433 protein-coding genes, 2 tRNA genes and 10 pseudogenes (2 of these 445 running past the window's edge) are annotated in these 458,720 nt (G+C 61.2%); 233 read left to right on the forward strand and 212 right to left on the reverse strand.

Translation table 11 applies throughout. The features are described 5' to 3' along the window. Positions 1-598 carry the 5' portion of a TatD family hydrolase gene (locus AAIA72_RS09445; RefSeq protein ID WP_369600073.1) on the reverse strand. 200 nt of this gene lie to the left of the window's left edge, so only the first 598 of its 798 coding nucleotides appear in the window; its start codon is at positions 596-598; its stop codon lies off the left edge, out of view. A 161-nt stretch (positions 599-759) separates the two neighbouring features. Here AAIA72_RS09445 and AAIA72_RS09450 point away from each other — a divergent pair, with 161 nt between their 5' ends. The 3 genes from AAIA72_RS09450 to AAIA72_RS09460 are packed head-to-tail and all read left to right on the forward strand — an operon-like array spanning position 760 to position 5,552. After that, positions 760-1,692, forward strand: a complete 933-nt coding sequence (locus tag AAIA72_RS09450; protein ID WP_369600074.1) for an ABC transporter ATP-binding protein — start codon at positions 760-762, stop codon at positions 1,690-1,692. Continuing rightward, entirely contained in the window at positions 1,682-4,594 is a 2,913-nt protein-coding gene (locus AAIA72_RS09455) for a DUF4350 domain-containing protein (RefSeq protein ID WP_369600075.1), read from the forward strand. The genes AAIA72_RS09450 and AAIA72_RS09455 overlap by 11 nt, the downstream gene beginning before the upstream one ends. Before the next feature lies 1 nt (position 4,595). After that, on the forward strand, positions 4,596-5,552 hold the full coding sequence (locus AAIA72_RS09460; protein ID WP_369600076.1) for a DUF4340 domain-containing protein: 957 nt from the start codon (positions 4,596-4,598) through the stop codon (positions 5,550-5,552). Between the two features lie 41 nt (positions 5,553-5,593). Here AAIA72_RS09460 and AAIA72_RS09465 read toward each other — a convergent pair whose 3' ends face one another. Together AAIA72_RS09465 and AAIA72_RS09470 are read right to left on the reverse strand one after the other, a co-directional pair. Continuing rightward, positions 5,594-6,382 carry a substrate-binding periplasmic protein gene (locus AAIA72_RS09465; RefSeq protein WP_369600077.1) on the reverse strand — a complete coding sequence of 263 codons (789 nt, stop codon included), beginning with the start codon at positions 6,380-6,382 and terminating at the stop codon, positions 5,594-5,596. Positions 6,383-6,526: 144 nt separating this feature from the next. After that, positions 6,527-6,943: a cytochrome c5 family protein gene (locus tag AAIA72_RS09470; protein WP_369600078.1), complete on the reverse strand. Its 417-nt coding sequence runs from the start codon at positions 6,941-6,943 to the stop codon at positions 6,527-6,529. 216 nt (positions 6,944-7,159) lie between these two features. Between AAIA72_RS09470 and pulA the strand changes: the two genes are divergently transcribed. After that, on the forward strand, positions 7,160-10,732 hold the full coding sequence (gene pulA / locus AAIA72_RS09475; protein WP_369600079.1) for a pullulanase-type alpha-1,6-glucosidase: 3,573 nt from the start codon (positions 7,160-7,162) through the stop codon (positions 10,730-10,732). A 130-nt stretch (positions 10,733-10,862) separates the two neighbouring features. Here the strand turns inward: pulA and AAIA72_RS09480 are convergent, their stop codons facing one another. Continuing rightward, a complete protein-coding gene (locus AAIA72_RS09480; RefSeq protein ID WP_369600080.1) occupies positions 10,863-11,114 on the reverse strand; it encodes a hypothetical protein in 252 nt (83 codons plus the stop codon). A gap of 147 nt (positions 11,115-11,261) precedes the next feature. After that, positions 11,262-11,572, reverse strand: a pseudogene (locus tag AAIA72_RS09485) (site-specific integrase). A 338-nt stretch (positions 11,573-11,910) separates the two neighbouring features. Between AAIA72_RS09485 and AAIA72_RS09490 the strand changes: the two are divergent. The 6 genes from AAIA72_RS09490 (at position 11,911) to AAIA72_RS09515 (ending at position 15,944) form a co-directional block, all read left to right on the forward strand. Further along, positions 11,911-12,297, forward strand: coding sequence for a hypothetical protein (locus tag AAIA72_RS09490; RefSeq protein WP_369600081.1), 387 nt, complete (start codon positions 11,911-11,913; stop codon positions 12,295-12,297). An 89-nt stretch (positions 12,298-12,386) separates the two neighbouring features. Beyond that, on the forward strand, positions 12,387-12,677 hold the full coding sequence (locus tag AAIA72_RS09495; protein ID WP_369600082.1) for a hypothetical protein: 291 nt from the start codon (positions 12,387-12,389) through the stop codon (positions 12,675-12,677). 70 nt (positions 12,678-12,747) lie between these two features. Further along, positions 12,748-13,077: a hypothetical protein gene (locus AAIA72_RS09500; protein ID WP_369600083.1), complete on the forward strand. Its 330-nt coding sequence runs from the start codon at positions 12,748-12,750 to the stop codon at positions 13,075-13,077. A gap of 128 nt (positions 13,078-13,205) precedes the next feature. Beyond that, entirely contained in the window at positions 13,206-13,646 is a 441-nt protein-coding gene (locus AAIA72_RS09505) for a hypothetical protein (protein ID WP_369600084.1), read from the forward strand. A gap of 374 nt (positions 13,647-14,020) precedes the next feature. After that, positions 14,021-15,183 (forward strand): IS3 family transposase gene (locus AAIA72_RS09510; protein WP_369600085.1). Its coding sequence is split into 2 segments (ribosomal slippage): positions 14,021-14,279 and positions 14,279-15,183, totalling 1,164 coding nucleotides; the frame shifts between segments, so codons are not numbered across the junction. Positions 15,184-15,386: 203 nt separating this feature from the next. Next, complete coding sequence (locus AAIA72_RS09515) at positions 15,387-15,944, forward strand: hypothetical protein (RefSeq protein WP_369600086.1); 558 nt, start codon at positions 15,387-15,389, stop codon at positions 15,942-15,944. Between the two features lie 50 nt (positions 15,945-15,994). On the opposite strand, the gene recD is transcribed toward AAIA72_RS09515, so the two are convergent. Genes recD through recC form a run of 5 tightly spaced genes read right to left on the reverse strand, consistent with a single transcriptional unit; the run spans position 15,995 to position 24,558 of the window. Then, positions 15,995-17,563: an exodeoxyribonuclease V subunit alpha gene (gene recD / locus AAIA72_RS09520; protein ID WP_369600087.1), complete on the reverse strand. Its 1,569-nt coding sequence runs from the start codon at positions 17,561-17,563 to the stop codon at positions 15,995-15,997. Then, the gene (locus AAIA72_RS09525; RefSeq protein ID WP_369600088.1) at positions 17,506-17,832 is read right to left on the reverse strand and encodes a hypothetical protein; all 327 of its coding nucleotides are present in this window, start codon (positions 17,830-17,832) and stop codon (positions 17,506-17,508) included. Before AAIA72_RS09525 ends, recD begins: the two co-directional genes overlap by 58 nt. Further along, a complete protein-coding gene (locus AAIA72_RS09530; RefSeq protein ID WP_369600089.1) occupies positions 17,829-20,414 on the reverse strand; it encodes a UvrD-helicase domain-containing protein in 2,586 nt (861 codons plus the stop codon). Before AAIA72_RS09530 ends, AAIA72_RS09525 begins: the two co-directional genes overlap by 4 nt. Next, positions 20,363-21,331: a UvrD-helicase domain-containing protein gene (locus tag AAIA72_RS09535; RefSeq protein WP_369600090.1), complete on the reverse strand. Its 969-nt coding sequence runs from the start codon at positions 21,329-21,331 to the stop codon at positions 20,363-20,365. The genes AAIA72_RS09530 and AAIA72_RS09535 overlap by 52 nt, the downstream gene beginning before the upstream one ends. Continuing rightward, the gene (recC, locus tag AAIA72_RS09540) at positions 21,328-24,558 is read right to left on the reverse strand and encodes an exodeoxyribonuclease V subunit gamma (RefSeq protein ID WP_369600091.1); all 3,231 of its coding nucleotides are present in this window, start codon (positions 24,556-24,558) and stop codon (positions 21,328-21,330) included. The genes AAIA72_RS09535 and recC overlap by 4 nt, the downstream gene beginning before the upstream one ends. A gap of 143 nt (positions 24,559-24,701) precedes the next feature. Here recC and AAIA72_RS09545 point away from each other — a divergent pair. From AAIA72_RS09545 to AAIA72_RS09600, 12 genes and pseudogenes are all read left to right on the forward strand, one after another. Beyond that, positions 24,702-24,778, forward strand: a tRNA-Arg gene (locus AAIA72_RS09545). Positions 24,779-25,011: 233 nt separating this feature from the next. Then, positions 25,012-25,149: pseudogene (locus AAIA72_RS09550) on the forward strand (LacI family DNA-binding transcriptional regulator); the annotation flags it as partial. A gap of 57 nt (positions 25,150-25,206) precedes the next feature. Further along, the gene (locus tag AAIA72_RS09555; protein ID WP_369602991.1) at positions 25,207-26,019 is read left to right on the forward strand and encodes a substrate-binding domain-containing protein; all 813 of its coding nucleotides are present in this window, start codon (positions 25,207-25,209) and stop codon (positions 26,017-26,019) included. A gap of 26 nt (positions 26,020-26,045) precedes the next feature. After that, positions 26,046-27,290 (forward strand): extracellular solute-binding protein, encoded by a 1,245-nt coding sequence (locus tag AAIA72_RS09560; RefSeq protein WP_369600092.1) that lies wholly within the window; start codon positions 26,046-26,048, stop codon positions 27,288-27,290. Between the two features lie 65 nt (positions 27,291-27,355). Next, positions 27,356-28,360 (forward strand): carbohydrate ABC transporter permease, encoded by a 1,005-nt coding sequence (locus AAIA72_RS09565; RefSeq protein WP_369600093.1) that lies wholly within the window; start codon positions 27,356-27,358, stop codon positions 28,358-28,360. A 1-nt stretch (position 28,361) separates the two neighbouring features. Next, positions 28,362-29,216 (forward strand): carbohydrate ABC transporter permease, encoded by an 855-nt coding sequence (locus AAIA72_RS09570; protein WP_369600094.1) that lies wholly within the window; start codon positions 28,362-28,364, stop codon positions 29,214-29,216. Between the two features lie 20 nt (positions 29,217-29,236). Next, on the forward strand, positions 29,237-30,583 hold the full coding sequence (locus tag AAIA72_RS09575; RefSeq protein ID WP_369600095.1) for a GH1 family beta-glucosidase: 1,347 nt from the start codon (positions 29,237-29,239) through the stop codon (positions 30,581-30,583). Between the two features lie 12 nt (positions 30,584-30,595). Then, a complete protein-coding gene (locus tag AAIA72_RS09580) occupies positions 30,596-31,555 on the forward strand; it encodes an ABC transporter ATP-binding protein (protein ID WP_369600096.1) in 960 nt (319 codons plus the stop codon). Positions 31,556-31,572: 17 nt separating this feature from the next. After that, positions 31,573-31,722 carry a hypothetical protein gene (locus AAIA72_RS09585; RefSeq protein ID WP_369600097.1) on the forward strand — a complete coding sequence of 50 codons (150 nt, stop codon included), beginning with the start codon at positions 31,573-31,575 and terminating at the stop codon, positions 31,720-31,722. 411 nt (positions 31,723-32,133) lie between these two features. Further along, positions 32,134-32,607, forward strand: coding sequence for a DUF3015 family protein (locus tag AAIA72_RS09590; RefSeq protein WP_369600098.1), 474 nt, complete (start codon positions 32,134-32,136; stop codon positions 32,605-32,607). A 211-nt stretch (positions 32,608-32,818) separates the two neighbouring features. Next, complete coding sequence (locus AAIA72_RS09595) at positions 32,819-34,609, forward strand: DUF4105 domain-containing protein (protein ID WP_369600099.1); 1,791 nt, start codon at positions 32,819-32,821, stop codon at positions 34,607-34,609. An 11-nt stretch (positions 34,610-34,620) separates the two neighbouring features. Next, a complete protein-coding gene (locus AAIA72_RS09600) occupies positions 34,621-35,499 on the forward strand; it encodes an alpha/beta fold hydrolase (protein ID WP_369600100.1) in 879 nt (292 codons plus the stop codon). 14 nt (positions 35,500-35,513) lie between these two features. On the opposite strand, the gene AAIA72_RS09605 is transcribed toward AAIA72_RS09600, so the two are convergent. From AAIA72_RS09605 to AAIA72_RS09635, 7 genes are all read right to left on the reverse strand, one after another. After that, complete coding sequence (locus tag AAIA72_RS09605) at positions 35,514-36,113, reverse strand: hypothetical protein (RefSeq protein WP_369600101.1); 600 nt, start codon at positions 36,111-36,113, stop codon at positions 35,514-35,516. A 36-nt stretch (positions 36,114-36,149) separates the two neighbouring features. Then, positions 36,150-37,916, reverse strand: a complete 1,767-nt coding sequence (locus AAIA72_RS09610) for an FG-GAP repeat protein (protein WP_369600102.1) — start codon at positions 37,914-37,916, stop codon at positions 36,150-36,152. Between the two features lie 38 nt (positions 37,917-37,954). Then, a complete protein-coding gene (locus AAIA72_RS09615; protein ID WP_369600103.1) occupies positions 37,955-38,248 on the reverse strand; it encodes a hypothetical protein in 294 nt (97 codons plus the stop codon). A gap of 388 nt (positions 38,249-38,636) precedes the next feature. Beyond that, complete coding sequence (locus tag AAIA72_RS09620) at positions 38,637-40,835, reverse strand: OsmC domain/YcaO domain-containing protein (protein ID WP_369600104.1); 2,199 nt, start codon at positions 40,833-40,835, stop codon at positions 38,637-38,639. 144 nt (positions 40,836-40,979) lie between these two features. Beyond that, positions 40,980-41,309, reverse strand: a complete 330-nt coding sequence (locus AAIA72_RS09625) for a hypothetical protein (RefSeq protein ID WP_369600105.1) — start codon at positions 41,307-41,309, stop codon at positions 40,980-40,982. A 29-nt stretch (positions 41,310-41,338) separates the two neighbouring features. Further along, positions 41,339-42,496 carry a fatty acid desaturase gene (locus AAIA72_RS09630; RefSeq protein ID WP_369600106.1) on the reverse strand — a complete coding sequence of 386 codons (1,158 nt, stop codon included), beginning with the start codon at positions 42,494-42,496 and terminating at the stop codon, positions 41,339-41,341. A gap of 20 nt (positions 42,497-42,516) precedes the next feature. Further along, complete coding sequence (locus AAIA72_RS09635) at positions 42,517-43,623, reverse strand: ferredoxin reductase (protein WP_369600107.1); 1,107 nt, start codon at positions 43,621-43,623, stop codon at positions 42,517-42,519. Between the two features lie 288 nt (positions 43,624-43,911). On the opposite strand from AAIA72_RS09635, the gene AAIA72_RS09640 reads away from it, so the two are divergent. Beyond that, positions 43,912-44,535 carry a TetR family transcriptional regulator gene (locus AAIA72_RS09640; protein WP_369600108.1) on the forward strand — a complete coding sequence of 208 codons (624 nt, stop codon included), beginning with the start codon at positions 43,912-43,914 and terminating at the stop codon, positions 44,533-44,535. 98 nt (positions 44,536-44,633) lie between these two features. Then, positions 44,634-45,071, forward strand: coding sequence for a PaaI family thioesterase (locus AAIA72_RS09645; RefSeq protein WP_369600109.1), 438 nt, complete (start codon positions 44,634-44,636; stop codon positions 45,069-45,071). 48 nt (positions 45,072-45,119) lie between these two features. Here AAIA72_RS09645 and AAIA72_RS09650 read toward each other — a convergent pair whose 3' ends face one another. The 5 genes from AAIA72_RS09650 to AAIA72_RS09670 all read right to left on the reverse strand — a co-directional run bounded on the left by AAIA72_RS09650 (position 45,120) and on the right by AAIA72_RS09670 (position 48,940). Further along, positions 45,120-46,466 (reverse strand): multiheme c-type cytochrome, encoded by a 1,347-nt coding sequence (locus AAIA72_RS09650; protein WP_369600110.1) that lies wholly within the window; start codon positions 46,464-46,466, stop codon positions 45,120-45,122. A gap of 4 nt (positions 46,467-46,470) precedes the next feature. Beyond that, positions 46,471-47,475, reverse strand: a complete 1,005-nt coding sequence (locus tag AAIA72_RS09655; protein ID WP_369600111.1) for a thioredoxin domain-containing protein — start codon at positions 47,473-47,475, stop codon at positions 46,471-46,473. Between the two features lie 79 nt (positions 47,476-47,554). Next, the gene (locus tag AAIA72_RS09660) at positions 47,555-47,779 is read right to left on the reverse strand and encodes a hypothetical protein (protein WP_369600112.1); all 225 of its coding nucleotides are present in this window, start codon (positions 47,777-47,779) and stop codon (positions 47,555-47,557) included. Beyond that, on the reverse strand, positions 47,776-48,201 hold the full coding sequence (locus AAIA72_RS09665; RefSeq protein WP_369600113.1) for an OsmC family protein: 426 nt from the start codon (positions 48,199-48,201) through the stop codon (positions 47,776-47,778). Before AAIA72_RS09665 ends, AAIA72_RS09660 begins: the two co-directional genes overlap by 4 nt. 40 nt (positions 48,202-48,241) lie before the next feature. Further along, positions 48,242-48,940, reverse strand: a complete 699-nt coding sequence (locus AAIA72_RS09670) for an NAD-dependent deacetylase (RefSeq protein WP_369600114.1) — start codon at positions 48,938-48,940, stop codon at positions 48,242-48,244. A 108-nt stretch (positions 48,941-49,048) separates the two neighbouring features. On the opposite strand from AAIA72_RS09670, the gene AAIA72_RS09675 reads away from it, so the two are divergent. Continuing rightward, positions 49,049-49,849, forward strand: coding sequence for a glutathione S-transferase N-terminal domain-containing protein (locus tag AAIA72_RS09675; RefSeq protein ID WP_369600115.1), 801 nt, complete (start codon positions 49,049-49,051; stop codon positions 49,847-49,849). On the opposite strand, the gene AAIA72_RS09680 is transcribed toward AAIA72_RS09675, so the two are convergent. The 3 genes from AAIA72_RS09680 to AAIA72_RS09690 are packed head-to-tail and all read right to left on the reverse strand — an operon-like array spanning position 49,823 to position 52,129. Beyond that, a complete protein-coding gene (locus AAIA72_RS09680) occupies positions 49,823-50,149 on the reverse strand; it encodes a DUF2288 domain-containing protein (protein WP_369600116.1) in 327 nt (108 codons plus the stop codon). The two genes, AAIA72_RS09675 and AAIA72_RS09680, sit on opposite strands and share 27 nt — an antisense overlap. Then, positions 50,139-51,119, reverse strand: a complete 981-nt coding sequence (locus AAIA72_RS09685; protein WP_369600117.1) for an ion transporter — start codon at positions 51,117-51,119, stop codon at positions 50,139-50,141. The genes AAIA72_RS09680 and AAIA72_RS09685 overlap by 11 nt, the downstream gene beginning before the upstream one ends. Next, positions 51,116-52,129, reverse strand: a complete 1,014-nt coding sequence (locus AAIA72_RS09690) for a YheT family hydrolase (protein WP_369600118.1) — start codon at positions 52,127-52,129, stop codon at positions 51,116-51,118. The genes AAIA72_RS09685 and AAIA72_RS09690 overlap by 4 nt, the downstream gene beginning before the upstream one ends. A 71-nt stretch (positions 52,130-52,200) precedes the next feature. On the opposite strand from AAIA72_RS09690, the gene AAIA72_RS09695 reads away from it, so the two are divergent. After that, entirely contained in the window at positions 52,201-52,608 is a 408-nt protein-coding gene (locus AAIA72_RS09695; RefSeq protein ID WP_369600119.1) for a hypothetical protein, read from the forward strand. Here the strand turns inward: AAIA72_RS09695 and AAIA72_RS09700 are convergent. The 3 genes from AAIA72_RS09700 to AAIA72_RS09710 are packed head-to-tail and all read right to left on the reverse strand — an operon-like array spanning position 52,590 to position 55,199. Beyond that, a complete protein-coding gene (locus AAIA72_RS09700) occupies positions 52,590-53,414 on the reverse strand; it encodes a sensor histidine kinase (RefSeq protein ID WP_369602992.1) in 825 nt (274 codons plus the stop codon). The two genes, AAIA72_RS09695 and AAIA72_RS09700, sit on opposite strands and share 19 nt — an antisense overlap. After that, positions 53,303-54,076: a HAMP domain-containing protein gene (locus AAIA72_RS09705; RefSeq protein ID WP_369602993.1), complete on the reverse strand. Its 774-nt coding sequence runs from the start codon at positions 54,074-54,076 to the stop codon at positions 53,303-53,305. The genes AAIA72_RS09700 and AAIA72_RS09705 overlap by 112 nt, the downstream gene beginning before the upstream one ends. Before the next feature lie 7 nt (positions 54,077-54,083). Continuing rightward, positions 54,084-55,199 carry an ABC transporter substrate-binding protein gene (locus AAIA72_RS09710; RefSeq protein ID WP_369600120.1) on the reverse strand — a complete coding sequence of 372 codons (1,116 nt, stop codon included), beginning with the start codon at positions 55,197-55,199 and terminating at the stop codon, positions 54,084-54,086. An 88-nt stretch (positions 55,200-55,287) separates the two neighbouring features. Here AAIA72_RS09710 and AAIA72_RS09715 point away from each other — a divergent pair, with 88 nt between their 5' ends. From AAIA72_RS09715 to AAIA72_RS09735, 5 genes are all read left to right on the forward strand, one after another. After that, a complete protein-coding gene (locus tag AAIA72_RS09715) occupies positions 55,288-56,217 on the forward strand; it encodes a LysR family transcriptional regulator (RefSeq protein ID WP_369600121.1) in 930 nt (309 codons plus the stop codon). Beyond that, positions 56,207-57,637 (forward strand): aminoacyl-histidine dipeptidase, encoded by a 1,431-nt coding sequence (locus AAIA72_RS09720; RefSeq protein ID WP_369600122.1) that lies wholly within the window; start codon positions 56,207-56,209, stop codon positions 57,635-57,637. The genes AAIA72_RS09715 and AAIA72_RS09720 overlap by 11 nt, the downstream gene beginning before the upstream one ends. A 78-nt stretch (positions 57,638-57,715) precedes the next feature. Next, a complete protein-coding gene (locus AAIA72_RS09725; RefSeq protein ID WP_369600123.1) occupies positions 57,716-58,855 on the forward strand; it encodes a YjgN family protein in 1,140 nt (379 codons plus the stop codon). 89 nt (positions 58,856-58,944) lie between these two features. After that, positions 58,945-59,868 carry a M48 family metallopeptidase gene (locus AAIA72_RS09730; protein WP_369600124.1) on the forward strand — a complete coding sequence of 308 codons (924 nt, stop codon included), beginning with the start codon at positions 58,945-58,947 and terminating at the stop codon, positions 59,866-59,868. A 3-nt stretch (positions 59,869-59,871) separates the two neighbouring features. Continuing rightward, positions 59,872-60,774, forward strand: a complete 903-nt coding sequence (locus AAIA72_RS09735; RefSeq protein ID WP_369600125.1) for a DMT family transporter — start codon at positions 59,872-59,874, stop codon at positions 60,772-60,774. Here the strand turns inward: AAIA72_RS09735 and AAIA72_RS09740 are convergent. After that, positions 60,763-61,449: an START domain-containing protein gene (locus AAIA72_RS09740; RefSeq protein ID WP_369600126.1), complete on the reverse strand. Its 687-nt coding sequence runs from the start codon at positions 61,447-61,449 to the stop codon at positions 60,763-60,765. The genes AAIA72_RS09735 and AAIA72_RS09740 overlap by 12 nt on opposite strands. A gap of 185 nt (positions 61,450-61,634) precedes the next feature. Between AAIA72_RS09740 and AAIA72_RS09745 the strand changes: the two genes are divergently transcribed. From AAIA72_RS09745 to AAIA72_RS09755, 3 genes are read left to right on the forward strand one after another with little or no spacing between them, the layout of a single operon-like run. After that, on the forward strand, positions 61,635-62,930 hold the full coding sequence (locus tag AAIA72_RS09745; RefSeq protein WP_369600127.1) for a diguanylate cyclase: 1,296 nt from the start codon (positions 61,635-61,637) through the stop codon (positions 62,928-62,930). A 30-nt stretch (positions 62,931-62,960) separates the two neighbouring features. Further along, positions 62,961-64,214 carry an HD-GYP domain-containing protein gene (locus AAIA72_RS09750; RefSeq protein WP_369602994.1) on the forward strand — a complete coding sequence of 418 codons (1,254 nt, stop codon included), beginning with the start codon at positions 62,961-62,963 and terminating at the stop codon, positions 64,212-64,214. Next, the gene (locus AAIA72_RS09755; RefSeq protein WP_369600128.1) at positions 64,211-65,494 is read left to right on the forward strand and encodes an EAL domain-containing protein; all 1,284 of its coding nucleotides are present in this window, start codon (positions 64,211-64,213) and stop codon (positions 65,492-65,494) included. The genes AAIA72_RS09750 and AAIA72_RS09755 overlap by 4 nt, the downstream gene beginning before the upstream one ends. Here the strand turns inward: AAIA72_RS09755 and gap (AAIA72_RS09760) are convergent. Then, positions 65,475-66,473 carry a type I glyceraldehyde-3-phosphate dehydrogenase gene (gap, locus tag AAIA72_RS09760; protein WP_369602995.1) on the reverse strand — a complete coding sequence of 333 codons (999 nt, stop codon included), beginning with the start codon at positions 66,471-66,473 and terminating at the stop codon, positions 65,475-65,477. The two genes, AAIA72_RS09755 and gap (AAIA72_RS09760), sit on opposite strands and share 20 nt — an antisense overlap. A gap of 194 nt (positions 66,474-66,667) precedes the next feature. Between gap (AAIA72_RS09760) and AAIA72_RS09765 the strand changes: the two genes are divergently transcribed. After that, entirely contained in the window at positions 66,668-69,340 is a 2,673-nt protein-coding gene (locus tag AAIA72_RS09765) for an EAL domain-containing protein (protein ID WP_369600129.1), read from the forward strand. 33 nt (positions 69,341-69,373) lie between these two features. On the opposite strand, the gene AAIA72_RS09770 is transcribed toward AAIA72_RS09765, so the two are convergent. From AAIA72_RS09770 to AAIA72_RS09785, 4 genes are all read right to left on the reverse strand, one after another. Beyond that, positions 69,374-71,494: an NHL repeat-containing protein gene (locus AAIA72_RS09770; RefSeq protein WP_369600130.1), complete on the reverse strand. Its 2,121-nt coding sequence runs from the start codon at positions 71,492-71,494 to the stop codon at positions 69,374-69,376. A gap of 28 nt (positions 71,495-71,522) precedes the next feature. Continuing rightward, complete coding sequence (locus AAIA72_RS09775) at positions 71,523-72,260, reverse strand: substrate-binding periplasmic protein (RefSeq protein WP_369600131.1); 738 nt, start codon at positions 72,258-72,260, stop codon at positions 71,523-71,525. A gap of 94 nt (positions 72,261-72,354) precedes the next feature. Next, on the reverse strand, positions 72,355-73,047 hold the full coding sequence (locus tag AAIA72_RS09780) for an FKBP-type peptidyl-prolyl cis-trans isomerase N-terminal domain-containing protein (RefSeq protein ID WP_369602996.1): 693 nt from the start codon (positions 73,045-73,047) through the stop codon (positions 72,355-72,357). A 57-nt stretch (positions 73,048-73,104) separates the two neighbouring features. Beyond that, a complete protein-coding gene (locus tag AAIA72_RS09785) occupies positions 73,105-73,620 on the reverse strand; it encodes a DUF4124 domain-containing protein (RefSeq protein WP_369600132.1) in 516 nt (171 codons plus the stop codon). Between the two features lie 152 nt (positions 73,621-73,772). Between AAIA72_RS09785 and AAIA72_RS09790 the strand changes: the two genes are divergently transcribed. Further along, on the forward strand, positions 73,773-75,701 hold the full coding sequence (locus tag AAIA72_RS09790) for an ATP-binding cassette domain-containing protein (RefSeq protein ID WP_369600133.1): 1,929 nt from the start codon (positions 73,773-73,775) through the stop codon (positions 75,699-75,701). On the opposite strand, the gene ppx is transcribed toward AAIA72_RS09790, so the two are convergent. Beyond that, positions 75,672-77,195, reverse strand: a complete 1,524-nt coding sequence (gene ppx, locus AAIA72_RS09795; protein WP_369600134.1) for an exopolyphosphatase — start codon at positions 77,193-77,195, stop codon at positions 75,672-75,674. The genes AAIA72_RS09790 and ppx overlap by 30 nt on opposite strands. A 139-nt stretch (positions 77,196-77,334) precedes the next feature. Between ppx and trxA the strand changes: the two genes are divergently transcribed. The 4 genes from trxA (at position 77,335) to AAIA72_RS09815 (ending at position 81,296) form a co-directional block, all read left to right on the forward strand. Further along, positions 77,335-77,661: a thioredoxin TrxA gene (gene trxA, locus AAIA72_RS09800; protein WP_369600135.1), complete on the forward strand. Its 327-nt coding sequence runs from the start codon at positions 77,335-77,337 to the stop codon at positions 77,659-77,661. A gap of 174 nt (positions 77,662-77,835) precedes the next feature. After that, positions 77,836-79,098: a transcription termination factor Rho gene (rho, locus tag AAIA72_RS09805; protein WP_369600136.1), complete on the forward strand. Its 1,263-nt coding sequence runs from the start codon at positions 77,836-77,838 to the stop codon at positions 79,096-79,098. Position 79,099: 1 nt separating this feature from the next. Next, positions 79,100-80,578, forward strand: a complete 1,479-nt coding sequence (gene ubiD / locus AAIA72_RS09810; RefSeq protein WP_369600137.1) for a 4-hydroxy-3-polyprenylbenzoate decarboxylase — start codon at positions 79,100-79,102, stop codon at positions 80,576-80,578. Position 80,579: 1 nt separating this feature from the next. After that, entirely contained in the window at positions 80,580-81,296 is a 717-nt protein-coding gene (locus tag AAIA72_RS09815) for a hypothetical protein (protein ID WP_369600138.1), read from the forward strand. A 13-nt stretch (positions 81,297-81,309) separates the two neighbouring features. On the opposite strand, the gene AAIA72_RS09820 is transcribed toward AAIA72_RS09815, so the two are convergent. The 6 genes from AAIA72_RS09820 to AAIA72_RS09845 all read right to left on the reverse strand — a co-directional run bounded on the left by AAIA72_RS09820 (position 81,310) and on the right by AAIA72_RS09845 (position 87,401). After that, positions 81,310-82,545 (reverse strand): heme biosynthesis HemY N-terminal domain-containing protein, encoded by a 1,236-nt coding sequence (locus AAIA72_RS09820; protein ID WP_369600139.1) that lies wholly within the window; start codon positions 82,543-82,545, stop codon positions 81,310-81,312. Beyond that, on the reverse strand, positions 82,542-83,873 hold the full coding sequence (locus tag AAIA72_RS09825; protein WP_369600140.1) for a uroporphyrinogen-III C-methyltransferase: 1,332 nt from the start codon (positions 83,871-83,873) through the stop codon (positions 82,542-82,544). Before AAIA72_RS09825 ends, AAIA72_RS09820 begins: the two co-directional genes overlap by 4 nt. Positions 83,874-83,892: 19 nt before the next feature. Further along, positions 83,893-84,642, reverse strand: a complete 750-nt coding sequence (locus tag AAIA72_RS09830) for a uroporphyrinogen-III synthase (RefSeq protein WP_369600141.1) — start codon at positions 84,640-84,642, stop codon at positions 83,893-83,895. Then, positions 84,632-85,570, reverse strand: coding sequence for a hydroxymethylbilane synthase (hemC, locus tag AAIA72_RS09835; protein WP_369600142.1), 939 nt, complete (start codon positions 85,568-85,570; stop codon positions 84,632-84,634). Before hemC ends, AAIA72_RS09830 begins: the two co-directional genes overlap by 11 nt. Before the next feature lie 75 nt (positions 85,571-85,645). Then, positions 85,646-86,365: a LytR/AlgR family response regulator transcription factor gene (locus tag AAIA72_RS09840; RefSeq protein WP_369600143.1), complete on the reverse strand. Its 720-nt coding sequence runs from the start codon at positions 86,363-86,365 to the stop codon at positions 85,646-85,648. Between the two features lies 1 nt (position 86,366). Beyond that, positions 86,367-87,401, reverse strand: a complete 1,035-nt coding sequence (locus tag AAIA72_RS09845) for a sensor histidine kinase (protein ID WP_369600144.1) — start codon at positions 87,399-87,401, stop codon at positions 86,367-86,369. A gap of 56 nt (positions 87,402-87,457) precedes the next feature. Between AAIA72_RS09845 and argH the strand changes: the two genes are divergently transcribed. Further along, complete coding sequence (argH, locus tag AAIA72_RS09850) at positions 87,458-88,858, forward strand: argininosuccinate lyase (protein ID WP_369600145.1); 1,401 nt, start codon at positions 87,458-87,460, stop codon at positions 88,856-88,858. A 268-nt stretch (positions 88,859-89,126) separates the two neighbouring features. Here the strand turns inward: argH and AAIA72_RS09855 are convergent, their stop codons facing one another. After that, positions 89,127-89,549 carry a chalcone isomerase family protein gene (locus tag AAIA72_RS09855; RefSeq protein WP_369600146.1) on the reverse strand — a complete coding sequence of 141 codons (423 nt, stop codon included), beginning with the start codon at positions 89,547-89,549 and terminating at the stop codon, positions 89,127-89,129. Positions 89,550-89,689: 140 nt separating this feature from the next. Beyond that, on the reverse strand, positions 89,690-90,247 hold the full coding sequence (locus tag AAIA72_RS09860; RefSeq protein WP_369600147.1) for a nuclear transport factor 2 family protein: 558 nt from the start codon (positions 90,245-90,247) through the stop codon (positions 89,690-89,692). Positions 90,248-90,397: 150 nt separating this feature from the next. Here AAIA72_RS09860 and AAIA72_RS09865 point away from each other — a divergent pair, with 150 nt between their 5' ends. From AAIA72_RS09865 to AAIA72_RS09895, 7 genes are read left to right on the forward strand one after another with little or no spacing between them, the layout of a single operon-like run. After that, positions 90,398-91,378 carry an acyl-CoA desaturase gene (locus tag AAIA72_RS09865; RefSeq protein ID WP_369600148.1) on the forward strand — a complete coding sequence of 327 codons (981 nt, stop codon included), beginning with the start codon at positions 90,398-90,400 and terminating at the stop codon, positions 91,376-91,378. Continuing rightward, a complete protein-coding gene (locus AAIA72_RS09870; RefSeq protein WP_369600149.1) occupies positions 91,375-92,631 on the forward strand; it encodes an NAD(P)/FAD-dependent oxidoreductase in 1,257 nt (418 codons plus the stop codon). The genes AAIA72_RS09865 and AAIA72_RS09870 overlap by 4 nt, the downstream gene beginning before the upstream one ends. After that, a complete protein-coding gene (locus tag AAIA72_RS09875; protein WP_369600150.1) occupies positions 92,621-93,370 on the forward strand; it encodes a DUF1365 domain-containing protein in 750 nt (249 codons plus the stop codon). The genes AAIA72_RS09870 and AAIA72_RS09875 overlap by 11 nt, the downstream gene beginning before the upstream one ends. Beyond that, complete coding sequence (locus AAIA72_RS09880; RefSeq protein ID WP_369600151.1) at positions 93,367-94,632, forward strand: class I SAM-dependent methyltransferase; 1,266 nt, start codon at positions 93,367-93,369, stop codon at positions 94,630-94,632. Before AAIA72_RS09875 ends, AAIA72_RS09880 begins: the two co-directional genes overlap by 4 nt. Continuing rightward, positions 94,625-95,413 carry a DUF1295 domain-containing protein gene (locus AAIA72_RS09885; protein ID WP_369600152.1) on the forward strand — a complete coding sequence of 263 codons (789 nt, stop codon included), beginning with the start codon at positions 94,625-94,627 and terminating at the stop codon, positions 95,411-95,413. The genes AAIA72_RS09880 and AAIA72_RS09885 overlap by 8 nt, the downstream gene beginning before the upstream one ends. After that, complete coding sequence (locus tag AAIA72_RS09890) at positions 95,391-96,395, forward strand: cyclopropane-fatty-acyl-phospholipid synthase family protein (RefSeq protein WP_369600153.1); 1,005 nt, start codon at positions 95,391-95,393, stop codon at positions 96,393-96,395. The genes AAIA72_RS09885 and AAIA72_RS09890 overlap by 23 nt, the downstream gene beginning before the upstream one ends. Positions 96,396-96,407: 12 nt before the next feature. Continuing rightward, a complete protein-coding gene (locus AAIA72_RS09895; RefSeq protein WP_369600154.1) occupies positions 96,408-97,709 on the forward strand; it encodes a sensor histidine kinase in 1,302 nt (433 codons plus the stop codon). A 15-nt stretch (positions 97,710-97,724) separates the two neighbouring features. Here AAIA72_RS09895 and AAIA72_RS09900 read toward each other — a convergent pair whose 3' ends face one another. From AAIA72_RS09900 to AAIA72_RS09935, 8 genes are all read right to left on the reverse strand, one after another. Next, positions 97,725-98,435 carry a response regulator transcription factor gene (locus tag AAIA72_RS09900; protein ID WP_369600155.1) on the reverse strand — a complete coding sequence of 237 codons (711 nt, stop codon included), beginning with the start codon at positions 98,433-98,435 and terminating at the stop codon, positions 97,725-97,727. Position 98,436: 1 nt separating this feature from the next. After that, a complete protein-coding gene (gene phrB / locus AAIA72_RS09905; RefSeq protein WP_369600156.1) occupies positions 98,437-99,882 on the reverse strand; it encodes a deoxyribodipyrimidine photo-lyase in 1,446 nt (481 codons plus the stop codon). Continuing rightward, the gene (locus AAIA72_RS09910; protein WP_369600157.1) at positions 99,879-100,685 is read right to left on the reverse strand and encodes a MerR family transcriptional regulator; all 807 of its coding nucleotides are present in this window, start codon (positions 100,683-100,685) and stop codon (positions 99,879-99,881) included. Before AAIA72_RS09910 ends, phrB begins: the two co-directional genes overlap by 4 nt. Next, on the reverse strand, positions 100,685-101,629 hold the full coding sequence (locus AAIA72_RS09915) for a YbgA family protein (protein ID WP_369600158.1): 945 nt from the start codon (positions 101,627-101,629) through the stop codon (positions 100,685-100,687). The genes AAIA72_RS09910 and AAIA72_RS09915 overlap by 1 nt, the downstream gene beginning before the upstream one ends. Before the next feature lie 229 nt (positions 101,630-101,858). Beyond that, on the reverse strand, positions 101,859-103,172 hold the full coding sequence (locus tag AAIA72_RS09920; protein ID WP_369600159.1) for a DUF4397 domain-containing protein: 1,314 nt from the start codon (positions 103,170-103,172) through the stop codon (positions 101,859-101,861). A 108-nt stretch (positions 103,173-103,280) separates the two neighbouring features. Continuing rightward, a complete protein-coding gene (locus tag AAIA72_RS09925; RefSeq protein ID WP_369600160.1) occupies positions 103,281-103,634 on the reverse strand; it encodes a hypothetical protein in 354 nt (117 codons plus the stop codon). Between the two features lie 20 nt (positions 103,635-103,654). After that, entirely contained in the window at positions 103,655-104,188 is a 534-nt protein-coding gene (locus AAIA72_RS09930) for a helix-turn-helix transcriptional regulator (RefSeq protein ID WP_369600161.1), read from the reverse strand. 183 nt (positions 104,189-104,371) lie between these two features. After that, positions 104,372-104,632 carry a DUF4397 domain-containing protein gene (locus tag AAIA72_RS09935; protein WP_369600162.1) on the reverse strand — a complete coding sequence of 87 codons (261 nt, stop codon included), beginning with the start codon at positions 104,630-104,632 and terminating at the stop codon, positions 104,372-104,374. 163 nt (positions 104,633-104,795) lie between these two features. On the opposite strand from AAIA72_RS09935, the gene AAIA72_RS09940 reads away from it, so the two are divergent. Both AAIA72_RS09940 and AAIA72_RS09945 read left to right on the forward strand, forming a co-directional pair. After that, entirely contained in the window at positions 104,796-105,359 is a 564-nt protein-coding gene (locus tag AAIA72_RS09940) for a hypothetical protein (RefSeq protein WP_369600163.1), read from the forward strand. Beyond that, positions 105,356-106,540, forward strand: coding sequence for a hypothetical protein (locus AAIA72_RS09945; RefSeq protein ID WP_369600164.1), 1,185 nt, complete (start codon positions 105,356-105,358; stop codon positions 106,538-106,540). The genes AAIA72_RS09940 and AAIA72_RS09945 overlap by 4 nt, the downstream gene beginning before the upstream one ends. 163 nt (positions 106,541-106,703) lie before the next feature. Here the strand turns inward: AAIA72_RS09945 and AAIA72_RS09950 are convergent, their stop codons facing one another. Then, positions 106,704-107,567, reverse strand: a complete 864-nt coding sequence (locus AAIA72_RS09950; RefSeq protein WP_369600165.1) for a YicC/YloC family endoribonuclease — start codon at positions 107,565-107,567, stop codon at positions 106,704-106,706. A 139-nt stretch (positions 107,568-107,706) separates the two neighbouring features. Between AAIA72_RS09950 and rph the strand changes: the two genes are divergently transcribed. Further along, complete coding sequence (gene rph, locus AAIA72_RS09955; protein ID WP_369600166.1) at positions 107,707-108,423, forward strand: ribonuclease PH; 717 nt, start codon at positions 107,707-107,709, stop codon at positions 108,421-108,423. Positions 108,424-108,485: 62 nt separating this feature from the next. Here the strand turns inward: rph and AAIA72_RS09960 are convergent, their stop codons facing one another. Further along, positions 108,486-109,259, reverse strand: coding sequence for an exodeoxyribonuclease III (locus AAIA72_RS09960; protein WP_369600167.1), 774 nt, complete (start codon positions 109,257-109,259; stop codon positions 108,486-108,488). An 81-nt stretch (positions 109,260-109,340) separates the two neighbouring features. Between AAIA72_RS09960 and pyrE the strand changes: the two genes are divergently transcribed. Beyond that, positions 109,341-109,982 (forward strand): orotate phosphoribosyltransferase, encoded by a 642-nt coding sequence (gene pyrE, locus AAIA72_RS09965; RefSeq protein ID WP_369602997.1) that lies wholly within the window; start codon positions 109,341-109,343, stop codon positions 109,980-109,982. 9 nt (positions 109,983-109,991) lie between these two features. On the opposite strand, the gene AAIA72_RS09970 is transcribed toward pyrE, so the two are convergent. Next, positions 109,992-110,747 carry a sulfite exporter TauE/SafE family protein gene (locus AAIA72_RS09970; protein ID WP_369600168.1) on the reverse strand — a complete coding sequence of 252 codons (756 nt, stop codon included), beginning with the start codon at positions 110,745-110,747 and terminating at the stop codon, positions 109,992-109,994. A 71-nt stretch (positions 110,748-110,818) separates the two neighbouring features. On the opposite strand from AAIA72_RS09970, the gene AAIA72_RS09975 reads away from it, so the two are divergent. Next, a complete protein-coding gene (locus AAIA72_RS09975) occupies positions 110,819-111,502 on the forward strand; it encodes an ABC transporter ATPase (protein ID WP_369600169.1) in 684 nt (227 codons plus the stop codon). Positions 111,503-111,631: 129 nt separating this feature from the next. Here AAIA72_RS09975 and AAIA72_RS09980 read toward each other — a convergent pair whose 3' ends face one another. Next, the gene (locus tag AAIA72_RS09980) at positions 111,632-112,027 is read right to left on the reverse strand and encodes a hypothetical protein (RefSeq protein ID WP_369600170.1); all 396 of its coding nucleotides are present in this window, start codon (positions 112,025-112,027) and stop codon (positions 111,632-111,634) included. A 296-nt stretch (positions 112,028-112,323) separates the two neighbouring features. Between AAIA72_RS09980 and yegQ the strand changes: the two genes are divergently transcribed. Both yegQ and AAIA72_RS09990 read left to right on the forward strand, forming a co-directional pair. Further along, positions 112,324-113,628 (forward strand): tRNA 5-hydroxyuridine modification protein YegQ, encoded by a 1,305-nt coding sequence (yegQ, locus tag AAIA72_RS09985; RefSeq protein ID WP_369600171.1) that lies wholly within the window; start codon positions 112,324-112,326, stop codon positions 113,626-113,628. Positions 113,629-113,820: 192 nt separating this feature from the next. Beyond that, entirely contained in the window at positions 113,821-114,261 is a 441-nt protein-coding gene (locus tag AAIA72_RS09990; RefSeq protein WP_369600172.1) for a fibronectin type III domain-containing protein, read from the forward strand. A 16-nt stretch (positions 114,262-114,277) separates the two neighbouring features. Here the strand turns inward: AAIA72_RS09990 and AAIA72_RS09995 are convergent, their stop codons facing one another. Together AAIA72_RS09995 and AAIA72_RS10000 are read right to left on the reverse strand one after the other, a co-directional pair. Next, a complete protein-coding gene (locus AAIA72_RS09995; RefSeq protein ID WP_369600173.1) occupies positions 114,278-115,243 on the reverse strand; it encodes a phosphotransferase in 966 nt (321 codons plus the stop codon). Between the two features lie 3 nt (positions 115,244-115,246). Continuing rightward, a complete protein-coding gene (locus tag AAIA72_RS10000; RefSeq protein WP_369600174.1) occupies positions 115,247-115,540 on the reverse strand; it encodes a DUF2782 domain-containing protein in 294 nt (97 codons plus the stop codon). A 69-nt stretch (positions 115,541-115,609) separates the two neighbouring features. Here AAIA72_RS10000 and polA point away from each other — a divergent pair, with 69 nt between their 5' ends. From polA to AAIA72_RS10050, 10 genes are all read left to right on the forward strand, one after another. Next, positions 115,610-118,360: a DNA polymerase I gene (gene polA, locus AAIA72_RS10005; RefSeq protein WP_369600175.1), complete on the forward strand. Its 2,751-nt coding sequence runs from the start codon at positions 115,610-115,612 to the stop codon at positions 118,358-118,360. Positions 118,361-118,517: 157 nt separating this feature from the next. Further along, entirely contained in the window at positions 118,518-118,751 is a 234-nt protein-coding gene (locus tag AAIA72_RS10010; protein ID WP_369600176.1) for a hypothetical protein, read from the forward strand. A 328-nt stretch (positions 118,752-119,079) separates the two neighbouring features. Then, positions 119,080-120,420 (forward strand): magnesium transporter, encoded by a 1,341-nt coding sequence (gene mgtE / locus AAIA72_RS10015; protein WP_369600177.1) that lies wholly within the window; start codon positions 119,080-119,082, stop codon positions 120,418-120,420. Positions 120,421-120,448: 28 nt separating this feature from the next. After that, the gene (locus AAIA72_RS10020; RefSeq protein ID WP_369600178.1) at positions 120,449-121,552 is read left to right on the forward strand and encodes a DUF21 domain-containing protein; all 1,104 of its coding nucleotides are present in this window, start codon (positions 120,449-120,451) and stop codon (positions 121,550-121,552) included. Positions 121,553-121,634: 82 nt separating this feature from the next. Continuing rightward, the gene (locus AAIA72_RS10025) at positions 121,635-123,074 is read left to right on the forward strand and encodes an OmpA family protein (RefSeq protein ID WP_369600179.1); all 1,440 of its coding nucleotides are present in this window, start codon (positions 121,635-121,637) and stop codon (positions 123,072-123,074) included. A gap of 42 nt (positions 123,075-123,116) precedes the next feature. Continuing rightward, positions 123,117-123,386 (forward strand): hypothetical protein, encoded by a 270-nt coding sequence (locus tag AAIA72_RS10030; protein ID WP_369600180.1) that lies wholly within the window; start codon positions 123,117-123,119, stop codon positions 123,384-123,386. Further along, positions 123,383-124,225, forward strand: a complete 843-nt coding sequence (locus AAIA72_RS10035; RefSeq protein WP_369600181.1) for a hypothetical protein — start codon at positions 123,383-123,385, stop codon at positions 124,223-124,225. Before AAIA72_RS10030 ends, AAIA72_RS10035 begins: the two co-directional genes overlap by 4 nt. Further along, entirely contained in the window at positions 124,225-124,779 is a 555-nt protein-coding gene (locus tag AAIA72_RS10040) for a sigma-70 family RNA polymerase sigma factor (protein ID WP_369600182.1), read from the forward strand. Before AAIA72_RS10035 ends, AAIA72_RS10040 begins: the two co-directional genes overlap by 1 nt. Further along, positions 124,776-125,285: a hypothetical protein gene (locus AAIA72_RS10045; protein WP_369600183.1), complete on the forward strand. Its 510-nt coding sequence runs from the start codon at positions 124,776-124,778 to the stop codon at positions 125,283-125,285. Before AAIA72_RS10040 ends, AAIA72_RS10045 begins: the two co-directional genes overlap by 4 nt. Continuing rightward, a complete protein-coding gene (locus AAIA72_RS10050) occupies positions 125,285-126,208 on the forward strand; it encodes a mechanosensitive ion channel family protein (RefSeq protein ID WP_369600184.1) in 924 nt (307 codons plus the stop codon). The genes AAIA72_RS10045 and AAIA72_RS10050 overlap by 1 nt, the downstream gene beginning before the upstream one ends. A gap of 57 nt (positions 126,209-126,265) precedes the next feature. On the opposite strand, the gene AAIA72_RS10055 is transcribed toward AAIA72_RS10050, so the two are convergent. The 5 genes from AAIA72_RS10055 to AAIA72_RS10075 form a co-directional block, all read right to left on the reverse strand. Continuing rightward, on the reverse strand, positions 126,266-127,387 hold the full coding sequence (locus AAIA72_RS10055; protein ID WP_369600185.1) for a dihydrolipoamide acetyltransferase family protein: 1,122 nt from the start codon (positions 127,385-127,387) through the stop codon (positions 126,266-126,268). Positions 127,388-127,398: 11 nt separating this feature from the next. Continuing rightward, positions 127,399-128,376: an alpha-ketoacid dehydrogenase subunit beta gene (locus AAIA72_RS10060; protein WP_369600186.1), complete on the reverse strand. Its 978-nt coding sequence runs from the start codon at positions 128,374-128,376 to the stop codon at positions 127,399-127,401. Next, positions 128,369-129,469: a pyruvate dehydrogenase (acetyl-transferring) E1 component subunit alpha gene (gene pdhA / locus AAIA72_RS10065; protein ID WP_369600187.1), complete on the reverse strand. Its 1,101-nt coding sequence runs from the start codon at positions 129,467-129,469 to the stop codon at positions 128,369-128,371. The genes AAIA72_RS10060 and pdhA overlap by 8 nt, the downstream gene beginning before the upstream one ends. A gap of 10 nt (positions 129,470-129,479) precedes the next feature. Then, complete coding sequence (locus AAIA72_RS10070) at positions 129,480-130,517, reverse strand: Leu/Phe/Val dehydrogenase (RefSeq protein WP_369600188.1); 1,038 nt, start codon at positions 130,515-130,517, stop codon at positions 129,480-129,482. 198 nt (positions 130,518-130,715) lie between these two features. Further along, complete coding sequence (locus tag AAIA72_RS10075) at positions 130,716-131,519, reverse strand: helix-turn-helix domain-containing protein (protein WP_369600189.1); 804 nt, start codon at positions 131,517-131,519, stop codon at positions 130,716-130,718. A 333-nt stretch (positions 131,520-131,852) separates the two neighbouring features. On the opposite strand from AAIA72_RS10075, the gene AAIA72_RS10080 reads away from it, so the two are divergent. Both AAIA72_RS10080 and AAIA72_RS10085 read left to right on the forward strand, forming a co-directional pair. Then, on the forward strand, positions 131,853-132,662 hold the full coding sequence (locus tag AAIA72_RS10080) for a hypothetical protein (protein ID WP_369600190.1): 810 nt from the start codon (positions 131,853-131,855) through the stop codon (positions 132,660-132,662). Continuing rightward, entirely contained in the window at positions 132,659-133,519 is an 861-nt protein-coding gene (locus tag AAIA72_RS10085; protein ID WP_369600191.1) for a fructosamine kinase family protein, read from the forward strand. Before AAIA72_RS10080 ends, AAIA72_RS10085 begins: the two co-directional genes overlap by 4 nt. Here the strand turns inward: AAIA72_RS10085 and AAIA72_RS10090 are convergent. Together AAIA72_RS10090 and AAIA72_RS10095 are read right to left on the reverse strand one after the other, a co-directional pair. Then, positions 133,506-134,456: an NADP-dependent oxidoreductase gene (locus tag AAIA72_RS10090; RefSeq protein WP_369600192.1), complete on the reverse strand. Its 951-nt coding sequence runs from the start codon at positions 134,454-134,456 to the stop codon at positions 133,506-133,508. The two genes, AAIA72_RS10085 and AAIA72_RS10090, sit on opposite strands and share 14 nt — an antisense overlap. Positions 134,457-134,567: 111 nt before the next feature. Continuing rightward, positions 134,568-134,822, reverse strand: a complete 255-nt coding sequence (locus AAIA72_RS10095) for a hypothetical protein (protein ID WP_369603027.1) — start codon at positions 134,820-134,822, stop codon at positions 134,568-134,570. 15 nt (positions 134,823-134,837) lie between these two features. Between AAIA72_RS10095 and AAIA72_RS10100 the strand changes: the two are divergent. From AAIA72_RS10100 to AAIA72_RS10110, 3 genes and pseudogenes are all read left to right on the forward strand, one after another. Further along, positions 134,838-135,014 (forward strand): annotated as a pseudogene (locus AAIA72_RS10100) (L,D-transpeptidase); the annotation flags it as partial. Then, a complete protein-coding gene (locus tag AAIA72_RS10105; protein ID WP_369602998.1) occupies positions 135,001-135,483 on the forward strand; it encodes a L,D-transpeptidase family protein in 483 nt (160 codons plus the stop codon). The pseudogene AAIA72_RS10100 and the gene AAIA72_RS10105, both read left to right, overlap by 14 nt. A gap of 152 nt (positions 135,484-135,635) precedes the next feature. Continuing rightward, positions 135,636-136,964 (forward strand): methyl-accepting chemotaxis protein, encoded by a 1,329-nt coding sequence (locus AAIA72_RS10110; RefSeq protein ID WP_369600193.1) that lies wholly within the window; start codon positions 135,636-135,638, stop codon positions 136,962-136,964. Positions 136,965-137,013: 49 nt separating this feature from the next. Here the strand turns inward: AAIA72_RS10110 and AAIA72_RS10115 are convergent, their stop codons facing one another. Beyond that, on the reverse strand, positions 137,014-137,322 hold the full coding sequence (locus AAIA72_RS10115; protein WP_369600194.1) for an Lpp/OprI family alanine-zipper lipoprotein: 309 nt from the start codon (positions 137,320-137,322) through the stop codon (positions 137,014-137,016). A 275-nt stretch (positions 137,323-137,597) separates the two neighbouring features. Between AAIA72_RS10115 and AAIA72_RS10120 the strand changes: the two genes are divergently transcribed. From AAIA72_RS10120 to AAIA72_RS10155, 8 genes are all read left to right on the forward strand, one after another. Further along, a complete protein-coding gene (locus AAIA72_RS10120; protein ID WP_369600195.1) occupies positions 137,598-138,686 on the forward strand; it encodes a TonB-dependent receptor plug domain-containing protein in 1,089 nt (362 codons plus the stop codon). A 5-nt stretch (positions 138,687-138,691) separates the two neighbouring features. After that, positions 138,692-139,573, forward strand: a complete 882-nt coding sequence (locus tag AAIA72_RS10125) for a TonB-dependent receptor plug domain-containing protein (RefSeq protein ID WP_369600196.1) — start codon at positions 138,692-138,694, stop codon at positions 139,571-139,573. A 14-nt stretch (positions 139,574-139,587) separates the two neighbouring features. Next, positions 139,588-140,778 carry an HmuY family protein gene (locus tag AAIA72_RS10130; RefSeq protein WP_369600197.1) on the forward strand — a complete coding sequence of 397 codons (1,191 nt, stop codon included), beginning with the start codon at positions 139,588-139,590 and terminating at the stop codon, positions 140,776-140,778. After that, positions 140,775-141,833 carry a ChuX/HutX family heme-like substrate-binding protein gene (locus AAIA72_RS10135; protein ID WP_369600198.1) on the forward strand — a complete coding sequence of 353 codons (1,059 nt, stop codon included), beginning with the start codon at positions 140,775-140,777 and terminating at the stop codon, positions 141,831-141,833. Before AAIA72_RS10130 ends, AAIA72_RS10135 begins: the two co-directional genes overlap by 4 nt. Further along, positions 141,818-142,651 carry a hemin ABC transporter substrate-binding protein gene (locus AAIA72_RS10140; protein WP_369600199.1) on the forward strand — a complete coding sequence of 278 codons (834 nt, stop codon included), beginning with the start codon at positions 141,818-141,820 and terminating at the stop codon, positions 142,649-142,651. The genes AAIA72_RS10135 and AAIA72_RS10140 overlap by 16 nt, the downstream gene beginning before the upstream one ends. Next, on the forward strand, positions 142,632-143,645 hold the full coding sequence (locus tag AAIA72_RS10145) for a FecCD family ABC transporter permease (protein WP_369600200.1): 1,014 nt from the start codon (positions 142,632-142,634) through the stop codon (positions 143,643-143,645). The genes AAIA72_RS10140 and AAIA72_RS10145 overlap by 20 nt, the downstream gene beginning before the upstream one ends. A gap of 1 nt (position 143,646) precedes the next feature. Further along, on the forward strand, positions 143,647-144,450 hold the full coding sequence (locus AAIA72_RS10150) for a heme ABC transporter ATP-binding protein (protein WP_369600201.1): 804 nt from the start codon (positions 143,647-143,649) through the stop codon (positions 144,448-144,450). Between the two features lie 456 nt (positions 144,451-144,906). Beyond that, on the forward strand, positions 144,907-145,392 hold the full coding sequence (locus AAIA72_RS10155; RefSeq protein WP_369600202.1) for an energy transducer TonB: 486 nt from the start codon (positions 144,907-144,909) through the stop codon (positions 145,390-145,392). An 11-nt stretch (positions 145,393-145,403) separates the two neighbouring features. On the opposite strand, the gene AAIA72_RS10160 is transcribed toward AAIA72_RS10155, so the two are convergent. Further along, positions 145,404-146,414, reverse strand: coding sequence for a helix-turn-helix domain-containing protein (locus tag AAIA72_RS10160; RefSeq protein ID WP_369600203.1), 1,011 nt, complete (start codon positions 146,412-146,414; stop codon positions 145,404-145,406). Positions 146,415-146,595: 181 nt separating this feature from the next. Next, a complete protein-coding gene (locus AAIA72_RS10165) occupies positions 146,596-147,192 on the reverse strand; it encodes a hypothetical protein (RefSeq protein ID WP_369600204.1) in 597 nt (198 codons plus the stop codon). A gap of 269 nt (positions 147,193-147,461) precedes the next feature. Here AAIA72_RS10165 and groES point away from each other — a divergent pair, with 269 nt between their 5' ends. Next, positions 147,462-147,776 carry a co-chaperone GroES gene (gene groES / locus AAIA72_RS10170; protein WP_369600205.1) on the forward strand — a complete coding sequence of 105 codons (315 nt, stop codon included), beginning with the start codon at positions 147,462-147,464 and terminating at the stop codon, positions 147,774-147,776. Further along, positions 147,773-149,404 carry a chaperonin GroEL gene (gene groL, locus AAIA72_RS10175; protein WP_369600206.1) on the forward strand — a complete coding sequence of 544 codons (1,632 nt, stop codon included), beginning with the start codon at positions 147,773-147,775 and terminating at the stop codon, positions 149,402-149,404. The genes groES and groL overlap by 4 nt, the downstream gene beginning before the upstream one ends. A gap of 51 nt (positions 149,405-149,455) precedes the next feature. On the opposite strand, the gene AAIA72_RS10180 is transcribed toward groL, so the two are convergent. Genes AAIA72_RS10180 through AAIA72_RS10195 form a run of 4 tightly spaced genes read right to left on the reverse strand, consistent with a single transcriptional unit; the run spans position 149,456 to position 154,968 of the window. Next, positions 149,456-150,817 (reverse strand): lysine N(6)-hydroxylase/L-ornithine N(5)-oxygenase family protein, encoded by a 1,362-nt coding sequence (locus tag AAIA72_RS10180; protein WP_369600207.1) that lies wholly within the window; start codon positions 150,815-150,817, stop codon positions 149,456-149,458. Further along, complete coding sequence (locus AAIA72_RS10185) at positions 150,810-152,540, reverse strand: IucA/IucC family siderophore biosynthesis protein (protein WP_369600208.1); 1,731 nt, start codon at positions 152,538-152,540, stop codon at positions 150,810-150,812. Before AAIA72_RS10185 ends, AAIA72_RS10180 begins: the two co-directional genes overlap by 8 nt. Positions 152,541-152,551: 11 nt before the next feature. Beyond that, on the reverse strand, positions 152,552-153,421 hold the full coding sequence (locus tag AAIA72_RS10190; RefSeq protein ID WP_369600209.1) for a GNAT family N-acetyltransferase: 870 nt from the start codon (positions 153,419-153,421) through the stop codon (positions 152,552-152,554). Between the two features lie 17 nt (positions 153,422-153,438). Beyond that, positions 153,439-154,968 carry an IucA/IucC family siderophore biosynthesis protein gene (locus AAIA72_RS10195; protein ID WP_369600210.1) on the reverse strand — a complete coding sequence of 510 codons (1,530 nt, stop codon included), beginning with the start codon at positions 154,966-154,968 and terminating at the stop codon, positions 153,439-153,441. Positions 154,969-155,359: 391 nt separating this feature from the next. On the opposite strand from AAIA72_RS10195, the gene AAIA72_RS10200 reads away from it, so the two are divergent. The 5 genes from AAIA72_RS10200 to AAIA72_RS10220 are packed head-to-tail and all read left to right on the forward strand — an operon-like array spanning position 155,360 to position 162,308. Beyond that, complete coding sequence (locus tag AAIA72_RS10200; RefSeq protein ID WP_369600211.1) at positions 155,360-156,346, forward strand: hypothetical protein; 987 nt, start codon at positions 155,360-155,362, stop codon at positions 156,344-156,346. A gap of 35 nt (positions 156,347-156,381) precedes the next feature. Beyond that, on the forward strand, positions 156,382-157,194 hold the full coding sequence (locus tag AAIA72_RS10205) for an ABC transporter ATP-binding protein (RefSeq protein WP_369600212.1): 813 nt from the start codon (positions 156,382-156,384) through the stop codon (positions 157,192-157,194). After that, positions 157,182-158,066, forward strand: coding sequence for an iron-siderophore ABC transporter substrate-binding protein (locus AAIA72_RS10210; protein ID WP_369600213.1), 885 nt, complete (start codon positions 157,182-157,184; stop codon positions 158,064-158,066). Before AAIA72_RS10205 ends, AAIA72_RS10210 begins: the two co-directional genes overlap by 13 nt. After that, on the forward strand, positions 158,063-159,976 hold the full coding sequence (locus tag AAIA72_RS10215) for an iron chelate uptake ABC transporter family permease subunit (protein WP_369600214.1): 1,914 nt from the start codon (positions 158,063-158,065) through the stop codon (positions 159,974-159,976). Before AAIA72_RS10210 ends, AAIA72_RS10215 begins: the two co-directional genes overlap by 4 nt. 55 nt (positions 159,977-160,031) lie before the next feature. Continuing rightward, positions 160,032-162,308 carry a TonB-dependent receptor gene (locus tag AAIA72_RS10220; protein ID WP_369600215.1) on the forward strand — a complete coding sequence of 759 codons (2,277 nt, stop codon included), beginning with the start codon at positions 160,032-160,034 and terminating at the stop codon, positions 162,306-162,308. Here AAIA72_RS10220 and AAIA72_RS10225 read toward each other — a convergent pair. Further along, positions 162,305-162,694 (reverse strand): hypothetical protein, encoded by a 390-nt coding sequence (locus tag AAIA72_RS10225; protein ID WP_369600216.1) that lies wholly within the window; start codon positions 162,692-162,694, stop codon positions 162,305-162,307. The genes AAIA72_RS10220 and AAIA72_RS10225 overlap by 4 nt on opposite strands. A gap of 159 nt (positions 162,695-162,853) precedes the next feature. On the opposite strand from AAIA72_RS10225, the gene nosR reads away from it, so the two are divergent. Genes nosR through AAIA72_RS10255 form a run of 6 tightly spaced genes read left to right on the forward strand, consistent with a single transcriptional unit; the run spans position 162,854 to position 170,502 of the window. Beyond that, positions 162,854-164,980: a transcriptional regulator NosR gene (gene nosR, locus AAIA72_RS10230; RefSeq protein WP_369600217.1), complete on the forward strand. Its 2,127-nt coding sequence runs from the start codon at positions 162,854-162,856 to the stop codon at positions 164,978-164,980. A gap of 31 nt (positions 164,981-165,011) precedes the next feature. Beyond that, complete coding sequence (nosZ, locus tag AAIA72_RS10235) at positions 165,012-166,913, forward strand: TAT-dependent nitrous-oxide reductase (RefSeq protein ID WP_369600218.1); 1,902 nt, start codon at positions 165,012-165,014, stop codon at positions 166,911-166,913. Between the two features lie 24 nt (positions 166,914-166,937). Next, positions 166,938-168,182 (forward strand): nitrous oxide reductase family maturation protein NosD, encoded by a 1,245-nt coding sequence (locus AAIA72_RS10240; protein ID WP_369600219.1) that lies wholly within the window; start codon positions 166,938-166,940, stop codon positions 168,180-168,182. Further along, positions 168,182-169,084: an ABC transporter ATP-binding protein gene (locus tag AAIA72_RS10245; RefSeq protein ID WP_369600220.1), complete on the forward strand. Its 903-nt coding sequence runs from the start codon at positions 168,182-168,184 to the stop codon at positions 169,082-169,084. Before AAIA72_RS10240 ends, AAIA72_RS10245 begins: the two co-directional genes overlap by 1 nt. Then, a complete protein-coding gene (locus AAIA72_RS10250) occupies positions 169,081-169,902 on the forward strand; it encodes an ABC transporter permease (RefSeq protein WP_369600221.1) in 822 nt (273 codons plus the stop codon). The genes AAIA72_RS10245 and AAIA72_RS10250 overlap by 4 nt, the downstream gene beginning before the upstream one ends. 57 nt (positions 169,903-169,959) lie before the next feature. Next, positions 169,960-170,502 (forward strand): nitrous oxide reductase accessory protein NosL, encoded by a 543-nt coding sequence (locus tag AAIA72_RS10255; protein ID WP_369600222.1) that lies wholly within the window; start codon positions 169,960-169,962, stop codon positions 170,500-170,502. 3 nt (positions 170,503-170,505) lie between these two features. On the opposite strand, the gene AAIA72_RS10260 is transcribed toward AAIA72_RS10255, so the two are convergent. Then, positions 170,506-171,171, reverse strand: coding sequence for a DsbA family protein (locus AAIA72_RS10260; RefSeq protein WP_369600223.1), 666 nt, complete (start codon positions 171,169-171,171; stop codon positions 170,506-170,508). Beyond that, complete coding sequence (locus AAIA72_RS10265; protein ID WP_369600224.1) at positions 171,155-171,526, reverse strand: rhodanese-like domain-containing protein; 372 nt, start codon at positions 171,524-171,526, stop codon at positions 171,155-171,157. Before AAIA72_RS10265 ends, AAIA72_RS10260 begins: the two co-directional genes overlap by 17 nt. 148 nt (positions 171,527-171,674) lie before the next feature. Between AAIA72_RS10265 and AAIA72_RS10270 the strand changes: the two genes are divergently transcribed. From AAIA72_RS10270 to AAIA72_RS10280, 3 genes are read left to right on the forward strand one after another with little or no spacing between them, the layout of a single operon-like run. Further along, on the forward strand, positions 171,675-172,340 hold the full coding sequence (locus AAIA72_RS10270; protein WP_369600225.1) for a response regulator: 666 nt from the start codon (positions 171,675-171,677) through the stop codon (positions 172,338-172,340). Then, a complete protein-coding gene (locus tag AAIA72_RS10275) occupies positions 172,315-173,703 on the forward strand; it encodes an ATP-binding protein (protein ID WP_369600226.1) in 1,389 nt (462 codons plus the stop codon). The genes AAIA72_RS10270 and AAIA72_RS10275 overlap by 26 nt, the downstream gene beginning before the upstream one ends. 2 nt (positions 173,704-173,705) lie before the next feature. After that, positions 173,706-174,752: a substrate-binding domain-containing protein gene (locus AAIA72_RS10280; protein WP_369600227.1), complete on the forward strand. Its 1,047-nt coding sequence runs from the start codon at positions 173,706-173,708 to the stop codon at positions 174,750-174,752. On the opposite strand, the pseudogene AAIA72_RS10285 reads toward AAIA72_RS10280, so the two are convergent. The 3 genes and pseudogenes from AAIA72_RS10285 to AAIA72_RS10295 form a co-directional block, all read right to left on the reverse strand. Beyond that, positions 174,640-176,305 (reverse strand): annotated as a pseudogene (locus AAIA72_RS10285) (phosphoethanolamine transferase). The gene AAIA72_RS10280 and the pseudogene AAIA72_RS10285 overlap by 113 nt on opposite strands. 73 nt (positions 176,306-176,378) lie before the next feature. Continuing rightward, a complete protein-coding gene (locus tag AAIA72_RS10290; protein ID WP_369600228.1) occupies positions 176,379-177,830 on the reverse strand; it encodes a TrkH family potassium uptake protein in 1,452 nt (483 codons plus the stop codon). A gap of 70 nt (positions 177,831-177,900) precedes the next feature. Beyond that, a complete protein-coding gene (locus tag AAIA72_RS10295) occupies positions 177,901-179,295 on the reverse strand; it encodes a PLP-dependent aminotransferase family protein (protein ID WP_369600229.1) in 1,395 nt (464 codons plus the stop codon). Positions 179,296-179,411: 116 nt separating this feature from the next. On the opposite strand from AAIA72_RS10295, the gene AAIA72_RS10300 reads away from it, so the two are divergent. The 3 genes from AAIA72_RS10300 (at position 179,412) to AAIA72_RS10310 (ending at position 181,449) form a co-directional block, all read left to right on the forward strand. Beyond that, on the forward strand, positions 179,412-180,023 hold the full coding sequence (locus tag AAIA72_RS10300) for a LysE family translocator (protein WP_369600230.1): 612 nt from the start codon (positions 179,412-179,414) through the stop codon (positions 180,021-180,023). Between the two features lie 131 nt (positions 180,024-180,154). After that, positions 180,155-181,045 carry a methyl-accepting chemotaxis protein gene (locus AAIA72_RS10305; RefSeq protein WP_369600231.1) on the forward strand — a complete coding sequence of 297 codons (891 nt, stop codon included), beginning with the start codon at positions 180,155-180,157 and terminating at the stop codon, positions 181,043-181,045. A gap of 239 nt (positions 181,046-181,284) precedes the next feature. Continuing rightward, on the forward strand, positions 181,285-181,449 hold the full coding sequence (locus tag AAIA72_RS10310; protein ID WP_369600232.1) for a hypothetical protein: 165 nt from the start codon (positions 181,285-181,287) through the stop codon (positions 181,447-181,449). Here the strand turns inward: AAIA72_RS10310 and AAIA72_RS10315 are convergent. Next, complete coding sequence (locus AAIA72_RS10315) at positions 181,419-182,768, reverse strand: HD-GYP domain-containing protein (RefSeq protein WP_369600233.1); 1,350 nt, start codon at positions 182,766-182,768, stop codon at positions 181,419-181,421. The two genes, AAIA72_RS10310 and AAIA72_RS10315, sit on opposite strands and share 31 nt — an antisense overlap. A 54-nt stretch (positions 182,769-182,822) precedes the next feature. Here AAIA72_RS10315 and AAIA72_RS10320 point away from each other — a divergent pair, with 54 nt between their 5' ends. The 5 genes from AAIA72_RS10320 to AAIA72_RS10340 all read left to right on the forward strand — a co-directional run bounded on the left by AAIA72_RS10320 (position 182,823) and on the right by AAIA72_RS10340 (position 189,012). Next, positions 182,823-183,866 carry a 2-dehydropantoate 2-reductase gene (locus AAIA72_RS10320; RefSeq protein ID WP_369600234.1) on the forward strand — a complete coding sequence of 348 codons (1,044 nt, stop codon included), beginning with the start codon at positions 182,823-182,825 and terminating at the stop codon, positions 183,864-183,866. Between the two features lie 74 nt (positions 183,867-183,940). Then, positions 183,941-185,572 (forward strand): phytoene desaturase family protein, encoded by a 1,632-nt coding sequence (locus AAIA72_RS10325; protein WP_369600235.1) that lies wholly within the window; start codon positions 183,941-183,943, stop codon positions 185,570-185,572. Positions 185,573-185,636: 64 nt separating this feature from the next. Then, positions 185,637-186,521 carry an ABC transporter substrate-binding protein gene (locus tag AAIA72_RS10330; RefSeq protein ID WP_369600236.1) on the forward strand — a complete coding sequence of 295 codons (885 nt, stop codon included), beginning with the start codon at positions 185,637-185,639 and terminating at the stop codon, positions 186,519-186,521. Continuing rightward, the gene (locus AAIA72_RS10335; protein WP_369600237.1) at positions 186,518-186,949 is read left to right on the forward strand and encodes a hypothetical protein; all 432 of its coding nucleotides are present in this window, start codon (positions 186,518-186,520) and stop codon (positions 186,947-186,949) included. Before AAIA72_RS10330 ends, AAIA72_RS10335 begins: the two co-directional genes overlap by 4 nt. After that, positions 186,934-189,012, forward strand: coding sequence for a putative bifunctional diguanylate cyclase/phosphodiesterase (locus AAIA72_RS10340; RefSeq protein WP_369600238.1), 2,079 nt, complete (start codon positions 186,934-186,936; stop codon positions 189,010-189,012). The genes AAIA72_RS10335 and AAIA72_RS10340 overlap by 16 nt, the downstream gene beginning before the upstream one ends. On the opposite strand, the gene AAIA72_RS10345 is transcribed toward AAIA72_RS10340, so the two are convergent. From AAIA72_RS10345 to AAIA72_RS10360, 4 genes are all read right to left on the reverse strand, one after another. Next, the gene (locus tag AAIA72_RS10345) at positions 188,963-190,258 is read right to left on the reverse strand and encodes an ATP-binding protein (RefSeq protein ID WP_369600239.1); all 1,296 of its coding nucleotides are present in this window, start codon (positions 190,256-190,258) and stop codon (positions 188,963-188,965) included. The genes AAIA72_RS10340 and AAIA72_RS10345 overlap by 50 nt on opposite strands. Continuing rightward, positions 190,258-190,872 (reverse strand): chemotaxis protein CheC, encoded by a 615-nt coding sequence (locus AAIA72_RS10350; protein WP_369600240.1) that lies wholly within the window; start codon positions 190,870-190,872, stop codon positions 190,258-190,260. Before AAIA72_RS10350 ends, AAIA72_RS10345 begins: the two co-directional genes overlap by 1 nt. Next, positions 190,872-191,246 carry a response regulator gene (locus AAIA72_RS10355; protein ID WP_369600242.1) on the reverse strand — a complete coding sequence of 125 codons (375 nt, stop codon included), beginning with the start codon at positions 191,244-191,246 and terminating at the stop codon, positions 190,872-190,874. The genes AAIA72_RS10350 and AAIA72_RS10355 overlap by 1 nt, the downstream gene beginning before the upstream one ends. Before the next feature lie 94 nt (positions 191,247-191,340). Beyond that, positions 191,341-192,252, reverse strand: coding sequence for an alpha/beta hydrolase (locus tag AAIA72_RS10360; protein WP_369600243.1), 912 nt, complete (start codon positions 192,250-192,252; stop codon positions 191,341-191,343). A 161-nt stretch (positions 192,253-192,413) separates the two neighbouring features. Here AAIA72_RS10360 and AAIA72_RS10365 point away from each other — a divergent pair, with 161 nt between their 5' ends. The 10 genes from AAIA72_RS10365 to AAIA72_RS10410 all read left to right on the forward strand — a co-directional run bounded on the left by AAIA72_RS10365 (position 192,414) and on the right by AAIA72_RS10410 (position 200,996). Further along, complete coding sequence (locus AAIA72_RS10365; protein ID WP_369600244.1) at positions 192,414-192,803, forward strand: DUF3461 family protein; 390 nt, start codon at positions 192,414-192,416, stop codon at positions 192,801-192,803. A gap of 69 nt (positions 192,804-192,872) precedes the next feature. Then, positions 192,873-193,817: an AEC family transporter gene (locus tag AAIA72_RS10370; RefSeq protein ID WP_369600245.1), complete on the forward strand. Its 945-nt coding sequence runs from the start codon at positions 192,873-192,875 to the stop codon at positions 193,815-193,817. After that, complete coding sequence (locus tag AAIA72_RS10375) at positions 193,790-194,221, forward strand: DUF4345 family protein (protein WP_369600246.1); 432 nt, start codon at positions 193,790-193,792, stop codon at positions 194,219-194,221. The genes AAIA72_RS10370 and AAIA72_RS10375 overlap by 28 nt, the downstream gene beginning before the upstream one ends. Before the next feature lie 95 nt (positions 194,222-194,316). Beyond that, entirely contained in the window at positions 194,317-194,685 is a 369-nt protein-coding gene (locus tag AAIA72_RS10380; RefSeq protein ID WP_369600247.1) for a DUF5675 family protein, read from the forward strand. A gap of 4 nt (positions 194,686-194,689) precedes the next feature. Continuing rightward, positions 194,690-195,166 (forward strand): hypothetical protein, encoded by a 477-nt coding sequence (locus tag AAIA72_RS10385; protein ID WP_369600248.1) that lies wholly within the window; start codon positions 194,690-194,692, stop codon positions 195,164-195,166. 88 nt (positions 195,167-195,254) lie between these two features. After that, entirely contained in the window at positions 195,255-195,854 is a 600-nt protein-coding gene (locus AAIA72_RS10390) for a TetR family transcriptional regulator C-terminal domain-containing protein (protein ID WP_369600249.1), read from the forward strand. Between the two features lie 54 nt (positions 195,855-195,908). Beyond that, positions 195,909-197,147, forward strand: a complete 1,239-nt coding sequence (locus tag AAIA72_RS10395; protein WP_369600250.1) for an NADH:flavin oxidoreductase/NADH oxidase family protein — start codon at positions 195,909-195,911, stop codon at positions 197,145-197,147. Between the two features lie 71 nt (positions 197,148-197,218). Continuing rightward, complete coding sequence (locus tag AAIA72_RS10400; protein ID WP_369600251.1) at positions 197,219-197,764, forward strand: hypothetical protein; 546 nt, start codon at positions 197,219-197,221, stop codon at positions 197,762-197,764. Between the two features lie 316 nt (positions 197,765-198,080). Further along, positions 198,081-200,702 carry an HTH-type transcriptional regulator MalT gene (gene malT / locus AAIA72_RS10405; RefSeq protein ID WP_369600252.1) on the forward strand — a complete coding sequence of 874 codons (2,622 nt, stop codon included), beginning with the start codon at positions 198,081-198,083 and terminating at the stop codon, positions 200,700-200,702. A gap of 63 nt (positions 200,703-200,765) precedes the next feature. Further along, positions 200,766-200,996 (forward strand): DUF2789 domain-containing protein, encoded by a 231-nt coding sequence (locus tag AAIA72_RS10410; protein ID WP_369600253.1) that lies wholly within the window; start codon positions 200,766-200,768, stop codon positions 200,994-200,996. 68 nt (positions 200,997-201,064) lie between these two features. Here AAIA72_RS10410 and nhaD read toward each other — a convergent pair whose 3' ends face one another. Together nhaD and AAIA72_RS10420 are read right to left on the reverse strand one after the other, a co-directional pair. After that, a complete protein-coding gene (gene nhaD / locus AAIA72_RS10415) occupies positions 201,065-202,417 on the reverse strand; it encodes a sodium:proton antiporter NhaD (protein ID WP_369600254.1) in 1,353 nt (450 codons plus the stop codon). A 122-nt stretch (positions 202,418-202,539) separates the two neighbouring features. Next, the gene (locus AAIA72_RS10420; RefSeq protein WP_369600255.1) at positions 202,540-202,890 is read right to left on the reverse strand and encodes a hypothetical protein; all 351 of its coding nucleotides are present in this window, start codon (positions 202,888-202,890) and stop codon (positions 202,540-202,542) included. Between the two features lie 275 nt (positions 202,891-203,165). On the opposite strand from AAIA72_RS10420, the gene AAIA72_RS10425 reads away from it, so the two are divergent. Both AAIA72_RS10425 and AAIA72_RS10430 read left to right on the forward strand, forming a co-directional pair. Continuing rightward, the gene (locus tag AAIA72_RS10425; protein WP_369600256.1) at positions 203,166-205,817 is read left to right on the forward strand and encodes a type VI secretion system Vgr family protein; all 2,652 of its coding nucleotides are present in this window, start codon (positions 203,166-203,168) and stop codon (positions 205,815-205,817) included. A 212-nt stretch (positions 205,818-206,029) separates the two neighbouring features. Continuing rightward, a complete protein-coding gene (locus tag AAIA72_RS10430; RefSeq protein ID WP_369600257.1) occupies positions 206,030-206,395 on the forward strand; it encodes a hypothetical protein in 366 nt (121 codons plus the stop codon). A 115-nt stretch (positions 206,396-206,510) separates the two neighbouring features. Here AAIA72_RS10430 and AAIA72_RS10435 read toward each other — a convergent pair whose 3' ends face one another. Beyond that, a complete protein-coding gene (locus AAIA72_RS10435; RefSeq protein WP_369600258.1) occupies positions 206,511-208,175 on the reverse strand; it encodes an IS1634 family transposase in 1,665 nt (554 codons plus the stop codon). A gap of 145 nt (positions 208,176-208,320) precedes the next feature. Here AAIA72_RS10435 and AAIA72_RS10440 point away from each other — a divergent pair, with 145 nt between their 5' ends. From AAIA72_RS10440 to AAIA72_RS10455, 4 genes and pseudogenes are all read left to right on the forward strand, one after another. Further along, entirely contained in the window at positions 208,321-208,677 is a 357-nt protein-coding gene (locus AAIA72_RS10440) for a hypothetical protein (protein WP_369600259.1), read from the forward strand. A 115-nt stretch (positions 208,678-208,792) separates the two neighbouring features. Next, positions 208,793-209,975 (forward strand): annotated as a pseudogene (locus tag AAIA72_RS10445) (IS3 family transposase). Between the two features lie 106 nt (positions 209,976-210,081). Next, positions 210,082-210,249, forward strand: a complete 168-nt coding sequence (locus tag AAIA72_RS10450) for a polymorphic toxin type 46 domain-containing protein (protein ID WP_369602999.1) — start codon at positions 210,082-210,084, stop codon at positions 210,247-210,249. Further along, positions 210,246-210,506, forward strand: a complete 261-nt coding sequence (locus tag AAIA72_RS10455; RefSeq protein WP_369600260.1) for an immunity protein Tsi6 family protein — start codon at positions 210,246-210,248, stop codon at positions 210,504-210,506. Before AAIA72_RS10450 ends, AAIA72_RS10455 begins: the two co-directional genes overlap by 4 nt. 228 nt (positions 210,507-210,734) lie before the next feature. Here AAIA72_RS10455 and AAIA72_RS10460 read toward each other — a convergent pair whose 3' ends face one another. Then, on the reverse strand, positions 210,735-211,349 hold the full coding sequence (locus AAIA72_RS10460) for a cation transporter (RefSeq protein WP_369600261.1): 615 nt from the start codon (positions 211,347-211,349) through the stop codon (positions 210,735-210,737). Positions 211,350-211,440: 91 nt separating this feature from the next. On the opposite strand from AAIA72_RS10460, the gene AAIA72_RS10465 reads away from it, so the two are divergent. From AAIA72_RS10465 to malK, 4 genes are all read left to right on the forward strand, one after another. Then, positions 211,441-212,391 carry an IS5 family transposase gene (locus AAIA72_RS10465; RefSeq protein ID WP_369600262.1) on the forward strand — a complete coding sequence of 317 codons (951 nt, stop codon included), beginning with the start codon at positions 211,441-211,443 and terminating at the stop codon, positions 212,389-212,391. A 212-nt stretch (positions 212,392-212,603) separates the two neighbouring features. Continuing rightward, on the forward strand, positions 212,604-212,831 hold the full coding sequence (locus AAIA72_RS10470) for a hypothetical protein (protein ID WP_369600263.1): 228 nt from the start codon (positions 212,604-212,606) through the stop codon (positions 212,829-212,831). 190 nt (positions 212,832-213,021) lie between these two features. Beyond that, positions 213,022-214,653 (forward strand): alpha-amylase family glycosyl hydrolase, encoded by a 1,632-nt coding sequence (locus tag AAIA72_RS10475; protein ID WP_369600264.1) that lies wholly within the window; start codon positions 213,022-213,024, stop codon positions 214,651-214,653. Positions 214,654-214,666: 13 nt separating this feature from the next. Next, positions 214,667-215,782 carry a maltose/maltodextrin ABC transporter ATP-binding protein MalK gene (gene malK, locus AAIA72_RS10480; protein WP_369600265.1) on the forward strand — a complete coding sequence of 372 codons (1,116 nt, stop codon included), beginning with the start codon at positions 214,667-214,669 and terminating at the stop codon, positions 215,780-215,782. Between the two features lie 63 nt (positions 215,783-215,845). Here the strand turns inward: malK and AAIA72_RS10485 are convergent, their stop codons facing one another. Further along, the gene (locus tag AAIA72_RS10485; protein WP_369600266.1) at positions 215,846-216,343 is read right to left on the reverse strand and encodes a GNAT family N-acetyltransferase; all 498 of its coding nucleotides are present in this window, start codon (positions 216,341-216,343) and stop codon (positions 215,846-215,848) included. Between the two features lie 413 nt (positions 216,344-216,756). Here AAIA72_RS10485 and AAIA72_RS10490 point away from each other — a divergent pair, with 413 nt between their 5' ends. Next, entirely contained in the window at positions 216,757-218,181 is a 1,425-nt protein-coding gene (locus tag AAIA72_RS10490) for a diguanylate cyclase (protein ID WP_369600267.1), read from the forward strand. A gap of 7 nt (positions 218,182-218,188) precedes the next feature. Here the strand turns inward: AAIA72_RS10490 and AAIA72_RS10495 are convergent, their stop codons facing one another. The 11 genes from AAIA72_RS10495 to AAIA72_RS10545 form a co-directional block, all read right to left on the reverse strand. Beyond that, positions 218,189-219,274: a chemotaxis response regulator protein-glutamate methylesterase gene (locus AAIA72_RS10495; protein ID WP_369600268.1), complete on the reverse strand. Its 1,086-nt coding sequence runs from the start codon at positions 219,272-219,274 to the stop codon at positions 218,189-218,191. A gap of 39 nt (positions 219,275-219,313) precedes the next feature. Next, a complete protein-coding gene (gene cheD, locus AAIA72_RS10500; RefSeq protein WP_369600269.1) occupies positions 219,314-219,940 on the reverse strand; it encodes a chemoreceptor glutamine deamidase CheD in 627 nt (208 codons plus the stop codon). A gap of 2 nt (positions 219,941-219,942) precedes the next feature. Continuing rightward, positions 219,943-220,779 carry a protein-glutamate O-methyltransferase CheR gene (locus AAIA72_RS10505; RefSeq protein ID WP_369600270.1) on the reverse strand — a complete coding sequence of 279 codons (837 nt, stop codon included), beginning with the start codon at positions 220,777-220,779 and terminating at the stop codon, positions 219,943-219,945. Positions 220,780-220,781: 2 nt separating this feature from the next. Then, the gene (locus AAIA72_RS10510) at positions 220,782-221,057 is read right to left on the reverse strand and encodes an STAS domain-containing protein (protein ID WP_369600271.1); all 276 of its coding nucleotides are present in this window, start codon (positions 221,055-221,057) and stop codon (positions 220,782-220,784) included. Then, a complete protein-coding gene (locus tag AAIA72_RS10515) occupies positions 221,044-221,574 on the reverse strand; it encodes a chemotaxis protein CheW (protein WP_369600272.1) in 531 nt (176 codons plus the stop codon). The genes AAIA72_RS10510 and AAIA72_RS10515 overlap by 14 nt, the downstream gene beginning before the upstream one ends. Then, entirely contained in the window at positions 221,555-223,879 is a 2,325-nt protein-coding gene (locus AAIA72_RS10520) for a methyl-accepting chemotaxis protein (RefSeq protein WP_369600273.1), read from the reverse strand. Before AAIA72_RS10520 ends, AAIA72_RS10515 begins: the two co-directional genes overlap by 20 nt. After that, positions 223,876-223,998 carry a hypothetical protein gene (locus AAIA72_RS10525; protein ID WP_369600274.1) on the reverse strand — a complete coding sequence of 41 codons (123 nt, stop codon included), beginning with the start codon at positions 223,996-223,998 and terminating at the stop codon, positions 223,876-223,878. Before AAIA72_RS10525 ends, AAIA72_RS10520 begins: the two co-directional genes overlap by 4 nt. Further along, positions 223,977-224,360 carry a chemotaxis protein CheW gene (locus tag AAIA72_RS10530; RefSeq protein ID WP_369600275.1) on the reverse strand — a complete coding sequence of 128 codons (384 nt, stop codon included), beginning with the start codon at positions 224,358-224,360 and terminating at the stop codon, positions 223,977-223,979. The genes AAIA72_RS10525 and AAIA72_RS10530 overlap by 22 nt, the downstream gene beginning before the upstream one ends. Further along, positions 224,353-226,485: a chemotaxis protein CheA gene (locus AAIA72_RS10535; protein ID WP_369600276.1), complete on the reverse strand. Its 2,133-nt coding sequence runs from the start codon at positions 226,483-226,485 to the stop codon at positions 224,353-224,355. The genes AAIA72_RS10530 and AAIA72_RS10535 overlap by 8 nt, the downstream gene beginning before the upstream one ends. A 21-nt stretch (positions 226,486-226,506) precedes the next feature. Next, positions 226,507-226,869 carry a response regulator gene (locus tag AAIA72_RS10540; RefSeq protein WP_369600277.1) on the reverse strand — a complete coding sequence of 121 codons (363 nt, stop codon included), beginning with the start codon at positions 226,867-226,869 and terminating at the stop codon, positions 226,507-226,509. Between the two features lie 76 nt (positions 226,870-226,945). Then, the gene (locus AAIA72_RS10545) at positions 226,946-227,794 is read right to left on the reverse strand and encodes an HDOD domain-containing protein (RefSeq protein ID WP_369600278.1); all 849 of its coding nucleotides are present in this window, start codon (positions 227,792-227,794) and stop codon (positions 226,946-226,948) included. Between the two features lie 137 nt (positions 227,795-227,931). On the opposite strand from AAIA72_RS10545, the gene AAIA72_RS10550 reads away from it, so the two are divergent. The 3 genes and pseudogenes from AAIA72_RS10550 (at position 227,932) to AAIA72_RS10560 (ending at position 229,352) form a co-directional block, all read left to right on the forward strand. After that, a complete protein-coding gene (locus tag AAIA72_RS10550) occupies positions 227,932-228,579 on the forward strand; it encodes a hypothetical protein (protein ID WP_369600279.1) in 648 nt (215 codons plus the stop codon). Between the two features lie 144 nt (positions 228,580-228,723). Then, positions 228,724-229,062, forward strand: a pseudogene (locus tag AAIA72_RS10555) (MBL fold metallo-hydrolase); the annotation flags it as partial. A 62-nt stretch (positions 229,063-229,124) separates the two neighbouring features. Further along, positions 229,125-229,352 carry a hypothetical protein gene (locus tag AAIA72_RS10560; RefSeq protein WP_369600280.1) on the forward strand — a complete coding sequence of 76 codons (228 nt, stop codon included), beginning with the start codon at positions 229,125-229,127 and terminating at the stop codon, positions 229,350-229,352. Here the strand turns inward: AAIA72_RS10560 and AAIA72_RS10565 are convergent. Continuing rightward, on the reverse strand, positions 229,282-230,484 hold the full coding sequence (locus AAIA72_RS10565; protein ID WP_369600281.1) for a SpoIIE family protein phosphatase: 1,203 nt from the start codon (positions 230,482-230,484) through the stop codon (positions 229,282-229,284). The two genes, AAIA72_RS10560 and AAIA72_RS10565, sit on opposite strands and share 71 nt — an antisense overlap. A 132-nt stretch (positions 230,485-230,616) precedes the next feature. On the opposite strand from AAIA72_RS10565, the gene AAIA72_RS10570 reads away from it, so the two are divergent. The 8 genes from AAIA72_RS10570 (at position 230,617) to AAIA72_RS10605 (ending at position 239,470) form a co-directional block, all read left to right on the forward strand. Continuing rightward, positions 230,617-231,234: a two-component system response regulator gene (locus AAIA72_RS10570; protein ID WP_369600282.1), complete on the forward strand. Its 618-nt coding sequence runs from the start codon at positions 230,617-230,619 to the stop codon at positions 231,232-231,234. A 33-nt stretch (positions 231,235-231,267) separates the two neighbouring features. Then, positions 231,268-231,810 (forward strand): hypothetical protein, encoded by a 543-nt coding sequence (locus AAIA72_RS10575; RefSeq protein WP_369600283.1) that lies wholly within the window; start codon positions 231,268-231,270, stop codon positions 231,808-231,810. Between the two features lie 17 nt (positions 231,811-231,827). Beyond that, the gene (locus tag AAIA72_RS10580; RefSeq protein ID WP_369600284.1) at positions 231,828-232,799 is read left to right on the forward strand and encodes a protein-glutamate O-methyltransferase CheR; all 972 of its coding nucleotides are present in this window, start codon (positions 231,828-231,830) and stop codon (positions 232,797-232,799) included. A gap of 262 nt (positions 232,800-233,061) precedes the next feature. Beyond that, entirely contained in the window at positions 233,062-233,589 is a 528-nt protein-coding gene (locus tag AAIA72_RS10585) for a chemotaxis protein CheW (protein ID WP_369600285.1), read from the forward strand. Continuing rightward, positions 233,586-234,983, forward strand: coding sequence for a methyl-accepting chemotaxis protein (locus AAIA72_RS10590; RefSeq protein WP_369600286.1), 1,398 nt, complete (start codon positions 233,586-233,588; stop codon positions 234,981-234,983). Before AAIA72_RS10585 ends, AAIA72_RS10590 begins: the two co-directional genes overlap by 4 nt. Positions 234,984-234,987: 4 nt before the next feature. Further along, positions 234,988-238,017, forward strand: a complete 3,030-nt coding sequence (locus AAIA72_RS10595; protein WP_369600287.1) for a response regulator — start codon at positions 234,988-234,990, stop codon at positions 238,015-238,017. Further along, complete coding sequence (locus AAIA72_RS10600; protein WP_369600288.1) at positions 238,014-239,069, forward strand: chemotaxis protein CheB; 1,056 nt, start codon at positions 238,014-238,016, stop codon at positions 239,067-239,069. Before AAIA72_RS10595 ends, AAIA72_RS10600 begins: the two co-directional genes overlap by 4 nt. Next, positions 239,069-239,470, forward strand: coding sequence for a chemotaxis protein CheW (locus AAIA72_RS10605; RefSeq protein WP_369600289.1), 402 nt, complete (start codon positions 239,069-239,071; stop codon positions 239,468-239,470). Before AAIA72_RS10600 ends, AAIA72_RS10605 begins: the two co-directional genes overlap by 1 nt. 153 nt (positions 239,471-239,623) lie before the next feature. Here the strand turns inward: AAIA72_RS10605 and malG are convergent, their stop codons facing one another. The 3 genes from malG to malE all read right to left on the reverse strand — a co-directional run bounded on the left by malG (position 239,624) and on the right by malE (position 243,361). Then, entirely contained in the window at positions 239,624-240,514 is an 891-nt protein-coding gene (gene malG / locus AAIA72_RS10610) for a maltose ABC transporter permease MalG (protein ID WP_369600290.1), read from the reverse strand. Between the two features lie 12 nt (positions 240,515-240,526). After that, complete coding sequence (gene malF, locus AAIA72_RS10615) at positions 240,527-242,056, reverse strand: maltose ABC transporter permease MalF (protein ID WP_369600291.1); 1,530 nt, start codon at positions 242,054-242,056, stop codon at positions 240,527-240,529. A gap of 111 nt (positions 242,057-242,167) precedes the next feature. Continuing rightward, positions 242,168-243,361: a maltose/maltodextrin ABC transporter substrate-binding protein MalE gene (malE, locus tag AAIA72_RS10620; RefSeq protein WP_369600292.1), complete on the reverse strand. Its 1,194-nt coding sequence runs from the start codon at positions 243,359-243,361 to the stop codon at positions 242,168-242,170. A gap of 194 nt (positions 243,362-243,555) precedes the next feature. On the opposite strand from malE, the gene AAIA72_RS10625 reads away from it, so the two are divergent. Next, a complete protein-coding gene (locus AAIA72_RS10625) occupies positions 243,556-245,691 on the forward strand; it encodes an alpha-amylase (RefSeq protein WP_369600293.1) in 2,136 nt (711 codons plus the stop codon). A gap of 39 nt (positions 245,692-245,730) precedes the next feature. Here AAIA72_RS10625 and AAIA72_RS10630 read toward each other — a convergent pair whose 3' ends face one another. The 4 genes from AAIA72_RS10630 to AAIA72_RS10645 all read right to left on the reverse strand — a co-directional run bounded on the left by AAIA72_RS10630 (position 245,731) and on the right by AAIA72_RS10645 (position 248,232). Beyond that, the gene (locus AAIA72_RS10630; protein WP_369600294.1) at positions 245,731-246,324 is read right to left on the reverse strand and encodes a thermonuclease family protein; all 594 of its coding nucleotides are present in this window, start codon (positions 246,322-246,324) and stop codon (positions 245,731-245,733) included. A gap of 25 nt (positions 246,325-246,349) precedes the next feature. Then, complete coding sequence (locus tag AAIA72_RS10635; protein ID WP_369600295.1) at positions 246,350-246,586, reverse strand: thioredoxin family protein; 237 nt, start codon at positions 246,584-246,586, stop codon at positions 246,350-246,352. A gap of 10 nt (positions 246,587-246,596) precedes the next feature. Continuing rightward, positions 246,597-247,634, reverse strand: coding sequence for a permease (locus tag AAIA72_RS10640; RefSeq protein ID WP_369600296.1), 1,038 nt, complete (start codon positions 247,632-247,634; stop codon positions 246,597-246,599). Positions 247,635-247,701: 67 nt separating this feature from the next. Further along, positions 247,702-248,232: a sigma-70 family RNA polymerase sigma factor gene (locus AAIA72_RS10645; protein ID WP_369600297.1), complete on the reverse strand. Its 531-nt coding sequence runs from the start codon at positions 248,230-248,232 to the stop codon at positions 247,702-247,704. A gap of 177 nt (positions 248,233-248,409) precedes the next feature. On the opposite strand from AAIA72_RS10645, the gene AAIA72_RS10650 reads away from it, so the two are divergent. From AAIA72_RS10650 to AAIA72_RS10675, 6 genes are all read left to right on the forward strand, one after another. After that, entirely contained in the window at positions 248,410-249,117 is a 708-nt protein-coding gene (locus AAIA72_RS10650; protein ID WP_369600298.1) for a tRNA-uridine aminocarboxypropyltransferase, read from the forward strand. A gap of 103 nt (positions 249,118-249,220) precedes the next feature. After that, positions 249,221-250,015, forward strand: a complete 795-nt coding sequence (gene modA, locus AAIA72_RS10655; protein WP_369600299.1) for a molybdate ABC transporter substrate-binding protein — start codon at positions 249,221-249,223, stop codon at positions 250,013-250,015. Further along, a complete protein-coding gene (gene modB, locus AAIA72_RS10660; protein ID WP_369600300.1) occupies positions 250,012-250,695 on the forward strand; it encodes a molybdate ABC transporter permease subunit in 684 nt (227 codons plus the stop codon). The genes modA and modB overlap by 4 nt, the downstream gene beginning before the upstream one ends. Next, positions 250,695-251,756: a molybdenum ABC transporter ATP-binding protein gene (modC, locus tag AAIA72_RS10665; protein ID WP_369600301.1), complete on the forward strand. Its 1,062-nt coding sequence runs from the start codon at positions 250,695-250,697 to the stop codon at positions 251,754-251,756. Before modB ends, modC begins: the two co-directional genes overlap by 1 nt. 122 nt (positions 251,757-251,878) lie before the next feature. Next, a complete protein-coding gene (locus AAIA72_RS10670; protein ID WP_369600302.1) occupies positions 251,879-252,163 on the forward strand; it encodes a pyrimidine/purine nucleoside phosphorylase in 285 nt (94 codons plus the stop codon). 74 nt (positions 252,164-252,237) lie between these two features. Continuing rightward, a complete protein-coding gene (locus AAIA72_RS10675) occupies positions 252,238-252,636 on the forward strand; it encodes a hypothetical protein (protein ID WP_369600303.1) in 399 nt (132 codons plus the stop codon). A gap of 26 nt (positions 252,637-252,662) precedes the next feature. Here AAIA72_RS10675 and AAIA72_RS10680 read toward each other — a convergent pair whose 3' ends face one another. From AAIA72_RS10680 to edd, 3 genes and pseudogenes are all read right to left on the reverse strand, one after another. Then, positions 252,663-253,526, reverse strand: coding sequence for an aldo/keto reductase family oxidoreductase (locus tag AAIA72_RS10680; protein WP_369600304.1), 864 nt, complete (start codon positions 253,524-253,526; stop codon positions 252,663-252,665). Beyond that, a pseudogene (gene glk / locus AAIA72_RS10685) lies at positions 253,523-254,484 on the reverse strand (glucokinase). The gene AAIA72_RS10680 and the pseudogene glk overlap by 4 nt, the downstream one beginning before the upstream one ends. Next, a complete protein-coding gene (edd, locus tag AAIA72_RS10690) occupies positions 254,481-256,301 on the reverse strand; it encodes a phosphogluconate dehydratase (protein WP_369600305.1) in 1,821 nt (606 codons plus the stop codon). The pseudogene glk and the gene edd overlap by 4 nt, the downstream one beginning before the upstream one ends. A 141-nt stretch (positions 256,302-256,442) precedes the next feature. Here edd and gap (AAIA72_RS10695) point away from each other — a divergent pair, with 141 nt between their 5' ends. Both gap (AAIA72_RS10695) and pyk read left to right on the forward strand, forming a co-directional pair. Further along, complete coding sequence (gene gap, locus AAIA72_RS10695; protein ID WP_369600306.1) at positions 256,443-257,444, forward strand: type I glyceraldehyde-3-phosphate dehydrogenase; 1,002 nt, start codon at positions 256,443-256,445, stop codon at positions 257,442-257,444. A 9-nt stretch (positions 257,445-257,453) separates the two neighbouring features. Next, the gene (pyk, locus tag AAIA72_RS10700; RefSeq protein ID WP_369600307.1) at positions 257,454-258,890 is read left to right on the forward strand and encodes a pyruvate kinase; all 1,437 of its coding nucleotides are present in this window, start codon (positions 257,454-257,456) and stop codon (positions 258,888-258,890) included. Positions 258,891-259,099: 209 nt separating this feature from the next. On the opposite strand, the gene AAIA72_RS10705 is transcribed toward pyk, so the two are convergent. After that, on the reverse strand, positions 259,100-260,269 hold the full coding sequence (locus AAIA72_RS10705; RefSeq protein ID WP_369600308.1) for an ISNCY family transposase: 1,170 nt from the start codon (positions 260,267-260,269) through the stop codon (positions 259,100-259,102). Between the two features lie 196 nt (positions 260,270-260,465). On the opposite strand from AAIA72_RS10705, the gene AAIA72_RS10710 reads away from it, so the two are divergent. From AAIA72_RS10710 to AAIA72_RS10720, 3 genes are all read left to right on the forward strand, one after another. Next, positions 260,466-264,701: an EAL domain-containing protein gene (locus AAIA72_RS10710; RefSeq protein ID WP_369600309.1), complete on the forward strand. Its 4,236-nt coding sequence runs from the start codon at positions 260,466-260,468 to the stop codon at positions 264,699-264,701. A gap of 101 nt (positions 264,702-264,802) precedes the next feature. Further along, positions 264,803-265,141 carry a DUF5335 family protein gene (locus AAIA72_RS10715; RefSeq protein ID WP_369600310.1) on the forward strand — a complete coding sequence of 113 codons (339 nt, stop codon included), beginning with the start codon at positions 264,803-264,805 and terminating at the stop codon, positions 265,139-265,141. 27 nt (positions 265,142-265,168) lie between these two features. Then, entirely contained in the window at positions 265,169-265,771 is a 603-nt protein-coding gene (locus AAIA72_RS10720; protein ID WP_369600311.1) for an RNA polymerase sigma factor, read from the forward strand. 79 nt (positions 265,772-265,850) lie between these two features. Here AAIA72_RS10720 and AAIA72_RS10725 read toward each other — a convergent pair whose 3' ends face one another. The 3 genes from AAIA72_RS10725 to zwf are packed head-to-tail and all read right to left on the reverse strand — an operon-like array spanning position 265,851 to position 268,704. Continuing rightward, positions 265,851-266,510 carry a bifunctional 4-hydroxy-2-oxoglutarate aldolase/2-dehydro-3-deoxy-phosphogluconate aldolase gene (locus tag AAIA72_RS10725; protein ID WP_369600312.1) on the reverse strand — a complete coding sequence of 220 codons (660 nt, stop codon included), beginning with the start codon at positions 266,508-266,510 and terminating at the stop codon, positions 265,851-265,853. A gap of 18 nt (positions 266,511-266,528) precedes the next feature. Continuing rightward, the gene (gene pgl / locus AAIA72_RS10730; protein ID WP_369600313.1) at positions 266,529-267,245 is read right to left on the reverse strand and encodes a 6-phosphogluconolactonase; all 717 of its coding nucleotides are present in this window, start codon (positions 267,243-267,245) and stop codon (positions 266,529-266,531) included. Continuing rightward, positions 267,232-268,704 (reverse strand): glucose-6-phosphate dehydrogenase, encoded by a 1,473-nt coding sequence (zwf, locus tag AAIA72_RS10735; RefSeq protein WP_369600314.1) that lies wholly within the window; start codon positions 268,702-268,704, stop codon positions 267,232-267,234. The genes pgl and zwf overlap by 14 nt, the downstream gene beginning before the upstream one ends. A gap of 210 nt (positions 268,705-268,914) precedes the next feature. On the opposite strand from zwf, the gene AAIA72_RS10740 reads away from it, so the two are divergent. The 3 genes from AAIA72_RS10740 to AAIA72_RS10750 all read left to right on the forward strand — a co-directional run bounded on the left by AAIA72_RS10740 (position 268,915) and on the right by AAIA72_RS10750 (position 273,337). Further along, positions 268,915-269,784, forward strand: a complete 870-nt coding sequence (locus AAIA72_RS10740; RefSeq protein ID WP_369600315.1) for a MurR/RpiR family transcriptional regulator — start codon at positions 268,915-268,917, stop codon at positions 269,782-269,784. A 254-nt stretch (positions 269,785-270,038) separates the two neighbouring features. Beyond that, positions 270,039-271,385 carry a maltoporin LamB gene (gene lamB / locus AAIA72_RS10745; RefSeq protein WP_369600316.1) on the forward strand — a complete coding sequence of 449 codons (1,347 nt, stop codon included), beginning with the start codon at positions 270,039-270,041 and terminating at the stop codon, positions 271,383-271,385. A gap of 134 nt (positions 271,386-271,519) precedes the next feature. Further along, the gene (locus AAIA72_RS10750; protein ID WP_369600317.1) at positions 271,520-273,337 is read left to right on the forward strand and encodes an SLC13 family permease; all 1,818 of its coding nucleotides are present in this window, start codon (positions 271,520-271,522) and stop codon (positions 273,335-273,337) included. Positions 273,338-273,392: 55 nt separating this feature from the next. On the opposite strand, the gene AAIA72_RS10755 is transcribed toward AAIA72_RS10750, so the two are convergent. Next, positions 273,393-274,214, reverse strand: coding sequence for a 5'-nucleotidase, lipoprotein e(P4) family (locus tag AAIA72_RS10755; protein ID WP_369600318.1), 822 nt, complete (start codon positions 274,212-274,214; stop codon positions 273,393-273,395). 273 nt (positions 274,215-274,487) lie between these two features. On the opposite strand from AAIA72_RS10755, the gene AAIA72_RS10760 reads away from it, so the two are divergent. From AAIA72_RS10760 to AAIA72_RS10785, 6 genes are all read left to right on the forward strand, one after another. Then, positions 274,488-274,970, forward strand: coding sequence for a GspH/FimT family protein (locus tag AAIA72_RS10760; protein WP_369600319.1), 483 nt, complete (start codon positions 274,488-274,490; stop codon positions 274,968-274,970). A 10-nt stretch (positions 274,971-274,980) separates the two neighbouring features. Beyond that, entirely contained in the window at positions 274,981-275,406 is a 426-nt protein-coding gene (pilV, locus tag AAIA72_RS10765; RefSeq protein ID WP_369600320.1) for a type IV pilus modification protein PilV, read from the forward strand. Next, complete coding sequence (locus AAIA72_RS10770) at positions 275,403-276,500, forward strand: PilW family protein (RefSeq protein ID WP_369600321.1); 1,098 nt, start codon at positions 275,403-275,405, stop codon at positions 276,498-276,500. The genes pilV and AAIA72_RS10770 overlap by 4 nt, the downstream gene beginning before the upstream one ends. Next, positions 276,497-276,985 (forward strand): PilX N-terminal domain-containing pilus assembly protein, encoded by a 489-nt coding sequence (locus AAIA72_RS10775; protein WP_369600322.1) that lies wholly within the window; start codon positions 276,497-276,499, stop codon positions 276,983-276,985. Before AAIA72_RS10770 ends, AAIA72_RS10775 begins: the two co-directional genes overlap by 4 nt. 498 nt (positions 276,986-277,483) lie before the next feature. Further along, positions 277,484-280,381: a pilus assembly protein gene (locus tag AAIA72_RS10780; protein WP_369600323.1), complete on the forward strand. Its 2,898-nt coding sequence runs from the start codon at positions 277,484-277,486 to the stop codon at positions 280,379-280,381. Beyond that, positions 280,363-280,770 carry a type IV pilin protein gene (locus AAIA72_RS10785; protein WP_369600324.1) on the forward strand — a complete coding sequence of 136 codons (408 nt, stop codon included), beginning with the start codon at positions 280,363-280,365 and terminating at the stop codon, positions 280,768-280,770. The genes AAIA72_RS10780 and AAIA72_RS10785 overlap by 19 nt, the downstream gene beginning before the upstream one ends. Positions 280,771-280,773: 3 nt before the next feature. On the opposite strand, the gene AAIA72_RS10790 is transcribed toward AAIA72_RS10785, so the two are convergent. Next, positions 280,774-281,229, reverse strand: a complete 456-nt coding sequence (locus tag AAIA72_RS10790; RefSeq protein WP_369600325.1) for a hypothetical protein — start codon at positions 281,227-281,229, stop codon at positions 280,774-280,776. Positions 281,230-281,365: 136 nt separating this feature from the next. Here AAIA72_RS10790 and AAIA72_RS10795 point away from each other — a divergent pair, with 136 nt between their 5' ends. From AAIA72_RS10795 to AAIA72_RS10810, 4 genes are read left to right on the forward strand one after another with little or no spacing between them, the layout of a single operon-like run. Then, positions 281,366-282,103, forward strand: coding sequence for a DUF1538 family protein (locus tag AAIA72_RS10795; protein WP_369600326.1), 738 nt, complete (start codon positions 281,366-281,368; stop codon positions 282,101-282,103). After that, positions 282,100-282,870 (forward strand): DUF1538 domain-containing protein, encoded by a 771-nt coding sequence (locus tag AAIA72_RS10800; RefSeq protein ID WP_369600327.1) that lies wholly within the window; start codon positions 282,100-282,102, stop codon positions 282,868-282,870. Before AAIA72_RS10795 ends, AAIA72_RS10800 begins: the two co-directional genes overlap by 4 nt. Before the next feature lie 13 nt (positions 282,871-282,883). After that, positions 282,884-283,234, forward strand: coding sequence for a P-II family nitrogen regulator (locus AAIA72_RS10805; RefSeq protein ID WP_369600328.1), 351 nt, complete (start codon positions 282,884-282,886; stop codon positions 283,232-283,234). Next, a complete protein-coding gene (locus AAIA72_RS10810) occupies positions 283,231-283,626 on the forward strand; it encodes a CBS domain-containing protein (protein WP_369600329.1) in 396 nt (131 codons plus the stop codon). Before AAIA72_RS10805 ends, AAIA72_RS10810 begins: the two co-directional genes overlap by 4 nt. Here AAIA72_RS10810 and AAIA72_RS10815 read toward each other — a convergent pair. Then, positions 283,589-284,311 (reverse strand): GNAT family N-acetyltransferase, encoded by a 723-nt coding sequence (locus AAIA72_RS10815; protein WP_369603000.1) that lies wholly within the window; start codon positions 284,309-284,311, stop codon positions 283,589-283,591. The two genes, AAIA72_RS10810 and AAIA72_RS10815, sit on opposite strands and share 38 nt — an antisense overlap. A 270-nt stretch (positions 284,312-284,581) precedes the next feature. Here AAIA72_RS10815 and AAIA72_RS10820 point away from each other — a divergent pair, with 270 nt between their 5' ends. Continuing rightward, positions 284,582-285,400, forward strand: coding sequence for a metal-dependent hydrolase (locus tag AAIA72_RS10820; RefSeq protein WP_369600330.1), 819 nt, complete (start codon positions 284,582-284,584; stop codon positions 285,398-285,400). Between the two features lie 17 nt (positions 285,401-285,417). Here AAIA72_RS10820 and AAIA72_RS10825 read toward each other — a convergent pair whose 3' ends face one another. From AAIA72_RS10825 to AAIA72_RS10835, 3 genes are all read right to left on the reverse strand, one after another. After that, complete coding sequence (locus AAIA72_RS10825) at positions 285,418-286,098, reverse strand: type 1 glutamine amidotransferase domain-containing protein (protein ID WP_369600331.1); 681 nt, start codon at positions 286,096-286,098, stop codon at positions 285,418-285,420. A gap of 59 nt (positions 286,099-286,157) precedes the next feature. Then, entirely contained in the window at positions 286,158-287,192 is a 1,035-nt protein-coding gene (locus AAIA72_RS10830) for an NADP-dependent oxidoreductase (protein WP_369600332.1), read from the reverse strand. A gap of 101 nt (positions 287,193-287,293) precedes the next feature. Continuing rightward, on the reverse strand, positions 287,294-287,893 hold the full coding sequence (locus AAIA72_RS10835; protein ID WP_369600333.1) for a TetR/AcrR family transcriptional regulator: 600 nt from the start codon (positions 287,891-287,893) through the stop codon (positions 287,294-287,296). Positions 287,894-288,354: 461 nt separating this feature from the next. Between AAIA72_RS10835 and AAIA72_RS10840 the strand changes: the two genes are divergently transcribed. Then, positions 288,355-288,579 (forward strand): carbon storage regulator, encoded by a 225-nt coding sequence (locus AAIA72_RS10840; RefSeq protein WP_369600334.1) that lies wholly within the window; start codon positions 288,355-288,357, stop codon positions 288,577-288,579. Positions 288,580-288,692: 113 nt separating this feature from the next. Further along, positions 288,693-289,289, forward strand: a complete 597-nt coding sequence (locus AAIA72_RS10845; protein WP_369600335.1) for a YqgE/AlgH family protein — start codon at positions 288,693-288,695, stop codon at positions 289,287-289,289. Between the two features lie 202 nt (positions 289,290-289,491). Here the strand turns inward: AAIA72_RS10845 and AAIA72_RS10850 are convergent, their stop codons facing one another. Further along, a complete protein-coding gene (locus tag AAIA72_RS10850; protein ID WP_369600308.1) occupies positions 289,492-290,661 on the reverse strand; it encodes an ISNCY family transposase in 1,170 nt (389 codons plus the stop codon). Between the two features lie 168 nt (positions 290,662-290,829). On the opposite strand from AAIA72_RS10850, the gene AAIA72_RS10855 reads away from it, so the two are divergent. Then, positions 290,830-290,905, forward strand: a tRNA-Thr gene (locus AAIA72_RS10855). A 167-nt stretch (positions 290,906-291,072) separates the two neighbouring features. On the opposite strand, the gene AAIA72_RS10860 is transcribed toward AAIA72_RS10855, so the two are convergent. Together AAIA72_RS10860 and AAIA72_RS10865 are read right to left on the reverse strand one after the other, a co-directional pair. Next, positions 291,073-293,061, reverse strand: a complete 1,989-nt coding sequence (locus AAIA72_RS10860) for a hypothetical protein (RefSeq protein WP_369600336.1) — start codon at positions 293,059-293,061, stop codon at positions 291,073-291,075. A gap of 142 nt (positions 293,062-293,203) precedes the next feature. After that, positions 293,204-293,485: a hypothetical protein gene (locus AAIA72_RS10865; RefSeq protein WP_369600337.1), complete on the reverse strand. Its 282-nt coding sequence runs from the start codon at positions 293,483-293,485 to the stop codon at positions 293,204-293,206. 377 nt (positions 293,486-293,862) lie between these two features. Between AAIA72_RS10865 and AAIA72_RS10870 the strand changes: the two genes are divergently transcribed. The 3 genes from AAIA72_RS10870 to AAIA72_RS10880 all read left to right on the forward strand — a co-directional run bounded on the left by AAIA72_RS10870 (position 293,863) and on the right by AAIA72_RS10880 (position 298,456). After that, positions 293,863-294,969: a hypothetical protein gene (locus AAIA72_RS10870; RefSeq protein WP_369600338.1), complete on the forward strand. Its 1,107-nt coding sequence runs from the start codon at positions 293,863-293,865 to the stop codon at positions 294,967-294,969. 40 nt (positions 294,970-295,009) lie between these two features. Beyond that, a complete protein-coding gene (locus AAIA72_RS10875) occupies positions 295,010-295,534 on the forward strand; it encodes a DUF3592 domain-containing protein (protein ID WP_369600339.1) in 525 nt (174 codons plus the stop codon). A 291-nt stretch (positions 295,535-295,825) separates the two neighbouring features. Next, positions 295,826-298,456, forward strand: a complete 2,631-nt coding sequence (locus AAIA72_RS10880; RefSeq protein WP_369600340.1) for an EAL domain-containing protein — start codon at positions 295,826-295,828, stop codon at positions 298,454-298,456. A 35-nt stretch (positions 298,457-298,491) separates the two neighbouring features. Here the strand turns inward: AAIA72_RS10880 and AAIA72_RS10885 are convergent, their stop codons facing one another. The 3 genes from AAIA72_RS10885 to AAIA72_RS10895 all read right to left on the reverse strand — a co-directional run bounded on the left by AAIA72_RS10885 (position 298,492) and on the right by AAIA72_RS10895 (position 303,397). Further along, positions 298,492-300,231, reverse strand: coding sequence for an amidohydrolase family protein (locus AAIA72_RS10885; protein ID WP_369600341.1), 1,740 nt, complete (start codon positions 300,229-300,231; stop codon positions 298,492-298,494). A 193-nt stretch (positions 300,232-300,424) separates the two neighbouring features. Then, on the reverse strand, positions 300,425-302,659 hold the full coding sequence (locus AAIA72_RS10890; RefSeq protein ID WP_369600342.1) for an NADP-dependent isocitrate dehydrogenase: 2,235 nt from the start codon (positions 302,657-302,659) through the stop codon (positions 300,425-300,427). Positions 302,660-302,779: 120 nt separating this feature from the next. Continuing rightward, positions 302,780-303,397, reverse strand: coding sequence for a class I SAM-dependent methyltransferase (locus AAIA72_RS10895; protein ID WP_369600343.1), 618 nt, complete (start codon positions 303,395-303,397; stop codon positions 302,780-302,782). Positions 303,398-303,575: 178 nt separating this feature from the next. On the opposite strand from AAIA72_RS10895, the gene AAIA72_RS10900 reads away from it, so the two are divergent. Next, a complete protein-coding gene (locus tag AAIA72_RS10900; RefSeq protein ID WP_369600344.1) occupies positions 303,576-304,295 on the forward strand; it encodes a cytochrome c biogenesis CcdA family protein in 720 nt (239 codons plus the stop codon). A gap of 42 nt (positions 304,296-304,337) precedes the next feature. Here AAIA72_RS10900 and AAIA72_RS10905 read toward each other — a convergent pair whose 3' ends face one another. Both AAIA72_RS10905 and AAIA72_RS10910 read right to left on the reverse strand, forming a co-directional pair. Beyond that, positions 304,338-305,132 (reverse strand): DsbA family protein, encoded by a 795-nt coding sequence (locus tag AAIA72_RS10905; protein WP_369600345.1) that lies wholly within the window; start codon positions 305,130-305,132, stop codon positions 304,338-304,340. 33 nt (positions 305,133-305,165) lie between these two features. After that, complete coding sequence (locus AAIA72_RS10910) at positions 305,166-306,128, reverse strand: beta-propeller fold lactonase family protein (protein ID WP_369600346.1); 963 nt, start codon at positions 306,126-306,128, stop codon at positions 305,166-305,168. A 226-nt stretch (positions 306,129-306,354) separates the two neighbouring features. On the opposite strand from AAIA72_RS10910, the gene AAIA72_RS10915 reads away from it, so the two are divergent. The 6 genes from AAIA72_RS10915 (at position 306,355) to AAIA72_RS10940 (ending at position 309,993) form a co-directional block, all read left to right on the forward strand. Next, positions 306,355-306,747: a hypothetical protein gene (locus tag AAIA72_RS10915; RefSeq protein ID WP_369600347.1), complete on the forward strand. Its 393-nt coding sequence runs from the start codon at positions 306,355-306,357 to the stop codon at positions 306,745-306,747. Between the two features lie 73 nt (positions 306,748-306,820). Further along, positions 306,821-307,393: a plastocyanin/azurin family copper-binding protein gene (locus tag AAIA72_RS10920; protein ID WP_369600348.1), complete on the forward strand. Its 573-nt coding sequence runs from the start codon at positions 306,821-306,823 to the stop codon at positions 307,391-307,393. Between the two features lie 52 nt (positions 307,394-307,445). Further along, complete coding sequence (locus tag AAIA72_RS10925) at positions 307,446-307,877, forward strand: cytochrome c (RefSeq protein ID WP_369600349.1); 432 nt, start codon at positions 307,446-307,448, stop codon at positions 307,875-307,877. 54 nt (positions 307,878-307,931) lie between these two features. Next, positions 307,932-308,606 carry a response regulator transcription factor gene (locus AAIA72_RS10930; protein ID WP_369600350.1) on the forward strand — a complete coding sequence of 225 codons (675 nt, stop codon included), beginning with the start codon at positions 307,932-307,934 and terminating at the stop codon, positions 308,604-308,606. Beyond that, positions 308,603-309,418, forward strand: coding sequence for a HAMP domain-containing protein (locus AAIA72_RS10935; RefSeq protein ID WP_369600351.1), 816 nt, complete (start codon positions 308,603-308,605; stop codon positions 309,416-309,418). Before AAIA72_RS10930 ends, AAIA72_RS10935 begins: the two co-directional genes overlap by 4 nt. Positions 309,419-309,453: 35 nt before the next feature. Then, positions 309,454-309,993 carry a sensor histidine kinase gene (locus tag AAIA72_RS10940; RefSeq protein ID WP_369600352.1) on the forward strand — a complete coding sequence of 180 codons (540 nt, stop codon included), beginning with the start codon at positions 309,454-309,456 and terminating at the stop codon, positions 309,991-309,993. Between the two features lie 112 nt (positions 309,994-310,105). Here AAIA72_RS10940 and AAIA72_RS10945 read toward each other — a convergent pair whose 3' ends face one another. From AAIA72_RS10945 to AAIA72_RS10980, 8 genes and pseudogenes are all read right to left on the reverse strand, one after another. After that, positions 310,106-310,627 (reverse strand): plastocyanin/azurin family copper-binding protein, encoded by a 522-nt coding sequence (locus AAIA72_RS10945; protein ID WP_369600353.1) that lies wholly within the window; start codon positions 310,625-310,627, stop codon positions 310,106-310,108. Between the two features lie 56 nt (positions 310,628-310,683). Then, positions 310,684-311,616 carry a copper resistance protein B gene (locus AAIA72_RS10950; RefSeq protein WP_369600354.1) on the reverse strand — a complete coding sequence of 311 codons (933 nt, stop codon included), beginning with the start codon at positions 311,614-311,616 and terminating at the stop codon, positions 310,684-310,686. Beyond that, positions 311,613-313,471, reverse strand: a pseudogene (locus AAIA72_RS10955) (copper resistance system multicopper oxidase). Before AAIA72_RS10955 ends, AAIA72_RS10950 begins: the two are co-directional and overlap by 4 nt. 119 nt (positions 313,472-313,590) lie before the next feature. Beyond that, positions 313,591-313,902, reverse strand: coding sequence for a hypothetical protein (locus AAIA72_RS10960; RefSeq protein WP_369600355.1), 312 nt, complete (start codon positions 313,900-313,902; stop codon positions 313,591-313,593). A 257-nt stretch (positions 313,903-314,159) separates the two neighbouring features. Further along, a pseudogene (locus AAIA72_RS10965) lies at positions 314,160-314,339 on the reverse strand (IS66 family transposase zinc-finger binding domain-containing protein); the annotation flags it as partial. Between the two features lie 401 nt (positions 314,340-314,740). Next, positions 314,741-314,980: a DUF2933 domain-containing protein gene (locus AAIA72_RS10970; RefSeq protein ID WP_369600356.1), complete on the reverse strand. Its 240-nt coding sequence runs from the start codon at positions 314,978-314,980 to the stop codon at positions 314,741-314,743. Positions 314,981-315,135: 155 nt separating this feature from the next. Further along, the gene (locus tag AAIA72_RS10975) at positions 315,136-315,792 is read right to left on the reverse strand and encodes a cytochrome c (RefSeq protein WP_369600357.1); all 657 of its coding nucleotides are present in this window, start codon (positions 315,790-315,792) and stop codon (positions 315,136-315,138) included. A gap of 93 nt (positions 315,793-315,885) precedes the next feature. Further along, complete coding sequence (locus tag AAIA72_RS10980) at positions 315,886-316,209, reverse strand: hypothetical protein (RefSeq protein WP_369600358.1); 324 nt, start codon at positions 316,207-316,209, stop codon at positions 315,886-315,888. A gap of 151 nt (positions 316,210-316,360) precedes the next feature. Here AAIA72_RS10980 and AAIA72_RS10985 point away from each other — a divergent pair, with 151 nt between their 5' ends. From AAIA72_RS10985 to AAIA72_RS10995, 3 genes are all read left to right on the forward strand, one after another. Then, positions 316,361-316,717, forward strand: a complete 357-nt coding sequence (locus tag AAIA72_RS10985; RefSeq protein WP_369600359.1) for a hypothetical protein — start codon at positions 316,361-316,363, stop codon at positions 316,715-316,717. 27 nt (positions 316,718-316,744) lie between these two features. Further along, positions 316,745-317,320, forward strand: a complete 576-nt coding sequence (locus tag AAIA72_RS10990) for a carboxymuconolactone decarboxylase family protein (protein ID WP_369600360.1) — start codon at positions 316,745-316,747, stop codon at positions 317,318-317,320. Positions 317,321-317,437: 117 nt separating this feature from the next. After that, complete coding sequence (locus AAIA72_RS10995; protein WP_369600361.1) at positions 317,438-317,824, forward strand: DUF302 domain-containing protein; 387 nt, start codon at positions 317,438-317,440, stop codon at positions 317,822-317,824. Here AAIA72_RS10995 and AAIA72_RS11000 read toward each other — a convergent pair. From AAIA72_RS11000 to AAIA72_RS11015, 4 genes are all read right to left on the reverse strand, one after another. Beyond that, positions 317,816-318,316: a cytochrome c gene (locus AAIA72_RS11000; RefSeq protein WP_369600362.1), complete on the reverse strand. Its 501-nt coding sequence runs from the start codon at positions 318,314-318,316 to the stop codon at positions 317,816-317,818. The two genes, AAIA72_RS10995 and AAIA72_RS11000, sit on opposite strands and share 9 nt — an antisense overlap. 5 nt (positions 318,317-318,321) lie before the next feature. Continuing rightward, positions 318,322-319,503, reverse strand: a complete 1,182-nt coding sequence (locus tag AAIA72_RS11005; RefSeq protein ID WP_369600363.1) for a c-type cytochrome — start codon at positions 319,501-319,503, stop codon at positions 318,322-318,324. Between the two features lie 57 nt (positions 319,504-319,560). Then, entirely contained in the window at positions 319,561-319,893 is a 333-nt protein-coding gene (locus AAIA72_RS11010) for a hypothetical protein (protein WP_369600364.1), read from the reverse strand. A 129-nt stretch (positions 319,894-320,022) separates the two neighbouring features. Next, on the reverse strand, positions 320,023-320,379 hold the full coding sequence (locus AAIA72_RS11015) for a hypothetical protein (protein WP_369600365.1): 357 nt from the start codon (positions 320,377-320,379) through the stop codon (positions 320,023-320,025). Between the two features lie 237 nt (positions 320,380-320,616). Here AAIA72_RS11015 and AAIA72_RS11020 point away from each other — a divergent pair, with 237 nt between their 5' ends. After that, the gene (locus AAIA72_RS11020) at positions 320,617-321,207 is read left to right on the forward strand and encodes a heme-binding beta-barrel domain-containing protein (protein WP_369600366.1); all 591 of its coding nucleotides are present in this window, start codon (positions 320,617-320,619) and stop codon (positions 321,205-321,207) included. Here AAIA72_RS11020 and AAIA72_RS11025 read toward each other — a convergent pair. Both AAIA72_RS11025 and AAIA72_RS11030 read right to left on the reverse strand, forming a co-directional pair. Further along, positions 321,192-321,896, reverse strand: coding sequence for a response regulator (locus tag AAIA72_RS11025; protein ID WP_369600367.1), 705 nt, complete (start codon positions 321,894-321,896; stop codon positions 321,192-321,194). The two genes, AAIA72_RS11020 and AAIA72_RS11025, sit on opposite strands and share 16 nt — an antisense overlap. Before the next feature lie 14 nt (positions 321,897-321,910). Beyond that, on the reverse strand, positions 321,911-323,515 hold the full coding sequence (locus AAIA72_RS11030; RefSeq protein WP_369600368.1) for an ATP-binding protein: 1,605 nt from the start codon (positions 323,513-323,515) through the stop codon (positions 321,911-321,913). Positions 323,516-323,696: 181 nt separating this feature from the next. Here AAIA72_RS11030 and AAIA72_RS11035 point away from each other — a divergent pair, with 181 nt between their 5' ends. The 8 genes from AAIA72_RS11035 (at position 323,697) to AAIA72_RS11070 (ending at position 330,429) form a co-directional block, all read left to right on the forward strand. Then, complete coding sequence (locus tag AAIA72_RS11035) at positions 323,697-324,053, forward strand: hypothetical protein (RefSeq protein ID WP_369600369.1); 357 nt, start codon at positions 323,697-323,699, stop codon at positions 324,051-324,053. A gap of 2 nt (positions 324,054-324,055) precedes the next feature. Continuing rightward, a complete protein-coding gene (locus tag AAIA72_RS11040) occupies positions 324,056-324,682 on the forward strand; it encodes a tripartite tricarboxylate transporter substrate binding protein (protein ID WP_369600370.1) in 627 nt (208 codons plus the stop codon). 85 nt (positions 324,683-324,767) lie between these two features. Continuing rightward, a complete protein-coding gene (locus AAIA72_RS11045; RefSeq protein ID WP_369600371.1) occupies positions 324,768-325,244 on the forward strand; it encodes a tripartite tricarboxylate transporter TctB family protein in 477 nt (158 codons plus the stop codon). 1 nt (position 325,245) lies between these two features. Continuing rightward, complete coding sequence (locus AAIA72_RS11050) at positions 325,246-326,742, forward strand: tripartite tricarboxylate transporter permease (RefSeq protein WP_369600372.1); 1,497 nt, start codon at positions 325,246-325,248, stop codon at positions 326,740-326,742. Positions 326,743-326,799: 57 nt separating this feature from the next. Continuing rightward, the gene (locus tag AAIA72_RS11055) at positions 326,800-327,249 is read left to right on the forward strand and encodes a MerR family transcriptional regulator (protein ID WP_369600373.1); all 450 of its coding nucleotides are present in this window, start codon (positions 326,800-326,802) and stop codon (positions 327,247-327,249) included. A 13-nt stretch (positions 327,250-327,262) separates the two neighbouring features. Beyond that, complete coding sequence (locus AAIA72_RS11060) at positions 327,263-327,487, forward strand: heavy-metal-associated domain-containing protein (protein WP_369600374.1); 225 nt, start codon at positions 327,263-327,265, stop codon at positions 327,485-327,487. A gap of 19 nt (positions 327,488-327,506) precedes the next feature. Next, complete coding sequence (locus AAIA72_RS11065) at positions 327,507-330,071, forward strand: heavy metal translocating P-type ATPase (protein ID WP_369600375.1); 2,565 nt, start codon at positions 327,507-327,509, stop codon at positions 330,069-330,071. A 1-nt stretch (position 330,072) separates the two neighbouring features. Next, the gene (locus AAIA72_RS11070; protein WP_369600376.1) at positions 330,073-330,429 is read left to right on the forward strand and encodes a cupredoxin domain-containing protein; all 357 of its coding nucleotides are present in this window, start codon (positions 330,073-330,075) and stop codon (positions 330,427-330,429) included. A 149-nt stretch (positions 330,430-330,578) separates the two neighbouring features. On the opposite strand, the gene AAIA72_RS11075 is transcribed toward AAIA72_RS11070, so the two are convergent. Continuing rightward, the gene (locus tag AAIA72_RS11075; RefSeq protein ID WP_369600377.1) at positions 330,579-331,628 is read right to left on the reverse strand and encodes a hypothetical protein; all 1,050 of its coding nucleotides are present in this window, start codon (positions 331,626-331,628) and stop codon (positions 330,579-330,581) included. 101 nt (positions 331,629-331,729) lie between these two features. On the opposite strand from AAIA72_RS11075, the gene AAIA72_RS11080 reads away from it, so the two are divergent. After that, the gene (locus AAIA72_RS11080) at positions 331,730-333,394 is read left to right on the forward strand and encodes an IS1634 family transposase (protein ID WP_369600378.1); all 1,665 of its coding nucleotides are present in this window, start codon (positions 331,730-331,732) and stop codon (positions 333,392-333,394) included. A 74-nt stretch (positions 333,395-333,468) separates the two neighbouring features. On the opposite strand, the gene AAIA72_RS11085 is transcribed toward AAIA72_RS11080, so the two are convergent. After that, the gene (locus AAIA72_RS11085; RefSeq protein WP_369600379.1) at positions 333,469-333,744 is read right to left on the reverse strand and encodes a hypothetical protein; all 276 of its coding nucleotides are present in this window, start codon (positions 333,742-333,744) and stop codon (positions 333,469-333,471) included. A gap of 224 nt (positions 333,745-333,968) precedes the next feature. On the opposite strand from AAIA72_RS11085, the gene AAIA72_RS11090 reads away from it, so the two are divergent. The 5 genes from AAIA72_RS11090 to AAIA72_RS11110 all read left to right on the forward strand — a co-directional run bounded on the left by AAIA72_RS11090 (position 333,969) and on the right by AAIA72_RS11110 (position 339,915). Continuing rightward, entirely contained in the window at positions 333,969-334,652 is a 684-nt protein-coding gene (locus AAIA72_RS11090) for a hypothetical protein (protein WP_369600380.1), read from the forward strand. A 115-nt stretch (positions 334,653-334,767) separates the two neighbouring features. Further along, positions 334,768-335,568: a TetR/AcrR family transcriptional regulator gene (locus AAIA72_RS11095; RefSeq protein ID WP_369600381.1), complete on the forward strand. Its 801-nt coding sequence runs from the start codon at positions 334,768-334,770 to the stop codon at positions 335,566-335,568. After that, positions 335,565-337,943, forward strand: a complete 2,379-nt coding sequence (locus tag AAIA72_RS11100) for an RND family transporter (protein WP_369600382.1) — start codon at positions 335,565-335,567, stop codon at positions 337,941-337,943. The genes AAIA72_RS11095 and AAIA72_RS11100 overlap by 4 nt, the downstream gene beginning before the upstream one ends. 10 nt (positions 337,944-337,953) lie before the next feature. Next, positions 337,954-338,712 carry an outer membrane lipoprotein-sorting protein gene (locus AAIA72_RS11105; protein WP_369603001.1) on the forward strand — a complete coding sequence of 253 codons (759 nt, stop codon included), beginning with the start codon at positions 337,954-337,956 and terminating at the stop codon, positions 338,710-338,712. A 12-nt stretch (positions 338,713-338,724) separates the two neighbouring features. Then, a complete protein-coding gene (locus AAIA72_RS11110) occupies positions 338,725-339,915 on the forward strand; it encodes a hypothetical protein (RefSeq protein ID WP_369600383.1) in 1,191 nt (396 codons plus the stop codon). Positions 339,916-339,942: 27 nt separating this feature from the next. Here the strand turns inward: AAIA72_RS11110 and AAIA72_RS11115 are convergent, their stop codons facing one another. The 4 genes from AAIA72_RS11115 to AAIA72_RS11130 are packed head-to-tail and all read right to left on the reverse strand — an operon-like array spanning position 339,943 to position 344,468. Continuing rightward, entirely contained in the window at positions 339,943-341,442 is a 1,500-nt protein-coding gene (locus AAIA72_RS11115) for a hypothetical protein (protein ID WP_369600384.1), read from the reverse strand. After that, positions 341,439-343,127: an Ig-like domain-containing protein gene (locus tag AAIA72_RS11120; protein ID WP_369600385.1), complete on the reverse strand. Its 1,689-nt coding sequence runs from the start codon at positions 343,125-343,127 to the stop codon at positions 341,439-341,441. Before AAIA72_RS11120 ends, AAIA72_RS11115 begins: the two co-directional genes overlap by 4 nt. A gap of 10 nt (positions 343,128-343,137) precedes the next feature. Further along, a complete protein-coding gene (locus AAIA72_RS11125) occupies positions 343,138-343,467 on the reverse strand; it encodes an outer membrane protein transport protein (RefSeq protein ID WP_369600386.1) in 330 nt (109 codons plus the stop codon). After that, a complete protein-coding gene (locus AAIA72_RS11130) occupies positions 343,464-344,468 on the reverse strand; it encodes an aromatic hydrocarbon degradation protein (protein WP_369600387.1) in 1,005 nt (334 codons plus the stop codon). Before AAIA72_RS11130 ends, AAIA72_RS11125 begins: the two co-directional genes overlap by 4 nt. Positions 344,469-344,720: 252 nt before the next feature. Here AAIA72_RS11130 and AAIA72_RS11135 point away from each other — a divergent pair, with 252 nt between their 5' ends. The 6 genes from AAIA72_RS11135 (at position 344,721) to AAIA72_RS11160 (ending at position 348,515) form a co-directional block, all read left to right on the forward strand. Then, positions 344,721-345,203 (forward strand): cupin domain-containing protein, encoded by a 483-nt coding sequence (locus AAIA72_RS11135; protein ID WP_369600388.1) that lies wholly within the window; start codon positions 344,721-344,723, stop codon positions 345,201-345,203. 123 nt (positions 345,204-345,326) lie between these two features. Beyond that, on the forward strand, positions 345,327-345,785 hold the full coding sequence (locus tag AAIA72_RS11140) for a TerB family tellurite resistance protein (protein ID WP_369600389.1): 459 nt from the start codon (positions 345,327-345,329) through the stop codon (positions 345,783-345,785). Between the two features lie 2 nt (positions 345,786-345,787). Then, positions 345,788-346,738, forward strand: a complete 951-nt coding sequence (locus AAIA72_RS11145) for an AraC family transcriptional regulator ligand-binding domain-containing protein (RefSeq protein WP_369600390.1) — start codon at positions 345,788-345,790, stop codon at positions 346,736-346,738. Between the two features lie 88 nt (positions 346,739-346,826). Beyond that, the gene (locus AAIA72_RS11150) at positions 346,827-347,639 is read left to right on the forward strand and encodes a metal-dependent hydrolase (RefSeq protein WP_369600391.1); all 813 of its coding nucleotides are present in this window, start codon (positions 346,827-346,829) and stop codon (positions 347,637-347,639) included. A gap of 295 nt (positions 347,640-347,934) precedes the next feature. Then, the gene (locus tag AAIA72_RS11155) at positions 347,935-348,411 is read left to right on the forward strand and encodes a DVUA0089 family protein (RefSeq protein ID WP_369600392.1); all 477 of its coding nucleotides are present in this window, start codon (positions 347,935-347,937) and stop codon (positions 348,409-348,411) included. Further along, positions 348,408-348,515, forward strand: coding sequence for a PEP-CTERM sorting domain-containing protein (locus tag AAIA72_RS11160; RefSeq protein ID WP_369603002.1), 108 nt, complete (start codon positions 348,408-348,410; stop codon positions 348,513-348,515). The genes AAIA72_RS11155 and AAIA72_RS11160 overlap by 4 nt, the downstream gene beginning before the upstream one ends. A 42-nt stretch (positions 348,516-348,557) precedes the next feature. On the opposite strand, the gene AAIA72_RS11165 is transcribed toward AAIA72_RS11160, so the two are convergent. The 4 genes from AAIA72_RS11165 to AAIA72_RS11180 are packed head-to-tail and all read right to left on the reverse strand — an operon-like array spanning position 348,558 to position 351,940. After that, positions 348,558-349,388: an energy transducer TonB gene (locus tag AAIA72_RS11165; RefSeq protein ID WP_369600393.1), complete on the reverse strand. Its 831-nt coding sequence runs from the start codon at positions 349,386-349,388 to the stop codon at positions 348,558-348,560. After that, positions 349,385-350,158, reverse strand: coding sequence for an ABC transporter ATP-binding protein (locus tag AAIA72_RS11170; protein ID WP_369600394.1), 774 nt, complete (start codon positions 350,156-350,158; stop codon positions 349,385-349,387). The genes AAIA72_RS11165 and AAIA72_RS11170 overlap by 4 nt, the downstream gene beginning before the upstream one ends. Beyond that, positions 350,155-351,126, reverse strand: coding sequence for a FecCD family ABC transporter permease (locus AAIA72_RS11175; protein WP_369600395.1), 972 nt, complete (start codon positions 351,124-351,126; stop codon positions 350,155-350,157). Before AAIA72_RS11175 ends, AAIA72_RS11170 begins: the two co-directional genes overlap by 4 nt. Then, the gene (locus AAIA72_RS11180) at positions 351,119-351,940 is read right to left on the reverse strand and encodes a hypothetical protein (RefSeq protein ID WP_369600396.1); all 822 of its coding nucleotides are present in this window, start codon (positions 351,938-351,940) and stop codon (positions 351,119-351,121) included. Before AAIA72_RS11180 ends, AAIA72_RS11175 begins: the two co-directional genes overlap by 8 nt. A 168-nt stretch (positions 351,941-352,108) precedes the next feature. Here AAIA72_RS11180 and AAIA72_RS11185 point away from each other — a divergent pair, with 168 nt between their 5' ends. Next, entirely contained in the window at positions 352,109-352,717 is a 609-nt protein-coding gene (locus AAIA72_RS11185; protein ID WP_369600397.1) for a hypothetical protein, read from the forward strand. A gap of 4 nt (positions 352,718-352,721) precedes the next feature. Here the strand turns inward: AAIA72_RS11185 and AAIA72_RS11190 are convergent, their stop codons facing one another. After that, the gene (locus AAIA72_RS11190) at positions 352,722-353,726 is read right to left on the reverse strand and encodes a putative solute-binding protein (protein ID WP_369600398.1); all 1,005 of its coding nucleotides are present in this window, start codon (positions 353,724-353,726) and stop codon (positions 352,722-352,724) included. Between the two features lie 187 nt (positions 353,727-353,913). Between AAIA72_RS11190 and AAIA72_RS11195 the strand changes: the two genes are divergently transcribed. From AAIA72_RS11195 to ahpF, 6 genes are all read left to right on the forward strand, one after another. After that, positions 353,914-355,875 (forward strand): ribonuclease R family protein, encoded by a 1,962-nt coding sequence (locus tag AAIA72_RS11195; protein WP_369600399.1) that lies wholly within the window; start codon positions 353,914-353,916, stop codon positions 355,873-355,875. A gap of 126 nt (positions 355,876-356,001) precedes the next feature. Further along, on the forward strand, positions 356,002-356,508 hold the full coding sequence (locus tag AAIA72_RS11200) for a DUF2505 domain-containing protein (protein ID WP_369600400.1): 507 nt from the start codon (positions 356,002-356,004) through the stop codon (positions 356,506-356,508). A 50-nt stretch (positions 356,509-356,558) separates the two neighbouring features. After that, positions 356,559-356,963 (forward strand): thiol-disulfide oxidoreductase DCC family protein, encoded by a 405-nt coding sequence (locus AAIA72_RS11205; protein ID WP_369600401.1) that lies wholly within the window; start codon positions 356,559-356,561, stop codon positions 356,961-356,963. A gap of 40 nt (positions 356,964-357,003) precedes the next feature. Beyond that, a complete protein-coding gene (locus AAIA72_RS11210; RefSeq protein WP_369600402.1) occupies positions 357,004-357,525 on the forward strand; it encodes a YaiI/YqxD family protein in 522 nt (173 codons plus the stop codon). Between the two features lie 142 nt (positions 357,526-357,667). After that, entirely contained in the window at positions 357,668-358,234 is a 567-nt protein-coding gene (gene ahpC / locus AAIA72_RS11215) for an alkyl hydroperoxide reductase subunit C (RefSeq protein ID WP_369600403.1), read from the forward strand. A gap of 73 nt (positions 358,235-358,307) precedes the next feature. After that, positions 358,308-359,870, forward strand: coding sequence for an alkyl hydroperoxide reductase subunit F (gene ahpF, locus AAIA72_RS11220; RefSeq protein ID WP_369600404.1), 1,563 nt, complete (start codon positions 358,308-358,310; stop codon positions 359,868-359,870). A 43-nt stretch (positions 359,871-359,913) separates the two neighbouring features. Here the strand turns inward: ahpF and AAIA72_RS11225 are convergent, their stop codons facing one another. From AAIA72_RS11225 to AAIA72_RS11245, 5 genes are read right to left on the reverse strand one after another with little or no spacing between them, the layout of a single operon-like run. Further along, positions 359,914-360,534 (reverse strand): response regulator, encoded by a 621-nt coding sequence (locus AAIA72_RS11225; protein ID WP_369600405.1) that lies wholly within the window; start codon positions 360,532-360,534, stop codon positions 359,914-359,916. Then, complete coding sequence (locus tag AAIA72_RS11230) at positions 360,535-361,899, reverse strand: cache domain-containing protein (protein ID WP_369600406.1); 1,365 nt, start codon at positions 361,897-361,899, stop codon at positions 360,535-360,537. A gap of 12 nt (positions 361,900-361,911) precedes the next feature. Next, entirely contained in the window at positions 361,912-363,204 is a 1,293-nt protein-coding gene (locus tag AAIA72_RS11235; protein WP_369600407.1) for a TRAP transporter large permease subunit, read from the reverse strand. Beyond that, a complete protein-coding gene (locus tag AAIA72_RS11240) occupies positions 363,201-363,746 on the reverse strand; it encodes a TRAP transporter small permease subunit (RefSeq protein WP_369600408.1) in 546 nt (181 codons plus the stop codon). The genes AAIA72_RS11235 and AAIA72_RS11240 overlap by 4 nt, the downstream gene beginning before the upstream one ends. Before the next feature lie 42 nt (positions 363,747-363,788). Then, complete coding sequence (locus AAIA72_RS11245) at positions 363,789-364,916, reverse strand: TRAP transporter substrate-binding protein (RefSeq protein ID WP_369600409.1); 1,128 nt, start codon at positions 364,914-364,916, stop codon at positions 363,789-363,791. Positions 364,917-365,191: 275 nt separating this feature from the next. Between AAIA72_RS11245 and AAIA72_RS11250 the strand changes: the two genes are divergently transcribed. Beyond that, positions 365,192-366,193 carry a carbohydrate kinase family protein gene (locus AAIA72_RS11250; protein ID WP_369600410.1) on the forward strand — a complete coding sequence of 334 codons (1,002 nt, stop codon included), beginning with the start codon at positions 365,192-365,194 and terminating at the stop codon, positions 366,191-366,193. A gap of 62 nt (positions 366,194-366,255) precedes the next feature. Here the strand turns inward: AAIA72_RS11250 and AAIA72_RS11255 are convergent, their stop codons facing one another. Beyond that, complete coding sequence (locus tag AAIA72_RS11255) at positions 366,256-366,903, reverse strand: DUF642 domain-containing protein (RefSeq protein ID WP_369600411.1); 648 nt, start codon at positions 366,901-366,903, stop codon at positions 366,256-366,258. 337 nt (positions 366,904-367,240) lie between these two features. Between AAIA72_RS11255 and AAIA72_RS11260 the strand changes: the two genes are divergently transcribed. Beyond that, positions 367,241-368,257, forward strand: a complete 1,017-nt coding sequence (locus AAIA72_RS11260; protein WP_369600412.1) for a hypothetical protein — start codon at positions 367,241-367,243, stop codon at positions 368,255-368,257. 48 nt (positions 368,258-368,305) lie between these two features. On the opposite strand, the gene AAIA72_RS11265 is transcribed toward AAIA72_RS11260, so the two are convergent. From AAIA72_RS11265 to AAIA72_RS11315, 11 genes are all read right to left on the reverse strand, one after another. Continuing rightward, on the reverse strand, positions 368,306-368,689 hold the full coding sequence (locus AAIA72_RS11265) for a hypothetical protein (protein ID WP_369600413.1): 384 nt from the start codon (positions 368,687-368,689) through the stop codon (positions 368,306-368,308). 71 nt (positions 368,690-368,760) lie between these two features. After that, complete coding sequence (locus AAIA72_RS11270) at positions 368,761-369,852, reverse strand: hypothetical protein (RefSeq protein ID WP_369600414.1); 1,092 nt, start codon at positions 369,850-369,852, stop codon at positions 368,761-368,763. A gap of 6 nt (positions 369,853-369,858) precedes the next feature. Next, positions 369,859-370,899, reverse strand: a complete 1,041-nt coding sequence (locus tag AAIA72_RS11275; protein ID WP_369600415.1) for a hypothetical protein — start codon at positions 370,897-370,899, stop codon at positions 369,859-369,861. Positions 370,900-371,058: 159 nt separating this feature from the next. Then, a complete protein-coding gene (bioA, locus tag AAIA72_RS11280; protein WP_369600416.1) occupies positions 371,059-372,399 on the reverse strand; it encodes an adenosylmethionine--8-amino-7-oxononanoate transaminase in 1,341 nt (446 codons plus the stop codon). Between the two features lie 74 nt (positions 372,400-372,473). After that, entirely contained in the window at positions 372,474-373,031 is a 558-nt protein-coding gene (locus AAIA72_RS11285; RefSeq protein ID WP_369600417.1) for a M48 family metallopeptidase, read from the reverse strand. A 1-nt stretch (position 373,032) separates the two neighbouring features. Next, positions 373,033-373,779, reverse strand: a complete 747-nt coding sequence (locus tag AAIA72_RS11290) for a putative 4-mercaptohistidine N1-methyltransferase (RefSeq protein WP_369600418.1) — start codon at positions 373,777-373,779, stop codon at positions 373,033-373,035. After that, positions 373,776-375,110, reverse strand: a complete 1,335-nt coding sequence (locus AAIA72_RS11295) for an SUMF1/EgtB/PvdO family nonheme iron enzyme (RefSeq protein WP_369600419.1) — start codon at positions 375,108-375,110, stop codon at positions 373,776-373,778. The genes AAIA72_RS11290 and AAIA72_RS11295 overlap by 4 nt, the downstream gene beginning before the upstream one ends. An 18-nt stretch (positions 375,111-375,128) precedes the next feature. Continuing rightward, the gene (locus tag AAIA72_RS11300; protein WP_369600420.1) at positions 375,129-375,833 is read right to left on the reverse strand and encodes a PhnE/PtxC family ABC transporter permease; all 705 of its coding nucleotides are present in this window, start codon (positions 375,831-375,833) and stop codon (positions 375,129-375,131) included. Continuing rightward, a complete protein-coding gene (locus AAIA72_RS11305) occupies positions 375,767-376,645 on the reverse strand; it encodes a PhnE/PtxC family ABC transporter permease (RefSeq protein WP_369600421.1) in 879 nt (292 codons plus the stop codon). Before AAIA72_RS11305 ends, AAIA72_RS11300 begins: the two co-directional genes overlap by 67 nt. Then, positions 376,635-377,321 (reverse strand): phosphonate ABC transporter ATP-binding protein, encoded by a 687-nt coding sequence (locus AAIA72_RS11310; RefSeq protein WP_369600422.1) that lies wholly within the window; start codon positions 377,319-377,321, stop codon positions 376,635-376,637. Before AAIA72_RS11310 ends, AAIA72_RS11305 begins: the two co-directional genes overlap by 11 nt. Next, entirely contained in the window at positions 377,321-378,172 is an 852-nt protein-coding gene (locus AAIA72_RS11315) for a putative selenate ABC transporter substrate-binding protein (protein ID WP_369600423.1), read from the reverse strand. The genes AAIA72_RS11310 and AAIA72_RS11315 overlap by 1 nt, the downstream gene beginning before the upstream one ends. 64 nt (positions 378,173-378,236) lie before the next feature. Between AAIA72_RS11315 and senB the strand changes: the two genes are divergently transcribed. After that, positions 378,237-379,241, forward strand: a complete 1,005-nt coding sequence (gene senB, locus AAIA72_RS11320) for a selenoneine biosynthesis selenosugar synthase SenB (RefSeq protein ID WP_369600424.1) — start codon at positions 378,237-378,239, stop codon at positions 379,239-379,241. Here senB and selD read toward each other — a convergent pair. The 4 genes from selD to AAIA72_RS11340 form a co-directional block, all read right to left on the reverse strand. Further along, positions 379,171-381,453 carry a selenide, water dikinase SelD gene (gene selD / locus AAIA72_RS11325; protein ID WP_369600425.1) on the reverse strand — a complete coding sequence of 761 codons (2,283 nt, stop codon included), beginning with the start codon at positions 381,451-381,453 and terminating at the stop codon, positions 379,171-379,173. The two genes, senB and selD, sit on opposite strands and share 71 nt — an antisense overlap. 22 nt (positions 381,454-381,475) lie before the next feature. Continuing rightward, positions 381,476-382,294 carry an alpha/beta fold hydrolase gene (locus AAIA72_RS11330; RefSeq protein ID WP_369600426.1) on the reverse strand — a complete coding sequence of 273 codons (819 nt, stop codon included), beginning with the start codon at positions 382,292-382,294 and terminating at the stop codon, positions 381,476-381,478. Between the two features lie 105 nt (positions 382,295-382,399). Then, positions 382,400-384,448 (reverse strand): bacteriohemerythrin, encoded by a 2,049-nt coding sequence (locus tag AAIA72_RS11335; protein ID WP_369600427.1) that lies wholly within the window; start codon positions 384,446-384,448, stop codon positions 382,400-382,402. A 22-nt stretch (positions 384,449-384,470) separates the two neighbouring features. Beyond that, positions 384,471-385,745 (reverse strand): HD-GYP domain-containing protein, encoded by a 1,275-nt coding sequence (locus tag AAIA72_RS11340; RefSeq protein WP_369600428.1) that lies wholly within the window; start codon positions 385,743-385,745, stop codon positions 384,471-384,473. A gap of 223 nt (positions 385,746-385,968) precedes the next feature. Between AAIA72_RS11340 and AAIA72_RS11345 the strand changes: the two genes are divergently transcribed. From AAIA72_RS11345 to AAIA72_RS11360, 4 genes are all read left to right on the forward strand, one after another. Next, positions 385,969-387,012, forward strand: coding sequence for a spermidine/putrescine ABC transporter substrate-binding protein (locus AAIA72_RS11345; protein ID WP_369600429.1), 1,044 nt, complete (start codon positions 385,969-385,971; stop codon positions 387,010-387,012). 1 nt (position 387,013) lies between these two features. Beyond that, positions 387,014-389,536 (forward strand): EAL domain-containing protein, encoded by a 2,523-nt coding sequence (locus tag AAIA72_RS11350; protein ID WP_369600430.1) that lies wholly within the window; start codon positions 387,014-387,016, stop codon positions 389,534-389,536. A 66-nt stretch (positions 389,537-389,602) separates the two neighbouring features. Then, a complete protein-coding gene (locus tag AAIA72_RS11355) occupies positions 389,603-390,568 on the forward strand; it encodes a calcium/sodium antiporter (protein WP_369600431.1) in 966 nt (321 codons plus the stop codon). Between the two features lie 262 nt (positions 390,569-390,830). Continuing rightward, a complete protein-coding gene (locus AAIA72_RS11360; RefSeq protein ID WP_369600432.1) occupies positions 390,831-391,499 on the forward strand; it encodes a hypothetical protein in 669 nt (222 codons plus the stop codon). Between the two features lie 339 nt (positions 391,500-391,838). Here AAIA72_RS11360 and AAIA72_RS11365 read toward each other — a convergent pair whose 3' ends face one another. Next, positions 391,839-392,174 (reverse strand): hypothetical protein, encoded by a 336-nt coding sequence (locus tag AAIA72_RS11365; protein WP_369600433.1) that lies wholly within the window; start codon positions 392,172-392,174, stop codon positions 391,839-391,841. 155 nt (positions 392,175-392,329) lie between these two features. Beyond that, positions 392,330-392,701: a hypothetical protein gene (locus tag AAIA72_RS11370; RefSeq protein WP_369600434.1), complete on the reverse strand. Its 372-nt coding sequence runs from the start codon at positions 392,699-392,701 to the stop codon at positions 392,330-392,332. 312 nt (positions 392,702-393,013) lie between these two features. Here AAIA72_RS11370 and yghU point away from each other — a divergent pair. Next, positions 393,014-393,867, forward strand: a pseudogene (yghU, locus tag AAIA72_RS11375) (glutathione-dependent disulfide-bond oxidoreductase). A gap of 8 nt (positions 393,868-393,875) precedes the next feature. Then, a complete protein-coding gene (locus tag AAIA72_RS11380; RefSeq protein WP_369600435.1) occupies positions 393,876-394,565 on the forward strand; it encodes an SOS response-associated peptidase in 690 nt (229 codons plus the stop codon). Here AAIA72_RS11380 and AAIA72_RS11385 read toward each other — a convergent pair. From AAIA72_RS11385 to AAIA72_RS11445, 13 genes are all read right to left on the reverse strand, one after another. Continuing rightward, positions 394,549-394,641, reverse strand: coding sequence for a 30S ribosomal protein THX (locus AAIA72_RS11385; RefSeq protein ID WP_369600436.1), 93 nt, complete (start codon positions 394,639-394,641; stop codon positions 394,549-394,551). The genes AAIA72_RS11380 and AAIA72_RS11385 overlap by 17 nt on opposite strands. A gap of 105 nt (positions 394,642-394,746) precedes the next feature. Next, positions 394,747-395,082 carry a hypothetical protein gene (locus AAIA72_RS11390; protein WP_369600437.1) on the reverse strand — a complete coding sequence of 112 codons (336 nt, stop codon included), beginning with the start codon at positions 395,080-395,082 and terminating at the stop codon, positions 394,747-394,749. Further along, positions 395,060-395,344, reverse strand: coding sequence for a nitrate/nitrite transporter NrtS (gene nrtS / locus AAIA72_RS11395; RefSeq protein ID WP_369600438.1), 285 nt, complete (start codon positions 395,342-395,344; stop codon positions 395,060-395,062). The genes AAIA72_RS11390 and nrtS overlap by 23 nt, the downstream gene beginning before the upstream one ends. 251 nt (positions 395,345-395,595) lie before the next feature. Then, the gene (locus AAIA72_RS11400; protein WP_369600439.1) at positions 395,596-395,940 is read right to left on the reverse strand and encodes a hypothetical protein; all 345 of its coding nucleotides are present in this window, start codon (positions 395,938-395,940) and stop codon (positions 395,596-395,598) included. 24 nt (positions 395,941-395,964) lie between these two features. Continuing rightward, on the reverse strand, positions 395,965-396,258 hold the full coding sequence (locus AAIA72_RS11405; RefSeq protein WP_369600440.1) for a hypothetical protein: 294 nt from the start codon (positions 396,256-396,258) through the stop codon (positions 395,965-395,967). Positions 396,259-396,408: 150 nt separating this feature from the next. Then, positions 396,409-396,846, reverse strand: a complete 438-nt coding sequence (locus AAIA72_RS11410) for a universal stress protein (protein WP_369600441.1) — start codon at positions 396,844-396,846, stop codon at positions 396,409-396,411. Beyond that, the gene (locus AAIA72_RS11415; RefSeq protein ID WP_369600442.1) at positions 396,839-399,439 is read right to left on the reverse strand and encodes a TRAP transporter permease; all 2,601 of its coding nucleotides are present in this window, start codon (positions 399,437-399,439) and stop codon (positions 396,839-396,841) included. The genes AAIA72_RS11410 and AAIA72_RS11415 overlap by 8 nt, the downstream gene beginning before the upstream one ends. Before the next feature lie 93 nt (positions 399,440-399,532). Continuing rightward, on the reverse strand, positions 399,533-400,513 hold the full coding sequence (locus tag AAIA72_RS11420) for a TAXI family TRAP transporter solute-binding subunit (RefSeq protein ID WP_369600443.1): 981 nt from the start codon (positions 400,511-400,513) through the stop codon (positions 399,533-399,535). A gap of 111 nt (positions 400,514-400,624) precedes the next feature. Continuing rightward, positions 400,625-401,440, reverse strand: a complete 816-nt coding sequence (locus AAIA72_RS11425) for a crotonase/enoyl-CoA hydratase family protein (protein WP_369600444.1) — start codon at positions 401,438-401,440, stop codon at positions 400,625-400,627. Beyond that, a complete protein-coding gene (locus AAIA72_RS11430) occupies positions 401,441-403,615 on the reverse strand; it encodes an acetate--CoA ligase family protein (protein WP_369600445.1) in 2,175 nt (724 codons plus the stop codon). It abuts the gene before it with no gap. Between the two features lie 3 nt (positions 403,616-403,618). Then, positions 403,619-404,401: an enoyl-CoA hydratase/isomerase family protein gene (locus AAIA72_RS11435; RefSeq protein ID WP_369600446.1), complete on the reverse strand. Its 783-nt coding sequence runs from the start codon at positions 404,399-404,401 to the stop codon at positions 403,619-403,621. A gap of 21 nt (positions 404,402-404,422) precedes the next feature. Further along, positions 404,423-405,322, reverse strand: a complete 900-nt coding sequence (locus tag AAIA72_RS11440; protein WP_369600447.1) for a MurR/RpiR family transcriptional regulator — start codon at positions 405,320-405,322, stop codon at positions 404,423-404,425. A gap of 188 nt (positions 405,323-405,510) precedes the next feature. Further along, on the reverse strand, positions 405,511-406,407 hold the full coding sequence (locus tag AAIA72_RS11445; RefSeq protein ID WP_369600448.1) for a hypothetical protein: 897 nt from the start codon (positions 406,405-406,407) through the stop codon (positions 405,511-405,513). A 255-nt stretch (positions 406,408-406,662) separates the two neighbouring features. On the opposite strand from AAIA72_RS11445, the gene AAIA72_RS11450 reads away from it, so the two are divergent. The 3 genes from AAIA72_RS11450 (at position 406,663) to AAIA72_RS11460 (ending at position 410,500) form a co-directional block, all read left to right on the forward strand. Then, positions 406,663-407,847, forward strand: coding sequence for a serine protease (locus AAIA72_RS11450; RefSeq protein WP_369600449.1), 1,185 nt, complete (start codon positions 406,663-406,665; stop codon positions 407,845-407,847). A gap of 122 nt (positions 407,848-407,969) precedes the next feature. Next, positions 407,970-408,644, forward strand: a complete 675-nt coding sequence (locus AAIA72_RS11455; protein WP_369600450.1) for a hypothetical protein — start codon at positions 407,970-407,972, stop codon at positions 408,642-408,644. A gap of 80 nt (positions 408,645-408,724) precedes the next feature. Then, complete coding sequence (locus AAIA72_RS11460; RefSeq protein ID WP_369600451.1) at positions 408,725-410,500, forward strand: carbohydrate binding domain-containing protein; 1,776 nt, start codon at positions 408,725-408,727, stop codon at positions 410,498-410,500. A 63-nt stretch (positions 410,501-410,563) separates the two neighbouring features. On the opposite strand, the gene AAIA72_RS11465 is transcribed toward AAIA72_RS11460, so the two are convergent. The 3 genes from AAIA72_RS11465 to AAIA72_RS11475 form a co-directional block, all read right to left on the reverse strand. Beyond that, on the reverse strand, positions 410,564-411,949 hold the full coding sequence (locus tag AAIA72_RS11465; protein WP_369600452.1) for an alpha-amylase family glycosyl hydrolase: 1,386 nt from the start codon (positions 411,947-411,949) through the stop codon (positions 410,564-410,566). Next, positions 411,916-412,728, reverse strand: a complete 813-nt coding sequence (locus AAIA72_RS11470) for an alpha-amylase family protein (RefSeq protein ID WP_369600453.1) — start codon at positions 412,726-412,728, stop codon at positions 411,916-411,918. Before AAIA72_RS11470 ends, AAIA72_RS11465 begins: the two co-directional genes overlap by 34 nt. Positions 412,729-412,834: 106 nt before the next feature. Further along, entirely contained in the window at positions 412,835-413,728 is an 894-nt protein-coding gene (locus tag AAIA72_RS11475; RefSeq protein WP_369600454.1) for a GGDEF domain-containing protein, read from the reverse strand. 250 nt (positions 413,729-413,978) lie between these two features. Here AAIA72_RS11475 and rmuC point away from each other — a divergent pair, with 250 nt between their 5' ends. After that, the gene (gene rmuC / locus AAIA72_RS11480; RefSeq protein ID WP_369600455.1) at positions 413,979-415,715 is read left to right on the forward strand and encodes a DNA recombination protein RmuC; all 1,737 of its coding nucleotides are present in this window, start codon (positions 413,979-413,981) and stop codon (positions 415,713-415,715) included. Between the two features lie 317 nt (positions 415,716-416,032). Here the strand turns inward: rmuC and AAIA72_RS11485 are convergent, their stop codons facing one another. Further along, entirely contained in the window at positions 416,033-416,623 is a 591-nt protein-coding gene (locus AAIA72_RS11485) for a hypothetical protein (protein WP_369600456.1), read from the reverse strand. 518 nt (positions 416,624-417,141) lie between these two features. Between AAIA72_RS11485 and ilvG the strand changes: the two genes are divergently transcribed. From ilvG to AAIA72_RS11510, 5 genes are all read left to right on the forward strand, one after another. Beyond that, a complete protein-coding gene (gene ilvG / locus AAIA72_RS11490) occupies positions 417,142-418,821 on the forward strand; it encodes an acetolactate synthase 2 catalytic subunit (protein ID WP_369600457.1) in 1,680 nt (559 codons plus the stop codon). Further along, positions 418,818-419,078 carry an ACT domain-containing protein gene (locus AAIA72_RS11495; RefSeq protein WP_369600458.1) on the forward strand — a complete coding sequence of 87 codons (261 nt, stop codon included), beginning with the start codon at positions 418,818-418,820 and terminating at the stop codon, positions 419,076-419,078. Before ilvG ends, AAIA72_RS11495 begins: the two co-directional genes overlap by 4 nt. 229 nt (positions 419,079-419,307) lie before the next feature. Further along, entirely contained in the window at positions 419,308-419,946 is a 639-nt protein-coding gene (locus AAIA72_RS11500; protein ID WP_369600459.1) for a hypothetical protein, read from the forward strand. Continuing rightward, complete coding sequence (locus AAIA72_RS11505) at positions 419,946-420,638, forward strand: hypothetical protein (protein ID WP_369600460.1); 693 nt, start codon at positions 419,946-419,948, stop codon at positions 420,636-420,638. Before AAIA72_RS11500 ends, AAIA72_RS11505 begins: the two co-directional genes overlap by 1 nt. 60 nt (positions 420,639-420,698) lie before the next feature. Next, positions 420,699-421,244: a hypothetical protein gene (locus tag AAIA72_RS11510; protein WP_369600461.1), complete on the forward strand. Its 546-nt coding sequence runs from the start codon at positions 420,699-420,701 to the stop codon at positions 421,242-421,244. On the opposite strand, the gene AAIA72_RS11515 is transcribed toward AAIA72_RS11510, so the two are convergent. The 5 genes from AAIA72_RS11515 to AAIA72_RS11535 form a co-directional block, all read right to left on the reverse strand. Continuing rightward, on the reverse strand, positions 421,163-421,831 hold the full coding sequence (locus AAIA72_RS11515; protein WP_369600462.1) for a hypothetical protein: 669 nt from the start codon (positions 421,829-421,831) through the stop codon (positions 421,163-421,165). The genes AAIA72_RS11510 and AAIA72_RS11515 overlap by 82 nt on opposite strands. Next, positions 421,824-422,681, reverse strand: coding sequence for an MBL fold metallo-hydrolase (locus AAIA72_RS11520; protein ID WP_369600463.1), 858 nt, complete (start codon positions 422,679-422,681; stop codon positions 421,824-421,826). The genes AAIA72_RS11515 and AAIA72_RS11520 overlap by 8 nt, the downstream gene beginning before the upstream one ends. 125 nt (positions 422,682-422,806) lie before the next feature. After that, positions 422,807-423,868 carry a hypothetical protein gene (locus tag AAIA72_RS11525; RefSeq protein WP_369600464.1) on the reverse strand — a complete coding sequence of 354 codons (1,062 nt, stop codon included), beginning with the start codon at positions 423,866-423,868 and terminating at the stop codon, positions 422,807-422,809. An 84-nt stretch (positions 423,869-423,952) separates the two neighbouring features. Beyond that, positions 423,953-424,354: a hypothetical protein gene (locus AAIA72_RS11530; RefSeq protein ID WP_369600465.1), complete on the reverse strand. Its 402-nt coding sequence runs from the start codon at positions 424,352-424,354 to the stop codon at positions 423,953-423,955. Between the two features lie 127 nt (positions 424,355-424,481). Further along, positions 424,482-425,597, reverse strand: coding sequence for an esterase/lipase family protein (locus AAIA72_RS11535; RefSeq protein WP_369600466.1), 1,116 nt, complete (start codon positions 425,595-425,597; stop codon positions 424,482-424,484). Between the two features lie 160 nt (positions 425,598-425,757). Here AAIA72_RS11535 and AAIA72_RS11540 point away from each other — a divergent pair, with 160 nt between their 5' ends. After that, entirely contained in the window at positions 425,758-426,786 is a 1,029-nt protein-coding gene (locus AAIA72_RS11540) for a hypothetical protein (RefSeq protein WP_369600467.1), read from the forward strand. Here the strand turns inward: AAIA72_RS11540 and AAIA72_RS11545 are convergent. From AAIA72_RS11545 to AAIA72_RS11565, 5 genes are all read right to left on the reverse strand, one after another. Further along, positions 426,779-428,221 (reverse strand): aldehyde dehydrogenase family protein, encoded by a 1,443-nt coding sequence (locus tag AAIA72_RS11545; RefSeq protein WP_369600468.1) that lies wholly within the window; start codon positions 428,219-428,221, stop codon positions 426,779-426,781. The two genes, AAIA72_RS11540 and AAIA72_RS11545, sit on opposite strands and share 8 nt — an antisense overlap. A gap of 14 nt (positions 428,222-428,235) precedes the next feature. Beyond that, the gene (locus tag AAIA72_RS11550; protein ID WP_369600469.1) at positions 428,236-429,882 is read right to left on the reverse strand and encodes an acetolactate synthase large subunit; all 1,647 of its coding nucleotides are present in this window, start codon (positions 429,880-429,882) and stop codon (positions 428,236-428,238) included. Positions 429,883-429,958: 76 nt separating this feature from the next. Further along, on the reverse strand, positions 429,959-430,567 hold the full coding sequence (locus AAIA72_RS11555) for a CAP domain-containing protein (protein WP_369600470.1): 609 nt from the start codon (positions 430,565-430,567) through the stop codon (positions 429,959-429,961). A gap of 140 nt (positions 430,568-430,707) precedes the next feature. Then, positions 430,708-432,528: a protein kinase gene (locus AAIA72_RS11560; RefSeq protein WP_369600471.1), complete on the reverse strand. Its 1,821-nt coding sequence runs from the start codon at positions 432,526-432,528 to the stop codon at positions 430,708-430,710. Positions 432,529-432,552: 24 nt separating this feature from the next. Next, positions 432,553-433,362: a PP2C family serine/threonine-protein phosphatase gene (locus tag AAIA72_RS11565; protein ID WP_369600472.1), complete on the reverse strand. Its 810-nt coding sequence runs from the start codon at positions 433,360-433,362 to the stop codon at positions 432,553-432,555. Positions 433,363-433,495: 133 nt separating this feature from the next. Here AAIA72_RS11565 and AAIA72_RS11570 point away from each other — a divergent pair, with 133 nt between their 5' ends. Next, a complete protein-coding gene (locus AAIA72_RS11570; RefSeq protein ID WP_369600473.1) occupies positions 433,496-434,407 on the forward strand; it encodes an FHA domain-containing protein in 912 nt (303 codons plus the stop codon). A gap of 4 nt (positions 434,408-434,411) precedes the next feature. On the opposite strand, the gene AAIA72_RS11575 is transcribed toward AAIA72_RS11570, so the two are convergent. After that, entirely contained in the window at positions 434,412-435,665 is a 1,254-nt protein-coding gene (locus AAIA72_RS11575) for an ABC transporter substrate-binding protein (RefSeq protein ID WP_369600474.1), read from the reverse strand. 110 nt (positions 435,666-435,775) lie between these two features. On the opposite strand from AAIA72_RS11575, the gene AAIA72_RS11580 reads away from it, so the two are divergent. From AAIA72_RS11580 to AAIA72_RS11590, 3 genes are all read left to right on the forward strand, one after another. Beyond that, the gene (locus AAIA72_RS11580) at positions 435,776-436,684 is read left to right on the forward strand and encodes a cation diffusion facilitator family transporter (RefSeq protein WP_369600475.1); all 909 of its coding nucleotides are present in this window, start codon (positions 435,776-435,778) and stop codon (positions 436,682-436,684) included. Next, positions 436,677-437,888: a multidrug effflux MFS transporter gene (locus AAIA72_RS11585; RefSeq protein ID WP_369600476.1), complete on the forward strand. Its 1,212-nt coding sequence runs from the start codon at positions 436,677-436,679 to the stop codon at positions 437,886-437,888. The genes AAIA72_RS11580 and AAIA72_RS11585 overlap by 8 nt, the downstream gene beginning before the upstream one ends. Positions 437,889-437,976: 88 nt before the next feature. Further along, positions 437,977-439,026 (forward strand): GGDEF domain-containing protein, encoded by a 1,050-nt coding sequence (locus AAIA72_RS11590; RefSeq protein ID WP_369600477.1) that lies wholly within the window; start codon positions 437,977-437,979, stop codon positions 439,024-439,026. Here AAIA72_RS11590 and AAIA72_RS11595 read toward each other — a convergent pair. From AAIA72_RS11595 to AAIA72_RS11610, 4 genes are read right to left on the reverse strand one after another with little or no spacing between them, the layout of a single operon-like run. Next, positions 438,999-440,750: an ABC transporter ATP-binding protein gene (locus AAIA72_RS11595; protein ID WP_369600478.1), complete on the reverse strand. Its 1,752-nt coding sequence runs from the start codon at positions 440,748-440,750 to the stop codon at positions 438,999-439,001. The genes AAIA72_RS11590 and AAIA72_RS11595 overlap by 28 nt on opposite strands. Continuing rightward, a complete protein-coding gene (locus tag AAIA72_RS11600) occupies positions 440,747-442,483 on the reverse strand; it encodes an ABC transporter transmembrane domain-containing protein (RefSeq protein ID WP_369600479.1) in 1,737 nt (578 codons plus the stop codon). Before AAIA72_RS11600 ends, AAIA72_RS11595 begins: the two co-directional genes overlap by 4 nt. A 4-nt stretch (positions 442,484-442,487) precedes the next feature. Continuing rightward, a complete protein-coding gene (locus AAIA72_RS11605; protein WP_369600480.1) occupies positions 442,488-443,336 on the reverse strand; it encodes a universal stress protein in 849 nt (282 codons plus the stop codon). A gap of 9 nt (positions 443,337-443,345) precedes the next feature. Further along, positions 443,346-444,830 (reverse strand): SulP family inorganic anion transporter, encoded by a 1,485-nt coding sequence (locus AAIA72_RS11610; RefSeq protein WP_369600481.1) that lies wholly within the window; start codon positions 444,828-444,830, stop codon positions 443,346-443,348. Between the two features lie 295 nt (positions 444,831-445,125). Between AAIA72_RS11610 and AAIA72_RS11615 the strand changes: the two genes are divergently transcribed. From AAIA72_RS11615 to AAIA72_RS11630, 4 genes are all read left to right on the forward strand, one after another. Beyond that, a complete protein-coding gene (locus AAIA72_RS11615; RefSeq protein ID WP_369600482.1) occupies positions 445,126-445,854 on the forward strand; it encodes a hypothetical protein in 729 nt (242 codons plus the stop codon). Beyond that, positions 445,803-446,126, forward strand: a complete 324-nt coding sequence (locus AAIA72_RS11620) for a hypothetical protein (protein ID WP_369600483.1) — start codon at positions 445,803-445,805, stop codon at positions 446,124-446,126. The genes AAIA72_RS11615 and AAIA72_RS11620 overlap by 52 nt, the downstream gene beginning before the upstream one ends. 190 nt (positions 446,127-446,316) lie before the next feature. Then, entirely contained in the window at positions 446,317-447,312 is a 996-nt protein-coding gene (locus AAIA72_RS11625) for a hypothetical protein (protein WP_369600484.1), read from the forward strand. Positions 447,313-447,443: 131 nt separating this feature from the next. After that, the gene (locus AAIA72_RS11630; RefSeq protein ID WP_369600485.1) at positions 447,444-448,439 is read left to right on the forward strand and encodes a hypothetical protein; all 996 of its coding nucleotides are present in this window, start codon (positions 447,444-447,446) and stop codon (positions 448,437-448,439) included. 79 nt (positions 448,440-448,518) lie between these two features. Here AAIA72_RS11630 and AAIA72_RS11635 read toward each other — a convergent pair whose 3' ends face one another. Beyond that, entirely contained in the window at positions 448,519-453,372 is a 4,854-nt protein-coding gene (locus AAIA72_RS11635; protein ID WP_369600486.1) for a hypothetical protein, read from the reverse strand. A gap of 218 nt (positions 453,373-453,590) precedes the next feature. On the opposite strand from AAIA72_RS11635, the gene corA reads away from it, so the two are divergent. Together corA and AAIA72_RS11645 are read left to right on the forward strand one after the other, a co-directional pair. Beyond that, entirely contained in the window at positions 453,591-454,649 is a 1,059-nt protein-coding gene (corA, locus tag AAIA72_RS11640; RefSeq protein ID WP_369600487.1) for a magnesium/cobalt transporter CorA, read from the forward strand. Positions 454,650-454,658: 9 nt separating this feature from the next. Further along, positions 454,659-455,828 (forward strand): cation:proton antiporter, encoded by a 1,170-nt coding sequence (locus AAIA72_RS11645; RefSeq protein WP_369600488.1) that lies wholly within the window; start codon positions 454,659-454,661, stop codon positions 455,826-455,828. 18 nt (positions 455,829-455,846) lie between these two features. Here the strand turns inward: AAIA72_RS11645 and AAIA72_RS11650 are convergent, their stop codons facing one another. The 4 genes from AAIA72_RS11650 to AAIA72_RS11665 all read right to left on the reverse strand — a co-directional run. After that, positions 455,847-456,626, reverse strand: coding sequence for a lysophospholipid acyltransferase family protein (locus AAIA72_RS11650; RefSeq protein WP_369600489.1), 780 nt, complete (start codon positions 456,624-456,626; stop codon positions 455,847-455,849). 126 nt (positions 456,627-456,752) lie between these two features. Beyond that, entirely contained in the window at positions 456,753-457,961 is a 1,209-nt protein-coding gene (locus AAIA72_RS11655; RefSeq protein WP_369600490.1) for a methyltransferase, read from the reverse strand. A 136-nt stretch (positions 457,962-458,097) separates the two neighbouring features. After that, positions 458,098-458,430 (reverse strand): hypothetical protein, encoded by a 333-nt coding sequence (locus AAIA72_RS11660; protein WP_369600491.1) that lies wholly within the window; start codon positions 458,428-458,430, stop codon positions 458,098-458,100. Positions 458,431-458,481: 51 nt separating this feature from the next. After that, a protein-coding gene (locus AAIA72_RS11665) for an exonuclease domain-containing protein (RefSeq protein ID WP_369600492.1) crosses the window boundary here: on the reverse strand, positions 458,482-458,720 show its end. Its footprint extends 373 nt past the window's final position; only the last 239 of its 612 coding nucleotides appear in the window; its start codon lies beyond the right edge, outside the window — the gene reads right to left on this strand; it ends in the stop codon at positions 458,482-458,484.

A 458,720-nucleotide genomic window follows, 5' to 3' on the forward strand; every position in this document is an offset into this window, starting at 1 on the left:
GGTTGTCGGGAATGCGGTGCACCAGATCAAGCAGCGGCTTGCCGCGGCGCACGTCACATACCCAGCCGGTAATGCCGATGTACAGGCCCAGGTCGAGCCAGGCATCCAGCGCCGCCTCGTCGCCGGTAAAGCAGTGAGCCACCCCGCCCACCAACCTGGGCATGGCATTGCGCAGGATGGCATACTGATCCTCAAAGGCATCCCGCTCATGGAGAAACACCGGCTTGCGTGCATCTGCCGCCTGCTCCAGCTGGGCCTCAAAGACCTGACGCTGCACGTCACGGGGTGAAAAGTCACGGTTGTAGTCAAGCCCGCATTCGCCAACCGCCACCACCTCCGACTCTTCCTGGAGGGCCCGCAAGCGCTCCAGTCCTTCATCGTCCAGTTCGCTGGCGTGATGGGGATGACAACCTGCCGTGGCGGTCAGGATGCCGGGGTACTGGCGCGCCAGAGCCAGGGCGCGTTCGCTTTCGGTCACGCTGGTACCGGTGACAATCATGTGAGTGACACCCTGTTCCACCGCTTCGGCAATCACGCGGTCCCGGTCACGATCAAAGCGCCGCCCGGTCAGGTTGACGCCGATATCCACCCATCCCATCACCGACTCCTTGATCCGGTTAACATACTGAACATTAACATCTTTTCAGGTCCACTCAAAGCCCTTGCATCAGCGCTGCCCCGTCCCCATTGTAGGGTCGGTTTATTAACCTGCCTTCGGGCAGACTGTTGTCAACCGCCGCACATTACGGGGACATGCCAATGATCGAGGTGAGTCATCTCTGTCGGAATTACGGCGACTTTGCGGCTGTCCGTGATGCCTCCTTCACCATCCGGCCCGGCGAGATCGTCGGCCTGCTGGGGCACAACGGCGCCGGCAAGTCCACCATCATGAAAATGCTGATGGGCTATCTGGAACCCTCCTCCGGTACCATCCGCATCATGGGCGAGGACATCCGCGAACGTGGCGCGAAAATACGCGAACGCATGGGATACCTCCCGGAAAGTCCGCCCATCTATCCGGAAATGGCCGTCGTGGACTATCTGGATTATGCAGCGGAACTCCGTGGCGTGCCCTCGGACCAGCGCGCCCGGGCCGTGCGAGAGGCCATCGAGCGCACCGATCTGCGCGACAAGGCGCTGGCGCCCATTGCCACACTGTCCCGGGGTTACAAGCAGCGGGTCGGCGTGGCCCAGGCCATTCTCCACAAACCGGACATTCTGATACTGGACGAGCCCACCAATGGTCTGGACCCGTCCCAGATCCATCACATGCGCGAACTGATCCGCAGTTTCCGCGAGCATGCCACGGTCATTCTTTCCACCCATATCATGCAGGAAGTCAGTGCCGTCTGTGACCGGGTACTAATGATCCGCCGGGGCGAGGTAGCGCTGGACGCCTCGCTTGAGAGCCTGCAGCGCAGCCAGCACGTGCGGCTGTCCACGACGGCGTCCGCGGATCAGGTCCGCAAGGCCCTGTCGGCCGTCCAGGGCATCACTGGTATGGATCCGGTCGCAGGCGGTGTGCGCATTGCCGTCGCAGAGGGCCATGCGCCCGAGGCCCTGATTCCGGATCTGGCCCGCGCTCTGGTCCAGGCCGACATTCCGGTACAGGCCCTGCATCCTGAAGTCCGTGATCTGGAAACCGTGTTTGCTGAAGTGAATCAGGTGAAGGAGGTGTCCGATGCAGCCTGAGCACGCCATTCGCCGGATCGCGCGCAAGGAAGTCACCCAGTTCTTTGCGTCCCCGGTTGCCTTCGTGTTTCTGGCCACCTTTCTGGCCGTCACCCTGTTTGCCTTCTTCTGGGTGGATGCGTTCTTTGCCCGCAACATCGCAGACGTGCGCCCGCTGTTCAGCTGGATGCCGCTGCTGCTGGTCTTCCTCGTCGCCGCACTGACCATGCGCATGTGGAGCGAGGAACGCCGTCAGGGCACACTGGAGTTCCTGCTCACCACGCCGGTCAGCACCCTGAGGCTGGTGCTGGGCAAGTTTCTTGCCTGCATGGCGCTGCTGGCGATTGCTCTGGCGCTCACCCTGCCCTTGCCGGTCACCGTCTCCTTCCTCGGCAAGCTGGACTGGGGCCCGGTGATCGGGGGTTACATGGCCACCCTGTTTCTGGGGGCCGCCTACATCGCCATCGGTCTGTATGTCAGTGCCCGCTCGGAGTCCCAGATCGTCAGCCTGATCGTCACCTCACTGGTGGGTGTGCTGCTCTATCTGCTGGGCTCCGGCCCGCAGGTGGGTCTGTTCAGCTATGACGTGGCCGAGGTGATGCGCAAGCTGGGAACCGGGTCGCGCTTCGAGTCCATTACCCGCGGCGTGATCGACGTGCGCGACCTCTACTACTACCTCTCGCTCGTCGGCGTTTTCCTGACCCTGAACGTTCTGGCGCTGAAGAAGGAAGGCTGGGCGAAGGACAACCATGCCGGCACCCATCGCCAGTGGCACCTGTTTGCAGGTCTGCTGATTGCCAACCTGCTGCTGGGCAACGTGTGGCTGGATCAGGTCAAGTCCCTGCGCGCCGACCTGACCGCTGACAAGCGCTACTCTCTCAGCGGCGTGACCGAAAACTATCTGGGTCAGTTGCAGGAACCCCTGCTCATTCGCGGTTACTTCAGCGCCAAGACCCATCCCCTGCTGGCGCCCCTGGTGCCCCAGCTGAGGGATCTGCTCAAGGAGTACGAGGTGCTGGGTGACGGCAAGGTTCGGGTGGAATTTGTCGATCCCCAGTCCGATCCGGAAAAGGAAGATGAGGCCAACAGCAAGTACAACATCAAACCCGTACCGTTTCAGGTGGCGGACCGCTATCAGGCCGGTCTGGTCAACGCCTACTTCCATGTCCTGCTCAGTTACGGGGATCAGTATGAAGTCCTGAGCTTCCGCGACCTGATCGAGGTGAAGGAAAAGGGCGAGGGCGAGCTGGACGTGCGCCTGCGCAACCCCGAGTACGATGTCACCCGGGCCCTGCGCAAGGTGCTGTATGCCTACCAGACGGGCGGCAACCTCTTTGCCACGCTGAAGAAACCGGTTCAGTTCCATGCCTATGTATCACCGGACAGCAAGCTGCCGGCCGAACTGGTGCCGTTCCGGGCCACCCTGGAAAAGGTGCTGAAGGAAACGGCCGACAAGGCGGGTGACCGCTTGACCTGGACCGTGGAAGATCCCGACGCCAAGGGCGGCGAGCTGGGCCGCAAGCTGACCGAGGAATTCGGTATCCAGCCCATGCTCCGGTCACTGCTGGGCACCGATACCTTCTGGTTCACACTGATGCTGACAGACGGGGATCAGTACGTTCAGCTGGCATTACCGGAGCAGCTCGATGAAGAGGGCTTGCGGAAGAACCTGGAAGCCGGCCTCAAGCGCTTTTCCGCCGGCTTTACCAAGACCATTGGCATGCTGGCGCCCGAACAGCCACAGGGCCCCTATGCCCAGTTCAACCCCGCCCCTGGCTTCAACATGCTCCGGCAAAAGCTCATGGAAAGTGCAACGGTCCGCGATGTGGATCTGAAGGACGGCAAGGTCCCTGCGGATCTGGATGTGCTGCTGGTACTGGCACCCCGTGAGCTCACCGAACTGCAGCAATATGCCATCGACCAGTTCCTCATGCGCGGAGGCACGGTGCTGGTGGCCGCCTCCCCCTTCTCGACCGAGCTGACGGCACGCAACCTCAGCGCACGGGAGCAGAAGACCGGGCTGGAAGACTGGCTGGCACACCACGGGCTGACGCTGGAGAAACATCTGGTGGCCGATCCTTACAACAGCCACTTCCCGGTGCCCGTGACACGGCGGGTCGGTCAGTTCCAGTTCCAGGAAGTGCGCCTGCTGGACTATCCGTTCTTCATAGACGCACGGGATGACCGGCTCAATCAGGATCATCCGACCACCAAGGGGCTGCCGCAGGTGACTCTGGCCTGGGCATCACCCATCAAGGTGGATGACAGCAAGCAACAGGGCCGTACCCTGACCACACTCATCACCTCCAGTGATCAGGCCTGGCTGACCGACGGCGAGGACATCACGCCGCGCATGGATAATGGCCAGCTCAGCCCCTGGCAGCCGGAAGGCGAACGCGGGCGCTACACCCTGGGCGTGATGCTGGAGGGCGTCTTCACCTCGGCCTTCGAGGGCAAGGACAACCCGCTTCTTGCGGCGGCCCGCAAGAAGGCGGAAGCAGCAGCCCAGAAGGACAAGGACAAGGCTGAAACCGACGCGACTCCGGAAGAAGAGCGTGTACCGCCCTTCGTGAGCAAGTCTCCGGACGCAGCACGGCTGTTCGTGTTCGGTTCCGGCGAGTTTCTGGCGGACCAGACCATCCAGCTCACCAGTTCAACGGAGCGGGCGCTGTACCTGAACAGCCTGCAGCTCATTCAGAATGCCGTGGACTGGGCACTGGAAGACCGCGGTCTGCTCACCATCCGCTCGCGCAGCCAGTTTGCCAACACGCTGATCCCCATGGATCAGGATACGCAGGCCTTCTGGGAGTATCTGAACTATGTTCTCGCTGCTCTGGGCGTGGCCCTGGTCTATGCCCTGTTCCGCTGGACACAGCGTCGTCGCCTGCAGGCGTACGCACGCATGCTGAATCTGGAGGTGTGACATGAAGCGATGGATTTCCTGGTTATCCGTATTGCTGGGCGTTCAGGTGCTCCTGAGCGCCGCCCTCCTCTGGAGCGGTCAGAAGGCCAGTTTCAACCAGGTTGAACCGTTGTTTGCATCCCCGCTGGCTGAAGCGGACAAGATCGTGATTCACGATGAGGATGGCAACGAAGTCACCCTGGTGCGTGACGGTGAGACCTGGAAGCTGCCGGACCTTTACGACCTGAAGGCAGACCAGAGCAAGCTCCGCAAGGCACTGGAAACCCTCTCCGGGCTGAAGAGGGGATGGCCCGTGGCCCGGACCGAGACCAGTCATGAACGCTTCAAGGTGACGGACAAGGTTCATGTCCGCAAGATCACCTTCTACAAGGGTGACAGCCCATGGCAGACGGTCTACCTGGGCACCTCACCGGCCTTCAAGCGCATTCATCTGCGCAAGGATGGCGAAACGGAGGTGTATGCCGTGGACTTTGCGGCTTATGAGCTGCCGGCCAAGGCTTCAGACTGGCTGGATACCCGTGTGGCGGCCGTGGATACGGATGCCCTGAGCCGGATCGAAGGCCCCGACTTCGCGCTCGTCCGCGATGGCGATCAGTGGAAGCTGGAAAAGGTGCCGGAGGGCAAGGTTCAGGATGACAAGGGTGTGGAATCCCTGCTGGATGACCTGAAGACCCTGAGTATTCTGGATGTGCTGGGCAAGGCACCCGAGCCGGAGTACGGACTGGATTCGCCGGTGGTGAACTGGACTCTGACACCCAGGTCCGGTGCGCCCTTCACCCTGCGGCTCGGCAAGCACAAGGATGGCTGGTACGCCCTGCAACGCAGTGACATGCCGCTGGTGTACAAGGTGGCTGCGTACGTGGGCGACAAGCTCGCTGCCATGGGAATCGGTCCGCTGACCAAAGCGGCGCCGGCACAGGACACCGAGCCCGCACGGCGCTCAGAAACCGAACAATAAACCAACCGCTCCCCCGGCGGCCGGTCATGCGCCGGCCGCCTTCACTGATAGCGTTTCATGGCCTTGGCCATGACGGCATCCCGTACAACGGCGATCTCGTCCCAGATCTTCATGGCCAGATCCCGATGCTTTTCCATGAAAGCGTGGCTGAAGATCAGGTAGTAATGCTTGGTACGCAGTGGCGGCTCAAGTTTTTCGATCTTGCCCTCCGGATCATGAGCAGCCAGCCACGGATCCGCCACGCAGTCCTGATGAGCCATGGCCGAGATCCGGCCGAGCTGCAGCATCCGGAAGCCCTTTTCCGTGCCTCTCGCCTCAAACACCTTCAGGCCAAGCTGGCGCAGATCCTCAGCGATGGAATACCCCTCATTGGCACCGATCACAATGTTGCCCCCCCGCACAGTCTTGCCATCCCAGATCACCGGCTCACCCTTCATTCGGTACAGATAGTAGGACAGTGTGGCCAGCCGCCTTGAGGGATCAGGCAAGCCGTTTCGCTCCGGGTAGACCCCTTGCCGGGTGCGTTCAGGCTCATAGGAATACATGAAGGCGCCCTCCAGCTCATTCTTGCCCAGGGCCCAGAGCACACGCTTGTTGGGATAACGGATAAACTCGAACCGGATGCCCAGGCGCGCCCTCACTTCCCTGATCACTTCGAAAGCGATGCCGGGCGGTGACTGGTCATGGCCGATCTGCCAGGGTGGCGCCGGGATTTCGGAGTACCCCAGCCTGACCGTTACCTCTTCTGCCCGGGCGGACACCACCAGCAGGCAGAACATGGCGGCCATGCAGGATCTGAGCACGAAACGGATGATGCGTGCAGTCGCCACGCCTTCCTCCCCAGTGATTCCGGACGTTACAGACAGTGTAGTCCAGAAAACCGGCCATCACCGAATATCACGGACAGCGTGGGCACAGCGCAAAAAAATCCCCGGTCCATGCCGGGGATCTTCGGGGCCTGGTGAATACGTGGCTTACTGGCTCTTGCTCACCATGTATTCCACGGCATTCCGGATTTCTTCATCCGAGCAGTTGCCGCATCCGCCCTTGGGAGGCATGACGTTGATGCCGTTCAATGCATGCTGCAGCAGCGTGTCCTCGCCCTGAGCAATACGCGGTGCCCAGGCATCCTTGTCGCCAACCTTGGGTGCACCGGCCGCACCGGTGCTGTGGCAACCGGCACACACGGCATTGAACACTTCCTCACCTCCGCGGGCTGCCGCAGCGACAGGAGCCGGTGCCGCGCTGGCACAGGGATCGCCCGCCACACAGACGGTGCTTACCGGCTTGACCCGCTCGGCAATCTTGTCAGTTTGTGCACCCGCAGATACCAGCCCGGAAAGGGTAACCAGGGATGCTGCCATTACCACCAGTTTGATCAGAGCCTTCACAACGATTCCTCATCAGCCGTTCATTTTTTGAGTAAGCGCATTATACCCCTGACCCCATAAAAATAAAGGGAATCGCAGCGATCCTCCCCCTTTTCCACCAATCCCCCCTCCCACCCCCTCCACAAAAAATGTGCAGATGAAGGATGTGCCTGACATCCGCCTGATCAAACATGACCCTGCCTCATTCCAATAACAAACCTGCACAAGGACACAACTATGGCAACACGACACCCTTTCCGGCATGCAACGCTCCTGGCGTTCTCTGCCCTGTTGCTGACCGCCTGTGGTGGCAGCGGCGGAGGCGGATCGGACTCCGCTACCACACCCCCTTCCGGCACCGGCAGCGGCACACCACCTGCAGCCAACCTGGTCAGCCTGACTGACGGACAGGTCGCGCTCTACTACAAGCGTGATGACGACAGCTATGACGGCTGGGGTCTGCACCTCTGGAACGGCGGTGACTGTACCGCACTGGCGGACAGCAGCCTGCAAGGCGTGGACTGGGCCAACCCGAAGGCGGCAGATGGCATCAGCCCGGATTATGGCGCGTACTACATTCTGAATACGACGGCCAGCACCGGCTGCATCAACTTCATCATTCACAAGGGCGACGAGAAGGCCCTGGGCAGCGCCGACAAGCAATTCGACCTGAGCCAGGGCCGTTATGCCTTTACCTTCCATGGCAACAGCACCGTGTACTACGAGCCGGTGACCACGGCGCCCGTGCAGCTTGAAGGCGCGGCGGCGCACTGGCTTTCCCCGTCAGAGCTGGTCTATCAGGCCGGCGACGGCAATACGGTCACCCTGTACTACTCGCAAACGGCCGGCATTACGGTGGACGTCAATGCCGATCCGCCGGTATCCGGCGGGACTGCGGTCAGCCTGACCGCCGGTACGCTGTCGGATGCCACCAAGGCCGCCTTCCCGCATCTGGCCAGCTGGTCCGCCTGGCAGCCGGATGTGACGGCAGAGCAGGCCGCCACGCTTGCCCGGTCGCAACTGGTGGTGGCAGAGACCACTCCCGCTGGTAAACTGGTGAAGGCCACCCAGGTCCAGACCCCCGGCCTGATTGATGCCCTGTTCTACACGGACGCACCACTGGGTGCCCGGGTGGAATCGGACGGGGTGCACTTCGATCTCTGGGCACCCACGGCCCAATCGGTAACGCTGCATCTGTATGACGCAGACAAAAACGAACTGTCCGGGTCGCCGGTCAGCATGACCCGCGGTGACAAGGGTGTCTGGACTTATGTGGGCGACAGCAGCCTCAACCGCACCTACTATCGCTACGAGATAACGGTCTATCATCCGGCAACCGGCAAGGTCGAAACCCTGACCGTTACCGACCCCTGGTCGCTCAGCCTGTCTGCCAACAGCCAATACTCCCAGGTGGTGGATCTGGATGATGCGGACCTCAAGCCGGCGGGCTGGGATTCACAGACCGTGCCCACCGTTTCCGCACCGGAAGACGCCACCATCTATGAAACCCATATCCGGGATTTTTCCGCCTCGGATCCCACCGTCCCGGAAGCCCATCGCGGCAAGTATCTGGCCTTCACGGATTCGGGCACGGATGGCATGACCCATCTTCAGGCGCTGAAAACCGCAGGTCTGACTCACGTCCAACTGCTGCCGGCCTTCGACATCGCCACCATTGACGAAGATCCGGCCAGCCGGGTGGATCTGGACAATACCGTCGCCGAACTCTGCGCGCTCAAGGCCTCCGCAGCCGTTTGTTCGGATACCGCCGTCTCCCGGAGCATGACCCTGCGCGCGCTGCTGGAAAGCTACGACCCCACCACCGGGAAGGCCCAGGCCCTGATGAACGACCTGCGCAGTCTGGACAGCTTCAACTGGGGCTATGATCCTTATCACTACAGCACACCGGAAGGCAGCTATGCCACCAATCCCGAGGGCACGCCCCGGATTGTGGAGTTCCGCCAGATGGTCAAGGCTCTGCATGACCTGGGACTGCGCGTGGTGATGGACGTGGTGTACAACCACACCAATGCCTCGGGCGTGGCGGACAAGTCCGTGCTCGACAAGGTGGTGCCCGGCTATTATCACCGCCTGGATGACACCACCGGCGATGTGGCCAATTCCACCTGCTGCGCCAATACGGCTTCGGAGCACCGGATGATGGCCCGCCTCATGCGCGACTCGCTGGTGGTCTGGGCCCGCGATTACAAGATCGACGGCTTCCGCTTCGATCTCATGGGTCACCACATGAAACAGAACATGATCGATGCGCTGGCGGCCGTACAGGCCGTGGACCCGGATACCTACTTCTACGGCGAAGGCTGGAACTTCGGCGAGGTGGCCGACAATGCCCGCGGCACCAACGCCACACAGCTCAACATGGCCGGTACGGGAATCGGCACGTTCAGCGACCGGCTGCGGGATGCGGTGCGTGGCGGTGGTCCCTTCGACAGCATGGATGCCCTGCGCACCAATCAGGGTTTCGCCAATGGACTGTATACTCTGCCCAATGAGAAGAACAGCGGGGCCGATACCGAGAAAACCCGGTTGCTGGAGTTGGCGGACATCATCCGCGTGGGCCTGGCGGGCAACCTGAAGGACTTTGTGTTCACCAACAAGGATGGCATCAACGTCACCGGCAAGGACGTGGATTATAACGGCCAGCCTGCAGGTTACACCGATGACCCGCAGGAAGTGATCAGCTATGTGTCCAAGCATGACAATCAGACCCTGTGGGACAACAACCAGTACAAGATTGCGTCCTCCGTGCCCACCGAAGACCGGGTGAGAATGCAGTTGCTGGGCTTGAGCTTCCCGTTGTTTGGCCAGGGCGTGCCCTTCATCCACATGGGCAGCGAGCTGTTGCGTTCCAAGTCCATGCAGCGGGACAGCTATGACTCGGGTGACTGGTTCAACCGGGTGGACTTCAGCAAGCAGGACAACAACTGGAACGTGGGTCTGCCGCGGCAGGACAAGGATGGTGACAACTGGCCGCTGATCCTGACCATTCTGGCCGATACCAATGCCGACCCCACATCCACGGACATTGATCTGGCTGACCAGGTATTCCGCGAGCTGCTGAGCATTCGCAACAGCTCACCCCTGTTCCACCTGACCACCCGGGACGAGGTGATGAAACGGGTGGATTTCCGCAACACCGGCAAGCACCAGATCCCCGGCGTGATCGCCATGTCCATTGATGACGGCCTCTCTGCCGGTGCAGATCTGGACAGCCAGCACGAGGCCATTGTGGTGATCTTCAACGGCACCAACCAGTCTCAAACGCTGGATATTCCCGGCGCCTCGGGCTTTGCCCTGCATCCGGTGCAACAGACCTCGGCCGACACGCGCATCCGCAGCGCCAGCGTGAGCGGCAGCCAGTTCACCGTCCCAGCCCTGACCACGACCGTGTTCGTCAAGGCGCAGAGTGGTGCACAGGGCAACGGCCTGCCGGTGGAGGCCAAGTCACTGGGTGAACGGCCGCCCTATGGGAATACCACGGTGTATCTGCGCGGCAGCCTGAATGGCTGGGCGACAGACAACCCGCTGAACTTCGAGGGCGGCGGCGTCTATGCATCCACCGTCACCCTGACGGCCGGCACCTACGAGTTCAAGTTTGCCAATGAGAACTGGACGTCACCCAACATTGGCTGGGGCGGTTTCACCACCGCTGCGGACTCGATCGCCCTGAGTGATCCGGGTAACGGGAACATTCAGGTCGTGATTCCTGCCGACGGCGACTATGTGTTCACGCTCAATGCTGCCGACACCAGCGCCCTGCAGGTGAGCGTGAAGGCCGCCATGCCCTGAAGCAGAAGGATCTTTCCTGTGTCATCGGCCCTTTACCGCCACCTTCGGGTGGCGGTTTTTTATGGTTCATCGCGCGTTTCGTATCTGTTCGTTCGGACTATCCGATATGGGCGCGTTTTTCAGCAGTTCCCTAAAGCACTATTGAAAACTTGTCAGCCCAACGTTTGGCTTCGTCTCTGTTTACAGCACCTTCCTTTATATGGGCTTTGAGCATGGTGCCAAGCAGCTCCTTCAAGCGATCTTCTGATGTAAATTCTTCTATATCACCGCGCCCCCGAATTCCATGTTCTCTCTCCCCGACGAAATATCTGTATCCGTCAAACCGGCCTACGCCATAATCCTCTTGTGCGTATTCATCCCATTTATGAATACCCCAATCCATGTCTCCTCCAACACCTCCCCCACAAGCAGGTGTTCAAGCACGGACTCAGTATTCTTCAGTTCAGACAACCTGTTCAAGCAATATTTAATGGCCCATCCAGAACCAATCCGTAATGAACCCATATCAAATATTTCTCTCTTCATCAAATTAAGGACCTCTGAAAAACTCTCCAACGTCTTGCCCCATGAACTCACGGAACAGGAAAATCAGTGCATTAAATGCCGTGCGTGGCGTATTGATGGAACAGAGCTGGTCCACCGCAAGGTGTGACAAAAATGGTCCGATATCCGACACTCGCATCTCTTCTGCTGAACCGTAGCCATGAAATCGTAAAAGCGGCGCACCCAGAAGCTGTAGGTCTTTTCCGTCTTGTAGGCTAAGTTCCGGGCGCGAATATAACGCCTGAACCGATCTATAAATCGGTTTGAATCGGCTGGAATCGGTGCGCGAACATCCATTGTAACGTGCCTTCTGCTCCGTGATTTTTATGTCTATATATACAGTATTGAAGTGTTGTAACGCAAGAGTTGATCAGGGTAGGCTGCGCGGAACTTTTGATCCTGCGGTTATGTGGAAAATAGTGCCAGGCCGTCATGCTATCCCGGATATTGCGACACATCTGACGCCTATCTGCCGGACAGGTGACGCCTTTTGATGTATGTTGGGGTTGCAAAGAATTGTTTTTGATGCGAAATTTGACACCGGAGAATAGACGAGCTCTTGGGAGATAGCACCAGTGTGTCATTGAATAAAATGTTATGCGCCAAATGATTTAATCCATTTAAAGGAGAAAGGAATGGCTAAGGCAAAAGTAATATTTCAGAAACTGATCCAGGACTCTCAAGATTACGGAAGTGATGATCAGCACATGGTTTCAAGAGCATTCTTCACCGTAGACGTTGAAGGTAACGTCTCGGGAGAAGCTTATGTGGATATAAAGCAGCCTGTAGGTTCCGACTTCGAAACAACACCCCTAGAAGTCTCAAGGCCTGTTGGATATAACGGGCCATTTAATTACGAGGCATTTAGACAGGCTGCTGAGGATTACTATCGAAGTTTGGTTGGTAGTCAAGGCTCTGGTATTCATATTGCCGGTGGTAGCAATATTCGAATGCAAAATAATACTTTCTTTCAGCAGGCGGTTGTTGAGGTTGAAGTCAGCAAAGAAAGTCCAGCATGGTAAGCGCATAACAAGGCGCTCGTTCGGACGCAAACTACGCTGCGCTTCGTTTGCGCCGCACAGCTTAAACGTTATACGTAAAGCGCCGCCAAATGAAGAAAAATACAATTAAATCAATAGCTTTTGTTGCAGTCATTACTGTTGCCGCTTCCTTAGTAGCAGATATACCTTACATCTATACATTATGTGGTATTTCCGTTTGGGTTGCTGTTGGTCATTTAATTACACTAGACGATGATATGCCGGGTGAGTGGAGTAATCCGGATGAAAATAAAAAACATTGGCATCAATCTTTGTTAATATTGTTTTGCAAATTTGCTGTAGCGCTATTAATAGGTATATTAATATTTGTATTTCCTGTTTTAGTAAAATTTGGGGCATAAAAATCAAAATATTGTGTATTATCAGCAGTTGTAGCAACAATCGTATAACAATGCGTTATGAGCTGTAAGTATGAATGAAGAGTGGAACTTCGAAGAGAAATCATCAAGGTCAACCAAGGTCACAGTTTTACTGATAGTCTCTTTCGTAATTGGGGTTTCAGTTTGGGCCTACTTCTTTCCTGTTATTACTTATTCCGCCGTATTTTGGGTAGGTATTGTTTTAATGGGCTTACCTCTTTATTGTGCTGCTGAGGATTTAGTTAACTTAGGTTTAGATCGTAAATTTATTAAAAACTGGCCTAGGTTTTTACGTTTAACTTATGGGATTATTTGGGTATTAATTTGTATGGCTATTTGCATGGCTGTCATTGGTGTTTTGTCATCAATGCTCGTGCAATGACCGCAACTATGCTCATAACCAAAAGCACCAACGGACTCCATAATCTGTCGCGGTTTTTGCAAAGAAACGCAAAAGCCCCGCCAAATTATTACGCCGTTGTGCTAGGCGTTATGCCTCAGGAGAAGCCAATGTTCGGGCTGTTTAAAACGAAATCTAAGCCAGAAATAAAGCGAGGCTCAGAAGCACCTGTTGAGCCTTTCGAAATTTTGCTGCCTGAAGAGTTAACTCAAGGCCAAATTCCAGATCTCCGTATTGGCTCAAAAGTACTTGATATACTCCGGGCAAATGAAAATGATGTGCAAACTCTTGAAATCTTTGAAGGCATGCCCGTTGTGAATTCAAATAACGCTCAACTCAAAGAATTTGCAAATGTTGTAAACGGCGCAAAACAAACGCCAGCTTTAAAAGAGCAAATTGGCTTAATGTGTTTTGCACCAAAGACACCTGATTCTCTAGGTGTGCTTTGCTGTCTCGTAAATGGTGTTCTGCATGAGTTCCATATTGCCAATCGCGGTGGCGGCGCAACATTGAACTATCAATTTACAAGGGTCGTACATGCAAAGGCATAACAAGGCCATTAAATTCGCTCCCTACGGTCGCCGGACGCTCGCAAGCTCGCGCCGTTTATGGCGGCGTTATAAGAAGTCGTGTCGTAGTGGTTCTGGCTGTCGGGTATCTGGTTTAACATCGGGGTTGGCCGCCCTTCGCTAGAACCCAGTTAACCGGCTTTATTTGGTGCAGCTGTTCCGGTGCCAATAGAAAAATCGAAATAGGGCTCACATCAATCTTCTTGCTGTGGTGTGCCCATCGAGAATTCAGTACAGTCTGAGACACAGGCAACAACCGAAGGGAATCACAAAAGTTTGGTGGTGTCAGTAACTGATCTTGCCCAGCAATAGTGGACACCTCATTAAGCGAGTACACTACGCTACAGAGGTGAACCATGGCAAGAAAGAACACACAAGGTAAATCAACACGCAAGCGCTACTCCGAGGACTTCAAGAAGGAGGCGCTGGCGTTGGCTGACAGCGTTGGCATCAGTGCGGCAGCCAAAGACCTGGGATTGCACGAATCACAGCTGTATAACTGGCGCAGCAAGGCCAGGCAGGCCCAGGGCCAGAGCGAGGCCGAACAGCAGCTCGCCGCGGAAAACGCCCGCCTCAAGCGGCAACTGGCACAACAGGCAGAGGAGCTGGCCATTTTAAAAAAGGCGGCGGCGTACTTCGCCAAGAGCCTGAAGTGAAGTACGTGTTCATGCAGGCACATGAAGGAGAGTTCCGCCTGAAAACGATGAGCCGTGTTCTGTGTGTTTCACGCAGTGGCTATTACGCCTGGCGCCGCAGGCAGGTGGCACGCTCTGCGCGTCAGCAGCGCCGTGAAGCAACAGATCAGGCCGTCAGTGAGGCCTTCTGGCAGAAAAAGGGACGTTATGGTGCTCCCCGGCTGGTGGCAGAAATGGCCGAAAACGGACATGCCCTGAATCGCAAGACCATCGCAAAGAGCCTGCAGCGACAGGGCTTGCGTGCCAGAGCTGCCAGGAAGTTCAAAGCGACCACACAGTCGAAACACAATCTGCCGGTTGCCCCGAATCTTCTGGAGCAGAAATTTGAGGCGACGGCACCCAACCAGAAGTGGGTGGGTGACATCACATACCTGTGGACGGACGAAGGATGGCTGTATCTGGCAGTTGTGATTGACCTGTTCAGCCGGATGGTTGTGGGCTGGAGCATGTCTGAGCGCATGACAGCCGACCTTGTCTGTAATGCGCTTGGTATGGCGCTGTGGCGCAGGGGCATGCCCGAAGGCATGATCGTTCATTCCGACCGGGGAAGCCAGTATTGCTCCCGTGATTACCAGAAGCTGATCAGGGTGCACAATCTCAGGTGCAGCATGAGTGCGAAAGGCAACTGTTACGACAACGCCTGTGCCGAAAGCTTCTTCCATTCCCTGAAAGTGGAAGCCATACACGGGGAGCAATTCAGAACCCGAGAACAGATGCGAAGGGCTGTGTTTGAATACATTGAGGTGGATTACAATCGGGATCGCAGACACAGCGCCAACGGCAATCTGAGCCCGGCAAAATTTGAGACACTTAAAGTCGCTTAGTTGAGTGTCCGTTGTTGGTGGGTAGGATCAAACAGAGTAATATGTCCACAAAATAACAGTTTGAGATGTCCTCCCGGTAGGGGCTGCTGACATCCGCAACCCCTTGTGCCTGAGGGTGTGGGTGGTATTGTACAGGGTGGCGGGTCTGACGCCGTTTTCGGTCGCCACCTGCTTGTAGATGGGTGATCCTGTGGAGCGTCCCGATGCACGTTTCCGACCTTGCTAACGCATGTCCGGCACTTGCCCCGGCGGCACAACGCATGTGCACCCGGTTGTCAGACCTGCTGATTGCTCAGGCCCCCGAGCTTGCAGGCCGCCTCTCCGGAGTACCCTGTACCGTGCTCACCGATCCCGGGTTTCTGTCCCTGCGCGAGCACCTTGTGACCACACAGTGCCTGGATACCCTGGTTCTGCTGCCGGATCACACCGGCTATGCGCCGGATCCGGTTTGTGCCCTGCTGATTCTGAACGTAACGCCAAATCCGCAGGAAATACTGATGGTGGATCTGACTTCGGATCTGGCGTGCGCACCCTGCAGCGTCGAACCGTTACGTACCACAACCGACAGGCTCCTCAGGCTCTGGCAGCGTGTCCGCTCAGTGGCCCTCCTCCCGGATGAGGTCAGCTCTCCGGTCTGTTATGCCCATGAGTTTCGTTCACCGCCCTGTGTGGTGATCGAGACCGGACGCGCGGCACTCGTCAGTCCCGAAGCCATCCGGGCACACCATTTCAGCCTGGATGTCCCGGTGTACCTGGCCTGAGACTGAGACGCAGGCTTCAGCGAACAGCCGAGAGGCTCAGACGGTACGGCCTACCGCAACACACGTTCCAACGCCTGCCGCAATCCGCCTTCGCGCTCGATGCGCCGTTCCACACCGGTCTGCCAGACATCTGCGCTGGCCAGAAGGGTAAGTCGCCGCTTTGCACGGGTCAGGCCGGTGAAGATCAGCTCCCGGCTGAGCAGACGTTCGGCGTCTTCCGGCAGGAGCATCAGGACCTCGTCGAACTCCGAGCCCTGCGTCTTGTGGATGGTCATGGCGAAGACGGTTTCCACTTCCGGCAGGCGGTGAACGGGGAATGTCCGGTAGCCTGTGCCGGATTCCGATTCGAACAGGGCCACTTTCTGTCCGTCCTGTTCCCAGATCAGCCCCACGTCACCGTTGAACAGCCCGACGCCGTAATGGTTGCGGGTCACCATGATGGGACGCCCCTGGTACCAGGGCCCCGAAGCCGTGCCGGCCCCCACCCCCAGGTGCTGCTCGATCAGCGGGTTGAGCTGCTCCACCCCCCAGGGGCCCTGACGCAAAGGCGTCAGCACCCGGAAGGTCTTGAGCGCCTCGAAGGCTTCGTCCGGTGTTTTGGCCTGCAACAACCGGCGCCAGTGAGACTTGCCGGCGTCGAGGAGGGTTTGCGCTTCCCAGAGCGGATGCCAGCACAGGTCCTCCGCGGGGGGATTGGCCAGAATGTCGGCAGCCAGGGCCAGTTGCCCGTTCTGCAATGCCCGGGCGAGCCGCCCGATACCGCTGCCCGGATCAAAACGGCGGCTGTGGTACAGGGCGGTATGCCAGGGGGCGCCGACATGGGTCGACACAGGCACCGTCTGGCCAGTGACGGCCTCAATCCAACTCGCATCGTCCTTCAGGTAGTGTTCATCCGGTTCGCGCACCAGCTCGGCAAGGATGCCGCCCACGCCCACCGCCGGGAGCTGATCCGGGTCGCCGATGAGGATCACGCGTGTCTTGTCCGGCAGCGCCCGGAACAGGGCCGTCATCAGCGGCAGATCCAGCATGGACACTTCATCCACCACCAGCACATCCAGATCCAGCGGCTTGTCTTCGCCATGGATGAAGCCGCCCGAACCACCGCGAACACCCAGCAGACGGTGTACGGTACAGGCTTCTTCCGGAATGGCACGGAGAAGTTGTGCATCCACGCCTTCATTGAGCAGCCGCTGTTTCTGCCCGATGATGGACTCGGTCAGCCGCTGTGCGGCCTTTCCGGTGGGTGCGGCCAGGGCCATGGCCACCGGTCTGGCGGACAGGGCCGCGAGTGCCACCAGCAGCCGGGTGACGGTGGTGGTCTTGCCCGTACCCGGCCCGCCCGTGAGGACGGTCAGGGCGTGGCGCAGCGCATGAGCCACGGCAACACGCTGCCAGTCCACGTCCTCCGCCGACGTCCCCTTGAACAGCTGGCTGATCCGGGCCCGGACGGATGCCTCATCGGGCAGTTCCACCGGTTGCCGGTACTTGCGACCCAGCCGTTCGGCCAGCTCCTGCTCCAGCGTCCACATGCGCCGGGTGTATAGACGTGGCGGATCGTACTTCAGCGGCTCGGGATCGTCCGGCGAGACCGGCGACAGCTCGCTGAGCAGGGCATGCAATCGCTCCGGACCGGGAAATTGAAAGCCCTCCGGGGGGGTTCCGCTTGTGCGTCGGTCCAGAGCCGGGTACCGGCCAGACGGTTGACATCCAGACACACGTGCCCTTCTGCCTGCGCCTGCAGCAGTGCCAGCGCGACGTGAGCCAGCAGCGTGCGGTCCGCGTCGTTTTCCAGATGATAGAGGGACAACATCTCGGTGACGGCAGCCCACTGTCCGTAGTCCACCTCGCCCAGTCGCGCTGCCACATGTTTCCAGTCCTGTCGCTTCATGCCTCGGCCTCCCCCGCAAACAACGCATCCCAGCGGTGCAGCACCCCGACCGGCACACAGGTGACCGCCACACCGGTGCCGGTTTCGGGCGCCATGCCCCGCAGATACAGATAGACCATCCCTCCCAGATGGCGTCCGGGATCGTAGTCCGGCAGGCGCTGCCGCAACAGCCGGTGCAGCGCCACGCTGTAGATGAGCCCCTGCAGGTCATAATGATGCTCGGCCATGTTCTCCGCGATGGCGGCTGCGGAGTAGTCATCCGTCCGGCCTCCCAGCCAGGTGGATTTGTAGTCCGCCACCCAGTATCGTCCGTTGGCCTCGAAGATCAGGTCAATGAACCCGCGCATCATGCCTTCCACCGTTTTCAGACTCAGGTGGACCGGCTGGCCATCACGCCAGTCGGCCAGTGCCTCCTGAATCCGGTTGACGGAGGCATGAGTCGGGAAAAAGAACTCCGCTTCACGCAGGGTGCGTTCGGCAGGCAGGTCACGCAGCCTGACCGGGCCTTCCGGCAGCGGTATGGGCGTGTCCAGGACTTCATCCATCCACTGCGTCAGTTCATCGCGGTCCTGTGGGTCCAGTCCGGCCCCCTGCGCCCAGGTGTCCGCGAGAGCCGGCCAGTCGGGCCGGGTGAAATCCGCATGTTCCAGCAGGGCGTGGAGAATTTCACCGGTCTGGGCGCCCGGCCTCATGCGAAAGCGCAGGGGTAGCGGCTGCGCCGGCCCGGTGACGGCCCGGTCGTCATCATCCCGTTCGGGGCGGATCTGTTGTTCGGGGTCGTGCAGTCCGCGGGCCAGGGCGGTGAAGGACAGAACGCGCCAGTGCCGGTCTATATTGCCGTTAAACGGCTTGTGGACCAGCACGGTTTCATTGGTCAGGTCTGCGCCAGTGGACGCGGACTCATTTTCTGTCGTTGAACGCGCCGGCCTGAGGGTGGCAGCGTCTTCCAGCACCCGGATGGCCGAAGGGTGGGCTTCGGCCAGGGTCTTCAGTTGTCCGAACGCACCGGCACCGCCCAGCGCTGCGGCGAGAGGCGGCGGCAGGCTCCCTCCCCGTGTGGTTTTTTCCTGCCCGAGCCAGGGCATGTAACAGCGGTAGATGGGCCGGGTCAGTGCCACATAGAACAGCCGCATGGACTCCTCTTCCGCTTCCCGGGTGTCTCTTTCCTTCACGGATGGGTCAGAAATCAGTCCCAGTTCCAGCCCGTCCCTGCCGGGAATGACCGCGACACTGCCGGTTCTGTTCGACTCGGTGTAATCCGCGAACGGCAGGAAGACCACCGGGAATTCCAGCCCCTTGGCGCCGTGCATGGTCATGACGGTGATGACATCATCATCCCGCTCCAGCCGCAATTCTGTCCCTTCCGGTTCGGCAGCAGGGTTGGCGAGCGCGCTTTCCAGCCAGGCAAGCTGATCTTCAGGCGCCGGATGTTTCAGCGCCGCCTGCTGCATGAGTTCGGCAAGATGGAACAGGTTGGTCAGGCTCCGGTGGGAGCTTTGATCCTGCAAGCAGTAGTAGCCGAAAAATGCCTCGTGGAGCATGGCCAGTACCCTGCCCCGTTGCCAGAGCTCACGCCAGCGGACAAAACGCTCATACCAGGTCTGCCACGCCTCGGGGTCTTCCTTCAGGCGAAAGAGTGCCTGTGTGTTCAGGCCTGCCCAGGGGGTGGCCAGCGCCGTCAGGAAGGCCTGCTCCTGTTCCGCATGGAGCACACCGCGCAGGAAGAACCGCAAATGGGTAGCCTCCGGCGTTTCAAAAACCCGCTTGCGGGACTTCGCAGCCGCTGCCGTGAGCCCTGCTTCCCGCAAGGCCTGCATGACCATTTCCGCCTGACCATGACTGCGAACCAGAAAGGCCATGTCCCTGCCACGCAGCGGCCTGGTTTCATTCTCACCGCGGATCTGCGCCTCCTGCAAGAGACGGCGGGCTTCCTGTGCGCACCACGCACAGGCCAGGCGCTTGAGCTCATCGGCGGACAGTTCCTTGTCGTCATCCTGATCTTTATCCGCCCCGTTTTCATGCAAGACAGGAATCACCACGGCTGCATCCGTCTGGCCGGGATCGATCAGCGTGCCCAGCTTGTGCGGCGACTGGGCTGCGGTCACCGGTTGATAGCGGATACCCACCTGCCCGAACACGTCTTCTCTGGCGCTGAATATGGCGTTATAGGCCTCCACCATCTGCGCGGTGGAGCGCCAGTTGCCCCCCAGTGTCCAGGCCTGATCTGCCTGCTCGCGGGCCCGGAGGTACGTATGCACATCCCCGCCGCGGAAGCGGTAGATGGCCTGCTTGGGGTCGCCGATCATGAACAGGCCGTGTTCATCCCTGACGCGCGCCAGGGTGTAGAAGATATCGAACTGGGCCCGGTCCGTATCCTGAAATTCATCCACCAGCATGACCGGATAACGTTTTGCCAGCGCCCGGGCGAGCATGGAGTCCGGCTCCCGTGCCACCGCTTCGTGCACCCGCTGGATCATGGCGCTGAAGTCCATGACGTTCCGCTGGCGGCGCAACCATTCCACCCGCTCCCTTATCCAGCGGACAGCTTCCCGGACCGCGGCTTTTCCGGACCGTTGCGCCATCTCCCGGACCCGTGCCTTGAGTTGGTCGAAGGGCGCGCCCTCAGCCGTGACCGCCTTGAAATGCTTTGAACGCGGATTGGGGGAAAGGGTGCTTCGTCCTGAATCGCCCGCAGCAGTTCCGGGTCCGCCTCGCCGTCATCCGAAACAAAGCGCTCCAGGAGCGGCTCGAAAGCGGCAAGCCATTGTGCAAACTTTTCCGCGTCCTGTGTGGGTTTGGGTCGTCTGGCGTCCTCCTGAAGCGCACCCTGGATGTCTGCGCGCACCTGTGCCACCAGTCGCCCGAGCTCTGCGGGTGACATCACTGCCTCGTCATCTTCCGGCAGCCGGACCAGGGTATTGCCGAGTGCCGCCTTCAGGGCCCCGACACAGGCCTCCGGTGTGGGCCACAGTTCGCGGGTGTAATGATATTGATCCGGATCGTCCGTCAGGAGACGGTAGTAATCCCTGGCGGCCTCAATCAGAAGGCGGTCACCGTCCGTCTCGACCTCCTGGTCAAAGGGCTCCCCGCTCTGAAAGGCCTGTTCCTTCAGCACTCGCGAGCAAAAGCCATGGATGGTGTGGATCTCTGCCAGATCCAGATCCTGTGAGGCCGAGGCCAGGAGCAACCGCGCTGTTGCGGCGTCATGCCGTGCAAACAACCATTGCTCAAAGGGATCCTCGGTGGTTTGTGTGGCCCACCTGGCGTTGAGCTGGACCAGGTATTCTCCGATGCGCCCCCGGAGTTCCTGAGTGGCGGCTTCGGTAAAGGTCACCACCAGGATATCGCGTACAGTCAGTTTTTTCTCAAGCAGTGCCCGTACAAACAGGCGGGTAATGTTGTAGGTTTTGCCCGTACCGGCGGAGGCTTCGATCAGATGCACGCCGGAAAGGGGCACCGCGGTCAGGTCCAGTGTCTGCATGTTGTGCGTCCCGGTCATTGGCTGTCCCCTTCACTGAACAGTGTCCAGAGCGATGCCAGTACCTGTGCCCAGTCATCCTGCCAATCCGGCCGGACTGACCAGAACAGGGCATAAGGCATCTTTTCACCGTTCGGGCGCGAATTGTCGCTCCACCCCTCTGACGCCATCCACCACTTCTCCCAGGTCGCGGGGACATCCAGTGCCTTGAGGCCATCCCTTTTCTGTTCGTTGAACCAGGCATCCAGTGGCAGGGGAACCGGTGCGGACCAGAATACATGGAGCAGATCGACCAACCGGTTCAGCAACTCAAGCGCCTGCGGGCCCGAAAGGTTGACCGGGGGACAGCTGTATTCGTCCACTTTGTCCCCGGCGCGCCCCAATACCCGAATCCCGGCATTCGCCAGATCGTCTTCACCGGCAGCCTTCAGTATCCGGGCCAGGAGCCGGGCCTGAACACGATGCTTGCCCTTGAGGCGCGAGGGGCTGGCCAGAAAGATCTCTTTGTCCGCCTTCCAGAATCCAACCTGCAAAGTGTGGCCGTTATCCAGCATGACCTGGCGCTCCGTCCACTGTGGTGCGTGGCCTCCCGCTGCGGTCCGTAACGCCTGAGCCATGTCCTCGGCCACCCGTATCTCCGTGTCCAGCAGTGCTTCGGGATCCGGCGACGCCGGCAACAGCCCGCCATACATCACCTGTTTTCTCAGCTCCGGCAACCGATCCGGCGCCTTCAGGGACTCCCGCAGCCAACGGTCACGAATTTGCCAGCCTTCCAGTCCGCCCAGCACAAACGGCTCGGCCTCAGGGTCCCGTTCCACCTCATCCAGCTTCAGTCCCAGTACCTGCCTGGCAAACTGGCCGACCGGATCGTCCAGCAGCTTGACGATGAAGTCCAGCGTCAGGACTTCGGGCAGCCGGACCTGCAGGGGCGTGCTTTCCGGTTCGCCGGGCGGCTCGCCTTCTGCAATGCCGGAAAGGTGCTGTGCGACCTTCAGCCAGCGCGCATCATGGGATTGCAGCGGTGCCCCCGGTGTGTAATGGGCCGGATCAAAGGGCTGCAGGGGCAACTGTACCGGCCGTTCAATCCCCACAACATCCATCAGGGTCTTCAGCGGCCAGGCCGGTTCACAGACACTGTCGTCCCGGATGGAGCGGCCCACGTAGCTGAGATAGAGGCCGTCCCGGGCGGAGAGAATGGACTCCAGGAACAGATAGAGGTCATCATCCCGCCGTGAGCGGTCCCCCCAACGTGGGGCTTCGGCCATCTTGTCAAAGGGCAGCGGCGGCCGGTTGCGAGGAAAGCTGTCCGCAGAGAGGCCGAGCAGGCAGACAATCCTGAATGGCACACTGCGCAGCGGCACCAGGGAACAGAAGGTCACACGACCGGCGAGGTATCCGCCCTGCACCTGATGATCGCCCAGCGACCGCCGCAGCGCGGCGCGTACCACGGCCAGGGGCAGCGGCGCGCTGACACCGGCCCGCTGGACAGCCTGCACCCAGGCACGCAGAGCATCACGGATCTGTTGCCAACTGGCACCGGTGTCCGGCGTCTCGGCATAGAGGTCCTGAAGGGTCTCGAGCAGCAGCACCGACCACGCCTCCGCGGTGCGTTCCTGACACAATGCCCGGCGGGCCGCCTGCAGGTGGTCGATAAACTGCATCACCTTGCCCGCCAGGGAGAGGGCCTCGGCGTCCGGAACATCCGGCACCGTGACCAGTTGCGCGCCCTCCAGCACCACCGGCGCATCGCCCATCACGGCACCCAGCAGCAGGCGCCGCAACCCCTGCAGCCAGGTAAACTGGTCACGCGGCGGCAGTCCCTGTGATCTGAGGTGTTCTGCATCCAGGCCGCGGTAGATGGCCGCCTGATCCATCCACTGTTCAATACGCTGCAATGCGTCCTCACCCCAGCCCCAGCGCGACCGGGCTGCGGGCAGGCGCATCTGATCCAGTACCCAGCCCCTTTCGAGCCGGGACTCGGGCAGACTCAGCAACGCCAGGAAGGCGCGGATCAGCGGGTCGGCATCCGCGGCACGGCGGTCAGACAACGTGGCAGGCAGCCGGGTGTCCTGCGTGCTGCCCGTCAGGTCGAAGACCGCTTCGACCACGGGCGCATAACGCTCGATTTCAGGGGTCATCACCACGACGTCCCGGGGCTTCAGCGTGGGATCCGCCTCGAAACGCGCCAGAAGCCAGTCATGCAGGGCCTGTACTTCGCGCAGCGGACTGTGGGCGGAGACGATCTGAAAGCTGCCATCCATCTGCCCGGTTCGGGCACGCTCCGGCTCCAGTGTCAGCAACGAGCCCTGCAGGGCAGCCAGCGTATGTGAAGCCTGTGGCTCGACCCAGACCTGCTGCCCTGATCCCGTGTCCCGCTCCGCCAGCGAGTTGAGCCAGGCCTGCCCCTGACGACCGAGCTGGGCCAGCAGCGGGTGCCCCTCCTGCAGTGAGAGGGTTTCCGTATCCGGCGGCGTGACGGGCTGGCCCAGACGCAGTGCCCGGGCCGCTTCGCCGAGCTGCTGACGCCGCGACCGCAGGTCGCCCCACCAGGCCTCGGAAGGGTTGAGTACGTATACATGCACATCCTGGGTCTGTGCCAGCGCATCCAGCAGTTCCAGCCAGACCGGCGGCAGCATGTGCAGTGCAAACAGGCGCAGGGTGTCGGCGCTCATCCCGGCCGGTCTGCCCCGGGCGGCCTCCAGGGCGGCATGGAGCTGATCCACAGGGGTCGTCTCGCCGCCGGCCAGTGCACGCCACAGGCAGGCCTGCCAGTCATTCGGGTCTTCGCCGGCCTGCCATTTGCGCAGCATGTCGGGCCGGTACATGAGGTACTGTTCGAACAGGTCTGCAATTTCCGCGGCCAGCTGGTAGCGACCTCCGGCAGACCGGGTGCGCTCGATATAACGGCGCGGCACCTCGAACACGGGATCGGATGCCCATTCGGGCCGCCCCATGAGGTCATGGAGCGACCAGGCCATGACCTCCCGGGTCCAGCGTTCTCCGTCCGTCAGATCTGCGCAGAGACGACGCACCTGGCGCCACATGAAGCGGCTGGCCAGCGGAAAGTCATAGTTCATGGCAATGCCGTCGGCCTCGGCCAGATACAGGCTCAGCCAGTGCTGAACACCCGGATGCGGCACGGCAATGGAAACAGGCGTCAGCGGGTGTGCGGCGGGCTGGTGGCGCAGATGGGCCACCAGTGTTTCTGCCAGATATTCAAGTCGGTTGCTGCTGTGAAGATGGAGCATGGGTGCGGCTGATCCTTCAGTACGTGACTCCCTAAGCTTGCCACAGCTTTGCGCCACCTGCCTACCCGAAAAATTTTTCAGGCGCGCTGCGTTGCATGGCCGCAATCCTTTCCGCTATAATCGCTGCCCGTTCACACGAATGTGCGCCCGTAGCTCAGCTGGATAGAGCGTTGCCCTCCGGAGGCAAAGGCCAGAGGTTCGAATCCTCTCGGGCGCGCCATCTTATTCTCCTCCCCCAAGCCACATCGTTCAGATCAAACCCGCCTGCAATGCGGTCCGCCTGCGTTGTGTTCCGGTGGTTTTTGCACTCGGGCGCAGTGTGACTCACTGCTGAAGCCATACAACCGGCCCGCTTGAAAATCGGGAGGCGGAACTTTTATGATGTAAGCGCTTTCATTCGACCCCAAAATCGTTTAGAGTTGTTCGTGTAAACGCTTTCAAGCAGAACGAAAAGAACTGATGACAACGATCAAAGAAGTCGCCATCCGGGCGGGTGTCTCACAGGCAACCGTCTCCAGAGTGCTGAACGGCAATACCCGCGTTTCGGATATCAACCGTCAGCGCGTACTGGATGCCGTCGAGGCACTGGGTTATCGTCCGAATGCCTTCGCCAAGTCACTGGTCACACGCCGGTCACATAGCGCCGGCATGGTCGTCGGAACCTTGGGCGGCCCCTTCTATGGTGAAATCATGCATCACGCAGAGAGCGTGCTGCGCGAGGCAGGGATTCATCTGTTTGTGACCGCCGGCAACGACCATCTTGAGGAAGAAAAGCAGGCCATCCGCTTCCTGCAGGAACGCCGTTGTGATGCCCTGATCCTGCATGTCAACGAAGTTCCGAATGCCTATCTTGCCCGCCTGGCAGATGAAGGCACCCCCTTGGTCATCATCAACCGGTTTGTCGAACCCCTGGCCGATACCTGCATCTGGCTGGACAACGAAAAGGGCGGTTATCTGGCCACCCGCCATCTGCTGGAATTGGGGCATACCCGCATCGCCTGCATCGCGGGCCCCGCTGACAAGTCGGACTCCAACGAACGTATCGCAGGCTTCCGGCGGGCGCTGATGGAAGCGGAAGTCCCCTGGAATCCGCAATGGCTGGTACACGGACATTACGCCGATGGCGGCGGCTATGTACCCGCACAGGCGCTCATGGCAAGGGATGACACTTTTACGGCTGTATTCTGTGCCAACGATTTCATTGCGGTCAGTGCCATTGAGGCATTCCGCAATGCCGGCAAGTCTGTCCCGGATGACATTTCCGTGGTGGGCTTTGACGATGTGATGTTCGCACGTCACGTCATTCCCCGCCTGACTACGATACACTTCCCCGTGAAGGAAATGGGGCTGCGGGCAGGCAGGCTGGCACTTGAAAGAATGCAAGGAAAGGGTCGCGGCGTCGTTGAAGGGCGTCTGCGTCCCGCACTTGTAGTCAGGGAGTCCACCCGGCCTCCCCGGTAACCCCCAAAAACAACTGGAGAGACACAATGATAAGAAAACTTGCTTTGGGACTGACACTGGCAAGCCTGACGGCACTGTCCCCCGTCCACGCCGAGACCAAGATCCGTTTCGACGGCTTTCCGGATTTTGACAGCAGCCTGAAAAAAATCCTCCCCGAGTTCAGGAAGGCGCACCCTGATATTGAGGTGGACTACCTGATGAACAACTGGGGCGATCACCATAACAAGCTCACGACCAACCTGGCCACGGGTTCAGGTGCGGGTGATGTGGTTGTGGTGGATGTCGCCAAAATCGGAGCTTTTGCCCAGTCGGGCGGCCTGGTCAACCTATCGAAAACCTTTAACGCCGATCAGTATGAAAGCGATTTCGCGCCTTATGCGTGGGCACAGGGCCAGGACGACAAGGGTGACCAGTATGGTATCCCCGTGGACCTCGGACCCGGCGTCATGTACTACCGTCATGACGTGGCCCGGAAAATGGGCGTGGACATGAACGAAGTGATCAAGAGCTGGGACAGCTATATTGATTACGGCAAAAAGCTGAAGAAGGAAGGCATCTATCTGATTGCCAGTGCGGCAGATGTGGCTGAAGCCATTATCATGACGACAGTTGAAGAAGGCAACGGTATCTATTTTGATGCCAAGGGCAACTCGCTGATCACATCAGACCGCTTTGTCCGCGCCTTTGAAACGGCGAAGAAGATCCGCGACCTGGGTCTTGACGCCCGAATCAGCTCCTGGACCAATGAATGGTATGAATCCTTCAAGACCGGCACTGTTGCTACCCAGCTTTCCGGAGCCTGGCTGCTGGGGCATCTGAAGAACTGGATTGCGCCGCAGACTGCCGGAAAATGGCGCGTCAGCAATCTGCCTGATGGCATCTATGGCAGCTGGGGCGGATCTTTCCTCGCCATTCCCAAGCAAAGCCAGCACAAGAAGGAAGCCTGGGAGCTCATCCGGTTCATGACGCTCAATCCCGAGATTCAGTTGCTCGCCTTCCGGACCATTGCCGCATTCCCGTCCAATGTGAATACCTATAGCGACCCGATGTTTGATGAGCCCATCGAGTTTCTCGGTGGCCAGAAAGCGCGGCGCCTCTTCGCCGAGATCGCACAGAAGGTCAGACCCGTGAAACCGGCCAAAGGTGATCATATCGCCCGCTCCATGGTCTTCGACAACGCACTCATGGAAGTGCTGGACAACGGCCGTGATGTGAAGGAAGCGCTTCAGGACGCCGAGCGTCTGCTCAAGCGCCGCCTGCGTGCGCTGTGATTGCCGCAATTCCGGGGATCTTCGGATCCCCGTTCTGTTGGACCTGCTGACCTGCGAGAATCGCCATGACTGCAACGCTTGAGTCTCTCGACAAGACATCCGCCGGGCCCCGTCCTCTTGGCCGGATCTGGCGTCTGTTCAATCCGCCAAGGGGTTCCGCGCCCTACCTGTTTCTGATGCCCTATATCCTGCTGTTTCTGATGTTCGGGGTGTTTCCCTTGCTGTTCTCGGTTTACCTGTCGTTCCATGTCTGGAATCCCATCAAGGGGCTGGACTCGATGGAATACACCGGCCTGGAGAACTACGCGCTTGCGCTCGGAGATCCGGTATTGTGGAAATCCCTCTACAACACTGTCTGGCTCGCCATTGTATCCGGTGCCGCCCAGCATCTGGTCGCCATACCCGTGGCCTGCATTCTGGTGGGTCTTGGCGAGCGTCTGCGACAGTGGCTGACATCCGCCTATTTCGTACCTTACGTCACTTCGACAGTGGCCGTTTCCCTGGTGTTCTTCAACATGTATTCGCCCAACACGGGCATCATCAACAAGACGCTGATGGCACTTTCCGACTCGGATCTGTTCGGCTGGGCATTTGCCTGGGTGAAAGAAGTGATGCCCCTGCGCTGGCTGGAAGATGCGTTTCTCGTCAAGCCGGCCGTTGCCTTCGTGGTGTTCTGGAAGTATACCGGTTTCAACATTGTACTGTATTGCACCGGCCTGATGGCCATCCCCCGCGATCTCTATGAGGCGGCACGCGTGGATGGTGCCAGCACCTTCAGACGTTTCTGGCATATTTCCCTGCCTCTGTTGCGTCCGTTCATCTTTTTTGCAGTCACACTGACCATCATTGGCAACCTGCAGCTCTTCGAAGAGCCTTTCATCCTGACACGGGGTACCGGCGGCGTCAGCCATTCCGCCATGACCATCTCCATGTATCTCTTCCAGATTGGCTGGGAGTATCTGGACATGGGTGTGGCCTCAGCCATTGCATGGATGCTCTTCATCCTCATCGGCATCCTCACGGGCATCCACTTCAAGTTGTTTGGTCGCTCTGGCCTGGGAGAACACTGACATGAAAACCCTGTTCGAATCCCTGACACCCTGGCTGATCCGTGCCACCATGCTTGGACTCATGGCACTGCTGATCATCTCCGCCCTGATGACCGTCTTTCCGTTTCTGTGGTCGGCCATTCTGTCCACTCACAGCCGGGAAATGATCTTCAGCACGGACATCATTCTTACTCCCGGCAATGCGCTGCAGGCCAACTATGACAAGCTGATGGAAATCATGCCCTTCTGGCAGGCCATGTTCAACAGCTTCTATGTCGCCCTTCTCGGGACGGCTGTATCCCTGATGTTTTGCAGCATGGGCGGCTATGCCTTCGCGGTATACCGGTTCAAGGGAAAGAATCTGCTGTTCGGAGTGCTGGTCGGTTCCATGATGGTGCCGCCTGTTCTGGGGCTGATTCCCTACTATCTGACGGTCAAGTTTCTGGGGCTCATGGATACTCACCTGGCCGTCTGGCTGCCATTCACCGCGACACCATTCTGCATTTTCCTGGTGCGCCAGTATGTCGTGGCATCAATCCCGAAAGAACTGCTGGAGTCAGCCCGAATGGATGGTGCCGGCGAATTCCTGACTTACTGGAAAATTGCGCTGCCGCTCATGCGCCCGGTCCTTGCGACCGTCGGAATCGTCCAGTTTGTGTTTTTCTGGAACAACTTCATCAACCCGCTGGTTGTGCTGAACAGCACGGAAAACTATGTGATTACCCTGGCCCTGCGCAGTGTTCAGAACCTGCCCAACACCCCCTGGGGTGCCGTGATGCTCGGAACCACCATTTCCATGCTGCCCATTCTGGCTTTCTATCTGTTCTCTTCGCGCCAGATCATTTCCGGCATGACCAGCGGAGCGGTAAAAGGTTAATCATCCAAAAGGAAGACTGAATGACATATGATCTGACACCTGCCACACGGCATTTGCCGGAAAATTTCACCTTTGGCGTCGCAACAGCGGCCTTTCAGATCGAAGGTGCTTCCCATGAAGGAGGTCGCACCGATTCCATCTGGGACGTGTTCTGCCGGACGCCCGGCAAGGTGAAAAACGGGGATACGGGTGACGTCGCCTGCGACCACTATCATCGCTGGCCTCAGGACCTGGATCTCATCCGCGAACTGGGCTTCGACGCCTACCGGTTCTCCGTGTCCTGGGCACGGGTGATGCCAGAACCCGGCGTGATCAATCCGGAAGGACTGAAGTTCTACAAACAACTGGTCGACGGTTTGCGCGAGCGCGGCATTTCTCCCTGGGTGACACTCTATCACTGGGACATGCCTCAGTGGCTGGAAGACCGCGGGGGATGGCTGAACCGGGAATCAGCCTGGTTCTTTGCCGACTACGTGCAGGCCGTTGCCGAAAGCATCGGTCAGAATGTGGATGGCTGGTGTACGCTCAACGAACCTTTCTGTGCAGCCTATCTGGGCTATCGCTGGGGCATCCATGCACCGGGCAAGACAGGTCTGGCTAACGGCCTGGCAGCGGCACACCACCTCTTGCTGGCCCATGGCCTGGCCGTGCCACGACTGCGCACCGCGTCACCGGATGCCAAAGTAGGGATCACACTCAACTTCACCCCCGGATTCCCGCTCTCTCCGGCGGATCAGGCCGCTTGCGAGATCTATAACGAAGACTCGGGCTACTGGTTTCTGGAGCCCCTGATGACCGGCCACTACCCCACCGTAACCGCCCGGCTTCATGAACCGGCCATGCCTCTGATCGTGGAGGGTGACCTGGAACTGATGCAGGCGCCGCTGGACTTTCTGGGAGTGAACTACTACACCCGGCACCTGATCCGCCGCAACCGCAATGGCGACGTTCCCTATGATGTGGTACCTGCAACCGAGGCAGGTGGTGAACTCACCGACATCGGCTGGGAGATCTGGCCGCAGGCGCTGACCGCGCTTCTGACCGATCTGGATGCCCGCTATGACCTGCCCCCCATCTATATTACGGAAAACGGCGCAGCGACAGCCGATCAGCCGGAAAACGGCATCGTTAATGATGATCAGCGCTGCCGCTACTACATCAGTCATCTGCAGGCGGTGGGCGAAGCCGTCAGGAAGGGAGTGGATGTACGTGGCTATTTCTGCTGGAGCCTGATGGACAACTTCGAGTGGGCTGAAGGTTACACCAAGCGCTTTGGTCTGGTGTACGTGGATTATGAAACTCAGGCCCGCATTCCCAAAACCAGTGCGCACATGTTTGCGCGCTATCTGAATCAGCGACCCAAGTAACGGAGAAATATCATGTCCCGCGTGGAGTACAAGAACATTACGAAAGCATTCGGGGACACCGAAGTGGTTCGGAATTTTACCCTCAGCATTGATGACGGCGAGTTTGTGGTGCTGCTGGGCGAGTCAGGGTGTGGCAAATCCACCATCCTTCGCATTCTGGCGGGGCTGGAGACCCAGACGTCCGGTGATGTCTGCATCGGTGACCGCCTCGTCAATGATCTGGATCCCAAGGACCGCAATCTGGCCATGGTATTCCAGAGTTATGCCCTTTATCCGCACATGACCGTGTACGAAAATATCGCCTTCGGCCTGAAAATGAAAGGATACGAGAAGGACGAAATCGACAGGAAAGTCTTGTGGGCCGCCAAGATGTTGCGCCTTGAGCACCTGCTGGACCGAAAGCCGAAAGCGTTGTCAGGCGGCCAGCGCCAGCGTGTGGCCATGGGGCGAGCGATGGTACGCACACCGGAGGTTTTCCTCTTTGACGAGCCTCTGTCAAATCTTGATGCCAAGCTGCGCACGGAGATGCGGCATGAAATCAAGCAGCTCCACCGGCAGCTTGGCACGACGACCATTTACGTCACACACGACCAGATTGAGGCCATGACGCTGGCCGACCGGATCGTGGTGATGGAAAAGGGTGTCATCGCACAGGTGGGCTCTCCGGAACAGGTGTTCAATCACCCGGCCAATCTTTTTGTCGCCCAGTTCATCGGCTCACCCGCCATGAATATCTTCGACGCGCAGCTCTCCAAACTGGGTGGTTCCAACTGGACCATACAGGCGCCCGGATTCCAGTTGCCACTCCCCCCACGGTTCCAGGCCAACGCCCGGGCGCTGCAACGGGTCAAGGTCGGCATCCGCCCGTCTGACGTCAGCGTGCTCCCCCCGCAGATACTCAGCATCATGCCAGCCTCACGCAGTCCTTCCGGATTGTTGACCAGGAGCTTCTGGGTGCGTACATCAACCTGACGCTCAAGGCGGGGTCCGTGGAACTGCTCTGTGAAGCGCCCGGAGACATGCAGTTCGAGACCGGCAGCACTGTACAGGCATATCTGAACATGGATGCTCTGCACGTTTTTGACGAAGCCACAGGCCGCAGTCTGAACCGGAACAATCCGGCAGCTCTGGCTGCCTGAGATCAACCGCCTTGTTTCGGAGCCACACCGATACAAGGCGGTACCGCCGTCATCACCAGCCGTCATTGATCCGGATGATGGCACGCCAGACGCGACCGATCAGCGGAGGAAACAGGCCCGGGAAGCATATTGCGATGACGGAAAAGGCCAGGGGGTATCCAGACTGCCACTTCAAGCCGGGCCAGTATTTAGCACAACTTGCCGGCACATCAAAGCCAACTTCCGCGAGCGTCGGGATCCCACGCGTGAATAGCCCAAATACCACTCAGATCACTCTTTTCGACATACCGCGCATAACGGTATGGTAGCCGTGAGCAAAATTGTTATACTTCTGGTGCAACCTGACAGGAAGCCAGGCAGTATCCGTCGGGGCATACATAAGCTCAATCAATCGATAAAAGGGAATAATTCATGAAAAAACTGATTCTGGGCGCCGCACTGGTAGCCGCACCTTTCTTCGCCTCTGCCCATCCGGCCGGCTGTGGTCTGGGTACCGCCGTGGTTTTCAAGAACCCGCAAAGCTGGGTTGAGCACGTTCTGGCAGCCACGACCAACGGCACATCAGGCAACCAGACTTTCGGCATGACCTCCGGCACCCTGGGCTGTGAAGATGCCGGTGGCCCGCTGGCCGCACGCGTGGGCGAATTCCTCAACAGCAACCTGGACCAACTGGCCATGGACTCTGCCGCTGGGGAAGGTGAATCCCTTGCCGCGCTGGCCGAACTGATTGGCATCCAGCAGCAGGATGAAGGCCTGTTCAAGGCACAGGTCAAGGCCAACTTTGATCGCATTTTCTCCAGCGAGCGCACCAACTCTGGCGATGTCTATGATGCGCTGGTCGGTGTTCTGAGCAGTGATGCACGTCTTGCCAAGTATCTTGGCTGAGCGGTCCAGCTGAACCACATGGGGGGTGCACTGCACCCCTTTTTGATTTCGCATTCGGAATACCAGGTACGGTATGGCCTTCTTTTCATTTTTTACCCACAAGCCGCGTTCAAATTGGCTTGAATGTGTTCGTATTTGTATTCGTCACAGCCTATGCCTGCTCGCGCTCCTGCTGCCCATGCCGGCAACCGCCGTGCAGACGGCCGCGCACATGCCTCTCAAGGCAGGCCTGAGCGCCAGCACCCTTGCACAGTCCAAACAGTGGCGCCACCTGCTGCACTATCACCAGGTGGGTTTCCTCGCACCTGACCGGAGCCAGGTGGACGACCCCGACTTCTTCCTGTCACCCGAGGGGGCGACAAATCCGGAAGCCGAGCTGATCGCCACCTACGAAGCACTACAAAGCAACCGCAATGACGCACGCTGCCGCTTTCCCGCCCGCCTCCACTGGCTCAATCAGCAGCTGAGCGACCCCATACCGCAGGGCAACTGTCCGGACTTCGAGAAATGGCGGGATGAAATTGATGCTGCAGGGCTGACGCTCATTTTTCCCGCGGCCTATCTCAACAGCCCCTCGTCCATGTTCGGTCATACCCTGATGCGGATTGACAGCCGAAACCGCAAGAGCGACCTGTTGGACTACAGCCTCAATTATGCCGCCAACGCAGATCCCAACGACAACGAGCTCGTCTTCAGTTTCAAGGGGCTCACCGGCGGCTATCCCGGGCTGTTCTCGGTGCTGCCTTATTATGAAAAGGTGAAGGAATACAGCTATCTGGAAGCCCGTGATGTCTGGGAATACCAGCTGGACATCCGCGAAGACGAACTGGCTCAGTTCATTCGTCATGCGTGGGAAGTCAAGGATACCCGCTTTGACTATTACTTCTTCACGGAAAACTGCTCCTATCAGCTTCTGACACTTCTGGACGCTGCCAGCCCACGCCTTGATCTCTCGGATGGATTTTCCACGGATGTGATACCTGCGGATACCGTGCGCGCCCTGAACCGGGCCGGCCTCATTCGCGAGGCACGCTTCCGGCCATCCTCTCTGACGCGCATGAGGGCGATGCAGGAACAGATGACCGATGAAGACAAGGACCTGGCCAAGGCGCTGGTGACCGGAGAGGTCACAGCATTGCCCGATGGTCTGGATGAGACGCGCAAGGCACAGATCCTCGAACTGGCGTTTCAGTACACCCGTTATCTGACCATCAAGAAAAAGCGCGAGGGCGAAGCACTGCCGAGACTTTCGCTGAAACTGCTGTCTCAGCGCAGCAAGCTGGACACAACTCACGCCTTCCGGGAGCCCGAACCGCCTGCCACACGGGACGATCAGGGGCATCGCTCCCATCGCCATCAGTTCACACTGGGGCATACGGACAATCAGGCCTACCTTGAGTATGGACTGCGAATGGCCTACCACGACTGGCTGGACCCGGCACCCGGCTACATCAAGGGTGCCCACCTGGAAATGTTCCACGCCCGCCTCCGCTATCTGACAGAAGATGAACGTGTGCAGATACAGGAAATCCGCCTGCTCGACATCGCCTCACTGACGCCACGGGATACCTTCCTCAAGCCCCTGTCCTGGTTTGTATCGACCGGGTTCCGTCGGCCGGCGTCCGCCGGAGCACCACTGGTGGCCTATCTCAGGGCCGGGCCCGGACTGAGCTATGCATTCATGGGACAGCAGGTGGCCTTTTTGCTCAGCACGGAACTCGATGCGGACACCGATCTGGACAAGGGCTACCACCTCGGCAGCGGCCCCGGTATCGTGTGGCTGAGCCAGCACCCCGGCTGGAGTGTCCTGGCCGAGTGGACACGGCGTTATGATCTGGCCGGCGCCCGCTTCCATCAGCAAAGCACCCGGGTGGGCATTTCCGCCTACCAGAGTGTGGATCGCCAGCTGCGCCTGGAAGGCACCTACCATGACTTCCGCCTGGCCAGCGGGCAGGACGACCACGCCTGGTCCGTGGCACTCTCACTGATGTGGTACTATTGAGGCCGGACGGCATGACAGACGCTGGCAAGCGCAGGCGCCTCCTGATCTCCCTGATACTGGCGTGCGTGCTCCTGACGGGTTGTGCCACCTCAACGCGCTGGCTGTTCTACCCCGATACCCGGTACTACCAGTTGCCGGATCGCCTCGGCATCCCCTACCAGACCGTCTACCTGTTCCCCGAACCAGAGATCACGCTGGTCAACTGGTGGCTGGCACCAGACCGCGCACGCTGCGGGACGGTGCTGTTCCTGCATGGCAACGGCGAGAACCTCAGTACACACATGAACAGCGTGGCCTGGCTGACTCGCCACGGCTGGTCGGTATTTCTGCTCGACTACCGGGGCTATGGCCGCTCGGCGGGCACCTCCACTCTGGAAACCGCACTGGCAGATGTGCATGCGGCCCATCACTGGCTCAGCGCACACACAGAGGGCCCGCTGGTACTGTTCGGGCAGAGCCTGGGCGGTGCGCTGGCCATCGATTATCTTTCCCGGCCGGAACTCAGTGGTGCGCCTCACGAAGGCTTGCGGCCCTTCCGGGCGCTGATCACGGAGTCCGCCCCGGCCAGTTGGCCACAGATTGCCCGGGAAGCCATGGCCCGGCACTGGCTGAGCTGGCCGCTAGTGCTCCCGGCCATGCTGATTCCTGATGATCATGATGCCGAGCAGCGCATCGCCAACGTGAACGGACTGCCGGTTCTGTTGCTGCACAGCCCCGAAGACCCGATCGTCGGCTTTCATCACGCCCGGCAGATTCTCGCCCACGCTCCACCCAGCGTGCGCTTGCTTGAAACCCGGGGCCCCCATATCGCCGGCCTGGCGGACGCTCAGATACGTCAAGCCTTTCTTGAACAGATTGAAACAGCGAGCGGAAAACGCTGCCGCCCGTGACATCCCAAGGCCTGTCATTGCCTGTGAAACCGCCCTTCGTAATGTACCGAGTCGAGGCCGGACACGGCATCGCTCTTGAGCGTCAGTGTGTTTCCGTTGCACGAAACGCTGAAATGATTCCGATGGGGTGCCGATACCGGCCCTTCACCCATTTTTCTCCAGGGGTTCTCCGTATTTTTTTCCGGAATTTCCGCCTTGAAGAACGCGGCCATCTTGATGCGGCCAGCAGGCTTGAGGGTGATCTCCTGCCGCTTTTCATCCAGTCGCCACATTCCCTCGGCAGTCCCCTGAAAGCGAACTCGCCGGTCGCTTCTCATTTTCAATACCTGTTTTTGGCTGAGGGTTTCATAATCCTGATAGACCAGCCGGAGCTGCTTCCATCCCGCCCCGGGTGCATCGGTGGCCGGTGACTGCGCCAGCTCAAGGGTCAGGCTCCCTGTTATCTTCAGGATATCCTGTTCGCCACTGGCTCCGCGAAGCTGAGCCCGTTCTTCCGCAGCACTCCATACCCCATCCAGGCATGACTCACCAGCCAGTACCGGGCTGGCCAGTGAGTACAGCAGCATCAGGGTCAAAGCGTGTGGTGCGGGCACGGTGTTTTGCAAGGGTGTCATCCAATTCGCCTCCTGTCTCAACGTGAATCAACCCGTTCAGTACACGAAAACCGCTCCGCTCTTGGTCAGGGAATTGTCTTCGGGATTACCTTCCAACCCCGGCCCTGCACCGCTTTCTCCGGTTGCCCCCACCACCAGCATATCTCCTGCCCCACTGATCCCGACACTGCCATCCAGGCCAAATCGATCATTCTCATCGGGGGCGGGTGCCTTGACATAGGCTAGCTGAGACCAGCTGCCCTGGCTACGCCGGAACACATAGACTGCGCCCGCATCCGGCGCGCTGTTATCACTCTGATCCCCGCCCAGCCCCGAAGCCGCACCATCTTCGCTTGAGGTACCGACAACAAGCGTATTGCCATCGGTGTCAAGTGCGACCGAACGGCCAAACTCATCGTCTGCATCGGTGTTGGACGCCTTGACGTACGCCTCCTGAACCCAAGTTCCGTCATCCTGGCGGCTGAACACATACACCGCACCGCTGTTGGGCGCGCTGTTATCGTTCCCATCACCGCCGACGCCGGTGGCGGTGCTGTCCTCGAATATGGCTCCCGCTGCCAGGGTGGCTCCATCGCCGGACAGCGCAACGCTCCAGCCAAACCAGTCACTGTTATCCGGGTTGGACGCCGTAATCAGTGCACTCTGAGACCACGTCACCCCGTCCCGCCGGAACACATAGACCTGCCCCGCCGCCAAAATCAGGTCGCCTGCCGATGTTCTGACAAAGTCACTGTAACCGCCGACAGCCAGCGTCTCGCCGGTCTTGTCCAATGCCAGCGCATGCCCGAAAAGGCCTTGCTGCGCTTCCGCCGGCTTGATATAAGCCTGTTGCGTCCATACGCCGCTGTCGCGTGCGAACACATACACGGCACCGGAATCCGTCAGGTCATTGTTTGTGGCATCACCGTTGATGCCCGTGGCGTTGCTGTCTTCGCGCTCCACGCCGACGGCCAGAATCTCCCCGTTGTATGACAGGGCAAGGTCAAAGCCGAACAAATCCAACGGGTCACTGTCAGCAGACTTGAGATAGGCCTCCTGCGCCCAGGTGGTGCCGGTTCTCTGGAAAACATACACAGCTCCGGCCCGGTCGGCACTGTTATCACTCTGATCGCCATTGATGCCGGTAGCCGCACTGTCCTCCAGGGAAGCCGCAACCGCCAGGGTATTACCATCCCCGGAGAGCGCAACCTTTGCCCCAAACCAGTCGGATGGCTCTGCGTTGGAGGCTGACAACGTGGCTTGATGTGTCCAGCTCTTTCCGGAGCGAACGAAGACATGTACGCGTCCCTCTCCACCTGACTCACTGTAAGCACCTACAGCCAGGGTATCTCCGGCTTCGGATACCGAAACCGCACTTCCAAACCGGGCGTAAGCTTCCGGCTGCATGGCTTTGAGATAGCCAATCGCACCGGCGAGATTGCCATCGACACCGATTTCCGGCGAGTCACTGCACCCCAGTCCATTACACGCCTGCAGCATGTAACGCGCCTGCTGTCGCTCGGGCAGGAACACTTCATGCTGGTATGCGGTGGTCCCGGCATCCAGTGTTGCAACAAGACCAAAGCCCGACGCTCCGTCAGGGTCCTCGAAAAGCCGGTATTCCGTTTCACCCTGTACATCATTCCACGTCAGGTGGAACGTCTTGCCTGCCTGCAACTGCAGAGCCAGCTCCGGTGCGGACGGAATGCGCTGCGAGGACTCAGAATCTCCACTGCCTCCACTGCCTCCACCGCCACCGCAGCCCGAAAGCGACGCGGTCATCAGCAGTGCCACGGCTGCCGGTTTCTTTATTCTCTTCCACATTTTCATCTCTCCCCGATGTCACTGTCTTGTTGTGCGGCTCAGCGCCGGCGGTAATGGCCCACGTAGCCATAACCCAGGCTGTACGAGGCACCTTCCTTTTTGAGCGCCAATTCATCTCCCCGACAGATATATTTGAACTCGGCGCGATGAGGCGCGTCGACTGTTTGTTCACCCATATTTCGCCAGCTGTCCATGCCAACCACGCCGGGAATCTCCAAGTGCGTGCGGGACGGCATCTCCGGCAGGCGTGCTGTCTCACTGACCGCCCGCCACGCACCCACGAGACAGGGTTCTCCCGCCCCGCCGGCCACGGGCAATATCAGCCCGCTCAAGAACAACATTCCTCTCATTGTCACCACATCCTGATCTGTCGTGCGCCTCAAGTGGCTTCACGATCAGGTTGCCGGACTTGCTCCCAACTCGTCTTCGGTCCTGATCTCCGCTACCCGGCTCAACATCACGGCACCCTGTATGGCGCACTCGCGACTCCGAACTCGGGCGAGGCACATTTTGCAAGGATTGGGCAAAAAAGGTACTTTGTTCAGTATTACAGGAGGTTAGTGAGGACTCAGGGGGTGGAGGGCGAGCAAAGAAATTGAGAAATGTAAAATTCAGTAAACAGCCAGAACCTTGATCACTTCAATATGCAAATTTGTCTGACATTTTCATGCCTCGCACCAGTTGGCCGCAGGCATCCTGCCCGCGGCCAACTGGGCCCGTTCACGTCTCCAGATCAATACCGGCTGCCCGGGCGCGTGCCCGGTGCAGTTTCTTGTAGCTTTCTATCAGGCGCAGATGCTTGTCCAGCCCTTCCAGATTCATGCTGGTGGGCGTCAGGCCATGGAAGCGCACCCGACCTTCCACGGAACCCAGCACGGCGTCTGTCACCTCATCGCCGAACATGCGGCGGAACGCCCCAACGTAGTCATCCAGCTCCAGATCCTCATCCAGTACCACCTCCAGTACCGCACGCATGGCCTGGTAGAACAGGCCGCGTTCCACGGTATTGTCGTTGTACTGCAGGAACATCTCCGTGTATTCCAGCGCCTCTTCCAGTCGTCCCAGCGCCAGACAGACAAGCAGTTTCAGTTCGAGAACGGTGAGCTGCCCCCAGACGGTGTTTTCATCAAATTCGACACCGATAAGGGTGATGATGGTCATGTAATCATCAAGCTGATATTCCTCGAACCGCTCCAGCAGGGCTTCCAGCTGGTCGTCATTCAGGCGGTGCAGGTTGAGGATGTCCTCGCGGAAGGCCAGAGCCTTGTTGGTGTTGTCCCAGATGAGGTCGTCCACCGGGTAGACTTCCGAGTAGCCCGGCACCAGAATGCGACAGGCGGGCACGCCCAGATCCGTGTATTCGGCCACGTACACCTCCTTGCCCATGTCCGCCAGCAGGCCGAGCAGAAAGGCCGACTCCTCCCCGGTGGTGCCTGAAAAATCCCAGTCCGCGAATTCGTAGTCCGGACGGGCGCTGAAAAAACGCCAGGAGACCACGCCGGTGGAGTCGATGAAGTGCTCCACGAAGTTGTTGGGCTCACTGACTGCCGTACTGTTGAACGTGGGCGGCGGCACATCATTGAGCCCCTCGAAGCTGCGCCCCTGAAGCAGTTCCGTCAGGCTGCGCTCCAGCGCCACATGAAAGCTCGGATGGGCACCGAAGGAGGCGAACACACCGCCTGTGCGAGGGTTCATCAGCGTCACGCACATGACCGGGAACCGGCCACCCAGGGAGGCATCCTTGACCAACACCGGAAAACCCTGGGCTTCCAGTGCACGGATCCCTTCGACAATTTCCGGGTAGCGGGACAGCACCGATTCCGGCACATCCGGCAGGGCGATTTCCTGTTCGATGATCTCCCGCTTCACGGCGCGCTCGAAGATTTCCGACAAGCACTGCACTTTTGCTTCCGCCAGTGTGTTGCCCGCGCTCATGCCATTGCTCAGGAACAGGTTTTCGATGAGATTGGAGGGGAACCAGACCGTTTCTCCGTCCGACTGCCGCACAAACGGCAGACAGACAATGCCCCGGTCCGCCCGTCCGGAGTTGGTGTCGATCAGGTGTGACGCGCGCAGCTCGCCCTCCGGGTTGTAAATGGCCAGACAGTGTTCGTCCAGCATGCCATCCGGCAGCGTATCATCGGGCCCCGGCTGAAACCACTTCTCATCGGGATAGTGGACAAAGGGTGCGTTGGCGATGTCCGGCCCGAAGTACTGGTCGTTGTAGAAGAAGTTGCAGCTGAGGCGCTCCATGAACTCGCCCAGCGCCGAGCACAGGGCGCTCTCCTTGGTCGCGCCCTTGCCGTTGGTGAAGCACATGGGCGATGCGGCATCCCGGATATGCAGGGACCACACATGCGGCACGATATTGCGCCAGGAGGCGACTTCGATCTTCATGCCCAGATCGGCGAGAATCCGCGTAAAGCGCGCGATGGTTTCCTCCAGCGGACAATCCTTGCCCTCGATGTAGGTACGGTGCGTGTCATCCGGCCGGATCGTGAGCAAGGCCTGGGCATCGTCATCAAGGCTGGTCACGTGCTCGATCACGAACTCCGGTCCTTCCTGAATGACCTTCTTGACCGTGCAGCGCTCGGCAGCGCGCAGAATCCCCTGCTTGTGCTTTTCCGGCAGATCTTCCGGCAGCTCGATCTGAATCCTGAAGGTCTGCTTGTAGCGGTTCTCCGGGTCCACGATGTTGTACTGGGCCACGCGGATGTTGTCCGTGGGAATGTTGCGCGCCTTGCAGTACACCTTCACGAAATAGGCGGCACACATGGCCGAGGAGGCCAGAAAGTAATCGAAGGGGCCGGGTGCGGAGCCGTCGCCCTTGTAACGGATGGGCTGGTCTGCAATGACCGTGAAGTCGTCGAATTTGGCTTCGAGCCGAAGATTGTCGAGAAAGTTGACCTTGATTTCCATGAAGATTCCGGGGGTGACTGGTGACCAAACGGGCTGCGGGGGCGCAGAAAGCGGGTATTATCCCAGTTTTGGGCACGAATGGCACGGCCTGCGGAGAATGGCCGGGCGACGCCTCCCGGCCACGGGGATTCTCCGGCCCCAGGTTCAGCCCTGACCGGATGCGTCGTTGCGCTCAGACACCTCGCGCGTGGATTCGGCGGCCACCTTGCCCGTCTCGACCGTATCGATCAGATCCGTGGCAAGGGCGCCCAGGCTCTGGTTGACTTCCCGGATGGTGCCGTAAACGATGGTCAGTATCTGCTGCTGACGCTCGCGCAGTGCACTGATCCGCGCCTCCGGCGCCCCTGCACGAACGAGCACATCCAGTGCCGCATCGCCGATGCGCTGATGAATCCTTTCCACCGATTCCACGGTCTGGTCAATCCCGGTCTGAACGGTGTCCTTGATGATTTCAAGTTGCTGCAACCAGCCCATGGTCGCCCTCCTGTCCTGTCTGGTCCGGATCATGCGGTCACGGCGGCCTCCGCCATGCCGGCCGCCCTGTGCTTGCGACGCCCCGGCAGGGAGTATCTGAGCACCCGTTTGACCACGCTCAGATACTGTTTCCAGAACGGTCCGGTATTATAGGGGATACCGTAGCGTTCCGCGATCCTTCGGACCTCGAGGGAAATTTCCGGGTAGCGGTGAGCAGGCAGATCCGGAAACAGATGATGCTCGATCTGATAGCTCAGATGGCCGCTCAGAATGTGCAGCCAGCGGCCGCCCTCGAAGTTGCTCGATCCGGTGAGCTGGCGGTAGTACCAGTGGCCGCGGCTTTCGTTCTCGCACTCTTCGGGCGTAAACGTGTGCGCTCCTTCCGTGAAGTGTCCGCAGAAGATGATGGTGGATGCCCAGAGATTGCGCGCGGCATTGGCCAGACCGTTGCCCAGCATCACCTTCCAGAACAGGGGGCCGGCCAGGGCGGGAAAGAACACATAGTCCTTGAAAATCTGCCGGCCGGCCTTCTTCGCCGCATCGCGCAGATAGCCTTTCTTCTCCTCCAGCCGGAACGTGCCGTTCCAGAGGCGCTCCGCTTCCAGCTCATGCAGGGCGACCCCCCACTGAAAGAACAGGCTCAGCAGCCCGAAGTAAACAATCTGGGGCAGGCGTAACGGATGCCAGGGGGTGTCATCTGACAGCCGCAGCACGGCATAACCATAATCCCGGTCCTTGCCCACGATATTGGTAAAGGTATGGTGCTCGTAGTTGTGCGTGCGCTTCCAGGAATCCTTGTCGCAGGCCGTATCCCAGTCGAAATTGCGGGAATGAATGAGCGGATCGTTCATCCAGTCATACTGACCGTGCATCACATTGTGGCCGATTTCCATATTGTCGAGGATCTTGGCAATGGACAGTGCCACCACCCCGAGCCCGAAGGAGACCGGCGTGATGCCGAGATGGATGAACGTCCGCCCGGCAATTTCACTCATGCGCTGGATTCGGATCAGATTGCGGATATAGCTGGCATCGCGTTCGCCAAGATCAGCACGCACGGCGTCCCGCAAGGCGTCCAGTTCCCGGGCCAGCGCATCAAGCTTTTCGGGAGCAGGGATGGAAGGTGTTCCCGCTGATGCCTGTGAGCGGGCCTCTTTCAATACTTCAATTGTCAGTGCCTGTGTCATGTTCATGTCCTCCTTGAGGGTCAAAGGGCCAGGTCAACCGGCGTGACCGGGGTACTGATGCAGATCTGGATCTCTTCCTCGCCGTAACCGGAAAGTTCGCCGGTCAGCAGGTTGCGCACCAGGCCCTGCTGCTTGGTACATTTGCAGGTGTGGCAGATCCCCATGCGACAACCGGCGGTCGGATTGAGCCCCGCCTGTTCAGCCAGCGTCAGCAGGCTGGCGGTCTCACGGGTTTCGATCTCTCTTTGGCTGGCACTGAAACGCACGCGCACCGGCGCATTGAGCGCCCGGGCCACCGGTGCGATGCCAAAACGCTCCTCCACCAGACTTGCCTCCGGCAGCCCCCGTGCAAGGAGCCCCTCGCGAACCCGTGCCCGGAATGGTTCGGGGCCGCACACATAAACCCGTACCGGAGACAGTGCCATGGCCTTGTCCAGATGCGCATCCGCCACACGCCCGTGAGGCAGCCCCTTCCCATAAACCGGAACGGGTGCCGATTCCGCGATCATGTGCAGGTGAAAACGGGGATACCGCTCCGCCAACGCCTGCAGCGGCCTGACCATGATGAAGTCTTCCGGCGTGCGGGCGAAATACATCAGGGTCGCAGGTACCGGCATGTCCTGACGAGCCAGTGCTTGCAGATGAGAGGCCACGGGGGTGATGCCTGACCCTGCGGCAAACCAGACGATGCGCTCGTGCAGGGGGTGGGGCAGCCTGAAGTCTCCCGTCGCCCTCGACAGGCTGACAACCTGCCCGGGTTTCAGATGGTCATGCATCCAGCCGGTCACCCGGCCATCAGGTACACGCTTCACGGTCAGCGTAACCACCCCCTCGGCGGCCCACCGCTCCGGCGCGGAAGACAGGCTGAAAGTGCGTGTATGGCGAACGCCCCGGATCTCAAGCGTGACGTGCACGTGCTGACCCGCTTCGAATCCGGGCCAGCGATTGTCCGTCCTGAGCACCCAGGTCCGGGTATCCTGCGTTTCCGGCCAGCTGTCCACGACCTGTGCCCGGTACTCCCTGAATGACCACATGGGGTCAATGGCCTGAACCAGCTGTTCAAAGTAGTCACCGGCTCGCGGCGAGTTGAACAGACTGAGATTGAATGCGCGCTGCAGTGCAGACATGGCGGCTTCCTCGTTTCGACATTTTCAGTGCACAGTTGTACTCCCAATATAAAACGCCTGTCAACAAATATTTTCAAACACAAAACATATCCCTTCAATTTCAGTACACTACACACAGCATACCAGGTCATTCGCGTAGAATCTCATGTACACACTTGAACTGATGACATCCCAAAAAGCGCTCTGCGCTCTTATCCCTTTGCGTTGCGGGCCGGCAGCAACCGCATCGGCCTGCCATCCTGACGCCATTCGGAGTACAATCGTCCACTCAGTTGTACGGGCAGAGCCATGCAGACACGCGAGGAAAAGAAACGACAGACCCGGCAGGCGCTGATTCAGTCAGCGCTGGACTGGGTGGATGAAGGCAAACCGCTGGCATCACTGAGCATCCGTGAAATCGCCAAGCGGGCTGGCGTGGTGCCCACCGCCTTCTACCGGCACTTTCAGGATGTGGAAGATCTGGCACTGAGCCTGGTGGACGAGCTGAGCCGGGTGCTGCGCAGACTGCTGCGCGAGGTACGCTCGTCAGATGAGACACACCCGCCCCGGGTGCGGGACTATCTGGATCAGTACTGCCACTACGTGCTCGCCAACCGCGTCTGGTTTGTATTTCTGGTTCAGGCCATGACCGGCGGCACACTGGCCGTACGCCGGGCCATCCGCAGCGAGCTTCACTATTTTGCCCATGAGCTGGCGCTGGACATGCGCCGCCTGGATGTCCTGCCGAATCTCAGCCTCGAACGACTGGAAGATGTGATGCTGCTGGCCCTGCAGACCGCAGCCTTCAACACCTCGGAGCTGGTGGATCTGCCCGCCGGCCACGAGGCACTGCTGAATGACTTCAAGGCCCACCTGCGGCGCCAGATTCAGCTGATCTTTGTCGGGGCCCGGCATTGGCGGGAACGGGATTGATGCGAGATATTGCCACCCCCGATGATTGCCCCGGCCATAGCCATTCGCGATCCGATCCATTAAAACAAGGGCATGATCAACAGGCTCCGGAGATCCCCATGAAAACGCTGAACAAGGATTACCAGTCCACCTTTCTGCAATCAGTCTTTGATGTCACGGTGCACCTGAACGGTGACGCCCTGGAAGCGGATGTGACCTTCCACGAGCGCCACGAAGGCCCGCCGGGGCATGCCCATGGCGGCAGCATCGCCACCGTGCTCGACGAAATGATGGGCACTCTGGCCTGGGCCAGCGGCCACAAGGCTGTCGCGGGGCGGCTGAGCGTGGACTACCGCCAGCCGGTTCCCCTGAAGGTCCCGCACCGGGTGACCTGCCGGATTGACGAGCGTCGCGGCCGCAAGGTATTCATCAGCGCCGACCTGCTGGGTCCGGACGGCACGGTCCGGGCCCAGTCAGAGGGCATTTTCTTTGATCTGGGAGAGGATTTTCACGCCCTGAAGGACAAGGCCGAGGCGGCCCGTCAGGACATCGCCTGAGGGCACCGGAGAGCCCGGGTCGGACCACAGGGCCCGGACCCCGTGGGGCTACGGACGGGCAGGCGCCGCATCCAGACCGTGAACAATCCGCGGCCAGTAGGTGTTGAAGTCGAATGAGGGGCTGTGCTCCGGGGTGTGGCACTTCAGGCAGACCGGCCCCTGTTCGCCCAACACTTCCGCCAGTTTCACCTGACCGCCACTTTCCACATGGGCCCGGCCCGGTCCGTGGCAGGACTCGCACTGGACATTCATGCGGTCCGGTGTGGTCTGCGGGTCGATGAACCCGCCGGGCTCACCGAATCCCACGGTATGACAGCCGATGCAGTTGGCATCAAAGGCCTTGTTCACCGCCTCCAGCTTGGCAAAGGCCCCCGCATGGTTGGATGCCTTCCACACCTCATGCGCGCTCTGATGGCAACCGGCGCAGGCCTGCTCTCCTGCCCAGGGGCTGTCGGTGGTGCCCTCCCCCTGCAGCAAGGCCACCTGGCGCTGATAATCTTCCATCAGGGCATCGGTATAACCCTGATACCAGTCCTTCAGGCGCTCCGCCTCGCCGACACTGGCCGGGAGAGTCACCACCTCATGGCGTGCCACGGCCAGTGAGTTGTCCGGATTCACCGTCAGCGTCAACCGGGCCAGGCGCTGCCCGCGGGTACCCGGCTTCAGCACCCAGGTCCTGCCCTGCCGGACCGGCTCGCCATACTCTTCGGAGTCAGGCCGGATCAGCAAGACATCAATGGCATCCAACGGGAGCATGCGGTTGGCCTGGTCCCAGGTCAGGGTGGTCGATACCACCGTCAGGTAGCCATCTCCCCTGGCCTTCAGGAGTGCTTCGTGGAACCCGCCATCCATCTCTGCACCCGGGAATCCCTCGCCCTGCATGGCCGAATAGGGTGATTCTGCCGGGTTGAGCCAGGCGAAGAACGCCAGCTTGCGGCCATCCCGGTTCAGATAACGCACCCTCTCGAACGGCAGGTTGACCGCGTTGCTGGCCACCCAGGGGACCTGGGCTGTTTGAAGAAAGTCCACACCATAGTCGAGATCCTTCCACTGCAGACCCACGGCATCCCAGCTCTGGGCAGCCACACCGCTCAGAATGAAGCGACTGGTAATCTTGTCCGTGGGGCTGCGGGAGTTGAACAGCCCGCCTGCATTAATGAAAAAGGTATCCGGTCGTTCCGCGCGCCAGCTGTCCAGCATCCTGGTCTGCCTGAGGATGCCCCCCAGATTGCCTTCCAGCGTGCAGCCACAGGCTTCGAGCTCTCCGTTGAGATTGCCCGCATAGACCAGCGTCCACTCTCCCGCAGTCAGCTGAGGCCGGGTGCCGGGTACGCAGGCCACCAGCAGGGCCAGCCCTGCCAGCAGAAAAGACCGAAAGAGAATACGGAAGTGCATGCGCTTACTCCTTGCTGCCCGCTTCCTTCAGCGACGCATCAATGACACGGGAAAGATCCGCCTCCAGATCGGGAGAGGCGTGAACCAGCCTGCCATTGACGAAGAATGTCGGAGTACCGCTGATGCCCAGCGCCTCCCCTTCGGCGTAGGACTCATCCACCTTCTTGCGCGTCGCTTCCTTTGCATAACAGGTGTTGAATGCCCCGGTATCCAGCCCCACTTCCTTCGCCAGCATTTCCGGGGTGATGCTCTTCAGGTAAGCCTGCCGGGCAAACGCCGTGTCATGATAGGCCCAGAACTTGCCCTGCTCGTCCGCACAGACGGCACCATAGGCGATCTTGCGCGAAATGCCGGACGGATTGATGGGAAAATCACGGTACACAAAACGGAGCTTGTCACCATACTTTTCCACCAGCCGGTCCATGACCGGTACCGCATCCTTGCAATGCGGACACTGGTAGTCCGCAAACTCCACCAGAGTCACAGGGGCATTTTCAGGGCCCTTGGCCGGATACCCACGGGTATTCACGCTGAAGCGGGGAGCTTCGGGCTGTGCCAGCAGGACGGCATACCCCTTCTCCTCTTTCAGGCGCGCCAGCAGTGCCTGAACCTGCTCACGGAACTGCTGATTCTGCAGGTACTGACGAATCTGCTCCCTCATCTGCTCCAGTGTGCCCGGCATGCGGGCCTGATTCTGTTCGTAGAAGGCCTTGATGGCGGCATCGTCCGGCACGTCCACCTTGAAAACCCGGTTCTGAATTTCACGCGGCGTGACGCCGGCCTTTCCGGCCTCCGCCTCCAGCCAGGTCTCGATCACATAATTGTCGATGGCCTGTTGCTGCTTGGCACGCATCTCCAGGGCCAGCGAATGGAACTCCTGCCGGAGCTTGGCGGGCAGGTTGGCGTCGGTGTAGGTCTGGCCGTCAAAGGAAAAGACGGGGTCTGCGGCAGTGACCGGCAGGCTGAAGGCAACCAGCACCACCAGTGCGCAGTGGCGAAAGGGTTTCATGGCAGTTCCTTGTTGTTCGTTAAGGGGGCATCATGGCCGCATTATAGCCACAAGCGGGACCTGTCCCCATGACATTTTATCAAGGTGTCTGCGGAGGTTCCGGCGAAGCGGGTACGGTCTCATCGGCCGGAGCATCCGCATCCGAAACCTCCGGCACCGATTTTTCGCCATCAGGCCTGAGCGCCTCGGCAGCGGAAAAATCAAATCCCGTATCCTCGGTCAGGTCATCCGGGTCGAAGCGAATGCCACAGCCGGCCTTGATCGTTCCGGGCATCTTGATACCCGATTTCGGATAATCCGTCATTTGCGTCTGATCTCCCCATGCAGGCTTGTTCCCGGTGCGACCGTGTTGTAAACGGTGCCGTACTTCCTGACGTTTTCATGCAGCAATTCCAGCCGGTGGTCACTTTCATCCGTATCCACCAGAATGGTGTAATCGATCTGCTCCATTCTCGGCGGCACATCCTGACGGATACCGGAAAGCCGTATCTCCACGCCGCGAAGCTGAAATTTCAGGATGGGGGTCACACGCTCGATCCCCTTGATCATGCAGGCTGCCAATGCAGCCAGCAGCAACTCTGCCGGATTGAACGCATCACGTCGGCCAGCCATATCCGTATCCAGCACCAGGCGCGCCTCCTTGCATAACGCCTCACTGCCATTCGCGTCGAGACGTCTTGCCGTCACGCTGAAGGTCATTTTCCCGGTTTCAGTCTGTGTTGCCATTCTGTTCTCCTTCAGCGTCAGTTTGTCGGTTTCCGGATAGTCAGGACAGGCGCACCGGTTCACCCATGAGGCTGTCCACCCACTCGGGGACGCCTTCGGAGGCGGTCTTGCGAATCACCCGTGCACCGGGTACGTGAAGGCTCGCGTTGGGATCAATGAGCCACAGGGGCACCCCCGGCCGGCGCCAGTGAATCAATGCTGCAGCGGGATGAACCTGCAGGGAAGTGCCGATGACACAGTACAGATCGGCCTGCCGGGAGACCTCCACGGCCTCGTCAATGCGCGGCACCGGCTCGCCGAACCAGACCACGTCCGGTCGCAGCGGGCTGCCCAGCTCACAGGTATCGCCGGGCTCGATGTCCCGCTCTCCCAGGTAATAGACAAGAGAGGGGTCGCGCGTACTGCGCGCCTTGAGGATTTCACCATGGAGGTGAATGACCCGGGTGGAGCCGGCACGTTCATGGAGGTCATCCACATTCTGGGTGATGATGGTGACATCGTGGTGTCGCTCGAGCCGCGCCAGGGCGACATGGGCCGGATTGGGCTGTGCCGCACGCACCTGACGCCGGCGCTCGTTGTAGAAGGCCAGCACGCGCCCGGGGTCCCGCGCCCAACCTTCGGGCGAGGCCAGTTCCTGCACGCTGATGTTCTGCCACAGGCCACCCAGGTCACGAAAGGTCGGCAGGCCGCTTTCCGCACTGATCCCGGCCCCCGTGAGCACCACCACATGCTTGCGCATTTTTTTCACCTCCGCAAGAGAGAATACCACATCCGTTGACGCCGTAAACACATCTTGCATCCCGCCTGCCGTCCCATTAGTCTGGCGGTCGCAGAGAGGAGATGAAATATGAATCCACAGGACTTGCTGACATCCACACTGGCCTCATCCATCCGGGGCTGGCGCGGCACCCAGGCCAGCCGCCACACACGCCAGCCCGAGAAACTTCCGGAGCTGTTTGATTGCGAAAACGACTGGGAGTGCCGGCTGGTGCGGGAGGCCATCACCGAGCTGAACCTGGACGTGTTCATCTGGCCGGTGCCCAACGGTGGCAAGCGCTTCTACCCGAAAATGGCCGAGGCTGCCGCATCAAAGGGCTTGTCCACCCACCGGCCGCTGCTGGTGGATCCGAATACGGGTGATGTGCTGCAGGGTGCCCGGGCCATCAACACCTGGCTGTTTGCGACCTACGGCAACCGCAAGGTTCCGGATGCGCTGCTGCCCACCCGGTCCAATCGTCTGTCTTCCGAGCTGGCCAGCAAGGTCCGCGGGAACCGTGGACTCAACGCCCGGCCATCACGGGCACCGGAAAAGCCGCTGACCCTGTATGCCTTCGAGTCCAGCCCCTATTCCCGACCGGTGCGGGAGGTGCTGTGCGAGCTGGAACTGCCCTATACCCTGATTACCCTGGGCAAGCAGCAACGTGCCGACTGGGGGCCTGCCAGCTTCCGGCTGCATCTGGGGCCTTATCGTCCCATTCCCGGCACCAAGCGTGACCAGATGCTGAAAACCCGGGGCCGGGTTCAGGTGCCCTTCCTGATCGACCCCAATACCGGGGTGGAGATGTTCGAGTCAGCGGACATTCTGGCGTATCTGGAAAGCACCTACGCCCTGCCGGAGACTTCAATGGAGCGGGCGGTACTGGACTAGCACCCAGGGTGCCACCACCAGGGCCCAGAGTTCCGGGTTGCTTCCGGCCCACTCCAGGGCCTGGCCTTCCGTCACCGGGCCCACCTCTCCGGCGCGCATCCAGCGCTCGAAGGCGGCCGTATCGTCGGCCGCCAGGGCCATCCCTACATCAATGAGATTGAGTCCGGCGGACACCAGGACCACCTGACCGCGCGCCCAGTAGCGCTGCAGATCCTGCCAGGGGATACGGGCGGTTTCACTGTTGAGCTTGGCGCGCAGCAGCCGGGCCTCTGTTTTGGGAGAGGGAGATTCAGCGGTCATGGTCCTTTCCGTCCGGAGTGAGTTGGGTTGCAGCGGGGCGGTGATGGATGACGCCACCACAATGCGGGCAATGGTACTCGCCCTCAACGTCCAGTTCCAGCTCCAGTTCTTCCATAATTTCCCGGGCCTCTTCACGTTCCAGCCCAAGCCGCTGCCGCTCCCGGTTCAGACGCCGGCGCTCGGCACGGGTGATGACGCCATCTGCAAGCGCTTCACGGGCCTCCACTTCATACTTGCGCTTGCGCAAATCCAGTTCACGCTGGAAACCGGAGGCCAGAATACCCGCCGGCAAGGCCGCGAGCCCGATGCCCACGATACTGATGACCATGGCAAAAGCCTGCCCTGCAGCACTGTGCGGGACCACATCGCCGTAGCCGACCGTGGTCAGCGTCACCGTAGCCCACCAGATGGCACGGGGAATGGAGCCGAACGCCACCGGCTGATCATCGCCTTCCACCAGATAGATGCCCGCAGCCGCGAGCAGGATCAGCATGATCAGAATGAAGATGGCCGAAAGCAGGCTGTTGGCCTCCTTCCGTAACACCGTGAGCAGCAGATCCATGGAACGGGAATACCGGGTGATCTTGAACAGACGGATCAGCCTGACCACACGGACATACAACGGATCCAGCGTCGTCAGCCCCACCAGGTAATAGGGCGCCACCGCAAAGAAGTCCACCAGCGCCATGGGTGTCAATGCCCAGCGCAGGCGACCATAGCGTCGCCGGTAGCGGGGATCCTCCTTGATGCTCCACAGGCGCAACAGGTATTCAATGGTAAAGACAAACACGCTGAACACTTCAATGCGCCGAAACAGGGACTCATACCGCACCCGGAATTCAAGCTCCGTATCCAGGACGATCACCACCACATTGAGCACGATCAGAAAGGTAATGAAATAGTCGAACACCTTGCTTGGCAGCGTGTCGCGGACCTCGACAATTTCATGTACCTTCGCACGCAGACTCATGAGCGAAGCGGCTCCAGCTTCCCGGCAATCACGCCATCCACCCAAGCCGTGAGGCGGTAATCCTGAATGAACCCGCAGTGGCCTCCATGTGCCGTTCGCAGAATGTGCAGATTGGGATTGCCGCGCAACCGCTGCAGGTCCCGCGCCGGAATGACCGGATCATCCTCGGCAAAGATAAGCGTGGTGGGAATGCGCAGCTTTTCCAGTGCATTGCCGGTCACCGCGTACCCGGCAAAATAGGACTCGGGGTCCGGATAGGGCGTGTGTTCGCGGACGAAATGCTCGGTCATGGCACTGAGAGAGCGGCTGCGTACAAATGCGTCCACGTCCACGGCCCCCGGGTGCACTTCAGCCTTGCGGCGGATGGAACGCAGCCATTTCTTGCGGAAGTAGGCCCGGTAGAGCGGCAGCCCGGTTTCCAGTGCTTCCAGCGTATGGATGGGCTCAAGCACGGGTGACACCGCCACCGCATGACCCATCTTCAGTCCGGCTTCCGGCGCGGCCAGTGCCGTGCGCAGCGTGAAGTTGCCACCCAGGGAAAAGCCGACCATGGCCCAGTTTGCGGCACCGGTGCGCTGCTGCAGGTCGGCCAGGGCCATCACCACCTCATCGAGCCGGTTGGCATGGAACAGTTCGGGGTTGAGATGATGAGACGGCCCGTGATCACGCAGGTGCAGGCGAAAGATCTGCCAGCCACGCCGGTAGAGCTCCGCGGTCAGCGACAGGATGTACAGGGAGTCCGCACAGCCTTCCCAACCATGAAGCAGCACGGCCAGCGGGGCATCTTCCTGTTTCTGCGGGCTGAACACGCCGTGCAGGCGGCGACCGTCGCCGGCATCCAGTATCCAGTCTTGCGCCACGGCCAGGGCTTCGCGGGCACGCCGTCGGGCCAGAGGCCGGCGCAGTTTCAGTGACGCCAGAATGGACTGGACATGGCGATTGCGCAGCCCGGGGGCCGGTTTCCAGGGGACCCTTTCTTCCCTGTGCAGCGGGGTATTCAGTTGCGTCATTGCCGTGTCTCCTTGCCCCAAACGGGTGTTGTGCTTGACTCGCAGGCCACTTTGAGTGACATTCGGCAACCATGATAGCGCCTCGCATCCCCGATTTCACCGGCAAACGCGCGTTCAAGATCACCTTGCGGACGCTGCATGTGCTGAGTATCAGTGCCCTCTGCGGCGGGCTCTGGTTTGTTCCGGAGCGCCCGGAGACCTGGCTGCCCTTTGCCTGGCTCACGCTGGCATCCGGGCTGGCGCTGGCGCTGCTGGACGGCTTGTCCAACCCGCTGTGGTGGGTTCAGGTCCGCGGCCTTGCAATCTACGTCAAGCTGATCCTGATTGCCGCGCTCACGCAATGGCCGGCGCAGGCCTGGTGGATTCTGGCCGTCATCATCATCCTGTCCGTGGTCATCTCGCACGCACCGGGCAATCTGCGCTATTACTCTCTGAAACACCGGCGGGTGATCCGCTCCGCTCAGGATGCCAAGGGCTGATCCTGCTGCAGGCCTGACGATGCCGCTTCGGCGCAGGGCAGCAACACATGAAAGCTGGTGCCGGTCACCTGCTCCTGCCCCGCTGGGACATCGCTCAGATCACTCGCCGTACAGGTTTCAAACGTTACCGTTCCACCGTGAAGCGCCACCAGCTCACGCACCAGCGACAACCCCAGACCGGCACCGCCCTGGTTGCGGTTGAGGCCGGTATCGGAGCGGGCAAACTGTTCGAACACATTGCCCCGGACATCCTCCGGAATGCCCGGTCCCTGATCGGCAATCACCAGCCGCCACCACTGTCCTTCCCTGATCAGCTCCACCAGCACAAAGCGGCCCCGGGGTGAAAACTTGATGGCATTCTGGAGCAGATGCCTGACCACCTGTTCAAGCCGGTGCCGGTCTCCCCGCACCCACGCCGGCGCCGTCATCTCGCCCCGGTGCAGCATGACACCGTTCTGCATGGCCAGGCTGTCCATGTTGACAATCACGCGATCCACCAGGGCGCAGAGGTCCAGCAGCTCCCGCTCGATGGTCAGCTGATGCGCCGCCAGTGCCTGGGAGTCGAGAATGTCATTGACCAGTTCACTGAGGCGATCACAGTTGCGCCGGGCGATTTCCATCAGCTCCCGCCCCTTGGGCGACAACTGGGCCGCCTCGGGCGTAAGCACCAGAGCCACCGCTGCGCGGATGGATGTCAGCGGCGTGCGCAGCTCGTGACTGACCGTGGCCAGAAACAGATCCCGCGCCCGGACCGCTTCTTCCGCCTTGTCCCTGGCCAGCCGAAGATCCCGGGTCTGACGTGCAATCTGATCACTGAGAGATGCCTGCAGATCATGCAGCGCCCGGACCCCTCTCTCAGCCGGGCAATTGCTCGTGCCAGTTCGCCCACTTCATCATCCCGTTCCGTTTCCGGTATATCCTGATCGAGCTCCCCTTCAGCCAGATGTCGCGTGGCCTGTTCCACCCGCTCCATGGGGCGGAGAATGCGGCTGAAGGCCAGGGCCAGGGCCAGATTGACCACGATCAGAATCAGCACCATGATTCCCAGGCTGCGCCGGACGGACTGGCCGAGAGACGCGTGCAGATCAGCCGTCGAAAATGCCAGCGTCAGCTCCCCGAGCGGCCGGTCTGCCCCCGGATGGGTGATTTGCCGGCTGAATCGCACAATATCCTGATCGTCGAGAGCACCGCCCACCCGGATCAGCACCTTGCCATCCGGGTATCTCAGGATCGCACCGCGAAATTCAGGCAGGCGCTCCAGCGGCTTCAGCACCCGTTCCATGGCGTCAAACTCGAAGTTCCATACCGGCTCCGCCAGCAGGGCGGCCTGGTCGTCCGCCAGCACCTCCGCCTTCTGCAGCAGTGCAGTCCGCGTGCGCTCATGACCCGCCCAGCCGTCATACAACGCCTGCCCCAGCATGACCAAGGCCAGAATCACGCTGGTCGAGACCATCAGGCGCCATTTCATCTTCACGTCAGAGCATCTCCAGCAGCCGGTCCAGACTGAAGTCATGGCGCTCACCCCCGGGAGTGAGCACCAGCGAAAACTGCCTGAACGGAATCCGGTTCCAGTCAGCCCCGTCGAGACGCTCAGCATAACGCCCGATGTTCTCCTGCGTCAGCAGGCCCAGCCGTGTTTTCAGGCTCACGCCGTCCCGCCGGGCAAAGTCCACCCCCCTGAAATAGTCATGCAGCACCACCAGTGCATAGCCCCCTTCAAGAAAGTGTCCGCCCAGCGTCACCAGCAGACGTCCCTCGCGCACTGCCGCCAGAGCAGGCGGATTCCAGTCAATCCCGCCCACCAGCACCGTCCGGCCGGGCAGATAGCCGGACTCCTGCAGGGCGTCCAGGGCGCCCAGGGCCATGGGATCGTTGGCGGCCCAGATGGCCTCCACCCGACCGTAACGGCGCAGCAGGCCGAGTGTCTTGCGGTAGGCCTCCTCACGGTTCCAGCCTGCAGGCACCACCTGCAGCAACCGGACATCCGGTGTCTGCTCCACCGCCGCCTGAAGGCCGTCCAGACGGGCCCGCGCGGCCCGGTCCCCGGGCGGGCCACCAAGCCCGAGCATGCGGATGGGCTGGCCGTCCTGCACCAGCTGCCGTTCCCGGGCGGCGAGCGTCAGCATGCCGGCCAGATCATGCCCGGCCTGCCAGTCATCCGGCAGCATCTCACCGATCCAGTAGCGGAACTTTTCCCGCGGGCGTCCCAGATCCCGCGTTTCCTCCTCCGACAGACCGGCGTTGAACATGAACGCCCGCACCTGATTGTCTTCCGCCAGCCGCAGAATCGCACCGGCACTCTGCTTGGCGTTCTTGAACAGGATCACATCCGGCTTGTCCGCACCGGTCACCACCTGCCTGACCTGTTCGATCAGGCGCAGGCGGTCATGGTTGGCCGCATACACATCCAGCCGGATATCCAGCTGGCGGGCGGCCGCCTGCATGACCTCCGTGACCGGCTTCCAGAAGGGATCGTCCACCCCCTGGGGATTGAAAAAGGCCGCATGAAACACTTCCGCACGCAGCGGCAGACTTACCATCAGGCAGCCGAGGGCCGCCAGCCGGGCTGCCGCAATCCACCACTTGTTCAAGACCCCGTCCTCGTTCTATGCTTGGCACTTTACATGAGTTTAGACGTTTTGGCGGCGTCTGCCCGGCTAACTGACACAGGAGTCAACGGTGCCCAAGGCCACACTGGAACAATGGCGCATGCTGCGGGCTGTCGTGGAACACGGCGGCTTTGCCCAGGCGGCGGCTGTCGTGCACAAGAGCCAGTCCACCATTCACCATGCGGTGCACAAGCTGGAAGACCTGCTCGGTGTGCAGTTACTGGAAGTGGAAGGACGCAAGGCGAAACTGACCCCCGCCGGTGAAACGCTGCTCCGGCGCAGCCACCTGCTGCTCAGCCAGGCACAACAGCTCGAAGAGCTGGCCCGCTCTCTGGCTGCCGGGGTGGAACCGGTGATCCGCCTGGCGGTGGACGTCATCTATCCCCACGAGAAGCTTTACGACATGCTGGCCCGGTTCTCGGAAGCCTATCCGCAGACCCGGATCGAGCTGTTCGAGGTGGTGCTTTCCGGCGGCGAGGAAATGCTCCAGAGCGGCAAGGCGGATCTCGTGGTCTCCCACTTTCTGCCGCCGGACAAGATGGGCACACCGGTTGCGCAGGTGGAGTTCATCCCCGTGGTGTCACGCACGCATCCGCTCGCCAGCGCACCACAACCGCTGCCCGCAGCCGAACTGGCCCGCTATCGCCAGGTGGTCATGCGCGATTCCGGGCTGACACGCAAGCGCGACTCCGGCTGGCTTGGCGCGGAACAGCGCTGGACCGTCACCCATCTGTCCACATCCCTTTACATCGTCAAGCGCGGTCTGGCCTTTGCACGCCTGCCCCGAAGCTGGATTCAGGCGGAACTGGACAGCGGTGAACTGGTGCCGCTGCGGCTGGAAGAAGGCGGCAACACGCTGATCACACTGTATCTGGCCTACGCCAACCGGGACACCGCCGGACCGGCCACCCGCTTCCTCGGCCAGCTGATCCGTGATGCGGCCGGGACCGCTCCTGATGCTATCGCTCCCCACGCCGAAAAGGACAACCATGCAGATTGATCCGAATGTTCCCCTGTGGCCATTTTTTGAGAACCTCAGCCGGATTCCCAGACCCTCCAAACATGAAGCGGCTGTCAAGGCCTGGATCCGCAACCTCTTTGCCGGCACCGCCATCCGCATTCACGAGGACGAGGCGGGAAACCTGCTGCTGCGCAAACCGGCACATCCCGACATGACCGGCACACCCGGCATCATTCTCCAGAGCCATCTGGACATGGTGCCCCAGAAGCGGGACGGCAGCCCCCATGACTTTACCCGGGATCCGGTCGAACTGGTACGTGACGGCGACTGGCTTCATGCCCGCGACACCACGCTGGGTGCGGACAACGGCATTGGTGTGGCCGCCATTCTCGCGGTCTTCAGTGATCCGGCGATCCGCCATGGCCCGCTCGAGGCCCTGCTCACGGTTGATGAGGAGGCGGGCATGAGCGGTGCCCTGGGCGCACAGACCGACTGGTTTGAAGGCCATTACCTGCTCAACCTGGATACCGAAGAAGAGAACGAACTCTATATCGGCTGCGCGGGCGGCGTGGATGTGGTGGTCTCCGCGACGCTGCCCGCCAGCGGACGGCAACAGGCGGGCTGGCAGATCGGGGTGCACGGCCTGCGCGGCGGTCACTCGGGCATCGACATCCACCGCCAGCGTGGCAATGCCATCCGGATCCTGGCTGAACTCCTGCAGACCATCAGCCATGAGTGGGGACCCCTGGAGGTGGCACAATTCTCCGGCGGCACGCTGCGCAACGCCATCGCCCGCTCGGCCGAAGCCACCCTCGTCCTCCCGGCTGCCGCGGACGAAAGCGCGCTGCAGGCGGTGACTGACCACTACCAGACACAGTGGCAGGCACGCGAGCCCGGCATTCGGATCACGCTGACTCGCACCACGGTTTCAGAGACCACACCGGCCGATACCAGTCATGCCTGGCTGGACGCGCTGCTTCGCTGTCCGCATGGCGTGCTGGCCATGAGCCCGGATTTCGAAGGCGTGGTCCACACCTCGGCCAACCTGGGGGTCGTGCACTGGACACCCGGCCAGATCCGCGTGGACTGCCTGCCCCGCAGCCTGGATGACCGGGCACGGGATGAGGCGGCCGAAAGAATCGGGGCGGTCTTCGCCGCGCTGGGTGCCCGGGTTGAACGACAGGCCCCCTATCCGGGCTGGACGCCGCGTCCGGACAGCCCGCTGCTGCAGCGCGCCAGACAGCTTCACGAACAGGTGCTCGGGGTACCCGCCGGCATTCAGGTGATCCATGCCGGACTGGAGTGTGGCCTGCTGGGCAGGAAGGCACCGCACTGGGACATGATCTCCTTCGGCCCCACCATTCAGGGCGCCCACTCCCCCGACGAGCGCGTGAACATTCCCTCCGTGGCACGATTCTGGCGCTTCCTGCTCGCCCTGCTGGAACGGATCGGTACCTGACGCTATAGTACGCCAACCGGGCCGGCCACAATGCCGGCCCATACACCATCCAGGGACAGTCACACAGGAGGGATGCCCATGACTGCCACACCATCCGCCACGTTTCACCGCTTTCAGTTTCACGGCAAGGCCATCGAGTTCTTCCGCATCTGGATCGTCAACATCATCCTGACCGTCCTGACACTGGGAATCTACTCGGCCTGGGCCAAGGTGCGCACACAGAAATATCTGATGCGCAATCTGGAGCTCGACGGTCACCGCTTCGACTACACCGCCGAACCCATGCAGATCCTCAAGGGCCGTCTGATCGCCGTGGTTCTGCTGCTGGCGCTCTCCCTCCTGCAGAAGATGATGCCCGCCGCCGGCAGCCTCGCGTCGCTCCTCTTCATGCTGATCATTCCGGCCATCATCGTGATGTCCCTGGCCTTTCGCCTGCGCGTCACCACCTACCGGGGCATCGCCTTCGGCTTCCAGCGTGATTTTGTCAGAGCCTATCTGATCTATGGTCTGCCCGTGCTGCTCATGGCACTCATGTTTCTGATCACCTTTCTGTATGGTCCCCGGGCGCCCCGGCCCGGCATGGAACCCGAATTCCCGGCACTCTGGCTGGCGGGAATGGGCGGCCTCATGCTCGTCCTTGCGCTGGGCTTCCCGGCCTGGGAGTGGTGGCTGAAACACTTCATCGGTACCCGCGCCCGATACGGCACCACACACTTTGACTATGAAGCCCCGGTGAAGGCCTACTATGGGCTATACACCTCGGCAAGCCTGACCGCGCTCGTCCTGCTGGTTGCCCTGACCTTGCTCTTCGGCGGTATCGTTCAGCTGGCCGGCACATTGCCTGCCATCCCCGGCGCCTGGATCACGAGCGCATTGCCCATCGCCCTCACCTGCACGCTGGTCTGGTGGTACGCCCGGATCCATGCAGGCCGGATCAACCTCTTTCTCGATAACCTGTCCCTGGACGGCCACCGGGTACGTTCCCGGGTCACCACCGGTGCCATATTCTGGCTTTATGTCACCAACACCCTGGCCATTCTGGTATCGCTCGGCCTGCTGATTCCCTGGGCACAGATCCGCACCCTGCGTTACCGTGCCTCCGTCACCGGTCTGCTGGCCCACAGCCCGCTGGATACCTTCGTGGCGGAACAGCAGACACAGGTCAGTGCTCTGGGTGAAGAAATCGGTGATGTCTTTGATGTGGAGATCGGCCTCTGAGTGCCCTGACCTTTCAGGCCCGTCTGTATGACGGGCAGACCTCCCGTCCCGAGACGGTCACGGTCACGCTGGATGACCGGCAGGGCATCATGATCCGCATGGCTGGGGGCCAGATCCGGACCTTGCCGGTGCAGGACATCAGGATAGAACCACGGCTCGGCAATACACCCAGAATCCTGCGCCTGCCCGACGGTACCATGCTCGAAACCGCTGACCATGGGGCTGTCGCCCGCCTCGAAGCACAGGTCAGGCCGGCGAACAGCTGGCTGCACCGTCTCGAAAGCCGGTGGACAGCTGTGCTGGTGGCCACGGTGCTGGCCATTGCCGTACTGCTGGGGACGGTCACCTGGGGCATCCCGGCTCTGGCCGGTTTCATCGCCGGGCAGATTCCCGCGCCCCAGGTCCAGCAACTGGGCCCGGATGCCCTGGACTGGCTCGACACCCATGTATTCAGTCCCTCAAACCTTCCCGAAGCCCGCCGGAACGCGCTGCAGGAGCAGTTTGACACCCTCATTCGCAACAGTGAGTTTCGCTATCGGCTGCATATTCGTGCCAGCCCGAAGCTGGGTGCCAATGCGCTGGCCCTGCCGTCCGGGGACATCATCCTGACGGACGAACTGGTGGCGCTGGCAGAGGATGACAACGAGCTGATGGCCGTGCTCCTGCACGAGCAGGGGCATGTGGAAAAACGTCATGGCCTGCGTCTGGCCCTTCAGCAGGCCTCAGTTGTCACGTTAGTCACCCTGATGACCGGTGACCTGTCCACCGCCAGCAGCGCCATCACCGCCCTGCCCCTGCTGCTGACCCAGCTCGGCTACTCCCGGGACATGGAACGCGAAGCGGATGCCTACGCAGTTGTGCGTATGCGCGAGACGGGGCTGGACACTGGCGCCTTCGTGCGGATTCTGAGAAAATTGGCCGCATCACACGGAGAGGAACAGGCATCCACCGGCTTCCTGTCCACGCACCCGGTCACAGACGAGCGCATCGCCGCCATACGGGCATCCAGATAACCCATGAAATCCAACCAGCTTTTTTCAGAAGCCCTGCTGCTTCTGGCTGCCCTGATCTGGGGCTTTGCCTTCGTGGCACAGATTGTGGGCATGGAACACGTCGGCCCCTATACCTTCAACCTGGCCCGCTTCATCATGGGCGGACTGGCCCTGCTGCCCATTGTTCATGTTCTGAGCCGTCGCATGCCGCACCCACCGGTGGAGATCCGTGTGCTGCCTGCCAGTCTGCTGGCCGGAACCGTCCTGTTCATCGCCTCATCGCTGCAGCAGATCGGCTTGCAATACACCACTGCCGGCAAGGCCGGCTTCATTACCGGTCTCTATATCGTTCTGATTCCGTTTTTCGGACTGTTCTTCCGCCAGCATACCCACCGCTATACCTGGATCGGTGCAGGACTTGCCCTATGGGGCCTCTACCTGCTCACCATCGAAGGCCCCTTCGAGCTGTCCTGGGGCGATACACTGGAACTGATCGGTGCCCTGTTCTGGGCTGCGCACGTGATGGTTATCGGCTGGCTGGCACCGCGCACGGATGCCCTGCGGCTGGCAGCAGGGCAGTTTCTGGTGGCCGGCCTGCTCTCGGGCGTGGCTGCGTTCTGGGTGGAAACCCCGAGGGTGACTGATCTGCTGGCCGGCTGGGCCCCCATTCTCTATGGCGGACTGGGCTCCGTGGCCATCGCCTTTACCCTGCAGGTCATTGCCCAGAAGCACGTCCCGGCCAGCCATGCCGCCATCCTCATGAGTCTGGAGGCCGCCTTCGCTGCCCTGGGCGGATGGCTGATGCTGGACGAAACCCTGTCTGTGCGTGGCCTGATCGGATGCGCCCTGATGCTGGCCGGCATGGTGTGCTCCCAGTTGCGACCCCGGACCACTGTGCCCGTGGCCAGCGAGACCTCAGCGCTTTAGCGCCAGCCAGTTGCTACCCAGCCAGCCGGCAATCCGGCCCTGTGCATCGCGGGCCAGATGTGCCCGGCTGTAGGGCGGTTGTATCGCCAGCCGTGCCAGCCCGCGCAGTGTCTGTTCGGGAAGGTTCTCGAGCAGCTGATTGACCAGCCAGCCCGGCAGCGCCCCGCCGGGATCCGTATGCTGCTCCCACACCACCCTGACACCACCCCGCTCCGGCGTCAGGGTATAGTGTCCGCGGGACCGCTGCACGCGCACCAACCCCCGGTCCGGAAGTGCATCCGGGCGGCTGATCATGTCCACACGCACTGCGCCACCCGGTGACAGCTCACGGATGGTCACTTCCAGCACAATGTCCCGGTCCTGCGCCGGCCATGGCATGTCATTGACCTGGTAGGTCAGGCGGCGGTGAAAGCCGTGGCGCTCCAGCACCTCCGCATGGCGGCACTGATAGATCCACCGCGGGCAGGCTTTGGGATCCGCCGTCAGGGCCAGCACGGCATCCAGGCTGGCCGGCACCCAGGTTTCTCCCCGGAACGCCGCAACCGTGCTGCCCGGTTCAGGACGGATCCAGACACGCAGATCGGGCTCGTCATGAATGAGCTTCCAATCCGCGCCTGCAGCCCAGAGCTGTGTACAGATCAGCCAGCTCCAGAGCATCCAGCCTGCCTTGTGCATCGTGATATACCCCGGTCTCGTTCAAGATGCCTTCATCATACCGGTTCCCTGATGCGCCTTCCGGAACCGGAGTCACTTCCTTGACACAAAACCGTGCATCAAGTCTCAGAATGAAAAGAGGACATCCGGTGGCAATCTGATCAGATCCGTCCATACTTGTTGTACGTATAAAGGTTGAGACAGATATGGCCCAACGTGCTTTAATCATTGATCCCTCCCCCCTCTACCGCAAACTCATCGGTCATATCCTGGAGGAAAAGGGACTGGAAGTGGTCTGTGAAGCCTACCCGGATCGTGCACTGGCCCAGTTACAGCATGCCGATCAGCCTTTTGATTTTGTGACACTGGCCTACCATCTGGAAGGGGAAACCTGCAAAGGGCTCTGCACCCGTATCCGGGCAGCCCTTCCGGATACACTTCTGCCCATACTGGTACTGACGACGGAAACGGATCATGCCATCGTCACGGAGCTTCTCTCGGCCGGAGCCACCGAGGTCTTCAGCAAACAGCATCTGGAGAAGTTTTACCAGTACATTGAACACCATCTGCTGCATACCTCAAGGCAGATTCTGGAGCCGGGCGAGGTTCTGCTCATTGAAGATGACCGCTCCATGGCCGCGGTCATCAAGGCCACTCTGGAAACCATCAATCAGGATACAACGCACTACCTGACAGCTGAAGAAGGGCTGGATGCCCTGACCAAAGCCCCATCCCAATTTAATCTGGTCATCACTGATGTCATCCTGCCGGGGGAAATGAACGCCCTGACCTTCATCAGCCAGATCCGCCGTCGGCGTGAATTTGACGACCTCCCGATTCTGGCCCTGTCTGGTCTGGATGATATCAGCCAAAGACTCTCTCTGTTGCAGGGTGGTGCCAACGACTTCGTCTCCAAGCCCTTCCACATGGAAGAATTTCGGGTCCGCGTTGCCAATCTGATCCGGACCAAACTCCTGGTGGACCAGGTCAAGGCACAACAGAAGAAACTGCACGAACTGGCCATGCGCGATCCGCTGACGGGTCTGTACAACCGCAACTTCCTCACAGAATCCGCGGCCCTGCGCATCAGCGAAGCCCGGCGTCACGGCCACCCGCTCAGCATCCTGCTGGCCGACGTCGATCACTTCAAGAAGGTCAACGACACCTGGGGCCATGATACAGGTGACCGGGTGCTGGTCGAGATAGGCAACTACCTGCGTGGTCAGGCACGAAAGGAGGATGTGGTGGCACGCATGGGTGGCGAGGAGTTCATGATCCTCCTGTACCACTGCTCTCTGGAGAATGCGGTCAAGCGTGCGGACTTTCTCAGGGCCGGTGTCGAGGCATTGCAACCGGACGGACGGCACGTCACAATGAGTGTCGGCGTGACGTCCCTGATGAATCCGGGAGAAGACTTCCAGACACTCTACAAGCGTGCAGACCTCGCGCTTTACGAGGCCAAGAAAAGAGGTCGCAACCGGATCTGCCGCCTGCCTGAATGAGCCGGGCAGTACTGACAGGAGGAACGGCGTATTTCCACAGGCGTCCAATCGGTTGAAGTCCGTACCACACAGCTGGAGCTGGGCATGTATGTGTCCGGGCTGGATCGCCCGTGGCTGGAGACGCCCTTCCCCATTCAGGGTTTTCTGATCCGCTCCTACCGGGATATCGAACTGCTGCGCCAGCTTTGCGAGTATGTGGTCATTGACACCGCACTGGGCAAGGCACCCGCAACCCGGGCCCCCGTTCATCACCCGACGCCCCGCATCACCGTCACGACCCAGGCCCAGCGTCAGAAGCTGGTGCCTCACGGTATCAGCGTCCGTACCTATCCGGTGACCCGGTCACTGGAAGACGAACTGCCGATTGCGCGCATTGCCTACAAGCAGTTGTCCCGGGATATCGAAACGCTGCTGGCACAGCTGCGCAGCACACCGGACCTGGATCTGAAACGCTGGAGGCGCTCCGTCGGCCCCATGGTGTCCAGCGTGATCCGCAATCCTGACGCCTGCGCACTGCTCACCCGCCTCAAGAGCCAGGGTTCCTATGCCTTCAAGCACGCGTTATCCGTTTCCGTCTGGTGTACCTTGCTCGGGCGTCAGCTCGGCCTGCCACGCCCACTGCTCGAAGATCTGGCCCTAGGCGGCATTCTCCTGGATGTGGGGCACCTTGATCTGCCCGAGGGGCTGATCAACCACGACCGCCGCCTCACGGATGCCGAATTCCGGCAGATGCAGAACCACGTGGAGCACGGACTCGAACGGCTCGAAGCCATGGGCAACCGCTCGCAGGTCATTCGCGACATGGTCGCCGCTCACCACGAGCGTCACGCCGGCCATGGTTATCCCAACCGGCTCAAGGGCAAGCTCATTCCTTTCTACGGTCGCATTGCCGCCATTGCCGATTGTTATGATGCCATGACCAGCGAACGCCCCTATGCCGCGCCCATTTCACCCTCCGAAGCGGTGAGCAAGCTTTACGAGTGGCGTAACGTGGAATTTCAGGCGGAACTGATCGAGGAATTCATTCAGGCGATTGGCCTGTACCCTGCCGGCACGCTGGTGGAACTGACCGACGGTCGCGTGGGCATCGTCATCAAGGCGCACGTGACCCGCCGTCTGCGGCCACGCATCCTGCTGCTTCGCGATGCGGACAAACAACCGGTCAGTCCCGAGGAGCTGGACCTGCTCACCCTGGAACAGACGCTGGGCGAGGAAGCACCGGGCATCCGGAGGGCACTTCAGCCCGGTGCCTACGGCATTGACATGGAGGCGCTGGAGCTGTGACCCGCCCGTACCGTCGCGCCGAGGTGGCACGTGCACTCCAGACCCTGCTGGATGCCAGTGACGCACCCCTTGGCGTCCTGCTCCTGGATCTGCGGCAGCTCGCCCGGCTCAACGAAGTGTATGGCTACAGTCAGGCAGACGCCTGCCTGAACCTGCTGACCCGGACGCTGGAAACTCTCCGGGCCGACCGGGGCGGTGTCTACTGGCTTGGCGGCGGCCAGTGGCTGTGCCCTGTCCGTCGCGTCACCCATCCTTCACTGCTGGAACTGGCGGGTATCCGCCTGCTGGAATCACTCCCGGGACGAATCGACCTGGACGATCTCACCGTCATGCCCCGCTTCGTGCTCGCCAGCGCCAGTTCCGGACCGGACTGCGAAACCGGCGAGCGACTGTTGTTGCACGCCGAACAGGCCTTGCGCCACGCCAAGCAACAATTCCGGCCGTACCTGGATTACCGTGACGTCCCCGAACATCTCAAGCTGGAATCCTGGCGCATTGAGGCCGAACTGTACGAGGCCTTTCGTGCCAACGCCCTCAAGGTCTGGTTCCAGCCCCAGATCCACCTTCACCGCCATCAGATCGTGGGCGCGGAAGCCCTGCTGCGCTGGGAAAGCGAAACGCGCGGACCGGTGTCACCGGAAGTGTTCATTCCCTTGCTTGAAAACAGCGGCTTTGTGCTGGATCTCACCAAATGGCTGTTCAATGCCAGTTTCCGGCAGGCCGCCGACTGGCTTCACCAGCATCCGGAACACACCCTGTCCATCAACCTCTCGGGCAACTTTGTCAATCACGAGGAACTGGTGACGCTGGCCACCAACAGCGCAGCAATCTGGAACGTGGCACCGTCACAGATCATTCTCGAAGTGACCGAAAGCAGCATGCTCTGGGACTGGCAGCATGCCATCGACAACCTGGAACGTCTGCGCGTGGCGGGGTTTGGCGTGTCCCTGGACGACTTCGGCACCGGTTATTCTTCCCTGCTCTACTTCAAGGATCTGCCGGCCACGGAGCTGAAAATCGACAAGGTCTTCGTCGAAGCCCTGAATGCCGACCCCCAGAGTGGCCTGCTGATCGAAACCCTCGTCCGGCTTGCCCACGGCTTTGGCATGGAAACCCTGGCGGAAGGGGTTGAATCGGAAGCACAGGCCGGGCACCTGACCCGGCTCGGTGTCGATACGGCACAGGGCTGGTACTTTGCGCCAGCCCTGCCCGTGAACGAATTCCTCGACTGGATGACCCGGTGGTCGCCGGAGCGCTACTTCAAAGACTCATCATCGTGAGCGCCACATCCAGCATCCGGTTGGAAAATCCCCACTCGTTGTCATACCAGGCCATGACCTTCACCAGGCGACCGTTCGCCCAGGTCTGCCGGCCATCCACAATGGCACTGGCCGGATGATGCACAAAATCCACGGACACCAGCGGCTCCTCCGTATAGGCGAGCACCGGCATGCGGGCGGAAGCATTCTGGAGGGCGGCATTCACCTCCTCGGCATCCGTCTCCCGGCCCACCCGTACCACCAGATCAATCAGTGACACATCCGTGACCGGCACCCGCACCGACATGCCGTAGAGACGCCCGGCCAGCCCCGGAAGCACCTCGCCGATTGCCGCGGCCGCACCGGTACGTGTCGGGATCATGGACGAAACGGCAGAGCGGGCCCGGTATATGTCCTTGTGGGCCTTGTCGAGCAGATTCTGGTCATTGGTCATGGCATGGATGGTGGTCACCGTCCCCTCCTCCACGCCAAACTGCTCGTGCAGTACCTTCAGCACCGGCGCCAGACAGTTGGTGGTGCAGGAGGCATTGGACACCACCCGGTGCCCGGGCTCCAGCGTGGCCTCATTCACACCGTAAACGACAGTGGCGTCCACCTCTTTGGCCGGAGAAGAAATCAGCACCTTCTGGGCCCCGCCCATGATGTGCTGTCCTGCCTGCTCGCCATCCCGGAAGCGGCCCGTACACTCGAGCACCAGATCGGCCTTGTGCGTACCCCAGGGAATCTGCAGCGGATCAGCCACCGACAGGTAGGCCATGCCATCCTCCCCCACCTGGAGATGACCATCCATCCAGCTTACAGGCTGATTGAAACGCCCATGGATGCTGTCGTGCTGGAGCAATCTGGCGCTGATTTCCACCGGCGCCAGATCATTGATGGCCACCACCTGAATGGTGTCCCTGTAGCCCGACTCATACAGCGCACGCACGACCGCACGGCCAATGCGCCCGAAACCATTGATGCCCACCCGGATCATGATTCACCTCCTTTTGATGGAGTATAGGCGGGCGGAGGATTCAGCGCCAACGATCGCGCTCATTTGCCCATGGGTAGTCCACCCCGCCCAGCCTCAGTCTTTTTTTGACTAATATCAAAATATGTACCGCTAATATTCTGTTACACTTCCAAGATTGGTCATTTGTCCGCCCACTTTGGCAATAGGTGTAGCCAATCATGACTGTCGAGCAATCGGAAGAAACCCGGAAAACACTGAAATTTTTTGTGGCCAGAGAACTGTACCGGTTGCTCAGCAGCGAAAACTGGCAGAGCGCCGCAGAAGCTTCAGAGTTTGCCGTAGTGGCTTTTGGCAACACCGTGGACTACGCCAACCCGGTCTTTCAACAGCATTTCCGGGTGACGCAACAGCAGCTCTCCACTCCGCTGTTGATTGAACAATTGCTGCCAGCCCGCACCCGCGATCGCTTGAGATCCCTTCTGCCATCACTGCACGCATTCGAGGCTGAAACTGCAGAACAGTTCGCGCCCGTCTATCTGCCCCTGATGGATGATGATGGCCGTCCCGATGATCTCGGCGTGATGGCCGTCCACCCCCTGCCGGCCGGCGAGGCGTCCGTCGTACTGGCAGTGTGGATCAACAAACACATGATGCCGGTCATTGCCCGCGAAGAATCTCTGGTACTGGAAAAGGTTCCCAGCGGGCTGTATCACGCGACGGTCAACCTGGAAACCTGGGCGGCAGAGGCGCATTACATTTCACCGAGCATGGCAGCCATAGTCGGCGAACCCTATGAAAGACTCATCGCCAAGGGACTTCAGGATCCCCACTGGTGGACCCGTTCCATCTATAATGCGGACCGCAGTGAAGTCATGGGGCGGCAATCCCTGCTTCTGCTTGAGGGCCGGTTGTTGCATGAATACCGGATTCAGACTCCTGACGGTACCAAATGGATTGAAGACTGTGTAGAAATCATCCAACAAACCCCACAGACCATCGATATCGTCGGGGTCTGGACAGATATCGATCACTCCAAACGCCTGGAACTGTCACACGAGTTCTCTTCGGGCCTTTATCGGGCCATCGAACAGTCCGGGGATGAAGCATCCTTTTACTGCGATCTCTGTGAGCAACTGGCGTCCGTACCCACCATTGCCCTGGCATGGGTTGGCCTGCCTGAACCCGAGGAAAACCCACAACGTATTCTTTCCCATGTCTGCCGCAAAGGCGTCGGCAAATGCAGCCAAACCATTCATGTCAAAATCACTGAGGATGACCAGCCTTTCAACCTCGTTGCCGAAGCATGGCGGGATGGATTCACCTACCACGAAATTGCCAGAGCCACGCCCCGTCTGATCCCATGGCACGGGCCTCTTGATGAGGGCATCGCGTATTCAGCCATAGCACTCAGAATTGACACCCCCGAGCGACCTGTAGCCATACTGGTGCTGTACAGCGATCAGCCCGGCTTTTTCAGGCCGGACAAGGGCTGGACTCAGCCGTTAAAGGAACTGAGAAAGCTGCTGGGTGAGAAGATCACGCTCTTCAGGCATCAAAAGCACCTCGAGCTCATTACCTATAGCAGCCCGCTAACCGGGGATCCCAATCAGACGGCGCTGCTTGAACGGCTGCAAAACATTGACGGACCAGTGTCTCTTGTTTACCTGAACCTGAAGGAATTCTCCAGCATCAACTTGCTGGGCGGCTTTGCTCAGGGCGATGAAATGATCCGGCGGCTGTCCCGCCTTCTCCACAGCCACCTGCAGGAACAGGAAGAGGTCTACCATCTGGGTGCCGACCACTTTTTTCTTGTTTTGAAAGAGACCAGGACGGAGTTGCTGCACCGGTCCATGACGCAGATTCAGGGAGCCCTGGATGAGCTGACCGAATCCATGCAGATTCCCCCGGTGCGGGCCCGCTTCAGTATCTTGCGCTATCCTCAGGACTGCCAGGATCCCATGCTGACGCATGAGATCCTGGTTCTGATGGATCACCAGGACCAGGACACAAACATCCGCTTTTTTGATCCTGCACTCTACGAAGACGTGGAAAACAACATCCGGATCCAGTCCCTGCTGAGGCGCGCCATCAGGGAAAAGCGTTTTACCTGGGTATTCCAACCCATTGCAGATGCACAGCATCCGGATCGTATCAGTGCAGAGATTCTCATCCGATTGATGGATGATTCAGGCAATCCGGTATCACCCGAGCGTTTTATCCGCGTTGCCGAGCAGACACAGCTGATTTCCCACATCACACCTCTGGTGGCCGAGTGCGCCATATCGACCTGTGCACAGTGGATCAGCACGGGGCTGCCCGTTGACCGGCTATCCATCAACCTTTCGGCAATCGATATCGAACAGCGCGATACCCTGATCACACATCTGAAATCACTCTGGGAAAAATATCAGGTTTCGCCCCGACACTTTGCCTTCGAGATCACCGAAAGGACTGCTGTCCTTCACATGGAAAAGGTTCGACGCTTCATTCACGAGCTTCGCGACCTGGGTGCCACGGTGGAACTGGATGACTTTGGCGTAGGACACTCTTCGCTCAGCATGCTCAATCAGCTGGATGTTGCGGCCATCAAGATTGATAAGCAGTTTGTGGACCAGATGCTTGACGACAGCCGAACCTACCGACTGATTCGCCTCATTATCGATACGGCTCACGACCTGGGAGCGAAGACCATCGCGGAAGGCGTGGAAACCCGGGCTCAGTACGAAGCGCTTACCAAGCTTGGCTGTGACTTTCTGCAAGGCTATTACATCTGCCGTCCGCTCCCTGACTCAGAATTTACCGGTTTTATTAAGCGTTACGTTGCCAATAATACAAAGCAGACGCAGTCATCCCGCAATCAGACCAGGTCCCGCACTACGCCCGAGACATGAACAGAATTCAGGCGAAACCGCACCCTGACTCTTTCAGCGCCAATGCGGCATCGCACAGCGGCCCAGTCCGGCCAGAGCATCATTCAGCTCACGGACTGCGCGGCCGGCGTAACGCTCCAGATCCCATGCCGGCACCTCAGCCTGCTCTGTCTTCAGGGCCTGATCAAGAGACTGTCTGCGTGCGGCCTCCAGAACGGGCAGAACAACCACAGCCCCCGTGCGGGTTCCGACAGCCCTTGCCGGGCCGGGCCGGTATTGCACCACGCGGTTCAGGGCGCAGTCCGGCACCAGTGCGTGTGCCTGATCTCCTGACAGCAGATAAGGCATCCAGAACTGATCCTCCTCCGGCCGGCCTCCCAACTCCCCGATCACATCCATGAACTCGCCGTCCAGGCTGTAGCGCTTGAGCTTCCGGTTTACCAGATCATTCACCACAAAGGCATCCTTCAGACAATGAATTCCGGCCGGAAGCAGCATCACGTCCCCGCCTGAACCATAGCCGGGGCGGCCTATCGTCCGCAGATGGCGACCCCGCTCATCCAGAATCTGCACCCGATGATTGAACTGATCCGCCACGTACAGGCGGCCATCCGGGCCCACGGAAATGTCAGACGGCCCGTGAAAGGCACCGGGACCGTCACCCAGGGTTCCCACCTGCTTGACCGGCTCAAAACCACCCAGTGCATCCACCTGCCAGCACAGAATCTGATGCCTGCCGCTATCTGCCACCCACACCCGCTCACCACGATGACAACACAATCCCTGAGGCCGGCGCATCCGGGCCTCCCCGGCCAGAGACCCACCAAAAGCGGATCTGAAAACCCAGTCGTCAGCCCCGGGCGCATGCTGGAGCACCAGTACCTGTCCCAGCAGGTAATTGGACACCAGCAGAAGCGGGAATCCGGGTTCCAGCTGGGGCACGCTTCCGGCCGGGTAGAACAGGGCCATCCCCAGAGAGCCCGGAGGCAGGTACGGGCTATCCGGTACCGCCTGCCCGCGCGGTGTGCCGGAAGAGGCCAGGTCAGCCACCTCTACACGAGGCTCCGCGGCACTGAGGGCCCAGACCGGCTCGGTCTCGTTGGTGCGTCGACCCCAAAACAGGTTGAAGGCTGTCTCCGCCAGGGTGAGCTGCCACTGAAACCCGTAGTACCAGAGCTGCCAGAACCAGGGGCCCCTGGGTGGTGCCAACGCCCTGCGCGGTTGTACGGCACTCGTGGCGTAGTGAAGTTGTCCGGGGACACGCCGCGGCGGCCCCGCCTGCACCACGACCCGCGCCAGTGGCACCGGCCCCAAGATCTGTATGGCCTGAATCTGCCCCAATACGGGGTCCGTCACCCAGATCCGGTCAGGAACCTTCGGATCAGCGGCCACATTGACCGGCACGAAAAAACCGTCCAGCTGTCCCAGTGAACGGCCATCCAGATCGAACACGCCGATGGATTCGGGCGCAGCGCCCGGGACAAGGAGCCGGTTTCCCTGAACACAGACATCCCGGGCGAGTTCCATGCCGCCCAGCTCGGCGTTTCCGGTGGACGCAAATGCCACCCCCTGACCACTCAGGTCACAACGAACAACCGTTCCAAACCCGGTATTGGCAATGTAAAGCCGTCCCCCGGCATCTGTCGCCACGCCCTGCGGCCAGAGCAGCCCCGGCGAATGCATGCCGGAAATGGCGGTCAGATCTCTCAGCCAGTTCCCCCGATCATCAAACAGGGCGACCCTCCCCCGCCCCTGCGCGTCGGCATAAAACTCATCGGCCACGGCCAGCACATTACCAATCCAGACCACACCGTTGGGTGCGCACAGGTCATGCTGAATCACCACCTGATCACCGAGGTGCCCGGAACGATCATAGGCCAGAATCCGGACCCGACGGTTTGCCATATCGGAGACGGCGATCAGGCGGCGGTGCGGATGTGCCGCCAGGCGAAAAGGCAGGTTGAACTGTTCCGCATCCTGCCCCGCATGGCCGAATACGGAACGAATCACCTTCAACCGGCGGTCCAGGATCAGTATCCGGTTATTGCCCGTATCCGCTAGCCATATCCGCCCCTCCCGGTCAACACAGCAGCCAACCGGTGCATTGAGTGTAACCTGCGGATGCAGATCCCACTGACAGGGGGTTTCGGGACAGTCACCCGGGACATTGCCCACGGTACCGGTCCGCTCCCAGATGACAGTCTTACTTGGGCCAGCGCCCTTCCGCGACGAGCTCTGCATAAGCTTGCTCCAGATCCTTGAGCAGTTGTGGCGCATCCGGGCGTTTTTTGCTCACCACAAAATGGGCGTCCAATGCCTGAAGACGAAACTTCCGAAGTTCAGGGGTGGGCATTTTGCCCAGCACGGAACGCATGGGCCCGGTGTAGTCAAGCAGGTAGTTGCAGCGATTCGCCCGCAGCATGGCCAGACCCTGCTCATGAGAATAGGCCTCATAAAGACGGGTATGGTAGGCCGGATCCTTGAGATCCACAATCCGTCCGCCATAGCTGTAGCCATGCAGGACAATCACGCTGTCACCATAGAGGTCGGACCACTCGTCCACCGGTGGCGTGCCCGACATCCAGTAGGCGTTCAGCTCGATGGTAGCTACGGTGGAAGGGCCCACCAGCGTCGTCCCCTCGAATTCCGGCAAGGTGGGCAGGCCGATCCAGAGATCGATGCGGCCATCCACCAGTTCGACGGCCATGCGCCGGGTGGGCCGGGAAACCGCCTTCCAGGGATAACCCGCACGCTCCAGCGTCATGCGTGCCAGATCAATCAGATAACCTTTGGGGGTATGGTCCGGTGCTGTCCAGAAGACAGGCGGAAACTCGATATAGCCTACCGTGACCAGTTGCTTTTCGGCTGTCCCTGCCCAAACCGTTGTCGCCATGAGCACGCCCAGTGCCATGACCCATCCCCGGATCGGGTCAAGCCGCATGTGAACCTCTGCATGAATTGTTGAACCAGATGATCAGTGTAGCCGGACATTGCCAAAAATGACAAAGTCCGGCAACAGCCTGCATCATAATGCCTTACTGAGCGGGCTGCTTGATGTCCAGCAGTTCCACATCGAATACCAGCGCCTCATTGGGACCGATACGACCGTTGCCGTTGGGCCCATAGGCCAGCCCGGACGGGATGAAGAGCTGATACTTGCTGCCCTTGTTCATCAGTTGCAGACCTTCCACCCAGCCCTGAATCACACCCTTGACCGGGAACGTGGCCGGCTGTCCGCGCGCCACCGAGCTGTCGAACTGCTCGCCGGTCGTGAGCGTGCCGGTGTAATGCACCACCACCGTGTCATCCTCGGTCGCATTCGGGCCGGTGCCCTGCCTGATCACCTTGTATTGCAGACCGGAAGCCGTGGTCACCACGCCTTCCTTCTTTGCGTTTTCCGCCAGGAAAGCGTCCGAACGGGCCTTGTTCTCAGCCGCCAGTTTTTCAAAGGCCTGTTGCTGTTTGGCCTGCTGCTCGGCCTGATAGGCCTGCATCACGCGCGCCATTTCTTCCTGACTGATGCGGCTCGGCTCACCCTTGTAAGCGTCCCGGATACCCGCCAGAAAGGCGTCCACTTCAATTTCCGGGAGACTGCCCTTGAGCCGCTGGCCAAACATCTGACCAAAGCTGTACCCCACTTTCTGGGCATCCGTATCCAGCGCCACCTTCGCAGGCGTGTTCTCCGCCCACACACTCGTGCTCAGACTGACCGCCAGCCCGAGCGCCATCCAGTTTTTCCTGATCAAGATTGTATCCTCTGTCTTCATTGTCGTTCCGGCAGCCCTTCACTGGCCCACCAGATGTTCAAGCTGCTGGTTGCGCGCCTCCATCAGATCTCGCACAGCCTTGGCCTCCTCCATGATATGCAGCGCCCGGTCCACGGACAACACATCCTTCTTCTCCGCGTCCTCCAGGACCTCCTGTGTTGCCGGCGGCAGCATGGCCTTTGGCGTGACTTCAGCCGCTGCCGTCATCCCTGCGGGATCCTCTGCCTGGGGACGTTTGACCGGAATTGACTTTATCACGTTCACCCGATTGCTCACAGTGAGCGTTTCGTAAGTGACACCGGCCGGCGGGGTATCCCCGTAATGCAGAATGCCTCCGGCATCCCGCCACTTGTACACCTGCCGTTTCACCTCAGGCTCCAGACTTTCCGGCACCCTGACCAGTGCAGGTGCCTTGTCCGCCCCGGGTAGCGAGATGCCCAGAAGATTGTTGCCCTGCCGGTCCTGAATGAACAGGGGCAGCGCCAGCGCCGCCATCAGCGACACCAGTGTCAGAGCCCGGAATACCCACTTCATTTCTGTTGCCTGCGCCGTCTCGAACCGTTAATCTCCGGCCCCGGAGCCGCCTGCCGCCACGCTCAGCCGGCCGGATATGTCATGTATCAGAGTCGTCCGTCCGGACGCCGGCGTCAAGGTTTTTTCGTATCCCTGTGTTACAATCCGCGACCATGCTGACACTCGAATCACTCGCCCTCCAGCGCGGGGGCCATTACCTGATCGAAGACGCCACCCTGAGCCTTCCGGATGGCTGTCGTGCCTTTGTGACCGGTCGCAACGGTTGCGGCAAGTCATCCCTGTTTGCGCTGATTCTCGGGCAGCTGGAACCGGATCGCGGCCGCATCGTGCTGCCCGGCAATACCCGGGTGGCGCACATGGCCCAGGATATCCTCGACACGTCCCGCACAGCGCTGGACTATGTGCTGGACGGCCACCAGCCCTTCCGCCAGGCGGAACGTGCACTGGCGCGCGCCGAACAGTCCGGGGATGACCAGGCCATGGCCACAGCCCATGCCGAACTGGACGCTCTGTCCGCCTGGTCACTGCCCAATCAGGCCGAACAGTTGCTGGCCGGCCTCGGATTCCAACCCGGCGACAGTCAGCGCAAGGTGGCCGAGTTTTCCGGTGGCTGGCAGATCCGTCTCAATCTTGCCCGGGCCCTGATTCAGCCGTCCGACCTGCTGCTGCTGGACGAACCGACCAATCACCTGGATCTGGATGCCCTGGTGTGGCTGGAAGACTGGCTGCTCGGCTACCAGGGCACCCTGCTCATCATCTCCCACGACCGGGATTTCATGGATCGGCTCGCCACCCACATCCTGCATGTGGAAAACCGGCGCATTCAGCTGTATACCGGCAACTACAGCCAGTTCGAAGAGGCCCGGGCACAAAAACTGGCCCAGCAGCAGGCCCTCTATGAACAGCAGCAACGCCGGATCCGTGACATTGAAGACTTCGTGCGCCGCTTCGGAGCCAAGGCCACCAAGGCCCGGCAGGCCCAGAGCCGCATGAAGGAACTGGAGCGCATGGAGCGCATCGCACCGGCCCATGTGGACAGCCCGTTCACCTTCTCCATCCCCTGTCATGACAAGCTGTCCGCACCGTTGCTGGCCCTGGAACAGGTGACCGCCGGTTATCCCGGAAAACCCGTGATCGCCGGCATTTCACTGACGCTGCAGCCGGAAAGCCGCCTGGGGCTGCTGGGGCACAACGGTGCCGGCAAGTCCACCCTGATCCGGACGCTGGCAGGTGCGCTGCCGGTCCTGGCGGGACAGCGAACGGAAGGCGCTCACCTGCGCATCGGCTATTTTGCCCAGCACCAGCTGGAACAACTGGACCCGGAGGCCTCGCCCCTGCTGCACCTGCAGCGCATCGATCCGAAGGCGTCCGAGGCGGAGCTGCGGCGTTATCTGGGCAGCTTCGCCTTCAGCGGAGACATGGCAGATTCACCGGTCCGCCACTTTTCCGGCGGCGAAAAGGCCCGCCTGGTACTGGCCGGCATCACCTGGCAGGCGCCCAATCTGCTGCTGCTGGACGAGCCCACCAACCACCTGGATATCGAAATGCGCCACGCGCTGATTCTGGCGCTGGAGTCCTTTGCCGGGGCCGTGGTACTCGTCTCCCATGACCGCCACCTGCTGCGTGCACTCTGTGATGACTATCTGCTGGTGGAAGACGGCCGGGTGCGCCCCTGGACCGACTCGCTGGATGCCTATGAACGGCACCTGCTGGGCCAGTTCAGAGCCAGACGACAGTCCGAAGCGCCGCCGGCGTCGCGGGACAATGCCCCCGGTGAAACAGCAGAAGCCCGCAAGGCCCGCAAGCAGAAAGCGGCCCGGATGCGGGAAGCGACCCGGCCGCTGCGCAAGCGTATTGAAGAGGCGGAAGCGCGCATGGCCCGCCTGGGCGAAGAACTGGCCGCCGTGACCGAAACGCTGGGGGACAATGCCCTCTATGATCCGGCGCGCAAGGATGACCTGACCCGTCTGCTCAATGAACAGGCCCGCCTGAAGCAGGCGCTGGAGGAAACCGAAAGCGAATGGTTGGACGCCAGCGAGGCCCTGGAAGACCTACTGGCCCAGCTTGAGCGCGAAGCCTGACTTGCGCAGGTACTGATCTTCCTGCTCCAGTTCGGCCACGATGAGCGGATTGTGCTCCATCCAGTCTTCGTCCACGTTCAGCATCAGCGTGACCTCCGAAGCCGTGACCGGCGGCACGGGCGTATCGACGCCCGCCCGGGCACGATTGAGCAGAACGGCCAGACGCAGCAGCACCGCCAGACGCTGCAGCCTGGGGCGCTCTTCCTCGTCATGGCCCTCGAACAGTTCGGGAAGGAACTTGCGCCGGTGCGTCCGCACGAGCGTGGCCAGCGCCTGCTGCTGGCGCCTGCCGAAGCCCAGCATGTCCGAATTGCGGACGATATATTCCCCGTGCTTGTGGAACTGGCTGTGCGCCACCGCCAGCCCCACTTCATGCAGTGCCGCGGCCCACTTCAGCAACCGCAGATCCTCATCACCCAGAGACCACTGCTCCGCCACCTGACCGAAAAGCGATTCGGCCGTCCTGGCCACCCGCTGTGCGTGCAACTGGTCCACGGCATGACGCTGCTGCATCGCGCGGACACTCGCATCCCGGATGTCCCGGTCATGCAGCCGGCCATACAGGTCAAAGAGGACACCCTCACGCAGGGCACCGTCGCTGAACTCCATATCGTCCAGCTCCAGCTCATTGAAGGTCCCCCAGAGAATGGCCAGTGCCGGCACGAAGACACTGTGACGGTCCTTCTTGATACCCAGTCCCGCCAGATCCGACGCCTTGTCCAGTTGCAGCACGCGATCAATCAGGGCCTCCAGCCCTGCCCGGGTGATACCGCCGCGGCTGAGGCCATTTTCCATCAGGGCCAGTTCGATGGCCTTCACCGATCCGGATGAACCGATCACCCGCGACCAGCCGCAGCGTCTGAACGCGGTACGGATGGCCTGGACCTCCAGCTCCGCCGCCACCACCGCCCGGCGGAAAGCCTTGCGGGAAATGCTGTCATCTCCGAAGAAACGTTCACGATAGCCCACACACCCCATGTGCAGGCTTTCGAGTTCCAATGGCTCATGGCCGCGACCGATGATGAACTCGGTGGAGCCGCCGCCGATATCCACCACAAGACGCTGACTGTCGTCATCCTCGATGGTGTGGCTGACCCCCACATAGATCAGGCGCGCTTCCTCCCGGCCACTGATCACTTCCACCGGCACCCCCAGCAACTGGCGGATTCGGCTGCACAGCTGCGCCGAATTCTTCGCCACGCGCATGGCACTCGTCGCCACCAGGCGCACATCGCTGCGCGGCACATTGGCCAGCCGCTGTCCGAACCGCTTCAGACAGTCCAGCGCCCGCGCCTGTGCCGGCTCATCAAGACAGTTCTGGTCGTCCAGGCCCGCCGCCAGCTGGGTTTTCTCGCCATACTTTTCCAGGATGCGCAGAGTTCCGCCCTGTACCGTGGCGATGGCCATGTGAATACTGTTGGAACCGATGTCGATGGCCGCCAGCGTACGGCCTTCTTCCCCGGCCGGGGTGTCGATAGTGTCAGCCAATGACATGGATAGGTTGAAATCCTCTGGCGAAGGCTTATATTAGGAGCATCCGAATATCATAGACGATCCGCCGGACAAAAGCAGCGATAACCCTCCACTGCCAAGCGCGGAAATCCGATTTCTCCAACAGGCTACAGGATCCAAGATGAGCGAACACATTATCAACGTCACTGATGATACCTTTGAGCAGGAAGTGCTGAAGGCTGAACTGCCGGTTCTGGTGGACTACTGGGCGGAGTGGTGCGGCCCGTGCAAGATGATTGCACCGGTACTGGAAGAAATTGCCGAAGAGTATGCCGGCCGCCTCAAGGTCTGCAAGCTGAACATTGACGAGAACGAAGCCACACCGCCCAAGTACAACATCCGCGGCATTCCGACGCTGATGCTGTTCAAGAACGGCAACGTGGACGCCACCAAGGTCGGCGCACTGTCCAAGTCCCAGCTGACAGCATTCCTCGACAGCAATCTCTGATTGCGCGGCAGGCAGGTTATCCTTGCCTGACATGCCGGGGCGGACAACTGGACGCCCCGGTGATTAAACACTATACTGCTGGCTGACCGAACGGCGACCGCCCGGGACCGTTCTGCCCTGACTGAATTCCAAACCATCCTTCCTGAAACCCAACCTGTCAGAACACCATCCATTATGAATCTTACCGAACTCAAGAAAAAAAGCGTTCCCGAACTTCTGGCCATTGCCGAAGAAATGGGGCTGGAGAACCTGGCACGCTCGCGCAAGCAGGACGTTATCTTCAGCATTCTGAAAAAACATGCCAAGAGCGGCGAAGACATCTATGGTGACGGCGTCCTCGAAATCCTCCAGGACGGCTTCGGCTTCCTGCGTTCCGCGGACAGCTCCTACCTGGCCGGCCCGGACGACATTTACGTCTCGCCGAGTCAGATCCGCCGCTTCAACCTGCGTACCGGTGACAGCATCTCCGGCAAGATCCGCCCGCCCAAGGAAAGTGAGCGTTACTTCGCCCTGCTCAAGGTGGACGAGATCAACTTCGACAAGCCCGAGCGCAGCCGCAACAAGATTCTGTTCGAAAACCTGACACCCCTGTTCCCCCATGAGCGTCTGGTTCTCGAACAGGGCAACGGCAGCTCGGAAGACCTGTCCGCCCGGATCCTGGATCTGGTGGCCCCCATCGGCAAGGGACAGCGGGGACTGATCGTATCGCCGCCGAAGGCCGGCAAGACCCTGCTGATGCAGAACATTGCCCAGTCCATCACCCGCAACAACCCGGAGTGTTACCTGATGGTGCTGCTCATCGACGAGCGCCCGGAGGAAGTGACGGACATGCAGCGCACCGTGCGCGGCGAAGTGGTGGCCAGTACCTTCGACGAACCCCCTGCGCGTCACGTCCAGGTGGCCGAAATGGTACTTGAGAAGGCCAAGCGGCTGGTGGAGCACAAGAAGGACGTGGTCATCCTGCTCGATTCCATCACCCGCCTCGCCCGTGCCTACAACACCATCATCCCGTCTTCCGGCAAGGTACTGACCGGCGGTGTGGACGCACACGCCCTCGAGCGTCCCAAGCGCTTTTTCGGTGCAGCCCGGAACGTGGAAGAAGGCGGCAGCCTGACCATCATCGCCACGGCACTGGTGGACACCGGCTCCAAGATGGACGAGGTCATCTACGAGGAATTCAAGGGCACCGGCAACATGGAAGTGCATCTGGACCGGCGCATTGCCGAGAAGCGCGTATTCCCGGCCATCAACATCCGCCGTTCCGGTACCCGCCGGGAAGAGCTGCTCATGGAGGAAGGCGAGCTGCAGCGCGTCTGGATCCTGCGCAAGCTCCTGCATGCCATGGATGACGATGTGGCAGCCACCGAGTTCCTCATCGACAAGCTCAAGACCACCAAGACCAATGACGAATTCTTCCAGGCCATGAAGAAGCGTTGATGTGAGCACCCGCTACAAGGATCTGCGCGATTTCATCCGCGCACTGGAACAACGGGGGGAACTGAAACGGATCAGCGTCCCCGTTGATCCGTATCTGGAAATGACGGAAATCTGCGACCGCACGCTGAAGGCGGGCGGTCCGGCCTTGCTGTTCGAAAATCCCAGGGGCTACGATATTCCCGTGCTGGGCAACCTGTTCGGCACCCCGGAACGTGTGGCACTGGGCATGGGACAGCCGGATGTTTCCGCCCTGCGTGAAGTGGGCCGCCTGCTGGCCTGGCTCAAGGAACCGGATCCCCCCAGGGGCTTCCGGGACGCGCTGGGCAAGCTCCCCATCCTGAAACAGGTCATGACCATGGGCCCGAAGGTGGTGAGCCGCGCGCCCTGCCAGGAAGTGGTGCTGGAAGGCGACGAGGTGGATCTCTACAAACTGCCCATCCAGACCTGCTGGCCGGGGGATGCCGGTCCGCTGGTCACCTGGCCGCTGGTGGTCACCCGGGGACCTCACAAGGCGCGTCAGAACCTGGGGATCTACCGCCAGCAGCTCATCGGCCGGAACCGGCTCATCATGCGCTGGCTGTCGCACCGGGGCGGCGCCCTGGACTTCCGCGACTGGCAGCAGGCCCACCCCGGCGAGCCCTTCCCGGTTGCCGTGGCACTGGGTGCGGATCCCGCCACCATACTGGGTGCGGTGACGCCTGTTCCCGACGCCCTGTCCGAATATGCCTTTGCCGGCCTGTTGCGCGGTCACCGGACCGAGGTGGTCCAGTGCCTTACCAATGACCTGCAGGTGCCGGCCAGTGCCGAATTTGTCCTGGAAGGCGTGATCGAACCGGGCGACATGGCACCGGAAGGCCCCTTCGGGGATCACACCGGCTACTACAACGAGGTGGAGCAGTTTCCGGTCTTTACCGTCAAGCGCCTGACCCACCGCAGACAGCCCATCTACCACAGTACCTACACGGGCCGTCCGCCGGATGAACCGGCCATTCTGGGCGTCGCCCTGAACGAGGTGTTCATCCCCATCCTGCAGAAGCAGTTTCCGGAGATCACGGATTTCTATCTGCCGCCGGAAGGCTGTTCCTACCGGCTGGCCGTGGTGACCATGCGCAAGCAGTATCCCGGCCATGCCAAGCGCGTCATGATGGGGGTCTGGTCGTTCCTGAGACAGTTCATGTACACCAAGTTCGTGATCGTGACCGATGACGACATCAATGCACGGGACTGGAAGGATGTGATCTGGGCCCTGACCACGCGGATGGATCCGGCCCGGGACACGGTCATGATTGAAAACACGCCCATCGACTATCTGGACTTTGCTTCGCCGGTTTCGGGGCTGGGTTCCAAGATGGGGCTGGACGCCACGCACAAGTGGCCCGGCGAGACCCGGCGCGAGTGGGGCACGCCCATCACCATGGACCCGGCCGTCAGACAGCGGGTGGATGACATCTGGGACAGCCTGGGCATCGGAGACTTCTGAAGTGATCACCGTACCGTTAGCACGACAGCGTATCGAAACGCTGAGCAATGCCATCTATCGCGTTCTGTTTGACCTGCCTCCGGGTGTGACCTGGCATGCAGGCCAGTACCTGCAGCTTCAGGTGCCCGGCGTCAATGATGCGTTCTTCTCCATCGCCAACGCCCCGGGCCAGCCGGTGCTGGAACTGCACATTCAGGCCCATCCGGAACAGACACGCGCCTGTGCGGTCATGGACTGGCTGCGTGAACACGACAGCGTTCCGGCCGTTCTGCCTCTCGGACGCTGCTACCTCGACCACCTCCCCGACGGTGAAGTGGTGCTTGCGGTGGCCGGCACGGGTTTCTCCCAAGCCAAGGCCCTCTGCGAATACCTGTTTGAGCAGGGCTTCGACAACCCCCTGACCCTTTACTGGGGTGGTCGCACGGTACAGGAACTTTACCTGCGGGATCTGGCCGAACACTGGCAGTCCGTCCATCCCGGCTTTACCTTTGTGCCCCTGGCGGAAGGCGAAGATGACGGCGCCTGGGAAGGCCATCACGCGGCACTGATCAACGCCATGCGCTGCGACCGGCATGACTGGAAGCAGGCTCTGTTGATCGCCTGTGGATCTCCGTCTCTGGCGTACGGGGTGCTCGATGCAGCCCGCTCCTGCGGCCTGCCCGAAGACCATTTTCTCTCGGATGTACTGGAATATGCGCCACGCCCGCCGGGGGTGTGACGCATCAGAAAGATTAACGTGAAGGCTGGGGAAGCTCCGGCAGCTTGACGCTGTCGCCAATGGCGGAGAGCAGCACCTTGCAGGCTGCCTCCGGCTTGCCAAGATGGGCATCCAGTCGCCCCAGCTCGAACAGAGTCTCCGTATCCCGGCGTTGCTTGAGTGCGGCCTCGAAGTACTCCCGCGCCCGCCCCCAGAGCTGATTGCGCAGGCAGAGCCGTCCCAGCGTCAGCAGCAGGTCCGGATCTGCCGGGCGTTCCTTGAGCCAGTTCTCCGCACACAGAAGCTGTTCCTTGGGCTCGCTGGTGGGCAATATACCGTATTCCCTGACCAGACGGGCCGACCAGCGGCGGCGCAGTACCTTGCGCAGGATTCTTTCGGCCATGTCCGCCTCGCCAAGCCGGACCCACTGACGCACGGCGGCATCCACCACCGCATCATCCTCGCGCAGGTGTGACGGCAGCGCATCCCAAAGCTGATTGAGCGGCTCGGCAGTTCGGCTTGCACCCTGCTGGCGGGCCAGCTTCTCGCCCTCGGCTTCAAAGCGCCCCACCCATGCCCGGCGCTCGAGATCCCGCAGCTTCTCTTGCGGAACCACACGCGTTTTCTCCAGCTCGGGGATCAGGCCGACCAGTTGCGACCAGTCTTCCAGGCGTTCATGGACCTCGGCCAGCAGCTGAAGGACCAGCGGATGCCGGGGCCGGATCTCCCTCAGACGCTTGAGCGTGGACAGGCAGGCTTCCATCTGGTTGCGGGCATGGAGCAACCGCGCCTGGGTCACCCCGACCGCTACCTCGGCGCCGGGTGTGGATTCCAGCGCCGCGTTCAGCAGGCGATCGGCCTCATCATACTGCCCCAGTTCCTGTGCACACTGGGCCGCAGCAAGGTAGTTGATCAGCGGCGTATCGGAAAGCGGTGCTGCCCGGCTGAGCAGGCGCAGGGCACGCTTCCAGTCCCCTTCGGCATAGGCAATCAGTCCCTTCACGGTACGGCGCCGGGCGCGCTCGCTGCCCGCATCATTGAGCCAGCGGCCCAGATCGGTCCGCAAGCCGAGAAATCGCCGGACGGCTTTCCAAATCAGAGCCAGACCGATATAGCCCAGAATCAGCAGCGCACCGCCGATCCAGACGTTGGTTTCCAGCAGCCAGTTCTGCCAGCTGATGCGCACATAACCCGCATCTTCCACGATCAGCAGGCCCAGGCCCACGCCCAGAGACAGCGCAATGACCAGAACAATAATCAGCCGGATCATTTGCCGGCCTCCCCGCCATCCATCTGACGGATCACGCCCTTGAGCAGCCGCAGGGAGCCGCTGATGTCCGGAAGTCCGGGCCGGATCTCAACTTTCCGGAGTGCCTCCAGTTCATTCAGCAGAGCCCGTGTCGAGGCATCCTGTCCCACCAGCCAGCGCTGCAGCCATTCGGAGGCCTTGTCCAGACTGGCCTGATACACCTCCTGGTTCTGCTGCAGGACAGCAAGCTGGGCCTGCTCGAGCATCAGTCGCAGGTTGGCCTTGAGATAGGCGATCTGATCCGGAGACAGCAACGGCTCGACGGGCGCATCCAGCCGGCGGATGACGAGATACTTTTCAACCTGCTGTTTCAGTCTCGCCAGACGGCCATCCCAGCTCGTTTCAGCAGTCGCCGACGCATCCCCCACGGAGGTGGCGGTTTCCACCGGGGCCACAAACACGCGTTGATTCAGCTTGTCCACCTGCGCGGCCAGTGCGTTGAGGCGCAGGAACAGGCCTGTACGATCCGGCAGGCCGGTGGCCTTGAGTGCCGCTAGCTCCTGTGCCAGCGCCTCGCGCACCGGGTACAGGGCCGGATCATCCGCTTCCGCGACGACGGCATCGGCCGCCTCCAGCAGTTTGGCCGCACCCTTCACATCCCGCTCCAGCGCCAGACGCTGGTTGGCCAGTCGCAAGAGGTATTCGGCCTCGGCCAGCAGCCAATCCGTCCGCGAGGTGGCGGACTGCTGCAATACCTTGGCTGCCAGCTGACTGAGCTGGGCCTGCAGTCTCTCTTCCGTCGCCTTCTGCCGCTCTTCCGTCAGCGCCAGCGTTTCCCTGAGCCGTGTCGAGGCTTCATCCAGAATGCGCTCCCGCTCGGTTCGCACACTGTCACGCAGTTCGGACAGGGTGTTCACGTCCGTACGCAGTTGCTGTTGCTGCTGCCAGAGCATCCAGCCACCGGCGCCCAGCAGCAAAGAGAGGATCAGAACCAGAATGCAGACCAGCCACAGGGGCCAGAGCCGCACGGGCCTGTCTTCACCGCCCCCGGACGCCTGCGGTACCGGCTGCACTGGTGGGCCCTGGCGTGCATCCGCGGCGGAGGCTGTCGGTTGCGTGGGTGCGGATTGCGGTGCATCGGTGGTTGCGGCGCCGTCAATAGTACGGTCTGCCGTTTCAGGTGGTGTCTTTTCGGCAGCAGGCTCAGGTGATGAGGCGGCCCCGGAGGGAGTGCCCTTCGGTCCTGCACTGTCCGGAGCAGGCGCCACCTGTTCGGGCGGGCTTTCCGGCTGCTCGGGGCGGGCGTCGGTGTCTGGGTTCTTTTTGGAAGTGTCGTCAGGATTGCTCACCGGTATTTCCCTGTCTGGTTCAGGACGTTGTACTCAGAATCTGACGGACGAGGCCATGCGTGTCAAGGTCTGTCAGCACTTTTACCTGTGCACCGGATGCCGCCACCTGTTCCGCCACCCGCCCGGAGGGCACCCAGACCGTCAGCGCCGGCCAGTCCGTGCCCACACGGGTACCCCACCGGCAAAGCTGATCCCAGGTGCGTGCGGACAGTGCCAGCACATGCTGCAGAGGGGGCGCAAAGGCCGCCTTCAGCATTTCATCGGGATAAGTCTGCAGCGCAAGCTGATAGACGGGCAGGTATTCCACCCGAGCACCGCGCTCCGTAAGCGTTGATGCCAGCAGTTCCCGCCCCTCCGTACCCCGGACGATCAGCACCCGTTGGCCCGCCACCGCCTGCAGGGCCGGCAGGTCCAGCAAGCCCTCACTGGTCGCGGGCGAGCCGGTCCGCACACGTACGGGCAGGGCCGACTCCAGCACCTGGCGCGTTCCCTCGCCCGGACAATACCAGTTCAGTCCGACCGGACACTGCGGCCACCAGGTGTCCACCGCTTCCGCCAGAAAGCGTGCCGCCGGCTTGCTGACCACAATCACGTGGTGATACTGGTCCAGATTCAGCAGGCGGGTTCTGTCGGCGCCTTCCAGGGGCAACGCCCGGGGCTCGAAGACGGGCAATTCCCGAACCCCGGCACCCTGCGCCTTCAGCGCGTCGGCCAGAGGTGCATTCTCGGCCGCGCTGCGCGTCAGCAGTATGACCGGATTAACGGACATCCTGCCCATACACTTCACGCAGTATGGCGTCCGCACCCTGCCGGAGCAAATCTTCCGCCACGCGCACGCCCAGCCCTTCCGGGTCGGAAAGGTCACCGCGCGCCTCGGCGCGGATGATGCGCGACCCGTCCAGCGCTCCCACCAGTGCCCTCAGCCAGAGCTGTCCGTCCGCTTCCACGGCATAGCCGGCAATGGGCACCTGACAGCCACCCTGAAGACGGTGGTTCATGGCTCTTTCCGCCGCCACGCAACGCTGGCTCTGCGCGTGAATCAGCGGTGCCACCAGTGCGGTCACCCGTTCATCCGCCAGCCGGCTTTCAATGCCAAGCGCGCCCTGCCCCACGGCAGGCAGAGAGGTCTCGGGAGGCAGTTCCTGCCGGATGCGGTCGCCAAAGCCCAGCCGTTTCAGGCCGGAAGCGGCCAGGATGATGGCGTCATACTCCCCCGCATCCAGCTTGGCAAGGCGGGTATTCACGTTGCCGCGCAGGGAGGCGATCTTCAGGTCCGGACGCAGGGCGCTGAGCTGGCACTGCCGGCGCAGACTGGATGTGCCCACCACCGCCCCCGGTGGCAATTCATCCAGGGTGGCATGACGGTTGGACACCAGGGCATCCGTGGGCACTTCCCGCTCCAGGATGGCCGTCAGTCCCAGCCCGTCGGGAAACTCCATGGGCACATCCTTCATGGAGTGAACGGCCAGGTCGGCACGCCCTTCCAGCAAAGCGTTCTCCAGTTCCTTCACGAACAACCCCTTGCCACCCACCTTGGCCAGCGGCACATCCAGAATCCGGTCGCCCTTGGTGGTCATGCCCAGCAGTTCCACCGTCAGTCCCGGATGCAGGGCTTCCAGCCGCGCCTTCACATGTTCGGCCTGCCACATGGCCAACGCACTCTTGCGTGTGGCGATTATGAGTTTCTGTTGCGTCATCTTCATTCCCCGAATGCATTTGCGCCAAGGATAACGGCTGTGGCAGAAAATGTCTTGATATGGGGCAGGTTCGGATCAGGCTGCCCCGAACAGCGCTTTCACCGTGGGGTACAGTCTGCGGCTGACACGCAGACGCTCCGGCACGTTGCGCAGGGTCAGATAATGGCCTTCCGCATCACGCCCCAGGGACAGCACGAAATGGCGGTTGACGAGGGTGTTGCGGTGAATTCGCACCAGCGGATCGCCAATCTGCTGCTCAATCTCACGCAGGGACTGATCGGTGAGGCAGGTTCCCCCGGCATGCACCACGGTGACGTATTTCTGATCCGCCATCAGGTAATAGAGGGTCGCCACGTCCACACGAACCACCCCGCCCGTATCCTGACAGACCAGCACCGGCGTGTCCGGTTCGCTTTCCAGTGCCGCCAGCTGCGCCTGGTTGAGGGTCCGGGCGCGTTGCAGCGCCGCCTCCAGGTCCGACTGCCGCACCGGTTTGACCAGGTAGTCCACCGCCGCCACCCGAAAGGCCTCCAGTGCCTTGTCGTCATAGGCGGTGCAGAAGATGACTGCCGGCGGGCGCGGACTGGCCGCCAGTTCCCGGGCCACGCTCAGCCCGTCCATCCCCGGCATGCGGATATCCAGCAGCACCACCTCGGGGTGCAGCCGCCGGGCCATGTCCAGCGCCGTGTGGCCGTCCGCGGCCTCGCCCACCACCTCCATGCCCGGAATGCGCTCCAGCAGATCCACCAGACGCCCGCGGGCCAGCGGCTCATCATCCACCACCAGTACACGCATCTCAGTCCGCCTCCGGGTTGACCGGCACGCGCAGGGTGACCGTGAACCACTCGCCCTGCTGACTCTGCTTGAGCACGGCCCGGGGGCCGAAACAGGCCTGCAGGCGTGCCTCGATGTTCCCCCAGGCCATGCGGTTGCCGGCGGTCTCTCCGGCAGCCTCCGGTCGCCAGGTGTTGGAGATCACCACATACAGATAGCCACGGCGGATTTCCACCTGCACCCGGATGGTCCCGCCTTCAGGCAGGGGCTGGATGCCGTGATAGATGGCGTTCTCGAGCAGAGGCTGCAGGCTCAGCGCCGGCAGACGCGCCTGGGGTGGCAGTGCCGGCACCTGCCAGTCCAGCGTCAGGCGCTCGCCCAGCCGCAACGCCTCCATATTCAGGTAACTGCGGCCCAGGCGCAACTCTTCGGATGCCGGTACCAGTGTCCGCGATTCCTGCAGCGCCGCCCGGAACAGCTCGGAGAGATCCAGCAGCGCCTCTTCCGCCTGCGCCGGGGCGCGGCTGATCAGGGAAACAATGGAATTGAGGCTGTTGAACAGAAAATGAGGGCGGATGCGCGCCTGCAACGCATCCAGACGGGCGTTGAGCGCCGCCTGCTGCTGCACACGGGCCAGGGCACCCAGATACAGATACCGCATGAGCAGACCGAACAGGATGAGCCCCACCAGCGCCACATGCAGCACGAAGGCACCGTCCGGCCCGCCATAGCGACCGGATACGGCCCACTGCAGCATGCCGTCCGCCAGCAGCGCATAGGTCAGCGTAACGGCTTCCAGCACCACCAGTGCCCAGGCCCCCTGACGGTGCAGGGGGCGCCGCGCCAGCCAGCCACGCAGCGGCCCGCCGAGCAGCCAGAGCCCGGTAATGCCCGTCCAGATCATGAAGATGGCCGTGCCGGAGAGATAATTCCAGTCAAACCGGCCCGGGCCGCTGTGAACCAGCGTGAACAGAATGGCCATCAGCACTGCCGCCAGTATGGTCAGCACCAGCGGCTGGACACCGCGCAGATCCGGCAGCAGTTGGCCTGTTGTCATCGCCATTCCCTGATATAATCGCACCACATTCCGCCTAGTATGAGACAAAACCCGTCATGACAAAAGAGAAGGACAGTCACAGCCTCTGGGGGGGCCGCTTCAGCGAGTCCACCGACGCCTTTGTTCAGGCCTTTACCGCCTCTGTTCAGTTCGACCAGCGCATGTACCGGCAGGACATTCAGGGTTCCATCGCCCATGCCACCATGCTCGGTGAAGCCGGCGTGCTGACGCAGGACGAAGTGCAGCAGATCATCAGCGGACTGGAAAGCATCCGTGACGACATCGAGGCCGGTCGCTTCGAATGGTCCGTTGAGCTTGAAGACGTGCACATGAACATTGAAGCCGCCCTGACCCGGCGCATCGGCCCGGTGGGCAAGAAGCTCCATACCGGCCGCTCGCGCAATGACCAGGTGGCCACGGATATCCGCCTCTACCTGCGTGACGAGATCGATCTCATCAGCGGCGAGCTGAAGCGGCTCATGCAGGCCCTGATTGACAAGGCCGAAGCCGAAGCCGACACCATCATGCCCGGCTTCACGCATCTTCAGACGGCCCAGCCCGTCACCTTCGGCCACCACATGCTGGCCTGGCTGGAGATGCTCCGGCGCGACTACGGCCGGCTTCAGGACTGCCGCAAGCGCGTCAACATCATGCCCCTGGGCGCCGCGGCACTGGCCGGCACCACCTTCCCCATCGACCGCACGCTGACGGCACGCCTGCTGGGCTTTGATGCTCCGGCAGAAAACTCCCTGGACGCGGTGAGCGACCGGGACTTTGCCATCGAGTTCTGTGCCTTTGCGAGCCTGCTGCTGACCCACCTGTCCCGCTTCTCCGAAGAGCTGGTACTCTGGACGTCCGCCCAGTTCAACTTCATTGACCTGCCCGACCGCTTCTGTACCGGCTCCTCCATCATGCCGCAGAAGAAGAACCCGGATGTGCCCGAGCTGGTACGCGGCAAGACCGGACGGGTGAACGGCCACCTGATCAGCCTCCTGACCCTCATGAAGAGCCAGCCGCTGGCCTACAACAAGGACAATCAGGAAGACAAGGAACCCCTGTTCGACACCGTGGACACCGTCAAGGGCTGTCTGCGCGCCTATGCGGACATGATGCCCGCTGTCACCCCTCGCCGTGAGGTCATGCGCGAGGCGGCGCTGCGGGGCTACTCCACCGCCACTGATCTGGCGGACTACCTGGTCCGCAAGGGCATGCCCTTCCGGGATGCCCATGAAGTGGTGGGCAAGTCGGTGGCCTATGCCATTTCACAGCACAAGGACCTCAGCGAACTCAGCCTGGAGGAGTTGCAGCAGTTCTCCGGGACCATCAGCGCGGATGTCTTCGACGTGCTGACACTGGAAGGCTCGGTCAACGCCCGCAACCATCTGGGTGGCACCGCACCGGCCCAGGTACGTGCGGCCGCAGAGCGGGCACGGCAATGGCTGAACACACTCGGCTGAGAAAGCCGGATGCCCGCACCGCCATGGCCGACCTGCTCGGCCAAGTGCGGCCGACCTTTCCCTGGATGCACCGGACAGCCGTCTGTGCCAGCTGGATTGCAACGGCTGCTCCAGGAAACTGCTGGAGTTTCTGGAATTGCAGGTGGAAGACTGGGAGCAGCGCCTCGCTGCGGGTGAAACACCCACGCTGGATGATCTCGAAAAGCTCGCGCGCATGGCCCGCAAGATTCACAGAGCACTCAGGAAGAACGGCGTTGTCTGAGCGTGCTCATTCTCGCCCCAGCAACCGGGCCTTCAGGGTCGTGTTGAAGGGCTGTTCGCCGAGCCAGATTGCGAAGTAGAGCCAGCCGGTGTCGCTGTCCAGCCGGGCCAGCACCTCACCGTTCAGAGACAGCGTCAGCCCCTGTGCGGGCTGGTAATCTAACCTGTAGGCATCCCCGTCCTTCACGTCCCGATACCGGTCGTTGAAGGCCTGCAACGCGGGTGTCAGTGTCACGCCGTTCTTTAACAGGAAATTTTCGGCCGCTTCACGAAAGGCCCTCGCCGGGATCTCGCGGCTGTAGCGGAAGGTCAGCACCAGTGACTGATCCTTCCCTGCAGGCCATCTCGCCGAACAATCCGGACGCCAAAGCCCCGCCTCCCCCACGCTGAAGACCACAAAGGCTTTCAGGGGAGCGGTCGTGCATTGCACTAACGTGGCCGACTGTTGAGCTGGACCTGAAACAGGCGGAGAGGCAGAAGAAGCGGGTGCGTGCGTCCCGGCCGCATGCACTGCCGGCAAGAGCCAAACTGACCACAGGGCCAGCACCAGCGCCCGCGTAATCGGCGGGATCATTCCGGCACCTCGCCCAGCCGTGCACGTACCGCGCGCAGCAGGCCGCCGAGCACGGGGATGTGCACGTAAAACCCTTCCACGCCATCCCAGTAGTCCTGATGCAGGTCGATCTGGCCGTCCTCGTTCCAGTGCAGGTGGGTGATGCCCGTGGAGCGCACGTCCAAGTCCTTCCACAACAGGCTGAACTCGATGCGCATGGTCCAGCGCAGCAGGGCATGATCACCCATCACGGCCACATCCAGCAGCGTGACGGTCGTCCGGGACTTGCCTTGCAGACTCATGAAGTACTGCACGAGCTGGTCCCGTCGCTGAAGCGTGTGAAAGGTATCATTGAACCAGAAGGTTTCGGCGTAGGCGGCGCCGATCCGCCCGGGCAGGTCCGGACTGTCCAGGTGCGTGAACACATCCCGGAATCCGGCCAGCCTGGGCTCCGCATCAATCGGCCCGAAGGTGCCTGCCGGCGCCCGTTCCAGGTACGGGGCCACACTCCGCGGCGGCTCTGCCGCACATCCGGTCAATACACTCAGCCATACCGGCCACCACCATCGGGACATCTTGCTGACTCCTCTCCTGTATCTGCCGTCCAGCTTGAGCGCGGGCCCGTGAAGCCGGTGTGAAGGGCTTTTTCACGCTCATTCACGCCTTTTTCACGCCGCACGGGCGACTCTGGGACCCAGGACACACCGTAATGAATGGGAGAACACATGACTCGGACACTGCTTCGCTGGCTCGACAATGCACGACGCGCCCAGACCGTTGCGCCCGACGACGACCGCGTCGACTGGCGGCGCATCTGGCCCTTCATTGCGCTCCATGTCGCAGCTGTCTGGGCCCTCTGGCAAGGTGCCTCCACGGCGGCGCTCATGGCCTGCGCAGTCTCTTACCTGATCCGCATGTTCGGCATCACCGCTTTCTATCATCGCGGCCTGTCGCACAAGGCATTCCGCATGTCCCGGACGGTGCAGTTCATCGGTGCCCTGCTCGGCACCACCGCCACGCAGCGCGGGCCGCTCTGGTGGGCCGCCCACCATCGCCATCATCATCAGCATGCGGATACCGATCGCGATGCCCACTCGCCGCGACATGGGTTCCTGCGCAGCCACTGTGGCTGGTTCCTGAGTCGCAAGGGCTTTCACGCACCGGCCGGGCGCGTCAAGGATCTGGAGCGCTTCCCGGAGCTGGTCTGGCTCGACCGCTTCGACTTGGTGGTCGTGATCGCCTACGGCCTGTTCTGGGCAGGCCTGGGTGCCCTGCTGGCCTGGCTGGCGCCGTCTCTTGGCACCTCGGCTCTGGAGATGTTCCTCTGGGGCTATGTGGTGTCCACCGTGCTGCTGATTCACGCCACGCTGGCCATCAACTCGCTGGCCCACCGGTTTGGCTCGCGGCGCTATGCCACACGGGATGACAGTCGCAACAACTTCTGGCTGGCGCTGCTCACCCTGGGCGAGGGCTGGCACAACAATCACCATCACTATGCCGCGAGTGCGCGCCAGGGATTTCGCTGGTGGGAAGTGGACATCACCTGGTACATCCTTCTGGGCATGGAAAAGCTGGGCTGGGTGCGGGACCTGAGGCCGGTGCCGGCGCACAAGCTCAACCCGGAGGTGGCATCCACCCCGAAGGCTGCGACAACGGCCGCGCTCAATCCCACCGGGCAGACCGGCGAATCGGGAGGTGTGGCATGAAGCTCGCCATTATCGGAAGCGGCATTTCAGGCCTGACGGCCGCCTGGCACCTGCAGCATGACCATGAGGTGACGGTCTTCGAAGCCGGAGACAAACCCGGCGGGCACACGGATACCCACACACTGGACATCGAAGGCCAGCAGGTACGCGTGGACAGCGGGTTCATCGTCTTCAACCGCCACAACTACCCGAACTTCTGCAAGATGCTGGATGCGCTCGGTGTCGAGGCCCAGGCCAGCGACATGAGCTTCAGTGTCGTCCACGAAGGGCTGGATCTGGTCTACGGCGCTGCCGGCCTCGGCCGCCTGCTGGCGCGCAAGCGCAACCTGCTGCGCCCCGACTTCTATCGCATGCTGTGGGACCTGCGTCGCTTCTACCGCGAAGCACCGGCCTTGCTGGACAGCGACGATGACACCCTGACCCTGGGCGAGTACCTGGATCAGAACGGCTACAGCCCGGCATTCAGCGAAGGCCATATTCTTCCCATGGCAGCCGCCCTCTGGAGTTCCTCCATGGACTTTGCCCGCCACTTCCCTGCGCGCTATTTCGTGGCCTTCATGGCCAATCACCGCATGTTGCAGGTCAATGAACGGCCTCAGTGGCTGACCGTCCGGGGTGGATCGGATACCTATGTGCAGGCGCTGATCCGGCAGTTCAGGGGCACCCTCCTGACCCGGCAGCCGGTGCATGCGGTGCGGCGCCACGCAGGGGGCGTGACGCTCCTGACCGAGGCCGGCCCGGCCGAATTCGATGGCGTCGTCATGGCCTGCCACAGCGATCAGGCACTCGCTCTGCTGGATCATCCCTCCGCAGCCGAACAGGCTGTGCTGGGTAACATCGGCTATGCCTCCAACCATGTGACGGTGCATCACGATGTCCGCCAGCTGCCGCCTGCCCGCGCGGCCTGGGCGAGCTGGAATGCACGGGTGACCCGGGATGCCCGCAGCCACTGTCAGGTCAGCTACTGGATGAACCTGCTGCAGAACCTGCCGGTGAAAACGCCGGTCATCGTGTCACTCAATGCCGAACACCAGATTGACCCGGACACGATCTGGCTCACCCGCACCTACGCCCACCCCCAGTACACCACGGAAACGCTGCGGGCCCAGCGCCGCCATGCCGACATCAGTGGCCAGCAGCGCACCTGGTATTGCGGTGCCTACTGGGGCTGGGGATTCCATGAGGATGGTGTGCGCAGCGCCCTGACCGTGGTTGACCAGATTCAGCGGGAGGCGACCTCGCATGCGGCATAAGGCTCTGGCGACCGGGCATGTCTGGCACCGGCGTTACACACCGGTGGCTCACGCCTTTGACTACCCCCAGTGCATGCTGTGGATTGACGTGGCGCAGTGGGACACACTCGACGCCTTGCCGGGCTGGTCCACCCGCCGGCCGGCCGTGGTGCGGGTCAACCGTGCCCACTATTTTCGCCCCGACGTCAGCGACCTTCGCGAAGCCGTCAGGACGGCTGTCCTCGCGCATCACCCTGACCTGGACATCCACCGCGTCATCCTGCTCGGCAACCCGTCCTGGTGGGGCTTCTGCTTCAATCCGGTCGTCTTCTACTTCTGTCTGGATGCGCAGGACCGGCCGTTGGCGGTGCTGTCGGAAATCGAAAACACTCCGTGGCATGAACGCCACCACTATGTCCAGCGCTTCAGCGACGTGGCGGACGGGGTCTCCCAGGCCACCTTTGACAAGACCTTCCACGTCTCGCCCTTCATGCCCATGCACCTGACCTATCGGTGGCGCTTCCGGCTCAGCGAGGAGAAGGTCCACATTCACATGACACTGCTGGAGAACGGCCAGCGCTGCTTCGAGGCCGTGCAGGCGCTGACCCTTGAGCCCCTGACGCACGGGGCGGCGCTGAAGGCACCCCTGCGCTTTCCCTTCATGACTGCACGCACGGTCTGGGGCATCTACTGGCAGGCCCTCAAACTCAAACTCAAGCGGGTCCCGTTCTACCCGCATCCGGAAAGGAGACTTTCATGAACATGCCCCTGATGACACCCCCGCTTGCCACACTCGATCGACCCGCACGCCTGGCCCGGTCCCTGATTCTCAAGCGGTTGCGCCAGCTTGAGAACGGCTCACTGACCCTGGTGGACAGTGAGGGCCGGGAGACATTCGGCGACCCGCAGGGCGCGGAACTGGCGGTGACCCTGACGGTGCTGAACGGCCAGTTCTACACCCGCCTGATGCTGGGTGGCCCCAATGGCGCTGCAGAAAGCTATCTGGAGGGCGAATGGGCCTGTTCGGACCTGACGGCACTGATCCGGCTGCTGCTGCGCAACCGAGACGTACTCGAGGGTTTCGGTCGCGGTCTGGCGGCCGTGCGCTCGGCGGCCGACTGGCTCTGGCACGCCCTGAACCGCAACACCCGTTCGGGTTCGCGCAAGAACATCGCGGCCCACTACGATCTGGGCAATGATTTCTTCCGCCTGTTCCTGGACTCGCGCCTGATGTACTCCAGTGCCCTGTACCGGACTGGCCAGGAGACACTCGAAGAGGCGAGCGAAGCCAAGTTGCGCCACATCTGTGACAAGCTGATGCTCACGCCCGACGATCACCTGCTGGAAGTGGGCACCGGCTGGGGCGGACTGGCCATCTACGCGGCCCGGCACTATGGTTGCCGGGTCACCACCACCACGCTGTCCCGCGAACAGTATGAGGAGGCGCAGCGCCGTGTCGCAGAGGCCGGCCTCGACGATCGCGTCACCCTGCTGCTGGAAGACTACCGGGACCTGACCGGGACCTACGACAAGGTGGTGTCGGTCGAAATGGTGGAGGCCGTGGGGCATCAGTATCTGGATACCTACTTCCGGACATTGCATGACCGGCTCAAGCCCGGCGGACAGGCGCTCATCCAGGCCATCACCATCGATGACCAGCGTTATGAGGCAGCGCTGAACGAAGTCGATTACATCAAGCGTTACATCTTCCCGGGCAGCTTCATTCCCTGTGTCTCCGTGCTGACGTCATCCGCCGCGCAGGCGGGACTGCGCCTGTTCAACCTCGAGGATATCGGTGCCTCCTATGCACTGACCCTGCGGGCCTGGCGCGAGCGCTTCGAGGCGAAGCTGGATACCGTGCGTGCCCTGGGCTACGACGAGCGCTTCATCCGCATGTGGCGGTTCTACCTGTGCTACTGTGAAGGCGGGTTTCTGGAGCGCGCCATCAGCGACGTGCACCTGCTGCTGACCCGCGACGGGGCGGATCGCCCCCAATGGCTGGGACAGGCCAGCCATGTCTGATCTGAATCCGGTCTGGGTCCTGCTCCTCGCCCTGTTTGCCATCGCCTGGTGGCGGCAGGTGCGCTCGGAGAACGCCGGCTGGGTGGATGTCTTGTGGGCCGCCTGCACGGCGCTGTTCGGTGCCGCCTTCGCGCTGACCGGACAGGGCGATTTTTTGCTCCGTGCGCTGACGGCCGTGCTTTATGTGCTTGCCTACGGCCGCCTGGCCCTGTATCTGCTGCGGCGCGTGGCCCGGGACCCGGAGGAGGACGGCCGCTACCGTGCCCTGCGCAACTGGGCGGGCCCGCGTGCCCCCTGGGTCTTTGGCCTGTTCTATCTGGCCCAGGCGGGTTTCGTCTGGCTCTTTACCTGGCCGGCGCGCGTGCTGGCAGAGGGCACACTGCCTCCGGCATGGGCACTGGCGCCCGGACTGGCGCTGTGGGTCATCGGTCAGGCCGGTGTGCGTATCGCCGACCGGCAGCTGGATGCCTTTCGGCGCCGCCCGGAAAACCGCGGCCGCACCTGTCGTGACGGCCTGTGGCGCTATTCCCGTCACCCCAACTACTTCTTCGAGTGGCTGCACAGCTTCACCTGGCCGCTGCTCGCCCTGAACTCGCCCGGTGGCACCCTGCTGTGGGGCTTTCCCCTGCTGGTGTTCGCCTTCCTGTACGCGGTGACGGGCATTCCCCACACCGAAAAGCAGGCGCTGCGCAGCCGGGGGAACGACTACCGACGCTACCAGCGCACCACCTCATCCTTCATTCCCTGGAGACCGAAACATGAATCTGATCAACATGGCTGAAAACGGCTGGTTCCCCGACCCCGTCATTCGCATGGGCATTCGCAAGCTCTGCGGCGAACGCCTGAAGCAGTGTGAACGCCGCCCCGTCAACCCGGACGCCCTGCGCCCCGGACAGGGCCGCGTGGCCGTGGCCACCGACGAGGCCAACCGGCAGCATTACGAATTGCCTCCCGAGTTCTTCCAGCGCGTGCTCGGCCCGCATCTCAAGTACAGCGCCTGCCTGTTCGAGCGGGATGACAGCACCCTTGCTGACGCCGAGCGTGCCATGCTCCAGCTTTATCTGGCCCGTGCGGAACTGGATGACGGTCAGCGCATTCTTGAGTTGGGCTGTGGCTGGGGATCGCTGAGCCTGTTCATGGCCGAACGCTTCCCCAATTCGCACATTACCGCCGTGTCCAACTCCCGGTCCCAGAAGCAGTTCATCGATCAGCGCGCCCGGGAACGGGGCCTGACCAACCTGACCGTGCTCACCCGCGACGTCAACACGCTGGAACTCAATGGCACCTTTGACCGCATTGTCAGCGTCGAAATGCTCGAGCACGTCCGTGACCACGCGGGGCTCTTTGCCCGGGTCCGGCAGTGGATGGCACCGGATGCCACCTTCTTCATTCACATCTTCTGCCATGACCGCTTCATGTATCCGTTCGAGGATCAGGGCGAGTCTGACTGGATGGCCCGGCATTTCTTCACCGGCGGCGTCATGCCCAGTTTCGACATCTTCAGCCGGACACAGGCCGTCCTGCCCGTGCGCCAGCAGTGGCAGGTCAACGGCACCCACTATGCCCGAACGGCACGGGCCTGGCTGAACAACATGGATGCCCATGCTGACGAGATCCGCGAGATCTTCAACGAGACTTACGGGCGCGCGCAGTCCGGCCGCTGGATCAACCGCTGGCGCATGTTCTTCATGGCCTGCGAGGAACTGTTCGGCTACCGGGATGGCAAGGAGTGGTACGTGGGCCATTACCTGCTCAGCCGTTGAGGTGACTGCCGGATGAGTGAACCACGCAAGGGTCTCAATAGTCGCCTGATCCGGGTCTTTGCCCTGCAGGCAACGCTGGTCAGTGTCGCCACCGCGCTGGGGGTGTGGGCCGCCTACGCCATCACCGAGCAATACCTGGTGCGGCAGGCCCTGACCACGGAGGCCGACTACTTCCTCGAACAACGCGCCGCCCGGCCCGGCTTTCCGGTGCCGGAAACCCGCAACATGAAGGGCTACCTGATCGGTCCTGTGGCCCCGGAAGGTGCCAGAGACGACACAGCCGACGCCATACCGGCTCCCCTGAAGGCGCTCCCGGGCGACTATTTTGGCCGGGTGCAGCTGCCAGATGGCGAACCCATTGTCATGGTCCGTGAGCTGACGGATGGCCGGCGCCTGATCCTCGTGTTCAAGGAACAGCAGGTCACGCGTCTGGCGTTGCTGTTTGGCGTCGCGCCGCTCACGATTGTGCTGATCCTGATCTACACCGCCTCCTGGTTCACGTTCCGCCAGTCGCAGGCGCTCATCAGCCCGGTCGTGTCTCTGGCCCGCCTGATCAGCCGGGCTGACGTTACGGATGGCAAGACGCTCAAGGCACGCATTGAAGCCCTCAAGGGCGAAGATGCCGATGTGGATGCGCTGGCCGATGCCTTCCTGCGCTTTCTCGACCGTCTGGAGGCCTTTGTGGAACGGGAACGCAGCTTTACCCGTTATGCCTCACATGAGCTGCGCACACCGCTGGCCGCGCTGCGTGCCGGACTGGATGTCATGGATCAGGGGGCTTCCGGCGAGGCCACACAACGTCTCACCCGGCGCATGCGCAGCACGCTGGATGACATGCAGAACCTCATCACCACGTTGCTGCAACTGACACGCTCCCGCGAGCAGCCGGAAACGGCAGTCACCGTGTCCGTCCGCCCGCTGATGGCCGACGTGGCGGCCCAGTGCAAGGCCGCACTGGACGACACCACCACCCAGATTGAACTGGCCATTGATCCGGATCTGGCACTGCCCCTGCCGCCGACCACGGTGCGCCTGGCCGCGACCAACCTGCTGCGCAACGCCTGCCAGTATGGTGATGGGTGGGTGAAAGTCACTGTCGATGAGCGCGCGCTGACTGTGGAGGACAACGGCCCCGGCCTGACGCCGGAGGATCTGCGAGCGATCGGGCAGCCGTTCTATCGTGGCACGACCCGGGTGGCCGGCCACGGACTGGGTCTGGCACTGGTGCTGGCCCTGTGCGAGCGCCATGGCTGGCGCTTTGAACTGCGCAACCGTGAGGCGGGCGGCGCCTGTTTCAGTGTGTACTGGTCATGACAGCCGAGCCGTCCCTCACCCGACGGTGTCGCTGCCGCCTTCCTGCAGCTGGTACCCCACTCCGGGCAGAGTGCGGATCATGGCACTGCCAAAGGGCTTGTCCACTGCCTGACGCAGTTGGTAGAAATGGCTACGCAAGGCGTCAGTGTCCGGCGGGTCTTCGCCCCAGACTTCGGCAATGAGGTCCGCCCGCGGCACCACGTTGGGCGCCTCGCGCATGAGAATGTGAAGAATACGAAAGCCGAAGGGCGTAAGTTTCAGGCGCTTGCCCTGCCGCCGGGCTTCCTGCCGCTTCAGATCCAGCTCCAGATCGGCCCAGCGCAGCAGGGTCCGGCTGACCTCGCCCCGGTTGCGCCGGATCAGGGCGGTGAGCCGCGCGGCCAGCTCCGGCAGATCAAAGGGCTTGACGAGATAGTCGTCGGCCCCGCAGTCAAACCCCTGCAGGCGATCGCCCAGCTCATCCCGTGCAGTCAGCATGAGCACCGGCATGGTGAGCCCGCCATCCTGACGCCAGCGACGACAGATCTCGAACCCGTCCAGCCCCGGCAACATGATGTCCAGCACCACGGCATCATAGCGGTTGACCGTGCCCAGATGCAGGGCACTCAGGCCATCGCGTGCATAGTCCACGCAAAAACCGGCATTTTCGAGAAAAATACCTACGGTTTCGGAGAGAATTTCGTGATCTTCTACCAGCAGCACATGTGCGTTGCGGGGCACGTCCATATCAGATGCCCTCCAGTTGCCTCGGTTCAGGTGTCCGGCCGGATTTGGCCGCTTCGAATGCCTGCAATGCTCTCAGACGCGCAGCACCGTGATCCACGATCGGCCGGGGGTAATCCAGCTGCACGCCCCGCGCCTGCGCCCAGGTATGGGGCGTATGAACGTGCTTGCCCGGCACGCGGGCAAGCTCCGGCACCCACCGCCTGACGTAATCGCCTGCCGGATCGTAACGCTGCCCTTGTGTGATCGGGTTGAACACCCGGAAGTAGGGCTGCGCGTCGGTCCCCGTGGAGGCGGCCCATTGCCAGCCCCCGTTGTTGGCGGCGAAATCCCCGTCCACGAGGTGACGCATGAAATGCCGCTCCCCGGCCTGCCAGTGAATGAGCAGATCCTTGGTCAGAAAGCTCGCCACGATCATGCGCACCCGGTTGTGCATCCATCCGGTGGCCGCCAGCTGACGCATCCCGGCATCAACAATGGGAAAGCCGGTGCGGCCCGCCTGCCAGGCATCGAGTTCCCGGGGCGCATCCCGCCATGCCACGGCGTGTGTCCATGCCTGAAAGGGCTGCCCGCGAACCAGTTGTGGAAAGGCCACGATCAGGTGCTGGTAGAAATCACGCCATCCCAGCTCATTCAGCCAGCTGAAGCCGGGTGAAGCGGGATTGACCAGCGCATCCGGACAGGCCTCCAGCAAGGCCGCCACACACTGGCGGGGCGACAGGGCACCGATGGCCAGCCAGGGTGAGACCTGACTGGTGCCGTCCAGATCCGGGCGGTCACGCTGCTCCGCATAGTTGAATAGCGACTGCGCCACAAACCGCTCCAGCCGCGCATGAATGGCGTCCTCTTCCGCCGGCCACACCGGCGCGTCCTCTGCAGGGGCCCAGTCCGGCCAGGGCAGCGCCGTTTCCGCCAGCGGCGGGCCAGCCTGCGGCACCGGCAACACGCCCTGCCAGTTTTTCTGCAACGCCTGCAACCAGCGGCGCCGGAACGGCGTGTACACCCTGAACATGTCGCCCTGCTGAGTGTGCACCTGCCCCGGTACCACCAGCACGCGGTCATGCAGACGTGTGAAAGGGATCGACAGACGACGGGCCACGGCCTCATCCCGGGCGACCTCATCCACTTCATACTCGTGATGGGCCCAGAGAGCGTCCACCTGATGGGTGCGACACCATGATTCCAGCACCTCGGGCACCTCCGCAAACGTGGGCACCACCACATGATCGAGCACCACCCCCGCACGCGCCAGAAGCCCGTGCAGAACCTGCACGCGGGCGGCAACCAGACGTCGCCATGCCGGGCTGCGGTCATGCCGCGCCCAGGTCTCGGGCGTGGCCACAAACACGGCGCGCACACCAGTACCCGATGCGCGGGCCTGCGCCACGGCACGGCTCAGGGCGGGATGGTCAGCCACCCGCAGATCACGCCGGAACCACACGCCGATCATGAGGCGCTCTCCAGGCGGGCGGTGAGCCAGGGCAACAGGCCGCCGAGCACCCCCACATCCCGGCCGGCATCACGTGCGCCCCGAACCAACTCCAGGGCCGCCTCAGGCAGGGGCTGGTGCCCCACGAGCACGAGCCGGTGTTTCGCCTGCATCATCAGCGCCCGGAGTGCCTCGATATCCTGTCCGATCTGGGAGAACTGCGTCACCCTGTACTGTTTCAGGTGCCACCCAAGCGCGGTGAACCAGCCCAGCGTCTCCGCCCGGGGGTCCAGCGTCACCACCCACACGGGCTCGGCATGTCGGGGCACACTCTTGCGCATCAGGGGCGCGCAGGCGCGTACCACCACCTGACGCCACAGCGCCTCTTCCAGCGTCCCGGCCGGCCGGGGGCGTGCCGCCAGCTCAAATTCCAGCGGCAACACCAGACGATCCACAAAGGTGTCATGGGGATAGGCCTTCATGGCACCTTCCAGCTGGCGCAGTGCCTTCTCCGCATCCAGGGCCTGGATGGCTGCAAGCAGCTGCTCCAGTTCCGGCAAGGTGTCTGCCGTCTGCTCCGGAACCGGCATGGCATCGAGCAAGGCTTTCACCTTGCTGATCGCCACGCCCTGATTGAGCCAGGCCAGAATACGCCGAATCCGGTTAACGTCTTCGGCGGTATAGAGGCGATGCCCCTTGTCATTGCGCCGGGGTTTCAGCAATCCGTAACGCCGCTCCCAGGCACGAAGGGTCACCCCCAGTACGCCGGTGAGCTCGCTGACCCGCTTGATGCTGTACAACGTCCGGGTTTCTTCGTCCATCATCACAACTCGACTCTCAGTTTGAGATCCGCAGGATACGGGTTCAGGTAATGCTGATCCGCCAGATAGGACTGCGGGTGCCTGACCAGCAGATGGCGAATAACGGACAGGACAGCCATGAGCGGCGCTTCGCCGTTACGGTAGGCATGGATGAGCCGCGTCAGTTCCGCCTTTTCTTCCCCGGGCAGGACCTTCTTGAAATAGCCCTGCAGGTGCATGAGCACATTGGTGTGCTGGCGGCGCGTCACGACAGTCTTCAGTGCATCCATGAAGCCCTGGCGATAGGCACGCCAGAACTGCGGGCCGGCCGAGGTGCCAACAGACGCAATCAAACGCCCCAGCTCTGCCGCGGCCTGCTGGCTGGCCGCCATGAGCGTGTACTTGTACCGGGTATGAAAACGCACATAGGCATCGGCCGGCGCATCCTCGGGCAGGGACTGGTAGAAGTCATGCAGGGCAAAGACCCGCATGACGAAATTCTCGCGCAGCATGATGTCCTGCAGGCGTCCGTTTTCCTCCACGGGCAGCCAGGGCATGGCCTCCATCAGCCGCGCCGTCCACAGGCCGACGCCACGCTTTTCCCCCTGGGGATTGCCTTCACTGAACACGGGCACCCGCTCCATGCCGCAGGACGGGCTCTTGGCACAGACGACGTAGCCGCACAGGTGGGTCAACGTCGGCAGCTTCTGATCCGCAAACTGGTGCATCTTGTCGGTCACGTCCAGCGAGGAATCCTGCGTGCCGCGCACATGGATCTGCCCGTCTTCCTCCACCAGGCGGATCGTGGGCCGGGGAATGCCCAGACCAATCGCCACTTCCGGGCAGACCGGCACATAGGCAAACCACCGGGACAGCTCATCCGTGACAAACCGGTGGCGCTTGTGGCCACCGTCATAGCGCACTTCTTCGCCCAGTACACAGGCACTGACACCGACAGGAATCTTCATGGCACAACCTTATACAAATTCAACGCATGTATACCCTAGCACACACCACAAAGATTATACAACAATCATTTTTGTATAACTCATGAACTTCTGATTCCTTCTGATGTCCTGAGGGCCGGGCTGCCAGAAGCCGCGTGATTGCCCGGTCGCAAGGCAGAGCGGCCGGATGACCCCAGCCGCGCCTGTATTCACCTTCCCCCTGTCACATACATAAAGGGCAGCTGGTGGCTCAGTTGCGGTCCGTCAGCAGAATCACACCGAAATCGGATGCGGATGGCGCCGGATCACGCGCAATGGCGCTATAGACCTTGCCGTCTTCCAGCGTCAGCGTTCCCGTATCAATCGCCACAGTCAGGGTATTGGCGAGTGTGACACGCACCTGGTAGTCGCCCGCCGGAACTTCGAGATAACCGGAATTGGCCTTGAAGCTGAAGTCTTCCAGCGTCGGTGTAGAAGAGGACAGATCTGCACCCGGCGCAGTGATGTACACGTCCACATCGCCAGCCTGTGACGCGGCATGCACGACACGCACGCGAATGTTGCCCGCGGCGGGTGCGGTATTGTCATCCTGCAACACCAGAGCTTCTATACTGGCGAGTGGGCCCAGTGCAATCACGGTATAGTCGGTCAGCGCCGACAAGGGCAGATTGGCATCAATCACGACGTTAGATGTATTAGCCGCTGCCACCTGCATGTTGTAGGTACCGTTGAGCACAGGCAGGTAATCGGAAGCCTGGGTGTAGGCCACATCCCCCAGCACCTCGCTGCCATCCACGGTCACGTCCACGGCAGGAGCATCCGACGACGCATGCACGACGCGCAGGCGTGCCCGGGCATCATTCACCTTAACCACGGGTGTGCTGTCTGCATCGGTCAGGATAGTCAGGCCAATGGGTGCAAAGCCCGAAGGTGCCTCGGATGCCACAGCCACGTACTCCACGCCATCCGCCAAAGACAGCGTGCCCGAGTCATAGATCACGTCAGAACCATTGGCCAGCGTCACCCGCACGCGGTAGTCACCTGCCGGCACTTCCAGCTCATCGGATACCGCCTTGAAGGGCACATTTTCCAAAGTGGGCGTGGCAGGCAGGGCGTCACCAGGCGCGCTCACATAGACATCCACTGCCGGCGCTGAAGGCACCCCATGCACTACCCGCAACTGGGCAAATCCGCTGGCCGGAGACGTCGCGTCCGCAATGACCAGCGGCTCGATGCTCGCCACGTAATTCAGCGCGATCACGGTATACCGCGTACCTTCATCGAGATTCAGCGTTTCGTCAATCACGGCGGTGGAGGTATCCGCCACACGGATGGCGAGATCAGTAGCACCGGCATTGACGGACAGAAAGCCGCTGGCCTGCTGGTACGTCACATCACTCAGCACTTCGCTGCCGTTCACATCGACATCCACAGCCGGCGCATCAGGCGAAAGGTGAAGGGCCCGCACGCTGCTCTGGGCCGGGTGGTCCGAATTGCTGCTTCCGCCACAGCCCGCCAGCACCAGTGTGCTCGCTGCCAGCGCCGAGAAAAGGATCTTGTTCATGGTTCCGTCTCCTGCAAGTGAGGTTGTATGCAGGATCGATGCTAGGGGGGGTGATGTGAAACGGGCGCGAAGGCAGCGTGAACACAAGGTGAACGGACTGAAATCACTTCAGTCCACCTCGATTACCCGTCTTCCCGGCAGGTAGAACTGATCATGGCTCAGGGCGTGGATGAGCTCGGCAATGGCATGGTCTCTGGCATCATCCGGATCCTGACCCATGCGCTCGCATCTCAGGTGTGTCAGCAGCTTCCTGACGGGCTCCGGCGAATCGGCAGAGGTTGCGGTTTTCACAACCTCGGGCGCATAACGGGTGAATTCGTCCCGCACCCAGGTACTGTGGGCAAGATTGAGCGGATCCCAGAGATAGAACAGGATCTCGTCCACGCGTGTGTGAAGTTCTTCCTCCCATGAGGCACCCTCGGCAGGCGTTTCATCCATGTTGCGTTCTGTTTCAGGCGTCATCTGGCTTTACCTTTTACAGTTCATTTGGCCTCGCCGGTTTCCTGTCCCAGTATCTGTCTCGCCTGTCGGTGAATCGCATCACGCCAGGCACGAGGTTCCAGGACATCAATTTCTGCCCCCATGCTCTGAAGCCACCACTGAGTCTGCCGATCATCCGGTACCCGGGCCTCCAGCTGATACCAGCCCCCGGCATCCGCCTCCGCGGAAAGTACCTGAGATTCGCTCAAAGGTGTTTCCCTGAGCAGCCAGGCGACAGCAGGCCTGACACGCGCCCTCAGCACTACCGGTTCCGGGCTCATGGGGTAGCCAAAGGCCCCGCTGTGCACATATGCCTGCAAGCGGAACCCGGGATTCACGCGCCCTGGCTGTTCGCTGATCCGCGCACTGTGAATCCGATTCAGCGCAAACTGGCGCACATCGTCATAGTCCCCGGCCATTGCCAGCAGATACGTCACCCTGTAGCGCACCACAATACCCTGCGGGTGCAAGATAAAATCGTGCATTTCGGACTTGCTGCGACTGAGATAGCGTACCTCCAGCGCCCGTCCGGTCACACGCAACAAACATTATACAATGAGAATTTTTGTACAACCATTGAACTTCTGATTCCTACTGATGCCTTGAGAGCCGGGCTGCCAGAAACCGGATGATTGCCCGGTCGCAAGGCAGAGCGGCCGGATGACCCCAGCCGCGCCTGTATTCATCTTCCCCCTGTCACATAAAGGGCAGTTGGTGGTTCAGTTACGGTCCGTCAGCAGAATCACACCGAAATCGGATGAGGATGGCGCCGGATCACGCGCAATGGCGCTATAGACCTTGCCGTCTTCCAGTGTCAGCGTGCCCGTATCAATCGCCACGGTCAGGATATTGGCGAGTGTGACACGCACCTGGTAGTCGCCCGCCGCAACTTCGAGATAACCAGAATTGGCCTTGAAGCTGGAGTCTTCCAGCGCGGGCACGAAGGCAGCGTAATCATGGACCAGCCCGGTTGATGACACACAAGCTCACAAATCAAGTGGCGTAATGTATATTATTGTTTATTTTTTGTGCTATTCATGCGATAGTTATCAGCAAGGGGCTTGGTAGTCGCAGCGGGCTCCATTTTGAGATGTTACTGTTAAGGAAAAGGAAATATGGACTCGCCAGCATATCCCCAATGGGATGTACGGAACATCCTGCTCACGTTACTTCTCTCAGCCTTTCTCCTGGTCGCTGGATGCGGAGGCAGCAGTACAGGCTCTGACAACAGCTCTCCACCCACCCAGGGCAATACTGACAGCAGTGGGGACGGCGACACCGGGGGCTCGGGTGGTGGCAGCGACACCGGCGGCTCAGGCGGTGGCAGCGACACCGGCGGCTCAGGCGGTGGCAGCGACACCGGCGGCTCAGGCGGCGGCAGTGACACCGGAGGCTCAGGCGGTGGCAGCGACACCGGCGGCTCAGGCGGCGGCAGTGACACCGGCGGCTCAGGCGGCGGCAGTGACACCGGCGGCTCAGGCGGCGGCAGTGACACCGGAGGCTCAGGCGGCGGCAGTGACACCGGCGGCTCAGGCGGCGGCAGCGACACCGGCGGCTCAGGCGGCGGCAGCGACACCGGCGGCTCAGGCGGCGGCAGTGACACCGGCGGCTCAGGTGGCGGGTCGACGACCCCTGGCTGGCAAGGGGCTCAGAAATTTGAATCAGGCGCCTATCCTCAGGTCGCCGTCAGCCCATCTGGAGACGTGATTGCCGTATGGGAACAGTACAACGCCGGGCAAGGCATCACCAACATCAAATCGGCACGCTATACCGTCACCACCGGATGGAGTGCCCCTGAACTGATTGAAACCAATGATACCGGCACGGCGCAGTTTCCACAGGTTGCCATCAATGCTTCCGGAAACGCCATTGCCGTCTGGCAGCAGTCAGATGGTGTTTACTTTCACATCTGGGCCAGCCTCTACTCTCCCGGATCAGGTTGGAGCACGCCGGAAAGGATTGAAAGCTACAACGAAAGCCATGGCAAAAACCCTCAAATCGCAATGAATGACTCGGGATTTGCAGTGGCTGTCTGGGAACAGCATGACGGGAGCCTCGACAGTATCGCGGCCAATATTTATGCGCCTGGAAGCGGCTGGGGCACCGCCGCACTGATAGACGGCGACAACAGCAATGCGGCCTGGGACCCCGACGTAGCAGTCGATCCTGACAATAATGCCTTGGTCGTGTGGCGGCATAACAATAACACGGCGCCCACTACCATGACCGACATCCGGGCAGCCCGGTATACCAGCTTGGGCTGGAGTACGCCCGAACTCATCGAAACAGAGGATCTTGGGGCCGCTGAAAAACCACACGTGGCTCTGGACGACAACGGCAACGGATTTGCGGTGTGGCAACAGGATGACAGCAGCGCAATCAATATTATGGCCAACCGGTTCACGAAAGCGGGAGGGTGGAATCCCACTGCGTTCACACTGGAATCGAGCGATCAGGATGCCGCCTCACCACAGATCGCAATGAGTGGTGAGGGCAATGCCTACGTGGTCTGGAGTCAGTCCAATGGCTCCACGACAAATATCTACGCAAACATCTATGTGTCTGGAATAGGCTGGGGCTCGGCGACACCCGTCCAGACAAACAGCACGGCATCCGGTGCCCTGCCTCAGGTTGCAGTCAGTGGTTCTGGCCACGCCTATGCCGTTTGGCAGCAAAACGATGCGCCTTTTACCAATAGCGACATCTGGTCGAATCGATATGTCCCGGGTAGTGGCTGGGAAACGGCCGAGAAATTAGATGTGGAAGATGCCGGCCCCGCCGAAAACCCACAGATATCAGCCGACGGGTCAGGTAATGCCGTTGCGATATGGCAGCAGTTCAACGGTTCCTCCACATATATCTGGACTGATCGCAGGATTACCCCCTGATCACACCATCAGGACACAGGCACCTGAGACAATCCCATTGAGGTACCGGGTTAACACCTGACACGGGGCAGACGCCACGCTGCCCCGCAGACATCATCACAGCGCCAGCCTTCCGGCTCGCAGCGCCCTGCCCGGCCGACGCGCAACCATAACTTCTGTACCCCTACTCAATGTTCTGCACCTGCTCGCGCATCTGTTCGATCAGCACCTTCAGTTCGACGGCGTACTGGGTCGTCTCGGTCACCAGTGACTTGGAAGACAGGGTGTTGGCTTCCCGGTTCAGTTCCTGCATCAGGAAATCCAGCCGCCGACCCACGGCCTCGTTCCTCCGCATCACGTCAGCCACTTCGGCGATGTGCGCGTCCAGACGGTCCAGCTCCTCGGCCACATCCGCTTTCTGCGCCAGAATCACCAGCTCCTGTTCCAGACGGGTCTCGTCCACTTCCAGCCTGAGCTCTTCAAAACGCTCGCGCAGGGCCTGATTCTGGCGCTCGATGATGCCGGGCATTCGCTCCCGCACCCGGCTGACAATCTCGCTCATTTTTTCAAGCCGAGAGGTGATCATGGGCTCGATCCGACTGCCCTCCTTGATGCGGGTCTCCACCAGTTCGGCAAGAGCCGCGTCAAAGGCCTCCAGCACCAGCACCTTGACCTCGTCCATGTCCTGCTCCTGGGTCTTGAGGACCCCCGGAAATGCCAGGATATCCAGGGCACTGATGTGCGCAGGATTATCCAGAATCCGGTGTACCTGATGGATGGCACGGTTGAGATTTTCCACCACATCCATGTTGACCTCGAAATTCTGGGCCGCTGCGTCCGGCTGCCAGCGCAGGGTGCACTCCACCTTGCCACGCCGCAAGGCACCACGAAGCCGCTCTCGTATCAGAGGTTCCAGATCGCGAAGCGTTTCAGGCAGTCGCAACACCGGCTCCAGGTAACGATGATTGACACTACGGATTTCCCAGGTGGCCGTTCCCAGTTCATTGCTCGCTTCAGCCCGCGCCCAGGCCGTCATACTCTTGATCATGATCTCTCCCTACTCCGGCATGCGGGCCCGACGCCCGGCCGCGATTCAACAAATGCTACCGATTATAGTGCAGTGCCATCCGATTGAAATGGTAGAATGGTCGATTCATTCAAAGGTACACGAACAGCGAGGCCAAAGCATGAGACCGAGCGGACGAGCTCCTGATCAACTGCGCGATGTGCGCATCACCCGCCACTACACCAAGCATGCGGAAGGTTCCGTGCTCATTGAGTTCGGCGATACCCGCGTCCTATGCACCGCCTCGGTGGACAATACAGTGCCACCCTTCCTGAGAGGGTCCGGCCAGGGTTGGGTCACGGCCGAGTACGGCATGCTGCCGCGGGCCACGGGCACACGCAACCAGCGCGAAGCGGCCCGGGGCAAGCAACAGGGACGGACCGTTGAAATCCAGCGTCTAATTGGCCGGGCCCTGCGTGCAGCGGTCAATCTCGAGGCTCTGGACGGCTATACCATCACACTGGACTGCGACGTCATTCAGGCCGATGGCGGCACTCGCACCGCGGCCATCACCGGTGCCTGGATTGCCCTGGCGGATGCCGTGGACACCCTGCTGAAAAACGGCGACATCAAGACCTCCCCCATGCGTTACCAGGTGGCCGCCATTTCCGTGGGCATCTACCAGGGCGAGCCGGTGCTGGATCTGGACTATGCCGAAGATTCCAACGCCGATACGGACATGAACGTCATCATGACGGACAATGGTTGTTTTGTGGAGGTTCAGGGCACCGCCGAGGCCGAACCTTTCCCGGAAGCACACCTGATTGCCATGCTCGCCCTGGCGAAAAAGGGCACCGCCGAGCTCTTTGCCCTTCAGCGTGCAGCCCGCGAAAGCTGACCGGCAAAACGAACGCACCCCGGACAAGCCGGGGTGCGTTCGGGGCATCACGACAGGATCCGTCAGTACTCGATATCGTATTCCACGATCAGGGGCGCGTGGTCCGAGAAACGGGTATCCGTGTCAATCCAGGCCCGTTTCACCGTTCCTTGCAGGCCCGGTGTGGCCAACTGATAATCGGTGCGCCAGGCCGCCTGCTTGCGCCAGCCCTCCGCCCACTCGGGCCACCAGGTGTACTGATCCTTCTGGCGGTTCACCGCGCGGAAACAGTCTATGTAGCCCATTTCGTCGATGATTTCGTCAAACCAGGCACGCTCGTGGGGATAAAATCCGGAAATCTCCATCCGGTGCAGACGCGGGCTGGCATCGGTCACCAGATGGGCGGTCTGGAAGGCACCGGCAAAAATGAACTGGCGACGCTTGCGCAGGGTCTTGGCGAGGTGGGCCTTGAAGGCCTCCATGAACTCGTCCTTTTCCTCCTGACGTTCCTCGTCACCCAGCGCGCAGGGGACCTGAACGGAGGCCACACTGACCTTGTCAAAGTCCGCCTGGAGAAAGGCGCCGTTGAGATCGGCGGGCGCATAGGCAAAGCCCATCATGATGGCCTTGGGAATCTGACGGGTGTAGATACCCACTCCGCCGTTCTCCACATTTTCAGCATCCAGAAAGTAGGCCTCGTAGCCCTCCGGACGGTACCGGGGCTCATCCAGCTCGTAGAGACGCATGCGATGATCCTGAACACAGATGACATCGGCACCCGAAGCGGTCATCCACTCAAAGAACCCGGCCTCTGCGGCGCGCTTGAGACCGTTCACACTGATGGTCGCTACCTTCATTGATGTTCCCTGCCAAAGTTTGCGTGTTATGATACCGAAATCAACGAACTACTGAAAGAAAAGAGGCCGTCTGCCCCCATGATGCTTGATTTTCAGCGCGACTTCATCGAGTTTGCCATTCAGAGTGAGGTGCTGCGCTTCGGCACCTTCACCCTCAAGTCCGGCCGTCAGAGCCCTTACTTCTTCAATGCCGGATTGTTCAACCATGCCTCTGCCCTCGCCCGGCTGGGTCGCTTCTATGCCGCCGCTCTCCTCCACCACAAGCTGCCTCACGACATGATTTTCGGTCCGGCCTACAAGGGCATTCCCCTGGTCTCGGCGCTGGCCGTTCAGTTGGCCGAACAGCATCAGATCGACGTGCCCTTTGCCTTCAATCGCAAGGAAGCCAAGGATCACGGCGAAGGCGGCAACATCGTCGGCGCCCCGCTGCAGGGCAGGGTTCTCATTGTGGACGACGTCATGACGGCGGGCACCGCCATCCGCGAGGTGATCGACATTATCCGCAACGCCGGTGCCACACCCTCGGGGGTCCTGGTAGCCCTGGACAGGCAGGAGCGTGGCCAGGGCGAACGCTCGGCTATCCAGGAAATTGAAGCCGACTACGGGATTCCGGTGCGCGCCATCGTGCAGCTGGATCAGGTGCTCGAATATCTTAAATCAGATGAAAATCTGAACAGATACGTAGATGCCGTGGCCGAATATCGCAATCTGTATGGCGTGTAACGAACCGGGCTACACCAGCAGCGCGACGCCGACCAGAATGGTCAGCCCCTCAAAGGCCCGCTTCACCAGCCGGTTGCCCCGCACAATGGACAGATGGGCACCGGCATAGCCGCCGGCCAGCGCGCCCAGAATCAGCGCAGGCAGCCAGCTCCACTGCACCGGTGCCTGAAGGGCCACGGCCAGCGCGCCTGAACCGTTCCAGACCACGCCGACAATCACCAGTGTGTGGGCCACCGCCAGGCTGTAGTCCAGCCCGAACCAGAGCACCAGCCAGAGCGTGACGAACAGCCCGGTCCCGGACGTCAGTGAGCCGTTGAGCACACCAATGGCAAACAGCCCCAGGGCACCGGCCAGCTTGTGCGCCAGCGTATCGGGCCGCTTCCGGATGGCCTGCCCGAACCCTGGCGAGGCCATGGAGTATACGCCCAATCCCAGCGTCAGTACGCCCAGTGCACGGCGCAACAGCTCTTCGGGTACGGCCAGCACCAGATTGGCGCCGAGCACCACCCCGGGCACCCCGCCGGCCAGCATCCAGCCCACCAGCCTGCCGTTCAGGCGCCCTTCACGAAGATGACGTACACTGGCGCCAAGGCCCAGTGCCACACTGGCAATCTTGTGTGTCGCCAGTGCCGTGGCAAAACCCAGCCCCAGAAACAGCAGGACCGGCAACTGCAGCAGGCCCGCACCACCCCCCGCCAACGCAGAGAACCCATTGGCCAGCAGGGCAATCCCCAGGAGGACGAGCTGTTCGATAAGGGTTTCCATGTATCCTGCTTTTGGTTTGCACCGGGGCGCGCTATTCTATAAAAACATAACGAAAAGGGATATGCCGGATCATGAGAAGATATCGCACAAGGTACGCCCTTGCCGCCATTCCTCTGCTCGGGGCCCTGGCCTGCACACCGGCACTGGCAGCGGCCTCGTCGACGGGGCCCACGTTTTTCCGTTATCGGGATGCCAACGGCACGCTGGTCATGGGCAGCACCATCCCGGCAGAGATTGCCAAGAAGAATGGATACGAGATTGTGGACAGCATGGGCCGGGTCATTGACACCATCCCGCCCGCGCCCTCGGAGGAAGAGCTTGAGGCCCGCAAGCTGCAGAAGCTGGAAGAGCAGCGCCGCAAGGAAGAGGCAGCGCGACAGGCCGAAGAAGATGCGAAGCTGCTGAAACTCTATGCGGTGCCCGATGACGCCATCCAGGCCCGTGAACGCAAGCTGCAGGAAATTGATACCCTGATTTCCCTCAAGGAGGGCAGCCGGCACAATCTGCAGGTGCGCCTGTCCAACCTGGAGAAGCAGGCTGCTGATCTGGAGAAATCTGGCCGTGAGGTCCCCGAAGATATCCTGGAGCAGATGTCCTCACTGACGGAGCAGATCAACCGCCTCAGTCAGGAAATCCGTGAGCTTGAGAGGGAAAAGGTGGCCATCGCGGCCGACTTTGACCGCAAGATTGAACGGCTGAAAATACTCATGGAGCAGCGCCGCAAGGCGCCTCAGCAGGCCGCGGGGCAATCCTGAATACTTGCCTGGCTGCCGCAGCGCTGGCCACCATGAAGCGACCCGGGGCTGCCGGAAGATGTCCGAACCCCAAAAGAAAAGACCCCGCATCACTGCGGGGCCTTCTTGTCAGCATTCGTCAGGAATGCTTCAGGCAGTGGCTTCTTCCTTCTTGGCCGCCGCCTTGCTTTCTGCCTTGGCTGCTGACTTGGCTTCCGCCTTTTCAGCCGGCTTGGCTTCGGCCTTCTCGGCCGGTGCCTGTGCGCTTTCCTTGGCAGTCTCTTCCGGCTCAACCTTGGCGATCAGTTCGGATGCCAGTTCGTTGACCTTCTTGTTCCATTCGCGCAGGGAGGCATACAGGGTGTCGATCGCCTGATCATGCATCTCGCGCAGAGACTTCACAGACAGGGTCTTGGCTTCTTCTTCCAGCTTCTCGGCCAGCTCGAAAGGCTTGGCCGCCAGCGCACGATGCTGCTCTTCGACTGCAGCCAGTGCCTTTTCAAAAGATTCCTGAACCTGTTCCTGAATTGACTTGAGTTTGCCCATTTCCGTTCTCCTTCCGGTATATTCTGATTTGTCGGGGGATGACTCAAACAGGTGCCGGTACAACATTGTGGCATCCCCTCTTGAGTTCACCGTTACCTTACGCCTGCGAATTAGAATATTCATACTAAGCGGTGGTTTTTTTACATCACCCGCATGACAGGCATGTGACCGTCTGCGGCAATCCCCTGTTCCCCACACCTGCCCGCGCCTGTATAATTGACCGTTTAGGTAAACTATTGAAAAGGTATCCTCATGAAAGGGCCGGAATTGCTGTCCCCGCGGGCACACTCAAACACATGCGCTACGCCTTTGCCTACGGTGCCGACGCCGTTTACGCCGGGCAGCCGCGCTACAGCCTGCGCGTGCGCGAGAACGAGTTCGATGCCAAAACACTCGCTGCCGGCATTGAAGAGGCTCACGGCCAGGGCAAGCAGTTTTACGTGGCTGCCAACATTGCGCCGCACAACAGCAAGGTCAAAACCTTTCTGCGCGATATCGAGCCGGTCATCGAGATGGGGCCGGATGCCCTCATCATGTCCGATCCGGGCCTGATCATGATGGTGCGTGACCGCTGGCCGGATCAGACCATCCACCTGTCCGTACAGGCCAACGTGGTCAACTGGGCGGCAGTGGAGTTCTGGCGTCGCCAGGGCGTGACGCGCATCATCCTGAGCCGCGAGCTGTCCCTGGAGGAGATCGGGGAAATCCGCGAACAATGCCCCGACATGGAGCTTGAGGTATTCGTTCACGGGGCGCTGTGCATCGCCTATTCGGGTCGCTGCCTGCTTTCCGGTTACATGAACCACCGGGACCCCAACCAAGGTACCTGCACCAATGCCTGTCGCTGGAAATACCAGGCCCATGAGGCGGTCGAGGACGAAGCGGGCAATGTGATCGCTGCCAGTGCGGCCCGGGAGTGGTCACCGGAAGCCGCCACCGAGACACCGACTCTCGGGGAGGGAGAAACCTCTTCCAGAATCTTCCTGCTGCAGGAGGGCAATGACCCCTCCCGTCTGATGCCGGCCTACGAGGACGAGCACGGCACCTATATCATGAACTCCAAGGATCTGCGTGCCATTCACCATGTGCCTCGCCTGACGGAGATGGGCGTGCATTCACTGAAAATCGAAGGCCGCACCAAGTCCTTCTACTACGTGGCACGCACGGCACAGGCCTACCGCAAGGCCATTGATGACGCAGTCGCCGGTCGCCCCTTCGACATGCGCCTGATGGACGATCTGGAAAAGCTGGCACACCGGGGCTACACGGAAGGTTTCTATCGCCGTCATGTGCATGACGAGTACCAGAACTACGAAAAGGGTCATTCCACCGCCGGCCGGCAGCAGTTTGTGGGGGAAGCCATCGAATACGATGCGGACGCCCATGCACTGATCGTGGACGTCAAGAACCGCTTTGCCAAGGGGGACGCCATCGAGCTGATGACACCCGCCGGCAACCGGGAATTCAGGCTGAGTCATCTTGAGAACCTCAAGGGCCAGTCCATCGACGTGGCGCCGGGGTCCGGTCATACCGTCAAGGTTTTTCTGCCCGAGGATGCGCCAAGGTCAGCAAATTTTACGCTTCTGATGCGCAATTTCTGATCCTGACAGGGCGTCAAAAAGGCCAACGGATGGCCTTACACATTGTTTCACATTCTTACTTTCACACGGGTTTACAATTGCCCGGCCGCCCGTATACTAAGTCCCGCTGATTATAGAATGAACACGCCTTAGACGTTACCGGAACAAGGCGTACCAGCGTACACATTTTCTCACCGCCTGAGACAGAGACCGATGACGTTGACTGACGCCTTCAAACGGTCGTGCCTTGCCCTGCTGCTGGCAAGCATGACGCTGCTCGCCGGCTGCTCGTCGTCCGGGGCCGGCGGGCCGGAAATTCAAAGCACGGCAACCGGCAACAACACCTCCACCGGTGACACCACGGAAGCTGCACGCACCACACAAAGCACCCGGCCTTCGCGACTGGTGTGGGAAATTCCCTTTACCCGTGTGGATGGCTCGCCTCTGGAGCTGAGCGAGGTGGCCGGATATGAAGTTCGGGTGGAAGAAAACACGACCCGAACCTCTGAAATCATCTATGTGAATGATCCCACCGTCACCCAGATGCCGCTGGCGAGCCTGCCGGCGGGGCAATACACCTTCCGGGTTCGTCTGGTCGACATCAATGGTCTGCCCAGCGATTATTCCAATCCGGTGAGCGTGGCGCTCAACTGAGCGCCCGGTCTTCCGGTCAGCTCCCGGCCAGCCAGTCCCGCACCCGGGATACTCCCAGTCTGCAGGCCGCGCGGTAGCGCTGCGCCATCTGTTCCGGGTCCTTCAGGGTATCACCGGCTTTGGCCTCGTGCTGGTAGCCCAGGCTGTGCAGCGAGCGCAGACGCGACAACCAGAAGCGCAGCGCCGCCAGGCGCAATACGGCAGGAAACAGATCAATATCGGCATCGGTGAACGGGCGATAGCCGGACAGCAGGGCCCGGCAGGCCGCATCGTCATAGTCATCCTTGCCGAAACACCAGTCATTGAGGGCCACGGCCACATCAAAGAGAAGCGGTGCCCGGGCGGCATGATAGAAATCGATCACCCCCGTAAGCCGGTCGCCTTCGAAGAGGGCGTTGTCCACAAAGAGATCCCCGTGGACGATGCCTTCCGGCAGTGTGGCCACGTCCTCTGCTTCCCCGGCCCAGCGTTCCACCGCCTCGCTGACCTCTCCCCTGGCCGCTTCCGGCAGGACGGCGAGCACCTCCCGCATCCAGCGCAGGTCACGCGGGTGCGGATCACCGGGCAGCCCGGCAGTCAGCCCGTGCATGGCGGCCATGAACGCGCCAAGGGCCCGGCGCTGGGCATCATCGGGCGTCGTCACGTGGCGCCCGGGCATGCAGGGCAACAGCAACGCCGGCTTGGCCGCCACCCGGAACACCCAGTTGCCATCCACATCCGTCAACGGCGCCGGTACCGGCAGCCCCGCATGGGCCAGACGTGTGGTGAGACGCGCGAAAAAGGGCAGCGTTTTCGGCGGCAGTGTTTCGAACAGGGTCAGCACCAGGCGACGCGTTTCGCCACCCAGTTCCACATCCAGAAAATAGTTGGTGTTTTCAATGCCGGCCGAAATGGGCGTCAGCCCGGACAGCCGGCCTTCAGGAAAGAAACGGGCCAGTACCGGCGCCAGCATGTCCGGCGCCACTTCGGTATAAACGGCCACAGCCTACCACTCCAGCAATTTCCAGCTCGGGATCAGGACCCGCGGCCGGTCCGACCGGCGCAGCGATCCGTCATCCTGGGGAATGAGATAATATTCAGGACCGATCTTTGGCACCACGCGCACCTGTACCAACTCGCCATTGATCCGGTACTCGTAGAGGGTCTTGTCCTGCTCCACCCTGATGACGATTTCACCCGCCTGATCCCCGCTGTCCGCCGGCTCCACCGCCCAGAGCGGTGTCTGGAACAGGCTCAGCAGGATCAGGGCCGCAAACGCTTTGCGTCCTTTCGACAGCATTGTTACCCTAGCATACCCTTTTGACATATCGACCCTTTCAGTCTGCGTACGTTCAGGAGAACTGCACCCATGTCCGGCGACACCCAAGCCCCCGATCTGATCCTGGTGGACGGCTCATCCTACCTGTTCCGGGCCTTCCATGCCCTGCCCGATCTGACCACCTCCGACGGCCGGCATACGGGTGCCATCCGCGGTGTCATCAGCATGATCCGCAAGATGCAGAACGATTACCCCTCAAGCCGGATTATCATGGTTTTCGATGCCAAGGGCAAAACTTTCCGGCACGATCTGTATGCGGACTACAAGGCACACCGCCCGCCCATGCCGGAAGAACTGGCCAGCCAGATCGAACCCATCCACGCCATCATCCGCGCCATGGGATTGCCGCTGGTGGTCATTGACGGCGTGGAAGCGGATGACGTCATCGGCACCCTGGCGCGCCGCGCCAGCGATCGCGGGCTGACCACGCTGATTTCAACCGGGGACAAGGACATGGCCCAGTTGGTCACTCCCAGCGTGACCCTGCTCAACACCATGACCGGAGAGCGGCTGGACGAACCGGCGGTGGAAGCAAAGTTCGGCGTCAGACCGGATCAGATCATCGACTTTCTCGCCCTCACCGGCGACACGGCGGACAACATCCCCGGCGTGCCCAAGTGCGGCCCCAAGACGGCCGCCAAATGGCTCGGCCAGTACGGCACGCTGGACAATCTGATCGCTCATGCGGACGAGATCAAGGGCAAGATTGGCGAGAATCTGCGGGCGGCACTGGATCAGCTGCCCCTCTCGCGCCAGCTGGCTACCATTCATACGGATGTGGCGCTGCCCGTGGATCTGGATGACCTGCAGCCGGAGCCGCCGGATACGGAGGCACTCAAGGCACTCTTTGCGGACCTGGAGTTCAGAAGCTGGCTGCGTGAACTGGAAAACCCGCAGGATCCTGACCACTCTTCGGGTACCGCCGCCAACGATCCGGGGACCGAAGCGCCGGATACCTCCGGCCAGCTGAGCAGCGAAGGCTACCGGATTCTCACGACCGAATCCGGCCTCACAGCCCTCATTGACGAGCTGAAGGCCGCGGGTGAATGGGTGTTCGATACGGAAACCACCAGCCTCAGCAGCATGGCGGCACGGATTGTCGGGCTGTCCTTCTGCACCCGCCCCGGCCACGCCGTATATCTTCCGCTCTGCCACGACTACCCGGGCGCGCCGGATCAACTGCCTCCGGAAACCACGCTGACGGCCCTGAAGCCCCTGTTCGAGGATGCCGGACAGCGCAAGATCGGACAGAACCTCAAGTACGATGCCCACGTGCTGGCCAACCACGGCATTACCCTGCGGGGCATCCATGATGACACCATGCTGGAATCCTATGTGCTGGATCCCGCCGGCAGCCGCCATGACATGGACACCCTGTCCCTGAAGTACCTGCAGCACAAGACCGTCAGCTTTCAGGACATCGCCGGCAAGGGCAAGGGTCAGCTCACCTTCAATCAGGTGGATGTGGAGACCGCGGGCCATTATGCCGCAGAGGATGCGGACGTCACCCTGCGTCTGCACCAGGCGCTCGCTCCCCGTCTGGACGCGGAACCCGCCCTGAAGCGGGTTTACCGGGAAATCGAGATGCCGCTGGTGCCGGTGCTGCTGCGCATGGAGCGCAACGGTGCCCTGGTGGATGCCCGGGTGCTCCGCGAACAGAGTCAGATGCTGGCCGCACGCATGGCCGAGCTGGAAAAGAAGGCCTGGGAGCTGGCCGGAGAGCCGTTCAATCTGGGTTCCACCAAGCAGCTCCAGCAGATTTTCTACGACAAGCTGGGGTATGAGGTGCTGAAGAAGACGCCCAAGGGACAGCCTTCCACCGCCGAGCCGGTTCTTCAGGAACTGGCGGAAAAGTACGAGCTGCCGGCCATCATTCTCGAGCATCGCAGTCTGTCCAAGCTCAAGAGCACCTATACGGACAAGCTGCCGGAGCAGATCTGGCCGGCCACCGGACGAATCCACACGTCCTACCATCAGGCCGTGACGGCGACCGGCCGGCTGTCGTCATCCGATCCGAACCTGCAGAACATTCCGGTACGGACGGAAGAAGGGCGACGCATCCGGCAGGCATTCATCGCGCCGCCCGGCAAGCTGCTGATTTCCGCCGACTACTCACAGATTGAACTGCGCATCATGGCGCATCTGTCCGGCGATGAAGGGCTCATCCGTGCCTTCCGGGAAGGCCGGGATATCCACAGCGCCACTGCGGCCGAGGTGTTCGGCGTGCCCCTCGAGGACGTCACCAGCGAGCAGCGGCGGCGGGCCAAGGCCATCAACTTCGGCCTGATCTACGGCATGTCCGCCTTCGGCCTGGCACGCCAGATCAAGGTGAGCCGGGAGGAAGCCGGACACTACATCGACACCTACTTTGCCCGGTATCCGGGCGTCCGTGATTACATGGAGCGCATCCGCCAGCAGGCCAGGGACCAGGGGTACGTGGAAACCCTGTTTGGCCGGCGGCTCTATCTGCCTGACATCCACTCACGCAACCGCATGCGTCAGCAGGCGGCGGAGCGGGCGGCCATCAACGCCCCCATGCAGGGGACGGCCGCCGACATCATCAAGCGGGCCATGATTGCGGTACATCACTGGCTGGAAGCAGAGCAGGTGCCGGCCATGATGATCCTGCAGGTTCACGATGAACTCATTCTGGAGGCCGAAGCGTCGGCGGCAGAAGCGGTCGCGGAGCGGCTGAAGCAATTGATGTCGGCCGCGGCAGAGCTGGCCGTCCCCCTGCAGGTGGATGCCGGCATCGGCCACAACTGGGACGAGGCACACTGAGCTCAAGGTTTTGTGATGGCTGCCGTTAATGAGGGAGTCCCTTCCATAAAAAAGGCGGGGCAACCCCGCCAAACGCGCAGCAGGACACGGTGCCATGCACCGTGTCTCTTTCCAGTGTAGTCCGGTTTTCACCATTTTCACGTTCAGGGTTCGATTCATGCTCCGCGACATCAAAAAGACCCGCACGCTTCTCAGGCAATTCAGGGCCTTCCAGTGCCTGAAAAAACGCCAGCGCCTGCGTCACCGGGACCGTCTGGATACACTGCTGATCAAGACCGACAAGCGCATTCACAATCTGACCCGTGCGCTGGCACGCACACCGGATTCCCCCTGTCCGGAGATGCGCGGGCAACTCTGGTGCGGCTGGAAGCCCTGCGAGCTGAAATCCTGAACCTGAGTGCGGCCATCGGGCCTGCACCTCCGCGCTCCCCGAGGCGAAGACCGCGCAAAACGAAGCGAAACCGGAGCACGCCGGGACAGCCCCCGGCACCCGCAAATCACTGACCTCAGCCAACCGATCCCATACGAAAGCGTACCCGGGGTGTCTTCACATCCCGGCATGGCACATTCATCGCATCAGATGCCTGCCCGAGTGACTTTAAAGCCACTCGGGGCGTCCCTATATTGATATTTTTTTCTGATACAAAATTCAACAATGATAGATATGATATACACTATGCTGTCAACGCGTCACCTATCCAGCCGGGAGGAAAGCCACCATGAGTGATGAGCTGCAGGAACTGATTGAAGATGTGGTGGAGGCCGAAGAGGCGCATGCCGACCGCAAGGATATCCAGCACCTGCTCGGGGATCAGGAACCCGAGGAACTGGCATTGCTGCTGGAATCACTGCCCGTTGAACAACGGGTGGACGTGTGGCGCAAGCTGCCGGCCGACAAGCAGCTCGATGTGCTGGTGGCCATGCGCGCCGATCCCCGCGAGCGGATTCTGGATGACCTGAGCCGCGAGGAAACGGACACGCTGCTGACGGACCTGGATGCGGAAGATCTGCTGGAGCTGGCGGAGTCCCTGTCGCCGCGCATGGTGGAACGCGCCCTCACGCGCATGGATACCCAGCAGCAGGAATGGTTCCACAGCGCACAGAAGTACCCGGAGGATCAGGCCGGCCACTGGGTCGATCACGAACTCATCCTGCTGCCTCAGAATGCCCGGGTGCGAGATGCCCTCCGGGCCCTGCGGCGTGAACAGCCGGAATACTGTGACACCATCTTTCTCATCAACCGGGCGGGCCAGTTTGCCGATCTGGTGAAGATCGCCAATCTCTGGCAGCAGCCGGACCACGTACCGCTGGCCGACCTGACAGAAGATGATTGTGACGAAATCCTGGCCACCGAAGATGCCGTGGATGCGGCCATGAAGGTGCAGAAATCCGGACTGGCGGCGCTTCCGGTGGTGGATGAGCAGCGCAAGCTTCTGGGCCGGATGGACATTGGTACCGCCTGTGAGCTGGTCAACGAGTACTACGAGGGCCAGCTGATGGCAGCGGCCGGTATGGACGAGGACGAGGACTTGTTCGCCCCGGTCACCAAGAGTGCCCAGGGGCGTGCCGTCTGGCTCGGCATCAACCTGCTGACCGCCTTTGCCGCGTCCTGGTTCATTGGTCTGTTCGAAGACACCCTGCAACAGGTGGTGGCGCTGGCCGTCCTGATGCCGATTGTGGCCAGCATGGGTGGCATTGCCGGCAGCCAGACCCTGACCCTGATGATCCGCGGTCTGGCCCTGAACCAGATCACCGATGCCAACTTCATGGCTCTGCTGAAGAAGGAGCTGGCCGTGGGTGGCCTCAATGGCCTGATCTGGGCCGCGGTCATCGGCCTCATCGCCTGGGTCTGGTTCGGCAGCCCGATGATCGGCGTGGTGATCGCCCTGGCGATACTGATCAATATTCTGGCTGCGGCACTGTCCGGTGTCGTGATTCCGATGATTCTGGATCGCCTGAAGATTGATCCGGCGCTTTCCGGCTCCGTGATCCTGACCACCGTGACCGATATTGTGGGTTTCGTGGCCTTTCTCGGCCTCGGCACCCTGTTTCTCCTTTGACCGGCCTGACCCGAGGTAAACATTGACCATGCTGATGGATAACCCTGAATTGCTCATCTGGCTGGGGATTGCCTTCTGCATCTCCCAGTCCGCCATGTTCTCCGGCCTCAACTTGGCCTTTTTCTCCCTGAACATGCTTCAGCTGGAGGTGGAAGCCAGCCACGGAGACAAGTCCGTGCAGCGCATCATGGAAATGCGCAAGGACTCCAACTTTCTGCTCACCACCATCCTCTGGGGCAACGTGGGAATCAATGTGTTGCTGACCCTGCTGTCCGACTCCGTACTGACCGGTGTGTCCGCCTTTGTCTTCTCCACCGTGTTCATCACGATGTGCGGTGAAATCCTGCCCCAGGCCTATTTTTCACGCCATGCGCTGCGGATGGCCTCCCTGCTGGCCCCCGTCATGCGCTTCTATCAGATCCTGCTGTTCCCGGTGGCCAAGCCGGCGGCACTGATTCTGGACGGCTGGCTCGGCAAGGAAGGGATCAGTTACCTGCGTGAGCAGGACCTCAAGCGCGTGATCCGCACCCATGTTGAAGCGGACGAGGCCGAGGTGGACCATGTGGAAGGCATTGGTGCCCTCAACTTTCTGGCCATTGATGACCTGAAGGTCTCCCAGGAAGGTGAACTCATTGACCCCAGGTCCATCATCCGCCTGCCGACACGGGTGGATCTGCCCATCATTCCGGAGATCTCCCGCACCCCGGATGATCCGTTCCTGCAGCAGATCAACGCCAGCGGCCACAACTGGGTCATCCTCGCCGATGAGGACGGCAACCCGCACCTGCTCATGGATGCGGACGGAGCGCTGCGCGCTGCCCTGTTTGACCGCGATCAGCCCTTTGACCCGTACCAGTTCTGCCATCGCCCCCTGATTGTCCGGGATCCCAATGTCACCATCGGAGACGTGATTCTGCATCTGAAGGCCAAGGAAGCCGCCGATCAGCACCACGATGCCGCCATCGAGTTTGACGTGGTGCTAGTCTGGACAGATGAACCGCGCATCATCACGGGGGCGGATATTCTCGGTCGCCTGCTCAAGGGCATCACCGCGCGCCTGCCGGAAGCCAACCTCGCCACCACCCAACTGGCCACCCTGGACAGCCCGCCCGTGGTGACCCACCAGCCCTGATCATTGTGACTTTTATCACCCCGGACGCGTCCAAACCATACCGAAACAGACAACCCAAAGCGACAATACAAAAGGAAACATCATGAACACACTCGCACGCTGGATCATTGCCTCATCCGCTCTGCTCGCCGGAGGCTGTGCCACTCAGAGCCAGCTCAGCCAGGCGGACATTGATGCCCGCTTTCCCGAACTGAAAACACTGGATCAGGCCCTGCAAAAGGCCGATGCAGAAGAAGTGGATCTGCTCTCCCGCGCCCTCTACGAGCAGGCGCGCAGCAGCTATCTGGATGCCCGCAAGTGGGCCGCCGGAGGCAGTGACAAGGCCCACGAACTGGCCAAACAGGCCGAAGCCCTGCTGGATCAGGCCAATCTGAGCACCACTACCGCCAAGCGGGAGCTGGCCAGTGTGCTGAGTGCCCGTGACCGGGCCATGCGTGCCGGTGCCCATAGCAAGTTCCCGGAGCGCTTTGCCAAGGTTGATGAAAAGCTGGTGGACTACGGCAACATGCTGGCCCGCGGCAAGATTGCCGATGTCCGGGAAGGCCGGCAGGCCCTGGCACAACAGTATGCTCAGCTTGAAGTTGACGCGCTGAAACAGGCGACCGCAAAGGATGCCGAGCAGCGGATCGCCGAAGCCATCAGAAAGGATGCCGATGACTACGCACCGCTGACGCTGAAGCAGGCGCAGGCGGAACTGAAGCTGGCCAAGGAAGTTCTGGAATCCGACGCCAACGCCCGGGACAAGGCTGCCGTGCATGCCAACAAGGCCCTGCAACTGGCCAACCAAGCCATTCAGATCACCGAGCTGATCAAGGAGTTCAAGCAGAGTGACATGACGGACGAACAGATCGTGCGCTGGTACCAGACGCAGCTTGCGACAGCCGTGGCGCCGGTCATGTCCGAGCCGGACTTCGGACAGCCCAACCGCGACCTGATTCAGGCCATTGCCAATGAGCTCAAGGCCCTGAAGAACCGGGCCGAGTCGGCCAGCCAGGCACTGGCTGAAGCACGCAAGCAGCATGCTGCCGAACTGGCCGCCAAGGAGAAGGAACTGATGGCATTGCGTGCCACCTCCGAAGCGGAACGCGAACGTCAGGCCCAGATCGAGGCGCGCTTCAAGGCCGTACAGAGCCTCTTCAGCGCCGACGAGGCCGTGGTCTACCGTCAGGGCAACAATGTCCTGATCCGGGCATACGGGTTCAGCTTCCCCTCCGGCGGCAGCGAAATCCAGTCCGAGAACTTCCCGTTGCTGAAGAAGATCATCCAGGCCATCGGTCAGTTCCCGGGCTCGCGGATTGAGGTCTCCGGTCATACGGACAACCGGGGCTCGGATGAACTGAACATGCGCCTCTCCACCGAACGTGCCGAGAAGGTGGCCCGCTTCCTGACCGACGTGGGCAACCTGCCCGCCAACCGGGTGAGCAGCAAGGGCTACGGCAAGACCCGCCCGCTGGCGTCCAACGACACCGCAGAAGGACGGGCAGCCAACCGCCGGGTTGAAATCCTGATCATCAACGACTGAAACATCCGGGGCGCGCTGCGCCCCTTTTTTGAGGAGACCGCCATGAATGAAGAAGACGCGCTGGAGCACCAGCTTAAAGCGCTGGCCCGATCCGAGATCAAATCTGTCAAGCGACGACATCGGATCCGGCGAGCGCTGGAAGCGGCCCGCCGGCAGACTGCAGCCAGGGAAGGACTGGGCTTTGTGACTGCGCTGATCTGGGTGCTGTTTGCCGGGCTGGGTACCCGCCTGATAACGGCCACCCGGACCCGTCCCGCAGCCGATGAGAAACCCCGTAAACCCCGACCACACACGACCGGAGGTCACGCATGAATCTGGATGCCTGGACCCAGGCTTTTGGCACCGCCCTGAGCAATTTCTGGGGCAAGATCGCCGAATTTGCGCCCAACGTACTGGCCACACTGTTCATCGTGCTGGCCGGACTCTATGTGGCCCGTCTGATCGGACAGGGCGTCGCCCTGGCCCTTCGCAAGCTCGGCATGGACAGTCTCTGTGACAAGATCGGCCTCACCGGCTGGCTGAAAACGGCCGGGCTGGACATACCGCCCAGTCAGGCACTGGCGGGTCTGTTCCGTATCTTCCTGATCCTGCTGATCATCCTCTCCGCGGCCGAAACCCTCGGACTCGAGCGCATTTCCGCCGTGGTCGACGAGTTCGTGCTCTATCTGCCACGCCTGTTCGGCGCCATTGCCGTGGTGGTCGCCGGCATGTTCATCGCCCATCACCTCAAGCGCAGCGTCGGCCGCACCCTCAAGCACATGGGAGTGGACTACGCCCGCGCCGTGGCCCAGACCGTCTATGGCATCACCCTGCTGATCACCGCCTCCGTGGCCATCAATCAGCTGGATATCGCCACCGGCCTGTTTGATCTCTTCTTTGCCATCGTGCTGGCCAGCATCGGACTCGCCGTTGCCATTTCCTTCGGTCTGGGTGCCCGCGGTGTCTCCGAGCAGCTCATCAGTGGCGTGTACCTGCGCGAGCAGCTGGTGCCGGGCGAAACTCTGATCGTGGATGGTGAGGAAGGCGTGGTGCTGGCCGTGGGCAACGTCAACACACTGGTGCAGGTGGGCAACGAAATGCGCCGCATCCCCAATGCCGTCCTGCTCAAGAGCGCCTTCAGCACCCGGAATGATGATACCGACGCCGACTGATGCAGGCCCGGCACGCACTGAAAAAGCTCTCCGATGCCCAGCTGGTGATTCTGGCGCGCCAGCAGCTTCCGTATGCCACCACGGCGTACGAGGAGCTCATGCGTCGCCACGAAAAACCGCTGCTCAGCCTGTGCCGCAATCTGTGTGGCAACGAGGCCGATGCGGAAGATGCCTTTCAGGAAGTGCTGCTGCGGGTGTTTCACAACCTGCCCCGCTTTCGCGGAGACGCCAGTTTCCGGACATGGGTGTACCGTATCGCCTACAATGAGTGCATGACCCTCATCCGCAGACGCAAGGACCATGATGACATGGATGACCACCCGGAGCCCGAAGCGCCGGCACCGGCTGAGGCGGCCGACGACGGCCAGCCTTCCTTCCACCACCTCATCGCTCATCTGGGTGAGGAGGATCGCAGCGTGCTGGCCTTGCGCCTGATCTCGGATCTGGATTTCAATGACATTGCCACCATCACACAAAGCGGTCTCAGCGCCGTGAAGATGCGTTACAAGCGGGCACTGGAAAAACTCAAACCCTTGATGGAGAACCTCAGATGACATGGATTCAGCGCATGCTCGGTCTGACCCTGCTGCTGGCCCACATTCAGGCCTCGGCACTGGGCATGACCATTACCCGTGAAGAAATGCTCGCCGCAATGCGACCCTTCTTCCCCTATCCGGTCACCCTCGGCGGCTGGAAACTGGCCCTTAAGGATCCCGACCTCGGCTTTTCCGCCAAGGATCAGATGGTTGCGCTAAAGGTGCGCATGGACGTGAACTCGGGTGGCGAAAGCATGGTGGTGGCGGGGCGGCTGAAGGGCCAGGTGGCCTTCGATGCACAAACCCAGCAACTGCAACTGGTCAAGCCCCGGGTGGAGTCTCTGGATGTGGTTTCCGGTCACATTACCGGTTCGGAGGAAACACTGAACACCCTGCGCCGCAGCTTCGGGCAGGATCTGCCGGTCATCGTGCTCTTTGACGTGCGCCAGTTCAGTGGCGGCCTGGCGTTCTTCAAGCCGAGGCAAATCCGCGTGGTGGACAACGGCGTGGCGGTGGAATTCTGATGAACGAGGCGCTGGACTCGCTGAAAGCCCTGGGGCTCTGGCTGCTTGAATGGGGCGGCCGGGATTGGTTCACCATCGGTGACACACCGGTCAACCTGTTTCGCCTGATCGGCCTCATCATCATCCTGACGGTGGTGTGGTATATCGCCCGGCTGCTGGAAAACAGTCTCACCCGGGTGGCCCGCCGGTCAGACGCCGGCGCCTCCAGCGGCTTCTATGCGCTGGCCCGGCTCGCCCGCTATGCGGTGTGGATTGTCGGCTCCCTGATCGGTCTCAACTACATGGGCTTCAGCCTGGCCAGCCTGTCCCTGCTCGGCGGGGCCATTGGTGTGGGTATCGGATTTGGCCTGCAGAACATTTTCAGCAACTTCATTTCCGGGATCATCCTGCTGCTGGACCGTTCCCTTAAAATTGGTGACTTCGTGCAACTGGAGTCCGGGGTCATGGGCAAGGTTCAGGAAATCGGCATGCGCTACACGCGCATCACGACAAACGACCTGGTCGACATCATTGTGCCCAATTCGGAATTCATCAATGGGCGGGTGATCAACTGGAGCTATGACGAGAGTGTCTGCCGCCTGCACATCCCCTTCGGCGTGGCCTACGGCAGCGACAAGGACCAGGTGAAGGAAGCCGCCATTGCCGCCGCACGAAAGGTCAAGGGCACCATTGAGCACGACCGCCGCCCCATTGACGTCTGGCTGGTGAACTTTGGCGAAAGCAGTCTGGACTTCGAGCTGGTGGTCTGGGTGGAACCGGAGGCCATGTACTCGGTCAACCGGACCCGCGCGCGCTACCTATGGGCCATCGAGGACGAGCTCCGCGCCCGCAATATCGAGATTCCGTTCCCGCAGCGGGATCTGCATATCCGCAGCAGTGTGGCGGTGCCGGTGGGGCGCCCGGGAGAGACGGATCGTCGGTGATTCCGAGCCGAGGCAAAGGGGCCGGCACGGCATACCGGCCCCGGCAGTCCTTGCGCGTTACTCGTCGAGCGTGGCGCGCTGCAAGTCCCGGATCAGCGCCTGAAGGAAGCGCGCGGCCTCGCCCCCGGTGCAGGCCCGGTGGTCAAAGGTGAGGGACAGGGGCATGATCCGCCGGATGGCGGGCTTGCCCTCATGGGCCACCACTTCCTCGCGTACCACGCCGGCACCCACGATGGCCACCTGCGGCGGCACGACAATGGGGCTGGCATAGCGCCCTCCGATGGTGCCGAAATTGGACAGCGTGATGGTTGCCCCCTGCATCTCCGAGGCGGGAATCTTGCGCTTGGCGATATCCTTCCTCATGAGATCCAGCCCCTTGCGCAGGTCATTGAGACTGCGTTCGGTCACGTTGCGCAATACCGGCACAAAGAGGCCGTCCTCGCTGTCCACCGCAATGCCCACATGCACCTGGCTGAACACGCGGCGTGACAGGGTGGTGCCATCAAACCAGGCATTGAGATCCGGCACCTCGCGGCAGGCCATGCCAATGGCGTGCACCAGACGCATGGTAAAGTCGGTCCCCCTGGGCCAGTCGTGAATATCCGCATCGTCGTGGATACTGACCGGCACCACTTCCTCGTGGGAGCGCGCCATGTTCTTGGCCATGGTGCGCCGGACACCGCGCAGCGGTTCCACATCCCCCAGTTCCGCCTGCATGCGGGCAGCGTTCTGGACATCTTCCGCCGAAATCAGCATGCCGCGTGACGGCCGCACCAGCTCGATGTTGACACCGAGGCGCCGGGCCAGGGCACGCACGGCGGGCGTGGCCCGGGGCGAGCCATCCGTATCCGCCCGCCGCCGAGCGGCACCGATGATGAAGCCTTCGCTGGTTGCCGGGGCGGCCGCCTTTCTGAGTTCACCCACCACGGTGCCGGTATCCTCCGCAGCCCCCTCGAACTCCACCAGCGGCTCCCCCACGTGGACGATGTCCCCCGGCTCGCCGAACAGGGCCGCAATGGTCCCGGTACAGGGACTGGGCACTTCCACGATGGCCTTGGCCGTCTCCACGGAAACCAGCAGATCATCCTCCTTCACCTGGTCGCCCGGCTTCACATGCCATTCCACGATCTCGGCTTCATGCAGCCCCTCGCCCAGATCGGGCAGCTTGAAAAATTTCATGTCGGTCCTCCTCAGTAGTCCATCAGTACACGGGCGGCATCCAGGATGCGATCCACATCGGGCAGATAGTGCTGCTCAAGCCGGAAATACGGCATGATGGTGTCATACCCCGTGACCCGGGCGATGGGCGCCTTCAGATCAAACAGGCAGGTTTCCGCAAGATGGGCGGCAACATCCGCGCCCACGCCCACATGGCGCGGTGCTTCATGCACGATGAGGCAGCGCCCCGTGCGCGCGACGGACGCTTCCAGGGTGGCGTAGTCCATGGGGTTGAGTGTGGCCACGTCAATCACCTCCACGGACACCCCTTCGTTCGCCAGCGCTTCGGCGGCCTGCAGGCTTTCCATGACGGATGCCCCCCAGGTCACCAGTGTCAGGTCGTCGCCCTGACGGAGGGTGAAGCAACTGTCCAGCGGCAGCGCCTGACCGTTGTCGGTGACCTCTTCTTCCACGGCCCGGTAGATCCGCTTGGGTTCCAGGAATACCACCGGGTCCGGGCAGCGGATGGCTGCCAGCAACAGGCCGTAGGCGCGCTGGGGTGAACTGGGAATGACCACGCGCAGACCCGGTATGTGCGCCAGCATGGCTTCCGTGCTTTCGCTGTGGTGCTCGGGGGCATGAATGCCGCCACCGAAGGGCGCCCGCACCACCATGGGGCAACTGAGCCGGCCGCGGGTCCGGTTGCGCATGCGTGCTGCATGGCTGACCAGATGATCCACCGCCGCATAGATGAATCCCATGAACTGGATTTCCGCCACCGGCTTCAGGCCCTGGGTCGCCATGCCGACACTGATGCCGGCAATGAGCGTTTCCGCCAGCGGGGTGTCCATCACGCGCTTGAATCCGAATGTGTCCCGCAACCCGGCCGTGGCGCGGAAAACACCACCGTTGACCCCCACATCCTCGCCCAGCACGACCACATGCTCATCCTCGTGCATGGCCCGGTGCAGCGCCAGATTGACCGCTTCGAGCAGGGTGATCTTAGCCATGATGCGCCCCTCCTTCCTTCAGTTCGGCCCGGCACTGAACCTCTGCATGCTGGTCCCGCAGCATGTCAGGCATTTGCGCATACAGAAATTCGAACATGGATTCCGGCCGCTGGGGCGGGGTGTCCAGATAGGCCTTCACGGCAGCCTCGATTTCCCGGTTGGCTTCGGCCATGAGCGCCTTTTCCTCGGTCTCATTCCACCAGCCCCGGTTGACCAGCCAGTTGCGCAGACGCAGGATGGGTTCACGCTGCCAGGCCGCCTTGAGTTCCTCCGCAGGCCGGTAGCGGCTGGCATCGTCAGCCGTGGTATGGTCACAGAGACGGTAGGAGACGGCTTCGATCAGTGTCGGCCCCTTGCCCTGGTGGGCCTTTTCCAGCGCCTGGCGTACCGCCTCCCCCACGGCAAAGTAGTCATTGCCATCCACCTGAACACCATGCACACCGGCACCGATGGCCTTCTGGGCGATGGTGGCCGCACCGCACTGCACCTTGCGGGGCGTGGAAATGGCCCATTGGTTATTGTTCACGACCATGACCAGGGGGAGCTGCCACACGCCCGCAAGATTGAGCGCTTCGAGAAAATCGCCCTTGGAGGTCGCCCCGTCGCCGCAGGTGGCAACCGCCGCCCGCTTTTCCCCGCGGATCTTGAAGGCCGTGGCAATGCCTGCACCGTGGCACATCTGGGTGGCAATGGGGACACAATTGGGCAGATCTTCCCGGCAGTGGGCATACTGGCTGCCGCGCTCGTCACCGCCCCAGTAGAGCAGCGCCTCGGTAAAGGTGACGCCGCGCTGGATCTGGGCCGGCAAATCCCGGTAATAGGGCGCCAGCACATCATCCGGCCGCATCCACTGGCCAATGGCCGTGCCGATGGCTTCCTGTCCGAGCACCGAGGCATAGGTGCCCAGCTTGCCGGTGCGCTGGAGTGCAATGGCCTTCTGGTCGAACTGGCGCACCCGCACCATGGTACGGCAGGCTGCCACCACCCGGCTGCGGTCCTGCGCCCACTCGGGCAGCGGTTGTTCCGCCTCGCCCCGTTCGTTCAGGAAACGGTAGTAACTGACAAAGAAATCATAGGTCTTGTGATGCAACATGGTGGCCTCCTCAGGCTGCCCTGGACAGTTCGCCATAGAGGCGTGATTCGGCCAGCTGATCCGCCATCACGCTGGGGGGCAGATTGCACGTATCGGCCTGTTCGAAGAGATCCAGCAGGGTCTCTCCGATGCGCAGGGTCTTGGTTTCGATTTCACTCAGGCTGTGTCCGAGGTGATTGAGACTGGCGTAGATCAGACCCCCGGCATTGATCACGTAATCGGGCGCGTAGAGGATGCCGTGCTTGTGCAGCGTGACGCCATCCGCTTCGCTCAGCAGCTGATTGTTGGCTGATCCGGCAACGATGCGGCAGTGCAGATGTTTCAGCGTCTCCGGATTGATGATGCCGCCCAGTCCACAGGGCGCAAACACCACACAGGGCACGGCATAGATGTCTTCCGGCGCCACCGCTTCCGCGCCCAGTGTCTGCACGGCCCGCTGTACCCGCTCGGGTTCGATGTCGGAGACGATCAGCCGGGCACCGGCGGCATGCAGATGCTCGCACAGACGCCAGCCCACATTGCCAAGCCCCTGAACCGCAATCCTGAGACCCTCGAGGTCGTCGCGATCCAGCTTGTGGCGCACGGCGGCGCGGATACCTTCATACACGCCCCGCGCCGTGAACACCGACGGGTTGACCTCATGGGATGTACTGGTGACATGAGGAGTGTGCTCCCCGATCCAGTCCATGTCCCGGGCGCCGGTGCCGGCATCAATGGCGGTGATGTATTCACCGCCCAGCGAGTCGACAAAACGCCCGAACTCCCGGAACAGCGCCTCGCGGTCATGGGGCCCGCGGGGCTTGAGGATCACAGACTTGCCGCCGCCCTGAGGCAACCCGGCCATGACGGCCTTGTAGCTCATGCCCCGTGCCAGACGCACGGCGTCTTCGAGAGCGGCATCGGTGGAGTGGTAGTGAACGAAACGGCATCCGCCAAGGGCAGGTCCGAAACGGGTATTGTGGATGGCAATGATGGCTTTCAGGCCGGTGGCTGCATCATCACGCACGTGCAGCGCATTGACCCGATACCGGTCAAGCAGGGTGAACATTTTTCTTTCCTCCTGACTTCACACCCCGGCAGTTGTGCAGTCAGGCTTGTGGCCCGCCGCGCCCGGCCGTTGATGCGAAAGGTTGTAACCCGCGTCTGAGGACACGTATTGTTTTTGTCTCACTGATGAATTTTTCACCAGCTTGATCCGAGTATAGTCAGAGGATCAGGGGGCTGTCCAAGGATTTTTTGTGCACGCTCAGACCAGAAAACCGGTCAGGTGCAGCTCCGTATTGTCCCGTGCATGTGAAGGGCAGGCACCCACCAGTGTCCGGTAGGTTCTTGAAAACTGGGCATAATCACTGAAGCCGGCGTGCACGGCAGCTTCCGTCAGCGGCGTGCCGCGGGCCAGCTCGGCCGCGGTGACGAAAATGCGGTGCCAGAGCCGGAAGCGCCGCATGGAGGTACCGGTCACCTGCCGGAAGAGCTGGCTGAGCCTTGGCACGGACAGCCCCACCTGGGCCGCCACCCACTCCACCGAAATGTTGCGGTCATAATGGGTCTTGAGCAGTTGCACGGCCTGCAGCACGCGTGGGTCCGGCGCGTCAACCTGGCGACGGGGATCACTCAGCCACTCCTCGGCAATGCGGATGACGGTATCGAGCGGTGGCCGCTGGTTGCGGAGGGTGTTGGCAAACTGAATGACATCGCTCAGTCCATCCAGGTGCTGCATCACGTACTGATTGCCCAGCGGCGTGACGGAGCGCATGAGGTGCCGGACACGGGCCAGATCCGTGCCCAGCGGGTCAAGGAAGAACATGACCACCTGGCTGCCGTGGGTGTCATATTCCAGCTCGGTTCCGGAAGGAATCAGGACACTGCGGGAGGTGGTGCGTTCACGGGTCAGGGGATCGCGCACTTCCAGGTCGCCATCCAGGGAGACCAGCAGTGTCGCGGGCACGCTGGCACGCCGGAACCGCTTTTCCAGCCGCCCCACATAGACGCCGCGCTCCCCGGTCGCGTAAATGACTGCCTTCTTGCCTGACCCACTGCTGCCGGTCACAGGCCGGCCCTCCGTTGTTCCGTTTTCAGCTGCATGAAAAAAGAGCGGGACATCCATGATCCCTGACAAGCTGCTGTATTCCTTACAGCACAGGTTTTAACCCGCAGGCAGGGTGCCGCGCATGAACAAACTGATGATTTGCATGTTGTAACAGAGACCAGAATGCAGAAACATGGCCTGGTTCACATCAGGCTGCTAGATCAGATCTCACTTCCGTCAGAATGATCAGATTTACCCATCCCCCGCCGTACAACCGTTGCCGGCAACAGGACAGATGCGCCGTTCTTGTCTAGAATGAAGCCAACCCAATAACAGGATCTGTCCGGGAGTCACATGCGCACACTGTACGATTATGAAGTGTTCCAGGCCCTGACCCGCACGCTCATGCTGGGCAGGGTCAGCCTGTCACCGGAATCGGAGGACCTGACCACACTGCTCGGCCGCCATCCGCGGCTGGTGGTCGCCCTCAACCATGGCCCCATGCTGGGCCCGCTGGCCGGACTCGTCGCCATGAGCGATCTGTTCTGCCGGCATGGCGGGGCCGACCGCCGGCCCTTTGGCATCACCTGGCGTCAGTTCTACCGGATCCCGGTCGCACGCCAGATCTTCAGCTACCTGACGCAGGTGGATCACGCCATCGACTTCAACGAGGCACTGCAATTGCTGCGCAGCGGCGAAGCGACAGATTGCGTCATCATGCCGGAGGGGCAGAACTGCAACTTCGGAGACAACCGCCACATCCAGCCTTTCCTCAGCCCGCGTTTTCTGGAGCTGGCAATCCGCGCGCAGGTGCCGGTGCTGATCGGGGTGCACCACGGCAGTCAGGCCTGGGAAAGGGTGGTGACCGTGAATGACCGGGTACTGGCGGCGCTGGGTTGGCTGCCGGACAGCATGCGCCACCGGTTGCAGGAGTCCCGCCAGCTGTCACTGCCTGCCCTGCCCCGCCCGCTGGATGAAGTGCGGATGACGTTCCGCCTCTACCGGCCCCGACTGACCGAACGCAAGCTCAGCCATGACAAGGCGGTGCGCAGCCGCCAGCTCTGGCAGGAGGCGCTGGAGGTGCGCAGTCTCATGGAGGACATGCTGCAGGCACTGGCCCGCCCGGAAGCATCCCGCATGACAGAACAAGAGGCCCGTGCATGAGCGAAGCGCTGGCCGAGGCCGAGCGCTGGATACGGAGCCATCTGGGAACGGCTGTTGCCGGCCGTCAGTCCGTGGGGGGTGGCTGCATCAATGAGAATTACCACCTGATCCTCCGGGATGGCCGCGAACTGTTCTGCAAGACCCATCCCGCGCCACCGGAAGACTTCTTTGCCTCGGAGGCCCGCGCACTCGCACGGGCTGCGGCCACCGGAACCCTCGTGGTGCCGGAAGTGGTGCATGCGGAGACGCATTTTCTGCTCATGGCGTGGGTGGAGCCGAAATCGCCGGAAGCGGAGGACTGGTCAGATCTGGGTGAGGCGCTCGCCGGGCTGCACCGGCAGATCCGGCCCGAATTCGGACTCGACAGCCGGACTTACTGTGGTCTCACGCCGCTGGACAACACGCCCGATGCCAACGGCTACCGTTTCTTCAGCGAGCGGCGGCTGAAACCGCTTGCCCGGGAACTTCATCTGCGGGGTGATCTGTCCGCAGGGGCCCTGAATGCCCTGGATGTCCTCTGCGAGCGGCTGCCGGAACTGATTCCGGAACAGCCGGCCTCGCTGCTGCACGGAGATTTCTGGTCGGGAAATGTCATGTTTGCTGACAACGGGCCGGTCTACCTGGATCCGGCCCAGTACCATGGCTGGCGTGAGGCGGATCTGGCCATGAGCCGGCTGTTCGGCAGCCTGTCACCCGCCTTCTATGCGGCCTACAACGCCACCTGGCCACTGGAGCCCGGTTTTGAACGCCGCTGCGATCTCTACAACCTGTTCCACCTGCTCAACCATGCCCGCCTGTTCGGCCCGAGCTACATCCCTTCGGTACTGGGCATCCTGCGCCCGTTCACACCGCGGTAAAGTCAAGCACGAGCTTGCCCCGCACGTGCCCCCCTTCGATGAGCCGGTGTGCGTCGATGACCCCGGATGCCGGGAAGACCTGCTGCACCCAGACCTTGAGCCGGCCATCCTGAACCTGTTCCAGCAGTGACTGGAGCTGCCCCCGGTCGGGGTGCACCATGTAACCTCTGGCGACCTTGCCCTGGGCCCGCGCAGCCTTTTCGATGGCCTCTGCCGTGAGGGTGGGCAGGGTAACCAGCTCGGCACCTTCCGCCAGCCGTTCCAGTGCGGCCTCCCCGGCCTGGCCGCCCACACCGTCAAAGACAAAATCCATTTCCGGCAGCGCTTCCATGGCCTCCTGATCATGGTAGTCCACCGGCGTGATCCCCAGTCCGGACAAGGCGTCATGGTTGGCCGGCGATGCGGTACCCCAGACCTTGCAGCCCTTGATCCGGGCCAGCTGGGCAGCCAGATGCCCTACCCCGCCGGCTGCGGCGAGCACCAGCACATTCTGGCCACTCATGAGGTGCCCGACTTCAAAGAGCCCCTGCCATGCCGTCAGCCCGGCCAGCGGCAGTGCCGCCGCCACCTCGTCCGAGAGGCCTTCGGGAATGCGCACCAGCTCGTCGGCCGGCACACAGACTTCCTCCGCATAGCAGCCGCCGGGCAGCGGAAAGTTCACCAGACCGCAGACCCGGTCTCCGACCTGCCAGGTCTGCACCTTGTCACCCACTTCGATCACTTCCCCCGCCACATCATAGCCGGGAATCCAGGGCAGCCTTTTGGTCAGGCGTTCGGCCACGAATCCCTTGCCCTGCCGTGTCTTGTAGTCGATGGGGTTGACGCCTGCCGCGTGAACCCGCAGGCGCACCTCGTGGGCATCACAGCGGGGCGCAGACACGTCCACCCACTGCAGCACCTCCGGCTGACCAAACTGTGCATATTGAACGGCTTTCATGGAACGCCTCCCTCGGATGCTCTGTGGACTCGCGCGCCAGTATAGTCGGATTGTCCCCAAATGTGTAAACTTGAGCCTCCCGCATCCCAGGTCAGGAGAGTCATGCGCCTTTCATTCATCCTTTGTCTGATGCTGATTTCCGGCCTGAACCCGGCCTGGGGACGAACCTTTGACCTGAAGCCGGGTCAGGGCCTCATCGGTGAAGTCACAACCTACACTACCCGTTATGAAGACACCTTTGCCGATCTGGCCCACACCCACGATCTGGGCTACAACGCCCTGATACTGGCCAATCCGGGCGTCGATCCCTGGCTGCCGGGCGAAGGCACCGTCATCACCCTGCCCGGTCAGTTCCTGCTGCCCCATGGTCCGCGGGATGGCATCCTCGTCAATCTGTCCGAATTCCGCCTCTACTACTTCCCGAAAACCGCCCCGGGGAAGCCGGCACGGGTGATCACCTACCCCATCGGCCGGGGGACTTCCGAGTTCCCCACACCGGAGATGACCACGCGGGTCACCATGCGTCTGGAAAATCCCACCTGGTATCCCCCAGGTCCATTCGGGACCAGTTTTTCAGGGAAAACGGCGCGCCCATGCCCGCCGCCATTCCCCCGGGGAGAACAATCCGCTGGGCCGCTTTGCCCTGATTCTGGACGGGGGCGAGGGCTACATGATTCACGGCACCAATCGCTATGTGGGCGTTGGCATGCAGGTCAGCCATGGCTGCATCCGCCTCTACAACGAAGACATTGAAAAACTTGTGTGGGACGTTCCCAAGGGCACGCCGGTGCACATCATCAAGCAGCCGGTGAAGGTGGGGCTGGACGGTCGCAATCTCTGGCTGGAAGTCCACCCCGAGCCGGATGATACGCTCACCACCCTGCGCCAGCGCTTCGCACGGCGGATGGCACAACTGGAAGCAGAAACGGGCCGGATACCTGAAGTGGATTATGCCGCCGTGACTCGCGCCCTGCGTCAGCCGGATGGTCTGCCGTGGAAGGTGGGTCAGGTGCCCGAAGCACCCTGAACCCGTTCACCGCCTTTTGTTTCTGCAGGAGGTCGTCCGGATCAACGGACTGTGGCCAACCTTTTCCGATGACCTTGCTTTATCGCATGCTTGGGCTATTTTTCAGTAAGAGCACCTTTGCAGTATTTTGACCCACTTGAGCGGAGACCTCCATGTTCCTCACTGAACGCCACGTCAAGGCAATATTACAAGACATTCTGAGCGGCCAGCGCAAACCGGACGACGTGCCGGCATGGGCCAGGGAGATCGCCGAAGCACTGCACCGAACACACCAGACCCGTGTAGATGTGGGCAACAACTCCGTGGACGCTATTCGTGGTGTCGTCAAGTCCGGCAAGGAAGGTCTTGAGTTTGGCCGGGCACTCGACAACACATCCGAGCGCACACACATGATTGCCACCGCCACGGAGGAAATGGCCTCCACGGCAAGCGAAATTTCCGAGCTCGGGGAACAGGCCCGCGTACGGGCGGAAGAAGTCTCCGAACTGGCCACGGAAGGACTGAACGCGCTCAACCAGCTGATCGAACGGCTACACCGCATTGAGCGCGTGGTAGAGGGCGTGGGCCAGGAAGTGGCTGACTTCGTCAATCAAACCAAATCCATCATCCGGCTGACCGCCACCGTCAATGAAATCGCCGACCAGACCAACCTGCTGGCGCTGAATGCGGCCATCGAAGCCGCCCGCGCAGGCGATCATGGCCGTGGCTTTGCCGTGGTGGCCGGAGAAGTGCGTGATCTGGCCGCCCGCAGCGCCGAAGCCGCATCGGAAATTGATGCCATTGTGACTCAGGTGGTCTCGGGTGCCGAGCAGATTTTCGGCAATGTCAAAGGCGCCATTGCCACCCTGGGTGAAAGTGTTGAATTCCGTGACCGTGTCGCTGACGTCATCGCCCGTGCCCGCTCAGCCTCGGAAGAATCGCTCAACGCCACTGTCCAGATTGCCACGGCAGCCACTGAGCAGGCATCCGTCTCTGCTGACATGGCCGAAAACATACAGGGCGTCAATGACGAAATGGATCTGCTGCAACGCACATTCCGGTCAATCATGGATCACATGGATACGATCCGGCAATCTGCACTGCAGGTCATGGGCGTGCTGGGTGAAGACGCAGACGGACTGATGACACTTGTTCTGGCCAAATCCGATCATATTGTGTGGGTGGACAAGCTCTACCGTTTTGCCATCCATGGTGAGACTTCCCTCACCGAGGCGGAGCTGAAGGATCACCATCAGTGCCGGCTTGGCAAATTTCTGGACGGTCCCGGCGGGGCCTTGCTCAAGGCTCAGCCCGACTTTGATTACCTGTACAACACCCTGCATCCCAAGGTACACAGCACGGGTATCGCATTGTTCAAGGCGGCATCACGCACACCACCGGGCGTCTATGATGACGAGATACTGGCACAGGCAGAACAGCTCATGTCCCTGTCCAACGAAGTGGTGACGCTTCTGGACAGAATGCTCAAGGCACTGCGCTGAAACGAAAACGGCTCCGCAAGGGAGCCGTTGAACATCCAGCCAGGCTGAATTACTTCTTGGTCGCCTTCTCGAACATGCGAGCTGCACGCTCGTTGGCTTCAGCCGCGGCCTTCTGGGCAGCCAGCGCTGCAGCCAGCGCCTGCTCGGCCTTGCGGTAGGCCTCATCGGCACGGGACTGGGCGCTGTTGGCCTTGTTCAGAGCCTCATCGGCAGTGGACTGTGCACGGCTGACGCCATCCTGCGCAGACTGGGCATTCTGAACCGCCTGATCCAGCTTGGCCTGATCCTGCTGTGACAGTGACGCACAGCCAGTCAGTACAAAAGTTCCGGCAACGGCTGCAATCATGAATTTTTTCATCGACTTTCCCCTGTTATCTGTTCTTGGTTTTCCTTCCGGCTTTTCATTCATCACTCAGGGCCGGAAACATCGCCCAGTGTAGGGCTGAGGCTTACCCAACGCAAGCGGAAAAGCTAAATATGAAAGTCCGTATTCTCTCCTGAAGCAAACCCCAATCGCGTGCCGCACATCATGCGTTTCATCAATACGAAGCCTGTTGATGCACCTGACATTTGTCATCTATTGATATCGTATATGATATTCATTATCATTCGCATTAGATTGGAGAATTCCTGATGAAACAACGCTTTTTGGTGACAAGCCTGTCACTGCTCGCACTGTCAAACGCCGCCTTGGCCAGCTATTTGCTGGATACGCTTGTCGTGACGGGGACCAGGACAGAACGGATGAGCAGTGATGCTCCCCTGGCCACCTACACTATTGATCGCGCGACCCTGGATGCCCTCAATACACATCGCGCTGATGACCTGTTGCGTCGGCTGCCCGGCATTCAGATTACCAAGCTGCATGGCAAGACAGGGTACCGGGTACAGATGCAGGGCCTGGAGGGAAGACATGTTCTCATCCTGCTCGACGGCCAGCCCCTCCCATCCCTGAGCGATGGCACCGTGGATGTCTCCCGTATTCCGCTGGACACCATCGAACGCATCGAAGTCGTGCCGGGGGCCAGCTCGGCGCTCTATGGCTCTCAGGCGATGGGTGGCGTGATACAGCTCTTTTCCCGAAAGGGCCGCGACACCGACGCGGAAATCAGCCTGGAGGGGGTCAGCTACGGGCCGGACAGCACGGATACCCGCTTCCCGGACCGCCGTCATGTGTCGGCTCAGGGCAGCATTCCGATAGGTGAAGTGCTGACCCGCGTCCATGCGCACCACACGGAAGACGAAGGCCTTGCAGTCCGGGATCAGACATTCAGCACCACGGGTGAGCAGGGCCGGCGCACCGGCGGCGGAATTTCGCTCAGCCGCGAGATATCCGGCTGGCAACTGGGGCTGAATACGGACGTTTACCGGCAGGTTTCAGGCTATCGCTACGGGATCACCAGCCCCGGCAGTACAGGCGTGGCAACCCGCCCCTGGCAAAAGCAGGACAAGCTGGATCAGGTACGTACCCAGGCAACCCTTCGTGGCGGCGATGTAGCGGAACATGAAATACGTCTGCTCCGGGAGGACAGCCGGGAGACAACGTTACAGGATCAGCTGGAAACGCCCGGTATTGAGCGCGAGCGTCATGCGGAACACCGGATGTGGAATCTGGATGCCCTGAGCCGCGGATTCGCCGGGGATGACCATCAGTGGGTCCTCGGTTTTGCTGTCAATCGGGAAACCCTGTCACAGTCCAAATCCGAAGGGGGGCGACACTGACCGAAGTGCCGGAACGCACACACGACCAGCATGCGCTCTATGGTCAGGATGATTTCTTCATCAGTGACGCTGCGGAATGGGTCAACGGCATACGTATTCAGCATGACGATGGATTCGGTTTCCACCCTTCGGGCTCTTCCGCGCTGCGCTACAGCTGGGACACTGGTCCGGCCCGGCATACACTGCGCGTCAGCCTCGGCACCGGATACCGTGTGCCTTCAATCAAGGAACGGCACTATGCTTTCGACCACAGCGCGCTGGGCTACCAGGTGCTTGGCAACCCGGAACTGGATCCGGAAACCAGCCTCGCACTGCAGGCGGGCTGGCAAAGAACAACTCCCGCCACGGACCTGCGCGTGCAGGCTTACATGCACCGGCTCAGGGACCTGATTACCACATCACTGAGCACCGGCGAAAGTCAGCCGGGGTTGTCCATCTTCCGCTACCAGAATATCGAGCATGCGCAGGTTTGGGGGCTGGATGTCACACAACGCTGGCGCCTGGCCGGGGGCTACGATATCGAGGTGGCCTGGAGCTGGCTCAACAGCCGCAATCAGGAGACTGGCACCCCGCTGCCCCAGAGGCCGCGACATACACTCAACATCCTGTCCAGCCTGCCCCTGCATCCCTTTGCTCGCCTGCTGATTTCCGGGCGGGTGCAGTCGTCACAATGGCAGGATGCGGATGCCACGGTGCGGGCGGGAGGCTGGACCACCTGGGACGCTCATCTCGAGCATGACCTCCCTCATGGCTGGACCCTGCGCTGGGGAGCACGAAACCTGACGGACACCCAAAAACGCTACGGAGCCGAGAATGACAGCCGCCCTGAAGAGGGCCGTACGCTGTTTCTCTCCCTCACGTGGCATACCCCAAACGACAATCACTGAATCAGGAGCCTCACATGTCAATCAGGGAAAATTCAACCATCAGCGCCAGTCTGCTGCTGACTCTGGCCCTTTCCGGGTGCGGCGGTGGCGGCGGCGGGGATTCATCCGACGGCGAAATCATCTCTTCCCCGGTCCTCACTGCAGGCGCCTTCACCGCGGTAAGCACCTCGTCACTGGGCGATCATTACCAGATTGATGCCACTGCAGGCGGTTTCGGCGGATCCGGAGACTGGACCTACATCGATCTGGACACGATGTCCGGCCTGGACATCCGCAGTACGGAGGCAGCCACGGACAGCCGCTGGGATATTGCCTTCCGCCGCACCGCCATCCGGTTCAACAGCGGCCCCAATGGCCCGGGCCAGGTGACTGCCGCCCTGATCGCCTCGCCGGAAGGCTTCTATGATGCCGATGGTGAACCGGTGGCGGACACATTTACACAGGCGACCGCCGAAAGTTACGCCGATATCTTCAATCATGCGGTGCCCGGGACTGCCACCACCTGGCTTTCTGAAAGTGAGGACGTGGTGATCCGCCAATGGTACACCTACAATCCTGCAACACATACGGTGACGGCCAATCCGGACAGGTATTGGCTGGTGCGGGGGGCAACCGGCGACAGATATGCCAGGATCCACGTGACAGACATCCGCTTCGGTGACCAGGTGGAAGTGGACATCGAACTCTGGCGCCAGCCGGCGGGTACCTCTCAGCTGGATGTGAGCAGCCAAACCACCACACTTTCCGCGAATCCCGAAGGGGGCGATGCCTGTCTGGAGTTCGCAACCGGCAACCGCATCGACTGCAATGAAACATGGGATCTCAGATTCAGTTACGCATCTCGTTCCCTGACGCTGCATACCAACGGTGGAATATCAGGCAGCGGACAAGGGGGGGCCTTTGAAATCACCGGCTCGGAAGACACCTGGACCAGCGCCACAACCTCGGGAACCGGACAGCCGCTCAGCGGGCTCTATTCACCGGATCAGGCCGCCAACATCTTCTCAACGGCTCCGTGGTATGCGTACAACCTCGGCGGACAGCACAAAATCTGGTCGAATTTCCGGGTCTACGGCATCGACACCGATGGTCCGGACACACCAACAGGGCGCTTCCGCATGCAGATTATCAGTTACTACAACGATGCCGGAACCAGCGCAATGTATCAGGTCAGAATTGCACCCATCACGGAGGATACACCATGAATGCACCCGTTCAGACCGAAACTGCCATGTCCGCACTGGGCCTGAGGCTCCGTGAATTGCTGGAGGCCCAGCCCCGGATGCGCCTGCGTTCCGCCGCAAGGGAGCTGGATACGAACGAGCTGGCACTGACCTGCGTGCACCCCTCGTGGACAGTCCGCCTGCTGGAGGGTGATGTACGCCAATGGATGGAGCTGCTGCCACGTCTGGGTCAGGTCAAGGCACTGACCCGGAATGATGAAGTGGTGATTGAAACGCACGGGGCATTTGCCCGCATCACGTTGAGCAGGGACGCGCAGACGGGCCTTTGTACCGGACACCAGGATATGCGCTACTTTCTCCGGCACTGGGCCTGGGCGGTACATGTCCGCGACCCGCAAGCCTCGCGGCAGTGCGAAAGCCTCCAGTTCTTCAGCCGCTCCGGCGATGCCCTGCACAAGATTTTCACAACCGATGAGACTGACATGGATGCCTGGCGCCAGGTCATCGGTGCCATGCAGACACGCCCCCGGGCATCGGTTCCGCTTGCCACTCCGCCGGCAGCACCGTCGCCCAAGCCCCCGGAGTGGGTGGATCAGGATGAACTGAGACGGGCGTGGTCCGGTCTGAAAGATGTTCATCAGTTTCACGCCATGCTGTCCCGACTGGGACTTGACCGGATTACGGCCCTGAAGCACATCGGCCGCCAATGGGCCTGGCCGGTCGCGCTGACGTCCCTGGAACGTTTGCTGCAGCAGTGTGCCCAGCGCGCCATCCCCATCATGGCTTTCGTGGGCAATCCCGGAGTGGTCCAGATCTACACGGGCACAGTCGGACGCCTGTTGCGCGCCGGCCCCTGGTATAACGTGCTGGATCCGGATTTCAATCTGCATGTCAACACGCCCGCCCTGTCAGAAGCCTGGATTGTCAGGCGCCCGACCACCGATGGGATCATTACATCGCTGGAACTGTACAACTCACGTCAGCAACTGGTGCTTACGCTCTTTGGGGCCCGCAAACCCGGACAACCGGAGCGGCGAGAATGGCGCGAGGTCGCAGAACAATGCGAAACGGTCTGATCTTTCTGGGCACTCTGCTACTGCTCTGCATGGGACAGGCTCGCCAGGTCCTGGCAGATGAGGTGCGTTGGATCACTCTGGGCGCTGCCATCACCGAAACCGTCTTTGCCCTGGGTGCCGGGGACAAGGTGGTGGCCACGGATACCACCAGCCACGCTCCCGATGCCGTGCATGCCCTGCCTCGCGTGGGTTACCTGCGTGCACTGAGCCCCGAAGGTATCCTGTCAGTCAGGCCCACAGGCATCCTTGCTGACGATCAGGCAGGACCGGCTCACACCCGCCGCATCATTGAACAGGCAGGGCTGCCGTGGCACAGCGTGCGGTCTCCGGTCACCGCCAGCGATACGCTGGCAATGATCGTGCAACTCGGACAACTGCTTGGCCGGCAAAAGGAAGCGGACCAACTCGCCGCGGACGTCGCCCGAAAGCTCGAAGCCGCTGCCCGCACGCCTTCCGGACAGCGGGGCATTCTCCTGCTTCATGTTCACGGACGCCAGTTGCTGGCAGGTGGCCGCCGGACACAAGCGGCCTCTCTTCTGGCCCTGGCAGGTCTGGAGAATGGCGTCACATTTGAAGGCTACAAGCCTGTCAGTACCGAGGCCCTGCTATCTGCTCAGCCAGACTGGCTGGTAGTGGCCTGGGCACGGGCCCCGCTCGACCTCTCTTCCTTCCCGGAACTGAGAGGGCTCGAAGCGGTGCGACAGGGACGCGTCATTCAGGCCGAGGCGTCGCGACTGCTGAGTTTCGGCCCGGGTCTGCCCGACGCCGTGACCACACTCACACAGGCAATGGCTCCCCATGTGGCAGACGCGAAATGATCTGATCCGGTACGGCTGGCTGTCTGGTGGCCTGTGCCTGTGGATGCTGATACAGGTGCAATGGGGAGCACTGGAGCTCTCGCCCCTGCAGGCGCTCGGTGATCTGTTGCGCCAATGGTACTCCGCAGGCGGACTCCGGCCCGGCTCGGAAGGATGGCTGCTTTGGGAAATCCGTTTGCCCCGCATCGTGCTCGGTGCTCTGGCAGGCAGTGCGCTGGCGCTGGCGGGTGCGGCACTGCAGGGACTGTTCCGGAATCCACTTGCCGATCCCGGGTTGATGGGCGTCTCGGCCGGTGCGGTGCTGGGGGCTGTATCTGCTATCGTACTGACAGGGCACAACTGGGGCATCATGCCTGCAGCATTTGTCGGCAGCCTCTTCGCAACCGTGCTCGCCATTGTGCTGGCCAGGCGGCATCCCACCGACAGAACCGCACCCTTGCTGCTGGCGGGTATCGCCGTGAATGCGGTATGCGGAACCCTCACAGGATTACTGACCTGGCTGGCAGATGACAATCAGCTGCGCAGCCTGACTTTCTGGAGCATGGGCAGCCTCGCCTATGGCCGCTGGCCGGAACTGGCCTTGCTGGCTGCAACGGTCATCGTCATGTTTGCGGCCCTGCTCCGTCTGGCGCCGGCCCTGGATGCCTGGAGCCTGTCACCCTCTGTCGCCCATCATCTGGGATTCGAACCCAAGGCCCTCCGGCGCAAGGTCATCGTCTGGGTGACCCTGGGTGTTGCCCTCAGCACGGCGCTGACCGGCACACTGGCCTTTGTGGGGCTGGTCGCCCCCCATCTGGTTCGCCTCACCGGCTCAGTCAGTCACCGTCGTGTGCTGCCCCTGTCCGCATTGCTCGGGGCCTTCCTGACCCTGACAGCCGATGCACTGGCCCGAACCCTGATCGCGCCTGCCGAATTGCCCGTCGGACTGGTGCTGTCTGCGCTGGGGGCACCCTTTTTCGTGTATCTGCTCTATCGCCGACCCGGAGAATACTGACATGCCCGTTCTCATTGCCCGTCATCTCAACCTGTACAGATCCCGGCGCCTGCTCCTGAGCGACCTGTCCTTGTCCCTGGAAGCCGGCCAGCTCACGGCCGTGCTCGGACCCAACGGCGCCGGAAAAAGCACTTTGATCCGCGCGCTTTCCGGAGAGTGGCCGGTCCAGCACGGCGAGGTGGAAATCCTGGGCCGGCCAATCCGGGAATGGCCCGGCACCCAACTGGCCCGACGCCGGGCCGTCATGCCCCAGAACGCAGATCTTCCGCTGGCATTCAGTGTGGAAGAGATCGTCTCACTCGGTCGGCTCCCCTGGCATCCTCACCCACTCGATCGCGAGGCCATTGACTGGGCACTCGGACAGACGGATCTTGATGAACTGCGACACCGGCCCGCGACCCTGCTTTCCGGCGGCCAGCTCCAGCGCGCCCAATTGGCCCGGGTGCTCGCCCAGCTCTATCCCTTCGATCAGCCGGGGCTGATGTTTCTTGACGAATGCACCGCCCATCTTGACCCGCCCAACCAGCATGCCGTGTTTCGCCTCATCCGGCAGCTGACACAGGCTGGCATGGCTGTTCTGGTGGTCGTCCATGACATCAACCTCGCCGCCAGTTACGCAGACCGCATTATCTGGCTCCGCGAGGGCAAACTGGTGAGCCAGGGTCCGGTGGAACGGATGCTGACGGAACCCCTGCTGGAGCAGGTTTACAACTGGAATGCCATCTGCACCCGTCACCCCACCACCGGCCAGCCGGTGGTACTGCACCGGTCAGACAGCCTGTCCCCCTTGCGTCATGTGCACTGATACGATCGGGGGGCCTCGTGCCTGCGCTCAGCTTCCCCGACGGTTGCCGCGAGGACCGGTACTGTTCTCGCTGGCACTCCATGCCATCGGGTTTCTGGGGTGGATGCAATCGCCGGCAAGCACGATCCAGCTGCCTGCCGTGAATGAATCGGGAGCCAGCCAGACAGTCACTATCTCATTGTCTCCCCGGGTGCAAAAGACAACTTCTCAGGCAAACGCTGTCAGTCCCGGTGAGCAGGTGCCCCCCGGGAAACGGCAGTCCCCGCTACGCCAGCGGCAGCGCCCGAACCGGCACCGGTCACAGCCACGCAAGCTTCGCCGGCAGCATCCGGAGATCATGTCAAGCCTGCCTCCCGCCCGGACCGGAGCCGCCCATTGACGAAACGGGTACAGGACAATCCAACTCCGGTCGTATCAGCCGAAAGCCGGTCACCCTCCCGCCAACAAGAACGTTCTGTGCCGGAACCCGAGGTGCTCCGGGAGCGGTCCGCACCCGGGGTACGCCAGGCAGATACCGTTCCCAAGCCGGCGACGGGAAATACGGCAACAGATCAAACGCAGCCCGAGGCCCCACAGGGACTCTCCGATGCTCCTGAGACTGCCGGGGAGGAGACCTCCCGGGAGAACCCCGGTCACCCGGATGCCCGGCCCGTCATCCCGGAATCCTGGCTCCAGGCGCTGCGGACACGCATTGCCCGGACACAGCAGTACCCGCGTCAGGCCAGACTCCGTCGCTGGGAAGGTACCGTGACGGTTCGCTTCACCCTGGATGCCTCGGGACAGATTCTGGAAATCGTCGTGGAACAGTCCAGCGGCAAGCCACTTCTGGACAGGGCAGCTCTTCTGGCCATCCAAAAGGCCACCCCCCTTCCCGCACCACCGCAGACTGTTGATTTCCCGGTCGCCATCACGCTGCCCGTGCAGTTCCACCTGGACGGCTGAGGAAACCCCGTTCAGCGCCAGGACTCGGCCTGCATCTGCTCCCGCCACTGGCCCGGACTGGTCCGGAACCATTCGTGGAAGGCGTGATTGAACGCACTCTGATCACTGTAGCCCAAACGGCCGGCAATCTCGCCGATACTCAGCCGCGGCAGCCGGAGATAGCTCAGTGCCAGTTGCTGTCTCAGCCGGGTGACTTCCTGCTGCCAGCTGGTCTGCAGGGTACTCAGCCGCCGCTGCAGCGTGCGGGCACTCATGTTCAGATGGCGCGCGGTGGATTCAAGTGACAACGCACCCTCCTCCAGCTGGCGTAGCAGGACAGCACCCAGGGCCGCCAGCAGCTGCCGCGCCGGGTCTTCATCCCGGGAAAGCCATTGCGCCTCCGCCTCCTGACGCAGTACCGCCAAGGTCACCGGGTCATGGGTGAGCACCGGCCAGTCCAGCACCCGCGCCGGCAGACTGAGACGGTTCTCTGCCGCACCGAACACCGGCCCCACCCCCAGGCTGGACTGGATGGCCTGCCAGAGCCCCAGGGACCAGCCGGGTGCCTCTCCGGCGATCTCCATGCGCAGCACCGGCACCGGCTTTTCAAAGAGCTGTCGGGAGAAGTGAATGATGCCACTGAAGACACAGAGCACCAGCCGGGCATAGAGCGGATCTGCCGTGGATGCGAGAAACCGGGGATTGGGGTGCCAGCAATAGCTCACCGCGTTGCCCTCCCGCTCCAGTGTGGACCAGCCCAGGTCATGGTTGAGGTTTTCATACCGGGTCACCAGCATGATGACTTCACCCAGCGTACTGGCGCTCATGGCCAGGTGGCCGAGCAACGGGAAGGTGCTGGCGTTGGCGGCCAGGCCCGCCTTGAGCGCAAAGCGCTCGTCGTCACGGCTGCAGAGATCCAGCAGTTCCAGATAACGCGTCACCGGGACCGCCGCGCGAACCGGAGGCTTGCCCGCCCGGGCCGCCAGGGTATTGTAGTAGCCGGCAGCAACCTCACCGGGCTGAACCGGCACGAATGGCGTCATCTATCAAACCCCCGGCATGTCTCCCATGCCTGCCGTGCACAATTTGCGCAATATCAATCTTGTTACCAGTATAGACCGGAAAACCGGACAATGTGATGACAATCCGCGCCACATCCCGCAAAACGCCCGGGCTTGGGGGGTTCTGATTCGGGCAGCCGTCACGGCGCCGAAACGGCAGGCCTCAGTGGCGGGTCTGGCCGCCACCCAGGGTGATGCCCGCCGCCCGCAACTGATCAGCGGCCTGCTCGCTTCCGGTACGCAGCCATTCGGAGTACACGGACATGATGTCCTCCGCGTTACGGGTCACATTGCGCCGGGCCGCGCGGGCCACCCAGCCCATGTACTCGGCAAAATGCCGCGCCATGGCTTCAAACAGTGACTGGTTGCGCTCGGCATGCTCGGAAAGATAGTCATAGGCACTGCTGCCCATGCTGATAAAGTAATCCGTCTTCAGGCCCCGGCGACGGTACCGGTCCGGAAACAGGGCGCCCACAAAGAGTGCCTGTTCGCCCAGTTGTCTCAGAATCAGGCAGCGCTGCGACGGCTCGCGGGCTTCGTAAGCTTCCTTGTAGAGCAGGGCCAGCGGGCGCAGATGCATCCCGTCCTGATCGTGACTGAACAGCCGGGATGAATGGCCCAGCCGGGCCAGCACCGCCCCCAGATACCAGAGAATATCCTCGGGCACGGCTTCGGCCCCCTCATCCGTCACCTCACTCAGGCGCTCCTTGAAGAAACGGGCCAGATCACGCTCGAAAACATCGCTCAATGTGTCGGACATGCCTCACCTCTCATGCCTCAACATTGAAAATATAGGGACAGCCGCCCCGGATTTTCAACTTTTCATGCCGCGCATCCTTCTGAATCAACGCTTATTCCAATTTGTTTTTAACAAAAGCACATGTAATGAACAATTCATCTAAAGATTCAAGTTTTCTCCCCTCTTGAAACCCGGCAGGGCGTCCTTAAATAGGGGCCCAAGGGAGCGTGCTCCATGCACCCGAAACCCAAACGAGTGATTTGCTGAGAATCAACGGGAGGATTTCTCGCATGCATATCAAACCGCTCTATGACCGTGTTGTGGTCCGTCGTCTTGAGGCCGAAACCACAACCAAAGGTGGCATCATCATTCCTGACAAGGCCGCAGAAAAGTCCACTCAGGGCGAAGTGCTGGCCGTGGGCGATGGTGCACTGAAAGAGAACGGTGAGCTGCGTCCGCTGTCCGTGAAGGTGGGTGACCGCGTGGTCTTTGGCCAGTTTGCGGGCACCGAAATCAAGCTCGACGGCGAGACTTACCTGATTGTACGTGAATCTGACATTCTGGCTGTGATTGATGACGTTCAGACTCAGGAGAAAGCAGCATGAGCGCGAAGATGATCAAGTTTTCCCAGGAAGCGCGTGAGCGCATGCTGGCCGGTGTCAACATCCTGGCTGACGCCGTGAAGGTGACCATGGGTCCCAAGGGCCGCAACGTGATCCTGGACAAGAGCTTTGGTGCGCCCCGCGTGACCAAGGACGGCGTGTCCGTGGCGAAGGAAATCGAGCTGAAGGACAAGTTCGAGAACATGGGTGCCCAGATGGTCAAGGAAGTGGCCTCCAAGACCGCAGATCTGGCTGGTGACGGCACCACCACCGCAACCGTGCTGGCTCAGGCCATCGTGCGTGAGGGCCACAAGTCCGTTGCTGCCGGCATGAATCCCATGGATCTCAAGCGTGGTATTGATCTGGCAGTGAATGCTGCGGTGGACGAGCTGCACAAGCTGTCCAAGCCCTGCGATGACAACAAGTCCATCCGTCAGGTTGCCACCGTCTCCGCCAACTGGAACACCGACATCGGTGACATCCTGGCCAAGGCCATGGAAAAAGTCGGTCGCGACGGCGTGATTACCGTCGAGGAAGGCAAGTCCCTCGAGAACGAGCTGGAGGTGGTCGAGGGCATGCAGTTCGACCGCGGTTACCTGTCTCCGTACTTCATCACCAACCGCGACAAGATGCAGGTCGAGCTGGACAACCCCTATGTGCTGCTCTATGACAAGAAGATCAGCAACATCCGCGATCTGCTTCCGGTACTCGAAGCCGTTGCCAAGGCCAACCGTCCGCTGCTGCTGATTGCCGAGGATGTGGAAGGCGAAGCCCTGGCGACACTGGTGGTGAACAACCTGCGCGGCATCCTGAAGGCTGCTGCCGTGAAGGCGCCGGGCTTTGGTGATCGTCGCAAGGCCATGCTGCAGGATATCGCCATCCTGACCGGCGGCCAGGTCATTTCCGAGGAGATCGGTCTGTCTCTGGACAAGGTTGAGCTGGATCAGCTCGGTTCAGCCAAGCGCGTGGTGATCACCAAGGAGAACACCACCATCGTTGACGGCGCCGGCAAGAAGGAAGACATCGAAGCCCGCGTGGCTCAGATCCGCAAGGAAATCGAGGCCAGCACCTCCGATTACGACCGCGAGAAACTGCAGGAGCGCGTGGCCAAGCTCTCCGGCGGTGTGGCCGTGATCAAGGTGGGCGCGGCGACTGAAGTGGAGATGAAGGAGAAGAAGGATCTGGTGGACGACGCCCTGCACGCGACCCGTGCAGCCGTTGAAGAGGGCATCGTGCCGGGTGGCGGTATCGCGCTGGTTCGGGCGGCAGACGCTGTCCGCAAGGCCGAACTCAAGGCCGCCAACGAGGACCAGAAGGCCGGTATCCGCATCGCGCTGCGGGCGATGGAAGAGCCGTTCCGTCAGATCGTGGCCAATGCCGGTGTCGAGCCGAGCGTGGTACTCGACAAGGTGCGCAGCAACGACAGCGTGTCCTGGGGTTACAACGCTCAGACCGAAGAGTATGGTGACATGCTCGAAATGGGTATCATCGACCCGGCCAAGGTCACCCGGACTGCGCTGCAGAACGCTGCGTCTGTCGCCAGCCTGATGCTGACCACCGAGGCCATGATTACCGACGCGCCGGAAGACAAGAAGCCGGCAGCTCCGGCGGCTCCGGACTACGACTTCTGATCCGGATCAAGTTCCAGGGGGCGTTAACGCCCCTGTCTTTTCCACCGGATGTCATGCCGGAAAAGCGCTACACTCACCTCTGCTTGTTGATTCTCCGCTCTTCCCCGCGTTCTCTCTGCCCCGCTCCTTAGCCGGCAAAAAGCCCACAAACGAGTGTTCAGGCTCGGTAGAGTAGAACGAATCTCCCAGTACGGCATTGATAATCCTCGCTGCTCTCCAGGCCATAAGGCTCATCTGAGGCTCCGCAATACCCAAACGTACTCTCCCACTGTTCACACGAAAAAGCCGGGGACCCGAACCCTTCAACGGCACTTCAAAATCCAGATTTTCCGCTTCGGCCAGGGGATTACTGTCCGGCAGATACTCCTTCAGTTGGTCCAGACATGATGGGTAACGGTTATCATAACCGGTTGCGCAGATTACCCGGTCAGCTTCAAACCATTCGGACTCGCCACACAACAAATGCTCTGTCTGAATCAGGACACGACGGTTCCTTGCCTTCATTGAGCGCACACTTCGCCCCACCAGAATCTCCGGCAACGATTCTGGCGTCAGAATACTCATGCGATAGAGCAACTGGTAAAGCTCTTTGAGGGTCTCCCCCGAGATACCGTCAGAAGCCATTTTCTGTTCAGCCACCAATCTTTGTCTCACGGGCAGATCCAGCCGTACAAAAGCGTGCATCCAGGCCGGAGTGAAAAATTCGTTAACGAAGTGGGAGTCGTCCAGTACAGACAGTGTGGGTCTGCGGGTAATCCATAGTATTCGCCTTGAGGCGCCCCAATGATGACGCAACAGATTGAGAACAATTTCAGCACCACTCTGCCCGCCCCCAATGACAACAACGGTCTGCCCTTCACAACTGAAATCAGTCAGGCTCAGGTCATGGCTATGTGTGATATGGGAGGCCATTTCCGGAGACACCTCGCACGGCCACTTGGGTTGCAATCCTGTACCGACACACAGAGACCTTGCGAATACAGGCTGATTCAGGCCATCGACACTGATCCTGAAGTAATCACCTTCGTGTCTCACAGAACTGACACGACAACCAAAGTGCACATTTGGCAGTTGCTCAGCCACCCATCGGAGATAGTCTGCAAACTCCGCCCGGCTGACAGTTTTCATATCGGCATGTAGAAACCGGTAAAATCTGCGATGAGCAACCAGATAGTTCATGAAACTCCATCGGCTGGTGGGCTTCACTGGTGTCACCAGATCCTTGAAGCAGGATGTCTGTAATGAACTGCCAGGCAACATCATTCCCGGGTGCCACTCGAACTCTGGACGAGCATCAAAGAAACAGGTTTTCAGCGGCCTTCCCGCCTGTGCGGCCTCATCGGCCAACGCAGCAATGCTGAGATTGAAAGGGCCACACCCTACACCAACCAGATCGTAACGCGAATCATTCATTCGTATACTCCTGTAGCAAGGGGTTAGGGATCGGAGAACCCAGTTGATGACGGGGCCGTCCTGATGTATCACTATACCCACCTTGGTAGCGCACCCGATTCACCAGCAGCCGCGCGATATCGGAGCGAAATACTCCGAGCGCAGTAAACCTGTCTGCCAGCTCCGGATGACTTTGTTCCACGGCTCTCAGCCTCCGCCCCAGAAGATGAAAGAACTTCCCCGAGGTCAGGTGTCCATCGTCTGCCAGGACGCGTGCAACAAATCTCAGCGTACTCATGATGTGCCCGGTAATGAGATCATGAGCCAAGTGATCAGGGGGTAAATGAGCAACCGCATCCAGAATCTTTTTCGGCAAGTCCGGATAGGACATCGTGTTGTCCAGGCGAACGTCACCATGAAAATCCTTTATCAAGGCCCCAACAGGCACATGATCTCTTAACCGGACACCAATATTCTGGCCGTGAGCGATGACACCTACACCATGCCTGGCTATCAGCAGGTACAAAGGCGCTGACACATGGTCAAAAAGGTTGCTCAACCAATTCTCAGGCTCGACCGAAGAACGCCTGATCAGCTCACTGATCAGACTGACACCATCCCCGGCACGCTGGTACAAGGCCGCCAAAGGCAGTACTCTTTCTTCTGACGGTGCAACCATGGATGACGACTCCCGCCACACAGCTCCAAGCAACTCCCTGTATCGATAAGGAATCCCTTCCGTCTGATGATAAAGCGGATGAGGCACGTGCAGGCTTAGCAGGTCGCGCTGTATCGTCAGGGGGCGGGCAAGCTCGTCATCCTCCTGTAACCGGTCAGCCAGCCATGCAGACAGTTCAGGCCCCGCCAACGCCGGCTCAGCGGGAATGCCCCGGTAGCAGGATGTATTGAGCACTGTCAGTGACAGCTTCAGATCAGGAAGCGGTACCGCATTCACCGGTTCCATCGAGAGCGTTCTGACGGACATTTGTGGCCACCACTGGCCGGGCACGACACCGGCGTACCAGATCTTCCCCGACTGAATCATGTCCGCATAATGAATACGGATATAACGCTCGTATTGCCAGGGATGAACCGGAACGGGTATGAATTCGCCGGCTTGAAGTTCGTGTTCCCGGCACAATGCCAGACACTGGCAGAAGCCTTCCGGTGATACCTTCTTGATAAGGGCCCAAGGGTCAGCTGCCTGAGGTGTCATGGCAACAGAATCGCGTTCAACCAAAAGCACCGCCACGCCTGTTGGCCGTCCCGACTCCGGCCCCCACCGTTCAAAGTCATCCGCTCCCCAGCCCAGCCTACCACGGTTTGCCAGAATTTTCGGATGACCATCAAGCAAACCTTCCAGGTGGTACGGCGGGAGTTCGAGTAAATCTTCCGCCGTCATGCTCCCGAGTCGTTCCATCTGAATTCTTCCGGAATACAGGGTATTGCCAAGGTCTTCCAACAACATCCCCAGTACAGTGGGATGGATCCCCAAAGCCGGTGCCAGGCCGATGAGTATCTTTTCGGCTCTCGGGACCTTGCCATGCTGATTCCGGATACTTTCCGGACAGATATGCAACCCGCCCCAAGGCTCTCTGGTACCTTTGAATATCAGCCTCTCACTCCCGGCAGACAAGCTATAGAACCCCAACATCAACTCTTCGGGAACAAGATCCTCTTCATAGATTGCTTCGCTCAGCAGCCGCGCAATCGTCTGAGCGTGCAGTCTGTCGCACACTTCCATGCTTGATTCCCTCATAGCCGGGTGGTATGGAAGAAGGCGAGGCGGTCACATTTCACCAAGGCCGCGCGCTTGTGCGGAAAATCAAACTCCCGCTCCTTATACCAGGCTGTCTGGGAGAGGTATCTCAACAGAACTGCATTATCCGCGCGCGGCTCCCCTACCAGACAGCCGGTGCGAGGATCCAGCAGGAAGAGAAAATGACTGATTCCGTTGATCAGATGAATGGCTCGCCCTCGGCCGAGGAACCACGCCTCTCCGACCAACAGGTGAAATCCCGCATCCCATGGCTGAGCGTCATAGTAATCTCCCAACCGGTCTTCCTGGGCCCAGTATGCCTCAACGTATCCAAAAGGGTGCTCGTCCAGGCAGGCAATGAGCGGCATGCTGTGAGGATCATCAAGACGCTCTCTAAGATAGTCATCCAGCTGCTTCCGGGGCCAGGCATACTCCCAGACCCGTGATACACGCGGCTCGTTCTGCCAGCGCCAGAATCGTTCCCCATCCTCAGTAACGCTTGCACACCGCAATGACAGAGTGCCGCCAAGTGCCGCAACATGGCGCTCATATACAACACCATCAGGCAGCACGGCGCGCGCACTCTGCGCAAGGCCTGCATACGGCGTCACTGGCCAGAGAGCAGGTGATAACCAAGGCTCTCGCAACTGGTAAAATAACGCCCGGTCAATACGGCCACTACGAAGGACAGACACTCCGAGGCATGACAACAAAGGGATCCAGTCCTCCCTGTTTTCTTCCGGTACTTGCAGGCTGTCCACTCCGAAACGCTGGAAGAAAGCGTCCACACGTTTTGCCTGGGCTACCAGACTACCTGGAGCGTTCTGAAATGCCGAAGCCAATTCCGAGTCAGAATTGTGTGTCATTGTGTTCTCCTGCCCTATCACGATACTGATACCTCCTGCTGGCTCGCATTGCCGGAAGGGGAATGCACCAAAGGGTTTGGCCACGTGGTGTACAACGAAGAGATATCGGTGGCCGAGTTTTCGTTCACCCCCGAGAAGGCCAGATAGAAGTTCCGTTTGCTGTACAAGACCGGGCTCGTGAGCAATGCATCCACTACCGAGCGGTCACGCAGTTTCTGCCATCGATCTGCCTGCAACCACTGCCGGAGGTCATGCCGCAAATCTCTCTCATCACAAAACCGGCTGAGCATTGCCATGACCTGAAACGCAGAATTGACAAACAGGTAATAGGTCAGCAGTTGCGCACCGAGTGCTGCGGAAATGCAATTGCCAGCCGACGGGTGCAGCCTGACGGACCGATCCAGCACATCCCGCGCCAACGGTGTGAATCCCGTGCCCTGACAATCACGGAACCAGGCCCTGCAGGGCAAACCATCTGACAGCTCCAGCAAAAGGTTCTGTTGATGCGCCCCGAATAACAAGCCCAGAGATCCCTGCGCTTCGAGCAGAGGTGCCACCACCAGGTCCAGAAATCCGCGCAACCAGTCCCGTGCCTGATCTTCAGGCCGGAATGCCCTTCCAATCAGGCGCTCAAGCAAACAGACACGAGATATCGGGTGGGGCTGCAACAGTAAAGCCAATGGCTGAACCCGTTGCCCTGGACCGAATGGATGACTTCTCCAGGACGCTGCCGTGGCCTCCAATGCCTCCTCCCGGGTATCGACCATAACCGCCGCCACCGGTTCTTCAAGAATATGAAAGGCAGGATGGGCATTTTTCCAGCTTTGAACAGCCTCCTCCCGCAGAATATCACTCAGGAGCGCTCCGCGCTGCAGCTCCTGCTCCCTGAGATGGCGCAGGGAGTTGGTCAGCCTGACTGACAAAGACGACTTGAACATCCATGGGAACCCGCTGGCATAAAGTGTTCTCACCGAACTTGTCGGCCGCCACGGTGGCCCCGCCAGGCACACGTCCCGAACCCAGCCCAGCGCTCTCCACCTGGCCAGGTCGCCACTGATTTCCCACCGGCGATGCTGAAAAGGATGCACAGGCAGCCATCGCAGCCCGGTCCGGTCAGGAAGCACCGACCGGGCAATGGCATCCCACAACCCGGGATCTCCCATTACCCGCAAATGATCCGGGATCACGGCATACCAGAAGAGCCTGAAGGACTGGCCGTATTCCGGCGTGTACCGTTCAATGTCCTCATCCCCAAATCCATCTCTCGCTTTTGGGCACGGATGCACCGAATGGCCTGCAAACAATGTTGCTTCAGCATCCTCAAAACAGAGGTCGGTATTCTCAAGCCGGGCCATTAGTGCCCGGTTGCCCAGACTTCGGCGGATAGCCTGAATGCTGCCACTCACCCGAGAAAGAAAATGTTTGCGCTGCGTATCTGAAACTTCAGGCCATACTTGAGTTTCCGAGACCAGCACATCCACAGCTTCAGTCAGGGTCAGCTCGGCTTCCTTCTGCCCCATGCGCGTGCAGATGGCGGGCAACTCCACCCACCACCTTCCGAAACCCGACCTGCGGGCAACTTTTACGGACAAACGCCCCCCGGCCAATGGAAAGTGCAACCAACCGGTCCCATCCTGTCCTGTATCGTCTTTTGTACCAGGCCATTCACGGGCCAGCGCATTGAAAAAAGCCTGGGCTGACTGCCAGTCGGCGCAGAGCTCAACATCAGTCATAGATATCCCACCGTTGATTTCAAGGAGAAATATGACAATAATCACTTTCTAATACAAATGCAAATCATTTACATCTATGCGCTTGATCGTTGGTTTATGCACTGCCATCCAATCTGCCTGGATCCTGCTTTTGCCGGCACTCCCGGATCTGTCACCACTGAGTTATTCCCAGTGGCTCTTGATCGTAACTCTGGGACAGGCTGCCATGGTGCCGGGATTGATCTGCTGGATCACGATGTTGCAGCGTCAACCGACTGAACACATGTTCTACAGATGTGCTTTACTGTTTCTCTGCGCAAATACTGTGTTGCTACTGACTTTAACGGGGTACAGCAGCCACTGGATTGCTCCGCTCGCAGCCACGGTCCTGCTTGCAGGCGGCAGGATATGCCACGGGGCATCCAGTGCCGGACTGGTGCCAATAGCTCAATCCTTCAAATCTGATCAGAGATCCTTTCTCCACTTCGCAGATATTTCAGCATCAGCCCAGGCTGGCAGACTGATCGCCCCTCTGATGATGCTTTTCTCATGGAGTACCTCGCTTTACGCAATCAGCTTTCTGCTGGCCCTCCTGGGCGCAGCACTCTTCTTTCGTCCGTCCTCCCCGGTTCCCCGAAGTGTCGCAACAAAAACACTGCCACCCAGTCATATCATTGCGGCGATGTTGCACATGCTGAAGGCACCTTGTGCATTGCTTGCAGCGGGTATAGCCATGCTTCTGAGCTACCTTCAGCTGACGCTGGCACCAATGTGGATGCGAATGCCGGGAGTAGAAGCTGACAGTGTCATTCTCTGGCTGGCAACGACGCTGCTGCTGTCCGGCGCTGCAATGTCCATCTGCCATGCCTTCCTTTCGCGACGTCCTTGGATTCGCCATGTTCAGATGGTCTCGCTCACACTCTCCATCATTCTGGCCATGCAGCCCGAGCCATTCGCCCATATCGCCAGCATCACGTTACTGTCCCTTGGAATTGCCCCTATCATTCCCGCATACACTACAGGACTCCATCTGCAACAACCTGCGCCCGGCATTGCCGGAGGGACACTCACACTGTCCCACAGTCTCGGCAGCCTTTGCGGAGCGGTCCTTTCCTACTTGTCAACAACTTCAGAACTGCTTTTTGTTGTGCCTTTCGTAGCCGCCACGGGCGCGCTATTATCGCTAATTCTATTGCAAATCAGACTCATTTAGTTTCAAATACAATAAAACGTATCTGGATTCCCGGCATGATTTCTCTGGACTCTCTTTCGCTCGACAAAGGAAACTCGCGCTTGCTGCACCCTGTGACCGCAAGAATCCCGGGGCAGCGTATCACGGCTGTCATCGGACCCAACGGCAGCGGAAAGAGCACTTTGCTTTCTGTATTGGCAGGCCTGACCCCACCCTCACAGGGAACAGTCAACATCAATGGAACGCCCCTGAACCTGCTCCCGGCAAGGCAGAGAGCCCGACTGGTTGCGCTCCTGCCTCAGAGTGCTCAGCGGCCACAGAACATGACTGTTGAAGAAGTAGTCGCTTGCGGTCGGTATCCCTGGCAACGGTGGCAGGGCTGGCTCAGCGCGCAAGACAAAGCCATCATCAGTGATGCCATGCGGGTGTGCCAGGTCAGTGCCTGGCGGCACCGGCGCATCACCGAATTATCCGGCGGCGAGGTTCAGCGTGTCTGGCTGGCCATGGCGTTAGCCCAGGATACGCCTGTTCTGCTGCTGGACGAACCCACCGCCTGGCTTGACCTTCATCATCAGCTGGACTTGCTGCATCGTGTGCGGTCAATTGTCAGACAACACAAGAAGACTGTGGTCTGGGTTCTCCATGATTTGAACCAGGCACTGCGGTACAGTGATCATGTTCTGTTGCTCCATCAGGGACATCTGCGCTTCGCGGGCCCTCCCAGCCAACTGCTTGACTCGGATCTGGCCGAAGAAGTGTTCAGAGTCAGACTGATCAGACTCACTGACCCCCAAGGCCAGCCGACGCTTGATTTCAGGCTACAGCGCACCGCCACCACCACAAGGGCTGAACCCGTATGCTGCGCCTGACATCGACCCTGCTGGCAGGCCTGATATTCAGCACATTTGGCCATGCAGGCCAAGTCCGCGTTGCCGCACTGTCGTGGACTGCAACAGAAATGCTGCTGTCTCTGGGCATCACACCTGTCGCTGTTGCCAGCCAGAACGGTTACCGGATATGGCAATCAAACACTCCGCCGCTACCTGAGGGCGTCGCCGAGATAGGTTACCGGGATCGCCCCAGCCTTGAGGCTCTTGCTTCCGCACGACCTGCTGCAATTGTAGGTTACCCATGGCGTCATGGACCGGCTCGTCAGTGGTTAGAACGCATTGCTCCGCTGGTGCTGCTTCCCCAGTACAGCCGTGACGAGCCGGATATGGATTACCTTGACCAGATGCGCCGGAACTTCATCCGGCTGGGCGTGCTCACCGGCCGTGAGGCGCTGGCCAGGCAGCAGCTTCAAGCCATGAACGATGTGCTGGCGCGCTGTGCCCGGGTTATCCGGAAACACGGCCTCCAGGGCAGCCCGGTGCTTTTCGGAAAGCCCGTCGGAATGGGACTCGGTATCAGGATATACGGGACGGACTCCATGCCTTCCGGGGTCCTGATGCGCCTGGGGCTCCAGGTTCCCCCGATACGCACTTTGCCCGGGAGGGATTTCTCACATTACTCGGGAAGCCGGTTATTGCAGTTGCCCGCGGCAAAGCTGCTGCTCTCCGCAAAAGATACTGTCCTCCGGACCTCTACGACCGCTGATCCCATATGGCGCCTGCTGGAAGCCAGAAAGGAGCGCCGGGTGTACTGGCTTCCCGCTCTCTGGAGCTACGGTGGTCCCGTATCGGTTGTGCGCATGGCCGAGCTGACCACTTATGCACTGACCGGGACCGCCACATGCGAATGAACCGTTTATTCTGGCTTGCCTGTGCCACGCTGGTATTGACAGGAACGGCGTTGACACTGCCTCCCTTCGGGCTGTTGTCCGCCAGCACGCCTGAAGGCTCCGGGGCCTTTTACGAACTGGTCTTGTCCAGAACGGTTATGGCTCTGAGCTGTGGTGCGGTGCTCGCGGGAGCAGGGTACCTGATCCAAACGGTGCTGCAAAATCCGATGGCCAGCCCGACTACACTCGGTATCATGGGTGGCGCACTGACGGCAACCATTATCGCTGAGTGGTTGGTACCAGGCCAATGGCAATGGCTGGCGACACTCGGCGGTGCAGGCCTGGCTGCTTCGGTCACTCTTTTTGCAAGCCGTGCTGCAGGTGGTGGCACACACACGACACTGCTCACCGGGATGGCACTTTCTCTTGTCCTTTCCGGATTGAACTCGGGTCTGCTCCTGCTGTTTGAGAACCGACTGGAAGGCGTCTTTCTTTGGGGCGCAGGCAGCCTGGACGCCATTCGATGGACAGGCACACTGGAGAGTCTTCCTTTCTTTTTACTGGCATGCGCGCTGCTCTGTCTGAGCATGCCGGCACTTCGCGTGTTCCGCCTGGGGCAGAGTCCGGCACGGCTTCTGGGCGTCGGAGCACTCACCGTTTACGGTACGCTCGGGCTTGCGGTTGCCGTCAGTTCACTGGCAACCTACCATGCCGGCATTCTGGGTTTTGCCGGGCTGGCATCTCCCCATATTGCACGTGCCATCCCCGACCGGTCATATCCGGAGCCACGGATGCCGGAAGTCATGCTGGCGGGAATGGCCGTAACCATCGGTGCCGACATTCTTGCCCGCCTGCTTTCCTTCGGGGATCTCCCCATCCCGACCGGAGCGCTCACTGCGCTGATCGGCACCCCCATCCTTCTCATTCTTATCTGGCGGGTACGCAGCCAGAATCAGCCTGAAGCTTCGGCACGGCTGGACGCCGCTCATCTCAAACTGCCAGCGACTGCGAGCCTGACAATTCTCGCCGGCGGCATTGTTTTGCTTGTTCTGACAGAATCATCGCTCAATCTGGACAGGCTGCTTGTCGGGGGGCTTGCCGGAGGTGCCCTCGGCATTTCCGGAATGCTGTATCAGTCCATTCTCCGGAATCCGGTAGCAGGCCCCGATATTTCCGGGGCGTCCGGGCTGGCCATACTCGGGGTTGCGATATGCCTGTCTTTCTGGCCGGATGCCCCGCGTCAGCTGTGGCCTCTGATTGCCGGATTGTCAGGACTCATCGTTGTGCCTCTGATGATCCGTATTCTGAAACGCGATCAGCTCGCCCCGGCCAGAGTGGCAGTCGCGGGACTCGGCCTTGCAGCGCTGTGTTCCACCCTGGCTACGCTTGTCCTGGTCATGGGTGGCTCTCAGCAAACGGAAGTTCTGGCCTGGATGAGTGGCTCCCTGTGGGCTGCGGATCCGGCAAACTCAATACCGCTTGTCACCCTCATGGTGATCATGATTCCCTGGCTGTTCACACAGACATCCCTTCTGCAGGCCCTCCAGCTGGATCCTTTCCACAGCCGTTCCTTGGGAATCATCCCGGAAAGAGGTCCTGCCTGGCTGCTCGCCGGCGCCACCCTTCTTGCTGCGCTGGCGGCGGGAGTGGCAGGTGGCATGGGCTTTACCGGCTTTCTCGCGCCCCACATTGCCCGCCTGCTGGGGCTACGCCACCCCACCCACCTCCTGAGTGGCTCTTTTCTCAGCGGTGCGCTGCTTGTCATGATGGCGGATGCACTGGGTCGCGAAATGATGGCCCCATTCGAGATGACAACAGGTGTGGTCGCCAGCGGTCTGGGCGGCAGCATTCTGGCGTTACTGGTGTGCTCCCGGTTTTGGCGGCATACCCCCGCACTCGGCACGGCACTCATGACGCACAACAGGCTATGAGACAACAAGAAAGGGATCAGCACATCTACACATGTCTCAAATCAGGAGAAAGCAAATGAAAAGCACTTTTCCGGCCAAAACCCTATTGCTGTTACCAGCCATGCTGGGGGCCGTGAATTCAAACGCACAGACAAACCTCGTTCTGCAGGATCTTGTCGTCACTGCAACACGAGCACCTCGCTCCCTCTCGGACTTGCCAAAACCGGTTCAGGTCATTGATCAGGACCAGATAGAAGAGTCGGCCCGAAGCGGTGCTACGGTTTCTGAGGTCCTGGCCCGAGTGGTACCCGGCATGGCACCGGACACCCAGCTCACAACAGACTTCACTCAGACACTTCGTGGGCGGGACGTCCTGGTTCTCATTGACGGAATACCGCAAACCGAAAACCGGCGAGTCAGTCGCCAGCTCAGCACCCTCAATCTGGACCAGATTGAGCGTATTGAGGTTGTCCCCGGTGCAACAGCCGTCTATGGCTCCGGCGGAACCGGAGGAATCGTCAACGTCATTACACGGGAAGCTGTCACAGAGGGGACGGCCTTTTCCAGTCGTGCAGGCCTGACCATGAATGCATCCACCAGCACTCTGAGCCGCAGCCGCTGGCAGGTCGGCCAGTCGGTTTCCCACAGGGAGCAGGCACTTTCCCTGTATGCTTCCCTGAGTCTGGAAACCCGGGAAGACAGCCAGGACGCCACGGGGCAGCGACTCGCACCCGAACCGGCTCAAATCGGCCGGGATGACAGCCGTGCTAAGGATTTCCTTTTCAAGCTGGGTTATGAGCTGGACGACTCTCGCAAGCTCACCTTTACCGCAGAACTCTTTGAAGATGACATGAACTCGCGCTTTGGTCCCAACTATGGGCCTGCCGCCGTTTATGTGGTCTCGGGCGGTATGGTACCGGTTGAAAACCAGGCCGCGGAGGGCCTTGAGCTCGACGCCCAGCCCTACAGCCACCGCAAGCGACTGGAAGTCGCATACACTGATTCGGTCACGCCGTGGGGCAGTCTCAATCTGGTCACCTACTTTCGTGATCGGGACTATCAGTTCTTTCCCTTTCCCGCAGCCTTGCCCAACCTTCCCGGCCTTTCAGCTCAGGCCCGGCTGGCTGTCAACCAGTCCAGAAGCCAGTCCTGGATCAGTGGCACCAAGTTGGTATTTGACCGAAAGCTGACCGAGGAAACGTCCGTGACCTGGGGCGTGGATCTTGAACGGGAAAAAGGCCGCCAGCATGCACGCAGCTATGATCCGGTGACATTCCTCGCAAGCAATGGATTGCATTACCGCGCGACAGGAAGCGAGTATGACTATGGTCCGTCAGTGACCACCACAAAATCCGCCTTGTTCGGGCAGCTGGATCATGCCCTGTCAGACGCCCTGACATTAAGTGGAGGGCTGCGCTATGAACGCATCCGACAAAAGATCAGCAGCTTCACATCTCCCTACGAGAGTCTCATAGACCAGGCGTACGATCTTTCCGGGCTGCCCGCTGCATTTTCCCCGACACAGGTCCCGGCTTCTTCGCTACAATACAACACGCTGACTTCAAACCTGGGGTTCAGACTGAATCTTGCAAACGGCCACAGCCTGTTTGCGTCATACAGCGAAGGCTACGAGCTGCCGGATACGGCCCGCCTTCTGCGCAACGCCATTGCTGCGGACAGTCAGCTGACGCTGATTACGGGAGGGGCCTATACGCCTGTGGATCAGATTGATCTGGAAGCGATCAGGATCAGGAGCTTTGAGGCCGGTTGGGAAATGTACCATGACCGTTTCACGACGCATCTGACCGGCTTCTATAACCGTTCGGACAAGACTGCTGTATTCAACAGTGACTACTCAGTGTCGGTCCTGACCCAGCCCAAACGTATCTATGGTGCCGAAGCGGCGCTGGACCTCTGGCTGAGCGATACACTGACAGCCGGCGTGTCATATCTGTTTACCGAAGGCCGGACTCAGGACTCGGATACCGGCATCTGGACTGATCTGGACGCCAGTGAAGTGCCCCCGGAAAAATGGACCACCTATGTGGCCTGGCAGGATAGTGATGCGCGTTTCCGCCTTGAAACCATCAAGGTTCAGGATTATCGCAAAGCCACAGAGGTGGATGCTCAGGGCAATCTGACGCCCGTCAAACCCATTGAAGGATACCTGGTGGTCAATGCCAGCGCTTCATTTGATCTCCCGGCAGGAACACTCGGCCTCGGTTTGCAGAACCTGTTCAACCGCAAGTACAAGACTGTATACGCGCAATGGGCGGAAGCAACCTATGGCACACCATCAGGCATACAGGCACGGGGACGCACCCTGACCGCAACTTACCAGATAACGTATTAAGTGCACTGCCCGGAGAGCCACCTCCGGGCACATTCCCAGGCTGCTTCCCTGGAGTCGACCAGCTCCAAAGGCACAGGAAATGCCTTGGCAATCTGGGGCCTGCTGAGCTTTGCCCGCTGCTGCCGGTCCCGCACGATTCGTATCACCGCCCGGCACCCTGAGCGCAACAGCGAACGATTCGCCTTCATCCATGTCACCATATATCGGCGCGCCCCGGCCTCGATCTCATGCGCTTCCGCACTTTCCACCACCAGTACCGCCGAGTCGGTCCCCGATAAGTGCCCGGCTACCTCCGACAACCATGAAATCATGTGCTGTGCTGTGACATGCCCGATAAAGCGCACATAGATCACATGGTCATGCACTTCCTGTTCAATACCGTTCATAATCAGATCCACTTCGTAATGCTAATCATTATATTTTATATTATTTTCAGACTCGTTGCCTGCTCACGATCAACACATCCGGATGACATTGACTTGGGTCAATGCCTCCCCCTTCTTCCACGTTAGCCTGCCTGCTATCCACTCACCATGGAGAGAGGCATGGCTATTTCCAAGGGATTCCGGCAACTCGTCCTGATCGGTATCGCGCTTCTGGCCCTGCTGGTCAACGCGGCGTGCGCCAGCACCAAACCCGAAGACCGTCTCCACACCCTGTTCCCGGACCTGACCGACATTCAGCCCACCCAGGCGGGCACCCTGCCGGTATGGAAAGTGGTCAGGGAGGATACCCTTCTGGGCTATGCCTTCGAAACCGTGCAGGTCGTGAATATCCCGGCCTATTCCGGCAAGCCGGTCAATGTGCTGGTCACGCTGGATCCGAAGGGCGTCATCAAGGATGCCTATGTGCTGGAGCACCACGAACCCATCCTGCTGGTCGGCATCCCCGAACAGAAACTCTTTGACTTCACCGCCCAGTATTCGGGCATTCCGGCCGGCAAGAAGGTCGTCGTGGGCACCGCCTCGGACGACAGCACCGAGACCGTGGATGCCATTACCGGAGCAACGGTGACGGTCATGGTGGTCAACGAGGCCATTACTCGTGCCGCACAGAAGGTGGCGCTGGCGCTGGCGCTCATCAGCGGCAAGACGCTGGTATCACCGGGCAAGGTACTGCCTTATGATGCCACGGAAAATTGGCAGACCCTGCTTCAGCAGAATGCCCTGGGTCGCCTGCACCTGACCCGCGGCGAGGTGGGTGATGCCTTTCGCGGTACCGAAGCCGAAGGCGTGGACGCTGCGCCGGAATCGGCCCGCCAGGAGACCTTCATTGACCTGTATTTTGCCCTGCTCACCCCGCCGGCCATCGGCAAGAGTCTGCTGGGCGAAGATCAGTACCGCTGGCTGACCAACGAGCTCAAGCCCGGCGATCATGCCATCGCCGTCATGGCCAATGGTCTCTATTCATTCAAGGGCAGTGGTTATGTACGGGGCGGTATTTTCGACCGTGTGCGGGTGCGCCAGAACGGTAATGACATCAGCTTCCGGGATCTGGACTATTTCCGTCTCAGCGATGTGTACGCCGGAGGTATGCCCCGTTTCAGCGAAATGGCCATCTTCATTGTCCGCGGTCACTACGAATTCAACCCCGCAGCGCCCTTTGCGCTGGAACTGGTGGTACGCCGCCAGACCGGGCCGCTGACCAGTACCTTCGTCAGCTTTGACCGGGAACTGGCTCTGGGTGCCCCCTACGTGGAGCCGGCCGTGTATGCCGAGCCCAGCGCCGAACCGCAAGGGCCGCTGTGGGTGCAGATCTGGCATCAGCGCGCATTCCAGATCACGGTGCTGGGCATCAGCCTGGTACTGCTGTTTGCCATCATGTTCCTGCAGGACTGGCTGGTGCGCTACCCCCGGTTCCTGCACAACCTGCGTCGGGTCTTCCTGATCTACACCGTGGGCTTCATCGGCTGGTACGGTCTGGCGCAGCTTTCCGTTGTCAATGTCCTGACCTTTGTCCATGCCCTAATGAGTGACTTCCGCTGGGAACTGTTCCTCAGCGATCCCATGCTGTTCATTCTCTGGAGCTTCACGGCCGCCACCATCCTGCTCTGGGGCCGAGGGGTGTTCTGTGGCTGGCTCTGTCCGTTCGGTGCGCTGCAGGAGCTCATCAATGAGGCTGCCCGGAAACTGAAAATCCGCCAGTTCGAGCTGCCTTTCTTCCTCCACGAGCGCCTGTGGGCCCTCAAATATCTGATCCTGCTGGGTCTCTTCGGCATCTCCCTGCAATCCATGGCCGAAGCAGAACGCTTTGCCGAAGTGGAGCCCTTCAAGACCTCCATCATGCTCATGTTCCAGCGTGAGTGGTGGTTTGTGCTCTATGCCGTCGTGCTGCTGGTGGCGAATATCTTCACCCGCAAGGTGTACTGTCGCTACATCTGCCCGCTGGGCGCTGCCCTGGCCATTCCCAGTCGCTTCCAGATCTTCCAGTGGCTGCGCCGGCGCAAGGAGTGCGGCCAGCCCTGCCAGCTCTGCAAGGTGGAGTGCGAGATCCAGGCCATTCATCCCGACGGTCACATCAACACCCAGGAATGCCACTACTGCCTGGATTGCCAGATGACCTATCACAACCCGAACAAGTGTCCGCCGCTCATCAACAAGGCACGACGGGCACGCAAAGCGCAACCTGCCGGTGACCGTATTCCGGCTGTTGAACTGGAAACGGCCTCCTGAGGCCACTGTCCTGATACACGGAGAAAGCACAATGACAGACAAGAAAGACCTTCAGAAAGATGAGCCTGCCGGCGTTACCCGCCGGGGATTTCTGGGTGCGGCCACCCTGGGCAGTGCCGGCGCACTGGCGGCTGCCGGCCTCGGCGGCATGGTCCTGAGCCGCGAAGCCTGGGCGGATGCGGTGGAAAAGGCCCGCAAGGAAGCCACTATCGAGCCGGGCCAGCTGGACGAGTACTACGGTTTCTGGAGCGGCGGCCACTCCGGCGAAGTGCGCATCATGGGCCTGCCGTCCATGCGCGAACTCATGCGGATTCCCGTCTTCAACATCGACTCGGCCACCGGCTGGGGCCTGACCGATCAGTCGAAGCGCATCAAGGGTGACTCAGCCCATCTGCTCGCCGGTGACGCCCACCACCCGCACATGTCCATGACGGATGGCCGCTATGACGGCAAGTATGTGTTCATCAACGACAAGCTGAACACCCGCGTGGCCCGGATCCGCTGCGACATCATGAAGTGCGACGCCATGCTGACCATCCCCAACGTGCAGGCGATCCACGGTCTGCGGGTGCAGAAGGTGCCCCATACCAAATACGTGTTCTGCAACGGTGAATTCCGTATTCCCCAGCCCAATGACGGTCGTGACCTGACCGATCCGGCCAAGTACTTCACCATGTTCAACGTCATTGATGCCGAAAAGATGGAGATGGCGTTCCAGGTGATCGTGGACGGCAACCTGGATAACACCGATGCGGACTATACCGGTCGCTTTGCCGCCGCCACCTGCTACAACTCAGAGGAAGGGGTGACGCTGGAAGAAACCATGCGCAACGAGCGCGACTGGGCCGTGATCTTCGACATCCACGCCTGTGAAGCCGCGATCAAGGCCGGCAAGTACACCACCATTGGCGACTCGAAGGTACCGGTACTGGATGGCCGCAAGGAGGCCAACAGCCCCTTTACCCGTTATATCCCGGTGCCCAAGAGCCCGCACGGCATGAACACCTCGCCCGACGGCAAGTACTTCGTCGCCAACGGCAAGCTCTCGCCCACCGTGACCGTGATTGCCATCGACCGCCTGCCGGATCTGTTCGCCGGCAAGATCAAGGAGCGCGATACCGTCGTGGCCGAACCGGAGCTGGGGCTGGGGCCGCTGCATACCGCCTTCGACAACAAGGGCTATGCCTACACCACCCTGTTCATCGACAGCCAGATCTGCAAGTGGGATGTGGAAAAGGCTATCCGCGCCTATAACGGCGAGAAGGTCAACTACATCGTGCAGAAACTGGACGTGCAGTATCAGCCGGGTCACAACCACACCACCATGGGTGAGACCCGTGATGCGGATGGCAAGTACCTGGTCTCCCTGTGCAAGTTCTCCAAGGACCGCTTCCTGCCCGTGGGCCCGCTGCATGCCGAGAACGATCAGCTCATCGACATTTCCGGTGACGAGATGGTGCTGGTTCATGACGGCCCCACCTATGCCGAGCCCCATGACTGCATGATCGTGCACCGCAGCAAGGTCAAGCCGCGCAAGATCTGGGACCGCAATGACCCGTTCTTTGCGGATATCCGCGAATGGGCGAAGGAAGATGGTGTCAACCTGGAGCAGGACAACAAGGTCATCCGCAAGGGACCGAACAAGGTGCGCGTGTACATGACCTCCATTGCGCCCAACTTTGGCTTGACCGAGTTCAAGGTGAAGCAGGGCGACGAGGTCACGGTCATCATCACCAACATGGACATGATCGAAGACGTGACCCACGGCTTTGCCCTCTGTCAGCACGGCGTGAGCATGGAAATCGGGCCGCAGCAGAGCAGCTCCATCACCTTCAAGGCAGACAAGCCCGGCGTGTTCTGGTACTACTGCCACTGGTTCTGTCATGCGCTGCACATGGAAATGCGCGGCCGCATGATCGTGGAGAAGGCGTAAGCCATGCCTATCAGGGAGCATCGCATGATTCTGCGCACCGGCTTGGCACTGCTCGCCGTGCTGACCCTGCTCCCTGCTGCCCGGGCGGCCGACCGGCTGCCCGGCACACTCAGCCAGGGCGTCTGGCAGATCCCTGCCGGGCGCCATACCGGGCACTTTCTGATAGACAAACCCGTACAGCTGCGCTGCGCCGATGGCGCCATTCTCGACGCCGGCGGCAGCGGCCACACGCTCGAAATTTCGGCACCGGAGGTCACCGTGGAAGGCTGCCGCATTGAAAACTGGGGCCACGACCTGACCGCACTCAATGCCGGCATTTTCATTCGCAAGCAGGCCTCCGGTGCTCGCATTCTCAACAACCGTTTCAAGGGGCCGGGCTTTGGTATCTGGGCCGATGGCACCCGGGATATCGAAATCGCCTTCAATCAGTTGGAAGGCGACCTGAACCTCCGCTCTCAGGATCGTGGCAACGGCATTCATCTCTTCGCCGTGCACAATGCCAATGTTCATCACAATGAGGTCTGGCACACCCGTGACGGCATCTATATCGACACCGCCAACGGCAACCGCCTGACGGACAATTTTCTGCATGATCTGCGTTATGGCGTGCACTACATGTACTCCCATGACAACACGGTTGCCCGCAACCGCACCACGCGTACCCGGACCGGCTATGCCCTCATGCAGAGCCGCCGCCTTCAGGTGATCGGCAATCGCAGCGAACAGGATCGCAACTACGGTATCCTGATGAACTTCATCACTGATTCCACACTGAAAGGCAATGTCATCACCGGCGTCCGCGCCGGTCAGACCGGCGGTGTGAACATTCAGGGCGGCGAAGGCAAGGGCTTCTTCGTTTACAACTCGGTTTTCAACACCTTTGAAGGCAACCGGGTGGAGGATTGTGACATCGGGATCCACCTGACCGCCGGATCGGAGGACAACCGGGTCTTCGGCAATGCCTTCATCGGCAACGCCCATCAGGTGAAGTATGTGGCCACACGCCCCCAATCCTGGGCAGAGAACGGCCGTGGCAACTACTGGAGCGACTATCTGGGCTGGGACCGCAATGGCGACGGCATCGGCGATGTCCCCTATGCGCCCAATGACCGGATCGACAAGCTCGTGTGGCGCATTCCGCAGGCCCGCATCCTCATGCACAGCCCGGCGGTGGATACCCTGCGCTGGGCCCAGCGTGCCTTTCCCGTACTCAAACCCCAGGGGGTGGAAGATCCCGCCCCGCTGATGACCCCGCCGGAGGGTGGATAATGTACGCACTGGAACTGGACAACCTGAACTTTCACTACCCCTCGGGGACGGGCGTGGAGGCCATCAGCCTGCGGCTTGCAACCGGTGAGATGCTGGGCCTGCTGGGCCACAATGGTGCCGGCAAGACCACCACCATCAAGCTCATGCTCGGGCTGCTCACCCCGGCATCAGGACAGGTGCGTGTACTCGGCGAGGCCGCCGGCAATGCCCGGCTGCGCCAGCATGTGGGCTATCTGCCCGAAAATGTACGCTTCTACCCGCAACTGACCGGCAAGGAGTCCATCCTCTTCTTTGCCCGGCTCAAGGGGGTCGCACCCACTGCCGCACTGAAGGTGCTGGAGGAGGTCGGGCTCGGGGAAGCGCGGGATCGCAAGGTCAGAACCTGGTCCAAGGGGATGATGCAACGTCTGGGACTGGCTCAGGCCCTGCTGGGTGAGCCACGACTGCTGATTCTGGATGAACCGACCGTGGGGCTGGATCCGGTGGCCACCCGTGATCTCTATACCCTGCTTGAGCGACTGCGCGCTCAGGGCACGGCTGTGGTGCTCTGCTCCCACGTCCTTCCCGGCATTGAGCGCCATCTGGATCAGGTGGCCATTCTCTCCAGGGGCCGCCTTGTGGTGAAAGGTTCGGTTGCCGACCTGCGCAAGCAGGCCAACCTGCCCGTACGCATCCGGGTGCATGGCCTGGCCAACCGGGATGCGGTACGGCAGGCACTGGGCACAGACGGCATCCGTCAGGTCAATGCCCACGGGCTGGACATCATGGTGGATGAACACCACAAGCTCGATCGCCTCGCTGCACTGCTGGCGCATCAACCTTCCGACGTGGACATCCACGCTCCGTCTCTGGAAGACCTGTATTGTCATTTCATGCAACAAGAGGGAGGGCTGCACGCATGACTGCACTGAGCGTCCTGGCGGGCAAGGAACTGAAGGACAGCCTGCGCAACCGCTGGCTGATGGCGTCCACCCTCGTTTTTGCAGGGCTGGCCCTGGCCATTACCCTCTTTGGTGGCGCCGCATCCGGCAGCGTCGGTATCACTCCCCTGCCGGCCACGCTGGCCTCCCTGGCGTCCCTGGCCACCTTTCTGGTGCCCCTGATGGCCCTGATGCTGGGCTACGACGCCATTGTCGGCGAGGAAGAACAGGGCACCCTGCTGCTCCTGCTGGCCTATCCGCTGAGCCGCCCCGCCCTGCTGCTGGGCAAGTTTGCAGGCCACGCCCTCTTGCTGGCCCTGGCCATGGCAATGGGCTTCGGACTGGCCGCAGTGACCTTCATGGTTTTCGGAGACATGGCACCGGGTGAAGTGCTGCTGGCTTTTGCACGTTTCACCGGTGCCAGCATCCTCCTGGGCTGGTCCTGCCTGGCACTGGGCTATCTGGTCAGCACTCTGGCCAGCGAAAAGTCCACCGCCGCCGGCCTGGCCCTGGCGGTCTGGTTTGTCATGGTACTGCTCTTCGATCTCGTTTTGCTGGCGGTCCTGGTGGCCACGGAGGGGCATTTCCTGTCCGACTCGCTGCCCTGGCTGCTGATGGCCAATCCCACGGATGTTTACCGCCTGCTCAGCCTGGGGGATGCCCAGGGTGCGCTGACGGGAGTGCTGTCTCTGGGCGCAGGTTTGCCGGGCGGCACTGCCGGACTCTGGCTGGCGCTCGGTACCTGGACAGCAGTGCCACTGGGCGCGGCACTCTGGCGTTTCTGCAAGCGGCCGCTCTAGGACCACGATCCGCCCGGAAAGCACACTGTAAAGAGGTCAACGAAGGAGAAACACGGAATGCCTGTACTGAAAAGCTGGCTGGCCTGGATGCTGATCCCCCTGTGGCTCACCGGCTGCAGCCCCGCAGACAACCAGACCCGCTCGCCTGCCGGTCCCGAACCCATCGCCGCGGGGGACGAGTGCCATCTCTGTGGCATGGCCATCCAGCGTTTCCCCGGCCCCAAGGGAGAAGTGGCCGATCAGCAGGGACAGGTACACAAGTTCTGCTCGACCCGGGATCTGCTGGCCTGGATGCTTCAGCCGGAAAACCGCAATCAGGTTGCCGCCTTTTACGTCCATGACATGGCACGCACGGACTGGAACCGGCCCGACGATGCCCACCTGATTGACGGCCGGACCGCCTGGTATGTGGCCGGATCCGACAGGAAAGGTGCCATGGGGCCGACACTGGCAAGTTTCGGTGATGAAAGTGCTGCCCGCACCTTTGCCCGCCAGCACGGCGGACAGGTGATGCGTTTCGGAGACATCACCCTGCACACCCTGAACACGCTGACCGATGCATCCCACCAGCCTGGCGACATGGGCGGAATGGCACACTGAGGCTCAGCACCAGGAGGCAATGTCACCCGGTCGGTTGAGGATCTCCTGAATATTGGCTTCGATGATCCGGTAACCCACATTGCCAAAGAGGATCTGCCTGCCCTCGTTGAGTACATACGAGGGGCTGCCCCGCAGCCGGTACTGGTCTGCCAGGTTCAGGTCCCGTGCCACCTCTGCTGCGGCGTCACCGGATGCCACCCGGGCAGCCAGATCGGTGATGTCCAGCCCCTGTCCGGCCAGACACGCCTCCAGCACCGCCTGCCGGGAAATATCCCGGGCATGGCAGAAGAAAGCCTCCTGGACGGCGGCCAGTACAGCGCCCATCTCCGCAGAGCGGTGTTTCTCCGCCAACTGCTGCTGTGCCGCCTTCAGCCACAGATGTGCCGGCATGGAACTGACCGGCCTGACATGGCGCCAGATCTCCGGGTTGGGCTGTACATGCTCAAAACCGCGGCAGACCTGTTCCACATGCCCGGCAAAGCCCTCATAACCTCCTTTTTCGGCCCATCCCTCCCCGATCCGCCGGGCTGTGCAGCCGAACAGGTTCAGAAAATGCCAGTCCAGTTCAACCTGATCTCCGAAACGCTGTATCACTTCCCGGATCCGGATGCCCGAAACCCAGGCCCAGACGCAGAGCGCATCCACAAATACATCAACCCTGACTGTCATCCGCCTTTCCCCAGCGAGCCTGCAACACGTCGAACGGCGCATCAATGATGTGCACCTGCCGGTAGCCCATGGCCTTCAGTGCGGCGGCGGAAAGTGCTGCACGGCCACCCGTGGCGCAGTGAAGCAGAATGGGATGATCCGGATGCGGGCACAATTCCGGCAGTTTCATCTCCAGCACCCCGCGCGGGATGTTGATGAAACCCTGAATGGCCCCCGCGGCATGTTCCGCCGGCTCACGCACATCCACAAGCAGAACACCCGGCGTCTCACGGACCCACTGCTCCGCTTCCTCAAGCGACAGGCAGGTGCAGTGGCGCTTGGCTTCCGCCACCAGTTCGCTCAGGGGTTTCAGCATATCCGGCTCCTTTTGATTTCCACATGGACATATTGGCAACCAATTTATCACGCTGCCCCCCTGAAGGCCAACCTTCAGCCCCATACCATGCGCTTTACCCGAAGGCACCGTTGAGGCATCATCAGACGCAGCCACCAACGAGGATCCCATGCGCATTCTGCTGATCGAAGACGACACCATTCTGGGCGAGGGTATCAAGGATGGTCTGGAACTCTCGGGCGAAACCGTAGACTGGGTGCGGGATGGCGAGGCCGGCCTGCACGCCGCCTTGTCCGAGACCTTTGATGTCATCATCCTGGATCTCGGCCTGCCAAGACTGGATGGCCTCACCGTACTCAAGCGATTGCGTGACCAGCGCTTCAGCACGCCCGTTCTCATCCTCACCGCCCGGGATCAGACCCCGGACCGGGTCAGTGGCCTGGACGCCGGAGCCGACGACTACCTCGTCAAACCCTTCGCCTTCGAGGAACTTCACGCCCGGCTCCGGGCACTCACGCGCCGGGGCAGCGGGACACCAACCAATACGTTTGAGCTGGGCCCGGTCCGGGTGGATCTGGCCTCCCGGCAGGTCTGGGTGGACGACCAGCCCGTCACACTGTCGCGCCGGGAATATGCCCTGCTGGAGGAACTCATCCGCCATCGCCAGCAGGTACTGACCAAGAGCCAGCTCGCCGAACTGGTCTATGGGTGGGAAGACGACCCGGAAAGCAATGCGCTGGAGGTTCATATCCACCATCTGCGCAAGAAACTCCGGTATCCGGTGATCCGTACCGTCCGGGGAGTGGGTTATGGCATTGACCCTGCGTATCTCTAGCCTGCGCAGCTTTCTGCTGATCAGCATCCTCTCGGTCATCCTGCTGGCCGGATTGCTGGCAGCCTGGGCCAACTACAGGGATACCGCCGAACAGGTGGAAGAACTCTTTGATGCGGAAATGGCGCAGATGGCCCGCACCCTGCACGCCTTACTGATCCGGCAGTCGGATCGCTCCCTGCCGCTGACCTACGAAGAGCCACCTCTGAACATCGGTGAGGATGACGACGATACGGAATACACCGAACTGGGACATAAATACGAAAAAAAGCTGGCGTTCGAAGTCTGGCGTCAGGATGGCACGCTGCTCATCCAGACACCCACGGCCCAGGAAAACCGGCTGCCCCGGCTGAATCCCGGTTTTCATGATGTGGAGCTCAATGGCCGGGTCTGGCGCGTCTTCACGCTCCACGATGCCAGAGGAGGCCTGTGGATTCAGGTCGCGCAACGTGATGATGTGCGCAGCGAACTGGTCCTGGAGATTGCCAGCCACGCCATCATTCCCGTGGTCATCGGTCTGCCGCCCATTGCGGTGCTGATCATCCTGCTGGTCCGGCTGGGGCTGAAGCCGCTGGATGCACTGTCACGGGACCTGCGCCGGCGCAGCTATGCCCATCTGGATCCCCTGGATGAAACCGGACTCCCCAGGGAACTGCGGCCGCTGGTTGCAGCGCTCAATGACCTGCTCTTGCGCGTTCGCGAGCACGCCGAACGGGAACGACAGGTCAGTGCCAACATTGCCCACGAGCTGCGCACACCGCTGGCCGGGCTGCGCATCCAGCTGGAAAATGCCCGCCGCCTGATGGAGGCAGAGCGGGGGCAAGGCATGCTCGACAAGGCCATTGCTGCACTGGACCGCATGCATCACATGGTGGAACAACTGCTTCTGCTGGCCAGGCTGGATGCCAGCGCCTCACTGGAGCAGCCCGAAGAGGTCGCGCTGGATACGCTGCTGAAGTCATTGCTGACGGAAATTCAGCCGCTGGTGCAGCAACACCGGCAGCAGATTGTGGTAGAAGGCGACCCGGCCGGCGTGATCTGGTCCGGTCATGCGCACCTGCTGTTTGTGCTCCTGCGCAACCTGCTGGACAACGCACTGCACTACAGCCCGGAAGGCAGCACCATCCGCATCCGCATCACCGGGCAGGGCCTGGAGATACTGGATGAAGGGCCGGGCGTGTCGGAAGACCAACTGGAGCGCCTGACAGAACGCTTCTACCGCGCCGGTGGTGACCAGGATACGCGGCCCGGGGCAGGCATCGGCCTGGCCATTGCCCGTGAAATCGTCAGACTGCATGGCCTGCGCATCCGCTTCCACAACCGGACAGACCGGTCAGGTCTGCGTGTCATCCTTGAAAGGAGCTGAACATGTCATTCCGCACCCGTGCCACCTGGGTCACCCTGAGCCTGAGCGCCACCCTGAGCGCAAACGCCGCGAGCCTCGCCGTCCTGCTCACCGGGCATGCTGCAGAACGGGAAAATGTCCGTTATGAGGCCGTCGCCCGCACCTGTGCGCAGCAACTGGGCCACCAGATCCGCGTTCTTTATGCCGAAGACAGTGACCTGCGCTACCAGCAGGACATCACGGCCCTGGTTAAAGCACCGCCGGATCTTGCGCTGGTCGAACCCGGCTGGCATGACACCGGCTGGGTCGTCCGCACCCTGCATGCGGCCGGGGTTCCCGTAGCCACCATAAGGGAAGCCTGGCATCCGGATACCCCGCCGAAGGGCTGGCTCGGCGACTGGTCACCGGACGACGCAGAAGGCGGCTATCAGCTTGCCGTCACTCTGGCCGGCATGACCGGCAGCCGGCCGGCGGCAGCCATAGCACTGACCGGCCCGCGGCTGGATCCGCTGTCCCGCGCACGGCAACGCGGGCTGCACCGGGCGCAGGAAGCCGGGCACATCCGGATTCATGAAATGCTGACAGCCCATTGGCAGGAAACCGAAGCCCAGCGTCTGGTCACACGCGCCGTTCAGTATTTCCCCGACACGCAACTCATCTGGGCCGCCAATGATGCCATGGCACTGGGTGCCATGGAGGCCACGCTGAATCTGAAACCGCGCCCGAAAACCGGCGGGATCGGTGCTTCTCCCTGGGCGCTCTCGGCACTGGAAAAGGGACATCTGGATGCGCTGGTGGTCAGCCGGCCGCTGGATGCGGCCAATGCGGTCATCTCCGCTCACCGCTGGCTCAGCCATCTCGGCGGCCCCCTGCCTGCCCTGAAGCACTGGACCGTTCTGACCACCCGGCAGGGCACCCGCCTCCGCGCCCTGCTCAGGGATCAGAACTGGTCCGCCCTCAGCTGCCGGGAACCGGCGTCACGGAAGGTGACTCACCCGCTACCGCCTGAGGTACTGGCCGGCGACAACCCTCAGTCAGATCCAGTTCCGGCTGATACAGACGGGTCCTGACGCCCAGCAGACCGGTCAGTGTGTGGGACAGGTTGTCATGACTGACCGGCTGATCCGCCCGCCCGGCCAGACATTGCACATCCAGTCCGGTTTCCTGCGCCAGTACGGGAGAGACCCACATCATCATCGGCACCCGGGACTGGTAGTCCGGTGCGATGAAATAGGGCATGCCGTGCAGGTATATCCCGCCCTCCCCAATGACTCGCCATGATCCGAGGCGTAAACCAAAGCCGGCGCATAGCCTTCGCCCAGACTGCCCAGCACCCGGATGGCCGAAGCCAGCACGTGATCCGTAAAGCGGATGCTATTGTCATAGGCATTGGTAACCTGTTCTGCCGTGCAGTCCTGCAACTGAGCTGTCGTGCATTCGGGGGCAAAGGCCTTGAACTCGGCAGGTGAACGCTCGAAATAGGCCGGTCCATGACTGCCTTCCATGTGCAGCGCGATGACCACGCCGGTGCGGGCCGACGCCACCAGCGGCCGGATGCGGTTGAGCAGCGCCGTATCGAAGCAATGGTCGTCCCGGCAATCCCGGGTATCGGCCCACACGTCCTTCAGCTCGATCTTCACCCGGTCACACATGTTCTTGCAGCCGGAGTTGTTGTCCCGCCAGACCACGTCATATCCCGCGCGCTGGAGAATATCGAGGACATTGTCCTTGTTCCGGGCCTCATTGACATCGTAGTGATCCCGGTTGTCGTAACTGATCATGCAGGGCAACGAGGTTGCCGTGTCGGTACCACAGGACGTGGCCTGCGTGAAGTTGATGAGGCCCGGCACCTGTGCCAGTTCCGGATTGGTGGGGCGCTCATACCCGTTGAGGGAAAAGTTCATGGCCCGTGCCGTCTCGCCGACCACAAACAGCACGACCGGCTTGGCCGGCAGATGCTTCATGTTATCCGCCAGTGCCGGTGTATTGTCCAGAATCCTGAATGGTGCCTTTTCCGCCTTGTGCAGCGCCTGATAGTGCCGGGCCAGATAATAGGTATAGCTGGTGGGCAGGATGTAAAAACGCAGCTCCCGGTGATTGCGGAACACGGAGGCATAATCCTGATAGGCCACCGCCGCCACGCCACCGATCAGCGCCAGGCTGGTGGCTGCCCCCCGAGACGCAGCAGCCACTGCTTGGGCATGGGCGCCCAGCGGATGGGCAACCGTGCCAGAATGACGGCGGGCAGCACACCCCAGATCAGCATGTCACCGGCCAGCCCCCAGGTGAGAATGCCCAGTGCCTCGCGGATATCCGTTTCCAGAATGTTGCGGATCATGCCCTGATCAAAGACGATATGGTAATGCTGCATGAACCAGGCCGCCATGGCATTGGTGAGCGTCAGCAGCACGACCAGCGGCTTGAGCAGCCAGCGGAAGGAGACCAGGGTCAGCAGCAGGTTGAGCGCACCGACCATGAAAAAGAAGAAGGTGATCTGAAAGATCACGCGCCCGGTACTGTCCTGCCAGGGCAATCCGGACAGAAACTGCCAGAGGCCTGCATTGTGGGCCAGAGTCCAGAAAACGGACACCAGCAAGGTATAAGTCCAGCTGTTGATACGCATGCGCACGCTTGTCTCCCATCATTCAGGGCGCGAGCGTAATGGATCAAACTTAAGGCGGACTTAAAGCAGACGGTCAGAACTTCCAGAACCTGCGGGTAAACAAGACCAGCACGGTGAAATACTCCAGCCGTCCGATCAGCATGGTCAGGGTGAGCATCCAGGTGGCGGTGTCACTGATACCGGCAAAATTGGCCCCCACGCTGCCAAAACCGGGCCCCAGCACATTCAGACAGGCCGCCACGGCCGAATAGGCGGAGACAAAGTCCAGTCCGGTCAGCATCAGGGCGCCGGCCAGCACCAGGGACAATGCCACCGAATAGAACATGAACACCCGCACGGAACCCAGAATGGTCTCGGGCACCGGGTTGCCCTGATAGACGATGCGTTGCAGGGCGTGGGGATGCAGCAGGGCACGGAAGTTGGCATAGGTCATCTTGCTGGTGAGGATCCAGCGCACAATCTTGTTGCCGCCAGCGGTGGAGCCGGCACAGCCACCGATGAACCCGAGCAGGATCAGCAGTACAATGGCAGCGTCCGGCCAGTCCGTGAAGCCTGTGGATGCGAAGCCCGTGGTGGAGATGAAGGAAATCACCTGAAACAGACTCTGGCGCAGGGCCTCCGTCCAGCTGTCATAGTAGTCGCGACCCACCAGAATGGCAGCGATCAGAAAGGTGCCGGCCGCAACCACCCCCAGAAACACCCGGGTTTCCAGATCGCTCAGGTACAGGCCCACCCGTCCTTTTCTCAACACCAGAAAGTGGAGGCTGAAATTGATGGACCCCAGGACCATGAACAGGTTCGCCACCATCTCCACCGCCAGGTTGTCAAAGTAGCCCAGGCTGGCATCGTGAGTGGAAAACCCGCCCGTCGCCAGCGTGGTGAAACTGTGAGCCACCGCATCATAGACGGACATGCCCGCCAGCCAGAATCCCAGCGCACAGAGTCCCGTCAACAGCACATAGACACCCCACAGATAGCGGGCCGTGTTGCTGATTCTCGGGCTGAGCTTTTCATCCTTCATGGGGCCGGGCGTTTCCGCCTTGTAGATCTTCATGCCGCCCACGTTGAGCATCGGAAGAATGGCCACCACCAGCAGGATGATGCCCAGTCCGCCCAGCCACTGAATGAACTGGCGGTACATGAGCACCGTCGGAGGCTGATCCTCGATGCTGGTAAATACCGTGGCACCCGTTGTCGTCAGGCCGGACATGGTCTCGAATACCGCATCCGTGAAGCTGAGTCTTTCATAAACCATGAACGGCACCGCGCCCAGCATGGCAATCACCAGCCAGGTCAGGGTGACAAGCAGCATGGCATCACGGCTGCGCAGGTGGTGCTGACGGCCCCGCAATGGCTGCAGCAGAAAGAATCCCGCGATCAGATAGCCGAGGCCCAGTTCCGAAAACAGGGTTTCCGTGCGGTCGTGCAACACGAGAAAAGCCAGCAGCGCGTGGCCCAGCAGCGTGATGCCCAACGCAGCAATGGAAGGGCCAAGCAGGCGGAAAACGAGTGCGAACTGGATCATGACACCCCCGGGGCAGGAACGGCGCCAATTCTACCAGCCTGCCGGGCAAATTGGCAAGCGCAGCAGGCAATCAGAAGACCGCGTAGCGCTTCAGCGGCGAACGGCTGTCCAGCAAGCCGGCCAGCACGTGCAGTGCCCGTTCGAGCTGCCCCATGTCCGCAGCACCACTGAGTGCCAGCCGCACCCCCTGAGGCACACTGCCCTGCCCCACGGCAAAGGTGCCGGCACTCTTGATCAGCACGCCCTGTCGGGCGGCTTCCGCCACCACGTGCTCCGCACGCAAGGGGTCCGGCAGTTTCAGCCAGGCATGCATGGCGCAGGGTGCCGTCACCAGGTCGTGCCCCGCCAGGATGGCCGCAGCGCGTCCGGCGGCTTCCCGCATCAGGTTCCGGTGCAGTGTCAGGAGCTCGCGTGCCACCCCGCGACTGATCCAGTCACAGGCGATATCGGCCGTCAGCGGTGAAGCCATCCAGCAACTGGCCCGGACTGCATCCCCGATCAGGGACGCCCAGCGGGACGGTGCCAGCACGAACCCGGTACGCAAGGCCCCGGACAACACCTTGGAGAGGCTGCCGACGAAAATCACACCCTCCGGATTCAGGGCCTGCAGGGGAAGCGGCGCGTGCTCCGCCAGCGGCCCATTGACCTGATCTTCAATGATGAGCACCTGATGACGCCGGCAAACATCCAGAATGGCTTCCCGCCGCGCCAGGCTCTGAGTGGCCGTGGTGGGATTCTGCAGGGTCGGCGTGCAGTAGAGGGCGCGCGGTGCATACTGTCGGCATGCCGCATCCAGCGCTTCCGGACACAGCCCCTCTTCGTCCATCGCCACCGGTCGCACCACCAGTTCCTGCTGTCCGGCACTGGCCAGCACTCCCGGGTAGGTCAGCTGTTCCGTCAGCAGAACATCCCCAGCGCGCAGTACGGCCCGGAGGGAAACGTCAATGGCATGCTGACCGCCGGCCGTGAGCACCATGCGCGCCGCATCCGCATCGGCCTGGATATGTTCATGGGCCCAGCGGGCCAGGATCTGCCGATGCTCCGGCATGCCCGCTTCAGGCTGATAGGACATCACCTGAGACAGCCGCGCCGGATCTGCAGCGAGACGGGTGGCAGTCTCACGCAGGGTATCCGTCAGATCAAACCGGGGAGGAAGGTTCAGGGAAAGATCCACCACATCCTCCGCCACGTCGTGTATCGCAAACCGACGCCCGGACTGGCTGCTGCCACGGACAAAAGTTCCCTTGCCCACATGACCTTCCACCAGCCCGAGGCGCTCGGCTTCAGCATAGGCACGCGTCACCGTGCCCACCGTCACCCCCAGGGCATCGGCCAGACTGCGGTGGGTCGGCAGCTGCATTCCAGGCGGCAGGTCACCATGGCGGATGGCGTCGGCCATGGCCGCCGCAATGGCCTTGTATCGCGGACCGGAGTATTTGCGCAGATCGGGAATCCAGGTATTCACATTGTCACCCTGACAAAAAATCAATTGACGGCAGCACGCCGAAACGTATGCTGACATTGTGCGGGATTGTATCACCAATCTCCCGAAATTGTACCCGTTTTCCGGAGACACCTGACATGGAGAGCCCGGCTTCCCTGGCTTCGCTGATTACACCGGTCACCCTCTTTGCGCTGGCCACTTGTGGCTCGCCCGGCCCCAACAACATGCTGCTGACCGCTTCGGGGGCCCGGTTCGGCTATCGCGGCAGCCTCGGGACACTGGCCGGCATCTTTGCCGGATTCGGGTGCCTGCTGATGCTGGCCGCCCTGGGCCTGGGCACGCTCTTCGAACTCTGGCCACCCCTGCAATGGCTGCTCAGGCTGGCCGGCGCTGCCTACCTGGTCTGGCTGGCGTGGAAGCTGGGCGTGGCCGGCGTGCTGCACGCGGACACGGAGCGCGCCCGGGCCGTGTCCCCATTTCAGGCCTGCCTGCTGCAGTTCGTCAACCCCAAGGGGCTGACCATGGCCATGGGCGTGATTTCCGCATTCGCGCTTCCCGGTGAGGCCTTCTGGTCTTCAGTCGCACTGATCGTCACCATCATGCTGAGCATGCTCATTCTGACCGGGCACGCATGGATCCTCTTCGGCCAGGCACTGGTGCGCCTGTGCCGCACACCCCGCCACGTGCGCCGGGTCAATGTCACGCTGGCACTGCTGACCCTGTCGTCCGTCATCTTCATTCTGAACTGACGGCACGTTTTTCCCATGGCGGCACGGACAATGAAATTGGGCAAATTTCCGCAACCTTGTCTATGCTTGTGTGACAGAAACATTCACCATGACACCGTCCCGGAAAGGGGCACTCCAGGGGAGAACAACGCATGTTTGTATGGGGCGGAATCAGACTCAAAGATCACGAAACCGTCATCGACAAGACACGACTGAGCGAACTGGAACGCAAGGCCGCACGCCTGGATGAAATTCTCGCCGCCGACCCCGGCACCAAGGTCAAGGACATTGCCCGCAATGCCACGCAGGTACAGGAAACGCTGACCAATCAGGTTCACATTCTGGAAGACAGCAGTCATCAGATCGAAAGCGTGGCGGAGAACGGCGATGCGCTCAGAAGCGTGGCCGAACAGTCCAGCCAGTCTGCCGACGAAGCCGTCAAGGTCACCAACACGGCTGCGGAGGCAGTCACCCGCCTGACCCAGAACATCGAGCGGGCCGCCGGATTTATCGGAGAATTTGACACCCTGCTCAACAGTCTGGGGGCCAGCAACAAGACCATCAACCAGCTGGTGGAAGCCATCAAGGCCATTGCCGACCAGACAAACCTGCTGGCACTCAACGCCGCCATCGAGGCTGCACGCGCCGGGGAGCACGGCCGGGGCTTTGCCGTCGTGGCCGATGAGGTCCGCCAGCTGGCCACCACCGCCAACGAGTCCGCCCAGGAAATTCAGGGCGAGATGAACAAGATCACGGACATTTCCAACAGCGTGATCGCCAAGCAGCAGGAAGTGTCCGAGGTCATCGAAGAAAGCGTGGCGCTGGCGCGTCAAACGTCTGAAAATCTGACACACCTTCAGACCTCTGCCGTAGACAGTGCGGAAGCAGCCCGCGATGTTGTCCGCCAAATTGACACCATTCTTCATGCCCTGCAAGGTTTGCGGACACATTTGCTGGAAATGGTCGAAGATGCCCGCAGCAACGCCGGCAATGCCGGGGCCAACTTCAGCCTGGCCGATGAGATGATCCGGCTGTTCCGCTGATATCCGGCATGTCTGCCGCAATTTCTGCGGTTTCCACGTACGTACAGGTGCCACTGGTCGCTTTGGCGGCCGTGGCCTATGCTTTTTGCATGACCACACACGAGCTCTGGCACTGATCGTGCTTGGTAATACCCAGGGTAGCGAGGCGTCAAAAACTCAACCTGTTCGACGTTTTGCCGATACCCTGTTCAAGCCTCAGGGCATAGACTGGCCGCCACAAGCGGTATGAGAGGTGCACGATGAGCCCCGTTCATCAGGCAGACAAACTGCAGAAGCTGTACGAAAGCAAACTGAACCAGCTGCAAAAAGCGGCAGCAGGTCAGAACACCATGCTGAAGCTGATTCTTGAAGCGGAAGTCCAGGCGCTGGCAGATCAGCTCAGGGTGACACCACAGGCACACTGAGCCAGCCCTTCACGAAGGGTTTCCATGCGTGCCGAGAGGGCCTGAAGGCGTGTCGCGGCCGGCAGTGCCGCACTTTCCCGCTGCACCCTCTGCAGCCACACATGCAGCTTGATGCACTGGCGCACCACTTCCAGCTGCACCACTTCGATCTCTTCCATTTCCTGATAGGCCGCCCGGAGCCGATCGCTGTTGACGTGCTGAATCCAGCGCAGGATCGCATCGGACAGCACCCCCGAAGCCGCCACCGAGAACCAGAGACGCTGGGCCGCCCCCTCCAGAACCTGCATGGCATGAGAGGTCTTGCCCGCCTGAGCCCGGCAGGCCCTGAGACTCTCCAGCAGCTCGGGGCCCAGCGCAAAAAAGGCATTGAGCAGCGTGTGCCGGGCCATCAGCACCTCCATCAGTGCCTCGACCTGCTCATCGCTCAGACGCCTGCGGGGTGTGGCTGCGCCCGCACCGGCAAGCAGCCCGCTGACCTGCTCGTAGCCCGCCCTGAAATGCCCGGCCGCCTTGATGCGCAGGACAGGATGCAGATCCGGCAGGGTCAGCTTTCCGCCATAGGCCCTGAAACGCAGGCGGCAGACTTCATTGACGACACTCAGTATCCGGCCCGCCGTCGAGATCTGCTCGTGAGTGCAACCCTGCGGAAATCCGGAACCGTCCGATCGCTCATGGTGCTCATGCACGGCCCTGGCAACCATTTTCGGCAAGGCATCCACCTGTGCGAGCAGCACCTGGGCAATCACGGGATGGAGATTGAAGGCGCGTGCGTAGCCGCTGTGTCCGGGCGTCAGGGTGGCCGGATCCAGATGCAGGTAGCCCGTATCCTGCAGCAGGGCCGACACGAAGATCCAGTAGGCATGCGGGGGCTGCATCTGCAGCGCCATGAACCCGGCCAGCCCGGCACACCAGCAGGACTGAACAAATACATCCGGCAGGCGATCCGCCAGCACAGTGAGTTTCTGCCCGATCACCGGCAGCACCACGACATCGGCGCACCACTCCGCCAGCGGCAGTGTCTGCTCAAGCACCGGCCAGACGCTCTCCAGATCCGGCGACCGGGTCCAGGCTTTGCGGATCGCTTCAGTCAGCTCCTGTCCGGTCAGTGCCTTGCCCACCCCCACCTGGTGTTCCAGTGGCCGCATCAGCCGGTGGTCCATCAGGCGGGCCACGGTGCTGGCGTTCAGCGGCTCGCCGCCACGGATCAGCAAGGCACCACTGTCATTCAGGATATCCCGCTGGGCAATGATGTCGCGTGCTTCATTCAGTGCGGCAAGATGATGGGCGTACGCATCCGGTATCCGGGCATCCCAGGCCATGTCATTCCCTCTCGAATACGGCATACTGTAATCACTCTAGTACAGGATCTGAAAATGACCACCACTCCGCTTTCCGCCGAGGTGGCCGTGCTCGGTGCCGGTGCCATCGGCTGCTTTCTCGGAGGCTGTCTGGCTGCGGCCGGACAACCCGTCAACCTGCTCGGACGCCCCCGCTTCGGGGAGATTCTGGCCACACATGCCCTGCAAGTGGCCGGCCTCAAGGCCCCACCGCAACCGGTTCCTCCCGGAACATGGCACTTCATCGACGATGAACGGGCGTATGGTCCGGCGCTGGCACAGGCCCGCTGGATACTCGTTTGCGTCAAGAGCGGGCAGACACGGGATGCGGCCGCACTCATCCGTGCCCATGCGCCCGGTCACGCCACCGTCATCAGTTTCCAGAACGGGGTGCATAACGCCGAAGTGCTGCGTGAACAGCTCGGGCAGACCGTGCTGGCAGGCATGGTGCCCTTCAATGTGGAGCACACGGAACCCGGCACGTTCCGTCAGCTCACCTCGGGTCATCTGTATGTTGAACGACCGGAAAACCCGGGCGCCGCCAACGCACTGCAGGTCCTGCTTGCCCGGATCCGCACCGGCGTGGCGTTGCGCACAGACATGCCTGCCGTACAGTGGAGCAAGCTCATCCTCAATCTCAACAACGCGGTCAATGCCCTGTCCGGCCTGCCCCTGAGGGAAATGCTGCTGAATCCGGACTACCGGAAGGTGCTGGCATCCGCCCAGTCGGAAGCACTGGATCTACTGCGTGCCGCCGGCCAGCCCCTGGTCCGGCTCGGCGCCATCTGGCCCCCCATGCTGCCGCCGCTGCTGCGTCTGCCGACCCCGCTCTTCAGACTGGTGGCCCGCAGCGCCATCGACATTGACCCGCAGGCCCGATCCTCCATGCAGGCCGACCTGCGCAGCGGCCGCCTGACGGAGGTGGATGTGCTGAACGGTGAGGTCGTGCGGCTGGCCCGGTCTCTGGGTCGCGAAGCTCCCGTCAATCAGGCTCTGGTAGCCCTGATCCACAGACAGGAGCGCGCCGGCCGTTTTGTACCGGTTTCCGCTGCCGATCTCCGCTCGCAGCTGGGTGTGTGAACCCGTGCTTGTTTTTTCATCCGGAAGTGCGGTAGAGTGACACCAATGTTAACAGTGAACACATAGAGGCACAGATGACATCCAAACCGCACAACCCGGCCCAGTACGTCCGCATCGGCACACGTTACCGTCCGAACCGGCTGCCTGACGAATCCTGGGACACCATCGTGATCGGCTCCGGCACGGGCGGCCTGGTGGCCGCAACCCTGCTGGCGGAGCAGGGCCAGAAAGTGCTGGTGCTGGAACAGCACTATACGGCGGGCGGTTTCACCCACTCCTACTACAACGAAGGTTACGAATGGGATGTGGGGGTTCACTATATCGGCGACATGGGCCACCCGCGCACGACGCTGCGCCGCATCTTTGACCGGGTGTCCCGGGAGCAGCTCAAGTGGGCACCGATGGATCCGGCGTACGACCGTATTGTGCTGGGTGACAAGGCCTACGATCTGGTCGCGGGCGAGGAGGCCTTCAGGGAAAACCTGCTGCGTCACTTTCCCGGCGAGGCGGCGGCCATTGACGATTATCTGCAGCGCATCCGGCGGGTCAAGAAGGCCATGCCCGGCTTCGTCATGCCGCGTCTGCTTCCGGAAATTGTCGGCACGATCACCTCTCCCCTGCTCAGATTCAAGCGTCCGGCGGATTTCAACCGCGTCACGGCAGACGTCATGGCCGACTGCGTGCGCAATCCGGAGCTGCGCGCCGTACTGACCGGGCAGTGGGGCGACTATGGCCTGCCTCCCGCCCAGTCCAGTTTCATGATCCACTCGCTGGTGGCCACCCATTACCTGCGTGGCGGTTACTACCCGGTGGGCGGTTCCTCACGGATTGCCGCCACGATCGTGGATACTCTGCGCCAGTACGGCGGCGATGTGCTGACCTATGCCGACGTGGCACGCGTGCTGGTGGAAAACGGGCGGGCAGTGGGCGTGCGTATGCAGGACGGCACGGAGATCCGCGCCCGCAACGTCATTTCCAACGCCGGCGTGATGACGACCTGGCACCACCTACTGGACCAGGACAGCCGCCGCACCCTCGGCTGGGACCGTCACTTCCGCAAGGTCAAGCCCTCCATGGGCCATCTGGGACTCTATATCGGCCTGAACAGGACGGCTGAGGAATTGGGCCTGCCCAAAACCAATTACTGGGTCTATCCCGGCCCGGATCATGATGGCAACGTCTCCCGGTTCGTTCAGCGGCAAACGGACGCCCTGCCGGTTGTCTATATTTCCTTCCCCTCCGCCAAGGACCCGGACTGGAACAACCGCTTCCCGGGCAAGGCCACCATCGAAATCGTGGCCCCCACTCACTGGGAAGACTATGTCAAATGGAACGGCACCCAATGGGGCAAACGGGGTGAGGACTACGAGGCCTTCAAGGCCGAAATGAGCGAAAAGCTGCTCAACGTGCTCTACCGGCACTTCCCGCAAGTCCGGGAGGCCTTGGACTACCACGAGCTGTCCACGCCGCTCTCCACCCAGTATTTCTGCCGCTACGATCAGGGTGAAATCTATGGCCTGGATCACACCCCCACCCGGTTCGAGCAGGACTGGCTGAGACCGAAGACGCGCCTTCCGGGCCTGTATCTGACCGGCCAGGACATCATGACGGCAGGTGTGGGCGGTGCAGCCGTGGCCGGCGTGGTGACGGCAGCCGCCGTGCTGGGACTGAAGAAGGCCGCGCCGGTACTCAAACTGCTGGGCTGAAAATTTACATGTTGTCACAGAAGGCGTCCTCCGGGTCGCCTTTTTCTGTTCTATACTGGAGGGCATGCGTAGTCTGATCTGTGCCTGCATTCTCCTGATTCTGACGGCCTGCTCCGGGCCGGACGCCCCTCTGCGCGTAGGTACCAATCTCTGGCCCGGTTACGAACCGCTCTACGTGGCACGTGAGCTCGGGGCGCTGGATCCGGCGCAGGTAAAGCTGGTGGAGCTGAGCTCCGCCTCTCAGGTGATGCGCGCCCTGCAGAACGGCGAACTGGATGCGGCCGCCCTGACGCTGGATGAAGCCATCCGTCTGGCGTCCCAGGGCGTGGATCTCTCCGTGGCCCTCATCCTGGATGAATCGACCGGCAGTGACGCGGTACTCGCCCATGCGCCTCTGACCGACCTGAGCCAGCTGCGCGGCAAGCGGGTGATCCTGGAACCCGGTTCCGTGGGCGAACTCATGCTTGAGGGCCTGCTGAAACAGGCCGGGCTTCAGGCCGGCGACATCAAGCGGGTGTATCGCACGGCCAATGAACATGCCCGGGCCTTCCTGAACCGGGAAGGCGACATACTGATTACCTTCGAGCCCATGGTGAGCCAGCTGGTACATCGGGGGAAGGCCGTCATCTTCGACAGCCGGGCCCTGCCCGGTCAGATTCTGGATGTACTGGTCGTCCGCAATGACCGTATTGCCACGCATCAGGCCGCCCTGGCACAGCTGACCCAAGGCTGGTTTCAGGCTGTCACACTCTTTGAAACACAGCCGGACAAGGCCCTGGCACTGGCCAATCACCGACTCAAGGCTGCGGACGCAGACCTCCGGGCCATGTATGCCGGACTGCGGCTCGGCACGCCGGCCTTGCAGTCCCGGTTGAACCGACAGTGGCCGCTCACGCTGGCACGCCTGACGTTGCCGGATCCGGCCGGCATGCCGGAGGCCCGGTTGTGAAGCTCAACAACCTCCCGGCCACCCGCCTCATTGTGATACCGACGCTGCTGCTCTTTGCCGCCCTCAGCACCCTTCTGCTGCCCCTGCAATGGCAACAGGCCCTGAAGGACATCCGGGCGCAGCAGGCACAGCTCCTGAACTACGAGGCCAGCCGGCTGCAGGACGTGCTGGCAGAAAAGCTCATCAAGGGCGAGCGTACAGAGCTGGAAAGCGTGATCACCCAGGCCAGCACCCTGCCCTGGCTGGAACTGGCACTGGTCACGGATCCGTCCGGGCGGGTGCTGGCAGCCACCCGTCTGGCACTGAAAAACGTAGCGGTGGACAGTGTCCTGCCCCGGCCCTTCTATGCGCTGCTGGAACAGGCCCGCACGGCGCCGGGAATCCCCTTTCTCCCGCACCGGGACAGGTCGCGGTGGTCCGGTCCCTGACCTTCCCCGATGCCAACCCGGAACACAATCAGACTGCGGGCCTGCTCTATGTCAGTTTCGATACCACCGCCCTGAGCCAACAGGCCACCCAACGGGTGCTGGTGTTCACCGGCGCACTCTGGGCCGGCGTCATCCTCATGCTGGCCATTCTGCTGTTTCTGCTGCGCCGGTACGTGGCCGGGCCGCTCCAGTGGCTCGAGGCTCAGCTCAGCCACCCGGACGCGTGCCAGCCCCAGGCGCTGGACAACGTCCCGGCCAGCCGCGAAATCCATGCCCTGGCCCGGGCACTCTGTGACGCGTTCCGGAATACCCGCGCCCTGGCAGAGCGTTACAAGCGTCTGTTTGACTGCAGCCGGGACGGTTTGCTGGTGGTGGATACGCACCAGAACATCCAGATGGTCAATCCGCGCCTGTGCGAACTGGTCGGCCGCACACCGGAAAGCCTGGTCGGCCAGCCCTTTCATGTCCTGCTGGAAGGTGACGAGCGGGAGCCCCTGATGAGCGCCCTGGCCCCCAACAACCTCATGGACGACTTCTACCGGGAAACCCGGGTGGTCACACCGGACGGTCAGCGCCTGGATGTGGGCTTGCGCGCCATGCCCCTGACCACGCCGGATGGCGAGTACAGCGGCACCCTGCTGATCCTGACGGACATCACCCAGATCAACCGGCAGAAGCAGCGCCTCGAGCAACTGGCCTTCTTTGACACCCTGACCCAGCTGCCCAACCGCCGGCTGATGGAGGAATACATCAGCCGGGAACTGGTGCGCCTGCGCCGCAACGGCATGCAGGCAGCGCTGCTGGTGCTGGATGTGGACAATTTCAAGGCCATCAACGACTCGCTGGGGCATCCGGTGGGTGACCAGCTGCTGGTCGCGCTGGCACGGGAACTGCCCGCCCTGCTCCGGCCGGATGATCTGGTGGGCCGCCTGTCAGGGGATGAGTTCGTGATTCTCATGACCCAGACCGGAACCACCCAGGAGGAAACGCTCCGGGAGATACAGGCCTTTGATGCGCGATTGCGCGAACGCCTGCAAAAACCCTTCGAGATCGCCAGTCACAGCACCATGCTCAGCTGCTCACTGGGCGCCACCTGCGTCCGGGACCCGGGCCAGACCCATCACGACCTGCTGCGCGAAGCGGATACCGCCCTGTACCAGGCCAAGCGCGCGGGACGGGGCCAACTGGTGCTGTTCACCGAGGACATGCACACCCGCGCCAAGGAAAACTTCACGCTTCAGTCCATGATCCGGGATGCCATCGCCGAGGATGCCTTCAGCCTGGTGTTCCAGCCCCAGAGCAACGATCAGGGAGAATTGGTGGGTGCGGAGGTCCTGATCCGCTGGGAGCATCCGGAACAGGGCTTCATCTCCCCCGCCCGGTTCATCCCGGTCGCGGAGGATTCGGGACTCATCTCGGCCATCGGCGAGTGGGTGCTGCGTCAGTCCATCGCCTTCCTGGCCCGCAACGAGGCGCACCTGCCACCGTCCTTCAAGCGCCTGGCCGTCAACGTCAGTGCGTTGCAGTTCTATCAGCCCAACTTTGCGCAACAGGTGCATGACTGGTGTACTGAAGCCGGCGTCTCACCGGAACGGATCGAGCTGGAACTGACCGAATCCCTGCTCATCGAAAATGTGCAGGCCGCCGTGAACGTCATGCAGACACTGCGCAATCTGGGCTTCACTGTGGCACTGGATGATTTTGGTACCGGGTTTTCCTCGCTCAGCTACCTCAAGCAACTGCCGCTGAACAAGCTCAAGATCGACCGCGCCTTCATCCGGGAGCTGCCGGCCGACAAGCACGACGCCACACTGGTGGAAACCATTCTCGCTGTCGCCCGGCACTTTGATCTGGATGCCGTGGCCGAAGGGGTGGAAACGGAAGATCAGCTGGAGTTCCTGCTGTTCAATGGCTGTCACACCTTCCAGGGTTTCCTGCTGTCACGGCCGGTGCCTGAGTCCGAGTTTATCGCCCTGCTTGAACAGGAGCGTCCCTTCGCGCCCTGGCTCTCGGTCATCCATCCGCTTGAGGTACAGGCTGGCGGACCGGCAGCCAAACCGTAAAGGTACTGCCCTGCCCTACCTTGCTCTCCACTTCGATACGTCCGTGATGCTTCTGCACGATATTCCAGGACAGTGAGAGCCCCAACCCTGTCCCCTTGCCCACGGGCTTGGTGGTGAAGAAAGGCTCGAAGAGCCGCGTGCGGATGTTCTCCGGGATGCCGCAGCCCGTGTCACTGACCGCCACAAACACTTCGTCCCCCTTCACGCCGGTACGGAGGGTGATGGTGCCGCGCTTTTCGATGGCATGTGCCGCGTTGACAATCAGGTTCATGAACACCTGGTTGAGCTGCGAGGCGATGCACTCCACCTCCGGCAGGTCGCCGTAGTCCTTGATGACTTCCGCCTTGTACTTGACCTCGTTCCAGACCACGTTCAGGGTGCTGTCCAGCCCCTTGTGCAGATCTGCCATCTGCCACTCGGCCTTGTCCACATGGGAGAAGTCCTTGAGATCCTGAACAATGCGACGCACCCGCTCCGCCCCCTCGCGCGATTCGGCGATGAGGTCTCTGAGATCCTCCTTGAGAAATCCGAAATCATGCTGTTTGGCGAGGGCATCCAGCTCCGCCAGCAACGCCGGCGGCCCCGATTTTTCCACCGCGGCATGCCAGGCCTCGATCATCGCCAGCAGATCATCCACGGACCGTTCCAAAGAACCGATATTGGAATACACATAGCCAATGGGATTGTTGATTTCATGAGCCACGCCTGCAGCCAGCTGGCCGATGGCGGCCATCTTCTCGGACTGCAGAAGCTGATTCTGAGCCTCCTCCAGACGCTCGATCAGCTTTTGCTGCTCAACCTTTTCCTCACTCAGGCGACGATTGAGGTCATGCATCACCTGATGCTGAATGGCCCGTTCCGTGGCGTCCATCAGCAGAATGCCCACCAGTTTCACCTCACCATCTTCCAGCACGGGGAAGAAGGTGGTGTCCTGATACATTTTGGTGTGCTTGCGGGTAATGGGCCGGGAACCCTGAAAGTCAAAGACATGGGGCCGCTGCACCCAGGACGTGAAGGTCAGGGTCCGGAGCTCGAACACACTCCTGACTTTCTTGCGGAACCAGCTCTCCGGCAGATTGGGGAAGAGTTCGAAGAGCGGGCGGCCCTTCACTGCCTCCTCCGGCTGGCCGCTGTTGAGGGCCATGAACCGGTTCCAGAGCTGCACCCGGTACTGGTCGTCCACGACCATGACCCCGACATTGAGCTCATCGATCACCGTGCGCAGCAAACGGCTGTCAGACAGCACTAGAAATCCTCCAGCAGTCGATTGATGGCGTCCACCACCACAGCAATGCTTTCGCTGGCCACACAGATCAGCAGTTCACAGTTGAACCGGTGGGATTCCACCTTGAAACAGATCTCCAGCACCAGGGTCTGCTCGCGGTTCATGTCCTCACCCACGGCCGCGGCAAGTGTGGTCTGCGTGGCCAGAATGGACGGCGCACCGAAGGACGCCGGCAACGCCAGCTGCTCGGCCAGCCCCTGAATGCAGGCGCTGGACAGAATATTGGTCACATCCAGCATCAGCTCGTCATGCCCGGCCGGATCCACGTCTTCGTCGTAACCCAGCAGGGATGCCAGTTCATCGGCTCCATCCTGATCGAAGCTGACCAGCACCTCGCCCCGCAGCGCCCCCAGGAAGGACTGCCGCGTCACCACCGCCGCCGGCTGATGAAAGAACGGGCAACCCTTCAGGTCTTCCCCGCACTCACTGGCCAGCAGGATGCGGGGGACGCTGAGAATCACCAGAGTATCGATCAGGCGCGCAAGACGGTCCGCCGCCTGGCCCATGGCAACGTTCATCAGTTCCTGGAGCGCGTCGCGCTGATCCTCCGTCAACGCCGCGAACGGTGCATTCATCAGACCAGCCCGATGGTATGCAGGGTCTCCTGAAGCACATCCTCCCTGACCGGCTTGCGGACAAAGGCGGCCGCCCCCAGCTCCTTCACCCGTCTCTGGGCTTCTGGCTGGATGTCCGCACTGATCACCACCACGATCACATTGGCCTCCTCGGCCTTCAGGTGTTCCAGGACGGCAAATCCGTCCATTTCCGGCATGGTCAGATCCAGAAACATCAGATCCGCCTTGCCGGCATGATAGGCGTCCAGTGCCTCGCGGCCGTTGGCCGCCTGAGTAATGGTGACATCCTCCTCCCTGAAGGCGCTGGGCAGCGCCCGCATGATCATTTTCCGCGACATGCTCGAATCGTCACATACGACTATCTTGAGCGCCATGCCTCATTCCCCGTGGATACGTTTATCCTAAATATAGACGATCTGCGTGCAGGTGCGAGTGCAGAAAGGCAGCGAGGTGCCGGCTCGGGACGTTTCAGGCCACATCAGTTTCCGGCAGGGGCACGCATTCACGGACGAACGCCCCGATCTTGCGCAGGGCATGGCCCCCTTCGGGCAGAATCCGTGCCGCAAAGTGCCAGACGTGGAACATGGCCGGCCACACATCCAGGGTCACGGGCGAGCCATGCACCCGCGCCCGGCGGGCGTAGGCCTGACACTCGTCCAGCAGGATCTCGTCTTCCCCCACCTGAATGAGTGTCGGCGGCAGATCGTGCATGTGGCCATGCAGCGGCGACATGCCCGGATGAGTGGGATCCTGCCCCGAGGCGTACTGTCGGGCAAAGAAGCGGATACGTTCGGGGGTGATCAGGGGGTCATGCCGGCGCCGCGGAGACTGACTGCAGAGCGAACAGCTCAGATCCAGCCAGGGTGACAGGGCCACCGCACAGGCAGGCGAAGGCAGCCCGGCATCCCGGATGGCCTGCAGGGTGGCCAGCGTCAGCCCGCCGCCCGCCGAATCACCGGCAATCACGATGCGTTGCGGATCAATCTGCTCGCTCAGCAGGTACCGGTAGGCCGCCAGGGCATCTTCCAGCGCTGCCGGGAACGGATGCTCCGGTGCCAGGCGGTATTCCGGCATGAAAATCTGTGCCTGCGCCGCCTTGGCCAGCCGGCCCGCCAGTTCAATATGGGTTCGGGTGGAACCGATCACGTAGCCCCCGCCATGCAGGTACAGCACCACGCGACTGGAGCAGGCATGTCGGTGGCTGACCCAGACACCATTGGGGGACACGTGCCTCACCTTATCCGTCTGCACATGAGGTGAGGGATGCACCAGCCAGAAGCTCTGCTGCGAGCAGAACCGGTAGGCTTCGAGCGTATTGGGCACAAACCGCATTCCGTTGCGAATCATGGTCTTGATCCATTCGGCGCGGCTGACCATCATCTTCTCCGGACTGACACCATTGTGTTACCTATAGTCCAGAATCCGCACGGGTGCCACTGCGGGGTACAATTCAACACACAATTTACGGAGTATTACGTATGGAAAAGGAATCCCCGCACCGCCATTGTACGCCTTCAGATGAAGGACTTCGGGAGCAAGACATGTACGAGTATCTGAAAAGCATTGGCGTCAAGGATATTGATCAGATTGAACGTTATTCCCTGCGCACCGAAGCCGATCACGATGTTTTGAAGATTTACTACAAGAAGAAAAAGGGCGATTTCTTCCATCACTCCGTCAAGTTCAAGTTTCCGCGAATCAAAAAGTCGGTTCTGGTTGACTCGGGCACACACCGTTACGAGGAGACGTCCGAAATTTCACCCCAGTTGGTCCACATCCTCGAAGAACTGGATAAGATTACCGATCAGGAGTTCCAGCGTGAAGATACGCTGGATAACGTACTCATTGAACTCCGTCACCTGGAAAAGGTCGTATCCAACAAGATCCGCGAGATCGAAGACAAGATCGAGCGTCTCAAGAAGAAAAACTGACCTTCGGCGCGATACCGGTTTCAGCAACGACTCGGGGCACTTGTGGCCCCTTTTTTGTGGGTGAATGCCATGTGGGATGCCCTTGTCTTTGCCTTTGACGCCATCGCCCCCATCTTTCTTGTGGTGCTGCTTGGTGTCGTCTTTCGCCAGCGTGGCTGGATTGATCACCAGTTTGTCCAGCAGGGTTCGCGACTGGTGTTCAACGTCGCCCTGCCGACCCTGATTTTTCTCAGTCTCAGTACGCTCGATCTGAACCAGGTTCTGGATCCCCGCCAGGTCATCGTCGCCCTGACGGGTGTGCTGCTCGGTTTTCTGGCCCTCTGGTGGTTCAGCCGTATTCACGTCCCCCGGGCCGACCAGCGCGGTGTATGGGTACAGGGTGCATTCCGCGGCAATCTCGGCATCGTGGGCATTGCCCTCTGTGCCCAGGTTTACGGTGCGACGAACCTGGCCATGGCTTCCCTGCTGCTGGGCGTGATCACCCTGCTGTACAACGTCCTCTCCGTCTGGGTGCTGCAGCGTGCCCGGCAACAGACCTCCTCCGGCTGGCACCCCCTGGTGACCAGCATGCTCCGCAATCCACTGATTCTGTCCATACTGGCCTCCCTGCCCTTCGCCTGGTGGCATCTGTCGCTGCCCGGCTGGATTCATACGGCCGCCGGCTACTTTGCCCGCATGACGCTTCCCCTCGCCCTCATCTGCGTGGGCGCCTCCCTGTCCCCGGACGTTCTGCGCCGTGCCGGCAAGCTGGCACTCACCGCCTCGCTGGCCAAACTGGTCCTGCTGCCCGCCGCACAACTGGCGCTGGCCATGGCAGCCGGCGTTTCCGGCATGGCGCTGGGCACCCTGTTCCTCATGCTGGGCTCGCCAACCGCAACCGCGAGCTTTATCATGGTACGCGCCATGGGCGGGGATGATGAGCTGGCTGCCGCCATCATCGTCATTTCCACGCTGGCTTCCTTCGTGACTCTGGCAACGGGACTGACATGTCTGCGAGTGCTTGGCTTGATCTGATTCGTGATACCCACGCATGGGTTGTCCTGATGGCGGCTCATGAGGCCATACTGCGCACACTGCTGATCCTGCTGGGGCTCTCCTCGGTGGCCCAGTCCCTGCGCGAAACCTTCCACAACGGCCCCTCGGCGAGCGGCATGGAAGCGGCCTCACCCACCGCGCGCAATCAGTTGAGGGCCTTCCACGGCCTCACCCTCGGCCTGGGGCTGACCGCATTCTGGGCAGCCGCTCACCTCGCCCAAGCCCGGCTGCTGGTGCAGGGAATCGGCCTGATGCCCATCCCCGCTGCGCTGGCACGTTACGTTTCCATTCGCCTGGACGGCCCACCGCACTGGTCCAGCCGGCTGCAACTCGGCATCGAACTGGGCCTGGGACTCCTGTTTCTGCTCTGGCCACCGGAATGAAAGACACGGGTGCCTGTTCTGGCCAAATGGGCGATTTACCCGTGTCCCGGTTTCGCTACACTGGTTAAGGATGATACAGGGAGGATCAAATCTTTATGGACAGAATAGAAATTGAGCGCCTGTGGCATGTTTCAAACACCTTGCCCATACACGGCATCATAAGACTCAACGGCATCCCCTATGGTGTTACGCTCGAACGTGACGACTTGGAAATACTCCCGGGCACTTACCATGGCCGGGTTTACGCCAGCCCACGTTTTCGTCGCGATGTTATACGCCTTGAGGACGCAAACGGGCGAACAAACATCGAAATTCATCCCGGAAACTCTATTGAAGACACGCGCGGCTGTATTCTGATTGGAATGAAGCGATCGGGGCATCGAATTCTCCATTCAAGACAGGCACTTGACCGTCTGATCAAAGCACTGGAAACCCCACGAAACATCATTGTTACAGTAAGGTGAAATCATGACGTCCATACTCAGAACCGTCTGTCTCGCCGGACTGATGGCCTTCACAATACCTTTTGCCAACGGTCAGGACATCTGTCGTTCAGAGCCCCTCACAACAGCCCTGGCCAGGATCCGGAGCCCGGCATTGCCCGAAACCGAACGCAGTGCAGCCTTCGAGAACCTCGCTAACCGTTATCTGAGCGATACCGGAACGGACTGGCTGGAAATAAAGGATGCTTTTCTCACGCTCATGACGGAGGACCCGCAATTTTTCTTCAGTCACATGGCCACTATGCCCTCAGTTTTCGGGAAGTGGCTCCAGGATTTTCAGCTCAACTGGAACCGGGAGGGTGAAGTCTCGGATTACCCCGAGCGCAAGGCGCTGGCCCTGAAGTCCCTGCAACGCTATCTCGAGAGGCTTGCAACGCATCAGCAAATGGCAACCCGGTTCCGCGACAAGCTGGAAGCGACCCAACCTCAGGTCGTCGATTGAGCGGTTGTCGGCTCTCCCTGAGCAAGGGTTGTTTGACTTTATAGACGACCGGTCGTAAACTGATCGCATATTCAACACAGGTGCACACATGGCACGCCCCCGCAAGAACGAACACATCCGTGAAGACATTCTGGATGCCGGCATCGAACTGCTGACTCAGCAGGGGTATCACGGTACCGGCCTCAAGGCCCTGCTGGATGCCCTGAATATTCCCAAGGGCTCGTTCTACCACTACTTCGAAAGCAAGGAAGCCTTTGCGGCGGAAGCCATCGAGTACTACATCAACCGCCTGCTGGAGCAGTTCGATCAGCTCATTGCCCGATCGGGCGAGACCCAGCCGGTGGCCACCATTCGCCTGGCCTATACCCGCATGATCCAAGCCATGGCCGCCCAGGGCTGCGAGCATGGCTGCCTGCTGGGCAACATGGCGGCGGAAGTGGGCAGTGCCGGCCCGGCATTTCAGCAGGCCCTGCAACGCGCCTTTGCCAACTGGAAGCGACGCTTTGTCCCGCTCCTGGAAAAAGGCCAGGCGCTCAACCAGATCCGCCGGGATATCCCGGCAGACGAACTGGCCGACATTTTCTGGAATGCCTGGGAAGGGGCCATCCTGCGCATGCGCTTCGAAGGCCACCCGCAGGGCCTCTACCGCACGCTGGATACCCTCCTGCTGCACCTGTTCCAACCCTGATTTTTATTTGAAAACTTAATAGACGACCGGTCGATAATTAACAAGGAGCACACCATGACATCACCCAGCCTGTTTACTCCCCTGCAGCTGGCGCGCGGCACCACCATCAAGAACCGATTCTTCAAATCGGCCATGAGCGAACAACTGGCAGACTGGCAGAACAATCCTCTGCCCAAGCTGGCCCGTCTTTACGGCACCTGGGCCGCCGGGGGAACCGGACTGCTCGTCACGGGCAATGTCATGATCGACCGCAATGCGCTGGGCGAACCCAAGCAGGTGGTTCTGGACGAGCGCAGTGAACTTCAGGGTTTCCGAAACTGGGCTGAAGCGGCCACACGCCACGGCACCGAATGCTGGATGCAGCTCAATCATCCCGGCAAGCAGATCCCCTCCTTTCTCAGCAAGCAACCGGTGGCGCCCTCTGCGGTTCCCCTCGGCGGCGGGCTGGAGAAGGCCTTCAATCCCCCCCGCGCCCTGACCGAGGACGAAATCCTCACCATTATCGGCAAGTTTGCCACGGCGGCGCGTCTGGCCAAGGCCACCGGCTTCACCGGGGTTCAGATCCATGGCGCGCACGGCTATCTGGTCAGCCAGTTCCTGTCGCCTCACCACAACCGCCGCAAGGATCGCTGGGGTGGCTCCCTGGAAAACCGCATGCGTTTCGTGCTCGAGGTCTACGCAGCCATCCGCGCGGCCGTGGGTGAAGACTTCCCCGTGGGCATCAAGCTCAACTCCGCCGACTTCCAGCGGGGCGGATTCGAGGAAGGCGAGGCCATCGAAGTCATTCGCGCGCTCTCGGCTCAGGGCATCGACCTCATTGAAATCTCCGGCGGCAACTACGAGTCACCGGCGATGATGGGCAAGGCGAAGAAATCGACCGTTGAGCGTGAAGCCTATTTTCTGGATTTTGCCGAACAGGTGCGCCAACATACGGACGTGCCCCTCGTGGTCACCGGAGGCTTCCGGTCCGGCCGCGCCATGCAGCAGGCCCTGGAAAGCGGCGCAACGGACATGATCGGCCTGGCCCGCCCCCTGACACTCTACCCGGACCTGCCCAAGCGCATCGAGGCCAACCCGGACTTCAGGGCAGAATTTACCCGGCCCAGCACCGGCATGCGCGATCTGGATCGCATGGCCATGCTCGACATCACCTGGTATGAGTGCCAGATCGAACGCATCGCCGACGGCAAGCAGCCCGACCCGAAACTCAGCGCCTGGAGCGCTGTCATTCACACTTTCGGGCGCCTGGGCGTTCACGCCTTCCGCAAGCGCCGCGCCAAGGCCAAAGCCTGAATCCGGGCTTGACTCCGTAGCCGGGTACGGAGTGATGATGATGGTCTGCTTACTCACAGGAGACCATCATCATGTCCCGCTTGTTAAGATCCATCGTTTCTTTTGTCCTGCTCAGCCTTGCGCTGTCCGTCCAGGCCGCACCGGCAGCCCCGGAACAGGGCCGCCTGTTCGTTCACCTCAAGACCAGCCTCAAGCATGACGACGCCCAGATCTGTGTCGCCTACAACATCATCTGGACCGCACTCCGGGAAGGTCTGGCGGTGGACGTGCTCGTGGATGCGGACGCCATCAATACCTTCAGGACCGGCATGTTTTCATCCTCGGACAGCATCCAGGGCTACAAGATCCCCGAAAATCTCCGGTCTTCCATTGCCGCACAGCTGAAGATGCCGGTAGACGAGGTGCCCCGCACCTACGGAGAGTATCTCGAGCGGCTGGCCGCCGACGGGGCGCGGTTTTACATCAACAAGGGCTTTCTGGTCGTTTCCGGCATTGCACCGGAGCCGGACAAGAACCTGGGCAAGATCGCACCTTACGCCGCGAAGCTCTTTAAGCCGGTGGACTTTCAGACCATGCTTCGTCTGCGCCGCCAGGCCGACTTCGACTATACCTACTGAGCCCACTTAATCACCATCCTCATGCCCTGCCGCCCACCCCGGGCGGTACTTCTTTGACCTGGATCCGGTTTCTGTTCAATCGGGGTGCAGGCAACTGCATTCGCTGATAAGATGATCCCCGCAATACCCTGAACGATTACAAGAACAAGCGCCCGGCGCCACACAACACCAGGTTCGAGGACATGACCCAAACAGCCATCAGACCGAAGGATCTGACGTTGATTCGTGCCAAAATCCTGGTGCCCAAGCACCCCCGTATCTGCTTTCGCGAGACAAGTTTGACGATCTGCTGCATGAGGCCGGTCAGGCCAGCCTCGTGCTGATTCAGGCCCCGGCCGGTTACGGCAAGACCACCGCTACTGCCGACCGGCTCGGTGCCCTGGGGGCTGATACCGCCTGGGTACGCCTGGACGAACAGGACAATGACCCGGGCCAGTTTGCCCAGTATGTGGTGCATGCCCTGCACAGCGTGCGCCCGGTGCTGTCTGATGTCATCCAGAACCTGGAGGGCGGCACCTACCCGTCCCTGCAGGCCGTGCTCACCGATGTGCTCGCTCAACTGCCCCTGGAAGACGAGCCCCTGTATCTGGTCCTGGACGACTACCACAGCATCCATTCGCCGGACATTCATCAGGCCCTGGAGTTTCTGCTCAAGCATCATCCGCCCTATCTGACGCTGATCGTGCTGTCCCGCACCCTGCCTCCCATCGGGATTGCCCAGTTGCGGATGCAGGGCCGTCTGCTGGAAATCACCGCCCGGGACCTGGCCTTCACCGCGGACGAAGCAGAAGCCTACTTCAGGCAGCGCCTGCACTACGGGCTCTCGCGTGAAACGGTGGAACGCATTACCCGCCGGGCCGAAGGCTGGATAGCGGCCCTGCAGCTGGCCGCCGCATCGGCGAGCACACAGCAGGAGTTCGATGCCTTCACCGAACAGCTGCCTCAGGGCAATCAGCACATCTTCAACTACTTCGATGAACTGCTGTCGGAAACCGTCTCGGAGGATGAACGCCATTTCCTCCTGCGCACCAGCATTCTGGAACGCTTCAACGCATTTCTGGTGATGCGCGTGACCGCCCAGCCCGATGACCAGGTTCTGCTCACGCGACTGCTTAATCTGGGCCTGTTCATGATACCGGTGGACACCGGCGGCCTCTGGTACCGCTATCATAGCCTGTTCGCCACCTACCTGCGGCACCTGCTCAGCTGCACGCTGTCGGAAGAAGCCTCCACCCTGCACCTGCGCGCCTGTGAAGCCTGGCTCGAACTCGGCCGGCCGGAAGAAGCGGCCCATCACGCCATCGCCTCAGGCGATCAGGACCGCGTGGCCGGAATCCTGCTGGAGCACGGGCGTCACTTCCTCAGCGAAGGCCGGTTCAGTCTGCTTCAGCGCTGTCTCGACACGCTGGATCGTCAGCGCGTCACCGACCACCCGGCCCTGACGCTGCTCCGCGCATGGGTGGCCCAGAGCCAGTATCAGTTCGCCGAGGTGGAATCCTGGTTGACGGAAGCCGAGCGCCGCATCGCGGAACATGGTGATCCGGATGAGCTCAAGTCCGCACGGGCGGAGTTTGATGCCGTCCGCGCCCAGGTCGCCATGAATTTCGGCAACCCCAGGCAAGCGCTGGAACTGGCGGAAGCCGCACTGGCTGCCGACGTGCGTTACCTCAACACATCCTTCATTGCCGCCAACTCGGTTCTGGGGGAAGCGCACTTCGTGCTCGGCCATCTCAACCGGGCCATGGCACAGATGCAGCAGACCGAACAGCTGGCCCGTCAGCATGGGGCCCATCAGAATGTCATCTGGGCCCTGTGCCAGCAGTCGGAAATCGCTGTGGCCCAGGGTTTCCTCCAGAAGGCCTACAACTTCCAGGAAAAGGCCTTCCAGTACGTGGAAGAGAACGCACTGGAACATCTGCCCATCCTCGAGTTCCTGTACCGCATCCGGGCACAAATACTGTTCGAATGGTACCATCTGGATAATGCGGAAACCTGCGCGCTCAAGGGCATCGAGATCCTGGAAAACCAGGGCGAACGCTGGTACATCCAGAATTACGTGATCCTGGCCCGGATCGCCCAGGCCCTCGGCAAGCAGAACCTGTGCGCCGAGTACATTCACAAGATCCAGAAAATGCTCGCCGCCGGGGATTACCATCTGGACTGGGTCGCCAACGCCCACGCCACCATGCTGAACTACTGGGATGCGGTACGTGATCAGGAAGCCATCCAGCGCTGGCTCACCGCCGCCCCGCCCTTCGATCCGGCCACCGCGACCAATCACTTCCAGCAGTGCAATGCCCGCAACTATGTGCGCGCCTACACCTACCTGGGTCAGTATGAGCGGGCCGAACCCATCCTCGCAGCATTGCAGCGCGTGGCGGAACAATACCAGCTCAGAATGGACATGAACCGCAACCTGATCCAGCGCGCCCGGCTGCAGTGGCTGCAGGAACAGCGCGAAGCGGCGCTGGACAGCATCCACGAGGCACTGCAGCTCGCCAGCACGACAGGTGCCGTGGCATCCTTCCTGCGCATGGGCAAGATGCTGATCAACCTGCTCAAGGCTCTCCTGGCCGAACGCGAGTTGTCCGACATGGAACGTCAGCGTGCTGAACGCCTGGTACAACTGAGTCAGCAGCAACGGGATTTCAGCCGCGCCATCCGCATCACCCTGGATGAGGCCATCATTCAGGACATCATCGATCGCCCGGATGTCCCCGAACTGATCCGCACCTCACCCCTGACCCGCAGGGAATGGCAGGTACTCAGTCTCATCCATGCTGGCCTGTCCAATGATCAGATCGCGGAGCATCTCAAGGTGGCACCCACCACCATCAAGACGCATATCCGCAGCCTGTATCAGAAGCAGAATATCACGCACCGCTCCGAGGCCATCGCCCTCGCACGTGAACTGCTGAGCAAGATTCAGGGTGACTGAAGGTTGAAACCGGGGCCAATGGCCCCACCTTCTCTGTACACATTCGACAGGTTGGAGGACAGCATGGAAATGCCCGTACACTCACTCTCGGAATTGTTCAGGCAGTTGGGACTGCCCGATGACCCGGAAAGCATCGAAGCCTTCATTGCACAACACAGGCCCCTGCCGCCGGAGATCAAGCTCTGGGAAGCTCCGTTCTGGACGCCTGCACAGGCCGAATTTCTGAAACGCGAAACGGAGGAAGATGCGGACTGGGCGGAGCTGATTGACGAACTGAACACCCGCCTGCACTGAAAAGCACCAAAGGGGCGACCGTAACGGTCACCCCGGATCCGGGACGCTTGAAGCGCCCCGGTCAGGTCTCACGCACCCAGCAGGTAAACTGCTGCACCCGCCACATAGCCCAGCAGGGCCAGGGGCGAGATGTTCTTCATGTACCAGAAGAAGTTGATGCGCTCCATCCCCATGGCTGCCACACCGGCTGCAGAACCGATGATCAGGCAGCTGCCGCCGGTACCGGCTGCAAAGGCCATGAACTCCCACATGGCCGAATCCGTGGGATAGGTGGCCAGGTCATACATCCCCATGGAGGCAGCCACCAGCGGTACGTTATCCACCACAGAGGACAGCAGACCGATCAGGAACACAATCGCATTGATGTTGCCGACCGTCTTGTCCAGCCATTCGGCCAGCATGGCCAGCACACCGGTCGCCGACAGTGACGCCACGGCCAGCAGGATGCCCAGGAAGAACAAAACGCTGGGCGTATCGATTCGCTTGAGGATATTGACGATATGCAGCTCCGAATCCCGGGCGTTGGCCTTGTCCTCATGCATCAGCTCGCTGACGATCCAGAGTACGGACAAGCTGAGCAGCATGCCCATGAAGGGCGGCAGATGGGTGACGGACTTGAACACGGGCACGAACAGCAACCCGCCAATGCCGACCGCGAAGATGATGTTGCGGTGTGAATCGGATACCGGCGCCTTGTGACCGGCTTCCAGCACTTTCGGCGTGATGCTCTGGCCACGCAGACGGAAGGTGAGGAACAGCAGCGGGATGATGATCACCATGAGGCTGGGGATGATCAGCGCTTCCATGATGTTCAGCGTGGTCACCTGACCACCGATCCAGAGCATGGTCGTGGTGACGTCACCGATGGGTGTCCAGGCGCCGCCCGCGTTGGCCGCGATCACGATGATACCGGCAAAGAACAGACGCTCCTTCTGGCTCTCGATCAGCTTGCGCACCAGAGAAATCATGACGATGGTCGTCGTCAGGTTGTCCAGAGCCGCCGACATGAAGAACGAAAGCATCCCGATGATCCACAGCAGCTTCACCATATTGGTGGACTGGATGCGATCCGTAATGAGGGTAAAGCCGCCGTGCGCATCCACAAATTCAACGATGGTCATGGCACCGAGCAGGAAGAACAGGATGCTGGCAATCTCGCCCAGAGACTCCAGCAACTGATGCTCGCCGACCCAGGTCCGGGCCAGTTCCGGCAGAGCGAGGCCGCCGTGCTCCTCGGTGAACCAGGCCGGCAGGGCACTGACGTTGACAATATCGGCAGAGTACAGAATGTACAGAGTCCAGCAGACGACCGCCGTCAGCAGCGCAGATGCCGTCTTGTCGATATGAATGTTGTGCTCGAACACGATGGCCAGATAGCCCAGCACAAACAGCGATGAGAGTATCCAGAGTTCTACAGACATAAACTATTGCCCCTACAACAGAATGATGGTGCCGGACGGCACCGGATAACCCGAATCCACCCACTTTGAGGGTGGCTGCGACCGGCCGGATCAATACGGCCAATGCATGCGACAAGATGGATTCAGCGAGGAGGGGCCTGGGGCTGGCGGGGTGAAAAACGGCCCGCCAATCGCGGCTGGGCTGGTACGCGTTGCGAACGGCACCGGGCGGGCACGGCCGGATAAGCGGGCTCGGCCTGCAAAATCCCGGAGATTTCATCCGTCTCGGAATCGGGCAGTGCTGCACAGATCCCCACCAGTCCCGGTACCAGTCCGGGCTGGCGGGCCTGCGGCCCCGGGGCACATGCAAACGCACGGTCTGCATCATCCGGGCACGCCGATAACTGCACTGAAGCCGCACTCTGGCCGGCGGACAACAGTCCCAGCAACCAGACCAGACTCATGGCCAGAAAGAACGGTACTCTGCGCAACACCTGATCCCCCGGAACCGGGCACACCCGGAAAAAGTTGCCGCCTTATAGCACAAAAAACGTGCACTCTCAATGATCCCCTGTGCGCAAGTCGAACAGCGGCGATGTTCCCGGGCGCGGAGCGGGGTGCGGTACGGAAGCGCTGACGCCTCAGCAGGACAACCGCTACCCAGCGCGTATTCACGGAACCGCACGCCGTATTCCATCCGGCCTATGGCACCCCCCGGCCGGACTGCCTATAATCCGTGCAGTTTCAGGGATCTGAACAGGACGCTGCCATGGAACTGGCTGCCAATACTGCCCGCCTGACGGTGCGGGTTGCCCGAATGGACGCGGATCTCCGTGTCCTCAGTCTGACCCTCAGCGAAGCTCTTGCCGAGCTCTCGCATGCCACCCTCGTCATTGTCTCGCCGGAACCGTTGCCCGGGCCAGAGGACTGGCTGTCACGCGATGTCCACGTCTGCCTCCGGGGCCGCTGCGGTGAACGACACCTGCATGGTGCCGTGAACGAGGCATGGCGTCTGCAGGATATCGGCCGCTTTCAGCGCATGCAGATCACCGTGGTGCCCCATGCCTGGTGGCTGACCGAGCGCTGCCGCTACCGGATTTTCACCGAAACCACTGCCGTGGACATCGCCCGCGCTCTCTGGCGCGAAGCCGGTCTGCGGCAGGACGATCTGGTCTTTGACCTTCGGGCAACGCCGCCCGTCTGGCAATACCGCACCCAGTCCGGCGAAAGCGAGTGGGACTTCCTCTGCCGGCTGTTCAGTGAACTGGGCTGGTACTGGTATTTCCGTCACGAAGCGGACCGCCACATCCTTATGGTTTCGGATCACGCCGGCGCCCTGATACGCCCCGACGGCACGCGACGCCATGTGGCCATCCATTACGACCGGCAGAGCGGCCAGAGCGAAATCCTCTACCGCTTTCAACGCGTTCGCCGCCGTGCCCTGCATCAGGTCAGAACCCGGCGTTACCGCATGGGCACGCCGCTGGCCATCGAGACGGGCGAAGCCAGGCATGACCAGGCCTCCCCCTCCGGCCTGCACGAGCACTTTGTGCACCAGGAAGACGCTCCCGATGCCCGGATGCAGGCAGAAAACTGGCTGAACAGCCTCAATGCCGGTTGCGACCACTGCATCGCCCAGGGCAACCGGGCGGATCTGCACTGCGGCGAGGTGCTGAGCTTCCGCTTCCCCGATGACACCCGGTCGGACTGGCTGATCACCGGCCTCACCCAGCAGATTGCCCACCCTCAGGTGCTTGAAGAACTGGCCAGCGATTCGTTCCGGCATTACCAGACCCTCACCGCCGTACCGGACACCCAGACCTGGCGGCCACCCCGACAGACACCCCGGCGTCTGACCGGTTTCTGGCCCGCCATCGTCACCGGTCCCGAACCCGGCAAGGTCTTCACGGACGATCAGGGCCGCGTGCAGGTACGCTTTGCCTGGGACCCGGACGGCCAGCCCGGCACCTGGCTGCGTGTGAGCCAGCGCCTGGCCGGCAACCGCTGGGGCAGTCTCATGCTGCCGCGCGCGGGCGATGAAGTGAGCGTCCTGTTTCTCGAAGGCAACCCCGACACCCCCGTGGTCGCCGGCCGGCGTTACCACAGCGCCCATGAAGCGCCCCAGTCCCTGCCCGACGGACAGCACCAGTGGATGTTCCGCTCCCGCTCCGCCGATGGCACCGGTCATGAAGTCCTGCTGGACGACAGCCCCGGCAACGCCCACATTCTCCTGCACAGCAGCGGCCAGCTCGCCCTCAGGGCACGCAAGCGCTACCAGGCCTCCGTACAGGGCAGCGTGCACCAGAAGGTGGCAGGTCACCTGCAGGAAACTACTGACGGCGCGGCCAGTGAACAGGCCGACGGCAACTGGAACGAACACGTCAGCGGCCAGACACATCTCCAGGCCGGACAGTCCCTGGTGCTGGGCGGTCAGTCACTGACACTGGAAGCCGGCGGCAGCATCCACCTCAAGGGTGGCAACGCCCTGTTAAACAGCGGCCAGACGGTCATCTTCAAGGTCGGCGGTGCCGCCGTAAGCTGCGGCCCCGGTGGGGTTTCTCTCTCCGCCCCGGTGGTCATGGTCAACATGGGTGGCGGCGGGGGCGCAGCGGCAACGGCCAGTCCCGCCGCGCCGGAGAAAAGCCCGGCAGTCCCCCCTCAGCGTGGCGCACTGCGCACACGGCTCAGGCCGCTGGCCGGCCAGTCTGGCGACCCGGTACACATTCAGCGGCTCATGCCCCTGACGACCGGGAGCAAATCCGCCCCGGCGACATCACGACCCGAGCCACCCGTGCCCTCGGCGGTGCTGGATAGCAAGGTGAATTTGTTGCCAGAAAACTACAGAACCCCTCATTCCATGACTGACAATACACAATCGAAATTAACTGGAGCCTCCTTGACAGATAAAAAAAATACAAAGGCAAAAGAAAACGGTGCAGGCATTAACAATAACAAAAAGAAAGCTCTCGTATTTCTGGAGAAGGTTATCCGCCCAACGTTAAACCAATTAGGCCTGGGTGGCCGTGCTGCAGAGGAGTTGATTCTTGGAACAGCCATTCAGGAAAGCAGGCTCATATATCGCAAACAAATGGGTGGTGGTCCCGCCCTTGGCCTGTACCAAATGGAGCCCGCTACTCATGATGACATCTGGGAAAATTACCTCACGTACAAGAGCGACCTCGCGGCACAGGTCAAGGCATTAAGACGCAGAAAAGACGAGCATGATGATCTTAGGGAAAATGATGCCTATGCTACTGCCATGGTAAGAATCCACTATCTGCGTGTCCGTGATCCCTTACCTTCTGCTGGCAATTATGCACAGCAAGCCTCTTACTGGAAAAGGTTCTACAACACACCACTTGGCAAAGGCACTGAAGCTGAATATCTGAAAAACTGGAAAGATTTTATGGAGCAGGAATGAACTCTATGTGCAACAGGTATCTGTCGTTGGTTCTGACTTTTATATTATGCACGACAACTGTGCATGCAGACACACAATCGTGCCATATGTATACAATAAGGAAACCTCTCCTGAGCACCGAAACGGCCCACAGGATAGCAACTGATCTGCGGGGAATTTTTGAAGGTCGTCTCCTTTACCCATCCGGCAAAGATTGCCTGCCATCTGATCAGGTGCTGATTCTGGGGCTACATGATGATGAACGCCCCGAAGTGCTGGCCTATCTGAACGGTCACACCCCGGATCTGAGTATCCATACTTTGGATGGAGTCACTTATATTGCTGCCAAATACTTCACCGGCGGGAATCTTCAGGTGCTCAGGATATTCAGAAGGGCCCCCGCAGGCTGGGTAGCGCTGTACGGTCCAACCCCTTCAAGCAACATGCGATCCATCAACATCAACGGCAATATCATAGAAGTACGCAACATCATCATCCAGCAAGACCAACAGCATGTTGAGACTGAGCGCTATATAGTTGTGGATGATCGAGTTCAGGACGTTAGGGAGCCTCTGAAAAACTCTCCAAATGAAGGATAATAAGCCATCAGATACCAGCTGACCTCCCGAGTTCGACATAAAAATTCGTAACTTGTTGTTTTATTTAGTGTTGAATTTCAAACGCTTCACTACATTGAGCGTTTTATGACCAGATTCAGACCGCAGGCTTCGGCACCTTGAGACTCTTTAACAACTCAAGTTGTGTTGCATCCAGCGTAGTCACGCCGGTCAGCAGCTTTCCATTCACCGTAATCCGGTGCTTCTGGATACTGGTCAGCATGTCCAGACAGCGTTCCGGAGAGGTGTCCGAGCCGGCCGCTCGCAGCCGCATCCGCATCACCCGGTGCAGCACCAGCGCCAGGAAGCAGATCAGGGCGTGAGCACGGATGCGCTGAGGCAACCTGTGGTACATGGGACCGATTTCAAATTCGGACTTGAGCACCCGGAAGCCACGTTCGATATCGGCCAGTGCACGGTAGCGGCTGACTATCTCCTCCGCCGGCAGATCGCGGACATTGGTGACCAGCATGAGCTTGCCATCAAGCCGCTCCAGCGCCCTCTGGCGGGGCACCCGGAGCAGATAGCCCAGCTCGCCGCTGTCCAGATCCACTTCCATCAGGTGGCTCATGCCCGCCGCTTTCACGGCCGCATGCAGTCTGGCGATGGCTGCCGTTTCGGACAACCGGCGTCCCCGTACGGGTGCGCCGGCTTCCTGCATGTCCAGCCGGTCAAAGAGCCCGCGTGCCAGGGCGCGCAATTCGTCGAGCTGTGTCTGGCGTGCCGCGCGTTGCTGCAACGCCATGTCCTCGCGGTGATCCACAACCAGACGTCGGTCCTGCCAGCAGGTTTCGTCCGTCCAGTCCGGTGTGCCTTCCCCGTGCTGGTCATGCAGGGGGGTGATGACATCTTCCATGTCACCGTAACGGGAAGCGGGCACGGCCAGAATGTATTCCAGGGGCTGCCCCGAAGGCAGACGTACGCCCTCCAGCGCCTTCAGGTTCTCAAGATTCAGCAGTCCCCGGTCGGCCACAACCACCACCCGCTGTACCGGATAGCGTTCGCATACCCGGGTCAGCATGGGCTGCAGGGTGGAGGCTTCACTGACGTTGCCCTCGAATACCTCGTGAGCCAGCGGGATGCCGTCCGCTGTCTGAATGAGCCCGATGACCACCTGGCGGGCCAGTCCGCCGGACTTGCTGCGGCCGTACCGCCTCAGGTCGCCTTCCTGCTCGCTGTCGCCTTCCGCCGTCACCGTGGTCAGGTCATAGAAGACCACCGACAGCGCGTCATCCAGAAGCGGCCGGATCTGTCCGGCCAGCACTTCCTCGATACGATCCTGCTTCTGCACCAGCACATCCATGGCGCGCAGCAGGTGCTGATGGGTGATGTGTGAGGTATCCTCGGGAAAGGCCACCGTCTCCAGCCAGCGCAGCACCCCCAGTTTGGATGCCGGATTGCGGAGGCGGTTGAACACCATGATCCGGAGCAGCTGTTCCACATCAGTGGTGCGGGAAGATGAACGAAAGACCCGGCGCAGCAGGTCGAAGCCCAGCTGCTGCCAGAGTGACTGCAGGACATGGATGTCACCCAGACTGCGCGCGGTATCGAAGGCGACACGCAGATCTTCGGGGGCATTGCCTTCGGTGCGGCCAAGGAGCTTGCCCAGACTGTTGATCAGGGCATCGGCTTCGGCGATGACCTTCTCGTAGCGGCCCAGGGTGGCGAGGGTTTTCTGGCGCGGCCTGCCCTGCTCGTCGCGATAGGCTTCAACGAGCTGGACATAACGTCTGGGGCCGGATTTGGTGATGCGCAGGTACATGGCACTACATTATCAAACCGCAATATTTTTTCAACATGTTTACTATAACATATCAGTGCCACTACATGATTTTTCAGGCCTATTGGCTATAACTGCCTGATTTGACGACCTGCCAGTCTCTGAAAAAGGGGGATTTGAGGGGGAAGTGTCGAACTCGGGTAATCAGACTGCTCGTGTTGGAGCAAATTTTGACCAGCTGACATTGATTTTTGACAGAATTGCTGAGAAAAGCACACAATCAGGAAAGGTTCTTCCTAATGGGAATATGGCTACGGCGCATGCTGAAGTTGGGGCGATACAACAGGCATTTGACGCAGGCGCGACATCAGGCGCAGATATGACGTTAACTGTTACAGGGAAAGCTGTTTGTGGATTTTGCCGTGGTGATTTAGCAGCAATGGCTGAACGAGCCGAATTGAAATCCTTGACAGTATACGAAGAAGCAACGGGAAATACCCTATATTGGCAACCAGGCATGAAATCTTTGAAAAAGGTGAAATAATGTTTTCTTTTACTTGGGTGATTGGATGTGGTGAAAGTGCACAGGGTGGCAGTGATCTTGCCCAGCAATAGTGGACACCTCATTAAGCGAGTACACTACGCTACAGAGGTGAACCATGGCAAGAAAGAACACACAAGGCAAATCAACACGCAAGCGCTACTCCGAGGACTTCAAGAAGGAGGCGCTGGCGTTGGCTGACAGCGTTGGCATCAGTGCGGCAGCCAAAGACCTGGGATTGCACGAATCACAGCTGTATAACTGGCGCAGCAAGGCCAGGCAGGCCCAGGGCCAGAGCGAGGCCGAACAGCAGCTCGCCGCGGAAAACGCCCGCCTCAAGCGGCAACTGGCACAACAGGCAGAGGAGCTGGCCATTTTAAAAAAGGCGGCGGCGTACTTCGCCAAGAGCCTGAAGTGAAGTACGTGTTCATGCAGGCACATGAAGGAGAGTTCCGCCTGAAAACGATGAGCCGTGTTCTGTGTGTTTCACGCAGTGGCTATTACGCCTGGCGCCGCAGGCAGGTGGCACGCTCTGCGCGTCAGCAGCGCCGTGAAGCAACAGATCAGGCCGTCAGTGAGGCCTTCTGGCAGAAAAATGGACGTTATGGTGCTCCCCGGCTGGTGGCAGAAATGGCCGAAAACGGACATGCCCTGAATCGCAAGACCATCGCAAAGAGCCTGCAGCGACAGGGCTTGCGTGCCAGAGCCGCCAGGAAGTTCAAAGCGACCACACAGTCGAAACACAATCTGCCGGTTGCCCCGAATCTTCTGGAGCAGAAATTTGAGGCGACGGCACCCAACCAGAAGTGGGTGGGTGACATCACATACCTGTGGACGGACGAAGGATGGCTGTATCTGGCAGTTGTGATTGACCTGTTCAGCCGGATGGTTGTGGGCTGGAGCATGTCTGAGCGCATGACAGCCGACCTTGTCTGTAATGCGCTTGGTATGGCGCTGTGGCGCAGGGGCGCAGGGGCGCAGGGGCGCAGGGGCGCAGGGGCATGATCGTTCATTCCGACCGGGGAAGCCAGTATTGCTCCCGTGATTACCAGAAGCTGATCAGGGTGCACAATCTCAGGTGCAGCATGAGTGCGAAAGGCAACTGTTACGACAACGCCTGTGCCGAAAGCTTCTTCCATTCCCTGAAAGTGGAAGCCATACACGGGGAGCAATTCAGAACCCGAGAACAGATGCGAAGGGCTGTGTTTGAATACATTGAGGTGGATTACAATCGGGATCGCAGACACAGCGCCAACGGCAATCTGAGCCCGGCAAAATTTGAGGCACTTAAAGTCGCTTAGTTGAGTGTCCGTTGTTGGTGGGTAGGATCACAGGCGCTTCATCATGGACGCGTCCATACCACCGTATTTAGAGCGCCACTTGTAGGGTATTAATCCTGCTGGTCGAATCCCTCTATGCTTTACACCATCTGAGCCACTTCCTGCTTTACAGAGTACAGCAGCGAAAATTGTTGACACTTGGACTGTTCCGGCTCAACCCTATCCGGCTATCGGCGGAGGTACTCAGCTTTTCGTTCCCAGTAAAAATCTAATGCTTCAGGTGCCAAATCCATGAGTGAACGACAACAGCTATTTGAAAAAGCTTTGCGAAAGTGTAACGAGTTATTAAACCAATATCCCAATCATGGAGCACTTCTATCGATTGCCCGGCAGATAGAATATCTGCATGGTCTCGAAACAGGAGTCAATCCTGACCGTTCGCGTTTGAAAGAGATCACCATTGGTGTTCTTACGGCAAGAGAAATCGAACCGCTTGATGAAGAGGTGGCAGAGCTTTTTTACAAGGTTTCTGGCGAAGCCAACCGGATGTGACGCTTCAAGACAATACGGCCTAGCCATCCGGCTGGGCTTCGCTGTCATGCATTCGGGAAATCAGAGACTTCGACACCGGACTGTTTCAGGATGCTGATGATCTGACCGCCTGCGAATTGTGATTTACGCATGTGGAAACTCCTGTCTGTAAGTTACTGGGAAATCCCATTTATGAGCACCGCTGGATTAAAGATTGGGGACAGGTCAGGGGAGTTTTTCAGATGTTCCTTAGGTTGCTGCACGAAGCTCTACCATGGCTGATGAAATGACTCGAATCGAAGAACGCATTAACAGCCATACGAGACCTATTGCAACCAAAATATCAGGCCAGCCCGAACCTGTGAGCCAAACCGCTCCAGCCGCGACGAAAACCGAGAGATTTGATGCGATGTCGTTTCTTGAACACTCCCACACCGAACTCATATTTACATCTTCGTGCCGATGCCGCCAAAGCATGTAAAGACAGAATGAGTTAGCAACGAGACCGAGAAGACTGAACGCGCCCATGACTTCAAAGATGGGGACGCTTGGAACGAAAACCTTGTAGGCAACTTGGGCAATTACGGCACAAGCGGCTAAGAAAATTAGGCTGCCTTTAAACAGCGCGACCTTGGCCTTTACTGCGGCTCCCCTAGAAACAGCATACAGGCTAAGACCATATGTCAAAGCATCTCCAAGGTTATCAAGGCTGTCGGCGAATAGTGCCGTTGACTTTCCATAAAGCGCGGCCAACGCAATAACCAGAAACATTATGGCATTAACGCCGAGCACAATCCTCAGCGTCCCCCGCTGCCTCTCGCGAAGGGCATCAATAGCACAACTCTCATTACAGCAACCACTCATTCCGTAAACCTCATTGGCAAGGAACCTCTGAAAAACACCCCCGAATCTGGGATTGTACGCCATCAGATACCGAAATGGCCAGGAGTACCCGATGGATTACCAGCCCACCTTCGCGGAACTTGAGTATCAGCACAAGAAGCGCAAGACCCGCCGGGAAAAGTTTCTGGAGCAGATGGAAGCACTGATTTCCTGGTCGGAGCTGGAGAAACAGGTTGCCCGGTGTTACCGGAAGCATCGTATTGGTCGCAAGCCGTATCCGGTATCGGTCATGCTCCGGATACACATGATGCAGCTGTTCTGGAACCTGAGTGACCCGGCCATGGAGGATCACCTGTACGAAGTCGAATCCATGCGCCGCTTTGCAGGGCTGCGGCTGGACGATCCCATTCCGGATGAGACGACGATTCTCAACTTCCGGCATCAGCTGGAAAAGTGCAATCTGGGGCAGAAGATTCTGGAAACAGTAAACGGCGTCCTGGCACAGAGGGGGCTGATCCTGCGCAGCGGAACCATCATGGATGCCACGATCATTGAGGCGCCTTCCTCGACCAAAAACGCGTCAGGCAAGCGTGACGAGGAGATGCACCAGACCCGGAAGGGGAATCAGTGGCATTTTGGAATGAAAATGCACGTGGGTGTGGATGATGTGGCCGGTATCGTTCATACCGTAGAAACGACGCCAGCCAACGAGCATGACCTGAACGTGGCAGACAAGCTGCTGCATGGCGGGGAGCAGCGGGTCTGGGCGGATGCCGGCTACCGGGGTATTCAGAAACGTGAAGCTCACAAGAACAGAAAGGTTGACTGGCATATCTCGGCGGGACCGGGCCGGCAGCGGAAAATGACAGGTGATCAGAAAGAAGCCCAGAAAATCATCAGCAGCGTACGTGTCAGGGTCGAGCACGTGTTTTTCTGGATCAAGTGCGTATTTGGATATCGCAAGACCCGCTATCGTGGCCTGAAGAAGAATACCAACCGTCTGGCCACGCTCGCCGCACTGGCAAATCTGATGATGGCGAGGCGATTTTTGTTGCCCTCATAGGGCAACTGCGCCCGAAATGCGCCTTCAGGGCGCAGATTGGGCATAAAACAGGCAGAAAATGGCCGATTTTTAGCTAAAAGCGGCCAAAAAGTGGCCGCCTGGCTGCTGAAAGGCGTCCAATGGCGCAAAAGGCGAAGTTATTCAGAGGCTCCTTAGAAAGTCCGGCGCAGCTCAGGTATCGTATGCCCACCATGAAATGGCCAGGCTGCCCCATGCTGAAAGATTCCCAATGGCAGGCGCTTGCCGCCGTCTATCCCACCCTTGAAACCTTGCCTGCCGGCACCACCCTGTTTGAGCCCGGAACGCCCTGCCCGGGCCTGGCTTGGCTGGCTGCGGGGAGCAACCGTGTCAGCAAGCTGTCCGAAAGCGGACGCAAGCTGCTGCTGTATCGCGTGTATCCGGGTGATACTTGCGTGGTGACCACCGGCTGTTCGGCCTGAGCACCTGCCCGGTCAGGCGGCGCGCCTGATCCTGTCCCCCTCCCCCACCCCGGGGAGGGGTCTGTCATACCCTCCTGCGCCCCTCCTCCCCCGACACTACGCCACAAAATTTTCCTGCGGGAGGATGCCTCGGTTTTCCCGGTTCTGCACTATAGAACACAATAGAAACTGACTTCGGGACAGAGGATCCATGCGACAGGATCAGGATTGGTGGCGCGGTGCCGTGATCTATCAGATCTATCCGCGCAGCTTTTTCGACTCAAATGGTGATGGCATCGGCGACCTGCCGGGCATAACGGCCAGACTGGACTACATTGCCAGCCTGAACGTGGATGCCATCTGGATTTCCCCCTTCTTCACCTCGCCGATGAAGGACTTCGGGTACGATGTGGCCAACTACCGGGACGTGGACCCCATCTTCGGTACGCTCGCGGATTTCGATACCCTGGTCTCTGCAGCCCATGCCCGCGGCCTGAAGGTGATCATCGACCAGGTGCTCAGCCATACCTCGGATCAGCATCCCTGGTTCATCGAAAGCCGCAGCAGCCGGGATAACCCCAAGGCAGACTGGTATGTGTGGGCGGAGGCGAAGCCGGACGGCACGCCGCCCAACAACTGGCTGTCCGTTTTCGGGGGCTCTGCCTGGCAGTGGGACAGTCGCCGCCGGCAGTATTACCTGCACAATTTCCTCACCAGCCAGCCGGATCTGAACTATCACAATCCTCAGGTGGTCAGTCAGATGCTGGAGGAAGTGGAGTTCTGGCTGAAGCGGGGTGTGGATGGTTTCCGCCTGGATGCGGTGAATTTCTGCGTCCATGATGAGGCTCTGCGCGATAATCCGCCCAATCAGGCGGTGACGGATGGCTCCATCGGCGTGCGCAAGGAAAATCCCTACGCCTATCAGCGCCATGTCTATGACAAGACGCGCCCGGAAAATCTGCTGTTTCTGGAGAAACTCCGGGCGCTGCTGGATCGCTACCCGGGTACCACCACGGTGGGCGAGATCGGTGACGATGACTCGCTGAGCACCATGGCGGCCTATACGGAAGGCAACCGCCGCCTGCACATGGCGTATTCGTTCGACCTGCTGACCGAGCAGTGCAGCCGGGATTTCATTGCCCGCACGGTTCAGGCCATCGAGGACAAGCTGGGGGATGGCTGGCCGTGTCTGGCCATTGGCAACCATGATGTGGCGAGGGTGGCGACCCGCTGGAGTCAGGGCAAGCCCTGGGATGCCCGCCGTGTCCGGGCACATCTGGCGCTGCTGCTGACCCTCAAGGGTTCCGTGTGTCTGTATCAGGGAGAGGAACTGGGGCTGCCCGAGGCCGAACTGACGTTCGATCAGCTTGTGGATCCTTACGGCATCGCCTTCTGGCCCGAATACAAGGGTCGGGACGGCTGCCGGACGCCCATGCCCTGGGATGCGAGCCTGCCCAATGCCGGATTCACCACCGGCACGCCCTGGCTGCCCGTGGTCGAGGCACATTATCCGTTTGCGGTCGCCACCGAAATGACGCAGCCGGATTCCCTTCTCAATCACACCCGCCAGTTGCTGGCGTGGCGCAGGGCCCACCCGGTCCTGCAGAAGGGCGGTATCGAGTTGCTGGATGCGCCAGCGGATGTCCTGATGTTCCGGCGCTTCCGGGAGGGCGAGTCGCTGGTGGTGGCCATCAATCTGTCCGACAATGAGGTCTCTTGCCCCAATCCGGCCGGTGCACGGCCTGCCGCGATGGCAGATCAGCCTGCCTTCCTGCAGACAGACTGGTCGGACGCGGGTATCACGCTGCAGCCTTGGGGCGTTGCAGTCGGTACATCAAGCTGAAGGAGTTGACGACATGGCCAGTCTGACCCTGCGCAACATCTGCAAGATTTACGGTGATGTTGAAGTCTCACGGGACATCAATCTGGACATCCGGGACGGTGAGTTCGTGGTCTTTGTCGGCCCCTCCGGCTGTGGCAAGTCCACTCTGCTGCGCATGATTGCCGGTCTGGAAGACATCACCTCCGGTGATCTGTTCATCGACAACGATCGCATGAACGACGTGCCGCCCATGGCGCGTGGCGTGGGCATGGTCTTCCAGTCCTACGCGCTGTACCCGCACATGAACGTGGCGGAAAACATGGCCTTCGGCCTCAAGCTGGCCGGGGCGTCCAGGGCGGATATCCAGGCCCGGGTGAAGGAAGTGGCGGAGATTCTGCAACTGTCCCACCTGCTCGACCGCAAGCCCAAGGACCTCTCCGGCGGTCAGCGCCAGCGGGTGGCCATTGGCCGTACCCTGGTGCGCCAGCCCCGGGTGTTCCTGTTCGATGAGCCCCTTTCCAACCTGGATGCGGGCCTGCGGGTCAAGATGCGGATCGAGATTGCCAAACTGCACCAGAAGCTGAAGGCGACCATGATCTACGTTACCCATGATCAGGTGGAAGCCATGACGCTGGCAGACAAGATCGTGGCGCTGGATCACGGCCGCATCGCGCAGGTGGGCACGCCCATGGAGCTGTACCACTATCCGTCCAACAAGTTTGTGGCGGGATTCATCGGCTCGCCGAAGATGAACTTCATCGACTGCACCGTCACCAGTGCCAGCCCCCAGCATGCGGGCCTGGAGCTGCCGGGCGGTCTGCAGCTCAACGTCCCGGTACATGGCGGGTCGCTGTCTACCGGTGAGCGGGTGACCCTGGGAATCCGGCCGGAACACCTGGTCACGCCGGAACATGCCGACGCGATCCTGAATGGACGGATCACGGTGGTGGAACGTCTCGGCTATGAAACGCTGGTGCATGTGGAAGTGGAAGGCTACAGCCGCACTCTCACCCTGCGCAGCCAGGGCACGCAGCCGTGGCGCGAGGGCGAGGATATTGCGCTGGGCATTCCGGCCAACCAGTGCCACCTGTTCCGTGAGAATGGCGATGCCTGCACCCGATTGTACAAGGAACCTGGCCTCGATCTTTAAGTCCTCGACCCTGAGTGTTGACTCAGCGCATTTGCCCCGCCCGGTGCGGGGCTTTTTTGTGTCTCAGGCCGGGTTCAGCGGAATCCGGTAAAGCGCCACATGCTGTCCGCGCAGGCCAAGCGTTCGTTCGAACTGGCCACCCAGACGACGTGCCACGGCGATGGATCGTGTATTGGAAGGGTGAATCAGGCTGATCAGGCTCGGCGCCACGGCCTGCTCGCGCGTCCAGTCCAGTACTGCCTGCGCGGCTTCCGTGGCATAGCCATGCCCCCAATGCGCCCGGTCCAGCAGCCAGCCGATTTCCACGCCCGGCCAGCCTTCGGGATACCAGAGGCCACAGCGCCCCAGCAGCTTTCCGTCCGAACGGGATACCACCGCCCAGAGCCCGAAACCCCGCAGCGACCAATGTCCCATGACCAGCGCCAGATTGCTCCACGCCTGCGTCGGTGACTGCGGGCGCCCGTCACCCACGAATCGCATGACCTCCGGATCGGCCAGAACACGCATGTAGTCCTTCACATCCGCTGGCCTGAAAGCCCGGAGGATCAATCGCTCCGTCATCAACTCCGGTGCGCTGTGGGGCATGGTCAGGTTCCGTTCTGTTCCGCTGTGCTCAGCTCTGGTCAAGTATACCTCAATCTCACCTCATGACTGACCGTGATTGACATGCGTACACCTTCCGAGGTGCTCCGCGGGTTCAAGCGGATACCTTCCGGAAGCCGTGCACACCCGCCAGTGCAATCTGCGCGTTCAAGGCCGTTCATGGAGGGAGCGACGGTGACGCAAGCAGGATGAAGGTCATTGTCTCTGCCCGCACAGTTCAGGTGGGCACCCGCAGGAGACCTCAGCACCCGTGCGCAGTCTCCGGAGGGTACCCATCTGAACTGAACTGAACTGAACAACGAGACCTCAAATCATCATGCAAGAACGCCCCCGCCGGTCTACACTTGAGACAAGAATCATCCGGAGGCCCCATGAACGCCGACATCTATCAACAGATTGTGGAGTGCTGCGCCGACGCCATCATGCTCACTGACACCCGCTGCACTCGCGAAGAAGGCCCAGCCATCTGCTACGTCAACCCCGCATGTGAACGCCTCACCGGTTACAGCCAGGAGGAACTGGCCGGACAGCCGGTCACCCTCCTCCACGGTCCGGACACCAATACCGCGACCTGGCAGCGGCTTCAGGACGCCATGCAGGGTGAGGAACCGTTGACGACCCGCATGTTGCAGTACAGCAAGGACGGGCGCCCGTTCTGGGTGGACATCGACCTGCGCCCCATGTTTAACGCCTATGGTACGGTGACTCATTTCGCATGGTTTCAGCGTGATATCACCGGTCGTCAGCGCATGCAGGAGCATCTGGCACGGATGACGGACCACGATGGCATGACCGGGCTGCTCAATGCGCGCGCCTTCATGCGTGAACTGAAAGCGGAAATTCAGCGCTGCCAGCGACACAATGCCACCTTTGCCCTGGCGTTGCTCGACATCAACGATCTCAAGGGGATCAACCGGGCGCTGGGCCACGATGCCGGTGACCAGATCATCCGGACCCTTGCCCTGGCGCTGAACGAGTGTCTGCGCGAAGAGGACGTGCTGGCCCGGACGGACGGTGACGAGTTCGCCATCCTGATGCCGGAAACCGATCTCCATCGGGCAGGTCGTGCCATCAGCCGCTTCCTGCAGCTCATGGAAAGCCTGGAAGATCTGCCGGTCGAGCCCCAGCTGAGCATTGGTGTGACCGAGTTCCAGATGCTGGACACCCAGCCGGAGCCGATCATCGCGCGGGCACGACAGGGTCTGGCTCAGGCGCGGCATCAGGGGGGCGGGCGGTGGTGTCCGTCGATCCGCTGGATATGGCAGGCTGACGGCATGACGGACCCTCACCCGGGCCTCCAGGCCGAACAGGTCCGGCACACGCTGCGCATGCTGGCGGTGGCGGTGGCTCAGATCGAGTTTTCCCTGCGCGAGAGTGAATCCTCGGTCAACACGCTGTCCCAATCCTTCACGCGGATGATCGGGCAACTGGAGGCGACCGCCCATGCGGACAAGCACTCGGCGCTGGCCCGTGATCTGGAACACCTCCACGAGGAAACCGTACGCTGCGTGATGTCCTTCCAGTTCTTTGACCGGATGGCGCAGCGCCTGCATCACGTCAAGACGGGTCTGCAGCGCCTGGCCGATCTCATTGCCGACCCGGATCAGCTTGGCCGCGACGATGCCTGGCAGGCACTGCAGGCCGAAATCCGTCGCCGCTACACCATGCCCGAAGAACGCGCCATGTTCGATGCCATTCTCGCCGGCGCATCCGTGGACGAGGCCCTGAGCCAGTATCTGAGCGCCCTGAGCCAGACCAGCCGGCCAGATGCCGGAGACGACATCGAACTGTTCTGAAACCGGTTCAGCGTGTGTGGCTGCGGGCCAGAATGGCCCCGGCAATCTGCTCCAGAGGCAGCACTTCCCGGGCAGCTCCGATTTTCACTGCACGTCCCGGCATCCCCCAGACCACGGATGAGGCTTCGTCCTGGGCAATGGTCCAGGCGCCTGCCGTCTTCATGTTCAGCAGTCCCCGGGCACCGTCTTCGCCCATGCCCGTCAGCAGCACGCCAATGGCCTCCGGGCCTGCGTGCTCTGCCACGGAATCAAAGAGCACGTCCACACTGGGCCGGTGACGACTGACCCGGGGGCCCTTTTCCAGCTCGCAAACGTAGCCCTTGCCGTTCCAGCGTACCCGCAGGTGGTGGTCACCCTCGGCGATGACGACACGGCCCGGCCGCACCGCCATGCCCGGTTCCGCTTCCACCACCTCCAGCGGCAGCAACCGGTTGATGCGCGCGGCAAAGGACGCGCTGAACCCGGCGGGGATATGCTGGACAATGACGATGCCCGGCACCTCCGTGCCCAGCCCCGAAAGGACGGTCGTCAAGGCGTCGAGGCCGCCCGTGGAGGCCCCCATGGCGACAAGTTTGCGGGTATGGGCCGGCAGTGCCCCGGTCCGGGCACCGGCCTGGGCCGCGAGCATGGGTGTGCTGCGCCCACTCAGTGCCTGCAGGCGTTTCTGCCGGATGAGCAACACCTCCGGACTGACTGCCGCCGCCATGCGCAGCTTTTCCCGGATCTCGTCCGCCAGCGTCTCCAGTCCTTGACACAGGTCCCCCTGGGGCTTGCCTACATAGTCCAGTGCCCCGATTTCCAGTGCGTCGAGGGTAATCTGGCTGCCCTGCCGGGTCAGGCTGGAGACCATGATGACCGGCATGGGACGCAGGCGCATGAGGTTGCGCAGGAAGGTGAGGCCGTCCATGCGTGGCATTTCCACGTCCAGTGTGATGACGTCCGGGTTCAGGGCCTTGATGGCTTCGCGCGCTTCATAGGGGTCGCCCGCCTCACCCACCACCTCCAGATCCGGTGCGCCATTGATGATCTCGCGCAGCAGGGCACGCATCAGCGGTGAGTCATCCACGATCAGGACACGAACCGTTTTTGTCATCGTACACTCCTGTCAGTTTTCATCGGCGGCCCCGACTGCTCAGAAGAGATCCACCTCGCCGGCCACCGGCCCCTGGTCCAGAGTGCCACGGTAGCGCGTTTCACGCTGGATCAGGGTGTCGTTATGCAAGGATTCAAGCCGTTTGAGCAACACCTTGCCGCTGAGAGGATCATAGATGATCTTGCGCGGCTGCTGCCCGCCGAGATCAGCAGCCACGGCCCGGTAGCCTTCCAGTTGCAGGTATCGCTCGATGAATTCAATATTGCGTTCGCCCACGTCGCTAATCCCGGCTACCACCTTCGCGCCGCCGAACAGCTTGAACTCCAGGCGGCCGCGGCGAGCGCCCATCTTGAGCAGGGCATTGATCAGGTGTTCCATGGCGTGATTGCCGTACCGGAAGGCGGCACTGAGCAGTTCCGTGGGGCCATCATCGCTGTGCGGCAGCATGAAATGATTCATGCCCCCGCAACCCGCCTCCGGATCGCGCACACAGGCCGCGATGCAGGAGCCGAGCACGGTGCCGATGAGCTCATTCTGGCAGGTCACATAGAACTCACCGGGCAGAAGCTTGACCATCACACGCTCGCGGCGCTTGTCCCAGAACCGGTTGACATGCTCGAAACCGGGCGTGGGCGCAAAGGGCAATGCTTTTTTCCCGGGTCGCATGGTCAGTGCCCCTGCTTCTGGTAGAGGGTTCGCCCAACGGGACGGAACCGGTTACTGAGGCCATGCAGGCTTTCCGAGTGTCCCATGACCAGATAGCCTTCCGGCCGCAATGACTCGGCAAAGCGCTGAATCAGTGCCATTTTCGTGGGCTTGTCAAAGTAGATCACCACGTTGCGGCAGAAAATCACATCAAAGGGCTCGGTGTGCCGGAAGGGACGAACCAGGTTCAGCTGCTGAAATGCCACCCGCTCACGCAGCTCAGCCCGGACACGTGCCTTGCCCGCCTGCCGCCCCTTGCCGCGCAGGAACCAGCGCTTGCGAATGCGCTCATCCACACCGTCCAGGCGCTCAAGCGGGTAGATGCCCTGGCGCGCCGTGTCCAGCACGTCGGAATCGATGTCCGTGGCCAGCAGCTCGAAGGGCATGTTGGCCTCCGCGAGCGTGATGGCGATGGACCAGGGTTCCTCTCCGGTCGAACATCCGGCTGACCAGACCCTGAGGCGTGACTGACCTGCCGCCCGTGCGGCCGGGACAATCTGGTCACGCAGGTAGGCGAAATGGTGCGGCTCGCGAAAAAAGGAGGTCAAATTGGTCGTCAGGGCATTGATGAAGGGGGTGAATTCCGTCTCCCGGTGGGCTTCCAGATAATCTGCATAGTCGCGGAAAGAGGTCAGCCCCAAGGCTCTTAGCCGTTTCGCCAGCCGGGCATAGAACATTTCATATTTGGCGTCCGGTACCACGATGCCGGTATGCGCCTGGCTCAGCGCCCGCAACCGCTCAAAATCCGCCCATTCGAAGGCAAACTCCCGACGCGTTCCGGTGTCCGGGGTGTCGCCCATGATCATGCCTCGGTGTTGACCGGCAATGCTTCATCCAGTCCCAGATCACGCAAGGCGTCAACCAAAACGTCTGGCACGCCAACGAGGGTCAGGCGGCCTCCCGCCCGGGTCTGCCGCCTGGCCAGTACCAGCAGCAGCTGAATGCCCAGCGTATCCACCACTTCAACACCCGAGGCATCCAGCGTCAGGGCGCTGTCAGCGGGCTGGTCGTCAAACTGATGCCTGAGGTTCTCCACGTGCTGGATGGTCAGCGCACGGGGCAACTCAATCCGGTTCATGCTCTCCTCCCTGCGCCGCGGCAGCCGCAAACACTTCTGCAAAGCCGTCCGGATTGAGCAGCTGGTCCAGATCCACCAGCACAATCATTCGGTCATTGTGACGGATCATGCCCGACATGAAACGGGTGTCCAGCCGATGCCCCAACGTCGGTGGTGGCTGGATGGCCCCATCGGGCATGTCCACCACGTCCGCCACGCGATCCACCACCATGCCCATGACCGCCTCGGTGTCCGACACCTGCACGCTCACCACGATGATCACGGTTTCCCGGTCCGTGGTGGCATCCGGCAGACGGAAGCGCTTGCGCAGATCCACGACCGGCACGGCGCCCCCCCGAAAGTCCATGACGCCACTGACAAAGTCGGGCAGGTTGGGCAGCGGCCGGGGTGCCTGCCAGGCGCGGATTTCCCGGACACGCAGGATGTCCACGCCATATTGCTCGCCACCCAGCACGAAGGTCAGAGCCTGACGGTGCTGCCCGTCATTGACCGGATGCTCAGAACTCTTCCCATTCATCCTCGGAGTCCTCGGTCTTGCCGGGTTTGAGCGGGCTGACGATCTGGTCCGTAGCCGCGCCGGGCTTGTCTCCGGGAACACCATGGGGCGGCGCGGCAGCGACCTGGCGTGGGGCACCTGCGGTCACGGCCTCCACGCCGTCCACGCGGAAGAAGGCCACCTGATGCGCCATGGCATCCGCCGATTCGATGGCCGACTCGCTGGCCGAGGCCACCTCTTCGGCCAATGCCGCATTCTGCTGGGTGATCTCGTCCAGCTCGCTGACGGCACGGTTGACCTGCTCGATCCCGCTGCTCTGCTCTTCCGTGGCACCGGCGATGTCGGAAATGTAGCCGGTAACCTTCTTGACGTTGGCAATGATTTCCGCGAGAGCGTCACCCGATTCATTGACGAGCTTGCCACCGGCTTCCACCTTGCGCACGCTGTCTTCGATCAGCTCCTTGATTTCACGGGCCGAGGTGGCAGATCGCTGGGCCAGGTTGCGCACCTCCGTGGCAACGACAGCAAACCCACGGCCGTGCTCACCCGCCCGGGCCGCTTCCACCGAGGCATTGAGCGCCAGAAGGTTGGTCTGGAAGGCGATGTCATCGATGACTTCGATAATGTCCGAAATGCGGCTGCTGGCGGCATTGATTTCCTGCATGGAGGCGATGGTCCGGCGCACGATCTCACCGCCCTGTTCGGCCTTGCTCTGGGTCTGAACGGCCAGTTCGTTGGCTTCACGGGCGTTGGTCGCCGTATTCCGCACATTGGCGGCGAGCTCCTCCATGGCAGAGGCCGTTTCTTCCAGATTCGAGGATTGCTTTTCCGTACGCTCGGACAGCTGGCTGTTGCCGGTGGCCACTTCCGTCATGGCCTGCTGAATGGTCCGGGTGGACTGGACAATGGCACGGATGGCATGGTGCAGCTTGTCCACCGCATTGTTCAGTGCCCGGGCGATGGTGCCGTATTGCCCCTGGTAACCCGTGTCGAGGCTGACGGTCAGATCCCCGTTGGCGAGCGCCTCTGCCGTGCGCTGGACATCATCGAAGACCTTTTGGATCTGGTCCAGAATGGTATTGAGGCCACGGCTCAGATTGAGTGCAAAACCCTCCTTGTCCTCCAGCCCGATGCGCGCGTCCAGCTTGCCTGCGGCCGCCTTTTCCACCAGGTTCTGTATTTCCTGCTCCACCTTCAGCTGCTGGGTGATGTCCGCCCATTCGACCACGGACCCCAAGCGCTCGCCATCCGGCCCGATGACCGGGGCGGCCGTCAGGTCAAAATGGCGTGAGCCGATGGCAATGCGTGCCTTGTGCACGCCATTGAGGTGGCTCAGCAGCTGGCGCTGGTGGGCCGGATTCTTGTGAAACAGGTCGATGTTCTTGCCAATCAGGTCATCGGCACGAAAGTCGGGAAAGACCTCACGGATTTCCGCTTCCGCTACTTCGAACATCCGCTTGATCGCCGGGTTCATGTACACGATGTTAAACTGGTCATCAGCCACCATCACGTTGGTCGTGACCGTTTCCAGTGCCTGCCGCAGCCGGCTGATCTCCTCAAACTGGGTCTTCAGGTTTTGCTGCATGGCCCGCAGTTCGCCATACAGCCCCGGTCGCTGGTCATCCAGCGCCAGCCTGAGGTTGCCGGAACGGATCTGGCGCGCAATCTCCGCCACTTCGGCCGGCTCGCCCCCGATTTCCGCTTGCAGGAAACGCCAGAGCCTGAGCAGGTTCAGGGCGGCAATGACCATGACGGCCAGGACGCCCAAAGTCATGACCCAGCTGGCCAGGCTCACCGAAGCCAAGGTCCGTTGCACACGGGCATCCGCATCCGACACAATGGTCTCGCCAGCTTTTTCGAGTGCCGATTCCAGATCCTCAAAGGCTGACCGGAAGGCGTCGTTTCCTTGCTGAAAGGCCACCTCGTTCGTCGTCCGGAGCTGACGCCGGGCTGCCTCAAAGTACCGTTTCAGGGGCGTCTCCACGCGCTGGATCAGCTCGGCCTCCTCGTCCGTCAGCCTGAGTGCCCGCAGCCGCTCGTAAGTCTGCTGCATGGCACGGATGACGTCATCCGCCTCCGCTGCCACCTCCTCCATACCCGCCTGATCCTGCGCCAGCACGGCGGCCAGATGCCGATAGGTCGCCGCCTCCAACCCCTCGTGATACATGTCCAGGAGGGTGACCTCCCGAACCAGGTGCACGGCTTCGCCCGTGCTGTCGGCCGTTGTGCGGATATCCCGCAATTCGTATAGCGTCAGCGCTGCCAGAATGACCAGTGCCCCCACCATCAGGGTGGCAAACCGAATCATGGCCTGTCGGATACTCATGGGGTTTCTCCTTCCAGATCGGCCGGCAGGTGTCCGGCCCGGGTGTCAAACAGGGTGTCCAGATTCAGCAGGATGACCAGGCGGCCTGCATGTTCCGTCAGTCCGGAGACAAAACGCATGTCAATCCGGGAACGGAACCGGGGGCATCCTGAATGCGGGTCGCAGCGGCGGAAATCACGTCATTGAGCTGATCCACCACCAGCCCGCAGGTCTTGTCCCGGTCATTCTCCCGGCGGCCCACGAGAATGACCACCGTGTGCTTGTCAAAGGGGCGCGTGTTCAGGCTCAGGCGCCGGCGCAGGTCGGTGACCGGCACGATGGCACCGCGCACATTGACCAGCCCGCACTCCCAGGGGTCCGCGAAAGGCACTCGGGTCACCGTCTCCCAGCTGCGGATCTCGCGCACGCGCAGGATGTCGATGGCATACACTTCGTCGCCCAGCGAGAAGGTCAGGTATTCACGTGTGGCCGTATCACTCATGGGCAGCCGCCTCCTTTTCCTTCAGCAGGCCCATCAGCCCGTCCACATCCAGAATCAGGGCGACCCGCCCGTCACCCAGAATGGTCGCGCCGGACATGCCGGGCACACGCCGGTAATTGTCTTCCAGAGACTTGATGACAATCTGCTGCTGATTGAGCAGATCATCGACAAAAATGCCATAACGCTGGCGGTCCGTCTCCACGATCACGACGATGCCGTCCTCCAGTGCCGGCCGCATCGGCTGGTGGACACCCAGGATCTCCGCCAGCCGGATGACGGGCACATACTCACCACGCAGCTTGATGGTTTCGGTATCGCCACCCACGTAATGAATCATCGTCCGGTCCGGTTCCAGTGACTCCACAACCGAGACCAGCGGAATGATGTAGGTTTCATCCCCCACCCGGACCAGTTGTCCGTCCATGATCGCCAGCGTCAGGGGCAGGCGGATGATGAAGGTCGTGCCCTTGCCGGCTTCGGATTCCACGCTGATGCTGCCACCAAGGGCCTGCACATTGCGACGCACCACATCCATGCCGACGCCGCGGCCGGACAGATCGGTGACCGCCTCCTGGGTGGAGAATCCCGGCTCGAAAATCAGTTCGTCGATCTGCTGTGGCGTCAGCCGGGCGTCCGCCGGCACCACGCCCCGCTCACGCGCTTTCTGGAGCACCCGGTCACGATGGATGCCGCCCCCGTCGTCCGCCACTTCAATCACGATATTGCCCACCTGGTGGTATGCCCGCAACCAGACATGACCGGTCCGGGGCTTGCCCGCCGCCTCCCGGGCCTCTGGCGGCTCAATACCGTGATCGATGCTGTTACGGACGAGGTGAACCAAGGGATCGGTGATTTTTTCGATCACCGTCTTGTCCACTTCCGTGTTCTCGCCGGACATGACCAGTTCAATGTCCTTGCCCAGTTGCCGGCTGAGGTCCCTGACCATGCGAGGAAAGCGGCTGAAGCAGAAGCTGATGGGCAGCATGCGGATCTGCATCACGCCTTCCTGCAGGGCACGGGTCTGACGCTGGAGCTGGGCCAGCCCTTCGTGCAGGCGGTCGTAGCCCTGCAGCTCCGGTTCATCGCGCAGCATGTTGAGCATGGATTGAGTGATCACCAGTTCGCCGACCATGTTGATGAGTGCATCGACCTTGGGCAGATCCACCCGGATGGACTGACTGGCCGCCGCAACCGGCGTGACCGGTGTCCGGGGCCTGGGCGCGGTCTCCGTCGCGGGCTTTGGCGCGTCCCGGGGCGTGACCTGGCCGTCGCCCTCACCGGCAGGGGACGCCGCCTCCGTGTCCGCCGCCGGAGCCGGCGTTGTCGGTGCAGCTGCCGTCGGTGCGGTCGCCGGCCTGCCACCGGCTTCCCCGGACGAGGTCTCAGGGGAGCCCAGCACGGGTACCAGCGCCAGGTCGCATTCATCTTCCACCCAGCTGAACACCTCCTCGATGGTGTGCCGGGGTATGGCCTCATTCAGAATGATGGTCCAGCTCAGTTCCAGCCGCGTCGGGTCATACTCCGGCCAGGCCGGCAGCAGGCTGGTCTCACAGGTCACGGTGGCCGGTGCCAGTGCCATCAGCTCACGAATCAGCCGAAGCGGGTCGTTGCCGCGCTGTGCCAGTTCCGGATGGGGCTGAAACACGATCCGCCAGCCCGTCTGCACCGGTACCCCGGCTGGCTCCGGATCCGGGGCAGGCCGCTTGTCGCCGGCCGGACTGGCCGGTGCCGGATCGCGCCCGCTCAATGCCGCTTCGAGGCGGGCCTGCTGCGCCGCGCACAGGTCCCTGTCCGGCTCGCTACCCTCACGTGCAGCGGTGAGCAGCATGCGCAGACAGTCCACGCTGCCGAGCAGGATGTCCACCACGTCCTGATCCAGCGCACGCTGGCCACTGCGAATGCGGTCGAGCAGGTTCTCCATGACATGCGTGAAGTCCGCCACAGCCTGGAAGCCAAAGGTGCCGGCTCCGCCCTTGATGGAATGGGCGGCCCGGAAAATGGTGTTGATGGCTTCCGCGTCAGGCGTGTTGACATCCAGTGCCAGCAGCCCCTGTTCGAGCACATCCACGTTCTCGAAGCTTTCTTCAAAGAAGATGGCGTGAAACTGGCTCAGGTCGATGCTCATGTCCCGCTCTCCCGGGCCCGGCTAGCCCAGCACCTTCTTGATCACATTGAGCAACTGGTCCGGATTGAAGGGTTTGACAATCCAGCCGGTCGCACCGGCGGCCTTGCCTTCCGCCTTCTTCTCCGGTGCACTTTCGGTCGTCAGCATGAGCAGGGGTGTAAAACGGTACGCCGCATCCTGCCGCAACTGCCGGATCAGCGTAATGCCATCGATAACGGGCATATTCACATCACTGATCACCAGGTCAAAGGTCGTGGCCCGGGCCTTCTCCAGAGCCTGCTGGCCGTCCTCCGCTTCCTCCACCTCATGCCCGGCTGCCTTCAGGGTGAAGGCCACCATCTGCCGCATGGAGGCAGAATCGTCCACCGCAAGAATCTTTGCCATGATTGCCATTCTCTTTGTGAAATCCGTTCGACACTAAGTATAGCAAGGGATCTGAATCCTGCCGTTTTTTTTTGCGCTACTGGCCGAACAGCCGGGCCTCTGCGTCTTCCCGCAGGTCCAGCACGTCATCCGGCGTCAGACCAATCAGCTCCGTGACGGCCGCCTGATGGGCCAGCCAGAAAGGGGCTTCCTCAAAATGCTTCCAACGGAACTGGAATGCACGGGTCATCATCAGTGCGGCCATGGCCATGCTGTCCGGCAAGGGCAAGTCCGCCTCCAGAAACTCCTCCCGGGCATGACACAGGATGATCTTGAGCACATTGTCAGGCAGCCCCCAGCTGCGGGCCAGATAAAAGCTGACCACGGCGTGATCCGTGTGGTAGCGCTGATCCTCGATGTCCACCAGGCGCGCCTCCGGATGCGCGTCAGCCCAGGCCAGCGTCTGGTCGTAGTCCGGGAACCGGATGGCCATGGCCGCCTGACCGGCATTGTGAAAGAGGCCGATGGTGTAGAGGGTTTCGAGGGGCACATAGCGTTTGAGGTCGGTCTTGTCCCCGATAAAGTAAATCAGGTCCGCGCTCTGCTGGCTCCGTTCCCAGAAGTCCTCCAGCGAGATGCTGGCGGACTTGCCCTTGAAGGCCTGCCGGATCAAAAAGCCTGTGGCCAGGGCCGTGATCTTGCGGATGCCCAGCAACATGGTCGCCTGATGGATGTTGTCAATGCGCATGCGAAAACCGAAGGCCGGCGAATTGAGCGTCTTGAGCACAGCACCCGACAGGGCCACGTCCGACGTCACGGCACGCACGAGCGCATTCACGTCCGGCTCCGGCTGCCCGGCAATTTCCTGAATCCGGACCAGTACCTCCGGGCGCGGCGGGATATAAAAGGATTGCCCCACCTTGAGCAGGGTCTCGTCATCCAGCATGTCTGCACTCCTGATGTGATATCCACTTCATTGCGTGGTACCTAGCATAGCACCGGACTGGCCTTTCTGCCTGTGATTTGCAATACCACCGGAACCGGCTATTATTTAGTGCAGACACATCACCTTACGGACCCGTCATGCTGACTCCGGATGACATTGACGAGCTCTACACCGCCTACCATGGCCGCCCCATTCCGCGCTTTGTGGTCAGTGCCACGCTGGCGACGGAGCTGAGCAGCACCATCCGGGTCGCCCGACGGATTTCCATTTCCTCCAAGAACGCACAGGCCATCACCGCCCGTGCCGGGGCCTGGGGGCAGGGGTTTTCCGGCATCACGCAGTTCATTGACGAGTTTTCACGCAACACCATCGACTGCGCCAACCGCATCAGCGACACCTCGCAACACCTGTCCCAGTCCGCGGTCACGCTCATTGCGCGGCGCAGCATGGCCGGGAAGCTCGCCCGGGTGGTGGCGGCAGACCCTGGCAACGCCGAGGTCAGGGCGCTGCACGAGCGTTACCGGAAAAATGCGGCCGAACTGGAGGCCGCCAACGAGCGCAGCTTCAGCCAGTTACACAAATTGATCGAGGAAATCCGGGACTGTACCCGGGCACTCAATTCGATCGTGGCCACCTGCCGGATCGAGGCGTCCAGGGCCGGACCCTTTCAGCAGGCGCTGTTTGTGATCGCCGCCGACATCGAAGAGGCCGCGGGTGAAATTGACGAGCGCATCAAGGTCGGCCGCAAGATTCTGGACATGCTCGGCCGGGCCACCACGCATTGAACGGAAACGGACAGGACGTTAGCCATGCTTACTCAGACCCTGCTTGAATGCAAGACACACCGCTGGATCATCTGCGGCCGGGATCCGGAAAAACCGGAAAAGATTCTGGATACCAACCAGTATCTGGTGCGCACGGATACCCGCATGGTCATTCTGGATCCCGGCGGCATCGAACTCTTTTCCAGCATGCTGGCCTGCGCCCTGAAGCATGCCCCCATCCACGAGATTACGGATCTGTTTGCCTCCCACCAGGACCCGGACATCATCTCCTCCCTTGGGCTCTGGGACCAGGCGCTGCCCAAGGCTCGCCTGCACGCCCCCTGGTTGTGGGAGGGCTTCATCCGCCACTTCGGCATGCATCATATCGAGTACGTACCCATCCCGGACGAAGGCGGCGAAATCAACCTGGGCAGCGTGAGCCTGCAGATCATCCCGGCGCATTACCTGCACTCCTCCGGCAACCATCACATCTATGACCCGGAGCTGAAAATCCTCATGTCCGGCGATGTGGGAGCGGCCCTGGAACCCGGCCAGCCCCCCTGTTCGTGGAAGACTTCAACGCCCACATTCGCCACATGGAGTACTTCCACAAGCGCTGGATGCCCTCCAACTTCGCCAAGAATGACTGGATCAAGCGGGTGCGTCAGCTGGACATCGAGTACCTGGCGCCCCAGCATGGGCGCATCTTCCGCGGCGATGACGTCAAGCGCTTTCTCGACTGGTTCGAGCGGCTCGAAGTGGGCATTGGCGTCCAGGCCAGTTACCGGCACTGAGCCGGGACCGCGCCACCCCGAACTTCCACCAGCGTGACACCCCGGGGGCGGCCGTGTCTTCGCTCCCCTGTGCCCACCGCTCACGGACCCGCTCGAGTGCGTCACCCTCCGGGGCCAGCAAGGCGTGCAACCCCGCCTCGCCCAGGGGGGCCCCGTTACAGGGGCTTTCGGTCAGGGCCTCGGTATAGAGAAACAGCCGGTCGCCCTCGCCCAGCGGGACGGTGACCGGCTCACTGACGAAGCGTTCGTCCGGCAGGATGCCCAACGGAGGATGGGTGGAATTCACATAATAACGCACGTCGCCCCCTTTCCCGATGACCTTGCCATCCGGGAGCCCCCCGCACCAGAGCCGCACCTGTGAACGGTCTGCACTCACTTCCGCCAGGGTGGCTGCCAGAAACATCTGTGCCGGCAATACCTCATGCAGAAGCCGGTTGATGTCCCGCACCGCGCCCGCCAGATCGTGACCTTCCCGCGCCATCTCGAAGAACCGGTGATACACCGGCAACGCGGCCACCATGGCGGAGAGCCCGTACCCGGTGAAGTCGCCCAGCAGCACCCAGGCGCCTCCATCCGGGCGCTCGTGCATGAGCAGAATGTCACCGTTAAGGGTGGACGTCTCGCTGTGCAAGGCACGGATACCCGGCAAGCTCTCCCGGTTCCCCGCCAGCGCCTGCCTGAGAATATGGCGGCAGACCGCCACTTCCTGCTCCATACGCGCCCGCCACGCCTGCAGCTTGCGGTTCTGGTGTCGCAGACGGTTGGCCATGCGGGCCCAGCGGTCAAAGGCGGCCAGCTTGGCCTCCAGCACCCGCATATCCACCGGCTTGTTGACAAAGCCGTCACCGATTTCCAGGCATTGCACCAGGCGTTCGGGTTCCGATACCACCGTGAGGAACAGAATGGGGAGATAGGGTTCGGCACACACCTTGCGGATGGCCCGGGCCGTCTGGCAGCCATCCATGCCCGGCATCAGCACGTCCAGCAGCACCACGTCCGGCCGGTCGGCCTGAACGGCATCCACCGCCTGCAACCCGGTTTCACATTGCACCACCGTGTGTCCGGCCGCCTCAAGGTTCAGCGCCACCCACTGGCGCAGTTCGGGATCATCATCCACCACCAGAATCTGCATGTTGCCGACACCTCCATGGAAGATCTGTTTACAGCATAGTCAGGTTTCGCCAGGCTGCACACATCCGTCAACACCCGATCCGGAAATGGTCTACACTCAATCAGTCACCATTTAACGGACAAGGAGAGGGACATGGCACTTCACCGGCTGATTGTGGTGGATACCACCGCGACGGAAGCACTCATGGCGCATCTGGCCGGACAGTTCGAGGTGAGCCTGGTTGGCCCCGACGCCATTCGGGCCATCACCAACCCGGAAGCCTATCGGCTGATTCTCGTTGGCCCGGCGGTGAGCGCCGACAACAGCCTGGACATTCTGAGCACAATCAAGCACGATCCGGCACTGGCCGGGATCCCGGTGGTGCTGGTTTCCGCGGATGATGATATCGATCACAAGGTCAGCGCCTTTGACCAGGGCGCCGAGGATTACCTGTGTATCGATACCCCGCGCGATGAGTTCTTGGCCCGCCTGAACCGGGCGATCATGCACCGCATCGCCAATGAACAGATGCAAAAACAGCTGCAGATGGCTCAGGAAGTGGCCATGGTCGCCATGACCGATACCAGTGATCTGGGCATCAACATGCATTTTCTTCTCGATGCCAACCGTTGCAACGATTTCAATGAACTGGGGCTGCGCCTGCTCCAGGCCACCCGCCAGTACGGACTCAAGTGCAGCCTGCAGATCCGCGGCCGCTTTGAAGAAAAGAACCTGGAATCTAACGGCATGCCCAAGGATCTGGAGACCTAGCTTCTCCATCATCTGAAGGATCAGGGCCGACTCGTGCCCTTTGGCAGGCGGCTGGTGGTCAACTATGACCAGGTATCACTGCTGGTGAAGAACATGCCGGTGGACGATGAGAAACGTTGCGGCACCCTGAAGGACAACCTGTTCTACCTGGTTCAGGGCTGTGACGCCCGCGTCAAGGCCCTGGATGACGCCCACGCGCTGGCCTCGGAAATGCGACTGCTCATGACCCTGACCGAACGGATCGAACGCACCCTGCACACCGTGGATGAAGCCTACCAGCTGCTGACCAACGAAATTGTGTCGGAGGTGGAACGGCTTGCGGAAGAAGTGGACATGCGCATCCTGACACTGGATCTGACGGAAGAGCAGGAAGAGACATTATCCGCCGTGCTGAAAGAAACGGTGGAACGAACCAACGCCGCATTCAACCGGGGTTTGCGGGTCGATCAGAGCACCCGTGACCTGATCCAGCAGTTGCAGCAGATTCTCACCGACACCTCGCCTACCCGCCGGGCACGCATGCTGGAACAGATTATCCGGAAGCTGGAAGAAGATCCCCTGGCAGCCCGACACTGAGCCCGACCGAATTGCCGATGAAACCGTCTCCTGTTCTTGACGCACTGCGAAAACGACTGGGCATGCCGGAGGATCATCCCCGCCTGCACGAACTCCAGGCCTGGGTGGAGACCTGGCTGCCCGACAGCTACCGGAACGCCGAACGGTTCACTCCCGAACAACTGCCCGAAGCGGCCCGCCAGGCGCTCATCAGTGCCATCAGCGTGCCCGAATCCTGGTTCTGGCGCTACCCTGCCCAGTTGCAGCGTGTGGTGGAACGGGTCCGAAGCCTCCCGGCCAATGCTGCGCCCCTGGAAATCTGGTCCGCCTGCTGTGCCGGCGGGGAAGAACCCTATACCCTGCTGCTGATGCTGGAAGCCTGCGGTCTGGCGGACCGGGTCCGGATTGTGGCCACGGACATCAACCCGGACAAGCTCCGGCAGGCACAGGACGGCGTCTACAGCGCGCGGGCCGTCAGGCAGATTCCCGAGTCCATCCGCCGGAAAGCGTTCACGCAACAGGGCTACCATTATGTGCTGAGCGCCGCATACCGGGACCGCATTCGCTTCGATCGCCTTGACCTGCTTGCCTTTGCTGCAGGTCAGGTTCAGGCACCGCTGCCGCGGCCGGATGTCATCCTCTGTCGCAATGCGCTGATCTACTTCGACCGGCACCATCAGACGGCCATCACCGACGCCTTCCTTCGGGTGACCCGCCCGGGTGCCTGGCTGCTGCTCGGACACAGCGAGCGCCTGCCCCTGACCCGAGACGTCTCCGGCCCCTGCTGGCAACTGATCACGGCTGCAGATCACACCCTTTACGAGCATGTCCGGCCCGTCGCAGGCCAGCCGGTGACAGCGCAGGCAAGGCATACGGTGACCGGCCCGCGGGCCGTACCCCAAAACCGCGATGGCACTGGACCCGCAGCCTCACCGGTCCCTGCGCCCGCGCGCCCGTTCACAGTTAACGGGGAGAGCCCTCCCCCCATCTCAAGGCCCGGGCATTTCTGACCGAGGCACAGCACACCCAGGACCCTGAAGCCACGATTGTCCTGTGCCGCAAGGCCCTGTATCTGATCCCAGACCTGCCGGAAGCCCACTGGCTGCTCTGGAAGGCTGCCCGGCGAGCGGGCCATGATGCCCTGGCAGGCCGCCATGCCCGATTGCTGCGGAAATGGCTGGACAGCCTTGCGCAACCCACTATGCTTAAAGTGGAGCCGCCTGTCAGCAGCGAGGAGGTCAGTGCGGCGCTGACCGATGAGGGATCCGGTAAATGACACAACCACTGCCCGAAACACTGTTGCGCCAACGCGCCCAGACACTGGCCGCGCCCAGGCTGGACGACAAGACCACGGAAGCCCCGCTCACCCTGATGACACTGCATGTGGACGAGGAAACCTATGCGGTGCCCGCGGAACAGGTCATTGAGGTGGTGACCGCACCGCAGACCACACACCTCCCCGGTCAGCCCGATGCCCTGCGCGGCGTTTTCAACTACCGGGGTCGCCTGCTGGCCCATGTGGATCTGGGCTGCTGGCTCGGTCATCCGCCGGCGGAACCGGATCACCTGCTGATCCTGCAAGTGGACTCGGACCTCTTCGGCCTCTCGACAGGCGTGCTGGGCGATACGCTCAGCTGCGACCCGGCAGCCCTCGATCCGCGCGTGGATCCCTATACCACACTGGAAACGGGTCGGTTCACCGGTGTGCTGATGGACGAAGGCCGGCCCGTACTGGTCGTGAATCTGAATACCCTGACTGAGCACATCAAGACCAGTCTGTCCGGAGGACATTCCCAATGACACTGTTTGAACGCAAAACCCTGATCCAGCGGATCGCCATCATCCCGGGCCTCTTTGCCCTGATTATGATCCTGCTGCAGGTCTATCTTGAAGTGGCGGATACCGGCCTGCGAACGGAAGCGGCGCGCCTCAATCTGCTCAATGAAATCGAGCGCAACGCGGAAGAAGTCGTCCTGCAGCGGGCGATTCTGAATGATCCGGCCGAAGCGCGACGGGCGCTGGAATCGGTACTGGAAGACCTGACATTGCTGCGCGAGGGTGGAACAATGACCTTCCAGGGTGTCGCCCTGGAGTTGCCTGCCTTTGAAAGTTCCCGGCGGGACCTGCTGAACGCCATGGCCGGCGCACTTCATTCCCTCGAAACCAACCTCGTCAACCCGGAAGATCACACCGGGTGGGAAACCTCCCTGCGCAACCTCCTGCGGACCTCCGCCCAACTGCGCAAGCAAGTGAATCAGCGTATAGAGGCCGACAGCAATCAGCGCCTGCTGGTGGGCCGGATGGGTACACTGGCCGCCGTGCTGACGGGCCTGCTGATCTCCGGCTGGATTCTGTTCACCACACGCCGGCAGCTGGCCAGCATTGCCGAAACCCTGAAGAAAAACAGCAGCGACCTGGCCAGCGCAGCCCAGGAGCAGCGGGCCCAGATCGTCCAGCAATCTGCCTCGGTGAACGAAACCACCAGCGCATCGGCCGAGCTCAAAGCCTCCCAGAAAGAGGTGCTGGAACATGCCAATCAGGTGGAAGGATTGTCCCAGCAGGCTGTGGATGTCGTCGAGAAAGGCCAGTCGGCCATGCAGTCCACCCTGCAATCCCTGACCGGCATCGAAGCCAAGAACCAGGCCACCGCCGACCGGATTCTCAATCTTTCCGAGCGATCACAACAGATTGGCCGGGTTGTTGACGCCATTCAGGAAATCACCGACCAGATCAACCTGCTGGCACTCAATGCCAGCATCGAAGCGGCACGGGCGGGCGAACACGGCAAGGGCTTCACCGTCGTCGCTGCGGAAGTGCGCAAGCTGGCCAACCGCACGCGCGAATCTGCCGATGACATTGCCAACATGATCCGGGACATGCAGAACTCCACCAGCGCCACCGTACTGGCCACCGAGGAAAACCTCAAGAGCGTGCGTCAGGGTCAGGAGGCCGCCACGCATACCTGCGACATCTTCGAGCGGATCGTGCAACTGGTTCAGGACAGCCACACGTCCTCCCGGCAAATCCGTATCGCCTGTGAACAGCAGGCACTGGCCACCTCCGAAATCAATCAGTCCATGGAGCAGATCAACGTGGGCATGAGGGAAACCATCCAGGCAGTGGAGGAAATTGTCTTTACGGCCACCGAGCTGTCCGCCATGAGCCAGCAGGTGGAACGTCTGGTTGGCCGGTGAGGCCATGATGGACCCGTTGCGCCAGCTGTTTCAGGAAGAGGCCCGCCAGCACCTCGGTGAGCTGGAGGCGGCGCTCATGCGCCTGGAACAAGGCAGTGATGACGCGGACCAGGATCAGGCCTGCCGTCATCTGCATACCCTCAAGGGACTGTGCCGGCTGAACGGCATGGAAGCGGCCGCCGACTGGGTGCACCGGGTGGAGGATGCGGTCATTACCCGGCCGGATGCCGGTACCTGGACCGCACTGCTGGATCAGTTGCCCGCCCTGCAGACCGCCATCGATCATTTCTGTGAAGACCAGCCCTGGGCGCTGCCCGAACTGCAGCCACCGCTGGTGGCCACGCGGCAGGATGAGGAGACCCTGCCAGCCCTGCCGGCGCTGAGCAGCCGGGAGCTGCCCGGTTACATGACCGGGCCCGAACAGCTCAGACTGCGGGAATACCTCACCAATCCGGAACTGGTCCTCTGGGAACTGGCCTACAGCGGCCCGGCAGAAACCCTGATTGACCTGCTGAATCATCTGGAACCGCTGGGTGACGTTTATGAATATCTGGTGCTTTATCAGTTCACACCACCGCGGCTGGAAGCCCTGCTCCTGACCCCCAGGGACCGGGCCCCCTCAGACCTGACGCTGCCCGACGGGGTGGAATGTCTGCTCTGTACCCGGCGCTGGCCACCTGATCATGACCCGCCCTCCGCTCCCGACGCCCCGGCCACAACCGGACAAGACAGCCCTGCCCGAACGGAAGCACCGGCGGAAGAGGCAAGTGCACCGGCAGCCAGCAAGGCCGAGGCCTTCCAGGCCAGGCTCAAGGCCCTGCGGCTGGACTTTGCCCGGGACAAATCCCTCGAACTGGAAGAGACCATCAACCAGATCCTGCAACTGAGCCAGCCTGATTCCGGTGCCGCACTGGATGAGGTTTTCCGCCAGTTTCACAGCCTCAAGGGTGCCGGCGGCACACACGGGCTGCAACCGGTCACGACACTCAGTCACGCGGTGGAAACCCTGCTCGCCCGGGTCCGTGACGGCGAACTGACGCTGTCCGAAAGGCATGTGGATCTGCTGGTGAGCGCCGCGGACACGCTCCGCGCCATGCTGGATGCCGCGGCCGGGGATCAGCCCTGCCCGGAAGCCCCGGCAGACCTCATTCAGGCACTGGAGCAGGCCGCCGGTGAACTGAGCTCCCCGGCCCGGAAGCATGCGCCTCAACCCCGGGAACCGGAACCCAAACCGGCACCCGACGCCACGCCTGCAAGCGGGACGGCAGCGCCGCCGGATCGCACACCCTGCTCTCCTGCACCTGCCCGGGAAGTGCCAGCCGAGGTTCTGGTGCGCATTCCCCTGAGCCGGGTGGATACACTCATCAACCTGACGGGTGAACTCAGTCAGGTACAGACCTCCCAGGCCCACCTGCAGGGCGCCCTGCGCCAGCTGGCCCGCAAGCTCGATAACGCCGGTCATCTCTGGCGTCAGCTAGACAGCCAGCACGACCTCAGTCCCGAACTGCGCTATCAGCTCATGCAGACGCTGGGCAGACGATTGCAGGAAACCACCCGGATCGCCGGTCAGCTTGCGCAGGACACCGAGACACTGGCCGATGCCGGCATGCAGCACACGGACCGGCTCATTTCCGAAGCCCTCAGCCTGCGGGCCGTGAGCGTGGATCAGCTGTTCAGCCAGTTACCCCGTCTGGTCAGGGATACCGCCCGCCAGACGGGCAAGCAGGTCACACTGGAAACCCAGGCCAACGCCGCAGAAGTGGATACCCATGTGCTGGAACGCCTGCGCGAACCCCTGATTCACATGGTGCGCAACGCCATTGATCACGGTATCGAAACAGCGGAGGAACGCAAGGCCCTGGGCAAGCCCGAACAGGCCACCCTGCGCATCAGCGCCCACTCGCAGGGCAGCCGGGTGCTCATGCGCATTGAAGACGACGGCCGCGGACTGGATGCACGCATCCTGAAGGACAAGGCACTGGCCAAAGGGCTGATTCAGGCGGACGATGCCCAGCGCATGACGCCCGAGCAGGCATGGCAGCTCATCTTCCTGCCCGGCTTCTCCACCCGGGATCAGGCCAGCCAGGTCTCCGGCCGGGGTGTGGGCATGGATGTGGTGCGTCATGCCGTGGAAAGCCTCGGCGGCCATATCCGTATCCAGAGCACCCCGGGACAGGGCACCGCATTTGAACTGGTGCTGCCGGTCAACCTGTCCATCTCGCCGGTCATCCTGTTGCGTGCCGGCGGCCTCACCTGCGCGATTCCCAAGGATCGCATCGAGCACCTGCTCAAGCCCGATCCGACAGACATTCACACCGCCAATGGCCGGCCGGCGCTGACACGGGACGGCCAGGCCCTCCCTCTGTACCGCCTGGATGACATGCTGGGTGAAAGCGGCCGCCCGGACCTGCCCCCCTTCGTGCTGGTGGTGCACTCGGTGGATGGCCCCATGGGGGTGCTGGTGGATGCCATTCTCGACGAACAGTGGGTCATGATCCGCCCCTTCGAGGGGCTGATTGCCGAACTCCCCGGCTATGCCGGTGGCTGCATCAGCCCGGACGGACAGGTCATCCCCATTCTGGATCTCAATGCCCTGCTGCCCCGGGCCCGGCACATCCGCACACAGCCGGGCAGCACCATCACAAAGGCCGACCGGCGCCCCACCCTGCTGGTTGCCGAAGACTCGCTGATGACCCAGCAGCTCTATCGCAGCGTCCTGGAAGGGGCCGGATTCCGGGTCATTGTCGCCGATCATGGACTGGATGCCTGGAAGGTTCTCCAGGATGAAACCGTGGACTTGGTCATCAGCGACATCCAGATGCCGGAAATGAACGGGCTTGAACTGACCCGCCTGATCCGCAAGGACACCCGGCTGCGTCATCTGCCGGTCATTCTGATCACCTCGCTGGAAAACGATGCCGAACGGGAAGCCGGGCTGGAAGCCGGTGCAGATGCCTACCTTTTCAAGAGTCGCTTCCTGCAGACGGAACTGCTGGAACGGATCCGCCTGCTGACCGGGGAGGTTTCCACATGACACCGGTGCGTCTTGTCATCGCCGAAGACACCCTGTCCATGCAGGCCATCCTGCAACAGATCTTCACACCGGATCAGGGCTTCGAACTTCTGGCACTGTGCAACAACGGACGGGAGCTCATCGAGGCCGTTGCCCGCAACCGCCCCGATGTCATCATCACGGATCTGGACATGCCGGTCATGGATGGGGTGACAGCCATTCAGACTCTCCGGCAACGCTGGCCCGACATTCCCATACTGGTGTTCTCCAACAGTTTCATCCTGCACCGCAGCCGCGGTTCGCTCAGTGCGGCAGATGTAGGCGCCACCGACATCCTGTTCAAACCGCCCAGCGTATCCCGCCAATCCCTGCCCCAGATCGCCGGGCTGCTGCGGGAGCGTGTCAGGGCGGCGGCCAGTGCCCGGCCCGTACCCGCCACCACCCGGCCCAAGGGGCCTGCACAGGCTTCAGAAGCGGATGTGGCGCCACTGCTCCGGCGCTGGCCAAGGATTGATTACATCGCCATCGGCACTTCCACCGGCGGCCCCCAGACACTGCGCACGGTACTGGGCCGCCTGCCCAAACTTTTCCGGCAGACGGTACTGGTCACCCAGCACATGGACGCGGCCTTCATGCTGCAGTTTGCAGACTGGCTCGACACACAGATTGCCCCAAGGGTCCGCATTCCCGGGCAAGGTGAACGCCTGCGCCCCGCTCATGTCTATGTGGCACCCGGTGATGTCCACATGACCGTGGAACAGGACACGATCAGGCTATCCTCCGCCCCGCCCGAACACAGTTGCCGGCCCGCCGCGGATCCCCTGTTCCGCTCATTGATTCCGCATGCGCGCCACACCTGCGCCCTCGTGCTGACGGGTATCGGTCAGGATGGCGCCCTGGGCCTGAAGCAACTGCGCGAGGCCGGAGCGCTGACACTGGCTCAGGACGAAGACAGCAGCGTGGTCTGGGGCATGCCGGGGACGGCGGTGCGCCTGGGTGCCGCCGAGGCAGTCTGGTCCGACCATGCGCTCGCCGGCTTTCTGGAAACCCTGACCACCCGCAAGGAGGACTGATGCTGGTTCTCAGACTGCGCTGCGCCGATCATGAACTGGCCCTGCCACTGGAGGCGGTAACCGAGGTGCTGCCCCCGGCCTGGATCGAGCCTGTTGAAGATGCCGCACCGCCTCTGGTCGGTACGCTGAACTGGCACGGCGAAATTCTCTGGGCCGTGGATCTGGATCTCTGGTTCGGCCATCCCCGGCACACCCTGACCCGGGACAGCCGCCTGCTGGTCGTCACCCAGGGCGGAAGCCGGCTGGTGCTGATTTGCCCGGAAGTGGAGGATGTGGCCGAACTGGAAAGCCTCGCCGCAGCACCCGCGCCACACCATGAACGCATCCGGGCCGTGGGTCGTCATGGCGAAGTTCAGGTACAGGTACTCAATCTGGACCGGCTCTTCGGTCATCTTGCCTGAAGGCCTTTACGGCAGGGGTCAGGGCGCGCTGACGGGACGCCATTCAACTCTCGGGAGTGCGGCCCGGTACACATAAAAAGGCCCGCTCGGTCAGAGCGGGCAGCGCACAACTCACACAAAAGGAAGACGAACGAAACGTGCGCAGAAACCGTTTCAGCCTTTCACACCTCCGGCCGTCAGTCCGCCGATGATCCACTTCTGGCAGTACAGGAACATGAGCGTGATGGGCAGCCCGGACAAGACCGCCGCCGCGGCAAAGTCCCCCCACAGATAGTTCTGCTCGTACAGATACTGCTGTGCGCCCACCGCCAGGGTCAGCTTGTCCACGTCCAGCAACAGGGTGGACGCCACCGGGTACTCCATGATGTTCATGATGAAGGCGAGAATGAAGACCACCGCCAGAATGGGCACCGAAAGCGGCAGCAGGATGTAGCGGAAGGCCTGCCAGGTGGTAGCCCCGTCCACGATTGCCGCCTCTTCGAGAGACCGGTCAATGGATTCGAAGTAGCCCTTGATGGTCCAGATGTGCATGGCCATGCCGCCGAGGGACGCGAGAATGACGGCGCCGTGGGTATTCAGCCCCAGCCAGCTCACATGCTTGCCGATCTCGTCAAAGAGCGCGTAGATGGCCACCAGCGAAAGAACCGGCGGAAACATCTGGAAGATCATCATGCTCTTGAGCACCGAATCCTTGAAGCGGAAGCGCAGCCGGGCGAAGGCATAGGCGCTGGTGGTGGAGAGCAACAGGATGAGCACCGAGGAAATGACGGCAATCTTCACCGAATTCCACAGCCAGAGCAGCACCGGAAACGGCGGCTTGAGGACCGTGCCATCCGGCAGGGTGTACTCGTACCCCAGCGCCAGCGCCCAGTGTTCCAGCGACGGATGTTCGGGCAGCAGGCTGCCGGTGGCGAAGTTTCCGGTACGGAAGGAAATGGAGATCACCATCAGCAGCGGAAACAGGATCAGCGCGATGAAGGCCAGCAGGCCGGCGTGGGTTGCCCACACCCGGTAACGCACTGACTTGGGTTGAACCATGGCCATGAGTCGTTCTCCTTACACCTTCACCTTGGTCAGTTTCAGATTCAGCCAGGACAGGCCGCCCACGATCAGGAAGATCACCGTGGCAATCGCCGCCGCCAGACCGAAGTTCTGCCCGGAATCCTGGAAGGCAATCCGGTACGTGTAGCTGACCAGCAGATCGGTGGTCCCGGCCGGTGTGCTGGCACCGATGATGTCCGGTGCGCCGCCGGTCAGCAGGGCAATCAGCACAAAGTTGTTGAAGTTGAAGGCAAAGCTGGCGATCAGCAACGGCATCAGCGGGCGGATGATCAGCGGCAGGGTGATGCGCCACAGGTTGTCCAGCGGCGTGGCCCCGTCGATGGCGGAAGCCTCATAGAGATCACGCGGAATGGACTGCAGCAGCCCCATGCACAGCAGCATCATGTAGGGAAAGCCCAGCCAGGTGTTGACGATCAGGATCATGGTCCGGGCCAGGGCCGGATCGCTGAACCAGTCCGGGCGGATGCCAAAGAGTTTTTCCAGAATGAGGTTGATCTCACCAAAGTTCTGGTTGAAAAGCCCCTTGAACACCAGGATGGAAATGAATGCCGGGACGGCATAGGGCAGGATCAGCATCATCCGGTAGAAGGCCTTGCCGGTCATCTGATCCCATTGCAGAATGTTCGCCAGCACCAGCCCCAGCGCCAGTGTGAACACCACGCTCAGGAAGGCAAAGCTGACGGTCCAGAGAAAGATCTGGGTGAAGGGCTCGCGGATGGACGGGTCGGTCAGCACCCGGGCATAGTTCGCCCAGCCGATGGTCACGGTCCAGCCCGGCGTCACGTACTCGCCGTTCGCCTTCTGATAAAAGCCTTCCTCATGATTCGGCACCAGAATCTCGCCGGTCTCGTTGTTGCGCAGCCGCTCACCCTCCAGCTCCGTGTACAGGGGCTGCAATGCGGCAAAGTGACGCAGGCCCGCCATTCTCAGTGCCTTGTCGTCCGGCAGGTGCACCTCCACCTGCGCCAGTGCCTTCTTCCGGGCAATGACATCCTTGAGCTTCAGCGGGCGGCCCGGCTTGAGGCTCGGCTCATCCACCGTCATGGCCCGTACCACGCGGACACCCGCGGGCCGCTCACCGGCCTTCTCCTGATCCAGCACCACCGGTTCGGTCCGGTAGGCGATACCCTCTGCGGACACCAGCTCCAGCACCCAGCCCCCGGGCGCCTCCCAGGCCGTGAAATTGTAGCGGCTGCCCGGCTGCTGAAAGGTCTGGGCAAGAAAGTACTGCTTGACCCGGTCAAAGGTCAGCAGGTGTGCGGCCGAGTAGTTCGTGAATCCGATGCCGACCGTATAGACCAGCGGAAAGACCACAAACACCACCATGCCCGCCACGCTCGGAAAGATGTAACGGTGCGCGTATGAGCCGGGGGAACTGAAGACATACAGGGCGGCAGACGTGACCACCAGAAACAGGATGGCAAAGGCAAACTGCTGCTGGGCGTACAACGCCAGGGTCAGGTACAGGCACAGGGCAAACAGAGTGCCCACTACCGCCCACTTCACGTAGGTTCGATTGATCATGCGTCCGGATTCTGTATCAGCTGAAGACAGGGCGTGACTCATCATCGTTATAGCCCCTTTTGACGGTCGGTGACAACCGGGGTGGACCAGCCACCCCGCTCAGTGCCGGGATCAGCGCGTGATCCGCTTCGCTGCCATGTCCAGAGCGCTCTTCACATCCTGGCGACCGGACGTGATGTTCTGCAGCGCCGGCCCCATGGACGACCAGAACTTGCCCATTTCCGGAATGTTCGGCATGGGCTCGCCCAGCTTCGCATTCTCGAACGTGGCCTTGATGGCGGGATCCGCTTCCAGCGTCTTCATGAAGGACTTGATGGCCACCGCACCCAGAGGCACGTTGTCATTGACCATCTTCAGGCCCTTGTCGGAGAGCATGTAGTTCTCGATGAACTCCACGGCCAGATCCTTGTTCGGACTGGCGGCATTGAGCGTCGCGGCCAGCACGCCCACGAACGGCTTGCCCGGCCCCTGACTGATGGCCGGAATCGGCGCCACACCGAAATTGATGCCGCTCTTCTTCAGGTTGGACCAGGACCAGGGACCATTGATCATCATGGCCACCTCACCCTTGTTGAAGCGCGAATCCATCACGCCGTAATCCGCACCCCGCGGCATCACCCCGTCATCAATGAGCTGCTTGATCAGGGTCGCGGCACGGATACCGCCTTCATTGTTCACCCCCGTATCCTTCACGTCGTAACCGCCGTCCGGCAGCTTTCTGAACGGATACGCGCCCTCGCCGGCAAACAGCGGCCAGGAGAAGTAGGTGTTGTTGTAATCCCAGAGAATGGCCTTCTTGCCCTGTTCCGACAGCGCCTTGTCCAGCGCCACCACCTCATCGAACGTCTTCGGCGGCGTCTTCACCAGGTCCTTGTTGTAGATCAGCCCCACCGCTTCCACCGCGATCGGATAGCCGTAAACCTTGCCGTTCCAGGTCACCGCATCCCAGGTGAAGTCATAGGTGGCGGCCCTGATCCGGTCCGAGGGATGCAGCGGTGCGATCAGACCGCTCTTGGCCCACTCGCCAAACCGGTCATGGGCCCAGATGAAGATGTCCGGCCCGTTGCCGGTGGCGGCCGCCTGCTGAAACTTGTCGGTGACATTGTCCGGATGGGCCACCTCCACGGGGATGCCGGTTTCCTTTTCAAACCAGTTGCCCACTTCCTGCAGGCCATCATAGCCCTTGTCACCGTTGATCCAGATGACCAGTTTCCCTTCCTCAATGCCTGCCTGCGCCGTACCGGCCAGACCCGCGGTCAGTGCCGCCGCAGCCAGAGTGGTGGTCAGAGTCTTCCACGTTGCCATGGGTCGTTACCTCACGTTGTTGTCCGGTTATTGTTGTTGCCCTGTACCGATAGTCGCCGATTGGCGCAAGTCTGTCGTCCTCCCTCATTTCATTCCCCAAGGCGTACCGGGGGGCGTATCTGCGCCCCCCATTTCCGCCTGTTGCACACCGCACAAATCTGCAAAGATACCCGGCACAATCCATTACAATACCCATGTCAGCGGGAGAGAACCATGCAGAGCCTGCCCACCGAACCCTCCTGGCCAGCACCCTGGCCGCCCTGATCAGCGCCTGTGCCAGCACACCCGTGGGCCAGACCGAGGCCGGCGGTATCCGGATCAGCGGCACGGAACCCGGCGAAGTGCTGCGCCCGGTGAAAACCGACGCGCCCCTGCGCAAGGCAGAGATCATCCTGGATGAAGGCGAGTATATCCTGACGCTGGGCAACCCCACCGGCGAGGCCACACCCGCCCAATGGTTCCGCAAGCTGCCGCTGGCCGACGACAACAGCGGGCGCTTCCGCCTGAACGTGGAGGCACCGGCACAGTTTCTCATCGTGGTGAACGACGCGGAACACAGCCTGCGCATCGTTCGCAAGAGCCTGCCCCGGCAGGTGGAACAGGCCGCCGCCAACGCGGCCGCCCAACCCAAGGGCCCCTGTACCCCCGACCTCACCCCTCAGACCATCACGGTAGGCGAGGTGTTTCAGGACGGTGAAGTGATCCGCGATGCCCTCAGCGGTCAGACCGCCCGAGTGGAAAACGGCCGGATTACCCTGACCCCGGCGGCAGACAGTGAAGGGCTGATGCTCCTGGAAGCGGCCGAGCGTCGTCCGGCCCCCTTCCGCTGGGACAATGCCACCGTCTACTTTGCCCTCACCGACCGGTTCCACAACGGCAATCCGGACAATGACCGCAGCTACGGCCGCCAGCCCGACGGCAAGGACGAGATCGGCACCTTCCATGGCGGCGACTTCGCCGGCCTCACCGCAAAGCTGGACTACCTCAGGGCACTGGGTGTCAATGCCCTGTGGATCTCGCCGCCCTTCGAACAGATGCATGGCTGGGTGGGGGGTGGCAGCCGCGGGGATTTCCAGCACTACGCCTATCACGGCTATTACATCATGGACTTCACCCGCCTGGACGCCAACTTCGGCACCGAAGCGGAGCTGCGCACCCTGGTGCAGGAAGCTCACAAGCGCGGCATCCGCATTCTGCTGGATGTGGTCATGAACCACCCGGGCTATGCCACCCTGCAGGACATGCAGGACTACGGTTTTGGCGGTCTGTTCGACGGCTTTGAACGCTATCTGCCGCCCCGGTGGGGCGACTGGCGGCCCTCCGCGGGAGAGAACTTCCACAGCTACCACGCCATGATCAACTACGACCACCCCGGCTGGTCCAGATGGTGGGGCAAGGACTGGGTGCGCGCCGGCATCTACGACTACGAGCGCCCGCCCAGCGTCAACGCTGACCCGGTCAGGGGCTCGCTGGCCTACCTGCCGGACTTCAGGACCGAGTCCACCCGGCCCGTGGGTATCCCCGCCTTCCTGCGCAACAAGCCGGATACCCGCGCCAGGGATCTGCCCGATGCCACGGTCAGGGATTACCTGATCACCTGGCTGACGGACTGGGTCCGCGAGTACGGCATTGACGGCTTCCGCGTGGACACCGCCAAGCATGTGGAACTGCCCGCCTGGCAGGCCCTGAAGACCGCCGCACAGCAGGCACTGGATGACTACCGCCGGGCGCACCCGGAAGACACCTTCAGCCAGGCTCCGTTCTGGATGGTGGGCGAGGTCTTCCCCCACGGTGTCCAGCGGGACACCTATTTTGAAAACGGCTTCGACGCACTCATCAACTTCGACTTCCAGCGCGGCCCGGCCAAGTCCGGCGCCGAGTGCCTCAGCCGGCTCGAAGACACCTGGAACAACTGGTCACGCCGTCTGCGGGAAGACCGCTTCAACGTGATGAGCTACATCTCCAGCCATGACACGGAACTGTTCACCCGGCTCACCGGCGGTGATCCGACCCTGCAGAAACGCGTGGCCGCCGCCCTGCTGCTCACACCGGGTGCCGTGCAGATCTATTACGGCGACGAAAGCGCCCGCCAGCGTGGCCCGTCTGGCTCCGATCCCTCCCAGGGCACCCGCTCGGACATGAACTGGGCCGATCTGGAGAAGCCGGCGTACCAGGCCCTGCTGCGCTACTGGCAGACCGTGGGCCAGTTCCGCCAGCGCCACCCGGCCGTGGGCGCCGGCGAACAGCGTGTCCTGGCCCGTGAGCCCTGGACGGTCAGCCGCACCCTGGGGGATGACCGCATCATCATTGTGGCGGCTCAGAAGCCCTGAATCCGGCGGGAGCCCATCCGGGGGCTCCCGCCCGACAGCCTACTCAGCTGCCGCTTCATCCCCATCTCCCTTGCCCGCCTTCCGCGCATCCCGCTGCGCCTTGCGCCACGCCCAGGGCGCCTGGCGCTGGGACTCGGGCAGTGACCACAATCCCAGCCCCGCCTTGCGTGCCGCGGCTTCCAGTTCCGGCAGCGACTCGTCCAGCAGGTACTTGCGGTAAACCCAGGCATGGCCATTACGCACCATGTCCGCATTGACCCAGTCGCCGCCCACGTAGAGATCCGCCACCAGCCGCCCATAGCGGTCCACGTCCACCTGTTCCACCTGCACGAACTTGCCAAAGACCCGGTCAGCCAGGGCCTGCCTGGCCTTCTGCCCCCAGGGCTGGCCCTTTTCCGGCGCATCAATCTGGGACAGCCGGATTCGGTACTGCACCTTGCCCCGCTTGCAGGGCGTCCTGCCGTCATGGCAGTGGCGCTCGGCCACCACCTTCACCGTATCACCATCGGACACCCCCACCACCTTGGCGGTGAAGGTGCAGGCCCAGGCATAGGGCACCCCCGTCAACAACAAGAGGATCAGAACCGCCTTGCCAGTCTTCCGGTGCCTCGCATATGTGGTCGGCAATCTCATTTTTTCTCCTTGCTACCGCGTCAGATCAGCTCTGCAGCCAATCTACTATCTTTTCCCGCGTTGGCAAGCCGCCGGCGTGCATGACCTTCCCGTCCACCACCACCGCCGGCGTGCTCATCACGCCATAACGGACAATCTCTGCGACATCCTCCACCTTGTCCACCGTGAGCTCCAGCCCCAGCTCCCGGGCGACCTCCTCAACCAATGCCTTGGTGGTCTGACATTTTGCACAGCCGGTTCCCAATACCTTGATCACTTTCATGCCGATTTCCTCACAATACCGCGTTGAACACAAAGCCCACCAGCAGGATGCCGCAGGCCACTATGGATGCGAATGTCACGATCAGGCGCATCTTCAGCACCTTGCGCAGGATCACCATCTCCGGAAAGGACAGGGCAATCACGCTCATCATGAATGCGAGCACCGTCCCGAGCGCTGCGCCCTTGGCCAGCAGGGCCTGGACGATGGGAATGATGCCCGCGGCGTTGGTATACATGGGCACGCCCATGATGACCGCCAGCGGGACCGACCACCAGGCGGACTTGCCCATCACGGACGCCATGAAGTCCTGAGGCACATAGCCGTGAATCAGGGCCCCGACGGCAATCCCGCCCACCACGTAGGGCCAGACCCGGCCCACGATGTCCTGCACGCTCTTCAGGCCGGCGTCAATGCGCTCGGAGAGCGGGATGCGGCCATCCGGGGCGGTCACCTGAACGTGAGGGATCTCGCGCACCCAATCCTCCAGGCCATCCTCCATGTTGAGGCGCCCGATGATCCAGCCACAGACGATGGCCACTGCCAGCCCGAGCCCCAGATAGAGCAGTGCCACCTGCCAGCCGAAGAGTCCGAACAGGAGCGTGAGGGCCACTTCGTTCACCATGGGTGCCGCAATCAGAAAGGAGAAGGTCACGCCCAGCGGCACCCCCGCCTGGACGAACCCCATGAACAGGGGCACGGCAGAACAGGAGCAGAACGGGGTGACAATACCCAGACAGGCCGCCAGCACATTCCCCACCCCCTCACGCCGGCCGGCAAGCAGGGCGCGTGTGCGTTCAGGCGTGAAACTGCTGTTGATCATGCCCATCACGAACACGACACCGGTCAGCAGCAACAGGACCTTGGGCGTGTCGTAGAAGAAGAATTGCAGGGCACCGCCCAGATGACTGTCCGCCGCCATGGGCAGCATCCGCACCAGCCACTCGGAAAACGGAATCAGGGCCTGCCAGGCCGTCCACCAGAACGCCACGAACAGGGCGATGAACCACCGCGGATGACTTTCAGACCAGTTACGCAAGGTTGCGAGCATGTTGCCTCTCCTGTCATGTCTCTCACACAGAAGACGCAGCAACGCTCAAAAGGATTCGGATTTTTTGCTATGGGTTGGCAGAAGCCTGATGACAGCAGACCTGCCCGGTGTCCTCATCAAAGTTCACCTGGCAGTTGCGGATCAACGCATCCCGCAAACGCTGACGCGCCCGCAGCAAGCGGCTCTTGGCGGCAGACAGCCCGAGTCCCCGCGCTTCGGCGTAGGCCCGCACCGTCTGACCCTCCAGATCACAGGCTTGCAGGATGGCCCGGTCTTCTTCCGGCAGGCACGGCAGATTGCGCAGGATGCAGGCATCCAGTTCGTCCACGGGTGCACGCCCGGACCCGGGCGCTTCAACGGACTCCGCCACGGCCAGGTCTGCGACCGGCTTCTGGCGACGAACATGATCCACCAGGGTCGTGCGCGCCACCTGATACAGCCAGGCCCGGGGATTGTCCAGTTCACAGAAGGCCTGCCCCTGACGCATGGCCTTCAGAAAGACGTCCTGCAACACATCTTCTGCATGAAATCCTTCGCGAAGCTGGCTGATCAGATAACGCCGCAGCTCGTGCTCATGTTCTGCCCAGGCACGTGTCACACATTCAAAAGGCCCTGTCCGACCCTCGCTCATACGTCCCCCAGTAACGGACTGGCTACCGGGTTCCACTATACCTTGCACAGCAAGGATGTCACCTTGTTGTGAAAAAGCGTCATGGCCCCATGCGGCGCGCACGGCAAGCTGGCAATACCCTTCGCCTGACACTAAAATGCGCCCATGCCGCACACCAACGCCATTCTGGCGCTGCGCCGTGAACAACTGGCCCGCGCCACCAAGCCCTTCCGTGCCCGGGGCAGCCGGGTCGTCCGCTGCGAGGCCTGCCTGTTGCCCGAGGCGGATTGCATCTGTACCGTCCGGCCGGCGGTCACCTGCCGCAGTGCCTTCTGTTTTCTGGTCTATCCGGGCGAAGCCTTCAAACCCAGCAACAGTGGCCGGCTGATTGCCGATATCGCGCCCGATAACCATGCCTTTCTCTGGCAACGCACCGCCTGCGACCCGCGGCTGCAGGCCTTGCTTGAGGATGAACGTTATGCGCCCATGGTGGTGTTTCCCCATGACTACGCTGCCCCCGAACGCTGCATTCACCACCCGGAGGAAGCGCTTGCGGGCCAGCCGGAGCGGATCCCGCTGTTCGTGATGCTGGAAGGCACCTGGCGTGAGGCCCGCAAGATGTTCCGCAGCCCGTGGCTGGCCTCTCTGCCGGTTCTGGGTCTGAAGCCTGAAGCGGCATCCCGTTACCTGATGCGGGATGCGGCCCACCCGCATCAGTTGTGCACCGCAGAGGTCGGCATCGAACTGCTGAAACTGGCCGGGGAGCCCGACGCGGCGCAGGCCCTGGCGGACTACTTCGAGCGGTTCTGCGCGCACTATGCTGTCATCAAGCCTCATCTGCATCACAAGACGAGAGGTCAGACACCCGGCTAGCCGGGCAGATTCAGAAAATCTGTCCGGCTTGATCCGGCGCATTCAGTTCCGGCACGCCTCATGGTAAGTTAACCTTCCGAATGCTGTTCCGAGGAGTCGCCTGTTGCCGTATCTTCCCCTCACATCCGAGCGGATACCGCCCACACTGCGGGTGGACGCGTTGTCACGGCTGCTCGTCCTCGTCGCTCTGCTGGCCGGTCTGCTGCCGGTTGCGGCCGCGGCGTCCACAGTGAATATCGCCGTGGCCAGTAACTTCCGCAGCACCATGGAAGACCTGGTGGATACGTACCGGCAACACTCCGGCCAGACGCTCCGCCCCGCCTACGGCTCCACGGGCAAGCTGTATGCACAGATCCGCCACGGCGCGCCCTTTGCGGCCCTGTTTGCCGCCGATACGGAAACGCCGGCCCGCCTCGTGCGCGAAGGACACGCCCTGCCGGACACGCAGTTCATCTATGCCCGGGGGAGACTGGTGCTCTGGAGTCCGCAGCCGGGACTGGTGGATGGGGAAGGCCGGGTGCTTCAGCAGGGCGGGTTCCGCCGTCTGGCCATCGCCAATCCGAAACTGGCGCCCTATGGCCGGGCGGCAGAGGACGTGATGCAGGCCCTGGGTGTCTGGCAGGTGCTGCAGCCCCGACTGGTACGGGGTGAGAATGTGGGGCAGGCCTTCCAGTATGTCGCCAGTGGTGCCGCGGAGCTGGGTTTTGTCGCCGCCTCCCAGCTGGATCGGGGCAAACCTGCGGGCAGCGTCTGGTATCCGCCTCCGTCCCTCTACACCCCCATTCTGCAGTCGGCGGTGATGCTGCAGGAATCGCCGCAAGTCCGCGCCTTCTTCCGGTTCGTCCGGAGCGAGGCCGGCCGGGCCATCATCCGGCAGCACGGGTACGATACGCCATGACCCCCGAAGCTCAGGATCTTGCCGCACTCTGGCTGACGCTGAAACTGGCAGGTGTGACCACCCTGACTCTGCTGGTGCTCGGCACGCCCCTGGCCTGGTGGCTGGCCCGCTCCAATGCGCGCTGGAAGGTGATGGTGGATGCCATCGTGGCCCTGCCGCTGGTACTGCCCCCAACCGTGCTGGGCTTCTACCTGCTGGTGGCACTGGGACCGGAGGGGCCGCTCGGCCGGCTCGTCACCGGATTTGGCGGGCAGGCGCCGGTGTTTTCCTTCACCGGCCTGGTGATCGGCTCGGTCATCTATTCACTGCCCTTTGTGGTGCAGCCCCTGCGCGATGCCTTTGCGGCCATCGGTTCGCTGCCCCTGGAAGTGGCGGCCACGCTCCGCGCCAGTCCGCTGGACCGGTTTCTCACGGTGGCCTTGCCGCTCGCCCGCTCCGGCTTTCTGACCGCTGCCGTCCTGGGCTTCGCGCATACCCTGGGTGAGTTTGGCGTGGTGCTGATGATCGGCGGCAATATCCCCGGTCAGACGCAAGTACTGTCCATTGCCATCTACGAGCATGTGGAAGCACTGGAGTACGGACGCGCACATGTGCTGGCCGGCGGCCTGCTGGCGCTGTCGTTCCTGATGCTGCTGGCGGTCTATGGGTTCAACCGGCGTTTCTCGGCAGTGAGGGCCTGATGGACATTCGTTTCCGCCTCTCCCGCCCCGGTTTCGCCATGGACGTGGACCTGCAGTTGCCGGATACCGGCGTCACAGCCCTCTTCGGCCCATCCGGCTGCGGCAAGACGACCTTTCTGCGTGTCGTGGCCGGACTGGAGCGCCTGCCGGATGCCCGTGTCCGGGTCGCAGGCGAAACCTGGCAATCCGGGGACACCTGGTGCCCGACACACCGGCGCCCACTGGGCTATGTCTTCCAGCAGCCGGGGCTGTTCGAGCACCTCAGCGTGCGGCAAAATCTTCTCTATGGCGCGCGCCGGGTCAGGACGCCGATGCCGGCACAAGCACAGGACCATGTCATTGATCTGCTCGGGCTGTCCCCCTTGCTGGACCGCTCTCCCGGCGGGCTGTCCGGTGGCGAGCAGCAGCGCGTGGCCATTGCCCGGGCGCTGTTCACCCAGCCCCGGCTGCTGTTGCTGGACGAACCCCTGGCGGCGCTGGACGAAGTCCGCAAGCAGGACATACTCGGCTATCTGACCCGCATTCGCCGCGAGCTGGACATCCCCATGCTGTTTGTCTCCCACTCGAGGGATGAAGTCGCCCGCCTGGCGGACTATCTGGTGCTGCTGGATCAGGGCCGGGTGACTGCCCATGGCCCGGCCACCGACCTGTTCAGCCGGCTGGATGTGTCACTGGCCCGGCAGCCGGATACCGGCGTCGTGCTGGATACGCGGGTGGCTGACCATGATGCCCGGTATGATCTGACGACCCTGACCTTCCCCGGCGGCAGCCTGCTCGTCCCCGGCAGTCCGGGTGCGCCGGGGACCGACGTGCGTGTTCAGGTCCGGGCCCGCGACGTCAGTCTCAGCCTGGACCCGCCCGGCCGCACCAGCATCCTCAACGTCCTGCCGGTCACCATCGATACCCTGGCGGACGCCGGCCCGGCTCAGGTGCTGGTCCGGGTCAATGCCGGCCCGACCCTCTTGCTGGCACGGTTGTCCCGCAAGTCGGTCGAAACCCTCAGTCTCCGCCCCGGCCAGCGTGCCTTCGCCCAGGTAAAAGCCGTTGCCGTGCTGGCCTGAACCCGGGCGTCCCCGCATGCTGCCATGTCACCAGACAGGTGCCGCGTCACAAAAGACGGGCAGACGGATGCGCAAACGACCCCACAGGATTTACAATGGCGCTTTCAATCAGGAGAAATCTCATGCTCAAGGTCAACGAATACTTTGACGGCAAGGTCAAGTCCATCGCATTTCAGACTGCCGATCTGCCAGCCACCGTCGGCGTGATGGCCCCCGGCGAATACACCTTTTCCACCTCCAGCACCGAATACATGACCGTCGTCAGCGGTGCGCTGACTGTCCGGCTCCCCGGTTCCGGAGACTGGCAAACCTTCCGGGACGGTGACACCTTCACGGTACCTGCCGGGGCGAGCTTCGATCTTCGGGTCGAGTGTGATACGGCCTACCTCTGCCGCTACGAGGGCTGACATTACCGTAACAGGACAACCGGCACTTTCCGGACTAGACTGAAGGACATCCCCGGAAAACGGAGTCAACGGTCATGCTTTCGCTGAGTGAAAAAACCCCGGTACGCCTGGTGCAGATTTCCCTGCCCTTTTCCGTCGCCCAGTTGCTGCTGGGCGGCCTGAACTGGCCCAACCTCTGGCTGATTGCGGTCTTCACGCTCAGTGTCTATGTGCTGGCGCGGCTCTATACCCTGCTGGAAGTGATCACGCTCACCTCACTGACGGATACCACCGAATTCCGGCAACTGCTGGGGGTGGCGGCGGTGCTGTTCATCGGCATCGCCACCTTCACCTGGTCCTGGCTGTTCGGCACCTACTTCGCGTTTGTCGTCGCCGTGTACCTCATCTCGCCCTACGACCGGGACTGGCTCGCCGGACGGATGCAGATGGTGGTGTATGACAACAAGGTGGAATACCGCCGGGTCGATGCCTGAATACCCGGCGGCCAGCCGGTCACCCGTCAGGGCACCCGCTGTCCGCGCGCCGCTTCAAGCAGGGCAAACCACTGTGCCCGGTCCAGGCTGAGTCGTTCCACATCCCGGCAGGCGGCCAGCCGGCCGGCACTGCAGGATCCCACCACCGGTACCGGCGAGCCCGGAATGCGCCGGATCCAGGCCAGCGCCACGGCTTCAGGCGAGACGCCATGATTGGCCGCAATCCTGCCCATCAGCGCCCGCAGCCGGTCATTCCAGCGACCGCCTGACAGGGGCGACCAGGCCAGCACCCGAAGACCATCACGCAGATGCGCCTCCAGCGTACCGTCCGTCAGCCAGTCATTGGCCGTCAGCGACAGCTCCACCTGATTGCACACCAGCGGTACCGCCAGATTGGCCTGCAGCCAGCGCCATTGTTCCGGCAGGAAGTTGGACACCCCCACCGCCTTCACCTTGCCCTGAGCCACCAGATCCTCCAGTGCCCGGGCGGTTTCCTCCGCCGGCATGAGCGGATCGGGACGGTGGATGAGGAACAGATCAATCCGCTCCAGCCCCAGTCGCCGCAGGGACTGCTCGGCCTGGCGCATCAGGTAGGCGCGCGTGGTGTCGTAGTGCTTGACGGAAAACACCGAGGTATCCGCGTCGGCAGTCACGATATCTGCCTTGGTGATCACCTGAATCCGGTCGCGCAGCGCCGGGGCCTGCCGGATGGCATCACCGAACAGGCGCTCACAGATTCCGGCACCGTAAATGTCCGCGTGGTCGAAGACGTGATAGCCACGGCTGACCTGATCCTCAATCCAGCGCGCCAGGGCACGCGGGTCGGACAACTCGTCATAGTCGGGCAGTCGCATCATGCCGAGGATGAAAGGGACATCAGACAGATTCATAAGACCTCCGGGTTTCGCAGTGCTTCCGCCGCACCCTTGAGGCCGGCCAGTACGTCAGTGACCACCCATACGGGCGTATTTTCCATCAGGTGCCGCATGCGGCCCTTGCGCTCGAACGCGGCACGGAACGGGCTGGCCCGCAGGAACTCCACAAAGCGGGGCAGGATGCCGCCACACAGATAGACCCCGCCCCAGGCACCCAGTGTCAGTACATTGTCACCGGCCACGCGCCCGAGAATCTCGCAAAAATGATTCAGTACCCTGGCGGCAAAGGGATCGCCGGCCAGTGCCGAGCCGGTCACATCCGCCGCCGTGATGTCCGGCTCCGGCCTGCCTTCCAGCGCGCAATGGGCCTTGTACAGGTTCACCAGCCCGTCACCACAGAGAATGCGCTCCACGGATACCCGGCCAAAGCGCCCCCCAGCCACTCGCGGATACGAAGCTCTTCCTCGTTGATCGCGCCGAATTCGATATGCCCGCCTTCGGTGGCCAGCGGAATCCAGTTTTCAATGGCCGGCACCAGCGCCGAGACACCCAGCCCGGTACCCGGTCCGATGACCAGCCGCACGCCCTTGCCACCCACCTCCGGCCCGCCTATGCGCCTGAGATGCTCGTCATGCACATGGAGCATGCCCAGCGCCATGGCGGTGAAGTCGTTGACGATCTTGAAGGTCTCCAGACCGAGCTTGTCCTGCATGACATCCCGGTCGAAACACCAGTGATTGTTGGTCATGCGGATCACCTGTCCGTTCACCGGGCAGGCGAAGGCCAGACAGGCCTCACGGACGGTTGCCCCGTACCGGCCCAGATAATCCGCGACAGCCGCATCCAGATTGTCATAGTCCCGGCAGGCCAGAATCTCCACATGCTGAAGCTCCACCTGCCCCGGCGTCACCAGTGCAAAGCGGGCGTTGGTGCCGCCGATGTCGCCGACCAACGCCCAGGTTTCCTGTGTCATGTTTCATCACTCCAGATGGATACCGCACCCTCTTCCGGTGTCGTCACGCGTGCCCGGGCCCAGGCAAAGAGTTCACGCCCGTACCCCAGATGCTGGGCCGTCAGATCCCGTCGCGCCGGCTCCCGCGCGGCCAGCGTGTCCGCCTCCACCAGCACATCCAGGCGGCCGGTCCGGGCATCCAGCCGTACCGGATCTCCGTCACGCACCCGTGCCAGCGGGCCGCCGTCCAGGGCCTCGGGATAGACGTGGATGGCGGCCGGCACCTTGCCCGACGCTCCGGACATGCGCCCGTCGGTGACCAGCGCCACCCGGTAGCCCTTGTCCTGCAACACACCCAGATAGGGCGTGAGCTTGTGCAATTCCGGCATGCCGATGGCCCGGGGGCCCTGAAAACGCACGATCACCACACAATCCTGATCCAGTTCACCGGCCTGAAAGGCTGCCGCCATGTCATCCTGAGAGTCGAACACCCGGGCCGGTGCTTCCACCACCCAGTGCGCCTCATCCACCGCCGATACCTTGATGACACCCCGGCCCAGCGAACCCTCCACCACGCGCAGCCCGCCATCCGCGGCAAAGGGCCGCGTGACCGGGCGCAACACACTGTCGTCACCGGACGCTTCCGGTGCAGGCTGCCAGACCAGCTTGTCACCTTCAAGTACGGGGGATTGGGTATAGCCGGACAGCCCGGTACCCGCCACCGTCATCACATCCTCATGGAGGAAGCCGCCGGAGAGCAGTTCGCGGATCAGGAAGGCCGTTCCCCCGGCGGCATGGAAATGATTGATGTCCGCCTGCCCGTTGGGATAGATGCGCGTCAGCGACGGCACCACCGCCGAGAGATCGGCAAAATCATCCCAGTTCAGCACGATGCCTGCCGCCCGGGCAATGGCCACCCAGTGCATGGTATGGTTGGTGGACCCACCGGTGGCCAGCAGCGCCACCAGCGCATTGACCAGGCTCTTCTCGTTGACCATCTCCGCCAGGGAGGCTTTTCCTCCGTTGGGCGCCGAAAGCCGGATGGCCTGATGGGTGGCCTCCCGCGTCAGCGCATCACGCAGTGCCGTGCCCGGGGGAATGAAGGCCGCACCCGGCAGGTGCAGACCCATGACTTCCACCAGCATCTGGTTGCTGTTGGCAGTGCCGTAAAAGGTACAGGTACCGGGGCTGTGGTAGCTCTGACTTTCCGCCTCCAGCAGGGCAGCCTTGTCCACCTTGCCTTCTGCGTACAGCTGACGGATGCGCACCTTCTCCTTGTTGGGCAGTCCGGACGGCATGGGGCCGGCCGGCACCAGGATGGCCGGCAGGTAACCGAAACTCAGCGCGCCCATGAGCAGGCCCGGTACGATCTTGTCACAGATGCCCAGCAGCAGAACCGCATCGAACATTTGGTGACTGAGGGCGATGGCGGTGCTCATGGCGATCACATCGCGACTGAACAGGCTCATGTCCATGCCCGGCTGCCCCTGGGTCACGCCATCACACATGGCCGGCGTTCCCCCGGCCACCTGCGCCGTACACCCCATTTCCCGCGCAGCGGCCTTGATCACCTCGGGAAAGCGGCCGTAGGGCTGATGGGCGGAGAGCATGTCATTGTAGGCCGTCACGATTCCCACGTTGGCCTGATTCATGAATTTCAGCACCCCCTTGTCTTCCTGACCACAGGCCGCAAATCCATGAGCGAGGTTGCCGCATGACAGCACCCGTCGCTCGGGTGCCTGTGCCTTCAGCGCCTTCATGCGCGCCAGATAGGCCGCGCGACTTGAGGCACTGCGCTCGGCAATACGTTGGGTCACCTGATCAACAATGGGGTGCATAGGCGGTCTCTCTCTTCAGATTGAAATCATTCTAAGTGTAATTTTACAAGATAAATTGATCCAAATCACGTGACAGTCTGGATTTTGATCAGTTAATGTTGTTATTATTACTACATCATAACACCAACGGGGAGCCTGACCATGACCATCAAAGTAGCCATCAACGGTTTCGGACGCATCGGACGCAATGTTCTGCGCGCCCTGTATGAAAACAACTACCGCGACCGCATTCAGGTGGTGGCCATCAACGACCTGGGCGATGCCCGTACCAACGCACACCTGCTCAAGTATGACACCGTCCACGGCCGCTTCAATGCCGAGGTGACACATGACGCGGAGTCCATCACCGTCAACGGGGATCGCATCGCCGTCACGGCCATCCGCAATCCGGCAGACCTGCCCTGGGCCGCCCTGGGTGTGGATGTCGTCTATGAGTGCACCGGACTGTTCACCTCCCGCGACAAGGCGGCTGCGCACCTGAGCGCCGGCGCGAAGAAGGTGATCATCTCCGCACCCGGCACCGACGTGGATGCCACGGTGGTTTACGGCGTCAACCACCAGGTGCTGACCGCAGACCACCAGATCATTTCCAACGCCTCCTGCACCACCAACTGCCTGGCCCCGGTGGTCAAGCCCCTGCACGAGGCACTGGGCATCGAATCCGGCCTGATGACCACCATTCACAGCTACACCAATGACCAGGTTCTGACGGATGTGTTCCACAAGGATCTGTTCCGTGCCCGCTCTGCCACCCAGTCCATGATTCCCACCAAGACCGGCGCCGCGGCCGCCATCGGCCTGGTGATTCCGGAACTGAATGGCAAACTGGACGGCATGGCCGTGCGCGTCCCCACCATCAATGTCTCACTGGTGGACCTGAGCTTCGTGGCCGGCCGTGAAACCAGCGTGGAGGAAGTCAACGCCATCATCCGTCAGGCAGCGGAGAAGTCTCCGGTTCTGGCCTACAATGATGAAAAGCTGGTGTCCGTGGACTTCAACCATACAGCCGTGTCCTCCACCTTTGACGCCAACCACACCAAGGTGAAGGGTCGCCACGTGAAGGTCATGGCCTGGTATGACAACGAGTGGGGCTTCTCCAACCGGATGCTGGACAACACACTGGCGCTGATGAACGCCAGATAAGGGGTTTGCATGCTGCGCAGAACCAAGATCGTCGCCACCCTCGGGCCGGCCACCAGCAGTCCCGAGCGCCTGGAAGCCGCCATCGCCGCCGGCGTGGACGTTGTCCGCGTCAACTTTTCCCACGGCCAGGCGGAAGACCACACCCGGACCGTGGAGCTGGTCCGCGAGGTGGCCGGACGCCTGGGCAAGTACGTGGCCGTGCTGGCGGATCTGCAAGGCCCCAAGCTGCGCATCGGGCGCTTTGTGGACAACAAGGTCCTGCTCCAGCCGGGCCAGCGCTTTGTGCTCGACGCCGGATTGGACGCGGATGCGGGCGACGAGGACCGGGTCAGCATCGACTACAAGCAGCTTCCCGAGGACGTCAGACCGGGCGACATCCTGCTTCTGGACGATGGCCGGATTGAAATGCAGGTGGAGCAGGTGGCCGGCCAGCAGATTGTCTGCCGGGTACTGATCGGCGGCGTGCTGTCCAACAACAAGGGCCTCAACCGCAAGGGGGGCGGCCTCTCCGCAGCGGCCCTGACGGACAAGGACATTGCCGACATCCGGGTGGCTGCCCGGATGGGAGTGGATTATGTGGCCGTCTCCTTCGTGCGCTCTGCCCACGACATCCGGGTGGCACGAGACCTGGTCCGAAAGGCCGGCTCCGATGCCCACATCATGGCCAAGATCGAGCGCGCCGAGCTGGTCCAGAACCCGGACGAACTGGATGACGTGATCCGCGCGGCCGATGCCGTCATGGTGGCGCGGGGGGATCTGGCCGTGGAAATCGGCGATGCGGAACTGGTGGCCGTGCAGAAGCACATCATCCGCCGCGCCCGCGCGCTCAACCGCAGCGTGATAACCGCCACCCAGATGATGGAATCCATGATCCACAACCCCATGCCGACCCGGGCCGAAGTCTCGGACGTGGCCAATGCGGTGTTCGACTACACGGATGCGGTCATGCTGAGCGCCGAGTCCGCCGTCGGCGACTACCCCGTGGAAGCGGTGCAGGCCATGGCACGCATCTGCGAAGGCTCGGAAAAGCACCCCTCCATGCATCAATCCAGACACCGGATTCATGAGGATATCGAAGGCATCGAGGAAACCATCGCCCTGTCCGTCATGTACGCGGCCAATCACCTCAGGGGTGTGCGGGCGGTCATCTGCCTGACGGAAAGCGGTGCCACGCCCCTGCTGGCTTCGCGCATCAAATCATCCGTACCGATCTTTGCCTTCTCGCGGCATTTCCGTACCCGCTGCCGGACGGCCCTCTACCGGGGCGTCTATGCCATCCCGTTCGAGCTCGGGGATGATGACAATGACACCGTCATCAGCCGCGCCATCGAGGCACTGAAGGCCCGCCAAGTCCTGTCCATCGGCGACCTGGTGGCCGTAACCAAGGGCGATTACAGCCACGCCGAAGGCGGCACCAACACACTGAAGATCATCAAGGTATTCTGAACGACCCAGGCAACACTTCTCCTCTTCACACTTGCTCACTGACCGTGAGTTTCGCAGGCCGGCGGAGTCCCCTCCGCCCCTGCCCTTTTCTCACCCGCCCGCCGCTTTGCACCTTCCGACTCATCCGCTCAAAAGCCGGCAATGTTAGCAACAAATAGAACTGTCCGGTTTTGTAGCACATAAACTGTCCGCTTTGGGTCCACTGATGATCAGACTTGGCAGCGGACGTTGGCCGGTGCCTGATCAATAGGTTCGAGGGGGTCGAAGGGCAGGCCTTCTGGGGTGTAACTGGCCAGTCTTCTGGGGCCGTGGAAGATCGCCAGGGAGCGATCAGGATAACGGTGTACCCGAACCTTGGCCTTGACGTAATGGCGCCGATAGCGGTCGGCAGGGATCTGCAGCTTGAGTCCCTCGAACGAGACGCAGTTGTCCTTGTTCACGGTGCGTTCGTACTGCTCACACAGGATGTCGTCCAGTCCAGGGCCGATGAAAGGCACGAAGGCGCTGCCCTCGACGGCGGGTTTGACGCAGAACTCCCGGTTGAAGGCCGGCAGGTAGTGCTCCCGAAGGTAGCGGTTGGCCGCCGCCATGGTGGTAATGCCCTGGGCTGCAAGTTCCTTGGGCAGGCGTCCCTGATGGGTGGCGAACTGGCGCTCACAGCGGCCCCGGGCCTCGGGGGAATAGGCGGGGATCATCTCGACCCCGAGCTGGGCCATGGCCCTGCCGAACTGGGTGAGGTTGGACTTGTCGACCTTGCCGCCGGCCTTGGGGGTGTGCCAGTAGTGACTGCCCCGGTCGGTATAGAGGCTCGAGGGAAGGCCGTGATCGGTGATGACCTCTCGCATGGCCTGGAAGCTCGAAGCCGTGCCTTCCTCCTCGACGAAGAACATGGAGTAGTGCTCAGAGGTGGCGTCATCGAAGGTGATGATCAGATCCCAGTGGTGGCCGGGAACCCATTCGTGGGTGGAGCCATCCTGGTGGAGCATCATGCCGACCATGGGCGCCCGCTCGCGGCGTCGACGATGCTTACCCCGAGCCGGTGCCTTCTTGACCAGGCCTGCCTTCTGCAAGGTGTTCCGTACCCAGGTATAGCTGCGTGTGCCGCCGTGACGGTCGCGGTAGAAGCTGTAGAAGTGTTTGATGTTCCAGCCGTCGTAGCGCTCCTTGTAGAGCGCCTCGAGGCGTAGAACCTCATCCACCGGGGCCTTGCGGTGGGAAACCTGACTCAGGCGCTTGTCGATCAGGCCGTCGAGGCCCTCCTCCTCGTAGCGGTCGATATAGCGCCGGAAGGTCCGCTCACAGACCCCCAGCAGCCGCGCCGCCTCTTCCTGGGTCAGCCGTTTCTCGGTCCATCCCGTATAGGCTTCTTCGAATCGCATTTTCCGGATCTCCTGTAGCAGTTCTGTCCGTCTCATGGCTCACCTCCTTGGTGATCATGAAACCGGACAAATCACGTGCTACAAGTCCGGACAGTTTATTTGCTCCCAACACGCTCAAAAGCCGGCAATTTACAAACGTCAGCACCCGGGCTACATTGACAGACAGGACACTTCCGATGCAGGAGACGCGGGTTTCATGGCAGATCAGACAGCGACGCCAGACACACAGGATGCGATGTATGTGGCTGGCATTGGCGCCTCTGCCGGGGGACTGGAAGCCCTGCGTCCGCTGGTTGCCGCACTGGAACCCACCGGTCGCGCCTGCTACATCGTTGCCCAGCACATGGCCCCCGATCACCGCAGCCTGCTGATTGATCTGCTGGCACGGGAAGCCAGGCTGCCGGTGGTGCAGGCCAGGAACAACGCCAGAATTCAGCCGGACATGATCTATGTCGCGCCGGCCGGCAAGGACATTCTGGTCAGCAAGAACGTTATCCGCATCCGCAAGCCCCGCAAGCCGCTGGGGGCCAAGCCATCCGTGGATCTGCTCCTGACCAGCCTGGCCGAAAGTCATGGCGCCCGGGCCATCGGGGTCGTCCTGTCCGGAACCGGCAGTGACGGAACCCTGGGCATCAAGGCCATCCGCGAAGCGGGGGGTATCACGCTCGCCCAGTCACTGGATACGGCCAAATATGTGTCCATGCCCCAGTCCGCCATGCGTGACGGTGCCGCAGACTGTGCACTGCCTCCCGAAGCCATTGCCAGGCGCATTCAGGAACACGCACTCAACACGAACAGTTCCACCATCCGGATTGAAGCCGGGAACGACGACATCAGCCTCCCCAAGCTGATTCGCCGGATCGCCCGTCATACCGGTATCGACTTCTCGGCCTACAAGGAAGGTACGATTGAAAGGCAGCTTTCACGGCGTATCGCAGCCAAGGGACTGCCCTCCCTTGAGGCATACTGGGCATGGCTGGATGAACATCCCGATGAGCTGAGTGATCTGGCATCCAGCTTCCTGATCTGCGTGACCGCCTTTTTCAGGGATCCCAAGGCTTACGAAGCCATCAAGCCGGTTCTGCGCGCACACCTGCTGACCAAGCCGCCCGGCAGTGACATTCGCATCTGGGTGCCTGCCTGCGCCACGGGCGAAGAAGCCTACAGCCTCGCCATTCTGCTCGAGGAAATTCTGGGCGATCAGGTTCATCGACATGATATCCGTATTTTTGCCACGGATGTGCACGAAGAAGCACTCAAGACAGCACGACTCGGCCGCTATCCCGAACTGGCGGTCGAAGGGCTCAGCCATGAACTGATCGAAAAGTATTTTCAGCCTGACGAAGGCATGTATCGGGTCGGCGAGCGCCTGCGCAAACGGGTGCTGTTCTCTCGCCACGATGTGATCCAGAATCCTCCTTTCCTGCGTCTGGATCTGATCAGCTGCCGCAACCTGCTGATCTATTTCCGGCCTGAATTGCAGGAAGCCGTGCTCGACACCTTTCACTATGCGCTGAACGGGCGCGGTATCCTGTGGCTGGGCTCCTCCGAAACCGTTCATGAAAACAGCCGCTTATGGGTGGAGGTGGATCGGGCACACCGTATTTATCAGAGACGCGAAGGGGCTCAGACACGCCCCCACAGCAGCTTCAGGCTGCCCGGACTGTTTCGCAATGCCAAGGCACGCGGAACACTGCCTGCCGAACCGCATCCTCTGGAAACACTCGGATCCGAACTGTTGATGAATGACTACGTGCCGCCCGCCATTCTCATGAGTCAGGATGGCGGAATTCTCAGGCTGTTCGGTGACTGCTCGCCCTTTGTCCGGCTGCCAAGGGGCAAGGCCGAACTGGATCTGTTCAACCTCATCATTCCGGAATTTCGCGGCGATCTGCGTGCAGGGGTCCACATCGTGCTGCGACGCGACACCATCTACCGGGGCAGCCCCGTTCAGATCAGTACAGATCACGAAGATCGCCGCTTCCGGCTCGTGATCCGCCAGCCCGAAGCGCTCAAGATTCAGGCGGAAGACGTGGTCCTGGTGATATTCGAACCGGTCTCCGCGAGTACACCGCCGTCCAGGCCCGTCCACCCGGACGATCCGGCCGTGCGCGAACACATCCGGGAACTGGAGGAAGAGCTGGCCGTCACCCGTGACCGGATGCAGACCGTCATCGAAGAACTGGAGACTTCCAACGAGGAGCTCAAGGCGCTCAACGAGGAAACCCAGGCCACCGGCGAAGAGCTGCTGGCCAGCAATGCGGAGCTGGAAGCGGCCAATGAGGAACTGCAGGCGGCGAACGAGGAGCTCAACACCCTCAACGAGGAGCTGCGGCATACCAATGAGGCCCTGACGGCAGCCAACGAAGACCTGCGCAACATCCTGGATTCACTGCAAAAGGCTCTGGTGGTGCTGGATGCCAACCTGCTCGTGCGCAGGTTCAATGAAGAAGCGAAAGACTTCTTTGACTTGACCGAACAGTCCAAGGGCATCAGCCTGCTGAACATCAGGACACGCTACAGTATGACCGGTCTTGCCGAAAAGCTGCATGCGGTCCTGGAAACCGGAACCCATGAGGAGGTTCAGTTCTCTGCGCCGGACCGGCACTACCGTGCAAGGCTGACGCCCTACATGCGTGATGACCAAACGGGCACAACCTGCATATCGGGCGTGCTCCTCTCCATCCAGGATATTACTGCCGAGTACGAGCAGCAGCAGCGCGATCGCCTTCATGCCTCGGTGTTCGAGCACGCGGCCGAGGGTATTCTCATCACCGATGAGCATAACCGCATTCTGGCTGCCAACCCGGCCTTTCAGCTCATCAGCGGATATACGGAAGCCGAGTTGCTGGGCCGGACCCCGGCCATTTTCCGCTCACCAAATCATGACCAGCATTTTTTCCGGGCGCTGTGGCAGGAACTTCTGAAGAACGGAAGCTGGTCCGGAGAGATGGAAAACCGCCGCAAGGACGGCACCCGTTACTGGGTCTACCTGAGCATCGCCATGCTTCGGGACGAGCATGGCAAGGCCTCTCGTTTCATCGCCGTGTTCAATGACATCACCGAATTCAAGCAGGCCAAGGATGTCATTGAGTATCAGGCCAACTACGACAGTCTCACCGGTCTGCCGAACCGCAACCTGGTGATTGATCGTCTGCGTGAAGCCCTCAAGCGTCTGAAACGCACCCAGACCGGCCTCTGTCTGATGTTTCTGGATCTGGACAATTTCAAGGACATCAATGATTCCCTGGGTCACGACACGGGTGACCGTTTGCTGCAAGTGGTGGCCGAGCGCATCCGCAAGACGTTGCGCGAGACGGACACCGTCGGCAGACTCGGAGGAGACGAGTTCCTCATCATTCTGCCGGATATCCGGTATCCTGAAGATGCCGCCCAGACGGCCACCACACTGCTGGAGCGTCTCAGCGAACCGGTGCAGATCAACGACCTGCAGATCGCCACGGCTGCAAGCATCGGCCTCACCCTGGCCCCTGCGGACGGGCGTTCGGCAGAACAGTTGATGCGCAACGCGGACAGTGCTCTGTATGCCGCCAAGGATCAGGGGCGCAACCGGTACAGCTTCTTCACCCAGGATCAGCAGGAAGAAGCCATACAGCGCCAGTGGTTGCGCAGCGAGCTGGCCCACGCGCTGGACCGGGGCGAACTGCATGTGCACTATCAGCCCATCGTCAGCCTGGCCAGCGGTGAAATTGTCGGTGCCGAAGCACTCATGCGCTGGAAACACCCGTCCCGGGGCAGCATTTCTCCGGCAACCTTCATTCCCATTGCCGAGCACAGCGGGCTGATCAACAGCCTCTCCCTGTGGATGGCGCGAACCGCCGTGCGGGACATGGCCACCCTCAACGAAAAACTCAACCGGCACCTGTATGTCTCCGTCAACCTCTCCGTCAACGAACTGCTCATGGCTTCCCATGTGGACGACCTGATCCGGTGCCTGAATACCGCAGGCATGCTGGATGCCGGATTGGTCAGCCTGGAGCTGACAGAGAATCTGGCCATGGAGAAGAACAGCGAGCAACGCCATAATCTGCTGCGCCTGAAGGAAGCCGGTTGCCGGATTGCCCTGGACGACTTCGGCACCGGCTATTCCTCTCTGAGCTACCTGAAAAACCTGCCCATTGATGTGATCAAGGTGGACCGGAGCTTTACCCGCGACCTGATGGAAGATCCGGAGGATGCGTCCATGGTCAATGCCATCTGCGATCTGGCCCGCAGCTTCGGGATGCAGATCATTGTCGAGGGCGTGGAAACGGCAGATCAGCTGACCTTCTTCCGGCACCGGACGGACTGCCTGATCCAAGGCTACTTCTTTGCCCGCCCCCTGCCCCTTGCGGAGTTTGAACGTTTCGTCACCAACGAGGCGGCCTGCATGGCGCGCCTGCTGCAGCACCTGCAGGCCACCAGTCTCTGAGCGCGGGTTTGCCCCGGCAACGGGTTGATTTCCCCACAGCTCACCCCATGTATGGAAGCAGAGGTCATCCGATTACGGATTGCCGGACAAGGAGGACAACCATGAAAGATCGCATTCTCAACCGTGACGAGTACAAGCAATGGCTGGAACACGTTTCCGCAACCATTGAAAACGAACAGGCCGAAGTGGAAGTGGCGGGTCTCGGACTGGGCGACCAGATTGTTGCCGAATGGGTACCCGTCACCGGTCTCAGCTACGACCCGAAAGATGATGTAGTCACCGTCACGCTCAAGGACTACGAACACCTGATCCGCAACCCCAAACGTCTTGTGGCGACGGCGGAAGGCGCCGACCTGGTGTCCCTGCTGGTCGAGGACGGTGAGGGTACCGAGCATATTGTCCGCTTCCGGGAGCCGCTGGCATTGCCACCGGCAGCCTGAGCCACTCACTGATCAAGGAGGTGTACCATGACCACCCGTAACTGGCACGACATCATCCGCGACGAAACCGGCTTCAGGGACTTCGTCAACACCCATCTGGACGTACTGCGCGAACGCATCCGTCACGAGCTGAACTGGCATGTGGGCAGCGGCAACCTGGAAGACGGGGAACTGAGCGTGGATGAGGTGCTGGATGAACTCTACATCCGGGCCTGGGCAGACCGCCGGCGCAAACCGGCAGACATGGCGCCGCTGGCCTGGCTCACGGGGCTGATGACGCGGGTGGTCTGGGATCTGGTACGCCAGCGTCAGGCCAGCCGCAACAGCGAATCCCTGGAGCAGGTCATTCCCGATGACTCATTCATTTATGATGACGAGGAGTCCTTCTGGGAATGGTACCAGCCGGATGACGTGGAGAAGCTGGAAGACGAACTGGCCGCCGACCAGCCTTCGGTCGAAGATGTGGCCGCTGCCCTGGAGCAGAGGAGCCTGCCGGCACCGGCGCGCCTTGCCCTGGCCCTGCACGACCTGTATGCCCTGGCCCTGCGTGACGTGGCCGCCACCATGCGCCGGGAACTGCGCGAGACCTGGCAGCTGGTCCGCGAGGCCCGCCGGACACTGGGCATCTGAACCTTTGCAACCTGCAAAAAAACCGCCGGACTTGCGCCGGCGGAAAGTCGTTGCTAGTGCAATGAGGGAGGGTCGTACACTACTGACGAGAGGCCAGAGCCGCCCTCGCGGCGGCAAGGCTCTCAGCGGCAATAGTTCGTATACCGGCCCAGTCACCGTCCCTGACCTGCGGTGCGGGAGTCAGCCATGACCCGCCGACCGCAAAGACATTGGACTGAGCCAGAAATTCGCTCATGTTCTTCTGCCCGATACCCCCTGTCGGACAGAAACTCACATCCGGGAAGGGCCCGGCAAAGGATTTCAGTGCGGCCACGCCGCCTGCCACCACGGCAGGAAACAGCTTGAAACGACGGTAGCCCATTTCGTATCCCATCATCATTTCCGAGATGGTTGCCACCCCGGGCAGGTAGGGCGCAGGACTGTGCTCGCCATACTCCAGCAGGGCCTGCGTCACCCCCGGTGAAATGACAAACTGTCCGCCGGCCTCTTCCACCTCACGGTACTGGCGCACGGTGGTCACGGTGCCGGCACCCACCACGGCTTCCGGAAGCGCTTCGCGCAGCCTGCGGATGGCCTCCAGGGCGCAGGGTGTCCGCAGGGTCACTTCCAGCACGCGGATTCCCGCATCCAGCAGGGCCCGGCCCAGCGGCACGGCATGCTCCGCCTGCTCCACCACAATGACCGGCACCAGCGGCTGGCCGTCGAAATAGGTTTCCAGTTTGCCCTGAATGTCATTCATCGCTTTGCATACTTCTCGTCAAGGACACCAAAACACGGTCAGCGGCTGCTTCAGAAACAACCTGACCGGCATCTCTGCCACGGCATCCGGATTGGCCAGTGCACGCTCCAGGGTGGCCAGTTTGTCTTCACCCGTGATGTGCAGCACCCGGTGCCGGGCGGCCAGCAAGGCCGAAGCCGTCAGCGTGATCCGTTCATGTGGCGCATCCTGAGGCCGGGTGGCGGCGACCCGGGCCGGGCCGGACGGATCCAGGGCCTCGGCCAGTCCGGGCGACCCGGGAAAGAGCGAAGCCGTATGTCCGTCGTTTCCCATGCCCAGTACCACCACACTCAATGGCCAGGCCAGCGTCCTCACCCGCTGTTCCACCTCGTCCAGCGCTGCGGCCGGTGTGGCCCCCTCCGCTTTCAGGGGCACCCAGCGTGCCTGTTGCGCTTCGCCGGTCAGCAGGTGTGTCCGGACCAGCCGGGCGTTGCTGGCCTCGTGGTCCGCATCCACCCAGCGCTCATCCACCAGCGTCACATCGACACGGGACCAGGGCAGCGCCTGTCCGGCCAGCGCGCTGAAAAATGGCACCGGCGTGCTGCCGCCGCTGACCGCGAGACTGACCCGTGCCTGAGCCGCCAGCTGTTCGCGCAACTGGTCCGCCACGTGCACCGCAAGGTTCGCGGCCAGCGTGTCACGATCCGGCGCTGTCACCCAGCGGACCGAAGGCGGCAGCCCGTCAGGCGTCTTCATACCAGCTCCTTCCGTCCCGGGCGATCATGGCGATGCTCGCTACCGGCCCCCAGGTTCCCGCGGCATACTTGCGCGGCTTGTCGCCGGCCTTCTCCCAACTGTCGATGAGCTGATCAATCCAGCGCCAGGCGTATTCCACTTCATCGCGGCGCACAAACAGATACTGATTGCCATTCATGACTTCCCAGAGCAGCCGCTCGTAGGCATCCGGCACACGCTCGGACTTGAACGCCTCGGAAAAACTCAGTTCCAGCGGGCCCTGACGCAGGCGCATGCCCTTGTCCAGCCCCTGGTCCTTGGTGGCCACCTGAAGGGAAATCCCCTCGTCGGGCTGCAGCCGGATGATGAGCCGGTTGCAGGCCATGTATTTCTGGTCCGGATCAAAGATGTAGTGCGGCGCCGGCTTGAAGTGGATGATGATCTCCGACAGCTTCTCCGGCATGCGCTTGCCCGTGCGCAGGTAGAACGGCACGCCGGCCCAGCGCCAGTTGGCAATTTCCACCTTCATGGCCACGAAGGTTTCGGTTTCGGAATCCGGGTTCGCCCCTTCCTCTTCCATGTAACCGGGTACCGGCTTGCCATCGATCATGCCGCGCGTGTACTGGCCACGAACCAGATGGGTTTCCATCTGATTGGGTTCGATGGGCCGCAGCGCCCGCAGCACCTTCACCTTCTCGTCACGGATGCTGTCCGCCGACAGGTCGGCCGGTGGGTCCATGGCAATGAGACACAGCAGTTGCAGCAAGTGGTTCTGCACCATGTCCCGCAGCTGGCCCGCCTTGTCGAAATAGCCCCAGCGGCCTTCAATGCCCACCTTCTCCGCCACGGTGATTTCCACGTGGGAGATGTAGCGCTGGTTCCACTGCGCCGCAAAGAGGTTGTTCGCAAACCGCAGGGCAATCAGGTTCTGAACCGTTTCCTTGCCCAGATAGTGGTCAATCCGGAAAATCTGGGTCTCGTCAAAATACCGGGCCAGTTCGTCGTTAATGGCCTTCGAGCTTTCCAGATCCTGGCCGATGGGCTTTTCCACCACCACGCGAGACTGCGCATCCACCACTCCGGCGCCGGACAGATTGGCGCTGATGGTGCCGTAAATCATGGGTGGCGTTGCCAGGTAAATGACACTCGGAACATCACGCTCCGCACGCCACTCGAGGATGGGCCGGTAGCCTTCGGGGTCCGCGAAGTCCACTTTCAGGTACTCGCAACGCGCCAGCAGGCGGTTCAGTACCGATTCGTCCAGCGACTTGCCGATGTGAATGGCAAACTGCTCCCGCAGATGGGCATGATGGGCGGGTGTATCCATGTCCTGACGCGCAAGCGCCAGCACCCGGGTACCGTCGTGAAGCAGGCCGGCCCGCTCGAGCTGATACAGTGCGGGAAAGAGCTTGCGCCGTGCCAGGTCACCGTTGGCACCAAACAGCAGCATGTCAATCTGAGGGAGAGCGTCCCGTGTCATGGTTCGTCTTTTCATGTCATGTAGTAATTAAACCAAATTTTTCCACTTTCAGGCCGATTAATCAAGAGCAAATTCCATTTTTTGCGTAATTTTTACAGCAAAAAGCCTGCACTCACCGCCTTCGGCCCACCCAAACCCTTGAAAACTGGCATTATGTGCCCATTTCCCGGATAATGTAGTTAATTCACTACTATATGAGACGCGCTGTCAATGAATGATCAGGGAAATCTGCTTCAAATCATCAAAGACAGGCTGGACAGCCTGAACAAGTCCGAACGCAAGGTGGCCGAGGTCATCCTCCGGGATCCCCAGTCCGCCACGCGCTACAGCATTGCCGCCCTGGCCAAGGCCGCGGAAGTCAGTGAACCCACGGTCAACCGCTTCTGCCGCAACTTTGCCACCCAGGGCTTTCCGGACTTCAAGATTCAGCTCGCTCAGTCCCTGGCCAGCGGCACACCCTATGTTTCCCAGGCTGTCGAGCCGGACGATACGGTCGAGGCCCTGGTGGACAAGATTTTCCAGAACACCATTGCAACGCTGGACAAGGCACGCCAGGCACTGGATCCCCAGGCCATCAGCAAGGCTGTGGATTACCTCATCCAGGCCAAGCAGATTGCCTTCTTCGGCATGGGCGCCTCCGCCGCCGTGGCCATGGATGCCCAGCACAAATTCTTCCGCTTCAACATCCCGGTCACCTGCTACGACGACTTCCTCATGCAGCGCATGGTAGCCGCCTCGTTCAACACCGGCGACGTGATCGTGGCCATCTCCTATACCGGCCGCACACGGGAAATGGTAGATGCCGTGCAGATCGCCCGGGACAACGGCGTGACCGTGATCGGCATTACCGCGCCCGGCTCGCCTCTGGCGAAAATCTGTACCGTTTCCATTGATGTGCCCAAACTGGAAGACACGGATGTATACATGCCCATGACGTCACGCATGGAGCATCTGGCGGTCATTGATGTGCTGGCCACCGGTGTGACACTCAAGCGGGGCGTGGACTTCCAGGCTCACCTGAAGAAGATCAAGGATGCGCTGGTTGCCACGCGCTTTCCAGCCAACGATACCCCCGAGTAATCTGTACCGGAGATTGACTGCGCTGACATCCGGTCAGCGCAGCGCCGGCCTACGCCGAGTCTACGCCCTGCCTCCCCCGCCCTCCTCCCCCTCAAAAAGCCCACCTGTGGATGATGCCATTTCAATACGTATTGACGACTATGATGCTGAGCCATCCGGTATGCACCTGACACTTACCGGATACGCAGACAGATCAACGCGGGTCCGGCAGACGGCCCGCCAAGTGGCAAGCAACCAACAGCAGGAAGAAAACGATGGCAGACAAGAACAAATCTCGTGCTTTCCGACTGGCGCCTCTGGCCTCCGCGGTCGCCGCAGCCGTCCTCAGCACGTCAGCACTGGCAGTTGAATTTCACGGATATGCCCGGGCAGGCATCTCCACCACCGCAGACGGCGGTGAACAACTCTGTTACGGCAGCGGTGCAGCCGGTCACTTTGTCGGTCGTCTGGGCGACGAGTGTGACACCTACGGCGAAATGGCCCTGGGCCAGGAACTGTTCGCACAGGACGGCAAGACATTCCGCTTTGACATGATGCTCGCCTATCAGGCACTCAACCAGGGGAATGATTATCAGGCCCTGGATGGCGACAACGACCTGTTCAGCACCGGAGGTGACACCAATGCTTCCGAACCCTGGCAAGGGGGCGACATTGCCCTGCGTCAGGCCTTTGTTTCGGCCAAGAACGTCATTGGCTGGGCACCGGGCGCCACCCTCTGGGCCGGCAAGCGCTTCTATGGCCGCAAGGATGTTCACTGGCTGGACCTGTTCTATGTCAACAACAGCGGCTACGGCGCTGGTCTGGAAAACATTTCCGTTGGCAATGCGAAGGCGTCCGTTGCAGTGACCAACTTTGATACGCCCGCACGCCACAGCGGCAACGGCTACACTCAGAACAACAAGCTGGATGTTCGCTTCTCCATGCCTGCAGGCGCCGGTAACCTGGAGCTGATCGGTATCTATGGCTATGCCGACCTGACCGACGCACAGGATCAGAACAAGAGCTCGCTCTCCAAGGAAGTGGATCGTAACGGTTTCTTCCTCACGGCCGAATACTCCCAGGGCCTGATGGGTGGCTTCAACAAGGCCGTACTCCAGTACGGCAAGGGTTCTCTGGGACACATGGCCTACGCCAACCACGGTGGCGGCGAGTCCCTGAACAGTGTGTGGTGGGATGGTACGCTGGAAAAATCCTGGCGCGTCATGGATTTTGGCGTGGCACGTCTGAGCGACAAGGTTGAGCTGGGTTATTCCGTGCTTTATCAGAAAGGCACGACCTATGGTTCAGGTGTCACCGAAGAGAACCCCAGCCTCATGAGCGTCGTGGTTCGCCCCATGTACAAGTGGGATGACATCATGAAGACCACACTGGAACTGGGCTACAGCAAGAATCAGGAGCCCTGGGAAGCCGAGAAGAAAGCCCTGAGCAAGATTGTGGTGGCCCAGGAATGGTCTGCCGGCAAGAGCTTCTGGGCGCGTCCGACCATTCGCCTGTATGCCGGCTCCTTCTTCGGCAAGCGCGCCGAGGAAAACACCAGCCACAATGCGGATGGCGAGAAGGGCAACCTGCGCGTCGGCGCACAGTTCGAAGCCTGGTGGTAAGATTCCTCCTCTCTGCACTCAACAGGCTGACCCCGGGCATTGCCCGGGGTTTTTTATTGCGCCAACTCAATGCAGTCCGGTCCGGGTTCCGCTAAAGTGACATCCCGATTCCGGCCACTTGGAGATTCCGAGCGATGACTGCTGACGCCTGGGGCGTGATGATCCTTCTCGCCATGACGATCGCCCTGTTCATTCAGGACCGCATCCGCATGGATCTTATCGCCCTCATGGTCATCTGCGTGCTGGCCCTGTCAGGCTGGGTGACCCCTGCAGAGGCGGTCGCGGGTTTCGGACACGGCCTGGTGGTGATGATTGCCGCCCTCTTCATCGTCGGCGAGGGACTCTTTCAAACCGGTGTGGCCGCAAGAGCAGGGCAGATTCTCCTGCGAATGGGCGGCACCAATGAAACCCGCCTGCTCTGGGTGCTGTTACCGCTGGTAGCCTTCATGTCCGCCTTCATGAGCTCCACGGGCACGGTCGCCCTGTTCATCCCTGTGGTCATGACAGTGGCCAGACGCTCGGGTATCCCTCCTGGCCGCCTGATGATACCGCTGGCCTACGCCTCCCTCATGGGCGGCATGCTGACACTGATCGGCACCCCCCCGAACCTGGCTGCTGCGGCCGCGCTGAAAGATGCCGGGCTGGAGCCCTTCACCTTCTTTGATTTCACGCTCCCCGGTCTGGCCATTTTTCTCGCAGGTACGGTCTACCTGATCTACTTTGCCCGCCACCTGTTGCCTGCCGGGAGTGCCGTGCCCGCGGGATCCGGCTTCCACCTGGGCGAGCTGACCGATCGCTATGGCATTACCGACCAGATTCACCTGCTGAAGACCCTGCCGGACAGCCCGCTGGTGGGCAAGACGGTTGCGGAAGCCGGTCTGCGCACCCGTTTTGAGGCCACCCTTTTCGGTATCCGAAGGCAGGGCAGACTGATCTCCACGCGACTGCCGGTGCTCTCCGCGACACGAATCCATGCGGGTGACGAGCTGCTGGTGTACGTCGCACCTGATGCACTCGGAACCCTGTGTGACACCATGCGGCTGGACGTGCTTCGGTCAGGTGGTGGACTGCTGGATGAATTCCATCAGGATTTCGGTGTCGCCGAGGTACTGGTTCGCCGCTCAGCCCCCGTCATCGGCAAGACACTGAAGGAGGCCAGATTCCGCGACCGGTACGGTCTCAGCGTGATCGGCATCCGGCGTCAGGGGCAGCCACTGGCCGCGCAGTTCGAGGGCACACGGATTGCGTTTGGCGATTCGCTGCTGGTCGTTGGCGGCTGGCGTCATATTCTGGATCTGGAGCAGCACCCGGACTTTGTCATTCTGGAACTCCCCGTGGAAGTACAGGATGCCGCCCGTCAGAGTGACAAGGCCCTGCCGGCAGGCCTGATCGTGCTCGCCATGCTGGTCGTCATGGCCACCGGCTGGCTCCCGCCACTGACCACGTCACTGCTTGCTGCCCTGGCCATGATTCTTTCCGGCTGCGTCCCGCCTGCCAGGGCGTGGCAATCCCTCAACGCCACCAGCCTCATTCTCATCGCCGGCATGCTGCCGCTGGCTCAGGCGATGAAAAATACCGGTGCGCTGGATGCCCTGGTCGCAGGTCTCACCACCTTGCTTGAGGGTCAGCCTCCGCTGCTCATGCTTGGCGCTTTCTTCCTGATCACCTCCCTGCTCAGCCAGTTCATGTCCAATACGGCCACGACCGTGCTGGTCGCCCCCATTGCCCTGGCCTCTGCCCAGGCGCTCGGCATCCATCCGCAGCCGTTTCTCATGGGTGTGGCGCTGGCGGCCTCCACGGCATTTGCCACACCGGTTGCCAGCCCGGTAAACACGCTGGTGCTCGGTCCCGGCAACTACCGGTTCATCGACTTCGTGAAGGTGGGCCTACCGCTACAGGCACTGAGTCTGTTTGTCGCGCTACTGGTGATTCCCCGGTTTTTCCCCTTCTGAACACGAAAACGCCCCCGTTACGGAGGCGTTCGTGTCATCCGGATGAACCACGGTCTTACTGTTTGGGCGCCCACCGGCGCAGATGCTGCTTGCGCATCTGATCCTTCTCGGCGGCAGACGCCTTCCAGTTGCCGTTGTACACCGCGCCTTCCCAGTCGCCATAAGTGGGGTTGGGCAGCACGATCCACTCGGTGCCCCACTTGTCCTTGTGCTTGTCGGTCGCCGCAAAGCGTTCGTCCACCGACTTCTTGTAAAAATCATCGCTGAAGTCGTTCAGATTGTCGCCCACCATCAGGGCCACATCATATTTTTCGAGAACGGCCTGGCGACGTGCCTCCTTGCTGGAAGACTTCTCCCGCATGAGCAGATGGGTTTCGTCCACAAAGGGGAATCCGAGTGCTTTAAGGTTCCTGAGCGTCCCTTCCTTGCCCTCCGGCTTGCGGTTGGTGATATAGAACACATGCACACCCTTGCTGGCCGCATAGTTGAGGAACTCCACGGCGCCAGGCATGGCCGTCGCTTCCGCCGCATTCATCCAGGGCACCCATGTTTTGGAGGAATACCCGAAATCATTGCCGATGAGATAAGCCTCATAGGCCGTGTTATCCAGGATGGTTTCATCCACATCCACGGCAATTGCCAGGGGCTTGTTGCCCTTGTGCGCGGCCAGCGCCTTGTCCAGCTGCATGTGGGCGACGTTGAAGGCCTGATGGCTGAGCGCCCGGAACTCGGCCGAAGCCTGCATCCACAGCGTTGCCATGACCAGCTGTTCATTGAGATCCCGGGTGGTATAGGCCTCCTCGGCCTGAGCCAGAGGCGCAGCAGCCAGCGCACCCGCCAGCGCACCTGCCAGCAGCGCAGCATTGAACCTGTTCATGTGTGCGTTTTCCTTATCTTTTTGGGTTGCATGAAAAGCATGTCACTGGCCCAGCTTACGCCTTGTTCATCTTGGGTAAAAGTGTCATTTCACATCATCCTGAAGGCATATCGGCATCAGTCCGGCGCTGCAATGACTTGTCCTGACATGCAACCCGACCTGCCTTCGTGTTGGATTTGTGAAAACCGTAACAGTGTTGCGTTATGATACGGTTGTTCCACAACCATCCAAATTATAAAATGAACACAGCCTCACGTTACAAGGATGGTGACCATGCCTGCAAGACAGTCCGGTTTGACCCTGCCCGAACTCCTGACCACCCTGGCTGTTGTTGCCATCATGGCGGCCATCGCCGTGCCGGCGTACCAGTCCATGGTTCAGACCAATGCTCAGGCTGCAGCACACAATGCCCTCGTCAGCAGTCTCAACCTGGCCCGATCCGAGGCCCAGCGCCGCCGTCAGGTGGTCTACGTCACACCCATTGGCGGACAGTGGCAGACCGGCTGGGAAGTCTGGGTGGATGCGGACAGTGACGGCACCTTTGACAGTGGCACCGATACGCTGGTCAGGCGTTACACCTCATCCGGTCCGGCAGTGACCGTATCCGGCCCATCTGGCATCGGCTTCGGCCCTGACGGCAGCCTGATCCAGGCCTCGGCCACCCGACTGCAATTGCGCACCCCCAATGCCCATGAAGGCGTGGATATCACCCTGACCCGCAGCGGTCAGTTCGTGCGCACGACCGTACATCCCTGAGGACAGCACCATGAAACGATCCCATGCCGGCTTCTCGCTGATTGAAGTACTGGTGGCCCTGCTCCTGCTGGCGCTGGGGGCACTGGGCTCTGCCGCCCTGCAGGCCAACGCCCTGCGCCTCAACCATTCTGCCGCCTCCCAGAGCATTGCCGTGCAGCTTGCCTCCGACATGGCAGAACGCATCCGCGCCAACCGCCAGGCCGCCCTGAAAGGTGACTACAACCTCACCGCCGGCGCCAGCCCCTCTGGCGGCAGCACGCTGGCGGCCGGGGATCTTGCGGACTGGTACGCCCAGGTGACCAAGATGCTCCCGGACGGCAAGGCTGCCATTGAAACCGACGCCGCCAGCGAGACCATCACCATCACCCTGACCTGGAGTGGTGAGCGTGTGCAAAGCGGGCTGACGGAAAGCTATCAGGTGGTGGTGGCACCATGACTTGCCGATCCCTTCGCACCCCCTTTCCACGCCAGACGGGCCTGAGTCTGGTGGAACTCTTGATCGCCCTCCTGCTCAGCAGTCTGCTGACGCTGGCAGTGGCGCAGCTCTATCTCGGCAATCGCCAGACCTGGTCAGTGAATGAGGCGACCAGCCGACTTCAGGAATCTGCACGCATCCTGCGCACCCTGCTCGACCGGGAACTGCGCATGGTGGACTACCGTGGCTGCCTGGGGAATCACAAGACACCACCGGAAAACAGCCTTCAGGCCGCCACCGACATTCTCAACGATGTGACTGTTGCCCTGCGGGGCTGGGACAATGTGTCCGGCACGCCATCCGAACTGAGCGGCACACTGACACCCGGGCCCGTTGCGAACACGGACGTCCTGCTCATCCGCACCGTGCTGGGCCAGCCGCTCCGGCTGACCGCGCAGACCACCCGGGACGCAGTGATCACGGAAGACCCCGGCCCCACGCTGAACAGTGCCTGTCCGGATGGCTCGGCAAGCCGGTCGGGCCTGTGCGTCAACGATATTGTGCTGGTTTCCGATTGCGAGAAGGCCCGCTACTTCCAGATCACCGCGCTGACGCCTCAGGCAGGCAACGCGTCCGCCACACCTCCCGTACCGGCCACGCTGAAGCTGGCGCATCAGGCGGGGAGCCAGCCCGGCAATGCGGTCACGGACTGGGGCGGCGATGCGGCCACACGGTTTGATGCCGGGGCCGAACTGGTGCCTACCGGCACGCTGGTGTACTACCTGGCTTCCGGGAACGGCCTGACCGGCCTGTACCGCAAGGCCAACCACCGGGCACCCGAGCTGCTGATTCCCAATGTGGACGATTTCCAGGTGACCTATGGCGTGGATTCGGACAGCAACGGCCAGACAGACAGCTATGTACCCGCATCCGGTTCCGTCAACTGGGAACAGGTACGAAGCATCCGGATTCAGGTGCTGCTGCGTTCTGACAGAGACGTACTGCCCACGCCGCAGCCGTATCGCTTCAACGGCACCGACTTCATACCCGAGGACAAGGCCCTGCGCCTGCCTGTCACCTGGACCATTCAACTGCGTAACAGGAGTGGCTCATGACACGGACAAACCTGCACCAACGGGGGGTCGTGCTGATAGTGGTGCTGCTCTTTCTGCTGGCACTTTCGTTGCTGGCTGTCTCCACCACACGCAGCATCTCGGATGAAGAACGACTCGCCGGCTACAGCCGTCAGGATTATCAGGCATTCGAGGCAGCGGAGGCGGCCCTGTCTGCTGCCGAGCGCTATCTCGGCGGGGCGGCCCTGGGCAAGTTTGAGGGCAAGGACGGGCGCTACCACTACATCAACGCACCTGCCCCGGCCGCCACACAGGCGACCCTGACGGATATGGTGGCCGTCACGGCCTATACCGGCACCGGCACGGCTCACTACATGATCGAGGAGCTGGCGCCCACGATCGGACAACCGGACTCGGCCGCCAGCGATCAGCCCTACACCGAGCGCCGGGTCTTCCGCATCACCGCACGCGGCAGCGCACCCGGCAGTGCCGCCCCCGTTCTGCTTCAGGCCACATTCATTCGCTAGGAGGCGATCATGCGTGACCGTATTTCACAGGCATTGAAGAATCTGCTGTTTCTGGCCGGTCTGTTCCCCGCGGCAGCATACGCCGGCTCCTCATCAGGCAGCACGGCCGCCCAACCCCTGGATCTTGCCCAGACCCCCCTGACTCTGGGCGTTCGCGCCGAGCCCAACATACTGATGATTCTGGACGACTCGGGGTCCATGGGATGGGATTTTTTACCTGACGGTGCCGCCTACGCACCTTGGTATTGGGCACGGTACAGTCCAGCCTACAACAAGCAGTACTACAATCCGGCGGTCACCTACCGCCCGTGGGTCAATGCCGATGGGACGGAAATGCCACAGGCAAGCACAAGCTGCGCTGTCAATGACCCCGTGACTACTGGGTCAGGGTGCACAACCTTTCCATCTGATCACGTCAACTTCTTCGTAGCAAAATCTGGGGGAGGTGTAATTCAGGAAAAAACATATTATGTTAGTCACATCCCGAAGTACTACAAAATGGACGGTACTGAGGTAAAGATCACGCCTGGGAACAATTACACCGGCAGCTCCCAACGAACCGACTGCAAAAACGCGCCCACCTGCACCTACGAGGAAGAAATCCAGAATTTTGCCAACTGGTGGACCTATCACCGTACCCGCATGGCTTCCGCCAAGGCGGCTGTGGGCCGGGCCTTTGCGGTGCTGGACGAGAAGGCACGTGTCGGGTTTGCCACCATTCATTCCATCACACCCGAGAATCCGGTTCCTGACATCACGGTCAGGACCTTCGACACAGCACACAGGAAAACGTTCTACAACACGCTTTATGCTACCACTCCTGATGGCGGCACCCCCTTGCGCCGGGCCCTGAAGGCCGCCGGTGAATATTATTCCACCAATGCCCCCTGGGAAGACTCACGCTATGACAAACCGCTGGCCTGCCGCCCGGCCTATACCATCCTGACCACGGACGGTTACTGGAATGGCGACAGTCCCAATGTTGGTAATGCGGACAACACGAATGGGCCCGAAATCACCGGCCCCGGACAGCAAACCTATCAGTACAAACCCGAGACGCCTTTCAAGGATGCCTACAAAAATACCTTGGCCGACGTTGCCATGTACTACTGGAAGCGGGACCTGATGCCCAAGCTGGACAATCTGGTCCCCACCAGCCCACAGGACCCGGCCTTCTGGCAACACATGACCACCTTTACCGTGGGACTGGGTGTCCAGGGCACTCTGGATCCGGCCACAGACCTGCCAGCCATCGAGAAAGGTGACAAGAGCTGGCCCGATATCGACTCCGGTAAAAACACCAGGGCAGACGATCTCTGGCATGCCGCCATCAACGGCCATGGCCAGCACTTCAGCGCCCAGAATCCCGATGAGTTTGCCCAGGCGCTGAAATCGGTACTGGCCGACATCGTCAGCCGCAGCACCTCCTCTGCCGCCGCCGCAGCCAGTGCCTTCGAGCTGAGCTCGGACACTTTGATCTATCAGGTGACCTACAATCCGGGCGACTGGTCCGGCGAAGTGGTGGCCTACGAGGTGGACGGGACGACCGGCGAACTGAAGAGCACGCCCAAATGGCAATCCGGCAAAACCGTCACACAACATACCAAGGTGTTCACCCGGGCCGGTGGCCAGACCGTGCAGCTCACTGCAGACACCACCTCGGCAGACATTCTCGGGCCGCTGAACAAGGACCCGGTCACGGGCAAGACGGACGGCAAGGCCAAGACGCGGATCAAGTGGCTTCTCGGTACCCTTGCGGATGACACCACCGACGGCCTGCGCAAGCGCGGACGCTATCTTGGTGACATCATTCATTCGGATCCGGTCGTGGTCGCCCATCAGAACTTTGGTTTCGGCCTCAGCCGCTCGGGCCTGAGCCAGAATGAACGCACCCGATACAACGCATTCCGCAGTGATTCCACCTACACGGAACGCCCGCCCGTCATTTACGTGGGAGCCAATGACGGCAAGCTCCACGCCATTGACGGCGAGACCGGAAAGCCGCTGTTCGCCTATATCCCGGGTGCCCTGCTCGGCCGGCTGGGCGCCCTGACCCACCCCAAGTACAGCCATGCCTACTATGTGGACGGTGCCCCCACCTTCAGCGACGTCTGGCTGGATGATGCCTGGAAAACGGTGCTGGTGGGCAGCACGGGGCGGGGTGGTCAAAGCCTGTTTGCGCTGGATGTGACCCGGCCGGAAAGCTTCACCAAAGACAATGTGCTCTGGGATGTCGATCCCTCTGCCAGCACTGACCTGGCCAATCACCTGGGTGTGACCGTCAGCCGTCCGGCCATCGCACGGGTACACGCCGGTGACCGCTGGGTGGTGCTGGTGGGCAACGGTATCAACCCGAAGAGCCAGCAGGCCGAACTGCTCGTACTGGATCTGAAGACCGGCGCGGTGCTCAAGGTACTGAGCACAGGCGTGGGCCCGGACAGCCTGTCCGGCACAAACGTACCGCCCAACGGCCTGGGCACGCCGGTACCGGTTGATCTCGATGGTGACCGCATTACCGATATGGTGTATGCCGGTGACCTCTATGGCAATGTCTGGGCCTTCGACTTCCGGAGTGAACAGGAATCCGGCTGGCGGGTAGTGGGCAGCACCCTTGAACCGAAGCCTCTGTTTACCGCCTGCGATGGCGACTGTGACACCTTTGCCAACCGGCGCCCACTTCTGGCTCGTCCTGATGTGCGCCTGCACCCCAGGGGCGGCGTGATGGTTTATGTGGGCAGCGGCCGTTTCCTGACCCAGGACGACCGGACACTGAGCAATTCTCCCCGGCTGGAAGCCGCCTATGGCCTCTGGGACCGTACGCCCGGCCAGTATGATCCCATCCGTGTTTCGGATCTGGTGGAACAGACCATTGATATCCAGGTGGATGCCCAATCCGGCGAACTGGGGGTCCGCCACCGGATTTTCAGCAGTCACCCGGTGGACTACACGAAAAAACGCGGCTGGATCATGCAGCTCAGGCCGCCCAAAACCGCTTCAGGCCAGGGTGAACGGGTGCTCAACGGGATGATGGTGCGCCACGACCGGGTCATCTTCACCACCTTCGTGCCCTCCTCGGATCCCTGTATCCCTGACGGGACCAGCTGGCTCATGGAGGTTGACGCCATGACTGGTGGCCAGCTCGGATATGCCGTCTATGACATCAACAAGGACGGCAAGATCGACGATCTGGATGGCTACACACCGGACGGGCGAACGCTGCAGCATATCGGCGGCATCGGCTATGATGAAATCGTGCTCAACCCGGTCATTCTGAGCAACCCGAAAGAAAACAAGGAACACAAGTACCTGAGCAGCTCGACCGGCACCCTCCGGACCGTGGATGAAGCTGCCGGCAGTGCATCGGAGGGACGCAAGTCATGGATACAGATTCAGTGACCCGCTCAGGCGGATTCACCCTGGTCGAACTGATGATTGTGCTGGTCATCGCCGCCATCCTGGCGGCGGTGGCCATTCCGTCCTACACGGAGCATGTGCGGGCCACTCGCCGGGACCAGGCGGTTCAGACCCTGCACCTCTGGGCTCAGGCTGCTGAGCGCTACCGCAGCCGTCAGGGGAGCTTTCTGGGCTATAGCCGCCCCCCGGAAACCGATCCGGAAACCGGCTACACCTTTTCGCTATCGGTGAATACGGACGGTGCAGGCTTCACGGCCAGCGCGAGCCCCACTTCAGGCGGCCCCATGCAGGGGGACGCCTGTGGCACGCTGACGCTGAACGAGCAAGGCATCCTCAGCCACACCGGCTCGGGCACCCGCTGTCCGCAGTGAGGGTCAGAGCCGCGCTCTGACCAGCGCCTGCCGGCCCTTCTCGGTGTAAAGCAGCACCCCCAGCACCCAGCCAGCCAACAGCGCCAGCAGCAATCCCACGCCCACATACATCAGCGTGTGATCACTGACATTGAGCAGTTCCGCCTGCCCCTGCAGGGCGATGGTCACGAACTTGGTGACGATACCCAGCACCAGGACGGTCAGAATCAGGATGGTATTGCGCGCCTCGGTGCCCTGAAGGCGGCCGGTGACCACCACATCAATCATCACCCCCAGCAGCGAGCCCATGCCGAGACCGCCGACGCAGACCGTCCAGATGAACTCCTGAAAATGGCTGGCATCGTCCACATTGAGCCCGTAGCCAAAAATGGCGAAGTTCACCAGCTCGATGATCACGGCCACAAATATGGACAAGTACAGGGGCCGGGTATACAGCCGCCGCGCGGTAGTGTCTTTCATGTTCACTCCTCCTCTGTGTCTGGCTCTATTGTGCGGGGTGGAATTAGGCAACGCACCCTAAGCACCCGGCCATGCCTTTTGATGAAAATTTGCCGCAAATCAATCCTGCCAGCGCCGGATTCGTTATGCTGGGAGCATGATCTCAATTCTCAGACCCTTTATGCGCGCCATGCTGGGCAGTCTGCGCGACCTCCTGCCCATTCTGCTGGTCGTGCTGTGCTTTCAGCTGCTTGTTCTCGGCCAGCCTCTGCCCGACGCCGGACGCATTCTCGCCGGGACCCTGATGGTGTTGCTGGGGCTGACCTTTTTCGTATTTGGTCTGGAGCAGGGGCTGTTCCCCATCGGGGAAAGCCTGGCCCATGCCTTTGCACGCAAGGGCAGCGTCGGCTGGTTGCTCGTCTTTGCCTTCTGCCTGGGGTTCGGCACCACCATCGCCGAACCGGCACTGATAGCTATTGCTGACGAAGCCGCTTCGGTGGCCGCACAAGGAGGAGCCATTGCCGATACGCCCGACGCCCGTGCCGGATACGCAAGGGGGCTTCGTCTGACCGTCGCCTTCTCCGTCGGACTGGCCATCATGCTCGGTGTCATCCGCATCATCAAGGGCTGGCCCCTCCAGTGGATCATCATTGGTGGTTACGTGGTGGTCGTGATACTGACCGCCTTCGCACCGGAATCCATCATCGGCATTGCCTATGACTCCGGCGGCGTGACCACATCCACCATTACGGTGCCGCTGGTCACCGCACTGGGCGTCGGGCTGGCGTCTGCCATTCGCGGACGCAACCCCATGATTGACGGCTTCGGCCTCATCGCACTGGCGTCCCTGACCCCGATGATCTTCGTGATGGTTTACGGCATGGTGGCACTATGAGCCTGTGGCAGGAGTTTTTCAGCGTGTTCCGGAGCACCCTGATGGATGTGGTGCCCATCGCCAGCATCATCTTCGGCTTTCAGTTTGCCGTGATCCGCAAGCCGCCGCCCAACCTGGTCCGCATTCTGGCCGGCTTCGTCTGGGTCATCCTGGGGCTGACACTGTTCCTGATGGGACTCGACTGGGCCTTGTTTCCGCTTGGAAAGAGCATGGCTGCCCAGTTGACCGATCCGGCCTTCATTCACCCCGGTACGGAGCTGGCCGGGATGGCAACCGCAGACTGGACCGATTATGGCTGGGTCTATGCCTTTGCCTTTGCGGTCGGCTTTGCAACCACGATTGCGGAACCTTCCCTGCTGGCCGTGGCCATGAAGGCAGAGGAGGTTTCCGGCGGAGCCATACAGGCTTTCGGGCTGCGTATTGCCGTCGCACTGGGTGTGGCGGCTGGCATAACACTGGGCACCTACCGGATAGTGGTCGGTGATTCCCTGCCCATGTATATCATGGCAGGATACGTGGTGGTGCTCATCCAGACGCTCCGGGCACCGAAGATGATCATTCCCCTGGCCTACGACAGCGGCGGAGTGACCACCTCCACCGTTACGGTACCACTGGTGGCGGCACTGGGCCTGGGTCTGGCAGAAAGTGTGCCGGGGCGGAGCCCCTTGATTGACGGCTTTGGCCTGATCGCCTTTGCCAGCCTTTTCCCCATGATGTCGGTCATGGGTTACGCGCAGCTTGCTCAGTGGCTGAGCCGGCGGCGTTAACGAGGAGAATCACATGCACTACAAGCTCATCATTGCCTTTGTGGAAGACAGCATCACGGACAAGGTCATCGACGCAGCGAGGGATGCCGGCGCAACCGGTGCCACGGTCATCAATTCCGCCCGGGGAGAGGGACTCAAAAAGAACAAGACGTTTCTCGGGCTGTCTCTGGAGTCGGCGCGGGATGTGGTGCTGTTTCTGGTGGAAGAACATCTGAGCCGGCACATTCTGGAAACCATCGGGACAGCAGGCGAGTTCGATACCCGGCCCGGCACCGGGATTGCCGTTCAGATCGACGTGGAAGACGCCATCGGTGTTCAGCACCAGATGGCGAGCCTGACCCGAACCGTGGAGGATCTGCTGTGAATACCAAACCGGTCATCAAGGTGCGGGATGTGATGTCGGACCGCTTTGCGGAAATGGATGGGCTCGCCACCGTTTCCGAAGCCCTGACACGCATCCGTGAGCAGGATCTGAATGTGATCCTCATTTCCAGACGGGATGAGCATGACGCCCATGGCATCGTGCTACTGGCCGACATCGCCAAGAAGGTGCTGGCCGCCGATCGCGCTCCCGAGCGTGTCAACCTGTACGAGATCATGTCCAAGCCGGTCATCAGCGTGGAGCCCAGCCTCAATGTGAGGTACTGCGCGCGCCTGTTCCACCGGTTCGGACTCTCCGTGGCACCGGTCATCGAGAACGATCAAATACTTGGCATCGTCACTTACCGGGATCTGGTGCTGAAGGGCCTGCTCTGAGTATTGAGCGAACACATTTCAACACAATCTCTCTGATCTGCTCAGACGGGATCAGGATCAACCGTTTGAGCCAGCCTGTCGGGTTAGCAGATGAGACCGGAGCCATAAAACAGACTATACAGTTATCAAAGCGCTGAAAGTATCCTGGCATGCTTTTTCTGGCTGACAGATGACGCGGCTCAGGTTGTAACTGCGGTATAGCCCGGGCATCAAAGACCTGGCTGAATGAGCGCAGCAAACCTTCCGGAGTATAACCGACCCACCACCGGACATCTTGTCGAAGAGAAGCCAGATACATCATGATGGTAAGCCCCATGGTGACCCAACGGCCTTGAGTTCTGAACTCGGGCAATACAGCAAAGCGACCCAGTTCAGCAGTTTTTTCGTGCGGCAAGGAAACGTTGATATTAAACAGGCTCTGAATGGGGCTCCCTTTGTCTAGTCGTGTCAAACGTAACGTGCCTGCAGGCTTGCCCTTATAATAGGCGAGGAAACTCATGGAGTGTGACTCGTAAGCATCTCTGAGCACACGTTCCGGATGTGTGGTTTCATTGATATATCCGGCGTGGCGATAGACCTGCCAGCGCATTTTGAATACCACCCTTCGCTCGTGAACTTTCCGGGCAACACAAAAGCGATATCCTGACATGGCCAACACCATCAACAACAGGTAACAAACCAGCATGGCTGGCAATAACCTGATCCTGATGAGATGATCCCGCCTCAGGACTCCGGATGAAAAGAATGCCCCCTGTAAAGATCGCCAAATGATTGTGTCAGACATCATTCTGCTACCCAGACAAAATGTCACATATCTTTACATTCAATAACCGAACTATTACCTATTGAAAGACTTTTAGTCGCCCAATGTGAACCAGATCACAACCTCAACTAACAATCATTGGCGTAACAGGCTAAGGTGAACTATCTGCTTTTTGGCATGCCTGAGTGAACAATGAACATTCCACACCCTCTGACCGCCCGCCGGATCGAAATCGGGCTGGACGGCGCATCCGCGCACTGGCTGGCCGCCGATCCGGTCATGAGTCACTTCTTCAACGCCATGAGCTGCCTGATTCCGCCGGTGGAACGGGTGGTGATCCGCATTCTGCGCGAGCTGGACAGCACCACGCTGCCGGAGCAAATAGCACGGGACGTGCAGGGGCTGATTCAGCAGGAGGCCTGGCACAGCCGAATCCACCGGCAGTGCAATGATGCCCTGACGGGCTGTGGCTACCGCGCCGCCCACCGGATCGGTCAGGCGCTGGAAAAGGTGCTGAACACTGCCGTGGACGTGCTGCCCCGGCAACTGGTGCTCAGCCTGCCCTGTGCCTTTGAACTGCATACATCCAGTCTGAGCCTCGCCGTTCTTGAACAGGGACAGGCCTGGGGACTGGAAGATCCCCGGACGCAGCCCGCCCCCGGACGGGTCCTGCACTGGCACGCCCTGGAGGAGCTGGAGCATCAGGATGTGTGCCGGGATCTGCTGCACGCACTGGCCATCCACAGGGCTTGGTACATCGGGGCCACCCTGGTCATGCTGCCTGTGCTGGCAGCGGTCGTGTGGCTGACCCATCTGTACTATCTGCACGCGGACCGCAGTCTCTATCGGGGAGGCAGCTTCCTGCGCTTTCTCGGCTGTGGCCTGAAGCCCTCGGGCCCCTACATGACACTGATCCGGGGCGTATTCGGACGGCTCTGGTCCGGCAAGTCGGATTTCGGCAGGATCGGCCGGGCAGGCGTTGCCCGGCGGCTGGAAGACTATGCACCCTGAAGGGTGCACAGAAGCGCTTATTTTTTCAGCAATTCCAGGACAGCATGGGCCGCCGCTTCGGATGAGGCGGGGTTCTGTCCGGTGACCAGATGGCCATCGACCACAGCAAAGCTGTGCCAGTCGTCCGCCTTGCTGTATTGCCCGCCATTGGCCTTGAGCATGTCTTCCACCAGGAAAGGCACGATATCGGTCAGGCCCACGGCCGCTTCTTCGGAATTGGAGAAGCCGGTGACACGCTTGCCCTTGACCAGCGGCTGACCATCCGGTGCCTTGGTGTGCCGGAACACGGCCGGTGCATGGCAAACGGCGCCCACCGGTTTGCCGGCTGCGTAGAAGGCCTCAATCAGGCGAATGGAATTCGGGTCTTCCGCCAGATCCCACAGCGGGCCATGACCACCGGGATAGAAGACGGCGTCGTAGTCCTCCGGATTGACCGAGGCCAGTGGCAGGGTGTTGGCGAGGGCCTGCCGGGCTTCGGGATCCTTGTGGAACCGGTCCGTGGCAGGGGTCTGCGCATCCGGTTCGTCACTTTTCGGATCCAGCGGCGGTTGTCCGCCCTTGGGCGAGGCCAGGGTAATCTTTGCCCCCGCATCCTTGAAGACGTAATAGGGGGCGGCAAATTCTTCCAGCCAGAAGCCAGTCTTGTGCCCGGTATCACCGAGCTGATCATGTGAAGTCAGTACCATCAGAATGTTCATGTCGTGCTCCTTGTATCAGTTTGGAACGTGCCGGGCCGTAATGTGGCCGGCCCCGTCAATCAGTCATCCGCTCCCACGCGGACGACCAGCTTGCCGAAATTGCGCCCTTCAAGCAGGCCGATGAACGCCTGCGGGGCATTTTCCAGGCCATCAACGATCTGCTCGCGGTACCTGATCTGGCCGGTGCGGACCCACTCGGTCATCTCCTTCGCAAACTCGTCGTAGCGATGACCATAATCATCAAAAATGATGAAGCCCCTGACGGTGAGGCGTTTCGTCAGGATGGTGCGCATCAGCATGGCGCCGTTGGGCGTGTCCGGCAGCCGGGTGGCGTTGTACCAGTCAATCAGACCGCACACCGGTATGCGGGCACCGGTGTTGAGCAACGGCAGAACCGCTTCGAGCACCTTGCCACCGACATTTTCATAGTAGATGTCGATGCCTTGCGGGCAGGCCCGGGCGAGCTGTTCGGCAAAGTCTTCGGCATGGTGATCAATGCAGGCATCAAAACCCAGCACCTCAACCGCGTAGCGGCACTTGGCTTCGCCACCGGCGACCCCCACCACACGGCATCCCTTGAGCTTGCCGATCTGGCCCACCGTGGCACCGACCGGCCCCGTGGCGGCCGCCACCACCAGGGTTTCACCGGCCTTGGGTTTGCCGATATCCAGCAGGCCCATGTAGGCAGTGAAGCCCGGCATGCCGAGAATGCCCAAGGCGTATGACGGATGCGCGGGCGCCTTGCCCAGCGGCATCAGACCGGAGCCGTCGGAAATGGCGTAATCCTGCCAGCCGGAGTACGACAGTACCCAGTCGCCCACCTGATAATCCGGATGCCGGGAGGCCGCTACCCGGCTGACGGTGCCACCCACCATCACCTCGCCAACCCCGACCGGCTCGGCATAGGACGGGCCGTCGCTCATGCGTCCGCGCATGTAGGGGTCCAGAGAAAGATAGACGGTACGCAGCAGCACTTCACCTTCAGCAGGTTCCGGCACAGGGACCTGCTCCAGCCGGAAATTCTCTTCTGTCGGGGCACCCACCGGGCGCGAGGCCAGCACAATGCGGCGGTTGATGTCTTGAGTCTGTGTCATGCGGTGATTCCTTAAGGTCATCAGGACCTGTTTTCAACAAATTATTAGACCAGTCGTCTAGCATCTGAAGCCAAAAATACCCGTCTCCGGGGGACGGGTGTTCAGTTGTCCGAGTCCTGATCGCCGAGCAAACGCCGGGTCATGTCCAGCGCCTTTTCCAGCGGACCGCTGTTGCGGTGCAGCTTGGTCAGCAGACTGGCCCCCAGCCACAGTTCATACAGCAGGGTCGCCATGGGAACCGGTTCCAGTTCCGGAAGCGACCCATCCGCCACACCGGCGGCAATGCAGTCCGCCAGCCGGCCGATGATTTTCTCCGTGCCGTCACGCAGCGTGAGACGCATGGCCTCGGACAGATCCGCCACTTCCGCACTGAGCTTCACCACCAGGCACTGCTGTTCTTCACAGGGGCCGGCATAGCTGCTGAACCACTGCTCCCAGTACCCCATCAGTCGCTGGCGGGCCGGGAGGGAGGTATCACTGAAACGCTGATCCATCAGGGCCAGATAGCGCTCGAAGTAATCCTCCAGCAGCGACTGCCCGAACTGCTCCTTGGAACGGAAGTAGTGATAGAAAGACCCCTTGGGCACGCCCGCTGCCTGAAGAATCTTGTTCAGACCCACGCTGGAAAATCCCTCCCGCGCCATGATGCGGTGGGCGGTATCCAGAATGCGTTGCCGGGTATCGTCATAAGCGGTGTTCATGGGAGGCATCTTACACAGAATTAGACCAGTCGTCTAGTCCGCCTGCGTGATCGTCCGCCCCTGGCGCTGCAATACGCGTTCGGGTGAACGCAGATGACAACCCCAGCGCGTCAGCCAGCCGGATCAGATTGAAAGGTGCAATGCAGGCTCGCTGCGTTGCAGGTCTCTGTACCAGGACGCGCGCTTGATCCGGAACGCCAAAGTTTCCTATAATCCGGCCGTTGAACCAGCAATCACAAGGATGTCGTGATGCCTGCTCCGCAAGGATCCGCGGGGTTTTCACCCTGTTTGTCATTTCGCCTGTCCGGCGTGGACGCCCTGCCCCTGCGCTGCATGTCCATCCGGGTCGGTCTCTCGCGCCTTTCTGAAGCCCGGAAATTCATCAGCGGCGTCCGCGCCAGGATGGTGCCTGTGTTTTTCCGGATCAGGCATGTACTCAGGCACTTCACACGGACGTGAACATGACACTGATATTAAGCCGCAGAGCGCAGCAGGACATTCGCATCGGCCCGGACACCCGGATCCGGATCCTCGCTGTTTCCGGTGAAAACGTCTTGCTGGGCATCGAGGCGAAACCAGGGATCCGTATCCTGAGACAGGAACTTGACGACACCTTCGTGGCCGGGAGGGCGCCATCACGGTCTCACCGAAAGAAGACGGCTCAATGCAATGACACGGATGCGTGATGGCCGATGCGCAAGATCACCACTGCAACATTTTGCCCTTGGCCGGCGATCTCGTCACCGGTGTCCGGTGCGGTTGAACACCGGCGTTTTTCACTCAACAGAAGGACCTGACCATGTTTGGATTCGGAAAGAAGAAAACCTCCCGCAATGACACGGCCACCACACTGGCCAACAGCTATCTGGTTTCCGCAGCGCCCCATAACCATGCCCGTTCGCCATTTGCCTACAGTGTCATCCTGTTGCTGGCCCACGACGAGAAAGGTGCCATGGGCGTTGATTTAGCCAAGGCACACAGAGCCACATTGTGTGGCGAAGGGTCACCCATCTCGCACCTGAAGCAACCCTGGCTGCGCGAGCTTCCCCTGTTCTGTGGCGGACCGGTACAGGACGCTCAGATGTGGTTGCTGACAGATCAGTCCCACCTGATCCCCGCGCCGACACTGCAAGCGGGGCCATACTGCTTCACAACGAACATGGATTTTCTGGACCGGTTCGATACCCTTCGGGAGCCTGCCCGTCTGAAAACGGGAGTGGGCTATTGCGGATGGGCTCCCGGTCAGCTCGAAAGCGAAATTGAACGGGGTCGCTGGTGGCTCATGCCCACGGAAGTGGCCGATCCGTTCAGTACCCCCTGGTGGAGCCTGTACATGGAGTGTCTCAACTACGAGATTCAACAGCGCAAACACGAAGGCGATCCGTTGCCTGCCTGATGCGGTTTGCCGTGTCAGGTTTCAGCACCTGAAAGGATGTGTGCAATGCAGCGAGCGACCGGTCGTCATGTCTGGTCGTTTCGCCGGCACCCCTGGCTGATATCCCGGCAGCCGGTGAATGAGACCGACAAACTCTGTTAGCAACAAATAGAACTGTCCGGTTTTGTAGCACATAAACTGTCCGCTTTGGGTCCACTGATGATCAGACTTGGCAGCGGACGTTGGCCGGTGCCTGATCAATAGGTTCGAGGGGGTCGAAGGGCAGGCCTTCTGGGGTGTAACTGGCCAGTCTTCTGGGGCCGTGGAAGATCGCCAGGGAGCGATCAGGATAACGGTGTACCCGAACCTTGGCCTTGACGTAATGGCGCCGATAGCGGTCGGCAGGGATCTGCAGCTTGAGTCCCTCGAACGAGACGCAGTTGTCCTTGTTCACGGTGCGTTCGTACTGCTCACACAGGATGTCGTCCAGTCCAGGGCCGATGAAAGGCACGAAGGCGCTGCCCTCGACGGCGGGTTTGACGCAGAACTCCCGGTTGAAGGCCGGCAGGTAGTGCTCCCGAAGGTAGCGGTTGGCCGCCGCCATGGTGGTAATGCCCTGGGCTGCAAGTTCCTTGGGCAGGCGTCCCTGATGGGTGGCGAACTGGCGCTCACAGCGGCCCCGGGCCTCGGGGGAATAGGCGGGGATCATCTCGACCCCGAGCTGGGCCATGGCCCTGCCGAACTGGGTGAGGTTGGACTTGTCGACCTTGCCGCCGGCCTTGGGGGTGTGCCAGTAGTGACTGCCCCGGTCGGTATAGAGGCTCGAGGGAAGGCCGTGATCGGTGATGACCTCTCGCATGGCCTGGAAGCTCGAAGCCGTGCCTTCCTCCTCGACGAAGAACATGGAGTAGTGCTCAGAGGTGGCGTCATCGAAGGTGATGATCAGATCCCAGTGGTGGCCGGGAACCCATTCGTGGGTGGAGCCATCCTGGTGGAGCATCATGCCGACCATGGGCGCCCGCTCGCGGCGTCGACGATGCTTACCCCGAGCCGGTGCCTTCTTGACCAGGCCTGCCTTCTGCAAGGTGTTCCGTACCCAGGTATAGCTGCGTGTGCCGCCGTGACGGTCGCGGTAGAAGCTGTAGAAGTGTTTGATGTTCCAGCCGTCGTAGCGCTCCTTGTAGAGCGCCTCGAGGCGTAGAACCTCATCCACCGGGGCCTTGCGGTGGGAAACCTGACTCAGGCGCTTGTCGATCAGGCCGTCGAGGCCCTCCTCCTCGTAGCGGTCGATATAGCGCCGGAAGGTCCGCTCACAGACCCCCAGCAGCCGCGCCGCCTCTTCCTGGGTCAGCCGTTTCTCGGTCCATCCCGTATAGGCTTCTTCGAATCGCATTTTCCGGATCTCCTGTAGCAGTTCTGTCCGTCTCATGGCTCACCTCCTTGGTGATCATGAAACCGGACAAATCACGTGCTACAAGTCCGGACAGTTTATTTGCTCCCAACAATGAGACCGACAAACTCTTTCATACCGGGCAACGAGACGTTAAAATAGCCGCCGCGTGCCGGAATAGCTCAGTCGGTAGAGCAACTGATTCGTAATCAGTAGGTCGCAGGTTCGATTCCTGTTTCCGGCACCAGCCTCTTGTTTTATCCCCGCTTGATATCTGCCACATTCTTAAAGATCAATCAGTTACAACAACATTGCAAAATTGAAGGCTCGCAAAATTGCGCCTTTTTCGCTGTCTTTTCGCGCGGCGTGTCGCAAAAGTGTCGCAGTTGGCGGTTATCACAAAGCGCCCGGGCATTATCCGGCAGTTGCGGTGTTTGAGGACGCTTCTGCAGCTCTGCGGGCATCAACGGCCAATAGCCTATTTTCCGGAGCCGCCGGGTCCCCTGCCGCGGTACTGATCCGCTGCCGAGCGAACCGAATAGCCTCCGGCCCCGTAACCTGAAATGTAGTAGGGATACCCGGTGTATACCCAGCACCGGATCCGGGCCGGTTGCCGATATTCTCCCCATTGAGGGCCGCAGCGACCAGGCGGGGATTGGCAAGGGCAAAGGCGCTGTGGCGCAACTGGGGCACGGTATAGGTCAGCCTGCCGAACGTACCGAACTGGTTCCGGTCTCCGAAAAAATCCGGACGATAGACATAGTATTCGGGCAGGAATATCGGGGGTTGCGCGGCCTGACTTGCGGTCCGGGAGCGCAGTTCTGCTTCACCCTGCTTCACCCATGCAACCCAGGTGTCAAGATCATAGCGTCCTCCGGGAATCAGGAGTGACAACACACCATAGGTATTCCGGAACGTCCAGTAGGTCCCTCGCTCATCCTGTCTCCACATGCCGTACGCATTCTCTCCGGACACGACTCCGGCCTTGGTTACCGGCGGTTCAACGAGAACCAGTCCGGGCGGCTGGGCTGTCTTGATCGCTTCAGCCTCGAACCATCCCAGCGGTTTCGAGTCAATGGCCATGCCCAGATGTTCAAAGTGCTCCCGATAGTAGTCCGGGCTGACATCCTCCCACTGGGAAAAGGTCACCTGTCCGTTGCTGACCCGGGCATATGAATGCTGTGTATGCTCGATCAGATCCTCTGCGACAAACACCGCGGAGGTATGTGATTCAGGCCAGGATTCATGGGGGTCAAGGCTCAGTGCCCGCCACCATTTTTCCGGGATCTGGAGAGCCATCAAACCGTCCTTTTCGAATGCGAGCTCCTGTGGGGCCTGTGTATGGAAATACCGATAGACTTCCTCCGACACATTGATCGGCGGATATTCATAGTCGCTTTTCCCGCTGCAACCCGATTCCTCGCACCAGCTCTCCCGCTTTATCCGTATCCGGAAAGTCACACGCTGGTCAATCAGCACCTTGATGGACAGCTCATCCAGCTGCACAAGCTGACTTTCCAGTGAATCGGCAAGCATCCGGGCTTCATTCCGCTCATTGCTCAGGTGCTCGTATGCCGAAAGCAGCAGATCGTAATCCGGCCGGTCTTCAGCGACCTGGCGCGCCACGCTGCCGAGGTACTCATCTGCCTTTGAGCGGATCTCCACAATCCGTATCAGCTGCTCTTCCGCTTCCTGCCACGTACGACGTTTGCTCGGGTACAGCAGCCGGGCAATGCCGGGATTCGCTGGTGCTTCGAAACTGACGGGAAATTTCCAGAGGAGTCGCTCCTGATCCTTCCGGGCCGAGCAATACACATCCAGCACAACGGGTGGCGTCGCCAGGGAGGTGCTCCCCCCGTTGGCCTTCCGGCGCCTGTAATAGCGGTCAATCGTCTTGCGGCAGGTCTGTTCAATGTCAGCAAGCCAGCGCCCGGCCTCTCCCAGCATCTCGTGTCTTGTTTCATGGATCTTCCAGAGCAGGTCCGGGCGTCGCAGCAGGCGCCGGATTTCGTCATTGAGGCCACGAACCTTCGTTTCAGTCTCCTTCAGAACGCTGTTCAGAGAGGACTGATAGATGCGGTCACCGTTCACCACAGGTTCGATCTCGCGCTCCACGATGTCCCGCTCTGCTTTGAACGCTTGGGTCAGTTCCGTCAGGCGCTTGTCCCAGGATTCTTTCTGTGCCGGGTCACGCAGAACCTGCCAGCGCTCCGGATCCTTGCGGACACGGGACAGGACTTCGCTGAATTCAGCGAGCGAACGTTCACCGGTTTCGATCTGAACCATCAGTTTTTTACCGCGGGATACAAACCAGTCCGGCACATAGGTATATATCTTGTAAGCAAGCAGAACGATTCCTGCTGCCAGCAATGCCTTGAACAGCTTTCCTGCGGACGCCATCATGCGAAAACTCCATTCAGCACGGGTGGAACACCCCGGAAATCCCTGGCCCATTCAATCAAAAGGGGTGTGTGGTCCACCATCCTCGCCTCCGGGGCACATATGAAACGGACGGAACACTTTGCAGAACGCGGCACCCGGACCATCATTCATTCACCCAGCTTTGATCGACATAAGCATAAAGCAGGCACGGCTCCATCAGTGTGTTGATGCAGCGCGAACCCGTGTCCAGCTCTCCTTTTCCGAATGCGAAAGATGCCGCGAGCACCTCGGGGGTGAGAAACCGGGTTTGCACCTCAAAAGCCGTCAGGGACGAGAGCCGTCTGCGTATCTCCTCGGGTTTCGCCTTGTCAGAAAACCGGTAAGCCAGCAGGAGGGCAGCCAGTGCGGCCAGCAAAAGAACGATCCAGATAATGTTTTCGGACATCGGAATTCCTTTTCCGGTAATGCGTTGCTCAACGGGCTGCACTCAGTTCGGAGCCGGCACGCGCACCGGAACACCGGAGCCACGGCATGGCCCGTTATCTGAAGCAGGGAGGCATGAAGACTGGCGAGCGGTGAGCTCATGTCGGGGACAGACTGCACTCCCTGCAGCAAGCAGCCGGGTTAAACCTGATCTACACAATCCATTGCGGCACGTAGTATACGGACATCATGGACCCATGTCACGCCTCTGACCGGGTTCAGTTGCGGGCAGATTCCTGATAGACTTGCCCGCGCAGGCATGGCCGGTCAGCCAGGCGGTTGATTGCGCTGCTTCCCGCCCTGCCGATTGAATACCCGAAACAAGGACAGGTGTCGCCCATGGAAAGGGAATCGCATTCCGGCCCTCGTATCATTGGCCAGCCCAGGGTCCGTGTCATTGACAAACCCGGGACACGAGTAATTGATCACACCCCGGGAAATACGGACGCCGGGGGCACCGGCAAAAGTGAGGCCCGGCAGTACAAGACCTTCTTCAGGGCCTCCCGCCCCTGGTGCTACCCGCTGCTCAAATGGGCGACACTCTTCAGCCCCGCCCTGCTGCTTCTGTTCGTCATGGATCTGCCCTGGCTCGATGCCAGATTCGAGCTGTTCAGCGGCATCTTCCTGACTTTGCTGGCCCTGTGGATACTGGCCCATGTTTACACCCTCGTCAGGATCATGATCCGCCCGCCTGAAGACGCTCCGCATTTCCGGCAGTTGGCGGTGCTCCGGTGTCTGCCATGGTTGTTCATCGGTATTTTCCCGGTACAGACCGCGGTCGCATTCACGGAGGCTACACTTGATGCCCTGTTCACGCCCCTCGTTCATGTCACTTTCAGGTTTGATGAAAACTACAGTTATCCTGCGGAACTGCGGGCTCTGCTCAGGATCCGGGATGTTGAAATCACCCCGGGTTCTGCCGCAAACCCATTGCAGTTCCGGCGCCCCGACCCTTTCGTGCCCGCAGCTCACCAGACCGAAGAGACCCTGGTACACCTCCTGCTCGGCAAAACTGAGCGCCTTGCTCCCCGGGTATCCGACTTGCCTGATGCACTCGATCCGCTGAAGGGACGACAGGATTATCCTTCTCTGGCAGTTCGTCCCGGCGAGGGCACTTACAACGCCTTGCTTCAACGCTGCACATTCCCGCTTCATGCGAAGATCCCCGAAGATTACCAGCGGTTTCTCGAACGCACGCTGGAGGTGCAGTTCGGCACCGTCAATCTGGAGCCGGTGCTCATGACGCCGCCCCGCCACCCCTCACATGCCAGACCGGACAATTCATCCTGCCTGTTGTCTGATGGCCGGGATCTCCCCGTTCTGGTCTCGCTGACCTACCCGCTGCTGTTTCTGCGCAATGAAGGATACACCCTGACCACAGAGGTCAGGACTGAGTTCTTTGTGGACGTGAGACGTCTGAATCAGGCCTGGCGGGTCGCATTCTGATCGCCGGATCAACAAACATCTTCCGTACAGGGAGAGCAAGGTGCACGGCTTCATTGACGGTTTTTTCAGATTTCAGACCCTGGCCATGGGTCTGCTCCTGCCGGGCATCTCCGTGATGCAGTTCAGAGAAATGATCACGTTCCTGGAAAACAAGGTCGAGACAGTCGGCATGGTCGTTGATCATGTTTCGTACTTCGACCGAAGTTATGGCGAATATTATTTCCAGAGTGTGGTCGCCTTCCGTGACAAGCATCAGCAGCTCTACCACGTCGTTTCCGCCACTGCCACCGACGATCCGGAGGAGAAGGGATCGCTGGTCAAGGTGTATTATGACCCCGCCCATCCGAAACGGGCAGCAGTGGACGGTTTCGGCTACAAGGTGTTCGTGCCGTTTATGGCCCTGTTTTTCGCCGTATTCTGCTTCGTGGGTCTTCTGGTCCTTCACTGGGAACACTATCAGCCTTTTCTGGGGCCATTACTGGCCCGGATTCGTCCGCCGCGCAAGACCCGGCGCAGAAAGAAAACGGCCCGAAAGCTCAGGTCTGGCAAGGCAAAAGCAGACTGATGCCCGGCACGGTGCCGGCTGACACCATGACACACGGGCAGCGGGCTGCGCTGCACCAGGGCAAGCGCTGCCTGACTCTCCGGGCTTGAGAAAAACTCCGTAACCAAAAGACACCCCCGGATTCTGGACAGCCTCATCCTGTCGCGCCTATCTTTGATAGCATGGTTGTGGCCGGACCGGTATTGGTCAGGCTGTTTGCGCCCAATCACAGACCCCATTCAAGCAATGGAGCAGCCGGATCGGGTCCCGGATGTCGAGCGATCATGCCGTGAGCGTGAAATGCGTAGCCCAATGTTGCGTCTGATCCGAAAACTGGCGGCCGCCATGATCTGGCTGCCTGTTCTGCTGTGGGGTATCCTGCCTTCGCAGGCGGCCACGTTGCAGCTGAACCAGATAAGCAGCCCGGTGGTACTGGGCGAGGCCCTGGACTATCTGGAAGATCCCGATGGCAGCCTGAGCGTGCTGGACATTCAGCACGATACCCGCCTTGACTGGCAGCACAGCAACGCCCGGGTGCCCAATCACGGCTACACATCGTCGGCTTACTGGTACCGCCTTCAGGTGGAAAACACCAGCACCATGCAGCAATACCGCCTGCTGGAGGTGGGCTACGCCCTGCTGGACGAGGTGGACTTCTTCCTGCTTTCGGACGGTCTGATCAGGAACCACTATGAAACCGGCGATCAGCGGCCCTTTGCCAACCGCCCCATCGAGCACCGCAACTTCATTTTTCCGGTGTCATTGGCACCGGGTCAGCAGGCCACGATTCTGCTCAGGATACGTACCCAAAGCTCACATCAGGTCCCGGTCACGCTGGCGTCCGAAACCGCCTTCTTTGTAAAGGATCAGGAACGGGTACTGGGTCAGGCGCTCTACTACGGGATGATGCTCGTCATGATCCTGTTCAATCTGTTCCTGTATGTGTCCCTGCGCGAGCGTGTGTATCTGTACTACATCGCCTTCGTCTTCAGCTTTGCCATGGTGCAGCTCCACATCAGCGGCTTCCCGGCGCAATACCTCTGGAAAACCATGCCGGCCATGCAGGATCAGATGCTGCTGTTCTTTGTGCCCTGCATTACGCTCTTCACTTCCCTGTTCACCCGAAACTTTCTCGATACGGCAACCCATGCACCTTTCGCGGATCGCTTCTTCCGGGTCATGACATGGCTGTCCTGGCTGGCCATCGGGCTGTCGTTGTTGTTGCCCTACGAGGCGTCCATCAAGCTTTCACTGGCGATTGTCATTCCCACCTCAACCGCCTGCCTGGTGACCGGGCCCGTACTCTGGGCCAGAGGCCATACCATCGCCCGTTTCTACAGCATTGCCTGGTTCTGCATCACCCTGGCGGCCCTGGCGCTGGCCTTCAGCAAGTTCGGCTGGATTCCACGGACTTTCCTGACCGAGCATGGCCTGCAGTTCGGTTCGGCCATGGAGGCAGTGCTGCTGTCCATGGCACTGGCCGACCGGCTCAATGCCGAGCGCGAGCACCGTTTCCGGGTCCAGGCGAGGCTGCTGGAGGAAAGCCGCCAGCGCGAGAAGGCCGAAAATCGGTTGATGCATGCAGCCCTGCACCACCCTCTGACCGGATTGCCCAACCGAACGTATTTCGAAAACTGGTTCGGATCACTTTCACAGAAAGGGTTCACCCCGGGGTCACTGATGCTGGGCATCATTCATCTGCGGCGTTTCCATGAGGTGAACAAGACTCTCGGCCACCTGCAGGCCGATGCGCTGCTGATGAAAATCTCGCAAATACTCAACACCCGTGCGGCGAACATGCCGGGCCTGGTTGCACTGGAATCCGACGGGGATCGTCGCTGGTATCTGTTTGCCCTGGAGGGGGTCAGCTTCGGCATGCTGCTGGACAGCACGCGGGATCCGGAGGTCGTCAAACATTTTGAAACCCTCGCCAGGCTGGCCGCCGAACCCTTCGAGTTCAATGATCTGAACATTGATGCCGGTGGCGTGGCCGGCCTGAGCGGCTTTGCGGAGGCGGGACAGGATGGTGCCACGCTCATTCGCCACGCTCAGATCGCGGTGGATGTGGGTGCCAGGGAGAAGGCGCTCGTCACCTGCTACTCGGATGCGCTCAATCCTTACAATGCCCGCCGGCTGCGACTGGCGGGCGAACTGCGCCGCGCGTTGCAGAACGATCAGCTCAGCCTCTATTTCCAGCCCAAGGTCTGCCTGCGTACGGGTTCCGTCAACAGCCTGGAGGCCCTGTTGCGCTGGCATCATCCCGAGCTGGGTTTCGTGCCGCCGGACGAGTTCATCCCCATTGCCGAAAAAACAGGGATCATTCACGCGCTGACGGAGTGGGTGATCCGCAAGGCGGTGGCTACCGTGGCAGAGATGACGGCCCAGGGCCTGCCCTTGTCCGTAGCCGTCAACATTTCACCGGTGAACCTGAAGGAGCCGGATTTCGTGCAGCGGTTGCAGGCCATTCTGGACAGCCACCAGGTCCCTGCCTGCCTGCTGATTCTGGAAATCACCGAAACCGCCATGATGGCTGACCCGGCACGTGCGCTGAGCGTGATGAAGGGTCTGGATGAGATGGGTGTGCGACTTTCCATTGACGACTTCGGTACCGGGTACTCTTCTTTCAGTTACATCCGTGACCTGCCGGTGCGTGAGGTGAAGATCGACCGGTCCTTCGTGATGAAGCTGGATCAGAACGAGAGTGACAGGGTGATTGTCCGAACCATGATCAACATGTGCCATGACCTGGGCTTCGAGGTGGTTGCGGAAGGCGTGGAAAACCGGGCCATCAGCGAGGCTTTGCGCGACATGGGCAGCGACTACCTGCAGGGCTACCATTTCAGCCGCCCGCTGCCCTTCAGTCAGCTGGAACAATGGCTCGTTTCACACCGGCAGGTGCTGTCAGAGGATTCGGGCGCGGCGCCCTCATTCAGGGCAGGCTGAATTGTGCTGCCGGCACAAGATCCGGCCTCCGTGCCTCACCCCGCCGGCAGATAGGTGCCGTAACCGTGCTCATGTCCCAGCGCCGGCAGGGGTTCACCGTTTTCCACCGCCGGCCTGCCGTGAATGAACACATGCCGGATCACGCCGGGATTGCGGTTGACCAGGCGCTTGAGTCCGAAATTTTCCATCTCTGCCCAGTGGACCGCTTCCAGATCCTGATCGAGCCCGTTCGGGTCCAGCACCACCACATCAGCCCGGTCGCCTTCGCGGATATGCCCCGCATCCACACCGAACCAGTCTGCCTGATCACCGGTGATGCGGTGGATTGCCGCTTCCGGGGTCATGAAGGGATGGCCCTCGTCCATCGCTTCCTTCACCAGCCTGAGCAGTCGCAGGGGCAGGTTGTAGAAAGCCATGTTGCGGATATGGGCACCGGCATCACTGAAGGTGATCAGCGCCTTCGGGTCCTTCACCAGACGCCTGAGTACCGGCTTGCGGTGATTGCCGATGGTGGTCACCCAGCGCAGCCGCTGCCCGAACTCCACCACCAGATCCAGAAACAGGTCCACCACATGAATGCCGCGCTCCCGGGCCACGTCATCGAAGTTGCGTCCCACGAGCGAGGTGTCGGGACAGTCGATGATCAGGGCATCACCAAAATCCCGTTGCCAGACGCGCGGGCTGAGCTTTTCACCATAAAAGCGGCGGAACTCGCGGCGATAGGCTTCGTCTTTGAGCAGGGCATTGCGGGCCACCTGATCGCGCAGGTCCAGGGCCATTTCCCCGGCCCCGAATTCCTCGAAAAAGACCACGTCAATGCCGTCTGCATAGACGGTAAACGGAGTGGGCAGTACCTGCCAGCGGAAGTCGCCGCCCAGCAGGTTGGCCAGTTTGGAGGTCAGCCGCGACAAGTTGGTGAGGTAGGCACTGCCCTTGAGGTCCATCTGACTGATCAGCGTGGTTTTCAGGGCTCGCCGTCCTATTCCCAGACATTCCCGCACGTACTGCAACACCTGCAGGGGCTGTGCTGCATTGGGCGCACCCTGATGCACCCGGCCATAATCACGCACCAGCCGGTTCAGCCGGGTTACTTCCGACCAGCGGGCATAGGTGCTGGGCAGGCTCCGTGACCAGGCCCGGTCACCGTCCACCTTGTCCCATTTCAGGCACATGGTGGAGAGCCCCAGGAAACCGGCGTCCAGTGCCTCACGGAGGAGGGCTTCCATGCGCTTGAGTTCGGCTTCGCCGGGTATTTCCGCCCGGTCCGTGGCCCGCTCCAGGCCCATGACCGAGGTGCGCAGGTCACTGTGCCCGAGAAAGCTGATCACGTTGGGCCCCAGGGGCAGTGTATTCACATGATCGATCCATTCCGTGGGGGAAGACCACGTCTTGTTGGCCTGCAGAATGGGCAGCACCCGGTCACGGGGCACGGTTTCCACGCGGGTGAAAATGTCCGAGGCGTCCTCCGCCTCACTGCACACCATGCTCAGCGAGCAGCTCCCCACCAGGATGGTGGTCACGCCATGGCGTACGGACTCGGAGAGACCCGGACTGACAAGCAGCTCCGCATCATAGTGGGTATGCGTGTCCAGAAATCCGGGGGTGACCCAGCAGCCGCGGGCGTCGATCACACGACCGGCCTGTTCATGGGGAATGGGCGTGTCCGTGACCCGGGCGATCCGGCCGTCGCGGATGGCCAGGTGGCGGATGGCGGACGGACCGCCGGTACCGTCGAAATAACGTCCGTTTTCGATGAGGATGTCGTAAGCCGTCATGTCCGGTTCCCTGTTATGGTTATTGTCCGGGAAAGGTTTGCCTTACCGTAACAAGTGCCCGGATGGCGGACTTGCGAATGAACGTCATCCGTTGGTGAATGGACGCCAGGCACGCAAAAGCCGCGCGGGTGCGCGGCTTTCGGTTGGCAGAAGCAGTACCGGGCGAGGCGCACTGCCCCGCCCCGGCCGATGGTCAGGCCATGGCTTCTTCGAGAATGCGGTTGAAGGTGGCGCTCGGGCGCATGACCTTCACCAGCGAATCCCAGGACGGGTGATAGTAGCCATCCAGATCGGCCGGGTGACCCTGAATCACGCTCATTTCCTCGAGAATCTTCTCGCGGTTGGTTTCCAGCCTGTCGGCCAGCGCAGCGAACCGCTTCGCCAGGGCTGGCTCCTCGGTGTGCTTCGCCACTTCCTGGGCCCAGTAGAGCGCCAGCCAGAAATGACTGCCCCGGTTGTCCAGCTCGCCGGTCTTGCGGGACGGCGCCTTGTTTTCTTCCAGCATGCGCTCCACGGCGCGATCCAGTGCATCACCGAGCACGCCCGCTTCCTTGATGCCGTGCTTGCGGGCCATGTCTTCCAGTGCCACGGTCAATGCCAGAAACTCACCCAGAGAATCCCAGCGCAGGTGGTTTTCTTCCTGAACCTGCTGAACGTGACGCGGTGCGGAACCGCCGGCACCGGTTTCATACATGCAGCCGCCCTTGAGCATCGGCACGATGGACAGCATCTTGGCAGAAGTGCCCAGCTCGATGATCGGGAACAGGTCGGTCAGGTAGTCGCGCAGGATGTTGCCGGTCACGGAGATGGTGTCCTTGCCGCGGATCATGCGCTCCAGGGTGTAACGCATGGCGAACTCGTAGTTCATGATGCGGATGTCCAGGCCTTCGGTATCGTGATCCTTCAGATAACGCTCCACCTTGGCGATCAGGTTGCGGTCGTGGGCACGTTCATCGTCCAGCCAGAAGACTGCAGGCATACCGGACAGGCGTGACCGGGTCACCGCCAGCTTCACCCAGTCCTGAACCGCGTCATCCTTGGTCTGGCAGGCACGCCAGATATCGCCCTTCTCCACGTCATGCTGCATCAGCACCTCGCCGGTATCGGCGCGCACCACGCGCATGATGCCGTCTGCCTGCATTTCCCAGGTCTTGTCGTTGGAACCGTATTCCTCGGCCTTGCGGGCCATCAGGCCCACGTTGGGCACGGTGCCGATTTTGGTCGGATCAAAGGCGCCATGGGTCTTGCAGAAGTTGATGATCTCCTGATAGATACGGGCATAGGTCCGCTCCGGCATCACCGCCTTCACATCCTTCGGCTTGCCGTCCTTGCCCCACATCTTGCCACCGTTGCGGATCATGGCCGGCATGGAAGCGTCCACAATCACGTCGCTGGGCACGTGCAGGTTGGTGATCCGCTTGACGGAGTCCACCATGGCCAGGTCCGGACGGTGCTCGTACACCGCGTGCAGGTCTTCGAGCAGCTCTTCCAGCTTGGAGTACGGCAGCGACTTGATCTTGGTGTACACGTCGCTGATACCGTTATTCGGGTTGACGCCCAGCTCCCTGAACAGTTCACCGTGCTTGTCGAACACGTCCTTGTAAAAAACGGTCACGGCATGGCCGAACACGATGGGATGGGAAATCTTCATCATGGTCGCCTTGACGTGCAGGGACCACATGACGCCTGTCTTCTTGCAGTCTTCCAGCGTCTCCTCGAAGAACGCACGCAGCTTCTTCACGCTCATGCGCATGCTGTCGAGAATTTCGCCGGGCTCCAGGCTCAGGGTTTTCTTGACTTCCACTTCACCGGCCTGGTTGACGAACTCCAGTCGCACATCGGTAGCGTCTTCCACCGTCACGGACTGCTCGCTGGAGAAGAAGTCACCGTCGCGCATCCAGTCCGCATGCGTCTGGGAGGCCTTGCTCCAGTAACCCATGCTGTGCGGATACTTGCGGGCATAGTTCTTGACGGCCTTGGGTGCACGACGGTCAGAGTTGCCCTCGCGCAGCACCGGGTTGACGGCACTACCAAGAATCTTGCTGTAGCGGTCGTGAATTTCCTGCTCTTTTTCGTTGGCCGGGTTTTCGGGGTAATCCGGAACCTTGTAGCCCTGAGACTGAAGTTCCTTGATGCAGGCCTTGAGCTGGGGGACAGACGCGCTGATATTGGGGAGCTTGATGATATTGGCACCGGGGTCCTGAGTCAGCTTGCCCAGGAAGGCCAGGCCGTCTTCCACCTGCTGACCTTCTTCCAGATAGTCCGGGAAGGCTGACAGAATGCGTCCTGCCAGAGAAATGTCCGTCACCTTGACTTCAATGCCGGCGGCATTGGTAAAGGTCTGAATCACCGGCAGCAGCGACACGGTCGCCAGCATGGGTGCTTCGTCAGTAAAGGTATAGTAAATGGTATTCTTGTGGTCGCTCATGAATCCTCCCCGGATACACTGGCCGTTTTCTGTAAAAAATTTTCAGCACGTAATTTTAAGCCTTTTCCGGAAAAAACCCCAGCAAAGTGACGGCTTATTGCGATAATTTACTACTAAAGGCTAGCCATTGACCGCGATCCCCTGATACATGAAGCCATGCGTGCGGGGCACACCGGACAGGTAGAAGCGGCTTTCCTGACGAATGTCAAAACCATTGCGGGTGAGCAGTCCGGTGATATCCCGGTTCAGGTGACAGCCATCCGCCAGGCACTTCTGAACCGGTGTCAGACGATGCTGCCAGCGCACCACTCCCGGCGAATCCGCCAGTCCGTGCTCCACAAACAGGACCCGGCCTCCGGGCTTCAGTACCCGCCGAAACTCCTGAAGGGCCCGGTCCGCATCCTGAATGGAGCACAGAGTCCAGGTGAGCACCAGCGTATCGAACTGATGGTCTTCCATGGGCAGGGACTGGCCGTCCACGATTTCGATCTCCACGGGTACCGGTGCCTGACTGAGCCGGTGGCGAGCTCGCTCCACCACTCCCGGATTGACGTCGATTGCCGTGACCTGTTGCACCGTACGCGGATACCAGGGAAAGTTGAGACCCGTTCCGACGCCCACTTCCAGCACACGGCCCTCTGCCGCCGCTAGTGTGGCCTGTCTCAGGGAAGCAAGCGATGGCAGGCTCATGGCCTTGTCCAGAATCCAGGGAAAAACATGTGTGCGGTACCAGCTCATGCCTGCGGCCTCCGGTATGTTCTCAGTTGATATGGTCTCAGAATACACCTGCACACATTTCCCCGGCATGAACAATCTTTAAACCTGTGTCGTGCACACAGGTCGGGGGACAACCCGCAACCGCCTCCCTTATACTGTGTCCTGCACGTTGGCTTTCTGCGCTCATACGGAGTACGGCATGACCGAATCCCTGACCTTTTTTACGGCTTTCATGGGCGGACTGGTGTCCTTTCTCTCACCCTGTGTCCTGCCGCTCATGCCCGGCTACATGAGCTGGATGGCCGGCCACCAGCACCGCGAAGGCGAATCGGCCCAGACCCGTCGATTTCTGGCGGCCTGTCTGTTCGTGCTCGGTTTCTCGACCGTGTTCATTGCCATGGGTGCCGGTTTTTCCATGCTGGGCAGCTGGCTTCAGCAGCACAAGGCCGATCTCGCCGTGGGCGGTGGCATTCTGATCTTCCTCTTTGGCCTGATGATGACGGGCTGGCTGAAAATCGGCTGGCTGATGCGGGATCACCGCTTTCACCCGCAGCACCTTTCGGACCATCCGCTTTCGGCCTACCTGCTGGGCCTGTCCTTTGCGTTCGGCTGGACGCCCTGCATCGGTCCGGTACTGGGTGCGATTCTGACTGTCAGTACCGTGTCGGCCACCGCGATGCAGGGTACCGTGCTGCTGAGCGTCTATTCACTGGGGCTGGCAGTCCCCTTCCTGCTGCTGGCCTGGTTCTTCGAACCCCTGCGCAACCGCATGAAACGGTTTTACAGCGCCGGCGCGCGTCTCTATCAGATTTCAGGCGTGCTGATGATGCTGATGGGGATTGCACTGGCGACCGGCTGGATTACGCGTCTGGGCACCTGGCTGCTGGAGACATTTCCCGTTTTCACCCGCATCGGCTGAACCCTGCGGAGAGCCGGCACATCGGGTGCCGGCATGTCTGCATCACTGAACCCGTGATTTCAGCGCATCGAGTGCGCGCTCGAGCTGGTCCAGGGGTTGCGCTCCGGGAACAGCAATCACCTGCCCCGTGGCATTGTGACGCAGGAAGTTGCCGGGGGTTCCCGTCACACCGGCCGCGTTGCCATTCTCAAGTTCCGATGCGATCCGGGGCCGGAAGCGACCACTTTTCACACAGTCATCAAACTGGCTTCCGTCCACACCCCGTTCAGTGGCCAGTTGTCTGAGCGAGACACCCGGTCGCAGTCCCTTGCCGTTGGATTGCGTATTTTCGAAGATGGCGTCGATGTAGGACCAGTACACATCATTGCCTGCCAGGGCCGCCACGCACTCGGCGGCTTCTGCCTCACGCTGCGCCCAGGGGTTGTGGAAGTCCAGCGGAAAGTTGCGGTAAACCCAGTTGACCTCCGGGTTGCGCTCAATGAATGTCCGGGCCGTTCCGTGAAACCGCTTGCAGTAGGGGCACTCGAAATCCGAGTACTCGATCAGCGAGAAGGGCGCATCCACCTTGCCCCGGACATGATCTTTCTCCGGGTTCACGGCTGCCACACGTTCCGCTGCACCATTCTTGCGTGCGTCGGCCTCCTTGCGCTGCTTGTCGATGAATTTCAGGATGCCCTCTTCCACACGCTTGTCGAATGCCGGGCTGTTGACATATGCCTCGATGGCTTTCTGTATGCGGGCATCCACGTCCTGCTCTGTCAGTGCCCGGGCACTATGAACACCGAGCCCGAGCAGCATCAGACCGGCCAGCGCCAGTCTCCATATCCGAGTCATCATGCTTACCTTCACTATCCTTCCGTTTATTTCTGTTTACTCGTCAACCACCGCCATCTGATGACCTTCGCCACCCGGCAGACTGACAGTGTATCGTACCTGCAGCGTCTTGCCATCCACAGCCCAGACTACCGGCTCCGCCCGGCTGGAGACAAAGACCAGATCCGTCCCCGGAATCGTATTCAGGTGGTAGGGTTTCGGCCCGAGCGGCGCACTGGCCAGGGCGCCCGTTACGGTGTCGATCCGGACAATCTTGTCGGCACCCTTGACGCTGACATAGAGGCTGCGACCGTCCGTGCTGGCGTCCAGTCCGTGCACTTCGGCACCGAGCGGTACGGTGCGCACCACCTTGCCGGAAGCAATGTCCACCTGACTCACCGTCCCGGCGTCTGCATTGCTGACCCAGATGTGCTCCCTGCTGCTGTCGAAGGCCATATGCTCCGGAGAGGGACCACTCTCGAGCCGTCGCGTGACCTTGCCCGCTTCCAGGTCCACCTCTGCAATGTCGTTGCTGCCGGCATTGCTCACCCAGGCCGTCCGTCCGTCAGCAGACACGAGCGTGTAATTCGGCACCTCGCCTGTCGGGATGCGCTTGACCACCTTGTTGGCTTTCATGTCAAAAACCGAAATGTCACCGGCCATGCCATGCGTGGAGATCACATAGCGCCCGTCAGGTGTGGCGGCCTGGTGATGCGTCCAGCCCTTGACTGCCGTTTTGGACATCACATGCCCGTGTCCCGGATGCACCTTGTACAGGTAACTGGTCTCGCCATCCTGATACAGGCTGCCGGCCATGAGATAATCGCTGCCGGGCACAGCCACCAGTCCGTGCGGATTGACCGGGCCGGGATAGTTTCCCTCGATCTGCCCCGTGGCCGCATCGACCTTGATGACCGTATTGGCTGACCCCAGCGGTATGTAGACCTTGACTGCCGCTGCGGCCTGCAACGAAAACATCATGGCTGCGACACCGGTCAGTGCGAAGATTTTCTGCTTCATGACTCACCTCGTTTGTGCATGGATTTCAGCCTTCAGGCTAGAACCTGTGTGCAGCACACAGGTCAATTCCGGTACGTTAAACCTTGTTCAGAAAGGGATGACAAGAGGCCCGTATTTGACACCGGTCAAGGTTCCGGGGTGACAATCCGTTAAGGTGTGCGTCCGCAACTTGACGCAGAAGGAAGCGTCCGAATAATAAGACGCCACGCTTCTGAAGGATTTCAAGGTGATCAGCCGGTTTCATGTTCACATTCAGTCTGTCCGCCGCCAGCTTGCCTGGCTGCTGCCGCTGGTGTGGCTGACGTGGTTGGTCATACCTGTTTTCTGTGCGCCGCACGACAGCCCTGATTACTCGGTTGAACACAGTACACTGGTCAGCGCCGATGGCCACGTGCTGCATGCGCAGCAAGCTGTCACCAGCTGTGAAGATGCCGGCAACCAGGCCCGCCCCATACCGGTCAATCTCTTCATTGTCACCAGCCTGCTCTGGCTGGCGTTCACGCTGCCGGATCTGTTGCGTTACTTCCGTGCACTGGGTCGCCAGACCCGAACCATCATCAACCTGCGCTGGCTGCACGAGCCTCCGGTCCACCTCGCCAAGTGTACGTTTCTGAATTAGGCCATACTCGCTTCCGCAGCCTGACGAGAAACACAACCTGAATTTAACATTTTTATCTTTTGCGAGGTCAGATATGCGTCAACCCTTGATTTCCGTACTGTTTACTGCTGCCATGCTGGCTGCGCCGTCTGTCACCCTGGCCGATGCCGGCCACGGTAAACCCAAGGCAGTGGATGATACGCACATGGCAGAAATGGGCGGTCACCATGATACGGACAGCCATCACGACGAGCACAGCGAAACCTTCCGGAGTGGCAGGCCCGGCAAGGTGGAAGAGGTGGATCGCGTGATTCATGTCACCGCTTCCGACAAGATGCGTTTCGATCCGCCCGACTTCAGGGTACGCCCCGGGGAAACCATTCGCTTTGTCGTGAAGAATGAAGGGCGTATTGACCATGAGTTCGTCGTCGGTACGCGGGACGAGCATCAGGAACACCGCAAGGAAATGCGCGAACAGATGGGCATGGGGCCAATGGAGCATGAGGATCCCAACGCCATCACCGTACCGCCCGGACAAACGCGCGAACTGATCTGGACCTTCAGCGAGGCTGAAGACATCCAGGCTGCCTGCAACCTGCCGGGTCACTATGAAGCCGGCATGCACGTCGCCATCGAAGTGTCCGGATCCCCCCTGGCACAGAAGTAAACCCTACCGGGAGGGCCTGGCCCTCCCGGTTTGAACCCACAAGGAGCAGACCATGTTGAAACGCGCTATCCGGATCATGATTCCCGCCTCCTTTGTCCTGCTGGCGGCCTGTGCGCCCAAGGGCGAGAACGGACGCTGGTACACTCAGGCTCAGGTAGAGGCCGGCAAAACGGTGTTTCTGGAAAACTGTGCGTCCTGCCACGGCCGCAAGGCCCAGGGACGTGTCATGAACTGGAAAAAACCTGACAAGAACGGCAACTATCCGCCTCCACCGCTGAACGGTACCGCACATGCGTGGCATCACTCCATGAAAGTCCTCAAACATCAGATCAGGAAGGGCGGGATTCCCAACGGTGGTGTGATGCCCGGTTTCGAGAACACCCTGAGCGAGGAGCAGATCGAAAGCGCCATTGCCTATTTTCAGAGCTTCTGGCCGGATGAGACGTATCAGGCATGGCTGAAACGGGGTGGGACATCGCAATAACGCCATGATGATCCCTGAATCCAGAGACGGGCAAACCACAGAGCCGGATGAAGCATGATTCTGGTGGTGGAAGATGACGAGCGCATTGCCGCACTCCTCATGCAAGGCTTGCATGAGGCCGGATACCGCTGCGAGCGTGTTTCAGATGGCCATCAGGCCATTGACAGAATTCTCGGGCACGCCTGGAGAGTGGTCATTCTGGATCTGATGCTGCCCGGGTGCAGCGGACTGGATGTACTCGCGGCCATCCGCAAGGGAGGCTGCGACGTTCCGGTGCTGGTACTTTCGGCACGAAACTCGGTGGATCAGAGGGCTGAAGGTCTCAATACGGGGGCTGACGATTATCTGCCCAAACCTTTCTCGTTTATTGAACTGATCGCCCGCATACGTGCACTGGAGCGCCGTTCCCGCACCTTTCAGCCAGAGATATTGTCCGCAGGCAAAATTGAACTGGATGCCGTTCAGCGCCAGGTATATGTCAGGGGCCAGCCCGTGCTCCTGACAGAACAGGAATACCGGTTGCTGGAGCACTTCATGCGCCATCCCCTGCGCGTTTACTCTCGCGAACAACTTGCGCAGCTCGTCTGGGGATACAATCAGGACATCGACGAAAACGCTGTAGAGGCTGCCATCAGCCGGTTACGGCGAAAACTCGGCGAGCGGGCTAAGAATTCGTGTATTGAAACCCTGCGTGGCGCAGGTTATCGATTCAATCCCGGCACATCATGAAACCTCTCTCACTGGCCGCCCGGATTCAGATCAGCATTGTGATTCCGGCTCTTCTCTTTTTGGTTTCGGCACTGGCATTGTCCGCACATTTTTTTTCAGAGCACTTCTATCAGGAAGAACGGCAGGACATGGCCGATCTGGAGCACGAGCTGTCAGCCATCCTCCGGTCAAGCGGCCTTGAAGGGCTGAAAACACAAGCAATCCCCCCCTCCCATCATGTTTTCGTCTACGCTGTCTTCAGTGCGGATGGCAGCCATGCTGTTTTCTCAAACAATCACAGTGCAAAGAAAGTACTGGCTGAACCCGTCGAAGCTCCGTTCGTGACCCGCAATATTGAGGGTGAGCATTTCCAGGTCTGGAATGCCGAACCTCCTCTGCCACCGGGTATTCGCGAGATCCGGATGGCCATCAATGTGCAGAGCCGGGTGAACTTCGAGCATTTCCAGCTCACGTGGTTTTCCGCCCTGATGGTCATGCTGGGAGCACTCATCACCGTTCTGGTAACGGTCACTGTACGCCGTGGATTCAGGTACCTGAACCGCATAAGTGACGATATCGCAGCCGTTTCGGCCACCAATCTGAGCGTGCGCTGGCTTCCGCAGCAATTCCCGAGGGAAATCGCCCCTCTTGTCCGGGCGCTGAACAGGATGCTGGATCAAATTGAAGGAGACTACCGTTATCTTGAACAGTTTTCCGATGCCATGGCTCATGAGCTGAAAACACCGCTCACCAGCCAGATCGCCTGCCTTGAGCTCGCACTGATGCGCTCCAGATCGGGGAAGACTACCGGGCGGCCCTGCAACACGCGCTGAATGACAGTCGTCACCTCTCATCCATTGTGCAGGACATGCTCTTCATTTCAAAAGCACGTGCCCTGGCCTTTGGGCAGCCCGAACCTCTGGATGCCGTTGCCCTGATACGCGATCAGCTTGAGCGGATGCAGCCACTTCTCGAGCGAAGGAGGATGCAGCCGGATGTGTGTCTGCCAGAGTCACTGCCCGAGGTCAGGGGATACCGGTTACTGCTGGACCGGGCTTTGGCCAATCTCATATCCAACGCCATCAGACACGCGGAGCCGGGCAGCCCTCTGATCATCGAAGCCGCAGAGAAGCAGGGCGTCGTGAGGCTGTCCTTCCGTAACCGGGGAGACGTCAGCGAAGCCTTCGAAGAACATGCCTTTGATCGTTTCTGGTCGGGCTCTTCGGCACGAACCCGCACAGAAGATGCTGCACATTCAGGCCTGGGACTGGCGATTGTCAAGGCGGCTGTGGAGGCATGTCAGGGAAGGGTGGTCGCTCAAGCGCATGACGGCTGGGTCCGTTTCGACCTTTACCTCACTGCATGCCCGAAGAACAATTCTTCAAAAGACGAAACAGGAACGGCCTGAGCACAAGCCTTTCGAACCGGAAAAGATCCGGGAAGTGCCTCCGCCCGCCATGGCAGGCGGAGGCACTGATCCAGTACGTCAGGTATTCGTAACCGGGTTAAGGAAAGGCAAATTATCCCGCAGTAATCCTGATTTTCCCCTGCATACCCGCTTCCATGTGGCCGGGTATCAGACAGGCAAAGTCCACAGTGCCCGGCTCATCAAACTGCCATACCAGCCCACCACGTTGGCCAGGCTTGAGCCTCACCATGTTTGGTTCGGCATGCTGCATGCGGGGTGCGTTGCGCATTGACTCGGCATGTGCCCGGAGCTCGTCCATGGTGCCAATGACCAACTCGTGCGGTACCTTGCCCGTGTTCCTGATAAAGAAACGGACGGTCTCCCCCTTCCTGACCACGATATCCGACGGTGTGAAACGCATGGAATCATCCATGATCACCTCAATGGTGCGATCCACGCGGGCAGGGTCACCGGGCCTGCCGATATCGGAGAGTGATGCCCCGCTGTGCGTGGCACTGTCCATATCCTGCATGTTGTGCCCACTCATGTCATGACTGTTGCCATGGTTGCCCCCTGCCAGAGCCAGTACCGGCAGCGTGGTCAGCATCAATACATTCAGACTTCTTTTCAGCATGGTTTTTTCCTTCAGTTGGTTAATTGACAATCAAATCAATGAGTCTGCCGGCAACTCTAGAACCACAGTCTCACACCTGCGACATACCCCGTTTCACGGGTACGCTGCCCTTCATCCCGGGCCATATCGGCGGTCTGCCCGAACTTGCCCGCCCATTCCACTCCGATGTAGGGGGCGAACTGACGCGAGAACTCATAACGCAGCCGCAAACCCGCCAGGGCATCGGACACTCCACTGCCCAGACCACGCGCTTCATCTCGCTTGCCATACAGATTGACTTCCACGCGGGGCTGCAAAACCAGACGCTGAGTGAGCAGCAGTTCATATTCGCCCGACAGACTCAGTGCCGTGCGTCCCGAGCGCCCAACGTAAGCGGTGGCATCAACCTCGAACCAGTAAGGCGCAAGCCCCTGAACGCCGAAGGCAAGCCAGGTCCGGTCAGGCTCCGTACCACTGTCCTGCCGCACACCGAGGCGGGTGTCCCAGTATGTGGCCATCGCATGTCCCCACAGGAGCTCCGTTTGCGCTTCCTCCAGCCGGCCTTCGGCAACTTCACCTTCGGCCTCGAGAACCAGACGGTCATAGGTATTCCCGTACGAGGCCCGGGCCTCATAGGCGGTCATATTGCCATCATCCAGGTAAACGCGCTCCAGGCGACCGAAAAGCAGGCTACCGAACAGATGCTCATCAGCCAGCCGAAGCTGCCTGGGCCCGGGAAGCGCATAAGGACCCGACTCCAGCGTCAGGCCATCGGCGTATGCGTGCGGATCGCGAACCTCTGCCGGAGCAGCCCCCTTCATGCTCATGCCGCCATGGTCCATGGTGTGATGCGCGGGCGATTCGGCTTCCGACCGGGCGTGAGCCATGCCGGAATGACCGCTGCCTTGCATCGGTGTCTGCGCCCAAGCAGATACCGTGCCGAGCGATACCAGCGCAACCGTAAGGAGAGAACAGGGTTTCATGGCAAATTTTCTCTTGATCAGTTTCATGACACGACCACCTTCCGGAACATTCCCATTTCCATGTGCAACATCAGATGGCAGTGCCAGGCCCACTGTCCGAGCGCGTCGGCAGTCACCAGGAAGCTGATCCGCTGCGCAGGCTGAACCGGAATGGTATGGCGTCGAGCCAGAAACTGTCCTTCGGGCGTTTCCAGTTCACTCCACATCCCGTGTAGATGCATCGGGTGCGTCATCATCGTATCGTTGTGAAGGATAATGCGTACCCGTTCGCCATAGCGAAGATGTACGGGCGTACTTTTGCCGAACTCAAGGCCATCAAGCGACCAGGTATAGCGCTCCATGTTGCCGGTCAGATGGAGTTCGAGCTCACGTTCGGGGCCGCGCGGGTCAAGCGGTCCCCCGACCGTATGCAGATCGGCCAGCGTCAGTACCCGGTGTCCGGGGGGCGCCTTCCCTGCTCTGCCAGCTGTCGCAATCCGGCCCCCGGATCATCAAGGTTCGTGCGCGGCATGTCCACCCGCATATCTGTACCCGGCCCGAATTCCGCGCTGGCGTGCCGAACCGTGGTGCCCGGTCTGGACAAGGCACCGCCCATCATCCCGGCCATCGCGCCATGTTTCATGCCGGACATGCCATGGTCCATTCCCGGCATCTGGTGCCCCATGGATGAGTGATCCATGCCAGCCATGGCCGGGCCGCCATGCCCCATTTGCGCGTGATCCATCGCACCCATCATATCTGCCATGGTCAGCCATTCGACCGGATCCAGCGGGGGCACCGCGGCTTCCAGCCCTTTGCTCACGGCGAGCGTACCGCGCGCATATCCGGTTCGATCCATGGATTGAGCGAAAATCGTGTAGGCATCCTCACTCGGGGTCACGATCACGTCGTAAGTTTCGCCGGGACCGAACCGGAACTCGTCGACAGTAACGGGTTCAACATTCTGGCCGTCGCTTTGCACCACGGTCATTCTGAGCCCGGGGATGCGTACGTCGTAGAAGGTATTGGCTGCACCGTTGATAAACCGCAAACGCACCCGCTCACCCGGCCGGAAAAGCCCGGTCCAGTTTCCTGCCGGTGTCACGCCGTTCATCAGATAAGTCAATGTCTCACCCGAAAGATCGGCCAGGTCGGTCGGGTTCATCCGCATCTGATTCCACATCGCACGCTTTTCGAGCGCGCGGGAAAGCCCCCTGTCGGCAACGTCCCGGAAGAAGTCGAGAGCTGTCGGCTGGTTGTAGTTATAATAATCCCCCTGCACCCGCAGTTTGGTCAGCACCCGCATGGGATCTTCGTCCGTCCAGTCGGACAACTGAACGATGTAATCCCGGTCAGCCTGGACAGGGTCTCCGTGTCTTGGCTCAACGATGAGCGCACCATACATCCCGGTCTGCTCCTGCGTACCGGAGTGCGAGTGGTACCAATAGGTGCCGGTTTGCTCGAGGCGAAACCGGTAAGTGAACGTTGCTCCGGGTGGAATACCGGGAAAGCTGATGCCGGGTACACCATCCATCTGGTAAGGCAGAATGATTCCGTGCCAGTGAATGGAAGTGGACTCACTCAGGTGATTGGTAACGCGTATAGTGACCGTGTCGCCTTCCCGCAAACGCAGGGTAGGTGCAGGAATGGATCCGTTGATGGTAGTCGCCATTCGGGGCGTCCCGGTAAAGTTGACCGGCGATTCGGCAATGACCAGATCAATCTCCGTACCACTCAACACCGGCGCCGTGCCCGTGTGGGTGTCGGTCCGCCCCGGCTGCAGTGCGGCACGTGCCCAGGGGGAGAAACCAACCATCACGCCCCCGGCAACCAGACCCTGCACAAACCGGCGACGAGAAGCTTTTGACGCAAGCCATGCATTACAACTTCTTGGTTGCGACATCTTAAACCTCACTATCTCATTAGAAATTATCTTCTGGGGGAAGGGCCCGAAGTGGCGCCTTCACCCAGTGCTCAGAAAACGCTTATTGCAGTCCTGACAGGATCCAGGATCAGGTAAGCTTAATCGTTCTGACCAAACATCAGACGCTTATGTTCTGATGCGGTCAGGTTATCCATATGGTGACGGGGATGAACCGGCCCCAGAACTCCAGCAGTTTCAGGGGAATTATCATCAAACATCATTCGTTTGTGTTCATGGGCAAGACGTCTGTCTGAGTGCTCATGCTTCATGGGCCGGTCAGTCATGTCATGAAAATTTGCTTGCGATTTCTGCTCAGCAAGGTTACCGGATTGACTTATCGGTGCCGAATCCGCAAAAGCTACTGTGGTCGAAAACGTGGTCACAATAGTGAGAAGTGATACTCTAATCATGGTCAGTCCCTCATCTGGTTTATTTGTTTTGCTTCGAGGAGCGTGTCCTCTTCTGGCACTACACAGTTTGCGACACGAACCTGACATGAAACTGACAACTCAGTTAACAAGGTGAAAGGCAGTAAGCGATCCCAAACCCCCACCCCAGTCAGGCAGTGGGTGGTGGGCGCCAGGTTCCAGAGCAGGATGGCGTCACGGTTGCCGGCATTGCTACCGGGAATCAGAGCCGCCGGTTTCCGGACCACCTACACTCCCAACTCACATTGCTTGCAGGCATACTTGTGACGGACACGCCGCGACAGGTGCAGGCGGGCCGGGATATATTCCAGGGTCTCGCTGACCTCTTCGCCAATGCGTTGCTTGTGACATCCGCAGGCACAGACCTTGTCGGCGTCATCCAGGTCATGCTCGATCACTTCGCGGGGCAGGTCCTCAGGCCGGGCCTCCCAGCCGAAGGTGTGGCGACGGACGTGCCCCCGGACTTCCGTGGGCCCGGCAGACTGATATGAAGAGGCCGGCCATTGGTAATCTGAGTATCCAGCTTGATGCAGTCATCCGCTGCGGCATCAACCGGCACGCGGACAAAGGCACTCTGGCCGGGGTATTCTCTGCATACCCCTTGCGCCTGAGGGTGTGGGCGGCGTTGTACAAAGTGGCTGGGCTGACGCCGTTCTCGACAGCGACCTGCTTCAGGGACTTGCCCTGTGTACGGGCCTGTTCGATCAGGGAAAGATAGAAGGCCTGTTTTTCGGTGAGCGACATGGCGGGCTCCCGTACAATGGCCAGGCGTACCTTAGCCGATCCGCTGGGCGGTTTTTAGATGGGGGTTTTGGATCGCTTACCTTTGATCCGGCAGTTTCCGAATCTCAGGATCCTGCGCGTCAGACTCCGCGTCGTGGTCATGATGCCCCTTCCCGTGACCATGCCCTCCATGCATGAAGACATGCATCAGCGGGCACGCAAGCAACAGGCCGTAGAACAACAGGTCACGTCCGCTGATCCAGCCCGACTGCACGGCCGAGACTCCCGCAACCACCAGTGTCGCGCCCACAACTTTCATGGTATGGGTAATTTTCATTGCCCTGCTCTCTCACTATGCAAGGATGCTGACAGCCTAAGACCTGTGCCTTGCACACAGGTCAACCCGGTGGCCATGACGATCCGGTAAGAAATACGCGCCAAGGCCAGACACCCTCAGGCAGGACAGGCGGGCCGAAGCCCGCCGGAAGGGCGCTATTCGGCATGCCCCTGACCCTCGTGGAACTTCTGATGCACGTAGGTGAGAACATCCCAGCGTTGTTGTGGGCTCAGGACATTCTTGAAGGCCGGCATCGCAGATCCCTCACTTCTGAAGGGTTCCACCTGTCCACCTTCGCTGACGCGCCAGAACAGGTAGTGGTCAGAATGCCGGAACATGCCGTGGAAGTGATTGTTCAGATCTGCCGGTTTGTGGCTCAGCCCTGCGGCTGCGGGGCCGTCACCTTCACCGTCTGAACCATGGCAGCTCTGGCAGTACCGTGAATAGATCTTCTTGCCACGCTCAGCGGCTTCGGAATCGTTCCAGTCCGGGATGGCCTGAACCTGATAATCTGCTGGCGGGTCAATCCAGCGATCATGCCGGTGCCCGCCTCCATGATGATCATCATCGTGGCCGGCCATCATGCCGTGGCCACCTTCATCATGCCCGTGCATGTGCCCGTCATCATCGTGGCCCGGTGTGCCTTCATCACCATGCATCGCCTCGTCACCATGCATCGCGCCGGTGTCCATCATCCCACCATGATGATCCCCATCATCATGCATGGCCGAGTGGGTGAGGTTGGTGCAACCGCTCAGCACGCCCACCAGCGCGGCCATCAACGTCATCCGGAAAATTCGGGGTCTGTTCATCGTCATACTCCTTCTCAGGATCACATTCACGGGCGGTCCGCTCAGCAGAGCCCGTGAATCATTTCATCTGCGTTTTTTTCTTTTGGACGAGAATCAGACCCGTTTGGGCGGAGGCTCTGGCACCCGGCTATTGCCCGGGGCCGGTTTGGCCGCAGTCTGCCATCCATACACCGATACCCTGAAGGGATGCGGTGCTGCCCAGCGGGCTGCAATGGCAGACAACTGCAACTGATGACAGTGGAGGGAATCCGTATCGCGCGCGGGTACTTCATACGCCAGGGCATCATGGCCGTGGGTGTGACCGGTGGTGCAAAGCGTCACGCCCCATCCGGCGGAACCGACTTCAGCCAGCCCGCCCTCCTGAACGGCCATCCCCAAGAGGATGACCATACCCATCACAAACGATAGCTCTTTCATGCTGACTACTGTAGGCGGTTTGAGTGGTATGCACCCTGTTACAGATCAATTTCTGTCCTGTTTTTAATATTAATACTGCCTATGGCGGTTGACCTATGTGTTACTCATACCTTGTATACTGACTCCAGAATCCATCAAGGAGGGAGCAGCCATGAGCAAGACCACACACAAGACAAGCGTCAATCCCGCGCACCTGGTCAAACGCTCCCTGCGCGTACAGGTGCCGTCCGAAAGCGCCATGACCCGGGCCATCGCCGAATTGAATGAGGACATGGGTGTCGATCGGGTCGAATGGATACCAGGCAAATCCCGCCTGACGGTGATCTACGATGCATCGTTCCGCTCGCTGGAAAATATTGAAGCGATTCTCCAACATCACGGGATACAGTGGGCACCCGGTTGGTGGAACCAGAAAAAACGCAATTGGTACGCCAGCTCGGATGCGGACATCAAGGAAAACCTGAAGGCCGAGCCGCATTGTTGCAGCAAGATGCCGCCGGGATACTGACAACACGACAAGAGAAGGAGATCCGTCATGGCGCGTATCGGTCCGGCGAAAAAGGTTCCGTGGTATATCCGGCTGTTTTTTCTCAATCAGAAGCGCAAATACGGAGCCGTGCTGGAACCGGCGCGCCTGTGGGCACGCAGCCCCAAGGTCTTCATGGGCGTGGCACTGTTGTTCGGCGCGCTCGACCGGCGATCCAGCCCCATTCCGCCTGTCCTGCGTTCACTGATTACCGTTCGGGTTTCGCAGATCAACTGGTGTCGGTTCTGCGTGGATATCAATTCCATGATGGTGCTCCGGCGTGGCGCGGAGCAGGCCAAGCTGGACGCTCTGGAGCACTTTAGGGAATCCGATCTTTTTTCAGAGGCGGAAAAGGCTGCCCTGCACTACGCCGAAGTCATGACCCGCTCGGACCTTCAGGTTACCGACGCAGATGTGGATGCACTTCGTGCCCATTTCAGCGAGGATGCCATCGTCGAGCTGACGGGGCTGATCGCCTTCCAGAACCTGTCCAGCAAGTTCAACGCCGCACTGGATGTTGCGCCACAGGGATTTTGCAAGGTACCCCCCAAACCGGACAAGCGTGCATCAGGTCGCTTGATTTAACTTATAATAACTATATATACATGTTTAGATTATTCGCCCATGTTTACACTTGGTCAAAATCTGAACGGTAGTTCCACCCATGTACCGCAAAATAACTGCAAAAAAGGAGAACGCCAGATGACCTACACGATTGATCGTACACTGACCGGCTGCACCCTGGCTGAAGCCGAATCCCGCGTACGCGACGCCCTCACCGCCCAAGGATTTGGCGTGCTGACTGAAATTGATGTCTCCGCCACCATGAAAAAGAAACTCAACAAGGACATGCCGGGCTACAAGATTCTGGGCGCCTGCAACCCGAACATGGCCTGGCAGGCCATCGGTCTGGAGCCGAAAGTCGGCGCCATGCTTCCCTGCAACGTGATTCTGCGTGAAACGGATGCCGGTATCGAAGTCAGTGCCATTGATCCGGTCGCCTCCATGGCCGCTATCGACAATGACCAGCTCAAGGCCGTCGCCGGGCAGGTGCGCGACCTGCTCGGCAAGGTGATTGCGTCACTCTGACATCAGGTATGCCACCAGCGCCTCCGCCTCCGCCGGGCTCAGTGCCCAGCGGGGCATGGCATCATCCAGACGCCGGCCATCCGGTTCCACACCTTCGATAATGGCACGCTTGAGCGTCTCGGCCGTGTAGGCCTCATGCTCGTGATCGCCGTCAGCATGCCCATCCTCATGAGCCCCGCTTTCGTTCAGGCCCAACGCCTCGGGCGTCAGGGCCGGTGCGCGCACCCAGAACCGCGGCCACATGACCTGCCCGCCCTCACGGTCGGCCCCATGACAGGTCACACAGCCACCTCCGTGCATCCGCATGTGATGATGCCCGCCGGAGAACGGAATCTGGCGGCCGTCCTCACCCCGTCCGGTGAAGTAGATCTGCTCGCCCAGACTGCTGTACTCGCGGAATTGCCAGGCCATGTCGTCCCCGTCGTGCATGTGCCCTCCGCATCCCGCCAGCAACGTGGTCAACGCCGTGATGCCCACTATCCGCAGTGTCATGTTCGTCACTCCTGACAGTTCATGTGTTTGGGCCCCTGGCAGTTGCGTTCGCGCTCACGCCAGAGGGTTTTCATGTAAGCGATGATGTCATCAGCCTGCCCTGCACTGAGTGTTCCTTTCCACGCCGGCATGCGGGAACCGGGCACGTCGGGAAAACCGTTCAGGATGGTTTCCCTGAGGTTCTCGTCCGTGTGGTGCCAGGCATGCATGGTCCAGTCCAGTGCAGGCGCCATGCGGTAATTCTGATCTGTCAGCGCCTGAACGCTGTAGGTTTCACCCACACCATTCGAACCATGGCAGGCCGTACAGTATTGGTCAAACAACTTTTTGCCCGATGCTTCCGCCGGCCCCATGGCCACGGCACCGCGGTTGAGCGTCCAGTTTGTGCCTGTCGCATCGCCGGTCCAGAGCATGCCGGTATTGTCGAGCAACTGATAGCCCTCTCCGGCCCTGACCAGGTAGCGCGGGTAACGCGTGCCCAGTGCGTTGAATACGGGCCGGAACCTCAGTGTATCCGGCTCGGCTCGCATCAGGCCCTTGCCGACCACGAATGCCCAGACCACACCATCCGAAGTGACACTCACCAGTGTGACCGGCAGACGCAGCATCATCCCGGGCCGCCATGTCCTGCCCTGATCTTCACTGACCAGCAGGCCCTGATCCACACCGGCCATCAGGTGTTCCTTGTCTCCCGTCACCTGCAGTGCCAGGCTGTAGGTTTTCTCCGAGGGCAGCTTGCCGGCTTTCTCCCAGGTCTGCCCCCCATCGGCTGAGCGCTGCAGGCTCCCGTACAGTCCATAGATGATGCGGCTGTTGCGCGGATCCACCGCCATCATGTGGAAGTCCACCGGTCCGTTGAGCCCCGGTGAAACACGTGTCCAGCGAACACCATCCGTACTCCTGACCAGGCCGAGATTGCCACCCTCCGGCGGATGCCCTGAGCCGAGCAGCGCTTCCTGGGTGTAGGCCAGCGACATGAAATCCCAGGCGTCAGCGGATACCCGGCGGGCATCATTGAGTTTCGGGTCATAGCGGTAGAGTCCGTCATGTCCTGCCAGATAGGGGACACCCTTGAGTTCGGCCATGCCGTGAATGTGGCTCAGCTTGTCAGGTGTGATGGCGACAGCCTGAGTGCCCATCACCAGTGTCAGGGCCAGTGCGGCCGCCCCGCGTACCAGATTCTTCATTGTCTTCTCCTGATTAATAACCAATTTCAAGCGTTAGGTCGTCTACGTGATTGGCAATCAGGCAAAAAGGGGCGGACGCAGTGGTGCTTCAATGAAAGGCGAGTCGTAACGGGGAATACGGGTGACAGGCCTCTGCGTGCCCTGCAACAGTCCGCTGAATCCGGAGACCGGGATGGCAACCGGCCACTGCAGCTGTATCTGGCACTGTGCCTGGCAGCCCGGGGCCTGGCACTGCTGGTGAGATGACGAGGCCGCGAACATCCGGGCGCCATGGGTGAGCGGCATCAGTTCCGGCCCGGCCGGCTGGTTCCACACCGGTACCTGCCACGTCGCTTTCAGCGGCGCAGCCAGCGCGAGGAGAAACATCAGCAGCACATGCCGGACAATCATGACCGATTCCGCAGTTGAGGCCTCATGCTAATTTATCACAGCTTGTGCCGGACCGTTTGATATGGATCATGACCATTCGGAAAGGCACGCGTCAACGTGCCTTCAGGTATGGTGGGCATCCCGGCCTGATCAGTTGTTCGGACCGAATGCCCTCATCTTGTACTGGTGTGCGGTTTCGCCCGGCATCCGGTCCATGCGCATCCCGTGCCGGCCATCCGTCATCACGTCGTCCCGGGTCTTGTCCATTCGATCCAGGTGCTTGCCGGCTTTGGGCATGCCTGCGGCGGGAGGCGGCAGCGTGTTCAGATCCATCCCGGACCGGTCCCCGTTCAGCCGATCTTCCGACAGAGGTTCCGCATCCCGGGTTATCCAGCTGTTGTCGTTGGCGCGGCGGTCCGCCAGGCTGTTCTCTCCCGCCCACCCGCTGGCCGGCACGGCAAGTGTGGCCGCAAGAATGAGTGGTGCGGTGACAGAATGAATTTTCATGGTGGTGCTCCTCTGATTGATATGACGTTGGAGTCCCTCACGCGGGCTAAGGTTCCGGCCCGACCGCCAATCAATGGTTACGTTTTGGACACCTCCGGCCAGCCACCCCCTTTTCAGACAACACGCCTCTGGGCGCCCGAACCCGAAAGGGGCGTGAGATCCGCTCACCCTTCATGATATGCTGAGCCACAAAGGCAAAACCGGCAACGCAACCCAAACCGAACATGGAGATTCACCGTGACAGAGAAGACACCCTGCATGGCACCCCTGATTGCAGAACATGAGGTGGACTACGGCCCGCTTGCGGCACTGGCAGGTGCATGGTACGGCGAGAGCGGCACGGATGTGGCGCCGGAACCGGACGGCAAGGAAATCAATCCATTCTATGAAACCATCGTGTTCACCCCGGCCGGGGACACGACCAATGCCGAGGAGCAGACACTGGTGGCGATGCATTACCATCAGGTGGTGCGGCGCAAGTCCGACCACAAGGTATTTCACAACGAAACCGGCTTCTGGCTCTGGGAACCGGCCACCGGCAGGGTCACACAGACCCTGACCATTCCCCGGGGTGTTTCCGTCATCGCCGAAGGCCGTGCAGAAGCCAACGGTGAGGGCTGGGTGCTGGAAGTGGAGACCACCGAGGATGGCCGGGTGGGAGCGATTGCCCAGACACCCTTCCTGGCGCAGAAGGCGCGCACGCTCTCCTTCACTCACCGTATCGAGGTGGCAGGTGACACGCTGCGCTATACGGAAACCACACTGGTGGACATCTACGGCCGCCGTTTCGAGCACACGGACCGCAATACCCTTCAGCGCACGGCCTGAGCCGGCTGGTAACGCCGCTCGGGGCGGCCCACGGAGCCGTAGCTGATCTGGGCCCTGAGCTCACCCACGGACACCAGATACTCCAGGTAACGGCGCGCGGTAATCCGGCTGGCACCCAGTTGCCGGCCGACTTCCTCCGCGCTGAAGGCCACGTCGGGAGCACCGAAGAGCTTGCGCACGTTGGCCAGCGTCAGCTCATCGATTCCCTTGGGCAGTGTGCGGACCGGTGAGACGCCGGTTCGGGAGGGCGACTCACGCGGCAGCAGGGCATCCACGTCGGACTGGTGTGCCAGCTGGTCAAGCTGACGCAAGGCCTCATGGTGCTGGCGATACCCCAGCAACGCCTTTTCCAGGCGCTCGAACGCCAGAGGCTTGAGGATATAGTCGAATACGCCTCGGTGGAGGGCTTCGCGCACGGCTTCCACTTCCCGGGCGCCGGTAATCATGATGACGTCCACCGGATGATCGGCTGCCCGGAGTTCGCGCAGCAGTTCCAGTCCCGTGCCGGACGGGAAGCGGATATCCAGCAGCAACAGATCCGGCTTCAGGACGTCCACGCAGTCCCGCACCGGTTCCAGGTCATGGGCAATGCCCACCACTTCAAAACCCGGCACGCGCTCCAGAAACCGGCGCGTGATCTCGGCAATCTGTGTATCGTCTTCTGCGATGATGACTCGAATGGTCTGCATGGTTCTGCCTGATGTTATCGTTGTTTGGGCAGGTAAACGGTAAACCGGGTACCCCCTTCATCGGCCGGTTCCACCGTAATCGTACCATGAAAAAGGGCCACCCACTGCCTGACCAGATGCAGGCCGTAACCATGCCCGGATTCGGCCTTGCTGGTGACCCCCTTGTGGAAAATCGTTTCCCGTGCCTCCGGCGGAATCCCCGGCCCCTGATCCTCGATCTCGAAAATGAGCTCGTCGCCGAAGTCCGACATGGACACCGAGACGACACCACCACGCCCGGTATGGTCGCGGGTGGCTTCCAGTGCATTGTCGATCAGGTTGCCGAGAATGCTGACCAGCTTGTCGCGCTCCAGGGCCTCGGGCAGATCACGCATGTGACTTTCCGGGTGCAGGACCAGCACCAGCCCCATCTCCCGGGCACGGTTGTACTTGCCCACCAGACAGCCTGCCAGCAAGGGATCCGGGACAGCCGCGATGAGAATATCCATCAGGGCCTGATGGCCCCGGGTTTCCTGGCCGATCAGCGCCAGGGCATCCTCCGTGGCCCCCATCTGGATCAGACCGGCGATGGTGTGCAGCTTGTTGGAGTACTCGTGGGATTGGGCGCGCAGGCTGTCCGCATACTGCTCCATCTGGTTGAGGCGGCGGGTAATGCGATCCAGTTCGTCCCTGGGCCTGAAACTGGACACCACACCGGCCATCTGCCCGTCCATTTCCAACGGAATGCGGTTGACGATATAGACACGCCCCTGAAGGGTGACCTCGCGGTCAAATTCGGGCGTGCCGGTCGTGAGGACTTCCGACATGCCACTGTCCGGCAGGACTTCGCTCAGCGGCCGGCCTTCGGGCCGGCAGTCCTCGGGCAGACCCAGCATGCGTTTGGCACTGCTGTTGAAGGTGGTGATCCGCCCTTCGCTGTTGATGGCAATGATGCCCTCGCGCACCGAGGCCAGCGTGGCATTGCGCTCCTTGAACATCAGCCCGATCTGCTCGGGCTCAAGCCCGAAGATGGCGCGCTTGACGTGCTGGGCAATCCAGACACCGCCCAGTACGCTGGCAGCAAAGACCATGAGCACCACCACCAGCAGGGTATCCCGATAGCGGCGAATGACCTGTTCCACCGCCTCCAGGGTGAATCCCACGGAAACGATGCCCACCACCTCTTCGCCAGCCGGATCAAAGACCGGGGCCTTGCCACGCATCGTGGGCCCCAGACTGCCAACGGCCTTCGTTACATAAGGGCGTCCTTGTACCAGTGCAATCTCGTTATGATCACCCTCATCATCATACATGGGCTTGCCGAGGCGGGAAGGTGTGGGATGTGCCAGGCGGATACCCTGCCGGTCACCGATGACGATGAAGCGTGCGCCCAGTTCTTCCGCCAGGCGCCGGGCCAGCGGCTGGAGATACTCGCTGTCCCGGGCCTGCACGGCACGCACCACTTCCGGCATGGCAGCGATGGTCCGGGCCACCTGCAATGCACGCAGGCTGATCTGATCATCCAGGGAATCGTGGAGCTGCCGCAGGGCATAGACGCCAATGAAGCTGGTCTGCAGCAAGGCCAGCAGTCCGATGATCAGGATCATGCGGGTCTTGAGTTTGCGCGGTCGCCAGCGCATGAATGCGTGTCCTCCTGTGTCAGGACAACATGCTAGCCGACACGCTGCCATCGGGCCACTTACTTTATGAACGAAACGTCCCTTATCTTCAGAACGCTTCTTATCTACCCAATCTGGTCAGCCACAGGTAGCGTGCGTATGTTGGATGCCGTGAGATCCAACAATAACAACCGGAGTCAACATGAAAAAAACCACTTCCCTTCGTTCCGTCCTGGCTGCGCTGACCCTGGGCGCATCCGTGGCACTGGCACCGGCGGCCCAGGCTGCCGAACGCGTGCTTGAGAGCATCCACTTCCTCATTCCCGGCGGCGCAGGTGGCGGCTGGGACGGCACTGCCCGAGGCACCGGCGAAGCCCTGACCAAATCCGGCATCATCGGCACGGCCAGCTACGAGAACATGTCCGGTGGCGGCGGCGGCAAGGCCATTGCCTACCTGATTGAAAATGCCGACAGCAATCAGGACACCCTGATGGTCAACTCCACGCCCATCGTGATCCGCTCCCTCACCAAGGTTTTCCCCAGAGCTTCCGGGACCTGACCATGGTCGCCAGTACCATCGGTGACTATCAGGCATTGGTGGTGTCCAAAAACTCACCCTACAAGACGTTCAGCGATGTGGTGAAGGACTTCGAGAAGGATCCGCGCAGCGTCGCCGTGGGCGGTGGTTCGGTCCCCGGCAGCATGGATCATCTGGTGGCCGCAATGGCTTTCGAAGCGGCGGGCCAGGATCCCACCGCAGTCAAGTACATCCCCTATGACGCCGGTGGCAAGGCCATGGCCGCACTGCTGTCGGGCGAGATCAAGTTGCTTTCGACCGGCTTCGGCGAAGCGGTGGGTCTGGCACAGTCCGGAGAAGTCCGCATCCTGGCCATCACGGCCCCGGAACGTCAGGACGTCGCACCGGATGCACCGACACTCAAGGAACAGGGCTACAACGCCGAGTTCGTCAACTGGCGCGGATTCTTTGCCGCTCCGGGCCTGCCCGAAGCCAAGCGTCAGCAGTTCATCAAGGCCCTTCGCCTGATGTATGACACCCCGGAATGGGAAGCTGTCCGTGCCCGCAACGGCTGGGTCAACATCTTCCACCCGGGCGATGAGTTCACCGCCTTCCTGGAACAGCAGGAAAAGGTTATCGGCAATCTGATGCGCAAGCTCGGTTTCCTCTGAGCCTCCGGACCTGCCGCAGACCACACCACAACAGGCCCCGAGGGGCCTGTTTTCCGATTAGTTCCGACGTTTCACGGAGTCTGCTATGACACTTGAACGCTGGCTTTCCCTCTTCGTGCTGGCATTCTGTCTCACATACGGTTATGCCGCCTGGTTTGTGCTGGATGCAGCCATGCCACCCTTTGCACGTTTCAGCCCCGTGTGGCCGAGTTCCTTCCCCAAGGTCCTGGCCATTCTTGGTCTGATTCTGGCCATCCTGCAGCTATTTCATGCGCCACAGCCTCTTGCCGAAATCCGCCGCAGCAAACTGGCGACATACCGCTGGCTGGAGGTGGGGCTCACCCTGATCGCCATGGTGCTGTACGCCCTGCTGCTGGCACCTCTGGGATTCATCCTGTCCACGGTCCTGTTCCTCATCGGTGTCGCTGCCCTGCTCGGCGAACGGCGCTGGCTGCTGCTGGTGTCCGTGGCGCTGCTGTCTGCCGGAGGCATCTGGTACCTGGTGGATCCGGTGCTGGGCATTTACATGCGGCCCTGGCCCGCCCTGTCCGGAGGACACTGACATGCTCGAAGGTTTGCTGACCGGTCTCGAAACCCTCCTTTCTCTGAAAATGCTCATGGTGGTCGTGGGCGGATGCCTGATCGGGACGTTCATCGGTATGCTGCCCGGGCTCGGGCCCATGTCCATCATCGCCATCATGATACCCGTCGCCATCACGCTGGGTGATCCGGAGGCCGCACTGGTACTCCTCTCCGGCGTGTATTACGGTGCCATATTCGGCGGCTCCACATCGTCGATCCTCATCAACGCCCCCGGGGTTGCCGGCACGGTCGCCACGGCCTTCGACGGCTACCCCATGGCCCGCAAGGGACAGGCGGGCAAGGCGCTGACCATTGCCGCCATTGCCTCCTTCTGCGGCGGCACCTTCGGAGCGGTACTGCTGATGATCTTTGCCCCCATGCTGGCGAGCGTGGCCCTGCTCTTTCACTCGGCAGAATATTTTGCCCTCATGGTACTGGGGCTCTCCGCCATCGCGGCCTTTGCCGGCCAGGGCAATGTGGTGAAGGCGCTGATGATGACGGTTGTCGGTCTCATGCTGGCCACCATCGGCGAATCTGCCCTGTTCAACCAGCCCCGCTTTACCGCCGGCATGCTGGATCTTCAGGGCGGAATCGGTTTCATCACCCTGGCCATGGCCATGTTTGCCCTGCCGGAAGCCCTGTTGCTGATTCTCGATCCTTCGCGCTCCAAGACACCCGGCGAACAGGACAGCGAAATCCGCAACCTGCGCATCAGCCGGGAAGAAGCCCGCGCCATCGCACCAGTCATCGGACGACAATCCATTCAGGGATTTCTCATCGGCGTGCTGCCCGGTGCAGGTGCAACCATCGCCTCCTTTCTCGGCTATGCCGTGGAGCGCAACCTGGCCAAGCCCGAAGAGCAGGCCGAGTTCGGCAAGGGTTCCATCAAGGGACTGGCGGCGCCGGAAACCGCCAACAATGCCGCCTGCACCGGCTCCTTCGTGCCCTTGCTGACCCTGGGCATTCCGGGCAGCGGCACGACCGCCATCCTGCTCGGCGCTCTGGTGGCCCTGAATGTGACACCGGGCCCACGGCTCATGATCGACCAGCCGGAAGTCTTCTGGGGTGTGATCATGTCCATGTACATCGGCAATCTGGTGCTGCTGATTCTCAATCTGCCGCTGATTCCCTACATTGCCAAACTGCTCACGGTGCCGCGCACCTTCCTGATCCCCTTCATCCTGTTCTTTACGCTCATGGGGGTCTATATCGGGCAAAACAACGCCACGGAACTGCTAATCCTGATCGGCCTGGGGGTACTGGCCACCCTGCTGCGCATCGCCGGTTTCCCGCTGGCACCCTTGCTGATCGGCTTCATCCTCGGCCCCATGCTGGAAAACAACTTCGCACGGAGCCTGCAGCTGTATGACGGCGTGTCCTTTCTCTGGGAACGCCCGCTGACCGGCGGCATCCTGGCGCTGGCGGTGTTTCTGGTCATCCTGCCCGGTCTGCGGAGTCGACGAAACCTTAAAGCTTGACCTATGTCCTACACGCATGTTGTACACTGACCTCATCATCGTAATGGAGGGTACAACATGCGTGTCAGCGAACTGGCTGAAAAGGCCCGGGTGACCCCGGAAACCGTCCGCTACTACACACGGCAGGGACTGCTCCATCCCCACCGGAATCCTCACAACGGCTATCAGCTCTATGGACACGAGGACTACCGGACACTCGTTTTCATCCGCAAGGCCCGCCAGCTGGGCTTTTCTCTGAAGGAAGTCACCCACATACTGAAGGAAGCGGACAAGGGACATTCACCCTGCCCGCTGGTCCGTGACCTGTTCGAACGCCGGTTTGCCGAGGTGAGCGCCCAGATCGAGGAGCTGACCCATCTGCGCGACCGCATGGCAGAGGCCATGCAGGCGTGGCGGACCATGCCGGACGGTCAGCCGGACGGCCACACCATCTGCCGGCTCATTGAACACTGGGACAAGGAAGACCAGGATGTCACCGAAACTGCCACCGCATTCCAAACCACCTGAGAAGGAGAATGACATGTCAAAGACCTACCATTTCCGCATCACTGAAGTCGGTTGCCAGGCCTGTATCGACAAGATCACCAAGGCGCTCAAGGCCCACCCCAACATTACCGATGTCAAGGTGGACAAGGCTTCCGAACGCCTGTTCGTGACCGGCGACAACCTCGACAGCGATGCCATCGCAAAGGAAGTCACTGACCTGGGTTACCCCACCGAGTACCTGCAGGACATCGGCGAATAATCGCCAGGAGGATATTTGCATGAACGATCTTTCCGTCGGCAACCGCATGCACTTCAGTGTGCAAGGCATGGGTTGCCAGAGTTGTGTCAAGAAAATCACGGATGCACTCAAGGCCCGGCCGGGTGTGGAGGAGGTGTCCATTGACCTGGAACAGAAGACCATGGTGGTCACCGGCTCCCTGCCGGCGGAAGAGATCGCGGCCTGTGTCACCGAGCTGGGTTACCCCACCACGCCGGTGCCTGACACCGCCAGCGAACCGCCGGCCTGCCACATCGAGCCCTCCCGGACCGGTACGGAGGCCGGCGCCGATTCCGGCCATGGTGGCGCAGCCGGGAGCACGGTGGCAGAGGGCGACGCCATCCAGTTCATTCTGACCGGTGTCAAATGTGCCGCGTGCGTCCAGAAGGTTGAAGAAGCACTGAACAGCGTGCCCGGCGTTCGCCGCGCCGCCGTCAACTTTGCCGAGCGCACGGCCATGGTCGAAGGTACGGCGCCGGTGGACGCCCTGGTCAAGGCCGTGGAAGCGGCCGGTTACGGGGCCACCCCCATCCGTGACGAAAACAGTGCCCTGGATGAGAAAGAAGCGGCTGAACAGGCCTTCTACAAGGCCCGTCTGCGTGACATGACCGTTGCCCTGCTGCTTGGCGTCCCGCTCATGCTCTACGGGTTGTTCGGCGGTGATATGGAAGTGGGAATGGGCACCAGCCGCTGGGTCTGGCTGCTCATCGGACTGCTGACACTGGGTGTGCTCGTCAGGAGCGGCGGCCATTTTTTCAAGGGCGCATGGAGCGCCTTCAAGGGCCATACGGCCAACATGGATACCCTGGTCGCCTCCGGTACCGGCGTGGCCTGGCTGTACTCCATGGCCGTGGTGCTCTTTCCGGAGGCCATCCCGGCAGAAGCCCGGCATGTTTACTTTGAAGCCTCCGCCATGATTATCGGTCTGATCAACCTTGGTCTGGCGCTGGAAACCCGTGCCCGGGGCAAGACCTCCCAAGCCATCAAGCGGCTGCTGGACCTGCAGGCCAAGACGGCCCGGGTGGTGCGTGACGGCCAGGAACTGGATATCCCGGTCGAAGCCGTCCAGGTGGGAGATCTGATCCGTGTCCGGCCAGGCGAGAAAATTCCCGTGGATGGCGAAGTGGCCGAAGGCAAGAGCCTGGTGGACGAGTCCATGCTCACGGGTGAGCCGGTGCCCGTCCAGAAGCAACCCGGAGACACCGTGGCCGCCGGCACACTGAATACCTCCGGAACCTTTGTCTTCCGGGCGACCCGCGTCGGCAAGGACACGGCGCTCGCGCAGATTATCCAGATGGTCAAGCGGGCCCAGAATGCCAAGCCTGCCATCGGGCGTCTGGCGGACAAGATTTCCGGCGTCTTCGTGCCGGTGGTCATGCTCATTGCCATTGCCGCCGCACTGGTCTGGCTCAACTTCGGCCCGGATCCGCGCATCTCCCACGCACTGGTGGCCCTGACAACCGTGCTGATCATTGCCTGCCCCTGTGCACTGGGCCTGGCCACGCCCATGTCGGTCATGGTCGGCGTGGGCAAGGCGGCCGAGGCCGGAGTGCTCATTCGTAACGGCGATGCGCTGCAGACCGCCAGCCAGCTTGATGTCATTGTGGTGGACAAGACCGGCACGGTCACCGAAGGTCGCCCCAAGGTCGTGGCCATCGAAACCGATACGCTGGATGAAAATACCCTGCTGCAACTGGCAGCCGGACTGGAGAAGGCCTCAGAGCATCCGCTGGCGCTCTCGGTAGTCGAAGCAGCGCGGGAGCGGGGACTGGAACTGCCCGAGGTCAGCCAGTTCGAGGCACTCTCCGGCAAGGGTGTTCAGGGTCTGGTCAACGGCCAGCGTGTTCAGATCGGACAGGTACGCTGGTTCCGCGAACAGGGCATGGACTTCTCCGCCTGGCAGGCCAAGGCTGACGCCCATGCGACCCAGGCGGCCACCCCGCTGTTTGTGGCGGTGGAGGGGCGGCCGGCCGGTCTGATCGCCGTGGCTGATCCCATCAAGCCCGACAGCCGGGACGCCATTGCCCGCCTGCACCAGCGCGGTCTGAAGGTCGTCATGCTCACCGGCGACGTCCGCGCCACTGCTGAAGCCGTGGCCCGTCAGGCCGGGATTGACGAAGTGATTGCGGAAGTCCTGCCACAGGACAAGGCCCACCATGTGCATCAGTTCAGGGCCCAGGGACTGAAAGTCGCCATGGTGGGAGACGGCATCAACGATGCGCCGGCTCTGGCCGAAGCCGATGTGGGCTTTGCCATCGGCACGGGCACCGATGTGGCCATCGAAAGTGCGGACGTGGTGCTCATGCGCGGCTCCCTGCACGGTGTCGCCGATGCCATCGAAATCTCTGCCGCCACCGTGCGCAATATCCGCCAGAACCTCTTTGGTGCCTTCATCTACAACGTGCTCGGGATTCCCGTTGCCGCGGGCCTGCTCTACCCGTTCACCGGCTGGCTGCTCAATCCCGTCGTGGCCGGGGCAGCCATGTCCCTCTCATCGGTGACGGTGGTGACCAATGCCAACCGCCTGCGCCTGTTCAAACCCTCATCTGTCAAGGGAGGACACTGACATGATGCTGCTCAACCTCGTACTGATTGGCCTTGCGGTATTCGTGGTGTACTGGTTCTGGCTCTGGAAACCCGCACAGGCGGGGCTGAAACCCCAGACCCAATGGCAGATCTCGGTGGAAAACGGTGCCTATACCCCGGCACAGCTCTGTGTGCCGGCGGGCCAGCCGGTCACGCTCACGTTCACACGCAAGGATCCGTCTCCCTGTGCCGAACAGGTGGTGCTGGAAGGTGCCGGTGTCACGGAAACGTTGCCGCTGAATGAAACGGTGACCCTCACCGCCACCTGGCCCACGCCCGGGGAGTACCCGTTTCACTGTCAGATGAACATGCTCAAGGGCAGGGTCACGGTGGTGTGATCAACTTCCGGTGTGGGGTTCAGACAGAACCCCGCACCGGGAGAGTATGATTGAATCAAAAACTGAACTTAGTAGACATAACGCCCCGAGCCGATCCATTCGAGCAATCATTGCAAGTGGCGTCTTGGATCTATTTCAATATAAAAAGTTCATGCCCTCTGAGTTACCATAACATTCCTCAACGTCGGAGCTTGACCGATATCAATCCCCCACAATCTTTGCATAACTAGGTAACCACACCACATAAAGAATAAAGGCATGAGTATGGCCTTGAAAATAAATACGATAGTTAACTCAAGCGCAGCGTCGGCAGCTGCCCCGACTGCCTCTGTAGCCGAATCAAAAATATTCAGGCCTTTATTTTTAATTGCCCTGATCAGCCCACCACCAATATCATCCAACTCTTCTCGCAACTCATCTTCCCTTTCATTCATAGCCTCAATATCCTGTTCCAGTTGAGACTTTTTCTCATCCAATCTTTGTGTTTCAGCACGCCAATCCATAAACTTTTTATTTGTTTCCTCGTCGTACGACGCATATTCTGAAGATCCGAAAATAGCATCCCATAAACTGATGTCACTTTCTTCAGCCTGCCCGTTCATTTGGCTGTCACCATCATGCTGAGGAATCAGGCTCTCTCCTTTTTTCGCGTTAGCTTCTATCTCTCTCAACACATTATCCAGTTCATTCCATTTCTTGGTCTTTGACTCTGAAATAGAGTTCAGCTCCGATTCGATTTTTTCTTTTTTAATTCTTTCTTCTGGAGAAAGCGTGTCCATCAAGCCAATTTTTCTCGATGCATCCTCAATTTCTCTCAGCTTATCAATCTCAATACGTCTCACATAGGACTCCTCCAAAGCTGTCGACATACCAAAAACCAGAACAAAGAAAAATCTTGCACAACAAAATGTTAAAAACAATTTATACGCAAAATTGGCTTGCATATGAAATGCATTGAATTTTTTAGCCAAAAAGACAAGCGCCACAAGAACAAGCCCCAAGACAGAAACAAGAATTTTAAAAAATTTACTCGCCGATATTGTGATCAACATTTTCTGAATCAAGAGCGAACCAATCGCATACTCCATAATCTCAGCAAATTGGTCAATGAGTTCTCTCGCTGGACTCAGTATCTTACCACCCGAGTTCGACACTTCTTCCTCAAAAACCCCCTTTTTCAGAGACTGGTAGGTCGTCAAATCAGGCACTTATAGCCAATAGGCCTGAAAAATCATGTAGTGGCATGGTTATGTTATAATAAGCCTGTTGAAAAAATCTTGCGTTTTGATAATGTAGTGCCATGTACCTACGCATCACCAAGTCCGGCCCCAGACGTTATGTCCAGCTCGTTGAAGCCTATCGCGACGAGCAGGGCAGGCCGCGCCAGAAAACTCTCGCCACCCTGGGCCGCTACGAGAAGGTCATCGCCGAAGCCGATGCCCTGATCAACAGTCTGGGCAAGCTCCTTGGCCGCACCGAAGGCAATGCCCCCGAAGATCTGCGTGTCGCCTTCGATACCGCGCGCAGTCTGGGTGACATCCATGTCCTGCAGTCACTCTGGCAGCAGCTGGGCTTCGACCTGCTGCGCCGGGTCTTTCGTTCCTCCTCCCGCACCACTGATGTGGAACAGCTGCTCCGGATCATGGTGTTCAACCGCCTCTGCAATCCGGCATCCAAACTGGGGGTGCTGCGCTGGCTGGAGACGGTGGCCTTTCCCGAGGATACCTCACACATCACCCATCAGCACCTGCTGCGCGCCATGGATGTGCTGGTGCAGAAGCAGGATCGTATCGAGGAAGTGCTGGCCGGACAGATCCGGCCGCTTCTGGATGACGCGCTGTCGGTGGTCTTCTATGACCTGACCACGGTGACGGCGGAAGGCGACAGCGAGCAGGAAGGCGACCTGAGGCGGTACGGCCGCAGCAAGTCTGGCGGACTGGCCCGCCAGGTGGTCATCGGGCTCATTCAGACAGCGGACGGCATCCCGCTGGCTCACGAGGTATTCGAGGGCAACGTCAGCGAAGCCTCCACCCTGCAGCCCATGCTGACCCGGGTATGCGAACGCTATCCGGTACAGCGGGTGGTGGTTGTGGCCGACCGGGGACTGCTGAATCTTGAGAATCTGAAGGCGCTGGAGGGCGTACGTCTGCCTTCGGGGCAGCCCCTGGAATACATTCTGGCCGTGCCCGCTTCCCGTTACGGTGACATGGAAGATGTCATCACCCCCCTGCATGACCAGCACGGGGAAGGCACACCGGACTGGACGGACCAAACCTGCTGGCAGGACCGACGTCTGGTTGTGGATCACCGCGAGGACATGGCGTTGCAGCAACGCGCGGCACGCCAGACACAACTCGACGAATTGCGCGCCCTGGCACGCGGGCTCTTTGACCGGCTGGACATGCAGGAAGCCGGCGCACCCGTACGGGGACGCCGGTTGTCCGAAACGGCAGCCATCGCCAGACTGCATGCGGCCGTGAAAGCGGCGGGCATGAGCCACCTGATGGAAGTGGATCTGGACAGCGGAGAGCTGGGCTATCTGCTCCGGGCGCCCCGCCAGAGGGCGCTGGAGCGGCTTGATGGCAAGCTCATGCTGGTCACCAATGTCCGCGATCTGCCGGCGGAGGACATAGTCAGCCGCTACCGTGCGCTGGCCGATATCGAACGTGGCTTCCGGGTGCTCAAGTCCGAACTGGAAATCGGTCCCATGTACCACAGGTTGCCCCAGCGCATCCGTGCTCACGCCCTGATCTGCTTCCTGGCGCTGGTGCTGCACCGGGTGATGCGGATGCGGATGCGAGCGGCCGGCTCGGACACCTCTCCGGAACGCTGCCTGGACATGCTGACCCGTATCCAGAAGCACCGGATTACGGTGAATGGAAAGCTGCTGACCGGCGTGACTACGCTGGATGCAACACAACTTGAGTTGTTAAAGAGCCTCAAGGTGCCGAAGCCTGCGGCCTGAATCTGGTCATAAAACGCTCAATGTAGTGAAGCGTTTGAAATTCGACCCTCAATAAAACAACAGGTTACGAATTTTTATGTCGAACTCGGGTTACCAACATCCAAGGATCCTCCTGCTCCAAATGAAAAACTTATCTGGGAGGATTCAAGCATCCCCACTATCCCGTTCAAAACTTTAGCGGATCCAAGCGCAACTAAGGATTGTTTGATTCCATCGTCTATAAACATCATCACTTTCAAGTCATAAAAGTCCACCCACGCCAAAGCTATGACAGAAGTTATTATTGCAAAGTGCAGTAACAAGATCACCGTCACGTTTGGCTGTCGACCATCCGCAGAAGTTTCTGTCATTAACAACTCCAAACTTTTCCATAGTTAACCATGCCGCAGACAAAGCATCTCCGACCACCCATGAGACCATATGTGGATGACCACCTTTCGCAAGCATAGTAAATGGCCGCAAGAACACCTAACTTTGAGCATGTTGTTTTTTGTAACCAATGGAAATCTCGCGTTAACCGGCTAAGCTTCTCTCTGGACTGTCATTTTCGAGGACAGGGCAAGGTGGGAAGCCAATGAACAGCTCAGAGCTCAAGGCGCTTTTCAACGCCAAATATCAACGCATGAAGGCCAACAGCCAACGCACACGATTATGGCGTGCCATCAGTTGGATCTCGCGTGCCGAGCAAGAACCGGATGATCCGGATGCGGCATTCCTTTTCCTGTGGATGGCGTTCAACTCGCTCTACGCCGTCAGTTCGGAAGAACAACTGGCTGATCATCGTATGTTCAAGAATTTCCTGGTCGATATCGTAAGGCAGGACAAGCAAGGCCGATTACAGGAAACGCTGGTCAATCTCTACAGCGACCATGTGCGCCCTCTGCTCCGCAACAAGTTTGTATTTCGCCCCTTCTGGGACGAAGTGACAGGCCGGCGTCAAAACACGCGCTGGCAGCAGTATCTGGGGCAGGAAGCGCTGGATGCAGAAACCGCAATACGTCAGGGCGACACGGCGCATGGACTGCTCATCATCTTTGACCGACTGTATCTCTTGCGCAACCAGCTCATTCACGGCGCAGCCACCCATGGAAGCAGTCTGAACCGGTCAGCCCTCAACAGTGCCCACGCGCTTTTGAGTGTCATCGTTCCGGAAATGACCCATATTCTGATCAAGCATCCGAAAATCAGGCTCGGCCCCATCTTCTTCCCCGTGCTCAAGGAAGATGAAGCGTCCGGCGGGATTTCGATTCTCGAATAGGTGGCACTTTCTCCATTCTCAGTTCCGTAATTTTTAAGCTGCCTGTTGCAAATTTTATCCATCTCCTTATTATTGACGAAACGTCAACTTGACGAATCGTCAACACAGGATCACGATGGTCTTCTGCAAACGCGAACCCAGGCGCGATGACGCCTGCCCCATCCGCCGTTTCAAGAAGAACGGACGGGTGGATGTGGCTGAACGCGAGGCCCACCTGCTGGACATTGCCGAACAGGTTGTGGAACAGCACGGCTTCGCGGGCCTGACCATGGACAAGATCGTCAGCCGCTGCGCCTATTCCAAGGGCACGGTTTACAACCATTTCAGCAGCAAGGAAGACCTGATCTCCGCCCTCTGCATCCGTGCCATGCGCACGGAGATGGGTTATCTCAACCGCGCCCTGACCTTTGATGGCTGCACCCGGGAACGGGCGCTGGCCGGCCACTTTGCCTACCAGCTCTACGCCCGCCTGCATCCGACCCTCTTCCTGTGCGTGCTGTCGGCCAAGACGCCTGCCGTCACGGAAAAAACCAGCCCGGCGCGTATGGTTCAGATGCAGGAACTGGAGCAGGACATCCTCAGCCTCAGCACCTCGCTCATGCAGGCGGCCATCGCTGCCGGGGACCTCACGGTGCCGGATGGCATCAGCCCGCAGCAGCTCATGTTTGCCCACTGGGCCACGGCATTTGGCACCAGCGCCCTGCTCTCGGCGGAAGCCAGCTCCAACCTGAAGGAACTGGACCGGGAACAGGCCTCCCTGTTCAACATCAACCTGTTGCTGGATGGCATGGGCTGGCGTCCGCTCTCCGGCGAACATGATTACCGCGCGGTCTGGTACCGGATTGGCCAGACGCTTTTCAAACAAGAACTCGAAACCCTCAACTCGCCTCAACACGCACAGGAAGACGCCCGATGAAACGCTTCTGGCTGGACACCATTCTCATGCGCCCCTGGCTGTCACTGCTGATCGGCATCCTGCTGGTCGCCGCCGCTGGTTACGGTGCGAAGAATCTCTATTTCCGCGGGGACTACAAGATCTACTTTGATGAAGACTTCCCCCAGCTTGTGGCCTACGAGAAGATGCAGAACATCTTCAGCAAAAACGAAAATGTGGCCATCGTGGTGGCGCCGAAGGATGGCAACGTCTTCACCCGGGAAACCCTCACCTTCATCAAGACCCTGACTGACGAAGCCTGGCAGACGCCCTTCTCCTCCCGGGTCGACTCCATTGCCAACTTCCAGCATACGGAAGCCGAGGGTGACGATCTGCTCGTGGAAGACCTGATCCTGGATGCGGAAGACCTCACGCCGGAAAAGATCGAAAAAGTGCGGGAAGTGGCGCTCAGCGAGCCCAATCTGGTCAGACGGCTGGTGTCCGACCGGGGGCATGTGGCGGTGGTGAACATTACCGTGCAGCTTCCGGAGGAAGACAAGACCGCCAAGATCATGAAAATCGTCGGCTTCGTGAAGGATCTGACCGGGCGCCTGCAGGCAGACTACCCGAATATCGAGATCTACCACGCGGGCACGGTACTGATGAACTACAGCTTTGCCTCCGAAGCCCAGCGTGACGGCCAGACCCTCATTCCGCTCATGTTCCTGGCCATCGTGATCATGCTCATCCTGATGATGAAATCCTTCACCGGCACCTTTGGTACCGTCTTCATCATCGTCCTGTCCGTCATTGCCACCATGGGCCTCACGGGCTGGTCCGGCATCTTCCTGAGCACGGCCACCGTCAACGCCCCCACCATCATCATGACACTGGCCGTGGCGGACTGCGTGCACCTCATCTCCACCATGCTCTTCCGCATGAGCCGGGGCGAAAGCAAGGCCGATGCGCTGCGCCACGCGATGCAGATCAACCTCATGCCCATCTTCATCACCAGCGCCACCACCGCCATCGGCTTTCTGACCATGAACTTTTCCGATGTACCGGTACTGCGGGATCTGGGCAACGTCACCGCGCTGGGTGTCATGCTCGCTTTCGCATTTACCGTGACCCTGCTCCCGGCGCTGCTGATGGTTCTGCCCGTCAGGGTGAAGCATGTGGAGCTTCGCAGCACACGCATGGAAGCCTTCGGGGACTGGGTCATCCGTCATCACAAGGTGCTGATGCCCGTCATGACCATTCTCATGGTGGTCTTTGCCAGCTTCATCACCCTGAACAAGGTGAATGACGAGGCGGTGAAATACTTCGCCAGGCATACCGAGTTCCGCCAGTCCGTGGACTTCATGCAGGACAACGTCAGCGGCATGTCACGCATGGACTTTGCCATCTACACCGGCAAGCCCAGCGGCATCAACAATCCGGACGTACTGGCCAAACTGGATGCCTTTGCCCAGTGGCTCGAAAGCCAGCCGGAGGTGGACCATGTGGACACCATCACCAATACGTTCAAACGCCTCAACAAGAACATGCATGGCGACGACCCGGCCTGGTACCGGCTGCCCGAAAACCAGGAGCTGGCCGCTCAGTACCTGCTCATGTATGAGATGTCCCTGCCCTACGGCCTTGACCTGAACAACCAGCTCAATATCGACAAGTCCTCGGTGCGCCTCGTTGCCACCATGAAGAACCTGGGCTCCAGGGAATTCACCGCTTTTGAAACCCGGGCCGCAGACTGGTTCCGTGAACACGCCCCGGATCTGAAAATGGAAGCAGCCAGTCCGTCGCTCATGTTTGCCCATATCGGCGAAATCAACATGAAGAGCATGCTCGAAGGCATGCCCGTTGCCTTCCTGCTCATTTCCCTGCTGCTGGTCTTCTCGCTGCGCAGCTGGAAGCTGGGCGTGCTCAGCCTGTTGCCGAACATCGTGCCGGCGCTGATCGGTTTCGGCATCTGGGGGCTGGTGTCCGGCGAGATCAACCTCGGCCTGGCCGTGGTGGCCAGCATGAGCCTGGGCATCATCGTGGATGACACCGTTCACTTCCTGTCCAAGTACCGCCATGCCCGGGTGGACGAAGGACTGGATGCGGTGGAAGCCGTGCGCTACGCCTTCGCCAGTGTGGGCCGTGCCCTCTGGGTCACCACCGTGGTCCTGGCCGTGGGCTTTGCCGTACTCACGCTTTCCAGCTTCCGCCTCAACTCCGACATGGGCCTGCTGACCGGCATCATCATTGTCACGGCGCTGGCCGTGGACTTCCTGTTCCTGCCCGCCATCCTCATCATGTTCGACAAGAGCAAGTCCACGCCGGCCAATCCGACCGGAACCCGGACAACAACCGAAAAAACGACTCAAACCAAGGGAGAGACGCACCGTGCAAAAGACACTGCTGAACTGGTTTAACACCTGCCTTGTGGCGCTGGCCCTCATTGCCGGGCTGGTCCACGCCGAGACCCCGGAAGAAAAAGGCCTGGCCATCGCCAAGGAGCGCAAGGCCCGCAATACCGGCTGGGGCGATACCGTGGCCGAGGCCCGCATGATCCTGCGTAACGCCCAGGGCGAGGAAAGCGTCCGCCGCATGCGCATCAAGTCGCTGGAAGTACAGGGTGACGGTGACAAGGGCCTGACCATCTTCGACGAACCGCGCGACGTGGCCGGCACCGCCTTCCTCAACTTCAGCCACGCCACCGAGCCTGACGAACAGTGGCTCTACCTGCCCGCCCTCAAGCGCGTCAAACGCATCAGCTCACGCAACAAGTCCGGCCCCTTCATGGGCAGCGAATTTGCCTATGAGGACCTGAGCAGCTTTGAAGTGGAAAAGTACACCTACCGTTACCTGCGCGACGAAACCGTGGACGGCATGGACTGCTTCGTGATGGAAAGCACCCCGGTGGACAAGTACTCCGGTTACACCCGCATCATCACCTGGGTGGACAAGACCCACTACCGCCCCATCAAGGTGGAATTCCATGACCGCAAGGGCAGCCTGCTGAAAACCCTGACGCTGAAGGACTATCGCCAGTATGAAGGCAAATTCTGGCGTGCGCATCACCTGAGCATGATCAACCATCAGACCGGCAAGAGTACCGAACTGTTTACCGACAAGCTCCAGTTCCGTACCGGCCTGACCGATGCCGACTTCAACAAGGCCACGCTCAAGCGTGCCCGCTGACAGGAGGCCTGCGTGAAAACAGGATACCGAATCATCGGGTGGTTGCTGGCCGCCCATCTGACGGCCGGCGCCCAGGCCAGCGAGTGGCGCGGCCACATTGGCGCGGAAATGCGCCTCTTCACACAGGATGCCGCCTGGCCGGATCAGGAAGACCGGCAATACTCCGTCTATGGTGAGCCCGAGTGGTACACGAGCTGGAACAATCGCACGGACAGCCTCACCGTCAGGCCCTTCCTGCGGGTGGACAGTGCCGACAGCGAGCGAACCCATGCGGACATCCGCGAACTGCTCTGGCTTCATGCCGAGCGGGACTGGGAAATCCGTGCCGGTGTCAGCAAGGTATTCTGGGGCGTGACCGAGTCCGCGCATCTGGTGGACGTGATCAACCAGACCGACCTGGTGGAAGCCCCGGATGGCGAAGACAAGCTCGGCCAGCCCATGATCCAGGGTACACTGATCCGGGACTGGGGTATCCTCTCGGGCTTCATCCTGCCCGGTTTCCGTGAGCGGACCTTCGCCGGCAGTGACGGACGCCTGCGCCCGGCCCTGCCCGTGGACACCGATGATGCCCGTTATGAGTCGGGCGCGAAGGACCGGCACGTGGACCTGGCGCTGCGCTGGTCACACACACTGGGCGACTGGGATCTGGGCGTCGCCGCCTTCCGCGGCACCCAGCGGGAGCCGGAACTGCAACTGGCCGGTACGTTCAGCAACCCCAGACTGGTGCCCTACTACCCGCAGATGACACAACTGAGTCTGGATGCCCAGGCCACACTGGGCGACTGGCTGTGGAAGGTGGAAATGCTGGGCCGGGACAGCACGGAAAAACACTTCGCCAGCGTCGCCGGCTTCGAATACACCCGCGTGGGCATCATGGAGACGGATCAGGACCTGGGCCTGCTGGTGGAATACCAGTTCGACGACCGTGGCGATGACAGCGGCGTGATCGGCCAGAACGATCTCTTCCTCGGCGCCCGCTGGACCTTCAACGATGCCGAAGGCACGGAAATCCTCGCCGGCATGACCCAGGATCTGGATCGCAGCGGTGACCGGACCTTTGCGCTGGAAGCCTCCGCACGACTGGACAATCACTGGAAGTGGTTCGTCAACGCCTGGTTCTTCAGCGCCGACTCTGGCGCCAGCCCCACCTGGTCCGTCCGGCGGGATGACTTCATCCAGCTCAGCATGGAGCGTTATTTCTGAGGAGCCCGAGGGCTCCTCAGCTCACCTTCAGGGTCCTGCAAAGAACGTCTTGACGGGTTCTGATATAAAGTTCAGATACACACCCTCAACAGGAATCTGTAACGGAAGATCAACATTCAGAAAGCCTACAATGGTGGCTCTCACAGGGATCTCGACCAAGTTACTGTTGCGCTGCACAATCTGCATTCTCCCGTCATCCAGGAAAGTGACATCTCCCTCCAGTTCAAGAGTGAACGGCTTGCCATAGACATCATGCGTGCCCCCAACCGGCACCGCCATGTCCGGTGCATCCAGGATAAGTTCAGCCCGCGTCTTGAACACCGGCTGCCCCTGATCACCCTTCGTAATCACTCCCGGAACAAGTTGAGTCCGGCTACAGCTACTGCCCACACAATTCGGATCATCCTTGGCGTAACGCATGCGTAGTACCTGCGTATGGGTAGTCGTTTCCTGCTCCCCGAGGAGAGGAACTTTTGTGAAAACATTGACTGAAGTCGCTGCCAGAAGCGTGGGATACAGATTAACGAGGATGCCTTCTTCGCCGGTAGGCTCGTAAACTCCCGGGCCAACCACTTCTGTATTCAACGCATAAGTCTGGTAGATGAACTTGTTCCTCGGGCAACTTTCGGTTGTCTTGCAACCAACACGAGCTGAAACGGTACTGCCTGCAATCGTGGCCTGATTATCCTTGACCTGCAGTTTTGCAGCGTTGGCTGACGGTGCCCAACCATCCGTATCATTCCCCTCATGGTCAAAAGGCTCCAGACAGTCCGTACCACCCAGGCTATCACAGTCCACTATGAAGTTGGCATTCACATCCCGGACCGGCAGGTTGCGTGTTGGCGTAAACACAGTCCGGACGGGATCTGAACCGGTGAAGTAAATCACCATGTCATCCGGACCATTGTTAGCACCACCATCATCAAGCCCTTCAAGCAGATCCGTTTTGAGCGCCAGGCCGTCTGCATCGCAGATGGATGTATAACTACCCGGAGCACAGGTACCCGCGTCTTCGGACGACCGGAGGATGTACCGGTAATGCCCGCCCACCTTCCAGGGGTCATCCGGGAAGAAGCGCAAGGACCTCAGATTCTTTTCGAGCCGACCCCTGACTTCACCCAACACGGTAATGCTGTGGTCAGAGGCCTGCTCAACCTCTTCCACTACGAATGTCTGCCCCGGAATGATCGAATTCATATCCATGTTCTTGGAAAACATGACAGATATCGGGCGATCGGCAGGCATCCGGGGCACCGGCAGAACATCATTTGCGCCTCCCTTGGCGTAACATGTACCGGCAATGCCTGCAGCCAAATCCAGCTGACTGTGGTCCGTTTCACAGGGGAAGCCGGGGTAGACCGTCAATGCCAGTGCGGGTCGCCGGGTGACAGAGCTGTCGCCAAGGGAAGGCAATCTGAATGACAAAGGTGAGAATGCCGCTACATTGCCCGCGAGATCCGAGACACCATTGATGGTGATTTCATAATCCACTCCATCCTTCAGGCCACCTTCCGGTGCCAGTATCACAGCCGTCCCATCCTGCCTGATCCTGAGGTTGGAGACGGGGGTACCCCCTCACTGAGAACAATACCCGAGGCCAGTGAGTCAGGATCCAGTGGTTCATCGAAGAACAGAATGACGGGATCGCCGGGCCTCTGCATGGCCTGCCGGGTTGCCGGAATTGCATCAGCCGGGCCCGGTGTCCAGCTTTTCAGTTGCGGAGGTGTCGTATCAAGAACCCTCAATGCTGCCGCATCCAGTGGTGCCTCTGAATCCGCTGCAGCCTCCAAATGGAAGGCAATGGTGGCAGAGGCCATATCCTTGCCAAGCAGTTCAGGCTCCACCAATCCGATGGCATCAATGGTGAGGACACCATTCTGAACCAGCGCAATGCCCCGCAGTTCCACACCCAGCAGATCCTGAGTAAGCGCCGCATTGGGCTGCGCTTCCTCCGTGCTCATGGAAATATCCATATACAGTGTCACGAGCCTCGGTGCGTTGAGATCCGTCGTATACGGATTCGGGCTCAGGTAACCGGACGCGTCAGACAGCATGACCACCTGAATATTTCCGGTTTTCTGGGGCGAGCCGTAGGGCTCACCGGGCCGGCTTGCTTCAAGTGCGGGAACGACACCGCCTACCAACACATCAAGACTGCTGCTATACAGCACGCTGCCTTTCGGGATGCGCAGCGGCAGGGCCTCATTGCTATCAAAGGCCGGCGCATAGGCCAGCTCGGCAAAGAGACTCCCGGACTGCTGAGAGGGGCCGGCCTTGCCCAACAACACCGAGTTCATGGTAATGGCGTTGATCGGCCGTCCATTGAGTACTGACCGAATGATCCCGCCAGAGTCCACAACCTGTTGCTGCAATACAACCGTCGGGCCGGTATTGCGGGGCGCAAAGGTAAAGGAGCCGTTGAAACGCGTACCATCCGGATCATTCAGACTGGGCAGATTTTCCAGCTTCAGGGTATAGATCTTGCCGGCCTGCAGTATGTCCTGCTTGCTGCCACAGTCTGCCGGATCCTGCGTCACACAGGGGTCCACCGTGATTCGTCGTCCCTTGACCAGCACCTTCGCAGGCACCGGCTCGCCGTTTTCGGTCTCCAGTAAAATCTTCCCGCCAAGCGTTTTCCAGTCCGGATGTATCGGCTGGGTCATCGCCAGACGGAATGTGGAAAAATTCATGACGTCAAACGCACTGCCCTGCTCCGGAACCCGCCAGGCAACACTGAACTCGTTACCTGTTCGATCCAGGCTGGCAATCCCTGACTGCGCTGGCCTGATCGTGAACTGAATGCCAGCTTCACCCACTGCATTTGGCGTCGCAATCGTTCGGCCACCTTCCGCCAGTAATGGCGCATCGAATGTCACGGTGTAAACCATGCCTTCCGCGAGAGCTGACGCCGGAGTGAGCTTGAGGCTGCGTCCCTCATCCACCAACTCCACGGAATAGTCAACCGGTTCGCCCGATGTATTGTTGGTCCATAGGATTTTCCCGCTGAGTTCGTCAGGGGTGTCGACCACAGGTGCTGAAAAACGAATCACCAGTTCCGTTGAAGGACTGACATTCACTTGCCCATCCATGGGATATGAGAAGATCACACTTGCAGGAGTGGTTCTCACATGCGGGGTTTGCGTATTGCCACCACTACATGCCACAAGAGCCATGCAGCACAGCCACAGCAGAAATCTCGGAAATTTCATCATTTCTGCTCCCTCAGAATTTCAACGTGACGGAACCGCTGAGGACATGAACATCACCCTCTGCCGTCACGGGCGTCTCGTTGCCATCATGATCCACCAGGGTGAAATCCCGCTTGCTGAGTTGCTGGTACTGGTATCCAAGATCCATGCGTACCGGATAGGCAAGCCAGCGGGTTTGGGTATAAGTGGCACTGACCCCCAGACCCACAACGAGCTTATCGGTATCCAGGTAGTTGATTTCAGGGTTGCGCGTGGTTTTCAGTGGCGACTGCTCATAGGCCACACCACCGCGAACAGCAAAATTCTCGTTCAGCTGATACTCACCACCGAGCCTGGGAATCACAATATCCCTGAACTGAATGCGGTTCGGGGAGAAACAGAGTCCTGATCCTTGATCGAATCGCGGGCAAACTCATTTTCCAGCTCAGACCAGTTCTGCTGCTCCAGACTGCCCCCGATCCGCCAGCCATTTCCCTGGTACTGGAGGCCCAGACCGAACGTTTCCGGCTGAAACGAGTCTATGGTGGTGACAGCCAGGTTCAGACCTGGCTCGGGAATCGTCTGCACAACCACTACGTTGGAATCAATGGTGGTTCTGGCGGTGGATTTCGTTCTGTACACAAGCCCGGCTTCCCATCCGCTGAACAGGCACTCACTGTCCGGGCACAGGGTTTTACCCAAATCTGCGGTCAGCCCGAGGATGGCCTTGGGTGAAGGGTTGGCAGAAACAGACAGCCGCTCCCGACTCGTTTTTCCACCCAGCGTGGAAACAGCATCCAGATGTGCCGTGGCATTCAGTGTCACCCGGAAAGACGCCCCCAGTGACAGACCACGCCAAACCGGCGTCGCGGCACCGATGTTCAGAAACAGCGGTTCCCGCCCGTACTCCAGAAACTGACCGGATTCCGTCGTTTCAGAACGGAAAGCCAGCATTTCCTTTCCGTATTTTTCAACGCCTGCAATAAAACCGAGATATAACGGGTGCCCCAGCTTTGTCAGTGAGCTCAGGTTAGTCTTCATGCCGATCAGAACGTGCTGACTGGGAGTATTCGAGAGTATGTCTCCATCTGCATTGGGGTTGACCACTCTCAACTCTTGTTCCGCATGCAGCAGGCCGGTTGTCAATTCACCGCGTTCGTCGCGCGTCAGTGACGCCGGATTATAGTATGTGACCGAAACCTGGTTATTGAACATGGATAGTGATTGTGCGGTAGCCACATCCACCGGCATGACGCCATAAGTGGTCCCCAGGTTACCCATACTGGCATGCACAAACGTTGCTGCCGCGCTTGCAGCCACCATGCATGACAGAACCCGTACCGAAAACCGGGATAAACTTCCCATTTGCAGACTCCTGAGTTGTCGTATTTTTTTAGGGTTAGTACACAACGCAAAAGGTTGTGTAACGCTTTAACCTACCAAAGCGGTCAAGTTCATACCTTGACCCTATTAACAGCCACACCTGTCATCAAGGCCAAGGCAGTCGTATTCCAGGCTTGAAATCCACCCTTTCTGGTGGGAAATTGACCAGACTGGACTGATCCACCCCGAGACCACAACGGTTCCCGGAGCCGATAAATCAGCGAGGAACACGCAATGGACCGCTATCTGATCACAAAGGAAGAGATCGAGGCCTTTGAAGGTCTCGACAAAACCCACTTTCTGAATCCGAATGCCAGAAGGGTCAACAAGTCCCTCGGCGATCTGGCCGGCCTGACCGGTATCGGTTTTCATATCATTGAAGTGCAGCCGGGACATGAGTCCACGGAGTTTCACAAGCACTATCATGAGGATGAGTGCGTGTACATCCTTGAGGGTACGGCCGAAGCGGTGATCGGCGACCAGACCTTTGCCGTGAAGGCAGGCGACTTTATCGGCTACCGGGCGGGCGGCGAGGCACACACGCTGAAGAACACCGGCACTGCGGTGCTGCGGTGCATCGTGGCCGGGCAACGTCTGGGTCATGATGTGGGCGACTATCCCCATGCCGGCAAGCGGGTCTATCGCAACAAGGATATGCCCTGGAACCTGGTGGACATGGACCGGATTGACGAGATCTCTGCCGGTCGCAAAATCTGATTCGGGGCCCCTTGGAACACCGCGACCGGCTTCCCGGATGAAGTGTCTGAAAGATGTGAGCCGGGGACTTGAACTTGACGGGTTTGGGTGCTTCCATGGACAGGCGTTTATCCGGAGAAGACCATGATCGAACTGCTCAAAGATCTCGTTGCCACCTTCCGGGAGGGCAAGGGCCCGGTGCCCGAGCCGGCTCTGGAGCGACTGTGCGCGGCGCTCATGCTGCAACTGGCTGCCATTGACCAGAATCTGGACGCGGCCGAGGAAACGGTCATTCAGGAGTATATCCGTCGCCATTTCGGGCTGACGGAGGAGGAGACCCGGCGCACGCTGGAAGATGCCCGTGATGACGCGGAGCGTGCCACCTCCCTCTACGAGCTCACTTCCGTCATCAACAGCCGCTGCGACGAAGATCAGAAAGTGTATCTGATCTATCAGATGTGGTGCCTGGCCTTTGCGGACGGCACACTGGACCGGTACGAGGAGCACTTCATCCGCCGGGCCGCTGAGCTGCTCTATGTTCCCCATGTGCGGATGATGCGCGCCAAACATGACGCCGCCCAGGATACCGGCTTCGGTCACTGACCATGTCTGCGCACTGGCACCCCCTGCTCCCCTGCCTGCTCCGCACGGCCGCCCAGACCGGGGCTCATGCCTCGGCGCTGCTCAGCCAGCCCGTGAACGGGATTGACCAGATCCTCGCACAGCTCTGCAGCCAGCCGGGACAGGCGGACTTTGCCCTGCACTTCGGGCGCAATTTCGTGTTCGACTTCCTGCCGGACATGGATACTTTCCTGCTCACCTGCGAAAGCCTGCGGCAGGCCGCACGCGCCCTGCACTGGGTCAACCGGCTGCTGGACAGCAACCTGATCCTGACCCTTGAAGAAGTGGATGGCTGGGCCGTCATGACCGTGGTGCCCCCCGTGAATCAGGCCCCGTCCATGCACGCGGATGAAGCCATTCTGGCCGCGGTGACACGCATCCTCCGTACGCTGACCGCACAGCAACAGTTGCCGGTCACCCTGTATTTTCGCCACCGCAGACCGGCCCACGCCGAACGCTACACGGCCCTGCTCCAGGCCCCCTGCGAGTTCGGTGCCGGCTTCACCGGCATCCGGGGGCCGGCCGAGTGGCTGGATCGTCCCCTGCCCAATGCGTCCGCCGAGCTGAACCAGACGGCAGAGCATCTCATCCTGGAGCGCATGCTGGCGGATTCCGACACGCCCGTCAGCGACCGCCTGCGCGCACTACTGCACGCGGATCACTCCCGTCTCGCCCTCAATGCGGACGCCATGGCAGAAAGTCTGGGCCTGCATCCACGCACCCTGCAGCGCCGTCTGGCTGCCGAAGGCCAGAGCTGGACGGCCCTGGTGGATGAGGTGCGCTTTCACTGGACACTGATCTGGCTGCGCCAGCGCCAGGATCTGGAAGACATTGCCCTGCGCCTGGGTTTTGCCGACCGCCGCTGTCTGACCCGTGCGTTCAGACGCTGGACCGGCCACTCCCCCCGCGAATGGCTGTCGCGCCATTTGTCGTAAAGTGTTCCCTTTCGTCTGCCCGGTTCCTGTCGGGCACGGGCGGCCTCCTGTACGCTGAGATCATCACAACAACAAGGAGGAGGCTGCCATGTCTTCACTGCCCACCGTCCGCCGCCGGCCGGAGTTTGATCTGAGCACGGTGCCCCGCTACTGGCTGGACAACGACCCGTTCAAGACTCGTCTGCTGGATGCCATGTCCCTGCTGTTTCCGGATGGGGAACGTTTCTTCATCCGCAGTGTACGCCACTTCCGGGATCAGATTGAGGACCCGTCCCTGCAGGCGCGGGTGGCCGACTTCATTTATCAGGAAGCCCAGCACGGCTGCCAGCACGAACAGTACAATGCACGCCTGAAGGCACAGGGACTGCCGGTGGACGACATGCTTGCCGAGCTGCGCAGCCGTCTGGACAGTCTGTGGAATCAGCTCGGCCCGCTGGCGTCACTGGCACTGACCTGTGGGGCGGAACACCTCACCGCGGTACTGGGACGCAGCATCCTGACGCATCCGGAGTACTGGGCCGGTGCCCATCCGGTGATGCGGGATCTGTTCCACTGGCATGCCATCGAGGAGCTGGAGCACCGGGATGTGGCCTACGACGTGCTGCAGACCGTGGCGCCCGGACGCTATGTGCACCGCACCGCCCATTACGCCTTCATGTGGGCGTACTTCTGGCGTGGCGCCTTCCGCCTGCAGCGCATGATGCTTCAGGCGGAGGGGCAATGGTCTCCCACCCTGATCTGGCAGTATCGGAAATGGCTGTTTGGCCTTCAGGGGGTGCTGACGTCTGCGGTGCCGGACATGGTGCACTATTTCCGTCCGGGCTATCACCCGGCCCACCTCCGGGTGCCCGCCGGACCCTATGCGGAGTGGTCAAGGCGTCTGGCCGTGCACGCGGCCTGACGTCAGCATATTTGACACATGCCGGATCATAATCACTCTGATGATCCGGCTATTTGTTAACCGCAGCCAGCACCTTCTGCGATCTGAATCACAAAATCATCCCGCCAATTGAATCTGAGATCACCCGATCTGACAGCTCGTCACGCGTTGTGTCATGAAATTTTGCACCCGGGTACTGTTTCGGGCAAAACAATGCAAACAGATCATTGTTTAAAAACGTTTTTATGGTAGCGGCATATTTTATGCTTGTTGCCGGATTCATCATAACCCAATCGCATATCAATGGAGCAGTGGAATGAAAAAAGGAATGATGACCCTGTGCGCTGCAACCCTCGCAGCCAGCATGCAGGCCAACGCCGTCCCCATGGATTTTGATTTCAGCGGGACATTCACCAAGGACAACGATGTGGTGTTGCTGAACTTTACGGTCAATACCGCAAGCAGCGTCACCATCTTTTCAAGTTCCTGGGATGACGGGGGTTTCGATCCGATCCTGGCCATCTGGGACAGCGCGGGTAACCGGATTGAGCAGCAAGATGATGGTGGACTCACCGGATCAACCGTTTCAAACGGTGTCTCTTACGATTATGGAGTGTGGGACAGCTACTTCACAATTGCGCTGGATGCCGGCACGTACACCGCAAGCATCGCCCAGTACAGCAATTTCGCCAACGGTACACATCTGTCGGATGGCTTCAGATATGACAGCAACCCCAATTTCCGGGGGGAAATTTCTCCGGCCGCAGCCCCTATTATGAATTTCACATCCTGAACGTTGACCAAGCCACGAATGTCAGCGTACCGGAGCCGGCCACACTGGCACTGCTCGGTCTGGGCCTCGCCGGCATGGGTCTGCGTCGTCGCAGCAAGGCGTGATCCGTGAACAGGCTGCGTCGGCAACCCGTACACGCATAAACGTCAACGCAGCCTGAACTCGATACCAATCGTCAGGGTCTCCTCTCCGGCCGGAGAGGGGGCCAGCTTCCATTGTTTCAGCGTCTTCAGTGCCGCCTGATCCAGTACGGGGTAGCCCGAACTGTTCACGATGCGGGCATCCAGGGGGTTGCCCTGGCCGTCCACCCGCAGTGCAATCTCCACACGCCCTTCCCAGCCCATGCGCCTTGCCAGATAGGGGTATGGGGGTGCCGGGGTCTGTCCGTGTCCGAGACGGTACCGCGGCGGCTGCGACACCGCAGATTCGGAGGCACGGTTGGTTTTCGTCTTTTCCGTCGCCTCACCGGCTGAAGTGTCAGGGGCTGGTGATGGCATTTCAGGCCTGCCCGGTGAGACCGGCACCGTGTTCTCAACCGAATCTGTCCTTTGCGCAGGCGGCTCCGAAGCGGAATCCTGCAGCGTATCCGCTAACGGTGGCGGGGCTGCGGGCGTCCGGGGTTCCGGTGGCAGGGGCGCTTTCCGCGGCGCCAGCGGTATCGGTCTGGTCGTCTCCACGGGCAAGGATGCCGGGGGTACCTTCGCAGATTTTGTGGCCTCTGCCTCGACCGGGCGTGCTGTCTCCGGACGCTCGGCGTCGGCACGCTGCGGTGCGCTGGCATCCGGCTGCGGAGCGGTTTCCTGCGCCGGCTGATCCGGGGCCGGATGCCCGCCCACCCTATCCAGAGTGACCGACAGGACGTCCGCCCCCTGCTCGCCCCAGCGTTCGGGGTACAACGGCGGCAAGATGCCGAGCACGGCAGCGTGCAGCGCCAGTGAGAGCCCGATGGCTGCCCACACCAGGCGTCCGGGTTTCACGGGCCCGTCACCTCATCCCAGGGCAACACCCAGGGCTGACCCTGTGCCTCGCCCCGCAATACCCGAATGGCCAGTGCCTGTTCCAGCACTGCATCGGTCAGCACCTCCCGGGGCGCACCATCCGCCAGCAGACGCCCGTCATGGAGCACCCAGACCCGGTCGGCAAAGCGCATGGCCAGCGCCACATCGTGCATCACCACAATCGCGCCGTGAGCGGCAGCACACCAGCGTCTGAGGCGTTTCAGCACGTCAAGCTGGTGGGCCGGGTCCAGCCCCGCCAGCGGCTCATCGGCCAGCAGAAAGGGGGCATCCACTGCCAGCGCACGGGCCAGCAGCACCCGAACGGTCTCGCCGCCGGAGAGGCTCATGGCGTCCCGGTCCGCCAGGTGCCGGGCGTCCGTCAGGGCCAGTGCCGCCTCCACCGCAGGATGGGACAGAGCCACCGCTTCAGGCTCTCCGTGCGGATAACGCCCCAATGCCACCAGCTCGCGCACGCGCACCGGCCAGTGCACCTGCGCCTGCTGGGGAAGCCAGGCCAGTTGACGCGCCCGGGCCAGCCGGTCCAGTTCTGTGACCGGGCGATCTCCCAGATATACCGCTCCGGATTCCGGCACCAGTGCGCCACCCAGCACCTGCAGCAGAGTGCTCTTGCCGGCGCCGTTGGCCCCCAGCACTGCCACCAGTTCACCCTGTCGAAGCGCCACATCCACCCCGTCCAGGCACTGCCGGTTGCCCCGGCGAACACTGAGATGCCTTGCGGTCAGCTTCATCCTGTCCACCGCCCCCGTCCGCGCAGAATGAGCCAGAGGAAGAATGGCGTGCCGATCAGTGCGGTCACCACGCCGACCTTGAGCTCGGTGGCCAGAGGCAGGGCTCTGACCACCAGATCCGCCAGCAGGGTCAGTCCCGCGCCTGCCAGCGCCGAAGGCCAGAGGGTGGCTCCCGGTTTCCAGCCCACCAGAGGACGCACGAGATGGGGCACCACCAGGCCGACGAAGCCGATGCCACCGCACACGCTCACCACGGCGCCCACCGCCAGCGCCGTGCCCACCACCACATGACGCTGCACCCGCACCACGTCCACCCCCAGGGAATGGGCGGCCTCCGGCCCCAGCGTCAGCACGTCCAGCGCCCGCGCCTGACGCCACATCAGCGTCATGCCGGCCACGACCGGCAGCACCACCATCAGTGCGTGGGTCAGGGTACGGTTGTCAAACCCGCCCATCATCCAGAACACCACGTCCTGCACTGCAAAGGGATTCGGTGCCAGGTTCAGGGCCAGTGTCAGCAGGGCAGCCGTCAGGGCGTTGATGGCCGCTCCGGCCAGAATGATCCAGAGGGCGTCCGGGCGACGCCCCACCAGGGCCAGCACCACCACCAGGGCCAGCAGCGCGCTGCCCATGCCCGCCAGCGGCACCCAGACGGAGAGCACGGAACTCACGCCAAAATACATCACCACCACCGCACCCAGCACCGCGCTGCCGGAAATGCCCAGCACGCCCGGATCCGCCAGCGGGTTGCGCAACAGGCCCTGCAGGGCCGCGCCGCTCATGCCCAGCGCCGCACCGGCCAGCACCGCCAGCAGCGTGCGCGGCAACCGCAGATCGGTGACCAGCTGCCAGTCGAGCGGGGTGTCCGGCCAGTGCAATCCGGCAAAGCGGCTGAGCAACAGGCTCAGACCCATGAGCACAGCCAGCAGAGGCACGAGTCCCCACAGGATCCGGCGGGCGTTATCCACGTTGTTTCTCCACCACGTCTATCAGGCGCTCCAGCGCATCCAGCCATTCCGGCAGCGGGCAGCCGGTGGTGCCGGCCGGCAGCCGCACGTAAGGGACCTGCCCGGCACGCTTCAGCACCGGGTGTTCGAGCCAGGCCGTGGCCAGCGCGGGACGGGGCCAGGCATTCTCTGCCGACACCCGCAGGGAGACCTCCATGCGTGCCGCCGCTTCCAAATCCAGCTTGTGCCAGCCGGGCCCATAAACAGTGAGGGCGGCATCCTCCCAGCCCAGATCGGCCAGCCAGGCCGACACCAGCCCTCCCGTTTCCAGCCAGCCGCCGGGAGTCACCCAGAGTACCCGGACCGGGGCCTGCCGTGCCAATGCGCGCGCCCGGGCAGTCAGCGCCGCGCGCCGCGCTTCCCATGCCGGCAGCCACGCCGGCGGGTGACCCCGGAGCCGTTCACCCCAACTCTGCCACAGGGCGACCATGTCATCCGGCGTCTTCGGGTCGGCCAGAGGCCAGACGGCAATGCCCCAGCGGGGCAGCCACTGGCTGAGTGCCGGGGTACCCCAGGGCCCGGTCACCACCACATCCGGCCGGATGGCCAGGAGTTCTTCCAGCGTACCATGATTGATGTGCACCTCCGGCTGCAGCCGGGCCCGGTCCGCACCGGAGCCGGGCATGGTTTCCATCAGCCAGGTCACCGACACCACCTGTTCCGGCGCCATGCGCGCCAGCAGGCGGTCGGCGCACCAGTTCACCGAGGCCAGCCGCTGGCCGGCAGCCGGCCAGGCCAGACACCACAGTATCCCTGTCAGAATCAGTCCGCGCACACCGGCACTCCGGATGGATCAGAGGGGGCATTATCCCGTCTCCCTCACCACGGGTAAAGGCAGGACACCCCACCCGCACCGCGGCCGACTGGCCATTGGTCGTAACTGGCTGGCATCACGAACGAAAACATGGGAAAGTAACGCGAAAATCACACAAGAGGGACACCCATGACCGAACCTGCAACGTCGCCTGGCCGCCAGAGCATCCTGTTGCGACGCCTGCTGTTTCTGGTGTTTGCCTATGCCGGGCTGGCCTATGGCGGCAGCCTGCTGGAGTACACCCTGTTCAATCTGACCGGCAAGAGCATCGTGACGCCGGAGCGGCATTACACCACCATCACCAAGGATGAGCTGGTCGCCGAATTCCAGCGCTGCGGCGGTCCGCTCTTCGGAGCCACCGGGCAAACCACCGCGCCCAACGAGCCCATGCTGGCCCGCTGCGGGCGTTACTGGCCCTTCTACCGCCATACCATCGAACTGCCGGCCAATCCGCTGATTCCGGGGGCCTTTGTGGTCACGCCCCAGGAAAGTCCGGAAGCACGGGACGCCCGCGAGTCGTTCATGTCACACGTGAGCATCATCAACGGCGGGTTTGCGCTGGTGGCCGCACTGGTGGTGGGGATCACGCTCATGGGCGTGTACCGCTTCGTTGTGCAGAAGGATGAGGAAGCCGGCTACCGTCTGACCTTCAAGGCCTTCGTCAGCAGCTTCCTCATGCTTGCGGCCTATACCGGCCTCATGCTGTTCGTGGACCCCACGTTCTCCATGGGGTGGTGACGGGCTACTCGCGCCCGTCCACGCACTCCGCAGCCTGCGGATTCTTCTGGCAACGTACCTTGCGCATCAGGCTCAGGGCCTTGGGATCATAGACCCCCTGTTCCTTGAGGCTGATCCGCACCTCGCGCAGCATCTTGTCAAAGCCTTCCGTCTGATCGGGCTTGGGGATGACCCATTCGCTGGACGGAATCTCCGCTTCGGCCTTTTGGACCGTCTCCATGGCCTTGTCGAATTCGCCGTAGAAGTAGGCCCGCGCCTGGTTGCCCATGTTCGGGTCAAAGCGGCTGCGATGCGCCAGAATCTGGAAGGTCATCTGGGCGAAGGGATACTTGAAGATCCCGCCTGTCGGCTTGGTGCCCTTGTACAGTTCCAGCGGCTTGTAGGCCACGGCCGGGGCATAGGCCACATCCACGCTGCCGTTGTTGAACTTGCCCGCAAAGCTGGACGGTGAGGCCGGCACCACGGACGCGCCCACATGGCGCACCATGGTCACCGCAGCCGGATCGTAATCAAAGGCGGCGACCTTCTTGCCCTGAATGGTTTCCACGGAGTTGATGGACTTGTCGCGCACGAACACGTACACGGACCCGGCCGGGAGAATGCCCACCACCTCGTAGTCGCCATTGATCATCAGCTTCTCCGCCTTGGGGGTGGCCAGGGTGGCCAGCAGGGTGCGCAGTTCGTCATAGCCGGGAATGGCGCCCACGGCCACCAGCGTGCCGGTGAACTTGTTGAACTCCCGTGCCCGTACATCGGTCAGCAATACCATGTCGCACTGACCGGCGCGGAAATCGTCGGAGGCCACCTTTTCATCGGTATAGGCCTTCATTTCCAGATCATAGCCCCAGGACAGGGCCTTGACCTTGGTGTCCTTCATGGCGCTGAACAGGGGGCCGGAGGCACCCAGCGGATCAAAGACACAGAACGAACGGGTTTCTGCAGCCTGGGACAGTGTGGTGGCGCAGGCCAGCGCCGCACCCACCGCCAGTCGCCTGAGTGAGGATGACATATCGTTTTCTCCCTTGCTTCGGTTTTATACTTGTTGGAATGACTCGGTTTTCCCTGGAACTTCATACTATAACGCCGCGCGGCCAGCCGATCTTCCACCTGCCGCACATTTTCCGAAAGGTGGTGAGGCGCCCCGCGGAATCGGGTATCATGCCCCCTCATTCAGAACACCTCCGACGACCACATCTATGTTGAATTCAGACGCGCTCAATCAGCTCCGACAGCTCAAGCAAGGCATTCAGGAAACCAACCCACGGCACGAAGCCACCATCAAGGGCAGCATGGGCCGCTTCGGCTTTGCCGTGCTGGATGACGGCCGCGAGGCCTTCCTCATTCCCGATGAAATGGCCAAGGTCTTCCCCGGTGACCGGGTGCGGGTTGTCCTCAGCAAGGACGAGCGGGACCGGGACACGGCCACCATCGAGAAGGTGCTCAGGTCCGAACTGCGCTACATCGTCGGCCGCTACGTGGTCCGCGGCAAGGGCCATTTTGTGGAGGCGGATCCGGGGCAGCTCAACCGCCGCATTTTCCTGCCCCCCAAGGCACGCAAGGACGCCACCGAAGGTGATTACATTCTCTGCCGGATCACCCGCCATCCCTTTGAAGATCAGAAGCCCCAGGCAGAAGTGGTGCGCGTGATCGGCCGGGACGACACCCCGCATGTGGAAACGGAATACGCCCTCAGCAAGCATGGTCTGGCGGCCTTTGTCAAACAGCCCAAGGGGCTGGACAAGCTCGAATCCGGCTGGCGCGCACACCTTCAGAAGGCGCTGGGCCGGCGCGAGGATCTGCGCCACCTGCCCTTCGTGACCATTGATTCCGCCAGCACCCGGGACATGGATGACGCCCTCTGCGCAGAAACCACGGACAACGGCTGGCGGCTGCATGTGGCCATTGCCGATCCGGCCGAGTTCGTGCCGGCCGGCAGCGAGCTGGACGAGCGCGCCCGGCACCTGGGCAGCAGCTGGTACTTCCCGGACCGCACCCTGCCCATGCTGCCGGAAGTGCTGGCCAACGATCTGTGCTCACTGGTGCCCGGGGAAGACCGGCTGGCGCTGGTCATGACCCTGGATATCTCGCCGGAAGGTCAGATCACCGATTTCAGCCTCCGTGAAGCGGCCATCCACTCGCGGGCCAAGCTGGCCTACAGCGACGTGGCCGGGCTGATGGCCGACGGCGGCGAAGGGGTGGATCAGGATTCGCTGCGGGCACTGGAAGCGGTGCGCAAGACGCTCGGCCAGTACCGGGACCTCAACGCCCTGGTGGCCGAAGATCGCTCGGATTTCCGCCTCATCCTCAATGAGAAGGGCCGCATAGATCATATTGAAAAGCGTGACAGTCTGGATGCCCACAATCTGGTGGAAGAGGCCATGATTGCGGCCAACCGCTGTGCGGCCCGGTTCCTGCGGACCCACAAGCTGAGCGGACCGTTCGTGACCCATTCGGGCTTCCGCCCGGAGCGGCTGGCGGCGATGACCCGGATCATGACCGAACAGCTCGGTGACCAGACGTTCGATCTCACCGACTGGAAGGGATTCAGGGCCTTCATGCAGGCACTGGACAGTGCCGAAAGCGATCTGCCCCTGCGCAGCATTGCCACCCGCTCTCTGGCGCGCGGCAGCCTGTCCACCGAGGCCGCCCCCCACTTCGGCATGGGACTGGCCCTGTACACGACCTTCACCTCGCCCATCCGCAAGTACAACGATCTGCTGGTGCACCGGCAGATCAAGGCGGTTCTGAACAACCAGAAGCCGCTCAGACTGCGGGACAAGGATTGCGAATACCTGCAGGATGCCCTGCGCGCCGGACGCCAGGCCGTCAATGAGACGGAGCAGTGGCTCAAGTGCCGTTACATGGCCGATCAGATCGGTGCGCTGGGCCGCGGACAGATCGTCCACGTGAACGGCGCAGGCTTCCAGGTCCGGCTGGAGAACACCGGGGTGGAAGGCTTCGTGCATCTGGGCGAAGAGGAAGAGAAGTTCAGCTTCGATCCGGTCTACCTGACCCAGACCAGCGCCACCCGCCGGTACATGCTGGATCAGACGGTGACCGTCGAGGTGGCCGGCGTGGACTGGGAGCGTCGCCAGGTGAAGTTCCGGCTGACCGACGACCGGGCCAACGCCCTGCTGGACGCCTTCAGCGGCGCCTGAGTACCGCTCCCGAACTGTGACCCAGGTTTCACACCTGCGGTCACAGTCTTGCCCTCCGGGCACCCCCCTGATAGCCTCAGTCCGCACTGATCAATATCAAAACGACAAGAACAACAGGAGACAGGGATGCAGATTGCGGGCGAGCATACGTACCCGTATCCGGTGGACGCCGTCTTCAGCATACTGACCGACCCCGACCACATCCTGGCACGGCACCGCTTCATGGGCGCAAGGAATGTGCGCATGCTGGTGCATGAACAGCAGGAGGACGACCTCGTGATTCAGGTGGCGCGTGAAGTGCCGGCTGAAGTCCCCCACATGCTGCGCAAGATCATTGCCGAGTGGAACCCGGTACGCCAGACCGAACGCTGGACCCGGCAGGACAATACCTGGCAGACGACGCTGGCCTTCGAGCTCAAGGGGATCCCGGTGGAACTGCAGGGCACCCAGACACTGGAAGACCACCAGGGCCAGACGCTGCACAGGGTCACGCTGTCCCTGCGCTGCCCGCTGCCCATCATTGGCCGCAAGGTGGCGGATTTCATGGCGGTGCGCATCCGCGATACCCTGCAGGGGGAGTTCGCCCATACCGAGAACGCGCTGCGGGAACGGGGCGGCGCGGGACAGACCTGAGCGCGCCGGCCTCCATGGATCCCCCCGCGGCAAGGGCGTATACTGAAACCATGAACACACCGAGCCCCTTCCCGCTGACCATCTATTATGATGGTGCCTGTCCGGTTTGCCGCCGGGAGCGGGAGCGCTATACCCGCTGGCTGGGCGAGCAGGCCGGCCAGGTGATCTGGTTTGACATCACCGGACAGGAAGAGCGCCTCCGTGCAGAAGGTATCGATCCGGCAGCGGCACTGACCGCCCTCCACGTACGCGATGCCCGGGGCCGGATTCACCGGGACATTCCGGCCTATGTGCTGCTGCTCGGGGCCGTGCCCCGCTGGCGCTGGCTGGGTCACCTCATGGGCCTGCCCGGCATCCGCCATGTGCTGTCGGCACTGTACGGCATCTGGGTCAGGCGCCGGCTGAAACGCGAGGGCCGCCTGCCGGGCCAGTGTCCCGTGCCCGGTCACAAATAGAACGAGAGCATTACAAACCTTCTCAAGGGATACCTGCTGAATGTCTGATGTTTCTCCACGCCCGCCACAGATCTGGGTCGATGCGGATGCCTGCCCCCGCCCCATGCGTGAAATGCTGTTCAAGGCGGCTCGCCGAACGGGTGTTCAGGTTACCTTGGTGGCCAACCATCCCCTGCCGGTGCCCGCCCTGCCCAATGTCACCTTCCGCCAGGTGGAGAAGGGGTTTGACGTGGCGGACAACGCCTTGCTGGAATGGGTGAACCGGGGGGATCTGGTCATCACCCAGGATACCCCGCTGGCCTCGGATCTGCTCGCCAAGGGTGCCGAAGCCGTCAGCCCGCGCGGTGTACCCTGGTCACCGGACACCATCCGCAGCAAGCTGGCCATGCGGGATTTCATGGAAACCCTGCGCGCCAGCGGTGTCCAGACGGGCGGCCCCTCCACGCTGGGACCGGCAGAAAAGCAGGCCTTTGCCGCCGTACTGGATCGCTGGCTGGCACGGGTCTATCAACCTGCCCTCAGGCGCTCGCAGTCCGGGCAAGCCCGGTCCGATAGATCCTGACAATGGATCGGCGGGTTTCAATAGTGTCAATTCATTATAAAAATCTATCGAAATCATCCGAACAATCAATTTCTCCTATCTTTCGCGCGCACCAATAATAGGAATCGTAAATCGAACAGTGCAACTCAATAGGAGAAACACCATGTCAAAGTACATCAACCAACCCATCAAACCCTTCAAGGCCAAGGCATTCCATAACGGTCAGTTCATCGACGTCTCCGACGCCGACCTGAAAGGCAAGTGGTCCGTCCTGTTCTTCTACCCGGCAGACTTCACCTTTGTCTGCCCCACCGAACTGGAGGACCTGGCGGATCAGTACGACACGCTGCAGGGCATGGGGGTCGAGGTGTACTCCGTCTCCACGGACACCCACTTCACCCACAAGGCCTGGCACGACACCTCCGAAACCATCGGCAAGATCCGCTTCCCGATGATCGGTGATCCGGCCGGCGTCATCACCCGCAACTTCGATGTGATGATCGAGGAAGAAGGCCTGGCCGAGCGTGCCACCTTCGTGATAGATCCGGAAGGTCGCATCCAGATTGTGGAAATCACCTCCGGCGGTGTGGGCCGCAACGCGGAAGAATTGGTGCGCAAGATCAAGGCTGCCCAGTATGTAGCCTCGCACCCTGGCGAAGTCTGCCCGGCCAAATGGAAGGAAGGTGACGCCACCCTGGCGCCCTCTCTGGATCTGGTCGGCAAGATCTGACCACACGCCCTCCCCGGCACCTGCCCGGGAGGGTTTCCCCAACCGGATACTGCCGTTTCAGAAGGAGACCGCCATGCTTGACCAGGCCATCATCGAACAACTTCGCCAGACCTTTGCCACCCTCAAACGCCCGGTGGTGCTGCACGTCAACACGGGATCCCATCCCAGGGGCACACAGCTTGCCGGGCTGGCAGAGTCTCTGGCAGACACCCACCCGCTCATCCGGGTGGACACCCGCAACGCACCTGACGAGCGCCCGCGTCTGAGCGTCGGCCCGGAAGGTGAAGCGCCCCGCATTCACTTTGCCGGTGCCCCCATGGGCCACGAGTTCACCTCGCTGGTACTGGCGATTCTGCACAGCGGCGGCCACCCGCCCAGGGTGGACGAAGCCACCCGCCGGCGCATCGAGACCCTGTCCGGCAACTGGCAACTGGAAACCTGGGTGTCCCTGAGCTGCCATAACTGTCCGGAAGTGGTTCAGGCCCTGAATCTGATGGCCGCGCTGAATCCCGGTATCGAGCACACCATGCTCGACGGCGCCTGGTTCGAAGAGGAAGTGGAAGCCCGCCAGATTCTGGCTGTGCCGGCCGTGTTCCTGGGCGGCGAACCCTTCAGCCACGGTCGCAAGAGTCTCGAAGAACTGCTGGCCGCACTGGAGTCCCGGGCGCCGGCCCGGGAGGCAGCGCCGCTGGAGCGGGCTCCCTACGACGTGCTGGTGGTCGGCGGTGGCCCCGCCGGCGTGGCCGCAGCCATCTATGCCGCCCGCAAGGGCATCCGTACCGGTCTGGTGGCCGAGCGTTTCGGGGGACAGGTCATGGATACGCTGGCCATCGAGAACCTGATTTCGGTGCCCTATACCGAAGGCCCGAAACTGGGTGCGGATCTGCGCGAGCATGTGAGCCGCTATGGTGTGGAGCTCATTACCGGCCACCGGGTGACCGCGCTGGATACCGGCTCCCCGCACCGGATCCGGCTGAGCAACGGTGAAACCCTGTCCGGCCGGACGGTGATCCTCGCCCCCGGTGCCCGCTGGCGCGAACTGGGCGTACCCGGGGAGCAGACTTACCGGGGCAAGGGCGTGGCCTACTGCCCGCACTGCGACGGCCCCCTGTTCAAGGGCAAGCGGGTGGCCGTGATCGGCGGCGGCAACTCCGGCATCGAGGCAGCCATTGATCTGGCCGGCATCACCGCCCACGTGACGGTGCTGGAATACGCCGACAGCCTGAAGGCGGATGCGGTACTGCAGGACAAGGCCCGCAGCCTGGCGAACGTGGACATCCTGACCGGAGTGGAAACCCGCGAGATCACCGGCGAAGGCGGCAGGGTGAACGGCCTCGTCTATCGCGACCGGACCACGGGCAAGGAGACGCGGCTCCCGGTGGACGGTGTCTTCGTCCAGATCGGGCTGGCGCCCAACACGGACTGGCTGCGCGATACGCCTATTGCCCTCAACCGGTTCGGTGAGATTGAAGTGAACGAACGGGGCGAAACCGGTGTGCCGGGCATTTTCGCCGCGGGGGATGCCACCACGGCACCCTACAAGCAGATCGTGATTGCCATGGGCAGCGGTGCCACGGCAGCCCTGAGCGCCTTCGATTACCTGATCCGTCAGGTGCCCCGGGCCGAGGCCGCCTGATTGCTCTGCCCTGACGAGGTGGCCGCCGGCCCCTCGTCCCCTTTCAGATCCAGCCCTTTTCCATGGCGTACCGGGTCAGGTCGGCGGTGCAGGACAATCCCAGCTTGCCCTTGATGTTCTGACGATGGGTTTCCACCGTGCGCACGCTGATGTTCAGCTCCCTTGCGATTTCCTTGCTGGTGCGGCCGCGTGCTACCCGTCTCAGCACCTCTTCCTCCCGCGGCGTCAGGCTGCCGCTCTTCTCGCCCCGGAGGGTGTCCACCAGCAGGGCCTGGGACGCGCCGCTGCTGATGTAGGTCCCGCCGTCATGGACCGCATGAATGGCGCGCACCATTTCCTCCATGGACACATCCTTGAGCACGTAGCCCGCCACCCCGCGCTCCAGCGCCTCGCGGACATACTCACGGTTGTCGTGCATGCTGAGAATCAGGACCCGCACGCCGGGACAGCGCACCTGCATGACCGCAGCCGCCTCCAGGCCATTGAGGCGCGGCATGCTCACATCCATCAGCACCACATCCGGGAGCATGTCCACGGCCATCTCGACGGCCTGCTCCCCGTCATGGGCCCGGCCCACCACTTCAAGATCCGGCTCCTGCTCCAGCCGCGTGCACAGGCCGTCGAGCACCACCCGGTGATCGTCCGCCAGCAGCAACCGGATCATTCAGCCCACCCGCTTCTGTAACTGTTCTTCGCTGAAGTACACATGGATTGCGGTGCCCTTGTCCGTATCTGAACGAATATAAAAATCACCGCCAAAGAATTCCACCCTTTCCCGCATGTTTTTCACCCCGATCCCTTCGGCGCGACTGAGCTGCCGGGTCTTGAATCCGCAACCATCATCCCGGATCTGCAGATACAGACCCTCCGCATCCTGTTCCAGGCGCAGGATCACGTTTGCCGCGCCGGCATGCTTTTCGATATTGGTCAGCGCTTCCTGAATGATGCGAAACAGCGTGGTGGCCAGGCTCTCGGGCACCCGGCGTTCGTCAATGCGGAGGTTCTGCACCACTTCCACCCCGGTCCGCTTGCGGAACTCGTCAAGCTGATGGGCCACGGCCGCCTCCAGCCCCAGCTCGTCCAGCATGCGCGGCCGCAGGGCGTGGGAAATGCGCCGGGCTTCCTGAATGGACTGCTGCAGGGTCACCTCTGCCTCCCGGATCTGTCGGCGTACCGGGCTGTCCGTGTCACCCAGCAGATGGAGCGCCGATTCCAGCCGGTACTTCACCGCCACCAGCCATTGATTGATGCCGTCATGCAGCTCGCGTGACACCCGCCGCCGCTCCTCTTCCTGAAGCTGTACCGTTTTCTGGGCCAGACGCTTGAGGCTGGCATCCGCCAGCCGGTGCTCGTGCACATTGACGCCAATGGCTGCCAGCAGCACCACCATGACCGCACCCAGGCCGATACTGGAGAAGCGCAGCAGGGCCGACTTGACGTTGGCATTCACATCCTCGCGGATATGCACCATCTCTGCCTGGATGTCGTCCACATAGAGTCCGGTGCCGAACATCCACTCCCAGTCCGGCAGCGCTTCCACATAGCTGATCTTGTCCACCTCCGCACCGGTGGACGGACGCCGCCACAGGTAGCGGTGCACGCCGCCCCCGTCACGGGCCTTGGCAAGCAGATTCTGGATGAGGAAGTCGCCGTTGGTGTCCTGGAAGTCATACAGGTTCTGGCCCACCAGTTCCGGCTGGACCGCATGCACCAGATTCACGCCGTCCGGGGTGTAGGCGAAAAAATACCCGTCATCCGAGTATTTCATGCGCTGCAGCAGTGCCCGCACCAGCGCCTGCGCCTCCTGATCCGTGCGTGACTGATCGCGCAGGAACGCGGCCGTGATGCCCATCATGCTCACGTAATCCCGCAGTGCGGCCTCCCGCGAGCGCAGCAGATTGGTCTCGAAGGTCTTGAGCTCACGCTCGGCAAGGCGGTCGCCCAGATTGATCATGGCCACTGCGAACGCCAGGGTCACCAGCATCAGGGGCGCCACGGCCAGCAGGATGACTTTCGTTCGCAGGGTCATGTCTCACCTCATTCAGCTGCCATCAGTCAGGCCGAACAGGCCCGGTACCACCAATATGGCCATCAGCACCAGGATCTGCAACACGATGAACGGGATAACGCCCCGGTAAATGTCCAGCGTACGCACCTGTGGCGGCGCCACGCCCTTGAGATAGAAGAGGCTGAAGCCGAACGGGGGAGTCAGGAAGCTGGTCTGCAGGTTCATGGCAATCAGAATGGCGAACCAGAGCATGTCGATACCCAGCTTCTGCGCGATCGGCGCCAGAATGGGCACGATAATGAAGGCAATTTCCACGAAATCGATGAAAAATCCGAGAATCAGGATCATCAGCATGGACAGGATCAGAAAGCCCCACTTCTCTCCGGGAAGCTGAAGCATCCAGTGCTCCACCAGCGTGTCGCCGCCGGTATAGGTGAAGGCCATGGAAAACGCCGTGGCCCCCAGCAGGATGGCAAAGACCATGGCGGTGATCTTGACCGTCTCCCGGGCGCTGTCCTGCACCATCTTCCAGCTGAACTGACGGTAGGCCACCGCCAGGATCAGCGCTCCCACACCGCCCAGCGCCGAGGATTCGGTCGGCGTGGCAATACCGGTAAAGATGGAACCCAGTACCACCAGAATCAGCGCCAGCGGGGGCAGAATGGCCTTCAGTGCACTGACAATCATCACCCGCTTGTCTTCCCCGTTGTCCGGTATGGCGGGTGCGCTGTCAGGACGCAGGAAACTCACCACCAGAATGTAGGCGATGTACAGGCCGACCAGAATCAGCCCCGGCCAGACCGCGGCCTTGAACAGATCGCCCACGGGCAGGCCCAGGACGTCGCCCAGAATGATGAGGATGATGGAAGGCGGAATGATCTGTCCGAGCGTGCCGGCCGCACAGATGGTTCCGGTGGCCAGCTCCTTGCTGTAGCCGAACTTGAGCATGACCGGCAGGGAGATGAGCCCCATGGCCACCACACTGGCCCCCACCACACCCGTCGATGCCGCCAGCAGGGCCCCCACCAGGATGGTCGAGATGGCCAGACCGCCCCGCACACCGCCAAACAGGCGGCCCATGGATTCCAGCAACTGCTCGGCCATTTTGGTCTTCTGCAGCACCAGCCCCATGAAGATGAACAGCGGGATGGCCATGAGAATGGTGTTCTGCATGATGCTGTAGATGCGGAAGGGCATGAAGGCAAAGAGATCCCAACCCTGACTGAACACCCCGAAGACGAGTGCCACCCCGCCGAACACGAAGGCCACCGGAAACCCGCTCAGCAGCAGGACCAGGGCCACGGCGAACATGATGATACCGGTCATGCCAGGCCCTCCTGATGGTTCACGTGGGCGTAACGCTCGCCCAGCAGCAGGACGCGCAGGGCCTGGGTGATCATGCCCAGTCCCGCCAGTGCCGTGAACGCTGCGGAAGCGGGAATCAGTGCCTTGACCAGATAACGATAAGGCAGACCGCCCGGGTCGCCCGAGCCCTCCTGCAGCACCCAGGCCTCATGGACAAAGCCGGTGCCGTACCAGTAGATCAGTGCCGCAAAGGGCAGTAGAAAGCCCAGTGCGCCGAGAATATTCACCCAGGCCTTGGTGCGGTCCGTCCAGCGGTCGTAGAACACGTCCACCCGCACATGACCATCCACTCTCAGGGCATAGGGTATGCCGAGCAGGAACACGGCAGAGAACAGGTGCCATTCCAGCTCCTGCATGCCGATGGAGACTTCATTGAAGGCGTAGCGCATGACCACGTCATAAAACACGTTCAGCAGCATGAGCACGAAGGCCGAGGTGGCCAGCACACCGCACAGATCGGTGGCGCGCTCAAACCCCTTGTCGAGTACAAGCAGAATACGCATGACAGGTACTTACCCCGGCACAGGGCCGGGGCCTCCGTTGAATCAGCCGCGAGGCATGGAGTTGAGATAGGCCTGATCCGAGATTTCGGTCCAGCGCCGGATCTTCCAGAGGAACTTCTTCTGAGAATCCAGGATTTCCGCAGCCAGCGGGTCTTCTGCCGCCTTGGCCTTGAGCAGCTCCTGGTTGGCATCATACAGGGCCTGCAGCACTTCCTTCGGGAAGGTGCGGACCTTCACGTCCGGGAACTCCACCTGGATGGTGCTCCAGTTCTTCGCGCTCTCGTACTGGGACTGGGCATACATGTCGTAGGCGGCCGTACGCATGGCCACACGCAGGATTTCACGCAGATCTTCCGGCAGGCTGTCCCAGGTCTTCTTGTTCACGAGGAACTGCAGTTCCGTGGCCGGTTCATGCCAGCCGGTGTAGTAGAACGGCGCGATCTTGTGAAAGCCCATGCGCAGGTCCAGACTCGGGCCGACCCACTCCAGCGCATCAATGGTACCGCGCTCCAGCGCCGTGTAGAGCTCTCCGGCCGGGATGTTGGTGGGGCTCACGCCCAGTTTGGCCATCACCTCGCCGGCAAAGCCGGGGATCCGCATCTTCAGGCCCTGCAGATCATCCAGCGACTTGATTTCCTTGCGGAACCAGCCGCCCATCTGGTTGCCCGTGTTACCGCCCGGGAAAGACAGCAGGCCCAGCGGCTCATAGACCTTCTGCATCAGCTCCATACCACCGCCGTAGTAGAACCAGGCATACTGCTCGGAAGCAATCATGCCGAACGGCATGGTGGTGAAGTACAGGGTGTTAGGCACCTTGCCCTTCCAGTAATAGGACGCGGAATGGCCGATGTCGTACTGACCGGACTTGACCATGTCGAACACGCCGAAGGGCGACTTGTGCTTGTTGGAAGAATCAATGACAAACTTCAGCCGACCATTGGACATTTTTTCGGCCATGGCGGCCATGTTGCGCGGCGCATCACCGAAAATGGGGAAGTTGGTCGGCCAGGTTTCGGCCACCTTCAGTGTCCAGACCTTTGCCGGTTCCGCCTTTGGCGCGGCAGTGGTCCTGGCGGCAGTGGCATCCGGCGTACCGGAATTGCACGCGGAAAGGCCGAGAGCGGCCACGAGACCAAGGGGCATGAGCCCGAGGAGAGAACGACGTTTCATGATCACACCTTTTTATCGTTGTTGTGGTTGAAAGTGCAGGCTCACGGTTGAACCGATGCGCTGCTGCCACCATGATGTCGAAAGACGGCGATCCGGGACTATCCGGACGACTACGGGAAAGCCTGCGTAGAACTACGTAGAAACAGAAATCTGAGGCAGATCAAGAAAAAGACAAACAGATGCCGCGCGCACCCAAAATGTATGTAATATTACTTTTATAAAGGCTGTATTTTTGCCATTATCACCTCAGGAAGGCTTACAAAGGCGTAAATATCATGAAATACGAGATTGTCACCATCGGCAGCGCCACTGTGGATCATTTTGCGGACACGGATTCCGAACTGATCCGCATCGATACCCGCTCCAGCCACGAGGAACTGATCGCCTTTCCGCTGGGCAGCAAGCTGCTCATCCGCGAGCTGAAGACCACGACCGGCGGTGGCGGCACCAACACCGCCGTGGCCTTTTCTCGCCTGGGGCTCAACACCGCCTTCCTCGGCAAGCTGGGCGATGATGCCAGCGCCGCCTTTGTGCTCGACCGCCTGAAGGCAGAAGGGGTGGATTTCATCGGCGCCCGGGGCGGGCAGACCGGTCTTTCCGTCATCCTCAACAGCATCAAGGACGACCGATCCATCCTCGCCTACAAGGGTGCCAACGATGATCTGACCCCACAGGATGTGCCCGATTTCGAAGCGGACTGGGTGTACCTCTCCAGCATGCTCAACACCAGTTTCGACACGGTCTGCGAACTGTTGCGCCGCCCCCACCGGTTCAGGCTGGCCTTCAATCCGAGCAACTATCAGGCCAGGCTGGGTTACGAGGCGCTGAAGGACGTGATCGACCACACCACCCTGCTCGTCCTGAACCGGGAAGAAGCCTGCAAACTGCTGGGCCTCAACTACATCGAACTGCCGCCCATTGAGCAGCTTGTGACCCGACTGGCCAAGCTCCCGCCGCAACTGTTCGTGATCACCGACGGCAGCCGGGGTGCCTGGGTCTATGACCGCACCACGCTCTATCACGGAAAACCCATGCCGGATCTTCGCATCGTGGAAACCACCGGTGCCGGCGATGCCTTTGCCTCCACCTTTACCGCCGCCCTGCACATGGGGCACCCCGTGCGAGATGCACTGGATCTGGCCATGACCAACTCGGAATCGGTGCTGGGCGAAAAGGGCGCGAAGGAAGGCCTGCTGACCCGGGAAGCCCTGCTTGAAAGGGTCGCCCGCCAGCACCGCGAGATCGACACCTTTGCGTCGGTCAGCCAGCCTGACTGACAAACAAAAAGCGCCGCCTGCCCTTCGGACAGCGCGGCGCCTGGCTGCAGGCTTGCGGACGCTTACGAAGCCTTGCGGCGCAGCCCCAGTGTCGCCAGTCCCAGACCGAGCAACGCCAGAGAACCCGGCTCGGGCACCTTCGCCACCAGGGACACGTTGTCAATGAAACCGCCCAGGGTGTTGTCCTTGCCGTCCGCCTGGAAGGACAGCACCATCTGGTTGGCCGAGGCCAGCAGATCGAGCGTGAAGTTCATCCAGCCGTTGTGGGTCGAACGCCTGTAATCTTCCAGATTCAGCACCTCATTGCTGGCCACGAAGGTGCCCAGATCGCCGCCGAACACATCCCACAACACGTTGATGCCATTGTCATTATGGCCGTTATCAGTGCGCGGGCGATACCAGAACGACAGCGTATACAGATCTCCCGCCGTGGTGTTCACCACCTGGGACATGGTGCTGTTGGTGTGAGTGCCGTAGTGCGAGTCCAGCTCCACATACTGGTTCCCGGACTGGGCCGCCACCACCGTATTGCGCTGAATTTCGATGCCCGCTCCGGCCGTCTTGTCCCAGCCAGGAATGCTGCTGTACACCTGCCAGCTGGTTCCCGTCAGTTCCGGTGCCTCGAAGTCACCGTTCACAATCAGATTGGCCTGGGCCGTGCCCGCTGCCATCATGGCTGCCAGGGTCAGGCACTTCCACGTCGTTTTCATGCTTTGCGTCCTCTTGATTCCCTTGAGTTTCAGAGCTTGCCTGCATCCGCCACGGACAAGCTGTCTGCTACAGGCAAAAACTGATCCATTTCCGGATAACGACATCAATTCATGGCATTACATCATAACCGCAACAGGCGCCCTCACCAAAACTGTAAACTTCTTTAACACATCAATAGTGAACGCGCCGCCACCTGTATATTTGTCCGACATTCGTCCCGGCACCCCCTCCCGTGTGACAGAATACCTTGGCACACAGGGTTCAGACATGCCGGGGACTGGCATTCAGCCCCCGGATTCCCTACTATTGGCGGCAGGTTGAAAACGGAGACACCGCATGCAAATCACCGAGACCATTCAGCTCGAAATCGGCAACGCCATTCCCCACGGCACGCCCGATGAAACCCGTCGCGCCGTGGATCTGTGGAAAGAGGTGGATGGCTGGTTCGACGGCCGCCCGTTCAAGGTCGAAAACCCCATCAGCGGCGCGCCGGAAGTCTTTCGCATCAGTCTGGATGCCGCACCGCTGATCGGCCTCATGGAGCGCGCCCTGAATACCGCCGGCAGCTTTGACGCCTGGCGCCTGCGTCATGCCCAGGATGAGACGGTACCGCTGACCGGTCACCTGAACATCACCGTGGAAGTGGTGGAAGGCAGCGAGGCGCCCTACAGCCGCTATCATGCCGCGGCAGTGTTCATCCAGACCCTGTTGCTGGGTGTGAATCTTTCCCAACCGGGCGCCTGTCAGTTTCTGGCCACCCGCTTCGTCGGCAAGCAGGCTCACCGTTTCGAGGCCCAGGATTTCGATTCCAAGGCCTTCTATGACGGCATGCAGTCCGCCCGCGAAAATGGCTGGCCCAAAATTGACAGTCTGCCCTTCAGTCAGGTGTGGACCTGGCTGGAACAGATTGGTGCCAGCGAGAAGAACACGGTCATCAAGGATATCAACAAGGTGCTGGTGGACATGCTCAAGATCGCCCAGCAGCGATACCGTTATGGTGCCCGAACGGCGATGCTGGTGGCCAATCAGCTGGAAATGCTCATGAACACCAAACGCGAGCAGGACATGACACACCTGCGTGACCGCGTGTCGCTGGTACTGGGTCAGCCCACCGAAGCGGCAGACTGCTTCAACGAGCTGCACAGGCTGCGGGAAGCCCTGTTCCACGGTGACCATCCGGTACGCCGCCCGGCACTCGTATATCATGATGCGGACGAGGAAGTGCGTCAGCAGCTCGCTCAGCACAACTCCGGTGTGGAAAAGGCCATTGCCGTGGTGCTGGCACTGGTGCAGGACCTGATCCGTCACCGTGCCGAGTGCTACCGCTTCTCCGAGACCATGTCCCGGGGCTGAAAATGCCGGTCAGCACCGGCCTGTGCCGCGTGCTGACTGCCTTCAGAGTCACCGGGCCGATGTCCGTGCCCAGACCACCAGATCCATGATGTCCAGCACCAGGGACAGGACAGTCACGACAATGGAGGTTGTGAGCCAGAGGGTATACGGATCCCCCATCCAGCCCGGATAGTGAAGGAGGTTCACGGCCAGCATGGGTACCCAGGGCGCGTGCATCAGGCCCAGCAGCTTGTTGAAGCCCACATGAGCACAGAGGTAAACGCCAACCAGACTGCCCGTGACAAAGGCTGTCAGCGTCACTTTTGCCGTCAGGTAGTCCAGAAACCAGAACGGCAGCACACCGTTCACCACAACCAGCAGCAGAACCCACACCTGCCAGAACGGATGCAGCCGGCGCATCCCTTCATAGAAAATATGAACACCTTTGATCATGTCCTGTCCTCAGGCTGAATGCCGAATGAGCCTGTTGGACACGCCAGACCCGCAAGGGTTCCCTGCTGATATTAAGGATCCTGTGACAGACCACCGGCCATTCGCTCAAAAAAGGCCTGCCTCTCCGCTGCTTTCGGATCCCTCCAACCCTCATCAATGTAATCTGTCAACGGAAATGCACGAACACGTACTCTTCCCATCTCACTGCTACCCCACAGTGTTTTCTCACCGGGCAGAGGCTTACGATAGATTTGCCAGCCCTCAAGGATGTAGGCAGGTGTTTCCCCGGCCAGCTTCAGCACACTGATATGCGCACGAAGCAACATCTCTGCCCGCCCGCCCTGAAGGTCCTGCTGCGAAAACAGATGAGCTACCGGCACGCCCTGCTCCGTCAACAGATTGGCCCGCAAGACATAACGTCCTGGCCGTCGTGCCTCCACATAGGCAGGGATTACCCAGTTAACCGCCTCCACTTTTGGCTCACCCACTGCCCGTACAAAAGCCACCGGATCCTGATACTGTATGCGACTTTCAAAGTCGAATGGTTTGCCCTGCAAAGTCATATGGACATGAACAACTATTTCACCGGCAACAGCCTTTATCCCGTCAGGCGATGGCTGCCACACGAACCGGAACCGACCCTGACCAGCACCCTCCACGCTTGCCGAAAAACGTGCGCTTCCTGCCGATAGCTGAACTTCCGGCAAGCCATCCACCCGGCCACCCGAAACTTCAATATGGCCTGTCACCGCTTCCGGAGCGACAAAAATGTACTTATCCACCCGCCAGTTGACTGTGCTCCCGTCTGCAAGCGGCAAGGTCAGAGCCTGCCCCTTTCTCGGTGCCACATAAGCTGTGTTATGAGTGTCCAGAGGGACTGAATAGGGTGGAAACTGTGTGGATGCCAGCCAAGCCGTTGCAATCGCCTGCATCTGATGTCGCATGACAACTTCTGTCGGAGGTTTAGCCTGCCTGACAGTACCTGGCGGCCGGCTGGTCCCGGCTATAGCATTCACGGACTGCGACTGTTTAGCATCCGGGGGCAGCCCTGAAAGCGGCATCTTCGCCGGACCTGCCCACACCTCTCCGGGCTGCTGACGATAATACGCGACAAAAACGGCAGCCACAATGACTGCCAATAACAGAGGGATAAACCGTTTCATGAGGGATCAGTTCAGCTCGGTATACACTGTCTCCGACATGGACCGTGTATCGGACCCGACCACATATTGATAGTCATACATCCAATACCAACGGGAGTCGACTGTCGTGTTCATGTTGACCGGAATGCCCGCCACAAAGTTATTCGCAACAAAGGCCATCCAGCCATCAACCTGAGCACCGATCGTGCCGCCATGATGCGTCTTGTAGCCCATCAGAACCGGATAATGGTTATACAACAGGCTGGCCGGTCCGTTCTGGCTCACTATGGCGCCATCTGCCGCCAACTGGTTGCTGCAACTGTCAATCGCATCAGCACTCCCCGCCCCGCAGGCGGAAGCAAGCGGCACAACACTGTCATCCTTGCCGGCAATGAACGGAGAGGTCACACCATAATACTGGTCACCCGTACCGACAAACCGCAAGCGGGGTACAGGGGAAGGCAGTGTGGCCGTATTGCGTGCGGCAGCAACCTGAAGGTTATTCAATACACCCAGGTTCTCCGTGGTATAGGTAAAGCCCAGCCAATACTCCACAGCGTCCTTCATAGCCTGCGTCAGCCAGTTGTCGCTGTTTGCCAGACCCACCGCAAGGTCAGCAAGCTCAGTCCCGCCACCGGCACCTGCAAAGTCAATGGACACAATAAAGTTGACGGGCTGCAACCCCTGAGCACTCATCCAGTAGTCCTGATTCTCGAGCATGTAGCGCGTAACCAGATCACCGGTTGAATGGGTCACCAATACACAACCATTCTGGCACAGCCCGGAGCGGGAAATCTCAGCCAGTTGGTTGGCAACACTGATGGCAATTCCACCCTCCAGGGTATCTGCTGAACTCCAGTCAATCCGGGCTTCAGCATGCTGATTCCAGAAATCCGCCCAATAGGCTTCGCCATTCTGAATCACCTGCTCAGGAGTGGGTGGGGAAAAAAGATTGTGGGGCTGAAAACCATGCACCAGCACAACATTGTGGCCGGCAAGCTGAGCAGACGCAGTAGCAGACGCGGCAATACCTGCGGTGAGAGCAAGTGAGCGGATAAGCTTTTTCATGACGACACCTCATATTCTTATTGTTGTACCAAGTGTCTTTCATGCTGACAAAACGGGACTCACGTCACAATTTAAAGCTGTAAAGTCATGTCGGGTTTTTTGTCACCATGTAAATTTTAGAAACAAAAATGTCAAATTTTTATAAATCCCTTGCCTTCATTACTCAGGCGCATCATTCGGCTCTGTATGGCTTTGGCTCGCTTGTCCTGCTGCGTGCTGCATCGCCAGCCACACCCGCACCGCATCCTTGGTGGCATCCACCAGTGCGGCCAGGTCACCCCGGTCAATGATGTAGGGCGGCATCAGGTACACCAGCTTGCCGAAGGGGCGTACCCAGACGCCCCGTTCCACGAACAGGGGCGTGAGGCGGGCCAGATCCACGGGGGCTGTCAGCTCAATGACGCCGATGGCGCCCAGCGCCCGGACGTCGGCGACGCCTTCCCAGTTGCGGGCCTCCTCCAGAGATTCCCGGAAAAAGGCTTCGATGGCCAGTACCTGTTCCTTCCAGGGTGAGGCCAGCAACAGGTTCAGGCTGGCAATGGCCACGGAACAGGCCAGCGGGTTGGCCATGAAGGTCGGTCCATGCATGAAGACGCCCGGCTCGCCGCTGGACAGGGTCTCCGCCACCGCATCGGTCGTCAGTGTGGCGGCCAGTGTCATGTAGCCGCCGGTCAGCGCCTTGCCCACACACATAATATCGGGCGTCACCCCCACCCAGTCCGCCGCGAACAGACGTCCGGTACGGCCGAATCCGGTGGCGATCTCATCGAAGATCACCAGCACGTCGTGACGGCGGCAAAGTGCCACGATCTGTTCCAGCCAGGCCGCCGAGTAAAAATACATGCCACCGGCACCCTGCACCACCGGCTCCACAATGAAGGCGGCGATCTGGTCCGCATGCGCCTTGAGCAGGGCTTCCGCCGCCTCCAGATCCAGCGGGTCGGCCGGCTCGCCAAAGCGGGCCCGGGGACGATCCAGAAAATACTGCTTGGGCAGCACGCCGCTGAACAGGTGATGCATGCCCGTGACCGGATCACAGACGGACATGGCATGGAAGGTATCCCCATGGTAGCCGCCGCGTACCGCCAGCATCTTGGTCTTGCCCGGGCGGCCCTTCACCTGCCAGTACTGGATGGCCATTTTCAGGGCCACTTCCACGCTCACGGAGCCTGAATCGGAGAAAAACACCCGGTTGAGACCATCCGGCGTTTCCTGCACCAGCAGTTCGGCGAGCTTGGCCGCCGGCCGGTGCGTCAGCCCCCCGAACATGATGTGCGCCATGCGGTCAATCTGGGCATGCAAGGCGTCATTCAGTGCCGGGTGGTTGTAACCGTGAATGGCACACCACCAGGACGACATGCCGTCAATCAGCGCTTCACCGCTCTCCAGGTAGAAGCGCACCCCTTCCGCCGAGACCACCGGATAGGGTGGCAGCGCCGGATGAATGGAACTGTAGGGGTGCCAGAGGTAGGCGGCGTCAAGTTCGGATGTGGTGGCCATGGTCTGCCCTCCTGTCTTTGCGCGGAGTATAGGCAATCCTGATGACAAACAAAACCGTGAAAAGGTCGCGGCGCTCAGCCGGCCCGGCGCGGCACGCGACCGTTGAGCAAGCGGTCTGCCTCACGCCAGGCCGGATAAAAGCGATCCATCAGGGCATAAAAGCGGGGCGTGTGCCCTCTTTCAATGAGGTGCACCAGCTCATGCACGACAACCGCCTCCAGACAGATTTCCGGATACCGGGCCAGACGGGTATTGATCCAGATGCGTCGTGCCCGGATGTTGCAGCTTCCCCAGCGGGTGCGCATGGTTTTCAGGCGAACGTCGGCCACCTGAACCTGCAGGCGGGGCGCGTGACGGGCGACCAGTGCTTCCACCCGCGCCAAAAGGGCCCGGCGCTCCGGTGCAGAGAGCGGCATGTCCGTCTCGTCCGCCGGCAACTGTGCCAGCTCCTGCTGCTTGCGCGCAATCCAGTCCCGCTGTTCGGCCACGAAGGCCTCAACCTGCGCCTGTGGCATGGCCGACGGAATGGTCACGACCACTTCCCCGCCGCGCCGGACACGGATGGTCAGACGCTTGACGGGCTTGCGGATGTACCGGATGCTTTCCGGCGCGCCCTGTATGCTCTGTGCCATATCAGCCCGCCGCGTCCGGCTTTCGCCAGATCGTCATGTCTGCCAGGGTGTGCTGGAACTTGCGGGCGGTTTCACGGATCACGAACGGCACTTCACGCGGTGTTCCGACCGGTTCCAGGCTATCCAGCACCTCTGCCAGTCCTTCCCGGGTGGTGATCGGCTTCGCCTGAATGCGATAACCACCCAGCCAGTGATGCCGGGGCGTGAAATCGTCCAGCCAGGTATAGGGCGAGGTGATGGCCAGTACACCGCCGGGGCGCAGCCGGGGAATCAGACCGGCCAGGGCGGCAGCCGGGTGGTGCAGCCGGTCGATCAGGTTGGCACAGACGATGAGGTCGAAGTCCCCCAGATCTTCCGGCAGGCGGTGGGCATCTCCCTGCAGGAAGCGCACGCGGCTGGCCGTCTCCGACAGCCCGAGCTGATCCAGGCTGGTGTGGCGGGATTCGGTCAGCATGCCCTCCGTGGGGATGTCCCAGCTCAGGGCCGCGCCATGCTGAAGCTGGGCCGCGGTTTCCACGAAGGCGCGGGAATAGTCCACCCCGGCCACAAAACCGAATTCCCGCGCCAGCTCGAACGTGAGACGCCCCACGGCACAGCCCAGATCCAACGCCCGCCCGCGACCGGCGGCTGCCTTCAGCGCCAGCCGGGCCACGGTGGCCGGAAAATTGGGCACCTCCAGGTACGCCGGTCCGTAGTGAAATTCCAGATACTGGGCCACCAGTTCCGGCGTTTCGTATGGGTTGCTCATGTATCCTCCTTCGCACAGGTGCGGAAGCCGGTGAAGACATCCCGACGCTGGGGCAGATAGGCCTGACGGTAGGTCCCGCGGATCAGCGGGGCTTCGGTGGCACAGCTGCCCCCCTTGGTGGTCTTGTGATAGCCGAACTGAAGGGTGGACATGAAGGGATACATGTCCGTGCGGAAGCCGTCATAGGGCAGGAACTGGCTGGCGGTCCACTCCCAGACCGTACCCAGTGCCTGACGCAGGCCAAGGGGTGAGTCTCCCTCGCCAAAATCGTCCACGGAGGCCGTGCCGAGGGTCATGCTGCCAAGATCCGCCCGGCCCGGCGCCGGGGTGTGGCCCCATGGGTAGCGCCGGTGCGTTGCCTCAGGCCGGTTGGCCAGTGCCGCAGCCTCCCACTCGAACTCCGTGGGCAAGCGCCGACCGGCCCAGTTGCACCAGGCCTCCGCCTCCCAGAAGCTGACATGCAGCATGGGCTGCGCCGGATTCAGCGGCAGCCACTGATCGAACCAGCGGCGATACCAGCGTCCGCCCTCCTGGCGCCAGTAGATGGGCCCCTGTGCCGGCTCGTCCGGCCGGACGGGGTCCGGATCCTGTGCCCGCAGCGCCTTCAGCCACTTGCGCCCCCCGAAGCTCCAGAGGTCTTCGCGCGTGTAGCCGCCGTCCTCCACAAAGGCCAGAAATTCCCCCTGTGTCACCAGTCGCGGCGAGATGGCAAACCCGGGCAGTTCACGGCTGAACCCCGGTTTTTCCGCATCGAAGGCGAAACCGTCCCGGGCATCGTCTCCGCTGTCCGCCGGCATGCCGAAATACCAGGTCCCGGCCGGCACCTGCACATCCTCCACCGGTTGTACGACGGTCTCCGGCATCCGGGGCCGGACGCCAAAAGGCGCAGGATAGCCCAGCGTCTGCCGCAGCCAGATCTGGGACTCGATGTGCATCTGTTCGTGGAAGATGGCGTAGCGGTACAGGTACAGGGCCTCATCGGTCAGCGGACGGTCGAGGATACGTGCCTTCACCCGGCTGATCACCTCGTCCGCATACTTCAGCGTCCGGTCAAGATCCGGCACCACCCCGGGTGTCCAGCGGTCGCGATGATCAATATCGAAGGAATCCCAGATGGGATCATGCCCGGGCATGAGCGGCGCAATGCCGTCCAGCCGTCGCAACACGAACACTTCGTAGAAGAAGGCCGCATGCCCCAGTTCCCAGACGGGCGGGTTGATGCCGGGGTGCCAGGGCACGGCGCGCTGGGCGTCCGCAAGATCCAGCACCAGGGACAACAGGCGCGCGTGGGTGCGTTCCAGTTCGGCAATCAGTGAATCGATGGTATACATGGCCGCTCCCTTGTGAATTCAGGCCTGGCAGTGACTGGCCTGCGTGAGCCGCAGACGCCCGCGCAGGCGACGCGACAGACTGTCCACCCCCATATTGAGGAAAGCCGTGACGAGGATCAAGACCAGTGCCCGGTCGAAACGGATTTCCTGAATGGCACTGTCCACGAAGAAGCCCAGGGTATGGATGCCGAGAATGCCGAGAATGGCGGTCTCGCGCAGGATGATTTCCCAGCGATAGAACAGGAACGCCAGAAAGGACGGATACAGCCGCGGCAGCAACTCATAGAAGTAGCGGTTGACACCGGTGGGCGCATCGTCACGCAGGGTCAGCGCATTGCTCTGCCGCCCGACCAGATATCCGATCACGCCGCCGTTGTGCAGGGCCAGGGCCACGATGGCCGGCAACATGGAGGGCCCCCAGAGTACCAGCAGCATGTAGGCCAGGATGTACTCCGGCGTGGAACGGGTGACCACCAGTACCACATGCCCCAGCGCCCGGCGCAACGGTCCGCCGAAGTGTCGGGAGATGAGCGGAAACAGCAGCAGGGTGACCATGCCCGTGGCCACCAGCGCAATCTGGGTCAGCACCAGCGTGTTCCAGATACCCGGCAGGGCCTGTGCCACAATCAGCTCGTGAAGCCAGTCCCCGAGCCCGCTCAGGGTATCCGGCCCCCATCCGCCCCGCAGCGGTGCCGGAACGATATCCCCGGTGAAGAACCGCACCACATTGCCCCAGACAATGGGCAGTCCGGAGCCCAGGAAAAGGGGGAAACCGCCACGCACAGCCAGATGGTCCAGGGCCGCACCCAGAACCGCAGGGTGGCGATGAGCAGATAAAACAGAATGAGCAGTGCGCCCACCTGCTCGTAGTACCCCTGGCTGAACGCAGACTCCAGATAGAAGCCGAGTGTGGGCATGCCCACGAAGCCCAGCACGGCACTGGAACGCATGCCGCATTCCAGTCGGTAGGACGTATAGGCCACGAGGTGGGGCCAGGCCTGGGGCACGCGGGTGTACAGCATGCGGGCCAGCACCGGCACCCCGGCAGGCAGGGTATCCTCGGGGGTCGGATCCACCTCCCCCAAAATCTCGGCATACACCTTGGCAAAGACCCCGGCATAGGGAATACAGATGGCCAGCACGCCGGTCAGCGGATGGAAGCCGAAAAACTGCAGAAAGATGAGCGCCCAGAAGAGTTCATGAATGGCCCGCACAAAGGCGCAGCCGGCCCGCACGATGCGGTAGCGGAACAGCAGCGCGAGTCCGAAACCGAGCGTACAGCCGAGGGTGACGCCCACAAAGGCGTAGGCCAGCGTGCGCACCAGCGCCTGCCCGAGCACGGACCAGTTGTCCACCTCCGGCGTGACAAAGCCCATGAAAAAACGGGCCATTTCCTGCCAGGGATGCAGCGTGGAGATGGAAAGGTCCGCGAAGGCCAGGCATGCCAGCGCAACCGCCACAAACAGCAGGGAGAGCCGTGTGGCCGATGACCACCGGTGACGGGTGGGTGCGGAAACAGTGCGATCAGCCGGCATGGGCAGGCACGGAACCCGAGCGATCCGGATACAGGGCCATGAGGTCGTCACGGCTCAGGGATTGTGCCGGCGCATCAAGAATGATCAGACCGTCCTTCAGGCCGATGATGCGCTGGCCATACCGCAGGGCCAGATCAATGTTGTGCAGGGCGATCACCGCCCCCGCGTGCACCTGGGTCAGCTGCTGCATGACCTGATTGGCCCATTCCCGGTCGAGTGCGGACACGGGCTCGTCAGCCAGAATCCAGTCCGCCTGCTGGTACAGGGCCCGGGCCACGGCCACGCGCTGTTTCTGGCCGCCTGACAGCTCACCGGCCGGCTTCCAGATCATGGGTTCCAGCCCCAGCCGTGCCAGCAGGGGGCGGATTTCCGCCACCGCCTCCGGCCGCGGCCGGACAAGATTGAGCACGTTGGACAGGGTGCCGAAACGGTGCAGTCGCCCCATGTACACGTTATGGAACACGGAAAGGGTGGGCACCAGCCCCAGCTCCTGCGGCAGCCAGGCCGCCTGCTTGCGGACCTGCGCACGGAGCAGGCCCAGCAAGGTGGACTTGCCGGCACCGCTTTCCCCCACCAGCACGACACATTCGTCCGGCTCCAGGGTCAGCGTGACCGGGCCCAGTGCGCGGTGATCCCCGTAACGGACCACCGCATTCTGCAGCGTGATGGCCGGCATCAGTCGATCAGACCGATTTCCTGTGCCACCTTGAGGATGGGCTCATAATCCTCGTTGGATGCGGGAATGAATCCGGAACGGGGGAAGGCATCCAGAAGGGCCTTGTCCTTCATGTTGAGCAGGGCCTGACGCACCTTCTCGGTAAAGCCTTCGCCGAACTGTGCATCCACGTCCCCGCGGATGGACCACTGGTAATCCGGATAGGGCGGCGTTTTCCAGATGATCTGCACGTGGGACATGTCGATCTTGCCGGCGGCCTGCTCATTCTCCCAGACCTTGTAGTTCAGTGCGCCCACCTGATAAGCCCCGGAAGCCACCAGGGCCAGGGTCTTGGAATGGTTACCGCTGAAGCCCACCCGGCTGAACACCTCTTCCGGTGCCTTGCCGAAGTGCTGGCGGATGTAGTATTCCGGCATCAGGCGTCCGGACGTGGAGCCCTTGGAACCAAAGGTGAAGGTCTTGCCGGCAATGCCATCCGGAAAGGCCTCGGATGGCTTGAGTCCGGTGCTGTCATGGGCAATGAAATAGGTGACAAATCCCGCATCTTCCACACCCTGCGCCAGGGCCTTTGAACCCGGTACGGCCAGACGCGCCTGCACACCGGAGAGGCCGCCGAACCAGGCCATCTGAACCTGATTGTTGCGGAAGGCGGACACGGAAGCGGCGTAGGACTTGACCGGAATGAACTTCACATCAACGCCGAGCTGGCCGGCCAGATAGTCGGCCACTGCCTGAAAGCGCTCCCGCAGACGGGTTTCGTCCTCATCGGGGATCGCAGTGAATACAAAGGTTTTGGACCAGGCCACCGTGGCCAGCAGTGTGAGGGCAAGCGTGGTCAATAGACGCTTCATTCTACGTTCCTTTTTTGGTTGACTGTGGCTAATATCATTTCTGACCCGAAGGAATACCTGACCGATGACCCGAATCTGCCTGATCACCCCTGCACCGCCCGGCTCCCGAAACGGCAACCGGGCCACCGCCGAGCGCTGGGCACGGCTGCTGCAGCATGCCGGCTACCCGGTCAGCGTAAGGACGGATGACCCCGACCTGCAGGCTGACGTGCTGATTGCCCTGCACGCCTGGCGCAGTGCGGATCAGATCCGGCGCTGGAAAGCGTCCTCCTCCGGGCCCGTTATTCTCGCCCTGACCGGAACCGATGTCTATCATTTTCAGCAGATTGACCCGGATATTGTCCACGCCAGCATGGACGCCGCCGACGCCCTCATCGGCCTGCACGGCCTGATTCACCGGGATGTGCCGGAGCGCTATCACCCCAGGCTCCATGTGGTGTATCAGTCGGCGGCCCTGCGCCGGCCGCACCGGCCGATCAGCTCCCCGTGGCGGGTCGCGGTGGTGGGGCACCTGCGTGATGAAAAGGATCCGCTGCGGGCTGCGCTGGCCGTACGCAACCTGCCCGTGAACTCCCGCATCGAAGTGGTGCAGCTGGGCAAGGCACACACGGAAGACTGGGCCGCGGCGGCCCGCGCTGAAATGGCCCGCAATCCCCGCTACCGCTGGCTGGGCGAGTGCGATGCACACCTCACCCAGTGGTGGATGTCCACGGCACAGGTCATGGTGATCAGTTCGGTGATGGAAGGCGGGGCCAACGTAGTGTCCGAGGCCTGCGTCATGGGCCTGCCGGTCATCGCGTCACGCATTCCCGGCAATACCGGCCTGCTGGGCGAGGACTACCCGGCCCTGTTCCCGCCCGGCGACACGGACGCGCTGCGCCAGTTGCTCACCCGCGCCGAATCCTCGCCGGACTTCCTTGAACAGCTCAAGCTGCGCTGCCTGGATCTGGCCAAGCGTTTCACCCCCGCCGAAGAGGAAGCCGCCCTCTGCCGGGTGATCAATCGGGTGCTGAATCCCGGAGATGAACCGGCTCCAGCGCATCCCCCTGAGGCCGGACCGCCCCGATGATCCGCGCCTGACGGTAACCGGCCTGCTGGAGGGCCTCAAGGCACGCCCGCGCCTGCTGCGCAGGAACGGACGCCAGCAGACCGCCGGCGGTCTGCGGGTCGAACAGCAGACCATAGCGCGGATGGTTCACCCAGCGGGCCTGATCCTTCAGGGCCCGTCGCAGACGCACGTTGGACGGTGCCAGCGAACTCTGCACCCCGGCCGCCAGGGTCTCCTCCGCACCCTCGAGCACCGGCAGGCGATCCAGCCAGATTTCCGCATCCACACCTGACGGACGGGTCATTTCCACCAGATGTCCCAGCAGGCCGAAGCCCGTCACGTCGGTACAGGCAGTCACCCCGTAGTCGCGCAGGATGCTGGCGGCCTGCTGGTTGGACACACACATGCTGTCCAGGGCGTCATCGATCCAGCGCCCCTTGATGCGCAGCGTCTTGAGTGCCGCAAACAGCGTCCCGGTACCCAGCGGTTTGGTGAGAATGAGGCGCTGCCCCGGCTTCAGCCCGCCCTTGGGCAGAATTTTCTCCGGGTCAATGTAGCCATTGACCGCGAAGCCCAGTGCCAGCTCCCGGCCCTCACCCGTGTGCCCGCCCACCAGCGCACAGCCTGCCGCGTTGAGCACCTCCACCGCACCGCCCATCATGTCCCGCAAGGTGTCTTCCACCTTGCGTTCCAGTCCCGGCGGCACCGTGGCCACGGCTGTGGCGGTTTGCGGTGTGGCCCCCATGGCGAACAGGTCGCCCAGACTGTGGTTGGCAGCAATCTTGCCGAACACCCAGGGATCATCAATGAAGGCCCGGAAGAAGTCGATGGAGTGCACTGCGGCCATGCCCTCCGGCACACGTACCACCGCCGCGTCGTCCGGCGCCTTGAGGCCCACCAGCACATCATCGCGGTCGATGGGGTGAACCTGTTCCAGCGCCCGGCTCAATACCGTGCTGCCCACCTTGGCACCGCAGCCGCCGCAGCGCATGGCCACTGCCGAGATGGCCTGCGTTTTCTCGGCGTCATCCAGGGGCAGGGGCGGAGGCGGCGGAGTGTCTTCGCCCATGGCCGGCAAGTCGCTGAAGCGCTGCATGAAGCGCCGGTCAATCCAGTCCTTCCAGCGCCAGACCCAGCCTCCGGCAAAGCCGATGGGGCCGCGCGAGGCCACTGCATAGCGGTCCCCGGTGGAAATGAGGGCCAGCCAGTGTTTCTGAGGCCGGTAGGGCTTCAGGGGTACCCCCAGTGCACTGCGGCGCAGGTTATCCGCCAGCGGCCGGCCCATGCGCACGGCAAAAACCCCTGCTTTCTCGCGCGGATGATGAATCATGGACGCCACATCCCCTGCGGCAAAGATGCGCGGGTCGGTTTCCGACTGCAGGGTGTCGGTCACCCGAATAAAACCCCGTTCATCCAGTGCCAGACCGGTCTGCTTCAGCCAGTCGGCTCCCCCGGCCTGGGTCACCCAGAGTACCTCGTCGCAGGGAATCACTTCCTGTCTTTCGGTGATCACGGCGCCGGCCTCAACGGTCTGCACGCCTTCGCCGGTTCGCACGGTGACACCCCGGCGTACCAGCGTCTCCGAAAAATAACGGCGCACCCGTGCATTATGGGTGGGCAGCAGCACGGGACTGCGGGTGATCAGGGTGAACTGCACGTCCGATTCCGGACGCCCCAGCCGGCGCATCTCGTGCTGCAACCGGTACTGCATGGCCAGGGTCATTTCCACCCCGCCGGCACCGCCACCGACCACCACCACCCGCAACGGTCCCTCATGGGTGCGGATACGCTCCAGCAGCATCAACCAGCGGCGGTTGAAATTGAAGATGGGCTTGACCGGTACCGCATGCTCGGTTGCCCCCTGCACGTCGCCCATATGGGGCGTGGAGCCGATGTTGACGGAGGCCCAGTCATAAGGCACCGGCGGCCGGTTGCGGCAAAGCACTGTCCGGGCCTCCCGGTCGATGCCCACCACTTCGTCATGCAGGTAGCGTGCACCGGCGAACTCCGCCAGCCGGCGCAGGTCAATGTGAACGTCATCGTAGCTGTAATGACCGGCAATGTACCCGGGCAGCATGCCGGAATAGGGCGTGTGGGTATCCCGGCAGATCAGTGTGAGGCGCACGCCGGGTACCGGTGCCATGGCAAAGCGGCGCAGCACCACCACATGACTGTGCCCGCCGCCGACCAGAACGATGTCGCGCAATACGGGGGACGCTGAGGTGTCTTTCATCTCGCGGGGCTCGTTGATTCCGTTACCGCGCAGCATACGGCCCGGCCGGCCCGGGTGCAAGAAAGCGGGCAAAAACCACCTCCTGGAAACGCTCGTCCAGCGGCAGCAGGTGACCGTAATGGTCCAGCAGGTGCAGTGTGGATCCCGGAATCATCCAGTGCAGGTGCTGCGCCATGACCGGCGGCACCAGACGGTCTTCCATGCCCTGCACCAGGGTCACGGGAAAGCGGATGCCCGACAGGGGAAAACCCCAGAAGTGATGCTGGGTGCGCAGATTGTCGGCGATGCCCGCAATGGGGGAACGCATGGCTTCAAGCTGGTCATACAGAAAGGCCAGTTCGTGTTCCGGCGCTTCCAGTACCCGCCGGTCGGCCTCCCCGCAGGCATTGAGGACAGCGCGGAAGTAGAGCCCGGGCATCAGCCGTGTGGTGATCACCATAAGGGTCAGTGCGGCATAGAACAGGCCGGTGCCCCAGTGGGCCAGCTTGGGCAATGGCCAGCCGGTTTTGAGCAGCAGGTCACGACCATCGGGAAAGACGGAAAAGTCCGTATAACCGGCCACCACCACACAGGCGTCAAGGTGCTGTGGGAAGGCCCAGGCACAGGCCAGCGCCACGGGTGCCCCGCTGGACCAGCCCATGACCGGGAAACGGCCAAGACCGAGATGACGGCTCAGGTAGAGCACATCGGCCGCATCACTCAGCAATATCTTGCCCGGCAGACGGTCGGACCGACCGATACCGGAGCGGTCCGGCACAATCACCCGCCACCCGAGGCGTCGGGCGGTGGCATCAAAGTAACGCCCTTCCAGCCGGCAGCCGGGAATGCCATGGCAGAACACCAGGGGCCGTCCGTGCGCCGCGCCGTATTCCCGCCACGCCAGGGTGCGTCCGTCCGGGCAGGTCAGGGTCTGGTCAGGCCAAGCGTCCGTGATTGTGTCTCTCCCTCAGTGAATCCCGGCAGCATGCAGCTCATCCATGTAGTGCTTGTCCACCCGGTAAATGTGGTCCACCAGCCAGCGCTTGAGGAACATCAGCAGATCCAGCATGGCCTCGTCCGATCCCGTACTGGCGAAGGTCCGGACCTTGGCCTCCATGTCTGCCAGCAGTTTCTCATGCACCCTGCGGTGTGCGGCCAGTTCCGAATAGCCTGCCCGCTCCATCAGGGCTTCTTCGTCTGCCAGATGCTTGCGGGCCAGGGCCACCAGATTGTCCAGCGTTCTGCGCAGCGAGTCGGTCACACCCCGCGCCCGGAATTCCCTGTACACGTCATTCATCAGCCCGAAGAGCTGCCGGTGCTGGTCGTCCACTTCGCGGATATTGACCAGATAGCCGTCGTGCCAGACGGCAAACTGATCCTCATCCACTTCCCTGCCATCATGGCTGACCCGGAACTGCCCCATGAGCATCCCCACTTCCTGAACTGCCAGGGCCGCTTCCATGGCAGCCGTCTGGTTCTGCATGGCCAGCTCCAGCACACGCTGGGCCACATCCGCCACAATCACGACATTGCGGTTGAGCTCTTCCGCGACCGCAGACTGTTCTTCAGAGGCCGTCGCCACCTGGGTGTTCATGTCAGCCATCTCTTCCACAATCTGCTTGATGCGCTGCAGTGCCTGATCCGCCCGGGTCGCATGATCCACGGCCTGGCCACTGGCCTCGGCCGTACGCTCCATATTCCGTACGGCATCCTGAGTGCCCTGTTGCAGACGCTCGATCATGGCCTGGATTTCTTCGGTGGACTCCTGGGTCCGCTGTGCCAGTGAGCGGACTTCATCCGCGACAACCGCAAACCCCCGGCCTGCTTCGCCGGCCCGGGCAGCCTCAATGGCTGCATTGAGAGCCAGCAGGTTGGTCTGATCGGAAATGCTGCGGATCACGTTGAGAATCTCACCAATCTGAGCACTGTCTCTCGCCAGCCGGTCAATGGCCTGTGCCGATTCGGTGATGGATCGTGCCATACCCTCAATGATCTGAATGGTCCGGCTCACCACCTCCATGCCCTGGGATGCCGCCTCATCCGCCTTCATGGCTTTCTCACGCGCTGCATCGGTGCTTTGAGCGATTTCCTGCACGGTGGCTGCCATTTCATTGATGGCGGTGGCCAGTTGATCGGTGTTGGAATGGACTTCCTCCATCCCCGTCAGGGTTTCCTCCGCGGCAGTACGCAGACCCAGCACACGCCTGCCGGCCTGCCTGAGTGCAATCACCACGGTACTGATCAGTTCGTCCAGTCCCTGAACAAAGCGGTTGAACTCTCTGGCGGTATCCGTCAGCAGCCCCTTCCCCTGCACGGGCAGGCGTGCCGTCAGGTCCTTGTCACCCCGGTTGAGGTCGCGGAAACTCTCCAGCAACCCCCCAAGCGTCACTTTCAGGCGGATAAAAATGAATCCCAAGGTGCACAGCGTCATCAGGGTGAGCACCCAGAGCAGTACTTTCAGCACCGCGTCTGCACGCGACGACAGTCGGTCGGCCTGCTCACGCAGCTGATCGCGCCGGGCTGCGACCTTCTCCAGTTCCGTCGCCACCGCTTCGGCAACCTGGCCGGCCAGGGCGTCAAACTGCGCCATCAGCTGATCCCCGCCGGATTTGTCACCGGCCAGATAACGCTCCACCATCGGTGCACCGAGCTCAATTTCCTTGTTCACCAGCGGGCCGATCCGGGCCACCCAGCTCTGCTCGTCAGCAAATTCATCGCCAATTTCCCGGAGAACCGCCTGCGCCTTCTCCGCGTGATCCCGCGCCAGTTGTACCGGTTCGCTTTCACCGGTCAGCGACGCGTCCGTAAAGAACTGCTGAACCTGAACCACATGATAGCGCAGGTTCTGGAAGTCGATCAGCTCCTCCGAAGCCCTATTCTCCGCCTGTTGCGCAACCGCCACCTCCTTCTGGACGTTCACCAGCCACAGCTCGAGGGCCAGCAGTATGACCACAAACGCCAGACTGATCCCCCGGATCAGCGTCATCAGGTCGATACGGTTCAGAAAGGCCTTCATGGCATGTTCACCTGTCAGTTGATCAGTTGAAGTATTCGGTCATTTTGGTACGGATGGCCCCATGCAGTTCATTGTCCTTCATGCGCTGAATGGTCTGGTACCACTTGCGGGCATGGACCAGAAACAGATCCAGCAGCTCCGGATCAAAGTGCCGGCCCCTGCCTTCCTGCAGAATGGCCACCGACTTGTCGAACGGAAACGGCTCCTTGTAGGGTCTCCGGGAAGTCAGGGCATCAAACACATCAGCAATGCAGAATATCCGGGCATTCACGGGAATGGCCTTCCCCTTCAGGCCCTGAGGATAACCGCTGCCATCAAACTTTTCGTGATGTCCCCAGACCACATCCACGGCTTCCGCCAGCCAGGGGTTGCTCTCCACAATGTCCTTGCCATGTGCCGGATGGGTCTTCATGATGCGGAACTCCTCCTCATCCAGCGGGCCCGGCTTGTGCAGGATCTTGTCCGGAATGGCGATCTTTCCCACATCATGGAGAAAGGCCCCCTTGATCAGGGCACGGATCGTGTCATGGGCCAGGCCCCGCGCCTCTGCCAGCCAGATGCTGTATAACGTGACGCGGTAATTGTGGGCATGGGTATCGCTGTCACGCTTGGCGATGGCGTTTCCGAGCACCCGCAGCAGGTCGATGTTGGACTGGGTGACTTCGCGTGCATGATCAAGAATCCGCTCATGCTGACGACGCACCACCGGATACACAATGATGACCGCCAGCAGTATGGCACTGACCACGAACGCCACGGCCAGCGCCACACGCATGTACAAGCCCCGGAGATTTTCCGGCGAGACCCGGAAAACGCCTTCCAGGTAGCCGCTGAAATCATCCGCCGTTTGCCCCTTCAGTGATACCCAGACCTGCAGATAGAGATTGCCATCCTTCCAGATGCGCCGATAATCCGCCTTGTCCCGCCAGGCAAAGAGGTGTCTGCCGCGATCCAGCTCGGCCTTCAGCCCGGAAATATCGGCAATGCCCGCATTGCCGATCTCTTCCCGCACATTGTTGTACAGTTCCATGAAAATGAAGTGGTTGGTGCCAGGTTGAGCCTGCCTGATGAGAAAATCCTTCATCCAGGCTTCCCGCTGCGGTTCTTCCAGCCGGTCCAGCCCGGCAGGCATCTGCCGGTGGGCCTGTTCCGCCAGGGCGATGGCAGCAGAAGACAACTCCTCATCAATCCACTCCAGCTCCGCCATGACGGTGAGCAGGGAAACCAGCAGGGCCAGTACAAGTCCGGCCAGCAACATTTTTTTCAGCAAATGCCGGGGGACGGGTACGGTCTCCAATGTTCGTCATCCTCATGGTTTTTTCGTTTTTACCATTATGCAGGAGTATAGCCACTCCTGCAGCGGCCGCCAGAAAACCTTCCGGATGACACACGAACCCGCACCACCCTGCTCACTGCCGCCCTGCGTCCGGCGCTGATCCGGTGCCACCCGGTCACATTTCCGGTCAATACTGGACAGGCTGCTATACTTGGCAGAGATTTCTCCAAACGAGAGGGGCGAGATGCGGCGTTTATGCGGATTCCTGTTTATAGGGCTTTTCCTGGCCCTGCCGGTGCAGGCCACGGAAACCCTGACATTCCTGACCTGGGAAGACTACATCGATCCGGAGCTGGTCAGCGAGTTTGAGCAGAAGAATGATGTGAAGATCCGTTTCGTCTATTTCGAGGACGATGACGAAAGGGAAATGATCCTGGCGCAGACCAACGGCATCGGCTTTGATCTGGTGCTGCTGGATTCCGCGCTGGTGCAGAACTACATCCGTCAGGGATGGCTGGAACCGCTTGACCGGCAGCGGATCTCCAATGCGGCCCACATCCGCATGCCCTGGAACCGGGCACCGTTGCCGGACACCTTCTACGAGGTCCCCTACTTCTGGGGCACCGTGGGCATCCTTTACCGCAAGGATCGCGTCAATCCGCCGCCCACCTCCTGGAAAGCGTTCTTTCAGCCTGCCGAGCCCCATCGCCACCGGATTCTCAGTCTGAACACGGTGAGCACGGTCTATGCCATGGCCCTCAAGGCGCTGGGGCGCTCCATGGTTGACGTGACGGAACAGGACATTCAGGCTGCCACCAGCCTGCTGGCCTTCTTTGCCCCGTATGTCACGGCCTGGCGAAATCCCACGCTGAAAACGGATAATGAATTCAGCCGTGGTGAAATTGATATGGCCATGGCCTACAATGGCGATGCGCTGCAGCTGATTGACAAGGATGAATCGGGTCAGCTGGCCTTTGTGGTGCCCGAGGAGGGGACCGGGCTGTGGATGGATTCGCTGGCCATACTGAAGTCGTCGCAGAAAAAGGTGCTCGCCGAGCGTTTCATCCAGTTCCTGAATGAGCCTGAAATCAATGCCCGCAACGCGCAGACACTGTACTATGCCACACCCAACACGGCCGCCGAGGCCCTGCTGCCGGCAGACTTCCGGGCCAATCCGGCCGTGTTCCCGCCGGAAGCCATCCGGGCCCGCAGCGAGGTCTTTACCGTCTGGCCAGTCGCCATCAACCGGCTGGCGAGCCAGAAATTCGTGGAGCTGACATTCCGCTGAGATGAAGCCATTCCCCGTTCCGGGCCTGCGCGCCAAGGTCATTCTCATTCTGGCACCCGTGGTCATGATCCCGCTGGTGCTGATGAGCTACCTGTTCTTCACGCAGCAGGCCAGCGAAATGAGCCGGCAGGTGGCCAGCCAGTCCGAACGGGCCTGGCGAACCACCGAGCAGGCACTCCGGCAACTGGACCTGGAAGCGGGCATCCAACTGCAACTGCTCAGCCAATTACCCCAGATCCGTCAATATTTCATTGTCCAGGACGAGACCCAGCGAGACTTCCTGTTGTACCGGCCGATCCTCGAGACTTTCCGGACCTGGCTTTCCGTTCAGGCAGCCTATGAAGCCCTGATCATGACGGACAAGGCCGGCCAGCCCGCCGTCAGTCTCTACAAACCCGGTCGCAAGGACGCCACGGACACCAAGCCACCGGGGGAGCAGGCATGGTTCGGCCAGCTGTCCGCCACACCGGCGGGCGAGACGTTCCGCACGCCTCTCTGGAACGGCCAGGACCTCAAGCTGCTCTATGGCCGTCCCATTCCCATGACCACCTACAGCGACTGGAAAACCAGCAGCAAGCAGGACATCGGGGGTTACCTGGTGCTGCGCGTGAATCTGGAGCCTCTTGCCCGGAGGGTGGCACAGCTCGCGCTGGGCAAAACCGGTTTTGCGGTGCTGCTCGGGCCTGACCATGCCCCCCTGAGCCAGGCCGAAGCGTTTCTCAGATCCGACCTCAAGGCGCTGGCCGACCTGACCGCCGTCCAGCCGGAAGGTACGTCCCTCAGCGCAGTGGAACTGAAGGGTGCCGGCTACTTCACCCGACTCTACGAACTGCCCTACGGACTGGAGCTGATGACCGTCTGGCCAGCAAAGGAGACCGTCGAGCTGGCCCAGAAAGTGGCGCGCCAGACGGTACTGGGGCTGACCGTCCTGATCGTGCTCACCGGATTGGTGCTGCTGGTGCTGTTGCACCGGATTCTGGTACGGCCCATTCTGGATCTTCAGGACATGGCCCATGACATCGGCCATAACCGCATGCACTCGGACAACCCGGATCTGGACCGGCATCTGGCCACGGCCTCTCGGCGTGACGAGATCGGTGCCCTGGCACGTGCCTTCCAGGACATGAACATCAATCTGCGCGCCACCAGCATGAAACTGCGCCAGATTGCCTATCAGGACAGCCTCACGGGGCTGGCCAACCGCAACCTGTTCTCAAGCTACCTGAACAAGGCGCTGGCAGCCGCCAAGCGCCACCACCACCATCTCGTGGTCATGTACATCGACATTGACGGCTTCAAGGAAGTCAACGACACCCTGGGTCATGATGCCGGCGACAAGGTGCTCCAGGAGATCGCCCGCCGTCTCCGGACCTGCCTGCGCGAAGAGGACATGATCTCCAGCATGCGCCAGGTCAGTGCCGCCCAGGACAAGGGTGAGCTGTCCCGGATCGGCGGCGACGAGTTTGCCATCATCCTGCCCCATGTGACCGAGCCGGCTTCCGTGCGGCTGGTGGCGGAACGGGTACTGGATGCCCTGCGCAAGCCCTTCGAGATTCACAACCGGACCTATCACCTGGGTGCGTCCATCGGTGTGGCCATGTATCCGCTGGACGGGGAAGAGGCGGTGGAACTGCTCAAGCGCGCCGACATCGCCATGTATCAGGCCAAGGCCAAGGGCAAGAATCAGGTGGAGTTCTACAGCCAGGAAATGGAAACCAAGGCTCTGGAGCGTCAGAATCTGCTCCAGGACCTGCGTGTGGCACTGGAAGCAGGTCAGTTCGAGCTCCACTATCAGCCGCAGCTGGACCTGCGCAGCGGGCGCATCTGTGCCGTGGAAGCTCTGCTGCGCTGGAAACATCCGGAAATCGGCTACATTCCGCCGGATCGCTTCATTCCCGTGGCCGAGGACAGCGGGCTGATCGTGGATATCGGTCAGTGGGTGCTGGATGAAGCCTGTCAGGCCGCCGTGCGGCTGCATGAAGCCGGCCTGCCCTGGCTGCGGGTGGCGGTGAACTTCTCCACCGTTCAGTTCCGCAAGACCCAGGACATCGTCCGGCGTGTGGAGCAAAGCCTGACGCGACACGCTCTGAACGGGCGCTTTCTGGAAGTGGAGATCACCGAAACCGCCATCATGCAGTCCGGCGAGATCGCGCTGGATACCCTGTTGCGTCTGCGGGAACTGGGCACCACCATTGCCATGGATGACTTCGGCACCGGCTACTCCTCCCTGGCCACCCTGCGCGACCTGCCCATTGATGTGCTCAAGATCGACAAGTCCTTTACCGACGGCATCCTGATCTCACACCAGGGCCAGGCCATCGTCCGCGCCATTCTCGCCATGACCCGCGAACTGGGCATCGAGGTGGTGGCCGAGGGCGTGGAGCAGGCGGAACAGGTGGCATTCTTCCAGCTCGAACACTGCCATGTCCTGCAGGGCTACCATATCTGCCGGCCCATGCCCGAGCCGGATCTGGCTACCTGGATCCTGAACTTCGATCCCGCCCTGATGTCACCATCGGCCTGAGTCCGTATTGCCGGGATGGCGGGACATTGCTAGGATAGCCGGCCCAAAGGGAGGAGAGTACACACCATGTTGCTGGCTGCACTGGCACTTCTGGCTGGCCTGATCCTGCTGACCTGGAGCGCGGACAAGTTTGTGGACGGCGCCTCGGCGACGGCCACACATCTGGGCATGCCGCCATTGCTGGTCGGTATTCTCATCATCGGATTCGGCACATCGGCTCCGGAAATGGTTGTCTCCGCGCTGGCCGCTGTGGAAGGCAACCCGGGGCTGGCGGTGGGCAATGCCATCGGCTCCAACATCACCAACATTGCATTGATTCTGGGGATTACCGCGCTGATCAGTCCGATCAGTGTGCATTCCAGCCTGCTCAGGAAAGAGCTGCCCCTGCTGCTGGGTGTCACCGCCCTCGTATGGGTGCTGTTTCAGGACAGCATGCTGGACCGGCCGGACGCCTGGGTACTATTGCTGGTATTTGCCGGTTTTCTGGGCTGGTCAGTCATCTCTGCCCTCAACGCCCGGCAGGACGCCCTGGCTCAGGAGGTGAGCGCGGAAGCAGCCAGCCATGCCATGCCGCTGAAACAGGCGATTTTCTGGCTAGTGGCGGGGTTTGCGCTCCTCGTGGGCAGCAGCCGCATGCTGGTCTGGGGCGCCGTGGAAATTGCCCAGGCCATGGGCGTCTCCGATCTGGTGATCGGCCTGACCATTGTGGCACTCGGCACCTCCCTGCCGGAACTGGCGTCCTCCATTGCCGCAGCACGCAAGGGTGAACACGATCTGGCGGTGGGCAACATCGTGGGATCCAACCTGTTCAACACCCTGGCGGTCATTGGCATTGCCGGGGCCATTGCCCCCGCCCCCTTGCCGCCTGAAGTGCTGACCCGGGATCTGCCGGTCATGTCTGTCGTGACGGTTCTGCTCATGGTCATGGCGGTGGGCATCCTTGGCCGCGGGCGCATCAACCGCATCGAAGGCGCCCTGTTGGTGGGGGTATTTGCCGCCTACGACGGCTGGCTGATCTATTCACTGACCTGACAGCCGCACATTCCCGCCATCTTGTGAGGTGCCCGCCCTGGCACCTCCGGCCAAAGCACCCAGCGAGTTGACCCTGCCCATCCCGGTCCGGCCTGAGGCACGCCGTTCCTGTAACCATTTGTGAACGGAATACTGGACGCCACACGTCAAAAATGACTACACTAACGCCGACTCCCCGGTGGAGTAAGTGCTAACTCATAACAACTGGTGACAAATCAATCTGCCTGACAGGGCAAAACACTGAGGACCAAGGCTTCCACCCATGGGCATTACCGTATTTAAAGACAGTGCAGACAGTACCCGCACCTATCTGCGGATTACCCGGGCCATCAATGGCAAGGAGCAGCAGCGCTACGTGCGCGTGGAAGGGAACAGCAAGGCCGCCATGCAGAAGGCCATGAAGAAGGCCCGCGAAATCGACCAGCGGCTGGCCCAATGGCAGGCCGCCGTACGCCATCTGATGACGTTGCGCGGCGAACGCCTGATCCATGAGGACGGCTCCATCGTCGGCCTGCAGCTGCAGGTCCGCGACCGGGAGGCCCGCGGCCCCTCCATCGAGTTCAAGATCCGCGTGAAACTGCCGGACAAGCCCGCCGTGTTCAAATCCGTTTCGGTCAATCGTTATGGATTCGACACCGCATTCGACATGGCGCTGGAGCGGATCTGCGAGCTTCGCGACATTCCGCAGGACAGCGAGGCCATGGAGAAGATGAAGGCGGCACGGGCCTTCTACAAGAAAAAGTATGATGCCATCCCCAACAAACCCGAACCGCGCTATGCGCCGCCCAAGAAGGCCGCGCCTCCCGGATCCCGCAAGCGCGGGAAACAGCACACACCGGAAGATGACAAGGGTGATGGATTGCTGGATCAGTTTACCGGCTGGCTCAAGGAAGAAGTGGAACGCTTTGCCAGCAGCAAACTGCGTAAATAGGACATGACCTGTCGTCAATGTATTACACGCATTGACGGCACCTGACCATATTCTGTCACATCCATCCCTGTAAAATGAATCGTGTCAGGACGACAAAGGCTCAGGGAAACGGGCCAGGGAAAAGCCGGGGTGGCAAAGCATCAGGATGATGCCAGAGCAGGGATGACCACAGGATGGTCAGGGATGAAGCTTCCTCCAGGATGGAGAACGCAGGGACAGCACTGCTTTAGGGCGCGGTCACAGTGAAGTGACCGCGCCCTTTCTCTTTTCGCTCCCGGGATTCAGGTGTCGCACGGATCGGGCGGGCACGCACGCACCCGCCTTCAGACCAGCCCGCTGTCAGCGAACTGCAACAACGTTACCCACTGATGCGCCCTTGGGGGCCACGATGGTGAGACGGGCCTCCTTGCCGGCTTCCAGCTTCTTCATCAGCTTCGCGTCGGCAAGGCTCAGCAGACGCGGACCCGCCTCCCAGCCCAGAAAGGCATTGCCCGGCTGATCAACCAGGATATTGCTGCGCTCCGGCACCAGTTTCAGGACAGTCGCCTTCAGCTCGACCCGGACCTCCCGGATCTCCCTGGCCGACACCTCGTCCCCTGCGCCCTCGGCCCAGCTCGCCACCGGAAGGCCCAGCAGTGTCGCCAGCAGCAGGTGTCTGATCAATTGTCCGTTCATGTTCTGTGCTCCTGTGAAAAAGGATGGATGGCTTTCACTATACCACGCGCCGGGGCAAAAAGTGATCAGTGCGTCGCATCCTTACACAGGGTAACACTTTGACGCAGCAGGGATACAGGATCCTCACATCCGAAGGCCGCGAGTCGTTCATGCCCTCAGTCAGTCGTGTCCCCTGCTGCCTCATCCCGGTAGGTTGCACTGACCTGCCATGCCGTGATGGCCGTCTCGGAACATTCCGTATCTGACGCCACATGCAGGGTAATGAGCTCCAGCGGAGGCTTTCCCGGTCTCGGATAGGTAACATGGTAGACCTGCCGGTAGCGGCCGCCCCCGAGTGGCTCGGATGCCAGACGCTCGGCCCTGACCGCCGCCGTGTCCAGCTCTGCGCTACCGACGACGCCCGCATTCTTCAGGTACACCCATCCCATGGACACTACCCAGCCATCCGGATGATTGCACAGGGGATCCGCCATGAGCGGAGAAACCATCATGCCCCACAGTGCGGCAGCAGACCAGATACCCTTCATCGTACCACCTCCAGTATCTTGTCGGGGCTATTGGCAACCTGCTCCCTGACGGACCGGCTCATCACCATGCATCCCGTGGAAGCGGCACTGTTGCAAAAGAGTTCTCCGCTACTTTGATCATCCTTCCATGGCACGGTTGAAAATCTCCCTGATCAAACCTACTGATACCAACCTGTTACACCCGGCATGATACATCCGGCCGGCTCACGGCTCCATCGGCCATTTTTCCTCCCCACAGACACCCCCTTTACCCTGCGGCCACTTCGTGATTGACTGTGTCCAGCATTCCGATTCATCAGAAGGTGAGACACCATGACCGATCAGAAGTATGTGCCTCCGAAAGTCTGGACCTGGGAGAAGGAAAGCGGCGGCCGCTTTGCCAGCATCAACCGGCCCGTGGCCGGCCCCACCCACGAGAAGGCGCTGCCCGTGGGCAAGCATCCGTTTCAGCTCTATTCCCTCGGCACTCCGAACGGGGTGAAAGTGACCATCATGTTCGAGGAGCTGCTGGCGCTGGGGATTGAGGAGGCCGAATACGATGCCTGGCTGATCAACATCATGGAAGGTGATCAGTTTGGCAGCGGCTTCGTGGAGATCAATCCCAACTCCAAGATCCCGGCCATGGTGGACCGCAGCGAGAATCCGCCGGTCCGGGTCTTCGAGTCCGGGGCCATTCTCATGTACCTGGCGGAAAAATTCGGTCAGTTCCTGCCCACGGACCGGCCCCGCCGGGCGGAGTGCCTGTCCTGGCTGTTCTGGCAGGTGGGCAGCGCGCCCTTTCTGGGTGGCGGATTCGGGCATTTCTATGCCTACGCACCGGAGAAGTACGAGTACCCCATCAATCGCTTCACCATGGAGGTCAAGCGCCAGCTGGATGTGCTCAACCGCCACTTTGCCGACCACGAGTACCTGTGCGGAGACCTCTATACCATTGCCGACATGGCCACCTACCCCTGGTACGGGGCACTGGTGGAAGGCAAGCTCTATGATGCTGCCGAGTTTCTGGACGTGAAGTCCTACACCCATGTGCTGCGCTGGGCGAAACAGATCCATGACCGGCCGGCAGTGCAGCGGGGCCGGCGCGTGAACCGGACCTGGGGGAAGAATCGCTGCAGGTACCGGAGCGGCACAGCGCCGCGGACCTGGATCTGCCCGAAAACAGCTGAGCGGCGTCATGTGCGGCCGCTACAACATCATTGATGATCCCCTGACCCGGCAGCTTCTGCTGGATCTGGGGGTGAACATGCGCCTGCCCACACGCTACAACATCGCGCCCACGGAAACGGTGCCGGTGGTGTGTGAAACGGAATCGGGCCGGGCGGTTCACCCCATGCGCTGGTGGCTCACCCCGTCCTGGGCGCGGGAGGTGGATACCCGTTTCAGCATGTTCAATGCCCGGGCGGAGAATCTGGAAACCAGCAAGGCGTTCAAGGGGCCGTTCCGTCACCGGCGCGGCATTCTGCCGGCGTCAGGCTTCATCGAGTGGCGCCTGGAGAACGGCCACAAGCAACCTTACTGGATTCATCACCCGGAGCAGGCGCTGGCACTGGGCGGGATCTGGGATGTCTGGGAACGATCGGACGCGTTTCTGGAGTCCTGCGCCATCGTGACCGTGGACGCACCACCGGGCTTCAGGCCCCTGCATTCACGGATGCCGCTGATTCTGCCGAGGACGGCCTGGGAGGTGTGGCTGGATCCGGACGCGCCGCCGGAGGATGTGCGGCAATGTCTGAAACCGGTGGATCTGAGCGGGATGGTGGCGGTGCCCGTTGACCGGGCCATCAACAACAGCCGCAACAAGGACGACCGGGCAATCCGCCCGGTCGGTGAACCGCTTTACCTGCCCCTCACGCCTTCTTCTTAGGGTGCTTGGGCCGGCTGTTGCCGTAGGAACCGCGTGCGATCTTGCCGCGACGGGTACGACGATCACCTTTTGCCATGCGCTTGCTCCTCTTTCAGTTGAAATCGAAACACACCTGACCGGCGATAGTGTAGCCGTTTTTCTCAGGGCTTCAAGGCAGTCCAGGTGTGATACCGGATTCTCCCTACACCTTGATCGGAGGCCGCCGGTTGGAACGCGGGTCATCCCAGGGCAGGCTGTCGGGATCGTACCAGCCCACGCATTCCAGTGTCGCACGCCGGGTGCGCTCGGAGAGCGTTTCCCAGATCATTTCGAAGCGTTCCAGACCCCGGGCCTGACGGCCCGCCGAACGACTCTCCAGCAGTTCGATGACCTGTGGCAGGCGCAACGCTTCGTCCAGCTGACCGGGCACAAAGACCACCTGCCCCAGCACCTTGCGCTTGTGCCGGCGCCGCCTCAGCACCTCTCGAAGCGCTCTGGCCAGTTCCAGAGCCTGATCAGGACTCAGCTCGGTGTCCATGGTTCCTGTCTGCGGAGTGCATCGAACGATTGATCGAACGCAGCGCCCCAACCGCACCATAGGTCGCCACCAGATAGGGGACGAGATAGGTCAGCCCCACCTGAATCCAGCGCCGGGCCGTCATGGTGCCGGCCAGCATGGCATCACCGTGATTGATCAGCCCCAGCAGTGTCCCCACCACCAGCGCCACCTTCAGGGAGCGCACGACAACCGGTCGCTGACAGGCCAGCGCCAGCCATCCGGGTTGCGATGTTTCGTGCATGCCACCTCCTCGTCCGATGCAAACACTCAGTGTAGCGCAAACGGTGGACGATGGGATCCACCTCACACTCATGTCAGTTGTCCGGCAGACCCTGCGCGATCCGGGAGGCATAGCCCGAATCGAAGATGGATTCCGTGATCGTTCTGCCGTATGTGCTTCCACACTGCTTCGTTGTTCATGCAGAGCGGAGAGTGTTGCCAGGTGATGGCACAGGATGCGGATATGTGAGAGGCCCCGGCTTCGGGGCTTCGTCAGGCGACAGCCTTTTTTGTATTTTTACCGGCTTCTTCAGCTTTCCGGGCCTGCTCTGCTTCAGCAGAAGCCTGATTGAGCAGGCGCTTCTTTTCACACTCCACAAACCGCTGAAGGATCTGCTTCATCAGCGGCTGATAGCCCAGACCGTGAATCTTGGCCAGCTGCCTGAGATCTTCCAGGAGTGATTTCTGGATGCGTATGGAGATCATCTGAAGTCCGAGCGAATCATCCAGTGCCTCTTCATTAATGTCATTCGCGATGGCCACGAACTGCTCTTCAGCGCCGAGCTCCCGGTTTTCCCAGGCGTCCACGCTACCTTCAATCTTTTTTTGCTTGCTCATCGTCTTGTCTCCCGCTACGGCGGATTATCTGCTTTTCGCAAACTTCTCGTATATTTCTATTTCTTTTTCGTTGGCCTGATAGGCTGTTTTGATATGTGTTTCCCCATTGTCGTATTGGATGAAAACCACTTTCAATAACCTGCCCTGGTTGGTTTCCGCTACAAACCATTTCGTTGGCGGGTCCGTACGATGATTTTCGCGAGTGTCGGTCAGGAACTTGCCATCCCGGTTGGCAAAGCACTCAAGAATCTCATCTTCAGAGACGCCGTGCTTTTTCTGCAGCTTCGTTCTGATTTTCTGTGTTATGTTCAGCGTCATGCATGTATGACCAGTCCTTTGTGTATATACACAATGTATATACTGGCATGCCCCCAGTCAAGCCAGATCGGCATGCCCCCCTGTAAAACCGGGAATGCACCGGTTTCCCGGCACATTCCCGCCGCTGAAACAGACCGCCTTGCGATGACGTCAGATGCGTGGCTTGACCACCATGACGGACACGCGGGCGTTCTCGACCACCTTGTTGGCCACGGAGCCCAGCATCACGTCGCTGATGCGCTTGCGGTTGTGGGCCCCGATCACGATCAGGTCACAACCCGAGTCCATGCGCTCGCGGATGATCTCCTTCCAGGGCGTGCCCTCGCGAATGGCACAGGTGACTTCGAGATCCTCGGGAAACTCGCGTGCCACGAAATCCCTGAGCGTCTTTTCCAACGCCTTGCGTGCCTTGTCGAAGGCATCCTTGGGGAAGTAGGACGCCACCATGGGCATGGTAAAGCCCGGCAGGACACTGACCACGTGAACGGATGCACCGTCCACCCTGGCCAGCTTCACCACATACTCCAGCGCCTCACGGGCAAACTGAAGTTCTTCAACATCCACCGGAAAGAGTATTTTCTTAAGCATGGGCCAGGCCCTCCTCGCGGCGCACACGCGCCTTCTGACTCATGAACACCACCAAAAGGAGCAACAATGCCGGTACGAACATCCACTGCTTGTCGGGCCGGTCAAGCTCCTGCTCCACATCCAGGATCTGCCAGTCGAAATCAATGCCTGCCTTCTGGGCCGGGCTGTCGAAGCCCACCATGTCCACCACCATGATACCGTTCTCCTCACGCAGGGTCAGGCCAATGGCTTCCAGGCGGCTCTGGCCATCCACCTTCGGTCCCAGCGGCAACGCCACAATCTTCTCGACCATATCCCCGTCCAGGGTTTCGCCCTTGACGCGCATGCGCAGGGTTGCGTTGTCCGGCAGCGCTTCCGCCACCTTGTAGATCTCCGTACTGGGCATCTGCTTGATGGGCGGATAGATTTCATCCCACCAGAATCCCGGACGGAACAGGGTGAAGGCTACCAGCAGCAGGGCAGCCGTTTCCCACAAGCGGTTGCGGGTCATCCAGAAGCCCTGGGTTGCGGCGGCAAAGACCAGCATGGCCAGAGTGGCGCTGAGAATGGTCAGGATCAGATGGGGAATGGATTCGATCCCGATCAGCAGCAGCTCGGTGTTGAAGATGAACATGAACGGCAGGATGGCCGTCCGGATATCGTACATGAAACCCTGGATACCGGTACGGATGGGATCGCTGCCCGCCAGACCGGCTGCAGCAAAGGCCGCCAGCCCCACTGGTGGCGTATCATCCGCCAGAATCCCGAAGTAGAACACGAACAGGTGCACGGCAATCAGCGGCACGATCAGGCCATGCTGGGCTCCCAGGGTCACGATGACCGGCGCCATGAGGGTGGACACCACGATATAGTTGGCCGTGGTGGGCAGCCCCATGCCCAGGATCAGGGAGATACCGGCGGTGAACAGCAGCATGAGGATCAGACTGCCACCGGAAATGAACTCCACAAACTCGGTCATGACCAGCCCGATGCCGGTCAGGGTGACAGTACCGACCACGATACCGGCTGCTGCAGTGGCCACGCCAATGCCGATCATGTTGCGGGAGCCGGAGACCATGCCTTCCGTGAAATCGTTGAAGCCTTCCTTCAGGGTCTCGGACAGGGACCGGGTTTCGCCCCGGAAATAAGCCAGCAGGGGCCGCTGGGTCAGCACCACGAAGATCAGGAATACCGTGGCCCAGAATGCCGAGAGTCCGGGCGAGAAGCGCTCCACCACCAGACACCAGACCAGCGCCACGATGGGCAGCAGGTAGTGCAGACCCGCCAGAATCGTCGGCCCGGCCTCGGGCATCTCCGTCAGTTCCGCCTCGGCATCTTCGATTTTCAGCGGCGGTGTCTTGGCTGCCACCCGCACCAGGGCAATGTAGGCCACGATGGTCAGGGCGGCAATGATCCAGGTGGCTGCGTCGCCAAAGACATCCTTGGTCCAGCCGATCCCGTAATAAACGATGGCGGCGATCACTGCAAGCAGCAGGAAACTGCCCACGAAGGCCATCAGGCTCTGGGCCAGGGTGCGCTCGGTGCGGCGCGGCAGCCCCTGCATGCCGGCCTTCACGGCCTCCAGATGCACGATGTAGAACAGGGCAATGTAGGAAATCAGCGCCGGCAGGATGGCATGCTGAATCACTTCCACATAGGACACCCCCACATACTCCACCATCAGGAAGGCCGCGGCCCCCATGATGGGCGGGGTAAGCTGGCCGTTGGTGGAGGCAGCCACTTCCACGGCTCCGGCCTTGTAGCCCGGGAAACCGACTCGTTTCATGAGCGGAATGGTAAAGGTTCCCGTCGTGACCACATTGGCGATGGAGGAACCGGAAACCAGCCCGGAAAGACCGGAAGCCACCACCGACGCCTTGGCCGGTCCGCCACGCATGTGGCCGAGCAGGGAGAATGCCACCTGGATGAACCAGTTGCCGGCCCCCGCCTTGTCCAGCAGGGCACCAAAGAGCACGAACAAGAAAACGAAGCTGGTGGAGACCCCCAGCGCCACACCAAACACCCCTTCCGTGGTCAGCCACTGATGGCCGATGGTCTTGGTTAGACTGGCCCCCTTGTGGGCAATCACATCCGGCATCATCTGGCCACCGAAGGTATAGAACAGGAACAGGGCCGCCACCACCATCAGGGGCGGTCCCAGTGCACGGCGGGTGGCTTCCAGCAGCAGCAGCATGCCGGCAGCGCCCACCGCGATATCAAAATCGGTAAAACTGCCGGAACGGCCGGCCAGCTCGTCGTAAAACAGGTACAGATAGGAGGCGGCGAAAGCGCCAGCCAGTGCCAGCACCCAGTCGATCACCGGAATGTGGTCTCGGGGTGACTTTTTGAATGCCGGGTAAGCGGTATAGGTCAGAAACAGGGCAAATGCCAGGTGAATGGCCCGGGCCTGGGTGTCATTGAGCACCAGAATGTCAAACACGAACGGCAGGGGCGAGGCATACCAGAGCTGAAAGCAGGCCCACAGGAACGGAACGATCCATAGGATCTTGCCGGGAATGCCTTTCGGATTGCGCGCACCGGTATCGGACTGGGCAACCAGTTCCTGAACATCAATTGCAGGTGCGGATGACGTGTTGCGGGATGATTCGCTCATCGTCGGATTCGCTCTTCTGACTGAACGGGACTGCCCCGGGCAGGCCGGGGCAGACGTGAAAGGAATGAATCCCCGGCAAAGCCGGGGCGGCCATTACATCAGGCCGGCTTCCTTGTAGTACTTGATGGCACCCTTGTGCAGCGGTGCGGACAGGCCGTCTTTGATCATCTCTTCCTTCTTCAGGTTGGCGAAGGCCGGGTGCAGCTTCTTGAACTGCTCGAAGTTCTCGAAAACCGCCTTGACCACGTTGTACACCACATCCTCGGGCACATCCGCAGAAGTCACGAAGGTGGCGCCCACACCAAAGGTCTTCACATCACGATCCGTACCCCGGTACATGCCTGCCGGAATGGTGGCATAGCGGTAGTACGCGTTCTCTTTCACCAGCTTGTCGATCACCGGACCGGTCACATCCACCAGCACCGCATCACAGGACGTGGTGGCTTCCTTGATGGAACCGCTCGGATGACCCACGGTGAAGACAATGGCATCCACCTTGTTGTCACACAGCGCCTTGGACTGTTCTGCGGACTTGAGCTCGGAAGCCAGTTTGAAGTCGTTGAGCGTCCAGCCCTTGGCGTTCATGACCACTTCCATGGTGCCACGCTGGCCGGAACCCGGGTTGCCGATGTTGACACGCTTGCCCTTCAGGTCGTCAAAGTGCTTGATGCCGCTGTCGGCACGGGCCACGACGGTGAACGGCTCCGGGTGAACGGAGAACAGGGCACGCAGCTTCTTGTTCGGGCCCACATCCTTGAACTTGCTGGTGCCGTGGTAGGCGTGATACTGCCAGTCGGACTGGGCCACACCCATGTCCAGCTCGCCTTCACGGATGGCGTTCAGGTTGTAGATGGAACCGCCGGTGGACTCCACGGAACAGCGGATGCCGTGCTCCTTGCGGGTCTTGTTGACCAGACGGCAGATGGCGCCACCCGTGGGGTAGTAAACCCCGGTCACCCCACCGGTTCCGATGGTCACGAACTTCTGTTCTGCCGCAGTGGCTGATCCGGCACCCAGTCCGGCAAGTGTCAGTCCGGCCGTCAGGACGGCGCTGGCAAAGTGCTTCAGTTTCATTGTGCTTCTCCTCGTTGTTGTTGTCGCTCAGATCGACAAGGTGTTCTCCGTCTGTGTCCCACGACACAGCTGAAGACGCCAATGCACAGTCCTGCCAGCCCCGCCCCTTCTCTAGCGACCCCGGTACTCGGGTGCGCGCTTTTCGAGGAAAGCGGTCACTGCCTCCAGATGGTCGGCAGTGTTGTGGCTGATCCCCTGCAGGACCGCGCAATAATCCAGAAAATCCTCCAGTTCCATCCGCCGGGCCTTTTGCATCAGGCGCTTGCTGTAGCGCACCGCGTGCGGCGGCTTGCCGGCAATGGTCCGGGCCAGTTCCAGGGCACCGTCCATCAGGCGGCCATCCGGCAGCACCTGAAGGACCAGCCCGAGCGCCCGGGCTTCCCGGGCGTCAATGACCCGCCCGGTAAATGTGAGTTCCGCTGCTGCCTGATAGCCGATGACACGCTGCAGCAGCCAGGCGCCCCCGTCCCCGGGAATGATGCCCAGATTGACAAACGTCTCGCCGAAGCGGGCGCTTTCCGCCGCCAGCCTCAGGTCGCACATGCAGGCCAGATCCAGTCCGGCACCAATGGCCGGGCCGTTGACCGCCGCAATGGCCGGCACTTCCAGCCTGAGCATGGCCAGCGGGATGCGCTGAATGCCCTGCCGGTAACGGCGTTCCAGTTCCGCCACATCCCCGGCAAAGTCGCCGCTGCGGGCCTGCATGTCCTTGATGTTGCCTCCGGCGCTGAACGCCTTGCCGGCGCCGGTCAGCACCAGTACGGAGACCTCCGGCGTGGCATTGATCCAGCTCACCGTGCGCTCGATGTCGTCGATCAGCGCCGTACCGGTCAGTGCGTTACGCACGTCATCCCGGTTCAGTGTCAGCACGGCCACCCGGTCATTCAGCGTCAGGGTGGCATCGGTCAATTCGGGCAAAGCAGGCATTCAGGCGACCTCTCCTTTCAGTGTGACGTGATTCTCAGTGATCACAATACGGGCATCTACGACCGCCAAACCTTCAGCGTAGACACGAACCGGGTTCAGATCCAGCTCGGCAATCTCCGGATGTGCCTGACACATACGGGATATCCGCAACATCAGCGCCACCAGCGCCTTCTTGTCCACCGGCGGCTGACCGCGCACGCCGTCCAGCAGTGCCGAAGCACGGAGACTGCCGAGCAGCTCCCACGCGTCAGATGCGGTCAGCGGCAGTGCCCGGAAGGCCACATCTTTCAGCACCTCCACATGAATGCCGCCCAGGCCGAACATGAGTACGGGGCCGAACTGGGGATCGCGGGTCACACCCAGAATCACCTCAAGCCCGTCCGGCACCATCGGAGTGATCAGCACCCCCGTCAGGCGCGCGTCCGGCCGGTAACGCTGTGCGGCAGCCATGATCCGGTGCCAGGCCTCGCGCAGGCCGTCCTCGCCCTGCACATTGAGCACCACGCCCCCGGCATCGGACTTGTGCAGAATGTCCGGCGAAACCAGCTTGACCGCCAGCGGGCCGGCCGGCAGCCGGGGCATGAGCGCCGGCAGGGCATCCACATCCGTGAGCAGGAAGTGGGGCGGCATGGGCACACCGCAGTCCGCCAGCAACCGGCGCGCTTCGTGTTCGTAGAGTGCCGTGCGCCCCTCGGCCCGGGCCTGCGCGAACAGGCGATGCTGCGCCTGGTCCGCATGGAATGGCACGACCTGCCCCGTCAGGTCCTCGGTTGCCTCCTGCCGGACAAGAAAGGCGCCATACTGACCGAGCGCGGCAAAGACCGTGATCGCCCGGTCCAGGGAGTTGTACACCGGGATGCCCTGTGCCTGCAGGGTTTCCAGCGGTTCGGGCCTGAAGTCCGCATAGACGCTGTGAACCAGCAGGGGCTTGCCCGCCTCCGAAGCCAGCGCGGCCAGACGACGGGCCGTGTCCAGTTCCTCATCCCGCAGACTGGCATCAAAGCGCAGGTGATAACCGCCGAACAATCCCACCAGCAGCAGACCATCCACTCCCGGATCGTTCAGCAGGCAGGCTGCGGCGTCGGCAAACAGCGCCGGCGCCGCGTCCGTGGCCCCGGCCACATCCACCGGATTGCCCACCGCCGCCTGAGCGCCCAGCAGTGTGCGCAGGGTGGCCTCTGTGTCCGGCTGCAGGGTCGCCAGGGTCAGGCCCGCATCCACCAGCCCGTCAGCGGCGATGGTGGCATGACCGCCCCCGTCCGCCAGCACGGCCACGCGCTGTCCGGCCAGTGCCGGCTGACGTGCCAGAGCGTCCGCCACATCCAGCACCCGGTCGGACTGCTCGACCACCACCACACCGGCCTGACGCAACACCTGCTGACTGAGCCGGAAATCCCCCGCCAGCGCACCGGTGTGGGAGCGCGCTGCCCGCTGCCCCTGCTGTGTGCGGCCGGACTTGTACAGCACCACCGGCTTCACCGGCGTGAGGCGCCGGGCCGCCTCCAGAAAGGCGCGGCCATTCTTCAGGCCCTCCACATAGGCCAGCACCACACTGGTCTGCGGGTCATCCCGGAAGTATTCCAGATACTCGTGAAAGCCCACTTCCGCTTCGTTACCCACCCCCACATAGGTGCTGAAACCCAACCAGGGCCGCGCCAGGGCTTCCGTCACCCAGGTCAGCGCCATGTTCCCGGACTGGGACAGCAAACCGATTCGCCCCAGCGGCAGGCGCTCGTATCCCACCAGATTGAGCCCCGTGGTGGCATTGAAGCTGCCCGAGGTGTTGGGGCCGATCACCCGGATGCCCCAGCGCCGGGCCGCCGCCACCATGTCAGCTTCCAGTTGCCTGCCCGCCTCGCCACTTTCCCCGAAGCCACCGGCAAGCACCACGGCACCGCGGATACCCTTGCGACCACAGGCATCCACCAGGGCCGGAACCGTCTGCGCCGGGGTGCAGATCAGGGCCAGATCGGTGGCATGGGGCAATGCCTCCACGCTGGGATAGCAGGTCACGCCCAGCACCTCCCCTCCCTTTGGGTTCACCCCCAGTATCTCGCCGGCAAAGCCCGCCTCCCTGAGCTTGCGGATGGCCTGATAGCCACGCTTGACCGGGCTGTTGGATGCGCCGACGATGACGATGGAGCGCGGATTGAGTACGGGATCCAGTGCAGACATGTTTCAGTCTCCTGTGTAGCGGGGTGTGCGTTTTTCGGCGAAGGCCCGGATGCCTTCCTGCCAATCCCGGGTGGTGGTGCAGAACATCATGCCCTCCAGCTCGGCAATCAGCGTATCCTCCAGGCTGCGCTCACTGCCCCGGTACAGACACTCCTTCGCCAACTTCATGGAAATGGGTGCCTTTTCGGCCAGTTCTGCGGCGAACCTGCGGACTTCTTCGCGAAAATGGTCATCCGGCCAGCAGCGATCCGCCAATCCCATCTGCACCGCCTCCGGGCCGCTGATCTTGCGGCCGAAGTAAATCAGCTCCCGCGCCCGTCCCATGCCCACACGCTGAGGCAGCAACCTGGTCAGTCCGCCGCCCAGAAAGGTGCCGAGCGAGATTTCCGGCAATCCCCATTGGGCTGATTCGGCCATGACGAGAAAGTCACAGGCCAGCGCCATTTCCGCACCCGCCCCCAGCGCATAACCGTTGACGGCAGCCACCACCGGCTTGTCCGATGTCAGCAGGCGCTTGCACACCTGTTGCTCGCCGCGCAGATACTCCCGGCGCTGAAAGGGCGTGCGAGTACCTTCGGCATGGGCCTTGAGATCCGCCCCCACACAGAAGGCACGCCCCTCGCCGGTGAGCACCAGCACGCGCACGTCAGAATCCGCTTCGGCCCGGTCAAGGGCATCCTGAAGCTCGGTATAGAGGGCGTCAATCACCGCATTGAGGCGGTGCGGGCGATTGAAACGGATTTCCGCCACCGCACCGGAAACGGAGTACAGCAGGGTTTCGTACATGGATGGATGGTCCTCTCTGGATCACAGCCACTGGCTGAGTTGGTTGACACGGTCTTCGTACGCTTCCAGCCGTTCACGGGCCTGGGGCCCCATGAGCGCGGCGGTCTGCGCCAGAATGAGCTGAATGGCGGCCACGGCGGCCACCTGAGAGTTGCTGAAAAAGAGGCTGTCTGCCGGGACGGTCAGGCACAGGCTGGCATGGGCCGCCAGCGGGCCGGTGAGGCTGTCCGTCAGGGCGAGGATGTCCAGGCCCCGGTCGCGTCCTTCCTGCGCGGCAACCAGGGTGGAACGGGTATAGGGTGCAAAACCGATGACCACCAGCACGTCACCCTTGCGGCACTGTCCCAGTCCCCAGGCAATGCCCCGGTCGGCCGTACTCAGTTCCGAGACATCCGGTCGTAACAGGCCCAGGCCATACAGAAACAGGTGTGACAGTGCGCGACTCTGGCGTCCGCCCTGAATCCACACGCGGCGGGCACGGATCAGCCGCCGTGCCACCGCCTCCACGGCTTCCCGGTCCAGTTGCCGGAGCAGCTGGGCCAGCGTCGCCATTTCTGCCTCCAGAAAGCGCTGGATGAAGGGCGTATGGGTCAGCCGCCGGGCGTCGGACATGAGGGTATCCGCATGGCGGGTGTAGTAGTCCGGCGAGTCGATCAGTTCCCTGCGGAATACCCGCTGCAACGCCGGAAAGCCTTCATACCCCAGGGCGCGCGCCATCCGGGTGAGCGTGGACGCATTGACGCCGGCCACCTGGGCGGCATCCCGGATACTGCCCAGCGCCACCTTCTGGGGTGCATTCAGCAAACGCTCCAATGCCTGCAGGGAACGCCGGCCGAAAGGTGCCGTCACATCTCCGCGGTGGGCGGCACGCAGCCAGTCACGCAGCGCGTCGAGGGATTCGGGGGGTGTCTGTGCCGTCATGCCGGGAATCTTGCCTGTACAGTTTATGTACAGTGTAGCGTCCCCGCTTCATTCGGCAATCATTTTTGCATTTTTCAAAACAACGCAACATCATTTGCGGCGCATCAATCATTCAGGCCGATTTTTACTTTACGGTCAACAGGTTGGCGCATACGCAAGGATACGGATGGGAGTTGACCGGATCCCCTTCATTGCAATCCGTTGCCGGCCCAGCGGACCTGTTGCAGATGAATGGTGACCTCCCCCAGTACGTCCGCCTTGCCCTCGAGGCGCACGATGAGGTGGCGTTGCGGGTCCAGATACAGGGTAATCCCCCCCTTCAGCCCCAGAAAACTGAATTCGCCGCCGCGGTCGCCAATGGGGGTTGCCGTGGCGCGGATGCGCAGGGTCGGAATGGATGCCTTGAGCCGCGCTCGTCCTTCCGGGCCGTCCAGTGTCAGATCCACGGGGAGGGGGGTCTCCGCTTCCACCTTCAGGGTGAGCACAAGGGGGCCATCGCTGTCGAACAGGGTGGCCTGCCACTGGTCACCCGGCTTGTACAGCGGTGCGGCCACGGCCAGATAGAAGAGCCCTTCTCCCCGGGTAACCGGGGGGATCAATGAGTCTGGCAGCTTGTACCATTCTGTCTGAACTCTCGACCAGGCGGGCCAAGGCTGATCCGCTTCCCCCTGCTCCGGGTAGCGCTTGAGAGACAACACCCGCCCGTCGAAGAACCGATACAGGCGCGCCCGGTGCTTGTGGTTGAGGCGGACACTGGTACGCTGCAAGGCGGTCCCGTCCTCGCGGAGCCAGACCTGTGCCAGGCTGCGCCGGCCGATTACGTCGGATGCCATGCTGATGAAGGCCGTCCGCTCGCCGGCAGCCAGCCCCTTCGCACCCTGTTCGCCCGCCAGCGCCCAGTCCCGTGCTGCCGCTTCCGGTGTCAGCCAGCGCTGAGTCACCCGCGTGTCGGCGGACAGAAAGAATTTGGAGGCATGATAGTCCAGGGTCGCGCTGCGAAAGGCCTCCGGTGTCAGTGCCGGCTGTGCCCAGACCCCGGTGGCCAGCAACATGCCAGCCATCAGCAGGTGTTTCCATTGCATCATGATTCTGCTCCTGTGTTCTGCCTCCAGATTGCCCCACCGCGACTGAACCCGGCCTTAACACCGGCTGCGGACAGCTTGTCCGTGCCACTTCCTGCCGGATTTGCGCACCCTCTCACAAATCTGATCAATCCGTCATCAATTTGTTCATGCGCGGCTCCCGCCATACCGGACACAATGATGTCAGTGGTTCATTCATGCCCCACTGTGCCAAGAACAACAACAATCCTCAAGGCAGAAAAGCTCAAGGAGATTGCCATGAAAACAACAACACTCGCCCGCCGCCTGCTGACCCTGCTTCTGGTCATGCTCTGCGGCAGCCTGATTTCCCTGAATGCTCAGGCCAAAAAGTTCAATCCCCTCCCGCCGCCGGATGACAACTTCGTTCCGCCGGCAGGCAAGATCGTCGGCGGCAACCAGGCCAGCCCCGGAGAGTTCCCGTTCATGGTCTCGCTGCAGATCAATGGCAGCCACGTGTGTGGTGGTTCCGTCATCAGCTCGCGCTGGATCCTGACCGCTGCTCATTGCGCCGTCGAATTCAATACCAAAAACACCACGGCGGTAGTTGGCGCGCATCGGCTCAGTTCCTCCCCGGGTTCCACCCGCCTCAATATTGACAAGATTGTCGTTCACCCCAAGTATGGCAAGGTCAGCAATGAAAACGCGTATGACATTGCCCTCTTGCGCACATCACAGGCCATTCCTTCTGCTTACAGCCCCATTCTCATCGGGGAGCAAAAGGATACGAAACCCGGGACGCTGACCACAGTTGCTGGCTGGGGAGCCACGAAAGAGGGGGGCTGGGCTTCTGATGTTCTGATGAAGGTGGATGTGCCTCTTGTTTCCCTCTCAGCGTGCCGCGCCAGCTATGGCAACGATATTGAAGACCATAACGTCTGTGCCGGCCTTCCGAAAGGTGGGAAGGATTCGTGCCAGGGCGATTCAGGCGGCCCTCTGTTCGTTCGTCGCAATAATCAGTTCTATCAGGTGGGCATCGTGAGCTGGGGAGCCGGCTGCGCGCAGCCGGGCATGTACGGCGTCTACACCAGCGCACCAGCCTTCAGCAGCTGGATCACCCAAACCGCCGGGCCCGGCAACGGTGGCGGCAGTGGCGGTGGCGGTGGCGGTAATCAGGCATGTTACAAAAGTCCTCTTCGCCTGATTCTCAAGACAGACCTCTACGGTGATGAAACCTGGTGGACGCTGCAAGACAGTGCGGGCAAGGTTGTCGAAAAAGGTGACGGGTACCTGAGCTACCGCACTTACAAACACAAGCTGCGCGTGGGCAGCGGAACTTACACATTCACCATCTACGATGCCTACGGTGACGGCATGACCGCAGGGAAAGGCGGCTCCTACAAACTCAGGGACAAGAAGAGAAACGTCATCGGCTCAGGCAGCGATTTCGGCTTTACCGCCAAGCATAACTTCTGTGTCCAGTGAGGTGTGAGCGGGCTGTCCGTTCAGACGGTCGTGATGAGGCGGATGTCATAGGGCATCCGCCCGATTTTCACACAGCTCGCACGCTATAAAATGACAAGGCATCACACTCAGGAGGATCAGATATGCGCACTGCTGTCATCACGACCGCTCTCATCGCTGCCGTGGCCGGAGGAACCCTGATCTGGGTTCGCAGCCAGAGTCCGGAAACGCCGGCCACTGCCGTGGTCACGGACGCGCCCACGGTCATGACTGCGGAAGAAACCGTCATCACGCCCCCCGCCGGGGAAACCCTGCCGGTCCCCGGAGTCGCCGACAGCCAGGATGGCGACAGCCTGACCCTGCCGGACACGCCACCCGCCGCCGGTCTGCCGCCCGTGACCCTGCTGGAAGGTGACCTCACGCCACGCGTGAATGCGGACGGCATCGAGGAACAGGTGGGCCACATCGACCCGACAGTGCTGGACTCGCTGGCCGTGGGACGCAGTGTCACCCTGTCCCTGCCGGATGGTGCCACACGCACCGCCCTGCTGGAGGATTTCTCCGTTCAGGATGGTAAGGTCAGCGTCTGGCGCGGCCCGCTCCAGGACGGCACGGATGTGGAAAACCTGATCATCACCCGCGGTCAGGACACGACCTGGCTGATGGTCTCCACGGCCACCACCAGCTACACCATCCGCGTGGACAACCACACCGGCGAAGCGGTGGTGACCAACGAGGGTACCGGGAATCCGGGGCTGGGCAACGAACCGCACGTGGTGCCGCCCACAGACGAGCCCGTACCGCCTTCGGCATCCTGAATCACACTATAACAAGGGCACAACCCGAAAAGTCATCCGCTATCACAACACCGTCAATCACAACACAACAGGGAGGTCCCATGACCCGTTTGCGTACTTCACTCAACTGGCTGGCGGCGGCCGCACTGGCCTCCGCCGCACCCGTCACACTGGCCGAAACGGCTGATCTGCTCGTTCTCTATACGGACAGCGCGACTCAGCACCCCAATGGCCGGGACATTCAGGCCCGCATCCAGGCGGCCGTGGAATGGACCAATCAGGCCCTGCGCAACAGCCAGACCGATTTCCAGCTGCGCCTGGTCAAGGTGGCCAAGGCGGATGCCAAGTACAACGGCAACCTGACCAGCAGCGATCTCTCGGCACTGCGTAACGACCCGGATGTGGCCCGGCTGCGCCGCGAAGTGGGTGCCGACTTCGTCACCATGATCGGACCGTCCAGAGAATGGTGCGGCATCGGCTACGTATCCAGCGGCAACGCCAGTACCGGGCAGCTCTACAGCTCATCTTCCGGCTGGGCGTATAACCTGGTGTCCATCAGCTGCGGTTTCGCCACCTTTGCCCACGAACTGGGCCACAACTTCGGCCTCGGGCATTCCAACCTGCAAAACAGCCGCGGCGGCGTCTGGCCCTGGGCACGCGGTCACGGTGAAGTCGGCGTGTTCACGACCATCATGGGCTACACCAGCGCCTTCCAGACCAACAACCGGGTTCAGTACTACTCCAACCCGAACCTGAATACCTGTGAAGGCCGAGCCTGCGGTGTGCCGGTCGGTCAGTCCATGGAGGCGGATTCAGCCCAGAACATCCGGCGTCTGAACAGCCAGCTGGCGGCCTTCCTGCCCACCGTGGTGGATGGTGGCGGTAACGGCGGTGGCAATGGCGGAGGCACCGGAGGCGGTAACGGTGGCGGTACGGGCGGCAGCCTCTGCCCGGCCGGCACGCCGGAAACCAACCTGGTTCAGGAAGGCGAGTTCAACGCCCTCGACCCTTGGGCCAGTGCCTTCGGCCGGTCCGCACTCGATACCTGGCAGGAAACCACCGACAACTGTGTGGACAACCGCCTGCGCATCACTCAGCGCACCGCCTGGTACAGCGGCGTGAGCCAGGATCTGACCGAGGCCCTTGCCCAGGGCGGCACCTTTGCCCTCAACCTCAAGGCACGCCTCGATGCCGCCCAGTCCGGCCAGCGCGCCTACGCCACACTGCGCCTGCGGGACAGTGCCGGATTCCGTTATCAGTATCTGGCCGTCAGCACCCTCAAGGGTACCGACTGGGCGGATCTGGCTGCCGAGTTCAAGCCTGACTGGCGCGGCACACCGCAAAAGGCGGAACTGCTGATCTACGGCCCGGCCGCAGGCAGTGATCTGCTGGTGGACAAGGTGTCACTGGTGAAGAAACAGAGCACCACGCCCCCGGCACACCTGTATGCCGCCTCGTTTGAGAAGGATCTGGATGGCTGGAAGTCCGGCTGGGGTGCCAGACTGGATCGGGTCACCGATGCCGCTGAAGGCAGCTACGCTTTGCGCGTCACCGGCCGTGACAGCTGGGCAGATGGTGCCTGGCAGGATCTGACCGGTCTGCTGACTGCCGGAACGGACTACCGGGTTCAGGCTTCCGTCAAGCACGGCTCACGCAAGGGCAACCAGAACTACACCCTGTACCTGCTCTATCGTGACAACAGCGGCTGGCACTGGCAGCGACTGTACCGTGGAGCCCAGGCAGGCGGGCGCTGGAACACCCTGTCTGCCGACTTCCGCATCACTGCCAGCGGTCTGACGGATACCCGCCTCTACGTGATGGGACCGGCCTCCGGCGTCAACTTCAAGCTGGATGCCGTCACCGTCGACAAGCGCTGATTCCGGCGCGCATCGCCTGCTCCGCCGGAGCAGGCGATTTCCCCTCGATATGGCCTGCCCCGCTCAGGGACACAGGCTGACCATCATCTCCCCGGTCTGCAGATCTGCGTTGATGCGGAAGCTGAACACATAGCGTCCGGCCTGGGGCAGCGTAAGCGAAGACTCCGTACCCGGCCCGCTGGCCACGGCCAGATTCTGGGTTTCACCCAGCCGCACCGGAGCAGAACCCTCCACCGCATACTCACGGGACCAGTCTGCCGTCGCGAACTTGAAGCCATAGGCAGTGGCCGACGGCTCATCCACCACAACCTGATACAGGTTGTCGCCCTTGTAGTGAAACTGCCGGTCAGCAGGCGTGGCACTGAAATTGTTGCCCCCGCTGTAGTTGCCGCGGATATAGACCGGGACGCCAATGGGGCCGTCTCCGCTCACATCCGGCAGGTCACACCGGGCCAGGTCGCCGGTTCCTGTCAGACTGCCGGTTGATGACGCGGGTCCGCCGGCACTGGGGGCATCGATCTTCAGGAAGCGATAGCCCAGCGCCGGCACGGTCAGCGTGTAATGACCGGAGGCCGCACTGAAAGTCTCGGCAGAGATCAGATCCGTCAGCGTTCCCTCGCTGCCAATGTCGGCGGCGGCCAGCGTCAGGTTCCCGTCCGTCTCCCCGGTATTGATCATCACCAGCACCGCCTCGCTGTCCGTGGCCTTGTGATCCACGTAGAGCGTTGCCTGCAGGGACGCCGGCACCGCAATCGGAGTCCGGGAACCGGCATACAGGGCCGGGTGCTGGTCGCGCAGTTGCATCAGAGTGCGGATCTCGTCATGCAGTGCCTGCTGGGCGGCCGACAGGGTGAAGGCCGCCTCACCCACCTGGCCCGATACGCCATTGACCTTGCCGGACGTGCGTGACACATGATCATCACACAGTCCCGCCCGGGCTCCGGCCCCGCCGTCATTGGCACAATCCACCTTCTGATCGAAACCGGGCAACTCGTCACCGATTTCCTCACCGTAATAGAGTGTCAGCGGGCCGCTTCGGGAGGTCAGGAACGCCCAGGCCAGGGCATGGCGCTGCCACCAGGCATCATCCGACGGCTGCGCCACATTGCCGCGCTGCAGCAGATCGCCAAACCGGACCAGATCATGATTGCCAAGGAAGTTGTTGGGCACGGCGTGGGACGGATAGGCCAGATTCCAGTCCATCCCCGCATTCAGATTCGTGGCATCCTTGCCGCCGGCGCCACTCTCCTCCACCGCCAGCGTCTGCACCAGGTTGTAGCGCAGCGGGAAATTGAAGGCGGAGCACAGACCCGGCTGCGCTTCCGTCCCATAGCCCTGACTGGCGATGTCACCGGCCCCCTTCCAGATCTCGCCCACCATGTACCCCAGCGGATGCACCGTCTGGCCTTCCGCATTCACATAGGTGACCGCATCCGAAGTCTCTTCCACCGCCCGGCGGATCTCCCCCAGGCACCCACGGGCACCTGATAGGCCTGATCCAGCCGCCAGCCGTCGATCTTCAGCTCGCGAATCCAGTACGTGGCCACCTCTTTGAAAAAGTCCAGATCATCCGGGTAGACCGCCTCGCGCCCGGTCGCACCCTGTGCCGGGCCGCTGGTGCTCAGGCGGCGCCCCTCCGGCGAGGGGTAGTTGTGGGCATTGTGCTTGAAATGGCCGAACACCCCGTCAAAAAACACATAGAGCCCCTTGGCATGGGCCGTCTCCACCAGCGTGCGCAACTGTTCCAGCGTGCCGAACTTCGGATCCACCGCGAAGTAGTTGCTGGCAAAATAGCCGGTGCCGTCCAGACGGTCGGCCCATTCGTCCTGGCCGCTCTCGGGCACGCTTTCAAATATCGGGGTGAGCCAGATGGCATTCATCCCCAGCCCCTTGATGTAATCCAGTGAGGCCATGATACCCGCAATATCGCCCTTGTGATGACTGGGGCCATAGGCACTGCCCGCATTGGCGCTGCTGTCCGCATCCACGAAGGCCTCCACCATCACCTGGTAGATGCGCAGCCGTTTGGCCTGTTCATAGCGGGCCGCATCACAGGCGTAAGGGGTATAGGTGACGGTACCGGTTTGCCCGCCGGCGGAGGTGCCGGTTCCTGGCGTCGTGCTGCCGGTATCCGTGCCTCCGCTGCCGCCGCCACCGGAACAGGCGGCCAGCATCAGGGCGGAACCATAAAGGATCGAACGGATCAGTGCGGGTGACGTGTTGTGCATGGGTGGTGTCCTGTCAGTGGTTGTCATGCTGCCAGCATGCCAGCCTGAACACAAATTACATCCTTCCCCCGCCACCCGGCCGGGGGGAGTCATGGGGAGGAGCGCGTCAGCCGCTCACGCGCACACAGTTGCGGCCACAGGACTTGGCCTCATACATGGCCTCATCGGCGCGGCGGATGAGGTCGGCGGGCAGGTCGCCCGGTTCATACTGCGCCACCCCGAAGGATGCGGTCACACGCCGCTGATCCAGCTCCGGCCAGGTCAGGGCAGCCAGCTTGCGGCGCAGGCGCTGCATCAGGGCTTCGGCGCGGCTGGCCGGTGTTTCCGGCAACAGGATCAGGAACTCCTCGCCGCCAAAACGGCCGGCAATGTCATAGTCCCGCAGGGATTCGCGCAGCACCCGGGCCACCGTCTTCAGCACCCGGTCGCCGGCCTCATGTCCCCAGGTGTCATTGACGGACTTGAAGTGATCCAGATCCATCATCACCAGCGAGAGCGGCACACCGTGGCGTCCGGCCCGGTTCATTTCACGGGCAATGACCTTGTCCAGCAGTTGCCGGTTGGGCAGTTGCGTGAGAGGGTCGAACTGGCTGCACAGATGCTCCAGATCCCAGAGAAAGTCGTCCAGTGCCGTAAAGAACACCTTTTGCGCCGCCACATAGCGGTCATAGATGGCCGGGTCCACGGGCATCTTCACCCGTGCCGCCTCGACCAGACCATGCATGGCCTCATGCAGTGCCACATGGCTTTGCCCGAGCAGGACGAAGGCTTCCGATTCCCGGATGACATGATCCCCCAGGCTGTCGAGGATCTTGCCTACCTCACATTCATGGGGATTTGCCGCACTGGCCGCATCCGCCTCGGTCACGGGCAGGTGACACACCAGCTTGCGCAGCGTGTAGTTGATCCAGTTGATGTGCAGAGCGCGCATGCGCCGGGTTCGCTCCGCCAGATCGGCGAGCGTCTCGAAATGCATGCGGTCCACAGGCAGGCTGTTCATTGTTTCAGTTTACTCCGATCAGTCCGGCAAGCGCTTGTTCCGTGTCAATCGCCGGAGCAACCCGAGATCACCCACCATGCTGCCTGCTCACGGTGGCGCACCTTGTATGTTACGGAGTGTACCCCATTTTGGGTGATGAAGATATGTGCATGCCCTTCAACTGGCCTCAGACAAGCTGTTATGCTGTATGACAACGCTTTCTGCGCCAGAACATCCCGTCAACCCGGATCGCCAACCCAAAGGAGTGACCATGCAACCTACAGACTGGACCCCAGGCATGCTTCTGACCTTCGCCATCGCCGGTATCGTCGTCCTTGCCCTCGGCTACGCGCTGGCAACACTGAGACAGGGCCGCCGCGCCGCCGAACTGGAAGCCCGCCTGAAGCAGGCGGAAGAGTCGCTGAGCGCCGCACGCAACGAAAGCCAGCAACAGCAGGAAGAACTCCGGCGGCTGAATGCCGAACTGCACGACAAGGCCCTCTCGGAAACCCAGCTCCAGACCCGGCTTGCGGCAGCACAGCACACCGAACAGCGGCTCAATGAAACGCTGGCGGAACAGAAGCGCGAACTGGAAGAACTCAGGCAGGCGCTGGATGCGGCACGCAACGCTCACCACACCACCGAAAGGCAGCTCGAAGCGGCCCAGGCCGACAACCGGGCGCAGCAGAGCCGGATCACCGAACTTCAGGGGCAGATTGCCGAGCTGAAGGACACCCTTGCCGCACACGAAAGCCGTTACAACGCCCTGCAGGAACGGCATCAGACTCTCAGCAACGCACACACCGAGCTGAAAACCACCTTGGAGCGGCGGGAGGAACACTTCCGCGAACAAATGGAGCAGCTCAGCGAAACCCGCGCGTCCCTCACCAGGGAATTCGAAAACCTGGCCAACAAGATCTTCGAGGAAAAGGGCAAGACCTTCACCCATACCAGCCAGGCCACCCTCGACAACCTGCTCAAGCCCTTCCGCGAACAGATCGAGGGCTTCCAGAAGCGCATCAACGACGTGCACGACGCCTCCCTCAAGGGCAACGCCAGCCTCAATGCCGAGATCCGCAAAGTCATGGAGATCGGCCTACAGATGAGCAAGGAGGCCAGCAACCTCGCCTCCGCCCTCAAGGGCGACTCCCAGCAGCGCGGTGCCTGGGGCGAAGCCCAGCTGCGCCGGACCCTGGAGATGAGCGGCCTGGTGGAAGACACCCACTACGAAGCCCAGACCGCCTTCAAGGACGCGGACGGCAACCGCAAGCAGACGGACTACCTCATCAAGCTGCCCGACGGCAAGCACATCATCATCGACAGCAAGGTCTCGCTGAATGCCTACGACAAGGCCGTGAGCGCGGAAACCGAAGAAGCCTGGCAGGCCGCCATGGCCGAGCACGTGCGGGCGGTCAAGCGCCACATCGACGACCTGGCCTCCAAGGACTACACCAACCTCATCGGCATGCGCAGCCCCAGCTTCGTGCTCATGTTCATGCCCATCGAACCGGCCTACATCGAAGCGCTCAAATACCAGAAGGACCTCTTCGAATACGGCTACAAGAAGGGCGTGGTGCTCGTCTCCCACACCACCCTGATTCCCATCCTGCGCACCGTCGCCAACCTCTGGATGCTCGAACGCAGCAACGCCGAAGCCCGCGAGATCAGCGAAATGGCCGGCGAAATCTACAACAGCGTGGTCAAGGTGGCCGAGCGCCTGCAGAAACTCGGCAACACCCTCGGCACCGTCAGCAACCACTACAACAGCACCGTCACCGCACTGGTGGGCAAGCAGGGCCTCTACGGCAAGGTGGACCGCTTCAGCCAGCTTTCCGCCAAGGTCAGCAAGGCCCTCCCCGCCATCGAGCCCCAGCACATAGACTTTGAAAGCGAAAGGCTGAGCATGGTTGCCGAGCCCATCGAAGAGGCAGACAGTACAGAAGCCCTGCCGCCGGCGGAAGACCAGACCATGCCCCCTGACGAAGCATCCGTTGGTTGTGACGGGTAAGACCAAATCTCAGATACAGCAGACCGGGAACAAAAACAGGGGGAGGATCATGGCGATACGCCCGGCGACTTAATCCCCGGGTGGACAGCGATATGAAGCTGCAAAATCCACCCAAGGGCAAACCATACTGCTGCACAACTGAACAATTGACCTTGGCTACCTTAGATTGCTAAGATTGTGTCAGGTGGATATGTACGGGGCTGCACTTGATTGCGGTGTCCACCTGCCGCCGGAGAAATCTGGTTTCAGCCGTGCTGAAATAAAAGAGCACCCGAGAGCAAAAAGCCCTTTTCAGGGCTTTTTGCTTGTTCCGCCCCCTATTTTCTTCCTCGGGATGGTCGTCTGACCGGTTCCCCCCGTAGCTTCTTGGCTAACAAGACCTTGGCGCGGACTTTGTCACGGCGGTGCTTTGTGTGCTTCTGATCACCATAGCCCTTATCTCTCACGTAGGCACTCTCGACATAGATACGCAACAGGCTACGGCTTTGTTTGGTGACGCGGAAATATACTTCATATTCCTGAGGCTCACCCGCTGGCCCCAACACTTCAATCGTCAACCAGTTTTCATATCCTGTAAAGAGACACCACCGGTCTGCAAATGTTTCAAAGATATGCGGAAGGTGCGCTGAAAGCTGATATCGCCGGTTACAAAAGCACCGATGCACGCCTTTGTCGTCAATTATTCTGCGCTGCTCTCCCTGGATATTGAAATCAATACGCTCTCCCCGCTTGGGTCCCCAAGAGACGCAGTGGCTGCTGTATTGTACGAGAAGGGTGCCTTTCAGTTCCGCATAACGGCCGCTCGCCTCAATGACGAAGTCATACCAGGCATCCTGAAGGTGAGACAAATCATATCGGGTACCGTCAATCTCCATGTACCCTTGTTCTTTGATGGTTTTCCAGTCCATTGGCACACCACGAGTTAAAGCAGGGCCATAATAGCAGATCAAGTGGCTCATGTGTCCGGGGGAGGATATCCAAATCTGAGCCCGCTGTTCTCCCCGTGCCGGCGCAGTACGGTGCTGAACCATTGAGGCGCCACCTGAACCAGAACGGTACAGCGAATCAGTAACATGCAGGCAACCTCCCTTCCGTTATGACGCCTGCATCATGGCACGGGGAGCACCCTTGCCACCGATCTGTAAATTTATCGCGTGCGTCACAAAACGGCTCTTGAAATCCCCGCTCGCTTGTGGCTATGATGTATCCGCTGACTGAAATTCACACGGGTTCAACTGATTAACATGCGTTCTGCTTTCGTCGTCGTGGTCAACCTTCTTGTCGTGGTGGTCGTGGTACCACTGCGGGGGTTGGCACGCGGCTGAAGCACAACTGACAGAGCCAGAACAAAAACCCCCGCTTCCCAGGAACCGGGGGTTTTTTATTGGATCCCCCTTCCGGGAAGCGCCGTACAGGAGAGCAGACATTGAACGGCGCACAACTGATCCTCGACACCCTGCATCAGGCAGGCGTTCGCACCCTGTTCGGGTATCCCGGCGGCTGCATCATGCCCCTGTATGATGCCCTGCTGGAGAGTCCCATCGAGCACATCCTTTGCCGGCACGAGCAGGCGGCGGCCCTGGCGGCCGACGGTCTGGCGCGCAGTACGGGCAGGCTGGGCGTGTGCGTGGCCACATCCGGCCCCGGTGCCACCAATCTGGTGACGGGCGTGGCCAATGCGTACATGGATTCGGTCCCCCTGCTGGTGATCACGGGCCAGGTGCCGCGGGCGCTGATCGGTACGGACGCCTTTCAGGAGACGGACATTCTGGGCATGACGCTGGGCATCGTGAAACATTCCTGGCTGATCCGTTCAGTTGAGGAACTGGCCGAGGTGCTGCCGCGGGCGATTCATCTGGCCTGTTCCGGCCGGCCGGGCCCGGTGTGGCTGGACATTCCCAAGGATGTGCTGCTGGAGGCCTGGTCCGGTCCGCGTGTCCGCCCGCCGGCGCAGGCGAAGCCGGGAACGGCGGACGAGGCCCTGCTGGCCCGTGTGGCGGAGCGCATCCGCGCCGCGCGCCGGCCGGTGATCTACAACGGCGGCGGCGTGCTGCTCGGCCGTGCGGTGGACGCCTTCCGCGACCTGCTGGCCCGCACCGGCATCCCGACGGTGGAAACCCTCAAGGGGCTGGGCAACCCGTCACCGGACTACCCCTGGGATCTGGGGATGCTGGGCATGCACGGCAGTGCGGCGGCTAACCGTCTGGTTCACGAGAGCGACCTGCTCATTACCATTGGTGCCCGCTTTGACGACCGGGCCACGGGCCGCCCGTCGGACTTTGCGCCCGGGGCGGATATCATCCAGTTTGATTGTGACCGGGCCGAATGCGCCAAGATCCTGACCCCGAGCCTGTTCGTTCAGGGGGATCTGCAGCCTGCCCTGAGCCATCTGGCGGCGCTGTTCGACACCCCGCCGGCCATTGACGACTGGCGCCGACATGCGCTGGAACTGAAGACCCGTCTGGGGTTCCGTGAGGATACGGATCAGCAGAGTGCCCGGCCCATTTCCGGTCCGGCCTTTGTGCGCACGCTGAGCCAGGTGCTGCCGGAGCAGGCCATCGTGGCCTGTGACGTGGGCCAGCATCAGATGTGGGTGGCCCAGCATTTCCGGGTGCGGCATCCGGCGGCACACCTGAGCAGCGGCGGGCTCGGGACCATGGGCTTTGGTCTGCCGGCAGCCATGGGCGCGGCCCTGGGCAACCCCGGCCAGCCGGTGATCGCGGTGATGGGCGACGGTTCGTTCATGATGAACGTGCAGGAGCTGGCGACGCTGAAGCGCTACGCGCTGCCGGTCAAGATGATTCTGATGGACAACCAGCGCCTTGGCATGGTGCGTCAGCAGCAGTCCCTGTTCTTCAACGGTCGCCTGAGCGAGATCGATCTGAGCGACAATCCGGATTTCCTGACGCTGACGCGCGCCTTCGACATTCCGTCCCTGAGCATCCGTCAGCGTTTCCAGATGCGCCGTGGCATCGAGACGCTGCTGGCCTACCCCGGCCCCATGCTGTTGCATGTGGCCATCGAGGCGGATGAAAACGTCTGGCCCATCGTTCCGCCCGGGGCCGCCAACCATGAACTGATTCAACCTGAGGAGAGCCTGGCATGAACCATACCCTGTCCCTGACCCTGTCTGACCAGCCCGGAGCCCTGGAGCGCGTGTTGCGGGTGATCCGCGTGCGCGGCTTTACCCCGTCCCAGGTGCGCTTCGCCCGGGTGGATGGCCACTGGCGCGGTGTGCTGGTGGTCTCCGGCGAGCGGGCACTGCACACGCTGAAGGCCCAGCTCGACAAGCTGGAGGATGTGCTGCGTGTGGATGATGTGGCCGCTCCGCAGTCAGCGACGGTGGTGCGGGTGGCTTGCTGACCGTTTGCGGGATCTTTCCTGCGGTCTCAGCCCGGGCTTCGCCCCGGGCTGCTTTTCCGCAGACCGATCCTTATGATAAGATTCCCCGCAAGGACGATCATCAGCCGCTGCCCCTGAAGGCCACGGCTGCCTCCGGACAGTGATTGCCGGAGAAAAGGAAGGTGCCTGGCATGTTCACCATGCAGACTGCCGGCACCTCATGGACTTTGATACCAAGGAAGGAGTGTTCATGGCCGCACATCTCAGTCAGCCCCGCCCCCTGCTGTACGGGTACCCTGCTTTTCTGCTCATTACGGTCGCCGTTCTGCCATGCGTGTATTTTCTCAGGCGTGAGGACCTGTGGAGATTCGCAGAGTTCATCGGTGTATTCTATATCTCCCCGACCTTCGTTCTTTCCGTGATCATCCTTTCGCTGGCCTACGCTCTGACGTCCACCCTGTTCGAACGCACACGCGATCCGGGCCGGAGCATCCTTTCTGGCTGCGGTCTGTGTATCGCGCTGTATGCCATGACAGGTTTGGTCAACCCCGATCTGGTCAGTGTGTTCAATATTGCGGGCACCCTGAGTTTTCTCGTCGGCATCACCTGGGTCCTGTTCAACCGGCTGGAGACGCCTGATGCCCATCCGTGCGATGACGCAATCCTGCCGACGGGTGAGCGGATGTCCCTGCTGATGCTGATCCGGGAGCGTGCACGGGAAGAAGGGCTGGGGGCGTATCGTTTGAGCCAGTTGTCCGAGTCGGAGACGCTGGAGCAGCTCATGAACCGGACATCGTCCGGGCTGACGCGCAGTCTTGCCCGGCTGGCACTGGATGACACCGGAACGCCTGCAACCGGATACCGCAGCACATCAGGGAGGTTTGCGTGATGCCAGTGAGCCAGCCTGTCCCGGCAACCCGACTGTATCTCCGCGCCATGATGGGATTTCATCTCTGGTGCTGGCTGTTCTCGGTGCCTCTGTATTTGCTCGGAGGCGAACACGAGGGGCCCTTGGTCCCCATCATCTTTTACCCCATGTCCATACTCTCGGGGTTCATGGGCTATCCGGATTCGCTCGTCATTTTCCTGTGCGTCACGTCAGCCTTTGCCGTTGCCCTGTATGTCCATCACAAACGACGCCGGATCTACATTGCGGTCATGGCCGGTGCGGCACTGCTGGGACTGATATTCCTGCTCGGCTACCTGGTCGGCGGAGATGCTCCCCTGCCCCGTATCCGGCCTCTGAAGTCAACCACCGGCTTTGTCGCCTTCCTGTATCTGCTTGCCGCGCCCCCGGCGCTGCTGAGACATGCAAAAACATTACAGGCCCAAGCGACCCGGGAAAAACCGCAAGCGACCGATTTCCATCCTTACGGGACCGGCCCGCAAGGTCAGCGGGACAGGCAGGCCCATCTTGAAATCATTGCCGGTCGCCTGCAAAAAGAGGGCCTCGCGGCGGATGTCGGGGATGTCAATGATCTGATTCCCGATCTGGCGTCTTACGCGCGCCGGACCACGTCTCCACTGACACACAGACTGATCCGCATGCTTTCCGCCAGCAACACCAGCCCCCCGGAGTGACACCATTTCATGCTCACCCGTCCAGGACGGACATGACCCAACAGACAGGGAGAAAACATCATGGCACCTCAGGACTATCGCCGTTCCGCCCATGAGCAAGACCGGGAAAGACGGATCAGCCGGATCCCGTTCAGAATACCTTCCGCAGTCCTGTTCACGGCCTGGCTGAGTGTGATCGCGCTGGCACTGGGACCTGCGCCTGCATCAGCCGAGGGCAGCTGGTATGGCAACCCCTGTACAGCCAGGCTCGCCTACACAGACTCGGGAGATTTCGTGACCTTGCCGGCACGAACTGCCGGCTGCATCGTGAGCTTCCCCGTGGCACTGGTCGGATCGGTCGTCACTCTCAGCGAAATGGGTGGCTACTTCCTGGCACTGGGCGCCGCCACAGGCACGCAGTACGTTGTCGGGTTTCCGCTCTATCTGATGGAGGAGGCGGCCATTCGCATCAAGTCGCCGACCCAGACGCTGGAAACGCCGGAGGAATACTTCGAGCGCACGCGAAAAACTCAGCAGGCTCCTGCTCAGGAACCCGCTGAGGTGTCGCACGGGGGGAACGGAATAGCCGGGACATCATTGAGCAGGATGCCGGCGCCCCGGGACTGACAGCGGGAACCAAGGCTGTCCATCCAAGGGCCGTTACCCACCAGCGCAAGCTGAATGGCCACCAGGCGGTGACAAAGGTTCTGAACGCTGTCGTCCTGTGCAATGTACATCACGGCATTGTGACTGCACAGACCGATAGATTCGAGCAGATGCCGTGTCATGGCCAGTGACGTACCGGCGTCGGCTTCAATTTGTCCGATATCCCGTAGCATCTGCCGGGTGAGGTCCGCCACAGCATCAAACCGGGCCTGTGTCAGAGCATGGCGTGCCCGCTTCCGGTAGGTTGTCAGACGCCGGAGCGCGGATCGGCGAACGGCCCCGGTGAGCGGCCGCACCGCCGGCGGCGGCGTGGTCTGATCCGGCACATCCATGGGTACAAAATCCCGTTGCACCACGCCAATGCCCCGCCTGTTGAACGGCAGTGCCCTGCGGTCAAAGTAACGTGCCAGCGGCAGACACAGATATTCAGACGCAATCAGCCACCAGGAGAGCAACCGTGCCTGCCATCCGGCAACCCGTGCATACCAGGCGGCACGGGCACGGTTGATGCGGATGGCATCGCGGAGATGCCGTTCAAACTCACCCACGGACCACCCTCCCAGCGCAGCGGCAGGCACAGGCATCCTCCGGGTCGTGGCTGCAGATCAGCCGGATTTCCGGGTGCCGGGCATGCAGCTCGCGCACACGCATGAGGTTGTGCTTGCGCTGGGCACGGCTGGTTTCGAACAGGCTTTCCACGGCGGCAATACCCACGGGTGCCCAGGCGTCATCCGAGAGCTCGCGGCGGTTGAACCAGGCATCCCCCCCGTGCAGCAGCCAGCCATCTGTGGTGTTGACGGCAATGCCGGCGTGGCCGCGGCTGTGACCCGGCAGGGGGATCATGAGAAGGTCCTCCACCCCGGGTACCGGTGCCCGCACGGCCTCGAACCCGAACCAGCGCTCCCCTTCAGGCCGGTGGCAGTGCCATATCGGGTCGTGCTGCCAGTCGGCGGGGTTGTAGCGCTTGCGTTCCATCAGCGTCATGGGGTGCATGGCCGCAATGTACTCGTCTTCCATCACATGCACCCGGGCAAGGGGGAAGTCCTTGAGGCCGCCGGCATGATCGGGGTCGAGATGGGTGAGCAGGATGTGCCGCACGTCTTCCGGTGCGTAACCGAAGCTGCGGACCAGCTCCAGGGCGGTGTCCGCGTCGTCCTGTTCGGCCCCCAGCATCCGGCGCTCAAGGCGGGTGGCCAGGGTGGGGTGACACAGATCGCGGTGACCGAGCCCGGTATCCACCAGCACCAGCCCTCCGGACGTTTCCAGCAGCAGGCAATGGCAGGCCAGCCGGCCGCGGCGCAGCCAGCGCGACGGGCTCAGCCACCCCTGCCCTTCCATGAGGGGGGACGGCAGGCCACAGAAGGTGGCGGTGTTGAGATGATGACAGACGAGCGCCATGGGAAAACCTCCCCGATTGCAGATGGCGGGCAGCATACCCGCCGTTGGCACACAGGGCTGCCAAGCCCGTCTCATTTTGTGTACAGATGCGCCATTTTAGCCGGAATCACCGTGTCAGGCAGCGCTCAGAGCGCCACGCGGATTCGCCAGAGGCTGCCATCCGGCGCCCGCAGTGCGCCTTCGGGCGGGATGTACTCCTCATCGGACAGTGCTCCATCGCCATCCAGATCCACATAAAGACCATCGTCGGTGAAGTTGCCGTCATGGCCGCCCGGCTTCTCGGAGACCACCAGCTTCACGGGCGTGTCCAGTCCCGGCAGTCGCACGGCAGATTCGATCTCGGTGGTGGGATAGTAAAACAAGGTGGGCTGACCGTTCTGTTCGCGCACCCAGGCCCAGAAGGTGTATTTCTGGTTGATGGGATGGGCCGCTCTGAGCCGTTCATCCGGCATGGGCGTGACCACCGTGACCGCCAGCTTGCCCGGGGCCCGTCCCCGGAAAACGGCACCGGGATCACCGAAGAGGCCGTCAGCGTTGGCATCCCACCAGAGCCAGGGCGGCGAGGCGGAACGCCAGCCGGTGACCGCCACGCAGTGGGGCTGCCCCGCCAGAGAAAGCTCGCCATAGTAAACCTGATCACCCTGATTGCCGGGATACTTGCCCCGTTCCAGGCGACACCGGGCATGGCGTGTCATCAGGGGAACCCGCCGCTGGGCAGCCCCCAGTTTCCAGGGCCGGACAGACCAGCGGCTGACGGAGATCACGCGCAGTGCCTGCCCTTCCGGTGCTTCCGGCACGGCGGCCCAGCCGGTGGGGTGCGCCTCGGCAACCGGTGCAGGTTCGGGTCTGGCCGCGAGCGGGGCACTTCGTGTCATCGGGGGCGCTTGTGTCGGGGGAGGATGGGCGGACGGGGCCGATGCGGCCACCGGTTGATCTGCGCCGGGATTGTGCGCCGGTTCGCCGGGAGCGGCCTGTCCGGCCAGCTCGGTCAGTGAGGCCAGTCCCTGACTGACAAACTGCTCCACTTCCCCCCAAGGCACCAGCACGCCTGCGCCCAGAATGACCGCACCAATCCACACCACAGCCGGCAGCCGGCGACTCCCCGGTTCCATGCGCTGCACGGGGTTCAGGTTGGCTGAACCGGTGTGGTCACGTTCTTCGCGGGATAACTTGGGTGGTTTGATCATGGTGAGGGTGACCTCCGGGACACTTACACGGAGTATAGACGCCCGACGGGCAATCTGCCCGCCACATCATGGGGCTCACAACCGCTATGCCTCAGCCAGTGCCCAGATGTAAACCACCAACAGCACCAGGGGAATCGTGTAAAGGGTGCTCATCAGCAGACAGAACACCCGCGGCGACAACCAGTACCAATCATAGCTTCTGTGGCGCCCGACTCCTCTGCAGGCTATCCTGAGCGCAATGTAATTCAGCACTGACCAGCCCACCAACATACCGGTCAGGGTCTCTTGGGTGACGGGCAGGAACCCGCCTGTTTGACCGTCGAGCACCAGGATCACCACGATCAGCGCCATGGCCGGTACCAACGCTGCCATCGCCATGCGCAACAGAATGATCCGTGCCTCCGGCAGGCTTGCCCTGAAGTTCAGGCAAGCCGCCAGACTGCTTGTCAATGCTATCGTCAGGTAAACCAGAGTGAAGAAGCGCATCGCCGCAGACTATACAACCTTTCACACGGCGCCGGAATGGCCTGGGATCACAGATCCGCTTTCCGGAGACAAACGAAAACCGGCGCCTGAATCAGACGCCGGACGCTTCCAAAGGGGTTGAGCCGGCTCAGTCGCCCCGGTCGGCGAGGTAATCGGTGATGGCGGCGTAGAATTCCATTTCGTCAAAGGTGTCCGGGCCCACGCCGATAACGTCCAGATGATCCTGTTCAAGGACATACTTGAGAGAGGTCATCTGGGTCGAATCGGGCCGGTTGAGGTCAGTCACCCGCCCCAGATCGGTGCGCTCATAGGCATAGTCCAGACAGCCCCAGCATTCCACATATTCCATGCGGTTGCCCTGCTGCTGGCTGTTGATGCCCACCAGGCCATCATCGTCCCGGTCGCTGGCCTTGCCGTCACCGCTGCCGGCGGCTCCGTCGTTGTCACAGTCATCCACGCAGTATCCGTCACCATCAATATCGTAGATGCCGTTGGAAAGCAGCCACAGGGCCGGGTTGACGCCGGAGCCGTTCTGGGCCGTCATGAAGGACACGGCATGCTGAATGTTGCTGCCCTCTGCCGGGTATTTCTGGTTGAAGGCCTTCATGCCGGTGGTTTGCCCGTCATTGGGGTCATAGTCGTTGTAGACGAGCTGCTTGAGGGAGGCGACCGCATCATTGCCGGAACCGTACACCACGTCTCCGTAGAAGTTGCCGAGGACGCTGACCAGCTGGTTCAGTGCATAGTGATCCAGCACGTACTTGGCCACCGGGGAGCCCCGATGCGGCGAGGAGATGGAGACATGGGTGCGGACGACCTTGTAGCCCTTGCGTGCCCGCAGTTCCGCGGCCGCCTTGCGGGTATCGATGCCGCCCTGGGAGTGGGAAATCACGTTGACCTGAGTGGCGCCGGAGGTGGCCAGGTAGCTTTCGATATTGTTGGCCAGTTGCCAGCCGCGGTACTCGGAGTTGTGCAGGGGCTGCACGGCCGAGACATAGCTCTGCTGAGAGGTGCTGATATCCCAGTTGCAGTTGCTTTCCAGGAACTTGTCACAGGGATCGAGCACGAAGGTGCCGTAGTCGTTTCCCCAATAGTCGTAACCGAGAATGTTGTCGAACCCGGCCATGCCATGTGCGAACACGATGGGATAGCGGGTCTTGTTGGCGTCGCGCGCGGCAGCCGGCAGGGCCGCAAGGACACACAGGCTGGTGACCGCCGCCAGGCGGAGGATGGATCTCTGCATGACTGTAACCTCTTTTGTTTTTGTTGTTCAGGCTGAAAGGTGTGACCCCATCACTTCTCATTATGAGAACTCCGTCCCAAAAAAACGTGACATACCTCTCAATTTATTCAAAATCTGTTTAAAATCTCGACAAAACAACAACAAACCCGGTTGAGAGCCCATGAAACGCACGGTCTGGTTACCCGCATCCCTGCTTCTTCTTGTCCTGCTGCTGGCGCTGGCCTTCTGGCGCCCGTCGGCAACGGTGGTCGCCACGGGGACGCCCGAGGTCTCACCCGGGGCCGCGCCCCTTTCGTCGTCCGTCCCGCCGGCATCCTCCATCCCGGATCTGTCGGGCAAACTTGACCCCGCGGCCCTGCAGGCCTTCATTTCCGGCTGGCGCGAGCGCTTTGCGGCCCGCCTGGACCATCCTGTGGGCCAGGTGCGTGCACTGGAGGCGCTGATGCGCTGGCTGCAGTCTGTCTATGGTGAGGACTGGCTGGCCCATGCGCGGGAGTGGCTGATGCAGCTGGCACCGGATCGGGTGGACGCGCTGATGGCGCGGCTGGAACAGTTGGTGGCCTGGCAGGACTGGCTGAAGGCTGAGCGCGATACGCTGGCGACCCTCTCCAAGGCGGAACGACGGGCACGTCTCTGGGCTCAGCGTGAAGCCATCTTTGGCGACGATGCCCGGGTGATCTGGGAGAATCAGTGGCGCAGCGAGCAACTGGACGACCAGCTCTCGGCCATCACTCAGCAACCCCTGCCACTGAGCGCCCGGGTGGATGCCTGGCGCCGGGCCATTGACGAGGTGTACGGCGATGAGGCGGAAGCCGTACGCCAGCGCCATGCCCAGGAGCTGACCGACCGCTTCCTCAATCAGGATGCGGTGCAGCAGGATCTGCAGACCCTGCCGGCCACGGCGCGTTACCAGGTCCTGCGCGGCCTGCGTGCCGCCATGGGCATGGACGAGGCGGCGCTGGAGCGCTGGGAGGCCCTGGACAAGGTGCGTGACGAGCGGGCAGCCAAGGGCCAGGCCTACATGGCCGAACGGGAGCGCCTGGTGAAGGCCCTCTCCGGCCCGGCACTGGAAACCGCGCTGGATGATCTCCGGCGGCGCTACTTCGGGCCCCAGGCCGGGGTGATTGCAAGCGAGGAGGCCAGCGGATTCTTCCGTTTCCGCGAGCCCCGGCGCTACGGCATCAACTGAGACCCTGCTGCGGCTCGCGCACCACCAGCAGGCGGATTTCGGTCATGTCTTCCATGGCGTAGCGGATGCCCTCGCGACCCAGACCCGAGTCCTTGACGCCGCCGTAGGGCATGTGGTCCACGCGCCATGAGGGCACGTCACCGATCACCACGCCGCCCACTTCCAGCACGTCCCAGGCCCGGTACATCTTGTACAGGTCGCGGGTGAAGATGCCGGCCTGCAGACCGAAAACGCTGTCGTTGACCCGGGCCAGCACTTCGTCGAAGTCGGAGAAGCGATCCATCACGGCCACGGGGCCGAAGGCTTCCTTGTCCACCAGGGCGCATCCTTTGGGCACGCCTTCCAGCAGGGTCGCTTCGAGCATGGCGCCCTCGCGCTTGCCGCCACAGAGCAGCGTGCCGCCAGCATCCACCGCTTCGGCAATCCATTGCTCCAGACGTGCCGCTTCGCTTTGTGCAATCATGGGACCGATGAAGGTGTCCTCGTCATGGGGATTGCCCATCCTGAGCGCGCGGGTGGCCGCCACCAGCTTTTCGCGGAAGCGATCATAAATCCGTTCGTGTGCATAGATGCGTTGCACGGAGATGCAGCTCTGGCCACTCTGGTAGAAGGCGCCGATGATGATGCGGTTGACCGCGTCGTCGATATCCGCGTCTTCATCCACCACACAGGCGGCGTTGCCGCCCAGCTCCAGCACCACTTTCTTCTTGCCGGCGCGGGCCTTGAGATCCCAGCCCACTTCGGGCGAGCCGGTGAAGCTGAGCAGCTTGAGGCGTTCGTCGGTGGTGAACAGGTCGGCGCCGTCGCGCTTGCAGGGCAGGATGGAGAACGCCCCTTCCGGCAGGTCGGTCTCTGCCAGCACCTCGCCGATGATGAGCGCGCCTATGGGGGTGCGGCTGGCCGGCTTGAGCACGAAAGGACACCCCACCGCCAGCGCCGGTGCCACCTTGTGTGCGGCCAGGTTGAGGGGAAAGTTGAACGGTGAAATGAAGGAGCAGGGGCCGATGGGCACGCGCCGGGTCATGCCGCGGTAGCCGGCGGCACGGGCGGAGATCTCCATGTCCAGCACCTCGCCGCCCATGCGCACGGATTCCTCGGCGGCGATGCGGAAGGTGTCGATGAGGCGGCTGACCTCGCCGCGGGCATCCTTGATGGGCTTGCCCGCCTCGATGCAGAGGGCATCCGCCAGCTCGGCCTGGCGCTGCGCAAAACGCTGCACACAGTGGTTGAGGATGGCCTGTCGCTGGTAGCTCTTCATCCGGGCCATGGCCGGTGCCGCCTTTTCGGCTGCGGCGATGGCCTGATCAATGGTGGCCGCGTCCGCCAGTGCCACACGGGTGGCCACTTCGCCGGTGTACTTGTCTGTCACCGGCAGATCCGTATTGGCCTGTACCGGCTTGTTGGCCAGGTAGTAGGGATATTCGGGTTTCAGCATGGGGTGTCCTCCTCTCAGAGCGCGGCACTGAGCTCGCGCGTTTCCTCATTCAGTACCCGGTGATTCATGCTGTAGTCCACCGGTATTTCCACCAGATGCACGCCGGGCCGGTTCAGACATTCTTCCAGTGTCGGTCTCAGGCGGCCAGCCGCCGTCACCCGATGACCCTGGGCGCCATAGGCGGCCGCATAGGCCACGAAATCCGGGTTGCCGTAATCGAGGCCAAAGTCATCGAAACGCATGTCTGCCTGCTTCCACTTGATCATGCCATAGGCATTGTCGCGCAGCACCAGGACAATCAGGTGCAGCCCCAGCCGCACGGCGGTTTCCAGCTCCTGACTGTTCATCATGAAGCCGCCGTCCCCGCAGATGGCCATGACCGGCCGCTCCGGATACACCAGCTTGGCGGCCATGGCCGATGGCAGGCCGGCGCCCATGGTGGCAAGGGCGTTGTCAAGCAGCACCGTGTTGGGCAGCCGGGCCTTGTAGTTGCGGGCAAACCAGATCTTGTACATGCCGTTGTCCAGTGCCAGGATGCCTTCATCCGGCATGACCTGACGGACTTCGTGGACGATGCGCTGGGGGTGCATGGGGCAGCGGTCATCGTCACTGCCCTGATGGATGTGTGCTTCAAGATGCGCCTTGACCCGGGCAAAGAAACTGAAGTCCCAGGTTTTCTGGGGCCGGACACGCTGGGTCAGCTGCCAGATGCTGTTGGCGATGTCTCCCACCAGTTCCAGTTGGGGGAAGTACACCGGGTCCACGGTGGCGGAATTGAAATTGACGTGGATGACCCGTGCCCCGGTGGGCTTCATGAAGAAGGGGGGCTTTTCCACCACATCGTGCCCCACGTTGATGATCAGGTCGGCTTCGTCGATAGCCCGGTGCACCAGATCACCGGCCGACAGGGCCGTGTTGCCGATGAACAGGGGATGGTCCTCGTTGACCACCCCCTTGCCCATCTGCGTGGTGACGAAGTGAATCTGCAGGGTGTCCACAAAATCGGTCAGGGCCCGGGAGGCCATCTTGCGGTTGGCACCGGCACCAATGAGCAGCAGCGGCTGGCGCGCTTCCTCGATCATCTTCACGGCGGCGGCAATGGCCTTTTCCTCGGCGATGGGCCGGCGGTGGATGCTGGGCATGAGCGGATCCGCATCCGTGACTTCCCGGGCAATGTCTTCCGGCAGCTCCAGGTGCACCGCTCCTGGGCGTTCTTCTTCCGCCTGCCGGAAGGCTTCGCGGACCCGGCTGGGAATGGTCACGGCACTGACCACCTGGCGGGTGTATTTGGTCAGCGGACGCATCATGTCCACCACGTCCACAATCTGGAAATGGCCCTGCTTGCTGGACTTGATGGGTTTCTGGCCGGTCACCATGAGCATGGGCATGGCACCGAGCTGGGCGTAGGCCGCTGCGGTGACCAGATTGGTGGCTCCCGGCCCGAGTGTGGACAGGCAGACACCGGTCTTGCCCGTCAGCCGGCCCCAGGTGGCGGCCATGAAGCCGGCAGCCTGTTCATGCCGGGTCAGTATGAGCCGGATACGCGAATGTCGCAGTGATTCGAGCAGATCGAGGTTTTCTTCGCCCGGAATACCGAAGATATAGTCCACACCCTCTGCTTCCAGGCAGCGGACAAACAGATCTGACGCTTTGGCTGGCACGCGGAGACCCTCTCTGAACAGTCCATGATGACTGTCAGTCTAGACCCGTACCGGGAAGACCACCAATGAGGATTGGCTATCGGCCTGATTGGCCGGGGGCGGCAAACACCTGAGTCCAGTAGGTGCCGTAGTCCGAGAAGTCATTTCCGGGTTCGAACGCGCTGCCCATTTCCGTGTAGGCCGGACTCATGATGTTGGCACAGTGGCCGGGGCTGTCGAGCCAGCCGCGCATGACCGCCTGAAGATCCGGATAGCCGGCGGCAATGTTTTCGCCGACCGACCGCCAGTCATAACCCTGTGCGCTGACCCGGTCACTGACCCGGAGCCCGTCGCTGCCCGTGTGGGAGAAGAAGTTATGGTCGCGCATGTCACGGGAGTGGGCCCGGGCGGCATCGCGCAGGGCACAGTTGAACGTCAGGGACTGTGTGGCGGTGAAGGCGTCATCACCACAGACGCGGGCCTGGGCCCGGGCGGCATTGACCGCATCCAGCATGGCCTGCTCGGCCTCGGTGGGTTCGCAGACCGGTTGCGATGAACCGGTTTCGCCCGTTTCCTGACCGGAAGCCGGTCCGCCTGTCACCTCACCGGTCTGACCGGCATCGGTGGCGCTGTTGCCGGATACGGCAGGCAGGTCGCATCCTGCGAGCATGAGCACCAGCAAAGTGAGGGCAGACATCCTGAACATGGCAGAATCCTTCTGTATAGGCCTGCCCATGATACCGGATCGGCTTCAAAAGCCCATGCCCTGCGCACCATAATTTGCAAGGATTCACAAACCTGAGCGCCATTGCAATACAATGGCCGAGACCGGCCGATCCGGGCGGTCTAATCCCGTTTCAGCAGATTTGTCGCGTTACGCAGGGTTTCGTCGCTCCACTGTAACACGGCCTTCTCGCCCCCCAGTTGTTGCCACTGTTCCAGCAGCCAGGGCCAGATCACCGAATAGCCATACCCCAACAGGTATTCTTCCGCCACCAGCAGGGTAAAGGCCAGCAATGTGAGCCACCGGCCCCAAGGAATCCGGTAGGCTTCCCGCTCCGCTTTCTTTGCCGCCTGCTGGACGTTTTTCCTGATCTTCCTGGCCTGGCTGGGCGTGATCAGGGTTTTCTGAATCTCGCACAGCTTGCGGATATCCACCAGGGCCTGATCCATGGAGACATAACGCTGGTCGCGGCGCACGGCGACCATTTTCAGCAACACTTCCTGTACGGCTTCATGGAGCTGGGTGAACTTCTTGCTGCGTATCAGTCTGCCGGCCCGGAACTGGGGCGGTTGACCGGTAATGGCGTGAATGGCCACCGCACCGAGGGAAAACAGGTCTCCGGCCGGGGTACCCTTCTCATCCGGCAGGGCATACCAGTTGGGTTCCGGCTCACTGTTGGGATAGTGTGGCTGGAGACCGAAGTCCGTCACCCGGGCCCGGTTGTTGTCACCGATCAGGATATTGGAGGGGCGCAGGTTGCCATGCACAATCCGGTGGCGGTGGGCAAAGGCCAGGGCTTCGGCCACATCCCGCATCCATTCCAGCATCTGCTGCCAGCTCACGGGCACCGCCATCTGTTCTGCCAGCGAGCCCCCGGCCACGTATTCGGAGACAATCACCAGCCCCTGATCACTCTGGGTCACACCCAGCGTGCGGACGATAAACGGATGCTGCAGACGGCTCAGGAGCTTGTTCTCCTTGAACCCCGGCGCCCCCGGCGGCAGCTTCTTGAGGATCAGCAGCTTGCGCTTGGCCTGGTCCTCGTAGAGATAGACACTGCCGTGACGGTCTTCGCGGATCACGTCCAGCAGCTCGAACTGGCTTTCCATGTTGCCGGCAGAAAGCGCCGCCCGGTCACGCTGATCCCGGCTCAGGTGCCCGCCGCGCATGACCTTGAGAAAGGCGTTGCGGATTTCCTCGGCGGAGGCGGGCCGATCGTTGGGGTCCACTTCCAGACAGCGGAGGATGATGTCGTCCACCTCCGGCGGAATCTTCGGTTCCAGTTCGGACGGCCGCTTGAAACGCCCCACCGGCCGGGTGCCGGTAAAGAGCTCGTACATCACCACGCCGAAGGAGTACAGGTCGCTGCGGGCCGTGGCGGCTTCCGCCGAGCGCTGCTGTTCCGGTGACATGTAGGCCACCGTGCCCATCACGTCACCCACCTGCGTGGGCTGGGACGCGGACGCCTGCCGCGAGGGTTCGTAGAAGTGGGCAATGCCGAAATCCACCATGCGGGCATGGCCATCCGCGTCGATCAGGATGTTGCCGGGCTTGATGTCCCGGTGAATGACGCCGTTCTTGTGGGCGTAGGCCAGCGCCTTGCAGACCTGCATCACCACTTCCAGCTTCTTCTGGAAGTCCAGCGCGCCCTTGTTGATGGCCTCTTCCAGCGTCATGCCTTCCACATATTCCATGACAAAGTAGGGACGGCCCTTGCCGGTCACCCCCCGGTCAATGACATGGATGATGTGCGGATGGTTGAGGCGGGCAATGATGAGCGACTCGCGCTCGAACCGCTCCAGAATGTCGGGATAGGCGCTCAGGTTGGCGGACAGGATCTTGATGGCCACAGGCCGCTGCAGCGAGGTCTGGATGGCCTTGTATACTGTGGCCATGCCGCCCTCGCCGAGCTTGCCGACAACCTTGTATCCCTGCCATGCCATGTGCGGATCTGCTCCTCAGCTGCCTCAGTATCCGAAAAAGATCAGTATAAACGCCAGAACCGCGAGCAAAATGCCAAAAACGACATATTGGGCCGGAGAGTCCGGTGGATTCCGATCATGATTGGGTGGAGTGTGGTCCATGCTTGCATCGGTTGCCGGCATGTCCGCCGCCTCCACATCCACCACCAAAACGGTGACATTGTCATCCGCCCCGACGGCCAGGGCGGTGGTCACCAGTTTTTCCGCGGTCCGTTGCGCATCCCGGGGCTGTACCAGCTCGGCAAAGAGCTTGTCCCGCGGCAAGGCCCCGTGAAGGCCATCCGAACAGAGCAGCAGACGTTCGCCGCCACAGAGTGGGAATCGCCCGGTATCCACCTGCAGGCCGTCACCGGGTGCCGCCCCCAGGGCCTGGGTCAGCATGTGCCGGGAAACGGCCGCCCCTTCCCCCAGGAGGCGGGCAACGGTATGGTCTTCCGTCAGTTGCACCAGATGCCGGTCCGACAGCACATAGAGCCGCGAATCCCCGACCCAGGCGTAGTCCAGATGGTCTTCCGTCACCCGTGCCGCCACGAGCGTGGTGGCCGCATCCTCCACACCCAGGGCGTCCTGCAGCATTTCCACGGCCAGATGTGCGCTGCGCACGGCATCCGCCAGCGAAAGCCCTTCCTGTACCGCCTGCCGCAGGGCCAGCAGGGCGCAGGCACTGGCCTGCTCACCGGCACTGCCGCCGCCGACCCCGTCTGCCACGGCAAACAGGGCAAGCGCCGGGTCTGCCAGCCCGTTGTCCTGATTGTCCTGCCTGAGGCCGGTGTCGGTGTGGAAACCCGTCTGCACGCCTGTGTCCCGAGGTGGTTTGACCTGAAGTATAGACCCAGGATTTTGTTTTTACCGTGTTTTTGAAACTGTCCTATACTCCATGTGAAGATGAACAAAACGTACACGCTCGCAGACCAAGAGGACGGGTCACATGCTCAAACTGGTTTTCCCGGATGGCAGCCGCGAAGGGGTCTGGCTGGTGGAGCCACGCATCCGTATCGGCTCCCACGCCAGCAACCAGATCATTCTGGAGGGGCCGGACGTCAGTCCGTTTCACGCCGAGATTCACGTTCGCCCGGACGGCGTGTTCATTCTGGACATGCACTCCAAAACCGGTGTGCTGGTCAATGATCAGCCCATCGAAAAGGCCGCAAGGCTGAAGGAAAACACGCGCCTCAACATCGGCGGTCACGTGCTGGCCATCACCAAGCCCGCCGGCGGCCAGAAAAAGGCCGAAAAGGCAGGCGGTGAGTGGGGGCTGAAGAGCAACGCCAGCTGGCTGCCCCAGAACTACTTTGCGCTGGACGGCACCGTGACCATCGGTCGGGATCCGGAATGCGACATCAGCCTGCCGGTGTCCCACCTTTCCCGGCGCCATTGCCAGCTGACGGTGGCCGGTGCACATCTGCTGATCAAGGATCTGGGCTCCACCAACGGTACCTTCCTAAACGGCGAACAGATCACCGAAGGCCGGGCCAAGCCTGGCGACAAGATCCGCTTTGACGTGATCACCTTTGAAGTGGTGGGACCGCAGATTGATGATGACCGGACTATTGTCCGACCCCAGGCGGCACCTCGCGGTGAGGCGGCAGCTTCCCCCAGGACCGCCCCCGAAAACCGTGAGGCACCAGCCCGCACGGCGGGCCAGCCCAAGGCCCGGGCACCCGCCCGCACCCGGACAGACGCCGCCTCCGGCACGCCGAAGCCCACGGCCTCCGCCGGCCCCAGGGAAATTCCGATCCGCGACGTGGGGGCACGCAGACGCAACTGGCTGCTGGCTGCCGGCGTTTTCGTGGTGGTATTTGGCGCCCTGGCAGCCTGGTACTTCACACAGCAGGGCTGAGCACTCAGTCCGCGGAGGGGGTGGGCTGGCGCAGGTTCCGGCGCACCCTTTCCAGCGTCTGTAACTGCGTTTCCAGCGCCTCCGGTTCACGCACAAAGGCCTGAACCATGGCCAGCATGCCCTCCGCCAGTTCCGCCGGGGCATCGCGGTCAAAGAACTGGGTCAGTTCGCTGGCCTGCGCCAGAATCGCATGGCCCTGTGCGCGCACACGATCTTCCGGAGGGGGCACGGCCCTGAGGGGCGAAAAGGTGCCATATTGAGCATTCAGATAGGCTTGCTGTTCCGGCTCCGCCATGAAGCGGAGAAAATCCAGTGCTGCTTCCCGGTGCGGCGCTCTGGCCGGCATGATGAGAATATCCGTGGGTGCATCCTCCGCACGCGGCACCTCCGGATTCAGATCCGGAAAGGGCAGGAAACCCGAGTCTTCACGGATGGCCTGCGGTATTTCCACCAGTACAAACTGGCCCATGAGCATCATGGGGGCCAGTTTGCGATAGTAGTAAGGCAGTGCACTGCGCCAGTCCATGGCCCCGTGGTTGCGCGGATACAGTCCTTCTGCCAGCCAGTCCGCCCACTGCCGGAACACACGCCGGACCCGGTCATCCGTAAACGGGATCTGCCCTGCGGTCAGCTGTTCGTGAAAGGCCTTGCCATTGAGCCGCAGGTCAAGATAGTCAAACCAGGCCAGCAGCGTCCAGGGTGCCTCACTGCCCAAGGCAAAGGGGGTGTGGCCCGCCTGCCGCAGTGCGCGGATCACCTGATTCAGTTGTGCACCATCTTCCGGCGGTGCCAGCCCCAGTTTGCGAAATACCGACTTGCGATAGAAGATCCCCCAGGGATAGTAGCTGACCGGTACACCCCAGACCTGATCACCGTACCTCACGGTTGTCAGTGCGCTTTTGGTGAAATGATCCGGATTGAGCTGATCGGACAAGGCATCCAGGGGCTGAATCAGTCCGTTGCGAATGAGGCGCCTGAGCCGCTCGCCGCCGAACCAGACCACCACGTCCAGATCCTGCCCGGCGTCACTGAGCAGCGTTTCAATGCGCGCCTTGAACATTTCGTGCGGATAGGCCACGACCAGCACGCGGTGGGTACCCCGGCTGTTGTAGCGGGCGGCCAGCTCGTTGATGGCCTCACGCTGTGCTGCCGACACCGGCATGACCGCCAGATTCAGCGTATCCGCAGCCAGCGCCTGCAGCCCGGGCAACACCCCCAGCGCACAGAACACCAGAACCACGCCTCGCCACATCTCCATTGGTATGTCCCCGGACTCACCCCATGTACGTCCTTTAAGGTATAGTTCACTTTTCGACGGCCCGCCTCCGGGCACACACCACACATCAGACGAAAAAGGGAAGCACGTCAATGTCTGCCGACGCCAGTTCGATCAAGTCCGTTCTCTATGCGCTCAGCGCCAATCTGGCCATCGCCATCGCCAAGCTCGTCGCCGCCCTGATCACCGGTGCCACCTCCATGATGGCCGAAGCCGTGCACAGCTTTGCGGACAGCGGCAATCAGGTGCTGCTGCTCTGGGGCATGCGCCAGGCCAAACGCCCGCCGTCCCCGGAGCATCCGCTCGGCCACGGCAAGGCGGTCTATTTCTGGTCCTTCATTGTGGCCATCATGCTCTTCTCCATGGGAGGTCTGTATTCCGTCTACGAGGGTTGGCACAAGCTTTCCGCGCCGGAACCCATTACGTCACCGTGGCTCGCCATTGGCGTGCTCATCTTCGCCATTGTCGCCGAAGGCCTCTCCCTCGCCGGCTGCATCCGCGAGGTGAACAAGGAACGGGGCGACCGCCCGTTCAGCCAATGGTTCCGCGAGACGCGCACCAGCGAGCTGCTGGTGGTGTTCGGAGAGGATCTGGCCGCCCTTCTGGGGCTTTCGTTCGCGCTCTGTGCCATGGCCGTGGCCATGGTGACCGGCAACCCCATGTACGATGCACTGGGCAGTATCGCCATCGGCATCCTGCTGCTGGTGATTGCCGTCATGGTGGGCGCCGAGGTCAAGGCGTTGCTGATCGGCCAGGGGGTGGAGCCCGCCCGCCGCCAGGCCATGCTGACCTGGCTGGAAGCCCAGCCCGAAGTCGCCGGCGTGTTCAACATGGTGACCCTGCAACTGGGAAACGATGTCATGGTGGCGGTCAAGGCACGCATGGCGGCTCAGCCGTCGGATACGGCCCTGGTGGAAGCCATCAATGCGGTGGAAGACCGCATGCAGGCCGCATTCCCCGACATCATGTGGCTGTTCTTCGAGCCTGACCTGCGTGACTGAAACCACCTCCCGTCGCGGCCAGCCCGCCCTGACCCTCGCTGCGGCGCTGCTGGTCATGCTGGGCCCGTTCAGCATTGATGCCTACCTGCCCGCCTTTCCCGCCATCGAGCAGCACTATGGGGTCAGCCGGGCCCTGCTCAGCCAGTCTCTGGCCGGCTATCTGTTTGCTTACGCGGGCGGCATGCTGATCTGGGGGCCGGTAGCGGACCATTACGGTCGCAAGGCCACGGTCATCACCAGCCTCATTCTTTTTGCACTGGCCTCGCTGCTCTGTGCACTGGCCCCGGGCTTTACGCTGTTCCTCACCGGCCGCGTGCTGCAGGGGCTGGCGGCTAGCGGCAGCACGGTCGGCAGCCGGGCAATGATCCGCGATGCCCACTCCGCGACCGGGGCCCAACGGGCCATGTCCCAGGTGATGATGGTGTTTACCCTGGCGCCGGTCATGGCTCCGCTGGCAGGCGGCTGGCTGGTGGCCCATCTGGGCTGGGCCAGCATCTTTGTGGCGCTGGTGGTCTACAGCCTGCTGCTGGCGGCCGGCCTGGCCCGCTGGCTTCCGGAAACCCTGCCCCGTCATGCCCGCCAGTCCCTGGCCTTCGGCAAGGTCTTCGCCACCTATCGGGGAGCCCTGATGCTGCGCCCCTTCCGGTTGCTGCTGGTGACAGGTACCTGCACCTTTGCGGCCTTTTTCCTCTACATCGCCGGTGCACCGACAGTCATCTTCGACATCCTGGGCCTTGCGGAAACCGATTTCCTCTGGCAATTCGGGCCCATGGTGTCCGGCATGTTCCTGGGCTCCCTGGTTTCCCAGCGCGTGGCCAGCCGTTACGGCCCCGTCATGGCCGTCCATCTGGCCCTGGGCATCAGTGCGGTGGCCATCCTGTTCAATCTGGTCCAGAGCCTGTTGTGGCCGCCCACCCTGCCCACGGTCATCGGCCCGCTGGTACTCATGGCCTTTGCCATCGCGCTGCTGCTGCCCGGCATCACGGTGCAGCTGCTGGACTGCCTGCCGCACCACCGGGGCGCAGCGGCTGCCGTGCAGGGATTCAGCCAGATGGGTGCCAATGCTCTGAGTGCCAGTCTCCTGTTGCCCGCGCTCGGTGCTCATCTCACTCATTTTGCGCTGGCCCAGATCGGGCTCTTGAGTCTCGCCCTGACGTGCTGGGTTATGCACAGGAAATTGTCAAACTCTGTCAGCCCCGCATGAAGGCCGTCACAGTCTGACGCACGCATTTGGTGCTTTTCCGTCCAGCGTCTATGCTTTCCGAATAAGAAAGAGGACGGATCGGTACACCATGTGGCAACGCTTTAAGGACGATTTCAGACTTTCCGTGATGATGCTGCTCGGCGCCTGCGCCGTGTTCGGTATCACCCCCTTTGCCATCCTGCGCTTCTACCAGCACAACACGGCCGCCGGCATGGCGGACATCACCGTGCTGACGCTGATCATCCTCACCAACATCTACGCCTGGCGAACCGGGGATACTCGGCGGGCCGGCCCGGCCCTGGCCCTGTTCACCTGTACGGGCGCCGTGGTGGTATCCGCGATTCTCGGGGATTTTGGTGTGTTCTGGATGTTCCCGGCCCTGCTGGTCAGCTTTTTCCTGGCCCGGCCGACCCATGCTGTCGCCATCAATGCAACCGCCCTGATGGTACTGGCCCTGTACGGCAAACCCTTCCCCACACTCCAGCACCTGTACTCGTTCATGGCCACGGCCATCATCGTCAGCGTCTGTTCGTGGATCTTTGCCATCCGCCACGAAAGCCAGCGCCAGATGCTCGAGGAACTGGCCAGCCGGGATGCCCTGACCGGCGCTCACAACCGCCGCTCAATGGAAGAGGCGCTGAGACTGGCCACGGAATCCTTCGCCCGGGTAGGCACCCCGCAGGCACTGGTGATGATCGACCTGGATCACTTCAAGCAGATCAACGATACCTGGGGCCATGCAGAGGGGGATGCGGTGCTGGTGGAGTGTGCCCGGCTGCTCCGTGATCATACCCGCGCCTCGGATCTGCTTTTCCGCTTCGGGGGTGAGGAATTCGTACTGCTCATGCCCGGCATCAGCCCTGCCGGCGTGCGTTCGGTGGTCACCACACTGCACCGGGTCATCAGTGAAAACCTGACCTCACCAGGTGGCCCGGTAACAGCCTCCTTTGGTGTGGCCATGCTTTTGCCGGGGGAGAGCTGGCAGGCGTGGCTGTCCCGGGCCGACGAGGCCCTCTACCAGGCCAAGGAAAGCGGCCGCAACTGCATCGTCATCGACGAGCCGGAAATCGACTTTCGTTCCCTCAAGGGCAGTCATGCCACCACGTCCGGTCAGTCCGGCAAGGCCGAGGCATCCTGACTGAGCCGCTGCAACTGCTCCAGACGGGCATAGAGACCGCCCTGCCGGAGCAGGACGTCATGCGTTCCCCTTTCCGCAATGCGGCCATGGTGCATGACCACAATCTGGTCCGCTGCCCGGATGGTGGAGAGCCGGTGGGCAATGATGATCAGGGTGGATTCTCCCCGCAGCGCCTCGATGGCACGCTGCACCGCCGCTTCCGTGGCGCTGTCCACCGTGGCCGTGGCCTCGTCCAGTATCAGCAGATCCGGCCGCCGCAGCAGCGCACGGGCCAGAGCCAGCAGGTGCCGCTCCCCGTTTGACAGCGCATGTCCACGGGCACCGATTTCCGTATCCAGCCCCCGCGGCAGCCGGTTCAGCAGGCTGCCCAGCCCGGCCTGCTCACAGGCGAGCACCAGCGCAGGACCGGGCCAGTCATCCCCCAGACTCAGGTTCTCCCTCAGGCTGGCATTGAACAGGAAGGGTTCCTGCTCCACCATCATGACGCGCCGGCGCAGCCGGGCTTCGGGAATGTCCGCCAGCGGCTGCCCGCCCAGGCAGATCACTCCGGAGTCCGGCAGATAGAACCGCATGAGCAACTGGGCCAGCGTGGACTTGCCACTGCCGGTACGACCGACGATGCCGGTCATGGAGCCGGGCGGACAATGGAGGTCCACGCCCTGCAGCACGGGTTCCCCGGACTGGTAGCCGAACCGGACATTCTCCATCCGGACCTCGTGCAGCGGCACATCCGGCAAATCCGTATCCGAAGGCCGGCGCTCTCGCGGACGGTCGATGAGTTCGAATACCCGACCACCGGCCACCATGGCCTGCTGAAACACGTTCAGGCGCTGGGTGATCTCGATCAGGGGCTCCACCACCCGTCCCAGGTAGTTGATGAAGGCATACAGCACACCCACTTCTACCACCCCGCCAAGGCTCTGCCAGCCAAAGGTCGCCAGCACCCCCACCAGGATCAGGGCACTGATGAGATCCATCAGCGCACGCAGCAGCAGGGCATCAATGCGCACATTCTTCATGCGCGTGCGGTAATAGCGTTCGTTCAGTTCGGCAAAGCGGCGGATGAAATCGGACGTGCGGCCACTCTGCTGGATGACGGTCATCCCTTCCAGGGACTCATGAATCTGGCCATTGAGCTCCGCCAGGCGCTGACGCAGGCCTGTCACCACCGGTGCCGCCAGTTTCTGATAGGTCCACATGGCCGCAAACACCAGCGGCACCAGCAGGCTGGCCACGGCCATGAGGCGCAGGTCGAGCCAGGCCATCATGACCAGCACGCCCAGCACCAGCAGACCGTTGCTGATGACAGTGGACAGCACATGCACGAACAGTTCCTTGATGGCTTCGGTATCCTGAGTGACCCGTGCCACCAGATGTCCGGTGGACGAGCGGTCAAAGAAGGCCACCGGTTGACGCATCAGGGCCCCGAAGGCCTCCACACGTACGCCTTCCACCACCTTGAGGGCAAGCAGGTTGAACACCACCCCTTCCCGGTAGCGCAACAGGGCACCCAGCCCCAGTGCCAGCAGATACCCCGTCAGCAGCATACCCACCCCCGGTGCCCAGTGGACACCGGCGGTCAGGTACTCATCCACATAGTGCTTGATGAGGTAAGGGCCGGCCACCTCCGCGGCCGTGGCACCCAGCAGGGCCAGCATGCCCAGCACCCAGAGGCGGCGGCGCGAGAGACTGCGGCGCAACAGACGAGCCAGTACCGGATTCATGGCTTATCCTCCAGTCTGGCTTCCAGTTGCTGCAGGGCATGCACCCCCGCATACCATCCACCGGCAGCCACCAGCGCTGCATGGCTGCCCCGCTCCAGTACCTGCCCGCGGTCGAGCACGAGAATTTCATCCGCATGGCGCAGGGCCGAGAGCCGGTGGGACACGATCAGGGTCGTGAGGCCACGGCGCGCCCGGAGCCCCCGTAGAATCTGGTGTTCCGTCGCCGCATCCACCGCCGACAGGGTGTCATCCAGCACCAGGATCCGTGCCGGTGCCAGCAGGGCCCGGGCCAGGGCAATCCGCTGCTTCTGACCGCCGGAGAGGGTCACGCCCCGTTCGCCCACCGGCGTATCGTAGCCTTGGGGAAAGGCGAGAATGTCGTCGTGAATGGCAGCCAGCCGGGCGGCCGCTTCCACGTCGGCCTGACTGGCGTCCGGCGCGGCCAGCATCAGATTTTCCCGGACCGTCGCCGAAAACAGAAAAGGCTCCTGAGGCACCCAGGCAAAGGCAGCGCGCAGGGCCTCCAGGGTGTACCGGTCAATGGGAATGCCGCCCCAGCGGATATCTGCACCGGGGGCTTCCTCCAGACGCATCAGCAGTCTCAGCAGGGTACTCTTGCCGGCACCGGTGGGGCCGGTCAGACCCAGCACACCGCCTTCGCGCAGGGTCACATGGATATCCTCCAGCACGGTCATGTCTCCCAGCCGGTATTCCGGGATGTCTGCCTGAAGGTCCGCTTTTGTCAGCGCCGTCACGGTTCCCGTATCGGCGATGGCCGGTTCGATGGCCAGCACCTGCTGAATCCGCGCCCAGGCCGCCCGCCCGCGCTGGGCAATGCTGAGCATCCAGCCAAAGGCAAAGGCGGGCCAGATCAGAAACCCCAGGTACATGGTGAAACTGGTGAGCTGACCGAGCGTGAAGGTACCCTCCACCACCTTCCAGCCACCGTAACCCACAGCCAGCAGGAAGGACAGCCCGACCACGACCACAATCAGCGGGGTATAGAGAGTTTCGTAGCGGGCCGCTTCCAGGCTTGCCCGGGTACTTTCACGCGCCAGCCCCGCAAAGGCTTCCGCCACCTGTGCCTCCCGGCCCAGACCCCGGACGGTGCGCAGTCCGCTCAGGGTTTCCTGGGTCAGGTCGGTCAGGTCACTGTACCGGGCCTGACCTACACCGAATGCCCGGTGCAGGCGCTCTCCGATCCAGTACATGATGATGCCGGCCACCGGCCAGGGAATCAGGGCGACCAGCGTCAGGTCCCAGCTCAGGGTGGTGGTCATGACCGCCAGCACAATAATGCCTGTGAGCAGCCCGTCGAAAGCGGCCAGCACGCCTTCTCCGGCCGTCATCTGCATGGCGTCCACGTCGCTGGTGGCCCGGGTCATCAGGTCCCCGATGCGCTGGTCCCTGAAATTGGCGGGGGACAGGCGCGTCCAGTGGCGGTAGAGCTGGTTGCGCAGATCCCGGGCCAGCCGGTGCGAGGCACCAAACAGGTACACACGCCAGAGTATGCGCAGGACATAGACCACCAGTGCAATGCCGGTGAGCAGGGCCAGGCGCTCGAAGAGCTGTTCCGGGGTCAGCGTCCCGGCCACGATGGCATCCACCAGCTGGCCGGTGATGCGCGGCGGGATCATGAGCAGGCCCGCCACACACAGCAGGCAGAAGGAGGCAATCAGGTAGGCGCGGGCGTTGGCACGGAAAAAACCGCGCAGTTGCCAGAACACGCCCATCGCGCTACCTCAGGATCAGCAGGGGAGCGCGTGAGGTCATGAGCATACGGGTGGTATGGCTGCCCACCAGCCACTGACGGATGCGCGAATGGCCGTACGCGCCCATGACCATGAGATCGGGCGTATGCGCCAGTTGCCAGGTGATGAGTGCATCTTCCACATCGCCGCCGAGCAATTCGCCGCGTGCGTAAATCCCGCCCTCCTGCAGACGATCCACCGCGCGCTCCAGCCGGGCCATGCGGGCATCCGAGTCCTCTCCCACCATGACCACGGTCGCACTGAGTCCTCTTGCCCAGCCGTGATCGGCCAGCCGTTCAATCAGTGCGTCGCCCTGCTCGCTGCCGTCATAGGCCACCATGATGCGCTCGGGTGTCCGGAACGGCCCGGTCATCATCAGAATGGGCACATGCAGCCCGCGCACCACGGTTTCCACATGAGAACCGAGTGCCACGGGGGCCGCAGCATGATCCTCGCCCCGGCGCCCCAGAATGACCAGCGCCGTCTGATCCGCCTGCTCCTGCAGGGCCTCAAGCAGGGACGCATGACGCTGAAGCAGCGTCACCCCGGTCACACCCCGGCTGTTAAGGTGCGCCTCGGCCGCCTTGAGCATCGCCTTGCCATGCTGCAGCTCCAGACGCTGGCGCTGTTCCTCCAGGGCCGTCAACTCGTCCAGCAGGTGCTCCTGACTGCCCAGCCCGATGGCACCGGACAGGTCCGCACGCGCCGGCGTTACCCCCTTCTCCAGCGCATGCAGCACCACCACCGGTGCCTCAAGGCGCTGGTGTGCCCAGGCCGCCGCTTCACAGACCGGTTGAGCCAGATCCGAACCATCTATACAGGCCACAATATGCATGGCAGCTCCTCAATGTCCGCCGAGCAGATCCGCCTGCCCGGGCTTGTCATGTACGCCAAAGCGGTCCACCAGGGTCGCGCTCGCCTCGTTCAGTCCCACGGTGGTCACCGCCGTACCCTCGCGCCGGAACTTGATGACCACCTTGTCCAGTGCGGCCACGGCCGTGATATCCCAGAAGTGGGCACGGGAAAGGTCGATTGTGACATGCTCCAGTGCCTCTTTGAAGTCGAAGGCGGAAATGAAATCCTCGGCGGAGGCAAAGAACACCTGGCCGCGGACGATATAGGTCCGGGCGTCGCCACCGGCTTCTGCCTCCGAGTCCACCCGCATGTAACGGCCGATCCGGTGAGCAAAGAACAGGGCCGAAAGCAGCACCCCGACGCCCACGCCCAGCGCCAGATTGTGGGTAAAGACCACCACCAGCACCGTCGCCACCATGACGATGGAGCTGGAAGGCGGCAGCTTGCGCATGTCGCGCAGGGACGTCCAGGAGAAGGTACCGATGGAGACCATGATCATGACCGCCACCAGTGCCGCCATGGGGATGCGGCGGATCCACTCGTCCATGAACACCACCATGATGATGAGCAGCACGCCCGCCATGAAGGTGGACAGACGCCCGCGGCCACCGGATTTCACGTTGATCACCGACTGGCCGATCATGGCACAGCCCGCCATGCCGCCCATGAGGCCGGACACGATGTTGGCCAGGCCCTGACCGCTGCACTCCCGGTTGCGGTCGGACGTGGTGTCCGTCAGATCATCCACAATGGTCGCTGTCATCAGGGATTCCAGCAGGCCCACCGCTGCCAGGCCCAGTGAATAGGGCAGGATGATGGCGAGGGTGTCCAGATTGAGCGGCACCTCCGGCCAGAGGAAGACAGGCAGGGCATCGGGCAGCTCGCCCATGTCACCCACCGTGCGCACCTCCAGCCCCAATGCCAGGCTGACTGCAGTCAGGATGAGGATGCACACCAGCGGTGACGGCACCCACTGCCCCACCCGGGGGAGCAGCGGAAACAGGTAGATGATGGCCAGTCCGGCCAGCGTCAGCGCATAGACATGCCAGGTCACGCCGGTCAGTTCCGGCAACTGGGCCAGGAAGATCAGAATTGCCAGCGCATTGACAAAGCCCGTCACCACCGAACGGGACACAAAGCGCATCAGGGAACCGAGCCGCAGCACGCCGGCCAGAATCTGGATCACGCCCGTCAGCACTGTGGCAGCAAGCAGATACTGCAGGCCATGTTCCTTCACCAGCGTGACCATGAGCAGGGCCATGGCACCGGTGGCCGCAGAAATCATGGCAGGCCGGCCTCCGGCAAAGGCGGTCACCACGGCAATGCAGAACGAGGCGTAGAGCCCGACCTTGGGGTCCACCCCCGCAATGATGGAAAAGGCGATGGCTTCCGGAATCAGGGCCAGGGCCACGACCAGACCGGCCAGGATATCGGCACGGCTGTTGCCGAACCATTGTTGCATGTAACTGGGCATTGAAAATCTCTTGGACAGGTTGAAACCAGGATGCCCCGCAGGGCAAGGCGGGAGGTGTTCATGGGCGTGTTGTTATTGGCATGGCTTCGGCCCCCCGGGGCCGAAGGGCGCACATCATACCAGAAAGTGCGCGAGGGCGTAAATTCCGGGTCAGCTCCGAAAGGGGGTCACCCCCCTGCTGTTGATCCCGCACTCGCTTTCCTGCCGGGGCTGACAGTCAAGCTCCCGGGTATTCCAGTCCGACAGACCGTTCCGGTATACTCCGTATCAGGATGATCAGACCGGACAGGATGCCATGACACCCCCCAGGGACACAGCCAGCGACCCTCTGGCCAGGGATCACAAAGCCTATCTGCAAACAGCCCGCCAGTGGCTAAACCGCTACTTCAGGTGGGTCACCATCGGGAGTTTTCCCCTGGCCCTGCTGGTACTGATTCTCATACGCGAACCTGGCCCACGCGTGGAGCTGGCTCTCACCTTGATATCCCTGTTCATGTTCGGCATGTTTGCCAAAGGCGCCCGGGTGTGCTGGATGATCCTGAGTACCGGGCCCAGGGATCACCCTGCGCGGGCATGGGCAGGCCCGAGCTTCGTGATGTGTCTGGTCGTGAGCCTGTTCACATCCCTCCTGGCAGCCCGTTTCGTCTATCTGACCCTCACCACTCCCTTTCAGTGGCGGGCGGATGTGATTGTCGAGCATGATGCCCGCTACGATGTGGCGGCTGAGCTCATCAGCCTCTATGGCCCCGAAGTGGTAGAGGTCATCCCGGAATCTGATGGTCGCACGAGAAAACGGACCCGCCTCCGGCTGGGCGAAACCACACCGAGGTCCGGCATGCTCAGTGTGATGTTAATTGGTAAACGGGGAAGCAATGAGTTTCTTGAAAAACTGGGCGCCCTGAAAGGGCGTGACGATTACCCCTCCCAGGCCATCATCGAGCGGGAAGGTGTTTACAGGGAAGCGGCAGGGCAGTGTGTTTTTCCCTGCACAAACCTCTGCCCAGAGATTATCAGGATTACCTGACGCGTGAACTGGGGGTTCAGTTCGGTACGTTCGAGGGGCAGCCGGTGGTGTTCGGAAAGGGCTGGATTTCCTGGGAGGGTGATAAAAAGGAAGGAAACCGTTGCTACAGTACATTCGATCAGTATGGTAGCGTAGCCTATGCAGTTTTTGCTGCACTATCCTATCCCTACCTGTACTTCCGGAACGATCTGTATCGCCTCAGCTCCAAGGCCCGGCGTCATTATTATTTCAGCTGGTCAAACCTGCTGGACAGCTGGGACCGCATTATCTGAAAACCTGACCAGACGGAATCGCCGCTCCCGGCCGGGCACGCTTGCCGGCCCCAGCGGGGCCACTCCGCCCATGCCCTTGATCCCGCACTCGCTTTCCTGCCGGGGCTGACAGCCAAGCTCCCGGGTATTCCAGTCCGACAGACCGTTCCGGTATACTCCGTATCAGGATGATCAGACCGGACAGGATGCCATGACACCTCCCAGGGACACAGCCAGCGACCCTCTGGCCAAGGATCACAATGCCTATCTGATGGCTGCACTGAAGTGGCCTCACCGCTGCTTCAGATGGATCGCCATCTGGAGTACCCCTCTGGCCCTGCTGGTGCTGTTTGTCATGCCCGGCCCGAGCGCTGAACTGTCCATCACCTTCACTTGCCTGTTCATGTTCAGCATGTTCATCTCCGGGGCCTGGGGGCGCTGGCAGATTCTGCGTGCCTGGCCCAGGGATCACCCCTGGCGGGCATGGGCAGGCCCGAGCTTCGTGATGTGCCTGGTCGCGGGTCTGTTCACATCCCTCCTGCCGGCCCGGTTCGTCTATCTGACCCTCACCGCTCCCTTCCAGTGGCGGACAGATGTGATTATCGAGCATGACGCCCGCTACGATGTGGCGGCTGAGCTCATCAGCCTCTATGGCCCCGAAGTGGCAGAGGTCATCCCGGAATTTGATGGTCGCACGAGAAAACGGACCCGCCTCCGGCTGGGCGAAACCACACCGAGGTCCGGCATGCTCAGTGTGATGATAATTGGTAAACGGGGAGGCAACGAGTTCCTTGAAAAACTGGGCGCCCTGAAAGGGCGTGACGACTACCCCTCCCAGGCCATCATCGAGCGGGAAGGTGTTTACAGGGAAGCGGCAGGACAGTGTGTTTTTCCCCTGCACAAGCCTCTGCCCAGAGATTATCAGGATTACCTGACGCGTGAACTGGAGGTTCAGTTCGGTGTGTTCGAGGGGCAGCCGGTGGTGTTCGGAAAGGATTGGATATACCCAAACGAGTCCAAAGAAGGTGAGCCTTGTTACAACGACTGGGAGTATTATGCAGCCGGCATACCCTATGCGGTATTTGCCGCACTATCCTATCCTTACCTGTACTTCCGGAACGATCTGTATCGCTTTGACGCAGAGGACAGGCGTTACTACGATTTCAGCTGGTCAAACCTGCTGGACAACTGGGACCGCATTATCTGAGAACCTGACCAGTGCGCTTGATCCCGCACTCGCTTTCCTGCCGGGGCTGACAGTCAAGCTCCCGGGTATTTCAGTCCGACAGACCGTTCCGGTATACTCCTCATCAGGATGATCAGACCGGACAGGATGCCATGACACCTCCCAGGGACACAGCCAGCGACCCTCTGGCCAAGGATCACAATGCCTATCTGATGGCTGCACTGAAGTGGCCTCACCGCTGCTTCAGATGGATCGCCATCTGGAGTACCCCTCTGGCCCTGCTGGTGCTGTTTGTCATGCCCGGCCCGAGCGCTGAACTGTCCATCACCTTCACTTGCCTGTTCATGTTCAGCATGTTCATCTCCGGGGCCTGGGGGCGCTGGCAGATTCTGCGTGCCTGGCCCAGGGATCACCCCTGGCGGGCATGGGCAGGCCCGAGCTTCGTGATGTGCCTGGTCGCGGGTCTGTTCACATCCCTCCTGCCGGCCCAATTCATATATCTGACCCTCACCGCTCCCTTCCAGTGGCGGACGGATGTGATTGTCGAGCATGACGCCCGCCACGATGTGGCGGCTGAACTCATCAGCTTCTTTGGCCCCGAAGTGGTAGAGGTCATCCCGGAATTTGATGGTCGCACGAGAAAACGGACCCGCCTCCGGCTGGGCGAAACCACACCGAGGTCCGCCTACCTGAGCATGTACATCATCCGCAAGCGTTTCGGCAACATGTACACTAACAGGATTGACGCCCTTTCGGGACGTGATGACTACCCCTCCCAGGCCATCATCGAGCAGGAAGGTGTTTACCGGGAAGCGGCAGAGCAGTGTGTTTTTCCCCTGCACAAGCCTCTGCCCAAAGATTACCAGGATTACCTGACGCGTGAACTGGGGGTTCAGTTCGGTGTGTTCGAGGGGCAGCCGGTGGTGTTCGGAGAGGGCTGGATTTCCTGGAAGGATGATAAAAAGGAAGGAAGCCGTTGCTACAGTACATTCGATCAGTATGGTAGCGTGGCCTATGCAGTTTTTGCTGCACTATCCTATCCTTACCTGTACTTCCGGAGCGATCTGTATCGCTTTCACACCGAGGCCAGGCGTTACTACGATTTCAGCTGGTCAAACCTGCTGGACAGCTGGGAAAATATGATCTGAGCCTTGAAAGAAACGCCCGAGCGTGCTTCCACGAGACATTCAAACGAACCGCTGATACGGGTTATCGCAGACGCCTTTCTCAACTCCCCAGCGTGTGACTGGTATAGAGCTGAGACCAGCACATTCGTTCCCGCCTGGGTTTTTCCTCGTCATTATAGCTGGTCCAGGCATAGGGACCGCGAAAAGGCAAGCTGACCACCGAGTTATCCTCCAGGGGCACGAGGCCATGACGTGTTGTTCCTCCGGACACAATCACCCTCGCCCGCGCCGTCACAATCACGTGCTGCCCGGGCGAAAGCTTTTCCACCTTTTTTTCCTTTACTGCTTCTTCAGGAGGTGCAAGATCACCAAAACCGAAAGATTGAACGATCACCAATTCCTGCGTCTTGCTGTCCTCGTAGATGCCCGGTGTCCGGATATCGCCGAGCCAGGGCGACAGATGCAAAAGACTCGGTATGACCAAAGCAGGACCATAGTCGGAGGACTTCAATGCCTTCATCTGCACGACGTTTTGATACATCAGATCTAAACGCCTCCGCCCGATCCAACCGCCGGTCACTCTCAGCTCGAAAATCAGTCTGGACTGGCCCTCGATAAAGTAGGGTACGCTCAGGCGGGTGATCACGATGTTACCGCGGGCCTGGGAGGCGTCTTCCTGGGTTACGGTGAGCTGGCGCACTTCAACCGGATACAGCGCGGTCAGCAATAGCTCTGCAGCAGCCTCGGGGTGCTGGCGTACCGGCGCAATGTATTTATCTTCGTCTTCACCAAACCAGCGATCCAGCAATCCGGTATTCAGACGGCCGCTGGTATCACGGCTGGGCTCCGAGGCCGGCTCGTCACGCCAGTCCCGGGTCATTTCGAGCAGTTCGTCAAGGGTAGCAGCCAAAGGCTGACCGAAAGTGCCCAGAAACTGGTCGGCCTGCCCGCTCAACTTGAGAGATAGCTGGCCATTTCCGTTCAGGCGGATCACTTGCCGCAGGTTGCGCCCTTCCGGTGCGGGGCGGTAATCCATGAGCCCGAGTAGCCGGTAATGGCTGTCCAGTATCAGCAATATACCCACCTTGTGCAGATACAGGCTGAGCGTGGTGGCAGGAGGCTGGGCAAGACGAACCGCCAGACAGGGCCGGATGCCGGCATACCGGAACTGGTGCAAGGGGCCAAGACTGGTTTGCAGCAGAGCGGCTCCGGTAACGGCCTCCGGCGGGACGACAAACGGAACGCGGGTTTCGACAACGGACAATCGTCGCTCAGGGCGCGCACAGGCAAACGGCCCATGCTCCAGCCAGAGCGCCATCAGGTCATCCTTGTGCCATATGGTATTGCCCAATACCACACCCGTCGCCGCCAAGGCAAATCCCAGCAGGGCCAGTGGCGGTGCCACGGCAGCGACCGCAGCAGAGATTCCGGCACCACTCATCGCGAGCAGTGTGCTGACCGTCACCATTCCACCGCCAACAACCTGAAATGCATACGCTTTCCTGACATCATCCCCCTTGTAGGCCGCCCCCAGATAGTCCATGCCCGCGACCACCACCCCCAGGGTGCCTGCGATGACAGGCAGACGCCCGGCAAAGGTTCTGGCCCACTCGGGATGTCGGATCAACTGGCCCAGCCAGTGTCCCGCCGCCGGCGTTTCCGAGGCCAGCCGCTGCGCGACCTTTTGGCCAGCTTCACCACTGAGCGCGAGCATGTCCAGTGTCGCACTGAGTGCGTTCAGCGTGTTGCGCGTCGAGCCCTGTCTGGTGGCCTCATTCAGGGCGAGAAAGGCGTTCAGGGTGAACAGGCTCAGCCGGCTTCCTGTCAGCGCGTGTTGTGCTGTGGGCGAAATCGCCGTGACCTGATAGGCAGCAAACCGCTCCGGCAAGGCTGCCCGGGCCGATTCGGGTGCAGGCGGCGCATCCGTGGCACCGTGGCGTTCGAGGGCCAGAGGCGTATGCTGACGGGTGTCGGCCTTCAGGTAGTCCCCGGTCTGTATCAGCAGTCCACCATAAACCGCAAGCTGATTGCGTGCCCAGCCCAGTGTCTTGCGGAGCCAGCGGCGAGACAGTCTCTGGCCACCTGCAGTCAGCTTGCGCAAGGCTTCGCGGGTCTGCACCTGTGCCAGCTGATCAATATAGTTGAGCGCTGCCCTCGAAATATCGGCGGCAGGGCCGACAGGTGGCGACGCCATCTGACTGAGTGCCGTCAGCCAGTCTTGCCGGGCTTGTCTGATGCGCTCGGCATGATCGCTTTCCGCATCCCAGCTGATTTCCAGCTCCCGGATCAGCCGCTTGAGCGCCTTCTGCCAGGCAAAGTCCTCCTTGCCCAGCCAGGGCGACAGAATCTTTGCCAGCGGATGTTGTCCGCTCACGATGCGGTCCATCAGGTCCGCATAACGATTGTTCTCCGTGGATTGTGCATGTTCCCGGGCCAGCGAATCGTCCAGTTGCAGGGTTCGGCACAGCGTGGTTTCCGGTGTCTGAAGTTGCGCCAGTGTGATCTCCACCAGTTCATGGAAGGAAAACAGGCCCCGGGGATGATCTGCCGGCAAGGCCAGCCGGTCACCGAGTATCCGGGCAAGTCTTTCGGGAGAGCTGTCACCCAGCTCACTGTCGAGTACGCACCGCACGCTCTCCCGTGCGGCACAAATGAGCTCGCGGAGGTGGGCCCGCTCGGCAATTTTCAGTACAGCCTTGATGTCATCGGCATCCAGACGGGATTGCAGTCTCTGTTGGTGTACAAAGCGCGCCTGGTCCCGCTGCCAGGGCGTGCCCTGCTCCGGCGTGATGTCCTGATTGAGCCACCACCAGGTCAGGACCGCGGCTTCGAGATAACGCTCCACCCCCGCCCCTGTTTCGCGCCGGATATGCATGTCCCTGACGAGCTGCTCCATGAGCGACCACGCCGTGTTGAGCCGCATGGCGGCTGTGTGCAGCAGGGCTTCCGGATCCGCAATCACGAGGCTTCGCATGCCGGGCCCGATGACCTGGCAGCGCTGCCCGCGCCGCTCGGCCATGGTGGCCTCGGTGGTATCCGCAAGCCGGGGATCCTCGCTGGCTGGCGGTACACCGCTGCCCGGATCGTGCCAGGGCCAGTCCGGTCGCTCCGGATCCGCCGCAGGTCGCAGCCCGCCCAGTGACTGAATGCGTGCCCAGCTCCACTGAAAGTGGGAGAAGGCAATCTCCACCGACTCATCCTCCGGAACGGGCAAGGTGACCCGCGGGATAGCCTTCTCCGTTTGCGCGGGCCGTTCATCCCGCCCCTGGTGAACCTGAAGATTGACCGGGCGCAGACTCACCCGGGAGGGATCGGGCCTGGGGATCGGCTCACTGATCACCTCATATTCTGCCCACAGGTACCCCTGCCGAAACACGTAGAGCCAGCCCGGGGGCATTGCCGTCTCCGTGATATCAGGCTGCCGCCACGCCTCCGCCAGTCTGGCCAGCGGTGCCACATCGGATTTCCAGGCATCCGTTGCCGGAAGCTCCGTACAGCGCCAGTGTGTCCGGCTCAGCCGAACGGACCGCAGCGCTTCCTTTTTCGGCAGGGTAATCGGGTTGACCCGGCTGAGGTACACAACAGGCTGACGCCCGGGTTCATCTTCTTCCGAGTCCGGATCCGGCGCTTCGCGCAGATCAAAGGCCCAATGCCATGGATGAACGGTTCTGGCCGTGACCGGCTGAGCCTGAACCAGGATCCGATGGGCCGTTTCCGGAACGTCAAGGGTCAGGGGCTCTCCGGCCGTGGCGTCGAACGGGACGGGCTCGCCGGCGTCAAAACGGATCTCGCCCGTCAGCTCTTTTGTCTTGCCGTCTGTTGCCGGCCGAAAGACCAGACGCAGGGCTCTGGAGGCCAGTGCACTCACAGGTACCGCCGCCATGGCCGGCCGGTTCCGCAGGTGCGCCGGCAAGGTGAAGCCGGCCGGTACGGTTCCGTCTTTCAGCCAGGCAGTCAGTGGCGTCAGATCCGTACCCTGTTGCAGGCGGGTTTGCGGATCCGCCTCCAGCGCCGCCACCTGATCCCAGGGCAGCAGGGTACGGCTGTATCGCATGTCCAGAGCGGTTTCCCGCTGGCCGTTGACCTGCAGAGGCACCCAGATCGCATTCAGGGACACGCCATCGGCGTGAGGCGCGGTGTCATGCTTGCGGGCCAGTTCGTGGTGGCCATCCCGGAAGCGGCCATGCCCGGTCACCTTCAGCATGCGCCAGAGTCGATTGTGACGGAAAAGATACAGCCAGCCGGTGTCGGGAACCTGCCCGTCCGTCCCCTCCAGCACCGGCACCACGGGCATGAGGGTGGTGGCCACCGGCCCCGGATTGCGGCTGTGGGGTACGCCGGGCAGACCCTCGCCCAGCGGATACACGAAGGGGGGCGACCCGTTGCCGGCCCGGACGACCAGGCTCGCACCGGCCCGGTAGCGGGTATCGCTTTCCACCACCACGAGACGGCTGTCGCCACGCCCCGGAAACCGGGCGGCATCATCGGCAGGTGTCCAGCCCGCGGCACGGAACCGGATCCGGTGTTCCCGGTCCGGTGCCGGATGCGCCACTTCGGTCCGGTACAGCCAGCGCTGCGTCTCCCGCGGCGGTTCAGGTGGCGGCGGCGTGATACGGGCCGGCGGGGTATCCGCAATGGCAGGAACCACGGTGGACGTCATGGGGAACCAGATATCCGGTGCGATGCCATCGCCCTGAAATACCCTGATCCTGCCCAGACGAATGGCCCGCAGGAGAGTTGTGCGGCTGACTTCACCACCGAGCTGTGCCTTCAGGGCGGCGTTGTCTTTCAACGATTCGACCTGATCCGCAACGGCGGCAGCATGATGGCTGTCTGCAGACACGGGATCGGGGAGCGCTTCACCATGGCGCAGGCGCAGTTGTTCCCGGGTCAGAAGCTGATAGATCTCACCGGCCACATGTACCGTAGCCAGTGGCGTATGGGGGTCAACCATTACCGGAATCCTTTTCCGTGGGGCATGAACATCCTGTTTGCCTCACGGATTTTAGGGGAGCCGGGCGGGAGGGGGCAAGTGTTTTGTGGGTGACCAGGTCTCGGACCGGAGGGCCGACTCCTGCGCAACCGGTTTCTCCGGCCGTACCCGCGCAACAGGATGGATTCCCGGCCGACCGGTTTGTGCTACAGTACTGACAAAACAGGGATCACCACAGAATGACTGATATGGCCAAGACCGGTCTGCCTCCGGGTTCGCTGATTCACGTCGGCGAAGAGGCACCTTCCGACACCACCATCACCCTCTGCCGCTATACCCGCGAAACCCTGGACGTCACGAAAGACATTCCGCCGGACGACCTGATCCGCCAGCTCGAACAGCCGTTCAACGGCACAACCTGGGTACGGATCGAAGGACTTGCCGATACCGCCTTCTTTGCACAACTGGCCGAGCATGTGGGCATCCACGCACTGGTGATGGAAGATGTGCTCAATACCCACCAGCGCGCCAAGCTCGAAGACTACGACAACTACATCTACGCGGTGTTGCGTCATACCCCCTGGCAGCCGGACACGGAGGATCTGGCTGACGATCAGATCAGCTTCATTCTGGCCCCGCATCTGGTCATCACCTTCTCCGAAACGGCCACTCCGCTGTTCGATCCTGTGGCCGAACGGCTGAAAAATGGTGCGGGGCGGCTGCGCAATCATGAGGCGGACTATCTGTTCTATGCGCTCATGGATGTGGTGGTGGATGGCTACATTCAGGCCCACGACGAGCTGGATGACGTGATTTTTGAGCTGGAAGAAAGTCTCCTGTCCGGCGACACCGAGCAGGCGACGCTTGTCCGCATTCAGGACATGAAACGGGCGCTCCTGCGCCAGCGCAAGGCGATCCAGCCCGTAGCCACCATGCTGGACACCCTGATCCGCGAGGATCATCCGCTGATCAGACCGGTAACGCAGCCCTATCTTCGCGATGTCGAAGATCATGCCCAGCGCGTGCTGGCCAACCTGGAGTCTTCAAGAGAGCTGCTCGGTTCCATGCTGGACATTTATCTGTCCCTCGCCAGCAACCGCATGAACGAGACCATGAAGGTACTGACCGTGTTTGCCGCCATTTTCATTCCCCTGACTTTCGTGGCCGGTGTGTACGGCATGAACTTCGAGTACATGCCGGAGCTCAAGTGGCGCTGGGGTTATCCTGCGGTCTGGGGGGTATTTGTGACCATGGCCGGGGGTTTGCTCGTCTACTTCAAACGCAAACAGTGGCTCTAGGAGACCTCCATGCAACATTCCACCCTGCTTTTCAATGTGGTGGCCGTGGTCACCGGGCTGGTACTGATCGGCATGCTGCTCAGGCCCTTCCGCCAGCCACAGCTGGTCGCCTACATTCTGGCCGGTGTGCTCATGGGACCGGCTGCGCTGGGTTGGGTCGAGGACACCCATCAGCTCGAACAGCTGGGAGAGCTGGGCGTCACCCTGCTGCTGTTCTTCATCGGCCTTGAGGTATCACCACGCGAGCTGGCAAGGGGCTGGCGCATTGCGGTCATCGGTACCGGGCTTCAGATTGCCCTGAGCGTGGGCGCAGTCTGGTTGGTGGGCTGGTTTCTGGACTGGCCGCTGCCGCGCATCCTCCTGCTCGGTTTTGTCATCAGCCTGTCGTCAACGGCCGTCGTCATCAAGCTGCTGCAGGACAGCAATGAACTGCACAGCCCCGTGGGCAAGAATACCCTGCTGATCCTGCTGGCACAGGATATTGCAGTGGTGCCCATGATGATCCTGCTGGCATCGCTGGGCAGCCAGACCGGTGCGGAAACCGTCAACCCCTGGATACAGCTCGGTGGCGGTGCAGTGCTGGTTGCCCTGACCGGCTGGCTGCTCAGTCGCGAAGCCATCAGCCTGCCCTTTCTCGGCTGGGTACGGGACAATCACGAGATGCAGGTCTTCGTGGCCCTGCTGCTGTGCTTCGGCTGTGCCCTGATCACCAGCCTGATCGGTCTTTCCGCGCCGCTGGGTGCCTTCATCGGCGGCATGATCATCGGCCGTACCCAGGAAATCCGCTGGGTACACGATGCGCTGGAGCCGCTGCACATCATTTTCGTGGCGCTGTTCTTTGTTTCGGTCGGCATGCTGATCGACCCGGCCTTCCTGCTCGACAATCTGGCCACCATCCTGCTTCTCGTGGTACTGGTGCTGGTGACCAACACCTTCATCAACGCCCTGATTCTGAAAGTCATGGGTGAAGACTGGAAAGATGCCTTGCTGACGGGCGTCATGCTGTCCCAGATCGGCGAATTTTCCTTCGTGCTGGCATCAGTGGGCCTGGCCAGCGGTATCGTCGGCAAACCGGCGTACCAGCTTACCGTCGCCGTGATTGCCTTCAGTCTGCTGGCCAGTCCGCTGTGGATCAAGGTTGTTTCAAAGGAAGTCCGGCGGCGCATACCGGGACCCTGATCCCACCTGATTCAACCCTCAAACCGGTGCCTCCACCAAACGGTGAAACCACCGGTTGAGTCCGGAGCGCTCAATGCACTCGCGGCGATGACTTTCCGCCTCATCCATCAGCCCGCTGATCACTCCCTGTATGTGCCGGTTGGTGGCTTGCAGGGCGGCTTCATCCGCCAACGCCTCCGGTTGCAGCCGGATGGGTTCCCCCACGGCAAACACCACCTTCGCGGGGCGAAAGATGGGCAGCCGGGGGATGAGCAGGAAGTCCCAATCCGGGTTCACCGGGTGCATGAGCTTCTTCTCCAGTACCGGCTGGTGAGCCACGATCCAGGGAATGGCCTGGTCCACCCCATGAAATCCGATCGGCACAATGGGCACCGGATGCTCACGCAGCATGCGCAGGTAGCCGGTATGAAAACGGTTCATGCGGTTGCGGACATCGGTGGCATCAATCCCTTCCGGCATGATCAGCACCGAATGACCGTCCCGGAGCAGCCGGACACCATTGGCAATGGTCGCGGTTTCGCAGCCCAGATGCCGGAACCAGGGACTGGCGGGGCCTTCGGAAAAGCCTTTCCATACCAGGGTGCGAAAGTCCGCCTCCGGATGATCCGCCAGAATCACGCTGCCGATCATGTAACATTCCAGCGCAAAGAACGCCGTATGATTCATGACCAGCATGACCGGTTCTTCGCGCAGGATGCCGAGCCGCTCGCGACCCAGCACATCCAGCTGAAAGTAATGTCTGAAAAAAGTCTCCAGCGCATTTGTCACGCGCCATTTGACGAGGGTATCCCGCAGCATTCCGTTGTCCTTATGTCGTGTCTCTGAAGTTGCGGGCGCGAGTGTAGTGTCCGCGGTACAGGCTGTCCGTGCCTGCTTGGCAAAACCGGGAACTTCACCCGAATGGGGGAAACCTGCCGAGGCCCTTCAGCGCCGGGCCCTGATGAGCAGGTTGCGCGGGGAGACGTCAGGCGGACAGAATGTTCCCAGGGTGACCTCGTAACCGGCCCCTTCAAGCGCCAGCGCCAGGTCCAGCACCAGCCAGAGCTCCAGCGGCCGGCGCACCACCGCCTGCACCAATGCCATGCGCTGATACCAGGCATACCGCCTGCGACCGGCCTCCAGCCAATGCGCTTCATCCTGCACCTCGGGCATGGGGAGGCTGTGGTGCCGGGCACCCCAGCGGCAGAAGCGCTCAAAGCCCTCACCGAGGACACTCAGGGGGCGCGGTGGCAGCGCCGTGTAATGGCTGACCCCCAGATGCGCCCGCACCCAGGCATCGAAGGCCAGCCGCCAGACATTCAGCGCATGCTGCTGACGGCGTACCCGGGGCGGAGCGGTTTGCGTCTGGCGCACCGCATGGCGGAGCTGATCACGCCTGAACCCCGGGTTCAGAGCCTCGCCGGCGCGGGACAGGGGCTGATAGCGGTCCGGCCCGTGCAGGTGATAGCAGCAGGGTGCCAGAATCAGCTCGGGCACCCCGGCGCCGATGGCGCGTCTGACCAGCGCGCGATGCAGTTCACCGCAGGCATGCAGGGCCAGCGCCGTCCGGGCATGGCCAAGCGCATCGGCAACGCGGTGTTCGTCTGCCAGCACATCACATTGCCGCATGCTGACCGCCACACCCTGCGCATCCGCCAGCGCCTGCCCGGTGACAACCAGATCCGGCTGCAGTTCCAGCCCGATACCCGGTCTTTGCGTGACCCGGCTGACCACACGAACGAGATGACCTTTGCCGGCACACCATTCCAGCACCGTACCCGAACGCGGTGGCAGGGTATGCAGAAATGCCTGGATCTGAGCCTGTTTACGACCCGGCACCCCCGCCCAGGCCCGCGGATCCGTCTCCGCCTGCGTGGGTGAATGCACGTCCGCCAGCACAGCTACCCGGACCATTTCCGCCAGCTTGGCGGCCTCGTGCAGCCCCGCCTCAGCGAGCCAGTGAAGCAGGGCGTCATCATCGCCCATGAGATGTTCGACTTCCGCATCGCTCAGCGCCTGAACACGGCCATACAGACCCGGCGCACGCGACGCCCAGGGGCAATCCACCGCTCCGAACGGTGACCAGTCCCAGAACGGCGCCGTGTCCCGGATCAGCAGGTCAAGCGCCTCAAAACGAGCGGAAAGGTCGTGCATCACACCCACCCAGATTCATGGATACCGGCCGGGTACCCCGCCGGCTCATCGCGGGGGATTGTGCGCACTTTGGGTCAGGTTCGCAATGGGGGAAGAACGGAGCCCGGCGTTTGCCGCCGGGCTGAACGGGGAAAGCTCAGGCGGCCTGTACAGCGCCTTCGGCCTGATGCTGACCAGCCCACTTCATGCCGAAGAGAATGATGACCAGCGTGGCCAGATAAGCCCCCACTTGTGGCAGGTTTGGCCGGGCCTGATAGCCCACCAGGATGTGCAGAAGCTGGCCGACAACAGACTTTTCGGAAAGTATATTGCTCGTATCCCAGAGGGGCGGCATCCAGGGAAGGATCCCCGCCTGGGTCAGATAACCCACCGCCGTCGCTGCCAGCGCAGCTTTTTTGATGCAACGTCCTGAATGAGGCATATAAACAATAATCGTTATCACAATCAGTTTTATGATGCTGTCAAACACCTTTTCAGGATATGGAGATGCCCTGGCTCCCCCATGCCAGCGGGGAGCCTCTCAGTCAGATCCTGGCTGACCCGCACGAGCCAGGATTTCCGCTTCAAGGGACCAGTCCATGAACGGCAGCAGGCGGACGATGTTCCGCGCATCGTCGACCCCGCGGTGCTGCCTGCCTTCAAATGACAGCCCATGAAAATGCAGCGCATTCTTCAGGGTGTTCTTCTTTTTCCGACCCGTGGAGTGCTTCCACAGATACCGGAGGTTCAGATGAGGAAACCTGCAGAAACGAGGTGTCA

The organism is Thermohahella caldifontis, from assembly GCF_041153465.1.
Taxonomy (GTDB): domain Bacteria; phylum Pseudomonadota; class Gammaproteobacteria; order Pseudomonadales; family Oleiphilaceae; genus Thermohahella; species Thermohahella caldifontis.

Coding starts and splice junctions, on each gene's coding strand:
- AAIA72_RS10060 (WP_369600186.1), bottom strand. CDS start 128,376: ATGGCTAAGATCACCCTGCTCGAAGCGGTCAATCTGGCGCTGCACCGG.
- AAIA72_RS11315 (WP_369600423.1), bottom strand. CDS start 378,172: ATGAAGCGTCTATTGACCACGCTTGCCCTCACACTGCTGGCCACGGTG.
- AAIA72_RS11445 (WP_369600448.1), bottom strand. CDS start 406,407: ATGATGCAATGGAAACACCTGCTGATGGCTGGCATGTTGCTGGCCACC.
- AAIA72_RS10520 (WP_369600273.1), bottom strand. CDS start 223,879: ATGAGTATCCGACAGGCCATGATTCGGTTTGCCACCCTGATGGTGGGG.
- AAIA72_RS10805 (WP_369600328.1), top strand. CDS start 282,884: ATGCACTACAAGCTCATCATTGCCTTTGTGGAAGACAGCATCACGGAC.
- AAIA72_RS11035 (WP_369600369.1), top strand. CDS start 323,697: ATGAAAAAAACCACTTCCCTTCGTTCCGTCCTGGCTGCGCTGACCCTG.
- pulA (WP_369600079.1), top strand. CDS start 7,160: ATGGCAACACGACACCCTTTCCGGCATGCAACGCTCCTGGCGTTCTCT.
- AAIA72_RS11600 (WP_369600479.1), bottom strand. CDS start 442,483: ATGGGCGTGTTCTGGCAACTGCGCGGTTTTTTCCGTGCCAACGCCCGC.
- AAIA72_RS11415 (WP_369600442.1), bottom strand. CDS start 399,439: ATGAGCGAATCATCCCGCAACACGTCATCCGCACCTGCAATTGATGTT.
- AAIA72_RS09530 (WP_369600089.1), bottom strand. CDS start 20,414: ATGGCGCAACGGTCCGGAAAAGCCGCGGTCCGGGAAGCTGTCCGCTGG.
- AAIA72_RS10255 (WP_369600222.1), top strand. CDS start 169,960: ATGCCTGTACTGAAAAGCTGGCTGGCCTGGATGCTGATCCCCCTGTGG.
- lamB (WP_369600316.1), top strand. CDS start 270,039: ATGGCAGACAAGAACAAATCTCGTGCTTTCCGACTGGCGCCTCTGGCC.
- AAIA72_RS10110 (WP_369600193.1), top strand. CDS start 135,636: ATGTTCCTCACTGAACGCCACGTCAAGGCAATATTACAAGACATTCTG.
- AAIA72_RS10000 (WP_369600174.1), bottom strand. CDS start 115,540: ATGCTGTCGAAAGGACGCAAAGCGTTTGCGGCCCTGATCCTGCTGAGC.
- AAIA72_RS10580 (WP_369600284.1), top strand. CDS start 231,828: ATGAAACCGTCTCCTGTTCTTGACGCACTGCGAAAACGACTGGGCATG.
- AAIA72_RS11485 (WP_369600456.1), bottom strand. CDS start 416,623: ATGGACTGGAAAACCATCAAAGAACAAGGGTACATGGAGATTGACGGT.
- AAIA72_RS10390 (WP_369600249.1), top strand. CDS start 195,255: ATGGCACGCCCCCGCAAGAACGAACACATCCGTGAAGACATTCTGGAT.
- AAIA72_RS10385 (WP_369600248.1), top strand. CDS start 194,690: ATGACGTCCATACTCAGAACCGTCTGTCTCGCCGGACTGATGGCCTTC.
- AAIA72_RS11355 (WP_369600431.1), top strand. CDS start 389,603: ATGTTGCTGGCTGCACTGGCACTTCTGGCTGGCCTGATCCTGCTGACC.
- AAIA72_RS09775 (WP_369600131.1), bottom strand. CDS start 72,260: ATGCGGCTTGACCCGATCCGGGGATGGGTCATGGCACTGGGCGTGCTC.
- AAIA72_RS10985 (WP_369600359.1), top strand. CDS start 316,361: ATGAGCAAGACCACACACAAGACAAGCGTCAATCCCGCGCACCTGGTC.
- AAIA72_RS11440 (WP_369600447.1), bottom strand. CDS start 405,322: ATGACGGCACAGACACCCCCCGAATCCCTCGACGCGCTGCGTGACTGG.
- AAIA72_RS10775 (WP_369600322.1), top strand. CDS start 276,497: ATGACACGGACAAACCTGCACCAACGGGGGGTCGTGCTGATAGTGGTG.
- AAIA72_RS09610 (WP_369600102.1), bottom strand. CDS start 37,916: ATGTGGAAGAGAATAAAGAAACCGGCAGCCGTGGCACTGCTGATGACC.
- AAIA72_RS10050 (WP_369600184.1), top strand. CDS start 125,285: ATGAACGAGGCGCTGGACTCGCTGAAAGCCCTGGGGCTCTGGCTGCTT.
- AAIA72_RS10400 (WP_369600251.1), top strand. CDS start 197,219: ATGTCCCGCTTGTTAAGATCCATCGTTTCTTTTGTCCTGCTCAGCCTT.
- malK (WP_369600265.1), top strand. CDS start 214,667: ATGGCCAGTCTGACCCTGCGCAACATCTGCAAGATTTACGGTGATGTT.
- AAIA72_RS09840 (WP_369600143.1), bottom strand. CDS start 86,365: ATGCGTGTACTGGTGGTGGATGATGAGCCGCTGGCCCGCGGGCGTCTG.
- AAIA72_RS09875 (WP_369600150.1), top strand. CDS start 92,621: ATGCGGCATAAGGCTCTGGCGACCGGGCATGTCTGGCACCGGCGTTAC.
- AAIA72_RS11270 (WP_369600414.1), bottom strand. CDS start 369,852: ATGAAACGGTTTATCCCTCTGTTATTGGCAGTCATTGTGGCTGCCGTT.
- AAIA72_RS11045 (WP_369600371.1), top strand. CDS start 324,768: ATGACACTTGAACGCTGGCTTTCCCTCTTCGTGCTGGCATTCTGTCTC.
- AAIA72_RS09900 (WP_369600155.1), bottom strand. CDS start 98,435: ATGGACGTGCCCCGCAACGCACATGTGCTGCTGGTAGAAGATCACGAA.
- AAIA72_RS10880 (WP_369600340.1), top strand. CDS start 295,826: ATGTTGCGTCTGATCCGAAAACTGGCGGCCGCCATGATCTGGCTGCCT.
- polA (WP_369600175.1), top strand. CDS start 115,610: ATGTCCGGCGACACCCAAGCCCCCGATCTGATCCTGGTGGACGGCTCA.
- AAIA72_RS10850 (WP_369600308.1), bottom strand. CDS start 290,661: ATGCGATTCGAAGAAGCCTATACGGGATGGACCGAGAAACGGCTGACC.
- AAIA72_RS10315 (WP_369600233.1), bottom strand. CDS start 182,768: ATGGCCTGGGATGCCCGGATACCGGATGCGTACGCCCATCATCTTGCC.
- AAIA72_RS11310 (WP_369600422.1), bottom strand. CDS start 377,321: ATGCCGGCCATCACGCTGCAGAATGCGGTGGTCCGTTACGGGGATCAC.
- AAIA72_RS11630 (WP_369600485.1), top strand. CDS start 447,444: ATGACACCTCCCAGGGACACAGCCAGCGACCCTCTGGCCAAGGATCAC.
- AAIA72_RS10790 (WP_369600325.1), bottom strand. CDS start 281,229: ATGAAAGACACTACCGCGCGGCGGCTGTATACCCGGCCCCTGTACTTG.
- AAIA72_RS10545 (WP_369600278.1), bottom strand. CDS start 227,794: ATGCTGGATGACGAGACCCTGCTCAAGGTGGGGCAATCCTTTTATATC.
- nrtS (WP_369600438.1), bottom strand. CDS start 395,344: ATGCACGAAACATCGCAACCCGGATGGCTGGCGCTGGCCTGTCAGCGA.
- AAIA72_RS09820 (WP_369600139.1), bottom strand. CDS start 82,545: ATGATCCGGCTGATTATTGTTCTGGTCATTGCGCTGTCTCTGGGCGTG.
- AAIA72_RS09740 (WP_369600126.1), bottom strand. CDS start 61,449: ATGCACAAGGCAGGCTGGATGCTCTGGAGCTGGCTGATCTGTACACAG.
- AAIA72_RS09915 (WP_369600158.1), bottom strand. CDS start 101,629: ATGAAGATTCCTGTCGGTGTCAGTGCCTGTGTACTGGGCGAAGAAGTG.
- AAIA72_RS10240 (WP_369600219.1), top strand. CDS start 166,938: ATGATTCTGCGCACCGGCTTGGCACTGCTCGCCGTGCTGACCCTGCTC.
- AAIA72_RS11460 (WP_369600451.1), top strand. CDS start 408,725: ATGACCCGTTTGCGTACTTCACTCAACTGGCTGGCGGCGGCCGCACTG.
- AAIA72_RS09580 (WP_369600096.1), top strand. CDS start 30,596: ATGTCCCGCGTGGAGTACAAGAACATTACGAAAGCATTCGGGGACACC.
- AAIA72_RS11070 (WP_369600376.1), top strand. CDS start 330,073: ATGATGCTGCTCAACCTCGTACTGATTGGCCTTGCGGTATTCGTGGTG.
- AAIA72_RS11275 (WP_369600415.1), bottom strand. CDS start 370,899: ATGAAAAAGCTTATCCGCTCACTTGCTCTCACCGCAGGTATTGCCGCG.
- AAIA72_RS10605 (WP_369600289.1), top strand. CDS start 239,069: ATGCTGGTTCTCAGACTGCGCTGCGCCGATCATGAACTGGCCCTGCCA.
- cheD (WP_369600269.1), bottom strand. CDS start 219,940: ATGCGACCCGGGAAAAAAGCATTGCCCTTTGCGCCCACGCCCGGTTTC.
- groL (WP_369600206.1), top strand. CDS start 147,773: ATGAGCGCGAAGATGATCAAGTTTTCCCAGGAAGCGCGTGAGCGCATG.
- AAIA72_RS09570 (WP_369600094.1), top strand. CDS start 28,362: ATGAAAACCCTGTTCGAATCCCTGACACCCTGGCTGATCCGTGCCACC.
- AAIA72_RS11155 (WP_369600392.1), top strand. CDS start 347,935: ATGAAAAAAGGAATGATGACCCTGTGCGCTGCAACCCTCGCAGCCAGC.
- AAIA72_RS10715 (WP_369600310.1), top strand. CDS start 264,803: ATGAAAGATCGCATTCTCAACCGTGACGAGTACAAGCAATGGCTGGAA.
- AAIA72_RS10465 (WP_369600262.1), top strand. CDS start 211,441: ATGGATTACCAGCCCACCTTCGCGGAACTTGAGTATCAGCACAAGAAG.
- nosZ (WP_369600218.1), top strand. CDS start 165,012: ATGACAGACAAGAAAGACCTTCAGAAAGATGAGCCTGCCGGCGTTACC.
- AAIA72_RS09780 (WP_369602996.1), bottom strand. CDS start 73,047: ATGGCGCTCGGGCTGGCGGTCAGTCTGAGCACGAGTGTGTGGGCGGAG.
- AAIA72_RS11545 (WP_369600468.1), bottom strand. CDS start 428,221: ATGCTGAAACCCGAATATCCCTACTACCTGGCCAACAAGCCGGTACAG.
- AAIA72_RS10740 (WP_369600315.1), top strand. CDS start 268,915: ATGAATGATCAGGGAAATCTGCTTCAAATCATCAAAGACAGGCTGGAC.
- AAIA72_RS11370 (WP_369600434.1), bottom strand. CDS start 392,701: ATGAAGGGTATCTGGTCTGCTGCCGCACTGTGGGGCATGATGGTTTCT.
- AAIA72_RS09590 (WP_369600098.1), top strand. CDS start 32,134: ATGAAAAAACTGATTCTGGGCGCCGCACTGGTAGCCGCACCTTTCTTC.
- AAIA72_RS09460 (WP_369600076.1), top strand. CDS start 4,596: ATGAAGCGATGGATTTCCTGGTTATCCGTATTGCTGGGCGTTCAGGTG.
- AAIA72_RS09505 (WP_369600084.1), top strand. CDS start 13,206: ATGTTCGGGCTGTTTAAAACGAAATCTAAGCCAGAAATAAAGCGAGGC.
- AAIA72_RS09940 (WP_369600163.1), top strand. CDS start 104,796: ATGTACGGAACATCCTGCTCACGTTACTTCTCTCAGCCTTTCTCCTGG.
- AAIA72_RS11380 (WP_369600435.1), top strand. CDS start 393,876: ATGTGCGGCCGCTACAACATCATTGATGATCCCCTGACCCGGCAGCTT.
- AAIA72_RS09565 (WP_369600093.1), top strand. CDS start 27,356: ATGACTGCAACGCTTGAGTCTCTCGACAAGACATCCGCCGGGCCCCGT.
- trxA (WP_369600135.1), top strand. CDS start 77,335: ATGAGCGAACACATTATCAACGTCACTGATGATACCTTTGAGCAGGAA.
- AAIA72_RS11595 (WP_369600478.1), bottom strand. CDS start 440,750: ATGAATCCGGTACTGGCTCGTCTGTTGCGCCGCAGTCTCTCGCGCCGC.
- AAIA72_RS10070 (WP_369600188.1), bottom strand. CDS start 130,517: ATGTTCACCCTGCTTGACCGGTATCGGGTCAATGCGCTGCACGTGCGT.
- malG (WP_369600290.1), bottom strand. CDS start 240,514: ATGGCCATGGTTCAACCCAAGTCAGTGCGTTACCGGGTGTGGGCAACC.
- AAIA72_RS10370 (WP_369600245.1), top strand. CDS start 192,873: ATGTGGGATGCCCTTGTCTTTGCCTTTGACGCCATCGCCCCCATCTTT.
- AAIA72_RS10770 (WP_369600321.1), top strand. CDS start 275,403: ATGACTTGCCGATCCCTTCGCACCCCCTTTCCACGCCAGACGGGCCTG.
- AAIA72_RS11420 (WP_369600443.1), bottom strand. CDS start 400,513: ATGAAACTGAAGCACTTTGCCAGCGCCGTCCTGACGGCCGGACTGACA.
- AAIA72_RS10020 (WP_369600178.1), top strand. CDS start 120,449: ATGCTGATGGATAACCCTGAATTGCTCATCTGGCTGGGGATTGCCTTC.
- AAIA72_RS11405 (WP_369600440.1), bottom strand. CDS start 396,258: ATGACGCTGAACATAACACAGAAAATCAGAACGAAGCTGCAGAAAAAG.
- AAIA72_RS09655 (WP_369600111.1), bottom strand. CDS start 47,475: ATGAAACCCTTTCGCCACTGCGCACTGGTGGTGCTGGTTGCCTTCAGC.
- AAIA72_RS09450 (WP_369600074.1), top strand. CDS start 760: ATGATCGAGGTGAGTCATCTCTGTCGGAATTACGGCGACTTTGCGGCT.
- AAIA72_RS11350 (WP_369600430.1), top strand. CDS start 387,014: ATGAAGCCATTCCCCGTTCCGGGCCTGCGCGCCAAGGTCATTCTCATT.
- AAIA72_RS09660 (WP_369600112.1), bottom strand. CDS start 47,779: ATGACGGATTATCCGAAATCGGGTATCAAGATGCCCGGAACGATCAAG.
- AAIA72_RS09675 (WP_369600115.1), top strand. CDS start 49,049: ATGAATCCACAGGACTTGCTGACATCCACACTGGCCTCATCCATCCGG.
- AAIA72_RS11055 (WP_369600373.1), top strand. CDS start 326,800: ATGCGTGTCAGCGAACTGGCTGAAAAGGCCCGGGTGACCCCGGAAACC.
- AAIA72_RS10425 (WP_369600256.1), top strand. CDS start 203,166: ATGGAACTGGCTGCCAATACTGCCCGCCTGACGGTGCGGGTTGCCCGA.
- AAIA72_RS10670 (WP_369600302.1), top strand. CDS start 251,879: ATGCTCAAGGTCAACGAATACTTTGACGGCAAGGTCAAGTCCATCGCA.
- AAIA72_RS09680 (WP_369600116.1), bottom strand. CDS start 50,149: ATGACCGCTGAATCTCCCTCTCCCAAAACAGAGGCCCGGCTGCTGCGC.
- AAIA72_RS10755 (WP_369600318.1), bottom strand. CDS start 274,214: ATGAACAGGTTCAATGCTGCGCTGCTGGCAGGTGCGCTGGCGGGTGCG.
- AAIA72_RS11475 (WP_369600454.1), bottom strand. CDS start 413,728: ATGAACAGCCTGCCTGTGGACCGCATGCATTTCGAGACGCTCGCCGAT.
- gap (WP_369600306.1), top strand. CDS start 256,443: ATGACCATCAAAGTAGCCATCAACGGTTTCGGACGCATCGGACGCAAT.
- AAIA72_RS10895 (WP_369600343.1), bottom strand. CDS start 303,397: ATGAGCTGGTACCGCACACATGTTTTTCCCTGGATTCTGGACAAGGCC.
- AAIA72_RS11250 (WP_369600410.1), top strand. CDS start 365,192: ATGAAATACGAGATTGTCACCATCGGCAGCGCCACTGTGGATCATTTT.
- AAIA72_RS10750 (WP_369600317.1), top strand. CDS start 271,520: ATGACTGCTGACGCCTGGGGCGTGATGATCCTTCTCGCCATGACGATC.
- AAIA72_RS09925 (WP_369600160.1), bottom strand. CDS start 103,634: ATGACGCCTGAAACAGAACGCAACATGGATGAAACGCCTGCCGAGGGT.
- AAIA72_RS09960 (WP_369600167.1), bottom strand. CDS start 109,259: ATGAAGGTAGCGACCATCAGTGTGAACGGTCTCAAGCGCGCCGCAGAG.
- AAIA72_RS11060 (WP_369600374.1), top strand. CDS start 327,263: ATGTCAAAGACCTACCATTTCCGCATCACTGAAGTCGGTTGCCAGGCC.
- AAIA72_RS10040 (WP_369600182.1), top strand. CDS start 124,225: ATGCAGGCCCGGCACGCACTGAAAAAGCTCTCCGATGCCCAGCTGGTG.
- AAIA72_RS10225 (WP_369600216.1), bottom strand. CDS start 162,694: ATGAACGGTATTGAACAGGAAGTGCATGACCATGTGATCTATGTGCGC.
- modC (WP_369600301.1), top strand. CDS start 250,695: ATGGACATTCGTTTCCGCCTCTCCCGCCCCGGTTTCGCCATGGACGTG.
- AAIA72_RS10800 (WP_369600327.1), top strand. CDS start 282,100: ATGAGCCTGTGGCAGGAGTTTTTCAGCGTGTTCCGGAGCACCCTGATG.
- AAIA72_RS10925 (WP_369600349.1), top strand. CDS start 307,446: ATGTTGAAACGCGCTATCCGGATCATGATTCCCGCCTCCTTTGTCCTG.
- AAIA72_RS09575 (WP_369600095.1), top strand. CDS start 29,237: ATGACATATGATCTGACACCTGCCACACGGCATTTGCCGGAAAATTTC.
- AAIA72_RS10260 (WP_369600223.1), bottom strand. CDS start 171,171: ATGACAGTCAGGGTTGATGTATTTGTGGATGCGCTCTGCGTCTGGGCC.
- AAIA72_RS10625 (WP_369600293.1), top strand. CDS start 243,556: ATGTCAGCGGGAGAGAACCATGCAGAGCCTGCCCACCGAACCCTCCTG.
- AAIA72_RS09490 (WP_369600081.1), top strand. CDS start 11,911: ATGGCTAAGGCAAAAGTAATATTTCAGAAACTGATCCAGGACTCTCAA.
- AAIA72_RS11090 (WP_369600380.1), top strand. CDS start 333,969: ATGAACAGCTCAGAGCTCAAGGCGCTTTTCAACGCCAAATATCAACGC.
- AAIA72_RS10165 (WP_369600204.1), bottom strand. CDS start 147,192: ATGTCCGACACATTGAGCGATGTTTTCGAGCGTGATCTGGCCCGTTTC.
- AAIA72_RS11390 (WP_369600437.1), bottom strand. CDS start 395,082: ATGGACACCGAGCTGAGTCCTGATCAGGCTCTGGAACTGGCCAGAGCG.
- AAIA72_RS11530 (WP_369600465.1), bottom strand. CDS start 424,354: ATGCGCTTCTTCACTCTGGTTTACCTGACGATAGCATTGACAAGCAGT.
- AAIA72_RS10280 (WP_369600227.1), top strand. CDS start 173,706: ATGTCATTCCGCACCCGTGCCACCTGGGTCACCCTGAGCCTGAGCGCC.
- AAIA72_RS11005 (WP_369600363.1), bottom strand. CDS start 319,503: ATGAAGAATCTGGTACGCGGGGCGGCCGCACTGGCCCTGACACTGGTG.
- AAIA72_RS09980 (WP_369600170.1), bottom strand. CDS start 112,027: ATGGGCAAACTCAAGTCAATTCAGGAACAGGTTCAGGAATCTTTTGAA.
- AAIA72_RS10530 (WP_369600275.1), bottom strand. CDS start 224,360: ATGAGTGATACGGCCACACGTGAATACCTGACCTTCTCGCTGGGCGAC.
- AAIA72_RS11400 (WP_369600439.1), bottom strand. CDS start 395,940: ATGAGCAAGCAAAAAAAGATTGAAGGTAGCGTGGACGCCTGGGAAAAC.
- AAIA72_RS11635 (WP_369600486.1), bottom strand. CDS start 453,372: ATGGTTGACCCCCATACGCCACTGGCTACGGTACATGTGGCCGGTGAG.
- AAIA72_RS11185 (WP_369600397.1), top strand. CDS start 352,109: ATGACCGAACCTGCAACGTCGCCTGGCCGCCAGAGCATCCTGTTGCGA.
- AAIA72_RS09560 (WP_369600092.1), top strand. CDS start 26,046: ATGATAAGAAAACTTGCTTTGGGACTGACACTGGCAAGCCTGACGGCA.
- AAIA72_RS10815 (WP_369603000.1), bottom strand. CDS start 284,311: ATGCTGGTTTGTTACCTGTTGTTGATGGTGTTGGCCATGTCAGGATAT.
- AAIA72_RS10210 (WP_369600213.1), top strand. CDS start 157,182: ATGCTGCGCCTGACATCGACCCTGCTGGCAGGCCTGATATTCAGCACA.
- AAIA72_RS10680 (WP_369600304.1), bottom strand. CDS start 253,526: ATGAATCTGTCTGATGTCCCTTTCATCCTCGGCATGATGCGACTGCCC.
- AAIA72_RS09870 (WP_369600149.1), top strand. CDS start 91,375: ATGAAGCTCGCCATTATCGGAAGCGGCATTTCAGGCCTGACGGCCGCC.
- AAIA72_RS11655 (WP_369600490.1), bottom strand. CDS start 457,961: ATGCACGACCTTTCCGCTCGTTTTGAGGCGCTTGACCTGCTGATCCGG.
- AAIA72_RS11365 (WP_369600433.1), bottom strand. CDS start 392,174: ATGAACGGACAATTGATCAGACACCTGCTGCTGGCGACACTGCTGGGC.
- AAIA72_RS09500 (WP_369600083.1), top strand. CDS start 12,748: ATGAATGAAGAGTGGAACTTCGAAGAGAAATCATCAAGGTCAACCAAG.
- AAIA72_RS10540 (WP_369600277.1), bottom strand. CDS start 226,869: ATGGCAAAGATTCTTGCGGTGGACGATTCTGCCTCCATGCGGCAGATG.
- AAIA72_RS11575 (WP_369600474.1), bottom strand. CDS start 435,665: ATGGAGATGTGGCGAGGCGTGGTTCTGGTGTTCTGTGCGCTGGGGGTG.
- AAIA72_RS10395 (WP_369600250.1), top strand. CDS start 195,909: ATGACATCACCCAGCCTGTTTACTCCCCTGCAGCTGGCGCGCGGCACC.
- AAIA72_RS11435 (WP_369600446.1), bottom strand. CDS start 404,401: ATGTACGAAACCCTGCTGTACTCCGTTTCCGGTGCGGTGGCGGAAATC.
- AAIA72_RS10595 (WP_369600287.1), top strand. CDS start 234,988: ATGATGGACCCGTTGCGCCAGCTGTTTCAGGAAGAGGCCCGCCAGCAC.
- AAIA72_RS09845 (WP_369600144.1), bottom strand. CDS start 87,401: ATGACAACAGGCCAACTGCTGCCGGATCTGCGCGGTGTCCAGCCGCTG.
- groES (WP_369600205.1), top strand. CDS start 147,462: ATGCATATCAAACCGCTCTATGACCGTGTTGTGGTCCGTCGTCTTGAG.
- AAIA72_RS10330 (WP_369600236.1), top strand. CDS start 185,637: ATGCGTAGTCTGATCTGTGCCTGCATTCTCCTGATTCTGACGGCCTGC.
- AAIA72_RS10185 (WP_369600208.1), bottom strand. CDS start 152,540: ATGGAAGTGTGCGACAGACTGCACGCTCAGACGATTGCGCGGCTGCTG.
- AAIA72_RS09495 (WP_369600082.1), top strand. CDS start 12,387: ATGAAGAAAAATACAATTAAATCAATAGCTTTTGTTGCAGTCATTACT.
- AAIA72_RS11560 (WP_369600471.1), bottom strand. CDS start 432,528: ATGGCATGGCAGGGATACAAGGTTGTCGGCAAGCTCGGCGAGGGCGGC.
- pyk (WP_369600307.1), top strand. CDS start 257,454: ATGCTGCGCAGAACCAAGATCGTCGCCACCCTCGGGCCGGCCACCAGC.
- AAIA72_RS11210 (WP_369600402.1), top strand. CDS start 357,004: ATGTCTGATGTTTCTCCACGCCCGCCACAGATCTGGGTCGATGCGGAT.
- AAIA72_RS09735 (WP_369600125.1), top strand. CDS start 59,872: ATGAAATCCAACCAGCTTTTTTCAGAAGCCCTGCTGCTTCTGGCTGCC.
- AAIA72_RS09895 (WP_369600154.1), top strand. CDS start 96,408: ATGAGTGAACCACGCAAGGGTCTCAATAGTCGCCTGATCCGGGTCTTT.
- AAIA72_RS11520 (WP_369600463.1), bottom strand. CDS start 422,681: ATGGCGCTCGTCTGTCATCATCTCAACACCGCCACCTTCTGTGGCCTG.
- AAIA72_RS10310 (WP_369600232.1), top strand. CDS start 181,285: ATGAGCCCCGTTCATCAGGCAGACAAACTGCAGAAGCTGTACGAAAGC.
- AAIA72_RS11345 (WP_369600429.1), top strand. CDS start 385,969: ATGCGGCGTTTATGCGGATTCCTGTTTATAGGGCTTTTCCTGGCCCTG.
- AAIA72_RS10825 (WP_369600331.1), bottom strand. CDS start 286,098: ATGAACATTCTGATGGTACTGACTTCACATGATCAGCTCGGTGATACC.
- AAIA72_RS11555 (WP_369600470.1), bottom strand. CDS start 430,567: ATGTTCAGGATGTCTGCCCTCACTTTGCTGGTGCTCATGCTCGCAGGA.
- AAIA72_RS11130 (WP_369600387.1), bottom strand. CDS start 344,468: ATGGGAAGTTTATCCCGGTTTTCGGTACGGGTTCTGTCATGCATGGTG.
- AAIA72_RS10140 (WP_369600199.1), top strand. CDS start 141,818: ATGCGAAACGGTCTGATCTTTCTGGGCACTCTGCTACTGCTCTGCATG.
- AAIA72_RS10270 (WP_369600225.1), top strand. CDS start 171,675: ATGCGCATTCTGCTGATCGAAGACGACACCATTCTGGGCGAGGGTATC.
- AAIA72_RS11510 (WP_369600461.1), top strand. CDS start 420,699: ATGGCACCTCAGGACTATCGCCGTTCCGCCCATGAGCAAGACCGGGAA.
- AAIA72_RS11495 (WP_369600458.1), top strand. CDS start 418,818: ATGAACCATACCCTGTCCCTGACCCTGTCTGACCAGCCCGGAGCCCTG.
- AAIA72_RS10365 (WP_369600244.1), top strand. CDS start 192,414: ATGTACGAGTATCTGAAAAGCATTGGCGTCAAGGATATTGATCAGATT.
- AAIA72_RS11470 (WP_369600453.1), bottom strand. CDS start 412,728: ATGCACAACACGTCACCCGCACTGATCCGTTCGATCCTTTATGGTTCC.
- AAIA72_RS11050 (WP_369600372.1), top strand. CDS start 325,246: ATGCTCGAAGGTTTGCTGACCGGTCTCGAAACCCTCCTTTCTCTGAAA.
- AAIA72_RS11605 (WP_369600480.1), bottom strand. CDS start 443,336: ATGCATATTGTGGCCTGTATAGATGGTTCGGATCTGGCTCAACCGGTC.
- malE (WP_369600292.1), bottom strand. CDS start 243,361: ATGGCAACGTGGAAGACTCTGACCACCACTCTGGCTGCGGCGGCACTG.
- AAIA72_RS11255 (WP_369600411.1), bottom strand. CDS start 366,903: ATGAAAACGACGTGGAAGTGCCTGACCCTGGCAGCCATGATGGCAGCG.
- AAIA72_RS10080 (WP_369600190.1), top strand. CDS start 131,853: ATGCGCACACTGTACGATTATGAAGTGTTCCAGGCCCTGACCCGCACG.
- AAIA72_RS09665 (WP_369600113.1), bottom strand. CDS start 48,201: ATGGCAACACAGACTGAAACCGGGAAAATGACCTTCAGCGTGACGGCA.
- AAIA72_RS10950 (WP_369600354.1), bottom strand. CDS start 311,616: ATGAAACTGATCAAGAGAAAATTTGCCATGAAACCCTGTTCTCTCCTT.
- AAIA72_RS11610 (WP_369600481.1), bottom strand. CDS start 444,830: ATGCCCAGTTACATGCAACAATGGTTCGGCAACAGCCGTGCCGATATC.
- rho (WP_369600136.1), top strand. CDS start 77,836: ATGAATCTTACCGAACTCAAGAAAAAAAGCGTTCCCGAACTTCTGGCC.
- AAIA72_RS10055 (WP_369600185.1), bottom strand. CDS start 127,387: ATGAAATTTTTCAAGCTGCCCGATCTGGGCGAGGGGCTGCATGAAGCC.
- AAIA72_RS10630 (WP_369600294.1), bottom strand. CDS start 246,324: ATGAGATTGCCGACCACATATGCGAGGCACCGGAAGACTGGCAAGGCG.
- yegQ (WP_369600171.1), top strand. CDS start 112,324: ATGCGCTACGCCTTTGCCTACGGTGCCGACGCCGTTTACGCCGGGCAG.
- ppx (WP_369600134.1), bottom strand. CDS start 77,195: ATGTCATTGGCTGACACTATCGACACCCCGGCCGGGGAAGAAGGCCGT.
- AAIA72_RS10035 (WP_369600181.1), top strand. CDS start 123,383: ATGAATCTGGATGCCTGGACCCAGGCTTTTGGCACCGCCCTGAGCAAT.
- AAIA72_RS10725 (WP_369600312.1), bottom strand. CDS start 266,510: ATGAATGACATTCAGGGCAAACTGGAAACCTATTTCGACGGCCAGCCG.
- AAIA72_RS09630 (WP_369600106.1), bottom strand. CDS start 42,496: ATGACACAGGCACTGACAATTGAAGTATTGAAAGAGGCCCGCTCACAG.
- AAIA72_RS10705 (WP_369600308.1), bottom strand. CDS start 260,269: ATGCGATTCGAAGAAGCCTATACGGGATGGACCGAGAAACGGCTGACC.
- AAIA72_RS09690 (WP_369600118.1), bottom strand. CDS start 52,129: ATGACGCAACTGAATACCCCGCTGCACAGGGAAGAAAGGGTCCCCTGG.
- zwf (WP_369600314.1), bottom strand. CDS start 268,704: ATGACACGGGACGCTCTCCCTCAGATTGACATGCTGCTGTTTGGTGCC.
- AAIA72_RS11190 (WP_369600398.1), bottom strand. CDS start 353,726: ATGTCATCCTCACTCAGGCGACTGGCGGTGGGTGCGGCGCTGGCCTGC.
- AAIA72_RS11570 (WP_369600473.1), top strand. CDS start 433,496: ATGCTCAAACTGGTTTTCCCGGATGGCAGCCGCGAAGGGGTCTGGCTG.
- rmuC (WP_369600455.1), top strand. CDS start 413,979: ATGCAACCTACAGACTGGACCCCAGGCATGCTTCTGACCTTCGCCATC.
- AAIA72_RS11025 (WP_369600367.1), bottom strand. CDS start 321,896: ATGCAGACCATTCGAGTCATCATCGCAGAAGACGATACACAGATTGCC.
- AAIA72_RS09950 (WP_369600165.1), bottom strand. CDS start 107,567: ATGATCAAGAGTATGACGGCCTGGGCGCGGGCTGAAGCGAGCAATGAA.
- AAIA72_RS10120 (WP_369600195.1), top strand. CDS start 137,598: ATGAAACAACGCTTTTTGGTGACAAGCCTGTCACTGCTCGCACTGTCA.
- AAIA72_RS11525 (WP_369600464.1), bottom strand. CDS start 423,868: ATGATCAAACCACCCAAGTTATCCCGCGAAGAACGTGACCACACCGGT.
- AAIA72_RS10585 (WP_369600285.1), top strand. CDS start 233,062: ATGACACAACCACTGCCCGAAACACTGTTGCGCCAACGCGCCCAGACA.
- AAIA72_RS09595 (WP_369600099.1), top strand. CDS start 32,819: ATGCCTCTCAAGGCAGGCCTGAGCGCCAGCACCCTTGCACAGTCCAAA.
- AAIA72_RS11205 (WP_369600401.1), top strand. CDS start 356,559: ATGAACACACCGAGCCCCTTCCCGCTGACCATCTATTATGATGGTGCC.
- AAIA72_RS10475 (WP_369600264.1), top strand. CDS start 213,022: ATGCGACAGGATCAGGATTGGTGGCGCGGTGCCGTGATCTATCAGATC.
- AAIA72_RS11290 (WP_369600418.1), bottom strand. CDS start 373,779: ATGAGCAACCCATACGAAACGCCGGAACTGGTGGCCCAGTATCTGGAA.
- AAIA72_RS11260 (WP_369600412.1), top strand. CDS start 367,241: ATGCAAATCACCGAGACCATTCAGCTCGAAATCGGCAACGCCATTCCC.
- AAIA72_RS11095 (WP_369600381.1), top strand. CDS start 334,768: ATGGTCTTCTGCAAACGCGAACCCAGGCGCGATGACGCCTGCCCCATC.
- AAIA72_RS11535 (WP_369600466.1), bottom strand. CDS start 425,597: ATGCAGAGATCCATCCTCCGCCTGGCGGCGGTCACCAGCCTGTGTGTC.
- AAIA72_RS10410 (WP_369600253.1), top strand. CDS start 200,766: ATGGAAATGCCCGTACACTCACTCTCGGAATTGTTCAGGCAGTTGGGA.
- AAIA72_RS09635 (WP_369600107.1), bottom strand. CDS start 43,623: ATGTCTGCACTGCAGCGCGCATTCAATCTCAGTCTGTTCAACTCGCCG.
- AAIA72_RS09885 (WP_369600152.1), top strand. CDS start 94,625: ATGTCTGATCTGAATCCGGTCTGGGTCCTGCTCCTCGCCCTGTTTGCC.
- AAIA72_RS10490 (WP_369600267.1), top strand. CDS start 216,757: ATGAACGCCGACATCTATCAACAGATTGTGGAGTGCTGCGCCGACGCC.
- AAIA72_RS11085 (WP_369600379.1), bottom strand. CDS start 333,744: ATGACAGAAACTTCTGCGGATGGTCGACAGCCAAACGTGACGGTGATC.
- AAIA72_RS09970 (WP_369600168.1), bottom strand. CDS start 110,747: ATGGAAACCCTTATCGAACAGCTCGTCCTCCTGGGGATTGCCCTGCTG.
- AAIA72_RS11100 (WP_369600382.1), top strand. CDS start 335,565: ATGAAACGCTTCTGGCTGGACACCATTCTCATGCGCCCCTGGCTGTCA.
- AAIA72_RS10320 (WP_369600234.1), top strand. CDS start 182,823: ATGACCACCACTCCGCTTTCCGCCGAGGTGGCCGTGCTCGGTGCCGGT.
- AAIA72_RS10380 (WP_369600247.1), top strand. CDS start 194,317: ATGGACAGAATAGAAATTGAGCGCCTGTGGCATGTTTCAAACACCTTG.
- AAIA72_RS11235 (WP_369600407.1), bottom strand. CDS start 363,204: ATGACCGGTATCATCATGTTCGCCGTGGCCCTGGTCCTGCTGCTGAGC.
- AAIA72_RS10095 (WP_369603027.1), bottom strand. CDS start 134,822: ATGGGGCAGCAGGAACTGACCGGGCAGGGTGATGACGGTGCCTTCGCC.
- AAIA72_RS10860 (WP_369600336.1), bottom strand. CDS start 293,061: ATGATGGCGTCCGCAGGAAAGCTGTTCAAGGCATTGCTGGCAGCAGGA.
- AAIA72_RS11285 (WP_369600417.1), bottom strand. CDS start 373,031: ATGGCACAGAGCATACAGGGCGCGCCGGAAAGCATCCGGTACATCCGC.
- AAIA72_RS11505 (WP_369600460.1), top strand. CDS start 419,946: ATGCCAGTGAGCCAGCCTGTCCCGGCAACCCGACTGTATCTCCGCGCC.
- AAIA72_RS09745 (WP_369600127.1), top strand. CDS start 61,635: ATGGCCCAACGTGCTTTAATCATTGATCCCTCCCCCCTCTACCGCAAA.
- phrB (WP_369600156.1), bottom strand. CDS start 99,882: ATGATCGGCGTGTGGTTCCGGCGTGATCTGCGGGTGGCTGACCATCCC.
- rph (WP_369600166.1), top strand. CDS start 107,707: ATGAGACCGAGCGGACGAGCTCCTGATCAACTGCGCGATGTGCGCATC.
- AAIA72_RS10150 (WP_369600201.1), top strand. CDS start 143,647: ATGCCCGTTCTCATTGCCCGTCATCTCAACCTGTACAGATCCCGGCGC.
- AAIA72_RS11000 (WP_369600362.1), bottom strand. CDS start 318,316: ATGACACTGCGGATAGTGGGCATCACGGCGTTGACCACGTTGCTGGCG.
- AAIA72_RS09620 (WP_369600104.1), bottom strand. CDS start 40,835: ATGGAAATCAAGGTCAACTTTCTCGACAATCTTCGGCTCGAAGCCAAA.
- AAIA72_RS11540 (WP_369600467.1), top strand. CDS start 425,758: ATGAAACGCACGGTCTGGTTACCCGCATCCCTGCTTCTTCTTGTCCTG.
- AAIA72_RS09695 (WP_369600119.1), top strand. CDS start 52,201: ATGATAGCGCCTCGCATCCCCGATTTCACCGGCAAACGCGCGTTCAAG.
- AAIA72_RS11645 (WP_369600488.1), top strand. CDS start 454,659: ATGCAACATTCCACCCTGCTTTTCAATGTGGTGGCCGTGGTCACCGGG.
- ahpF (WP_369600404.1), top strand. CDS start 358,308: ATGCTTGACCAGGCCATCATCGAACAACTTCGCCAGACCTTTGCCACC.
- AAIA72_RS10600 (WP_369600288.1), top strand. CDS start 238,014: ATGACACCGGTGCGTCTTGTCATCGCCGAAGACACCCTGTCCATGCAG.
- AAIA72_RS10375 (WP_369600246.1), top strand. CDS start 193,790: ATGTCTGCGAGTGCTTGGCTTGATCTGATTCGTGATACCCACGCATGG.
- AAIA72_RS10030 (WP_369600180.1), top strand. CDS start 123,117: ATGAATGAAGAAGACGCGCTGGAGCACCAGCTTAAAGCGCTGGCCCGA.
- AAIA72_RS11150 (WP_369600391.1), top strand. CDS start 346,827: ATGTCTTCACTGCCCACCGTCCGCCGCCGGCCGGAGTTTGATCTGAGC.
- AAIA72_RS11200 (WP_369600400.1), top strand. CDS start 356,002: ATGCAGATTGCGGGCGAGCATACGTACCCGTATCCGGTGGACGCCGTC.
- AAIA72_RS10830 (WP_369600332.1), bottom strand. CDS start 287,192: ATGACACAGACTCAAGACATCAACCGCCGCATTGTGCTGGCCTCGCGC.
- AAIA72_RS11120 (WP_369600385.1), bottom strand. CDS start 343,127: ATGATGAAATTTCCGAGATTTCTGCTGTGGCTGTGCTGCATGGCTCTT.
- AAIA72_RS11450 (WP_369600449.1), top strand. CDS start 406,663: ATGAAAACAACAACACTCGCCCGCCGCCTGCTGACCCTGCTTCTGGTC.
- hemC (WP_369600142.1), bottom strand. CDS start 85,570: ATGACGCAACAGAAACTCATAATCGCCACACGCAAGAGTGCGTTGGCC.
- AAIA72_RS10635 (WP_369600295.1), bottom strand. CDS start 246,586: ATGAAAGTGATCAAGGTATTGGGAACCGGCTGTGCAAAATGTCAGACC.
- AAIA72_RS10505 (WP_369600270.1), bottom strand. CDS start 220,779: ATGGGCGACACCCCGGACACCGGAACGCGTCGGGAGTTTGCCTTCGAA.
- AAIA72_RS11385 (WP_369600436.1), bottom strand. CDS start 394,641: ATGGCAAAAGGTGATCGTCGTACCCGTCGCGGCAAGATCGCACGCGGT.
- AAIA72_RS10115 (WP_369600194.1), bottom strand. CDS start 137,322: ATGAAAAAATTCATGATTGCAGCCGTTGCCGGAACTTTTGTACTGACT.
- AAIA72_RS10200 (WP_369600211.1), top strand. CDS start 155,360: ATGGTGCCGGGATTGATCTGCTGGATCACGATGTTGCAGCGTCAACCG.
- AAIA72_RS09480 (WP_369600080.1), bottom strand. CDS start 11,114: ATGGATTGGGGTATTCATAAATGGGATGAATACGCACAAGAGGATTAT.
- AAIA72_RS09555 (WP_369602991.1), top strand. CDS start 25,207: ATGGTCGTCGGAACCTTGGGCGGCCCCTTCTATGGTGAAATCATGCAT.
- AAIA72_RS10135 (WP_369600198.1), top strand. CDS start 140,775: ATGAATGCACCCGTTCAGACCGAAACTGCCATGTCCGCACTGGGCCTG.
- AAIA72_RS09880 (WP_369600151.1), top strand. CDS start 93,367: ATGAACATGCCCCTGATGACACCCCCGCTTGCCACACTCGATCGACCC.
- AAIA72_RS11145 (WP_369600390.1), top strand. CDS start 345,788: ATGTCTGCGCACTGGCACCCCCTGCTCCCCTGCCTGCTCCGCACGGCC.
- AAIA72_RS10495 (WP_369600268.1), bottom strand. CDS start 219,274: ATGACAAAAACGGTTCGTGTCCTGATCGTGGATGACTCACCGCTGATG.
- AAIA72_RS10995 (WP_369600361.1), top strand. CDS start 317,438: ATGACCTACACGATTGATCGTACACTGACCGGCTGCACCCTGGCTGAA.
- AAIA72_RS10990 (WP_369600360.1), top strand. CDS start 316,745: ATGGCGCGTATCGGTCCGGCGAAAAAGGTTCCGTGGTATATCCGGCTG.
- pgl (WP_369600313.1), bottom strand. CDS start 267,245: ATGAAGACGCCTGACGGGCTGCCGCCTTCGGTCCGCTGGGTGACAGCG.
- corA (WP_369600487.1), top strand. CDS start 453,591: ATGACTGATATGGCCAAGACCGGTCTGCCTCCGGGTTCGCTGATTCAC.
- AAIA72_RS10980 (WP_369600358.1), bottom strand. CDS start 316,209: ATGAAAGAGCTATCGTTTGTGATGGGTATGGTCATCCTCTTGGGGATG.
- AAIA72_RS11650 (WP_369600489.1), bottom strand. CDS start 456,626: ATGCTGCGGGATACCCTCGTCAAATGGCGCGTGACAAATGCGCTGGAG.
- modB (WP_369600300.1), top strand. CDS start 250,012: ATGACCCCCGAAGCTCAGGATCTTGCCGCACTCTGGCTGACGCTGAAA.
- AAIA72_RS10910 (WP_369600346.1), bottom strand. CDS start 306,128: ATGAAGCAGAAAATCTTCGCACTGACCGGTGTCGCAGCCATGATGTTT.
- mgtE (WP_369600177.1), top strand. CDS start 119,080: ATGAGTGATGAGCTGCAGGAACTGATTGAAGATGTGGTGGAGGCCGAA.
- AAIA72_RS10275 (WP_369600226.1), top strand. CDS start 172,315: ATGGCATTGACCCTGCGTATCTCTAGCCTGCGCAGCTTTCTGCTGATC.
- AAIA72_RS11625 (WP_369600484.1), top strand. CDS start 446,317: ATGACACCTCCCAGGGACACAGCCAGCGACCCTCTGGCCAAGGATCAC.
- AAIA72_RS10940 (WP_369600352.1), top strand. CDS start 309,454: ATGCTCTTCATTTCAAAAGCACGTGCCCTGGCCTTTGGGCAGCCCGAA.
- AAIA72_RS09865 (WP_369600148.1), top strand. CDS start 90,398: ATGACTCGGACACTGCTTCGCTGGCTCGACAATGCACGACGCGCCCAG.
- AAIA72_RS10885 (WP_369600341.1), bottom strand. CDS start 300,231: ATGACGGCTTACGACATCCTCATCGAAAACGGACGTTATTTCGACGGT.
- AAIA72_RS10470 (WP_369600263.1), top strand. CDS start 212,604: ATGCTGAAAGATTCCCAATGGCAGGCGCTTGCCGCCGTCTATCCCACC.
- AAIA72_RS10945 (WP_369600353.1), bottom strand. CDS start 310,627: ATGCTGAAAAGAAGTCTGAATGTATTGATGCTGACCACGCTGCCGGTA.
- AAIA72_RS11360 (WP_369600432.1), top strand. CDS start 390,831: ATGGGCATTACCGTATTTAAAGACAGTGCAGACAGTACCCGCACCTAT.
- AAIA72_RS10760 (WP_369600319.1), top strand. CDS start 274,488: ATGCCTGCAAGACAGTCCGGTTTGACCCTGCCCGAACTCCTGACCACC.
- senB (WP_369600424.1), top strand. CDS start 378,237: ATGACCCGAATCTGCCTGATCACCCCTGCACCGCCCGGCTCCCGAAAC.
- AAIA72_RS09705 (WP_369602993.1), bottom strand. CDS start 54,076: ATGAAATGGCGCCTGATGGTCTCGACCAGCGTGATTCTGGCCTTGGTC.
- AAIA72_RS11580 (WP_369600475.1), top strand. CDS start 435,776: ATGTCTGCCGACGCCAGTTCGATCAAGTCCGTTCTCTATGCGCTCAGC.
- AAIA72_RS11135 (WP_369600388.1), top strand. CDS start 344,721: ATGGACCGCTATCTGATCACAAAGGAAGAGATCGAGGCCTTTGAAGGT.
- AAIA72_RS09670 (WP_369600114.1), bottom strand. CDS start 48,940: ATGCGCAAGCATGTGGTGGTGCTCACGGGGGCCGGGATCAGTGCGGAA.
- AAIA72_RS10205 (WP_369600212.1), top strand. CDS start 156,382: ATGATTTCTCTGGACTCTCTTTCGCTCGACAAAGGAAACTCGCGCTTG.
- AAIA72_RS10190 (WP_369600209.1), bottom strand. CDS start 153,421: ATGACACACAATTCTGACTCGGAATTGGCTTCGGCATTTCAGAACGCT.
- AAIA72_RS09640 (WP_369600108.1), top strand. CDS start 43,912: ATGCAGACACGCGAGGAAAAGAAACGACAGACCCGGCAGGCGCTGATT.
- AAIA72_RS10675 (WP_369600303.1), top strand. CDS start 252,238: ATGCTTTCGCTGAGTGAAAAAACCCCGGTACGCCTGGTGCAGATTTCC.
- AAIA72_RS10640 (WP_369600296.1), bottom strand. CDS start 247,634: ATGCTCGCAACCTTGCGTAACTGGTCTGAAAGTCATCCGCGGTGGTTC.
- AAIA72_RS10820 (WP_369600330.1), top strand. CDS start 284,582: ATGAACATTCCACACCCTCTGACCGCCCGCCGGATCGAAATCGGGCTG.
- selD (WP_369600425.1), bottom strand. CDS start 381,453: ATGAAAGACACCTCAGCGTCCCCCGTATTGCGCGACATCGTTCTGGTC.
- AAIA72_RS10025 (WP_369600179.1), top strand. CDS start 121,635: ATGAACACACTCGCACGCTGGATCATTGCCTCATCCGCTCTGCTCGCC.
- AAIA72_RS10215 (WP_369600214.1), top strand. CDS start 158,063: ATGAACCGTTTATTCTGGCTTGCCTGTGCCACGCTGGTATTGACAGGA.
- AAIA72_RS10930 (WP_369600350.1), top strand. CDS start 307,932: ATGATTCTGGTGGTGGAAGATGACGAGCGCATTGCCGCACTCCTCATG.
- AAIA72_RS11080 (WP_369600378.1), top strand. CDS start 331,730: ATGTACCTACGCATCACCAAGTCCGGCCCCAGACGTTATGTCCAGCTC.
- AAIA72_RS10045 (WP_369600183.1), top strand. CDS start 124,776: ATGACATGGATTCAGCGCATGCTCGGTCTGACCCTGCTGCTGGCCCAC.
- AAIA72_RS11615 (WP_369600482.1), top strand. CDS start 445,126: ATGACACCCCCCAGGGACACAGCCAGCGACCCTCTGGCCAGGGATCAC.
- AAIA72_RS11065 (WP_369600375.1), top strand. CDS start 327,507: ATGAACGATCTTTCCGTCGGCAACCGCATGCACTTCAGTGTGCAAGGC.
- AAIA72_RS11265 (WP_369600413.1), bottom strand. CDS start 368,689: ATGATCAAAGGTGTTCATATTTTCTATGAAGGGATGCGCCGGCTGCAT.
- AAIA72_RS10220 (WP_369600215.1), top strand. CDS start 160,032: ATGAAAAGCACTTTTCCGGCCAAAACCCTATTGCTGTTACCAGCCATG.
- bioA (WP_369600416.1), bottom strand. CDS start 372,399: ATGGCCACCACATCCGAACTTGACGCCGCCTACCTCTGGCACCCCTAC.
- AAIA72_RS09515 (WP_369600086.1), top strand. CDS start 15,387: ATGCACGTTTCCGACCTTGCTAACGCATGTCCGGCACTTGCCCCGGCG.
- AAIA72_RS10245 (WP_369600220.1), top strand. CDS start 168,182: ATGTACGCACTGGAACTGGACAACCTGAACTTTCACTACCCCTCGGGG.
- AAIA72_RS10795 (WP_369600326.1), top strand. CDS start 281,366: ATGATCTCAATTCTCAGACCCTTTATGCGCGCCATGCTGGGCAGTCTG.
- AAIA72_RS10565 (WP_369600281.1), bottom strand. CDS start 230,484: ATGCAGATTCTGGTGGTGGATGATGATCCCGAACTGCGCCAGTGGGTG.
- AAIA72_RS10905 (WP_369600345.1), bottom strand. CDS start 305,132: ATGATGACTCGGATATGGAGACTGGCGCTGGCCGGTCTGATGCTGCTC.
- AAIA72_RS10920 (WP_369600348.1), top strand. CDS start 306,821: ATGCGTCAACCCTTGATTTCCGTACTGTTTACTGCTGCCATGCTGGCT.
- AAIA72_RS10780 (WP_369600323.1), top strand. CDS start 277,484: ATGGACGGTACTGAGGTAAAGATCACGCCTGGGAACAATTACACCGGC.
- AAIA72_RS11240 (WP_369600408.1), bottom strand. CDS start 363,746: ATGCGTATTCTGCTTGTACTCGACAAGGGGTTTGAGCGCGCCACCGAT.
- argH (WP_369600145.1), top strand. CDS start 87,458: ATGACAAAAGAGAAGGACAGTCACAGCCTCTGGGGGGGCCGCTTCAGC.
- AAIA72_RS09860 (WP_369600147.1), bottom strand. CDS start 90,247: ATGTCCCGATGGTGGTGGCCGGTATGGCTGAGTGTATTGACCGGATGT.
- AAIA72_RS10900 (WP_369600344.1), top strand. CDS start 303,576: ATGACCGAATCCCTGACCTTTTTTACGGCTTTCATGGGCGGACTGGTG.
- AAIA72_RS10265 (WP_369600224.1), bottom strand. CDS start 171,526: ATGCTGAAACCCCTGAGCGAACTGGTGGCGGAAGCCAAGCGCCACTGC.
- AAIA72_RS09975 (WP_369600169.1), top strand. CDS start 110,819: ATGAGAAGATATCGCACAAGGTACGCCCTTGCCGCCATTCCTCTGCTC.
- AAIA72_RS10485 (WP_369600266.1), bottom strand. CDS start 216,343: ATGACGGAGCGATTGATCCTCCGGGCTTTCAGGCCAGCGGATGTGAAG.
- AAIA72_RS10970 (WP_369600356.1), bottom strand. CDS start 314,980: ATGAAAATTACCCATACCATGAAAGTTGTGGGCGCGACACTGGTGGTT.
- AAIA72_RS10535 (WP_369600276.1), bottom strand. CDS start 226,485: ATGAGCATCGACCTGAGCCAGTTTCACGCCATCTTCTTTGAAGAAAGC.
- AAIA72_RS11225 (WP_369600405.1), bottom strand. CDS start 360,534: ATGATCCGGTTGCTGCTGGCGGACGATCACCGGGTGGTGCTCGACGGC.
- AAIA72_RS11010 (WP_369600364.1), bottom strand. CDS start 319,893: ATGATTGTCCGGCATGTGCTGCTGATGTTTCTCCTCGCGCTGGCTGCG.
- AAIA72_RS09790 (WP_369600133.1), top strand. CDS start 73,773: ATGCTGACACTCGAATCACTCGCCCTCCAGCGCGGGGGCCATTACCTG.
- AAIA72_RS11500 (WP_369600459.1), top strand. CDS start 419,308: ATGGCCGCACATCTCAGTCAGCCCCGCCCCCTGCTGTACGGGTACCCT.
- AAIA72_RS09785 (WP_369600132.1), bottom strand. CDS start 73,620: ATGAAGTGGGTATTCCGGGCTCTGACACTGGTGTCGCTGATGGCGGCG.
- AAIA72_RS11015 (WP_369600365.1), bottom strand. CDS start 320,379: ATGAAAATTCATTCTGTCACCGCACCACTCATTCTTGCGGCCACACTT.
- AAIA72_RS11195 (WP_369600399.1), top strand. CDS start 353,914: ATGTTGAATTCAGACGCGCTCAATCAGCTCCGACAGCTCAAGCAAGGC.
- AAIA72_RS11430 (WP_369600445.1), bottom strand. CDS start 403,615: ATGTCTGCACTGGATCCCGTACTCAATCCGCGCTCCATCGTCATCGTC.
- pilV (WP_369600320.1), top strand. CDS start 274,981: ATGAAACGATCCCATGCCGGCTTCTCGCTGATTGAAGTACTGGTGGCC.
- AAIA72_RS11230 (WP_369600406.1), bottom strand. CDS start 361,899: ATGACCCTGCGAACGAAAGTCATCCTGCTGGCCGTGGCGCCCCTGATG.
- AAIA72_RS09525 (WP_369600088.1), bottom strand. CDS start 17,832: ATGAAGCGACAGGACTGGAAACATGTGGCAGCGCGACTGGGCGAGGTG.
- edd (WP_369600305.1), bottom strand. CDS start 256,301: ATGCACCCCATTGTTGATCAGGTGACCCAACGTATTGCCGAGCGCAGT.
- AAIA72_RS09910 (WP_369600157.1), bottom strand. CDS start 100,685: ATGATGGACGAAGAAACCCGGACGTTGTACAGCATCAAGCGGGTCAGC.
- AAIA72_RS11335 (WP_369600427.1), bottom strand. CDS start 384,448: ATGAAGGCCTTTCTGAACCGTATCGACCTGATGACGCTGATCCGGGGG.
- AAIA72_RS10305 (WP_369600231.1), top strand. CDS start 180,155: ATGTTTGTATGGGGCGGAATCAGACTCAAAGATCACGAAACCGTCATC.
- AAIA72_RS10145 (WP_369600200.1), top strand. CDS start 142,632: ATGTGGCAGACGCGAAATGATCTGATCCGGTACGGCTGGCTGTCTGGT.
- pdhA (WP_369600187.1), bottom strand. CDS start 129,469: ATGTTGCATCACAAGACCTATGATTTCTTTGTCAGTTACTACCGTTTC.
- AAIA72_RS11170 (WP_369600394.1), bottom strand. CDS start 350,158: ATGAAGCTGACCGCAAGGCATCTCAGTGTTCGCCGGGGCAACCGGCAG.
- AAIA72_RS09765 (WP_369600129.1), top strand. CDS start 66,668: ATGACTGTCGAGCAATCGGAAGAAACCCGGAAAACACTGAAATTTTTT.
- AAIA72_RS10720 (WP_369600311.1), top strand. CDS start 265,169: ATGACCACCCGTAACTGGCACGACATCATCCGCGACGAAACCGGCTTC.
- malF (WP_369600291.1), bottom strand. CDS start 242,056: ATGATCAATCGAACCTACGTGAAGTGGGCGGTAGTGGGCACTCTGTTT.
- AAIA72_RS09600 (WP_369600100.1), top strand. CDS start 34,621: ATGACAGACGCTGGCAAGCGCAGGCGCCTCCTGATCTCCCTGATACTG.
- AAIA72_RS10870 (WP_369600338.1), top strand. CDS start 293,863: ATGGAAAGGGAATCGCATTCCGGCCCTCGTATCATTGGCCAGCCCAGG.
- AAIA72_RS11455 (WP_369600450.1), top strand. CDS start 407,970: ATGCGCACTGCTGTCATCACGACCGCTCTCATCGCTGCCGTGGCCGGA.
- recC (WP_369600091.1), bottom strand. CDS start 24,558: ATGCTCCATCTTCACAGCAGCAACCGACTTGAATATCTGGCAGAAACA.
- AAIA72_RS10325 (WP_369600235.1), top strand. CDS start 183,941: ATGACATCCAAACCGCACAACCCGGCCCAGTACGTCCGCATCGGCACA.
- AAIA72_RS10460 (WP_369600261.1), bottom strand. CDS start 211,349: ATGAGTGGTTGCTGTAATGAGAGTTGTGCTATTGATGCCCTTCGCGAG.
- AAIA72_RS10010 (WP_369600176.1), top strand. CDS start 118,518: ATGCTCCGCGACATCAAAAAGACCCGCACGCTTCTCAGGCAATTCAGG.
- AAIA72_RS10845 (WP_369600335.1), top strand. CDS start 288,693: ATGTTTGGATTCGGAAAGAAGAAAACCTCCCGCAATGACACGGCCACC.
- AAIA72_RS10650 (WP_369600298.1), top strand. CDS start 248,410: ATGCCGCACACCAACGCCATTCTGGCGCTGCGCCGTGAACAACTGGCC.
- AAIA72_RS09455 (WP_369600075.1), top strand. CDS start 1,682: ATGCAGCCTGAGCACGCCATTCGCCGGATCGCGCGCAAGGAAGTCACC.
- AAIA72_RS10840 (WP_369600334.1), top strand. CDS start 288,355: ATGACACTGATATTAAGCCGCAGAGCGCAGCAGGACATTCGCATCGGC.
- AAIA72_RS10130 (WP_369600197.1), top strand. CDS start 139,588: ATGTCAATCAGGGAAAATTCAACCATCAGCGCCAGTCTGCTGCTGACT.
- AAIA72_RS10515 (WP_369600272.1), bottom strand. CDS start 221,574: ATGAATGGGAAGAGTTCTGAGCATCCGGTCAATGACGGGCAGCACCGT.
- AAIA72_RS10935 (WP_369600351.1), top strand. CDS start 308,603: ATGAAACCTCTCTCACTGGCCGCCCGGATTCAGATCAGCATTGTGATT.
- AAIA72_RS09535 (WP_369600090.1), bottom strand. CDS start 21,331: ATGACCGGGACGCACAACATGCAGACACTGGACCTGACCGCGGTGCCC.
- AAIA72_RS09720 (WP_369600122.1), top strand. CDS start 56,207: ATGCAGATTGATCCGAATGTTCCCCTGTGGCCATTTTTTGAGAACCTC.
- AAIA72_RS11410 (WP_369600441.1), bottom strand. CDS start 396,846: ATGCTTAAGAAAATACTCTTTCCGGTGGATGTTGAAGAACTTCAGTTT.
- AAIA72_RS10250 (WP_369600221.1), top strand. CDS start 169,081: ATGACTGCACTGAGCGTCCTGGCGGGCAAGGAACTGAAGGACAGCCTG.
- AAIA72_RS10590 (WP_369600286.1), top strand. CDS start 233,586: ATGACACTGTTTGAACGCAAAACCCTGATCCAGCGGATCGCCATCATC.
- AAIA72_RS10435 (WP_369600258.1), bottom strand. CDS start 208,175: ATGTACCTGCGCATCACCAAATCCGGCCCCAGACGTTATGTCCAGCTC.
- AAIA72_RS10890 (WP_369600342.1), bottom strand. CDS start 302,659: ATGAGCGACCACAAGAATACCATTTACTATACCTTTACTGACGAAGCA.
- AAIA72_RS11030 (WP_369600368.1), bottom strand. CDS start 323,515: ATGCGCTGGCGACCGCGCAAACTCAAGACCCGCATGATCCTGATCATC.
- AAIA72_RS10570 (WP_369600282.1), top strand. CDS start 230,617: ATGGCACTTCACCGGCTGATTGTGGTGGATACCACCGCGACGGAAGCA.
- AAIA72_RS10180 (WP_369600207.1), bottom strand. CDS start 150,817: ATGAATGATTCGCGTTACGATCTGGTTGGTGTAGGGTGTGGCCCTTTC.
- AAIA72_RS09990 (WP_369600172.1), top strand. CDS start 113,821: ATGACGTTGACTGACGCCTTCAAACGGTCGTGCCTTGCCCTGCTGCTG.
- AAIA72_RS10290 (WP_369600228.1), bottom strand. CDS start 177,830: ATGATCCAGTTCGCACTCGTTTTCCGCCTGCTTGGCCCTTCCATTGCT.
- AAIA72_RS09650 (WP_369600110.1), bottom strand. CDS start 46,466: ATGCACTTCCGTATTCTCTTTCGGTCTTTTCTGCTGGCAGGGCTGGCC.
- AAIA72_RS09730 (WP_369600124.1), top strand. CDS start 58,945: ATGATCCGCATGGCTGGGGGCCAGATCCGGACCTTGCCGGTGCAGGAC.
- AAIA72_RS09685 (WP_369600117.1), bottom strand. CDS start 51,119: ATGAGTCTGCGTGCGAAGGTACATGAAATTGTCGAGGTCCGCGACACG.
- AAIA72_RS10550 (WP_369600279.1), top strand. CDS start 227,932: ATGCTGACTCCGGATGACATTGACGAGCTCTACACCGCCTACCATGGC.
- AAIA72_RS11305 (WP_369600421.1), bottom strand. CDS start 376,645: ATGCCGGCTGATCGCACTGTTTCCGCACCCACCCGTCACCGGTGGTCA.
- AAIA72_RS10350 (WP_369600240.1), bottom strand. CDS start 190,872: ATGAATGCACCGTTCGCGGCGTTGACGGAGGATCAGCGCGACGCGCTC.
- AAIA72_RS11425 (WP_369600444.1), bottom strand. CDS start 401,440: ATGCCTGCTTTGCCCGAATTGACCGATGCCACCCTGACGCTGAATGAC.
- AAIA72_RS10525 (WP_369600274.1), bottom strand. CDS start 223,998: ATGCGTTTTGTCTCCGGACTGACGGAACATGCAGGCCGCCTGGTCATC.
- AAIA72_RS10835 (WP_369600333.1), bottom strand. CDS start 287,893: ATGAACACCGCTTATGACGATACCCGGCAACGCATTCTGGATACCGCC.
- AAIA72_RS09645 (WP_369600109.1), top strand. CDS start 44,634: ATGAAAACGCTGAACAAGGATTACCAGTCCACCTTTCTGCAATCAGTC.
- AAIA72_RS10355 (WP_369600242.1), bottom strand. CDS start 191,246: ATGGCGCTCAAGATAGTCGTATGTGACGATTCGAGCATGTCGCGGAAA.
- AAIA72_RS11590 (WP_369600477.1), top strand. CDS start 437,977: ATGTGGCAACGCTTTAAGGACGATTTCAGACTTTCCGTGATGATGCTG.
- AAIA72_RS10360 (WP_369600243.1), bottom strand. CDS start 192,252: ATGATGGTCAGCCGCGCCGAATGGATCAAGACCATGATTCGCAACGGA.
- AAIA72_RS10785 (WP_369600324.1), top strand. CDS start 280,363: ATGGATACAGATTCAGTGACCCGCTCAGGCGGATTCACCCTGGTCGAA.
- AAIA72_RS09605 (WP_369600101.1), bottom strand. CDS start 36,113: ATGACACCCTTGCAAAACACCGTGCCCGCACCACACGCTTTGACCCTG.
- AAIA72_RS10160 (WP_369600203.1), bottom strand. CDS start 146,414: ATGACGCCATTCGTGCCGGTTCAGCCCGGTGAGGTTGCTGCCGGCTAC.
- AAIA72_RS09920 (WP_369600159.1), bottom strand. CDS start 103,172: ATGAACAAGATCCTTTTCTCGGCGCTGGCAGCGAGCACACTGGTGCTG.
- AAIA72_RS09725 (WP_369600123.1), top strand. CDS start 57,716: ATGACTGCCACACCATCCGCCACGTTTCACCGCTTTCAGTTTCACGGC.
- AAIA72_RS10090 (WP_369600192.1), bottom strand. CDS start 134,456: ATGAAAGCCGTTCAATATGCACAGTTTGGTCAGCCGGAGGTGCTGCAG.
- AAIA72_RS10975 (WP_369600357.1), bottom strand. CDS start 315,792: ATGAACAGACCCCGAATTTTCCGGATGACGTTGATGGCCGCGCTGGTG.
- AAIA72_RS11040 (WP_369600370.1), top strand. CDS start 324,056: ATGGTCGCCAGTACCATCGGTGACTATCAGGCATTGGTGGTGTCCAAA.
- nhaD (WP_369600254.1), bottom strand. CDS start 202,417: ATGTCTGTAGAACTCTGGATACTCTCATCGCTGTTTGTGCTGGGCTAT.
- AAIA72_RS09625 (WP_369600105.1), bottom strand. CDS start 41,309: ATGGGCTGGTTGCAGCAACTTGAAATCATCAAGGACACCGTTCAGACC.
- nosR (WP_369600217.1), top strand. CDS start 162,854: ATGGCTATTTCCAAGGGATTCCGGCAACTCGTCCTGATCGGTATCGCG.
- AAIA72_RS10510 (WP_369600271.1), bottom strand. CDS start 221,057: ATGAACCGGATTGAGTTGCCCCGTGCGCTGACCATCCAGCACGTGGAG.
- ahpC (WP_369600403.1), top strand. CDS start 357,668: ATGTCAAAGTACATCAACCAACCCATCAAACCCTTCAAGGCCAAGGCA.
- AAIA72_RS09830 (WP_369600141.1), bottom strand. CDS start 84,642: ATGTCCGTTAATCCGGTCATACTGCTGACGCGCAGCGCGGCCGAGAAT.
- AAIA72_RS10960 (WP_369600355.1), bottom strand. CDS start 313,902: ATGATTAGAGTATCACTTCTCACTATTGTGACCACGTTTTCGACCACA.
- AAIA72_RS09890 (WP_369600153.1), top strand. CDS start 95,391: ATGAATCTGATCAACATGGCTGAAAACGGCTGGTTCCCCGACCCCGTC.
- AAIA72_RS10710 (WP_369600309.1), top strand. CDS start 260,466: ATGGCAGATCAGACAGCGACGCCAGACACACAGGATGCGATGTATGTG.
- pyrE (WP_369602997.1), top strand. CDS start 109,341: ATGCTTGATTTTCAGCGCGACTTCATCGAGTTTGCCATTCAGAGTGAG.
- AAIA72_RS11140 (WP_369600389.1), top strand. CDS start 345,327: ATGATCGAACTGCTCAAAGATCTCGTTGCCACCTTCCGGGAGGGCAAG.
- AAIA72_RS10085 (WP_369600191.1), top strand. CDS start 132,659: ATGAGCGAAGCGCTGGCCGAGGCCGAGCGCTGGATACGGAGCCATCTG.
- AAIA72_RS10300 (WP_369600230.1), top strand. CDS start 179,412: ATGGAGAGCCCGGCTTCCCTGGCTTCGCTGATTACACCGGTCACCCTC.
- AAIA72_RS11245 (WP_369600409.1), bottom strand. CDS start 364,916: ATGAAACGTCGTTCTCTCCTCGGGCTCATGCCCCTTGGTCTCGTGGCC.
- AAIA72_RS11295 (WP_369600419.1), bottom strand. CDS start 375,110: ATGTATACCATCGATTCACTGATTGCCGAACTGGAACGCACCCACGCG.
- AAIA72_RS10865 (WP_369600337.1), bottom strand. CDS start 293,485: ATGTCCGAAAACATTATCTGGATCGTTCTTTTGCTGGCCGCACTGGCT.
- AAIA72_RS10455 (WP_369600260.1), top strand. CDS start 210,246: ATGAGTGAACGACAACAGCTATTTGAAAAAGCTTTGCGAAAGTGTAAC.